We start from the raw sequence: 461,373 nt of genomic DNA, 5'->3' as shown, positions 1-461,373 counted from the left end.
GGAAGCCACCAAATAGTGTGTAAGACACAACACAAACCGTGCCGATAATAACCGCGATTGTGTAGTCTAAGCCGAATACCGTTTCAAACAGTTTACCGCCTGCCACTAGACCAGAACTGGTGTAGAAAAGGAAGAAAAGCAAAATGAAGAACGCAGATACAACCTGAATCACCTTAGAGTTATCGTTAAAACGACGAGATAGATATTCAGGAAGAGTCAGAGCGTCAGTCGTAATACTGTAAGTACGTAGTCGTTTCGCGCAGATCAGCCAGTTCAGCCAAGTACCCACTAATAGGCCACCTGCCAACCAAAATGCCTCAATACCGGCTGCGTAGGCGTAGCCTGGCAAGCCAAGTAGTAGCCATCCACTCATGTCTGATGCACCAGCAGATAGCGCTGCAGGCCAAGGGCCTAAAGAGCGTCCACCAAGAAAGTAGTCGCTTGAGCTCGCTGTGCGCTTATAAGCGATCACACCGATAGCAAGCATCATCGCCAAGTAAGCGATAAAAGTTGTCGTAATAGCGAAGCTATTTTGAATCATTATTATTTCCTCATCCTAGAATTCAGCCCCCAACATGCTTAGTGCTGGAGGCTGGTAGGGCGGCGTGGAGCGGGTCCGAAGACCTTAGCCACTAGCTACCAAGTTCAAGCAAGGTAGCGTTGCCCCCCACTGCTGTGATGTTGATGGTTCTTGTTCTTTCCGTTATGAACCTCAACACTAGATTCGGATCGTGCGACGTTGGAAGTGACGCCAGATCCGTTTCAGACACCAAAAGACCTATCGCTCCATCGCGATTAGCCAGTTGATGGTTAACCTGCCATTGTGTTTCTTCAGAGCCTACAAGACCGACTACACGCACATCGAAATCGATGAAGGTAGTGGCTTCTTCTAAAGCGACAATCTGGACTAGGTTAGAAGGCAGCTGAGAACGCTCGACTGCCGAAATTAAAATTTGATTAAACTTCTCGTTACCAGTGCAAACAATGACGCCATTGCCAGCAATAAGCGCCGCTGCTATTTGAGCTACTGCAGCAATCTTTGCTTGCGCCTCTTCACTCTCAAGCACCACCAAAGCCACGCCACGACCTGCGGCGTAAAGCTCATTGGTTTCGCCCGTTGGCCCCGGCATCACATGCGGGTTAGCGAGCAGGATATTCGCTTGCTGAACATGGAACGCCATCACGCTTGCTAGCGTCGCGTTCAGTTCTGCCATATTGCGCTGAACAGAGAGTAAGCACTCACGCTGCTCAGTAAAATCAGTAACATTCCAGCTCTCCCATGCATTCAAAACATCAGAGAAAATTGTTGCGTTATTAACCATGACTCTTTCTCCTTACTTTGAAATGGAAGCGGTGTCGTTGACGACATCAGTAAAGCGATACAGATAGTGAGGACCACCTGCTTTTGGTCCCGTGCCCGATAGCCCTTGTCCACCAAACGGTTGAACACCGACTACCGCACCCACCTGATCTCGGTTGATGTAGCAGTTACCGACACGAACGTGTTTCTCAATCCATTCGTAAGTAGACTCATTGCGACTATGTACGCCAAGCGTAAGACCAAAGCCTGTCGCATTGATGCTGTCGACTACTTTCGGCAGTTCAGACGCTTTAAAACGAACGATGTGTAGGATTGGACCAAAGTGCTCTTCCGTTAGAACGGAGATATCAGAGATCTCAAACGCACATGGCGGAACAAAATCGCCCTCTGCACATTCATCATCGAGAGATAGTTGAGCGACTTTCTTACCTTGCTTAGTCATAGCTTCGATATGAGCAAGAAGCTTTTGCTTGGCGTTGGCATCAATCACTGGGCCAACATCGGTCGAGTGCAGGTATGGCAAACCAACTTTCAGCTCATCCATGGCACCTTGAATCAAATTGATCACGCGCTCTGCAATATCTTCTTGGATATACAGCACACGTAGAGCACTACACCGCTGACCCGCCGACGCAAACGCAGAGCGAACCACGTCACGCACCACTTGTTCTGGAAGCGCAGTAGAATCCACTATCATCGCGTTTTGACCGCCGGTTTCGGCGATAAATGGCACTGGTGCCACTTGGCGTGCGGCCAAGGTGCTATTGATGCGCTGCGCTGTTGGTGTCGAGCCAGTAAAGGCAACACCAGCAATCGCGTTGTGAGAAGTTAGAGCATGACCCACATCCGCGCCGCGGCCCGTAATGAGCTGGATTGCGCTTGCTGGGAAGCCCGCTTCAAGCATCAGCTCAACCGCACGCACGGCAATGAGCGAAGTTTGTTCAGCAGGTTTAGCGACTACGGTATTACCCGCAACCAAAGCCGCGGTCACTTGACCAAGGAAAATAGCCAGTGGGAAGTTCCATGGGCTGATACAAACAAACACACCGCGACCACCGCGAGCCATCGACTTAGATTGACCATCAAAGCCAAGTACCGATTGTGTCTTGAAGATGTGTGGCTGCTTAGCGTAGTAACGACAGAAGTCGACCGCTTCGCGTACTTCGTCGATGCTGTCATGAATCGTCTTGCCCGCCTCTTGATGACAAATTGCCACCAGTTCGTGCAAATTCTCTTCTAGCTTGTCTGCTAGGTTAAGTAAGCACTGACTACGCTGGGCATACGGAAGCGTTGACCAAGACTCGAATCCTTCCTCAGCCACCTTGATAGCTTCGGAAACATGATCAAGGTTCGCCATAGCGACCTGACCAACAACGATTCGACGATCATACGGTGCGGTAATCGTATCTACTGCACCTCCTTCCTTGATCATGCTTTCGTATTGGGACTGTCCATTAATGATTGGCGCACCTTGCCACTGCTTGCTGCGGAATACGTCCACTTTGTGTTCGTACTCTTTCACTTCGCTCTCAATGTCGACGTTAACGCCAATCGAGTTTTTACGGTCGCTAAAGATAGCCGGTGGAAGCTCAATATTGGCGTTATGCAATGTGTCGTTAGCATTAAGCGCATCGACAGGATGAACCGTTAAACTTTCAACCGGGCAACGTGCATCCACCAAACGGTGTACAAAGCTGCTGTTCGCACCATTCTCTAGCAGTCGACGTACCAGATATGGCAGCAGATCTTTGTGGCTACCCACCGGAGCGTAGATTCGAACCGGTTGCTTATGAGTATCCATCACATGGTCATACAAGGAGTCGCCCATACCATGTAGACGTTGGAATTCGTAATCGGTGTGCTGCGCCATAGTCGCAATCGCAGTCACGGTGTGCGCATTGTGGCTCGCAAACTGCGGGAAAATGTTTCCACGCACGTTGTCACTCAGTAGGAAGCGAGCACAGGCTAGGTATGCCACGTCAGTCGCTTCTTTACGGGTATAAACAGGGTAGTTATCGTAACCCGCTTGCTGAGACCACTTGATTTCGCTGTCCCAATACGCGCCTTTCACAAGACGAAGCGGGATCAAATCGCCCTGCTGTTTTGCAAGTGCATTGACCCAAACCAGCACAGGAAGCGCACGTTTAGAGTACGCCTGAATAACCAGACCAAACTTACCCCAGCCTTTAGCGACATCACTGCGGTACACCTTTTCAAATAGCTTTAGAGAAAGCTCAAGACGGTCGGCCTCTTCCGCATCAATGGTAATCGCAACATCGAGCTCGCGAGCGCGAGTCAATAGTTGAGTCAGCGTATCGCATAGCTCTGTTAGTACGCGCTCTTCGTTCGCGACTTCATAGCGAGGATGCAGTGCAGAAAGCTTAATGGAAACAGACGGCGCAGGACTGGTATCTAAACCATATTTGTCACTGCCAACCGCTTCAATTGCCATTAGGTAGTCTTTGAAGTACTTGTCGCCATCCGCTTTGGTTAGCGCCGCCTCACCCAACATATCAAACGAATAGGTAAAGCCGCGGTCGCGCATCTTCTTACCGTTCTTCTGCGCTTCGCCAATACTGCGGCCTAGTACAAACTGATGCCCCATGACCTTCATCGCCTGATACATGGCTTTACGAATCACAGGTTCAGAGAACTTGTTCACCAAGCGGTTAACCGCTTTCGCTGGGCTTTGAGATTGTGAATCTGACAAACCAACCACTTTACCCGTCAGCATCAAGCCCCAGGTAGATGCATTCACAAACACAGAATCAGAATTCTTAAGGTGTGACTTCCAATCAGCCACGCTGAGCTTGTCGCGAATAAGCGCATCTGCCGTTGCAGAATCAGGAATACGCATCAAGGCTTCCGCGAGACACATCAGCAAAATGCCTTCTTGAGTATCTAAGCTGTACTCAAGCAGTAAGGCGTCGATCATCTGGATCGCATTTTTGTCAGCACGAATGGCTTCAATGAGCTGGGTCGTTTTCTGTGGGATCTGCTGGGCTTCGTCACCTTGCGGTGTGGCCAGAGGTAAAAGCTGTTTCAACCATTGAGACTCATCCACCATATAGAGTGGAGAGATCAGTGACCAGAGCTGTTCAAGCGGCTGCTCGACAAACTCCGTTTTTAGCACATCTGTTGCTGTAAACATGTGTGTTCCTCAATCTCTACTCAGCCGAAAACATCGACTGGACTACTACAATGGCAGGCAGTGTATTTTGAGCGCTTGAGAATTACTTGTCAAAAACTCCGTTGTTTTTGCATTTTTCTACGCTTTGTAACAATTCAAGAACATGTTCACAATTACAATGTGACACATTGAATCATTATTAGAGCATAATTAACAAACTATTACTCTTTTAACCGATAGATATTGATGATTGTATATTTATAGCGAATTACTTGCTTTTTTTTAGAACAGCATATATTTACCAATATCAAACAAATCCCTTTTATATCAATATGATATAACCAAATAACAAGATTGTTATTTTTGATACTTAGGTCACAAAACATTGTAAAAACAAAGATATAACTTTTATTTTTTTGAAATAGAATCACGAAACAATAAATAAACATTGTTCAAAAGAAGAGAAAATAAAGTGAAAAAGTCAGTTTTAAGCAGTGCTATTTTATCCGCTATTGTATTATCAGGTTGTGGTGGTTCTAACAATGAAGACGTTGTTAATCAAGGTCGCACAATCACTGTAATCGATGGTTATCTGGAAAATGCACTAGTTTGTGTAGACAGAAATAATAACGGCGTTTGTGACGAAGGCGAACTAATAGGCTCAACTAACTCGAACGGTCAATTTACCATCCCAACTGCGGATCAAGACTACCCAGTTATTATTCGCTCTATCGCGGGTCAAACTAAAGATTTGGATCGCATCGGCTACTTAACACAAAGCTATGAAATGACAGCAAGTTCTAGCTCTAGCGTAGTCACACCATTCACGACTTTAGCGAATGCTAACGACATGTCTGTCGAAGATTTAGCAGCTGAACTTGAGTTTGATGAAAGTGTCATCTCCGGAGATTACGTCTCACTAAAACAAGATGCGGATCAGTCTAAAGACGCAATTATGGCGCACGCGCTTGCTCGAAGTTTAGTTCAGGAACTACCGACAGAATCAGCGAATATTAATGGCGATGAGTTAAAGAAAACTGCAGAAGATATTAATAGCGCTATCGAAGAGCACTACGGTCATTCTAACGACATCAATGAAATCGATGAAAATGATTTTGTTCGCTCTGATGATGGCGGTTTTGAAGTAGTAGAAGTTATCAACGACCTTCAGAATTACTTGATAAAAGGTAATGAAGATAAAGATGCGCCAATTTCAGAATGGAACATTGCTAACTTCAGCAATTATTGGGCAACAGAAGAAGGTGTATTTTCTGCTTGGTTGACTGAGGACGATCTGTGTGTGCTTGAAAATGGCGATATTGAATGCATGACTTACAGCGTAAACGGTGACGTGCTTTCAATAACCTCAGAAGATGGGGAAGCTGAGAACAATGTGTTCATCTACACATCTACGGATCTGGCTTTTGCCGTACCAGATGAAGGCGATTTGACGCTTTGGACAACTAACGACCTAGTTGAATCAATGAGCTTCACAGTATCGGACTTCGAAAACAAAACTTGGTTCATCGTCATGGATGACTCAAACAATGCGACATCAGAACCTGTTTACGGCGAACTTCGCTTTGGAGAATACAACACAGATGCCCAAACAGGTGTAGTCACTTTGATTGACGCCGAAGGAAACATTGAGACCAACTGGACGCTTCCGAATGGCAACCTACGCATTGGATTTGAAGAGCATCCTGAAGAAAATCCGCTAGTAGTTCGCTATGCCACCACTAACGGTACGATAATGATTGTTAACGATGTAGAGCAAAACGCTGACGTGTTCTCTTTGATGACACAAGACGAGGCCCTGGCTTTGAACATTGTATCCAAGTGGGAAGAAGCGAGTAAGTAACCCACTTTAATTCACTCGCTAGCACTTTTACTAAAAGTCTAGCGAGTGAATTATTCGCTTATAACCTAAGCTAAATCTTCCCCGTTACTCGCGATTACCTTTTTGTACCAATAGAACGACTTCTTGCGAGAGCGCTCTAACGTACCATTCCCCTTATCATCGCGATCCACATAAATAAAGCCATAACGCTTACTCATCTCTCCCGTCGACGCGGCCACTAGGTCGATACAGCCCCAAGGCGTATAGCCCATCAATGGCACACCATCTTCAATGGCATCGCCCATGGCTTCAATGTGTGCGCGCAGGTAGTCAATGCGATAATCGTCATTGATTTCACCGTTTGCTTCAACTGTATCTTTGGCACCCAAACCGTTCTCGACTAGGAACAAGGGTTTTTGATAGCGATCGTAGAGCGTATTCATCGCAATTCGCAGTCCCATCGGGTCGATGACCCAGCCCCAATCACTGGCTTCTAGGTGCGGGTTTCGAATGGACTTCACGACGTTGGCTTCACTGGTGTTGCCCTTGTTCATGTCTGCGGACGCACAACGTGAGGCGTAATAGCTGAATGAAATGAAATCCACGGTGTTTTTGAGTATCTCTAGATCTTCATCATGAATCTCTAGTTCAACACCTTTATCTCGGAACGTACGCTGGGCGTATGATGGGTAATAGCCTCGCGCTTGAACATCAATAAAGAACAGGTTTTCTCGGTCTTTGTCGAGCGCCATTTTGACGTCTTCAGGCTTACATGAGTATGGGTAGAAGTTACCACCCGCTAACATACACCCTACTTGGTTTTCTGGGTTAATCTCGTGGGCGATTTTCGTCACCAAAGCACTCGCGACGAGCTCATGGTGGGCAGCTTGGTATTTCACTTGCTCCTTGTTTTCTCTTTCTTTGAAAAGAAGACCCGCGCCTGAGAATGGGCTGTGGAGCAAGATATTGATTTCATTGAAGGTTAGCCAGTACTTCACTAGACCATCAAATGCTTCGAAACAGGTACGTGCATATCGTTCGAAGAAACCTATCATCTCACGGCTGCGCCATGAGCCATAGGTATCCACTAAGTGCATCGGTACGTCGAAATGGCAAAGTGTTACCAAAGGCTCAATACCGTATTTTTTGCACTCTCTAAAGAGGTCTTGGTAGTAGGCTATCCCCGCTTGGTTTGGTTCCAGTTCGTCACCTTTTGGAAACATGCGTGCCCAAGCAATCGAGGTGCGAAAGACCTTGAACCCCATTTCCGCTAATAGAGCGATGTCATCTTTGTAGCGATGATAGAAATCGATAGCATCGTGGCTTGGGTAATACTCCGCTTCGTCCAGTGAAACTTGTTCGCGAAGCCCAAGTTTTACTGGCATTCGATTATCACCGTAGGGGATCATATCTACGGTTGTTAGACCCTTATCACCTTCACGATAACCACCCTCAGCTTGGTTAGCTGCAATGGCTCCACCCCACAGGAAATTCTTTGGAAATACCGACATCTTTACCCCTTAAATCCGACTTCAAAGTACGATTTGCTAGCGTTTAGAACACTCTATGCCAGCCCATAGCTTGCTGTAATCCAGTTTTTTATGTTGATGTGCTCTCGTTCACAACAATAAAAGTTACCGGTATCATGTTACCAGTAACATCGATAATATGAACCATAATTTAGACGTTTATCGAATTGTGCGGAGTGGATCATATTTCGATCCCAGAGGAGGAAACTTGGGGAAGTGCATTGTTGTAATGGGCGTTTCTGGCTCAGGTAAAAGCACGGTCGGCAAAAAAATAGCCGACACACTAGGCGCGAAGTTTATCGATGGTGATGATCTTCACCCTCGCGCCAATATTGACAAGATGGCTTCTGGCAACGCCTTAACAGACAGTGACCGAGCGCCATGGCTCGAACGCATCAATGACGCGGCCTACAGTCTGGGTCAGAAAAATGAGCATGGCGTCATCGTGTGCTCTGCTCTCAAACGCCGCTATCGAGATACATTGCGGTTCGGCAACAACAATCTCATCTTCGTCTTCCTCGATGGCGAATTTGAGCTAATCAGACAGCGTGTAAACCAACGCGGTGGGCACTTTATGAAGTCTTCTCTACTGCAAAGTCAATTTGAGGCGTTAGAGAGACCAGACTGTGAATTAGACGTCGTCACAGTGCTGATAGACATGCCGCTTGATGCGGTCGTGCAGGCTGCTGTGAAAGAGATCCGTATGAAACTCACTGATGTCTCGCTTGAGGTGGTCTCATGACTCATCAAGCCATCATGGCGGTCACCAAACGAATTGAGAAACGCAGTGAGTCCTTAAGACAAAGCTACCTCGATGCGATGACGCATCAACAGGAAGCCGGTCGAGGGCGCAGTCAGTTGTCTTGTGGAAACCTAGCGCATGCGGTAGCAACAGCAGGTTGTGAAGACAAGCAGCGCTTACTTGATAACACTAGCGCCAATCTTGCGATTATCTCATCGTATAATGATATGCTGAGCGCTCACAAACCTTACGAGGTCTACCCCGAGCAGATCCAAACTGCGCTGGCTAAACTTGGTCATACCGCGCAAGTGGCGGGCTGTGTTCCAGCAATGTGTGATGGAGTGACACAGGGACAGCCTGGGATGGATATGTCTCTGTTTTCTCGAGACTTGATTGCCCAGAGCACCGCATTCTCGCTAAGTCACAACATGTTTGATGGTAACTTGCTGTTGGGAGTCTGCGATAAAATCGCCCCAGGACAGCTCATGGGCGCGCTGGCTTATGGTCATCTTCCCACAGCGTTTATTCCCGCAGGACCAATGACGACGGGTATCTCTAACGATGAAAAGGTGTCTATCCGCCAGCAGTATGCGGCAGGCCATCTCGGTCAAATGGCACTGCTCGATATGGAATGCCGTGCTTACCACAGCACAGGCACATGTACATTCTTTGGCACCGCTAATACCAACCAACTCGTTTTTGAAGCCATGGGGTTAATGCTACCTGGAAGCGCTTTTATCGCACCTCATGACCCGCTTCGTCGAGTGTTAACGGAATATGCAGCGTTAGTCATTGCAAGTAGCATTGCGACATCACCTCGCTATCGTCCGCTTTACGAGGTATTTACCGCAAAAAACTTGGTGAATGGATTGGTCGCTCTACTGGCGTCTGGTGGCAGCACTAACCACAGCATTCACATGATTGCTGTCGCTAGAGCGGCGGGATACATTCTCACATGGCAAGATCTCAGCGATCTGGCTGATGCCGTTCCACTGGTCGTTAACATCTATCCAAATGGATCGGCAGACATCAATGACTTTCAAGCGGCAGGTGGCGTGCCTGCCATGATGGCCCGCTTGGCTCAGCAAGACCTTTTACATCAAGACACATTAACCGCGTTTGGTCACTTCAAAGATCAGCTCAGCTATCCGGCACTTGAAGATGGAGACCTCGTATGGAGGCGCTCTAAAGGCTCTAGCGACTCTGCAGTCATTGCTAATGAAGGACAAACATTTCAAAACAGCGGCGGCCTAAAAGTTCTCAAAGGCAACCTGGGACAAGCGGTCATTAAGGTCTCTGCGGTCAAGAAAGAGCACCGTGTAATTGAAGCCCCGGCAAAGGTATTTAACGACCAGAATGAAGTAGAGCGCGCCTATCAAAGTGGCGAGCTTAACTGTGATTGCGTTGTGGTGGTACGCTTTAATGGACCAGCAGCAAATGGAATGCCTGAGCTTCACAAACTCATGCCGCTGCTTGGTAACCTTCAGAATGATGGATTTAAGGTGGCGTTAGTGACCGACGGTCGATTATCCGGCGCATCGGGAAAAATTCCCGCCGCAATTCATGTCTCTCCAGAAGCGCTTAGAGGTGGCGTCATTGCCAAGATTAAAGAGGGTGACATAGTGCGGCTAGATAGCGTCAAAGGATGCCTAGAGGTACTCACCGACCTTGACTCCAGAGACTGTGTGAAAATAGACAACGAACTTGGTCAAATGACCTGGGGCAGAGGGCTTTTTGCGCAATGCCGCCAAACGGTGTCGGCGGCAGATCAGGGGGCGAGCTTTTTGTACCCAAGCTTAGAAAAACAAACTTTGGAGCCTGAACTCACCTAGAGGCTTTCGCCTTCAGTTAGGGTAAAGCCCATATCAAACACTTTTTGCTCAATAGTTTCTCCAGTTAGCGCCGATAGCAACAGCTCGGCGCTTTTTTTGCCTATCTCAAAACGCGGCGTTTCGATACTGGCCAATGTGGGACTAATGACTTTACCCATATCCAGTGAGTTAAAGCCCACCACACTGATTTCTTCTGGCACTCGGCGCTGCTTGAGTCGGCACGCCATAATAGTACCGATCGCAATATCATCGTTAGTACAGAACACACCATCAAGCTCTGGTTGAATAAGCAGCGCTTTATCGAGCAAGGTGCCACCGAGCGGGAAGCTAGAGTGCTCTTTGGTAAGTATGTGAAGTGGTTCAAGACCCGCTTCAACGACGGCCTTATCGTAGCCCTGCATACGAAGCTGAGTACGTGTATCCATGCGAGCGCCAAAGTAAGCAATGTTACGTTTACCCTTAGCAATCATCTGTTTAACGACTGTGTAAGCAGCATCCATGTGATCAAGTCCTACTGCCATATCGATTGGATTTTGTGGTAAATCCATGGCTTCAACGACCGGAATACCTGCCGTCTTAATCATCTGCAAGGTACGCTCAGTATGGTTGGTATCGGTGAGTATTAGCCCATCAACTTGATAAGAGAGAAACGCCTCAATTTTCTTCTCTTCGATATCCTTGTCATAGCTGTAGTGCGCGATCAAAGTATCGTAGCCAAGTGGATTGGTGACCGACTCAATCCCCTGCGCAAAGCTCGAAAAAACCTGGTTGGAGAGTGAAGGAAGTAACACGCCGATGGCTTTACTAGACGACTTTGACAGCATCGCTGGCGTTCGGTTATGGATATAGCCGAGCTCTTCCACCACCTGAGCAATCTTGTCTCTTGTGGCTTGTGCGACGGACTCCGGATTTCGCATATAGCGGCTTACCGTCATCTTAGTGATTCCAATGCGATCGGCGATATCTTGTAACGTCGGGCGCGAACGTTTAGCTTCCATAGTCATTCAACGAATTCTCAAGTGTTATCAAATGTTACTGTAACATTTTTAATATTGTAGAGGGAACGGAAAACAGTGATTTACTGAGGATCAGTATCATAGGTGGAGAATAAAGAATTTTTATTCATATTCAAATAGATAGGTAACATTTTCTAAAAGATGTGTGTTCGGATTCTTAAAATAAAAGTGTGGCGAGCGATCTCGCTCGCCACACTGAGTGTTAACGATATTCGTCATCAACCTTGATGTCTAGGCAACGAGTTTCTGACAATGCCTTATACCATTGACCGGATTTCTTAACGCGACGATTGCGATTGTCGTCCAAGTCGATTTCCACCAAACCATAACGGTTCTTAAAGGCGTTCATTGGTGAAACGTTGTCGGTAAATGCCCACAACATATAGCCCTTACAGTTTGCACCATCCTCAATAGCTCGCAGCAGGTGGTAAAGGTGACGAGAGATAAAGTCGATGCGATAGTCATCCTGAATCTGACCATTCTTATCCTTAAACTGGACTTCGTTCTCAATACCCATGCCGTTTTCACTAAGAATCCACTCAATATTGCCGTAGTCATTCTTAATGCGCATCGCCATGTCGTAAACGATAGCGGGATCAATCTCCCAGCCGCGAGAGAAGTTCATTTCACGACCCGGTAGCTCAAAGCCACTGAAGTACTTCTTAGGGTGGAATGGCACATGTTTTGGCCACTCAGCCTCAGGTGCTTTCACTCGGTGTGGGTAGTAAAGGTTAGCACCAATGAAGTCCACCGTATTGTTCTTGATAATGGCAAGTTCTTCCGCTGACGGCGCAAAATCAATACCGTTGCCCTTCAACAAAGTCAGTAGCTGTTCTGGATACTCACCTTTGATAGCAGGGTCTAAGAACACTCGATTGTAGAACAAGTCATACACTTCTGCCGCGCGCTTATCGTGTGCTGCGCTTGAGCGAGGATAAGTAACCTCTGGGTTGAGAACCACTCCGATTTTGCCGTCATAACCGCCTTCACGGTAGGCTTTGACGATTTTCGCTGTCGCTAGATTCTTCGCGTGGTTCCACACCATCCACTTGTTGGTGTCCTGCTCATACGGGTAACGGATAGCATCAAGGAAAACTCGAGTTTGAACCACAATCGGCTCATTAAACGTAAACCAATGCTTCACCTTATGACCGTAACGTCTGAAGACCTCTCGCGCATAATGCACAAACATATCAACGACTTTAGGTGAGCTCCATCCGCCATAGTTGTCTAAAAGGTAAGCTGGAAGTTCATAGTGTTCTAGGCAGAACATTGGCTCAATGCCTTTCGCCAACATAGTATCGATCACTTGATCAACATAGGTGGCATACTCTTCATCAACGATTCCCTGCTCATAGTCGAGCATAAAACGAGACCAGTTGATTGAGCTGCGGTAGTGGGTCAAACCCACCACCTGCATTAAATCAATGTCTTCGACATAGCGGTTGTAGAAATCCGTCGCAACAGCAGGACCGTAACCATTGTGCCAAACCTTACGGTCGTTTTTGTACCAGACATCAATATAAGAGTCTTGACCTTCTTTCTTTCCACTCCAACCTTCGGTTTGCCATGCTGATGCAGCCGCACCGAGGATAAAGTCTTTTGGAAACTTCATAGAATATTGGGTCATTATCAATCCTTACGCTAATGCTTCTTTAGCTTCAACTTTCTCTTCTTCAGCTTCGAGGTTATCAAGCTGCTCTTTAAACTGGTTCTCACAAATTTTCACAAATGGTAGGTAGATGATGATTGCGGTAACAATACAAGCAAGCTGCGTTACCACGGCACCTAGTGAGCCACCTGTTGCGAGCCATGCACTTAATATCGGTGGACAGGTCCATGGAATCATTACCACCGCCTTGCCAGCGAAACCGATAGCTGTTGCGTAGTAACCAATAACACCAGTGACAAGCGGTGTGATGATGAATGGAATAGCAAGAACAGGGTTAAGCATGATCGGCATACCAAATACCACAGGCTCATTGATGTTGAACGCACCCGGACCTACAGATAGCTTAGCGATTTCACGCATATCCTTACGCTTCTTACACACTAGGAATACAGCAACTAGAAGACCGATTGTGACACCAGAGCCACCGATGCTCATGTAGATATCCCAGAAAGGCATGGTAATAATGTTCGGGATTTCTTCACCATTTTCATAAGCAGTCATGTTCGCAGCAATCGCACCAAGTAGCAGCGGCTCACGAAGTGGTTTAATCATCTGGTTACCGTGAATACCCACCACCCAGAAGACTTGAGCAAGGAACATCAGAAGAAGTACGCCAGGAAGACTTTGGATGGCACCTTCAAGTGGACGCTGAATCGCAGCGTAAGTCGCATCATAAAGCGTCATACCTGAGATTTCGTAGAATGCGAAACCGAAGGTCGCGATTGCAGTCACAGTAATGATCGAAGGTAATAGCGCCGAGAAAGAACTCGCAACATTTGGCGGTACAGAGTCTGGCATCTTGATCTGTAGAGAGTTCATAGTAAGCAGTTTGCTATATACCTCTACCGATAGAATCGCGATGAACATACCAAGGAATAGACCTTTCGTGTCCGTGTACTGACGCGCAATCACGTTCGTTACTTCGAACGCTTCTCCAGCAACCACAACTTCATACGTCGTTGGGATGACGGCCACGAAACAGATCACGGCAAGCAGACCCGAATAAGCATTATTCTGACCATTAAGCTTACCGAGCTCGAGACCAATCATAAAGATGGCACCGATAGTCAGGAAGTTCAGCGTCGCGTAGTTGATTTGTCCCATTATTGGGCGGTATTCAGCAAGAAACGCAAAGGTTTCAAATGCTGCAAGACCCGATTGTGTCCCCATAACCATGTTAGAAATCAGTACGCCAAACGCACCAACGATAATGACTGGCATCAACATAACAAAGGCTTGTTTGATGGCCATGACGTATTTCAGGCTAGTAAACCAGCCCGCCCAATAATTGAGCTTTTCTGTAAACGCATTATTCAGCACGATCTATCCCCTTAGGTTCGTGTTATCCATTTTTGTTACGGGTAACATTACGGGTAACAATTTCTAAAAACAAAGCAAAAACCGAATAAATGTTATCTTGAGCACGAAAAATTGGATAAATACGCACCAAATTTGAACTACGTAACATTTTTGCCTTATGACGTCTTGATGAAGGTTACGTTACCCGTAACACTAGAAACATAAATCGAGCACACGAGGTGCTCTTTACAGGAGAAGTGTTATGAAAATTCTATTGCTATGTTCTGCGGGTATGTCTACATCAATCTTGGTCAAAAAGATGGAAGAAGCTGCGAAAAATCAATCAATTGACGCTGAAATCCTTGCTGTGCCTATCGCTGAGTTTGAAGCAAAGCTAGACGATTGGGACGTCTTCTTATTAGGCCCACAAGTAAAGTTCCGTCAGCAAGAATTCTCAACGCTAGCGGCTCAGCAAGGTAAAAAAGTTCTAGCTATCAACCCAATGGACTACGGTGCGATGCGCGGCGACAAAGTTCTTGCAACGGCAATCGAAGCGCTGAGTGAAACAGCTTAATTAGGGGTATTAAAGTATGGATTTAGAAGTCACTATCATGGGACTCATCTGCAACGCAGGTGAAGCAAGAAGCCTATCAATGGAAGCGATTAAATGTGCTCGTGAAGGCAATATAGACGGTGCTGAGCAATTCTTGGTGCAGGCTGATGAAGCGATCCGCCAAGCGCATTTAGTTCAAACCGAACTCATCGGAGCCGATGAGGGCGAAGGTAAAATCCCAGTCACTTTAGTGATGGTCCATGCTCAAGATCATCTAATGACGACCATTCAGGCGATAGAAAATGCCCGTGAAACCGTCCACTTGTACCAAAGGTTAGGCAAACTCGAACAAGCGGTCGCTGACAGCGCCGAATTAGCTTAAATCTAACCATGCCCTGTCCGCCCGCTCCTCCCCCGACAGGGCAACTTTTTCGCAAAACAGCTCAAAGCGCACAGCGGATCCTCTGCGAACCTACTTGCTGATTAGCGTGACTTCCATCTTATATCTCACTACAGTTTTGTATTACAATATGATGCCGTATTTGCACTGCGCTCGCTTTGCATGATCCTTTAGCGCCCAACTCAACAAGGTTTTTTGTGTCTTCTCAATCTTACATCCGAAAGAACTTCTCGCTTGCCTGGCCATTAGCACTCAATGCACTGCTGATGCAGTCAATGCTAATGATCGATACGCTATTGGTCTCTCCTCTCGGTGAGATCCCCCTCGCAGCAATGGGCATTGCCACCACTGTTGTCGCTTTTGTGCTCGGTATCCAGATGGCTCTGGCTAACGGTACACAATTGGTCCTAAGCCGCGCAGTAGGCTCTGGAAGAAAAGACGCACTTTCGAACTCTTTTTTGTCTGGCATGACAATCAACTTCTCGGTGGCGCTCTTATTTTGGATTTTGTTAATCGTATTCGAGCAGCCTTTGCTGTCTCTGATAACAGACAAGCCAGAGCTAAATGGCGAAATCAGTGGCTACCTAGATATCTCGAAGTACTTAGTCCTATTTACCGCCGTTACTCAGGTCATTACCGCACTATTCAATAGTATGGGGCGCAGTAAGATCCCGTTTAAAGGTTACCTGCTAGAGCTCCCTATTAACACGGCGCTTTCTTATGTTCTGATTCACGGTGTTCAATTAGGCGGTACTATTGAGTTTACAGGAACTGGGGTTCAAGGCGCGGCAATGGGCAGCGTTATCGCTATCATCATTCGCATGGTGTTCTTATGGTGGTGCCTACGTTTAGAGCCTTTGGTCGAACTGAAAAAACCTAAATCGATAGCAGCGATGCTTACCAATATGAAAAAGCATTTCGCCGAGATTTTCCCTGTTGCCGCTAATGTGACCATTCTGTCTATTGGTGCAACAACATACCAATTGCTCTATGCTCAGCTAAACATCAACGCCTACGTGGCAATTACCCTAGTATTCCCTTGGATTCGCGCTGGTACGCAATTTATCACTGCATGGGCGCACTCTTCAGCGATTACCATCAGCCAAGCTATTGGCTCTCGTAAAATGGACGACCTGACGAAAAACGTCGACACCAGCATCGATGTGGCGGTCGGTATTTCCGTCGTTTGTGCGGTATTTTTTGCCGGGATGCATTTTGTGCTCGCGGATATTTACCCTGATCTTGACCCTGCCACCTATCAGGCCCTCGCAGTTATTGCCCCGCTTTACGTCTTTCTGCCGATTATTCGTGGCTACAACACAGTCCATGGGCATGTATTACGAGCACTAGGTAAAACTACTGCAGTATTTAAGATCAACTTTACGGGTCAGTGGGTAATATCTATCCCATTGTGTGCACTTATTATTCTTGGATTTGATGGCTCTATATTCTGGGCGTTTGCGGTGCAGCCATTTGAAGAGATTGTGAAAGCACTGCCGTTTCGCTCGCTAGCACGTAAGTCTTTGAAAGAGTTCGATATGAGCAAAGCAGACAAGCTTATGTATGATTAATAATTGCTAGTTTCGATGACAAAACTCTAGCCACTTTCAAGTCAGTCCAACATATCAATGTTGGGCTGACTTTATTTTATGCCCTGTAAACACCTCATAAAAATCACTCTTCTCGTAGTCTTTTTCCTAATTGATTCAAACAATACATCCGATAGAACTATCAATTATCGCAAGCTAGGTCACAAAAATCATACAATATATCGCCCCTTCCGTGACTGCAATCAAGCTACATATTCTTACAACTAGCAACACTTCGTTTAATCATACAATATTATTGCATACTAACATCAAGGAACGTGAAAGAGAGCGATATTATGCGAGTATCTAAAGTAGCAGCAGCGGTAGCCATCTCAACCGGACTTCTCATGGGTTGTAATGGTCCAGAAGTTATTGATGAAAATCCAGGCGGTGGTACCGGTGGTGGTACTACTCCTACGTCGGAGCTAGCCGGTAGTTATTGGCAGATTTCTGAACAAGGTTCAGCAGCAGCTCAATCAAGCGCTGACTTGCCGAATGTGTATGTTTTCGATGGAACAACTCAACGTTACTACGATGACGACGCAACACCTGGCACTTACACCATTTACACAACCAGTTTTACTGAAGATATCGATGCTAAAACAATCACTTTCACATACTACGGTGAATCTGGTGAAGTCGAGACTACGGGTGATTATTCGGTTAGCGGTGGTGCATTGACCATCGATACGGACAACTCAGGTATGCTCTCTGGTGCGGATCAATCAGAAAATAGCGCCGTAACCGACGCGGTAACTGAAGCTAACGATAACGCTGGCTTCAATAACTCTGTTCAAATCCTAGATACATTGACGACAGATGTAGGCGAGCTTCGCCTCAAGCTTTCAGACTCATCAACGGGCGCTACCGTTGACAGCATTGCATCTGGTCGTTTGACCGTTGACGTTATTTATCAAGAAGATGAAGACACAGTTCAAGATGCAGACGGCACTGGAGATAACGCATACATCTCTCTTTACACCAACGGTACTTCCAATAAGAACCTATACGGCGAAGTGATTCTTAGCGAAGGCAAAGTTCAATACCGCGGTGCTGGTGTTGGCGGTGTAAGCGGTGGTTCAATCACTGATGCAGGCGGCACTTTCACTAATGGTGAAAAACTTGCCATTGAGGTTACATGGGGCAACAGCGAATTTAAGTTTAAAGTAAACGACGAAGAGTTTACTGGCGAAATCACTGAAGATGCGGCTGTTACTGTGATCTCTTTGAAGATTGGTGACACTAGTAATACAACTAACTTTGAGTTTATCGGAGATAACCTAGCAGTTTATTCAAGTGACAGCGGCACCGAAACCCTAGTATTTGAAGATGACTTCGACAACTATGCGGTAGGACAAAACCTATCTGGTAACCCATACAACAGCAGCACATCCGAAGCGACGGTTATTGGTGATGGTGACACCACAGATCCAACGGAACCGACTGATGTTACTGACGACTTTGAATCTTATACAGTAGGCGACCTAATTAGCGATGCAAGCGGCGCTTGGACTACAGCCAACATCAAAGATGACGCTGATGGTACAACAACCGCAGAAGTTGCTGTTGATCCGGCAAATAGCGAAGAGAAGTCTCTGTATCTAGAAGACAAAAACTCAGCGACGAAACCATTTGCGATGCGTGCATTTACTGCTCCGGCAACTGCAGGTTCGGTATCTCTAGATGCATACTTCCCATCGACCAACACTAAGTCTACGTACATCAACATCGGCGACGGCAAAAACAACTCAGATCGTTACTTCGAGCTGAATCAGTCAGGCACTAAGTTGAAATATGAAGCGGGTAGCGATGATGTTGAGATTGCGAGTGGTATTGCGCTTGATACGTGGCACTCATTCACTATTTCGTGGACAGACGCAGGACTAGTGACAGTCACTATGAACGGTCAAACAATCGCAACCGACATTGATCAAGCGACGACAGGGCTCGATTCTAGCATCGTACCTTCACAGCTAACGCTTTACACAGGTGACAACAGCAGCACAGTCAACACAGCCTACTTTGATAACGTAGACTCTGAACTGTTCTAATTACACCACATCACCTCCAACCGGCTCGGCATTGCTGCCGAGCCTTTTTAAGATTTCTAACTCCACACCAACATTGTAAGTAATAAGCAAAGCTGCTTTTGGGGACACGTGTAGGGTGTCCCATTTTTTTGTTTTAGGACGTTACCTATGATGCATCAAGCTCGAAAGCTCGCACTTTCCACCCTTATCCCACTTATTCTGACCGCTTGCGGCGGCACTAACTCAGGCAATTCCAGCATTCCCAATACACCCGATATCGATGATTCTGGAAATTACTATGTATTGTGTAGCGCTTCGCTCGTATCGGATGGTCCAGCCAATATGGATACCTACGAATTGATCGAAAATGTCCTAGGAGACGGTTCTATCGAAGCGCCAGACCTCTACGGCGAACATAACCACAGCGGGGTAAAACACATCACAGAGGACAGTGATAACCAAGTTGGCGACTATTTTCGTTTTACCATTCATCGAGACCTAGATGGTGATCGAGACACGGGTAAGACCGATCGCCAACGCAACGAGATCAAGGTCTACGACAAGTCTGAAGACTCGCTCAAAGGCTTTATGGACACTACGTTTGAGTACCGTTGGAAGTTTCGAATCGATGAAGATTTCGCTGTCACCAGCCACTTTACCCACCTATTTCAGCTCAAGGCGGTCTCTGACTTTGGCGACCCTGTCAGCCAACCCTTAGTCACCATTACCGGCAACACCAAGAGTGGTGTCAGTGGATTGGAAGTACGTCATGTCGATAGCCAAGACGCTAAGACCATGCTGCTTCATACCTCACAGCTAGGCATTGATTGGGCGACTCAAATACAAGGACAATGGCTAGAGGTATTTGTACGCGCAAAGTTCAGCGAACAAGGCTCACTGGAAATGTCAGTAACACCACTTGGGTCTGAAACACCGTTGTTTACTGTCAATGAACAAAATATCGAGCTTTGGCGCTCTGGCAGCAATGGTAGTACCGACAACTTTGTACGACCGAAATGGGGTATCTATCGCTCTCTCAATGACAAAGCGGGACTGAATGCTGGGGAAGACGAAGTCTGGTTTGCAGACTTTGAAATAAAAGAAGTTCAAAAGATAGAGCAATAATCCCCAAAAATACCGTCATCCCCTTGAAAAAGGGGATCTCTCTCAGCGTGTTGAAAACGTAAATTAGTCATTACTTTTCAGTTAGCTACGCGCTGTGGGAGATCTTCACTTTCGTGAAGATGACGAGTGTTTTTTAAGGTGATAGATTGTGTCGTTTCGGTTATTTTTCGTGATGTCTATACCATTTACCCACTCCAAACGCCCTGAGCAATAAAGACACACTTATTAACAGTTTTGTGGGCAAACTTTACCCATTTTGTGAACGTCATCCGCTATACTGCACGCGAATTTATGGATACAACCACTTATTGCTAAAGGTTCATCATTGCTTAAACGTTGCTATCACCTGTTTGTTACACTGCTTATTACTGTATGCGCTCATACTGTAATCGCAGGCGAGCACGTGACGTTTGACTCTGCAACACTTGATAACCACACCATTACCGCACTAACGTTTTCTGAAGAAAACACCAACGTTATCGATTCCAATACCGACGATGAAGGCTCGGTACTCAATGACAATCTCGGTCCCTATTTTCTATCGACTTCAAGACGTATCATCGAAGATGGTCATGGTTCAGCCGTCAATACAGCGCCTGACTACTTTCTACTGATTGCCTTTTTGACTCCAAAGCTACTCGATATCGCGATGGAGCCATCTCCACTTATTAGCCCACAAAGCGATTGGACGAGCAGCGCTCGCTATGCCTCTTCGCGGCTGTCTGGTTGGAAAGAAGCCAACACCCTCTACGTTCAAAAGCACGCTCGTCACAGTTAACTCTCTCGGCTCAGTTTGTCCGAGCCATTGCCACGCGCAGCCCAATAGCCATTTAGGTCATTTTGCTAGCTGATCACGCTAACCCGTTGATCAAAGCTACCAGTCTGTTTTTCTGATATTTAGAAAAACATCGGTGCCTTATTTCGTCACGACCCTACGGCTGCGCTCGACACAACTTTATTGTGAGAGTTTTCTTGTGAAAAAACGCAACTCGCAACCTATCAATAGGTTTGCTAAGTGGAAATACATCGTTCTTATCACGACCTTAGTCGTGATGCTTTTCAGCGCACTGCCGTCCATCTATGGCGAAAATGCAGCGCTACACATCAATCATCGAGGGCAGCAGTCCGATGCAACCAGCATCGCTCAACACCTGACCCAATCCGGCATCACGCCGTCTTCCATTAAGCAAGACGGAGACACCACCGTTGTCATTTTAGACAGTGCCGAGCAACAGGCCGAAGCACAGGCGATACTCAAAAATCACCTAGATGAGTCCATCACGGTGGCACTCGCCATGGAAGCCGCTGCGCCCCAGTGGCTCTTGAACGCGGGCTTTAGCCCAATCGCTCTGGGCTTAGATCTGCGAGGTGGTGTCCAGTTCTTGCTTGAAGTAGATATGGCGCCTGTCTATCGAGCTCACCAACAGTCAGTGATTGATGAGTTCACCTCCGAGTTTCGCGCCAGCCGGGGCCGAATCACCAACGAGGGAGTACAGCTCACCTTATTTGGAGATAGCGATAATAGCCGAGCGCGCAGCTTTGTTCGTCAGCAGTTTCCAAACTGGGATCGCTCGATACAAGATAACGTCATTCGCTTGACCCAATCCGATGATGAGAAAAGCACGCTGCGAAACTTAACAGTGCAGCAGAACCTACAGATCATGCGTGAGCGTATCGCAGAGCTCGGCATCACCGAAGCCTCAGTACAACGACAAGGTGAGAACCGTATCCGTATTGAGCTACCTGGCGTGCAAGACCCGGCAGCGGCCAAAGACGTGATTGGTGCCACGGCTTCGTTGGCGTTTCATGCAGTCGCCGACACTCGCTCTAGCCGAGCGCTGACACTGAAAGACAATGACAATCACCCTATCACGCTTGAACGCCGTGCCATCTTAGGTGGCGAGCACATTATCGATGCACGCGCTGGCGTGGGTGATATGGGGGCAGCAGAGGTGAACATTTCGCTGGATGCTTCTGGCGGTAGAAAGATGTCTCAGTTCACTCGCAGCAACATTGGTAATCCGATGGCGACGGTCTACAGCGAATACAGTCGTAATGCCAAAGGTGAAAGCGAACAAGTAAGTAAAGTAATTAGTGTTGCGACCATACAATCACAGCTTGGCAGCCGCTTTCGTATTACTGGTGTTGGCAGCATGCATGATGCGCAAGAACTGGCACTTCTGCTACGTGCAGGATCACTCACTGCGCCTGTCACCATTATTGAAGAGCGCACGATAGGCCCATCTCTGGGCGCTGAGAACGTTAAAAATGGCTTTGCTGCTCTCACACTTGGGCTTGGATTAACACTCACATTTATCGCACTTTGGTATCGCCGACTGGGTTGGGTCGCTAACACGGCGCTTATTGCTAACATGGTGTGCTTATTTGGTCTGATTGCCTTGCTACCCGGCGCTGTGCTTACCCTGCCAGGTATTGCCGGAATGGTGCTGACCGTCGGTATGGCGGTAGATGCCAACGTGCTTATCTTTGAACGCATTAAAGACAAAATGCGCGAAGGGCGCACCTTTGCTCAGAGTATTGACCGAGGCTTCCAGAGTGCCTTCCACTCTATCTTCGATGCCAACCTTACCACCATGATTGTAGCGATCGCACTCTATGCCATTGGTAATGGCCCAATTCAGGGCTTTGCGATCACTCTCGGGCTCGGTCTTCTAACCAGCATGTTCACCGGCGTATTCTTGTCTCGCGCCATCATCAACCTCGTTTGGGGGCGTGATCAGCGCCGTGAAGTAAGGGTATAACCATGTCGATTACACATCGTTCACTCAGTCAAATTCGTCTCAGCATGTCGGCCTTATCGGCCGTGCTATTTCTCTCTGCCATTTTGGTGATGGCTACTAATGGCTTCAATTGGGGACTGGACTTCACCGGGGGCATCGTCGCTGAGGTTCGTCTGGATCCGTCCATCGCGGCGGCCGAGCTAAAACACTGGCTAGACAGCACCTTAATGCAAGATGTGCATGTGGTGAGTTCATCAGAGCCGGGGCGCTGGATACTGCGCTACAACCAGATTGGTGGAGAAACCGTAGCGTTAGCTCCAATGCTGGAACTAATCAGTGGCTCTGTTGAGGTTCTCAACAGCAGCATTGTAGGGCCACAAGTCGGGCAAGACATGGTAGAGCAAGGCAGCATTGCCATTTTGGCCTGTTTCGCACTGACGATGCTCTATCTCAGCTACCGATTCGAATGGCGTCTTGCCCTTGGTGCTCTGGTGGCACTGATTCACGATATCGTGATTGTGCTCGGGCTGTTCTCGTTACTCCAAATGGAGTTCAACCTGACGATATTGGCAGCGGTATTGGCGGTATTAGGCTACTCGCTCAATGACTCCATCATCATTGCTGATCGCGCACGCGAGCTATTTAGAGCAAAGCCGAATGAGTCTGCTGACACGCTAATCAACGATTCAGTGCGAGCAACCTTCTCTCGCACCATTGTGACATCAGGTACCACGCTAGTGACGGTCTCGAGTCTTTGGATTTTGGGCGGCGCAGCACTCGAAGGGTTCGCGATTGCACTGTGTGTCGGAATTGCGTGCGGCACTTGGTCCTCGATCTCAGTTGGCGTCACTTTACCCCAGTTAATTGGCGTTGATCCGAAACACTATGTCGCTAAATCCGCAACCTTGGGAGACGAGATGCCATGATGCGATTTTTGAAGCAAGAGTTTGTCCTACCGCTGGCGATCATCACTGTCTTTCTGTTCAAGCTTGGTGGTGATGGCTTGTTGCAAACACAGATGTTTTCGGCACTCGGTATTGCGCTGACCCTAGGTCTATTTGCGGTTGTCATGTCCGCCATCTTTGCCGTAGTGAGACACTCAGATGCACTGGCGATAAAGCTTGGTGACCCCTATGGCACATTGATTCTCACCCTCTCGGTGATACTACTCGAAGTCGTGATGATCTCATCGGTGATGCTCACCGGTGAGGCCAACCCGATATTGGCCCGAGACACTATGTTTGCTGTAGTGATGACAGTGCTTAATGGTTTAGTGGGTATCACGCTTCTGCTTGGCGGCATTAAGTATCACACTCAGAAATACAACCTAGACGGCATTAAATCTTACATGGTCGCGATTGTGCCGCTCGCACTATTGTGTTTGGTTCTGCCCAACTTTACCAGCGTGACCGAGACAGGCTCGATGTCCACCACCTTGATGGCGACACTGGTGCTCACCTCGATTGCGCTGTATGGCTTCTTCCTGTTCATTCAAACGCGCAGCCATACACATTTCTTTATGGACGAAGACCATCAAGACGAGCATGAGTTTCATGGACCGTTGGGCAGTAACCTTTACCATTCCATCATGCTGGTAGGCTACCTGACCGTCGTCATTCTGCTTGCGAAGAGTCTAGCAATCCCAATTGATGGCACAGTTACGTCCCTTGGCGCTCCAGCAGCAATTGGCGGCCTGATTGTGGCGATATTGATCCTAGCGCCGGAGGCTGTTGGCGCAGCCAAAGCTGCGCTGAACAATCAACTGCAACGGGCAATGAACCTGTTCTTCGGCTCGGTATTGGCGACGATTGCGCTTACGGTGCCAGCGGTATTGCTGATCTCCAATGTGATTGAGCAGCCCATTCGACTCGGACTAGAGCCTGCCGAAATGGTGCTGCTGGTCACCACCATTATTATGACCAGTGTCAGCTTTAGTAGTGGCAGAACCCACTCTCTCAATGGAGCGGCTCACTTAATCCTGTTTATTGCCTACATCATTTTGATGTTTGAGTAGCTTGGTCACCCAGCGCCCTGAGGTGCTGGGTTTCACGACAACACGTATTAGGACACCCTATGCAAGAGATTTTAGTTGCCGTTTGGCACCACGATTTTGAAACGCTGCAAAGCGTGAGCTCACTAAAGGGATTCATTTTGCTACTTGCGGTGATACTGCTGCTTGAATCCAGTTTCGTCTTTTTACCTCTGCCGGGCGACAGCTTGGTTTTATTTGTGGGCGGTTTGGTGGGTTTAGGAATTATCGATTTTTACCCTGCTGCGGCAGCGTTATGTGGCGCCGCTTCACTCGGTAGTATCAATGCCTATCTACAGGGTCGGGTATTGCACCAAACTCGATTTATGCCCTTTATCACCCGAGTGTTACCCGAAGACTCACTCCCCAAGGCAAAACGTCTTTTGGGAAAATATGGCTTCTTATCGCTATTTATCTCACGCTTCATCCCGTTCGTTCGCGTGCTAACTCCCATGCTAATGGGGCTATCGAAACTGAGTTTTTGGCGCACGCTGAGTATTAGTATCACCAGCTCTGTCATTTGGTGTTTGGTGCTGCTGCTCGCAGGCAAGTGGATAATGATTCATCCGAGGCTTTATGACTATCAAGAGATGATCTCTAAAGCGCTGGTTATCACCAGTTTACTACTGATGGTGAGCGCCATTATTGGTTTGTTGTATCGATACATTACGTCGCGTAAACGTAATGTGAGTATTTAAAAAAGCAGAGGGCTCAACCTATCTCAAAAGGTTGAGCCCACTATCATTAATCAGGTATGAATTGATTACAAAGACCAATCAAGCTGCTGCCAGTCCCTCTTGTCACCGAGCGCTTTAAGCAGAGGACACGGGTTCACTAGATAAGCGTAGTCAGCAAACTCACACAGCGGTCGATCATTGATAGAGTCGGTATAGAAATGGATTTCCGAGTACTGCGTCGTACTCTCTATCAGCCATTGCTCTAGCCTCGCCACTTTGCCTTCTCGATAAGTCGGAATGCCGTCGATTCGAGCGGTGTAACAGCCGCCCTCTTCCGCCAAATCAATCCCCATCGCCTCATCAATTCCAATACGTTTACCGATAGCCGACACCAAAAAACTCACAGATGCAGAGATAATTACCGTCTGAATATTGTCGCGCTTAAGTTGCTCAATCAAAGTGGCAGCTTGTGGGAACAACCGAGGCATAATTTTCTTATCAATACACTGCTCCACCAGCAAAGAGACGGTCTCTTTGGACACGCCAGATAAAGGTGACATGGAAAACTTTAAGTAGTCTTCCATATCCATATTACCTTGTGCATAGAGATCCATTAGGCGTTTGTCTTCTTCCAAAAAATCTGGAGCGGTCGCTATCCCTTTTTCCACCAAGAACCGGTTCCACAGCATGGCGCAATCTGCATCAAACAGCGTCTCGTCCATATCGAATACATAAAGGGGTTTAGACATTCTAAGCTCTCACAGGTTGAATTTCGTTTAGGTTAAACAGCAGCTCTAACTGACTGCCAACAGACAGCAAGCGCTCTGATGAGCGGTTCAGCAAGTCGACAGTAAGCTCGCAATCATCTATGTCTACTTGGTAGCGAATCACGTTACCCAGCAACTGGTGATTTTTAATGATCCCAGTTCGCGGCGCAGAAATGTGTTCACCATACTGACGCCCTTGCTCGCGCACATAGATGGACTCTGGACGAATGGCGACTTTGCTGTTCACTTCCAGATCAAATAGCGATTTTGCTTGCGCAGCTTCCACCAGATTGTAGTGACCCATAAAGCCAGCAACGAACTCGTTTACTGGATGGGTATAAATGGCTTCAGGCTCACCTTGCTGGACAATCTCGCCTTTGTTCATCAAGAAGATACGATCAGACATGATCATCGCCTCTTCTTGGTCATGGGTGACAAAGATAGTGGTCAGATTGAGCTCTTTTTGAATGGTGCGGATCTGCTGACGCAGGTTCTTACGGATCTTGGCGTCCAATGCAGACAAAGGCTCATCCAATAGCAAGATCCTCGGCTTCACCACCAAAGCTCTAGCAAGGGCAACACGCTGTCTTTGGCCGCCGGATAGTTGGTGCGGGTACTGCTTCTCTTTGCCCGTCAATTCCACCAGCTCAATCACCTTGGCAACCTCGCGCTCTATCTCTGCCTTTGCCAGCTTTTGCATCTTGAGACCGAACGCTATGTTTTCTGACACCGTCATATTCGGGAATAGAGCGTAGGATTGAAACACCATGCCGATGCCTCGCTGCTGAGGCGCTGTGTGAGTGATATCGACACCATCCACCAAGACCTGACCACCCTCTACTGGGTTCAATCCTGCCAAACTGCGTAGTAGCGTTGATTTTCCGCAGCCACTAGGCCCGAGCAAAGTGATGAACTCACCCTTTTCAATCGTGAAGTCGATGTCTTCGAAAACCGTGTTATTGCCGAATCGTTTGGTAAGTTGACTAACAGATACGTAGCTCATGATTTGCCCTTTTGTTGTTGACTGCTAAAACGGCTGGCAAGCCATGTCAGTAGGAAGATAAAGAAAAAGTAAGTCATCACTAACGCAGAGGTGAAATGACCACTGGTTTGACGCATGTTATAGAGATAGATTTGCAGCGTTTCGTAACGAGTTCCCACCAAGATATTGGCGAACACAAACTCCCCCAATAGGAAAGAGAAAGATAAGAACAGCGACGCCAACAAACCCTTCTTCAAATTCGGAACGATGATCAAGAGAAACGCCTTAGTCGTGCTCGCGCCTAGTAAGTGCGCTGCGTCCATCAAGTCGTTCAAGTTAATCGCTTCGAAACTATTGGATATCGCGCGATACATAAACGGCAGCGCGATGGTGAAGTAGGTGCCAATTAAGATCCACGGCGTACCAACCAAAGGCACCGCACTGTCGGCATAAATCTGGAGTAGTCCCACTGAAGAGACCACGGGCGGTACTGCAAATGGCAGCAAAATAAGCACGTTCATCACTTTGTCGAGTTTTGGGAAGTAGTAAAACACCACAAATATCGCCGGTAAGATCAACACCACACTCAATGCTAAGGCAGCGAAGCAAACCAACAGCGAACGCCCAAATGCCGCAAGAAAGCGTGAATCAGTGAGCAGCTGAATATACCAATTGAAGGTAAAGCCATCAGGTAAGATGGTGGCTCCCCAACTTGATGACAGGGAATACACTAATGTCGCGATAATCGGAACTAGCATCAACCCAACGATTCCGTAAACAACGGCTTTATGATAGTAAGTACTAACAATGCTTGTTAGCTTTTTACTAGCGAGAGATTTGCTATTTTGAAGCATGATAACTCCTCGACAATAGCCACTGATTGATAACCGTAATGAAGGCGAGAATCGCCATTAGAATCACAGAAATAGCGGCGGCAAGATTCGGCTCTAGGAACAAATCGCCCGATACCAAACTCGCGATACGCACGGTAATGACGTTGTAGTTGCCCGTAGTCAGCGCATAGACACTGGCGTATGCGCCCATCGCGTTAGCAATCAAGATAATGAAGGTACCGAGCAGCGCGGGAGACAGCACCGGTAGTGCAACCTGAGTCCAATACTGATGTGTTTTCGCACCAAGCAGCGCCGACGCGGACTGCCAATCATCTTGCAGCGCATCAAACGCGGGATACAACAGCAGCACACCTAACGGGATCTGGAAGTAAATGTAGATGACCAGAAGTCCCCATTTACCATAGAGGTTAAACCCCTCGATTAAACCATACTGCTTTAGGAGCAGCGTAACTGCACCGTTCACACCCAAAATGATGATAAAGGCGAACGCTAGAGGCACGCCAGCGAAGTTACTGCTCATGTTAGTAAAGGCAATCACACCATCGCGCAGCCTGCTGTCGACTCTGCGCAGCGATGACACCAGCAGCGCAGCAATGGCGAGACCAATCACACTCGACCACACTGACAACCAAATACTGTTACTAAAGGCTTGAATCATGAAACTGGAATCAAATACCTCTAGGTAATTATCCAGCGAAAACTCGCCATCGTATTGAAAGCTATTAAAAAACACCCAAACCATTGGAGCGAGCTGGAACAGATAGAAAAACAGCACAAAGGGCGCGAGCCACAGAACGGGTTTAAAACGATTCCATAGAGACGCGCCTTGGCGAGACTGCGTGCTGCCGTTGCTAGGCGTTTCGATTACTGAGCTACTCATAGCGCGATCATTTCCGGTGAATAAGGCTTACGATGCTCAAGCCCAAGAAGCTGGCAACACAGCCCACAAAGCTCTGTTTGCTTCACGGTGGTTTCAGCATGGGTAAAGGTGTCACCAATGACAAACAATGGGACTTCACGCTCTTCGGGCAAGATGCCGCCATGCGAGAGATCGTCGTTCATGCCGTGATCACTGGTCACCATCACCTGATAACCTGCATCAACCCAAGTGCTGATGTAGTTCGACAGGTAGATATCCGCGGCGCGAGCGCTGTTTCGATATTGTCTCGAATCCAAGCCATGCTTGTGTCCCGCATCATCGATATTCATTGGATGGATCAGGAGAAAGTCTGGATTGAACTGCTGTCTGAGTGATTCTGCATCGAGGAACAACGCCTCGTCAGGATAGTGATCCCAATGATAGAAACGCCCATGTTGAATGTTGAGTGATTCATCATCAGTGAAACTGTCACGCACCGCATCATACGGCGCTCGGTTGTAGAGTTCGCTCACCCAGTGATAAGCGGCAGCCGCCGTTACCTTGCCCTGTGATTTGGCCAGGCTAAAGATGGATTCTTGATTCGATAGGCGGACAATTTGATTGTTAACTATGCCGCTTAAGACAGGTGGCACCCCAGTCAAAATGCACTCATAGAGTGGTCTCGACATCGATGGTAGCTCACACTGAATAGGGTATAGGGTTGCTTTTTGCTGCTCGATTAAGCCATTCAAGTAGCCCATGCAATCACGGGCTACTTGATAATTGAGACCATCGAGGACAACAAGAATGACCTTATTGCTCATACTTACCTCTTACTTAGGTTCTCAAATTACTGCTGATGAATAAGCACGTTTTCTTGCCACTGACGAGGCAGACGGCGCGCTGATTTTTCCCATGCTTTAAAGTCCGTCACAGGGTGCACGTTGCCGTACTGGTCGTTTGAAATCAACTTTTCTTGAATCGATGCAGGCAGCTCAACATTGGAGCGGATTGGGCGTGCGTAACCCTCTGCAAGGTTGATTTGGCCGCGGTCGCTAAAGATGTGCTCACGAGCCAATTTCGCTGCGTTCGGGTTCTTCGCGTACTTGTTGATGATGGTTGTGTAACCAGAGATAACCGAACCATCTTGTGGAATGTTAACGCTAAAGCGCGAACGATCGATTTGGTCACGGTAGTTCAGCGCGTTGAAGTCCCAAAGGATAGCAACTTCGACTTCGCCTTTTTCTAGATTCGCAATGCTTGGGTCTGTGAATGACAAGCGCCCCTGTTTAGCAAGCTTAGAAAAGAACTCGATAGCAGGCTTAAGGTTAGATTCATCACCGCCATTGGCAAACGCTGCAGCTAGTACGGCATTGTTCGCCTGTGCTGCGACACCAACATCACCGACAGTGACCTTGTAGTCACCTTCCAGTACGTCTTGCCAAGAAGTCGGCGCGTCTTTCACTAAGTTATTGTTCGAGATAAACGCGATAGTACCGGTATACGCCAGAGCCCAGTGACCATCTTTGTCTTTTGCCCAATCGGGAATGTCATTCCAAGTTGTTGGTTTATAAGGTTGTGTCACGCCCTTTTGTACCGCTACGCGAGCAAAGGCGAAACCCACATCACCGATATCCGCTGTGGCATTTTTCTTTTCCGCTTCAAACTTAGCAATCTCTTGCGCCGAGCTCATATCAGTGTCTTGGTGCTTCAAGCCGTAAGTCGACGTAAGGTCATTCCAAGTATCTTTCCAGTTTGCCCAGCTACCAGGCATACCCACACTGTAAACCGCCCCTTCTTTTTTAGCAGCCTCAGCAAGAGCTTGCACGCTGTCGTCAGCCATAGCAGTCGAAGAGATCGCCGCAGCAATCAAAGTGGCAGTGCCAAGTTTTGCGATACTTGCACGGTTAAACAAAGTTTTCATTGTCTCTATCCTTCTGGACTAGGTCAGTAAGTTCACTTTTTATGCTATTTCGCAAATGTGACAATTTAGGGCAGAGTTTTTGACGGTTTTGTGGAGGTTAAATGGCAGAAATGCGTCAGTTTGATGAAGGGATGTGCGAGCTAAGCGGGATAACGTTTTTTAGTTAGAACTGTTACCTATGTGCCCGGTCAATACCCAACGCGCGTCATTCCTGCGCAGGCAGGAATCTACTCGAGGCTTGGTGCACGCTTGAAGAAGATCCCTGCCTGCGCAGGGATGACGATGAAGTTAGGTTCGATGAAATAGCTTTGCGTGTCATTCCTCTGATCGTGCGCCTACCCATGGAGATGAACTTGCTCCCCACGCGTGTCATTCCTGCGTAGGCAGGAATCTACTGGAGGCTTGGTGCGCGCTTGAAGAAGATTAGTGCTTATACCTAAACGTATTACTATCATCAATCACATCAATCTTCACCGGTAAAGTACCAGCATTGATGTTCCCAATCTGCTCAAACGACTTACGTGAAAGATCAATCACTCGCCCTTTCACAAATGGACCACGGTCATTGATTTTCACATCGACGCTTTTGCCATTATTGGTATTCGTCACCCTAACGATGGTGCCGAAAGGAAGCGTTTTATGAGCCGCAGTATAAGCTCTCATATTATAGCGCTCACCACTTGCGGTGCGTTTGCCATGGTATTTACTTCCATACCAAGATGCTTGGCCAACAAGCTCATGAGAACGGGCATAACTGCTGGTTTTTGCATTATCGACGGACGCGGTTGAAGAACAACCAGCTAGAACTGTGATAACTAAAGCGATAAAAGCGAGATTGAGTTTTTTCATGTTGTTTGATTATGAGGTTATTAATTTAGTCGGACTGAGTTTTAATTATTGCTGATTTTGAGCGAAGCTGGGTTTTGATAACGTCATAGTTAAGAAAGATCTTAGAAGTGAGCAGGTTACGATTAAAGCGAGATGAGGTCTAGGCCTTCATAAAACTGTTACCAAGCTGTCGTATCTTGTTCATCTATACGCTAATGGACTAGATCACTACAATGAAACCCCTCACCCAGCTTGCGAAAATCAAAACCACCATACGAGAACAAATCTCAGGAAACATCATGCAGGCTGGGCAGAAGCTGCCTTCTGAACGTGAGTTGAGTGAACTCTTCTCCACCACTCGAATTACCATTAAAGATGCCCTTACGTCACTTGAAACCGAAGGCTTGATCTATCGAGAAGAACGGCGTGGTTGGTACGTTTCACCGCAGCGTATTCGCTATAACCCATTGTCCCGTAGTCACTTTCATCAAATGATTCGCGAGCAAAACCGAATCGCAGAAACCAAGCTAGTGAACGTTAGAAGTGAGATGGCAAGTAGCGAATACGCCAAAGCGCTGTCGGTTGACACCATTACACCGATTCATGTGATTGAACGACTGCGCTACATCGATGGACGCGTGGTGCTGTTTGTGGAGAATTGCCTGATTGCTTCGCTGTTTCCTAAGATATTGGATGAAAATTTAACCATGTCTCTTACTCAGTGCTATCAAGAAAAGTACGGTTACGAGACAAGGCGCTCTCACTTTGACGTGATTCCTACATCAGCACCTAGCCATGTTGCCAAAGCGCTCAATTTGGCAGAGGGGCAACCTGTGCTCAAGATCTGCCGTGTAAACTACAAGCAAGATGGGGTGTTGATGGATTGCGAGTTTGAGTATTGGCGTCCCGATGCCATGATGATTTGTATCGACAGCGAATCCCAATAATCAACGCGGTAGAAGGCTAAGTGAAGCGTTTGCGATATTGAGATGGAGAGATACCTTGCAGCCTAGAAAAGGCATGTGTGAAGGTGCTTTGCCCGGAGAAGCCCGTTAGCTCGGCTATTTGTCCTAGGTTTAGATGACCTTGCTCGATGTAGCGTTTCGCCGCATCGACACGCTTATTCAGCACGTACTGATGAGGGGTAATGCCCAATTGCTCTTTGAACAGCATATGGAACTGACTCTCGCCAAGAAAGACACTGCCTGCTAACTGAGCGACAGAAATCTTATGAGCAAGATGCTGCTCGATGTAACGATCGATCTGTTCAAGGTCGAAGCGAGTGTCCCGCAGCGAGGTTTTTAGCTCCGAGATATGACGCTGCAGCAGAGCAACCACTGTATCGTTACATGCACGGCTAAGCAGCAGATCATCCGGACTGCTTTTCATCTCTGCCACCAGCATTTGAATCAGCTTTTGGATCTGAATATCAAGCTGGAAGTAGGTTTTACTTTGCGATAACTCATTGATTCGTTGAAGAAGAACCGGATCGTCATCACTCGGCAATGGCATATTCAACACTAAGATATCAGGCTGATCAATCACACCACCGAAAGCATGATCAAGGTTTGATGTCACTACACAGCCTTGACCGGGTCCTACAAGATTGCCAACTCCGCCCACTTCGAACTCAGATTTTCCCTTAAGACCAATGACGACTTGGGTATAGTGATGCTCGTGAGAGTCCATATGCGAAGGCAAGCGCACGATTTCGGCAGGTTTAATGATGCTAGGTGCTAAGGAAGCATGATCAAGGATGTCATTGTTTCGTTTAACCATGTTTCCGACCGCCATGTAAGTTGAATTTCGATCCGCGGAGTATACCCATTTACATCCAATTTGGAAAAACTAATCGCTCTAGCCCTTGTGCGTGCTCACTTTAACGGCGCGCGTTTGCAAGAATCAAAAGCATGCAAAAAGGATCCTTACTTGATCAAGCTTCCGGAACGATGATCATGTTGAGACAAGTTACGGTGCTTGTAATTTGTACTAAATTCGCCTGAAGTTATAAAAAAAGCTGCGAAAACCGCAGCTTAGATAAATCTCGTTACTCAAAGGCAAAAGCAATTCAAATGCAATGCATATAGAAAAATGAGTTACGGCGCTAAACGTTCCGCTTCCCAATGACCCGTTCCATCCTTACTGAACAGAAAACGATCATGCAGGCGGTGCTCGCCACCTTGCCAAAATTCTATCGACTCTGGACGAATACGGTAGCCACCCCAAAACGTAGGTACAGGGATCTCACCTTTTGCAAACTTCTGCTTAAGTTCTAAGAATTTACCTTCCAGCACGCCACGAGCCGAGATACGGCTACTTTGTTTACTGGCAATCGCTGCCAATTGGCTTTCTTTAGGGCGGGAAGTAAAGTACTTCATGTTTTCCATCGCCGTCAGCTTCTCAGCCACGCCAGTGATATGCACCTGACGCTCTAGGTTGTGCCAAGGGAAGTGCAGGCTCACTTTGTTGTTGTGCTCTATCTGCTGAGCTTTGCGACTGCCAAGGTTGGTGTAAAACACAAAACCATTTTCATCAACGTTCTTAAGCAGCACGATACGTTGAAAAGGCATGCCGTTTTCGTCAACGGTTGCCACTGTCATAGCGGTAGGATCAGTCAGCTTGGCTTCCACTGCCTGCTCTAGCCATTTATTGAATTGGACAATAGGGTCATCCGCTAAGTCTTTGCGACGCAAACCACCTTTTGAGTATTCGCGGCGAATATCTTCAATTCCCATAACAACTCCTCACTTTTTTGTGAATTCTGCGCTGATATGTGGCAGAAAACAACCCGAATTCCCCTTCTGGTCATCGATTTTTGAAATCCATCTCCTAGTTTGTAATGAATTGGTGATGGGTTTTCGCTGACCAGACATTATTTCGATAATTCATTACTTTATATTCACCCCGTCACTGCTAAACTTTTGGGTAATAGATGAAAAGGATGTCACCCTCAGCGACAGGTTACCTACTGAACTACGCCCAATAATGCAGTATGGATCGACTCTTTCGTTAAGAAGAGGTTACAGATAGACAGTGTTAGTAATAGAATCAAAATATTAGTCGCATCCTAAACAGACCATTTCGGATGAAATATGGACAAGAAAGAATACAAAAAGGTGTCGGACGCCGAACTGGATTATATCGACGACAAAACCGCTGCTTTGCTGCTCAATACGCCCACCAGCGCCAGAATCATGCTCTGGGTCATGTTGCTATTTTTTATTTGTGCCGTGGCCTGGGCTGCATGGGCAGAGATCGACAAGGTGACCGTCGGCCAAGGCAAAGTCATCCCTTCCTCTCAAGTTCAGGTCATTCAAAACCTCGAAGGTGGCTTGGTGAAAGAGATTCTTATTCGTGAGGGCGACATCGTTACCCAAGGACAGCAATTGCTACTTATCGACGATACGCGATTCCGCTCAGATTTTCGTGAGCGCGAACAACAAGTACTCAATCTGACGGCAAGCGTTTTGCAACTCTCCGCTTCGCTAACCAGCGTGATTATAGATGAATCAAAATCAGGAAGTGACTGGCGACAATCTGTCACTCTCGATACCACTAAGCTTGCCTACCCTCCTACGTTCGAAGAAAACAATAAGAGCTTGGTTTCTCGCCAAAGAGCGGAATACCGACAAGATCTCAATGAGCTTCGAAACGAACTATCAGTCATTGATCAACAGGTCAGACAAAAACAGCAAGATCTCGTTGAGATGCAAGCCCGAGTTCGCAACCTAAGAAACGGCTACAACCTAGCTCGCGACGAGCTAAACATCACTAAGCCTCTAGCCGATGAAGGTGTCGTTCCAAAAGTTGAACTGCTTAAGCTACAACGACAGGTCAACGACACAAGACGAGAACTTACTTCAACGGAGCTTAAATTGCCGGCTCTACGCTCTGCCATCGAGGAAGCGAAACTGAGCCGTATCGACATCGCACAGAAATTCCGCTCAGAGCAACAAGAAAAACTCAATGAAGCGCAAGACCGCCTTTCCTCTATGACAGAGTCAGCCGTTGGCCTTGAAGACAGAGTGAACCGAACGGTCGTGGTCTCTCCAGTAAATGGAACGGTGAAAACACTCAACGTAAATACGGTAGGCGGTGTAATCCAGCCGGGGATGGATATCGTTGAGATCGTCCCAACTGAGGACACCCTGCTGGTTGAAGCCAAAATTGCCCCACAAGACATTGCGTTTTTACGTCCAGATTTACACGCTATCGTGAAGTTCAGTGCCTACGATTTTACAAAGTACGGCGGCTTGGACGGAACGCTTGAACACATTAGCGCGGATACCACTCAAGACGAAGAGGGTAATAGCTTCTATATCGTCCGAGTAAGAACAGACAAGACCAATTTTGGTCACGATGAAACCTTGCCGATTATTCCTGGCATGACCGCATCGGTGGACATTATTACCGGTAAACGCACGGTGCTGGATTACCTGCTTAAACCGATACTAAGCGCACAAAATAACGCTCTTAGAGAGTAAAAGGGACTGAGTGATAAAGAGTGAGCGCACGGAGCGTCTGCGCGCCAGAATAAAGTTTGCATTAATAGGCTGTGCCGCTGCGGTAGCAATATCACTAGCGGGAACAAGTGACGCCTATACCAAACAAGAGCAGCGTTGGATTAGCACGGTAACCAAGACATACGGAGACAGAGCTGGAAAACGAGTCCAGACCTGGCGCTCCGTGCTTGCTGGTTTACAGGGTAAATCTGAGAAGCAACAACTGGTTGGCGTGAACGAGTTCTTCAATCAGCTCAACTTTGTCGACGATATTCGCTTGTGGGGGAAAAAGGACTACTGGGCAACCCCGTTAGAGTTTCTAGGAAGCAATGCAGGCGACTGTGAAGATTTCACAATCGCTAAATACTTCTCGCTGCTAGAGCTTGGGATCTCAGATCAAAAACTCCGTCTAGTGTACGTCAAGGCGATAGAACTGAACCAGTTCCACATGGTTCTCGCTTACTACGAAACCCCTCGTTCTCAACCGCTGATCTTGGACAACCTAATCGGCGAAATAAAGCCCGCGTCTAAACGCGGCGATCTATTACCGATATACAGCTTTAATGGTCGCAACCTATGGACCATGAAAACTACCCAGGGCAAGTTAGCCGGAAAGTCGTCAAGACTTAAATTATGGAATGATTTGCGCAGTCGCGAGCGCTCATTAACGTTACGGAAACCAAAGGTAAATTACGACGAGTAAATAATTATGACACTATACAGACAGCTAGTGGTCGGCATGATAGCAGTATTTGTGCTGCTGTTAACGTCGGTGTTTATCATCGAATTCAACACAACAAGAAACTTCCTAGAGCAGCAGCAACGCTCGGAGGTAAACAACACCATCAACACGGTGGGGCTTGCCTTAGCGCCGTATTTGAAATCTCAGGATAGTGTCGCTGTTGAATCGGTAATTAACGCGCTTTTTGACGGCAGTACCTACTCAACGGTACGCTTGGTTTTTCTCGAAACCAATGAGGAAATCGTCCGTAGTTACCCAATTAAGCCAAGCGATGTCCCAGAGTGGTTTACCAACCTTTCATTGTTCTCACCAATCAACGACTCTCGAGTCGTGACCAGTGGCTGGCTGCAACTGGCCGAAGTTGAAATCATCAGTCATCCTGGCGAAGCATACTCACAGCTCTGGTCTGCTTTCGAGAGATTGTCTGCTGCCTTCTTAGGTATCTTTGCTCTTGGCCTGCTCTCCATTTCGTTTATTCTGCGCCGCGCTCTTAACCCTCTTCGCGCCATCGTGCAAAAGATGGAACAGGTTGCCAATCGCCAGTTTGGTGAGCCGCTATTAAGACCGAAAACCAAAGATCTGATTGCTGTTGTTGATGGCATCAACAGCATGTCTGCACACGTTGAAGAGTCCTTTAAACAACAAGCAAAAGAGGCGCAGAAGCTTCGCGAGCGCGCCTACATGGATCCTGTTTCTCATTTAGGTAACCGTGCATTCTTCATGGGGCAACTCAACCAGTGGCTGTCTGAATCTTCACTGGGCGGTGTCGCGATTCTCCATGCAGAGTTTATTAAACACACCTACAAATCCGATGGATACGAGGCGGGTGATGGTCTAGTCCGTGAACTGGCGGACTTGCTGTCGATGACCATTAACCTGCCGAATACCGTCATTGCGCGAATCTCGACAGATGAGTTTGGTTTCGTGTTCCCTAACATCGATGAAAATGAATTAAAATTTGCTGCCAATAGCATTATTACCTGTATTCAAGACCTCAACGCCGATCCAACAGGTCTTAGTAAAGCCAAAGCATCGCTGGGTGTGGTGTTTAATGAAGAGCGTAAGAATTCCACACAAATGCTGTCGGTGTTGGATAATGCGCTAACCAAAGCGAAATCTAACCCAGAGATCGACTACGGCTACATCTCAAGCGAGCACACGGGCGTCATCATGGGTAAACAGCAGTGGCGCGCCCTGGTGGAAGAAGCAATTAACAATGACGAAGTCACCTACCGATTCCAGTCAGCCAACAGCAGTTTTGGAGAGACCTATCACCGAGAAGTCTTCTCTGCGATTGAGAAAGATGGCGAGCGCTATACCGCTAACCAATACCTGCTAGCACTAGAGCAGCTTGATGCTAGCCATATCTTTGATGAGCACGTGATTATCTCGGTTATCCGCAAACTAGAACGCCAAGAAATGGCAGATGCTATCGCTATTAACATCACACCGACCAGTATTGCTCAACCAAGCTTTATTCGTTGGATCTCACAAGAGCTGGCTAAACACCCTAGCATCTGTGAGAAACTGCACTTTGAGATCCCAGAGACCTGCTTTATCAGTAATCCGCACCACACCGCGCTTTTCTGTAATGCTGTCCGCGGCGCTGGCGCCATGTTTGGTGTTGATAACTATGGTCGAAACTTCCAATCATTGGAGTATTTGAATGAATTTAGGCCTGACTATGTGAAACTCGATTATCTGTACACTCACCAACTTGATGATGAGAAACAGAAATTTACGCTCACCTCTATCTCTAGAACTGCCCATAACTTAGGCATTAAAACGATCGCCTCGCGAGTGGAAACACAAACGCAGCTGGACTTCTTGTCTGAGCACTTTGTGGATGTATTCCAAGGCTTCATTGTGGACAAATAACAGAGGCAGATTCCATGAAGGATCCGTTACTTAACTCGCTTATCTACATCAGCCGATACTACGGCTTAGCCAACTCTCCCGAAGCGTTGGTGAACGGATTGCCCCTCTCATCTGGCAAGCTTACTCCGTTCTTACTACCACGCTCAGCTGAGCGCGCAGGCTTAGTGGCGAAAGAAAATCGCGCAGACATTGGCGATATCCCCAGTATCGTATTCCCCGTCATCTTACTGCTTAAAGGCGGTGATGCGTGTGTGCTAAATAGTATTGACCAAGAGAGTAACGAAGCGGAAGTCATCACGCTCGAGTCAGGCATGGTACCCATCTCAATTGGTCTTGATGATCTGATAGAACAGTACACAGGTCGCTACTTCTTGGTGAAGAAGCAGTTTCGCTATGACGAACGCTCTCCAGAGGTGCTTAAAACCCGTGACGGACACTGGTTCTGGGGAACTTTGTGGGAATCAAAACGTATTTATCGAGATGTGTTAATCGCTTCATTGCTCATCAACATCTTCGCCATTGCTGCACCGCTGTTCACTCGATTAGTGTATGACAAGGTGGTACCCAACCTTGCCTTCGAGACGCTCTGGGTGCTCGCCGCCGGTATCTTCGTCGTGTTTGGCTTCGACCTCGTTCTCAAGTTGATGCGCAGTTACTTTATCGATGTGGCGGGTAAGAAATCCGATATCCTGATATCTTCAAAGTTGTTCAGTAAGGTCATGGGGATTCGAATGGAGTCCAGACCGCCATCGGTAGGTGCATTTGCGCGCCATTTGCAAGAGTTCGAATCAATACGAGAGTTCTTCACATCAGCGACCATTGCATCACTGATCGACCTTCCTTTTGCACTCTTGTTCTTGGTCATCATTTGGCTCATGGCCGGTAACCTCGTCATCATCCCTATTGTTGGCGTAGTGATACTCATCACCTACTCACTGCTCATTCAAGGTCCTTTGAGAAAGACCATTGAGGAGGGCTCCCGATTGGCGTCGCAAAAATACGCGAACTTAATTGAGAGTTTGGCAGGTCTTGAAACGGTAAAAATCTTCGGTGCACAAAGCCAATATCAGTATCGCTGGGAAGAAGCTGTAGCCCACATGGCTAACTGGAATATCAAGAGCAAGCGCATTACCGACGGTATTCAAAACACCGCGGGGTTTGTTCAGCAATCTTCCAACATCGGTATGATTATCCTTGGTGTCTACTTAATTGCAGAAGGCGAACTCACCATGGGTGGGCTAATCGCCGCAACCATGTTGAGTAGTCGTGCGATTGGGCCTCTAGTGCAGCTTTCACTGCTTTCGACCCGCTATAACCAAGCGAAATCGTCGATGACTATTATCGAGCAAGTGATGGCGATGCCCGACGAGCAAGAGGAAGGTAAGCGCTACATTCACCGCCCTATCATCCAAGGTAAGATTGAGCTTGATCGTGTGACCTTCCACTATCCAGACTCACCAATGGCCTCGATTCGAGATTTGAGCCTAACCATAGAGCCCGGTGAGAAGGTTGCTATTATCGGTCGTATCGGATCAGGTAAGACAACTCTAGAACGCCTCATCATGGGCTTATATCAGCCTACAGAGGGTCATGTGCGTATTGATGAAACCGACATCGCGCAGCTTCACCACGTGGACGTGAGACGCAACATAGGCTGTGTTCCACAAGACTGCGCCCTGTTCTATGGTTCAATTCGCGACAACATTACGCTCGGCCGACCACTCGTCGATGACCGAGACGTGATGGATGCAGCAAACCGAGCCGGTGTAACGGTATTTACCCAGCAAGATCCGGCGGGGTTAGAGAGACAAGTTGGTGAGGGTGGCTTGCTTCTCTCTGGCGGTCAACGCCAAGCTGTGGCCATTGCTCGTGCTTTCTTGGCTCGCCCTCCTATTCTGATAATGGACGAGCCCACCAGCTCGATGGATAACCGCTCAGAGCTGCACATTAAAACGCAGCTCAAGCAGCTCAAAGAATCAGAGACACTGGTCTTAATCACTCACAAAACCTCCATGCTTGAGGTGGTAGACAGAGTCATCGTAATGGAGAAAGGGACAATCATCGCTGATGGTCCAAAAGCTCGGGTACTTAATGACTTGAGAGAGGGCAAAGTAAGAGCAGCAAGCTAAGCCTCTCAAAAAAGCCCGCTCATGGCTTACCATCGAGCGGGCTTTTCGTTTTTAACAACTTTTTTATTAACAAATATCTAGAGACTAGAAAAAGACTCGAGCACGAACGCCAAATACCCACGCACTGCTCTCACTAGAGAATGCAGGATCCTTGATATATTGAATATCCGGCGTGATTTGCACATGATCGCCAAATTGCATGTTGTAATACAGTTCTGCTGCCACCTGCTCTTCTCCCGCGTTTAAGAAGGTTTGTAGGGTGTCTTCGTTCGTTTTCGACCAGTTAATGGCAAAGCCTAGATTATTGGTCGGTTTGCCCAATCCAAAGTACCCCATACCAACCGACAGAGAGCGGTCATAGAGTGCGACATCCCCCTCAGAGATACCACCACGAACAAATGGCATAATTTGTGGTGTCACAAATTGGCTCCATGAAAAGTTTACCCCTTTCCCAGACTCGCCGCCTATCACGGTCCCATCCTCTAATACCGTTGATGACAAGCTATGTCTAGACCCCGCATCCATATGCCAGAATGTCAGGTGTAGATTATCTGTGTATATTTGCTCTTGGGAAGCAGTCCAGCCTATCTCGAGAGTCTTGAAGTACGCCGCATCGGTACCGAAAGCGGTATTGAAACCATCAAAGATGTCATCAGACTTACCTTTCGCGTCCGCAATACCGCCAATCACATAAAAATTCTCTCCCAGCATGTGACCAACTGAGAGCGCTAACACACCATCATCAGGTAACCCCATCGCTCCTGTACCAGTAGAAAAAGCAAGATTAGTAAAACCAGACCAAGGGCTTGCTAACGCATAGACATCAACATAGTTAGTCACGTCTTGCCACCCAACAATAATCGTCCCTCGCCCATCACTGATTTTCTGTTTCCAGTTAAGATCTGTTACTCGGAACCCTTGGTCACTAAACGCTGGGGCAATCATACCGGCATAGCCGATTTGGTCTTGTCCAAGCCACGCAAAGCTTTTGGGATCAGTGTTGGTATAGCTGTGTCTATGTTCGACCTTCCAGACTAGGCTACCTGTGTTATCCGTACCGTGACCTAACAGGTTCCAAGTACCATAAAACCTTGCTACACCCGATGCAGCGTTGACTGAAGATCCATCCCCTCCACTGGGTGACGTTAAGCCCAATGAAAAATAGTCCGCTCCAAAACTAAAGCCATCCTCGGCAAGTTGATTCCGCCAATCCTTTTTTACTTCTGTTTGCTGTGCGATGGTATTTTCTACCGAATCGGGTCCTTCAAAATTTGCGGCAATTGCAGAGCCTCCCAATAATAGGCTTAAGACAGCAAGACATGAAGTAGAGGGCTTAGCGTTCATAATTAACGATCTCATTCAGTGGTTTCTTTCCACAAAGTCTAATGATTCAACAAGTCGTTATTTACCATTTTACGACACTTAGATTTATTCTTTTTATCAATCAGTTATGCTTAATTGAGATTTCTAACTTTCCACTGATAAGGCGTTTCTTTAGTTAACCTCTTAAATGCGCGAACAAATTGTGATGGAGCTGAATAACCTAACTGTATCGATAAGTCATGAATGGATATTTCATATTGAAGTAAAACACGCTTCGCAAAGCGAACGTTGAGTTGATCTCTTATGCTGCGGAAATTGGTTCCGTATCGCTGGAGGTTTTCTTGGAGTGTTCGAGGCGGGATCCCGAGAACATCGGCAAACTCACTCAATGAATAGTTCTGCCTGCCGATGTAGCCTTCAAGGGCGTATTGGAACGACTGCGCAAAGGTGAGTTTAGCTGGGTAGTTGAGTGCCTTTATTTTCCGTTCAAATTCAGAGTCCCATCGAGATAGTTGAATACCCACATTAGCTTGCCCAAAATAGATAGTTGCCGCTGACGCGCCATTCCATGTATCGAGGAGCTTATCATCATAGTTAGTAAAGAAAAAACCAGTGATGTGGGGTTCGTAGATTGCGTCTTGGATTAGAGACTCAAGAACCAAGAGCGCGAACATCTCCTCTTCAATTCTAGTGTAAGTCGATTCTTTAGCGGAATAGACTGATTGTAAGTATAGAAATGTCCCAAGCGGTTTTTTAGATACGTGCAGCCGATTAAAGCATGACTCACTAAACATCGCATCGAAGCTGAGCTGGTCGCTAGATTCCTGGAGCTTGGAAATGTGCTTTTTTAACGTGACGAGAAATAGTTGATCGCCAAGCAGAGTGCGTAGTGATTTAAGAAGCTCAGCAAAAACCACTTGAGGCAGGAAGTCAGCGTCAGAAGATTCGATAGCGTAGGGGAGCAAAGGCAAATCTCGCGACCCTTTTAGCTCGTAAAACAGGTTGAGAAAGTGCGTAAACGTCGCCTTCTTAACTAGAGGAATCCGTTCCATACTTGCCCCTTAACTCACTCAAAACTCATCTTGTCATCCCTGAGTACAAAATACGAAGTGTGAGGCAACGCCCCACACTCCATTCATTATCTATTGATTACTTCCAAGTTTGAGCATACACACGCATCAGGTTCTTACCATAGATTTTAGCAAGATCATCATCGCTATAACCCATTTTGCGAAGCTCATCCGTAAGTGCAGCGATGTGTTTAGACAACTCAGCACAGCCAGTCGCCCCTTTATCAAAAGCGTTCAGCATGTAGCCGTTATCTGCGTACGAATCTTTGTATTTACTCGCAAAAGCCACCACCTGCTCGACCGTTTGCATGTCGTCAGTGGCAATGCCGACATGATCCACACCCAATACTTTAACTGCGCCATCGACCATCATTGCCGCATCTTTAGGGGTTATGTCTGATTTCCATTGACCATCCATCATCCACTCGGTAAAGGTCACCGACACCACGCCGCCTCGCTCAGCAATTCGCTTGGCATCCTCATCAGACACTAAACGGTAACATGCCGCAAGACGATAGTCTTCGTCGCCCTTTTCGAGACCCAGCTTTTCCATACGCTCCGCGGTCTGTTTAAGCGTTTCATCGTTTTCACAGCCGTACGTAGAAGCCAATGGAGAATGCGATACGATCACCGGCACATCTGGGTATTTACTGTCCATGTAATCAAGTGTTGAGTTGATCAGCATGCTAGAGTTATGAGAAAAATCGACGGTAATACCGTGTTTAACCATCTCATCAATCACCTCTTTACCAAACTCGGTGATGCCTGAGTCTTGCTCATTCAACATAGCAATCACACCCGAACCCGTCGCCTCTTTCCCGTTATAAACCAGTTGCATTGAGCGGATCCCCTGCTCGTGCAATGTTTTCACTCGGCTGGCATCGCCTTCTAGCATCATGGTGCTCTGGTTATTCCACATTACTGCGTATGCCCCTTCGTCATGGGCACGCTGAAAGTCCTCAACGTTACGAACTCGAACAATGGGTGTTGTCGCAACATCAATGCCTTTCTCATACTCTTGCAGCGCCTCAAGATAGAGTGCCCATGTCGACTCTGAAGGTGTGCCGATGGTAATACTTGCACCAGTGACGCCTCGGCTGTGTGCCAAGTCGATGTAGTTGCCAAGCATGCGCTCTGATGTCCAACCAAATTCCGCTGGTGATGCAAAGAAATCTAGGACAATGGCTTGCTCAGCAAAGGCTTTGCCTTGTTCTGATGCCGTATCATGCCAATCTTTTGTCTCGATAGACGCCATCGCGCCGCTTGAAGCTAGGGTAATCATTGTCGCAAGTAGAAGCTTTTTCATGGTTCAGTTCTCTCAGTTAATCAGTAAAAAACATGACCGAACTCCGTTTCAGCATCTTGTCTGAATAGGTATGTTATAGAGAATGAAACGATAAAATGTGCATTTTACGCGGATGACTAAAATTGCAGAGATAGTGTTAGTGGCTTCTCGATAGTTTGCGATAAGCAGAAGGCGTCACGCCAGCAACACGCTTAAATGAACGGGTAAAGTGCGCTGAATCGGAGTAACCATAGCGATTAGCAAGTTGGATGATGGACTCGTCTGTCTCACATAGCCTTCTTTTAACCTCATCGAACACAAGCTGCTCAATAAAAGGTTTATAAATGATGTTCTCTGCGCTCAAGCGGCGTTGCAGCGTGCGGACGTTAAGACGTAAGATCTCTGCGGCGAGCTTGATGGGTAGCTTACCCATCGAGAGGTAAGGCGTGATGGCTAAGGTGAACTGTTCTTTAAAGCTCAGAGATTCGGTGACTGTTAAGGTGGCGCTTCGCCTTGGTGAAGAAACATGCACTGGAAAGTCGAGTAATGAAACGGGTATTTCTAACGCCGTCACAGGGCGCTCAACATAAAACTGCGCATGCTCTAGAGAGGGTAAACGAGAAAAGTCGTCCCTGTTTTGGCTTTGAATACCAATACGCGCAGGAGTCCACTGATCGTTCGTTAGGGCTCGCAGCACCTCTGCCATGCAGATAACCGAGAACATCTCGGCGTACTTAAACCAAGGCTCATTGACGCCGGCCTTGTCACGCACCAGCCACCAGCTATTTGCTGAATGCTGCAAATAGACCTTAGCTCCCGTCGAACGAGTTTGAAGCTGATTAGCGAAGGCTTCGAGTGTGCCCTTTAAGGTGGGCTGTTTCGACATGGCAGCAATCAACTCCGGAGCATAGTGCTCTCGGCAGGTTCTTAAAAATAGCCACCCCGCTCTCTCTTCATTCATATGCTGAGCCAAGACTTCAAAGAAGTTCTTCAGGGTTGATTCTGGCAAGTATTCATAATCCGTATCGGTATGGATATCGCTGGGAATGGTTGCCGCACGAAGCAAAGCGTAGGTGTCACCATCAATCTCCCCCAGCATATTGGCAAAGAATTCGACGCTTTGTTTTGAAACGAGTGAGAACTCCATCTCTTGAGTTTGTTTCATAAAATGAAGAGGTTAGGAATGGATACCTAAAGTGTCGTCAATCAGTCGAGTTTGGTCAAACCGTTTGAAAGGTAAAAGCGTGATTGCCGCAATAAAACAAAGCGCCTGACTGATAGTCAGGCGCTTTGCTCATTTTAGAGGGTGTTTTTGAAGATCTTACCGTCTTTCATGATGAGATCCATTTCAGTTAGGTGAGAGCCATCTGGTTTAGCATCATTGGTTAGCCAAGTTTCTCGACCACCAATCAACGTGATATCTTCAAGCGGGTTACCATCAATCAATAGAATGTCGGCATACGCACCTACCTCAATCACACCAATTTTGCCGTCTGAGTATGGGTTGATCCAATCTTCCATCAGCTCTGCCGAAATTCGGCCACCGGTTGATGTCATTGCTCTGAGCGCCGAGAAGTTACCGAAGAACTTCGCATTTAGGTAAATCTCATGAGAGATCTGCTTGGCACACATATCCGCATAGCCCACACAGTCGGTATTAAACGCTCGGTAGTCTGGGTCTAGTTTCTGTACGTTTTCAATGTAGCTGTCGAAGGCTGCTTGCGCCGACGCTAGCTTCTTCTGAATGCTTGGGTCTTGTACTACGGGCACCTTCGCTAACTCCGGTGAAAACGCCGTGAGGTTAGTCACCAAGAAAGCACCCTTCTCTTTAAACTTCTTGTGGTGGCTTTCATTGAACATAAAGCCGTGTTCAATGGACTTCACACCCGTATCCAACGCTTGGTGCAACGCCTTGTCTGAGTATGCGTGAGTCGCCACATAGGAGCCGTACGATTCAGCAATATCTACCGCAGCCTTGAGCTCTTCATCCAGTAGTGACTGGTATTGCCATGGGTCAAATTTTGACGACACGCCACCCGACTGGAACACCTTAGTAAACTGACCGCCTTGGCGATAGTTATGGCGCGCTTGCTCATGGATTTCTGCCACGCCAGCTGGCGTTGACATGATGGCTAGGATTTCTAGGTTCTGTGGTGAATCTGTCAGTCGGCGTGACTGTAAGCCGACATCTGAGTGTCCACCGATTGGCGCAATAGGCGCGCCTGAAACATAAGTACGTGGGAAATCTATTTCACCTTTCTTCTCAAGCTCAGTCCAAACGCCATCTGTACCACCAACATCGCGGATGGTACCGAAACCAAGGTCAAGATACATCTCGCCAAACCCCTTAGCATGTACGGCGATCTCTGACCAACGCATGTCGTTGGTACCAAGTAGACCTTTTGGCAACGCTAGGTGCATGTGCGCTTCAACCAATGCCGGCATCAAGGTTCGACCCTCACCGTCAATCACTTTGGCATCAGCGGGGACATCGGCATTACCTTGGGTAATCGCGGTAATTTTGTTGCCAGTAACAACGACAGAGTGGTTGTTGTACAACTTATTTTCGGTTCCGTTGAAAATATTGACGTTCTTAAATACAACCACTTGCGGCGCTTCGATGGTCGTTGGCTCAGAAGCTTGTGTCGGTGCCATAGCAGCAAATGCAGAAGCGGTCGTCAACGCGAGTGAAGCAGCAATCAGTGTTTTCTTAAACATGTAATACTCTCTTTCAATGATGTTGGTGTCTCAATGTGTGAGCACATAGTAACCAATCACTCTCACTAAAAACTGCCATTTGACGACACATGGGATCTTACTCAGTTCAAGCTCATCACTTCGCGTTATATACCCACACAGGTGCTCGGTTTATCTACGTATTAAGGGTGTGATACTTTGCTAACAGACACGCTCAACTACACTATCGTTAGCCCAAGAGTGAGGAATAATAATGACCAGTATTGTATTTTTTAGCGCCAAATCTTACGACGAAGTGGCTTTTGAAAGCGCGAAAGGGTCAAGACCATTGCACTATCAGTTCTATAGCTTTGGACTCAATGAAAAGACGGCCAAAATGGCAAAAGGACACGACGTCGTCTGTGCTTTTGTGAATGATGATTTATCGAGGCCAGTTTTAGAGCAGCTCGCTCATCGTGGTATTAAGATGATTGCTATGCGCTGCGCTGGGTTCAACAACGTCGACCTAGAAGCTGCGAAAGAACTCAACATTCAAGTGGCTCGCGTTCCTGCCTACTCTCCAGAAGCCATTGCCGAGCACGCTGTCGGCATGATGATGACGCTAAACCGCCGCTTCCATAAGGCGTTTCAGCGCACCAGAGATGCAAACTTTTCATTAGAAGGCCTGGTTGGATTCAACTTCCACGGACGAACGGCGGGTATCATAGGCACCGGAAAGATAGGCATAGCGACCATTCGTATCCTTCGTGGACTAGGAATGAACGTGCTTTGTTATGACCCTTACCCAAATGATGCGGTTACAGAACTCGGAGCAACCTACTGCGAACTCGATGGACTGATCAGCAAATCAGATGTAATTTCACTGCACTGCCCAATGCAGCCAGAAAACTACCACCTTCTCGACGCTACTGCTTTCAGTAAGATGAAAGATGGCGTGATGATTATCAATACCAGTCGAGGAGAACTTTTGGACGCATCTGCTGCAATAGAAGCGCTCAAACAGGGTCGAATAGGTGCTCTGGGCTTGGACGTGTATGAGAGTGAAAAGGAGCTATTCTTCCAAGATAAATCCAATGATGTGATTGTCGATGACGTCTTTCGTCGCCTATCGGCATGTCACAATGTGCTATTCACAGGGCACCAAGCGTTTCTGACCACAGACGCTCTCGAAAATATCGCAGAAACAACACTAGGCAATGTTGAAGACTTCGCTGCACAAAAGCGCTCTGCGAACTTCATAGACTAACCTTTGGAGGCTTAAGGTCAGTTAGGATTACAGAGCCAACAAAAAGGGAAGTCGATTAGACTTCCCTTCTACATTGCGGCCCTCGCTCTATGGCTCATTTATGATGAGAATAGTGTTAAGGTCGACGCCTACGACGCCTTCCAGTTCAATGCTGACTGTTTTGTCATTACCTTTATCAATGCTGATTACCGTATTGCCATTCAACTCTTCTGACTGAATAACATCCGAAGCCAGTAGATCTGCTAAGGTATCGTCATCATCAAATAGGTCTGAAAGGTCAATAACATCATCATTGCCGTTTTCTTGCGAGAAATCTTTGATGACATCGTAGCCACCGTCGAGATCAGATTCTGCCCATTTAAAGATATCGTTACCTTCACCACCAGTCATCACATCATCACCGGCACCGCCGATAAGCAGATCGTTACCGTCTGTGCCATGTATCACGGTCACACCGCTGCCGCCTTGTACTGCGTAATCGAGTTCATCGGTGAGGTCTAGATTACCTTTAGAAAGGATATTCACATCAACCGTAGCGGTATCCGTGCTAGCAAGACCATCAGCATCAACCGCGCTATACACGAACTGATCTTCAATCTGTGCCTCAATAATTTCTATGCTTTGGAGCACAAACCCCGCATTCTGGCCACTATCATCTACAGGAATGATCCTGAACTCATCGAAAGCGACATCGGAGTCAACGTTTATCAACGCTTGCTTCGATGAACTGCTATCGGGGCCGTTCACAACAATTGGATCAGGGTCAAGCAACACTCCATCGGCATAGAGATAAACAAAGACTTTGGAATCGCCATTGTTAAACGAGCCTGTCATTGCACCAATACCGATCGCGAGGGTATTCACCAGCCCACTTTGGAACTTGACTGACATGTACTCTTTAGTTGCAGATTCAGTCTCTTTACCCGAGCCACTCTCGGCTGCTCGTTGAGTAAAATAACCTCTCTGTTTTAGAACACCTGCACCATCAAAGCCTATCGATTCCTGCGTCAAGTTGTCATGAGGAGCGTCACCCGCATAGGTACCACCGGTTAAAATGATCCCTTGCTCTTCTAGCTCAGCCAGGTCACCCGTAAAGCCATCAATCGTGGCATCAAACGCAACGTCGACATCGTAATAGATATCATGAGTTTCCGCGATCATATCCCCGGCTTCTAGGTCGAATCGTACAGGATCACCGTTGACATCAGTGATGAAGTAGAGCTGACCGAATGCTGGTTCCTCCTCGATTTTTATCATTGTGACTTTGTCAGGGTCTTGGTCATCCTCCAAGTCAGTAATGAAGTCAGAGAAGTCGAGCGGGATATTGTCGTCGCTTGCATAGAGCTCGAAATCCGTGACTTCTGGTGGGGTGTTGATGTCAGTAATCGTACCTACACCAGTCGCTGAGCCATTGGTGGTAACGTTGGCGTTATCAGTGACGACGACACCAAAGGTCTCTGGGTTTTCAAACACGCCGTCTGTAATCGTAGGTACTGTGATCTTAAATTCGGTCACGCCTGCAGGCAGAGTGATGTTGCCGTCGGTTATAGTCAATTGTATGTCCGATTGACCATCATTGTAGCTCGCTGTTAGAGATCCAATATCTCCAGCCCCGGTACTGTATTCGCCGCCAGTGACCGCTGCAAGATTCAAAACAACATCAGCTTCAGTCTGCGCAGACAGACCTACGATGAACATTGCTGCAGTTCCCTCATTGACAGACACAGCAGGAGTGATAGACAACATTGGGCGGTCATCATCCGGGTCTGGGTCAGGACCTGAGCCATCATCAAGAATGGTGCCCACGCCTGTCGCTGAACCGTTAGTGGTCAGGTTATTGTTGTCAGTGACCGTCACACCGAAGGTTTCTGGACCTTCAAAGATGTCGTCCTGTGTGGTCGCGACGGTGACTTTAAACTCAGTCACACCGGCTGGTAGGGTCACATTGCCATCGGTGATGGTCAACGCAATATCTGACTCGCCGTCATTGTAGCTCGCGGTGATCGTGCCAATGTCGCCATCTTCCGCACTGTAATCACCATCCGTTGCAGTCGCCAGATTCAAGACCACATCCGCTTCGGTCGCATTAGACAGGCTCACCGTGAACATGGCACCCGTACCTTCGTTTACAGACACCGCTGGCGTGATGGAAAGCTCTGGACGGTCGTCGTCTGGATCAGGGTCTGGACCCGTGCCATCATCAAGAATGGTACCCACGCCCGTTGCTGATCCATTAGTGGTCACATTGTTGTTGTCGGTAACCGTTACACCGAAGGTTTCTGGCCCTTCGAAGATTTCGTCCTGTGTGGTCGCGACGGTGACTTTAAACTCAGTCACACCGGCTGGCAGAGTGATATTGCCATCGGTGATGGTCAACGCGATATCAGACTCGCCGTCATTGTAGCTCGCGGTAATTCCCCCGATGTCTCCAGACTCAGCGGTATAGCTACCATCTGTCGCGGTGGCGAGATTCAAGACCACATCCGCTTCGGTCTCTTTCGACAAGTTCACCGTGAACATGGCACCCGTGCCTTCGTTCACTGACACCGCTGGTGTAATAGAAAGCTCTGGACGGTCATCATCCGGATCAGGGTCTGGGCCGCTGCCATCATCAAGAATGGTGCCCACGCCTGTCGCTGAACCGTTAGTGGTCACGTTATTGTTGTCGGTAACCGTCACTCCGAAGGTTTCTGGCCCTTCGAAGATGTCATCCTGTGTGGTCGCGACGGTGACTTTAAACTCCGTAACACCAGCAGGCAGGGTGATGTTGCCATCGGTGATGGTTAACGCGATATCTGACTCTCCGTCGTTGTAGCTCGCGGTAATTCCCCCGATGTCTCCAGACTCAGCGGTATAGCTACCATCGGTCGCGGTCGCCAGATTCAAGACCACGTCCGCTTCGGTTTCTTTCGATAGATTCACCGTGAACATAGCACCTGTGCCTTCGTTCACTGACACCGCTGGTGTAATAGAAAGCTCTGGACGGTCATCATCCGGATCAGGGTCTGGACCGCTGCCATCATCAAGAATGGTGCCCACGCCTGTCGCTGAACCGTTAGTGGTCACGTTATTGTTGTCGGTAACCGTCACTCCGAAGGTTTCTGGCCCTTCGAAGATGTCATCCTGTGTGGTTGCGACGGTGACTTTAAACTCCGTAACACCAGCAGGCAGGGTGATGTTGCCATCGGTGATGGTTAACGCGATATCTGACTCTCCGTCGTTGTAGCTCGCGGTAATTCCCCCGATGTCTCCAGACTCAGCGGTATAGCTACCATCGGTCGCGGTCGCCAGATTCAAGACCACGTCCGCTTCGGTTTCTTTCGATAGATTCACCGTGAACATAGCACCTGTGCCTTCGTTCACTGACACCGCTGGCGTGATGGAAAGCTCTGGACGGTCATCGTCCGGATCGGGGTCTGGACCTGAGCCATCGTCGAGGATGGTGCCCACACCTGTGGCTGAACCGTTGGTGGTCACGTTATTGTTGTCAGTGACCGTCACACCAAAGGTTTCTGGACCTTCAAAGATGTCGTCTTGGGTTGTCGCCACGGTGACTTTAAACTCGATCACACCAGCTGGTAGGGTCACATTGCCGTCAGTGATGGTGAGCGGAATATCAGACTCGCCATCGTTATAGGTGGCGGTTAAAGCGCCAATGTCTCCAGACTCTGCCGTGTAGCTACCATCGGTCGCCGTGGCGAGATTCAAGACCACATCGGCTTCCGTCGCATTCGATAGATTCACCGTGAACATAGCACCCGTGCCTTCGTTCACTGACACCGCTGGCGTGATAGACAGCTCTGGGCGGTCATCGTCTGGATCAGGGTCAGGACCCGTGCCATCATCGAGAATAGTACCCACACCCGTTGCTGAACCGTTGGTGGTTACACTGTTGTTATCAGTAACGGTCACTCCGAAGGTTTCTGGACCCTCGAAGATGTCGTCTTGGGTTGTCGCCACGGTGACTTTAAACTCAGTCACACCGGCTGGTAGGGTGATGTTGCCATCAGTGATGGTCAACGCGATATCAGACTCGCCGTCGTTATAGGTGGCGGTTAGAGCGCCAATGTCTCCAGACTCTGCCGTGTAGCTACCATCGGTCGCGGTCGCGAGATTCAAGACCACATCGGCTTCGGTCTCTTTCGACAAGTTCACAGTGAACATGGCTTCAGTGCCTTCGTTTACTGACACCGCTGGCGTGATAGATAACTCCGGTTTATCTCCATCCAAGATTGTACCCACACCAGTCGCTGAACCGTTGGTCGTCACGTTGTTCTCATCGGTGACGGTCACGCCAAAGGTTTCTGGGCCTTCAAAGACGTCGTCCTGGGTTGTCGCGACGGTGACTTTAAACTCAGTCACACCAGCTGGTAGAGTCACGTTGCCATCGGTAATGGTTAATGGGATATCAGACTCGCCGTCGTTATAGGTGGCGGTTAAAGCGCCAATGTCTCCAGACTCTGCCGTGTAGCTACCATCGGTCGCCGTGGCGAGATTCAAGATCACGTCGGCTTCTGTCGCATTAGACAGGCTAACTGTGAACATGGCACCCATACCTTCGTTTACAGACACTGCTGGGGTGATTGAAAGCTCTGGGCTGTCATCATCTGGATCGGGGTCGGGGCCTGTACCGTCATCGAGAATGGTGCCTACACCCGTTGCTGAACCGTTGGTGGTCACACTGTTGCTATCAGTAACGGTCACACCGAAGGTTTCTGGACCTTCGAAGATGTCGTCCTGTGTGGTGGCGACGGTGACTTTAAACTCGGTCACACCTGCGGGCAGAGTCACATTACCATCGGTAATGGTGAGCGGAATATCAGACTCGCCATCGTTATACGTGGCAGTCAGAGCGCCAATATCGCCATCTTCAGCACTGTAATCACCATCCGCTGCGGTAATAAGGTTCAAGACCACGTCAGCTTCCGTTGCTTTCGACAAGTTCACCGTGAACATAGCACCTGTGCCTTCGTTCACTGATACCGCTGGTGTAATAGAAAGCTCTGGACGGTCATCGTCCGGATCAGGATCGGGGCCCGTACCGTCATCGAGAATGGTGCCCACGCCAGTCGCCGAGCCGTTGGTGGTCACGTTGTTGTTGTCGGTGACCGTCACACCGAAGGTTTCTGGACCTTCAAAGATATCGTCCTGTGTGGTCGCCACGGTGACTTTAAACTCGGTCACACCGGCAGGCAGAGTGATGTTGCCATCGGTGATGGTTAACGCGATATCAGATTCGCCGTCGTTGTAGCTCGCGGTGACCGCGCCAATGTCGCCATCTTCAGCACTGTAATCCCCATCCGTTGCGGTCGCGAGATTCAAGACCACATCCGCTTCGGTCTCTTTCGACAAGTTCACCGTGAACATGGCACCCGAGCCTTCGTTTACTGACACCGCTGGCGTGATGGAAAGCTCTGGACGGTCATCGTCTGGATCAGGGTCTGGCCCCGTGCCGTCATCAAGAATGGTGCCCACGCCTGTCGCTGAACCGTTAGCGGTCACGTTATTGTTGTCAGTGACCGTCACACCGAAGGTTTCTGGACCTTCAAAGATATCGTCCTGTGTGGTCGCCACGGTGACTTTAAACTCGGTCACACCGGCAGGCAGAGTGATGTTGCCATCGGTGATGGTTAACGCGATATCAGATTCGCCGTCGTTGTAGCTCGCGGTGATCGCGCCAATGTCGCCATCTTCAGCACTGTAATCCTCATCCGTTGCGGTCGCTAGATTCAAGACCACATCCGCTTCGGTCTCTTTCGACAGGTTTACCGTGAACATGGCACCCGTGCCTTCGTTCACTGACACCGCTGGCGTGATGGAAAGCTCTGGGCGGTCATCATCCGGATCTGGGTCTGGACCACTACCATCATCAAGAATGGTGCCCACGCCTGTCGCTGAACCGTTAGTGGTCACGTTATTATTGTCGGTGACCGTCACACCGAAGGTTTCTGGACCTTCAAAGATGTCGTCCTGTGTGGTCGCGACAGTGACTTTAAACTCGGTCACACCGGCAGGCAGAGTGATGTTGCCATCGGTGATGGTTAACGCGATATCAGACTCGCCGTCGTTGTAGCTCGCGGTGATCGCACCAATATCGCCAGACTCGGCCGTGTAGCTACCATCGGTTGCGGTCGCGAGATTCAAGACTACATCGGCTTCGGTCTCTTTCGACAGGTTCACCGTGAACATAGCACCTGTGCCTTCGTTCACTGATACCACTGGCGTAATAGAAAGCTCTGGGCGGTCATCGTCCGGATCAGGATCGGGGCCCGTACCGTCATCGAGAATGGTACCCACACCCGTTGCTGAACCGTTGGTGGTCACGTTATTGTTGTCAGTGACAGTCACACCGAAGGTTTCCGGACCTTCGAAGATCTCGTCTTGGGTTGTCGCCACGGTGACTTTAAACTCTGTCACACCCGCAGGCAAAGTAACATTACCATCGGTGATGGTGAGCGGAATATCAGACTCGCCATCGTTGTAAGAAGCAGATAGAGCACCTATATCACCCTCTTCAGCACTGTAATCCCCATCGGTCGCGGTAGCGAGGTTCAAGACCACGTCAGCTTCGGTCGATTTAGAGAGGTTTACCGTGAACATGGCGCTAGTGCCTTCGTCCACTGATACGGCAGGGGTAATGGAAAGCTCTGGGCGGTCATCGTCTGGATCGGGATCTGGACCTGTGCCGTCATCGAGAATGGTGCCCAGACCTGTTGCAGACCCATTGGTGGTGACATTGTTGCTGTCAGTGACCGTCACACCGAAGGTTTCTGGACCTTCAAAGATGTCGTCCTGTGTGGTGACGACGGTGACTTTAAATTCAGTCACACCGGCAGGTAGGGTCACGTTGCCGTCTGTGATGGTGAGCGGAATATCAGACTCGCCATCACTATACGTGGCAGATAGAGCACCTATATCACCATCTTCAGCACTGTAATCCCCATCGGTCGCGGTCGCGAGGTTCAAAACCACATCCGCTTCGGTCGCTTTAGAGAGGTTTACCGTGAACATGGCACCTGTGCCTTCGTCCACTGATACGGCTGGCGTAATGGAAAGCTCTGGGCGGTCATCGTCTGGATCGGGGTCGGGGCCTGTACCGTCATCGAGAATGGTACCTACACCCGTTGCTGAACCGTTGGTGGTCACGTTATTGTTGTCAGTGACAGTCACGCCGAAGGTTTCTGGGCCTTCGAAGATGTCGTCCTGTCTTGTCGCGACGGTGACTTTAAACTCAGTCACACCTGCAGGCAAGGTCACGTTGCCATCGGTGATGGTGAGCGGAATATCAGAGTCGCCGTCATTGTAAGTAGCAGTTAGAGCACCTATATCACCCTCTTCCGCAGTGTAATTCCCGTCAGTCACGGTCGCTAGGTTTAAGACCACGTCGGCCTCAGTCTCCGTAGAAAGGCTTACGGTAAACATCGCAGATGAGCCCTCGCTGACCGGCTCACCTTCGGAAATAGATAATACTGGGCGGTCATCATCTGGATCGGGGCCAGGGCCAGTGCCGTCATCAATGATGTCTGCATCCCCGGTCACAAAGAGGGTACCATTTTCATCAAATGTGCTGCTATCGTCTTGCTGCGTTACGCCATCAACGTCTGAGACTCGAAGACCAAAGCTCTCTTGCCCTTCAAAGATTGAATCTTGTCGAGTTTGAACACTGACGATGAGCTCAGTCACACCCGCTGGAACACTCACTTGCCCATCGATAATGCTTATAGATTGCGTTTCCCCGTTACTATCAACATAGAACGCACTTATGGATTCCAAATCTTCAGGCTCTGCGGTATAACCGTTTTCATCGGTTACCAAACTCAACCCAAGAGCTATTTCATTCTCTGATTCGGTGGATAACCTTACAACAAACTCAGCACTTTCACCCTCGTTCACCTGCTCTCCACCCGTCACGCTTAGCGTGGCAGGAATGGGTTCTTCTGCTATTTGAACAGGTTGACGAGCAAACTGGAGCAAAGTTAAAGACTGTGTTGCCGATAAACCTTGCGCTTCCAAACCTGTCGTGTCGAACTGGGTAGACGCAATGACTTGAGTGCCGTCACGCTCAATAACTCCAGTAGTGGTCGGGCTCGAGCCATTTTCTTCACCTGCTGCAGTCTCTTGGCCCTCTACATCCGTCGGGTCTTGTCCAGATTCGATCTGTGCGATGATCGCGTCTGCATCCAATGCTGTTATCTCAAGCGTTCTCGCCGAGCCATCATCTTCAATAACGACGACGTTCACATCCTCACCGACTTCTGCATCCTCTAAAATGTCGATTACGACATCTCCCGGACGAGGATCTAGTCCCTCAGGAAGGACTGTCAGCCTCCCCTGGGCATCCACCACTAACGTACCTGAAACCTGCACTGCACCAAATAAAGAAAAACCACTCATGTTCGACTCCTTGAGTCACCCAGTGACGACCGGGTTGCTCTGTAATATTACCTAGCTCATTCGTTAACACTGCGTTGCAATAAAGTTGAATTTTTATTTGTTGTATAAAGGTAATATCAGACATCTCGAATATTGAGTATGTTTTGACAAGCTAATTAATCATGTGTCTCAAAAAAGAAATTAAGTCTCTCATATTCGAGAATCGTAGATTTCCGCTCATCTTTGTTTATTCTATTGTTACTCTATGAAGTTAAAGGAAAAACTCTGATTTCATTTATTCTACTCATTTCAAATTTAACTACATGAGCATTAGAGCGCATATTGGTTCGTCACTGATGGGATAAGCTCTTCCTTAGACGCATCTAACCGCAGTAGCGAGGCACAGATACTACCGCCAAGCTCGGCCTTATGAGAGACAATCCAACTATGGTTAATGGTTCAGGAATCGTATTTAGAAAAGGAATTGAACGGAATAGACAACAAACACTAGATAAGCCATTGTGTTTAATCTAGAAGGCTACTTAGAGAAAATAAAAAAGCGACCCAGAAGGTCGCTTTTTTAAATATTATCAACTAGCTATCTTGAATAATCAAAATGTTATTAAGCATATTATTATCAACACCAACAACGCCTTCAAGTTCAATAGTTACCGACTTGCCATTGCCTTTATCGACATTAATCAAAGTGCTACCGTTGTCTTCTGAAACAACAATTGTATTGTCAGCTAGCAGATCATCCAGTGAGTCTGTTTCTTCAAACAAGTCTTTAAGATCAATGACATCATTGTTACCGTTTTCCCTAGAGAAGTCAGTAATCACATCGCGATGACCGTCTAAATCACTTTCGGTCCACTTAAAGGTATCGTTACCCTCACCACCTGTAAGAGTATCACTACCTTTACCACCAATTAGCAGGTCATCGCCATCACCACCTATGAGCAAGTCATCCCCTTCTGTACCGTATAGATAAGAAGTTTCTGTGCCCTTCGCAGCGAAGTCGTAATCTTCATCGTTATTAGAGTCGGTGAAGTTACCCTCAGGTGAAATGTTGATGGTTACCGTAGCGTCACTACTGCTTCGCGCGCCGTCATCGTCAACCGCTTCATATTTGAAGCTATCGGTAACATCTGTATCTACTGCCTCAAAGCCTTGTAGAACAAACCCTTTGCCGTTTTCATTCGTCAACACAACCCTAACCTCATCAAAAGGCTGTTCAGATTGAATATCCATTGTCGCGACTTTAGAGCTGTTGCCTGAGGCTGGATGCAAGTCGGTATCAGGGTCAAGCTGCTGGGCACCGACATAAGCTCCATTAAGATATAGGAACGCTGTTATTACCGCTGCCTGCGCATTTCCATTACCTTGAACGATATTGCCAGTCAGACTCGCCAGGGTAACCTTGGCATGAGTCATACTCCCAGCAGTATAGCGCACCGCAATATACTCGCCTTCATCCGTGTTACGACCATTGCCGTTTTCGTTATCCTGCCCGTTTTGACCAGTTTGTTGAGTAAAGAAACCGCTATGTTTGTCGTTGCCATTATCATCGTAAGCGATGTTTGCCAACTGTTCTGCTGAGATTGAGTCAGGGTCGGGGCGCGCTCCGGTATAGATACCACCAGTAATCTCGATACTTTGTTCAAGTAAGGCAGAAAGACTTGGATCGAAACCATCTTCATTTGCAGAGAAACCATTATTAAGCTCATATTGGATTACTGTTTTATCCAAAACGGTATCCCCAACCTCAAGGTACAATCGACCATCGCCATTATTAACCTCAACGTAGAGTTCCCCGTACTGTGGCAGCTCTGTGATTTCAACTAAGGTGTCTTTGTCGCTGTTTGCATCATCCTCGATGTCAGTTGCAAAATCCGCGAAATGCAGCGGTATCGTGTCATCTCCCGCAAATACATCAAAATCTACAACTTCCGGAGGGGTGTTGTTCGCTTCATTCACATCTAGAACAATGAGGTTAATGGTTTTAACGACCGACTTGTCGGCTACTGGGTGCTCCGTATCTCCCTCAGATGAGGTGGCTGTGACGGTCAGCGTGTACGTATTTGGATCGGCCACTACTACCTGAAGGTTCTCCAAACTAACGTCCGTAGGCAGCTCTACAACGCCACCAGTGACCGTTAGTTCACTGCCATCCAACCAAAGGGTAGCCCCATCGGGAAGACCAGAAAGTTGCAGAGTCAATGATTCTGAACCGTCTACATCCGTTAAAGCCGCACTGATATCACTCAAATCAATTAGGGAGTCTTCGTAACCTACATTTTCTGTGGCAGACAACGTGATATTGTCTAGAAGAGCACCGTAGCTATTTTGCTCGGGTGATTCAAAAACGACTCTGTAGCTACCATCATCAGGAATTTGGAAGAACACTTGTTCATCGCGAGACCATTGCCTTACATCAAGCTCATGCTCGCCACCGTTAGAATAAGACCTCAGCACCTCAACGTCTTCCCAGACACCAGGTGAGGTCTCTTTCGTCAATATGATGTCCATTGGCGAGTCATTTCGTCTAGCTGCAGCATCAAAGTTTAACTCGTAAAACTGACCCGCCTCTCCATCAAACTCGGTAAACAGAGAGTCAGTTTGACCACGGCGACCCTCGATTTCAAAAATCTGGTTGTCACCGCCGCTGCCCATATAAACGCGCTCTTTACCAACCTCTCCTCGATCGGTAATAACACCCCAATCACCCAGATTGAGCTCATCTGAGGTATCGACACTAAGCTGAGTCCCATCGATATTACCTTTCCAGCTTCTATTACCTAAATCGACGTTCTCGAAATTGATTGCCGACAGGATTTGTTCGCCCGATACCGTTAGCGTCGGCATGTCGGTAACAGGTTTTACAGTGACCGAAAGGTCGTGCATTTCGACGGAAGCACCGCCACTACCTACACCATCTACAGCTAAAACAAAGTCTTCGTCACTGTTCTCTGGTGGCAAAATGGACAGTTTGGCAAGTTGTGAAGGCAATACTTCAATAGAATCACCCGTAAACGTCAACTCTGTGCCGTCATCAAAGAGCTTAGCTCCACTCGGAATGCCAGAAATCACTACCTTAGATACATCACTACCTGCTGGTAATACAATGGCCAGGTCGATATTAGTATCTTCATCACCTTCTGCTGGAGAAACAACAACGTCCGCAACGGAGCTGACATCAATCGTCGACACTGCGGTATTTGAAGGAAGTGATTTATCGTCAAATGTAGTGATCTCGATAACTCGACTTGTTTGGTCTGGGTTTTGACTCGAGTTTTCAAACTTAATCAGCTGAATGGCTGCTTCATAGTCCGCAGGAGTCGCCTCTCCTGTTAGCGTGATCTTAATCGACTCGGTTGGTAATCCCTCATCAATAACCTCGTAACCATATTGAAGACCGCTAAGTAAGAAATCGCCATCTTGCAAACTCGCAACCTCGAAAGTATCTCCGTCTTTCGGGTTCGTGAACAAGATTTCAGCAGAGCCAATGACATTATTCTCATCAAAAATGGTGATGTCATCATCGACCACGTTGATTGGCGCATCGCCCTCAGTAAACAAGGTATCAAAACCAGTACCATCGGCACTTAGGTCTAAATCAAGCGTAGGTGCGGCGTTGTTATCCCTTTCGTCAATGATAGTAACCACAGACTCTTCGCTCAGTGCTTCATCACTATCTACCGCTTTGTACTTGAAGCTATCATTGAGTGCTGTATCAAGATATCTTAGCTCCCAGTTGCCAGGTCCAGAAGTACCGACACTGATTCCAGTGATCAGCACACCCTCATCAACACCGGATAAGTCCTCTACAGAAAAGCTGAGTGCATGGAAGAGTTCATTGTTTCCTGAACTATCCTTTTGAAAATCGGGTACGTACTCCACCGTTGAGCCATCACTTAGCATGACTTCGATTGTCACAGCAGACTCATTATCATTATCAAGTCCGCTGTAGAAATACCCGCCCATGCCATCGAGACCTAACTCTACATGCGTGGCGGGACGAGAAGAAAAATCAATAGTGAGCTGTTCACCTTCGTTTATCCCTTGACCGCCACCAATACCCAACCCATGACCAACATGGTTGTCTTGCACATCTCCGCGATACTGAGTGAGCTTGCCTTTATTGGAGCTAATGGTGATTTCATCGCCATTGGCGAGCTCTAAGACGCGGTTCTTACCGTCGACCTCATTCCCCCAGTTGTAGAATTCCTCTCGAGAGCTTTCTAAATCACTTTCAGTCGGAATCACCTTGGAACCAAGGATGAAGCCTTGAGCTTCTTCACTCGGTTCGTAGGTAATCTTCGTAGGATCGAAAGTATCGCCGTTTTCGACGTGCGCTTGAGTTATCTCATCGCCGTCATAGAATAGCTTTCCTCCTGTCGGAAGTTCAGTGATAGTTACCAGCACTTGCTGGTTATTAATATCATCTTCTACGTCAGAAATATGATCATCACCTACACCACTGTCCACTCCATCAATAGGCGCCGCTCCTGAATCAAACACAACCGGAGTCGGATCGTTGTCATTAATAACGAAGCTAAAGTCCTCAGATTCGGGAAGATCATTGACTGGAACAACAGTTATCGTTGATGTTGCGACATTGGACTCGACGTTTTGATCATCAAACACCGATATTTCGATGACACGGTCAATGTCATTTGGATCTTCACTGGTATTGTTGAATTGGATCTGTTTGAGCGCTAGCTCATAATCCTCTGCAGAGCCTTGGCCTGAAATGGTGAGAACTATCGCTCCACCCACAGTTGCCGTAGAGACACTAAGACCATTAGGCAGTGTACCTACATGGGTCAACGCATCATTCAATTGAGGGTTGGTAAGTTTTATTTCTGCTTTTGAAATAAGATCGACATCGTCAGTCACCACCAGATCATTGTCGACAACCATGATAGGCTCATCACCCTCGGTGAACAGTGCTGAATAACCCGTTCCGTCTGCGCTACCATCTAAGTCAATGATTGGATCATCATTAGTACCTTTGACATCGATAGTAATGACTTGCTCATCTGTCGCGCCGTTATCGTCTGTCACAATAACCGTGTATTGGATAGTCTCAACATCACCTTCCCCCAGGTAATTGGCCGCCTCATTGTCCAGCGTGAATGTCCACTTACCCGCATCATTAATGGTAAGCTCCCCAAGTGGGCTACTTCCTTGAATGCTGTATTCTAACTGCTCTTTAGTATCATCGATGTCTTTAGCGACGATGCGACCAGAAACAGTATCGCGGCCAGCGCTGTTAGTACCTGCTTCGGTCACTTCACCAGTGAATTTGCCACGCACAATATCTGGAGCATCGTTGGTGCCTTTGATGTCGATGGAGATAACTTGCTCGTCTTTCACGCCATTGTCGTCTTTCACCACGACAGTGAAGACAGCCGTTTCCAAGTCGCCGTTGTCGAGTTTCTGCGTCGCCTTCGCATCGTTATCAAGTTCAAAGGTCCAGTTACCATCCTCATCGATGGTTAAATCACCGTAAGGGCTGTTACCTTTGACGCTGTAAGTCAGCTCATCTTGGGTGTCATCCACATCTTTAGCGACCACACGGCCTGTCACCGTGTCTTTGCCCTCGGTGTTCGCACCGGCTTCTTTCACGGTGCCCGAGAACTTACCGCGCACGATGTCTGGGGCATCGTTGGTACCTTTGATGTCAATGGAGATAACTTGCTCGTCTTTCGCGCCATTGTCGTCTTTCACCACAACGGTAAAGAGTGCCGTGACCTCGTCGCCGCTATCCAGCGCTTGTGTTGCCTTCGCGTCGTTATCGAGCTCAAAGGTCCAGTTACCATCCTCATCGATGCTCAGCTCACCGTATGGGCTATTGCCCTTGACGCTGTAGATCAGATCATCTTGCGTGTCATCCACATCTTTCGCGACCACACGACCCGTCACCGTGTCTTTGCCTTCGGTGTTCGCACCGGCTTCTTTCACGGTGCCCGTGAACTTACCACGCACGATGTCTGGGGCATCATTGGTGCCTTTGATGTCAATGGAGATAACTTGCTCGTCTTTCGCGCCATTGTCGTCTTTCACCACAACGGTAAAGAGTGCCGTGACCTCATCGCCGTTATCCAGCGCTTGTGTCGCCTTCGCGTCGTTATCAAGCTCAAAGGTCCAGTTACCATCCTCATCGATGGTCAAATCGCCGTAAGGGCTGTTACCTTTGACGCTGTAAGTCAGCTCATCATGCGTGTCATCCACATCTTTGGCGACCACACGGCCCGTCACCGTATCTTTGCCCTCGGTGTTCGCACCGGCTTCTTTCACGGTGCCCGAGAACTTACCGCGCACGATATCTGGCGCATCGTTGGTGCCCTTAATGTCGATGGAGATAACTTGCTCATCTTTCGCGCCATTGTCGTCTTTCACCACAACGGTGAAGAGTGCCGTGACCTCGTCGCCGCTATCCAGCGCTTGTGTGGCCTTCGCGTCGTTATCAAGCTCAAAGGTCCAGTTACCATCCTCATCGATGGTCAACTCACCGTAAGGGCTATTGCCTTTGACGCTGTAAGTCAGCTCATCTTGGGTGTCATCCACATCTTTAGCGACCACACGGCCCGTCACCGTATCTTTGCCTTCGGTGTTCTCACCCGCTTCTTTTACAGTGCCCGAGAACTTACCACGCACGATGTCTGGGGCATCGTTGGTGCCTTTGATGTCGATGGAGATAACTTGCTCATCTTTCGCGCCATTGTCGTCTTTCACCACAACGGTAAAGAGTGCCGTGACCTCGTCGCCGCTATCCAGCGCTTGTGTCGCCTTCGCATCGTTATCGAGCTCAAAGGTCCAGTTACCATCCTCATCGATGGTCAAATCGCCGTAAGGGCTGTTACCTTTGACGCTGTAGGTTAGCTCATCTTGCGTGTCATCCACATCTTTCGCGACCACACGACCCGTCACCGTGTCTTTGCCTTCGGTGTTCGCACCAGCTTCTTTTACAGTGCCCGTGAACTTACCACGCACGATATCTGGCGCATCGTTGGTGCCCTTGATGTCAATGGAGATAACTTGCTCGTCTTTCGCGCCATTGTCGTCTTTCACCACAACGGTAAAGAGTGCCGTGACCTCGTCGCCGCTATCCAGCGCTTGTGTCGCCTTCGCGTCGTTATCGAGTTCAAAGGTCCAGTTACCATCCTCATCGATGGTCAACTCGCCGTAAGGGCTGTTACCTTTGACGCTGTAAGTCAGCTCATCTTGGGTGTCATCCACATCTTTAGCGACCACACGGCCCGTCACCGTATCTTTGCCTTCGGTGTTCGCACCGGCTTCTTTCACGGTGCCCGAGAACTTACCGCGCACGATGTCTGGGGCATCGTTGGTACCTTTGATGTCGATGGAGATAACTTGCTCGTCTTTCGCGCCATTGTCGTCTTTCACCACAACGGTAAAGAGTGCCGTGACCTCGTCGCCGCTATCCAGCGCTTGTGTCGCCTTCGCATCGTTATCAAGCTCAAAGGTCCAGTTACCATCCTCATCGATGGTCAACTCGCCGTAAGGGCTATTACCTTTGACGCTGTAAGTCAGCTCATCTTGGGTGTCATCCACATCTTTGGCGACCACACGGCCCGTCACCGTATCTTTGCCTTCGGTGTTCGCACCGGCTTCTTTCACGGTGCCGGTGAACTTACCGCGCACGATGTCTGGGGCATCGTTGGTGCCTTTGATATCGATGGAGATAACTTGCTCGTCTTTTGCACCATTGTCGTCTTTCACCACAACGGTAAAGAGTGCCGTGACCTCGTCGCCGCTATCCAGCGCTTGTGTCGCCTTCGCGTCGTTATCGAGCTCAAAGGTCCAGTTACCATCCTCATCGATGGTCAACTCACCATACGGGCTGTTGCCTTTGACGCTATAGGTTAGCTCATCTTGGGTATCATCCACATCTTTGGCGACCACACGGCCCGTAACCGTATCTTTGCCTTCGGTGTTTGCTCCCGCTTCTTTTACGGTGCCCGCGAACTTACCACCCGTAATGTCAGGTGCATCATTGGTACCCTTTATCGTAATGCTGATCGTCTGTTCATCAACAGCACCAAAATCGTCAGTGACAACAACCGTGTACTCCACAACCTCTACGTCACCTTTGTCGAGAGACTGTGTTACATCTGCACTATTATCGAGAGTGAACGTCCACTGACCATCTTCATCAATTTCAATGTCACCAAACGGGCTGCTACCGTTAATCGCGTATTGAAGCGCGCCTTGAGCACTGTCCACATCGGTAGCGATTATCTGCCCAGTGGCAGTATTTGTACCCTCTGTTTTAGCACCCGCCTCTTTAACCTCACCAGAGAAGTCCTCGCCCGTAATGACAGGTGCGTCGTTAGTTCCATTGATGACAATGCTAATCTGTTGAGAAACGGTCGCTCCCTGCTCGTCTTCTACTTGAACAGTAAAGGTCAAAGGGATTTCATCGCCTTCGTTTAACCCGTCTACAGCGGCTGCTTCATTGTCTAGCGTAAAGGTCCACAGACCACTGTCTGTAATGCTGAATGTCCCATATGAATTGGATACATCACCAACTGCACTCCAAGTGAGAGTACTGGAATCTACATCCGTTGCAGAGAGTTGACCACTCGCGCTAGGAGCACTAACATCCTCTGAGCCATCGTCAAAACTACCCGATTCACGAACATCACCGCTAATAGGAAGATCAGAATCTAGAACGGGAGCGTCGTTGGTACCTTGTATCGTGATACTGATCGTCTGTTCATCAATTGCTCCGAAGTCATCAGTGACGATAACCGTATACTCAACAACTTCAGAGTCGCCATTGTTAAGAGACTGAGTAACATCGGCACTATTATCAAGAGTGAATGTCCACTGACCGTTTTCATCGATTTCGATGTCACCAAACGGGCTGCTACCACTAATAGCATAATTAAGCGCACCCTGAGCACTATCCACATCGCTAGCAATTATCTGCCCCGTTGCAGTACCTGTACCCTCAGTGTCAGCACCAGCCTCTTCGACCTCACCAGAATAGTCCCCACCTGTGATAACAGGCGCGTCGTTAGTCCCATTGATTACAATGCTGACTTGTTGAGAAACCGTGCCACCTTGTTCGTCTTCTACTTGAACAGTAAAGGTCAATGGGATTTCGTCACCTTCGTTTAACCCTTCTACAGCCGCAGCTGCATTGTCTAACGTAAAGGTCCACAAACCGTTCTCGGTGATGCTGAATGTACCGTACGAATTGGATACATCACCAACTGTGCTCCAAGTGAGAGTGCTAGAATCAACGTCTGTCGCGGAGAGTTGACCACTTGCAGTGGGTACACCTACATCCTCAGTTCCATCATCAAAGCTACCTGACTCACGCACATCGCCGCTGACCGGGAGATTAGCATCTAATACCGGTACATCGTTGGTGCCGTTAATCGTGACGGTAACCGTTTCTTCAACACTGACACCTTGGTCATCGGTAACTTTGACTTTGAAGGTAAGTGGGATCACTTCTCCTTCTTTGAGTGCATCCACTGCTGCGCGTTGTGCATCACTGAACTCTTCACCTGAATTGGCTAGCTTATAGGTCCAGACACCTTGTTCGGTAATCGAAAACTCACCATAGGTCGTGTCTGCATCACCAGATAGACTCCATGTCAGTGACTCTGGTTCAGAATCCACATCGGTTGCCGCTACCTGACCGCTTACCTGTGAGATACCCTCTGTTGGAGTTCCATCATCAAGATGACCAGCCTCTTCTACCAGGCCAGAAAGCGCACTCTCTTCACTGATGATAGGTTTATCGTTGGTACCCGATATAGTGATAACTATTTGTTGTTGCGTGCTACCTGACAGTGGATCTGTCACCTGTACGTTGAACACAAGTGGCACGACATCATCTACATTCAGCGCATCAACAGCCTCAGAGTCATTGCTCAGCTCGAAGCTCCATTGTCCGTCAGAATCGAGTGTAAACGTCCCGTAATCAGAAAGGTTCTCGGGTGATGAGAGCACCTCCCAAGTAAGAGTGTCTGCTGCAAACTCAACATCCGAAGCAGATAGTTGGCCAGATAGAGAGGGGGTACCGTCAAAAGTGCTGCCGTCTTGATTGTTTCCTGATTCTACGGAGAATCCAATCAACTCATCAGACGTAATAGTGGGGTTAGTGTTGGTGAGAAACTGAAGTAGCGTGAGCGATTGTGTGGTAGTTAGCCCCTGCGCTTCGAGAGCAGAAGTATCGAACTGAGTTGCAGCAATAACCTCCTCGCCATCGCGAGCAACCGCACCAGTGAGAGTTAAACTTGAGCCAGAAATCTGTCCTGCCGCAGTCGCTTGTTCTTCATTTTGAGTCGGGTCTTCGCCACCTTCAATCTGAGCGATAATAGCCTCAGCATCGGCATCGAGTTCGATGTCCTCAACCGAACCATCTTCTTGGACTAGCTCAATGTTTATATCATCTCCCACCTCTTCATTATCGAGGACGCGGATAACCACATCACCAGGTCGAGGATCTGCTCCTAGAGGGAGGACCACCAACTGCCCGTTGGCATCAACAACTAATGTACCTGAAACTTGCGCTAAGCCATGTAATGTAAACACACTCATGTTCTACTCCTTGAACCGCCCGACAGCACGACAGACGCATGTGAATTCCTTTAATTGCTCACCCATTGTTTTGCTTGTTTTAAAAGTGAGCTCTACTTCCTGCCTACATCCTGTTTAACAGATTAGATCACCAATTAAAACTATATTAGTAACTGTTTTGCGTTTGTCTCAAAAACGAAAAAAAAGTCTCGTTAAAACGAGACTTTATACAACTTTGGTTGAGGTTAGCCGATGACGGTTATAAACCCTTGTAGGATGATGAGGTTTACGATATCGATAAAGAACGCACCAACGATTGGGACTACCATGAAAGCCTGCGGTGAAGGACCAAATCGATTCACAATTGAACCCATGTTCATTACGGCTGTTGGCGTTGCGCCAAGCCCGAAACCACAATGACCGCCAGCAATGACCGCTCCGTCGTAGTTCTTGCCCATTACCCTAAATGTCACGTAGTAAGCGAAGAAAGCAAGAACGATAGACTGCACGCCAAGGATGACGAGGAAAGGAATTGCAAGGTCAAAAATATTCCACAGTTGCAGACTCATAAGTGCCATTGCTAAGAAGAGCGACAAAGAAACGGTACCTAGAATATCTACTGTTTCAGCATCCACTTTATAACTCTTAGTCACCTCACAGATGTTTGTGATGAAGACACCAATAAACAGTGCGTAAACGAAATCTGGAATCATCAACCAAGAGATCTCAAAGGTACTGACCCATTCATGCAGGTACTTCGCACCTGTTACGCAAATGAGCAGGATAAATAGAACTTCTACCACCTTCTTGGCGGTAACACGGTCGCGTTCATACTCGTTATAAGTTACCAGCTCAGGGAAACGCTCGTGTGTATCGTTACCACGGCCATATTCTGATTCAAAATCATTCTTATCAATCAGCCTCTGGGCTACAGGGCTACCAATAATACCGCCGATAATTAAACCAAACGTCGCCGATGCCATTGCAATTTCAAGAGTGTTGGCAATACCGTACGTTTCTGTAATGGTTTGTGACCAAGCCGCGCCCGTACCGTGACCACCAGAAAGGGTAATAGAGCCCGCTATCAGTCCCATCAAAGGCTCTAAGCCAAGCAAACTGGCTAGACCGACGCCAACACTGTTTTGTATCACGATATAGACAGACGCAACACCCAAGAATATAAACACCTTCGCACCACCTTTCATCAGCTGCGTATAATTGGCAGCCAAACCAACAGTGGCAAAAAACATCAACATAAAGGTTTTCTGCAGTGGGAGAGAGAACTCTAAATTGATGCCGTTAAAGTGCAGTACTGTGATGATGATGGCGACAATCAAGCCACCTACAATGGGTTCTGGGATATTGTACTTGCGAAGAACCGGCAACTTACTATTGATTAAGTGCCCAAGAAAAAGAACGCTGATTGCGATCAAAAAAGATTCTAACGTGCCAACAGAGATGGTGTTGTTCATATAACCTCTTTTTTTGCTGTATCGCTCATCTTCCTTAATGAGGTATCGATTCGATATTTTAGTGTAGTAAAAATAGGATAGATGGCGATCAAAGCAAAATCACCAAACGGCCTTGTTTTCTTTATCCACTGCTTTTTGATTGCCGAGGAAGCTTCGGCACTTTGACACTCCAGCCTATGTATTTGATAACTGGGTGTTTTGAGGTCTTAAATACACATAATGTGTCTAAGATAAAAAGAGTAACTACACTGATTAAGGCGGCATAGTAGCACAATGCGCTACGTTCGACTAATTTAACTAATAAATACAGATAATAAGGTGAACAACAGTGATACGGACAGCCTCTATTGCACTAATAATGTCTCTGCTGGCAGCAACCTCTGCAAATGCAAAAATCAACGTTAATTACGAGGAACCCGAGTCTGGCGCTGAGCAATCGGCTCGCCAAGCTATTGAGCAAAGTGGGGCAAACGAACTCGTCGCAGACTTATCGAACCATTACTTCCCGTTCAATAGCGAGCTCACAATTAGCTATGGTGGCGACGATGGCCCTCTTTACGACCCTTCTACTCATACCGTTCACATGCCGTATGCGTTTTACAATGACTCCCTCGAGTATTTCACTAAAAACGACTACGAGAAGCGGTTTGGAAAGCCAGCCAAAGATGGCGCGGTAGATACCTTGCTTCACACTCTTTTGCACGAGGCTGGACATGCTTATGTCGCCGACCAAGGCATTCCGATTCTTGGTAAAGAGGAAGATGCAGTAGACAACTTTGCCGCGGTCATCATGCTTAACTACGTAGACCAAGGTGCCGATGCGACCATAAGCGCCGCCGATATGTTCGCGTTTGAATCAGACGACAGACCAGACTATTACGATTTCTATGAGTACATCGGTGAACACAGCTTTGATTTACAACGCTATTTTGCCACTTTGTGTTTGGTGTATGGCAGCGATCCTGATGCGCACAAGGATTTACTCGATGAAATCGAAGATGAGTATCGTGATGAACAAAAAGACAAGTGCATCGCAACCTTTGAAGAGATCGATTACAACTGGAAGCAAGTACTAAACATTAAATCAGAGGAAAACAGCTAATTACTGAGGTGAAAATGTCGACCAAATTGACCCTGTTCTATGATGGGCAATGCCCATTGTGTGTTAAAGAGATGACAGCGCTCAAAAAACACGACAGTGAAGACGTTATCAAGCTGGTGGACATTTTCTCTGATGCGTTTTTCGACTACCCCAACATAGACCAAGCTGCAGCCTCCGAAAGGCTGCATGCCTACGATAAAAATGGAGCGCTTCTGCTTGGGTTAGACGTCACGTACCAAGCATGGAGCTTGGTCGGTCACGGCCATTGGTACGCATTTACGCGCTGGCCATTGTTTCGTCCGATTTGTGATTGGGTGTACATCAAATTTGCCAGAAACCGCTACACAATTTCTGGCATTCTTACCGGTAAGAAACGCTGCGACCGCTGTCGAATAGAATAAGTCGAATAGAACAAAAAGTGGCGAGCGACTTCAGCGCTCGCCATTTACACTGTAAAGATTATTTTTCAGCGTCTTGTCGTACCGCTTTGAAGAGCACAGACGTATCGGAGCGCCCTTCCCCATCTAATGACAACTGCTTGTAGCGCTCAATGGACTGCTCTGTTAGCGGCAGCGTTATGCCTTGCTTTTCCGCTTCATCTAAACAGAAACCTAGGTCTTTGATCATCCAATCGATCGCAAAGCCAAAGTCGTATTTGTCTTGGTCCATGGTCTTGGCACGATTTTCCATCTGCCAAGAACCTGCAGCGCCATTCTTCAAGCAATCGACAAGGGCAGGGATATCCAGTCCGCTTTTTTGAGCGAGCAATAGACCTTCGGACAGACCCGTCAACACGCCAGCAATACACACTTGGTTTACCATCTTAGCGCGTTGTCCTTGGCCAACAGTACCCATCAACACTGACGATTTCCCGTACGCACCAAACACAGATTGTAAGTCATTGAATACGGCTTCATCACCACCACACATAATAGTCAGCACACCATTCTCAGCACCGGCTTGTCCACCGGATACTGGCGCATCCATAAAGCGAATCCCAGCCTCCTCACACGCCTTACCAAGCTCTTCGGCTAGGCTTGCAGAGGTCGTGGTATGGTCAACGAGAATCGCGCCCTGCTTCATCGCCGCGATAGCACCTTGCTCAGCGTTCGTCATCTGACGCACATCATCATCGTTACCGACACAAACAGCGACCACATCTGCGTCTTTCACACACTCAGCAACGGTTTCTGCGTATTGACCTGCGTATTCATTGGCCCAGCGCTGCGCTTTCTCTGTCGTACGGTTAAAAACGCTGACGTCAAAACCCGCTTTGACTAGATGCCCTGCCATCGGGTATCCCATAACGCCCAGTCCAATAAAACTTACTTTCATGTCGGCTCCTTGTTGCTTGTGTTTGGATTTACCGCCGCATCCATATTTTGAGCGGTCGCTAATATCGCTTCCACCAAGGCTTTTACGGCTTTAGGTTGGTATTTTCTATCTTTGTACACCAAAAAGGCTTGGCGGTCACTACGATAGTACTCAGGTAGAATATGAATCAAATTTGAGTTGCTTGCCGCGTGACGTAGCGGCAGTGAAGCCACACCTAGACCTCGACCAACCGAATCAACTAGCGCCTGAATATCGTTAACGATCAATCGTGGTTTAAGGTTGATGGTATCTACCTCTTTTCCTTGTTGGTAGACCACAATCTCGCGACTATCATCGATCGTCAGCCAGTCGGCACGTTTGAGCCTTTCGAGATCATCAATAATTGGGTTAGAACTGAGGTATTCTTTACTCGCAAAGAAACCGTGCTTCGCTGTAAACAGTGGTCTAGCTATCAATTCATCCATTTCTGAAGTGTCGAAGGTTATAAGGAGCTCTCGATCCGTTTTAGGCTTGGCTTGATCGTGGTTTAACGCGAGATCCACATGCACCTTGGGATAGGACTTCAAGTATTCCTCGACGACAGGTGCGATAAATGCGTGGTAAAAGCTATGTGGTACCGCTAACCGGACGTGACCCGCCACTAAATCCGTTTTCTCGGTAATATTGTTGAGCCCTATCTCAACTTGCTCAATTCCACTGCTCAACTGTTCGAATGCCATTTGACCTAGTTCTGTCGGAGCTAATTCACGCCCACGCTTTTCTAGAAGACGCAGACCGAGCTTTGACTCAAGAGAAGTGATGCGTCTTGATACCGTTGATTGAGGCAAACCCAAGCTTGCGGCAGCTCTTAATACAGAGCCTTCCTCTACAACCTTGCAGAATAAGTAAACATCATCAATGTATCCAAATATGGAATCCACAATCCTAAATAACCGTATTTTTTCTATATATGACTAGGTTTATACTTTTCTCATCAAAAAGACAACCGAAGGAGACAGAGAATGAGTAGAAAACAGTTTTGGTTAACCGCCCTACTATCCTCATTGACCATGGCAATGATGATGTCGGGAATCATCTCGGGATACAAAATGGGATTCAGCGCCGACTGGCCTGAAACGTGGGTGAAGAGTTTTCTAATAGCCTGGCCTTGCGCGCTGCTGTTGAATCTGACGGTACTGCCAAAGATAAGAGCATTCGCAGCTTGGTGCTGCCAACCTAAAACCATCAAGGGCTAGAAAGCATGATCAAGGCAATACCTTGATCATGCTTTCGTATTTTTGTCTATACGGCGTGGCTCAAGCGCTTTGTTTTCACTACGGATAAAGGCTTTGGCTTAGCAAACCAATACCCTTGATACATATCGCAGTTCATCTCTTTCAATCGCGCGTATTGCTTCTCGCATTCCACACCTTCAGCAACCACATCGTATCCAAATGCGTGAGCCATGGTGATGACTGACTCCACTAAGGCATTGTGGGCTAAATCACTGCCCAAGTCGCGAATAAAACTGCGGTCAATCTTCACTTCGTCAAGTGGTAATTGTTTGAGCATGGATAAAGACGAATAGCCTGTCCCAAAATCATCCAACGAGATGCGCACACCTGCAGCCTTAAGCGCATTTAATGCCCGCAAACACTGTTCAAAATCATTAAGGGCGATGCTTTCGGTGATCTCGACAGTAAACTGTGTCGGAGAGAGATCATAAGAAAAGATCTTTTGTACGAACTCGATAGCAAAATGAGGGCGAGACAACAGGCTTGAACTGATATTAATCGAGACAGAGAGCGCACTGTCTATACGCTTATCGGCGAGATCTTCACACACCTTGGTCAACACGATCTCACTGAGCTTCACGATCAACCCGGACTCTTCTGCGACACCTATAAAGAGCTGTGGTGAAACGTATTCGCCATCCTCGTCCTGCCAACGCGCCAGCGCTTCTAAGCCAGTCACAGCTCCACTCTCTTGATCATGTATAGACTGATACCAAACCTCGAGTTTATCATTCGCCAGAACGCGTCGCAGTTTCTGCTCGACACTCAGCAGTTGCTGGCTCTCTCGCTCTAGTTGGGTATCGTAAAGGGCCGCCTTGCGACTCTTAGAGCGCTTAGCGCGATACATAGCGATATCGGCCTTTTTGACTAACTCTTCTGCAGAGACCGCATCAAACGGATAGAACGCAATACCAAGGCTTCCCTGAGTGTTGAACTCATTATCTCCAACACAAAACGGCTTCTCTACCGCGCGAAGTATGCGACTAGCAAGCTCTAGGGCTTGACCCGATGTCTCGACATCACACATCAAGAGAAACTCATCACCACCAAAACGGGCAATGAGGTCGTTCTTTCGTACCACCTGATTGAGCTGTTTTGATACGTGCAGCAACAACGCATCTCCGACATCGTGACCATAGGTATCATTTACAAACTTGAAGCGATTGAGGTCCATCAACATCAAAGCGAGCGGCTGTTCATTCTTATCGCGAATATGCGCCTTCAAACGCTCAGTCATCATACGTCGATTCGCAAGTCCTGTGAGCGGATCATGGTAGGCAAGCTGGCGAATCTTATCGGCGGAACGTTTTTGCTCTGTAATATCGGTCATTGCCCCCAAAAAGCGCACCGGACGACCAAATTTATCTTTGATGACGCGCCCGGTGGAAGAGAGCCAAACGTAGACTCCGTCGGTTCTGCGCAGTCGAAATTGTGATTTGAATGGCGTCTCTTTATCAAGATGGGCAAGGAGTTGGTTTTCAAGCTTGCCAAGATCATCCGGGTGAACCAAGTCAAAAAAGCACTGACTGGTCAACGTGGTTGAATCTCCGTCATTGAGCTTAAGAATATCATTCCAACGACTACTCCAAACTAGCTCATCAGAGATCAGATCCCAATCCCAAATCACATCATTAGAAGAGTGGCTAACCACTTGCAATTGATTCGCCAGATCCGTGGATACTTGCGCTCGACTCTGTGAACTGTGCAGGAGAAGATCACGCTCTAAAAACAGCGCTAGCATATCCAAATAATTGTTGTAGCTAGAGATCTTCGCTAGATCTGGCGTCTCTTCGATGGATTCAACAACCGCCATCACTTCGGTATGCCGATCATGCCTGTCGGTCACACACAATAGTGTCATAACGAAGGCTTCTGGAAAGGTATACAAAGAGCTCTGTGGAAACGCTTCGGTAGGGAAGTGGATTCCCTGCTCACAATGGTAAAGCTGACGTCCATTGGTGTGTGAGTAGGCAGTAATACAACTCTCTGAATTGGCTTTCGCACCACAAACCGCCCAAGCCACTGAGGTATCAAATAAACAACTGGCATTCACAATCGATGAAAAGCCCGATTGACCCTGAGAATATAAGGTCTCGTGCAGCTCCGCTGGCGATCGCTCAGTATGGCTAAGTAGCTGCTTTCGTATACCAAACTCAGGATTAATCGACGACGAATCTGAACCACAAGAGTCTCGAACTACCATCAACTGCTCAATCGAGCAAACGTCACTAGAGTAGCGAGCGCCCGCAATTCTTGCCGTTAGTCGCTCTGCTGCCGCTATCGATAAACGCTCTAATTGCTGATCCACAGTGGTGAGCTTTGGCTCAGTTCTCTCTCCCATGAAGATATTGTCAATGCCAACCACGGCAACTTGCTCAGGCACCGAGATACCATTTTCGCCAAGCCGCTCCATCAAACCCACCGCGATATGGTCAGTGGCACAGATAATTGCCGTACAAGGTGAACCCTGATTCCAATAACGTTCATAGGCTTCACGCCCACCTTGCAGCGCGTTACTGCTCACGTTGAGTATTTGCGTACGTCCGATGGCCCTACCATGCGATTCTGCTCGCGCCTGAAACGCCTTAAAACGCATTCTAACGTCATTAACCGACAAATCGCCGCAGAACCCTATATTAGAATGCCCCAGAGATGCGAGGTGATCATACAGCGCACATACGCCACTTTTTTGGTCACTCGAGAATGATTCTACAGCCAAAGGAGCGTAGCTAGCCGCTACAGAGACAACTGGAATACCCTTTGCAACCGCTTGTTCTACCAAAGAATTGGCGGCAGCATGCAGTACTATGATTAAGCCATCGACATGGTCTAACGCGAACGGTAAATCAAAATCACGTTTGTGTCCTACACGGTAAAAGATAAGGTTTACGCCCTTATCGGCACCATACGCTCTTAGGGTACTGGTGATCTCTCCCATGTAAAAACCGCTCAACATCGGCAAAATGACACCTATTGCTGGCTTGCGATCGTGACGAGCCAACACGTTGTGACCACCGTTGATCATAGTGTTTATCCTGTCCATTTTATTAAGGTAGCTTTCCGCTTTATTAGCCTATTGTCTGACTATTAATACAGTAAGAAATTTCTTGCGCATGGTGCAGAAGAAGTTGATAAAAGTGTTAGCAACAACACATTCGGTAGAGGGGAGATGCTGGGAAATTTGACCAAGATAGCGATACCAAAAAGAGCCAACATACGTTGGCTCTTTATTAATCATTCATTAGGGGTGAAACCTAATTATTGCTCTGCGTTATGATAGACCTGTTGTACATCATCACAGTCATCAAGCATGTCTAGGAACTTCTGAAACTTCTCAGAATCTTCACCAGCAATCGCCGTATGTGTCTGTGGTACGAAGGTGATCTCTTCAACGTCTAGCGTTAAATCTGGATACTCTGCGTTCAACGCTGTTTTCGCTTTGAAGAACTCAGTGTTAGGTGCGAATACCGTGATTACGCCGTCTTCAAGCTCAATGTCAGTAACATCAACGTCTGCCATCATTAGCGCTTCAAGTACTGACTCTTCATCATCACCCTTGAATTGGAATACCGCTTGGTGATCAAACATGTGAGCAACGGTGCCTGGGCTACCGATTTTCGCGCCAGTTTTAACAAAGCATTGACGAACATCTTGGAACGTACGGTTGCCGTTGTCTGTTAGACAGTCAACGATCACGCTAACACCACCAGGACCAAAGCCTTCGTAACGTGCTGGCTGGTAATCTTCACCGCCGCCGCCATTCGCTTTGTCTAGCGCTTTATCAATAACGTGTGCTGGAACTTGATCTTTCTTTGCTTTAGCAATCAGGTGCTTAAGCGATAAGTTCATTTCAGGATCGGCACCACCGTTTTTAGCAGCAACGTAAATCTCTTTACCGTACTTGGAATAAACTTTAATTTTTGCGCCTTGTGTCTTCGCCATCGAGGCTTTGCGCACTTCAAAACTTCTTCCCATTGGGATGTTCTCTCTAATTCAATTTAACGCGGAGGATTTTAGCAAATCGTCGCCACAATTCAATTCTAAGCCACGATGGGACTGTTACATCACACCCATCATCTTCTTGTATTTGTCGACACACGCTTCAAACCATGCCTTCTCAGTCTCATCTTGGATTCGTTCTAGCTGCTCGCGAATCGCTTCTGGACCGGCTTTCGCTTCCCTCATTTGCCAAACGACAAAGGAAGCCTGTTTATCTAGCTCAACCTTGTTTTTTTCTGAAGGGGGAAGCAGTGAAAGATTGTATGACATGGTTCTTCATCGGTTAGTGTTGGCAAGGCTACCGAATATATCACCGTTAGAGTCTCAAACTCAAATGAAAGCCGCTGTCGGCTTAGGAAGGATATACAAGGCGCAAAAAATACTAAGGGTGGCATACGCCACCCTACTGTTTACTCCATCTCAGCGTATCGCTGATTAGTGAATTAACCCCAACTCTTTTGCTTCTTCGAGGGTTAGACCACTTTCTCTGATTTCACGTAATGCTTCAATGCGACGTCTTGCTTCCGCTGATTTAGCTTGTTTAGCAGGACGGGTTTCCTCTTGTATCTCTTCAGAGTGATCCCACTTGTTTGTAATAGATGTCATTTGGTCATGGTCGATTGAATTAATGGACATTGTTACCTCCTGAAAGAACCATGTCTGGACACCTAATCTGTAGCAAACGACAAAATTGTTGTTAAGAAAAACTGAGTCAGAATGTGATTGGGATGGAAATTCTAAACAGAAGTCTCGGGAAGGAGTTTATAAACTTTGAAATTCGATTTTTGTGGCATTACATTTAGGGGATTCCGCCTCGAAAAAGTAACTTGATCGAGATCTACTTTTCTCTCTCTTTCCCTTATCAGTATTGGCTTACAGCCAAATGCGTATGCATTCATATCGACGAATTTTTGACAAAAAAAAGCGAGTCCAAAAGAACTCGCCAAAAAATATATCAGAATGAATGTAACAATATGAGCCAATCTACTTATTTCATTAGAAAGGACAAAAGGTTGTCTATTCGGGATAAATAATAGCCAGCGAACCTGGCCATTATGTCAGTAGACTGTCAGCGTTATGTGTTAATACCAACAAATCCCAGCATGCTATGTAAAAAAATATTACAGAGCGTGTCCGTCATTAAACAGACACCTCATCAAGTACTCGGAACACCGACTCATCGATATGGCCCTCGTAGACTTGCTTACACACCTTCTTGCGCACTGCTAGCGCGGAAATGAGACGCTCAATAGACAGGTGTTTGTTTTCTTGTCGAGAGTTATACAGCTCAACGACCTGGCTTAGAACTTCATAAGGTATGACATCACCATCAACACGAAGCCAATCGAGCTTCTCCATGAGCTCAGAACACTCTTGTTTGATAGATGCAACAGAATGCCCGGTCATAGCAGACAACGCCGTTATACCGCGTTCTAGGGCCTCTGGTGAGGTATATTTGGATAACGTAATGGTAATTTCGTCAGCATTGATCTCAACCAAGTGCTTTCTTTGCTTCACTCGACGTCCCAAATTCCCACGTGGGGAAGGCGCTTTGCGCTGGATCGGCTCAAACTCGCCATCAATGATCGTCGACAGTTCATCCAGTTGTTTGCGTGTGACCAGCTCGTTGCGCAGTGGGTTCGGTAGAGTAGGCGCCATATTGCGTTTACCCGCATTGGTCGTCCTGGCGCGGGAGTAGCGAAGTACCTCTTCAACGTCACAGCGGATATCAACTTGATAGTCAGGTAACTTGGCATCAGGATCCATACAGCTCAATGTCAGATGATAGCCCCAAAGATTGACATCGAATTGAGTCGGAGACGTCACGCTCTCAGCCAGGTTTTTTAGTTCACGTAATAGATCCATCGAAAAACGGCGCCACTCGATATTCCTCGCTAGCTTCTGATTAAGATCAGACAGAAGCAAAGAATCTGTGTGACGACGAGCCATACGGCTACGGAAGTAAGAGTACAACTGGAAGACCAAGGTATGCTGTTTTAGGATCTCTGGTGGGAACAGGAAGAAATAGTCTCTCGTTAAAAGCTCTTCGTAGAACGATGGCTCCCATACCAAAATGTAGAGATTGGGTTTGATCTTGATCTCACCATCAGCACCTTCACGAGGCGCTTCTTCTGAGGCGGTGATCGTTCTTGCTAAAAATCGAAAACGATCACTTTTGAAGCCTTCAGGCATATTTTCACTAAGCCAACGGCCTGTTAGCTCATGTAATTGAAAGTCTGTAAATTCAATTCGATCAATGCTGTCACGAATAGAGTCTCGAGCCGGGCCACTGTCCTTCTTGCCACGCAGAGACAGTATGTCTGTGATATACAAAGGTGTCTTATTGGGCACCTGTTTGGCGTCCAAATGATACTCTTCATGATGATGATCGTGGTATTGGACTGTTAGGGTAAATAACGCGAACAGCGTCATCAGATCATCGACCGTCATGATATTTTTTGACGAGCGAGTTTCAATAACGGCTTTCGTCCCTGAGATCGATACCATGGATTTTTGATAACTCTTGCGAGTGCGAGGTGGTGCGAGCGCTTGGTCGATAATACCAGCCCAGTTTGTTGGCGATACCACGAACTGGTCTGCTTCGTCACGCATGGCTGGTGGCGTATACAAACCATGTTCGTTTAACAAACGTTTGTTCACTTGAGTTTGAGCTAACGCTTTAGATTTCTTCTGTTTTTCAGATTGTTTCACCGATTCGGTGACCAAACTCGTAGCGCCCAAAACGGACACAAGTTGATTCGGGTTAACAAAGCGATGCAGCATCGTCTTTCCCGCTAATCCCTCTTCAAATTTGACACCGTGCTGGCTAAATAGTCCGATATTGACTGCGGCTCTTAAGCGTTGCTGAATGGCGGCTCGAGTCAATTTTCCATCGGTAGCATCAATTAACTCAGTTGTTGATACATAGCCGTCTTTAGAACTGAAACCACGCAGTGAAATAAGATTCAAAAGCTCAAGAATGCTTTTGGTTACCCCTTTAAAGTGCTGATATTGTTCTATCCAATCAACGGATGTTTCCGTCACTTCAAAAAGGTGTCCGCCTTTGTGATCCCTAGGGGATCGGATCTGGATTTTTTCTTCACTGCTCATGGTTGGATCTAGATCACACTATCCGTAAAATCGACATTGTTCCATAGAATAATGAAATTTAGATCATAAATAAAGCGCTATTTATATTGTTAGATAAAAAACTGATCTTAATGATTAAACTGATCTTAAATGATTAAGTGATCATATGATCTGGAAGATTTTCTTCTTGTAAGTATTTGATATATAAAAAATAGATAAGAGCTTACTTCGGAAAGATGATCATAGCATTAACGAAACGATGATCATCATTTTTTGAAAGCATGATCAAAGGCTATCGAATGAATGATCATGACGGTATAGAAAGTGTGATCATCATTGCTGCGGATCAATGATCAAGAATTAGATACAAGTTATCCACAGAAAAAGTAGAAAAGCTGTGTGTATCATGCCTTACCTCTCAGCAAGATAGGCGTTATTTTCCACGAAAGCATGATCAAGGTAACTCATTTTGCTTATGATTTCGTCATTTAGAACAAGAAAGAGTCATGTTTTTGCTATTGGTTTTTGTCACAAGGAAAATACGTTCACTGGCGCTCTTTTACAAACAGGCGGAACGATGATCAAGAAACCCACCCTTTATCGCCAATGTGAATCGCTCTGCAGCGGTTTGATACTTAAATCCGCATTGATCCCAGTGTTCGTGGGACTTGAGCCGTAATTTAGCTAGATATTTACATGCTTCCGGAAGGTTTTGTCTCTTGATCATTGTTCCGAGAGTTTTGATCTGAAGTGCACTCAAGTTTAGCTTGCCGGTTCATAGCTATGAACCTTGATCATGCTTTCACAATCGCCGTTGGTCCCGAAACGATGATCATGGTGTTTCCTTGATCATCGTTCCTGAGTAGGCGAATTGCTTGCAAAGTGGAAAGTTGAATCCAAGGTGGCCGCGTTTAAATAGAGAATTATCGGTCATTAGGATGAATCAAAGTCACACTATCCGTAATTTATCCGTCTTTCAGTATCGTTCCGGGAATAGTTTACTTTACATTGTAAATGAGTGACGCGGTAACACTTTTAAAGTAGTAGAGTTTGAGGCGAGTTATAAGCATAGAAATTGGTGCTTTTTGAAAACACTTTGCGCAAATATTCATCATAGAGCTAGATATTGGTCAAATTAATGCAAATAATCTCAGTAGATGTATGGACAGCTTTTTTGTGAGAATGTACGATATTGCTGTACATAAATAAATAGGTTACTTGGTTGGAACTAGGTATGAAAAGAGAACAAACAATAGATAATCTCTACCAGCTTGCTGAGCAAACTCAGCAAGTTCAAGCTGATCGTATTGAAATCGTATTAGAAGAACGTAGTGATGACCACTTCCCTGCGATGTCAAAAGCCATGATGGAAACACGATCAGGACTTACTCGCCGAAAATTGGATGATGCAATCAGTAAAATGGAAGAGGGGGGGCACCAGTTCACTAAAAACAATGCCAACCATTATTCTATTTCTCTTCAAGAAGCGCACATGCTTATGGACGCTGCAGGCGTGCCTAAGTTTCATGAGCGCAAGCAGAGCGTTAACAATAAGCCGTGGATTATCAACGTACAAAACCAGAAAGGTGGTACAGGTAAGTCAATGAGTGCGGTACATCTCGCTGCTTGTTTGGCACTTAATCTAGATAAACGCTACCGCATTTGTCTTATTGACCTAGACCCTCAAGGGTCACTTCGTTTGTTCTTAAACCCACAAATCAGTGTCGCGGATCACGAGAACATTTATTCTGCAGTTGATGTTATGTTAGAAAATGTTCCCGAAGGGACCGATATCGACATCGATTTCTTACGTCGTAACGTCCTACTACCAACCCAGTACCCGAATTTGAAGACGGTCTCTGCATTCCCTGAAGATGCGATGTTCAACGCTGAAGCGTGGCAAAACCTGTCTCAAAACCAATCTCTAGATATTGTTAAGCTATTAAAAGAAAAGCTAATCGACAAAATTGCCGATGACTTTGACGTCATCATGATAGATACAGGTCCTCACGTTGACCCATTGGTTTGGAATGCAATGTACGCTTCAAATGCACTACTTATTCCGTGTGCAGCAAAGCGTCTTGACTGGGCATCAACGGTTAACTTCTTCCAACATTTGCCGACTGTTTATGAGATGTTCCCTGAAGATTGGAAAGGTCTTGAGTTCGTTCGACTGATGCCAACGATGTTTGAAGACGACAACAAAAAGCAAGTCTCTGTATTGACGGAAATGAACTACCTCCTTGGTGATCAGGTGATGATGGCGACGATTCCACGAAGCCGTGCTTTCGAAACCTGTGCTGATACTTACAGTACTGTTTTCGATTTAACCGCATCTGATTTCGAAGGTGGTAAGAAAACTTTGGCCGTTGCTCAAGACGCTGTTCAAAAAAGTGCACTAGAGTTAGAACGAGTACTGCACAGCAACTGGTCTTCACTGAATCAAGGGTAACGTGACACATGGCAATTAAAACTTCAGAACTAAATGCAAAACTGTTTGGCAAAGCCAACAAACGACGCGCGACCACACCTCAAGAAGCGCAGACTGCAGCGAAAGAACAGGCGCAAGTTATTGAGCTTTCTGTAGCGGGCGAAGAGCTTGTGTCGTTTGAACTGGTCCGTATTCCTGCTGACCAGGTTGAATCTAAGACGTTTGTTTTTCAAGAGAACGCGCGTGAGCAATCTTTTTTGAACGAGCACGCTCTGTCGGATGTTTTGGCGACGCTTCGTGAAAAGGGTCAACAATACCCTGCAGTTGGTCGTCGTCAGGCTGATGGTACTATCGAGGTTCTTGATGGTAGCCGTCGTCGTATGTCGTGTATCCTGGCGCAAAAAGAGTTTTTGATTTACGTTGCGGAAAACATCAACTCAGAGCATGCCAAGTTCTTGTCTGACGTAGCAAATGCCCACAAGCCACTGTCTCTTTACGAGAAAGGCAAAGAGATGCTGGCTAAATTAGAGAGTGGTGAAGCCGAAGACCAAAAGGCGTTGGCTAAGATGTTCCAGTGCAGTGAAGCGTTAGTCAGTGGCGCTTTGAAAGCGGCAGATCTGCCGTTACCACTATTACAAGCTTACCCAAACGTGAGTGACTTAGGGCGTCCTACCATTGTTCGTCTTCACAAGCAGTTCAGCGAGCTAGACAAGGACAACCAAGTCAAACTCATTGAACGTTGCCAGGATTCAGAAGGCTACGTTTGGCAGAATAGCCGAGCGCAAGGTGTCGCTCGCATTACTAAGGAAGTCTCTGAAACTCTTGAGGCTTGGATGCATGAACTCGCACCACCTAAGCGCGCAAAAGTTAGCAAGATTGACTTGGTGAAAGGGCGCGCTAGCTACACGAGAAAAGGTCCAAATCTGGCGATCAATCTTAAAAAGGTTGATGACAAGACGATGGAAGAAATTCTCGAGTTCTTGAAAGACAAAATGCAATAAACATTGCGCGTTTCGCATAGCAAATACCTCGCATCAGCGGGGTATTTTTTTATGTTAATATTGGTATAAGTCTTCCACTATGATGCGTTTATGCCAAACCAATCGAATACATCTTTGCTAGAGTCGCAGTTGAGCGCGATCGTTAGCCAACTTCATATTGCCGACTCCCTTAACCACCGCGCGACTGTCGTCTTGAGAGGAGAGGGGAGTTGGCAAAATAGCTTAGTGTCCACATTAGTCAGTAATACTAATCTTGAATCAGAGTCCTGCTTCTACATAGGAAAGCACACAATTGATGGTTTCACGTGTCTTCCGTCGAATCAAGGCAAGCGTATTCTTGGCCGAGATTCTAAGTTAATCATTGTCGAGTGTGGTAGTGACTTCGATGCCAACAGTTTTAATGCCGCGGTGGGGACGCTGGTCGGTGGTGGTTTGCTAATCATCTTAATAAGCGGCGATTTATCAGCGAACACTTGGTTGCAATCAGCATTACAACAACTGCCTGTTATCGAGCAAGACAGTGCTGATATGAAGAATAGCTCAGAGTATTGGAGTACCGAAGAAGCTGAGTCCGGCACTAAAACCAATCTTTATATTGAGCAAGAACTCGCAATTGACCATATTCAACAAGTCCTGACAGGACATCGTAAACGTCCATTTGTCATGACTGCCGATAGAGGCCGAGGTAAAAGCAGCGCGTTGGGTATCGCTGCAGCGAGACTTGCATCGATAAGACCACTGGACGTAATTATTACCGCACCAAACAAAGCCGCTGTAGCTTCCGCCATTTTTCATTTTGAATCTGAGTTAGAAAAGTCCGATGTCGATAGCTCGACAGTAACACTTAACTCTATTGCACCTGATGAGCTGCTAAACACGCTACCAAGTTGTGATTTGTTGTTTGTCGATGAAGCGGCGGCCATTCCAATTCCTATGCTTAAACAGATTGTCGACTGCTACCATCGTCTAGTGATAAGTACCACCATTTATGGTTATGAAGGTTGTGGTCGTGGGTTCAGTCTGAAGTTTCTACCTTGGCTATTGGAGAACAGAAAAGGTTCTCGTACTCTCCATTTGAGTCAACCTATTCGCTGGAATGTCGATGACCCATTAGAACATTGGTCAAAAGAGACGTTTTTGTTGAATGCCGAGTTGAGCGAATTGCCAGATGCATTGTCTGGCGAACGTATTCATGAGACAGAACTTCACTGGGAGCTACTGAATAAAGACAAGGTAATGCAAGAGGTAGCCACATTGTCGAGTGCATTTGCTTTGTTGGTGAATGCTCATTACCAAACCTCTCCAAATGACTTAATGCTGTTACTCAATAACCCCAACATGAGTTTGTACACTATTAAACATCGAGATTTGGTGGTTGGTAGCGTGCTTGTGAATAGAGAAGGGCAGTTGGAAGGTGAGCTCATTGAACGTATCTATCTAGGAAAGTCTCGTCCCGCAGGTCATCTCGTACCGGTTGAATTGTGCAACCATTTGGCGTTGGAAGCTCCTGCACTACAAAGCTGTGCTCGAGTGATGCGAATAGCGGTGCACCCACTTTTGCAGGGGCAAGGTATTGGTAGTTCAATGTTGACCCGATTACGCGAAAGCCTATGCAGAGAGGTTGATTACTTAGCAACAACATTTGGTGCGACGAGTGAGCTTGTTCAGTTCTGGAGTCAAAACCATTTTTCTGCTGTTCGCCTAGGTAGCTCACGAGACAAGGCAAGCGGTACCTATAGCGCGACATTTGTTTCTCCAATTTCTGACCAAAGCCATGAATGGTATGAGCAGGCTTTTGACCTATATCGTCAGTCGTTGCCTTTCTGGCTTCGTTCATCGGCAAAAGCGCTTTCTCCAGAGTTGGCAGGTTTGTTGCTATCTCAGTCTATCAACCATGAAGAAGCTGCGTGCATCCATCCTCTCGTCATTAACTATGCAGAGGGTGGTAATGCCTTCAACACAGTTCGCCCGTTTCTGTTGCCACTGCTTCAATGTAATGAGCAGCTTCCTTTGCTAGTAGTGGCCGTCATAGCTCAAGAATGGGATTGGGAGCAGGCTGCAAAGCACTTTGGCTTTACTGGAAGAAAGCAAACAGAACAGGCTTTTCGTCAACAACTAAAGCAGCTCATTGAACGTTTACAGTGTAAATAGTCTCTTTCCCTGATTTACACTGTAAAGCTACCTATGCTTTTACAGTGTAAATTGACGCTCTATTTTTACAGTGTAAATCGACGAGACCTTGTTGATGACTGCTGGACATACCGAACAATGTTTCTCCTACGACGTTCAAACTATTGAACTAATTACCGTGAGCGCCCCCGTAGTTTTAGAAAACTCATGTAGTCTCAGTAGTGAGACTTCACTAATATAATTGATAGTTATTGAAGCATGATCACATTCGCATTCTGTATGCGAGCGTGAAATCGCATAAGGAAATGATCGTCAATCATGTGGAAAAGTGTACTCAGCCTTTCATCAGATCAAAAACAAGTCTTTGCTCAGCTACCTAAAGAGTATGAGCAGGGGTTGGCTTTGGAAGTCGCATTGCTAGGAAATGCATTAAAAGAGTTAAATGCAGACGCATTCTTTGTCGATGAGACTTCGGTCATTCAATTTATCAAATCTGCCCAAGCCGCTAAAGGCGACGCTTTTTCAGGGCTAACACTTGCTCAAGTGAAAAATGCAACGGCTGAGGTCATACTCAGTGAGCAAGATATGTTGGCAAGTATCAAGGTTGAAGGTGCTTATGGTGGTGATGCTTTGACGCCAACGGATATCATTTCTGCGCTAACTCAGGCTCGTGTCGTAAAAGGCATTAATAAGAAAGCACTGAAGAAGGTGCTGCTGTTGAGTCAGCAACTTAAAAGTGGCGAAAGCTACACCCAGCCTGTAGCAATAGGCAAGCGACCAAAAGAGGGCAAAGATGCTCAGTTTATTCCGTTGGTTGCCGACCCTAAAGATAGGGTATTGAAGCCTCAAGCTTCGGGACCAAATGGCAAGGTAGATATGCGAGATCTCGGGGCTGTAGTCACTGTTGGTGAGAACGAACAAGTGATGCGCCGCATTCCAGCTAAACCAGGTGAGAATGGATACACCGTCACAGGGGCTATCATTCCACCTCGTCCAGTGAAAGATCTGCCATTAAAGCCGGGGGCCGGAACTCGCTTTTCGCCTGACAATCCTAATACGTTACTCTCTACCATGTCTGGAATGCCTGTTATTAAAGCATCAGGCGTTGAAATTGATGAAGCGCTTTGTCTGAGTAAAGTTGATATTTCCACTGGACACATCAAGTTCAAAGGTAGTGTTGTTATATCTGGAAACGTTGAACCTAATATGGAAGTGACCGCGACGGGGGCAATCACTGTCGGCGGTTTCGTTGAATCTGCTTCTCTTAAAGCGAAGGGCGATATAACCATTGCAAAAGGCATCATCGGACACAATGTAGATGACGGTGAACCCAAGTCTTGCCATATAGAGTCTGGTGGTGATGTTGTCGCAAACTACGCGCAGTTTGCCACCATCAAGGCGCGTGGGGACGTTCAGTTTACTGTACATAGTTTGAATAACGACATCGCTTGTAGCGGCGATCTACTGGTTACTGGTGGAAACAAGAAACAAGGTACGCTTAGTGGTGGTGAGGCTAAGGTCGGTGGCAAAGTTATCTGTAACCAACTTGGTGTTGAGGGTGATACGGCCACTTATATTGAGGCGTTCGCAAACTACAAACACTATGCTGAAAAGTTTGAGGAGCTACAATCTCGATATACGGCACTTCAAGAACAAAAAATGGTGTCGATTCGTCGTGAGATTGAGTTGAAGAAGATTCCGAAGTCATCACGCACAGAAGAGCAGAACGCTGAACTTGCAGCATTAAACAGCGCTGACACTGAAGCGATAGATAAACTTAATGAAGAGAAAGAGCGTATCGAACTCGAACTGTACGCCAAACTAGAACTTAATACGGTAGAGTCTTTAGTTCAAACGCACACTAGGGTCACAGTTCAGTTTGATGACGAAAAAGTCACGACTAAGTCTACACACGGGCCTGCGACCTTCAGTTACAACAAACAAATTATTACGTTCGCGCCTAAACTCAAAGAAGAGGACATTTTAGTTTAAGTCGTTTTAAATGGGACTCGTACAGCGTCTATTCAGATTTCCATAAGGTCGCGCCATTTCCGAGTGTGTCTGCAAGCGTGTCTTGTGGATTACGTAAACGACAGCGCGACATCGACAAACAGCCGCAGCCAATGCATTCTCCTAGCTCATCTCTGAGTTTGGTCATTAGCCAAATTTTGTGATCCAGAATCTCTTTCCAGTTTTTACCCATTTGTTCCCACTCTTCTTGCGAAGGCGCTCGATTGAGAGGCAAACTAGATAGGGCGTGTTTGATCTCTTCTAAACTCAGTCCTAGTTGTTGTCCAGTTTTGATAACAGCGACTCGTCGTAACACAGAACTGTCATAGCGACGCTGATTGCCTTGATTACGCCAACTGGTAATCATCCCTTTTTGCTCATAGAAATGCAGTGCGGAGACCGCAACCTCTGCACGTTTGGCGACCTGGCCAACTGAAAGTTCCATAACTTCTCCTTATTTTTCTTCTAATTATAGCTTGACCTCAAGTTAAGTTGAGCTTTTATCCTTGATTTCAGTCACAGGAACAGGGAGAAGCGACAATGAACAATAGAAGGTTACACTTATCAGGATTGATGTTTGATGGAATTGCATCGGGAATGATGCTCATGGCATTGCCTTGGTCCATATTAAGTGAAGGGAATAACGGCACATTTCTCGCCGCCGTGACTTTAGTCTGTACGCTGCTCTCTTTTATGTTTACTCCGTTCTTCGCAACCGCAATTGATCGTTACTCTCGTAAACATATTTTGGCTGTTTCTCAGCTAATCCAAATGCTATCAGCCATCAGCGTTGTCGTAGTTAGTTGGTTTGTTGGAGTAAATATTTGGATCCTCGCTTCGTGTTTGTTGGTATTTTGGCTAGCTAGTGATTTAGCGTGGTCAACTAACGGGGCATTTACTCAGGAGCTATACAAGCCGAGTGAATATGGTCGAGTATCGAGCCAGCAAGAAATTGTCATGCAGATAACCACACTGAGTGCCGGAGGTATGGGCGTGTGGTTATTGGAAGTCTGGACAATTGATCGCTTCGCAATACTCACAAGTGCACTCACAGCTTTAGCCCTACTGTGTTTTATGGCGATTCGGCATCAGACTTCGAGAAAAACGGCGAACGTTGTCCGTTTCCACCAGCAATTGGGAGAGTCGAAGCGAATATTCAGTCAATCACCACTGTTCTTTTTGTTTATTGCCTTATCGTGCTTGAGTTACCCAATGATGACGTACTTGTCGAAGTTAGTGCCCATTTATCTATCAGAGAACTTGGTATCGGGCGAGTGGTTTGCCTGGTGGCAGATAAACTATGGTGTAGGTGCGATGCTATGTGGATTAGCGATTGTTAAAGTGATGAAGCGTGTGAGACACGAAAAATTGATGCTGGCGAGTATGGTGATGATGTGTTTGCTGCTCGCCATAATGGCAATGACGCTCTCTCCCTTATCCATCGTTGTTATTGCACTGTTTATGGGATTGTTTAACGCGACGAACCGAATTGCGAGGGTAAACAAGCTACATCATGACGTCGATAACTCAGTCAGGGGACGAGTGGACGGCGGTATGAAACTATTTACAACAGCGGCACAGAGCGGTAGCTACATATTGATTGCCTACCTAGCACACTACCAGCTCATAGAAGTAGGCTTTGCCGTTGCTGCCTTGGTCATGATAGCAGCGACGCTTGCTATGTGGATCCTGAAGCGAGCGAACGTGCTAGATCATAGCCCTATTGAGGCTGAACTACAGGGTGAGGGAGCGGTTTAGCGGGAAGTGGAGTCGGCACCGGCTCCTCTGTTTTTTCTGGACGCGTAATGGTAATGCTTTTGATGAAACGGCTGAAGTAGAGCTCTTTGACTAGGTCGTCACAACGGTCATGAGTAAGATTGCGTTTTGATTGCTCACTGCTAACAGCAACGATGGTTTGATTAGTCGGACGATACCCATTTGCAACCTCACAAAGTTCGATAGTGTTCATGTAGTTTGGGTATACATTAACAGGAGACGAACGAAATCCTAACTGGTTCATTTGATAAGAAGAACAACCAGAAAGAGCTAGGGACAAGATAGTGAGTAGTGCTTTGTTTCGCATGTTTGGTAGCGTGAATCATTTGTTTTTTGCAAGAGCGCTAATACTAACCGCTATTTATGACAGATAAAGGGAAGTTTGAAACCTAGGTCACTTACCGACAAAAATTAACACTGCTCAGACATTTAACCAGTCTATACTGGGGTTCGCTTTGAAAAATACTCGCAAACCCAGCCAGATATAGAAGGAGAGATAGCATGACGGATTCTATCAACGTAGATGTTGCCGTACTCGGTGGTGGACCCGGCGGTTATACCGCAGCTTTTCGAGCAGCCGACTTAGGGCTCTCGGTATGCATTGTTGAGAGCAGAGAGACCTTAGGTGGTGTCTGCGTCAACGTTGGCTGTATCCCATCCAAAGCCTTGCTTCATGCTACGTCGTTGATTGAGCAAGCAAGACACGGTCAATCTATGGGAATTACGTTCAGTGAGCCGACGGTGGATATAAACGCGCTGCGTGAGTACAAGCAGTCGACGATAGCTGACCTGACCAAAGGTATCGCGAATCTTGCCAAGGCGAGAAAAGTGATTCGTGTTCAGGGAGTAGGACAGTTTATCTCTCCCACCAGTCTGGTTGTGAATGGGGAAAGTGAACAAAAAATTGAGTTTAAACACGCGATCGTCGCTACTGGCTCGCAATCGATCCCTCTGCCTATTGCACCCAATGACCCACGTATTTGGGATTCGACGGACGCACTTGAGGTGTCAACGATCCCCGAAAACCTTCTTATCGTGGGTGGTGGCATTATCGGGCTTGAAATGGCTCAGGTTTATGCAGCGCTTGGATCCAAGATCACCATAGTGGAGGCGCAAGATCACATCATTCCGAGTGCAGATAAGGACATTATCCAGCCGCTACAAAAAGCGACCAAGAAAACCTACCAAATCTTAACCAAAATGCTAGTCACAGAGATGAGCGCTGAAGCTGAGGGTATTTTAGTTAGTTTTGAAGGGAAGAAGGCACCACAGCCAACGTTATTTGATGCTGTGCTTGTCGCGGTTGGTCGCGCGCCAAACACATCGAATCTCGGCCTTGAAGCCATAGGCGTTACTACGGATTCGAAGGGACTAATCGAGGTGAACGAAAAGATGCAGTCTAATGTGCCAAGCATCTACGCGATTGGTGACATAGTCAAAGGCCCTATGCTTGCGCACAAAGCCACGCACGAAGGTAAAGTGGCAGCTGAGGTGATAGCGGGTTTAGATTCCACCTTCACTCCAGCTGCGATTCCTTCAGTGGCTTATACCCACCCTGAAGTTGCATGGGTAGGGATAACAGAGAAAGAAGCGAAAGAGCAAGGGCTGGAATACAGTGTTGGTAAAGTGCCTTGGTTAGTCAGTGGACGTGCGCAAAGTGTTAATGCCACTAACGGGGTAACGAAAGCGCTGTTCGACAAACACACAGGCACACTTATTGGTGCTGGTATCTGCGGAGAAAATGCCGGAGAGTTGATTCATGAAGCTGCAGCCGTGCTTGAACTAGGTGGCCGAGCGAAGGATATTGCTCATACGGTTCACGCACACCCAACGCTAGCAGAGACGTTCGCGTTTGCCGCTGAAGTCGTAGAAGGCTCTATGACGGATATGCTGCCAGCGAGAAGAAAATAATCAAAGAAAAGAGGGCGCCTAAGCGCCCTCGAGTGTTTCAGTGTGAATGCTTCACCTCTATCGTGTTATTTCGCGCTCACATTCAGAACAATCTTGCCAATGTGGTTTTTCTCAACAAACTCGATTTGAGCCTGTTTAATCTCGGCAAGTTCAAATGTCTTACCCACCAGCGGTTTGATCTCTTCGGCTTCGATTCGACTGATTAGGTTCGGGAACACTTCGTCTTCTAGTCCGGTACAACCGAAGAAAGAAAGATCCTTGAGATACAAGGTACGAACATCCAGCTCAACCATAGGTCCACCGATCGCACCTGAAACGGCGTAGCGCCCTTTTGGCGCCATCACGTCTAGCAGTTCCGGCCATTGAGGCCCCGCAACGAGGTCAATGACGACGTTCACGCTGTTTTTTCCCAGTGCTTCCACTAAGTTATGACCACGCGAGACGGTTTTATCTGCACCGATCTCTAGCAGTGTAGCGGCCTTAGATTCGCTAGTAACGGCAATCACTTTCGCTCCGCGAGCTTTGGCGAGCTGAATCGCTGCCGAGCCGACGCCACCAGAAGCACCGGTTACCAACACGACATCGCCTGCGGCAACGTTAGCGCGCGTTAACATGTTCTCTGCGGTCGAATAAGAACATGGAAATGACGCAAGCTCAGTGTCGGTGTAGCTTGAATTTACACTGTAAGCCTGACGAGCGTCTACAGTCGTATACTCCGCGAATCCGCCATCACACTCAGAGCCAAAGTACCAAAAATGCTCAAGTTTTTGACCATCGACATAACGTAGACATGGATCAATTAGTACGCGTTCGCCAATGCGACTTGCGTCTACATTTGAACCTACCGCGACAATATGACCACATACATCTGCACCTTGAATTCGTGGTAGTTCCAGAGCTTTGCCATCCCAGCTGGCGTCTTCACTGTCGTTATCACCTTTTGAGTACCAACCAATACGTGTATTGATGTCTGTGTTATTGACGCCAGCCGCACTGACTTTTATCAGAACTTCATCGGCTTTAGGCGCTGGTACGGGAATATCGTTTCGAATGTCTAGCTGGTCTAGCTCGCCATGACCAATCAGCTGTACGCCAGTCATTACCGTGCTCATAGGTGGATTCCTTCTTAGTAGCTTGTTGAATTAGTGGTAAATAAAGTAGTGATGGCTACTTTGGCAGCGGTAATCGCCGATTCACCTAAAATGGGATAAGCGGTTGTCGTTCCCTCATGCAATACAAAAAGAGCATGAGAGAGATCATCTCGTCCACTTAATTTGGCAAGTAAATCGATAACCTGTTGTTTGTGCCTTTCAACTGTCGAATTTATGTCCGCGTTGTCAGGAAAAGCGGCAAGAGCATTGACTGAAAGGCAGCCTTTCGGGGCGTGTTCTTTCATCCAGCTGCCAAGAACGTCAAACGCAGCAAGTGTAGCGTCTAGGCCACTGTGCTGTGCACACTGCTCTAGTAACGCCAGATAGCGTTGATGGCGATAGTCCAATGCGCCAACGACCATACTCTCTTTGGAGGGGAAGTATTTGTACAGAGTGCGCATGCTTACGCCAGACAGCGCTTTTAGCTCAGCGACACTCGGCTCAGCGAACCCTTTTTGTGAAAAAGCACGTTCTAGATTCTCTGCAATTTGTTGTTGCGACATAGAAAACACCACAAGGTAGAATGATTATACTATCCCTAGTGTAGAATAATCATTCTACACTCGTCAATGGTGATCGAAACGCTACAGCCAACGCTTGGCCAATGCCCATCCCACAGAGCCTGCCCCAAACAAGACGCACAGAGCGGTAACCATCCAAAATGCAAAAGGATTCTCTGTCCCTGGCATACCACCTACATTGATGCCTAGCAAGCCCGTGAAAAACCCGAGGGGCAGAAACAATCCAGCGATGATTGTGAATACGTAGGTGCGTCGGTTAAGCGTCTCCGCGTCGATAGCATTTAGCTCGTCCATCATCAAAATCGAATGCTCTCGTAGCATTTCGATGTTCTCAAGGCAGCGCAACTGTCTATCGAGCAGCGCTTTAATCTTGAGACTGTCGAGCTCGTTGAGCCACTCTAAGTTAGAGGTTGCGAGCTGATTCAAGGTTTCTTTTTGGGGAGATAGATGTCTGCGAAGTTTGATACAGACCTTACGCAATTGGCTGACTTGCTCTCGATAATCGTTGTTGCTCGAGGTAAAGTCCGCTTCTTCGAGCTCAAGCGCATGATCTTCTAGCCGGCTAAGACTACTTTCTTGTTTCGCGGTAATGGCGTCAAGCCAGTTGATGAGCAGCTCTGGAACTGTTTGAGGGCCCTCACCGCGTTCCAGCGACTCGAGTACTTCTTTGGTGGATATTAGCGGACGACGTCGCGTGCTAAGTATCCGAGTTCCATCAGTCCAAATCCTTAGTGAGACCATGTCTTCAGGATCGGATTCTGGATTGAGATTGATAGCCCTAAAGTTAGCAACCACATTGTTTTTTCTTTTCAAAATATGCGGGCGACTGTTTTCGCTGGTCAAGCCGTCAATCGCTATCTCGTTGAGACCACTATGCTCTGTGATCCAGTCAACCGTCCTGGCGACACTGTAGTCGAAATGCAGCCAAACAGTCTTCTCTCGCTCTTGCCAGATCTTATTGATCCCTTCATCACATGGGATTAGGCCGCCCTGCCCATCAAGTTGGATTGCGTGAATTAAACCCGTTGGGTAGGTGTTATCAGCTTTTACGTCCATAGAGACTCTTTGGTTAATGGTTTGTACGTATTAATAATAAAATGTTAATCCAATATGTGTGTGAAGTGTAACAAAATTAGGCTACGCCTCTTGCAGCAACCCATCCGACCAGTTATTGTTAAGTAACAAGGCGTTAACATAAGGTGGTGGGGATGCACTTCGACGAATTAATAGCAAAAGCCAAGCTCTGCGCGCAAACTGGTGAGCATATGTCGATCCCTGCGTCGTGGGGGCAAGGACGTACGGTTTTTGGTGGATTATCCGCATCATTGCTGTATACCGTGATGCAGTCTCATCTTAGTGGGGAGCGCGTTTTACGGTCTCTCAACACAAATTTTGTCGGACCCTTACTCGTAGATGTGCCGTTTACCTTCGAAGTAGAAGTACTTCGTGAAGGAAAAAGTGTCTCTCAACTGAGTGCGCGACTGATTCAAAACGGTAAGGTTGCCGTGTTCCAACAAGGTTGTTTTGGTGCAGATCGTGACTCTAGCATTGTCGTTAAAAATAACGATAACCACATTATGCCAGTGCCTGATGATCTTCCTAGATTTCCAACCATCGAGCAGGGCGCGCCAAACTACACCTCTCATATTGATTTAGCGTTAGCTCGCGGACATCTACCTTTCACCGGGAGTAAAGACTCCCACACATGGGGCTGGATGCGCTTTAAAGTGGCACCAAAACTCATCTCTGATGCGCATCTCATTTGCTTAGTCGACGCATGGCCTCCCGGCGTACTGCAAATGATGGATACACCAGCGCCAGCGAGCTCTATGATGTGGAACTTAGAGTTTATTCATCCTCATCGTCCCGTTCAGCCTGAAGATTGGTTTGCTTATCAATCACACACGCGTCAGGCAGCTGAAGGCTACGCCCACGCGCAGGCGAATATTTGGAATAATCGGGGAGAATTAGTGGCGGTGAGCAGGCAGAGCATCGCTATATTTGATTGAGTTTTCACAAGGGAGAGCGAATGCTCTCCCTTATTGTTTGTTGATGAAATCGAGTGCTTCTAGCATACCGTTATCATCGTTGCTGCTAGTCGTTATATAGCGAGCCTGTTGCTTGAGCTTATCGGTTGCATTGTTCATGGCGATAGGCAGACCAACAGCGTCAAACATCGAAACATCATTGTCATTGTCACCTACCGCTGCGGTTTCGAAGGGTGAAATACCCATAGCAGTCATCAATTTTGAGAGCAGAACACCTTTGCTGTTCCCTTTGCGATTAAATCCAATTCGGTTATACCAAGACTGTTCAAAGCTGAACTGGTTTACGATACGACTATCATTCTGAATACTCGATATCTCTTGCTCAGTTCCCTCGGTCACGAAAGTCCAAACCTGCTTAGCCTCAACGACCTCTTCTTTTACGCTGTCGACCCGAATAATTTTGGGTTGTAAGCCTTCAGGAAGGTGCTCTCCCCACTTTTCAAGTTTGTTGATGTAGTTAGCAGGGTGACGGTATTCCAATATGATTTTGTCATCGGCGTAGGCAATGAGATCCAAGTTCTCAGATCTAGAAAGGAAGTGGTCTACGTCGGTTTTATCGATTGCGCTTTCGTAGCTATATCTGTCACTGGTAACGTCGTAGAGATAAGAGCCATTGCAGCAAATAATGGGTGTTTGGAGACCTAATTGTTGGTGATAAAACACGACGGTCGAGTGATGGCGTCCTGTCGTAAGGATAAAATGTATATCATTAGACAGGGTTTTAATCTGTTTAACGACTTCGGGCCAAATATCACCTTGAGAGTTCAGAAGGGTGCCATCGAGATCGATCGCTACAAGCTTATATTTCATCTCGCACCTCTATCTGATGTGCACCAAGACCTATCGCGTTTGCGGTATTGAGTAAGGCTCTACGGGTTTTAAATAGGCGTGGTGTTAGGTCGCGACCTGTTTCAAGGAAGCTATTCACTCCCCATTTAGAGCTCATGACGAGCAGGTAGTATCCCCTTGAGTGGCTAGTTCTAAGAGCGATAGCGCCTTCGATATCACCGAGCGCAAAGTGATGTTTAAACTCCCTGAGTAACATAGACTCTCCTTTCTGAACAAAAAAAGGGGGGACGAAAAAGTCCCCCTTGGTGTGTTATAGGAAAGCGCGATATGGCAGCTCTGGGTCGTTTTTAAAGATATCTTTAAATCCACGGAAGTGTTGGTAGTGCATACGACCTTTATCTGTTGGATAGGTATATTTACCACCTACCTGCCAGAAGAAGGGAGCAAAACCGTATTGAAGGCGATCTTTCTTCATGTTCCACAGCACCTCAATTTCGCGCGGATCGTTCTGGAAGTTCGCCCAAATATCGTGGTGGAATGGCATAACTACTTCACAATCAAGTGACTCAGCGGCGCGTAGAATGTCTGATGACGTCATTTTGTCGGTCACACCGCGAGGGTTTTCACCGTAAGAGAGTAGGGCGACATCGATTTGGTACTCATTTCCGTGAGCGGCATAGTAGTTTGAATAGTGAGAGTCACCTGAATGGTAAACGCTGCCGCCAGACGTTTCGATCAGATAGTTGACTGCACGTTTGTCCATGCCGTCCAAAATCTCTTTGTCATACGAAGAGGTACCTTCTGGCAGAGTGACCAAAGCGGTGCGGTCAAATGAGTCCAACACACGGATCTTCATATCACCGACTTCCAACACATCACCAACTTTAGCAACGATGCAACGATCCTCTGGCACACCCCAGCCCATCCATAGGTCAACACAGGCTTGTGGACCGATGAACTTCACGTGACTGCCACAGTTCTGAAGAACCGCTGCCGCTACGTTAACATCGATATGATCAGCGTGATCGTGTGAAGCCATTACCGCATCAATCTCTTTGATAGCAAAAGGATCAAGAGGGAAGATCGCTGTGCGAAGGTTAGGCTGAAGGGCTTCTACACCACCCATACGCATCATTTGATGCTGGTTTTTCATAAACTGGTTTTTCTGAGTTTTCTTACCCGTGCCACACCAAAAGTCGATCGAAACATTGGTATTGCCTTCGCTTTTTAGCCAGATACCCGTACAGCCTAGCCACCACATAGAGAAAGTGTTCGGCTCTACCTTGGTGTTTTCAATCTCTTCGTTTAGCCAAGTTCCCCACTCAGGAAATGTGTTTAGGATCCATGATTCGCGAGTGATTTCGTTTACGTTGCTCATAACAATACCTTTTATTTCAATAAATTGGATTAATTTTGGATGTAGGGTGCCGAGCGTTCCTTAAATGAAAGGAACACTTGGGCTAGATTGTTGTTTCTTTGTTTTTATTTAAACCAGTAGAACTTCCGTACCGCCATCTTGAATGGCTTCAATCACGGCAGGATCAGCATCTTTGCCGGTTATTAGAATGTCTATTTTGTTGGATGGGCAAAACAGCATGCCGGTACGATTGCCGATTTTTGAGCTATCTACCACAACGACCAATTTGTCGATTTGCTCGAGCATTTGTTGCTCTGATACCGCTGTCAGCATGTCCGCTTTATAGAGCCCAGCTTCTGTTAAGCCTTTGCCACTGGTAAACATCCAATGGCCGGCATAGCCGCCAAGTGAATTGGGAGAAGGGTTTAAGAATATATTCTGTGCCTTGTTGTACTGACCACCAATAATTATCACGTCTTCATGATCTTCATTTATCAAGTAGCTTGCGAGTGGGAAGTAGTTGGTTACGATCTGCACGTCTTGCTGACAGAGTTCTTGCCCCAACAAAAAGGCGGTAGAACCACAGTTGATCACGACACTATCCCCAGGCTGGCAAAGAGACGCTGCTTTTACGGCGATACGTGACTTCTCGTGATAGTGGTCAGTAGTGTCGATATTAAGAGGGCTCCAGTTTTTACGTTTTGCCTCAATGCGTTCAGCGCCATTTCTGACTTTCTTTAGCTTTCCTAGCTCATCGAGTTTAGCGATATCACGTCGTGCCGTAGCTGGTGAGACATCAAAACTCTCAATAATGTGCGCAACGTTGATGACTCTTTTCTCATCAAGAAGCGACAGAATTCCATCATGTCGTTGTAATTCATTCATGTTATCACCCCAATTGGTCATCAAGTGATTACTTGGTGATTATTTATGACTTTTAATGATTGTATTTTGCTCATGAGTGAGTGTCAAATTCTGTACAACTAAAAGTGGGATGTGAGTCACCAAAATATTATAAGTTGTTGTTTTGTAAGGTTTGTTTGATTTTATGGTGATCCGTGTGGCAAAAAATACGTTTCCCACAAACGAAAATTGACAAAAATCAAAGCAATCACAAATGAGCATTGAATGATTACTTATGATTGGTAATGTTTATTGTGTGAGCAAAAGCTGAACAGATATCAGTGAAAACAACACAGAAAATTTCTGACCTACACATAAATATAAAACATCACCAAGGGGCAAGAATATGGAGTTTCTATACGACATCTTCTACATATTTTACAGTCAAGTAATGACAAAAGCGCCGCTACTACTGGGTTTGGTAACTTGTATTGGTTACTGGCTACTTAGACGTGACGGCACCACAATAATTAAAGGCACCATCAAAACTATTGTCGGCTTCATGCTGGTACAAGTGGGAGCGGGCACACTTGTTGCTGGTTTTAAACCAGTGATTGAGAAACTTTCAGAGTTCCATGGGCTGACCGGCTCCGTCATTGACCCTTACACGTCAATGATGGCAACGATGGAAACCATGGGCGACAACTACTCCTGGGTTGGCTATGCGGTATTACTCGCACTGGCGATCAACATCCTACTCGTTCTTTTCCGCCGAGTGACTGGTATTCGAACCATCATGCTGACCGGACACATCATGTTCCAGCAAGCGGGTTTGATTGCAGTATTCTATTTCGTGCTTGGCGCAACCATGTGGGAAACCATCATTTATTCCGCTGTATTGATGGCGCTTTATTGGGGTATTTCCGCCAACATCATGTTCAAGCCTACTGAAGAGGTCACCGGTGGTGCGGGCTTCTCAATCGGTCACCAACAGCAAGTTGCGTCGTGGATTGCAACTAAAGTGGCACCGAAGCTAGGTGACAAAAATGACAGCGTTGACAAACTTGAACTCCCTAAGTGGTTGCACATTTTCCACGATAGCATTGCGGCTACGGCTATCGTAATGACGGTATTCTTCGGCATTATCCTGTTGTCATTCGGTTTGGATAATCTACAAACCATGGCAGGCAGCACACACTGGACTATCTACATCCTAGAAACTGGTCTTAAGTTTGCGGTTGCTATTCAGGTTATTGTTGCTGGTGTACGTATGTTCGTTGCCGAGCTTTCAGAAGCATTTAAAGGTATTTCAGAGCGCGTTATTCCTAATGCTGTATTGGCCATCGATTGTGCGGCTATCTATGCATTCTCTCCAAACGCGATGGTGTTTGGTTTCATGTGGGGTGCTATCGGTCAATTCGTTGCGGTACTTGCAATGCTGGCGTTTGATGCTCCAATCATGATCATTCCTGGCTTTATCCCAATGTTCTTCTCAAACGCGACGATCGGTGTGTTCGCAAACCACTTCGGTGGCTGGAAAGCGGTGATGAAGATCTGTTTCGTGATGGGCATCATCGAAGTAGTGGGTTCGGCTTGGGCAATTCACTTGTTCACGCAGCAAGGCACCGAATTCAGTGGCTGGATGGGTATGGCTGACTGGGCATTGATTTTCCCACCAATCATGCAAGGTCTATCAACGTCTAGCATGTTCTTCTTCGTTCTCGTTGCTCTAGCTGGTGTCTACATGTTCTTCGCATCACGCACACTTCGTGCAGAAGAAGATGCCTTAGGCACGGTAACTGTGACTGAAGAGCCAGAAGTGATTGAAGCGGTAAACAAAGCGATTGAAGCAAGCGATGGCGTGCGCCCAGTAAGCATTCTAGCGGTATGTGGTAACGGTCAAGGCTCATCAATGATGATGAAGATGAAGATCGGTAAATACCTAGAGAAGAAAGGTGTACCACACGTTATGGATTCATGCGCGGTTTCTGACTACAAGTCGAAGCTAGCGTCGACCGACATCATAGTATCCTCAAAACACCTCTCAGCAGAGATGGAACCAGGTGAAGGCAAGTTTGTACTTGGCGTGCAAAACATGCTGAACCCTAACTCGTTTGGTGATGAGCTCCTCGACATTATCAACACCAACTTTGCCACTCAAAAATAATAACAACCTATTGAAATGGGTCAGGTAAATCCTGACCCAATAAAGGAGATATAACATGGCCCTGAAGCAATCCCTGATCGAAAACAACTCTATTCTACTTCACGCCTCTGCGACTGACTGGCGAGAAGCGATAACGCTAGGAACGGATATGCTGATTGCCTCTGGTGCAATTAAGCCTTCGTACCATACCGCTATCATCAGTAGCGTAGAGAAGCTTGGTCCTTACATCTGTATTGCTCCAAATCTCGCCCTTCCTCATGCAAGACCAGAAGACGGTGTTGTTCGAACGGCATTTGCGCTAGTGACGCTAGATACCCCTGTTTACTTTGAAGGTGAAGATGAGCCAGTCGATGTTCTCATTACTCTAGCTGGCAGCTCTTCAGATGAGCACATGGAAGGGCTAATGGAGGTAACGCAAGTACTCGATGATGAAGACAGTGAAACTGGCGTTGATCTCGACAAACTGCGTCGCTGCAAAACGAAAGAAGACATCTATCACGTTATCGATGAAGCGTTAGCCGCTGAAATGGCGTAACGGAGGCGTTATGTATCAAGCGTTAAAACAACGAGTCCTAGCGGCAAACTTAGCCTTACCTAAATACGGTTTGGTGACGTTTACTTGGGGCAATGTCTCTGAAATTGACAGAGAGTTGGGCGTTATTGCCATCAAGCCTTCTGGTGTGGAATACGATGACATGAAAGTCGACGACATAGTGGTCATCGATCTTGAGGGACGCCGTATTGAAGGGGATCTAAACCCATCCAGCGACACCGATACTCATGTAGAGCTTTACCGTGCGTTCCCTGAGATTGGTGGCATTGTTCATACACACTCGCGCAGCGCGACTATTTGGGCCCAGGCTGGGATAGACATACCGTCACTTGGCACTACTCACGCCGACTATTTCTATGGGGATATTCCTTGTACTCGCAAGCTAACTAAAGCCGAGATTGCAGGGGAGTATGAGCGCAATACGGGTTTGGTCATTGTTGAAGAGTTCGCTCAGCGTGAAATAGACCCTATGTCTATTCCTAGCGTCATAGTCGCCGGTCATGCGCCCTTCTCGTGGGGCAAAAATGGTCACGACGCTGTGCACAATGCTGTCGTTCTGGAAGAGATTTCCGCTATGGCTCTCGCCACTCGCTCACTCAACAGCGGCATTAAGATTCAACCTGAGCTTTCTGACAAACACTATTTGCGCAAGCACGGCGACAACGCCTACTACGGACAGAGGTAACGAGATGTATAAGGTACTTGCACTGGATTTAGATGGAACGGTTCTAACGGACGAGCATACGATTCACCCCGATGTGAAAGTAGAAATTCAACGTGCTCAGCAACATTGTCACGTTGTTATTGTCACCGGGCGTCATCATACGGCAGCGAAGCCGTTCTACCAGGAATTGGGGTTAACGACACCAATCATTTGTTGCAACGGTACCTATGTTTATGACTATCAAAAGGATGAGGTTCTAGAGCATAACGCGATAGCCAAATCTGATGCGCAGCGTTTTATCGAGCTAGCGACCGAGTTTCAGATGAAACTGGTGATGTATGTAACCCATGAGATGACATACAGCCGAGCTAACCCTATCGCTTACATGCAAGCGCTGGAATCTTGGGCGGGACGATTTCCTCAAGAACAACAACCTCGAATTCGAAGAATTGACTCTTTTAGCGAGTTAGCCGAGCAAAGCGAGTATGTCTGGAAGTTTGTTGTAGAAGGCGCACCAAGCTCAGTGCAAAGGTTGTCCGAGCAGCCTTGGGTTAAGCGCAATTTTAATGGTGAGCGCTCTTGGTCAAATCGAATCGATTTTGCTGCCAAGGGCAACAGTAAAGGTAAACGTCTCGGACAATATGTAAAAGCACTTGGCTACGAGGCACACCACGTTATTGCCGCAGGAGACAACCACAATGACATCTCAATGCTTGAGTACGCAGGGTTGGGTGTGGCGATGAAAAATGCTGACGAGACGGTAAAAAAGAGCGCAAAAATTACCTGTAAAACCAATAACAATGAAGACGGTCTTGCCCGTCTACTACGTGAAATTATTAAAGGATAAGTAAGATGACTAAACCAATTATTCAAATCGCACTCGACCAAACACAATTACCTGCTGCGATTGAAGTAGCAAAAAACGTTGAGAGCTTTGTCGATGTTATCGAGGTTGGCACCATTCTAGCCTTTGCTGAGGGTATGAATGCGGTAAAAACGCTGAGAAAGAATCACCCGGATCATATTTTGGTCTGTGACATGAAAACCACAGACGGTGGCGCTATTTTATCTAAGCTTGCATTTGAAGCAGGCGCTGATTGGATCACGGTTTCTGCTGCTGCACATATCGCGACTATTGGTGCTTGTAAAAAAGTCGCCGATGAGTTCAATGGCGAAATCCAAATTGAGATTTACGGCAACTGGACGATGGAAGATGCTAAGGCGTGGGTTGATCTCGGCATCAAACAAGCGATTTACCACCGCTCAAGAGATGCTGAGCTTGCTGGTGTGGGCTGGACTGAGGTTGATCTGGTTAAAATGCGTCAGTTGTCCGATTTGGGCATTGAACTCTCAATTACAGGCGGCATCGTGCCTGAAGATATCTACTTGTTTGAAGGCATCAAAGCGAAGACCTTCATTGCTGGTCGTGCACTAGCGGGTGAGAACGGGAAGGCAACGGCCGAAGCGCTGCGAGATCAAATTGATCGCTTCTGGAACTAGGAGGACCCATGTTTGAAATGCTAGAACGCCCTAGAATGGGTCTCTATGAGAAAGCATTACCGAATGAGTTCTCGTGGGAAGATAAGCTTAAGCAAACCAAGCTGCTTGGATTCGACTTCCTAGAAATCTCAGTTGATGAATCCGACGAGAGGCGCAGCCGACTCGATTGGGATGACCAAGAAATTTACGAGCTAAAAAGGCTATGTGAGCGCTATGAAATACCGCTTCAATCCATGTGTTTGAGTGCGCATCGTAAGTTTCCATTTGGCTCTCTCGATCCAGACATACGAGCTCAAGCCGCGACTCATATGGAAAAAGCCATAACCTTGGCATATAAGCTCGGTATCCGAACCATTCAATTAGCAGGCTACGATGTTTATTATGAGCCCGCTAATGAAGAGACACATCAACTCTTTATCCAAGGGATGAAACAGGCTGCGAAAATGGCTGAGCGCGCGGGTGTGATGCTTGCCGTAGAGATAATGGACACCAGCTATCTCAATTCTCTGAGCAAGTTTGAGGTGTTAAATCGTGAAGTGAACTCACCATTTTTTGCGGCCTACCCAGATGTTGGCAACATCTCGGGCTGGAACTACGATGTGTCCACTGAGTTGGCGTTGAGTATGCCACATATCGTGCAGATACATTTGAAAGACACCTATAAGGTTACCGCCGATTATCCGGGTCAGTTCCGGGACCTCGTCATTGGCGATGGCGATGTTGATTTTGATGCTATCTTTAGCACCCTCAAACGTACTGAGTGTGTTGTGCCTATGGTCATAGAGATGTGGGCACAAGATGAACACTGGCGCGAGAATATCATCACGGCGAAGCAGAGGCTCAATCAAGTTTGTGCACGGGCAACAATGCCAGCCTTGTTTGCGGCGGAAAATGCGGCGTAAATCCTCATAAATTCGATTTAACTTCCTGATAAAAGACGCATAGGTTCCCCCGAGCAATGCGTCTTGTTCGTTCTATTGACATCCCTTTGTGATTACCTCACAGTTGACGCTTAATTCGACCTATTAAGCTTTCCTATGAAACTCCTGCACCTACAACTGTTTTGGCAACAGACCCAAAACACGCTACTCGAACTCGAAGATTTACCAACGCTAACTGAGCAGCAGCAGGTGGAATTTAACCAATGGATCAAACAGTGTAGAAAGCTACTGAGCTTTGAACTGCACCAACAGCCTTGGGTCAAAGTGAACCAAGATGGCTTTACGTCGTTGCTAGAATTAAGCCCTAACGGCACTCTAATAGAGCGCGACATGTTCGGTGGTAAGTCGCTTTCTGGGCTTTGGAAAGTGATGGATGGCTTGCTATTTATTAAAGTGATCAGCGGTGAATTTATTGTTGAATACCAAGTCGTTGGTCATTCAAAACAGAACATCCATGATGGTGTAGAGTACATCAATGGTCGCGCAAGTACGGTCAGCAAGTTCATTCAAGTCAAAGCTTAGGTTTGCTTCGCAGTTTTACACTGTAAACATTACTCTCATCATTCTCACCTCGTTTCAATGCGATGGTTTCATTTGACCCGTCTACCAGTGACGGGTTTACGTTACGCCACTTGAACTTCATTTTCAGGCTGCTATCCTTTGCCGCCCTTTTTCATGTGTTGAGGTAATTTCTATGGCTATCGGTTTTGATTACGGAACCGCAAACTGCTCCGTTGCACACCTAAATAATGGCAACGTAGAGCAAATCCCACTGGTAGGGGATAACTGCTACATTGCATCAACACTGTGCGCACCGACTGCCGAAACAGTTTCAGAATATCTGTTTCGTTGCCTGGACATATGTCCGTCCAACGACATTGGTGAGGCGGTATTGAGGCGCGCCGTTAAGATGAACCGTGAAGAAGGTATAGAGGTGATTCCGAGTGATGTCTTGTTTGGTGAGCAAGCACTTAACCTTTACTTAGAAGATCCGAAAGACGTGTATTACATCAAGTCACCAAAGTCCTTCCTAGGTGCCATGGGACTGCGTGATATGCAGCTTTCCTTCTTCGAAGATCTGGTTTGTGCCATGATGAGTAACGTAAAGCGCAGCGCTGAAGCAAATCTCGACCGCGCGATAGAGCAGACGGTCATTGGTAGACCTGTTAACTTTCTTGGACGTGGTGGCGATGCATCTAACCAGCAAGCTGAAGGGATATTGCTGCGTGCGGCAAATCGTGCTGGTTTTAAAGACGTCGAGTTTCAGTACGAGCCTGTGGCAGCCGGGCTAGAGTTTGAGTCTACCTTAACCGAAAACAAGAACGTGCTTGTTGTCGATATCGGCGGTGGTACCACAGACTGCTCCTATATTCAGATGGGGCCGTCTTGGGTTGGAAAAAACGACCGACAACAATCCCTTATCGCGCATACCGGACAGCTGGTGGGTGGTAATGATCTGGATATCTATATTGCGTTTCGCCGCTTCATGCATGCATTTGGTATGGGCACCAAGCGTCATTCTGGCTTAGATATTCCCGTGACACAGTTCTGGAATCCTATTGCCATTAACGATGTGCAAGCTCAGCGAAAATTTTACGCTCACGATAACCTAAAAGAGCTGAGACTATTGGCAAAAGAAGCCCTTGAGCCAGAAAAAGTCAATCGTCTCGTCGCTTTGCATCAAGAAACGCTTGGCTACGCCGTGATTCGTGAAGCAGAAAAAGCCAAAATTGCGCTAGAGGAAAGTGCTGATTACCAAGCCATGCTCGATCTGTATTCTGAGCATGTGGGTATCGAGATAACTCAATCAGACATGGCGGCGGCGATCGATAATCCAACGAAGAAAATTCAAGCGTTGGTGAAAGAAGCGGCGCAGCAAGCGGGCACCTTACCTGATGTGATTTACATGACAGGCGGTTCTGCGCGCTCTTCTGTTTTGCGTACTGCGGTTCAGGATGTGTTGCCGAATATCCCTGTCGTGTCAGGGAATTACTTTGGTTCAGTGACGGCCGGTTTGGCGAGATGGGCTGACGTCTGTTTTAAGTAAAATGATTGACTTATATTAAAATGACTAAGCCCAGAGTGTGTGCTCTGGGCTTTTTTATGGTGTGATTGTTGTTTGAGCCGATGCTCAGTGGAAAGCCTATTTAGTCGGCATTGGCAGAATTTCAAACATGCCGTCAAACTCATCAAGCGACGCGGCTAGCTGTCCGATAAGCTCAGCATTGCCCTTGATTCCCGCTTGACCCGATTTCAAGAGCTCATCAAGCGTGATTTGCCCAAGCGCTACTCGAGTAAGGTCGGCTTTATTGATTACCAGTTCGACGTTGGTCAGCGGCAATGTCTCCACTTCGATGTTACTCATGTTTGCGTTTGATACTTCGCCATAGTAACGCTCTTCCACATCTGGGTGATACAGCCCAAAGGTAAAGTCTAGACCCGCTTGCTCTGCTTTTTCTGCATTCAGACGCACGGCGATGAAGTCTAAGAACATGCCTGTTGGCGTGTTGGCAATCACGTCAGCAGATGCCAGTTTGATCGATGGTTTGATTTCACCGGTTCTAAGCTCAACCGCACCTTGAAGGTAGGAGTTACGCCATGCCATGGTTTCTGACTGATACCCTTGCTGCTCAAAACTGTCTGCGAGCGCATAACGATATTTCACGTTATTCGGGTCGCATTGCACTAGGTCGTTAAACAACTGCGATGCTTCTTGATACGCTCCTTGATTGAAGTGTTTCATGCCGGCGTCATACAACACTTCCGCACCCGCCGCTTTCACGTAAACACACGATTTCTCTTTGGTTTGTAGAGGATTGGTGTTAACCGGGTTCATATCGTGATAGCCCAAGTACAGGTTGACCACTGCGCGAGCATTGTGGCTGTATGAGCCATGATAGCCATTGGTATGCCATGTCTGCTTTTGAGACTCAGGCACTAGCTTTTCAATCTCACGACCAACATCGTGAATCGTCACACCGTGGTTAGCAAGCCGCATTGCTTGGTTGTGAATGAAACCGTAGTTGTCGCGTTGTAGCGTCATGTACTCAGAGATTTCGTTTATTTTTGTCTCTGGATTGTCCCAAACCGGCGCCGAGTGAGCTGCATGAATGTTGTCCACTAACCCCGAATCTACATAACGCATCTTCAGCTCTGTGAGGTACTTGGTCCACACAAGCGCGTCACGAACTTTTGCGCCACGGAACGTGTAGATGTTGTGCATACCGTCATAAGTCAGCTCTGCGGTGTTCAGTGAGCGATACTGAGGCACATACAGCACGATTTCAGCTGGAGCTTCAGCGCCTGGCATATTGATCGCGTGGAAATCGAGGCCATCGATGGTAATGACCTTTTCACGCTCTTGGATTTCTGTGGTTGGCGCAACTAAGGTGACTTCACCACGAGAGGTGCCCAGTCCGAGAGCGTTATCGACTATGCCTTTCTCATCATTATCCAGCGTTGTGCCGTATTGATAGTTCGCGCGGCGACCCATGGCGGTACCCGCGATGACGTTTTCATCCGCCAACTCTTTGATGAAATCTTTTGGTGCGTAGATAGGTGCGCCTTCACTAAAGTCGCCAGATTCATAGATGCCACGAGATCCACCAAAGTGGTCTGCGTGCATGTGTGAGTAAATCATCCCCGTGATTTTATGCTCGCCATTGATCTTTGGTAGATGCTGCTTAGCAAAATCCCATGACGCAGCAGCCGCTTCGCGTGACAGCAGTGGATCGTGAATCACGTAGCCATTATCGGTGCGATAGATGGTCATATTAGAAAGGTCGGCGCCTCGGATTTGATAAACGCCATCCGTTACTTCATACAGACCACCAGCCGCGTAGTTGAGCATGCCTTGGCGCCAGATAGAAGGGTTGACCGTAGGCGGGATCGCATCCACAGACAGCTCAGCCATAAACTCAAAGCGATTCTTTAGCTCGCCCGCTGCATGAGTGCCAAACTCGGCGATAAGACCGCGCTTGGTGCGATCAAAGGCAGAGGTATCTTCCCACGGAAGTGTGGCAGCAAGCGCTTGGTTAGCCTCAAGAGTATGGGCACTGGCTGGTTTGCCTTGGTAGTCCTCAAGACCAGCGTAGTCAGCGTGAGCTGCAAAAGATGCCATAACAGCGATAGCAAGAGTCGAAGGAGTTAGAGCTCGAAGCATAAATAACCTCATCACAGAATTAACAGGAAACGAGATCACTATACCCACTTGACTCATAAGCAAACATGCAATGTAATTTAGTTAATACATAATAGGTGGCTATGAATTATGACGCTTTCCGATTTTGACCTTAATTTAATGCGCGTGTTTTTAACCGTTTACCGCTGTCAATCCATTACGGTGGCGGCAGAGGTGTTAAACCTGACTCAACCCGGTGTCAGTGGTGCGCTCAAACGATTGCAAAACCAGCTCGGGCAGAAGCTATTTGTAAGAGACGGTCGAGGCATTGCCCCAACACATTTAGCGCATGAAATGGCACGTCAAATAGAGCCTGCATTAGAAGCGATAGAAAACACGCTGACCGATGCGCAGGAGTTCACCGTGGAGGGCAAGCGTCGATTTGTTGTCTACACCACAGAGCCGGTCATGCTGAAGCTGGTACCGAAAATTGAAGCCGATAAGAGTTTGGGTAACTGTGAGATCGTCTTGTGTCCGACAACAGTCAGTGAGGCAGAGCTGCTTGAAAAGCTCAATCTAAGACAAGCCGATTTGGCGATAGAGTTCTCTGAATCCTCGACGTCGAGCCACTTTACTCAGTCGTTTTTCTCCGATCAAATATGCGTCATAGCCAGCAAAAACCATCCACGAATCCAAGGCAAGATTAGTACTCAGGATTACTATCAAGAAAAGCACATTACCTTAAAGCTGCGCCGTGAAGAGATATTTCTAGTCGATTACTTCACCAAGGAACATATTCAGCCACGCAAGGTTGCTGCAGAGTGTGAGTCCTTACTAGCGTTGATGGCTTTAGTGGCAAGTAGTGAAAGTATTGGCATGACCAGTGTCAGTATGGCAACGCAGTTTGCGGAGCAGTTTGGCTTGCAGATCCTTGAGGCTCCGTTTAACTCTCTGCCGGTTGACTATGTACTGATGGGACACAAAAGAGAGCAGAACAGCAAAGCCAATATTTGGCTGCGCGAGAAACTGCTCTCTTATGTTTTAGATTAAGTATCTTTACCCAACCCTTAAGCCTCGGCTAGGGTCAGTTTCTGTCTTCTCATAAAGGCAAATAGGAGTACTAGGCTTATTAACGCGGTGGCGCCTTCGGCAAACAAGATGCTTGCCCAGATGCCATTGGTTGGGAATACGCCTGGTAACAAGATGACACCCAGCGCGACGAACACAAAACCACGAGCCAGTGAAATAACGGTTGCTTGGTTCGGTTTAGCTATCGCTTGAAACAGATTCGCTACCACCAGATTCAATCCCATCAATGGTGTGGCGTAGAAGAAAAACAGCAGTGCAGTAGCCGAAAGCTCTAACAGCTCACTGTCGGCGCCCAAGTAAAAACGCGCTACGTCTTCTGCAGTAAACCAGATGACCGATAAGAACAGAAAGCCACTGCCAATGGAGGTCACGAGTCCAAGTTTGAGCGTACTGTTTACGCGATCAGTTTTACTGGCACCATAGTTAAAGCTAATAATTGGCTGACACGCTTGGTTAATGCCGACAATCACAAATAGAGCAAATACACCCACGTTGGCCGTTAAGCCGTAAGCGATGATATGTCCTTCTCCAAACTGGCTAAGCAGCACATAGTTAAACAGCAAAATGGTGAGGGCTGAGGTGATCTCGATAAAGAATGTTGGTACGCCTATTTTCAAGATTTGACCGACTCTATCGAGCCCTAGCCCTTCCAGACTAAAACGTAATTGTCCTTTTTGCTGCCAAAAATGAGTCAGTAGAATCGTCGCAATGACGCCCTGTGAAATAGCGGTTGCGTAGGCGGCACCTTTCATACCCCAACCAAACTCAAGTACAAATAGGTAATCAAGGGCAAGGTTTGTCACTGCGCCAAATGACATGGCATACATGGCAAGTTTCGGGTTGGTATCGTTGCGCACAAAGCAAGACATGACCCATGCCAACGCATAGAGCACGAAGAACTTAAGCATAATGTCTAAGTAGTCATGCGCGAGCTCTGCCATGTAGCCGCTGGCACCCATTAGAGCAATGATCTCATCGAGCCAAATTAAAGCAGACACGACAGTAATCGTGGTGATAATCGCGGTTGCTAGCATCGATTGGCTAAACAAGGTTTGACCGATCTTGAGGTTGCCCTTCCCAAACTCAATCGACATCAGTGCAGCACCACCAATACCTATCATCATGGCGATAGCAGAAAAAAGCGAGTACGCAGGAATCGTGAGGGCAATAGCACCTAGACCTTCGGCACCGACACCTTTGCCTACAAACCACGCATCTCCCATGATGAAGATGGACTTGATGACCATGCCCGATAAAGCGGGCAATAAATACTGAATAAACGATTTCTGAATCGGATCAGATTTTAGATTTATGCTCATTGATAACCAAAATACGTTGAAAGTAATACGAACTCTATTACTGGTATTATCGTTACCAAAACTAGGCTAAGAAAGGGAGATTATGACCATTATCTGGCACTATTCGGACGTTCGTTTTCGAAATTCAGCGGGGGACTCACCCATTTGACCTCGATAAAAGCGTCCAAAATAAGAAGGATCATCAAAGCCCAAGTCTAACGCGATGGTTTTTACGGTTTTGGTGGAAAACAGTAAGTCTCGGTTGGCTTCCAAGAGGATTCGGTCATGCAAAAGGCGAGTAATGGTTTTGCCTACATGCTTCTTGGTGAGTTCATTGAGGCGTTTACTGGTAATGGATAATTTGTCGGCATAAAACTGAACGTGGCGCTGTGTACGATAATGGCGTTCAATCAACTCTAGGACCTTGGTCATGCGGGCGTCTTTGATCACCTGTTTGTCTTCTGTGTCGATGGAAAATCTTAGCAAGTAGCGCAAAAAACTGGTTAGCAGTGACTCAATCAGATCCCAATCGGTTTGTGGCTGGTGGAATTCATCCAACAACAGAGCAAATAGGGGCTCGAAATAGGCTAGCCCATCATCAGAGGTATCAAAGTAGGGCTGTTGGTCATCGTGGGCGCGAAACACGGTATTGAACATACGTTGGTGGCGCGGACGATTCTCTAGAAAATCGGTTGAGAAAATCATCATACGATAATTGTCAGTGAGCTCGGCGGTCTCGTGTACTTGTCCCGGAGCTATGGTGAAAAAGCGTCCTTTTTTACTCGGATACTCAACGAAATCGATGCTCTGTTTGCCGACATCATCCAGACACCAAATGATCTCAAAGTAATCATGTCGATGAGCACCAATAATCCCACCCTCATCATCGATGGCACTGTCGATGATCTGACAAGGGTTTCCTTTTGGGAGGGTGATGACGTTTATCTTATTGCTCATGTTGATCATACCAAATACACCGTCTCTCAATTATGACACTCAAAATTGTCGATTGCGACCAAACACCTTGTGTCGGAGCGCGTAAAAATTAACTAAAATACAAGCAGTAACATGGGGAGGATGGATGCAGATACCAACTATTGGTTTTGACCATAAGAAAACCAATCAAGCGGAGTTAGAGATATTCGATCTGGAATCTCTCTACCAACGAGAATACAAAGATCACTCGCCGCAGCGCCCACATCGCATCACTTTCTTCATGATGGTGTACATCGAACGCGGATCGGGTACTCATATGGTCGATTTCAAGAGCTACCCATTTGAGTCTGGGAGCATAGTCTTTGTACGCCGTGAGCAGGTTCACTGCTTCGATTTTGCCTCTCAACCAGTCGGCAAGGTGGTGATATTTACCCAGGAATTTCTCGACCAAGTCCACGCTAATATGCGTCTTCCTAACTACACGCCAACGCACCTCAATCAATCTCGCTCTCCTGTATTGGCTTTAGATAGTGATACTTGTCTTAGTGCCAAACGAATCATTGATGAGGTGTTAAAAGAGATATCCCATGGCAATACAGATCCTTTAGTGGTGATGTATCTGTTTTCTGCCTTCGCGTTGATGCTGCACAGGCTAAGGCCGGAAGAGCGTCACGATAAGCTGTCGCAGGAGCAGAGCGTTAAGTTAGCGCGTTTTTTTGATCTTCTACAAAGTCACTATGAGCGCACACGCGACGCCAATTGGTATGCCTCGCAGATCGGTACCACGTATAAAACACTCAATCAGATCTGCAAGCTGGCAACGGATCTTACCGCAAAGCAGATGATCGATGCGTTTGTAACGATTGAAATGAAACGTCGTTTGGTGGTGAGTAGTGTGACAACTCAGCAGCTCGCCTATGATTTTGGCTTTGAAGATGCCAGTAACTTTGTAAAGTACTTTAAAAACCAAACAGATATGACGCCAAGTCAGTTCCAAAAGCAGTACGCCGACCCTCATATTTAGCCGAAAACCTGTGTCTTGGGTTCGATATTGACCATTTTCTGACTCACTTCTACACGGAATTCCATCGAGCTTGTTCCTATTATTGTTCCCGAGCCAACAAGAGGAAAACAATATGAACAAGCTTACTCGTCTATTCGCTACGACAGCTGTAGCCGCTTCAGCCCTATCTGTTACCGCGATTGCAAACGCAGAAGAGATGACCAATCGCGAAAAGGCCGTTGCCGTCATTTCTAGCATTGAGACTGGCGATCAAAGTGCCATCGGCTATATCAATCCTGAAAATTACACGCAACATAACTTGGGTGTGGCTGATGGACTGGCAGGCTTTGGTGAGGTGTTACAGCAGCTTCCCGAAGGCAGCGCGAAGGCGAATGTGATTCGCACTATTCAAGACGGTGATTATGTCGCGCTACACACGGAATACAATTTCTTTGGCCCTAAAGCTGGCTTTGACATCTTCCGCTTTGAAGATGGTCTAATCGTTGAGCACTGGGATAACCTACAAGAGGTGGCCAAGCCCAACCCAAGTGGCCGTACCCAGTTTGATGGCGCAACAGAAATCACAGACCTAGATAAAACCGACGCCAACAAAGCCTTAGTCACGGACTTTGTGAAAACCATTCTTATGGGGGGCGATATGTCGAAGATTGGCATGTTCATCGGTGACAAAGATTCTGATTACATTCAACACAACACGGGTGTTGCCGACGGTTTAAGTGGATTAGGCGTTGCGATGAAGGCGTTGGCTGAAGCGGGTATGCCGATGGTTTACGACGCGAACCACTTGATTATTGGTGAGGGCAACTTTGTTCTTTCCGTCAGTGAGGGCAAGTTCATGAATCAACACGTGGCATTTTACGACTTGTTCCGCGTCGACAATGGAAAAATCGTAGAGCATTGGGACACCATCGAAGTGATTCCGCCAAAATCTGAATGGAAAAACGACAACGGTAAGTTTGGTTTCCAGTAAATACACCGAATCGTTCCAGGGAGGGTCACTTTCACAGTGACCCTTTTTATTTGTTAATACTCAGTTGGAGCCGTGATGAAAACGATAAATGTAGAAGATTACGCATCGGCTATAGAGCTTAATACGCTTTATCAAGTAATGCCTGTGGCGCTAGAGGTGAACGAGGCAATAGAAATGCTTTGGCGCGAGCTTGAGCCTGCGTTAGCAGCCTTAAGGGCACCGGAACTTGCAGATTGTGATGCTAATCGGCAGCGACATTGGATTGATGCTGCAATCACTATATTAGCACCGAACGCACTGAGCCCTAAAGGCGAAGCGGCACTTGATACGTTGCTCATGGCAGAAAAACATCAGCGAGAGATGACGTCAATAGCGTCACTGTTGGCCATGCCGTTCTTGACGATTGGCAACACCAAGATTGCCCTATGGAAGGGCGATATTACGACGTTGGAAGTGGATGCCATCGTGAATGCTGCCAATCATCAGATGCTCGGGTGTTTTCAACCGGGACATAAGTGCATTGATAACGCGATCCATAATCGAGCCGGTGTTCAGTTGCGAAGAGATTGCAACACCATTATGGAGATTCAAGGGCACGATGAAGTCGCAGGACAGGCGAAGATCACCCGTGGTTATCATCTGCCAGCGCGCTACGTGATACATACAGTAGGCCCAGTGGTTTCTGGGATAGTGCAAGAAGCCGACCGAGCGACGCTTGCCTCTTCGTATCGCTCTGTATTGGATATCTCGCAAAAGGTTTCAGGTATTGACTCTCTTGCGCTGTGCTCAATTTCAACCGGTGTGTATGGCTACCCTATTGAGCAAGCCACACCAATTGCGATTCAAGAGACAGTGGAATGGATAAAAGCCAATCCCAACAAGCTTAATAGCGTGGTGTTCAATGTGTTCAGTGACCGAGATTACGCGGTTTACCAAAGTCTTTTGGAGGAATTTGTATGTCAGCAATAGAGAAAACCTCTGTTGCTGTTTACGTCTTGTTATCGGTTTACACCTACAAGCCTCTGATTAAATTTGATTTGTTTATCATTACTGCATAAATCATTTGCTTAAACTACGTAAATGCTCCATTATTGCGTAAGTGTTTACGTAGTTTGAGGGTGTGACCGTGCAGGTTCAACAAGATGAAGAGAAACTCAAGAAGGCAACGATCCATGAAGCAGCAAGAATTGCCGGTGTGTCGATAGCCTCCGTGAGTCGTGCGCTCAATAACAAGCCTGGAATTTCTGAAAAGACTCGAGAGAAAATCTTAGAAGCGTGTAAGCAGTTGGGTTATGTACCCAGCAGCTCAGCCCGCGAATTAACAGGCAGTCGAAAGAACACCATTGCCATCTCTTTGGGTCCGCATGATGCCTACGCATCGCGCTATATTGGTATGCTTTGGCCCTCGCTCTCTGGTGCGTTGCGTAAATCAGGCTTAAACCTTTTACCTTCGAGCTTTGCTGAGCTGGAGATCTCACAAGTTGGTGGCGCCGTCTTGCTAGGCATCACGGCGAATGACCCTAGGATAGAGTACTGCCAGCAGCACAATATCCCATACGTATGTATTGGTATGGCGGAGGGCTCTTTTTGGGTCGCACCTGATGACTTTAATGGTGGCCGAATGGCTGCTCAGCATCTGGTAGATAACGGTCTGACGGGTATAGGCTTTGTAACGCCTACTACCTATGGCGATGGCTATCAATTTAGACACCAAGGTTACTTATCTGTGATGGCAAGTAACGCCTTACCAGTGCGAGAGCTAAGAACGGGGGCTGATCCGCTAGGTGAAATAGCGGCTTACCGACATTTTATGAACATGGATAAGAAGCAGCTTGAATCATATCAAGGCTTCGTGTGTGAATGTGATGAAACTGCGCTGGGCGTCATCGCCGCCTTAAAAGATAGAGGCTATCAACTACCACAAGACTTTTCTGTTGTGGGTTACGATGGGCTACCTGGTATCGCTGCAGGACTGACCACCATTGTCCAAGATACCGATGCAATCTCCGACAAAGTCGCGCAAATGCTGGAAAGTGCCATGCTAGGTGAAGAGCCGGTGGGCTCTGTTGTCTCAGTTACGCTCAGGAAAGGGGAAAGTAGCTAGACTGCTTTCTACTTATTTAAAAACCGCACCTCGTCGTGCGGTTTTTTTTACTTAAAATTTACGTATCTGACATTTAGCTTTCAAAGAAACACCTATTTTCACGCTCATCTAGCACGCCAATAACATACATTTCATCAATATGTATGCAATGAAATAGCTAAAATTATAGAAAACATGATCTTCATTGCATAAATAAGAACCTCACCATCCATCACAAAGTAAAATGTGATCGATGCAACGTAAGCGCTTACGTAACTCATGCATAATCCACGTATACAATTTAACGTGAACAGGAAGCATGATGAAAAAGACACTGACAGCGACTGCGATTATCGCGGCTAGTTTTGGTTTACATGCAGCAGAAAAGACAGAAGTCACTATTGCTGGATGGGGAGGGAACGATGTCGTGGTTCTCAATAAACTGGTAAACGATGTGCTTGCTGATGACTTTGACAAGGCAGGCATCGAAGTTAAGTACCAAGCGGTAGAGGGGGATTTCTCACAATTTATCACTAACTCCCTTTCTGCAGGTACTGCGCCAGACGCATTCTACATTGATGTCGTTTTCGCAAACACCATGGTGCAATCGGGAAAAGTTGCCGCCAACAGTGCTGAGCTAAATTCTGTTGCTAAGCACATGATTCCAAGCCTAAACGCGTCTTTTACTCTTCAAGGTGACCAATACGGCGTTGCCAAAGACTTCAATACCATTGCCCTACAATATAACAAAGACATTTTCGATGATGCCGGTGTTGATTATCCGACGAGCGAAGACTCTTGGGATCAGCTTCGCGACAAGCTAGTGGCGGTAAAGCAAGAACTGGGCGACGAAGTCTCGGGTGTGTGTGTGATGCCTGACTACGCTCGATTTGCACCATTTGCGTTAGCGACAGGCTGGAAGCCGTTTAATGAGCAAGGCCAAACGGTTCTTGATGAGAACTTTGAACGTGCATTTAACTTTTATACCGGTCTGGTGACTGAAGATGAGGTCGGCATTCTTGCCACTGACCTAGGTCAAGGCTGGGGTGGTGGCTGTTTTGGTACGGAAGAAACTGCCATTGCTTTAGAGGGTAACTGGATCAGTGGCTACCTGCGTGATAAAGCACCAAACCTACCGTACGGCACGACGATGATGCCAAAAGACCCAGTGTCTGGTGAGCGAGGTAACTTACTGTTTACCGTAGCCTGGGGCATCAACGCCGACGGTAAGAATATCGAAGCGGCGCAAAAAGCGGTTGAAATTCTAACCAGCCAAGAAGCGCAAGAATGGGTATTGGACTCTGGACTTGCCCTTCCAAGTCGAGAATCTTTGGGTAAATCCGAGTTCTTTTCGCAAAACACGGCCGAGAGCAATCTAGCTCAGCAGGTGTTTAAAGGTGCACTAGAAGGCAATGTCGAGCCGTTTTCATTTGGACAGCATGGCACCGCGTGGATGACACCTATCAACGAGGCGCTTAACTCTGTACTGCTCGGCCAAATGTCGCAAAAGCAAGCGATCAAGATGGCTCAAGACAAATATAACGCAATGACGGCGAAGTAGGTGAGTTGAGCGATGAATTCTCTACGTTTACGTCAACAAGTCTATGGATGGCTCCTCGCTGGGCCATTTGTACTGACTCTTGTGGTGTTCTTCCTTTACGCGCTCGTTCGCACGGTTTACTTCAGTTTTACTGATTATGACCTGTTTAGCGATGCGGTATGGGTTGGACTGAAAAACTTTACCGCCTTACTGAGCGATGACCTGTTTCTATTGTCATTGGCAAATACCGTTTGGTTCTCATTGATTGTCACGTGTGTGCAGACGGTGCTTGCGCTTGGGTTAGCTATCTTGGTGAATTCTAAAATTCGCGCCAAGAGTTTCTTTAGAACGGCTTTCTATCTGCCAAGTATCCTGTCGAGTGCGGCGGTGACGCTTATCTTCATTTGGTTCTACCAAAAAAATGGTTACCTCAATGGGTTTGTGACTGACCTTGTTAACCACTTCCCGCATATCAGCTGCTTTGCTTTGGTGGCGATAGCGACTCAGTTTTTGTTGGTGACCAAAGACCGCCTGAAAGGGCTACCTGTGGGATGGTTTGATCCTGCGTGGGCCATCATGTCATTCATGGTGGCAGGTGTTGCCACTCTCGTTGCTAGTTTAATGGGCTGGGTTGAAGTGAATCAACAAGTGGTCGAGGTGAACTGGCTTAACACTCGTGACCATGTTGGTCCTATGCCACTCACGCTTTGGGCTATCGTGATTCAGAACATCTACACCACGATCCCAACCTTTATGTTGTTGTTCCTCGCTGGTCTTCAAGGCATACCGGGTGAGCTGTATGAAGCGGCACACATCGACGGGGCGAACAAATGGCAGCAGCATTGGAATATCACGATTCCGCAGTTGGCACCGGTGACGTTTGTTGTAGTGACTTTCTCTATCATCGGGACGCTGCAAATGTTTGACCAGGTAGCATTGCTTGGATCGGCAGCACCACTGGAGTCTCGAATCACGCTTGCTTACTACGTATACCACAACGCATTCCCACCGGGTGGCACACCACAAATCGGCATGGCAAGTGCAGCGGCACTAGTACTGGCATTTATTACATTGGCAGTGGTTTATCTGCAGAAAATCTTTGGTGTTAAGGAGAAAGCAGATGGCTAATTCACTCACCGCGAACAATACAGATAGCTCGCCTATCCAGCCAACGATGGAGCAGATTGCCAAGTTTCAGGCGCGTCGCCGCTGGGCAAAGGTAGCCTGGGTTTACAGCTCACTGCTGCTGGTCGCAACCGTGATGCTAGGCACCTTTGTGGTGGCATTTTTAGCAAGTCTGAAAGATGACCCACTCGAGCAGCCTTTTAAGTTTAGCTTTGCTCAGGTTCAGCCAAGCAACTGGAGCGCAGCCTATGATCTCGGCAAGCAAGGTAACAATGCCCCAATGTTCGGTGGTTTTGCGCCGGGCGCAGACATTAACTTCACCGTGACTTATGCCGTGGAAGCGGGCGAAGAGCTGGTAACACCGAAAGTCGAAGTACCTCGCCGCCGTCCGGGTACGGGCATGGCAGCAGCGATTGTGACTGACTTTGCTGCTGACTACGCGCTGGTAAGTGAGCCAGTACTGGTGAGCACCAATCAAGACGTGACCTATATCGAAAAGCGCGGCCGCCGCGAAGTTGAGAAGCAGGGGCACAGCCAGACATGGTCATTCTCGATTCGTTATGACGGTGCAGGTCCTGAAATCGCTACGCTACCACTTACTGTCGAAGCGCCACGTGGGCAGGTACTGATCGATAGCACGCTGGCGCCAAGCAAGATGGAGCGTCGTGGCCGCGTAGCGGCATGGGATAACGCGGCACCTGGCTTTATTGGTTACGTGTTTAAGTCCTACGTTCGCGTATACACCGAGTCTGTGAGCTTGGACACCGGCAAGAGCCTGTTCATGAGCTGGACCATCAACTCGTTCTTTATCGCGATTGGTAAGGTGCTGCTGACGCTGTTCTTTGCTTGTACTGCGGGTTATGCCCTTGCTCGACTGAAGTTTACTGGAGCGCGCGCTGTTTTCGCTTTCATGTTGTTCAGCATGATGATTCCGGGGCAGGTGACGTTTATTTCGAACTACCTGATCTACAAAGACATTGGTCTCCTGAACACGCCTTGGGCGGTGATCACGGCCGTCGTGGCATCCGGTCAGGTTCTTATCATGAAGCAGTTCTTCGAGAACATTCCGAAAGAGCTGGAAGAGGCGGCCATTGTCGATGGTGCGAGCCCAGCTGTGATTCTTTGGAAGGTGTTTATGCCTCTCGCCAAGCCGGCCATCTTATCGGTAACCATCTTGGGTTTCCAAGGTGCATGGAACGATTTCTTCTGGCCACTTGTGGTGATCAACAGCCCAGCTGATGCTTTCACCTTACCTGTTGGTCTATTGAGTTTACGTAACGCCTATGGCGTAGCAGGTGACTGGAACCTGATCTTGGCAGGCGCTTTCCTGTCGACAATCCCAGTACTTATTGTGTTTATGGTTTTCCAACGCTACTTCGTCGGAAACGATATTTCTTCCGCTGTTAAAGGTTAATTTTCGGGGATATTTTAAGATGTTTATGAACTACAACGCTGGTCAAGGCGAACTAAAAAACTGGATCGTTGAAGAGACGGCGTTCGACTCAGCTTTCCAAGGTAAATGTGAAGTCGTAATGAGCCAAGGTAACGGCTACATGGGTGCTCGCAGTGCAACAGAAGAGAAATACGTTGGTCAGGTTCGCAACTTGTTTGTCGCGGGTACATACAACAAGTTCGATGCTGATGAAGTGACAGAGCTACCGAATGCAGCCGACATGAGTGCTATCGAGATCTTTATCGATGGTCGCCGCTTCCACCTTGAGTCGGGTGAAGTGAGTAACTACTCTCGCCGCCTTAATGTTAAAAATGGTGAGTTGACGCGTGAATTTACTTGGACGAACAACGAAGGCAACAGCTTCGAAATGCGCTTCCGTCGTTTCTTCTCGCAAGCAAACCTGCACTTGATGGCGTTTGATGTTGAAGTGAAAGCGCTAAACAGCGATGCAAAGATTGAGATCCGCTCAGGTGTCGATGCTCAGCTGTCTAACTCTGGCGCTCAACACTTCCACGAAGGTGAGAAGCGTATCTACGACAAGCGCTTTATTGAGCTTCTACAACACACAACAGAAAGTAAGGTCGATTTTGTTTTCCTAACGTCTCACCGTTACTTTGTAAACGGCCAAGAGGCGGAAATCGATCCAGGCCTACAGATGGACCGCCGCAAAGTATGGCTGAACATCAACCAAGAGCTTAAGGCAGGTGACACCTTCCGTACTGAAAAAGTGGGTGTCGTACACACATCTCGCGACAAGCAGTTTGATGTTGAAGGCTACGAGCTTCAAGCACTGCGTGACCACGCTCTGACAAACCTTAAGACTAATGCAGATCGCAGCTTTGATGAGCTACTTGAAGAGAGTGCTGCTGAGTGGGATAAGCGCTGGGCAGGCATGAGCATTCAAATTGATGGTAGCGATTTTGACCAGCTGGCGATTCGCTTTGCGCAGTATCAGCTTAATATCTTTACGCCAATGCACGATTCTCGCTTTGGTATTGGTGCGAAGGGTCTATCGGGCGAAGGCTATAAGGGGCACTCTTTCTGGGATACCGAAGTCTTCATGCTGCCGTTCTTCATCTACACGATGCCTGAGGTGGCTCGCAGCCTGCTTGAGTACCGTTTCAAGACACTGGGCGGTGCGCGCAAGAAAGCAAAAGACAATGGCTACATTGGCGCACAGTTCCCTTGGGAATCAGCACTTACAGGCGAAGAAGTGACGCCAGTATGGGGCGCAGTAGACATCATTACAGGTAAGTCGACTAAGATCTGGTCTGGCTTTATCGAGCAGCACATCACGTGTGATATCACATACGCGCTATGGCAGTACTACCAAATCACCGGTGACCAGAAGTTCATGGACGACATGGGCTACGAGATCATGTTCGATACGGCAACTTTCTGGACTAGCCGCTTAGATTGGCTAGAAGATCGCAACATGTGGGGTATCTGCAACGTTATCGGTCCTGATGAGTACAAAGAGCACATCGATAACAACGCCTTCACTAACTACATGGCCGTAGAAAACATCAAACTCGCGATTCGTTACTACGAAGACCTAGAGGCCTCCAACCCAGAGCTGCTTGCTAAGCTATCTGACAAGCTAAACCTGGTTGAAGCTCGTCAAATGTGGCTTGACCGCGTAGACAACATCTACCTGCCACAACCTCGCGCAGAAGATAAGGTGATTCCACAAGATGATACTTACCTGCAAAAAGAGATCATCGATCTGACTAAGTACAAAGAGCAGCCATTTGTTGGTGGCCTGTTCCAAGACTACAACCTAGAACAAGTTAACGAGATGCAGGTTTCTAAGCAGGCAGACATCATGGTGTTGTTCCTGCAGCAAGAAGACAAGTTCGACCTGGAAACTAAGCTAGCAAACTGGAACTACTACGAGCCTAAGACACTGCACGACTCATCTCTGAGCCTGTCTACACACTCAGTACTTGCGTCAGATGTAGGTAACCCAGAGCTGTCTTACGACCTATTCCAACAAGCGGCATCTATCGATATCGGTCAAAACATGAAGAGTTCTGACCACGGTATCCACGCAGCCTCCATCGGTGGTATGTGGCAGTGCGTCGTGTACGGCTTTGGTGGTGTTCGCATGCTAGGTGGCAAGCTTCGCATCAACCCTAATCTGCCAGAGCAATGGGATTGCCTGAACTTCCCTATCTACTGGAAAGGTGAGCGTTTGGAAATCACCGTAGACCAAGAGCAAGTGCGTGTTTCTCGCCCTGAGTTCAATGGTCAAGCACTAGCTATCGAGGTGGCAAATGAGCCACGTGTTATCGAATCAACAGAGGCTGTTTTCAATGTGTAAGGCGTTTATTTTTGACCTAGATGGTGTGATTACGGACACCGCAGAGCTTCACTACCAAGCGTGGCAGCGCATGGCGAATGAAGAAGGCTTCTACTTCGACCGTGAAATTAATGAGCAACTGCGTGGCGTGTCACGTCGTGCATCTCTTGAGATTATTCTTGATGGACGTGAGCTTAGTGAAGAGAAAATAGCAGAGCTTATGCAGCGTAAGAACGACTACTACGTGGATTTACTCAACACTATCTCGGCAAAAGACGTGCTGCCAGGTGTTGAGCAGTTCCTACTAGAGCTTAATGCTCGCGGTATCAAAGTTGCGTTGGCATCGGCGAGCAAAAACGCGCGCCCAATTCTGCATAGGCTAGGTCTGACACCACTGTTCGATGCAATCGGTGATGGTTGGTCAGTGTCTCGCTCAAAACCTGCTCCTGATGTGTTTATTCACGCTGCGGGTCAGGTTGGCGTCAATGCTGATGAGTGCATTGTGGTTGAAGATGCAGAAGCTGGAGTGGATGCTGCGAAAGAAGCCGGAATGAAAGTGGTTGGTATTGGGCCGGGTGAGCGTGTTGGTCACGCGACTTGGCGATTCGATGATACCAACGGGCTGAAGCTAGCCAATATCGTTAGCTAACCTTAGCTGCATTATCGAGGTGGGGCATCACGCCCCACCTATCAAAGACATTACTAGGAATTACTCATGGCGCGTTTAGAACTGAAAAATCTCAATAAAATCTATCCTGACGGAGCACACATCATCAAGGATGCCAACCTTACGATCGAAGATGGTGAGTTCACCGTTTTCGTTGGGCCGTCAGGTTGCGGCAAATCAACCATGCTAAGAATGGTCGCAGGTCTTGAAGAGATTTCCTCAGGCGAAATGTGTCTAGACAACGAAGTTGTCAATAACCTATCACCAACCGATCGCGGTATTGGCATGGTGTTCCAGTCTTACGCTCTATATCCACACATGACGGTGTACGAGAACATCGCATTCGGTTTGAAGCTTGCTAAGAAATCCAAACAGCAAATTGATGATGCGGTTCGACAAGTCGCTGAAATGCTCGAGCTGACTAAGCTTCTTGAACAGCGCCCAAGCCAGCTATCTGGTGGTCAGCGTCAGCGCGTTGCGATCGGCCGCGCTATCGTACGTAATCCAAAACTGTTTCTACTAGATGAACCGCTATCCAACCTAGATGCGTCGCTGCGTGTTCGCATGCGTCTGCAGCTTGCGGATTACCACAAAAAACTCAAGTCGACCGTGATTTACGTAACGCACGATCAAGTAGAAGCGATGACACTTGCCGACAAAATTGTCGTCCTTCGTGCTGGCGTGATTGAGCAAGTTGGCTCGCCGTTAGAGCTGTATTACTTCCCTAAAACTCTGTTTGTCGCCGGCTTTATTGGTTCGCCTAAAATGAACTTGCTTCCGGCCACGTTGCTTGAGGCGAATGATGAGCACGCCAAGGTTGAGGTAGGGGATCATACCTTCCAAGCCGATGTGGATGCTAAAGGAGCAACACAAGGCGCCTTGATGACGCTTGGTATCCGTCCAGAGGACATTCATTTGGATGCGCATGGTGTCGGAGTGATAGTCGAAGGATTGGAGCGTTTGGGCACTGAGTCTTTGCTTTACACCACGCTCGTCAAGGGCGGTCAAGAGGTATTAGTGCGCGTTCCTGGAACCGTGCACGTTGAGGTTGGACAAAGACTGAATATTCGTATTCCTGCTGAAAAGTGCCATTTATTCGACAATCAAGGTCATGCGTTGCCAAGACAAATGACTATGGAGCAGTTGGTGTCATTTCCACCTGAAGTGCCAGTCAATGAGCTAAAAGCGATCAGCTAGCTTTAGCGAAAACAACGAGCAAAACACTATAAGAATAATTTAAAAATCCCCCCATGAGCTTTGCAGAGCTAGGGGGGATAGGGTTCGCTTTGCCTAAAAACGGCGAAGCTTTTGTCAAACTGTCGTTTCGATTGCAGTCGACGACAGTCTCAAGCCTTTGTGACAAGGCGTGATAAACATAAGGTAAATCACATGAAAAATAAAGCAGTGGTCAGCACTCTAATATGTTGCACTCTATTTCCGACCGTCGTACTAGCAGAAGAGTCTGCCACCGATGAGACACTACAAGCCGGAAGCATTTCGGGTGAAGAGTCTCCTAACGACGAAGCGCTAAAAGATGGCAGCATTCAGGGTATTGAGCAGGGACTCTCAAAAGCAGAGCTGCTTACTGCGGTTAATGTGCCGAAAGAAGAAGGACGTTTCCATGGCACGCTCGGTACAAACCTAGAAGTAGAGCAAGTGCGTCGAGATGATGGCATTAATGAAGGCAAAGTAAAGTACACCTTCGCTCAAGGTAGTTTTCGACATGACGACTTACCTGGCTGGGACTTTGGTTTCTACTCCGGTCGTGAATACTTATACAGCGGCGATCTTTTTAGTGCGAGCTATGATCGCGGCACCAATGCAATCCAAGAGGTGTTCGTTAACAGAAACTACGGTTTCGAGAAGGGTAACATCGGCTGGGGCGTTGCGTTAAAGAGTGAAAGTATTGACGAGCGAACCACTCCAGAAGGCAAGGTTTTCGGCTCTTACCAAATTACTGACCGCTTAGATATTCATGGCTACGCTATGTATCACGTCGAAATTAAACAGAACCGCGGAAACTTCAATTACTGGGAACTGGAGCCTGGTTTTGGCTACAAGATTGCGGATAACTCTGGTGCCTGGCTGAACTTCCGCTTGCAGCAAGGTGAGTGGGTACCCAAGCAGGGCGCTAAAGAGCTTGAAACCGAATGGATCATCAAACCTGGCGTTTGGTACAGCTGGGGCAAGCTATCGGCTTCACTGTGGGGAGAGTTCGGTAAATTTGAGAAAGAAGCCTCTGCAACCGGCGCTCATCTTTGGACTGAGACCTACTCTAAAGTCGGTATTTCTGCCAACTACCCAATTGCTAAAAACTGGCGTGTGTTCGGCGAAACGAGCTACAAATGGCAAGACTTCAAAGATGGTAACGATGAAGAGTTTGGCGGCTACATTCCCGTCTTTATCGCAGGCATTAACTACAGCTTCTAACCTTCACATTTAATGGATTATTACCCCAATTATCCATGCTTGGCCCTAGGTACTGTCGCCTAGGGTCTTTTTTCTATGAGAACTCGACCATGACTGAAAAATATCGCCCAACGCTTCACATGACGCCAAATCAAGGCTGGATGAATGATCCCAATGGTTTGGTCTACTTCAATGAACAATACCACCAGTTTTATCAGTATTATCCAGACGATACCGTTTGGGGACCGATGCACTGGGGGCATAAAGTCAGTCGCGATCTGATTCACTGGCAAGAGCTGGCACCTGCATTGTACCCAGATGAATCGGGTATGTGCTTTTCAGGTAGCGCAATCGTCGATTGGAACAATGTGTCTGGTTTGTTCGAGGATGGGCGTCCGGGTCTACTCGCGTTTTACACCTCTTTCTTACAACCATCGGTTACCTTAGATAATGGCGACTCGATTGAAAATCCGATCCAACAGCAATCACTCGCGTACAGCCAAGATGGCAACATCTGGACCAAGTATAAGTCGGGTGCGCCAATCATCCCTGCGCGTGGTAATCCAGATTTTCGTGACCCTAAAGTCTTCTGGCATCAAGAAAGCGAGGCTTGGGTTATGGTGGTCTCGTGTGGTCAGCATATTGAGTTTTACTGTTCGCACAACTTGCTTGAGTGGCGGCTAGTCAGCGAGTTTGGTTATCGCCAAGGTGCACACAGCAAGGGCCCTTGGGAGTGCCCTGATCTCTTCGAGTTGTCATTGGAAGGGACGGATAAGCGTTATTGGGTGCTGGTGGTCGGTATTGGAGAAGGTGCTCATTGCGATGGTGCCGGCACGCAGTATTTTGTGGGCGATTTTGATGGTGAAACCTTTACCAACCTCAATCATCCAGACAAGGTTTTGTGGCTAGATTTCGGCCGTGACTACTATGCGACACAATCATTTTCTGATGTTCCCGAACAAGATGGTCGCCGCATTGTCAGCACATGGATGAACAATCACCAATACTCTTTGGAGCTTCCTTCTGACTCTTTTAGAGGAACCATGGCGATGCCTCGTGAGCTTTATCTTTTTGAGAGTGGTGACGGTATCCGAGTGGGACAGCGCTTTACTAAAGAACTAGTTGCAGCGTTTCAAGTCGACTCACAGCAGCTAGAGCCAGAAAGCGAGCAAGCTCTGACCCTCTACCACCAAGACGCTGTGATGCATTTCCAATGCGATGCTACCTTAGATGATGAGCAGACGCTGCACTTAGGCTTGTACCAAGATAATGCTGCCTTTTACGAGTTTAGAAAAATCACTACAGGCTCGGGAGAAATGAATCTGGAAGTGCGCTCTGTCAGAAGAGGTCAGTTTGGCTCAAAGCGCATTGATGAGCATTTTCCTCATGATTATCGAACTCTATTGCCCACAAATGGCGCGTTTAGATTAGAGGTACTTTTTGACAAGGGCTCGGTCGAGCTTCTCATTAACGGAGGAGAGTACAGTTTTACTAACCTTATCTATCCAAATAACACTCAAGCCAGTGCGTCGCTGAGCGTTGATAGCGGCACCTTGCATCTGAGTAACCTAACCACGAAAAGCCTAATGGGAGAGGGCACATGCTAACGGAATCAAAAGCGCGTAAGGCACTGCGTCAGATACTAGATTCGGTCGAGTTACCAAGACTCACTAAAAAAGATGAGAAAGTGTTCTTAGCGCGACTAGAACGTCACTTTCCTAATCTATTGAGCAAACTTCATGATCTTTATGGCGGTCATTACGACTTCTTTTTTCATGCGCAGAAGTTGGTGGTGTTATTAGCAACCAATTTCGCAAGCCGTAAGCGTAAATGGAAAAACCTAGACGAAAAGCGTCTCGCAAACCCACAGTGGTATCGAAGTGAGAAGATGCTTGGAATGGCGGTGTATGTTGATCTCTTCGCAGGTGATCTCAATGCGCTGAATGCCAAGATCCCATACCTTAAATCCTTAGGTATTAACTATTTGCATCTAATGCCTCTCTACAAGTCACCTGAGGGTGACAGTGATGGCGGTTACGCAGTATCAGACTATCGCAAAGTGGATCAAAGACTGGGCAATGAGAAAGACCTGGTACGCCTTGCCGATGCGCTGAGCTCCGAAGGGATAAGCCTAGTGCTCGATTTTGTGTTTAACCATACCTCAGACGAGCATCACTGGGCTATCGAGGCGCGCAAAGGTAACCCAGAGTTTGAGGACTTCTATTACTTCTTCACCGATGAGAAAGAGGTACAGGATTATAATCAGACCTGCAGAGAGATCTTTCCAACAGTTAGACGAGGTAGCTTTAGCTACCTTGAGGATATCGAAAAATGGGTATGGACAACGTTTAACAGTTTTCAGTGGGATCTTAACTATTCTAACCCAGCTGTGTTCAATGCGATAACCGACGAGATGCTGTTCTTGGCAAACATCGGCTGTGAAGGGCTGCGCCTTGACGCGTTGGCGTTCATTTGGAAAGAGAAGTGGACACAGTGCGAGAGCTTGCCTAAAGCGCATACTCTGATTCAATGCTTCAATGCCTGCTTGCAGATTGTCGCTCCGGCCGTGCTGTTTAAGTCAGAAGCGATAGTGCACCCAGATGAAGTTGCTGAGTATATCAGTGACGAGGAATGCCAGCTTTCCTATAACCCGCTCATGATGGCGTTAATGTGGGAGAGTCTAGCGACGCGAGACACCAAGCTACTCACTGCGTCACTGAAGAAGAGTTTTACTATCGCGCCAGAGGCGAGCTGGGTGAACTATATCCGCTGTCATGACGATATCGGCTGGACATTTGATGATGCCGTAGCGAGTGAACTTGGTATAGATGGCTTCGAGCATCGCCGTTTTCTAAATCAGTTTTACACCGGCAAGTTTGACGGCTCGTTTTCTCAGGGTGTGCCATTTCAGGAAAACCCAAGCACAGGTGACTGCCGAGTCTGTGGCTCACTGGCATCCCTCGCAGGTCTTGAAAAAGCCATCGAGCTTGATGATGCGGAGCAAATTGAACATGCATTAAAGCGCGTTCGTTTGCTGAATAGTGTTGTGCTGAGCATTGGAGGCGTACCGCTAATCTATCAAGGCGACGAGCTGGGAATACTGAATGACCATAGCTATTTGAGTGATGAGTTTAAGCGCGAGGATTCACGCTGGGTAAATCGTCCGGCGATTACAGACGATGCGATGGCACGTGCACTAGAAGGAAATGGTTACCAAAACCGTATACACAGTGATCTTAAACAGATGATTGCCTTAAGACAGGCTGATACCGCTTTTGGCGCCGCGCACACGGAAATCCTAGAAACCTATCGCCCGCACCTGTTCGCTTACGTGCGCAAACATGACAATGGTGACAGGTTATTGGCTATTTGTAACTTTAGTGAGCACACTCAATCCCTACCGGCATCGATTTGTGACTGCCTCGGTGATGGTCAAGTGGTGGATATATTGTCGGAAACGAATGTTGATGCTGCAGAGCTTGAGCTCAATGCTTATGATGTGATGTGGTTAAAAGTAAAACAAGCGAACTGATAGAGATTGACCTCATAAAGGGTGGGCTTAATCCCCCATCCTTTAGCCACCTGCACTATATCAGAGAGGGAAAATAAAAAGAGTACACTGAGTTAGATGATTGCGTAAAAATTATTTATTTACGTAGTGTGAGAATAGTGTTTATTTTTCGCAACAATTAATAGATGGATTATTATTGATTTTCTTGAGAATATAATAAAGCAGTCTATTATTAATATTGTCTAACTGAGGAGGTAGTATGAATAAATTTTTAGCCCTTGTCATGATGGTAATATTGTCGCCGCTTTCAATGGCGAGTGAAAGCCGGATGTCAAGCTCTGAGCCTTATCAAATGTGTACTCTTAATGGTAAAGTTATCATGGTGCAAGCCAATATGTGTTATGCAATGGGCGGACGCCTAGGTGGCCAGGTCGAAAAGTAGCGACCTTGATTTCACATCCCATTGTCACTAAGTAACGTGAAAAAAGTAAGAGCTTCGGCTCTTATTTTTTACGTATAATCTTTTAGAAAGAAAAAGTCTTGCTATTTTTACGTTGATATTTAAATGGTAAATAGCACGTGATTATGTTTTCGTTTTTATTATATTTTACCGTAAATAAAAACCCGAACTAATATTAGTTCGGGTTTTCGTTATTTACGGGATGAAAAGTGACTACATCACCAACGAAGAAATAACCCCAATCACACCACCAAACACGCCGCCCCAGACGACGAGCCAACCCAAGTGCTCTTTAATCATCTTTTGAACGATCTCTTTCACCAGCTTTGGCGTTAGCTCACTCAAGCGTTGGTCGATAATCGCTTCTACGTTGCTTTTCACCTCATCAAGCATGGCTGGGGATTCAAGCTGCTCAATCAGCGCTTGTTTGACCGAGTCGCTCTGGCTAATGTCGATAACAGCTTGCTGCATTTTCTCGACGAATGGCTGCTTCATCGGCTGAAGTGCCTCTGAGCCGCCGAGCATAGCGAGCATACCACCAAACTGAGAGTTCTCGATGACCTCAACCAGAGAGTCAAAAGCTGGGTTAAAGTCCACTTTCTCTAGCACTGGCTCTAGATCGATGTTGATGCCTGAGCTCATTTCCTTGTTAAGAAAACGGTCGATGTTCTCGCTGGTAAAAAACTGCTCCATCATGAGGTTCTTGATAGCCAGTTTGAAATCTTCAAAGCGAGCTGGGATGACGCCAGAACCATATAGTCCAGGCACCTTCTCAAACAGCATGTGGATGGCAAGCCAGTTTGTAACGGCGCCGGAGAACGCGAAAAGACCCGCGTATAGCAGTAGGCTATTGTCCAGTTGATAACCCGCGCCAAGTAGCGCAAGTGCGATGAAATTGGTAATGAAGCTTTTGTTCATGGTTCAATCTTGATAGAAAACGTTGCGCTGATTTTAGAGAAAAAATCAGCGCATAAAAAGCCTCATGTTCAATCGAACCGCCATACAAGGCTTGGACGCTACTCTGGCAGCTCTCTAATGGTTTTGATTTTCTCTAGCAGCACGGACTTATTGAAGGGCTTAGAGACGTAATCGTCCATTCCACTGTCGGTACAGCGCTGGATGTCGTCATCGAGCACGCTAGCCGTGAGGGCAATAATGGGTGTTCGTGCCTTGTTGTACTGCTCTTCATACAGTCGAAACTCTTCTGACGCGGTAAAACCGTCCTTCACTGGCATCATGCAATCCATCAGCACCACGTGATAGTAGTTGTTGTCATCGCACAGGTAGTTCAACGCTTCTTGACCGTTGTTGGCTATATCTACGTGATAACCGGACTTCTTGAGCAGTAACGAGGCCACCTTCTGGTTAACCAGATTATCTTCTACCAGCAAGATGGATTGGTTATCGGGACTTTTTGCCATCTCTTGTAATGTCGGTTGTGTCGGCTTGACCCTGATATGTTCCGCTGGATCGCCACTACCGACCACCTCGAGTTTTGGCTCCCTCGTTTTACCCATCGCTTGGTGCTGTTTTGGCGCATTAGAGAGTGCATCAATTAATCGAGCACCGAGTAGCGGATAGGTGACCAATCCGGCAATCAGCCCCTGATAGTCACCAGCTTCTGCATTTTGCGCCTGAACCAAAACAATAGGGGTTGCAGGCCAAGTGACACCAAGTTTCATCAGCTCGGTACGAGCACTTTGGCTATCACTCATACAATAGATGATGATGCTGTTGCTAGTAACATCCGTTATTTCACTGATCTGTGTGTGTATCATTTGGTGCTGTAAACCAAAGTGGGTGAGCTCATCGGTTACCGATTGCGCGAACCCTTGTTGATTGGTGATGACTACAAATTGCGTTTGACTCAACTTTGGTGATGTCGGAGCTTTCTCCTGAGCAATGCCTGACTCTATAGTGAAGAAGAAGCGGCTGCCTTTGCCTTTTTCTGAGTCGATCTCTATGTGACCTCCCATAAGCTCTACCAGTTGAGAGGAAATCGCCAATCCTAAACCGGTTCCGCCGAACTGACGGGTGACCGAGCTGTCCTCTTGAGTAAAAGGCTTGAAGATTGAATCTTGTTTCTCTTTATCAATACCAATCCCCGTGTCCTCGATAGCTATCGTTAGCGCACATCGCTCCCCGCCAATATGCTCAACACCGATGCTGATGCCCACATGACCTTTGCTAGTAAACTTGACGGCATTAGACATTAGGTTCATTAAGATCTGGCGTAGACGGTGATCATCGATGATAAGCATATGCGGCATGCCACGCGTGAAGCGCACTTGAAGATCGAGATCTTTTTCTTTGGCTTTCGACATTACGATGGCGAGCGTGTCATAGGCGATCTCACGTAAGTTTGAGCTATGCAGTGAGATGAGCAGGTTACCCGACTCGATCTTGGAGATGTCTAAGATATCGTTGATCAAGATCAGCAGGGTCTGTGATGAGGTTTCTATGGTGTTGAGGTAATCGCGCTGTACCGGATCAAGCTGGGAATCTGACAAGATCCCAGACATGCCGATAATGCCATTTAACGGGGTGCGTATTTCGTGGGACATGTTCGCTAAGAATGAGCTTTTCGCGACATTGGCGCGCTCCGCTTCTTCTTTTGCCGCCACCATGCGTCTTTCATTCTCACGGCGCTCTTCGATCAAGCGATTCATTTGCCCGCCGAATCGACTAAACTCGTCGTGCCCTTCGGTAGAAGCCAGTACATTATCACCGTCATGTTTTTCAATCTTCTCAAATGTCTCTAGAGTATTGTTGAGGAAAAATATGATGCGACGAGCGATGTTAAAGCTGAGAATAAGCAGTGCTAGCATCACAGATAAGGTGATGCCTATGGTGAGCCACAATCGAGTTTCAAGAGCACGGATGCCCATGCTCATTTCATTGGAAAGCTGATTATTGATTTGTTCTGTTGCTTGCTGAATTAGCTCCAAGCGACGGTCAAGAGCCTCAACACCAGCAACAATTTCTGGAAGTTTGGGCTTTGCGTGTTCGTCATTTAATACGCGATCACGAAATTGAATGCTCTTGATAAATGAATCATCAGAGAAGGTTTTCAGGAGCAAGCTCACCTGAGAGGCATCGGCGTTGATGTTCAAGAATCGGTCAATGAGGTACTGCTGCCTTTCAAATAGAGTACCTAGTGCTTCGTGGCTTTCTTCATGATGTTCGTGATTCATGCCATGGCCTTCATAGATATCCAAATGAATGAGCCAGTTTTCTTCGGTTGCCCAGAAGCGTATCCACTCTAGGGTAAACAACGCGCTCAAATGAGATTCAATCGAGCGTGAGCCGGTGTCAACTTTGACGCTTTCAAGCTTGGCAATAAGCGCTGTAATTAATTCTTCGACCCAAGAGCTCCACTCTTCAAGCTCTTCGATATCTTCAACAAATTCTATTTCTGCTTGTGCTTCTCGAAGTTCATTAAGCGTATTTTGGACGGTATCTATATCTGTTAAATAATAAGCTTCGTTGAGTACAAGCTGTAATTTATCGAGACATTCATCTAATTTAGGAAATATGACAGTTTTGTTACTGTCGAACGTTCGCTGTAGCTTCTCTAAACGTGCGTTATGGAGGATCGCGCTATACTTTCCTAAAAAGCCAAGTGCTTGTGATTGATGAGAAAGTACAGACATCTGCTGCAGGTTTCTCTGCGTTCGAAAAGCTTCCCAAGCAGAAAAGACTAAAATCACGATCAAAGGCAAAACCGCCATTAAAATGATTCGAGTTTTGATCGACATCTTGTTTAACACATCCATATAGCCCATTCCTGACAAATATTCTTGAACATCACTGCTTGTAAACTAATCTATCGGTAGTTTAGGAAAGGAATCCTCTAGAGTGTAATAATAATGACTAAAACGCGCAGTCGGCAGGAATACAGAAAATTGGTGAATTTCATCAGCTTGATTACGATCAGCTTGATGTGTGTATGTAGCTTGCTTTTTGCGCAGGCCGCGAAAGCTGCAGATGACTACGCCATCTTTTCGATGAACGAGAGTTTTGACGAACTGAGCCGCAGTAAAGCAAGAATGCTCTATCGAGGTAAAACAAAATCTCTCCAAGGTGAGCGAATTGAACTCTCGGACTGGCCGGAAAATTCCGCAGAGAGAGCGACCTTTTATAAGTCTTTGCTCGGTAAAGACGTTGCTCAAATGAATGCCTACTGGGCAAGTCTTTCTTTCTCCGGTAAAGCACGTCCTCCAAAAGAAATTAACTCCGCAAATATTGATGAGCTTATTCAATGGTTAAGTCAAAAACCAGAGCGAATAGGGTATGCCCCTTTGAGCGCCCTGCCGGATAACGCCAATGTTTTGTACGTGGTTGAGGGAGGCAAATAATGATGAACAAGCTTCCAATTATCTTAGCTGCCACCATACTAAGTTCTCCTGTTCATGCTGTTATCGAATTGACCGACACGCTGTCTTTTAGTGGCTTTGGTTCTACTTCTTGGGCCCGTTCAGACAATGACACACCACTATTTATCAATCGGTTTATCAAAGATGAAAATTGCTTTGACTGTGATACCACGTTCGGTTTGCAACTTGATTACTACAACAATGGATTCAAAGCCTCTGTTCAAGGGGTGAAGCGCCCTCAAGACCATTGGAGTAACCCTTCGTTGGAGTGGGCTTATGTTGGATATGAGTTCGATAATTTCGATATCAGAGCGGGGCGTCAGAGGCTACCGCTTTACCTTGCGTCAGAATACTTTTATGTCGGGCAGGCTTATACACTGGCACGACTTCCAACCGAAGTGTATGGCGCTTTTCTGGGTATCACTGGGTACAACGGAATTGCGGCAACGTGGAACACGTATATTGGCGATGACATCCAGCTTACGGTAACGCCTTATGTTGGCTTTGATGATAAAAACAGCGTGACGTTTAGTCCGACTTTTGAGCTGGAGTTTGAGACGCAAAGACTCTACGGAATCAACGCTCAGTTACTTGGTGATTTTTACCGCTGGAACTTTTCTGTAATGGATGGAAAGTTTGATGTGACATCAAGGGGTACAGGCTTTGCGGATATTCCTTTCCCTCCATATGAGATATCTTTCCCAATAAACGAAACCGATGAGAATAGGGTAAAACTATATTCGATCGGTACGGAATATGAATTTGGCATGCTAAAAGCTACGTTTGAGTTTCAAAAAACCGAATCTCGACGCATGGATTGGTACAGCATGCTGAGTTATCGATTAGCGCCATTCACACCTTATGTCGCTTATGGTCAGCTCTATCAGCAAGATAAGCGCTCTAACATGACGACTACGTTGGGCGTTCGATATGACGTTTTGAACAACGTTTCCATTAACGCAGAGTATCAATATGTCAAAGTGCTTAACGATGGCTCGGGAGCATTTGCGCCAGAGAGAACAATCTCTCCGGATGTCTTAGAGGATAACACTGCCAACGTGTTTACATTAATGGTTAATTTCGTCTTCTAACGTGGAATAAAGTAGAAACTCACATCCCCAGTACTAAATTATCTCTTATTAAAAAGGATTTTGAATGAAGAGGTTACGATGTTGAAATTCAAAGCCGGATGGCTTGCTCGACCTTGCCGCACCTTGTCTATTCTGACCGTGCTATTGATAGGTCTTGTTGTGATTCCTCCAGACAGTAGAGCCTTTGCGGCAACGGAATATGCGGTATTTACCCTCAACCAAGAGTTTGATGAGTTGACACGAAGTAAAGCGCGCATGCTTTACCGTGGTAAAGCCAAGTCGCTCCAAGGTAAACGAATCGAGCTCTCCGATTGGCCCGAAACGTCGACAGAACGTTCAGAATTTTATCAATCTCTTCTCGGCAAAGACGTCGCCCAAATGAATGCGTATTGGGCGAGCTTGTCCTTCTCAGGGAAAGCACGACCACCAAAAGAAATAGGGAATGCCAACGTGAATACGCTCATTGCTTGGTTAATCGAGAAACCCAACAGGATAGGTTATGCACCTCTTGATGAAGTGCCGAGTGAAGCCAAGGTCCTGTACGTAGTGAGTAAGGAGAAATAACAATGAAAAAACAACTTCTTGCAATGAGCTTAGCAGTGGCATCAACATCAGTAACGGCAGCAATTGATATTACCGACAATTTCTCTATCAGTGGTTTTGGTTCGACGTCTTGGGCTCGCAGCGACAATGAAACCCCGCTGCTTGTCAATCGCAATATTCGAGATGAAGACTGTTTTGATTGTGACACCACGTTTGGGGTACAGCTAGACTATTTTTATGAGGCATTCAAAGCCTCAGTGCAGATCGTTAAACGACCTCAAGACCATTGGAGTGAGCCGCAACTGGAGTGGGCTTATTTGGGGTACTCCATCGGTGATTTTGAGGTGCGTGCAGGACGACTTCGCCTTCCTGTCTTCCTCGCATCTGAGTATTACTATGTTGGACATGCTTATACCGCAGCAAGACCTAATGAAGAGGTATACAACAGTATTTTGGGTGTGACCGCTTACAACGGCGCTAGCGTTATCTGGAACTATAGCCTGACGGACGAGCTGCAATTGTCGCTCACCCCATTTGTAGGTTTCAAAGACAACAATGAAGTGGATTTTAATCCTAACCTAACATTGGAGTTTGAAACTAAAAATATGTGGGGTCTGAATGCGCAATTGGTGGGCGATAACTTCCGTGTCAATTTTGCATTCCTCGACTCGAATTTTGATCAAACCAATAAGATTCGTAATCTTGATGTTGAAGTCGCTCCCGGGTTTTTCACGACGATCCCTTATCTAGAGCAGCCTCTAAAAGACCAGAATATCAAGCTTTACTCTTTGGGAGCTGAATACGATTTTGGATCGTTGAAATTATCTGCTGAGGGGCAAAAGAACGACCTTACTTCGTCATGGTACGGGAGTGCTGCATATCGCATCAGCAAATTCACGCCTTATGTGGTTTACGGAGAAACCTACAGCGAGGGTAGTGCGAACAACAGTTATAAGGGTAAAACCGGTGATAGCTGGACGTTAGGTTTGCGTTATGACTTGCTCTACAACGTATCGCTGAATGCAGAGTGGCAGCGTTTCAACGCAGTTAATGGTCAATCTGGACCATTTATCAGCTCACCTGGAACAGACACCGACGCTAATATGTACACCATCATGGTTAACTTCGTATTCTAAGCGCCGCTTAAAACTAAAAAAGGCTCACTTAGTGAGCCTTTTCTTTCGAGTCAGTAAGATTATTTCTCACCTTTCTCCGCAACTTTTTCCAGCGCTAGTACTAGACCAATTGCCGCCAGCATCAAAACAACGGCAATAGCGAGTTGTGAAGGCTGACCTGTCACAGACTCAAAGTTGAATGGTGATAGGTTTTCTTGGATAAGAGGAACCTGTTCACCTTTTGAGTTAGTGCGCCATGAGATGGTCTCTTTCCAGGGCCATAGCTTTGGAAGCGTACCTAGCATCAGACCTGTCAAGAACACCAATGCAAAATCGCGGAAGCGCTTTAGCAGCCATGAAAGCACGTGTGAGAACGACAGCAAGCCAACCAAGCAGCCTGTCGCAAACAGAGCCATGACATCAATTTGTAGACCTTTTACAGCGCCTAACACAGGTGTGTACATACCTAGAAGAAGCAGAATGAAGCTACCTGAAATACCAGGAAGAATCATTGCACAGATAGCGATACAGCCAGCAAAGAAGATGTTTAGGCTGGTTGGGTCCATCTGAAGTGGCTTGAGTACCGTGATGCTGTAAGCAAATACCGCACCGATCAGCAGCACGATAAAGCGAGACAGTGTCTTTTGCTCAACCTGTTTAATCATGTGATAAACAGACACCATGATCAGACCAAAGAAGAACGACCATACCGGTACTGGATGGGTTTCTAGCGCCCAAGAGATGAACTTCGCAAGCGAGAGAATCGACGTCAGGATGCCGCCAAACAGTGCGATAAGGAAAAAGCCATTGATATGGTCAAACGCAGCTTTGAAGCCTTCACGTTTCCAAATACCGAACAGGCTAGGATTAACGCGTCGGATACTTTCTAGCAAGGTATCGTAAATACCAGTAATAAAGGCGATCGTACCTCCCGATACGCCAGGTACAACGTCGGCTGCACCCATCGCCATTCCTTTTAAGAATGTAGTCAGATAGTTCTTCATGGTTTCTTCTTGGTTTAAAAAGTTGGAGCAGAGTATATATGCATGCGTAATTTAGTGCACTAGAGAAATTGCCATGGTAAGTGCCGATAAGTGCGTCAAATTAATATGAATTCCCAATCTATATAAGTCCATGCTCGCCTTCCTATAACATCCCGAAAGCCCAATAAAATCAACGCCTGCATCTTGTCTAGATAAGTGGTGGTCGAAACTACTATGTTGCAAATCTGCAAAGGAACGGACACGAAACCTTCATACAAGCTCGTCAAAGTGTCTCTACATCAACAAGGCACCAAGACGACGAGTGTAGCGAGCTAGATTCATTTTCTATTTACTCAAACTTGTCTAGACAACTCACAAATGGAAGGAGTGGATATGCCAGTTTACCTAGATATCGCATCGGTCTTAGACCAAGAAGTTCGAGAGCAATATACGCCGGGAGAGTATCTACCGTCGGAAGGTCAACTCGCGCAGCGTTTTGAGGTCAACCGTCATACGCTGCGCCGTGCTATCGATGAGCTAGTGAATACCGGGATGGTTCAAAGGCATCAAGGCAAGGGCAACATGGTGGTGAGACAGCCAAGTGATTATCGCATTCACTCTGGCGCTCACTTTACCAAGAACCTGATAGAGCAAGGTGCCAGACCGCGCTGTGAAGTGATTCAGAGTCGTGTCGTTGCCGCACCGATGAAGATTGCCGAGTACTTAGGTATTGAGGAAGGCGTCAAAATCATCCACATCCGTACCCTTCGACGCACCGAAGAGTGCCCGCGCACCATCATCGACCACTACCTTCCGGACCTCAGCTGGTGGCGGGTATTGAAGAATTTTCACAATGGGTCTCTGCACGGATTTATCAAACGTGGCCTCGATATTGAGCTTGAACGCAAGGAGACTCGCGTCGGTGCCAAAGTCCCTACTAACGAAGAATGTCGTCTGCTGCAAATTACGCAGAGTACGCCAATTCTTAAAGTCAAAACCAAAAACGTTATCAAAGGAACCAACATTGTGGCTGAGTTTTCTAGCTCCAATAGCCGTTCCGACGCAACCGAAATAGTAATGGAGCATTAAATGACGGCTGTGACTGAAAGACAAAGCTGGATGTCAGTGTTGGCACAAAGCCAGCACAACGAGCTAGAGCGCCTATGGAGCGCGACCAACCTAGAAGCGGACTACCAAATGGTTCGTCAACCAGAAATCGGGCTTGCTCAAGTACGTGCTCGCATGGGTGGCACAGGGCGAGAGTTCAACATGGGTGACGCCACGATTACCCGTGCTGTCGTTAAGCTCGCAAGCGGAGAAATGGGTTACAGCTATCTGCGCGGACGAAACAAAGCGCAAGCAGAGCTCGCGGCGGTGATCGACGGTCTTTTGCAAACCTCAACTCATAATGAGTTGCTGATGAATGCCGTGATAGAGCCGCTAGCAGCAATCAAACAAAAGCAGCAACAACAGCGCGCCAAAGAAGTCGCAACCAGTAAGGTGGATTTTTTCACCATGGTCCGCGGAGAAGATTAGGTTCGTGGAGAAGACTAGGTCCTCTTTGAGATCAACTTCAGGCTAACAACTTAGCCCAACAATCCGTCATTCCTGCGCAGGCAGGAATCTACCCAAAGCGCACTCCCAAGGTAGATTCCCCAATTCGCAGCTGACAAACAAGAATGAAGAGTTGGCGTGCAGCCAACACAAATAGGCAGAACAACATGACAACCATCACCACTGCATTCCAAGACGCAGTTCATGACAGCCAGCACTGCTTCCGATTGCTGCTAAAAGCAATGTCGGAGCCGAGCGAGATTGTTACGCTCACTAAAAGCGAAGGCTTTGGCGCTATGCACAAAGCATCAACACAAACACTACTGACCCTTGCTGATAACGCGACGCCAATCTGGCTATCACCATCGCATCATGATGATGCCGCGATTCGTGAGAACATCCGCTTTCACTGCGGCAGTCCCATGACAGAAGAGCAACACGACGCCTCATTTGCCGTGATTGCTGAGCGCGATCTTGCCACTTTTGATTGGACCAACACTGCTTTCAATATTGGCTGTGAAGAGTATCCAGATCAATCGACCACTGTGATTGTCGAGCTAGGCACGCTTAGCAGCAGCGCAAACCAAAACCTAGCGCAAGACGGCGTATCACTGACGCTTGCTGGTCCAGGTATTGAATCAACCACGACACTTAACATCGGCGATGTACCTGTGGGTTTTCAAAGTTTCTTGCTTGAGCGCCAACAACGTTTCGCCTTCCCGCTTGGCATTGACTTGGTATTGGTTAGTGATGATGCCATCGCTTGTCTCCCACGCACCACTCATATCGAGGTGAACTAATGTACGTTGCAGTAAAAGGTGGCGAGAAAGCCATTAACAACGCTCATCAACTCCAAGCTCAGAAACGACGCGGTAATCCAGAACTTGCTGAGCTTACCGTTGCACAAATTAGCGAACAGCTATCTGGCAGTGTTGACCGCGTAATGACCGAAGGTGGCATCTATGACCGTGAGTTAGCCGCACTTGCAGTGAAGCAAGCGAACGGAGATCTAGTAGAAGCGATTTTCTTACTAAGAGCCTATCGTACGACCCTGCCTCGCTTGTCGGTATCTGAGGCAGTGAATACCAGCGAAATGCGTATTGAGCGCCGTATTTCAGCAACCTACAAAGATCTTCCGGGCGGTCAGGTTCTTGGTCCTACTTACGATTATACCCACCGTTTACTCGACTTTAGCTTGCTTGCGGCGGGGGAAACTCCACAGGTTGATACGTCGGAATCGACGGCAATGGAAGCGTGCCCTCAGGTGATGGGAATTCTGGAAAAACTGGATCTGATGACGGCTGAGCAAGACAACCAACAGGTTCCTGAAGACATCACGATGAATCCGGTGAACTACCCATGTGATCGCAGTGCGCGCCTACAGAATCTTGTGCGTGGTGATGAAGGCTTCTTACTAGCGTTAGGTTATTCAACCCAGCGTGGCTACGGACGCAATCACCCGTTTGCGGGGGAGATTCGCATCGGTTTTTGCGACCTATCCCTGGTGCCAGAGGAGTTAGGGTTTGCTATCGATATTGGCGAGATTGAGCTAACGGAATGTCAGATGGTGAATGGATTTGTGGGCAGCAAGACTGAGAAAGCCAAGCTGACACGTGGCTATGGTCTTACATTTGGCTCTACTGAGCGCAAGGCAATGTCGATGGCATTGGTCGACCGCTCGCTGCAAGCCGCTGAATACGATGAAGCAGTGGATGGTCCGGCTCAAGATGAAGAGTTTGTACTGTCTCACTCTGACAACGTAGAAGCAGCCGGCTTTGTTTCCCACTTGAAACTGCCTCACTACGTCGATTTCCAAGCAGAGCTTGAGCTGCTTCGCAAGATGCACAAAGAGCATGAAGAACTTACTCAAACTCAAGGCGCGCAGCAGGAGAGCCAGTCATGAGCCAAACACAAATCAACACCCATGCACAAGGCGTGACCGGCTACAACTATGGTTACCTTGATGAGCAAACCAAACGCATGATTCGCCGTGCGCTACTCAAAGCAGTTTCGATTCCAGGCTATCAAGTCCCGTTTGGTGGTCGTGAGATGCCAATGCCTTATGGTTGGGGTACAGGTGGAGTGCAAATTACTGCAGCGATCATTGGTGAAGCCGACACACTAAAGGTGATTGACCAAGGTGCGGATGACACGACCAATGCTGTCTCTATTCGAGAGTTCTTCAAGTCGGTGGCTAGTGCGAAAACTACCGAGAAAACTGTCGATGCATCGATTATTCAGACCCGTCACCGCATTCCAGAAATTGGTCTTTCGAAAGATCAAATTCTGGTTTACCAAGTGCCAATCCCAGAGCCGCTGCGTTTTATTGAGCCTCGTGAGACAGAGACTCGAAAAATGCATGCCCTTGAAGAGTACGGAATTATGCACGTTAAGCTGTATGAAGACATTGCTCGTTTTGGTCACATTGCAACCGCGTACGCGTATCCCGTTCGCGTTAACGACCGTTACATCATGGACCCATCGCCAATTCCAAAGTTCGATAACCCGAAAATGGACAACATGGCGGCACTACAGCTATTTGGTGCTGGTCGCGAAAAGCGTATTTACGCCGTTCCTCCATACACTAAGGTGCAAAGCCTAGATTTTGAAGATCATCCGTTTGAGATTCAAAAGTGGGATGAACCGTGTGCTATCTGTGGCGCGACGGACACCTTCCTTGATGAAGTCGTGATGGACGACGAAGGCAATCACATGTTTGTCTGCTCCGATACGGACTATTGCAGCGAACAAGTGGAAAAACAGCAAGCTGAGAAGATGGAGAATTACGCATGAGCACGTCAGCGCTAGTTAATCAAAACAAACATAGCAATGAGTATGCTGATAGTGAGCAACCACTTCTATCAGTTCGTAATCTCACTAAGCTTTATGCGCCGGGTAAGGGTTTTACTAACGTGTCGTTTGATCTGTTTCCAGGCGAAGTACTCGGTATTGTCGGCGAATCTGGTTCAGGTAAAAGCACCCTGTTGAAATCGCTATCTGGTCGTCAAACTCCAGACAGTGGCGACGTGCTCTATATTCGCGGTCGTGGTGAAGACCAAATTACTCAGCTTGAAGACTTGTATGAAATGGCAGAAAGCCAGCGTCGTCAGCTATTGCGCACGGAATGGGGCGTGGTTCATCAGCACCCTATGGATGGTCTACGTGGTCGTGTTTCCGCTGGCGGTAACATCGGCGAGCGTTTGATGGCGGTTGGCAAGCGCCATTACGGTGATATCCGTAAGGAGTCAACGAAATGGCTAACGGATGTCGAGATCCCACAGGATCGCATCGATGACATGCCAACGACCTTCTCTGGCGGTATGCAGCAGCGTCTGCAAATTGCCCGTAACTTGGTGACACATCCAAAGCTTATCTTTATGGATGAGCCAACTGGCGGATTGGACGTGTCGGTCCAGGCGAAACTACTCGACCTACTGCGTCGCCTTGTCACAGAACTGGAACTTGCCGTTGTTATCGTAACCCACGATTTAGCCGTGGCTCGCCTTCTTGCGCATCGCTTGATGGTGATGCGTCGCAGTGAAGTCGTTGAGACCGGACTCACGGATCAGGTTCTCGACGATCCTCAACACCCATACACCCAGCTACTGGTTTCTTCTGTTTTGCAGAACTGATCGCCGAACTAAGGATTTTCAATCATGACAACTCAGACCAAAATCAAAGTTTCAAACGTGAGCAAAACCTTTGTTCTGCATAATCAAAATGGCATCGAGCTCGACGTACTAAAAGGCGCGGACTTCAATGTAGCAAGTGGCGAGTGTGTAGTACTGAACGGTCGCTCTGGCTCAGGCAAATCAACGTTACTTCGTGCCTTGTACGCCAATTATCTGGTCGATACCGGTGATATTGAGGTTGAGCACCAAGGTCGCTGGGTCAACATCGCAACAGCTCAGCCACGTGAAATCATTAATGTTCGCAAACACACCATTGGTTGGGTAAGCCAGTTTCTGCGTGTAATTCCACGCATTAGTGCGCTTGAAGTCGTTATGCAGCCGATGCTGGAAATGGGCGGATGCCGAACTCTCGCTGAGCAAAAAGCGAAAACCCTGCTTACTCGTCTAAATGTACCAGAGCACCTATGGAATCTAGCACCTGCGACGTTCTCTGGTGGTGAGCAGCAGCGCGTTAACATCGCGCGTGGCTTTATCGTTGATTATCCGATTCTTCTGCTCGATGAGCCTACCGCGTCTCTAGATGCTACCAACAGCGCTGTTGTCGTTAGCTTGATTCATGAAGCGAAACAGCGTGGCGCAGCCATTGTCGGCATCTTCCACGATGCAGCGACACGCGATCAAGTCGCAGACAGACTCTATGACGTGAAAAAGCAGATTGAGCAGGAGAGCGCTCAGTCGAATCCAATCTCAGCATGCGCATAACGGGAGAACGCAGCATGATTATCACCAATGTAAATTTGGTTCTTGAGAACGAAGTAGTAAAAGGCTCAATCGAAATGCGTGACGGCAAGATCGTCAGCATGTCGGATTCACAAAGTCAGGTTGCTGGCGCGTACGATGGCGAAGGTGGCTATTTGATGCCGGGTTTTATCGAGCTGCACACGGACAATCTGGAGCAATATTTTACGCCTCGCCCTAAAGTCGATTGGCCACCATTCTCCGCGATGAGTGCGCATGACACCCAGTTGATTGGATCGGGTATCACTACTGTGCTTGATGCTGTTGCGCTCGGTGACTTTCGAGATGAAAAGCGCCAAACTAACCTAGATCTATTTATCAGCACGGTCGTCGACAGTCAAAAACGCAACCTGACACGCGCCGAACACAGGCTACATCTGCGCTGTGAAGTGCCGCATGAGACGACGGTTGGTATGTTTGAAAAGTATGCCAATTTGCCAGAGGTGCAGTTGGTATCGCTAATGGACCATGCGCCGGGTCAGCGTCAGTTTGTCGATGTTGAGAAGTATCGAACCTACTACCAAGGTAAGCATAACCTGTCAGACAGCGAGATGGCGGAGTTTGAGAGAAAGCAGGTCGAGCTCTCTAACCGCTGGTCAACGCAAAACCGCAATGAGATTTGTCGTCAGTGTCGTGAGCTTGGTATCCCGATGGCAAGTCACGATGATGCGACTATCGCTCACGTTCAAGAATCAAAAGATCTTGATATGGTGATTGCTGAGTTCCCAACGACGGTAGAAGCCGCTAAAAAGTCTCATGAGCTAGGTTTGAAGGTACTGATGGGCGCGCCTAACGTTGTTCGTGGTGGCTCTCATTCTGGTAACGTGGCAGCGCATGAACTGGCGTCTCATGGCGTTCTGGATATCTTGTCTTCAGACTACTATCCAATGAGTTTGCTTGAAGGTATCTACAAGCTCTCTTGGGATGAGCGTAACAACCTAACCTTGCCAAAAGCAGTGCAGCTCGTGACCAAGAACCCTGCTGAGGCCTTGAGTCTTAATGACCGAGGTGTTATTGCGGAAGGCAAGCGCGCAGACTTGGTGTTAGCCAAGCAAGTTGATGGTCATCCATTGGTGGCGCGCGTGTGGCGTGAAGGCAAGAAGGTATTCTAGCCGATGATAGACGTACTTAATTTAGAAGCATCCTCGGATGCTTCTTTTTCATCAACGCCATCCTCGATGTCTGGGGCGACTAATACCAAGGGGAAGATCTACTATATCATTGGTCCCTCTGGCGCTGGCAAAGATACCCTAATTGATGCGATTCGCGCAGAATTTCCCGAAGACATTATTGTTGCCCATCGTTATATCACTCGCCCGTTTGGCGCTGGTGGAGAAAACCATATCGCTATCAGCGAAACCGAGTACTTCTCTAGACAGACCAAAGGGTTGTTTGCGATGAGTTGGCAAGCTCACGGTCTTTGCTATGGCGTTGGTGTGGAAGTGAAGTCTTGGTTAAACAGTGGATTTTCGGTTGTTCTCAATGGCTCGCGAGCGGAGCTTGACCAAGCAAAGCAGACTTTTAGTGATGGTCTAGTGCCCGTTGTTGTGAATGTAAACCTAGAAGTGCTTCGTGAACGTCTAGAGTCTCGTGGTCGTGAATCAGCGCAAGAGATTGACCGCAGGCTCAAGCGAGCAACGGACTTTGCCATTGCTAGTCAGCAAGGCTGTCATCATATCGATAACAGCGGTGACATCGCCCACAGTGTCGACCAATTTCGTCAGGTACGAGCCAGACTTGAGGAAGTGCAGTAATGAAATTGGTGATGCTCGGCACTGGCGACAGTGCCATGGTGCCTGTATGGGGTTGTGACTGTGAGATATGCTCCGCAGCGAGGCTTGATAAGACACTGCGCCGAGAAAAAAGCTCCGCGTATCTCGAGCACCAAGGTCGCAAACTGCTTTTGGATGCCAATGCCTCCGATCTTCTCGATCGTTTCCCCTCAGGTACGATCGATAAAATATTGTTAACACACTATCACATGGACCATGTCCATAGCTTGTTCGATTTGCGCTGGGGGAAAGGGGCGTCGATTCCTGTTCACTCACCAGACGATACCAAGGGCTGTGATGATCTCTACAAACACCCAGGCGTACTCGACTTTTCTTTCAGAGCTTATCCTTTCGAATCCTTTGAGTGGCAGGGTATCACGGTCACGCCGCTTCCTCTGATTCACTCCAAGCTGGCTCTAGGTTACGCCTTTGAATTTGAGGGTCAGAGTGTTGCCTATCTAACGGACACCAATGGTTTGCCCAGTGAAACGACTCAGTGGCTTAAAGAGCGAAGCCTTGATTGGATCATCATTGATTGTAATTACCCCCCCATCGAGTGCGAGCAAACCCGAATTAGCAACAACCACAATGATCTCTACCAAGTGGAGAAAATAGCAAAAGACACCCAAGCGAAACATATTGGCATCATGCATGTGGGGCATGAGCTGCTGCTTTGGGCAAAACACAACCCACAACGCTTTTCAGACCAGTTTCAAATTCTCAATGACGGACAGGAGATCCTATTATGAGTCAGCCGCTATCACCAACGCTATCCGCTGCACCAAGCGTCACACCATGCAGCAGATTACATCGCACAGAATTGGGTCGCTGGACCGAAATTGCAGAGCGCTGCGTACTCAACAATGTGACTGTGGATGACTACAGCTATATCCAAAACGATAGCAACCTAATGTTCACCACTGTTGGCAAATTCACCTCTATCGCTGCCGCAGTGCGAATCAACCCAAGCAACCACCCATGGTGGCGTCCAACATTACATCACTTTACTTATCGTCCGGGAAAATATGGACTAGGCGAAAACCCATCCACGCTGGATGACGAAGTATTTAGCTGGCGCGAGGAAGACAAGGTTGTGATCGGTCACGATGTTTGGATTGGACACGGCGCGATTATTCTCCCAGGTGTTACGGTCGGCAATGGCTCTATCGTGGGGGCTGGCAGCGTCGTCACCAAAGACGTTCCTCCATATTCTATTGTGGTCGGCAATCCAGCTCGCGTACTGCGTCCACGTTTTGAAGACGAGACCTTTGGCCGTAGGTTAGAGGCGCTGGCATGGTGGAACTGGAGCGATGAACAAATCGCAATGGCACTGCCGCTGTTTCAGAAAGATACAGCGGAGTTTTTGGCGCATTTTGAGAATGTGCAGTAGGCAGTTGTAGGGGGTATTTCTCAGCGAACTATTGAGCCAGATGATTTATAGGGCTCTGGCTATAGCGCAGTACGAGTTGAGTGATCTTAAATGGCGAGATACTTTGTAACCTTCGTTATCATAAAAAACGATTTCGATACCTCGAATACACTTTAATTGGCAGCGCAGCCTGCCCACTATCGGGATCGTTACAGTCTTCTGCATGGAAAATTTATCAGTCTCCGCAGGCATCTCTGCCGTACCAATGATAGAACCACCTGCTTTAATATCGACCAACTCAAACTTATTGTAGAGACTTGGTTCAACTAAAAAAGAGAAGTACGTAATTCGGGCACCATTGCTCTCTCGCACTGACCAGATTTTAATACCCCTAAGATCTTGAACGTAATCTATGTGCTCGGCTTGAAGGCCCACAAAAGCATGATTGTTTACCCAAGAGCACTGGACCTTTTTCATATTATCTAAGCTCGATTGATTAACCGAATTGGGTTGAGAGATAGCCCACGAACGCAGGCTATCCAATTGCGTTACTTGCCTTGTGCTTTGTCTTGTTTCCAACGCTCTAAGAAGGTTTGACCATGATAGAAACGGCTGGTGGACAGGTTGAGATCCCACTTCGTTGGGTTACGAACTTCACCGTTAAGGCGGTACTTCGTATCTGCCAGCATGCACATGGTTTCAAATATCAGCGCAGCGACATTAAAACCGGTAGAGCGTCCGTGTGTATCGTGCGACGGTGCGTATTCACTGATGTCTGCTGCGATGAGGTTCATTCCTTTCAACGAGCGGTTTATCATCTGCATTTCGCGGAAGGTCATGCCAAACCCGTCACGTTGGGTTGTGCCACCACCCTGTGATGGGTCTAAGGCGTCGAGATCGCAGGTCATCACCATTGGGGCTTGACCACAGCGTTCGCGAATCATGTCGGTGTAGTAGTCACAACCTTTACGCTCTAAATCTAGCGGAGATACTAGCGTGATCCCTAGCTCCTGAGCAGCGTAGCGACCCGCAGCACCATCAATACCAAAACCGCGCATGCCAAACTGGAATACTTTCTCAGGATCAACCCAACCATTGTATATCGCTCGTGGGATACCACCGCCGTTAACCCAATCGGTATCTATGTAGCCGCCCACATCGTTAGGCAGGAAACAATCAGAGTGGCCGTCAAACATGACAATGCCCATCGCTTCATCTGGGAAATATTTTCGTGCCAACATTTCAGCCGTCACCATGGTGCCACCGAAGATTTCATGGTCACCACCAATTCGAAGCGGTAAAGCGCCATTTTTTGACCACTCCAACGCGTGCTGGAAATCCCACTCTAGTGTTTCGTTGAACTCCATCGAGAACTTGTCGATGTCACCGCGATCGATGATGTTACACATTTCGAAGGGTGCTATTTTCCACTCATCGTGCACCGGTGGCAGGTATTTAGAGCATTGGCGCAGATACATCGGAGCATGGCGAGTATCGCCCATCTCTTGGCTAGAGTTCATGTCATAACCAATCCCGTAGATCACGACGTCGGCACTCTCGGTTTCGTCTGAGAATGGTGCATGATGAAAACCCAACCATGATAGGTTTTGAGAGAACAGGTGAGACATTTTCTCATCGGCACAACGCATCCAAAAATCTCTGATGATTTCTGGTGCATCGTAGACATTTGAGCAATTCTCGAATGTTTTGCGGTATTGACTCAATTTGTCTTCTGGCATTCGGCTGTATGTCATAACTTACCTCGTGACTTATTCTCAATTTTGTTTTTTCGGCTGAAGAAGCGACTCCATTTGGTTTTGAGTCTTTCTGGTATCTTGAGCCAAAAGAAATATTTGTTTTTGATTGCGATGAAACCTTGTTTGCCGAGTATGGGGATGGCACACAGCAGCAACACCTCGGACGTAGCAATGGTTGTTGCGATAGCTGCCGCGGTCAGTGCCGCATCCAGTCCCAAAAAAGGAATCACAACCGGCGCAATCAGCGGCATTGGCACGGTGACCAAAACAATGGTGGTTCCGAGCTTGATTCGGATACTCATGGCTAAGCCTTAGTTAATTCGACATCGCCAGTACCCTCAAACGCATATACACACCAATAGTGATTTTGAGGATTATTACCTTCCGTTTTGCGGACTTCGACGAAGGTTAACTTCGCATCAAACTTGCCTTTGATGCCCTCCCATTTGCCAGTGCCTCCAGCGACACGCATGATGAAATCTTGGTTGTCGATAGTTCCTGAGTTGATGATGATGAGGTCGCCATCGGCATCACGAAGGTTCACATGGGCATAGCAGTCGTAATAATTACCTTTGAGGTAGTCGAGGTAGTTTTCACCTGCGTCGAACTTCTCTCCACCCGTGCAAACTAAGTGGAAGCGATGAGCATTGCCGTCGATATCAACCTTTGCTTGTCCTTCTCCTGAGTAAACAAACACAACATCCTTGGTGTCTGCGGTGGTTTTAACTGGAATGGAGTTCCAAGTGAGAAAAGAACTTTCAAGTACAAATTTCATTGTTCTACCTTTTAGCAAATGAATACAAAGCGATGAGAAGAAAACGGATCTGACGCAGTGATGTCAGAGGTCTGCTTCTTGGTGTCTGTTTCTTGTATGGCTTCATTCTGCCGTCAGTGAAGGAGGATAAATTGACAAAAAACTTGAAAATTGACATTTTTGACAGTGTAAGATGAACTAGTATTGGATCTGCAGCAGGGTGGGAAAATGAGAGATGTGACCAATCGCTATGCCTGTATGTTGCTCGAACATATGGGTGAAGTATTGAATGAGGAAAAGCCGGCGCTGAAGGCTAACTTCCTGCGGCAGGTTAACGAGGTCACTGTGTTGGATGCGACTCCCTACTTAGAGCAGGTGGAGAGTTTGGTGCGCTACTACCAGAAACAGATTCCCGGCTTGTACTTGAAAATATATGACAAGGTAGTGTTGCAGGACTTCGGGCTATACGGTTATGCCATTGCGTCCAGTGCCACGGTTCGCTCAGGACTTGCACTTTCTCAGCAGTTCTTATCAATGACGACAACACGTTACAGTGAATTGATCCAAGAAGAGCATGGCTTTGTCACCATTATTCCTGATATTGATTCCTCATCATCAGGTGCACAACTTTTGAGCGAGGACTTTGCGGCTGGGTACTTAGCTTTGTTAAAGAGAGTGGTAGTCGGCGCGCGTGATGACCTAGAAGATCTTGTGTTCGAGTTTAGTTATCCAGCGCCGTTCTATTCTGAATTGTACCGACAGTTTTTCTCTGGATGCACACTGAAATTCAATCAGTCTCAAACCAGAATTTTGCTGCCAACCCATTGGCTGTCTGAGCCAATCTCACTGGAACATTCTGAAGTCGACAGTTTGCTTGCTGTGCCGCATTCTAGCGAAGGTGCGACGAAAGAACTTAGTGCCATCGAAGCGAAAATTTCGGACATCATCGTAGGCTCGCACTTCAATACAATCACTTGTGATTCGATTGCCAATGAGTTGTCTATTTCAGCGCGTCAGCTACGCTACTACCTGACTCTATATAGTGTTAACTTGCGAGACATTGTGTTGCAGACACGTATGTCGATGGCCTCAAAGTTACTTATCGACACCGAGTTAGACGTAGGTACTATTGCCGAAACCCTAAACTACAGCGAAGCGAGTGCTTTTGTTCGTAGCTTCAAATCTTTCTACGCTATATCACCATTACAATATCGATTGCGGCAGAGCGACCCGTTTTTGGAATGACTACTGCTCTGGTGTGAAGAGCAAATTGAGGCGGTACGCTCACTTAACCAAATAAAGATGCGGTCGTTTACGTGGTTGTGGAGCTTGCTGTTCTACGACAGGTACGCTTTCAACTGTCTGATTGACAGCCTTAGTTTCTTCTTCATCGGCTTTAGGCTTTACAAATAAGTGGCGCAAGTTCGCGACACACGCAATGGAAGCAACGACAGCAAATAATATCGATGGGGTACCTCCCAAAATATTCATATAGAAGATTGCTACTGCGACAACGACGAGAGAGCCGAAAGCGGCGTTGATGTTTGCTTGGCGAGGTGTACAGCTTGTACTTGTTGATTCCATTTTCTACCACCATGTGTGTCAGTGTAAAAACTACTGCGGACCACACAATGGTAAAACAATTGATTCACAAAAAAGCCTTGTTTAGTCAACAATTTAAGATTTCAATTGGTTAGAACGCACATTTTGAGCACTTGGTATTTTTCGATGTTGCTGTCGTTGAACATTAAGTTTCCAAACCTAAGATGCTTTTGTTGTGGTTTGATTTTTACGCTGAGAAGCTTTTGCCCCTAAATGAGGTATAGCTGATGCGAAATTGATTGGTAAAGTCTGGACTTAGGAGACTTCAGCTAATGGGGTGAAAGACAAGACCTGACCCAGTTGTTTGTGTGCAACTATTAGACATAAGCGATAAATCGACCTGCAACTAACGCGCAAAGCCACAGTATTAACGACACAAAACCGACGAGGCGCTGCTGGTTGAACGGGGCGTTATAACCCATACGCCAATGAAAGTTGACCGCATTTGCCACCGCGAAAGCGATGCACAGCAATTTGAACAGAAAAATACGTAGCGCGAAGTAATCGCTTGGAGCAGCCATAAAAAGCAATACTCCTGAGATGACTGCAATAACGAAACCGCTAACAGCAACAGGAACGAGCACATGAGCAAGCTGTTCGAGTGTGATACGCCGCCATAGGCCGATGCGTTTTAAATCTAGCGGGATGATCGCGCCTACTAACAGCGCGATACCAAGAACATGCAGGGTATTGATTACCGCATAACTCCAACGAGAAAACTGAACCCACTGGGCGAGAGGCGTTAGTGCTAAGGCTTCGAGCCAGGATTCCAACATCGCACTGCTCTAATCGCGGTTTGGATAAAGATCGTAGAGCACACCGTCAATCCAAATACGCTCCGCCTTCATTATTTTTTGTTCTATATCGGCTGAAGGTTCCCCCTCAATTTTTACCTCAACATCTTTGGCCAAATCGCCCGGCTTTAAACCAGCACGATCATTGCGGTAGGGTTGGCCAACTTCTACCGTCCAGATATCGTCTTCTGACTTTACCGTTAACTCCCCATGCGGGTTGCCCAGTTTAAGCTCGACGATAATACCGGTTAGTTCAATGTTATTACCCGTCGTCCAGCGCCAACCATGATGCGCCGACGCGAAAGACACCAACACAAAAGATATAAGAGTAAAAAAGAAAGTACGCTTTAACATATTCCCTCCTAGGAGTAGGTTGACCGAAGCAATCCTTCTATAGCACTAGAGTCAGTGAGTCACCTTTTTATTCCAGTGAACAATCAATAGTTTTCTATTTATTAGCTGTAGTAGCTCAAATCTAAGCTGACAAAGCACCCTAAAAACGGGTAATTGTCAGATCAAGCCTGAGCCACTACAAATTATAGTTAACAATTTTTGCCTCTTAACATAGTGTTACCTGCTACTCACCCAGGTTTAAGCTAATGCAGCAGACCTATGCACAGGCGCAGTTTCAACAGTACTTCGGTACAGCTCCTTCATAGCGGGCACTTCTGGCTTAGAAATGCTCCATTATGTACTCCAAATCTTCCAAAAAATCATCGTCATTCCCTTGAAAAAGGGAATCTCATATAGCGCGTTGCAAAGCTGAATTACGTGACTTAGTCGAATATTTTCAGTTACCTACACGCGGTAGGAGAACCTCACTTTCCTGAGGATGACGAATATCTGACGAGCGGAGGGGTGGAATCAACAAGAAAAAAGCCCAATAGATGGCTATCTATTGGGCTTCTTGAGGCCTAACTGACAGTTAGTGCTTACCTTATTCGTAATCTTTGCGATAACCAGATTCTTCTAAGAACTCTGTCGCCATGATTGGCTCGTCGGTTTGGAACATGGTTGCGCCTGTGCGATGCCACCAACCCCAAACTTCGTCGGGTAAATCGTCATAGAAAGCCATTTCGTCGCCACGTCCGCCAGAACGCAAACCAGCGGTGCTGTCGTATAGCGTGTTGATCCAAAAGTGCGTGTTGTATTTGTCACGCAGCGCCAACGCCTCATCAGTGAAGAAGAAACCACCATCTTGTGTGACAGACTGCGGATAGTCATGCCAAGCGTTGCGTACTTGAACTACGGCTGGATTAACCGTCTCCAAAATTTCTTCTAGGTAAGAATAGTTTGCAGGATCGCTGTAGTCCGCATCTGAGTCATAGATGTTTGGCATGAATATCACGTCGGAGTCTTTCCACTCTTCGATAAGTGCATAACCAGATTGACGACCGCTCTCATTGGCCATGCGAACCGAGGCTAAGATTTGACGCTCAACGCCATACTCACGAGCCATGTTAAGCATGTCTGGGTAGCGCCCATTACCAACTTTGTTATCAAGGTTGATGAGGATTTTGTCTTTCGCCAGTGCATAGACTTGCTCCAAGGTAGGGATCTTCTCTTCCGTTGGCTCGTAGTTGCCTGAATCATCGATTCGAATCGTGAGTCTACAGTCTTTGACTTCGTCCCATGTTTTACTGCTGATACTGCCAGTACAATCCGTCGTTCGATCGAGTGAACCATCATGCAAAATGACATACTGCTCATCTGCGGTAACACGAATATCTAGCTCCACCGCGTCGACGCCCATATCGATCGCATATTGGATAGACTTAAGCGATTGTTCAGGGAATAAGCTTTCGCCTTGATCTGTCCACAGTGCACGGTGACCGACAACGAACACATGATCTCTATGTTCATTAGCGTTGTGCAAACGCTCAAGCATGACATCGACACGTTGACTATCAGTAACTTGTTCATCAGTGCTGCTATTACAGCCAGCCAATACGGAGACGCAAGCGCCTACCATTAACAATTTAGATTTCATTTTTATCTCTCTTAACGACTCTTACTTACCAAAAAACAATTAAAGAATTAGCTTGCCGAGCGGAACGTGCGTTCAAATCGTCGCAAAAGTTGGTCACCGCGACGTTTGGCATTATCGAGTGCTGTTTGCATGCTGATATCACCAGCAAATGCTTTTTGAGTCTCTTCTTGGAATACGCTTCGGAACTGCGTGTAGAAACCAAGGCGTATACCGCGAGAGTTCGCACTGCTTGGCTGATTGAGAGACGCATAGCCAGCATGAACAGAGGCAAAAGTCGGGTCATCCGCTTCTGTGGTTTCGATAATGTGCTGGTAGGCTTCTTGAGTGACTGGCAAATAGCCTGTCATGGCTGTCAGATTTTTTTGTGTCTCTGGTTTTCGAAGGTAATCGAGAAACTCTTTTGCCACGGATTCCTGCTTCGCTGTATGGCCGTCAAGCATCCACAGTGAACCACCACCTACAAACGTGTTGAGACGATCATAGTCTTGATATACCGGTGCCATGGCGATGGTAAGGTCTTCGCCAAGTGCCGTCGAAGAAGCGTTGTAGGCAGAAAGAGAGGCTTCCATCATGGCACATTCACCCGCGGCGAATGCACTTGTGTACTTGCCCGCGCGGGTTTGTGGGTCAAGCTTGACGAGACCTTGTTGATTCCAGTCGTACAGGTTGTTCATGTGATCAACGATAAGACCTTGGTTGACTCTGTATTCGGCATCTAAGCCGTCAAAGCCATTGTGCTGCGTTGCGATATCGACACCATGACGAGCTGCCACTTGTTCCATGACACGCCAAGGGTGGCCATCTGTGGTGTATGGGCACTGATGGCCGCTTTCTTGCAGCTGCTTCATTGCTGCGTGAAGCTCTTCGTAGGTTTCTGGTGTGCCAGAGATCCCCGCTTTTTCCAGTTGAGCTTGATTGACGTACAGCACGATGGTTGATGAGTTCCATGGCTGCGACATGAGCTTATTGCTAGAGGATTGGTAATAGCCTTTGGCGCCAGCGATGTAATCGCTCCAATTAACGTCGTCGTAGGTCTCTTCTAGAGGCTTCGCGATACCCGACATCATTAGATCCGTTGTTCCCACCTCGAAGAATTGCATTAATGCTGGGTGATTGCCTGCACGAATAGAAGCCACGGCTTTTTGCATTGCCGTGTCGTAGTCACCTTGATAGATGCACTCAACATTATTGGCGGACTGTGCATTAAAAGATTCGCACATGGTATCGACGACGTTGCCCCCAATCGAATGCCAAAACTCGATGGTCGTCGACTCAGAAGCACTCGCGACAGATGCCAGAGAGGCAACACTCAACGCTAGGGCTGTTTTAACCAGTTTCATTGCTAAACTCCAATTTACTCTCAATGTGTATAATTAGCATATCATCGCGAATGTTACAGAAAGATGTTGGTTTCTTTGAAGTTTTAAAAATAGTCAAAATGTATTGGTTGATTAGCTAAGTAGTAAGTTGGTGATAATAAGGTACTGTAAATTCATGTCATTTTGAGGGGGCTTGATGTATTTGATAAGAAAGGGAGATTAAATGGACTCTTAGATTTAATAAAACACTTAATGTGTAATATTAGATTCATAAATTACACGTAACGTGTAAAAAATCGGTTCTATTACATATTTAAGTTGTTCAAGGATAGTCATGCAGGCAGTTTATAAGAAACGGTGGTTGACGTTGTGGTTTGCTGGTCCACAGCTGTTATTGCTGTTTTTGTTCTTTTATCTTCCGATACTGAAATCGGTGGAATGGTCTCTAACTCTTCAGCCTCCCTTTGGCGGAGAGAGTATTTTCGTTGGATTGGATAACTACCGTTATACCTTTGCTGATCCAGAGTTTTATCGCAGTTTTTGGCTGACAGTGAAGTTTATGGTGGTCGGGTCGAGTTTATCGGTGCTAGTGCCCCTGATTCTTGCCATTGCCGTTGATAGAAAGCTCAAGCTGTCTAAACCGGCTAGAAACTTTTTAGTTTGGCCAAAGGCGGTCGCGGGCGCGTCGATCGGTGTCGCCTTTGCGTTTATTTTCAATCCCTTCGTAGGCATATTTTCATTTTTAAATGAGATTCAGCCAGGGCTTTGGGAACCAGGCATGAACGGTAGCCATGCCTTTACCATGCTGATCATCGCGCACGTGTGGGGAGGCATTCCCTTCAATTTTGTCATTTTCCTAGGTGGCTTACAGGCGATTCCAGTCTCTCTCACTCAATCTGCAGCGATGGATGGAGCGGGGCCTTGGCGCCGCATCATAGATATCTATATCCCTTTGTTAACACCGCAATTGTTCTTAAGTCTGGTTCTTGAAGTGACGGACTCTGTGGTCTCTGCATTTGCATTGATTGCAAGTATGACCCAAGGGGGACCGGGGGGCTCAACCAAGCTGTTGGTATACAAAATCTATGAGGATGGCTTTTTGGGTCGAGACCTGTCGGGAGCCTCAACTCAAACCGTGATACTAACTGCAATGGTACTGAGCTTAGCTCTGGTGCAGTTCCTCTACCTAGAAAAGAAAGTTAAGTACGAGCGTTAATCCCATGATTGAAAATTCAAAATCCATAGATCGCGTGGCAAATGCCATCTTAGTAGTGGGTATGCTGTTTGTACTGTTGCCCATCTACATTGTGATTATCACCGCGACACATTCATACGAGACATTTTTGCGCGAAGGCCTGCAATACCTGCCGGGAAGTGAACTAGTCAGTAACATGAGACTCGTCATGTCGGAGACCAATCTGGTTCCACAGATTGGCAACAGTATTATTATTGCCTTGATGTCAGCCGCGGGGAAAACCGCGTTCTCATTTCTTGCTGCATTTGGCATCGTCTACTTTCGAGTTCGCTACGGCACGATAATTTTCTTCATGATCTTGATGTCGACCATGGTGCCTCTCGATTTACGCATTGTTGCCAGCTACGAAGTCGCCTCCAACATCTTGTCTCCAGTTAATGTGCTAATGGATTGGGTAGGCGTTAATTATTTGATTAGTCACTATTACGGCTCGCCACTGCACCTGGAACTGAGTTTGCTCGACACGTATTTTGGTATGGCAGCGCCAATCTTGGCATCGGGAACGGGCACCTTTTTGTTCCGACAGTCATTCAAAACCATTCCACCGTCATTGATTCACGCGGCCACGATGGACGGCGCGGGTCCAATTCGTTTTATGGTCGACATCTTACTGCCCTTATCGAAAACCAGCATCATCTCGCTGTTTATACTCATGTTTATGGGAGGTTGGAACCAATACATGTGGCCGCTGGTTGTGGCATCAAGACCTGACATGGAAACCGCGCTGGTTGGGCTCGTTAAGTTGAGTACCGTCGTCGATGGCGCAACCCCGAATTACCCGATGATCATGGCTGGAGCCATTCTCGTTAACATAATTCCCATTTTGATGATTGCCGTAATGCAGAAATACATTGTTAAAGGCCTAACACTCTCGGAGAAGTAAAATGAGCAACCTATTAGATAATATTCGTGAGCACGCTGAGGGTATCACGCTAACTAACATCAGAAAGTCTTACGGTAAGAATACAGTCATCGATAATCTCAATATCGATATTCGTGCTGGTGAGTTTATTGTCATTCTTGGTCCGTCTGGATGTGGAAAGTCGACAACAATGAACATTATTGCTGGCTTAGAGGAAGCAGACCAGGGCGTCATTCGCATAGGCGAACGTGAAGTACAAGATCTTGAACCCAAACAACGTGGGTGTGCCATGGTGTTTCAGAACTATGCGCTTTATCCGCATATGACGGTCGCTGACAATATTGGTTACTCTCTTAAAATCCAGGGTATGAAGAAACAAACTCGTCGCGAGAAAGTAGAAGAGGTGGCGAAAATCGTTTCACTTGAGCCTTACCTGGATAGGTTGCCAAGCGAGTTGTCAGGCGGACAGCGGCAGCGTGTGGCGATTGGTCGTGCGATTGTTCGCGAGCCAAGCGTGCTACTTTTTGATGAGCCACTTTCGAACCTCGACGCTAAGTTGCGACATGAAATGCGAATGGAATTGTCTCAACTGCATCAACGTATTGGTTCAACGTCGGTTTTTGTTACTCACGACCAAGTTGAGGCCATGACATTGGCTGATCGCATCATCGTACTCAACGGGGGCAACCTTGAGCAATTCGATACCCCTGCCAATATTTACGATAAGCCTGCGTCCATGTTTGTCGCTAACTTTATCGGTTCACCAGCCATGAACCTTCTCAAAATCAATCCAGTGGTTGAATCTTATATTGATGCGAGTGCATTAAGTTTGGTTCCTGACGATATGATGGTAGGTATCCGCCCTGAACATATCGAGTTTAACCAGGACAAAGGTGATTATGTTTGCGTGAAATACGTCGAAGATCTTGGCTCACATAAGGTGGTGACAGTTGAGATGGGAGACAAGCAGGAGTTGATGATCGCCACGCAGTTGGGACAAGACATCGTAATAGCAGAACAAGTCCGTATCTACTTCCCAGAAGACAAACTGCACTTCTTCGATCCTAACACGACGAAGAGAGTGGAGTTGAATGTCGATAAATTGGATAAAGTAGGGTAGAGGTAGCTTGTTGAGCATGTTAGATAAGAAAACGATCACCCAGATTTTCACAATTGTTCGTCAACAGTCGCGGGAAACCATTAGGACCAACTTCAGACAACTGCAGAGCCAGCAAATAGAGACGAAATCTTCAGTCACGGATCTGGTGACCGATTGCGACAAAAAAGTCGAGCAGGATCTGGTCGAACACCTCAAGCCTCTTTTCCCTGATTTTGTTTTTATGGGGGAGGAAATGATGTCGAATGAGTCCACATTTCATCCTGAGCATCACGACAAACTCGTGGTAATTGACCCGATTGATGGTACTTACAACTTCGCTCATGGCATTGGTGTGTTTGGTGTCATGTTGGCGATTCGTATCAATAAACAGACTGTGTTTTCAATGCTCTATGACCCGCTAAACGACGATTGGGTGTGGGCGCAAAAAGGGCACGGCTGCTATTGGCAAAACAGCGATGGTGAGAGGCGTGATTTGGTCATCGAAGAAAAGGAAGGCGACTTTGGCTTTATTTCTCCTTTTCTGTTTGATGAAGACCAGACCAAGCCGTTGATGACGTTGATGCAAGACTACAAGCGCACCATCTCTTTCGGTTGCTCCTGCCATGAGTATAGAGGGCTGCTGTTTGGTGCCGGAAATTTCTATTTAACGCAGAGGAAAATCAAACCGTGGGATCACTATGCTGGCCTACTCGCTATTACGGAAGCGGGCGGATATGCCGCCTATCTAGACGGGGAATCGGCAGATACCTTCGTCACAGGTAAAAACCTCTTGGTGACAACCTCATACGATAAATGGCAATATTTGTCGCGACACATGCAAACCATACTCTAAAGCGGAATAACATGACTGAACCTTTATCTCACCCATATGCACAGATCGAGCTTTCGGATAACGAGAAACTGGTCGTGGGCGTGGTTTGGAATGAAAAGATCATTTCACGAGGCGACATCACTGCCAAAGTGCCATTCACGCAGCAATCCACTCACCGAATTGTCGAGGCGTTACTCGAGAAGCAGGTGTTTGTATTGGGAGACCCGATTGCGAAGGGGCGCGGAAAACCTAGCCCTTCGGTGCGAATTAATGCTAGGCAGTATTACTCATTGGGGTTGAGCTTTGTTAAGGGGCAGGGGATCTACATGAGCATTGTTGACCTTACAGGGGAAACCGTATCGGAGTCGCGACTAGACGTAGAAAATTACTATAGTGACGTAGCTTTTGAGAACTTGTACCGTGCCGTTTATGACCAGTTAGCGCAAAACAACATCTATCCTTATCAGCTATTGGGTATGGGTGTTGCCCTTCCGAGCTTTCGAGCCAAACTAGAGGCAGGCTCTGAAGTCTTTGAGGCGTTTGGTGACTGGCCTAAGATGGACTACGCGACTCAATTGAGTCAGCAATTGTCGATACCGGTTTGGATCGATAACAGTGCCAATTGTGCGGCTGTCGCGGAGTTGATGTTAGGACAAGGAAAGCAGTTCAATAGCTTCCTATATCTGTCGTTTGGTTATGGTTATGGCAGCGGCCTGGTTTGGCGTAATGAACTGATGTCAGGTGGGCTCAATAATGCTGGGCAAATCGGACGTACTTTCACTGAAGAAGAACGCTTGGTGCGCCCTGCAATGTCAAATCTGTTGCGCTATCTCTCTGAGCATGGTGTCGAAACCAGTGATGACCTAGACCAAACAGTAAAGGCGAACATGCCTTTGGTGATGAACTGGTATCAATCGGTTGAGCCTATGCTGATTCGCTCTATTCGAGCCTTTTTGGGTGTGTTTGATCCTAGCGCTATTGTAATCGGTGGTCATGCACCTAAAGACGTGAAGCGGTTATTTGAAATCTCGATCAATAAAGTGCTAGGTGAGCAGATGCTACTTGGCTACCCATCACCAACGCTGTATTTCTCGAATATCGCCATTGGTGCTGAGGTTAAAGGGGCATCACTGCTACCCATTAAAAAACGTCTGATGGGTTCAGTTTAGAAGCCTTAATCTGGTTTGAATTCTTGCCGCCAAAAACCTTGAGCAAAGGAGATTAGGCGGCTGAGTCGATACAAATTCCCAAGGGCTATCGCGGCAAGAACTATCGTTTTGCGAAAAGCCCTAACCTCTTCTTTAGCACTTTCCCACGTGCTATCAAAAGTAGCCCAGCACCGACTAGATATATCGCTGGCTCAGTCACTTCAGACTTCACTGACCAATAGAAGTGAATAGGCGCTAGTATTACTGCCAAGTAGACCCAATTGTGCAGCTTTTGCCACTTTGGTCCCAACTTACGCATCATGGCTTGTGTTGATGTGACCGATAGCAGCAGCAAAATAATCCAGACTGCAGCACCCACAGTTAAGTACGGTCGCTTCACTATCTCAGAAGCGAGTAGGCTCCAGTCTAATCCGAGATCCAATGTTGCAAAGGCAATGAGGTGCAGCACCGCCCAAAAGAAGCTATAGAGTCCGAGTAATCTTCGTACTCGGACCAACAACCCTTGTTTACTCCATCGTGCCAGCGGTGAAACCAGTAAAGTGATAAATAAGGTATTGAGCGCACTGATACCAGTGAAATGAATGATGTACTGCACTGGGTCACCACCTAAGCTGTCATTGATGATGGCTATCACTAATAAGGCAAAAAAGCCCAGAGATACAGTATGAATGAGTACCTTCAGTGCGATAATCGACTTTGGGGTAAGTTTCATCAATAGAACTTCCTCAAGTCCATATCTTTGTATAGATGCGCCACCTCTTCTTCATAGCCATTGAACATCAAGGTCGGTTGTCTGCGACTGCTCAGCACGCTTCCTTCACCAATAAAGCGCTCGCTCGCTTGGCTCCATCTTGGGTGATCGACCTGCGGATTAACGTTGGCATAAAAGCCATATTCGCTTGGCGCAGAGCGGTTCCATGTCGTTGGCGGCTCTTTATCTGTGAGTCGAATACGAACGATAGACTTAATGCTTTTAAAGCCGTACTTCCACGGAACAACAAGTCGCAATGGTGCACCGTTTTGCGGAGCGAGCGTTTTGCCGTAGAGCCCAACGGAGATAAGCGCGAGCGGGTTCATTGCCTCATCGAGTCTTAATCCTTCGACATAAGGGTAATCAATGCTGCTCCATGAGCGTTGGGCAGGAAACTGTTTAGGATCGTAGAGTGTTTCAAACGCTACGTATTTAGCGCTACTTTGAGGATCTGCCATCTTAATAAGGTCAGCAAGAGGAAACCCTATCCACGGAATGTTCATCGACCATGCCTCGACGCAGCGCAATCTGTAGATGCGCTCTTCAAGCGTAAATGTGTTAAAGATGTCGTCGTAGTCGAGCTTGATTGGGTTGTTGACCAACCCGTCGATCTCAACTGTCCACGGATCAGTGATAAATTTAGACGAATTGTTGGCAGGGTCGCCTTTATCAGTGCCAAACTCATAAAAGTTATTGTATTTTAGGACCTTGCTTTCAGGAGTGAGGGATAGATTAGCTTGATATTGCTCGGGTTTGGTGACGTCAAGATCTACCCTAGGGTCAGTTGTTGCTTTCGTTTCTTTAGAGGAGAAAATATCAAAGATCCCAGCTTGGGCATTAGCCGCAAGCGGCATTCCTACCACAGCAATCCCAAGTTTTTTCAGTATCGCGCGACGTTCTTTGTAAACCGACTCTGGCGTAGCGTCGTTTTCAGATAATGCCCAGCGATGATTCTTCTTGATTAACATACTCTTCCCCTGATTATGCTCACGTGCTCGCAAGCGACGATTTTGTCGTTTATTGACTTAACCAGACCGAGTTAGAGCAAAAAGTCTTTCATTCGCGGTGTATTTTTGCTCTGCAGTCCACGAAACCCAGCACCTACGGCAAACTCAAAGATTACTGGGTGTTTCATGGAGCGAGATGGGAAATAGATAGGGAATCTTGGTAATCATAAAGCTAGCTCGTGAGCTAGCTTTGTAGAAGAAATGGCTAATCATACATCTTTCGATAGATTAACTCGCCAAAAACAGATTTGACCGCATCGATCGCTTCTTCTTCTCCAATTTCTGCGCTTAGGTGGTGTTGCAGTCTCAGTACTCCATTGCGAGAGTGCGGGCTAGTTCCGTCTTTGAGGATATTTTGCAAGAGCATTTCGACAGCTTCCCTAAACACATGATTGTCCTTGTCTTGATAAGCCTTGAGCCATGAGTCAATAAACTTATCTTTAGACTCGAAGTTCAAGAGACCCATAACAATAGGAAAAACCACACCTTGTAGCGCGGTTGCAAACATAACGTTGCTCGGGTAGTAAGCTTGGATACTACTTTTTCTTACGTTAAATTCCTTTGCTAATCGGTCGTAAGTGACTGAAGACCAACCTTCATTAAGAAAAATGTTGACGATGCATTCGTCCATTTTCTCTTTCTTCTCGCGCCTTTCCTGGGCTGTAATTCTAGCCATGTTACCTGCTGTGTGTTCTAAGTGCTTAAAATAATGAGTTAAATTTTAGCATGCAAAATTTATTTGTACTAGTACTAAAAAAATCGTTGCAATTGGTACTGGTACCAATTAATATGCCCACCAAGCCACAGGGGCGACACAAAATACATTCTAATGCTGCTCCTGCTTTTTTGTTTTTAATTAGTATTAGTACGTAAAGGTATATCAAATGAAAAACTCTATTATTGCACTATCTCTATTCGCTCTTTCTGGCTCGACTTTAGCAGCAGGCTACGCGGATGAGAGTTTAGCTACTTTAACTACGAACATCCCTGCTGTGTGTGGTGTTGCTGTTGAACTTAAAGACTCTAACCTGTCGGATGACCAAAAATCTGAGTTTGTATTCTGGACTAAGAATAACACGGGCTCTCGAACAGAAGTTGAGTTCGCAGCTAGTACTGACCTACGTTATGTGCACGATCTACACAATAAAGACGACGTTAAGAAAGATATCAAGGTACGTGTTAACTACCAAAAACATAATCAAGACGACACTCTAGATAGTATTCGTAAGCTAACGATTGAGAATCAGAATGGTCAGCTTGAGCCAATTAACATGACTATCGACATGTCTGACATAAACGTGAACAACTTGCTTGCTGGTACAGACCAGAAAACTCGTATCGTTGCAGACATCATTTGTAAGTAATTGATGGAGGAGTCATGAAAAAGCTATTACTACTAACTGCACTCATGGCTCCTGCAGCCATGGCTTATGAGCACAACCACTCAAGTATCGCTGACTTATGGGCTGAAGACAGTTTAGAGCGTTGGCAACCGGCTGATGCTTTCATCCCAATTACGGTGAGTCATGGAGGTCCTGATACTGATTATTATATTGAAGTGAACAATGAACCAGTTACAAATGTGTTCACTATGACAGATAACGATACGTTGTCTGTAGACGTTCCAGTGAAGTTAGAAGCCAGAAAAGGCGCTCAACTGTTTAAAGTATGTTCGGTGAGCCTAGCGGGGTCTACTGGAATGCGTATCTGCTCCGAAGCGGAGCTATTTAACCTGTATCCATCGGAGTAACAAATGAAACGTTTTATCTTTGTCGCTGCACTTTTGATGTCAGCTCAATCTTTTGCATCAAGTGAAATCCGAAGTTCTTCGGGTGCAACCTGTGAACAGTCGGATTTTCAACCATGGGAGCTAAGCTTTGGTGGTGGTCGAGATAATCGTGATTATTCCGACTACGATTCATATGATAGAACTCAAACCGAAGATACGGGAAAGTATATTGGTGCTCAAATAACTTACTCATTTGGCGGCGCAAAACAGATTGACTGTTCTCGTTTCCAATCCATTGTAGAAAGAGAGCAAGAAGCACACACGAAGCAGCTAGAGATGAAAATTAAAGAGCTTGAGCAAAGACTTGAAAAGCAAACACAGGTTTCTCATTTAGCTTCAAAGATAAAGTTTAAATAAAAAGGCATCGAAAAATGACTATTTGGGTTTTGATACTTACTTCCTATACGACAAATTTTGAAATCAGCCAGATAGAACACATTAGTGATTTCACTAGTAAACAGACATGTGAGACCGCTGGTAAAGCTTGGCAACAATCCGTATCTGAGAAGAATGGCTTAGAGTTTCGAACCAATTACATTTGTGTGAAGAAGTAAGATGCAAAAACGCCTTCCTTTCTATGGAGTAGAAAGGAAGGCGTTTTACTTTGATTAAGCCAAATCGTCTTTCGCTTCAATCAACGAGTGATGACTAATAGAACCCGCGGTGCGAGCCTTCAGATGCGGAACATAGCCAGGATCATTCATAAACCCAATCGCCGCCTCTTTTGATGGCCACTCAATGATAATTCTTAATGCTGGGTCTTCACCATTGCCCTCAAGGCGTTCGTGGCTATTGGTGCGGGCGAGATACTTACCACCATATTGCGCGACAAGTTTGTTTGCGGGACCGATGTAATCGGCAACCCAATCTTGGTTGGTTGGGGTAACTTCGAGTACTGAATAGTAAGTAGACATAATCTGCTCCGTTATTGTGTTTGCATTCTGATGGTGGTCAGTTCATTGCTCGGCAACTGGAATAGAGCATAGATTTATTTGATAGTTTTGATAATGGTGCTAGAAATAGAATCAGTTTTTAGATTTTATTGATAGATGCTTTCTAACGTGCAGATACGGAAACACCCAAAGTTATTAGCTTTGGGTGTTTCTTCTGGCATCTTGTCAGTCGCGGACGGTGTGGATAGAGCCGAGGCAAATTACAGTGTCATGTGCAGAATTGGAAAGGGTTTACCCATATCATCGACCGGTGAGCGAGAAGCAACTTTGAACCCCATATGCTGATAAAAACCAGCGGCTTGAGGGTTTTGCTCGTTCACATCTACCTTGGTCACATTAAGCTGCTCGATGGCGTACTGCAAAAGTACTTTACCAATGCCTTGACCACGTTGTGCATCGAGGATGAACAACATCTCGATCTTATGGTCATGGACACCAACAAAGCCAACAATCGCGCCGCTGGCATCTTTCACGCATTTTAATGTCACAGCGGGAAAGGCTTGCTCAATGATAATAGGTTTAAAAAACTCAATATCTTCTTCTGTAATAAAGTCGTGAGTCGCTCGGACTGAATTTTCCCAAACATCAAGCAGTTCTGCGTAATCTTTAGGAAGCACATTTTCGACAATCATGGTGATCTCTCTCGTTTGATTGATGATTTGACTGGTGAAGTGTGCAGCCGCGCTGCGAGTTTAGCAGGGTTCAAGCTCTGTTAACACTAATCTAGCCATCATGTTTCACCACAATGACGGTTTGATAGGATTTACCAATTGAATAGATAGGGAAGGACGAATTTTAAAAAACGCGCTCTCGTTGCAATATAACTCCATCGGCGCAGGACAGTGCCAAACCAGATAATAAGACCATATTGAGAGAGTAAAATTATGATCAACACGACTATCAAGCCATTTTCAGCAACAGCATTCAAACAAGGCGAATTCGTAGAAATCACAGAGCAAGACGTGAAAGGCAAATGGGCAGTATTCTTCTTCTACCCAGCTGACTTCACTTTCGTTTGCCCAACAGAGCTTGGCGACCTTGCAGACCACTATGCAGAGCTTCAAGAGCGCGGTGTAGAAGTTTACTCAGTATCAACAGACACGCACTTTACGCACAAAGCGTGGCACGACAGCTCAGACACTATCGGCAAGATCAACTACTACATGGTTGGCGACCAAACCGGCACTATCACTAACAACTTCGGTGTGATGCGTGAAGGTCAAGGCCTAGCAGACCGCGCTACTTTCCTAGTTGACCCAGAAGGCGTAATCCAAGCAATGGAAATCACTGCAGAAGGTATCGGCCGTGACGCAGAAGACCTAATGCGTAAAGTGAAAGCAGCACAATACGTAGCGGCTAACCCAGGTGAAGTTTGCCCAGCGAAATGGAAAGAAGGTGAAGAAACTCTAGCACCATCTCTAGACCTAGTTGGTAAAATCTAAGCTCAAAGCTTGATTTAAACGGATTAACGAGTCCGTGTTGCACGCCCCAAAAGATTTTCACTACCTGACATGTGAAGTCTGGGGTGTGCAGCCCTTTTTTATTTTGGCTAAATCTCAAATGAGATTTACGCATCCTTGAAAGAACGCTCCTATAGTTAGGGTTGTAAGTTGCATATAAGCCAAGCAACAACCTGTATTCATTGAAACTTATGGAGTGAGTTCATGCCGAAACAGTCTCGTCCTCTCGTCGTTTGTGCCCTGAGCACAGCCGCTTTATTGCCACTATCATCCTTTGCCCAAACAACGTTGCAGCCAATCAAAACCTCATTAGAAGAAGAGTCTTTTCAAACTGAACTTGTAATGCATGCCCTTAAAGAGCTCGGCTATGAGTTGAACGCACCCAAAACCATGACATATGCGGAAGCTTATCAATACGTCGCTGCGAACTCTGGCGCTTTTTTTGCTGCTGCATGGCTACCAACGCATCAAGAATTGCTAAGTAGTGGTGATCAAGATGGGCAAGTCTATGTCGGTGGCAGTTATGTCCCTCAATCAGCTCAAGGCTATCAAATTGATAAGGCGACGGCAGACAAACATAAGTTGTCTTCGATAGATCAATTGAAAGACCCAGCTATCGCGAAATTGTTCGATCACGACGGTAATGGCAAAGCTGAGCTTATCGGGTGTCAGCCTGATTGGGTATGTTCCAAAGTTATCGACCATCAAATCAAAAGGTATGGACTTTCTGATACGGTGGAGCAGATCCAAGGTGACTACAATGCTTTGATGGATTCGGTGATTGATAAACAAAGAGCTGGTAAACCGGTTCTCTACTACACTTGGACACCGCATTGGATTAGCTATGAACTTCAGCCAGAAAAAGAGAGCGTCTGGCTAGAGGTGCCTTTCTCGGCTCTACCGGAAAACAAAGATACAACTCTGCCCCATGGCAAAAACTATGGCTTTGAGATGAATAGCCAGCGCATTATCGCCAATAAAGAGTTGGCTTTGGCTCATCCGGACGTTCATCGCCTGTTTGAAATTATTCAACTGAAGCCCAATGAAGTCAGCGCTGAAAACCACTTGCTGCACAAAGCTGAAAAGGGTCAGCACAATACCGTTGCCTACATGCAAGCGTGGATAACAAAAAACAGGGCATTGTTTGATTCGTGGTTAGAGGAAGCGAGGCGTGCCAAACAAGTAGAAACTGGCTCAGATAACTAATTACTTAGGCAAAAAGAGAAGGGAGAGCAAAAGTGCTCTCCCTTCTTGTTTCTAGCCGATTCTGAGGGTCAATTAGAAGCACCTAGATTAATACTGGCTGGCATTCCAGAGTAGAGCTCTTGGCGGTACTCATAAGCCTTCTTGTCGACATTGTCTGGCATGTTAAAGCTTACTTGGCTGCCACTTTCAACAGCAGTGACGGTTGCCGTTTGGCCGTCTACAAATTCGTTAGTCAGCCCTTGTGTTTTGTACTGATAAGAACCGGTAGGAAGGCTAAGTGATGTCGTAAAATCAAGCGTATGTGCGCCGTCCTTAAGCACAACTTCAAACTTATGATTCTTATCGTCTTCGTGCTCAATGTGCTTGTTGAATGCCTCTGGGTTTTGCGCAGTGACTACCCAGCCGCCATTGTTAGCAAGTTGCAATAGCATAGGCTGTGATGCGGTAAACGTAGCACCGCTGAGCGTCACACTCCCTGCCTTGTGGAACACCAACTGATACACTTCCTTAGCGCTGTCTTTGTAGTGTACGCCTTGGACTGAATTGGTGTTTACGACCGTTACGTTTTCTCCGTAGCTTTTGACTTTGCCGGGCATATCTTCCGCCTCGACATTAGGCACGAGAACATAGTGGTAGCTGTCTTCTTTGATTGTTGGGTTAGGCGTATGGTTGAGGGCAATAACAAACACGCTCTCAGTGCCTATGCTATCGATGGTATCGACAACGGATGTCCCCGTGACCAAGGTATGACGCTGTTTCTCACCCGTTTTCGGAATCGTGATATAGCCGACGTCTCCCTGATGGAACCACGTTGGATGCTCCGAGCTGAATTTACTGTCTTTAACGATACAGCAGGCCACGGTTTTCTCGCCCTTTTCTTGGGTGTAATAGGTGAGTGTGTCGTGCCATCTTGGCTGGTCGATTGTAGTGACAATGGGCAGATAGGTGCTTTCGTCATTGCCACGTTCAACGCGTGCCACATCCGTACCGAGAGCAATTACCATGTCATCTAAGAAGAACGCGCTCTTCTTCGCGGTGGCGCTAGTGTATGAGTTTTCGCTGCCATAATGGAAACTCGCAATACCGTAGTTGCCATCACTCAAGGTGCCTGCAAACGCACTAGGGTTGAATTTGCTTTCTGCTGATTGCATCGGAATGGCGTCGGTTTTCCACTCTTCGGTAAGTCCAGGTAGAACATGCCAGTCCCAGTTGTAGCGGGCATCGGCATACTCTTCGCCGTTCACTTTAATTTGTAGAATACCGGAGCCGTTGTGCATTCCGGGGTCTTTGTTAAAGCTCTCTGCACCTCGTGTTCGTGAAGATTGCATTTTGAATGAAGAGTACCATTCGTCACTACCATTAACGCGTCGGTGTACCAACATATCCGCATTCCAAAATGCGTACGTGCCGGGCGCTTTGTGTGATTCATCATTAAGGCTCGTGTGCAGAGCGTCGAGTTCTTTATCGCCTTTAAAGGCTCGGTCGCCACTTGCTTTTTCCATGTGTTCAATAGAACGGGATAGGTTTTTAGTACCGAACTTGTTGGCATTGCTAGAAAGGAAGGTTCGACCTAATGATTGGAAATCCAGTACATCTTTAAACAGCAGTGCACTATAGGTATAGAGCATTACTTCAGTAGATTCTTCCAGAGGAAGCGTGCTCATTTCCCAGTCCGTCCCATTTAATAGCTCTGCCACTTCAAAGACACTCTCTGCGTACCATTCAAATCCGTACGCGAGCATGGCTAGGTCTTGTCGATGTCCAACATGATGAGATAGAGTACCATCAGGTAGTAAACCCGATTGACCGTATCGATGAGGGCGTCGGCTATTGGTATCGAGCCATGTTTTGAGATCACTAAAGCTGCCACTGGGCTCCCAACCCGGAAGGAGGGTGCTGCCCTTTTCTTTTAGCGGGGCATAATCGGTGTACCACCACGCCACATCGGTAATAGGTTTGTTGTAGTCTGCGAGCAAACCAACGTAGACTGCCCAGCTGCGGAGTCTGTGTCCTCGGTTAGCATCAGACCATGTCCCCATCGACGCTGGAAAATCATCTTCGATGAAGTAGCGCAAACGCTCAGGGTCTCGGTCTGTCTCTGGCAGGTCGAAGGCAATTTGATAGAGTGTGTTGACGTTTTTTCTGAACTTTTTAGCGTCCTCATCGCCTGCTAACTCTTTCTTTAACGTATCTTCAAGGATGTAAACCAAGGGCAAGGATAGTGCGTCAGTGAATCGCCATTGGTGTGTTCTATCGGCGTGAGTCATATTGCGATTGTCGGCAAAACCTTGGCTAGGAAAGTGATCTACAAAAGCATTGAATGCTTTCACAATAGCAGCGCGCAGGACTTCTTTTTGCTCTTCACTTTTCTCACTGTAGTAGGCGTAACCAAGCCCACCAATGCGGTTTACGGCCTCTTCAAAGTCTTTGCCATTTTGAGTTGATTTATTGTCACTAAGGCTGTTGGTATACGCTTTTAAATCATTAAACTTCCCTTCACTATCGTTAATGCTTTTGACCAGCGTCGTGACTTCATCCGAAGAGTAATAACGCTCACCCCACATTCTTTTGCTTGTCAGAACGAACTCTTTTAGATGGGAGAGATACTTGCTCCACTGTGTTTCGCTGACCTGACGAACAGTGATGTTTTTTGTCGCCACAAGCCCGTTGCTGTCATTGAGAAAAACCGTCAACGAAACGTTGTTTACGTTGCTGATCTGGTTGTTCTCTTTGACGTAGAGTACACCTCGTGGGCGATTTGCGTAATCAAGCTCGGTGTCGATTCGGTAGGCGGTGCTGTCCTCACTATCGACCAGTGAGAAACTGTAATCGGAACCTGTGACGTTGCGGCTCACGCCAAGGGTACCAACCACGCGATCTCCACTTTTACTGCCTACTTGGATTTCGAATGTCTCCCCCGTGACAGTAATGTCACTATCCTGCGCGATGACGGCGGCGCAGAATAAGCTAAGAATCAATAAGATGGTGGTTTTCATTTGTGGCACTCCGTTGCTTTCACAGAACTAAGTCTAGTAGTAATGTGACGCACTTCTAAAAAAGCGCTGTCTCTAATTTGCGAATTTATTATTAGCGAGTTCGGGATAAGTTATTGGCGGCGGTTATGAATGTGTCATTGGTCTCGGACTGTGAAACTGAGAGGTGCATTCAGAAGAGTTGAGTCGCTAGATGTCTGAGAGCAGATTCGGTAGAGGACGTATTCTGGGCATGAATCCCCAAGCCTTTGTTCGTAACATTGTATTTTCAAACCTGTCTTTAACTTGATCTGAGTATATATAGCCTAGGTAAATGACTGATTTAATAACAAAACCCTGACTTAAATTTATAACGTCGAGCCATTAGATTCTCCGCTCCTGTTCCAACATAAATAGAGAATCTCAATGCTCAACAAAACCCGATTAGCATGCCTGATGCTGCTTTCCTTAAACCCACCGCTTTATGCCTCTGAACTGCCATTTATGGCAATGCTGGAAGAGCGCATCTCTACGTCCAATCAAGTACAAGCGCTTTCTTCTGCCGACTATGCTCACGAGTACTTCGATATTGATGTTAACGCTAAGGCCGGTGATGTGGTTTATGGTCGCTTGAATCATCCATTGAATTACAAACCAAGCCATATCAGCGGCACGCTTCACTATGAAATACTGGGGAGTGAGAACGCTCCTTTTGAGATTAGAAATCAGCGCGATGACAAAGGCCGTCTATTTGCTGAGTTAGTGCTGAGTGAACGAGCCGACCTGTCGATGGGTCAATACCCTATACCCATTGCACTCAAAGATGGTGAAACCACGGTCGAGTCGCGCACGATAACTGTTCATGTCGTTAGTGAAACACAGTGGAGCCAGTTGCATCAGCGTGCCATGTCTTTCTTGGAGGGTGAAAAGCGACTGCAAGGTCTGTTTGTCTATGCCGACGACGAGATCGAAGACTATATCCAAGAGCTGAACGACAATGATGGTGCGTTTGAGGGTATGGACTTCTATCATGCCCATAGCGAAGATGAGCTGCTTGATATTCGTCCACGAGTGCTGGGTAAAGAGCTGATGTTGGCGGCGAATCAAATCAACTCTCTCGCTTATGCTTTAACTTACAGTGATCAGTTTGGCTATCAGGGTGAGGCGCCAGAGCGTAAGCGATTAATGAGAGCGCTGTACAAGGCGATCAATCGCTATACCGCGCATTTCCCACTTAAAGATTTTGCGAATACGCCAACGTTGATGCGCAACATGAGTACCCACCAGTGGCGCTTCACCGATCCAATCAGTGCGGCTGGCTTTGTTATGTCGCCGGCGATGAATCGAGATATTGCCAATGGTGAATCACTCGCGAAAAGAGCAAAAGCGAGCTTTCAAGAGCTGCTACAAATCGCATTTGATATCCCGTACCGCCAGCGTCAGCCAGAATACAATCGCTATTACTTGTCTGAAGATCTCAAACGCAGCCCAGGTGCTTGGGCGGACGCCAACCGTCATCACCGTATGAGAAGTTGGCTAATGATGAGCGTGCTTTGGAGCGACTATAACCAGCCGTTGACGTATCAACCTTGGTGGTATGGCGACTATGCGCCATTTGCTGCGCATAACACTTCACTGCTTCCGGGGTGGACGCCAAAAGGCGCGCTGGTGGATTTAAAAACTTGGCTTGAGACCAATGCCAGATACGCGTTTAAGTATGGTCAATCAGGGATTCTTCCTGATGGCACCATTTCTCATCACGTCGGTGTTCGTCAAGACATGGCATTCTTCGCTTATGGTTTCGAATGGATGGCAAATACACCGTTTGAAGTGGCAGGCGTTCTCGCGGATACGCCTTGGAAGCTGACTAATAAATCTTATGATCAATCGGCAGACTTCTTACTCGATAGCTATCCAAATTTTGTTTATCGAGGTGGCCTCGATTTTCAGACTGCAGGGCGCAAGCACGCTTCTGAGGCAACACCTGTATTTGGTTCAACGAGACTGACACACGGCATTAATACCGTATTACGAGCCAAAAGCTCAGATACAGAAATTAAACGTGAGAACGAGCTAAACAGTTTTCGCAACAATCTAGAGAACAATACGCATGAGGCATCGGTCAACCGCGCGTATTGGAACAGTGACTTCATGGTTCACAGGCATTCAGGGCAAAGCACTCCTGCGTACTATATGTCGTTTAAAATGAACTCTTCTCGCTCTATGGGCGCAGAGAGCTTTGAGCCGGATGTGGGTTATCATAATGGCGGTGGCGTTCTTCAAGTTCTAGTCGATGGCGACGAGTACTCAAAAGTTATGGATAGCTGGGACTGGCACGCGCTGCCGGGGCTCACCGAAGAGCTCAGAGTCGATGAACTGCCAATGAAGAGTGACTTCAAACTCTTCAACCCGAAACATTTCGCAGGCGTAGTGTCGAATAACCACAATGGTTTTGCTTCGTTCAAATATGACAGTGAAGCGCCGTACAACTCAGCAACCGCGAACAAATCCGTCGCGTTTATCGATGATATGGCCGTGGCACTTGGCTCCCAAGTCATGCGCGCTAAAAATGGAGACGGATGGGAGGTGGCTTCAATTGTCACCACTCTTGACCAAGCGTCATGGGATGGAGTGTTGACCTACCAAGTCGATGGTGCATCACAAGAAACAGTAGAGCAGGGCAGTTATCTAGATGACACCCTGTCGGTGCAAGAGAGTGCGTGGTTCCACCAAGACAAGGTGGGTTATGTGGTACTGGCTAACGCCGAAATGTCGGTAATGCTGCGTGGTGGTGATGCAATCAACAGCACCCATGGTGACTCGGAGTCTGTGTTCCATATCGCTATTGACCATGGTCAGCACCCAAGCGGTGAAGGTCACGGCTCGACGTATCAGTATGTTGCGATTCCGAACGTGACAGCTGAACAGATGCCAGCGTTGGTAGACAGACTTAAGCGTCAATTGGTCGCAAAGACAACAGCAACAACGCATGCGATTTACTATTCAAGCGCATCGAACAAAGAGTATGTTGCGATGGCATTTCGCGAGGCAGGCAGTGAGAGTGTAGCAGTGCAAAATGGTGAGCCTCTAACAGTGTCTGTTAGCAAGCCAGCTTTGATTCTTCTAGAACGCGAAGGCGATAGCTGGAGAGTGTCAGCACAAGACCCGCTTCATCATGTTGATCGAAACGCAATGGAAGAAAACGACAGCCGACGCATGCGCTTCTTTACTCGCGGCGACCGCAATACCTTGAAGGTTACCATCAATCGTCCGCTTCGTTCGGGCAGTTATAGCTATCAAACCCACGGACGTAAGGTTGAAGATAAAGCCGGACAGAGCGTGAGTGTGAACAGTTACGGCAATCAATCGGAATTGAATATCGAACTGCCAGACAAGCAAGACAAGGTATATCAAGGTAGACATGACCTCTATACCGGTATGCCTGCCTCAGTGACCATCCCTGCTCAGTAATATCAAGGTGTTAAGTTAGCCGCTTCTTTTTAAGAAGCGGCTTTTTTCTTGCTCTCGAATAGCCCTACAAACTTAATAGGAATCTCCTATCAAATGAATAGGAAAGGACGAATTTTCAAAAACAAGTGGCTGTTGCAATATATCTACATCGGCGCAGGACAGCGCAACACAGACACTTTGAGAGAGTAAAAATTATGATTAACACCACTATCAAGCCATTTTCAGCAACAGCATTCAAACAGGGCGACTTTGTAGAAATCACAGAGCAAGACGTGAAAGGCAAATGGGCAGTATTCTTCTTCTACCCAGCTGATTTCACATTCGTTTGCCCAACAGAGCTTGGCGACCTTGCAGACCACTATGCAGAGCTTCAAGAGCGCGGTGTTGAGGTTTACTCAGTATCAACAGACACGCACTTCACGCACAAAGCGTGGCACGACAGCTCAGACACTATCGGCAAAATCAACTACTACATGGTTGGCGACCAAACAGGCACTATCACTAACAACTTCGGTGTGATGCGTGAAGGTCAAGGTCTAGCAGACCGCGCGACGTTCCTTGTTGACCCAGAAGGCGTTATCCAAGCAATGGAAATCACAGCAGAAGGTATCGGCCGTGACGCAGAAGACCTAATGCGTAAAGTGAAAGCAGCACAATACGTAGCGGCTAACCCAGGTGAAGTTTGCCCAGCGAAATGGAAAGAAGGTGAAGAGACACTAGCACCATCTCTAGACCTAGTAGGCAAAATCTAAACGCTCGTAGAGTTTAACCAAACGCAGCAATAAACGACATTCGTGTCCGTGTTGCACGCCCCGTAGTCACTTTTCTGGCTTTTACCATTGGCTTGTAAAAGTGGGGGCGTGCACCCTTTAAATACATTATTAATTCAACATCAAAAGGGCCCCCTTTTCGTTATCCCTTTTTAAATTCCTTCTGATGTTAAGCAGTCTTATAGAATAGGTATCAGTATGTTAGATCAAGCAATGAAGCAGCAATTAAAAGCGTATCTAGAAAACGTTAAAACCCAAGTACAATTGGTTCTCAGCCTTGATGACAGTGATACGGCAAGCAAGATCGAATCTCTTGCTAATGACATCGCATCACTTAGCAGCAAAATTGACGTCGTTCGCGATGACGCTGCAAGCCCGCGCAAACCAGTCATGCGCGTTGTAAACCCAGAGAAGGGCACCGCTATTGGTTTTGCTGGTCTGCCAATGGGTCACGAATTTACATCACTTGTGCTTGCACTACTGCACACAGGTGGTCACCCAATTAAGCTAGAAGCTGAAACTATCGAGCAAATCGCAGAGCTGAACTCACCATTGGATGTCGAGATCTTTATCTCTCTATCATGCCAAAACTGTCCAGAAGTGGTTCAAGCCTTCAACATGATGGCAGCCATTAACCCGCTGGTTAACGTCACGATGATCGACGGTGCTGCATTCCAAGATGAAGTGAAACAGCGCGATATCATGGCGGTGCCAAGCGTGTTCATTAACGGTGAACTGTTCGGTCAAGGCCGTATGTCATTGAATGAAATCCTAAACAAAGTCGACACAGGCGCAGCGGAGAAAAAAGCCAATCAGCTAAATGAAACCGCGCCGTTTGATGTATTGGTTGTCGGTGGTGGTCCTGCGGGCTCTTCAGCGGCTATCTATGCAGCGCGTAAAGGTATTCGCACCGGTGTGGTTGCTGACCGCTTTGGTGGCCAGGTGATGGACACTATGGCAATCGAGAACTTTATTTCAGTGAAAGCGACCACAGGTCCTAAGCTGGTGGCAAGTTTAGAGGAGCACGTTAAAGAGTACGGCGTTGAAGTCATCACTGAGCAGCGCGCGGCGAATATCATTGACGCGGAAGATACCGATGACGGTTACACCCACGTAGTTCTAGAAAGTGGTGCGGTGCTAAAAGCTCGCTCAGTTATCACAAGTACGGGTGCACGCTGGCGTGAAATGAACGTCCCAGGTGAGCAAGAGTACCGCAACAAAGGCGTGGCTTACTGCCCACACTGTGATGGTCCACTATTTAAAGGCAAGCGCACAGCCGTTATCGGCGGCGGTAACTCAGGTATTGAAGCGGCGATTGACCTAGCAGGTATTGTTGAGCACGTTACCGTTCTCGAATTTGCTGATGTACTTCGTGCAGACCAAGTACTAATCGACAAAGCGAACAGCATGCCAAACATCGATATCATCACTATGGCTCAAACCACAGAAGTTCTTGGTGATGGTACTCGCGTGACAGGTCTTGAATATAAAGATCGCAACACAGATGAAATTAAGCAAATCGAGCTTGCAGGTATCTTTGTGCAAATCGGCCTTGTGCCAAACAGTGAATGGTTAAAAGGTACCAAGGTGGAGCTATCACCACGCGGTGAAATCGAAGTTGATGCCCACGGCGCAACCAGCATGAAAGGTGTGTTTGCAGCGGGCGATGTGACGACCGTTCCTTACAAGCAAATCATCATCGCAATGGGCGAGGGTGCGAAAGCGAGCTTGGGAGCCTTTGATTTCTTGATTCGTAATCCGGCTCCAGCAAAAGTCGCCGAAGAAGCTTAATCTGAACTGAGTAAAAAGCGCTACCTTTTAGGTGGCGCTTTTTTGTGTTTCGAAAAGCACTTTGATTAAATGTTATTTACAGTAACTCACTGCTTTTCCATTGCTATCTCTGCTACCGTATGGAAAACGCAGACGTATATCGAGACAGACAATGAAAAACATCCTCCTTACAGGTGCCACGAGCGGCATCGGCTATGAGCTCGCTAAACAACTATGCGAGAAAGGCTTCACCGTCGTGGCCAGTGGTCGCAATGAAGAGAAGCTTTCCGCGCTAAAACAAGAAACAGCCTGCGAGGTAGTGGCGGCAGACTTGAGCGATGCAGAACAAACCGTGAGCCTGTTCAACAAAGCTACTGAGTTAGTGGGCACCATTGATGTGCTGATCAACAACGCCGGCATGATTTCTCGCAAATGCCCGATTGAAGAATTCACGCTAGAAGAATTCGAAGAGCAATATGCGATTAATCTTCGCGCACCGGCACTGTTAAGTCGTGAAGCGCTTAAGGTTATGAAGCCGAACAAGTCCGGACAAATCATCAATGTAGTGAGTACTGCGGCTAAGCGTGCCAACGAAACCATGAGTATCTACTCGGCGATGAAACAAGGCTTGGCAGGATTTAGTGCTATTTTGATGAAAGAAGCGCAGCCACATGGTATCAAAGTGACCTCGCTATTCCCTGGTGGCACGGACACCAACTTCCGTGAAGCAGAGCGACCAGAATATATGCACCCAGCCAGTGTTGCTAAAGCGGTGATTCAGGTCTTAGAGTTACCAGCAGATGTGGTAATGCATGAGATGACGTTTAGACCCATGGTTGAGATTGAGTAACGACACCAAAAGATAAACAAAGGCACTGCTATTTGAGCAGTGCCTTTTTCTTTTGAAGTTGGGAAAAGCGTTAATCGCTAGTTCGCCGTGTGTTCTATATCGATTTGAGAAAAACTCGCTTCAAATCGTTGTCCGGCATTGTCGCTATCTGGCTTGAATTGAGGGTAGAGACCCGCTTTGAAGTAGTAGGCGATCTCTGGCTCTGCCCAGTCCGTGCTCATGGTAATCGTGTCACCATCTTTGGTATCGGAGTACGCAGCACCCCAGCCAAGAAAACGTTCAACTTTGCCTTCGCCGTTTTCTTTTTGCGTCATCAAAGTGATGCCGTTGTCATCGACGGTAATCTGATACTGCCACTCTTCATTGGCAGCGTAGGTACCCATTTCGACACTGAAAGGCCAATCGTCACAACCATCTTCGTTGTCCGAGCACTTTTTATTGTCCGTGAAGAAGTCTTGGTTAAGTATCACACGTGTGGGTTTCGATTCCCCTTCCCACAATAGCTTCACTAGAGCTTGGCTGATTTCCCAACCGTGCACCTGACCGACGACGACTTTAGGATCTTGTCCTGAGATCTGAGGGTAGTCATCGATTCTCAGAGTCGAAGTGAGCGTGTGGACATCCGTCCCCGTCGTTGAGTCATTGATTTTCCAGCTGGTGGCATCAGAGCTCGTGCTACATGTGTCTAGCGCTTGCGCATTAAAGAGCTCTCTAAACTCTGAGCGAATATAGCTGCTGTTAGACGTCGATGTGCCGTAGCCCATGTCTGTGGCGAAGTGAACACGGTTATCAACGACTTTGAAAAACGAAATGTCGCCAGAGTCATAGTGATAAAGGATGTCGGAGTCATTGTTGAAAACAAACTCTTCTGATTCTGGAGAGCTGTAGCAGTGATACGGCTTAAACTCAGCGGCAGAGCTACTACTTTCACTAGAGTCCCACTCAGATTTGCTGACAGGAATGGTGATTTTCCATTGGTCGATGTCCCAGTTGATGCCTTGTTCAAAGCTTTCTTGCTGAACCTCGAGCTTAGAAAACCTCACCTCAGACCAAGTATTGATGCCATCGCCATCATCGTATTGGTTGTAGACGCCCGCTTTAAAGTAGCTGAGTAGATCTGCCCAATAGCTAATATCGTGATCTAGCTTTTGTACACCGTCTACTTCGATGACCAGGCGCTCTTCTTGGATGGTGATATCCATATCGGTCATCGCATCAAGATTTGCTTCACCAAGGTCGATACGCTGATAGGCGTTGTTGCAATCACTTGAACCAGCATGCTCACTACCGCTACTGCAATCGAGAGCATTAACTTTTAGCACGGCCCAATAGTGTCCCATCTCGCCGTTTCGCTCTAATTCGTAGGTAACGCGCAATAATGGGTGTGGAATGTAGCCAGTGCCATCTGAGCTCGTTCCTTTGTTATGAACTTGCAGAAAAGTCACTTCATCGCCATCAACACTCTGTTCTAGAACGCTCTTGATATCAACGGGTTGAAAACTGCTGCTCAATGTTCGTGATACACCAGTTTCACTAATATCAAAGTTTTCATTAACTCGAAGCTCAGAGCGATTGCTATCACCGCTCATTTTGAAAATCAGGTCTTTAGTATTTTCATCGGCATAGAAATACTCATCATAGTAACCGCGCATGAGATCATCGCTATCGGCTACATCTGACTTATTACCGTCGTCTTCTGATGGGTCTGAACGTTGAAGTTTCGATGCGGTTAGCACGGCGTCGTACTTAGAGTACAAAGATGGCGCTACCGGTTTTACCACCGGGTCAACAGGATCTACTGGGTCAGTAGGATCGACCGGTTCACTCGGGTCGGTTGGTTCTTCAGGTTCCGTTGGGTCGGTGATTCCTGGGCTTGAAGGTGTGGCAGAGGTATCCGAATCTCCGCCACAGCCAGCGAGAAACGCTGGCGTTAGAAGTAAACAACTAATGAGTGCAGTCTTTTTCATAATATAATCATACTTATTATCATTTGCTGATTATATTATTTGTATTACAAATATTTAGAATGGACTGATGATAGATTTGTGATTTAGTCGACAGTTTTATCGCATGCAAATGCAACAGTGTGCTGACATGTAACCCCTATTTATATGTCTGAAAACAAAAGAATTAAATCCCCTTTTTTGCAAGGATTTGAACATCGCTTGGAGAAATATAAGCGATGTCCATCCCATCTAGGATAAAGCGAAGCTTCGCGGTTTCTTCGAGCTCTTCGGCATTATCGATCGCATCAAGTAAGCTTGAACCAGTGACCACTGGACCATGATTCGCTAACAAAAAAGCGCGATGATGTGGGGCAAGCTCGGCAAGGTGTTCTGCAATCTGACTATCGCCTGGGTTAAAGTAATCGACCACTGGGAGATTACCGACACGCATGACGTAGTATGGCGTAAATGGCTTGATTGCATTGCTTTTATCTAGACCCTGCAAACACGACAATGCCGTTAAGTACGTCGAGTGCAGATGCACGATTGCCTTCGCTTGTGGGCGACGCTGGTAAATCGCCAGATGAAACGACGCTTCTTTAGAGGGTTTGTCACCACTGAGGTGGTTTCCTTCCATATCCACAACCGATAGTGTGTCTATATCTAGGCGTCCAAAAGAGGAGCCTGTTGGCGTCGTAAGAACACGTTGCTCATCAAGCTTAACTGAGATGTTTCCTGCACCTCCTGTCGCATAGCCTCGTTCAAACATCGATTTTGCCAACTCTACGAGTTGGACTCGTTGCTGTAGTTCTGTCATGTCTATTGATCCTGAGCTTGCTGGAAAAAGTGTCTGTCACCAAAGTTGCCAGACTTGAGGGCAAGTGAAAATTGTCCATCGAGACTTTGAACCCAAGGCACACCGGGTGCTATTTCTGCGCCGATTTCAAAACGATCAACGGACAATGCCTGTGTAACCGTACTGGATGTTTCTCCGCCAGCGCTGATGAAAACTTGGTATTCCAGTTGACTAAGTTGCGAGACCAGTTGATGGAATAAGCCCTCCACTGCAGCAGACGCTGCAGAACCGAAGTCGGCCTGAATTTGCTTTAGCTCATTCGCCGGAACAGTGGCATAGACAAGTGGAAAATAGGGGCGATATGAGTGCTCCTTTATCCAATCTATTACTTCCGTTATGTAGTTTGGTTCATTGATGACGCGCTCGATATCGAGTTTCAAACTTGCCGCTAGCTCCTTGTAAGCGTCGACTTGTTGATTGGTCATGGTGGAACAAGAGCCCGATAGTACAACGCCTTTTCGATCCAGCTTCGGTCTAGAGAAGCGCTCGACACTCTTGCTCGTTGACGTCATTCGTTGAGCTAGGGCGCCAACCAGCCCCGATCCCCCAGTTAGCAAACGGTGTGACTCACAAGCCGCGGCAATCGTGTCCAGATCCTTGTGAGTTAACGCGTCACAAACAATGAATGTTGCCCCTTGCACCGATGCATCTTCTACCGCAAGCTGCGTTGCGTTACACCCTTGTTGAACAGTATGCCAGTCAAGTAATGCCGCGCTGCCATTTGCTTGCGACTCTATGAGACGTAGCAAATTTGAGTCTGTCATAGGAGTAATCGGATGATGCCGCATCCCTGACTCAGAAAGCAGTTCATCAAACACAAAGAGATTGCCTTTGTATACAGTGCGACCATTAACAGGAAGTGCAGGGCAAATCAGAGCTGTGTTGACGGCTAAATGTGCCATCAGCGCTTCGGTTACAGGACCGATGTTGCCATCGGTCGTGCTATCAAAAGTGGAGCAGTACTTAAAGTATACTTGTGTGCACCCTTGGGAGAGTAGCCAGTTGCTCGCATCCAAAGACTGTTGTATGGCGATGTCTGCAGGACACGAGCGGCTTTTGAGGCTAACGACCAGAACGTCTGCGTTGATACTCTCATCTTGAGAGGGAACCCCTGACAGTTGCACCACTCGGAGTCCGGATTTCGCAGCAAAGCTTGCTGCATCCGTTGCGCCGGTAAAATCGTCGGCGATAACGCCTAGTTTATTGATCATAATTTTACTCTTTTCTATGCCTTCCGTGACCTAGTGGGAAGCGCGTTCCACACCATTGCTAGAGAGCTTTTTTGACTTCATGCCCTTATAAACCTTTATCGCGACCGATAGACCAACGGTTGTCATCATTATCAGCGTTAAGGCGAGCGATAGTGGGCGCTCAACAAAGATAGAGAGGCTTCCTTGGCTGATGATAAGAGATTGCAGGAAGGTACTTTCCGCCATTCCACCTAGCACAAGCGCAAGAACAGTAGCCGCAGGAGAGTAACCATAGAGCTTCATACCAAATCCAATCACACCCATAAACAGCAGCATAGAGGTCTCGATAATGCTGTTATTGAGCGCGTACGAACCGATAACGCAAAGAATCACGATTACGGGTACGACGAGGCGGTACGGAATGTCGAGGAACTTAACGAACAGTGGAATGGCAAGAATACTCAGCGCGACCAACACCATATTGCCCAAGTACATACTAGCAACCAATCCCCACACCAAGTCCGGGTTTGAATCGATCAGCATCGGGCCTGGTTGTAGTCCCCACATCATCAGTGCGCCAAGTAAGACGGCTGTCGCTCCAGAGCCTGGGATACCTAGAGAAATGAGTGGCACCATAGCGCCTGCTGACGCTGCATTGTTGGCGGTTTCTGGCGCCACAAGCCCACGCATTTCACCTTTACCAAAGCTCTCAGGATCTTTCGCGACTTTCTTCTCTACTGAGTACGCCAGAATTGAGCCGATAGTGGCACCAGAGCCAGGTAGTACACCTGCCACAAAACCAATAATCGAGCCGCGTAAGAAAGTAAGACGTGAAGTGATGAAATCTTTAGTCGTTGGCCAGAAATCTCGTGAACGGAAGCTAAATTGAACGCGTTCATTTTGGCGTTTATGTTGACCGGTATAGATGCAATACAGTAGCTCTCCAATACCGAACAGACCGATGGCGACAGGAACAAAGTAAATACCGCCAATAAGTTCAGGAGATCCAAATGTGTAGCGCTGAGCACCACTCACTGAATCGACGCCTACCATGGCGATAGCAAAGCCAAATAGAGCGGAGATAATGCCGTTTAGTCGATTGTCACCCATCATAGTGGTCAGCAGTAATAGCCCAAGCATAATGATGAGGAAGTACTCTGATGGTCCGAATGAAGAGGCAAAGCTTGCCAGTATAGGTGCAAAACCACAGATTAGGATTACACCCAATGTGCCGCCAACGAAAGAGGCCACTGCCTGCATAACGAGCGCAGGACCTGCTCTACCGTTTTGCGCCATAGGGTAACCATCAAGCGTGGAGGCGACTGTGGCTGATTCTCCTGGGGTATTAATCAATATCGAGGTGATGGTACCGCCGTACATTGAACCATAGTAGATACCCGAAAGCATGATGATGGCGGTTGTTGGCGCCAGACCAAACGTCATTGGTATTAAGATAGCGATGCCTGCAGCAGGACCAAAGCCAGGAAACAGACCAACGATCATGCCAACCAGCGCACCGATAAGAAGGAACAGCACATTGGTTGGCGTCATCGCAACGGATAGGCCAAATAACAGGTGCTCAAAAATTTCCATAAAAAACATAACGTAACATTCCTATCTGTTAGTAAAGCACGCTTAAAATTCCGTCTGGAAGTCCGGCTTGAAGCCAAACCTCAAACAGCACGAAGACCGCCATGGGAAACGCAATGGAATAGACGACGTTTTGAACCCATTTTCCACGATTGAAGTAGGCTAGAAACGCTAGGCAAAACAGCATCATAGAAACGACAGCACCTAAGGTACTTAGGCTAAAGATCAGTAATGTGATGCACCCGGTTACCGCGATAGTGTCTTGTTTGTAATGTGCTTCGCTCCCTTCTTGAGTCAGGGTTGAATCCTTGTTCAGACGAAGTTGTTGGAAGTCTTTGTAGACATTTAGCGCGGTTGTAACGACAAGACCGAGCCCGATGATCAAGGGAAAGTACCCAGGACCAGGGCGGTCATTGATGTCATAAAGGTCGAGGGTCATTAGGCCATAAACCATGAACGCCAATGAAGATACAAAGGTGCTGACCGAAAACCAAAATCGCATGAGAACTCCTTAAAAGAGCGGCCGCAGGGCAGCCGCTCTTTATCACTTGCTTTACTTAATCGCACCAATCTGTGTTAGTACACGTTCGAAATCGGCATTAGTGGCGGCAAGATTTTTAGCAAAATCATCTCCCCATACCGTATTGCCAGATAGGCTGTTTGTTTCTAGATACTCTTTCCATTCAGGGGTATCGACAACGCGTTGTAGGGTTTCAACCCACCATTGCTGAACATCTTTGTCGACGTCTTTTGGCATCACAACGCCGCGCGGTAGCGAGAATGCGAAATCGTAGCCTTGCTCTTTAAAGGTCGGAACTTGTTTGTAGATAGTGCTACGTTGAGCTTCCGAATACGCCAGTGGGCGGAAGTTTCCCGCTTTGATCTGACCTGATACTTCAGATGGGTTGGCAACAATGGCATCAACGCTCTTCGAGGTAAGTGAAGTCACCATACCGCCACCATCTTGCGAAGGGACATAGTCATAGGTGAATCCCGCAGACTCAGCAAATAGGCTCGCCACTACGCGCTCTGGACCAGCCGCGCCTGTGCCACCAATAGTGACGCGGTTTTGTTTAGCGTGTTCTACAAAGTCTTTTGCAGATTGATAGGGTGAATCTGCGCGTACAACAATGAACATCGCATCTTGTGCTAAAAGACCAATCGGCGTGAAATCTTTATATGTCCAGCCAGTGTTGGATACCAATGGTGTACCCAAGAAGTTGCCACTTGTTGAGGTCAGGTGGTATGGATTCCCCGCTTGTTGTGCGACGTGGTTGAAACCAACTGCACCACTGCCGCCAGCGAGGTTATCGACACGAATGTTTCGGTCGTAAAGTTTGTATTTTTTCAGGATGTCGACAACAGTTCGCGACATCAAATCGTTACCGCCACCGGGACCAAACGCTATGGTGTAGTTGAGGCGTTTAGTTGGGTAGTCAATATCTTTTGCTAGTGTGAGCGGTGATGTCAATACTGCTGCCATCACTGGCAACACTACGAATTTTTTAAGTAATGACATGTTCTATTCCTTTATCGTGGTTGTAGGTTTGACCTGTTTCATTGTTATGTTTTTGCTGTACCACTTAATCAGCGTAGGGGGTTAGCTCGAGGCTAGTGTGGTGACTACCGCTTTGCTAAACGCTTGACAGCCAAGGCTGCCACCAAGATCAGCGGTGCGGTAATCAGGGTTTTCTAATGTGGCGTCCACGGCCGATGTCATCGCATGAGCGGCTGAAACGAAATCTTCACGCTGATGCTTTTGACCCATCCACTCAATCAACATGGCGACCGAGAGAATCATCGATACTGGGTTAGCGATATCCTTGCCCGCGATATCTGGCGCTGAGCCGTGCTGAGCTTGAGCGCAGCAGTGTTCATCACTCGCCATCATTGAACCGGCTAAGCCGAGGCTGCCAGACAGTTCGCTTGCTAAGTCGCTGATGATGTCGCCGTAGAAGTTGGTCGCCACCAGCACGTCAAAACGTTCAGGGCTTCTCACTAAGTGAGCCGTGGATGCATCGACGAGTAAGTCATCGACTTCGACCTCAGGGAATTCAGCCGCGACTTGATTGACGGCTTCTAGGAACAATCCATCTGTCATGTGAAAGCTGTTTGCTTTATGAATGGCAGTCACTTTCTTGCGGCGTGTCATTGCGAGTTCAAAGGCTTTTCTTGCGATGCGCTCTGAGCAATGGCGGGTAATTTTACGCATGGACAGTGCCATATCTGGTGAGGGTTTCACTTCTCCCCAACCTTCGGTCATATTGCGATCAGGGTAAAAACCTTCAGTTGCTTCACGCATGATGACTAGGTCGATGTTTTTTCCTTCGCTCATATTGGTTGGAAGAAATGAGCGAGAACGTGCTGGTCTCACGTTCGCGTATAAATCGAGCCCGATTCGAAAGCCTGCTGATACGTTGCGACCTCCTTGCTCAGGTTTCGGATAATCCGCATGAGATTGAGTACCAAGGATGATGCCATCGTATGTCTTTGCTTTATCGAGTGTTTCTTGACGTAATGTAGTTCCGTATTTTTCTAAGCTGTCGAAGCCTACATCGTCAAAGTCATAACTAAGGTCGAGGCCAAACTTTTGATCTGCTGCTTTTAACACTTCAACGGCTGCTGTGGTGATCTCCGGTCCAATGCCATCCCCTGGTAGAATGAGTACTTTCATGACTTCCCTCTTTTCCTTTACTGGTTCTAGATTCAATTGATTACGCGATTGCTTCATCGCATTTAGGATTTTGATAGTTGCGTTTTTAGATATTGCACGGCACTCATCGGGCTCGAGAGAACCGTTTTTCCTGACTCTGCTGCAACAAGCGCTGCTGCTGGTGCAGAGGAGAAATGAGCGAGAAGCAGCACATCTGTGTGAGCCAATTGTGATGCGTCTCTCACCATTGCTTGGTTGTGAAGCTCTACGTTGCCCAGTTTCAGAGCATCTCTAGCTTCACTGATACAAACACTTGTGATTTTGGCGTTAGGATTGGCCTCTGCTGCAAGTTGGTAGAATTCTTCTTCCATGCCCTCGATAGCGGGAGCAAAGGATCCCAACATGCCGATATTTCCAGATAGGGCGATGGCTTTCTCAAACATGGCTTGATTTGGCTTCAAGACAGGGATTTCGGCATTGTTTGCTGCTCGCTCAATCGCACTTCCGAATGCAGAACAGGTAAACATGATGGCGTCAGCTCCCCCTTCAATCGCTAGCTTAACGAGCTCCTCAATACGGCGATTAAGGAAGGGGGTGAGGTGTTTTGTCTTTGCTCGCTCAATACTTAAGGTCTCGTCCCAAAGGTGAACAAGTTCAGCTTCAGGCCAATGAGATTCAAATGCCTCTTTAATTGGCTTGATGGCGATCTCTACAGCATGGATTAGGTAAATTTTACTCATAATTAAATTGTTTTTTGTTTTGCTTAAATACATTTTTAACATCCAAGACTTTTTTGTCAAACAAATGTTAAAGAGGCTGAGTGAGCACAAAACATAGAATGAGTTAAGATTAAAATATTTTAATATCAGATATTTACGAAGATTTTGGTGCGTCGTGCCAGTGAGAAATCTATCGGAAGTTGGTAAAGTTGTATTTTGTAAATGTGAAATACATCATGATTTTGATGCGATTTTGTATCTTTTAAACATTGTGTTCACAAAGTACAATTTATGGGTGATACTAGAGAAATAATAAAAAGGAAGGCCTAGTGGATGGAAAATAGTCAAATAAAACGTCAGAGTTCAGCGGAAATTCTTGCTCATAGGATATTGGCTTTAGTGCACGAAAATGAGCTGGAGGTGGGCTCACACATTAAAGAGATGGAATACGCCAAACTATTGAAGGTATCTCGGACACCTATTCGTGGCGCCTTTTCGTATTTGCAGCAAGAAGGGTTCTTAACCAAGAAGCCAAATCAGGGCTATTTCTTGGCTAAGAATCTTGATGGACAAGTCGCTAAGTCGATGGAAAATCAGCAAATAGAGTCGACAGATCTGAGTCCCATCAGCTACCAGATAGGACAAGACTATCTGAGTGGTCGCCTTGCTCGAAGTTTTACTGAAAATGAGCTAATTAACCGATATGACCAAAGCCGAAAGTCTATTCAAGAAGCGCTCCTCGCCATGGAGAAGGACGGTTGGCTAACCAGAAACCTAGGCTATGGCTGGGAATTCAATGAGTTTATCTCGTCCCCTACCGCCTATGCACAAAGTTATCGTTTTCGACTTTTAATTGAACCTGAAGCCCTGCGTGAGCCGGGCTTTCAAGTCAATCAAACCAAATTACAAATGCTGAGAATGTCGCAAATAGATATTTTAAACAATGATGAAAAGTTGGTATCAGCTGCGGATATGTTTAATGCAGGCGTATTGTTTCATGAAACTATTGTTGCTATGTCTGGCAATGTGTTTCTACTTGACGCGTTAAAGCGCGTGAACCGACTGCGTCGTTTGATTGAATACAATGTAAACGGTAAACGCCCAATTCCGAGAAAGGAATGCGAAGAGCACTTGTTACTTCTAGAGCTAATTGAAAACAATCAGCTGGAGCAAGCCGCAGAATTCTTGTCTAAGCACTTAGGTCGAACGGCGGGAGAAAAAGAGCAGATTGCTCAAGAGTTGTTTGGAAAGTAGCGAAAACAGCACAGCAAAACGGTGCTTGGAAAAACAGGGCTCAAAAAATGGGGCATAGATATGCCCCGTTTTATTGTTTAACTAGGCGTATGCCCAATCACCACTGCCATCTCATCCGCTTCTACAAGCGGTTTACCACGTAGGTCGCTGTAGCTTGCCTTGATTGTTAACCCATGAGGCTCAAGTTCCGCTTTGATCTGCTCAAGTGAGAAGTGCTGCAGCCAGTTATATACGGTTTTTTCACTTTCTTCTTCATAGATCACGTATTTGTCCAGCGTCACTTTTTCATCTTGATAGGTGAAATTGGATTGGATACACCAATAGTCTTGAGCACTCCAAAAACCGTTCATTGCGTTCTTGTCGAGTGTCAGTGACTCGGATTGTTTAGCAAACCTTGTTGCAGTGTAAACATCGAGGGCAATAGACCCATTTGGTGCAAGCATCGACTTGAACTTAGCCAGTAACGACGAGCGCTGTGTTGGATTTAAAGCGCAGAAGTCGCACATCACCATAGTGATCAAATCAAACGTTCTTGTTTCTTGATGGTCAAGGTAGTTGCCAAGACGATACTCAATCTCCAGCCCAGCTTGTTCTCCCTGTTGCTTGGCGTAACGTAGAGAGTTTTCTGAGAAATCTAATCCGACGACTGTGCCAATACCACGTGATTTTAGCCGATGCGTATAAAGCCCTGGGCCGCAACCAAAGTCGATGGTTTTGGAGGACGCATTTAGACCAAATTCGTTAACTAACCAGTCAACAGACTCATCAATGAATGAGAATGAGCGTGATGCCGCTTCGATGTCAGGGTTTAGATGAAACGCGAGCATCTGTTTTGCAATGTGTGTATCTGTCCACAGTAGATCGGCGGTGTAGGCTGACCAAACCTGTGGTTTTTCAGTGGCGTCGTTCAGTTTATTGAACATGTTTTGTAATTCCGACAATAAGTTAATGTGTCGTCCTTACAGGATTGTTAGGCGAGTTGATTAACCTAACAATGCGCAAGGACGCATAAATAAAGTAGTAGATAGAAAACGAATCATTGGAAGGTCCTCCTTGCTATTTGATGAAATTTCAGCGGGAATTTATCAGTAAATTTGGCCGACAGCAAATGATTGATAGAGGTTGAGCAAAATGACTTAACTCCCATGGTTGGCAAAGAACCTTTGTCGAAACTCGCTGATTTTCTGTTGATAGAGCGTCTGCCATTGAGCGTCGGTGAGCCCTGCATAATCAGTTTTTCTTTGCCGCGAGAGCTGACTTTCAAGCTGATTGAGTTCTATGTGGTAGTCTCGGACTCTATTTTGCTGTGTCGTGACTTGCCGCTCTCTGTTTCGAATCTCCTCTATCTGCACTGGCGACAAATAGGTACGTTCAAGCTCAGCAATAAAAGCGCTTTTTTCGTCTTCACTCATACTGTCTGATAATGAACTCGCCGCTTTTTCGAACTTCGCTACATCGGTGTTTAAGCCTAAATCATGTTCTTGGGATGCTTCTAAAAGTGCCTCAAACGCCTCACGATATTGCGTTGGACTTTCTAGTGTCAGGTCTTGCTGATTTAGCTGGAAATCATAAGCCGCAAATTCATCGCTCAACAAAACCTCTGCCCACTCGCCCCAAACAAGTTTAGCTTGGTGTTTAAATTGAGCGATACGTGATGTTAGTGACTGATTGCTTTCAAAGACCAGAGTGCCAAGCCTTTGCTGCCAAAGGCGACTGAGCTCTGGGTAACTCTTAACAAATTCGAAGTATTTAGGGGGCACGATTTGTCTTAGGGCGAGAAGGCTGTCCTCGCAGTTACTCTGAGACAAGCAGGTGCGCCAGAAGGACTCGAGTGACTCAATGAGCTTTTTACCTTTTGTGGATTCAAGCCGATGAACGTAGTGTTCAAGGCTGGTAGTTAGCCCATCTTGATTTCTAGTCTTTGGTATTGCAGATCCGCCCGCAGAGACTTTTATCGTTGAATCAGTAATCAGAAGCGCGTTGTTTGTGTTTTCTTTTGCCCTTTCTGGGGTCGTGTCTTGCACGTGGGGTGGGTTAATACTGCGAATACACAGCATCACTGTGCCCGCCAAAATGACGGACACAGTTAATAAGACTAGGCGCTTCATGGCTTAATCGCCGCCGCAACTGGGAAATGATCCGACAGGTTGTAGTGCTTCCACAAGCTATCGTCGGTTGAGCGGGGTATATCGACTCGATTGTCATTGGAGGTTCGCTGGCCAAATTCGCTGCTCACCATGACGTAATCGAGGTATTCGATGTTTTCCCCACCTGATAACGCCTCACCGGCAAAGTCATTAATACGAGGATCAAATGTCGATTCAGTGTAGCCAGAATACATTGGTTCGATGGCGCTCAAGTTGGCAATCATCAGCTGGTAATCATCTGGGAATTTGCGTTTGTTAACATTGAAGTCTCCGCTGTAGACCACAGTCTCGTTAGCGGGAATGTTTAATGAATGCGCGAGTGCCTTCATTTGTTGAAACTGCTTTTGCCTAAATGCACGCGCTGTGTCCGTGTCAAACGAAGCGGTGTGCGTAGCGAAGACATGGTATGCCTCACCACCTTTAATGATCTCGGCATAATTGACCCCTTTGTCGGCGAAGCAGTCAGTGCCAGAGCAGTCAGGAAACACATATTGTGCCTCGTTAACGATAGGGTAGCGGCTGACAATAATGACGCCCCCGTCGTAGATGTTGATGCCTTCCTTATCTAGCATCTTCGTTTGGTAGGGGTACTCTTTTGCCAACTCTCGCAGAAAGGCATCTCGGCCACTAGCAAATACCTCTTGGAGTGCAAGCACATCATGGCCCTTGACGTAGTTGGGCAGCAGTTCGTAGCGATCGCCTATGTGTGAAGCGATAGCTGGAAGCGCCCAAATGTTGTACGTCATCAGCTTTAGGTTTTTATCGTTGCTGTCGATGGTTTCATCAACTTTTTTTGGGGTGATGGTGTAGTACAAATCGTCGTAACGAGCCGTCTTGACTGACTTAAACGCGAGTTCTGTACCGCTATAAAAGGCGTCGGTAGCTTTTCTGTATATATCGCGATCATCTTTGAGTTCTAGATCCACATCCGCTGAAGAGACACCATATTCAATGGTGGAATTGTACCAATGTCCCTTCATCACTTGGCTGAGAGTAACGCTCTCACCCGTTGGATTAGAAACCACAGTCTCAAACTGATAGGTGTGATTGGATTTTACTCCTTCCCAGCGATTGAAACTAAGCACTGCCTTGGTCTCCCAAGGACCCAGTGTTTGCACATGTTGTTGCCACTCTTCACCGTAATTAAGCTCGGAGGTTCCCTGGTGTTGTACTTGAATGGTCAGTGGCTGAGCGGAGTTATTCGTAAGGTAGACATCGGTATCTGCAACGCTTGGTAGCGCGAGTAAGCTACCAAATAAGAAGATTAACTTGTTGTAATTCATTTTGATATCCGTGGTTTAGGGTGGAGTAATTATTCTTATTTATCTGTATGACTTGCACGTTAAATCCGTATGACAATAGTTGCTTATTGATTGAATGTGATCATTTCAAATGAGGTTGATATGCAAATGTGGGCACAGTTTCACATTTTTTAAAATGCACTTTGGCGACCTAAAAATTGCTCTACTACGCTGATCGACTCATCGGAGGTCTGACAAGGAATGCGATAATGAAACACATATCACTGCTTATTTTGTGTGCGGCAATAGCCCTCAACGCACAAGCAAAACTGTTTGGTCATCAGTCCGGGTATACACAAACCAAATACCCCATAGTCTTGGTTCATGGGCTATTTGGTTTTGATTCCTTAGCAGGATTTGACTACTTCTATGGCATCCCGCAAACGTTGAGTAAGGATGGAGCTAAAGTGTTCGTCGCGCAGATTTCAGCGACCAATAGTTCGGAAGTTCGCGGTGAGCAACTACTTACTCAGGTGGAAAATGTATTGGCGGTTACTGGCGCTCAAAAGGTCAATCTTATTGGACATAGTCATGGTGCCCCTACCGCCAGATACGTGGCTTCAGTCGCGCCGGAGATGGTCGCGTCTGTTACCAGTGTTGGTGGTGTTAATAAAGGCTCTAAAGTGGCAGACCTTTTACGTAGTCACGTCCCTGAGGGCTCTGCAGCTGAAGCTATCGCGGTAAAATTGGCAGGCGGATTGACTACTTTGATTGGTCTGCTGTCTGGTGGCTCCGATCTTCCTCAAGATGGGCTTAGTTCTTTAGCAGCACTCACGACAGAGGGATCATTGGCTTTTAATGCCCTTTATCCAGAGGGCGTACCAACATCGACCTGCGGTAATGGTGACTGGCAAGCGGACAATGGCGTTTATTACTACTCTTGGACAGGCACCTCGACTTACACCAATGTGCTCGACCCTGCTGACCCCGCCATGCTTATCTTAGGGCTTGCCTTTGATGAGCCAAACGATGGTCTTGTCGGTCAATGCAGCACTCATTTGGGCAAGGTGATTGGCGATGACTACAAGATGAATCACCTTGATGAAATTAATGGTCTGCTCGGGATCCACCACTTATTTGAAACCGACCCGAAAACCTTATACCGACAGCATGCAAATCGACTCCAGCTTCAGGGGCTCTAGCCATGCGAATGACAACCAAAGTGCTGATGTTCTTGTCCGTTGTTAGCCTTGCTATTGCGGGCGCTTGGATTTTGACTGAAACCCGCGATAGCTCGGATCTGCCAATACAGGCCTCCTCTCAACAGGATACTCAAGTCGATGAGGGGTCACTTCGTGACACCTTCGATTACTTTTTGACTGATGCTAGTCAAACTGACGTGAAGACAATTGAGCAAAGGTTTGAACATTACAGCGACAACTCTACTGGAATGGCTCCTGTGCTCTTTAAGAAATTCATCCAATATAAAGCTGCATTGGCAGATCTGGGTGCAACGGAAGACTTTAATGCTCTGCATCAGCAAATCTTGGCACTTCAAGCACGCTTTTTTACCGTCGAGGAGCGGCAACGCTTATTTGCAGAAGAAAACCAAATGCGAGAGCTCGCGCTTAGGCAAAAAGAGCTAAAACTGATAGCGCAGAGCCCAGAGGAGTACCAGCAGATGTGGCAACAAGAATTAGCGCAACTCTCCCCAGAGCTTCAGCAAAGCTATTACAACGCGAGCTTACTGACCGCCCTGAATGAGACAAACTCGATGGATGCGCAAAGTCAGTTCTTAGTTCGCGAGTCATTAGTTGGTACTGAAGCGAGCCAAAGGTTGGCGGCATTGGATGAGAAACGGGCACAGTTTGAGCAAAGCGTTCAAAGCTATATGCTGGCGCGAGCTGAGATCATTGAGAATGAGTCATTGTCGGAGTATGACCGAGAGCAAGCCATTGCAGAACTTAGAGAGCCTTTGTTTGATAGTCGTCAGATCCGTCGAATCGAAGCGCTGGAGCGAATTTACGATCAAAACCGTGCATTGACACCCTGACGAGGAGAGCTATTGCGGTATAAAGCGCGCAATACCGAGGGGTAAGCGCGCTTTTAAATGAGTTAAGGCTTAGCCTTTCGCCTTGAAGGTGACTTGGTATTCACCAAAACCTTCATACTGAATGGTGGTTGACTTATCGAATGCGACTTCAACAATGCCACAGTAAGAGCCCGTGATGATTGCTTCGCCAGCTTGGAAGTCAACGCCACGACGTGTCATCGTATTGATCAGCCAGTAGATTGGCGTTTGTGCAAGTTTATTTGGATGCTCACCCGCGAAGGTTTGTACATCGTCGCCTTGAGAAACCGCAATGTTGATACTTGCTGCATCAAACGCTTTTTCGCGAGGGAGCTCAGGACCGATGAACAGACCTTGGTTGACTAGACAGTCAGCCAGTTTCTCATAGAATTCAGCGCCGCTGTCGTCAGCAAAACGTGACTGCATCAACTCTAGCGCCATGTGGCAAGAGCCAATCGCGTCGTTGATCTGCTCTTCACTGTAGCCTTCAGGGTTAGCAGGTAGGGCTTTGTTCAGTACGAATGCGATCTCTGGCTCAATACGCGCCACGTTGTTGTCAGCAAACAGCTCACAGACTTCGCCAGTCTGCACACTACCAGCAAAGATCGGCGCAACAACAAACTTATCATCTGCCAAAGGAAGCAGACACTTCCAACCACCCACTTTGTCACTGTGGATATCAATCATTGATGATTGGATTTGCAGTGCATCGTCGAGAGTTTTCGGGCGTTGTGTCTCGTCAAGACGCGGCGCTTTAGTACCCGCCACACGGCGACCTAGCAGCTCAGAGGCAGCTTGCTTAAAAGTATTTGTCATATTATATCACCTATATAAGTTTGAAACGATGATAGCTGATTTTCACAAAAATAAATAGCTAGAGAGAACGCTGAATGAGACGCCCATCACTCGTTGGTAGCAGTTTGGGAAACACCTGATAGCTTTTCTCTGAAGTCCGCGCGCTTTGTTCTTATAAACTCAATAAACAACTGCGATTTAAGCGGCAGGTGACGTTTGTCCGGGTAGACTAGCAGCATGGTTCTATCTTGCGGAACCCAGTGTTCAAGCAGAATCTCTACGTCCTTGCTTAGTAGCTCATCACGTAGCAGAGAGTACGGTAGATAGCAGATGCCAGCATTGTTGAGCATGAGTGCTTTCGCTACGTTGAAATCATCTGAAACTATATCGGACTGATTGTTGATTTCTACTTCCTCTCCGTTAAATGTAAACCGCCAAGGTAGAAAGTAACCTTCGACATGATTTCGAATACAAGACAACTGATAAAGATCGATAGGGTGGGAGGGCTTTCCGTATTTAGCGCAGAATGATTTTGACGCCGCGAGCACATATTTCACTGGAGAGAGCGTAAGCGCGACAAGGTTTGAGTCATGAAGCGGACCAAGTCGAAACGCAAAATCGATGCTCTGTTTAGTGAGATCCTGAAAGCGGTTCGATGACGCAAGATTAATTCGAATGGTCGGGTACAGAGCGCGAAATTCCGCTAGCATTGGTGCGAGCAAATCCTGGCTTAGCGCCTTTGGTGCTGAAATCGTTAAGGTGCCAATGGGCTGATTTGCCATCTCTTCGGCATCGCTATAGAGCTCAGTGACGGTATCGGCAATAAGCTGAGCCTTGGGCAGCACCTGTGTACCGAGCTCTGTTAGTGACAGTGAGCGGGTTGAGCGGTTCAGTAACTTCCCCCCAAGGTCGTGTTCGAGCTGCTGAATCTTTCGACTGACCGTCGTCGTGGGGACATTCAATTGTCTTGCTGCCTCGGCAAAGCTTTTCAGTTCCACAACTTTAGCGAACAAAGGCAGCGCAGAAAGTTCTTTCATTTCAGTACGACTCTAATTATCCCAAATAAGGGATAGTAAAGTTCATTTTAACCCTCTAATCAATGTTTATGGGCTTAGCTATAGTAAATCCATATCAAGGCAGCGCGCTGCTCAACGGGTAAAACTGACACAAGAACCAAGGGGTTGATGATGGAAATTTTAGTACTAGGCGCAACAGGTAACACGGGCTCAGAAGTGGTTAAACAGCTAAAAGAGGCGGGCGCCGATTTCGGTATCATGGCACGCAGCGCTGACGCCGCGAACAAGTTAGACCTTAACCCTAACCAAGTTCGCGTCAGCAACTACGATGATGTTGAGACAATGACTCAGGCTCTAGAGGGTGTGAAGAAGATTTATGTGGCGATGCCGGCTCACCCTAGCAACCAGCAGTGGATTGAGAATACAGTAGCTGCCGCAAAAGCAGCAGGTGTTGAGCTTATTGTTAAGCTTTCTGGTATGGGGGCAAAAGCGGACGCTGGCTCTGAGATTATCCGTACTCACGTTTTAACTGATGATATCGTTAAGGCGTCAGGTATTGCTTATGCCATTGTTCAGCCGAACTCGTTTTTCCAAAACCTGTATGGCAGCCTGCCAACGATTAATGCGATGGGGCAGTTCTTTTTACCTCTGGCGCAAGCGAAGCAGAGCGTTATTGATATTCGCGATGTAGCTGCTGTTGTCGTGACCGCATTAACTCAATCTGGACATGAAAACCAAACCTACCTTATTTCAGGTCCAGAGGCGCTGACTTTTGCTGAACAGGCGGCGATTCTGACGGAAGTTTCTGGCAAGCAGATTGACTATATCGCAGTGCCTCAAGAGGCTGCTGAGTCAGCAATGAAAGAGGCGGGCATGGATAACTGGACAGCTGAGAAACTCGCAGAAATTATGGCTTGGTTTGGAGAAGGACACTACGCATCGGTTACCGATACGGTGGAGCGAGTGACTGGCAACAAGCCGAGAACGTTTAGAGCGTTTGCAGAAGAGTTTGCTGCGGTGATCGAAAAATAAGCAAGAAGGAGAGCCTAGGCTCTCCTTCCCTGTTTAATAGTAATACCTTGTCGATATTAATTGTTTGTTGCTGTTTTCACGACTTTTTCTTCCACTGAATCATCGACAGCTTTGACGAGCAGTAAGCCCACACCCAGCACGATGGCACCACATAACACAAAGGTCATTCGTCCCCAAAGTGGATTTGGCAAGGCAAACATTGCGATAACGCCTATACCTGATACCGCAATCAATGAGCCCAGCATTTTACGCTGTTTGTTATCTAGCTTTTTCTGCTCAGTGGAGTCGCTGACTAGTGGAGTCGCCAAGTTATTGAAGAACTTATCGACATCTTTTTGACGCTGCTCTTCAAGCGGTTTGTAGAACAATGTCGTTAGACAGAAGAACCCTGCTGTAATTACCATGTGTGCGACCAAGCCTATAGCGACTTTTGCGTCTGCCCACTCACGTTTTGTTAGCTCATTGAGACCAAACCAGGTTTCAATGTGATCAGCGGTAATCATAAAGCCAACCATGTAAGAGACAATGGCACCAACCAATAGCGTGCCCCAGCCAGCCCAGTCTGGCGTTTTCTTGACGAAGAAACCGCAGAATGCAGGGATGGTCATCGGGAAGCTGATTAATGCGCCCACGTACATCATGGTATCGAACAGGCTTAATCCTTTTAGAGAGTTGATGAACAGCGCAATCAAAATGATGACTAAGCCAAACACGGTTGATGTTGCTTTAGAGACAAACATCAGCTCTCTTTCTGTCGCATTAGGGCGCAAGATAGGCTGGTAGAAGTTCATCACAAAGATGCCCGAGTTGCGGTTTAGGCCCGAGTCCATCGAAGACATGGTCGCAGCGAACATGGCCGCGATAAGTAGACCCACCATTCCAACTGGCATGTATTTTTCCACAAAGTAGAGGTAGGCAAAGTCACCTGCTTTTTTACCTGCATCAGGGTATTGGGCAGCAAGATCAACACCTTGTCCGGCAATAAACCAAGAAGGCATAAACCAAATAACAGGGCCCATGGTCATCAACACACACGCTAGTAGCGCCGCTTTTTTGGCGTTTTTCGAGTCTTTTGCTGCTAGGTAACGGTACGAGTTGAGCATGTTGTTAGTGATACTGAACTGTTTCAGGAAGATACAGAATGCCCAGATACTAAAGATGCCTAGATAGTTTAGGTTGTTACCAGAAACAAATGATGCCCCTTCTTGTACTGGGAAGTTATCGATAATTTCACCAACACCACCGCCATGAATCACCGCGACGACAGCACAGGTAATGGTAACTGCCATGATGATAACCATCTGCATGAAGTCAGAAGCGATAACCGCCCAAGAGCCGCCACTTACCGACATGACAAGTACAACGAGACCGGTCAACACAATCGTTGTCGTCATATCAAACCCGAAGATACCCGAAGCAATGATCGCTAGACCATTTAACCAGATACCAGCTGAGATAACGCTGTTCGGCATTGAAGACCAAGTGAAAACTTGCTCGTTTTTGGAGCCAAAACGCATGCGAATCGCATCGATTGGCGTAACAACGCGCAGCTGGCGAAACTTCGGAGCGAAGTATAAGTAGTTCATCAGATAGCCAAAAGCGTTTGCGACGAAGATGATCGCAACAGCAAAGCCATCTGAATATGCTTTGCCCGCTGCCCCGGTAAATGTCCAAGCACTGAACTGGGTCATGAATGCGGTAGCACCTACCATCCACCAAAGCATGTTACCGCCCCCGCGGAAGTAGTCACTGGTTGTACTGGTAAATGTGCGGAACATCCAACCGATAGCGATTAGAAAAAGAAAGTAGATGCCGACAATAAAAGTATTGAGTTCCATCTTGGGTAATCTCACGTTCGTTGATATATGTCGACATCATATCTAGAGTTACTTTTAATTGTAGTATTATATTTTAATTGTGTGATGGTATAAAAAAATATAGAAAATTTAATATTAACGATAAGTAAGTGGCGAAAATTAAAGTATATGAATGGCTGGGTTTTAGTCTTTTAAAAACAAATGCTTAAGGTTGGTTTGTTCGGTGGTTTGATACTGTTTATAAGGGAAATTTGTCGTTATGGAAAGAAAATTTAGTTGCATCGAAATAAAAGGAGCGTGTAGAGGTAAAACTGTTGTTTATATTCGAGCTTTTAAAAGTAAATATATTCTCATCAAATGAGAATATATTTACTGAAGGATTATGAAATGAATAACTTAGTCTAGAATTACGTTATTTTACGAGCTTGGAGACATACGGCACATTGCGAAGCTTATCTTGCCAAGGTAAACCGTAACCAACGAGTAGGTCATCGTTTTCCATTTCATAAGCGTAAAGCTGAGGGAAAGGGATATCGACTCTGCCTGGCTTCACAAACAAAGTGGCAATGGACAACGTTTTTGGTTGATAGTGAGTCGACAAATACTCGACTAGTCGTTTCATGGTACCGCCAGACTCAATGGCATCGTCAATGACGATAACATCTTTGCCTTCAATCTCGATATTTTGGTGATAAACAATCTCGGACTGATTGTTTCGATCGCCTGGTGTATGTGGGCATGAGATGGTATCCATTCTAACTTCAATTTCCAGCTGTCTGACTAGGTCGGCAGTAAATAAGATGCCGCCCGGTACGACAGAGATGACGACGACCTCTTCAAACTGTTGATTGATAAACTCAGCGACTTTCTTTGTGCCAGCTTGTATCTGCGCTTCACTCAAAACGAGCTCGCCTAAATGCCGATTACGCATAGTTTTTCTCCGTTAAGCCGCGATTCCAATAATGCGGCGTGTCTGTGACTATCCACATCCTAGCACTCGGTAAAGAAGCCGACGAGTGAGTTGTTATTTGCTTAGCAGAGAAATGATGAGCACTTCTCAACTCTCTAGTCTTTGACCTCGACCTACGCGCTAGCGCTCCCAAGAAGGCGGGCTTCCAACCTTGTCGATGAGGTAATCTATAAATAGACGCACTTTTGGGCTCAGTGCGTTCGCTTTAGGGTAAACGAGCCAAATGGAGGTATAGTCTTCTACCTCGTAGTCAGGCAAAACTCTCACCAGTTTTCCAGTCTTTAGCTCATGGAATACACTCCAATACGCATTCATAGAAATACCAATCCCAGCAACGGTAGCAATTCGCATACTGGTGCCATCGTCGCAAATAAGCCGTATCTTGCTGCTATCGGGAGGGAAAGTGGCGCCATTGTTTGATTCGCTATGCAGCTTTCTTGGTTTGGCCTCTTTGAAAGCGATAATGTCATGATTGATAAGTGAGAGTGGCTCTGCTGGCATCCCTTTTCGAGATACATAGTCGGGGGATGCGCAAAGTATGCGGCGATCATTCGCAAGCTTACGTGCGCGCAATCCGCTGTCTTTGACAGCGCTGTTTCTTAGCGCGAGATCGATGCCGTGGTCGATGATGTTTAACTCTTGATCACCCAGTTTGAGATCGATAGTGATATTCGGATATCGGTCTAGAAATTCGGGCAAAACAGGAACGATATAGAGCTGAGCAAACGTGCTTGAGACGGCAAAGCGAATGGTCCCTGACGTTTCATCCAGTTCCTTACCGACCACACTCAAAGCAGCGTCGTGTTGCTTCAATATCTCTTTCGCATACGGCAGAAACTGCTCGCCTTGAGTAGAAAGTGTAATTTTTCGCGTAGAGCGGTGGAACAAGTCGGCGCCTATCTGGTTTTCTAGTTTAGATAAGCGAGAGCTTGCTATCGCAGGAGCGAGCCCTAGCGATTTTCCCGCTGCGCTGATGTTGAGCACTTCCGCGACCTTGATAAACAGTCGCAGACTCTCTGTTTCCATAGACCTTGTTTCCTAAGTATTTGAACGCAATGACCTAACGGTTTAGAAGCAAAGTATAGTCCAACAATTACCCGAAAATGCCGAATTCTTAATCGTGAAATGCGGCCTAATCCTTTGAGAGTTTCCTTCCTAAAGTTGTTGCTGACTCCAACACAAACTCGTTCACAGGTTGCCACTTGACCAGTTGGAGCAGGATAAGAGGGATAGACCATGGAATACAAAAATTTCACGACATTTTCTGTTGAGATCGACAATGGCATTGCTTGGGTAACGATTGATTACCCGCCGGTGAATGTGCAAGGGCAAGAGATGCTAGCAGATCTGAGTAGCCTAGCCTTGCGTCTAGAACGCGATAGAGAGGTAAAAGTCGTGGTGTTTCAGTCAGCGAATCCAGATATTTGGGTTTGTCATTACGACACCAATTTGCTGCGCGATATGTCAATGGATACGGTACCACGAGATGAAGCTAAGCTATTGGACCTTCAAGCGGTGTTGGAGCGAATCAGTAAGTTGCCACAGGCGACCATTGCTAAGATTGAAGGCTTTGCTCGCGGCGGCGGTCATGAGTTCGCACTGGCGTGTGACATGAGATTCGCGGCGCGAGGTAAATACAAGTTTATGCAGATGGAAGTCGCAATGGGGATCTTGCCTTGTGGTGGTGGCGCTTCACGTATGGCTCGCCAAGTGGGCTTGGGGCGCGCGCTTGAGATTATCTTGAGTGCCCGAGATTTTGATGCCGATGAGGCAGAAGCGTACGGCACCATCAACAAAGCGTTAGAGCCGGACGAGATTGGGGAGTATGTGGACAATCTCGCGCGCCGTATTGCTCAGTTCCCAGCCGAATCCATTAATGCTTGTAAACAGACCGTTTATGAATCTATTGATAAGCCCATCGATGATGCACTTAAGGCTGAGGCTTACTGGCTATACCAAGCGACGAGTAAAACGGCGGCGATCAAGCGTTTTACTTGGGCAGATGAGCAAGGGGCACAGTTCGACCTTGAAAATCAGAAGAATTGGGAGAAATTGGTCATCGACATCCAAGACATTAAAAATGAAGACTAAAGTTGGAAAGGTAGAAAAAGAGCAGGCAGGCCGAGTGGTCTGCCTTCTCTGTTTGCTTTCCCATCCCCTCTAAAATTGTGATACTTTCCTGTCTCCAACGCGGACTCATTGAATTGTTTTAGGTGTCATACATATGGAAAAGATCTATTTTGCTGGTGGATGCTTGTGGGGAGTGCAGGAGTTTATGCGTCACTTGCCAGGTGTGATTAACACGCAAGCTGGCCGAGCCAATGGCACAACCGACAATACAAAAACCGACTACGACGGATATGCGGAGTGTGTGTTGACCGAGTTCGACCCTGAGCAAGTCTCTGTTGAGCAGCTTATGGATTTCTTTTTTGAGATCATCGACCCATACAGCCTCAATAAACAAGGTGAAGATGTCGGGACGAAATACCGCACTGGAGTTTACAGTGTGAATCCTAAGCATTTAAAGCTTGTTGAGCAATATATTGCAGCTCGCTCAGACGCAGAAAAAATCGTGGTTGAGGTGCTACCGCTAAGCAATTACGTCAAGAGTGATGAAGAGCATCAAGACCGGTTGACCCTGCGTCCTGACGACTATTGCCACATCCCTCAAAATCTACTTCACAAATACAAGCGATAGACACGCGTTATTTTTGCTATCCGATTACTTTGGCGCGTTTCTTTGTGATGGGTCGCGCTGAAATGCCTGAATAAGTGAGTTTGGGTCTAGACTTTCACGTTGCTGTTTAGCCCCTTCCGCCCACCAGACAAGCTGAGCCATGGTTCGATTCATATAGCTGTCCCACTCATTCTGCGCTTCATTGCTATTTGAAGCGCCTTCCTCGTTAAACACCGTGGCGGCGTTTGGAATATGGACCATGGCAGAAACTGGCAGACAGCCAAGCTCCGAAAGAAATGTTCGCATAGAAACAGCAGCTCTGGCTCCGCCCCATTGACCAGCAGAATAAGTGACGATAGCACTCGGCTTGTAAGAGAACAGTGAACTGCCGAAATGATTGAGAAGGTGCGCTAACGCAGGACTCATAGAATGATTGTATTCGGGTGAGACCATCACGTAGCCATCGGCTTCAGCGATTTTGTCGGCTAGCTGTTTCAGGTCAGCAGGAACCTGTTTGCGACTATAGGCAAACTCGGGTTTGAAAATCTCCCCAAGGTCGAGATCTAGCGGATCGATGATCTCTACTTCGTGTTCTGGATAGACTTTTGTCAGAAGAGATTCGCAGGCAAGACTCACTCTGGCACCAAGCCGAGCAGGGCGCGGGGGTGTACTCTCGCGAACAGAACCGAGAAAGACCAAGAATTTCATATAGTCGACTCCATGCAGTTAAAAATTTCAGTGACCTCAAAGCATAAACAGATATCGAGGGCATTCAAAGCGCGTTTTAGAACATGCTTAGGATCCACATCCGAAAAACTGTGACCGCTCTCTTGAACTGAGTTAGCACTATCAATAAATGTGCAGGACATGATCACAAATTCTATCGCTTCTCATTGTTCTTGAGGCTAATCTGGCGATAATCATCATCAAAAGTTAACGTTAACATTTTGGCGTTCATGAGAAGAGATTGCCTGGTCTCTTTTATTTTTGGATACAAAAGTTAACGTTAACATTGTTGTCTGCATTAGACGTTGAAGCTAATCTTATTAGATGCCCTACGAGAGGTTGCCATGAATTTTGGTAAGAACAGAAACTTTATACTCCTCAGCGCCACGCTGTTTTTCTTCTTTGTCACTTGGTCATTTTGGTTTTCATTATTTCCAATTTGGCTGAGTCAGCATCTGGGACTGGATGGTGCTAATACCGGCATCATTTACTCGCTAAACGCAATTGGCGCACTGTGTTTGCAGCCGCTTTATGGCTACATTCAGGACCGTCTTGGTCTGAAAAAACATTTGATGTGGTTCATTGCTGCACTCCTTGTGTTTGTTGGTCCGTTTATCATCTTTATCTACGGTCCATTACTGCAAGCCAATATCTTCATGGGTGCGGCAGCCGGTGCTGTTTATCTTGGTGCTGCCTTCTTTGCTGGTGTCGGAGCTATTGAGACCTATGTAGAGCGCGTTGGACGTGTGTCTAACTACGAGTTTGGTAAAGCACGTATGTGGGGTTCATTAGGTTGGGCATTCGCGACCTTTTTTGCTGGCACTTTTATCAACATCAACCCCAATATCAACTTCTGGTTAGCCTCTCTATCTGCGGTTATTGCTGCGATCATGATTATGCTGGTTAAGTTTGATGACACCTCTTCACAGCAAGATGTCGAAACTAACCCAGTAAAAGTCGCTGACCTGTTTGCGCTGGTGAAAATGCCTCGCTTCCACGCTTTTGCACTGTACATCTTCGGCTGTGCCTGTATCTACGGTGTGTATGATCAACAGTTTGCTATCTACTTCTCTTCTCAGTTCCCGACTGTAGAAGAAGGTAACCGTATGTTTGGGTACTTAAACTCTCTGCAGGTGTTCCTTGAGGCTGGCGGTATGTTCTTAGCGCCATTTTTTGTAAACCGTGTCGGTGCCAAGAACTCGTTGGTTATCGCAGGCTTTATCATGGCAACCCGCATTATTGGTTCAGGTCTTGTCGATGGTCCAATCGGTATCTCAGCGATGAAGCTTCTCCATGCGGTTGAGCTACCAATCCTTCTCATTGCAGTATTCAAGTACTTCAGTAAGAACTTTGATACTCGCCTAGCATCGACGTTGTACTTGTTTGGCTTCCAGTTTGTGATTCAAGTGTTCACTAGCATCTTGTCTCCGCTGGTTGGTTTGTCTTACGACGTCATGGGCTTCCAACAAACGTATCTCATCTTGGGTTGTGTTGTCGCTGTATTCGCCACTGTGTCTATCTTCACTCTGGTCAGCGACAAAGTACCTTCAGTTAATGATGACGAGAACACCCAATCAAAGTCCGGTGACCAGTCTCTAGCCACCGCATAATTCATTCTTTTCTTATTTTCCCCTCTCTCATTGAGAGAGGGTCTATGCAAATTTCGGAGTTTTTCATGATCAATGATACGACTAAAGCGAATCAGACCTTAGCGACAGAATCGGCAAAGTTGAAGTGCCACCATCGTCCTGGCTTTCACATTGCTGCGCCTGCTGGGTGGATGAATGATCCGAATGGACTCTGCTTTCACAATGGACTGTACCACGCCTTCTACCAACATCACCCATACTCATCAGACTGGGGACCAATGCACTGGGGCCATGTGACCTCAACAGACATGGTGCATTGGGAGCACCAGCCTGTTGCATTGGCTCCAGGAGACGAGGGCACCTGTTTCTCTGGCTCTGCCGTGACTGATGGCGATACGCTCGCGCTGCTTTATACCGGTCACTCTTGGCTTGGTGAAGAGGGCGATGACACGAAAATGAAGCAGATTCAGTGTCTAGCGACAAGTGAAGATGGCATTCACTTTGAGAAGCAAGGCATTGTGATTCCTGATGCACCAAAAGCTGATATGGTGCACTTTCGTGACCCTAAGGTGTGGAAGGAAGACGGTCTCTGGCATATGGTCGTGGGCATGAAAGATGGAGACCAAGGCCAAATTGGTTACTATCAGTCTGACGATCTGCGCCATTGGAACTACAAAGGTGTTATGGCAGAAGCGAAAGAGGGCATTGGTTACATGTGGGAGTGTCCAGATTTCTTTGCTCTGGATGACAAACGCGTTCTAATCTGTTCGCCAATGGGCATGGAAGCTGATGGCTACAATAACCTGAACTTCCATCAAAACGGCTACATGGTTGGTGAGCTAGATAAAGAGCGAGGTCGCTTTACCTTTGATAAATTTGTAGAGCTAGACTTTGGCCACGATTTCTATGCATGTCAGACATTTGATGCCGAAGATGGTCGCAAGGTAGCGATGGCGTGGATGGATATGTGGCACAGTGAGATGCCAACCAAAGCGCGAGGCTGGTGTGGTGCATTGACACTGCCACGCGAGCTTAAGCTGGATGAAGAAGGTAAGATCTGGCAAACACCTGTCAAAGAGCTTGAAGACCTGAGAGTAGAGCAGTTTGACACGTCCGCGCTTCGCAAAGTAGATAGCCAAGTACTAGAAACTGGCATTCGCGGCGACTTGCTTGAAGTCAAAGCGCGCTTTTCTCTTGCTGGTGCGACGGCAGAACGCTTTGGCTTTATGCTGCGTGTCGGAGATGTGCCATTTGAGCGTACATTAGTGGGATATGACCGAATGGCGAAGCGTGCATTTCTTGATAGAACGTTATCGGGAGAAGCGGTGACAGGTGTGCGCAGTATTGATATTGATACCACTAATAACTCGGTAGATATTCACCTGTTCCTAGACCGCTCCTCGGTAGAAGTGTTTTTGAACGAGGGCGAGCAGGCGATCACAAGTCGTATTTATCCATCTGAATCGAGTCTAGATTTCCAACTGTTTGCAGAGAACGGTACGGTAGAGCTAGAAGCTCTCGATGTTTGGCAGTTAAAGGATATTTGGAAGTAAGCGATAAAAACAGGGAGCAAAGCTCCCTGTTTTTATGTGGATTCTCGTTCAATTAACGGACAGGGTAGCTTAATCAAACCTGTCTCATTTCGTTTCTCAATGATGTGCAGCGCAGCTTGGCGACCTAACTCGTGGTGGGGCAATTCTATGGTGGTTAAGCCTGGCACGAAAAGATCAGCGATTTCGTCCATGTTGTCATAGCCAAGTATTGCGACATCTTCTGGTATCGCCTTTCCTATACGGTGTAGGTGCATATATGCCACCAAAGCCACGCGGTCATTTCCACAGACAATGCAATCAAAGTCGTAATTTTCAGCTAATGCATTGTCAATAATGGTGATGGTGTCGTGGTAGTCGCACGGGTCATTCATATAGCGCCAGCGATAGATCTCTAAATCGGGTACTGCTTGCTTAATTCCTTGTTGACGTAATGTCACTGCGGGTAGGGATTGGTTGAGCATGATAAACAGCGGCTTTTTATATCCCTTGGCAAGTAGATGTTGGATACCATGGAATTGGCCTAACTGATCGTCGGGGACATAACTTGGTATGCTTGAGTCTTTTGTAAAACAGTTGGCAAGTACCAGTGGCAGTTCTTTGAGGCGTTCCGGTACCACGACTTCGCGTAAACCCATGGTAGCAAACACAATTCCGGTTGGTTTGTGAGATAGAATTCGGTCCACGGTTTCATCGCTAGGGGCTGCGTCAAAGGTGTTGAAAATCAGCGAGTTCCAGCCTTGTGCCAGTGCAGTTTGCTCAATAGAGTGGTTGATGCCGACGGAGAATGGTGTCGTGGCGACTTCGAGTGCTAGTACACCTATGGTTGTGTCTTGATAACCTTGAACTCCCTTCGCGCGCATTTTTTTGGCTGAGTGATCAGGCGTGTAGTTGAGAGTCTTTATTGCCTCATTGACACGTCTTAGGGTATCGGGCTTGACCTTCTCGGGAGAGTTGATAGCACGAGATACCGTCATCCACGATACACCTGCTAGCTTTGAAACGTCTTTGATTGATGCCATTGGGTTCTTTATTCAATACGCGAGCCCTAGAGTATAACGAGATCTAGGGCTGCGGTTAAATGCTTTGGCATGGCAAATTACCAATAACTGTGACCTCAGCGCTAAGCTTTCACTAGATTATCAGTCACAAACGTGCGGTTTCGTACTACGAGCCACAACACGCCTCCCACAATACCGATACACAGCTGAATCATTCCTAAGTTGGCAATTAACGACTCTGGTCGGATTGAGACAAGAACCATTCCGATAGACCCGCAGATCATGGCGAAGAACTGAATCAGGGCGACCGCAGAGCCAGTGTCTTTGTCTTGTTGATCGAGCATTAAGTTGGTTGCTGGTACGCGCATCATGATCACCATGAGTGTTGCAGGCGCAGCAAGCAAGGCGAATGCCCATGGCGACGTGTCACCAAAGGTGAGTGTCATTACACCTACCGCGACCAACACTGCAAAGCACCCAGAGATAACGTTCTGCACAGCAATGTGACGAGACAGCTTCATATAAATAGTCGGTCCAAAAGACGCCACAATGGCATTAAATGAGAAGAAGTAGCTAAACTGCTGCTCTGTCAAACCGAAGCCATTAATGTAGATATAAGAGCCTGCCGCGAGAAAGCCCATGAGCGCCATTGGTGCGATAGAGAAAATGCACAATAGAATTACAAAACGCGGGTTCCTAATCACCACACCAAGGCGGGTCCAGGAGCGGACTAATGAGCCCGTGTAACGAGTCTCGAGTGTTTCTTTATAGCAAAATGCAAGGATCGAGGCGCAGGCACCAAAGACAGCAAGGGTGACGAACATCATGCGCCACGAGGCAATTTGCAGCAAGAATGCACCGAGTACGGGAGCGACCATAGGTGCAATGATAACCAGTGACATGATGGTGGCCATAATCCGCTCACGCTCGCGTCCGTCAAATAGGTCTTTGACTACGGATGTCGAGACAACGGTAATGGCACTACCCGCAAATGCTTGTAGGACGCGAGCTGCAATAAGATGCTCGATATCATTGGACATTGCACAGGCAATGCTCGCTAGCATATAGCCGCCAATACCGGTCAGTAATATGGGTTTTCGCCCAAACTTTTCACTCAGCGGTCCCCAGAAAAGTAGACCAAGCGCATAGGTAACGAAATAGCTGCTTAGCGTCAGGTTAACCATGGATTCTGTGGTATCAAAGATGTCCACCATGGTCGGCAAGGCTGGCAAATAGAGGTCAATCGTCAATGGTGGGAATGCACTAATAATGACGAGAAAAAATAGCGTGCCTTTTTGCCCGAGGATGGGTTGGGTTTGTTTCAAGTTGTTCTCCTATAAACCGGGTTAGTAGCTCAGGTTGTTGTTGACGCGTTCTAATAACACTTTGAGAGTGTCCGCTTCGTCGTCAGAAAATCCCGTGAGCATTTCTGTCATCATTTCCATTTCAACTTGGTCGAGTCGTTTGAGCAGTTTTTCCCCTTTCTCACTCAGAGTAAGCTGAACCGAACGTCGATCGCTTGGGCTACTTTCTTTAATGATCAGGTCTTGTCTATGCAGCCTTGCAATGATTCTGGCGATCTGCGCTTTGTCACGATTCATAGATTCCACTAAAGCTTGTTGAGAGGCCCCGCCAAGAGCGCGAATGTCGGACATTGCTTTGTGTTCTAGTGGAGAAAACTCGACTTTTTGTCTTGTGACTTCCGCAATCATTTTTCCACGGGTTTTCATTCGTATCTCGCGTAGCGCGTGATTGATGGCTCGATAGTCTGTCATGGCATGTATTCAGTGAATGAATTAGTTGATCTAGTCAACAAATAGTATCGATATTGTTGATTAAGTCAACTAATACTTCTCAGTTCTCGCAAAAGTTTGCCGTAACTAGTGTTTGGCTGAGCGAAGGGGATTGAGGGGCTAATATATTGATTTCGTGAAATTGTTTTCGGCGGGTTAAACAATTGTCGAGACCCGTGATTCATCAATTGGTCATAAAAACATCGAAAATCCGTCAAATTACTGCGATGTAATGCTGTTCAATTTGTAAATAGCTACTCGGAGAAAGGGTATGGCATTAAGCGCACCCGAGTTGTCCCTCGTGTCGGACAACAGTGAACAGTTACAGCAAGACTTTGGTCGCAAAGTTTTAGAAGTCAACGGGCTAACGAAAGCCTATCAACAAGGCAAGATGGTTTTAGATGGCATCAGCTTTGAGTTACGAGCTGGCGAGTTTGTTGCTGTAGTCGGTCGTTCTGGCGCTGGTAAGTCGACCTTGCTTCACACACTTAACGGTACGATTCCCGCAACAGGCGGAAACATCTTAAATGTGCATCGCGACCAAAGTACCGATGATGTACTGATGATGAGCCGTAAAGAGCTTCGTGAGTGGCGCACCCACTGCGGAATGATTTTCCAAGATTTCTGTTTAGTGCCTCGTCTTGATGTTATCTCGAATGTTTTGCTCGGACGTCTAAGCCATACCTCGACACTGAAGTCATTGTTAAAAGTCTTCAGTGACAAAGACAAGGCGCAAGCGATTCAGCTGCTTAAGTGGCTGAATATGCTGCCGTACGCGTTGCAACGTGCCGAAAACTTGTCTGGTGGTCAGCAGCAACGTGTCGCGATATGCCGAGCCATGATGCAAAACCCGAAAATCCTTCTGGCTGACGAACCTGTTGCTTCTTTAGACCCGAAAAACACCGTGCGAATTATGGAAGCACTGCAAAAAGTAAGCAGTGATGGCGTTGCGGTAATGGTCAACCTTCACTCTATCGAATTAGTTCAGGAGTACTGTACTCGTGTTATTGGTCTCGCCAAAGGGCAGGTCATCTACGACGGTCATCCTTCTGGGCTCAATGATCAGGTTTTGCATCGTCTTTATGGCGACGAAATCGACCAGATCAGTTAATCAAAAAACTAAGTGGACTATACGTTTAAGGACAAGTCATGAAAAAGCTTCTATCCCTCGGTGTTGCAGTGGCATCTGCTTTGGCATTTAACGCTCAAGCAGCGGCACCAAAAGAGATCAATCTAGGTATTCTTGGTGGTCAAAACGCAGCACAGCAGATTGGTGACAACCAGTGTGTGGCGGATTTTCTAAATGCTGAGCTTGGTGTTAAAACCAATATTCGTAACTCAAGTGACTACAACGCGGTTATTCAAGGTCTTTTGGGTGAAAAAATCGACTTGGTTATTAACATGTCGCCAAAGTCATACGCTGAGATCTATCTTAATGACCCAGAAGCGGTAGAGCTAGTTGGTATCACGGTTGATAACACAGATAACTCGCGCGGTTACCACTCGGTTATCTTGGTTCAAGAAGATAGCCCATATCAGTCGATTGAAGATCTTAAGGGTAAGGTGTTCTCGTTTGCCGATCCAAACTCTACTTCAGGCTTTTTGATTCCAAATAACCAGCTAGAGCAAACGCTAGGCGGCAATATGGACAACCAGTTCAACGGCTTCTTCAGCTCAGTTAACTTCTCTGGTGGTCACGAACAAGACATCGTTGGCGTACTGAACGGCCAGTTTGATGCCGCAGTAACTTGGTCTTCTATGGTTGGTGATGCGAGCAAAGGCTACAGTGCTGGCGCACTGCTTCGCTACATGGATCATGATGCAGAGCTAATGAACAAGATTCGTATCATTTGGGAATCACCACTTATCGCAAACGGTCCTACGATTGTGAGCAACCGTCTAGACCCGAAATTCAAAGACGACCTAGTGGCGGCGGTGAAGAAGCTAGATCGTGAAAACAACGACTGCTTTAGCAAAGCTGCGGGTGGCTCTCTTCACCTAGAAGAGACCAGCGTTGCTGAATACCAATCGATCATCGATCTGGTAAAAGCGACTAAGTTTGCTCAGCGCTAATCTCCTCTGTTAATCAAGCTGGTTGTTCGCAGCCAGCTTTGCTACTTCTACGGTTTACTCCATGCAGTTCGAACAATACTATCAACAGGTTCGCCGTAAGCAGAAAATGGACGCTCTTATGTGGTCTTCTCTGTTTATGTTGCTCTATTTGCTTTCTGGTCACTACGCTGAGTTCAGCCTGTCGACCATCATCCGTAATGCTCCAGCGTTATTTGATTACATCTACGACACTATTCCAAATTTGTCATGGGACGTTCTTTTCGCCAGTCGAGATGAAAACGGACGCGCCGTGCCAGGCTCGCTCATCTACTGGGGTTATCGACTACACATCCAGATCCCGCTGTTATGGGAAACCATTAATGTTGCGATTGCCGCCACCTTAGTGTCTTCTGTGATTGCGATTGTGTTGGCATTCTTAGCTGCCAGTAACAGCTATGCGCCTGCGCCTGTTCGCTTTGGTATCCGTTCTTTTGTGGCGTTTCTGCGCACAATGCCAGAGTTAGCTTGGGCGGTGATGTTCGTGATGGCTTATGGTGTAGGTACATTTCCCGGCTTCGTAGCCCTGACGCTTCATACTATTGGCAGCTTGACTAAGCTGTTCTATGAGTCGATCGAGACGGTTTCCGACAAACCGATTCGAGGGCTGACTGCATCTGGTGCAAGACCTATCCAACGCATTCGATTTGCATTCTGGCCACAGGTTAAACCGACGGTACTTTCCTATGTGTTCCTGAGATTTGAGATTAACTTCCGCTCGTCGACCATTCTTGGTTTAGTTGGCGCGGGAGGTATCGGACAGGAGCTAATGACAAACATTAGTCTGGGACGCAACGACCAAGTCAGTATTACGCTGCTTTTAATCATCCTGGTGGTGGCCATTATAGATACCACGTCTGGCGTACTGAGGAAGAAAGTGATCAATGGAGACAGCCAATGACTGAAATGACCCTTGAGCAAATCAAACAAGAAAACAAAGCCATTTTTGATAAACAGCGTCGTTACTTAATGGTCGTTGCCGCGAGTGTCGCTGCGGTTGTTCTCTATTATTTGGTGTTTTTCCACTTCTTTGGTGTGTCGTCTCAGCAATTTGAGATGGGTAACAGCAAGATCATGAGCTACTTCTTACACATGTTTGTGTGGCGCGACTTCTGGGATTGGCCATTTGGTTACTACTTCAAACAAATTGGTATCACGCTGGCGATCGTGTTTGGTGGTACGCTAACGGCCTCGTTGGTTGCTCTGCCACTGTCATTCCTAGCAGCTCGAAATGTGATGACAGGACCGTTTCGACTGATTGCGATCATGATGCGCCGTATCTTTGATGTTTTGCGTGGTATCGATATGGCGATATGGGGGATGATCTTTGTTCGTGCAGTGGGTCTTGGCCCACTTGCTGGTGTGATGGCGGTGTTTATCCAGGATCTAGGTCTGTTTGGTAAACTCTACGCAGAAAGCCACGAAGCGGCTGATAAAAAGCCATCACGCGGCTTAACAGCAATGGGTGCCAATAACCTGCAGAAACATCGATTTGGTATCTTTACTCAATCGTTTCCGACTTTCTTGGCGTTGAGCCTGTATCAGCTAGAGTCAAATACTCGCTCGGCTGCGGTTCTTGGCTTTGTAGGTGCTGGTGGTATTGGTCTGGTCTATGCTGAGAACATGCGACTATGGAACTGGGATGTGGTGACCTTTATCACCCTAGTGCTTGTCGCCATTATCATGGGACTAGATAAGGTCTCTAGCGTCCTAAGACAAAAATACATAGTGGGTGAAAACATCGCCCTGTACACCCCGACTAAATAAGCTTTTGGGCGCTGACGTCAAGGTGTTAGTTTCAAGGTGTTAGTTTCAAGGTACTAATTTCAAAGCCAGCAACGTGACATGCTGGCTTTGTGATTATTGGAGAGGTGACCTCCTGTAAGCCTCTTTAGCGCTTAAAACTTTTTTCATCATCTGAGCGCCCGCTCAATCAAAAATACCCCCTAAAAGTGGCCGAATGACCCCTTAAGATGGCGATTTTTGGGTGTCTTAAGCTGCTGTTTTTAAAGGTTTTGTTTTTGTCGATTCCAATGTCGTCAGATGCTAGTCTTCAACCATACGAACTAGAAGACAAAAGCTATGAAAGACAAAATTTTTGAACACCATGATTTCAGCCATCACGATCTCTCTGGGGAAATTTTCGAGAACTGCCAATTCTACCAGTGTGACTTTTCTCGCGCCGACCTCTCAGAAGCTCGCTTTGAGCGCTGCAAGTTTATTGAACCCTTGGATTTAGAGGGGTGTCATTTTCAATACACCAATTTGAAAGATGCCAGCTTTAAGTACCGTCAGATGGCGATGTGCAATTTTGAAGGGGCGGACTGCTTTGGCATCGAGTTTAGAGAGTGTGACCTGAAGGGTGCAAACTTTGCGAGAGCACGCTTTGCCAACCAAGTGAGTCATACCATGTACTTCTGCTCGGCTTACATCACCGGATGCAACCTGTCCTACACCAATTTCGAGCGCATCATCATTGAGAAATGTGACTTGTTTGAGAATCGTTGGATAGGTGCAAACTTGCAAGGCGCGTCTTTTCGCGAATCGGATTTGAGTCGCGGCGTTTTTTCTTCTGATGCTTGGTCACAGTACCGTTTTCAAGGCGCTGATTTATGCCATGTAGAACTTGAAGGATTGGACCCAAGACGGGTTGATCTGACCGGTGTTAAGATTTGTGATTGGCAGCAGGCACAGCTATTAGAACCACTAGGCTTAATTGTGATGCCTGCCTAAATTGGACGATGTTTTCGCAGGAGAAAACAAGAGATTCACTACAATTTATAAAATATAGTCAACACAAGGATGTGTCATGAATAAAACCATGGTCTTGGGGCTAACTGCAGCGCTGCTGGTCGGTTGTGGAGAACCGAAGAGCCAGCAAGAGAACCGTTTGGCGATTACACAGCAAAATGTGTCGGGCGCTTGGCAGTGTGATTACAAGCTGACTGACATTAAAACTAAAGTGCATGTAGCTTACGGTAATAATGGTGAGTTTAGCGGACGGGTATTCTTGAATTTTCCTATAGCGACGGGTAAAGGTGCTGCTCGAGTAGAGCTGATCACCAGTGGTCACTGGTCATTGCAAGGGTCGACGATAACGGAAGAGTTTGAAGTGCTGGCATTGGACAGCACCAGTTCATCTGGGCATGAACTCTCAGAAACAATAGAGAAGGAATTAAACGATATTCACCTGCTTAGCACAGAGGTTTCAGTATTAACGGAGAGTTCTATGGTCCTTGTTGATGCGAAGGGAGAGGAGACACGCTGTCATCGTAGGCAAGTCTAGAAAAATAAAAAACGCCCAGTAAAAAATACTGGGCGTTTGCTTTTGTGGTTTGTGTTTGATTAGGATTAGTACCCCATCAACTGCAGCAAGTTCTCAGCAGTGCTGATTGCCTCTTTACGATTGGCAATGTTGAGCTTTTGATACAGGTTACGAATGTGAGTCTTAATCGTTGTGCCTGCTACATCCAGTTCTTGAGCAATCTGTTCATTGCTAAAACCAGAGTATATCAAACCAAGAACCTGCCACTCACGCTGGGTTAGCGGGCTAGTACGTACTAACTCAGGGATGTTCGGGTGGTTGACCAGCTTTTCAACAAACTCTTCGTTAAAGTGCACTGAGCGACTACGCTGAGTGGTGTTGATGTCTTTCATCAGCAATTGAGCGCGGTGACGCTCGAGATCACCCAAGTCAGACTTTGAAACCAAGTTAGCAAGCAAGTGGCCAATGGTAGCGCCATCAATGAGGAAGTTACCGATCATGCCTGTCTGGTTAGTAAGTACTAACGCTTCTTTCAGGAGTTCTTTCGCTTTCTCTTCGTTACGGTTGTGGACGTTGAGAATCGCTTCGACGATAAGGTTGCGATTACGATCAGTGACGAGCTGATGCTGTTTCGCTTCTTTATCGAGGAAGTCGAGCGTAACCTGAGCTTGCTCATACTGACCAAGGTTTATTTGCGCTCTGGCAATGTTACGCCACTGCAACTGTGAGAAGTGGTTACACGCTTCTTCTGGTCTAGTCGCGGTTTCTAGCCACTGCTCAATCGATTCAATGTCGTTTCTCGCTTGCCAGTATAGAAGCAGTGATAGAGATGCGTTCGCGGTCCAATCAACGTGGTAAGTCGATTGCTTCATTAGGTGCTGTATCTGCTCAATGACTTTTGAAGCTTTGTCTAGCTCACCTCGACCAATCGCGATGCGTGCAATCATAGAGTAGCTGTGTAGGTGTTTACTTGGGTCGATGTTACCTAGCACATCGATGCCCTTATACGCACACTCTTCCGCTTCATCTAGGCGGTTCCAACACCAGAGTACTTGCGCACGCACTCGAAGCAAGAACTCGTGCATAGGTACTTGATGCAGTTGTTGTTCTTCAATCAGTTTGAAGGCACTTTCTTGGATCTCAAAAGCCGCTTGAACATAGCCTTGTGCGATCAGGATTTCACTTTGCTGCAACTGAGCCCATAGCGCCTGATGGTAGACATGGTATTGCCTCGCTAGTTTCTCAGTTTGCTGCATCATTGACAGCGCACGGCTGAGGTTGCCGATCACGTGGTTAACCTCACCGACGACAGAGGTCGCCACAATTCGGCTGCGATACTCAGAATGATCTAGCTCACTTAGCGCGAGTTCTGCAAGCTCAATCGCCTTATCAGGAGAGTTCTGGTTAATAGCAACTTGTGCGCGTAACGCGTGGAACTCGCCTTCCTCTTTTGCCGTTAGTTTGACTTGGCGATCCGCCATTTCAGCGTCGGCCTTGGCAATCAGTTCACCAACGTCGTTGTATCTGTGCTGACTTTGAGCAAGCCAAGCTTGCAGCATACACAGCTTAGGTTGGCTGTAGAGCTGGTCAGCAGAGAGTACATCAATCGCGTCTTCAAGCGTTGCCAGTTCACCGTGGTTGAACATCTTCCAACCAAACTCAAGCAGTATTTCAGCCACTAAGTCGTTGTTATTCGCCAAGCGAGCGTGTCGAAGCGCTTGATGTGGCACTTTTTGCTGCAGCCATGCGTTTGCGGCTGCTAGATGCAACTCATTTTCTTGCTGAGGAATACGCGCTTTACGCTCATGAGATAAGAACTCTGCAAATAGGTTGTGGAACCTAAACCAGTTGTTCTCACCTTCAAGCGGGTAAATAAATAAACCAAAGCGGTTGAGCGATTCGATCATACTAAGCGCGTCGTCACGTTTGGTCAGTGCGGTGACCAAGCTGTCGTTAAAGTGATCGAGTACTGAACACTGCATCAGGAAGTGGCGAGTCTCTTTATCAAGAAGGTCGAAGACCTCTTCAACGAGGTAGTCCCAAAGGTGTGCATGGTTGAACTGAGACATAGTTTCTACTGACTGCGCCAGGGTGCGTTTTTGATGCTGGGCCTGCAATGCAAAAAGCTGCAGAGCAGAAGGCCAACCCTCAACATAGGTGCGCAGTGAGTTAGCGGTCTCATTATCAATTTCACTGGCCAGTCGCTGACTAAAGAAACGCGTTGTTTCTTCGGTATCGAACGCTAAAAGCTCATTGCCAATTTCAATCATCAGATCGCGTACGCGCAAATTCGCCGTCCCCAGCGGCGGATTTCCACGACTTGTCACCACGAGCGTGATGTTATCTGGCATGTGCTTAAGGAAGAAGCGCATTGCTTCATGAATTTCTTCGTCAGTAATCAGATGGTAGTCATCTAAGACGATGTAACACTCGTGGTGATAGCTAGTCAGCTCGGCAAACACTTCGCTAAAGAGAGAATGCAGCGATGAGAACTGTCGACGTTCTGCCAGCTTTTGTGCGTTAGGACAGGTGTTGTTGGTGGCCTTGTTGATGGCCTGCAGCAAGTAGTTAACGAAACGGAACGGATCATTGTCGCTTTCGTCGATGCTGTACCAACCTACATGTGGTTTATCCGATAGCCATTGCGCGGCCATAGTCGTTTTACCGTAACCTGCAGGCGAGCGAAAAAGAACGAGTTTATAAAAGGGAGCCTGTGCAAGCAGATCTAATACTCGAGGGCGAACGATGGCGTTGTGCAAGCGGCCTGGTCGAGTCAGTTTTGAAGGAATCCACATAAGATATTTCCTACTAATTATTGTTTCTACTCCTCAAGGAGGAGGGAGCGTTTACCACAGCTTTATAGAGCAGCCTCGATGTTATGAAACAGTAGGTTATACAGTGTTTGATCGAGCGCTAGATTTTAATTATTGCGTGTCCCACACCCCAACTACGCCTCATATATGTGAAGTTCGTCACTTATTGGTACGCATTCGAAAGGGTATTGGTCAGCCATGTATACAAAATTTCAGATTTTTTGGGGGCTTTTTTACGGCTAACTGTGATCTCAACAGCAATTTTTGTATTTAGTCACCGATGCGATAGTAAATGTTTCTTCGATAGCGCTTAGATTAAAAACTGAGCTTGGCGTGATCGCTATCACCAGAAAAAACCGAATCCAATATCGGAATGGGACATCGATCACTTAGTGAAGGGGAGTACGCCCCCTACGCCCTCCTCACTCATCCTTCAGGGAGTCGGACTTAGGAGGATGTTTATGGATACGTCACCATGCACGATATGTGACAGATGGATAAAACTTGAAAGTGAGATTTCGTAATGAAACCTGCGCAACAGAAAAAATTTGATAAAGCTTCTTTCCAAGAAAGTGTTAAGAAACACCTATCAGCAACTTACGCAACGACAGTAGAAACTGCGACTGAACGTCAGTGGTATCTAGCAATGGGTCGTGCGCTTGCTGAGCTAACGACTTTTGACCTGCTTGAAACTGAAGCAGATGAGCGCATCAAGAGCGCAAAAAGCGTTAACTACCTATCTCTAGAATTCCTAATCGGTCGTCTAACCGGTAACAACCTAATCAGCATGGGTCTTTACGATCAAGTAACTGACGCAATGGCTGAGCTAGGTCACAACCTAACTGACCTTCTAGAAGAAGAGCGTGACCCATCACTAGGTAACGGTGGTCTAGGTCGTCTAGCAGCATGTTTCATGGATTCATGTGCCGCTCAAGAATTCCCAACTGTAGGCTACGGTCTTCACTACGAATACGGTCTATTCAAGCAATCTTTCGAAGATGGTCGTCAAAAAGAAGCACCAGATGCATGGCGCGGTGTTGAAGGCTACCCATGGGAAGTAGCTCGTCCAGAACTCGCACAAGAGATTGGTTTCTTTGGTCACGTTGAAGTTGTAAACGTAGGTGGCAAAGAAGTTCGTAAGTGGGTTCCAGGCATGACGGTTAAAGCAATGCCTTGGGATCTACCCATTGTTGGTTACGAATCTGACACTGTATACCCGTTACGTCTTTGGGAATGTCAAGCAATCGCACCATTCTCTTTAGAAAGCTTCAACAACGGTGACTACTTCGAAGCACAGCACGCGCTAATCGATGCGGGTAACATTACTAAGGTTCTATACCCGAACGACAACCACGAGAAAGGTAAGACACTGCGTCTAATGCAGCAGTACTTCCACTCAGCTGCGTCTGTACGCGATATTCTGCGTCGTCACGAGGCTGCAGGTTACACACTGGCGGATCTTCCTAAGCAAGAAACTATTCAGCTTAACGACACGCACCCAACGATCGCTATTCCTGAACTAATGCGCATCCTTCTTGATGAGAAAGGTTTGAGCTGGGATGACGCGTGGGCGATTTCTTCTAAGACTTTCGCATATACAAACCACACACTACTTCCAGAAGCACTAGAGACTTGGTCTGAGTCGCTAATCCAGCGTCTACTTCCACGTCACATGGAAATCATCTTTGAAATCAACCACCGCTTCCTACAAGAAGTACGTGCAATGTGGCCTGGCGACGGTGAGAAGCAAGCGAAGCTTTCTATCATCCAAGAAGGTTTCCACCGCATGGTTCGTATGGCTAACCTATGTGTTATCGGTTCATACGCAGTAAACGGTGTAGCAGCACTTCACTCTGAGCTAGTGAAAGCAGACCTATTCCCTGAGTTCCATGAGATGTACCCAACTCGTCTACACAACGTAACGAACGGTATCACGCCACGTCGTTGGTTGAAGTTCTGTAACCCAGGTCTTTCTAAGCTAATTACTGAAAAAGTGGGCCCAGAATGGCCAGCGAAACTAGAGCAGCTAGAAGGCATTGCTGAATACGCAACAGACGCGAAATTCCAAAAAGAATTCATGGCTGTAAAGAAAGAAAACAAACAGCGTCTAGCTGATTGGGTTCTGGAAAACATGGGCATCGAGTTAGACACAAATGCTATCTTTGATGTGATGATCAAGCGTCTGCACGAGTACAAGCGTCAGCAGCTAGATTTGCTACACGTGTTGTCTCTATACCACCGCCTATTGAATGACCCAACATTTGATATGGCTCCACGTGTTGTCTTCTTCGGTTCTAAAGCGGCACCTGGCTACCACCTAGCGAAAGAGATCATCTTTGCGATTAACAAGGTTGCTGAGAAAGTAAACAACGACCCACGCCTAGGCGGTAAGCTGAAAGTGGTATTCATCCCTGACTACCGTGTAAGCATGGCTGAAATGTTGATTCCAGCTGCTGACGTTTCTCAGCAAATCTCTATGGCAGGTAAAGAAGCATCAGGTACGGGTAACATGAAGATGGCTCTTAACGGCGCACTTACTATCGGTACGATGGATGGTGCTAACGTTGAGATCCGTGAAGAAGTCGGTGACGAGAACATCTACATCTTCGGTCTTGATGTTGATGGTGTGAAACGCACGCAAGCTGCAGGTTACAACCCATACGACTACTACAACGCTGACCCACTATTGAAAGCATCTCTAGACCTACTACTAGGTGATGAGTTCACTCCAGGTCAACCAGGTCTACTACGTGCAACGTACGACAGCCTACTTGACGGTGGTGACCCATACCTATGTCTAGCAGACTTCGCATCTTACGTGAAAGCGCACGAAGACATGAGCAAACAGTACCAAGACCAAGCTGGTTGGGCTAAGAAAGCGATTCTTAACACCGCATTGGTTGGTAAGTTCACATCAGACCGCTCAATTCGCGATTACGTGAACAACATTTGGAAACTAGAATCAGTTTCTCGTTAATAAATAAAATTAAGGTACCTCAGTTCCTTTAGGGACAGAGGTACCTTGGCTTTTTACTTTAAAATTAATAATAACCCTACCGATTTGAAGGTTAAGAGAAGTCCTTCGGAGAGAGCGATGACAGAACAAACAGCATTAAAACAAGTTGCTGAGATGGCAAGAATAGCCGACAGCTACGTAAGTGCGTGGGGCGACGAAGCCAGAGTTGAGGACGAAACCATTCTTCGTCTGCTTGCGTCTTTAGGCTACGACACGACTAATGATGAATCACTACTAAAATCTGCAGAGAAAAAGCATAAGAAGGAAGTGCTAGACCCTGTACTGGTTGTTAAAGACGGTGATGCCGTTGAAGTAGAACTTCATTTAGGTGTGAGCGCGAGAGAAAGCGATTTCAGCTGGCGTCTAGAGACTGAGCAAGGAGAAGTACTTGAAGGCTATCTTCAATCTCAGATCGTTCGTGATGAACGTGCTGAGGGTGGCCCTTTAGTATTTGCGTTACCAAACAACCTTTCATGGGGTTACCACAAGCTTTACTTAGAGCGTAAGCGCCGTAAAGCTCCTTACGAGATGACACTTATCCGTACTCCGCGTGCTTGTTACAAACAAAGTGCGATCGATGAAGGTAAAAAGCTTTGGGGTCCAAGTATCCAGCTTTACACGCTTCGTACTCAGCATAACTGGGGTATCGGTGATTTTGGTGACCTTAAACAGCTTGTAGCGGATATCGCTGCACGTGGTGGTGACTTTGTGGGTCTTAACCCGATTCACTCATTGTTCCCTGCTAACCCAGAAGGTGCGAGCCCATACAGCCCGTCTTCTCGCCGCTGGTTGAACATTCTTTACATCGACGTTAGCTCTGTCGCAGAATTTGCGCTAAGTGCAGATGCACAGCAAATCGTTGGTGGCTCTGAGTTCCAAGCACGCCTTCAAAAAGCGCGTGAGTCACACTGGGTGAACTACACCGAAGTGGCTGAGCTTAAGATGAGCGTATTGCCACTGCTATTCGATGAGTTCAAATCTCGTCACCTAGACAAGCAGTCTGAGCGCGCAAAACTATTCCTAGACTTCGTTGAGGCAGGCGGTGAAAGCCTACTTCATCAAGCCGCATTCGATGCGATCCACGCTGAGCTTCACGCAGAAGACAGCAACATGTGGGGTTGGCCGGTATTCCCAGAGAAGTACCGTCGTTTTGAAAATGCAGCGACGCAAAAATATATTGCTGATAACCAAGATAAAGTTCAGCTTTACATGTACTTGCAGTGGATTGCTGATGTTCAAATCAATGAAGCTCAAGCACTAGCAGAAGAGAAGGGTATGGCCGTTGGTCTTTACCGTGACCTAGCTGTTGGTGTTGCGGATTCTGGCTCTGAAACATGGGCAGACAATGGCAACCTAGTGATGGATGCGAGCATCGGTGCTCCACCAGATATCTTGGGTCCATTGGGTCAAAATTGGGGTCTACCTCCACTTAACCCACAAGTACTGCAAGCGACATCGTATGATGCATACATCAAGCTACTACGTGCGAACATGAAGCACTGTGGTTCACTGCGTATCGACCACGTTCTAGGTCTGCTGCGTCTTTGGTGGATTCCAAAAGGTGAAAACGCGACGAAAGGCGCGTACATCTACTACCCAGTTGAAGACATGCTAGCAATCCTGGCGCTCGAGTCACACCGTCATCAATGTAGTGTTATCGGTGAAGACTTAGGTACTGTACCAGATGAAATCGTAGAGATCCTTCGTGACGCAGGCGTTCACTCATACAAGGTATTCTTCTTCGAAACAGCAGAAGATGGCGGCTTTATCTCTCCTGAGCACTATGCGGATCAATCAATGTCTGCACTATGTACTCACGATATGCCAACGCTACGCGGCTTCTGGCACTGCGATGACCTTAAAATGGGTCGTGAGATTGGTCTATATCCAAACGAAGAGCAGCTAGCAGGTCTATTTGATGACCGTCTAGAGTGCAAGCAAGGCATCATTGATAGCGTCGCATGGCACGGTTACCTGCCTGAAGGTGTTGGTCGTGACGCAAGCCTAGTACCAATGGATGCTTACCTAAGCGAAGCACTGCAGCTTCATGTGGCTGCGGGCTCATCTGCACTACTCAGTGTTCAGCTTGAAGACTGGCTAGAAATGGATAAACCAGTAAACATTCCAGGTACGGTTAATGAGTACCCGAACTGGCGTCGTAAGCTGTCGATGAATCTTGAAGAAATCTTCGCTCAAGAAGGGGTAAATCGCATCGCTAAACGCCTAACGGAAGTTCGCGCGAAAGCCAGCTAATCACCGATTTTTAAATCGCTAACAAAGCACGATTCTTTTGGATATTTGTTCTGTCATCTCCAAAGAATCGTGCTTTTCTTTTTTCTGACAGTTTGGATATATCATTTGTAAATTTATATTGTAAATTGTCGGTGAAATTGACCGATTGCACTGCAAAATTGGGCGCTTGTCACTTCCCGTACATCGTGTTTCCAGTACAATGAAACCTTGCAGATAGCCCGCGTATCGCGGGCTTTTTATTTCTTGCCCCCGACGTTTTAGCCACTGGCTAAGACTCAACAATAAAAAGGGGGGGCAGAGTGTTAGGTCGAGGGAGATGAACGTTGAACAAAAAAGGGCTTAAAAGACAACAAAAGGCGTACGATCTACTCTCGAGTGCATCGTTTGCTGACCCATTCTCATTCTTAGGTCCATACCTACAGGATGAGACACATGCGCTTAGAGTTTGGATGCCAGGCGCAGACGCTGTCGCGGTTGTTTTGGAAGATGGCACAAGAATGCCAATGGTGCGAGATCAGGCGTCGGGGTTTGTCCTTGAATCGGACCTTGATTTACGATTTACCCATTATCAGTTGGCTGTCGATTGGAATGGCACCGAGCAGTTGCTCGACGATCCATACCAATACCACGGATTATATGCCGAATACGAAGAGCTACACACGCCGAAAGAAATGTACCACCAGATGGGGGCACAGTTCATTTCGCAAGAGAGAGACGGTAAGCAAGTCGAAGGTACCCGTTTCTTGGTGTATGCACCACATGCCTCTGCCGTCAGTATCGTTGGTAATTTCAACGCTTGGGACGGACGTCGCAACCCAATGCAGAGACTCGACTACGGGATCTGGGGTATTTTCATTCCGAATTTGCCAGAGGGCACTCAATACAAGTTTGAGCTAAAAGGTCCTGATGGTGAAGGCCTGCCACATAAGGCGGATCCATGGGGTTTCTACTCTGAGCAGTACCCATCGTTTTCTTCTGTTACTTATAATCATGACCGTTATGACTGGCAAGATGCCAATTGGCAGCAGCGCCCGGTAACAGAAAAACGCAAAGAAGCACTATCATTCTATGAGCTGCACGCTGGCTCTTGGAAACGTAATGACAACGGTGACTTCCTAAATTATCGTGAACTTGCCGACGAACTGATTCCTTATTTAACCGATATGGGCTACACCCACGTTGAACTGATGCCAGTTTCTGAGCACCCGTTCTACGGTTCATGGGGCTATCAGCCAGTAGGTTTGTTTGCACCAACCAGTCGTTTTGGTTCACCAGATGACTTCAAGTACTTTGTTGATCAGTGTCACCAAGCGGGCCTTGGTGTGGTACTCGATTGGGTTCCAGCACACTTCCCATCGGACGATCACGGCTTAGCGAACTTTGATGGCACGCCACTGTTCCATGATCCGGATCCACGCCGCGGTTGGCATCAAGATTGGAACTCGTACATTTATGACCTAGGTCGTGAACATGTTCGCCGCTTCCTGGTATCTAACGCGTTGTACTGGTTTGAGCAATTCCATATCGATGGTATTCGCGTGGATGCCGTTGCATCGATGCTTTATCTCGATTACTCGCGTAGCCACGATCAGTGGATTCCGAACATAGACGGTGGTCGAGAGAACTATGATGCGATTGCAACACTGAAGTGGATGAACGAAGAAGTGTACAAGCACTTCCCGAATGCCATGACGATCGCTGAAGAATCTACCGCTTTCCCAGGCGTATCGGCGCCAACCTTTGCGGGCGGCCTAGGCTTTGGGTTTAAGTGGAATATGGGTTGGATGCACGACAGTCTATCGTATATTCAAGAGGATCCAATTCACCGCAAATACCACCACGATACCATCACGTTCCCGCTTGTTTATGCTCATAGCGAAAACTATGTACTGTCTTTATCGCACGATGAAGTGGTGTACGGTAAGCGCTCAATCCATAACAAGATGCCAGGTGATGAGTGGCAGCAAACAGCGAACCTACGCGCTTATCTTGGTTATATGTACGCTCAGCCAGGCAAGAAGCTAAACTTCATGGGTGCCGAGTTCGGTCAAACGGGTGAGTGGAACCACGATGACCAGCTTCAATGGTTCTTGCTTGATTTTGAGCGCCACCAAGGTGTGAAAGCACTGACGAAAGATTTGAACTTGCTGTATCGCGCTGAAAAAGCTCTGTTCGATCAAGACTCAGATCCGAAAGGTTTTGAGTGGCGACTACAAGATGCTGCAGAGGCGAGCATCTTGGCGCACGAGCGTATCAGTGAAGATGGTGAACGTGTATTGGTGATCAGTAACTTTACACCAGTTCCTCACGAAGCATTCCGTTTGGGTGTGCCATTAGCAGGTCGCTATGAGTTACTGCTAAGTACCGATGATGCCTTGTATGCAGGTAGTGATTTTGGCGTTGTTCAAGTGGCAGAGACTGAGGCTGTAGAGAGTGAATCTCAACCTCAATCGCTATCACTTAAACTGCCACCACTATCAACGGTATTCTATAAATACCGAGGCTAAACGTCGTTAAGCCCTTTAGCGGAATTATCCGCTAAAGGGCTTATTAGAATCCTGTCGAGTACTTCGCTTCTATTTCTGCTATTTTCTTTTCGATATCTTTAAGTTGTTGTCTCAACCTAATGAGCTCGGCTTTGTCTTTCGGCGTGACTGCCAATTTTACCGTCCCAACTCCGCATGCCTCGCGAGTGTCATGGCTAAACTTTGTAAACCCGTCAAGCGATACAGAGTATTCAACAAATTGGCTCTGCTCTTTATTTGATGCTCTTACATCTACGTTCTTGCCTTGTTTACTTTGCAGTATTAAGCGATTAATAAGCGCCAAATTCTCTTTCGTTGCTCTCACAAACCCAGACTCTTTGCTATTCGAGAACAACTGTCCCTCAAAAAAAAGTGGCTCGTTTTGGTCGACTCGAAACGCTAGGTCAACTTTAGCGTTTTCATTGTCGAGCTCCTGAGCAAGGCCAAACGTAACAAGAAGCTTGGAGCGGTCATCGCAGCGTATACCAAATGTAGTGAACTTATTGTCGACTAAATCTCCAAAACCCCACACTCGATGAGTTTCAATTCGATCAAACTTATCGATATTGTGTTCGTTAAACCAACTTGCATAGGTAGCAGCAGGTGCCGAGACAAGAAGGGCTAACAGCATTAGATACATTTTCACTCGTACCATCCCAGCTTGGTCATTAATTCTCGTTTTTGCATCTATAAGGTTAGGTACCTAGTTGATTTTATGCCAGTTCTGTCAGTGGAGAACCTAGAATTCTCGGCTACACTGACTAGTATTATCTGTTTATATCAGCAAGTTAGACACTTGTCTGAGCAATACTGACGAAAAATTAGGGGATATTAATGATTACAGCACTTTATGCGTCACTGCTTGCCGCTTTGATGATTTGGTTATCTTTTCAAGTCATCAAGCAACGCAGGTCTAACCAAGTCGCGTATGCTGATGGAGGTGTTGAATCGCTGCAGATTGCGCGCAGTGCACAAGGCAATGCCGTAGACTATATTCCGATTACGTTAATTCTAATGGCTTTGGTTGAATATAATGGTGCGCCAGCAGTTTGGATTCACGTTATTGGGGTAAGCTTTCTGGTGGGGCGTTGGATGCACGCGGATGGTATTCTCAATAAGCGCTTTAAAGGTCGCGTTAGAGGAATGAAGGTGACAATTTTTGCCATGGCGGGTTTGATTGTCTCTAATCTTTTTTATCTTCCGTTCGATAGGCTACTTTGATGATGCGCTCGCTCCTGCCACCCGCATGGGTGATGGTCTCAATAGGCCTTATTCTGAACGTCATGGCTATTGTGTTGTCTAGCCAGGTGCTAGATAAAATGTCGAGTGACATTGCGATGATTCAGGAGCGCAAAGAAGCCAACTTATACTCGATGCAACTGGCATGGAATCAGGTGGAAACTTTAGAGAGAAAGCGTGAAGCTCTGCTAATACATCTAGACGGTAATAACATCGATCCCGATATAGCCGATATGTTAAGGGTTCAGCTATCTCAGTGGGTTACGGCACAAGTCCCACCGATCCACAGTAAACACCTCAACGATTTAATGGCCATGATCAATAGTGCTCAAGACACGCAACGTGAACTCATCGATGAGCTTTATCTTGATAATCTAGGGCTATCTGAAACGCTTGCGAGTATTGAAGAGGAAATGGCGTATTACAAGAACATCGCTGTTTTCCTGCAGATTTTGGGGCTTGCTCTGATACTCGCTCGCGATCTGTCTCGCCGATCATTGCCAAATTGATATACACTTAGAGCTTACTTTTGTCATTAATGAAATAAATATGCTCACCCGTTCTGATGATTTAGAAATACTGCTGTCTGTTATTGATAGCGGTGGCTTTTCCGCAGCCGCAGAGGCTCTAGATATTCAAGTAGCGAAGGTCTCTCGCAGTGTCAGTAAGCTTGAAACTCAGCTAGGTGTAACGCTTCTTAATCGAACCACGAGACGTATTGAGCTCACCGATGAAGGTAGACAGTTTGTCGATGGGGTTAGAGAGGGTCTGCGTATTCTTCAGCAAACTGAAGAGGATATTGTCGCAAGAGGAGAGCTTCCGAAAGGTCGCCTCAGGGTCGATGCCGCCAGTCCTTTTGTACTTCATCAATTAGTACCGTTGGTTGCCGAGTTTAATAAGGAATATCCTGATATAGAGTTAGAGCTAACCTCCAACGAAGGCTTCGTGGATTTGCTGGAGAAGCGGACGGACGTCGCGATTCGAATCGGTAAACTCACGGACTCAACTTTGCACGCCAAGCCGCTCGGAAAAAGTCTGCTCTTTCTCGTGGCCTCTCCCGATTACCTAGCTCAGCGAGGATATCCGAAATCGGTAAGCGATCTTGGTACTCACAGCTTAATAGGGTTTGTGGGCGCTAAGGTGTTAAACCAGTGGCCGCTGCCTGGTACTCCGACGATTCAACCCAGCATGGTTTCTAGCAATGGTGAAACCGTCAGACAGCTTGCGTTGGCAGGCAATGGTATCGCTTGTATGTCTGGCTTTATGGTCAAAAAGGATATTGAGGAGGGCAGGTTAGTGCCATTGCTTGAGTCTGATAAATTGACGACCACTGGCCGCGAACAAGTCAACGCCGTGTACTATCGCTCGTCTTCGGTCGCAAGGCGTATCACGGCTTTTATTGAGTTTATTCAACCTAGGTTATCGCTCTAGCTTTATTCCTCCTTATAGAAACATGGCTTTTGCGATTTTGACAAAAGCCATTTGCGATTATTGCTCTAAATCTAAACGTCACTCATCGCTAAACTATCCCCATTACGATATTGAGGACATACGACATGATCTTTTCTAACTTCAACTACGGTCAACTTGAGTTAAGCAACCGCATTGCAATGGCGCCTATGACACGCTCGCGCACGACTCAGCCTGGCGATGTACCGAATGACATGATGGCAACCTACTACGCACAGCGCGCTAATGCAGGTCTGATCATCACAGAAGGTGCGCCGATCTCGGCCATTGGTCGTGGTTACTCGATGACCCCGGGTATCTATACTCAAGCGCACATCGATGGTTGGAAAAAAGTCACGAAAGCGATCCATGACCAAGGCAGCAAAGTATTCATTCAGCTTTGGCATGTGGGCCGTCGTAGCCATGAATCCATCACGGGTGAGCAGGTTTTGTCTGCGTCGGCGATTAAAGAAGCTGACCAAGTATTCGGTCCGCTACCAGAAGGTGGCTTCGGTATGATTGAGACTGGCGAACCTCGCGCAATGACTGAGCAAGATATTCAGCAAACTATTGCCGATTATGTACAAGCCGCGAAAAACGCGATTGAAGCGGGCTTCGACGGTATTGAAATCCATGCTGCGCACGGTTACTTGCTTGACCAGTTTATGCGTCTTTCTAGCAACAAGCGCACAGACCAATACGGTGGCTCACAAGAGAATCGCGTTCGATTCTTGGTTGAGGTAATGCAAGCTGTTGTGAATGAGATTGGCGGCGACAAAGTGGCAATTCGTGTCTCTCCACACGTGATGGAGGGGTTCGCTGATGAAGATCCTGAGATTGTTGATGTCGTGAAAAAGGCATTGGTTGCATTAGCACCGATGAATCTCGCCTACGTACACTTCTCAGAGAATATCTCGCGCTACGTGGAAGCACCAGAGGCATTCCGTAAAGAGGTTCGTGATATCTACCCGAATCCAATTATGATTGCGGGCAAACTCACCAAAGAGAGCGCAACAGCACTACTAGAGAACAACTATGCGGATCTTGTTGCGTTTGGTACGCCTTATGTAACCAACCCAGATCTTGTTGCTCGCTTCAAAAACGACTGGCCGCTGGCCGAGTTTGATGCGGATGCTCGTTTAAGCTTATATGGCGGCGATGAAAAAGGGTATATCGATTACCCTGAGTACCAATAAGGCTAAAAGCTAAACTAAACAGAAAGGCGAGTGTTCTAATTGAACCCTCGCCTTTCATTTATTTTCACAAGTTTAGCTATTAGAACGTTTTCAAGACTGACATCATCCAGCGAGTTTGTTCTGTGTTGGTATCTATTGATGATGGTCACTGATTTGGGTTGCTAGCTAGGAGTGAACCGTGTTCTATGCCGTGTTCCTATAGGACCCATTTTGTTCGCAGTACAAAATTCATTCAGACTTGGTTTTTTACGCGCCCTATCGATTGATAGTGCCGAAAGCTCTAGCGAGCTACCTGTGAGAAACCATTTTATGAGAACGTTAATTTTGTTTTGTATCTCTCTAGTCGTTGGGGGATGTGCTGTTGTGGAGCCCACGCCAGAGAATGGATGCGACCCTTCAGGAGTTCAAGCCAGTCACAATGAAGCTAATGCTCTTGCTGCACTATCCTTGGCAAGTTTCGCTGCTGGTGGAAGTAACCATTCAGGGCTCTCGGCGCATGCGGTGACGGCTGATCAGCAAGCGGAAATCATTAAGCTCAAAGTCGAGCTATGTGAACAGCAATTAGAACAGTCGAACCAGCCTTAATAGACTAGTTCGACAGGCAATGGGGGATTTGGAACAAAGTGTCCGTGATTAACTTAATGTTTGTGTGAGGGTACCAAGCGTATCAGTTAGATCTATACGAGCCTTGCAACCGTTGATGAGAGTCAGGTTGGGAGGTCGATGACCAATGTCGAGATCAATCATTACAGGTATGTCGAGCTCTTTTAAGTGAGTTTCTAAAGCCTCATAGTAGCCTAGGTCGTTCGGGTTGCCCGAGTCAGGGGCCGCATTGCGTCCAATAAGCAGTGCGCTGATGTTAGAAAATACGCCGCGAAATTTCATGCTGAGCAGCGTTCTAACCACTTCTGTTGGCGGCATTTCTGCATTCTCCAAATACAAGACAACACCTTCGGGAAATCTATTCGCGAACGCGTCTAGATCGAGATACTCAGTACCAAACAGGTGCGATAGGGTATCCCAACATCCACCAATCAATCTTCCTTCCACTGTATTTCCTGATTTTGGCTGATTGAGCCAGCGCCATTGTGTTGGTGTGTCGAGATTGAGTCCTGATTCTGGTGCGTTGACAAAGTCGGGCCATCGACTTGCATAGTGAGTTTGCTCTGTTTGTATGAAGCTTTCGCCTAATGGGGTGCCTAAATTGGCTATGGTGCTTGAAGTCAGTGGGTCAATCGCATTTGGCGAGAGGTCCATTAAGTTCGAGCAATGGGCGGTTGCCCAGTCAAGTTTACTCGCGAAGACCGCAGAGATGGTACTGACATCCGAAAAACCGAGAATCCACTTAGGGCGAACGGTAGTGAGTTTTTCAAAGTCGATAAGTGGCAGAAGCTCCATTGCGACTTCTCCACCCCACGGTGGGTAAATAGCGTCAATGTGGTCGTCCAGTAACATAGACATTAACTCATCCGCTAGTTCAGTCGCGGTGCCACTAACATGCTTCCCTTTGTCGAATAGACAATTGCCAATCACAAGGTTGAAGCCGAGAGATTCAAGGTGTTTAGTTACGCATTCGAAGCGTGAAAGATGCTGAGGCGCGATGCCAGAGGAAAATGCGGTGATACCTATGGTACTGCCAGCTAATAGTGGTTTCGGGTACTGCATGAACGGCTCCGATGTTAGCTATGGTAGAGCCAGACTATCTGCTTAGTTCCATAAATACAATGAGTTAACAACGATTGAGTCGCTTAATTTAAAATGCTGCTCTGACGGTTCACAAAGCAGCATAATTGTGCTGGCTAGCGTTTATCTAGCACTGCTGTTTGTCTAGCGTGGTAAGCCCAATGAGCAGCGGGTTAGGGATAGGTTTGCCAAGCTCAGGCAAAGGGCGTTCACTGCTATCACCGTAGCCAATTTTGAAGCGAACTCGATTGAGACAGATCTTGTCGATGCTTTCGCTGAGTAAGTTGAACTGTTTGAAGCGCTCTTTGAGTTCAGGGTGCGATGTCTGATACGTTTTTACTTCATCTGCCAAGTAGCCATAAAACAGTGCCTCTGAAATCCCTTCACTCTCTAGCCAAGGAGAGACAAAGCGTAGCACAGTAACAAAATGGCCAGTGAGCAAGTCATGAACCAAATAGTGCGGTGGCAAACGGGTGAGGTTGTCTTGAATGCTTTGCTCTAGGGACGCTAGTTCGGGGTACGGTTGATCGACCAATCGAAGATCCCCATGGAAATCCTTGATAATACAGCCAGTTGGAATGTTATCTTCCAATACAAGTGTCACGTTTTGGCCGTGGGCAACAAGACCGACACCATAGCGACACATTAGATGGTAAATTGGTATGACAACATGCCAAAACATAGCTCGCAACCACTGTTCATGAGATAGGCCTGATGAAGCGATAAGTTCATTAATACACGCATTACCTTGCCCATCGTCTTGCATGAGTGTCGCCATAGAGAGTGGTCTTTGGTTATCACTCAGCACTGCCTCAGCTCGCTCTCGCCAAATACAGCCCAGCATTTCGCTGTAGCGGTATGCACCTTCGATTTTGGATTGGTAGGGGTGAGGGCAGTAAACGCCCCCTAGCTCTTGTTGAACATGAAGGCCGGTTTTCTTCAGGAGAGGATCACGGCTTGCGATGTTTGCTAGCCATTTGGAAATCTCGGGTCCTTGCTGAATGTACTTTCCGGGTATGCCGCGATAGCAGGAGGTGTTGAGTATGGTGAGCGCGGTTTTCACATCATATGGCACAGACTGGTCTAACGTGCTCAGCGTACGAATGGATTGTTGAGGGATCCAGCTTCCGCCAACCAAGCCGAGATCAATGATGTCTTCATTTTGGAGGTACTCTTGGAACTGAATAGTGATAAAGCGCTGGTATTGCCATGGATGAACGGCAAGCACGAGATATTCATTCAGGTCGCGCTGTGGGATCTTGGTGACAAGGCCTGAGTAGTCTTGCTCAGACATTGTTTTGCTTAGTACATCAAGCGGAGTAAGGTCAGAGCGAAAGCCGAAGTGACACAAATGCTTCTTGATAGCGATGTATCTGAGTTGGAAGCCTTCGCTTGTTTCTGGTGAGTACCGCGCAAGTTCTGCTTCTCCCCAACCTAATCGGCCTTTATTAGCAATGACTTTAGGGTGTGCATCGAGATACTTTTGTCTTTGAATTTCAGAGCAATAGACAATATCCTGATTTGTCACCTTATCTAATATCTCCAGCCGATTAATTTCACTGAACAGTGTTTGCTGTATTTCTTCTAAAAGACCTGATAGATCAATATCATTAATCGAAACCGTTTTTTGTAGATCAATCAAAAGCTGAGTAATTGTAGGGTTATTTTTGTCGTTACATTTAATTGAGCCAGAAATTGGGTTTCTCATCCCCCAAATACTTTGCTTTGCTTGATAAGACCAGCGTTGTCCATTTAAAACAATCTCTATATTTTCAATGCCTTCTTTAGTCTGCATTAGAGTATCGAATTCAAATAAATCCTCAAAATCTAGCTCACTAAATGCTTTAGCCATTAGCTTCTGGTTAGCCACTTCCCAACGTTGGTTTCTCACTACTATGAACCTCTTCTATGCTATCTATCTGATAATGCTATCAATATAAATGTTAAACAATTTATAGATAATGTATTGACAAACGATAGTGAGATCAACAATCATAGTGATAATTATTATCATTAACGTAACTTTTGTTGCACTCTTGTAGCCATGTGGATGTTAGGTGCCCTGCTCTCAATGGGGCTAAATCAGACTTTATTATTTAGTTTTCTGCCGTATGTAGCAGATGTGTTAGGCATATCTGGTAGTTCGTTAGAATGGTCTGGCGTCATAATTTTATTGAACGCTAATTTGCTGAGTTATTTTATTGGTTCAATCTATTGGCCTAATAAAATAACAAGTGATGGTTTTGCGGTTAGCGCTCGTCTTGCCTTTGCGGGTTATGCTTTAGTTAGCGTGATTTTTATTGTTGTATTAATGCTATTGTCGTTTGATTTATCTTGGCATTGGTTATCTTTGATTATTCTTGGCGCGACAAGATTTGCAATGGGGTATTTTTCCAGTGCATTTCTCCCTATTGCTCATGGATATATATTGGCTCAGAACCATGACCATGCTTCGCAGTATAAACAGCTCTCTAGAGCAAGCAGTGCACTAACACTCGGTCGTTTAATCGGACCGGGCTTAGCGCTTATCCCCATAAACTGGCTGCTGATACTGGTGGTACCGCTTCTCCCCATGTTGTGGAGTTACTTCCAATGTCCGTCTACTGACAACAATAGACAAGACCACAAGTCCCAGGTCTTGCCTGTTATGCAAAGGCTTAAACTTGCCCCAATTTGGACGCTCATTTGTGCTCTGCTAACCACCGCTTGGGTTGCCAGTTTTCAGTTAGCGCTAGCTCCTGAGGTTCACCGTCTGATCCCTACGCCTGCAGAGGCGAGTCACCAACTGGCAATGTTTCTACTTGGTGTCTCGATCGTTGCCTTATTTGGTCAAGCTGTGCTGATGCCCTTACTCGCCAAATTTATTAGGGTGCGTATCAGCTTGATGGTTCTTGGGCTGCTTGTATTCACCGTTTTAATCATCTCCAAACCAGCGACTTACCCAGTTTTTGTGATGGCAGGAGTGGGATTGGCATTGGCGGTGTCGGCTCTTCCTACTTGGTATAGCCAAGTAACGTATCACAATGCGGATGAGCGCATAAGCAAGGTGTCTGTCAGTGGTTTGATTGCTCAAAGCCACTCCATAGGGCATCTGCTCGGAACGGGAGCCACGGCACTGTTTTTGTCCCTGGGCGTAAATGCGCTCCATGCATCAGCCCTATTTGCCTTACTTCTTTTGATCTCGATGTGCGCTATCGGTAGCACGTCATTGTCACCTTCAACTATGTCTATATCAGAAAAATAAAGGAACATTATGAACACTCTAGTGAGAAAGGGACTTCCCCTAAGCTCCTTAGCTCTTTTAGTCCACAGCACGGTTTACGCCGAGCCAAAGAACGATCTGGATACTGTGATTGTCACGGGTACTAAGATTCAAACCACGATTGCAGATTCTGCAACCACTATGTGGGTTATTGATCAAAAAGAGCTAGAAAAGCACATCAATGCCGGGACGGATTTGAAAGGTGCATTAGGTCGCTTAATCCCAGGGTTTGATTTTGGCAGTGGTAGTCGAACCAACTATTCACAGAATCTTCGTGGTCGTTCTGCACTAGTCATGATTGACGGAGTATCGCTTAACTCGACACGTGAAATCAGTCGTCAGTTTGACAGTATTGACCCCTTCAATATTGCTCGAGTTGAGGTTTTATCTGGTGCCACGGCATTGTTTGGCGCGGGTGCATCGGGCGGTATCATCAACATCATCACCAAGAAAGGAGAGGCTGGCGACACCAAAGTGGAAGCGCGAGTCGGAGGTGTATCTGGCTTTAACAGCAGTGAAGATCTGACTAAACAAGCGGCGCTCGCTATCTCTGGTGGTAATGAGACTGTTGCGGGTCGACTCTCTGTCGCTTATGAGGGCAAGGGGGCCGCTTATGATGGTGACGGTAACATGATCATGCCAGATATCACTCAGACCGATATGCAGTTCAACCAAGCTATCGATGTCATGGGCAATCTGGAGGTCAATATTGATGAGCTGCAATCGCTCTCTCTAACAGCACAGTACTACGATAGTCAGCAAGATACCGAGTATGGTGCCTACTTAGGTCCTAACTTAGCCGGTCTATTTGGTTTTCCTGAGCTGATTGAGATCCGCAAAGGACTTAAGCTCGACGAGCAACCACATACAGAACGCGTCTTTGTGAATGCGCAATACAAACATGACAGCGTGTTAGACCACGCCTTGCTTGCTCAGCTTTACTATCGCAGCGAGTCATTGGGCTTCTTCCCATTCCCTGACACAACGACACCGATGTACGGCTCTTCGGTTCAGGACACTAGCATCTTTGGCGGTAAGCTGATGCTGCAAAAAGAGTGGCAGGATGTGGCACTCAATTACGGTGGTGAATATGCCTCGGAAACCTTCAGTGCAAAGCAGCGCGTATTTGATCTGCAAAAAGCGATGGCGTCTGGTGCGATGGAGTTTGAAAAGCTTCGTGAATTGCAGCGCTATCCGGATATCGACACGCAAAACGCAGCGCTGTTTGCTCAGGCTAACTGGCGCGTGGCAGAAGATTGGTTACTAACCGGTGGCGTGCGTTATCAGAAGACTCGTTTTGATGTCAGCGACTTCGTTGGCTTATCGCAGCAAGAGTATGTAGCAGCGGGTTTACTCTCTGGTGCCGACGCCATTCCTGGTGGCAGCTCATCAACAGACGTTTGGTTGTTTAATGCTGGTGGTGTTTACGACTTAGCGGATAACCAACAGTTATGGGCAAACTTTAGCCAAGGATTTAACGTACCGGACCCTGCAAAATTTTACGGAAAAGGCACCTATGATCTGACATCCAACCCAGGACACGCAACACTAACTAACAGCGTTAACATCAATAATACACCGCTACCAGGGGTGAAAACGAACTCGATCGAGCTGGGTTGGCGTGCCAGCGGTAATAACTATCAAACTCAGATTGCAGGCTACTACTCGCTATCGGATAAAACGCAGAAGATTAATACCAGTGATCTGACGTTGGACGTGGGCAGTGAAGAGAGCCGAATCTACGGTATTGAAGGCCAGTTTGATTACTACTTCACTCAGAATATTTACGCTGGTGTACAAGGTCAGTGGATCCGCAGCGAAGAGAAGAACCAAGGTGCTTGGCAGGATATGACCGTTCAGTTTGCTAGCCCATCAAGCGCGGTGACTCGCGTAGGTTATGACAACCTTGATTATGGTGTGGAAGTGTTCTTGCAGTCACTGGCTGACTATGAAGATGCCGATAACAACAAGCTAAATGGTTACAACATCGTGGGCCTGTCTAGCTACTACATGCTGCCTGTTGGTCAGATTAACTTCGGTATTGAGAACCTATTCAATACAACATACGAAACGATCTGGAGTCAACGAGCTCAAGTGCTCTACAGCGCGGTATCGGCACCAGAGTTGTTCAAATACAACGGTCAAGGTCGAACCTTCGCACTTAGCTACAGTGCTGAGTTCTAGTCAAATTATGGCTCACCTCTACTGATGGAGGTGAGTATCTAGATTGACTTTAAGTACGATAACCTTCTATTAAACGTCAGTTGGCTCAAGAAATATAACAATGAAACAAGCACTCAGTTATCTATACCAGCGCGTGTCTTATCACGTGCACGAGATGTGCGCGCCTGCGCCCGACAATAAGCAAATGCGAGCCATTCTTCAGGCGGCAATGAGCACTCCAGACCATGGCAGACTCAAACCTTGGCATTTCTTGGTGATCGAGCCATCACAAATTCCTCATATGATCGCGAACTTACGTGATGCGTGGCTCGCACACGACAAACAGGTATCAACCGCGCAAGCGAATCGACTAGCGGACTATCTCGCTAAGGCGCCAAGCCTAGTTCTAATCTCTGCGAAGGTGCAAGAGCATCGCGAAGTGAGCAAACAAGATCAACTGCTCTCAGCGGCGGCAGCGTGTCAGATGACCTTACTCGCCGCCGATCAACTTGGTTTTGGCGGCGTTTGGTACTCCACCGATGCGATTGAGTTGCCGGGTATTCGACAGTTACTCGGACTCACTCAAGTACACGTCCCCGTGGGCTTTATGGTGTTCGGAACACCAATAGAAAAGCGAACTAAAAACAGAGGCAGTGTGAGCGCACATACTCAAGTTTGGCACGGACCTAACCAAGTCACTTATTGGTTAGACGAGCACTAAGGATTAGCAAAACATGACACATTCACTGACTTTTCAGTCTTTTTTTAACAGTTTATTCGTCGATATGCAGGGAAGTACGAATCTCTGCCAAATCAACAACAAATCGGCACAGTGCGCGACCTTTGAGCTCAATAATGCCCAGCTTTGGTTGCCACTTAGCTATTGCTCACCAACGGGCCGTCATCGGTATGAAGGGACGCTTTACCTCAATCAAGATGATCACTGCCAGTCTCTCTCTTTCCCAGAAGCGCTAGATTGGGTGTTAGCAAACTACGATGATGGCGATGCGGCGAAGCGAGATCGACTCATCCAGCGCGTTGGTGCATCGGATGAGTATATTCAGCGAGCGAGTCTATCAAAACAAAAACGTGGTACTGGTGAGCCAGTGACCTTTATTGATTCGGAACAGTCGCTGATTGGTGGCCATAGCATGCACCCAACACCAAAAAGCTGTGCGCCACTGACTCAAGAGGAGCAGGCAGTATACCTGCCAGAGTTTGAAAATAGCTTTGCGATAGAGTGGTTTTCCGTCGCGAAAGAGCGCTTGATGTCAGAGTCGGTTGGGGAATCCGCTCATTCCAAACTGGAGACGCTATTTAAGCTAAGCATTGCGGATAGCAAGCGACCGAATATCGCAGAAAGTCATGTGGCTTTCCCAATGCACCCTTTGCAAGCAAAGGCATGGCGAGAGAGCGATGACTTCGCCGCGATGGGCAGCGACATGGTAGATTTGAACATAAGTAGTGCAGGATGGCGGGCGACCTCTTCGACCCGTGCTATTTATCATCCGGATATGCCCTGGATGCTCAAGGTTTCACTCCCTATCAAGCTGACCAATTCGCTGCGCTTGCTGTCAGTTAAAGAGGCAAAACGCGGTATTCTGTTTAGTCGTTTATTAGCAAACGAAGCCGGACATGAACTGGCTCAGCGCTTACCAACGACGACCTTTATCGAAGAGCCTGCGTGGGCAACGGTCACAAACCCACAAGGAGAGGGGTTAGACTTGCCTTTGATTAGTTTGCGCGATAATCCATTCTTTGCCGAAAAACGTACCCAACTGGCGAGCGCTGCAGTCAATGAAGACCAAACTCATCTGCTTGCTACGGTTAATCAAGTCTGCGTGGGGCAGCAGCAAGCTCAGGTCGTTAGTTGGATTGAGCAAGTCGCGCAGCGTGAAGGCATTTCTCAACATCAAGCGGCATGCGATTGGATTGGTGCATTTATGCAAAACGTCATTGCGCCACTTTGTGTCGCGCGCAGCGATTACGGTGTGGTTATGCTGGCCCATCAACAGAACATACTTTTGCGAGTTGATAACGGAATGCCAGCGGGCATGATGTATCGTGACTGCCAAGGCAGTGGCGTGACAGAACTTGCTTTAGAGCGCTTTGCTTCAGTGTTTGAGGGTGAAAAGCCAGAATATTTCATGGAAGGTGAGTTTGTGAATCCTTACCTTGCCTATTATCTGATTGGCAACTCTTTGATCAACACAGTGGCTGCCATTGCGGCAAGCGGTATGGTGACAGAACAAGTGCTGTATCAGGTATGCCGAGAAAGGCTAGCGGCGTTGGCAGCAGCATCTCCGGTTGACTCTAGTTTTTATAGCTACTTGCTGAACTCAGATACCCTGCACTGGAAGCGAAACTTTTTATGTTTTGTCGAAGAGCACAATGAAGCGACACTAAGCGACCCGACTAAGATCTATCGTGAGATCCCTAACCCGCTCAGTGAGGGCGCGCTCCCTGATTGCGTAAAGCCCCTGCCAGATGGCTCTGATGTTGCGATTTATCCGTTAGCGATTAATCAATGGTCTCTTAAAACCAATGGGATTGAACGCGGTCTTTTAAACGTACATGAGACTAACGGTGTTATCTCTGTCAACGTCGATACTGATGACCCGCTTATTTATTGGTCTGGTGTAGAGCACGCTTTCTTTGCGCTGGATTGTCAACAAATCACCTGTGAACACGCACCGGAGTTTGTCCGAGGTTGTCTTGATACTGAGCAACGAATGACGAGAGCGAGTTTTTTGGAACATGCCCCAATTTGGCATCACCCAGATGATAATCCGACCGAAGAAAATAGGTTAGAAGCAAGTAATGGTTTAACTCATCCGCCGAGACCCATTAAGCCAGTAGACGTTTTTTATCGCCGCTATATCTACGGTATGAACAAGGTGCTGACGTTTCGAAAGGCGTCGCTTTCCAGAGATCTTGAGTGCTTCAATCGTTGGCACAATGATCCTGCGATTTCGCCTGTATGGGAATTGGAAGGGTCTCACCAAGACCATATCGACTACTTAACTAAAATGGAATCGGATCCTCATCAGTTTCCAGTTATTGGTGAGTTTGATGGGGTGCCATTTGGGTACTTTGAAATCTACTGGACGCCAGAAGATCGCTTAGGGCCATACTATCAAGCGCAAGACTTTGACCGGGGCGTACATATGCTCTCGGCTAATCCTCGTTTTCGCGGTTGGCGATATTTCTCAGTTTGGTCTAGAGGCATAGTGCACTACTGCTTCCTGGTTAACTCCCATACCAACAATGTAATGGGAGAGCCAAGAGCGGATAACAAAAAAGTCCTCGCACTCACCGAACGGATTGGGTTTGAGCATCTGTTTGATTTCGATTTCCCACATAAGAGAGCGGCGATGCTGCAATGCAAGCGCGAACGCTTCTTTGAGTTTTATACGTCCCAGGCTAGGTAGGCAATAGAATGAAAACAATAGATTATGATTTAGTAGGTGTCGGCATTGGTCCGTTTAACCTAAGTATTGCTGCGCTAGCAGCACCGAAGTCGGAACTCAACACGCAGTTTTTGGAGCGAAAGCCAGAGTTTGCGTGGCATCCCGGATTGCTCCTCAACCATGCCAAGATGCAGACCTCTTTCTTAAAAGACTTAGTCACCGCGGTTGACCCAACAAGCCCATACTCGTTTTTGAACTATTTGGTACAAAAACAGAAGTTTTATCCGTTTACGGCGCGCGGAGACTTTATGATTTCTCGTCTAGAGTTCTCAGATTATATGGCGTGGGTTGCCAAACAGCTGCCAAACACCCAGTTCGATGCTGGGGTGAGTGATGTGCGTTTCGAAGGCGATCATTTTGTTATTCAGTCCAACGGGCAGACTCTCACTAGCAAACATCTTGTAGTAGGGACCGGAACCCAACCTGTCGTTCCGGATTGTGCAAAGGATAAGCTAAGCGACAACTGTTTCCACGCTCACGAAATGATGCAACGTAAACCAGATCTTCGTGGCAAGCGAGTGGTGATTATAGGTGGTGGACAAACTGGCGCTGACATTTTTCAGCATATCTTTGCGGGTGACTTTGGTAAGCCACGTCAGCTTGATTGGGTATCTCGCCGAGCAAATCTAGAAGGGTTGGATGAGAGCTGTTTCAGCGATCAATTCTTTATGCCAGATTACGTGAATCAGTTCTATCATCTGGACAAAGCGCAGCAAGCACGCGAAGTCTCTCGGCAAAAACTCACCAGCGACGGTATTACAGACGATTGCCTGAGTACACTTTATCAGAGCCTGTATCATGACAAATATGTGCTGCAAAACCCTAAGTGGTGGAGCATTCAGCCTCATCAGGAACTGGTGGGTTTAGAAACAGCAGGGGAGCTAAATCAGCTCACACTCAAGCATGGAATTACTAGTAATATTAAGGCATTACAGGCTGATGTCGTGATTCTTTGTACCGGATTCAAGCGAGTGCTAGCTCCTTGTTTAGAGAACATTGCTGAACAGCTACAACTTGATGAGCTGGGCCGTCCTTTATTGAATGAGGATTATGCGGCGTTTTGGAAGCTGCCGACTGACAGCAAACTATTTGTCGTGAACTCGGGTACTCACAACCACGGTATTATTGAGCCCCAATTGAGCTTAGCCGCTTGGCGAGCGGCGACAATCCTAAATAGTGTCAGTGATAAACTGCTCTATAACAATACCAGCTCAAGCAATATTATGGATTGGGATTTACACTCTACTTCGAGTTCGCAGATAGTCCAAAATAGCAACCCGCTCGATATTGCTTCTTAGTAAATCGGTCTAACTAGAGAGGAATCTAATAGAAAGCCCCGCATGATGCGGGGCTACTGCAATTTAAACTGGGTAGTTGTGATAACCCAAGTGTTCAGAGACATTTCTACCCGCTGCATGCAACAAGGCAATGTACTCCTGCTTCTTTTCTTCATCGAAGCGAATTGTTGGGAAAGAAACCGAAATTGCAGCAATGGCATCACCAAATCGGTCATAAACAGGCACTGCGATACAGCGAAGACCTGGTTCTTGCTCTTCATTATCTTCACCGAAATATTGCTCACGGACGAGGTTTAGCTCTTCGATCAGTGGTTCTATATTCTCATGCGTATGCTCGGTATGCTTTTTGAACTCTACACCAGCGAGTAGAGAACGCACTTCTTCTTCCGACATGTGCGACATTAATACTTTGCCAATTGCAGTACTATAGAGCGGGTTACGACGACCAACACGAGAATGCATTCGAAGATTGTAGCTAGAATCTATCTTATGTAGGTAGATAATAGAGTCTTCATCAATTGCGCCAAGGTGAACTGTCTCATTGATGCTCTTGATAATATTGAGCATTTCTTTGTTTGCTAGATCAACAAGGTCAACGTGCTCAAGTGCTTTTGAGCCGACTTCGAACAGTTTTAGGGTCAATGCATACTTATCTGCCTCGCCCTCTTGCTCAACAAAACCTAACGTTTTCATAGTCTGTAGAAAACGATAAGTAGTGGCTTTTGACATCATTAATCGGTGAGATAATTCGGAAACACCGATCTCTTTCTGCTCCGCTAATGCTGAGAGAATATTAAATACTTTTAGTACGGAAGATACCGCTTCTGGTTGAGTCGATTTTTCCATTTCACGCTCTGAATAGTCTTTCTAATTGTTGTTGATTATACCTGACACCTTGATGTGAGTCAGTCATTTAGAGCACTGGCTTGGTGTTAGTCACACATTAGTACTTCTATGATTTGGGAATAAAAAAAGCCCCGCATCTAAGATGCAGGGCTCACAATTAGTCTAGGTAACGTTAGTTTGCAGCTTGTGCTTTCTTCGCGCCACCTGACTTAGAAGCATTAACCAGTAGAATACCTACAGTCAGTACCATCGAACCACATAGTAGGAACAGTAGACGTCCTGTTGGCTCGTTTGGAATCAGTGCCATTGCTAGGATACCAAAACCAGCTGTACTGATTAGTTTACCAAGCATACCACGCTGTTTCGTATCTAGGTTTTGCTGCTCTTCACTGTCTGCCACAAGTGGTGTGTTCCAGTTTGTGAATAGCTGCTCAACTTCTTTCTCACGCTCTGGTGATAGGCCACGGTAGAACTTCGTCGTTAGGATGAAGAAGCCACCAGTGAACACTACGTGTGCTGCTAGGCTCAAGCCAACTTTCAGGTCAGCCCACTCACGGCCAGTTAGTGCTTGTTCCATACCGAATAGGTTTTCGATGTCTTCAGCTTGTAGTGAGATACCGAAGATGTAAGAAACGAAACCACCAACGATAAGTGTTGCCCAACCTGCCCAGTCTGGAGTCTTGCGAATCCACATACCAAGTAGTACAGGGATTAGCATTGGGAAGCCGATTAGAGCACCAACGTTAAGTACGATGTCGAATAGACTTAGGTGACGTAGCGAGTTAATGAACAGACCGATACCGATGATGATGAAGCCCATCATGATAGTCGTCAGCTTACTGACTACAACCAGCTCTTTTTGCGATGCGTGTGGACGCACGATTGGGCTGTAGAAGTTCATCACGAAGATACCAGCGTTACGGTTTAGACCAGAGTCCATAGAAGACATAGTCGCGGCGAACATTGCTGACATTAGTAGACCCACCATACCTGCTGGCATTACGTTTTGTACGAATGCTAGGTAAGCTGCGTCACCGCCTACTGAACCATACTGGTCAGCGAAGTCAGGCATAAATGCTGCTACGTACCATGGTGGAAGGAACCAGATTAGTGGGCCAACAACCATTAGGATACATGCAAGCCCCGCTGCTTTACGCGCATTTTCACTATCTTTTGCACATAGGTAACGGTAAGCGTTGATGCTGTTGTTCATAACACCGAACTGCTTAACGAAGATGAACACTACCCAAAGGATAAAGATGCTCACGTAGTTCAGGTTGTTACCCAACATGAAGTCGCCGTGGAAGTTGTCTACGATGTTTCCTAGACCACCGCCGTGGAAGTATGCTGCAACCGCACAAGTGATTGTCACAGCCATGATAACCAACATTTGCATGAAGTCAGACGCTACAACCGCCCATGAACCACCTGTTACTGCCATTAGCATCAGTACTAGACCAGTAACAACAATTGTTGCTTCCATTGGGATGTTGAATACCGCTGCCACGAAGATCGCTAGACCGTTCAGCCAAATACCTGCTGAGATCAAGCTGTCTGGCATACCAGCCCAAGTGAAGAACTGCTCTGAAGTCTTACCGAAGCGTTGACGAATCGCTTCAATCGCCGTCACTACACGTAGTTGACGGAACTTCGGTGCGAAGTAGAGGTAGTTCATGAAATAACCAAACGCGTTGGCTAAGAATAGGATTACAACAACGAAACCGTCGTTGAATGCGCGTCCTGCGGCACCTGTAAACGTCCATGCTGAAAACTGTGTCATGAAGGCGGTAGCACCCACCATCCACCACAACATTTTACCGCCCCCTCGGAAGTAATCACTTGTCGATGTCGTGAACTTACGGAACATCCAACCGATAGCGATTAGGAAAAAGAAGTAGGCGAGTACTACAAGAGTATCAATAGTCATGTTTCAGCCTTATATCATTCATACTGTCGATTATAGTAAAGAATTTCCTTGTACTTTTGTAATACAATACGCCTAAAGTGTGATGGGGCACGCATCTTTGTTTGGGGTTATTTGTAGAACATATTTTGTCACAAATTAAATGCTCTAATAAACAGTTAGTTAAGTGTAAGTCAAGCTGTGACAAGGATTGAAGGTTGATAGGCGTGGTCAATTGAGAATGTAATGGTTTGCATCGCATGTGAGCAGATTACTGCCTTATTTGTGGGACAAAAAAAGCGAGCCCGGAGGCTCGCTTTGTTCCCGATAAATGAGAGGATAGCTCGATTAGTTAACGTGCGCTACTGCATCTTTAACTAGCTGGCCTAGCTCTTCCCAACGACCTTCGTCGATTAGGTTAGTTGGTACCATCCAAGTACCACCACACGCTAGAACAGATTTGATTGATAGGTAATCATCAACGTTCTTAAGGCTTACACCGCCAGTAGGCATGAATTTAACAGGGTATACCGCTGTTAGTGCTTTTAGCATGTTAACGCCGCCTGATGGCTCAGCTGGGAAGAACTTAAGTGTACGTAGACCCATTTCCATTGCTTGTTCAACAAGGCTTGGGTTGTTAACGCCAGGTACGATAGCAACACCTTTGTCTAGGCAGTATTGTACTGTGCGTGGGTTGAAACCTGGGCTTACGATGAAGTCAACACCAGCATCGATCGCTTGGTCTACTTGCTCGTTAGTTAGTACGGTGCCAGCACCGATTAGCATTTCTGGAAATTCTTTACGCATGACAGCGATAGCTTCTGCTGCACACTCTGTACGGAAAGTGATTTCAGCACAAGGCATGCCGTTGTCTACCAACGCTTTACCTAGTGGAATTGCATCTTCAACTTTGTTGATCGCAATTACTGGGATTACTTTTAAGCTTGCTAGCTGTTCGTTTAATGTCGTCATGTTATTTGTCCTACTAATCAAGAGTTGGAGTTGCGTTTTTAGGAATAATAGCACCGCGGTGTTGAATAACTGTACCCGCGACTTTGTGTCCCATTGCTGCAGATGCAAGCGCATCACCGCCAGTTAGGCGTTTAGCAAGGTAACCTGCGCTGAATGAATCACCAGCAGCCGTTGTATCAATAACGTTGTCTACTGGCTTCGGCGCAACATAATTTGCACTGTCGTTTGCAATCACTAGGCACTCTTTTGCACCACGCTTGATTGCAATTTCAGCTACGCCAGCTTGGCTTGTACGCTCGATACACTGTTCAACGTACATATCACCGAATAGCTCTTGCTCGTCTTCAAATGTTAGAAGAGCAGTGTCGGTGAAGCCTAGCATAGCTTTGTAAGTTTTTACTGCCGTTAAACGGTCAGACCACAGTTTTGGACGATAGTTGTTGTCGAAGAAAACTTTACCGCCTTTCGCCTTGAATTGTTCAAGGAAGCTAAATAGCTTTTCGCGACCGTTTTCAGTCAAGATAGCTAAGGTGATACCGCTTAGGTAAACCGCATCGTACTCTAGCAGTGATTCAATAAGCGTCGCGCTATCTTGCTGATCAAAAACAAACTTTGCCGCAGCATCACTACGCCAGTAGAAGAAAGTACGCTCACCAGTTTCATCAGTTTCGATGTGGTATAAGCCTGGCATCTTGTCATTCAGACGTGGAATAAGAGAGGTATCGATGCCTTCTTCTGACCATGCGTTGATCATTTCAGCAGAGAATGGGTCGTTGCCCAGAGCAGTAACATAGCTCACCTGAATGTCACGACCTTGAGTCAGACGAGACAGGTATAGAGCTGTGTTTAATGTGTCACCACCAAAGCTTTGCTTTAGTAGTTCATCTTTGCGCTGCAGCTCTACCATGCATTCGCCGATGATTGCGATTTTGAATTGGTTCATAGATTGCTATCCAACTTTGGTGTGATTAACTGAGTAAGTCTTCACGTGAAGGAGAAAATATATCGAGTAGAACGCTGTCTTGTTCTAGTGCCTTGGTGCCATGGTCGAGTAGTTTCTTAACCATAAAAGCATCACCTGCTTTGAGCTCACGTCGTTCACCATCCACAATGGCTTCAAAACGACCACTGACAACATAGACAATCTGATCGTGGATCTCATGCCTGTGAATCACGCCGCTTGCGCCTTTGTCATAACAAAGATGTGCGGCCATTAGGTCGTCTGTAAAACCCACTACCTTGCGTTTGATGCCTTGACTTACCTGTTCCCACGGGTGTTCATCAGCAGAGAAAAACTTGTGCACTAACTGACTCCTAGACGATGTGACTGTCTACTTTTACATACTTTGATGACGACATCATAACCAAATCAAGAGATTTGTAATACAATAAGCTTAAGCTATTGTGATCTTGATCGAGTTTGTTTTTTTGAAACATCGTTTTAATTGGTGCTAATCTAGCAGTAAATGGGCTTGATTAGTAGCTTTTCTACAAAGACATAACGATTAAATGTGACTAAAGTCCGTTTTCTTTCACTTTTCAATGTAATCAAAAGGCATATTGTATTACTTTATAGTGCAGGTGATACGGAATTTTTAGATTGAGGGTGAAAATGTCTACGTTAGTGCAACCCATTTTGCTAAGTGATAGCGAAATTGAACAACTGAAGAAAGAAGTTGGCCGCGATACTCTAATGGGTAAAGCGATTGCAAAAAGCATCAAAGATGTTGAAGCATTCATGAAGCTTCCTCTTGAAGTACCAGGTCATGGTGAAGCGGGTGGTTACGAGCACAACCGCCACAAGCAAAACTATACCTACATGAACCTAGCGGGTCGTATGTTCCTTATCACGGGTGATGATCGCTACGCTAAGTTTGTGCGTGATTTACTGGCAATGTACGCAGACCTATATCTCACCTTCGATTTTCATGTTCAAAAGAACACCAACCCAACAGGGCGTCTGTTCCACCAAATTCTAAACGAACACGTATGGCTAATGTTTACTAGCCTTGCTTACTCATGCGTTGCTGCAACCATGAGTGAAGAAGAGCGCCAAAACGTGGTTGACCGTCTGTTTAACCCAATGCTGGATATGTTCACGGTGAAATACGGCCATGATTTCGATCGTATTCATAACCACGGTGTTTGGGCAGTAGCCGCCGTTGGTATTTGTGGCCTAGCGGTTAACCGTCGTGAGTTCCTAGAGAAATCAGTTTTTGGTCTTGAGAACAACGGCACGGGTGGTTTCCTAGCGCAGATCACTCAACTGTTCGCTCCGTCGGGTTACTACATTGAAGGTCCTTACTACCACCGCTATGCGATTCGTCCACTGTGTGTGTTTGCTGAGGTACTTCATCGTCATATGCCAGAGCTCGACATCTTCAATTACAAAGATGGTGTGATTGGTAATACGGTTGAAGCCATGCTTGCAACGGCATACCCGAATGGTCAGTTCCCAGCACTTAACGATGCATCTCGCACTATGAGCATCAATGATGCGGGTGTACAGGTCGCAGTAAGTCAGTACGCGAAGCACTATGGTATCAACGATAACCTACTTGGTATGGCGAAGATCCAAGACTCTGTGTGGGTTCACGGCTGTGGTCTGGAGCTATCACAAGCGTTTGAAAAAGCGACGGATGTGGGTCTTCCATTCTGGCCAAGCGTTGAGCTCAACGAAGGACCAAATGGTGACCGCGGCGCGCAAGGCTTTATGCGCGTGCAAGACAAAAACAAAGACGTATTCCAGCTAGTGATGAACTATGGTCAGCACGGTATGGGACATGGCAACTTTGATACGTTGGGTATTTCTTACTTTAACCGAGGTAAAGAAGTGCTTCGTGAATACGGCTTTGGCCGCTGGGTTAACGTTGAACCTAAGTTTGGTGGACGCTACCTAGACGAGAACAAAACTTATGCTCGTCAGACGATTGCTCACAACGCAGTGACGGTTGACGAAACGTGCCAGAACTACTTTGACGTAGAGCGTGCTGACAGCGTACACGGTCTGCCACACTTCTTTGCAGCAGACAACGAGCAGATCGTTGGTATGAGTGCATTTGCTAATGAGCACTACGATGGTGTGCAGCAGCAGCGCAGCGTGTTCATGTTTAAACATGATGATCTTGAAGCGCCATTACTCATCGATCTATTCCGCCTAACAGGCGAAGGCGAACACCAGTACGACTATTCGCATCAGTTTGATGGTCAGGTGATCCGCACCAATTTTGAATACCAGGCACATAAAGAGCTTAATGTATTGAGCGAAGAGCTTGGCTATCGTCACCTTTGGAATGTGGCACAAGGCGAAGCAAACGAGACGGCGCTAGTCAGCTGGCTACAAGAAGACAGCTACTATACTTGGCTAGGCACCAGCTCGAATAACAATGGCGAGGTTATCTTCACTCGCACGGGCGCTAATGATCCAAGCTTTAACCTACGTAGTGAGCAAAGCTTTATCCTTCGCACTAAGGGTGAAGACACGCTATTCGCATCGGTACTCGAGACACACGGTTACTTCAACGAAGAGTTTGAGCAATCAGTCAGTGCCCGTGGCAGCGTTAAAAATATTCAAGTTGTTGGTCACAACGCGCAAGCGTCAGTAGTAGAGATTGAGACGGAAACCTCTCGCTTTACGCTAATGGTGAGCAACAACCCACAAGTTACTAAAGATACAACCAACAATGCTGAGATCGCAGGCAAAACCTACTCTTGGGTTGGCTGTTTCGCGATTGAGCAGGAGACACTATAAATGAGCTATCAACCACTACTATTGAACTTTGAGGAAGCAGCGGAGCTGCGCAAAGATCTAGGTAAGGAAACCTTGCTAGGTAAGAAACTAGCGCGTGATATTGCTCAAGTGAATGACTACATGGCTGAAGTGGGCATTGAAGTCCCTGGCCACGGTGAAGGCGGCGGTTACGAGCATAACCGTCACAAGCAAAACTACATCCACATCGATTTAGCAGGTCGTTTGTTCCTTATCACTGAGGAAACGAAGTACCGCGACTACATCGTTGAGATGCTAACAGCGTACGCGAACGTTTATCCAACACTGGAAAGCAACGTTAGCCGTGATACTAACCCACCGGGTAAGATCTTCCACCAAACGCTGAACGAAAACATGTGGATGCTTTACGCATCTTGCGCATACAGCTGTGTGTTCCACACGCTTTCAGATGAGCAAAAGCAACACATCGAAACAGACCTATTCAAACAGATGATCGATCTATTCGTTGTGACTTACGGTCATGACTTCGACATCGTACACAACCACGGTCTGTGGGCAGTAGCTGCAGTGGGTATTTGTGGCTACGCGATCAACGATCAAGAGTCTGTTGATAAAGCGCTTTACGGTCTGAAACTAGACAAAGTAAGCGGCGGTTTCCTAGCACAGCTAGACCAACTGTTCTCACCAGATGGCTACTACATGGAAGGTCCTTACTACCACCGCTTCTCATTGCGTCCAATCTACCTGTTCGCAGAAGCGATTGAACGTCGTCAGCCAGAGATCGGTATCTATGAGTTCAACGACTCAGTGATCAAGACAACGTCTTACGCGGTATTCTCTACAGCGTTCCCAGACGGTACGCTTCCAGCACTCAACGATTCGTCGAAAACCATCAGCATTAATGATGAAGGCGTTATCATGGCGACAAGCGTGTGTTACCACCGCTATGAGCAAAGCGAAACGCTACTTAGCATGGCAAACCACCAACAAGATGTTTGGGTTCAATCAGCAGGTAAAACTCTGTCTGATGCAGTGGATGCTGCGGATGAAATCAAACCGTTTAACTGGGGTAGCTTGTACGTAACTGACGGTCCTAAAGGTGAGAAAGGTGGACTTACTATTCTCCGCCATCGTGATGCTCAAGACGATGATACGATGGCTCTTCTATGGTTTGGTCAACACGGCTCTGATCACCAGTATCACTCTGCTCTTGACCACGGTCATTATGATGGCCTTCACCTCAGCGTCTTTAACCGCGGCCAAGAAGTCTTGCACGACTATGGTTTCGGTCGTTGGGTAAACGTAGAGCCTAAATTTGGTGGTCGCTACATTCCTGAGAACAAGTCTTACTGTAAGCAGACGGTTGCACACAACACAGTCACAGTTGACCAAAGAACGCAAAACAACTTTGACACGGCAACGGCTGAGTCTCGCTTTGGCTCGAAGCAGTTCTTTAAAGCGGATGACGTAAAACTGCAAGGTATGAGTGGTAAAATCAGCGAGTACTACGACGGCGTTGACATGCAGCGTTCCGTACTACTGGCTGATATTGAAGAATTCGAGAAGCCATTGGTTATCGATGTTTACCGTATCAAGGCAGACAAAGAGCACTCTTATGACCTACCAGTACACTTCTCTGGTCAGATCATTCGCACCGACTTTGAATACAACGCAGAGTCTACGCTACGTCCAATGGGTGAAAACTTCGGTTATCAGCACCTTTGGAACCTAGGTAGCGGCGATGTTGAAGGTAGTTCACTAGTGTCTTGGCTACATGGCAACAGCTACTACAGCTTAGTGACCAGTGCAGTTGAAGGTTCAAAAGTGTTCTTCGCACGTCTTGGCGCGAACGATCCAGATTTCAACCTTCGTAGCGAGCCGGCTCTTATCTTGCGTCAGTCTGGTCAAAACCACGTATTCGCATCTGTGCTAGAAACTCACGGTTACTTCAACGAAGAGTTCGAAGCATCTGTTGGTGCACGCGGTTTGGTTGAGTCGGTAGCAACGCTTGCTGACAACGACGATGCCACCATTATTGAAGTGAAGACGACTTCCGGCAATGCGTATCGCTTCGCTATCAGCAACCGAGTAGAAGCAGAGCAAGACTCACTTCACGAGGTTAACCTAGGAGAAGAGACAGTCAGCTTTACTGGCTCATTCGCTAAGCTATAAAACAGTTTTTAATTCAAGCCGGGCATTGCCCGGCTTTTTGCGTTTGTAAGTAAGGAGAATCATGGAGACACTTGATGGTGTAATTATTGTTGGCTACTTCGCGTTTGTGCTCTTTGCTGCACTGGCGTTCAAACGGTTTACCACTGACTCTTCAGGCTTTATTCGAGGCGGCGGTGCCATGATGTGGTGGATGGCGGGTGCAACGGCTTTTATGACTCAATTTTCTGCCTGGACATTCACAGGGGCAGCCGCCAAAGCCTACGAAGATGGTCTTACTGTACTGTTTATTTTCTGGGGCAACGCACTTGGGTTCTTTGTCGCCGCTTGGTACTTTGCTGAGCGATACCGAAAACTGCGCGTTGAAACAGCGATGGAGGTGATTAAGATTCGCTTCGGTCGAAGTTCAGAACAAGTATATACCTGGATTTCATTCCCTTTGACCATATTGTCTGGAGCGATTTGGCTCAATGGCTTGGGGATCTTCGCGTCAGCCGTGTTCAATATCGATTTGATGGTCACCATCATAGGTGTTGGCGTACTTGTGACCTTTATTGCGGTTAGCGGCGGCTCTTGGACGGTGTCGGCAACGAATGTTATTCAGCTTATCTTGCTAGTGGCGATTACCATGACTGTTGGTGCGTTTGCACTGATTGAAATAGGCGGTCCTATCGAACTGGCTAACGCCTATCCGACAGATAGTTTTATGGGTCATGACATCAGCTACTGGCAGATTTTCTGGTTGTGGTGCGTGATCATGATGATGAAGCAGACGATGAACACCAACAACGCGCTGTCATGTTATCGCTTTCTGGTGACGACGAATGAGCGCGAAGCTAAAAAAGCAGCGTTTGTGACAGGTGTGCTGTTTATCATTGGGCCTGTGATGTGGTTTATTCCGCCTTGGGTTACTGCGGCGATGAACGTGGATTTGATGGCCTATTATCCCAAACTCGCGGAAAGTGCTAATAACGCGGCATACGTTTATTACATCGACCACTACCTCCCGACTGGGATGCTGGGGCTAGTGCTTGCTGCAATGATTGCAGCGACGATAGCGCCAATGACAACGGCACTTAACCGGAACGCGGGTATTTTTGTGCGTAATGTTTATCAGTCGGTCATTAATCCTCAAGCATCCGAGAGCCAGCAACTGACGGTTGGCAAAGTCGCGACGTTAGTAAACGGTGTGCTGTGTGTGTTTGCTGCTTTGCTATTCGCATCGGTTAAAGAGTACAGTTTCTTCGACATTATGATGTTGTTTGGCGCTTTGCTTCAAACGCCAATCTCAATTCCGTCGTTGCTCGCATTTGTCACTTTAAAGACGCCAGATTGGTCTGGATGGGCGACAATTGCGGTTGGCTTATGTGTCTCGGCATTCATGCAGTTCGTGTTCCAAGTGGATTGGTTGTTGCCGTTGTTTGACGCGGTAAGCTTTACCCACCGTGAAACGGTAGATCTGCAAGTGGCCTCGACCATGTTAGCGCATATCTTTATTACCGGCGGATTCTTTATGTTCACCACTCTGTTCTATCGCAACCCAGTCGGTTCGAGAAAGAGTGAACTGAATCAACTCAAAACCAATCTGGGAACACCGATAAGCAAAGAGGAAGAGGCGCCGGTGGATTATAGGCAAGGCGCGTACCTTGGCCGCATGTGTCAGGTGCTTGGTTTCTTGGTCATGTTAGTCAGTATTACTGCGGACTCTTTGCATGGGGCAAGTATCTTCGTTGTGATTGGTGCGCTAATACTGCTCGCTGGTACACACTTATACCGTACCCGAAAAGGAGGGGATGAGCCGTGTGAGCTATCGGCTAGTTAACTCCAGACTCAAATAACCTTATAAAAGCCAGCACAGTTGCTGGCTTTTATTTTGTCTATCTTCTTGCTAGCCCACTTTGGTGAACTATAGTTGAAGTTAGTCAAACTTGCGCTATATAGCCTAATGGGATCAATACGTTAGCCAAAGTGTTGAGTCATAAAGCAAGGTATTGAAGAGAACTTGGCTTGCCATTAATGCTTTCACTAGAAATGGAGTATCCAGTGAGTAACGAAAAGGACAACCTCAAAAAAGCCCTATCGGAAGCGTTTACCGCGTCGTTGATTCGGTTTTCGACCATAGTGTTTATTGTGATCATGTGTTGGTGGGCATTTGCCCCATTTCTACCGATTCTGTTATGGGCGTTGGTATTAGCCATTGCTCTGTTCCCAGTAAGAAAGTTCTTTGAAAGGAAGTTCAACTGGACATCGAAACGCAGTTCAACCGTGATAGCCTTGGTTGGTGTACTGGTGCTTGGTACACCAGTTGCACTGGTGGGTAACTCGCTGGCAGTCAAAACCCTGCAAACTTACCAGCATTATCAAGATGGTGAGCTACATGTCCCGCCTCCGCCTCAAAAGGTCAAAGAGTGGCCTTTGATTGGTGAGGATACTTACCTAGCGTGGAGCGAAGCTGCGCGAGATCTTCCGACCTTTGTTGATAAGCGCCAACCTCAGCTTAAGAATGCTTCGGCGTGGTTTGTTGATAAAGCGAGTGGTGCCGCCAGCAGTGTCTTCTTACTGATTGGCGCGGTGATAATCGCAGGTATTATGCTCGCTTGGGCAGAAGATGGGACCAAGGCAATGCGCCGCATCTTCACTAGCTTTGCCGACGAAGAGAAAGGCCCAGAGTTACACAACTTAACAACAGCAACCATCAGGCAGGTGGCCGTTGGTGTTATTGGGATTGCTTTTCTCACCGCAACCATATTTGGCGCCGTCATTGCCTTAGCGGGTGTACCAGCTGCTGCCTTACTTACTGTCGTCGCTTTAGTGTTTGCCATTACCCAGCTTCCCGTCACTATCATCGCGATTGTCGCCGTTGCAATGCTTTGGTCGAACACTGATGGCTCGACGGTTCACAATGCGATTTTTTCCGTATTGATCATTGCTGCGAGCTTGGTCGATAACATCCTTAAGCCTATGGTGCTGGGGAGGGGATTAAGTGTCCCAATGCCAGTGGTGCTCATCGGCGCGATAGGGGGCATGATGTCAGGTGGTATATTAGGTATGTTTATTGGCGCCGCTTTCCTCACTGCGGGTTATCAGGTGTTTATGAAGTGGGTAGAAGCCGAGAACGAGAAAGGTCAACCTAAAGATAAAGCGCAACCCGAAGAGAAAGAGACTTCTGCTACTAGCTGATAACCTCTAGGATATTTCAACCCGCCTCTAGTTCGCTAAAGGCGGGTTTTCTATTTTTAGCGTCTCAAGAATAAGTCACAAGGCCATGTGACGGGACTTACATTGACAACAGAACGCTCTTCGACAATACCTAAGTAGTTCGCTCAACTATTTTGAGCTTTGGTATAAAGGATGTCTTATGAAAGAGATAACAATGCTTGGACTACTCACCGCGTCGTTGTTTTCAGTCTCAGCCAATGCGGAAGTGATTGAAATCGCCACATTTAAACTTAACGAAGGTGTTTCAGTAGAAGAGTTTGCCCCACTCGACAAAGCGGTGGAAGTGCAGCATGTCTCTCAGCAGCCTGGTTTCATTTCACGTGAAGCGGCACATGGTGAAAATGGTGAATGGCTAGTGGTCGTTCATTGGGAAACCATTGAAGATGCCGATGCCTCGATGAACAGTTTCATGACAGCGGAAGCGGCGAAAGAGTTCATGTCTCATCTTGACGCCAATACGATGAGCATGAAGCGCTACACCAAGTAATCTAGGGGCTCTCTCTGTCACTACAGGGAGAGCCATTTCTTATCCTGCCTAAAATCTAACCGCCATCACAAAAGACCACAATTATCCGACGATTCTCTCATTTGAGGTTTTTTCTGCTTATTTTGTAATACAAGATTATGAGATTATAAATGTGTCAAAAGGTAAGCCTATGTAAGCAAGAGCTTAGGTAGTACATCTTGCTTTATGGGTGGTTGAACAACTCATAAGTGATGGAACCATGAAGAAAAACTATCTCAAATCCCTACTAGCTTCATCTATCGTCCTTGCAATGACCGGGAGTGCATTCGCAGCAAATTCAACGACAATCAATACGCCAGCCCCTGTTTCAGTGGTGGCATCAAGCCATGACGGAAATGCTCCGGAAATGGTGCTTGATGGAAACACTAAAACACGTTGGTCCGCCAATGGTGTCGGTGAGTCGATGACATTCGACTATGGTCAGAATTTGGCATTTGATGCGGTAAAACTGTCATTCCACAAAGGCGATAAGCGCACGACCAAGTTTGATATCGAAACCAGCCTAGATGGGTCAACTTGGACCAAGGCAGTGACGGATGGCGAAAGCACAGGTAAATCGCTCAACCTAGAGCGCTTTGATTTTACAGAAACGACGGCACGATATATTCGCTACGTCGGCAAAGGTAACAGTAGCAGTGCTTGGAACAGTGTGACTGAGTTTGTCGGTGTGAACTGTAAAACGGACTTTTGTTCAGACCAAGAACTGCCACGAGCCGATATTTTAAAACCTGTGCTTATTGAGGCGACTAGCCACGATGGTAACGGCCCTGAGCGCATGTTTGATAATGATTTGAAGACCCGTTGGTCCGCTAATGGTGCCGGTGAAAACGTCACCTACGATTACGGCAGCGTTAATACGTTTGATGCGGTTCGTCTGGCGTTCCACAAAGGTAATGCTCGTTCAACGCTGTTTGATATTGAAGTGAGTGTTGATGGCAGGACGTGGACCAAAGCCTTAGAAGGAGGCGTAAGCTCTGGTGCGGTCAACGGTTATGAGCGTTTTTCTTTCGACCCGGTCGAAGCGCGTTATGTTCGATACGTGGGTAAAGGCAATTCAAAGAGTAGCTGGAACAGTGTGACTGAGTTTGCCGCGTTGAACTGTGCCATTAACTCCTGTCCTACCAATCACATCATCACCGAAGAGGTGATTGCAGCAGAAAAAGCCGCAGAAGCGAAGAAAAAAGCGACTGCGAAAGTGGATGATAAGCGAAAAGATCTTCGCAAGGGTAACTTTGGTGCCGTTGTCGCGTTGCCGTGTGCAACAAGCTGTAAGTGGGACGTACCGTTACAACAACCTGTGTTGCCAGACACGCCAAAAGCGGGCAATAAGCCTGGTGAGAACTTTGACCTGACATCTTGGTATATCTCCATGCCGTTTGACCACGATAAAAATGGTAAACCAGATAATGTTTATGAGTGGGATCTTGCTAACGGCTACGAGCACCCAGAACTCTTTTACACGGCCGATGATGGTGGCCTTGTATTCAAGACCTACATTAAAGGTGCACGTACATCGAAGAACACTAAGTTCGCTCGTACAGAGATGCGCGAGATGCTCCGTCAAGGTGATAAGAGTGTTGATACCAAAGGTGTGAATAAGAACAACTGGGTATTTAGCTCTGCACCAATTGAGGACCAAAAAGCCGCAGGCGGCGTTGATGGTGTTCTTGAAGCGACACTGAAGATAGACCACACCACGACAACCGGTGAACTCAACGAAGTGGGTCGCTTTATTATTGGTCAGATCCACGACAAGGATGATGAGCCTATTCGTCTCTACTACCGCAAACTTCCAAACCAAGACAAAGGTACGGTCTACTTTGCGCACGAAAACACCATTAAAGGCACTGACAAGTACTACAACCTTGTCGGCGATATGACGGGTGTAGCGAAAGATGGTGACGGTATCGCTCTTGGTGAAGTGTTCAGCTACCGAATTGCGGTTGTCGGCAACGAAATGACGGTCACGCTGATGCGAGAAGGCAAACCAGACGTGGTTCAGGTGGTTGACATGAGCGAGAGTGGCTACGACGTTGGCGGCAAATACATGTACTTCAAAGCAGGTGTTTACAACCAAAATATCACGGGTGACCCGGATGATTATGTTCAAGCGACTTTCTATCAGTTGAAGAAGTCACATAATAAGTTTGCAGCGAACTAATAGCTAAGTGAGCTGAAAAGTCATGAAAGCCGGCGCACGTGTCGCTGGCTTTTTATTGACGAGACAAGAGAACGGATTTTAGCGAAAAGCGAGGCGGTTATTTGAGATATATTTGTTCTCTATGACTGCGTCTAGAGAGCATTTACCAGCACCAGCCAATGTGAAATACAAGAATACAGAGAAAAGCGTCCACTGATATTCTAGTCCACCATGAAGTGAGTTAAGACCCGCAGAGATACCTCCTAATGTATATATGGCGACACTCATACAAACCAGCAGACCTAATGAAGCGAGTCGAGTTGCCAAACCAAACATTAGGGCCAGTCCTCCTAGGAACTCGGTATAAGCGGCTAAATAGGCACCTAATAGTGGGAAAGGGACGGCGTTAGCCTCCAGAAATGGCACGAGACCTGCTGGGTTTAGCACTTTACCGAATCCATGATAGGTCATGATGAATCCCACCATAACTCTTAGTATCAACTCTAGCTTTCCATTTTCAGACGTAGCAATGAGTCTTGGGACGATCTGATTAAGCATTCTAGTTTCCTTTTTCGCAGATGAGTTAGTAAAAATATTCGAGGCCAATGACGTGAGTATCGCCAATCGTGCCGCTGTCTCCGCCGTTAGAGAAACGTCCTTCTGAGAGGGCAAGTAATTTCGGCGTTACATAGTAATGAATGCCGTAGCCAACGAAGCGTTCGTTCTCTGCGCCCCAGTTTCCGTAGACTTGAGCGTGATGAAGGATGAATTTAAGCTTGCTGTTAAAGGTGTATTCACCCACTACGTCATAGGTGTAATCATTTAGATTGGATGCTTTACCGTGTTCATTTAGATTAGAGCGCGTTAATGTGGCGCCGACATACCACTGACCTTGGCGGTAGCTCATGCCAACGTTATGCGTTGCATCGCCTTTGTCCTTGTATAGCTGTCCGCCTGAGCCGTATAAGCCAGCGTTGTGATAGGAGTAACCGATTCCAAATCCGTCACCAAAGAAGGGTGAAGCACCATAGGTGATGGTGAATGCTGAGCCATCCGTTGTGAAAGCATCATCACTGTAATCAAAGCTTCGCTCTGATTCTGAGAGCTGCGTCGAAGCAACAAAGGTCCATTTGTCGTAGCTGTTTTTATAGAGAAGTGTATCGCTGTTTCGCCAGGTTGCTTGAGCCGCTGCAACGTCCTGAAAGCCTAAGTAGGCCATCTTCAAGATTGGAAGGTGAGAGTAGTTTGCTCCCCAATCTTTACCAAACCAAAGCGTACCGAGATAACTGTGTTCGACACCCACGTACTCATAGCGTTTACGAAGCTTGCCGTTCTTTATCTCTGTTCCTTCTTTCAAGTCTAAGAAGTTAAGATCGTACTCCATTCTGCCAAAGACGCTCCAATTCTCCGTAATAGGAACGTTTGCCGTCAGATTTGCGCGCACCTTAGCTTCTATGGGGTTTCCCTCCTTCGAGCCTTCGACGAGTGGCCCTCCATTGGTTTGGTAGGCACCAACCAAGCCGTTAAGCGAGACATAATCCTGAATTTCGAGCGCACAAAGTTGGCTCGCAGGTAGCAACATAGCCACTGCAAGAGTCTTTTTCATCATTTTACCTTTTGAAGATTTGACCAAAAAAAAGGGGCTGGTCAAGCCCCGAAATGCCGTATTAGTTTTTCTCTATAAGAGAAATAAGGGCGCTTTTGAGCTGCGCCTCTTGGTTATCGTCGAGTGTGTTGAGCCACTGACTTTGAATAGTAGTAACAATGGTATTGCCACTTTGATGTACTTCGCGTCCTTTTGACGTGAGTTGGATGAGTTTTACTTTTTGATTGGTTGGATGCGGGATGATGGATACAAGCTCGCGTTTGAGCATGTTATCGACCATGCGCTTTATGGTACTGCGCTCTCGCATGAGCTTATCTGCTAACACCTGTTGTGGCAGGTGCGTATGGTAGCTGAGTATCTCTAGCGCTTTCTGCATCTCAGTAGTGATATCGTGCGCACTCAAAAGTTGCTCCTGTACCTCATTTCGAAAACGGCGATAGGCAACCCCCATAAGGAAGAATGTCGATTCGTCGAGAAGTGGCGTCGCGAGCGTGTCATCTTTGTATGCCATTAAAATACCTTCAAGCATGAGTTCTTTTCTATCACTAAAGTAGTACCACTAATGCTAAGGTCTTTTTGTTGTAGCTGCAACAAAAACGGAGTGGGTTTCATAGCCTGTTGCAAACTGTACGAATTGGAAATGGATTAAGCGGTGACAGGTATCTGGATGTAAAAAGGCAAGACAATTGATGAACCAATACCATCTTACAACGATGGTATTGGTGAAAGTATGTCGTTATAGATATAGCTTTGTTTAGTGCGCTTTATACAGGAGTACTAGATAGCGTTGTTTTTTCGCTGCCCAGAGTAAAGCGGTCGTAGTCCTTAAGGATATAGTAGGTAACAGGCCGCCAGCATAGGCCAAGCCGCAAAGAAAAGGAGATTACTCATTGGTTCTAGATACTTAGGGAAAGAGATCAGTGTTGAAATGCCATGAAGAACTAGAACAGATAGGTAAGTGATATTTTTCTTATATCCGACGACGAACGCTAGTACAAAAACGATTTGCAAAGCACCGAGTAAGATAGAAATTCCACTAGAGATATTGAGCCCATAAAACCCAGCGAACACTTTTATGGCATGCTCCGGCACCAGTACCTTGTCTAATGCCCACATAAGAAAGACCAAGCCGATGCTCAGTCTTGTTAGCAAAAGTCCGATCGCGAGTTGTGTATTTAACTTCGGTTCAAACGTGGTTGTCATTACTTTTTCCTTTAGGGTTGTGTTACTTCCAACAACACGACCTTAGTAAAGGAAATTTGATTGCAGCAACGAGTGTAAAAATGTGTTTCGGTGAATACTTTTACGCGGTTACTAACGTCAGAAAGTTCTTAATAAATCTGCGACTTCGGTGTGTAGGCTTTATTAACCTAGCTGGCCTCTAGAAATTTGTGGTTAACTTTTGTTCAAACGGATATCTTCGCATTTGTAGCACGATGAAATAAAGTTTTAGTCGTTGATCTTGCACATTAATACTCGCGAAATATTTTTACTCAATAACAAGCTGTGAATCTAGTCATAAAGGCTATTTAAACTTCATTCGGCGTTTCACCGAATCGTTGACTGTAAAATACTAAGCGGTTACATTCCCGCCAAAATAACGACAAATTGCGTATTGTGGCGAAGACTGCAAATAGCGATTACACCTCCCCTTACAAACCTGACTCTTTCAGGCATACCCCGTTGTACTGAGACGTCGTTTGATGTCGCAGTGGTTATTAGTATCAGAATATTAGGTGCACCATGAAGAAGTTGCTTTTGGCTACTTTGTGTGGGGTGTTGTCTTTCTCATCTTTAGCTCAACCGCTCAAAGTGGCCGGTAAACCAGATGATGACAAACTCCATCTAACCTTGATTAAAGAGATCATTTCTCGCTCCGAGCAGTACTCTTCCATCGATTATATCTACGCAAAAACTGGCGAACCCGCTGGCACACGTCTACTGGCCGATCTTGAAAATGGCACACTTGACGTAGTTTGGACGGCGACCAGTCAAGAGCTTGAGCAGCGCTTCGATGCCATTCCGTTTCCTATCTATCGTGGCATGTTGGGGATGCGTATTGGACTAGTAAGTAAGGAACGAGCGAACCAGCTTGAGTCGGTAAAGTCTGTGGGACAATTGCAACGCTTATCAATTTGTTCAGGCAAAACCTGGCCAGATACTGCCATTATGGAAGCGAACGGTCTATCGATTGCTAAATCGCTCAAATACCCAAACATCTTTGACATGCTGGTGGCAGGTAACCGCTGTGATGCGTTTATGCGTGGTGTTATGGAGCCTTGGGCGGAGGTGAAATCTCACCCTCATCTGCCACTGCAGGTGGATAGCAACGTGATGCTTCGCTACAAGATGCCGTACTTCCTGTTTGTGCGTAAGGGCAATGATGCCCTCAAAGAGCATCTGTTTAATATCATGCTCGATATCCACAATGAGGGGCTTTACGAAACCATGTTCTTTGCGGATAACGAAATCAAAGCCGCATTGAAACAGGCAAATTTGGGTGAGCGTGTCATTCTCGATCTCGACAACCCAAATATCACCAGCGCGACCAAAGCGATCCCAGAGCACTTCTTTTTTGACCCGTTAGCACAGTAATCACGGTAGCATTATGAACAGATTGACGAAAAAAATAATCCTTGTTGTGACGCTAGTTATGACACTTGTGACTGCGATTGCTCTATCAACGCAGTACGTTTTAACCAAGAAGAATGTTGAGGCAGACCTTGCACAGGTCACAGCAGAAATTGAGCAAGAGTTGCAAGTTATCTTGCAAGAGCCGGTTTACGTATACGATAAAGCGCTCATCGGCAGTATCCTTGATGCCTATATCAAAAATGGCACCATCTCGAGTATTGTGGTCCGCGATCAAAATGGTAAAGAGATGAACCAAGTTCGCCAGCAAGCGGCTGAGTTTGAATCGCGTATTGCTATTAAATGGGATGGTTTGCCAATTGGTTCAGTATCTCTGGGCTTTAACAGTCAGCAAGCGAGAAGCGAGCTGCAAAGCTTAATGCTTCGTTCACTTATGATGTTTGGCACCTTGTACCTTGTGGTGATTGTGTCTCTTGGTTACATCATGGACCGCTTGGTCGTTACGCCAATTAAAGGCATGGCGAAAAGTATGAATGACATTGCCGCTGTTGGAGGTGATCTGACGTCTCGCGTTACCGCAACGTCTAATGATGAAGTAAGCGACTTGGCGAAGGCGTTCAATCGCTTTGTGGAGACAGTTCAAGAGATTGTTATCGATACCGCTCGCACAACAGAGAGCCTAAAACAAAACGGTTCTGCTATTACTTCAGTGCGCACTTCAGTGAGTGAGCAAACAGAGAATCAGCTTAAGCTCACTCACGAAAGTTTGAGTAAGATTGAGCAGTTTAACCTGGCGACCAGCGAGATTGCAGCGAATACCGAGAATACACTGTTTAAGTCTAATGATGCACTATCACTAGGCGCATCGAGTGAGCAGGCGATCGCTCAAAACGTATCAAACGTTGAGGATTTATCCGTTAACCTAGAGACGGCAGCAGAACGTGCGAACGCGCTTAAGAATCGAAGTGATGACATCGGTCGAGTGGTAGAGGTTATTAAGGCCATTGCTGAGCAGACAAACCTTCTGGCACTTAATGCGGCAATTGAAGCTGCGCGTGCAGGTGAGAGTGGACGTGGCTTTGCGGTAGTAGCGGACGAAGTACGCGCGCTCGCTAGCAAGACTCACGATTCAACGAGCGAAATTGAGTCTATTATCGAGAGTCTTCAGCAAGAGGCAACCGAGTCTTTCAATGCGACTCAAGAGTCCAAGCAGTTGGTTGAGTTAACCAAGGTGAGCTCTGATGAAGCTCAAGAAGCACTGACTAAGATGATTGAAGCGGTAACCAGCATCAACGCAATGGTGGACTCGGTCGCAAGTGCTTGTGAAGAGCAATCCAATGTAAGTAATACTGTCGCGCAAGACATGCGAGAGCTCGATACTAGCGCCGCTGACATGCGCACTGTTAACGATGAGCTTCAAGTACTTGCCGAAGCGATTACCTTGAATACCACAGAGCTAGATAGCCAGATTCGTCGCTTTAAGTATTAATCTTCTATTGATACTAAAACGCCTCGTCGAACGATTATTCGATGAGGCGTTTTTATTTGTCTGAAGCAGTAACTTAAGCGATCCTGCCTGCGGCTTTTATTTTGACGTGCACCATGTTGCCTTGCAGGTAACTTAGCGGTATCTCACTGCGCTCGATCACCGACACGCTGTTTGCGCACGCCCCTGCTTCCATGGCGAGTTGGCAGGCTTCTTTCTCCAAGTTGGCCAATATCTCAGCTCGCTGGTTGGGTTCGATGGGGACAATCTTATCTAGCTGACCCGATATCTCGCCGAGCGCGACACCAATCGCATTGGCGACTTCAAAGTGCTCAGGACGCACTACAGAGCTGACACCTTCAAACTCATTAGGCATTAGCGCGCTGCCACCGCCAACGAGAATAACGGGCACTTTAGTAGCAGAAGTCTTCATTCTATCGATGGCATCTTCGACCTTTTCTACCATATGTGTGTATATTTGATTGGCCGTTTCTAGCTCCAAATAAATAGGCTTTTGCTGTGCTTTACCTGTCCATGTCATCACTTGCTTGGTAAGTGCTACGTCGGTAAGGGTTAGCGTACCTCCGCCAAAACTGAGCGCCTTCTGAGTCAGTTCATGACCGACACTTTTAGGACCTAACTGAATGTCACCATCGGTGAGCGTTACTTTGGTACCACCGCCAATGGCGATGGCTAAAATGTCCGGCATGCGAAAGTTAGTGCGCACTTCACCAAGCTCGACGGCTACGCTAGATTCGCGAGGGTAGCCATGTGTCAGTGCACCCACATCTGATGTGGTACCGCCGACATCGACCACAATGGCATCATCAAGCTTAGTGAGATGACTGGCACCGCGAATGGAGTTGGTAGGACCGCAGGCTACGGTAAGAATAGGGTACTTAAGCGCAAAGTCTTGCGACATCAGTGTTCCGTCGTTTTGCCCGAAATAGGGCGTAACGGCGATGCGGTGTTTCTCTAGCGCGTGGCAAAATCCTTCGACAAAGCGTTTCGCTGTGCCTTGTAGAGCCGCATTTAAAATAGTGGCGTTCTCACGCTCTAAGATACCCAGACTGCCAACCTTATGCGAAAGGGAAATGTTAACCTCTGGCAGCTCCTCTCTCACCCACTGTTCAACCAATAGCTCTTGGTCACCGTTCACGGGAGAAAACACACCACAAATCGCTATAGAATCAACCTTGCCCTTCATCTTCTGACATAGCTGACGGATCTCTTGCTCATCCACGTCTGCGATTTTTTGACCGTCGTACTCATAGCCGCCGTGGGCTTGATAGAAATGCTCGCCAAGGAGCGTTTGCCAAGATGCGCTCCAACCACAAAGAGGTGGAACTGCGCTGCCGCTCGGCAGTGCTAGGCGAAGCATGCCTACCTTGTCGAGACCTCGCTTCTCAACAATGGCATTGGTACATTGAGTCGTGCCAAGCATGGCATGTTTGACACTCTCACCTGTCAGGTTTGCTTGGTGCAATAGTTCATCAATGGCATTGTCGATGCCTGTCGAAATATCGTGTGTTGTGGCTACTTTAACCTTAGAGATAACCTTGAGCGACTCATCCAATAGGACACCGTCTGTGTTGGTTCCACCGACATCGATACCGAGGCGATAAATAGCGGTTGTCATAGCTCTGCCTCCGTATTTGTACGTTTCGAAAGGTTTTCGATGGCGACATACTCAACGCCATAGCCAAAGTAATCGGGACCGGCGACTTCGATACCCTTGACAGTGCGCCATTTGGGATCGCAAGGGTAAGAGATAAGCTCAATTCGCTGTCCGTATCTAAGCTGCTCGGTCGTGATTGGCTGCCCAGTTTCATGGTCTAGGATGCTGATTAAATCGGGTGTACAAGCCAATAGCGATTCTTGGCTCATATCACTCGCCTTAGTTCCCTTGTGAGCGAGCAACAGTTCATTTTGGAAATGAACGTAGACGGGATCCGCATTGCTTTCAGAGTTTTTAAGCGGTTCAATGACGACACCTCCAGTCACGAAACCTCCGCCAGTATTTCGATCGATATCGACAATCTTACCGCTAATAATTCGGTGTCCTTCAACGATCTCCAACACGGCATCGACCGCACTGTCACCGCGAGCATTGGCTTCACGAATGGCTTTACCGATTTGCATGGCTTTGGTCAGGGTCGCACCAAGTGCGCTGCGTTTGAGCTCCTTGCCATACATAGGGTAATCACACATCGCAGCAGAGCCACCCATTTGCTCAGTGATTGGGCGAGCAAATCGCTCAGACCAAACACCGTCGATAGGGTGTAAAGTCACGACGTTACCCTTTTCATCGGCAAGTGTGTTGGGTGCGGACGGCAGACCGTCTAAATAAAAGGTCACCATTTGCGACTCTGGGAATGCGCGCCCCATAGCATCACAGTCGATCACTGGGATCCCTTTTTGTGCCGCAACCAAAATAGGGATCAATGAGTTGAAGCCGCCAACCTCAATAGGGAAGGTTGCTTCGATACGCTCACCAATCGCTTGTTCCATCGCTTCAAACGCCACCAACATTTGATCTTGAGAGTTGAGTTTCTCAATGGCGACGGTGGGTGCGCCGATCATAGACGAAGGCACTGTCATCCAGTCATCGTTCACCTCATCCAGCGAAATAAGCTCGACAGGCTTTTCCGCATTGGCGATGGCAACTTTTGCCATCAGCGCACCACTGTAGGGATCACCACCCCCTCCGGTGCCAAGTACAGTGGCACCTAGGGCAATGTCATCAATCATTTGATCATTGAAAATCACGAACCGTTTCCTTATTTGATACTGACAGCTTTACAAGCACAATGTAGGCAACGAAGGACGCAAGAATACCGTCAATCGCTGAAATACTGGTTAATGAGAATAGGTTGAAGAACTCGCCTGCGGTGCATGCACTCACCGCGCTACCAAATGCCCAAGCAACCAAGCCTTTTAGCATCCAGTTTGGCGCACTTTGAATACGTTCAAACTCAAGCGCAGACTTATCTAAGAAGTAGTATTGAGCTAGGTAAACACCTGCTGAAGGTGCAATCGTCACGCCTAGAAGTGTGAGAAATGCAGTAAACATATCGATCATGCCAAGCTGAGCGATAGCGAGGCCAAGAATGGTCATCATGATGACCAAAATAGGACGCGGTACATTCGGCAACACAACCGACATGCCCAGAGCACCTGAGACAAGGTTACTGCTGTTGGTCGTCCACTGAGCAAACACCAGCACGATGATCGCTGCCATACCTAAACCAATACCGAAGAACACATTGACGAGGTCGTCAGAGCCGGTCATTTGCGTGAGTAGCAAAGCAACCACAATCGTCGCGCTGTTACCAAATAGGAAGCCAAAACCGGCACCGAGAATCGCGTCTTTACGCGTTTTTGCGTAGCGGGCAATATCAGGAGCCGCGACAGCAGCGAGGATCCAAATCGACATGACATAGGAAATAGCTTCACCCATAGATAATGGTGACTCAATAACCTTGTCACCCGCGCTCTGCGCACCTGCCGCCATAAATAGGCCAACGGTAATCAGTGTCACCATGAGTGGTACTGAATAGGCGCTAAGCTTACCGAGCGCTCGGACACCATAGATAGCGGTGATCATCATGAGTACGCCACCACCAACCAGCGCAGCAAAGTGGGAAACGACGATGTCATACTGCGCTAGCGCATCGACAAGTATGTAGGCGAAAAAGTCCGCCTGAAACGCGAACCAGCCAACAAGAGAAATACCGTTGATGGCGCCTAGGACCTTACCACCGTGGCGACCAAATACAGAGCTACTCATTAACGGTGTTGAGACGCCAGATTGGAAACCAATATTAGCGCAAAGCATGGCTAGTACGGCGAGAATGGCAGAGCCTGCGAACGTCGCAAATAGGGCGTCGTGAATGGTGAGGCCGGTACTCAGAAACGCACCCAAGAACAGACCAGAGATATCAATACCAATTGCAAGCCAGATCAGACTGATGACGTACCACGAGCGTTTTGCCTTCTCGGGTACGGGCTCTAACTCAAAGTCATCAATCTTCCGTGTTGTTTGTGTGTTCGCCATCCTAAGCTCCTAAATAATTATCCATAAAGTTCACATAAAAAAAGTTAGCAGCTTGTTACATACAAATAAATACATATTATTAGATACAAACATTCGTTTTTGGTTATGTATTAAATTATGGCTATTCATATTGAGAAACTGGACAAGCGCGACCTGAGACGATTAGAGATTTTCTGCGAGATCGTTGAGCAGGGCGGCATCAGCAATGCTACCGTAAGTACTGGGCTGAGTCAGCCAGTGCTAAGTAATCAGTTAATAGAGCTCGAAAAGAGCTTGGGCGTGACGCTTTGTAAGCGCGGCCGAAGTGGGTTTGATTTAACAAGTGAAGGGCACACTGTGTATGGTTATGCAAATGAGCTAAGTAATGTTCTTAGTGATTTTGCCTTTAAATTGAAGGGAGTACAGTCAAAACTGACAGGGCAAGTGCGTGTCGGTATTCTCGATAATACGATTACGCTTCCTAGTAATCCGGTTCCGGCCGCTATCGAAAATTTTTATAAGCTGAGCGACAGCGTGGAGCTCACGCTCGAAGTCGGCGATTACACCTTACTTAATGAAAAGCTGGCAAAGGGGCAGTTGGACATGATGATCGTCGTTCTCGCCGAACATCAACTTGATGCCTTCAGTCATGCTGAGTTTCTGTTCACTGAAAAGAGTTATCTTTTTGCCCGCGAAGACGTTGCAAAGGAAATTGAAACTAACAATCACTCGCTTGAGGGGCGACGCATTAACATTGGTGGCTACGCTTCTGAGGTAATGCGTAAGCTTTTGAATGTTGAGCAGTACCAACAACTAAAACTTATCGATGGTTGGAATGTTGAATCTGGCGCTTTGCTCGCGATGGCGGGTACGCATTTGAGCTTTCTCCCTAGTCATCTTATTGAAAGCAACCGATCTCAACAGGCGCTGGTGGCAGTGAACCCGAAGCATTGGTGGTTTACGAGTGACTTTTCGGTTGTATTAAAGGGAGCAAAGACCGCGTTATCGCCTGCTGCGTTGGCGTTTTATGATTGCTTAGTGGCCAGTAATAACAGTCAAAGGCTCTGACTGCTACTACTGGACTTTATCACCACTCTTCACGACGCGATGACTTTAACCATAAGGCACAATACTTATGAGGCTTTGAGTAGCGCTTCTCTTCTTGCCTGACGAGCTTTCTCCACAACATAAGTCACCATGTCATCTTCATTGACGATATCCGCAATGTTGATTGGTGTGGTGTCTGTGATAGGTGTGCTGTTCAGGATTTTATCTGCGCGTCGATAGATGTGAACAACACGCTCTGCAACGGCTTCCATTGGATCGATGAAGTAGATCTCTGGGAAGTTTTTCTCAAGCGCAGGGCGTACTAATGGCAGTTCAGTGCAGCCAAGGATCACGGTATTCACACCTTGAGTTTTTAGAGACTCAATGGCTTTGCTGAGTAGCTCTGCGTTTTTGTCCAATTCGCCCGCTTTGATGCCGCATTTTTCGCGAATGTCTTGGCCACTTGGGGTTTTCTCCCCAGTTTTGTGTCCGTAGATTGCGCTATGAACGTAGTTCTCTTGCTCTTCAGTGTTGGGCTTGAAGTAGGTGATCTCATCTTCAGTCAAATAGCGATCGTAGATCCCAGAGTTGTAGGTGCCGGTAGTGCAAAGCACACCAACCACGGCTTGCGGGTTTTGCGCTTGGATCTTTTCAGTAGTTGCTTTAAGCATGTCCACTAAATAGACGCTGGTCTGTTTTTGAACTTCAGGACGGAAGTGGTGCGCAGTGTTGCAAGGCATTACTGCAAACTCAACGTGGTTCAACTCCATGATCTGTGCTGAGCGAACCATCTCAGGGACAGGATCTGGCCCACCTTCGTTGATGGCTTCAGAGCGATCTGGAATATCAGAGTTGTTGATCACAACCAAGCTCATGTGCTCTTGGTCACTTTGCGCACCTTGTTTGTTTTCTTCACGTGCGATGATGTCTTGAAATAGCGCATCGGCTTGCGGTCCCATGTTTCCCATGATGCCAAAAATTACGTCTTTCATAGTTAGTCCTCGAAAGTAGATTCAATAAGTGGTGAGGAAAAACTACGGGAGAATGGTTTCGGAGACGAATCGCTTTTGATGGGTGGAATCCTCCTCTGTAGATTAGCTTATTCAATGGTGTGTATATTTTTTGTTCGACTTGAAGAGGCGACAGCGGTAAGGTTGGGGGATAGGTGTGCGTCAGAGCATACGGGTGAACAATAGGTTATACGCAAGGAGGACAAAAATGGAATGGAGCTTATGGTTGGCGTATGTGGGTGTGATTACGGTGTTAATCTCATCACCCGGTCCTTCGGCGATGCTGTGCATTGCACACGGTGTCAAATATGGTAAATCCAGTGCCCTTGCGACTGTGTTTGGCGGGACGTTTGCGTCGCTAACCTTGATGTTCCTCTCTGCTGTCGGTTTGGGCACGATTTTGGCGGCATCGTCAGAAGTCTTCTTGCTATTGAAAATCTTTGGCGCGCTCTATCTCGTTTATCTTGGATACCAGACTTGGAGAGACACAGGAACTGAGTCGGTGTTGAGTGCAGATACCGGACAAGAGAAAGTCGCATTTACCCAACGTGGGATTCTCAAAAAAGCCTATATGGTCGGTATCAGCAATCCTAAAGACCTGCTGTTTTTTACCGCGCTGTTTCCCAACTTTATTAACGTGAATGCGCCTCAGCTTAGCCAGTTTGTTGTGCTCGCTCTGACATGGGTTGTGATCGATACCTTGATCATGTTGGTGTATGCAAGGCTTGGCGCTAAGGTCAACCCTTGGCTATCGAGTAAGAAAAACATCAAGCGCTTTAACAAGGTAATGGGGGGCTTCTTTATGTCGGCTGGTGGTGCGCTGTTTGCTTCGAGCACTAAATAACCTACTCAATCCCAAAACACGGAGTAAGCCTCTGCTGCTTGCTCCGCACTGTCAATGTTCCCCTTACCTTTTCTTACTTATCACACCAAGTGATCCTACTTTCGAGTTACCACCTATACTGTTCAGAGCTTTACCAAACCCAACAGGAAGGAAGGTCACAATGAAAGCGATGGTAGTTAATAGTTATGGTGGTCCCGATGCGTTTGAAGTGGCGGATGTCGCCAAGCCTGACATTCAATCAGGACAAGTCCTCGTCAAGGTTGCTGCCTCTAGCGTCAACACGGTCGATACAATGATACGCGAACTCGGTGAGGCGCTCCCATTCTCTCCAGCTACCCCTGCGATCTTGGGTATGGACTTTGCCGGAACGGTAGAAGCTGTTGCTGATGATGTGACTGACTTTCAGGTTGGTGATGAAGTGTATGGCTGCGCGGGTGGCTTAGGCGCTCTTCAAGGTTCATTAGCGGAGTACATGCCTGCTGACCAGAGGCTGATCGCTCACAAGCCGAGTAACTTATCGATGAAAGAGGCCGCCGCACTGCCTCTGGTTGCCATCACTGCTTATGAGGGCTTAACGCGTGCCAATACCAAAGCTGGGGATAAGGTGCTGGTGCATGGTGGCGCTGGTGGGGTAGGACATATCGCGATTCAAATTGCTAAAGCGATGGGCGCAGACGTCAGTGCCACGATTGGGCGTGATGAACATGTCCCACTGATGAACTTGCTCGGCGCATCAGTAATCAACTATAAGACTGATAAAGTTGAAGACTATGTCGCCAAATATACGGGTGGCGCTGGGTTTGATGTGGTCTTTGATTCTGTCGGTGGTGAGAACATGCTGAAGTCATTTGAAGCGGCGAAGTTGAACGGTCATGTAGCCTCTACCGTATCCTTGCTGTCGCTCGATCTTTCTTTGGTACATATGAAGGGATTATCGCTGCATGTGGTGTTTATGCTGATTCAAATGATTCACGGCGTACGCCAACAGGAGCATCAAGATATTCTTAAAGAAGTCGCTAAGTTAGCAGAATCTGGACAGTTATCTCCGGTGTTGGATGATGTTGAGTTTACACTGGAAGATATCGGCAAGGCACACGAGAGATTGTCTGCAGGCAAGGCTACTGGCAAGGTAGTTGTAGAAATTTAGCTCAGTATCCGCTCCGCTATGTCTGTGCATACCGGAGCGGACTTTTATCTATTAGTCCAAAATTGAACGAATATAAGCTTCGATCTCTGGAGACTGATTGTTCTCGAAGAAACACTGCTGGAAGCGCTCGCCGCTGACTGCTGTCTTAACCAGTTCTGGCTCGATAGCTTTTAGTGTATCAAGGTAGTTTTCTTTCACTACTGCTGCTTTAACATCGTTAAGCAATCCCGCATTGCGCTGCTGTGGCTCAGCACGCTCTAGTGGGTAGCCTTGACCGCGTTCACCAGTCGTAAATGCTTTTTCAAAAATATAGCGAACATTGAGCTCAGCACCCCAACCATAGCCTTTTGCGAAAGCAAGAGACAGGGCGTTACCGTTGTTTATTTGGTTAAACAGAAATGCATCAGACGGCTCTAGACAGTATCCGCAAACAACACCAGGGTGGATGTTCAGAGACATCATTGCACCTTGTCCGGTGCCACAACCCGTCACAACAAAATCGACCGACTTAGAGTTGATAAGAACGCTGGCCATGATACCTAGGTGAATATAAGTAAGGTGGTGGTCATTCTCATCGCTCATGCCCACATTGAATACAGTATCGTCTTGCGTGCGCGCAACTTGCTCAAGTTCGTTAAGTACAACCGCGTTTTTCCCCGCTTGGCTGTTCTCCATCATTAGTGCAATTTTCATTTGGATCTCCAGGTTAAATTTGTTGTCGGTGCTATTAGCGAGCGAGCCAGCCGCCATCCACAGCGAGGGTGTAGCCGTTCACATAATCAGAAGCGGGTGAGGCTAAGAATACGCATGGCGCAGCTAGGTCTTCTGGTGTTCCCCAACGCCCAGCTGGAATGCGCGCTAGGATCTCTTGATTACGAGTTTCGTCGGCACGCAGAGCCTCGGTGTTGTTGGTTTCCATGTAGCCAGGCGCAATCGCATTAACGTTAATACCGTGCTTAGCCCACTCGTTTGCCATTAGGCGTGTTACACCCATGATGCCGCTTTTTGAAGCGGTATAAGAAGGCACGCGGATCCCGCCTTGGAATGACAGCATGGACGCGATGTTGATGATCTTGCCGCCTTCGCCTTGTGCGATAAATTGTTTAGCAACGGCTTGAGATAAAAAGAAGACGGTTTTGGCGTTCACATCCATCACGTCGTCCCAATCTTTTTCAGTAAATTCAATGGCATCGGCGCGGCGAATAATGCCGGCGTTGTTGACAAGAATGTCGATGCGACCGAAAGTTTCGATCGATTTCTCAACTATCGATGGAATATCCTGAGTGGACGTAAGGTCTGCTCGAATATCGAGAAACTGGCGACCTAACGCTGTGACCTTCGATTCTGTCTCGGTTGGCGCAGAGCGGTTTACTGCCACAATATTACAGCCAGCTTCTGCTAGACCGACCGCAATCCCTTGACCGAGCCCCGTGTTGCAGCCAGTGACGATGGCCACTTTCCCTTCTAGATTGAATGCATTGAGAATCATAGTCTGTGTCCCGTTACGCGAATCGATGAATGACTTTATCTAGTCATAATGTATGACATATAGTGCTCACTCTATATGACAAATACGTCCTAATCAACAAATTTGAAATGCAGTTTTAAATTTGTTTGATCTCATTCACGTAATCCCCTAACGCGCTCACGATAACGAATCTTTGCATAACAACGATAGGTGCTGTGCCGTACCATTCGATAATTGTGGGTATGGATGCCGGTGAATTTTTCTCCATCGAAAAGAAGCATTTATACTGGCGCTTTGATTAAGTGTATCCATTGCAAGCGATGAAAAGTGATGTGGTGGAAATCGTTTAGTGGAAGGTGGAAATATGGATCACGCGACAATACAGGCACTCACACTACCGTGTCCGACCTGTCATATTGATGTGCAAAATGAGGGCGGTCGAACCTGCAGTCAGTGCAAAGTTAGCTATGACAAAACGCCATTTTGCCCAGATTGTAGCCATAAACTAGACGCAATGAAGGCATGCGGTAACGTAGGTTACTACTGTAATCAGTGTCGAATGCCAAAATCTAGAGTGGCAATCGTTTGGAAGCTGACTCCCGTTAACTAAAAAAGGGAAAGCGGCCGCTTTCCCTTAAACTTCTCTCTTCCCAGAAACAACTAGTTGGTTTTATACGCTCGGTCGTATGCGGCTTGCATTGCGCTAACCACTTTGCTGTAACCCATGCGCTCAATGCTTTCTTGATACTTAGGCCAATCCTTCTCGATATCTCGCGAGCCCAGAATCCAAGCTTGCTGCATCTCCACCATATAGTCGCGGATCGTCACCCAATGCTTGTCATAGATGTCTTTCTCTTTTGTATTCAGCGATACGCCCATAAATGGTTCTAGTAAGTAGTCACCTTGGTCGTATAGCTCAATGCCTTCAAGCGCGTATTTGTTGGACCATTGCACTTCGTTTTGGTAATCCATCGGGAATCCACGTTGAACCTGAGCACCAATCGCCCACATCTGCGCATTCACTGGGGTATCAGCCTCGAGAACTTCCTTCTTGAACATAGGCTTGCCATCAACTAAATCATAGTGCTCGCCCTCGATACCAAAGTTAGCTAGACGCTTACCTTCTTGAGTGAACCAGAAATCGAAGTATTTAATGGTTTCGATTGGATGCTCATTGGTATAGGAGATAGCCCAGCCGTCAGGTTTCACTTTTGCGCGGCGGTGTTCTTCAACACGCTGGCCACTAATAGAGGCTGGTGGCGCGAACGCCTTAAACTGGAAGCCTTCAACTTTATCTGCCAACGAGTCGTTATAGCCAGAGGTCGATGCGAACCAGTCGTGTGTCATACCGCCAAGGTCAGCAGATAGTAAGTATTCACGTGAACGGCTACCGCGTGTGAATACTTCGGCGTCAATCAGTCCTTCTTTGTACCATTTTGCTAAGTTTTGGATACCCACTTTGTAGTTTTCACCGGCGTAACCATGCTTGATTTGACCGTCGACCACATGGAAGTCGTGGAAGACATCAGAGCCAGATGTGCGGCCATCCCATAGTGTGACGAGACGAACCATCTCTTGCCAGTGACGAGCAAAGAAAGGTACTTCATCTTTTTTGCCGTTGCCGTTTGGATCTTTATCGCGGAAGGCTTTAAGCACTTCATACATCTCATCGACGTTCTTAGGTGGCTCTAGACCAAGTTTTTCTAACCAGTCATAACGAACAAAGTAGCCACGACCGTACTTACCGTCTGGAAGGTAAGGGATGTAATACACGTTGCCGTCGGACGCTTTGATTGATGCCCAGATATCTGGATTGGCGTCAAAGAAAGCTTTAATGTTTGGCGCGTGCTCTTCAATCAGCTTGTTTAGGGGAACAAACGCGCCTTCTGGACCATAGGTGTTTACGTTGTTTTTCATGCTTGAACCACCAACGATATCAGGCAAATCACCCGATGCGATCAGTAGGTTAAAAGCTTCCTCACTCTTGGTTGTCGCCATGGATGCAACGTTGTTTAGGTGAACGTTAGTTAGACGCGCCGCTTCTTTCTCTACCGGCCAGTCGTTGCTGTAGACAAATTTCTTCTGATGCAGGTGGATGTCGAGTTTGATTGGCTTATCTGCCACTTTGTATGCACCATCTTCCGCTGCCAATGCTGGGGTAGCAAGCGTGGCAGCGATCAGGGTAGACAACGCAGTGATTTTTACATTCATCTTTTGTTTCCTTTCTCGTTATATTGTTTTTGTATTAGGAAGAGGGGGTTACTCTTTAACCCCACCCAACATAATTCCCTTGTTGAAGTACTTTTGAATAAATGGATAAATCAGAAGTACTGGAATGATTGAGCAGATCATGATTGCTGCACTTACCGTTTCAAATGAGTAGGCTGAGCTAATCAAAGTACTGGCGAACGTATCGTCGTCGGTAAGTTGAGTGATGATCTGACGCAGATAAACCTGAAGTGGAACCTTGCTCTCGTCGCGAAGTAGCACCATGGCCCAGAAGAAGCCGTTCCAGCGTGCGACGATACAGAACAAAGTAACCGTTGCGAGGGCTGGTTTTGCGAGTGGGATGAATACCTTCCAGAGCACTTGGAAGTCATTCGCGCCATCCATTCGCGCCGCTTCTTCAAACGATTTTGGAATCGCTTCGAAAAAGTTACGCAATAGGATGATGTTGAATGCGTTACAGGCGAAACCAATGATGATACCGAAGTAGCTATCAAGTAGTCCCAAGTCACGCATGTTCAAGAAGAACGGAATCATTCCAGCGTTAAACCACATGGTAAACGCCACTAAGATGTTCCAGTACTTACGGCCTAGTAGTTGTGGTCTAGAAAGCGCATAAGCGCCCGGAACAATAATCAATAGGCTGACCAAGGTTCCGCCGAAGGTGTAGATAAAGGTGTTTTTATAAGAGATCCAAAAAGCAGGATCGGTAACGACCTTTTCGTATGCCGCGAAGGTGATGTCGACGGGCGTTAGCACAACCTGACCTGCCGTCACCGCATCACCGGCACTTATCGACATAGAAGCGACATAGATGAACGGGTAAAGCGTACTAATCGTAAAGATACCCACGAGGAACATATTCAGATAGACGAACGCCTTATCTCCGCGGGAGTAGAGGTTCATATTCATTGCTTGGCTCATAACTTACTCCATTACCACAGCGATGTTGAAGAGACGCGACGGCTGATCTTGTTGGCGGTCATAACCAAAATAAAGGCGATGACGGCGTTGAATAGACCGGCGGCAGCGGCGAGATCGTACTGAGCAGCTTGAATACCTTGACGGTAAATAAAGGTGCTGATGACGTCTGCGGTTTCGTAAGTCGCTGGCTGATAGAGCATGATGATCATCTCAAAACCAACCTCTAGGATGTTACCGATACGGATGATCAACATGATGATGATCGTCGGTAAGATGCAAGGTAGCGTGATCTTCCACATCATTTGCCAGCGCGAAGCGCCGTCTACGACTGCTGATTCATAAAGCGATGGGTTAACGCCAGCAATGGCAGCGAGGAACACGATGGAGCTAAAGCCCGCTTCTTGCCAAATACCTGTGCCGACAAAGATTGAACGGAACCATTCTGGTTTGGTAAGGAAGTAAACCGAGTCGTAACCAAGCGCATTGAGAAACAAGTTCACTACACCAGTAGAGGGTGAAAATGCGGTGATCACGATACCGGCGATGATAACCGCCGAGATAAAGTGCGGCAGATACACAATCGTTTGTGCCGTGCGCTTAAACTTGGCATTGAGAATTTCGTTGAACATTAACGCAAGAATAATCGGCACGGGGAAGCCAAAGATAAGGCTAGCACCACTGATCATGACGGTGTTGCGAATGGCTCGAAGGAACTGATCGTTTTCGAACAGGGTTACGAAGTGCTCAAATCCAACCCAAGGACTTTCAGTGATACCACGGAACACACTGTAGTCTTTAAAGGCGATTTGCAGGCCGTACATAGGTTTATAGAGGAAGACTAAAAACCAAATTACGGTCGGAGCAAGCAACACATAAAGCTGCCATTCATTTTTGAAGTGATTGATGAGCCACTTTGTTTTCTTCTGCAGTTTGCTCTGCGAAGCGGACGATTTAAGTGTCTCACCAGAGTTCTGATGAAGGTTTTCCATAACACACGCTCCGTTTAGTTCACTGCAATACGCTCAAGGGCGTTGCCCGTTGATTGGTCAAATACAGTGATGGCATCTTCACGGAAATAGAGTGTGTTCACGTGATCGAGATGATCGATTCGACCATGGGTTTCTGCCTTAACCACAAATGGCTTACCGACAAACTTGGTGTGCAGGAGTGCCTCTGAGCCCAACGTCTCCACAAGGTCAATGTGAACTGGAATAGCACTCGCATGATCGATAGGTTCGATATCAATGTATTCAGGTCGGATGCCAAGAAGAATGCTCTTGTTGTGCTCAAGACCTGCGACATTTGGCAGCTTGCATTCGATCTCTTCAAACTCAGCGTACCAACCATCTTCATGTAAAGAGGCGCGTGCCTCGATAAGGTTCATCGGTGGTGAGCCAATAAACGTTGCAACGAAGGTGTTTACCGGACTATTAAACAGCTCCATCGGGGTACCGATTTGCTCAATCTTGCCGTTACTCATTACCACGATACGGTCTGCGAGCGTCATCGCTTCGACCTGGTCGTGGGTAACATAGACGCTGGTAACACCTAAGCGATGGTGTAGGCGTTTGATCTCAGCGCGCATCTGAGTACGAAGTTTGGCATCCAAGTTCGAAAGGGGTTCATCAAATAGGAACACTTTAGGATGGCGAACAATCGCTCGACCCATGGCAACGCGTTGGCGCTGACCACCAGACAGGTCGGCAGGGCGGCGCTCTAGGAGCTCGGTAAGACCTAAGATTTCCGCAACATCATTAACCGATTTAGTGACTTCATCTTTTGGTACTTTGCGTATTCTCAGGCCAAACGCGATATTTTCGAAAACACTGAGGTGGGGGTAAAGTGCGTAGTTTTGAAACACCATGGCGACGTCACGGTCTTTTGGTGCGACTTCGTTAACTCGGCGGTCTTCAATATGAATATCACCATCGGTGATCTCTTCTAGGCCAGCTAACATTCTTAGTGTCGTTGACTTCCCGCAGCCGGAAGGACCCACTAAAACAATAAACTCCTTCGACTTTACTTCTAAATTAATTCCATGCACGACACTGGTATCGCCATACGCTTTCACGATGTTATTTAACTGAACACCAGACATAACTACTCCTTGTTGCCGACAGGGCAACCAAATAAACGTGGTTCTTTTGTGACTTTCTAAGAAAAAGAAATTATTGCGTGTAGTACTTGAGGCTCTTGAATTGAACCGTTCCAGTACCATCATCCTGATTGTAAACGCCCGCTTTAAAGTAACTTTCTAGATTGCTCCAGTAGGAGATGTCGTATTTAGAAAGGCCATTTATTGCGGCACCATCTTTTTTGATGGTCATTTCATTATTTTGAATTCTTACTTCGAATTTAATCGGTTGCGATTCGAGATGTTGGGTAATATAGATTTTGTCGTAGCTACTACTCGATGCATCGGCATCTTTTTTAATAACAGCCCAAATGCCATTCTCTATATTGTTTCTCTCTCGCAGCCAAACGAGTCTAAGGAGGGGTTTGTTAATGGCATTGCCATTGTTCGTTACGTCGTGGACTTGCATGAAGGTGATTTCGTCCACTGAGCCAGATAGCGGGGAGTCAATAAAGACTTCGCCAATCATTTTGTTAAGGTCGCCATCGTCACTGTACCATTCATAGACTTGGCGTAGCTCAGAGCGTTTGTGGTCGCCAGTAACGGTGAACGTCATCCACTGATTACCAAAATCAGGGACATGGAAATATTGATTGTATTGACCTGCAAAGTCCCCTTGTTTGATCAGCTTAGTGCTGGTTGGGGCTTGAAGGTAAGAGTCGTCAAGAACTGACTGGTATTGGGTATAAGAGTATGGAGCAGTATCCGCAAAACTAACAAAAGAGACAACAAGTGCTGCAGAGCCTAGGTACTTCGCTAAAGTATTCGGGTTCATAGTTTTCTTCTCTATTAAATAGATGAAGGAAAATGCCCAGAGAACTGGGCATTACTTGTTTTGTTACTGCGATAATTAGAAGCTGTATTTAAGACCTAAACGAGTACGTAGCTGGCGCTCGTCTGTTGCTGAAGAAAGGCCATCGATAGTCCAAAGTTCTAGGTATGGTTGGAAGTCACCGATTTGGTAGCCCGCTTTAATACCAAGATCCCATTCCCAGTTTTTGTCATTTGCTAGACGAACGTTGTCGTAGTTGTGGTTATAGTTTGCTTCATAGCTCAGTTTTAAATCTTTAAATGCTGAGTCTTTAGCAAATTTGTATGAACCAGTAAGCGTCAACTTACCTTGTTGAATTGTTGCATCAGTGCGGTCTAGTTTACCGCCACCCGCTAGGTTAGTCGTACCGCCGTTCGCGTTGAATACTTGGAACTCATGACGGTAACGTAGTGCTGTAGTCAAACCGAAGTCTGCTTTATAACCAACACGGAATTGTGGTTTCCAAGTTGTTTTGTTGCTGCCGAATGTCACTGGCATACCTGGCTGGATGTACCACTTGCCGCTTTCACCTACTGCTTTAGTCCAATCTACACTAAACTCAGAGTCTCCACGTGATACGCCTTTCCAAAAATCTTGGCTACCTACTTCATCATCATTAGTTTCACTTTGGAACTTCTGCTCTACGCCAAATGCTAATTTACCGCCGAATGCTTTTGTTGAGTCACTAATTTTAATACGGTGAGCCCAATCTTCGGACTTGTGCTTATATTCCGTACGATAATCCAAACTTGTCGCAGCTGCTGAACCAGCCAGTAATACAAGCGCAACACCAAGAGCAGATTGCTTAAGTTTCATACTGATATTTCCCTTATTTGTGTATTTATATTTTCATTTCTTTGTGGAGACAAACGGATACTGTGCCGGCTAGATGTCAGCGCAATAATCGTTTATCACCGTAAATAGAGAGGGACTGTGTTTCTTGTTCACTTAATAGCCAATGCTGGGTGTTTTCCCTTTGATTCTCGAAACATCCGACAAAAGCCTATCTCGTGGTAGTCCATTTCATTAATTATTTTGTTATTGAATTAATGTATGACAAATATTAATAGGGTCATTGGGAACTTTCTGTGAAATGGCTCAATATTTCATTTTAGTTCCCTTGGTTTTTGTTGATATACAGATTTGGCTCACACTTTTTTACATCTGTTCACACTTGGTGCCCCATTTTAGTGTGACCTCGTGGGGGAGTGTAATGAGCGAATTCTCTTTATAATGCTATGAATTGCATGGGTTTTATTATGATTGACTGTAAAAATTACTAAAAGATAGCTGAAACGTCGTTTTGAAAAAAGATTCAAACAGCGTCATTTGCTTACTGTTGGTGCAGAGAAAGTGTAAGGCTTGGATGACAAGCGTAACAAAGTTTGATCGGGGTAACTAAGTTGGACTTTTTCTTGGCGAAAAACGATAACCATGTCACGTATGGGTATATTGTATTACAATTATTCCTCGTAACTGAGTATATTGAATTGTAACAACAAGTAAGACAACAAGGATTCACAGATCATGGATTTAAACACAGTTATTGTGGGCGTCTATTTCCTCTTCCTAATGGCAATAGGTTGGATGTTCCGTACATTTACTAATACCACCAGTGACTACTTCCGCGGGGGCGGTAACATGCTTTGGTGGATGGTGGGTGCTACCGCCTTTATGACTCAGTTCAGTGCTTGGACATTTACCGGTGCAGCCGGTAAAGCTTACAACGATGGTTTTGCAGTCGCCTTTATCTTCCTAGCAAACGCATTTGGCTACTTTATGAACTACGCGTATTTTGCGCCGAAGTTCCGTCAGCTACGTGTAGTCACTGTTATTGAAGCGATTCGCATGCGTTTTGGTGCAACGAACGAGCAAGTATTTACTTGGTCTTCAATGCCTAACAGTGTCGTATCTGCAGGTGTGTGGCTAAACGCACTAGCAATTATTGCATCAGGCATCTTCGGTTTCGACATGAACCTTACCATTTGGGTGACAGGTCTTGTTGTATTGGCGATGTCAGTAACAGGTGGCTCTTGGGCGGTTATCGCATCTGACTTCATGCAGATGGTTATCATCATGGCGGTAACCGTGACGTGTGCTGTCGTTGCTGTCGTTCAAGGCGGCGGTGTTGGCGAAATCGTTAACAACTTCCCAGTACAAGAAGGTGGTTCATTCCTAGCGGGTAACAACCTAAACTACCTAAGCATCTTCAGCCTGTGGGCATTCTTCATCTTTGTTAAGCAGTTCTCTATCACAAACAACATGCTTAACTCATACCGTTACCTAGCGGCGAAAGACTCAAAGAACGCGAAGAAAGCTGCACTACTGGCGTGTGTACTAATGCTTTGTGGTGTATTCATCTGGTTCATGCCGTCTTGGTACATTGCAGGTCAAGGTGTTGACCTAGCAGCTGCTTACCCAGAACAAGGCAAAAAAGCGGGTGACTTTGCTTACCTATACTTTGTTCAAGAGTACATGCCAGCAGGTATGGTGGGTCTACTAGTAGCAGCAATGTTTGCAGCAACCATGTCTTCAATGGACTCTGGTCTTAACCGTAACTCAGGTATCTTTGTTAAGAACTTCTATGAGCCGATCGTTCGTAAGGGTCAAGCGTCTGAGAAGGAACTGGTAACGGTTTCTAAGATCACTTCAACAGTATTTGGTTTCGCTATCATCCTAATCGCACAGTTCATCAACTCACTGAAGGGGCTGAGCTTGTTCGATACCATGATGTATGTGGGTGCTTTGATCGGCTTCCCAATGACGATTCCAGCATTCCTTGGCTTCTTTATCAAGAAAACGCCTGACTGGGCTGGCTGGGGTACACTAATTGTTGGTGGTATCGTTTCTTATGTCGTAGGTTTTGTTATCAACGCAGAGATGGTTTCAGCGGTATTCGGCCTAGAAGAGCTAACGAAGCGTGAATGGTCTGATGTGAAAGTAGCGATTGGTCTAATGGCTCACATCTCACTAACAGGTGGCTTCTTCGTACTATCAACGCTGTTCTACAAGCCACTAACTGAGAAGCGTCAAGCTGACGTAGACAAGTTCTTCGGTAACCTAGCAACGCCACTTGTCTCTGAGTCAGCGGCTCAGAAGAAACTGGACAACAAGCAGCGTCAAATGCTTGGTAAGCTAATCGCAGTAGCAGGTGTTGGTGTGTGTCTAATGGCGCTACTACCTAACCCACTGTGGGGACGCGGAGTGTTCATCTTGTGTGGTGCTATCGTATTCGCAGTCGGTATGCTCTTGGTGAAAGCCGTCGACGAAAACGTTGAATCGAACTTACAAGAAGCAGAAGCGAAATAACGCAATCTAATAAGAAATAGGAAGGGATCGGGCCTTCCTATTTTTTTATCCAAAATTCAGACAATAAGAAAGACAACAACTTTTCTACCCTCAGTAAGTTGTCGAGGGCTCCCTCAATCCAATACAAGGAAATAACATGCAACGCAAGTTAATGTATAAGGTTTTGTTGTGTAGTGCCATGACTGCTGCTCCCGGTACCCTATGGGCAGAGTCAATTAATATAACTAACCATGGTTTTGAAAATGGTAATTGGGATGGATGGCAAGATGCCGATCCCTCATCAATCTCTGGTGATGCTAATACAGGGCTTCACTCTGCAAAAATTTCTGGCTCGGGCGGCAGTTTTAGCCAGTCCGTCTCGGTCAACTCTAATACTGATTACACCTTATCTGCTTATGTAAAAGGTGGCGGTGAGATCAGTGCCAATGTCGCAGGTTCTGTTTACAGCAAAACGTCTAATTCGAGTAGTTGGTTGAAAGTAGAACTGACATTTAATTCTGGCAGTGCAACATCCATTGAAATTGGTGGTGCTTATTATCAATCTGAAGGAAGGTTTGACGACTTTGTTCTGACAGGTAGCTCATCGTCTGGTGGTAGCTGTGAAAGTGGTCATATTACTGTCGTTTCAGCAACGGATGATGGAACCAACGATGGCCATTTACCTGGTTGGACGATTGATGGAAGTTTAGCCGATGAATCTCGATGGTCATCAGAAGGTATCGGCAAAACCATTACTTATGATCTCGGGTCATCGACAACAATAGGACAAGTTAATATCGCCTGGTTTAAAGGCAATAGCCGCAGCTCTTACTTTAGTGTTGATGTGTCAGGTGACAACAGCAGTTGGACCAGAGTACTATCAAACCAGACGTCAAGTGGCAACACGGCTGGCTTTGAAAATTACCCTGTTACAGAAACAAGTGCTCGTTACGTTCGAATCACTGGGGAAGGCAATTCCGCAAATAACTGGAACAGTATCCTTGAAACAGAAATCCTTGGCTGCTCAGATGGTACGCCTCCTCCAGTAACGCCTCCACCAAGTGGTGATTTGGATCCGAATGTCGCACCATCAGGCAATTTTGATTTGTTGGACTGGACGCTCAGCATCCCAGTAGACACCGACGGTGATGGTAAAGCAGATACTATTAAAGAGAACGAGTTGTCGGCAAGCTACGAGAACAATGAGTTTTTCTTTACTGCAGCCGATGGTGGCATGACCTTTAAAGCACCCGTCGATGGAGCGAAAACGTCGACCAATACGAGTTACACTCGTTCGGAGCTGCGCGAGATGCTGCGTCGCGGCGATACCTCACATAGTACCAAGGGTGTCGGTAAAAATAACTGGGTATTCTCAAGTGCGCCATCGAGTGACCAAACTGCAGCTGGTGGTGTTGATGGTACTTTAGATGCAACGCTTAAAGTAGATCATGTTACGACAACGGGTAGCAGTAGCCAGATTGGACGTGTCATTGTTGGGCAAATACATGCTAATGACGATGAGCCTGTTCGAATCTACTATCGTAAACTTCCTGGTAACAGCAAAGGCGCGATATATATTGCACATGAACCAAATGGCGGTTCAGACAGTTGGTATGACATGATTGGTAGTCGCTCGAGTAGTGCGAGCAACCCATCAGACGGTATTGAACTCGGTGAGGTCTTTAGCTATCAAATCAAAGTGGTAGGTAATACCTTAACCGTGACGATTATGCGTGAAGGTAAAGCTGATGTTGTTCAAGAAGTCGATATGTCGAGCAGTGGTTATGATGCTGGTGGGCAGTATATGTATTTCAAAGCTGGTGTATATAATCAGAATAACACCGGTGATGCGAATGACTATGTTCAGGCTACGTTCTATAAAGTCGAAAATAAACACCAAGGCTATGCTTATTAACGTTATGAATAAATGATGTAAAACAAAAGCCCGCTTGAAGCGGGCTTATTAATTTTTGAGATTTAGTACTTAGTTGAATAATTTTCGCGCAGCTTTTCGCGCTGACATTTCGTCAGCAATCATAATGGAATCGTAAATTTTTTGATATATTTCTAATGTGTTTATCGTCGGTTGAGAAAGTTGATAGTCTTTCGAGTGGAATAAAATATCTAGTATTTTTGCGTATGGAGAAAAAAGCTCGTTATTAGACGCGATGAAGAGAGTTCTGTAGAAGCTACTGAGTAACGGTTTTGAACTGAGCAAGTCGTTTTCTGATTCTCGAATATGGGTTGAAAAGGCTTGGAAAACTCGTGATAGTTGTACACGTTGTTCACCGGTCGCATTCAGTGCCGCATCTGCGCAAGCCTCTGGTATCAATAGCTTTTGCATGCGAATGAACTTTGCGATCACACCTTCCATCTCTGGTAGTTCAGAAAACCATTCATACAACTGTGGGTCTAAGAAATTCCACTCACTCCGCGGGGTAACTTTTGTCCCTGCTTTCTGCTTGGAACACAATAATCCCTTTGATGCGAGAATTTTGAGTGCTTCGCGAACACTATTTCGACTCACAGAGTAATGGCTAGAAAGCTCCATTTCGGTAGGTAGTGAACAATTACTATACTGACCTGTAATGATATTCTTAGCAATTTCACTGGAAATCTTTACGTGAATACTCTCTTTTGTGCTTTCCATGGCTACGTTTATAATTTGTAATTATTTATTTCATATTATCACTTGGTCTAAATAGGTAAATGCGATTATGTCGAATATGTGATGTCTACTTAATTTAATATCGTTCTGTAAATAAAAAAAAGGAACGGTTATATGAAACCATTCCTTTATAATATTTGTATTAATAGCTCAACTATTATACGAAATCTTTACGCATAGGAGTAAAGTTATCGATTAGGATGCCTTCTTTAAGACACTTACAACCGTGCATGATGTTTGGCACTTTATAGACAGTGTCACCAGCTTTAACGATCTTAGTCTCGTCACCTACAGTGAACTCGAACTCACCAGAAACCACGTAAGTGATCTGCTCGTGTGGGTGGTTGTGCATTGGTGCAACTGTACCTGTTTCGAAGTGAACTTCTACAGTCATCATGTTTTCGCAGTATGCTAGAACCTTACGACGTAGACCGCCACCCTGATCTTCAAGTACTGAGTCTTTGTTGTATACAAACATTGTCTTTCCTCTAGGTATTCGTTAGACCGCTTCCAGTAGGGCAAGCCTCTGGTTGTGATCATTAAGTAATAGTTGAGATGCTGCTTTTGCTCGCTCAGCATCACCCATCATAATCGCGTCGTAGATAGCCCCGTGTTCATCAAGACAGAATCGTCCGCCGACCGCGGCTTCATCAATAAAGGTCTTGAACAGCGACTCCAAAATATTGGAGAACGGGATATAAAACGGATTTGCGGTCGCTAAAAAGATGGTTTTGTGAAACTCGTGGTCGTTCAACGTCCACGAAGAATAGTTGTGAGTAAACGCCGCATGCTTCATGTTCTGGAAACATACAGACAGTGCTTTACGATGTTCGATTGAAGCATTTCTTGCGGCTAGTGAGCACGCTTCTGGCTCGATCGCTTTTCTTAAACCAAGGAACTGGGTTAAGAATCGTTGAACGTTGTCTGTATCTTTTACCCAGTCTAAAAACTGAGGGTCCAAGAAGTGCCAATGCTGACGAGACATTACATTGGTACCAACTTTAGGCTTTGATGTAATAAGTCCCTTTGCCGACAAAAGCTTGGTTGACTCGCGAAGCGCTGTACGGCTGATGCCGAACTTCTCGCAGAGTTCTAACTCGCTCGGGAGTTTTTCACCCGGTTTCAGCTCACCAGTGAGGATCTTAATGGCGATCTCTTTAGCAACCTGAACATGAATCCGACGACTTGAATCTGCTACTGTATGGAACGTGGCCATGTATACACCTTGGGTTGATTAGGGCGCGATTTGTCCGCCGTTTACATCAAGAATCTGACCTGTGATGTAACCAGAGCAGGCATGAGAGGCAAAAAAGGCAAATGTTGGTGCCACTTCTTCAATAGTGCCAAAGCGGCCCATTGGAATACTGTTAGCAATATTGCCTTTTAGGTCGTCGCTTTTATCATCGTGGAAGGCGGTATCAATGGTACCAGGAGAAACGATGTTGAAGCGGATGCCATCTTTAGTGAACTCTTTTACCCAGTTGCGGTGAATATCGTGCAACCAAGCCTTTGATGCAGCGTACATACCTGCGCCAATGCCGCCACCTTCTCTACCCGCGATTGAGCCAGTACTGATCACACTTGCAGTTTGACCAGATTCCTTTGCTGATTGGCGTAGGTGAGGGATGGCATATTTAGTGACCATAAGCGCGCTGCGCGCATTTAGGTTCATTACGTGGTCGAACAGAGCGTCGTCGATGCTTTCTAGCCCCTTACGACCGCCAAGACCACCTGCGTTGTTAATGAGAACGTCCAACCCGCCAAAGTGAGAGGTATAGGCGTCGATTAAACGTTCGCATTCATCGCTCTTGGTTAAGTCAGCTTGAAAAAAAGCGGCTTCACCACCAAGCTTGTTAAGCTCATCAACTGCTGCTTGTGATTCTGGGGTTACTCGTCGTCCATTGAGACCAACCTTTGCACCATGTTGTGCAAAAAGCCGAGCTGCCGCTAATCCCATCCCTGCGGTGGAACCGGTGATTAGAACGCGTTTTCCTCTGAGATCTTCAAACATCAGTTTAAGCCTTATCATTGGTTTGATTTATTAATCATACAATAGCACTTTAATGCGTCAATAGCGAATTGGTAGAAATGACAATTCCCATCAATAATTCTAGAAAGATATTGAGAAAAATGTGACATGGAACTCACTAATTAGGCGGTTTTACTCGTAGAAGTGATAGGAAATCACGAAGCAAAAGGCGACTTATATCGAATAAATGCGCTTTGTCACATCTATTCAAACGCGAATGGTGGTAGAATCACTGCTAAAATAATACATAAACACTTTTTTGTAAGCGATAATACTATGTCAGGTAAGTTCAGTTCTATTACGGGCTCAAAACGAAGCATCCATGTTCAGGTTGCTCGTGAGATTGCACGTGGCATCCTCTCTGGTGAGTTACCAGAAGGATCTATCATCCCAGGCGAGATGGCGCTATGTGAACAGTTTGGCATTAGCCGAACTGCACTTCGCGAAGCCGTTAAGCTACTAACATCGAAAGGTCTACTAGAGTCTCGACCGAAGATCGGTACGCGCGTCGTTGACCGTGCATACTGGAACTTCCTCGACCCTCAGCTTATTGAGTGGATGGACGGCCTTAACGATGTTGAGCAGTTCTGCGGTCAATTCCTTGGTCTTCGCCGTGCGATTGAGCCAGAAGCGTGTGCACTAGCCGCTAAGTTTGCAACAGCAGAGCAACGTATTGAACTGTCGTCAACCTTCCAAGAAATGGTAGAAGTATCGAAAGAAGAAAACTTCGACCAAGCGAAATGGTTGGACGTTGATACTCGCTTCCATAGCCTTGTTTTCAACGCGACGGGTAACGACTTTTACCTGCCGTTCGGTAACATCTTGACTACGATGTTCTTTAACTTTATTCAGTACTCTTCAGACGGAGGTTCTACCTGTATCAATGAACACCGTGCGATTTATGAAGCGATTATGGCTGGTGACGCAGACAAAGCTCGTGAGGCATCAGCAAGCCACCTACGTGAAGAAAATCACCGTCTTCCGGTAGCTAGTTAACCGGTAACTTTATGTTCCAGATAACATTTTGAGTAAAAAGGCAGCGGCGACGCTGCCTTTTTTTGTTTTCACTAGGTCAAACACCAAAATGTGTTGATATAATAATACAAAATAAATCCATTGGAGCCCGTTATGCCGAACGCCTTGCTACCCAATATTACCCAGTTTCTCTGTAATATTGATCCCTTTGATAAGCTTCCGAAAGAGTTAGTTCGGGAAGTCGCCTCAGAGATCAAAATTACCTATTTGGGTAAGGGGGATACGATCGATCCCTGCGGTGAACAGGTAGGCCCGGTGGATGACTCACAGCCTAACATTGAGGGTGAAGGCAAAAAGCACAAATACCTCTATGTAATTCGTACCGGCTCCATGGAGCAACGCCAAGCTGATGGAGTTCTGCGTGCTCGATTAGGCTCTGAAGACCTATTTGGTTTTACCTTTCTAGACGATAACGTAACGTCTGAGAGCGGTTATCATGCGGTGGCGATGGAAAATACCCTTCTGTACCTAATTCCGCACGCGACGCTTGAGAGAATTTTCAAAACCAATCCTGAGTATGCAGAACACTTCGCCTCACAGGCTCAAATCCGCTTAAAGTCAGCCCTGGACGTCGTATGGTCGAACAAAGAGAAAGGGCTGTTCATCAAAAAGGTATCGGATGTTGCCAGTGGTGTGATTGCCATTGTTGATGCCTCGACATCCATTAAAGATGTGGCTCATGAGATGCGGATTGTAAAGCGTTCATCGACCGCGGTGATCTGTGATGACGGCAAACTGGTGGGGATCATTACCGATCGAGATATGACTAAACGAGTGATCGCCGAAGGGTATGATCCAAGCGCGCCGATCAAAGAGGTCATGACGACGGCGCCTCTGACCGTCAGCCCAGATGATCTGGTTTTACACGCGGCTTCGCTTATGATGCAGCACAATGTCCGTGGTCTGCCTGTTGTATCAGAGGGCAAGGTAGTAGGATTGCTGACCACTTCTCATCTGGTTCAAAATCACCGAATGCAGGCTATCTTCCTGATTGAAAAGATTAAATACGCAAATAGTGTCCGCTCTTTAGCGAGCTTTACTACAGAGCGCCAAGCCATTTTTGAAGCCTTGGTTGATGGCAACGTAGCACCAGATATCATCGGACGTGTGATGTCGATGATCATGGATGCATACAATCGTAGGCTTATTCAGATTGCTATCGATAAGCTTGGTGAGCCGCCGTGTAGGTTCTCTTGGATAGTGGCGGGCTCTCATGCTCGAAATGAAGTGCACATGTTATCAGACCAAGATAATGCACTGGTGCTCAGTGATGATGCAACAGAGAGCGACAAAGTTTATTTCCGCCATTTGTCGCAGTATGTCGCTAATGGTCTTGCTGCATGCGGTTATCCGTTGTGTCCAGGTAAGTTTATGGCTGCTACGCCAAAGTGGTGTCAACCGTTGTCGACTTGGAAACACTACTACAAGAAATGGGTCGCTAACCCAGAATACGAACGCCTTCTCAACATCAGTGTGTTCTTGGAGATTCGCTGTGTTTACGGTGAGGCGAGTTACGCAGAGATTCTGCGCGATGAACTCCACGCCAACATCCGTGCCAACCGCGAATTCCTCGGTATTTTGACTCGTGATGCAATTAATACTCAGCCTCCGCTTGGTGTATTCAACAAACTGGTATTAGAGAAGACCGGTGAGAACAAGAAGACGCTTGATATTAAGAAGTACGCCATCAACCTAATTATTGATTTGGCACGTATCTATGGGCTTGCAGTTGAGTGTGACTCTTCTAATACTGAAGAGCGTTTTACCCGAGCCAATGAGCGTGGCATGTTGAGCGAAGATGCTTACAAGAATATTCTTAACACCTATCAATATATTCTGATGTTTAGACAACATCATCAGCTCGAAGCGCTTAAAAAAGGAGAAGAGCCGGATAACCATATCAATCCGGACTCATTTGGTAGTTTCGAACGTGGTAATCTAAAAGATGCATTTAGAATTATCTCGTCACTGCAAGAGGCAGCAAAAGTCCGCTTTGCTGGGAGAATGTAATCGATGGTAGGCATACTCAAACAGGTGATGAACCAGTTTCACGTGTACAACCATTACCTAAAAGAGCGTGAGAAATATCTTGGCGATAACTCAGTGCCTAAAGAAGTGTTGTCGATTCTGAGTGAGTCTGCGCCGGATATGGATACGGACTCTAGCGCGTTGCAGTATCTAGTGGTCGATTTTGAAACCACGGGCATCGACGCCAAAGGTAACAGCATTCTAAGTATGGGGTGGGTTGAAGTGAGTAACTTGACCATCAATGTTCACACTGCCAGACAGCTGTTTATCGAAACACCAGATAAAGTCAAAGCAGAGACCGCTATCATCAACCATATTGTGCCAGAGATGCTGCAAAATGGCGTTTCACTGGACAGCGCAATGTGGCAGCTGTTTGAAGCGGCGAAAAACAAGGTATTGATTGCGCATGGTGCCATGATTGAATCTGAGTTCGTGAATGAATATCTGCACGAAAAGTATGGCATCAATGGTTTACCTGTGATGTGGCTAGACACTTTAGCCATGGAGAAAGCAATGGCGGTCGCGGTGAATAAAGAAGCGGATATTGATGTTCGATTGTCGGAAACTCGAGAGCGATATGGACTGCCTGAGTACAACGGTCATGAGGCATTAATAGATGCTATCGCAACTGCGGAGCTTTTCTTAGCGCAATCCAACCGACTGTATAACAAAGGGCACCCTAGCATAGGCAAACTCTATCGCTTGAGCCAGTAATGAAACAAAAAAAGAGGCGCTGATTTCAGCGCCTCTTTCGATCTGTTCCCAAAGTGCTTCTTAGAAGCTGTACGTTACACCGACACGGCTACGTAGCTGACGACCTGAGTCACATACATCGCTACTAGTACATTGAACGTTACCAAACTCAACATATGGTCTCCACGCCCAATCAGACTCTTTGTAGCCAATCTTGAAGTTGTAATCCCACTCGTAGCGCTCGTTGGTACCCATGCGCCAGTCTTTGTTGAACACATCTTCTGCATAGTTTGCTTCAGCGCCAAACTGCCAGTTGTTCCAGTTGTAATCTAGGTTAGCCGTTAGTTTGCTGCGGTTTAGTGAACCGTGCTCATCGCCATCACGGCCTGTCGCTGTTCTATCGCCAGCGTAGTTGCGGAACTCGTGGCGGTAGCGCATTTTAGCCGTTAGACCGCTATCGAATTTGTATTGAACACGAACTTGAGGCTTATAAGTGGTTTGACCGCCACCGAAAGTGATAGGCATAGAAGTTTGGATGCGCCAATGTTCGTCTAGGTTAAAGTTATAGCCGTACTCGAATTCGTTGTCTCCAGCCTCTAGGTCAGAGAAAGGCTTGCCTTTTTGCTTAGCTTCAACGCCGAAGTAGTGGTTACCAACGCTTGAACCGATTTTAACGCGGCTAGCGTAGCTACCATCGTCATGCTTATATTCTTGACGTAAGTCGAGAGAAGCAGCGGTTACTGCTGCCGTTGCGAACACAGAAACTAATGCCACTGTTACTTTGTTTAGAGTGCTCATCTATAGCCCTTAAGGTTTATTTGTTTGTGATAATGTATGACAAATATATTACTGTTATAAATGCCATTTTTATGTGACTTAGATCGCCAAGTACGGTGGGTTTTAGGTCTCTTTAGAATGGGAGAAAACGTGGTTTTTCGTTAAGCTACTTATTTTAATGGCTATTTTTTCTGATTGGTTGTGAGATGCTCGATTGCCTTTATGGATAGAAATGTGATGTACATAATGAAGGTTTTAGGACTATTTATACTACAAAACCAAATTCGCGTGCCAGTGACGGTCTCCTAGCTTCAGAGGCAATAGCTTAGAGATTGAGCTTTTAGGTGATAATAGTTTTCAATCAAGCTCGATTAGGCCAATTATCATTAACGTCGCCCGTACAGTAAATGCTAATGCTTGATAGCATCGATTTAACAATTTCATAAATATGTAGGACAAAAAATTCTAAGTAGCACGAACTTATCATTCTACTTCCATTGCACTTCATGTGATCTAATTCAACGTTCCCAAAAAATTATAAAATGTGATCTATTTTCCATTTTCCCTTGTCTGATGTAATTAAATCAATAACTTAAAAATGCTAACGCATCACTCTAAATGATATCCATGGATGTAAATATATATTTCATAAATGGAATTATGTCTGATGTCACAGTCGTAGCTAAAAAAATAATAAAAAATATCATCATACAAATGAGGAGTTTTAGATGAAAAAGAATCTTGTGGCATTGATGATAGCAGCGGCAACTATGGCTGGATGTAGCTCGACTGGGTCAAGTGAAGTGACTTCTGCTGCAGAGCGTGGTTTAGATACCGAAACGCTACTTGCAACCAATACCAAACCTTTTATTGCAGCCAGCGAGATCCCACAAGGTGATGCAGAAGGCTTAAAGAGTCAGCTACTCAATCTGAAAGATGGCGATGAACTGATCATCCCTGTTGGACAATATGAGAACCTTGGCCAGTTCGATATCACTGCCAGTAACGTGACGATTAAAGCCGAAGAAGCGGGTAAAGCCTGGCTAACAGGTTTGGTTCAAATCAATCTACGTGGCAACAATATCAAGTTGGAAGGTGTAGTCTTTACCGATGGTGGCCCGGCAGAGCGTATGGGTGGCATTATCTTCCGTGGTAATGACAACCAATTGGTGAACTCAACGTTCTACTACTTCAATGACCGCTATGCGTATGAGCCAGACGATCGACGTTCTGAGTATCCAAAAACACTTTGGATTGCTATGTATGGTAAGAACAACCAGCTTGTGAACAACACGTTTGAAGGCAAACACAAGCGTGGCACCTTGATTGGTGTACAGAAAGCTAAAGGCGATGAAACCGCCGATCACCACTTGATCAAGGGCAATCTGTTCTATAACCAGAAACATAACCAATATAACGAGTTCGATATAGCAGAAGCGAAACGCTATAACTCAAATAGTTGGGAAGCAATTCGTCTGGGTGATTCAAAGAGTTCAATTTACCCATCAGAGACGACCATTGAAGGTAATCTATTCTTGCAGAGTGATGGTGAGACAGAGCTAATTTCACTTAAGTCAGCGGGCAACGTGGTACGTAACAATACACTTATTGATAACGCATCCATGATCTCTTTGCGTCACGGTGTAAATAACACGGTTGAGAACAACGTTATCCTTGGTAACGGCAAGCGCTTCAGCGGTGGTATTCGTCTCTACGATGCTGGTCACGTGATTCGTAACAACTACATCGAGCGCGTAATGGGTACCGGTGATGTGCGTGGTGGCATTGCGATCAACACAGGTATTACAGATGTTGCTAACGGCGAGACATTGTCGCAAGACGTCAAGGGCAAAGAGCTCAATAAACAAGCGACGCCATACAATGTGACGATTGAAAATAACTCAATCATCGATTCGCGTCAGAACTTCCTTTACTCAGATAAGCGTCACCGCGTGAGCCTTTACGATAACTCAAAAGTGACTACGGTTTTTGCCGGCACAGACGTGACCTTTAGAAACAACATCTCTTACGCAGGCGTATCAAATAGCCTTGCGCTGAAAGGTAACGACTCTATTGCCGCGCTTGTGAATCCAACTTACGACAATGACATCTACTTTGGTCCAGTGACAGGTACTGAACTTCCATGGGAAGGTGTGTTGTATCGCGACCCTAAGTTTGCCCCAGCAGAGAATGGCTTGCTAGAAGCAACCAACTTTGAAGGCGGTGCTCGTAACCTGACTGTACTCACCATGAATGACACTGGTGCTAGCTACCGTATCACCAAATAACTCTCAGTAATCCCTACTATTTTAGAGGCTCGCCTTGGGCCTCTTAACCCAAGAGAATTTACAATATGAAGCTTAAGACTTTATCTACGCTAATTGCAGTGGCGTTAACTGCAGGGACCCTTTCTGGCTGTAACTTTTATGATGAGCCTCCTGGTGGTGAAACTCCAGAAGAGCCAGGTGGTGGCAATCCACCGATTGAAGGTGTTGATGTTATTGTTGAAAACGCTGCTGAGCTTGTTACTGCAATTGCTGCGGCGAAAGAGGGCGAAATCATCGGCCTCAAAGAAGGCGGTGACTATGCCTCAATGGGGACAGTGATTCTTGAAAAGCCTCTCACGCTAACATCGGTCACTGTTGATGGTGACCTCAGCGAAGATGGTGAAAATCAAGCAGTGATTAGTGGTGCAACTTGTATCGATGTTCCAACAAGCGCTGACCAAATTCTAAAAGGTACCACAGGTATTACGCTGCATAACATTAAGTTCCAGGGCGTAGAGCTTTCGACTTGTGGTACGGAAGATACATCTCGCTCTATCATTAATATTGGTAAAGTCGGCGATGGTAACACTCCGGTTTACTTGAAAAACCTAACGTTCGATGGTGCAAGCTTTGCAGAGTCGACAAGCGCACCGACAGCGTGGATCTACTCTCGCGGTTTGGTCAATGTATCGGAGAGCGAGTTTAGTAATAAAACGGTAGCCAATACCGCAACAGGTATCCTTTATCTGAACTGTGGTAGTAACAAAATCAATGGTGGCAGCGCGAGACTTGGAAACCCGACCTTTGACAACAATACGGTCGCTTTGGTTGCTGATTCGGCAAATATCCCTGGGGTAGTCGCAGGGCAATTTGACGGCAAGCAGTGTGCAGCGAAGATCACCAACAACAGCTTTGCTGGCTTTGCTATCGAAGAAACGGCGCAGGAAGATACTATCGCTGCGGTTATCGACGGTGATACAACAGGTACCAACATCATTTCAGGTAACACCTATACCGATGTAGGTTCGCCACCTCCGACGGAGCCTGATAATGACGTTCAGGCTCTCAATGAGGCAATCGCGGCTGCGAGTGCGGGTGATGTGATTACTCTTAAAGCGGATGGCGATTACTCAAGTGGCATTATTGCATTGAACAAAGCAGTGACGCTGGATGGTGGAGATGCTGCGACTATAAGCGGTAGTGCTTGTATTACAGTCACGGCGCCAGGTGCTTCTGTCATTGGCGTTAACTTTAATAACAGCGCGATTGGTGCGGAGTGTAGTACTGAAGACAGCGATGGTCGCCGTGGCGCTATCACCATTGAAGAGGCAGCATCTGACGAAAATGCACCAGTTATACTAGATAACCTTTACTTCGATTCAAGTGCGATTACCGAAGATGGTCTTTACAAAAAATCTAGCTGGGTATATTCAGCTGGTCATGTCCATCTTTCGAATAGTGATTTTGTAAACCTTAAATCTAATATTCAGAATAACGCCTTTTATACACCGTGTAATAAAGCAGCAAATAGACGTGGAATCCGTTTAGAGAATAATAACTTCACTATTGATGATAGTGGCGATAAAGAAACTGCCGCAATTAAAATAGGTAATTCTTCAGGTGGGAATCAAACAGCTGATAACTGCAATGTATATATTCAAGGCAACCATTTTGAAGGCTACTATCAGGACCTATCTGCAGCAGCAGGGTCAGGTAAAGACCGCGTCGTTTCTATTTTTGCTACCGATGATGCGGTAACCAGTGAGAATGGCGATGTAAGAACGGATAATACGTTCAACTTAAGATAATTCGAAAATAACAAGAATTTATATAGAGAATATTATGATGAAGAAATTAGCCCTAGCAGCTGGTGTATTTGCGATGTCTTCTGGCGCTGCATTCGCAGCCGACAGCACGATTACCGTTAAATGGGAACATAAATTACTCGATGGCCGTACCGACCGTCCTAAGTTCGAGTTCGGCCATCGTATGGATAACGGCTTTAAATTTGGCTTTGAGCAAGTTTGGCAGTATGACCGCAGCAAAGATAAGTACGAGACAGGCTACGCGCCAGAGCAGTATGAGCTGACGTTCAAAACCGACTACCGTCATCGTTGGGGTGATCGTAATGAGCACCAAGCAGGTCCGGTACTGGATTATCAGTTGAAAGAGACAGCAAGAAACGTGCGTGTCGGTGCTTTCTATGGTTACCGCTTTACACGTAACTTCGATGCGAAAGTACGTGCACGTTACTCACAAAACATCGATCGCTTGCGTCTAGATAGCTATGACAGCAGTGGCAACCTTAAGCCGGGTAGCGACCGTGAAGACCTCAATAAAGAGATGCGTTACGACTTGTGGTTAACCTATCGTTGGAACAGCTGGACCTTCGTTTGGGATGCGATTTTCCTACAAAAAGTCTCTTCGTTCGAGAATAGCAGTGGTGTCGAGCAACACGTTTACGACAACAACGAACGCTTTGCGATGGAGAACGAGTTTAGCGCCGAGTACCGTCTACCAGAAGCGCGCGCCCATGCATTTTATGGCAAGTTTAAGCTAAAGCAAAAACTGCTTAAAGATAGCCATGCAAACAGTGCGTACGATTGGTATGGCAAGCGCGATAACGCCATCGAGTTTGGCTACAAATATCGTTTCTAAAAATTAGGTAAATAAGATAGGAGCGCAGCGAGGAACTAGACCTACTCGTTGCGCTCTTTTTTGTGAATAGAAGTATGGAAAATAGAACAAAATTATTAAGCTTAATGCTGGGCTCTCTGCTGATGACTGGCTGTAATAGTGATTCCTCATCAGGCGGTACTATTCCACCAGAAGAGGGCTCTCCACCAAATGAAGGTGAATACGCCTGGGATATCGACCAATGGAAAATAACTATTCCTGCTAGTAAAGATGATTGGTACGGCAGTGGTGGTACGAGTGCGGCTGAACTAGAGCCTCAACACTGTGTATCGAGCAAAGACGTGCTGAGTAACGATTCGGTGATCTATCACAAACCGCATGACGTCACTTTCTTTGAAGTTGAAGACGAGAGAATGGTGTTTCGGGCCAACATGGGATTTGGAACCACAACGGCTAATTCCAATTACATACGCTCTGAGTTAAGAGAGCTATTTAACGCTCAACGTATTGGAACGTGCAGTACCAGCTCAAGCAACACAAGCTGGTTTATCGATGATAAGGCGACTAATACTCAAAGCCACACCTTAAAGTCTACGGTAAGCGTTGATGAGTACCCAAATATCTCCGGACAAGAGCCTAAAGTCATCGTTGGACAGGTTCACGGCTGGAAGATTAAGCAGGCATTAGTAAAGATTCAATGGGATGGTCCATCAAAACCGGTTCGAGCGATACTCAACAAAGACTTCTATAAGAATAATCAAAGCTGCGAAGAGGGCACGTCGAAGTATCCGGAATGTAAGGATTGGTCGTTTAGCGTTAACCTTGGCACCTATCCTGCCAACATGGATTGGAACTACGAGATAACAGTGGATGGTAACGGCATTGTGATGAGAACTTCAGATACAGACGGTAGCAATGTTAAGCAACACGCACTTGCTTGGGGAGAGGAGTACCATGACACCAATAATGGCACTGTTACACTAGCTGAGGGCTGGGCAGACGCAGACGTGGCGTATTACTTTAAGGCGGGGATCTACCCTCAATTTAGACCTGATGAGAAGTACGCGGGCGAGCTGTTCGAGGTAAGCTTCTCTGAGGTGGAAATCAGCCACACATCAAACTAATACCTCAAATAAGAAGGCCGATATATGTAAATGTATCGACCTTCTTTTTAATTAGCGCCTCACTTTTGCGAGCAGTTCTTTCTTACGCTTATCTGGAATAACCATCCAATGCATGCCTGTCAGTGCTCCTTCAATCTGCCAAAGTAATTGCTCACTAACATTGTTATGGCACTTGGCTAGCGCTCGGTATGCGCCCACTGCGCCTCGAACACGCAGCAGACCGATGGTCTTGATACCTGCTTTGGCGAGCATCCGTTCTGTGGTGTACTTCATGTTCGGCAGGTCTTTTATACGAACTACATCATTGTTTTGCTGCTGCTCTTTTTCTTGCACTGCCTGATCTAAAGCTGTTCGGCAATCTTTTACAAGCTGCTCGTCACTATCAGGTTCAAAGCTCTGATAGCGTGTAGTGACGATTTGCCCTTGTTTCTCGTAGCTGAATCTTTGCTCTATTGGAATCTCAGCAACGTTAGTTTCTGGAATACGTAGAAATACTTTGCCTTTACTAATTAAAGCAAAGATATTCCCATCAGAGAAAATACCAAAACCACCAAACATAGATTTTGATGTAAGTTCTCCAAATAGATTTGAATGTTTTAATTTTGGTAGGATAGAAGAGATTGTATATTGTGACATCTATCATTCATCCATGAGTTGTTATTTTCAGTGATGATTATATCAATAATAACCCGTAGATAGATGATAAATATTAAGAGTGGCGAAGTTATATCACCACTCTGTGATCTGAATTAATTCGAAATGTTAATGGCTTCTTTCGAGGGGCTGTAGCGTTTTTTCCAGTTGATTGGCATCATAGGCAATACGATTAATAGAATCCCAATAAATGTTAGAACGTCAGGTATTTCATCAAACCAGATCACGCCAAATAGAGTAACAAACACAAGACCTGAATATTCAGCAAGTGCGATCTGATTGGCTGGTGCCTTTTTATAGGCGATAACGATCAACGCATGATAGCCCAATACAAACAGGTTGATCGCCATTATCCATCCGAGCTGGACGAGGTTGAGGGGTTGCCACTGCTGCACTGCTAAAATGAGGGCAACCGGAAGGGTCATCACCCCGGTCCAAAACAGCGTCGAGACGATATGCTGCTCAGCGGGGAGTCTTTTCACCAGTATGTTGCTTACCCCCATCGCTAATGCGCTTCCCAGTCCGGCAATGGCTGCCCAATGGAAATGCTCAGGTCTAAGTACCACCACGACGCCGCTGAAGCCGATCAACGTCGCGATGACCTTATCCTTGGTTGGTCTCTCTTTTAGCAGCGTCATGGCGAGTGGAATCATAAGAATAGGGCCCACGTAAAACATCGCATTTGCTGTCGCGAGTGTTAGGTGAGTGATGGCTACCATCGCACAAGCACTGCCACCAAGGATAAACTGAGCACGTAAAAAAGCGATAGAACCGCAACCATCCATACGAGTTTGACGTGGCAAACGTATCCAAACGGGAAATAGCAAAAGTACGCTAAGTACTTGCCTGATAAACACATACTGAAAGGTAGGCACCTCACCGTTGAGCACTTTTAGCGATACGTCTGAAAAGGAGGCGAGTAGGTTGGCAAGTACCAACAATAGAATAGCTTGATTCGCGTGTTTGGACATTGAGAATATTTGTAATACAAAACTAGGGCGCGGATAATAACCTAGGTTTTGTTGAAAAGCTTGCTTTTTTTATAGGCAAAAAAGTGCCCTCTATTGTTGTCAAAAAACAGAGGGCAGGTAGGTTGTTCTAGGGGCAGTGTAGATAGCGCGATTAAACTTTAAAGCGTCCTACTAACTCTACGACATTGCTGTTAAGTGCAATCACCTCTTGAGACTCTCCAACTTGCTTGTCGCTGAGCTGATTGAGCTCGTTGACGATGTCGTTGATTCGGTGAATGTTACGATTCACGCTTTGAATCACTGTGTTTTGCTCACTGGAAGAGGTTGAGATTTCGTCGTTAAAGCGGCTGATGGTCTCGATTTGTTGATCGAGAGTTTCGAGCATTTCCATCGACTGATCGACTTGCTGACGTGTTCCCTCACAGTTGTGTTTGGTTTGCTCAATTGACTGAACTAAGCTGTCAGATTGCTCTTGAAGTTTAGTCAGCGCTGCTTCTATCTCTGAAGTACTGACTTGAGTTCGGTTAGCGAGTGCGCGAACTTCATCTGCAACGACAGCGAATCCTCGACCATGTTCACCGGCACGTGCCGCCTCGATAGAGGCATTGAGTGCCAACAGGTTGGTTTGTTCAGCGATCCCACCAATCACATTGACGATAGATTGGATACTCTGTGTCTCAAGGGCCATCTGTGAGATGTCGCTTGAGGTTGCCGTTATTTGTTGCTCCAAATCGGCAATGTGCTGCTGAGTGGAGGTATTGATGACTTTGGTTTCGTTGCTCAGACCAGACGCTGTTTGTGCGGCATCTGCCGCACTTCGCGAGTGTTTTTCTACTTCAACCGACGAGTGAGATAGTTCATCAATGGCAGTGACTATCTGAGTTGTCTCGTTAGTATGGGTATCGAGTGTTGTGTGGGTGTCTTGGCAGCTAGACTCGATGAGTTGCGTTTTTGTGCCCAAATCTCGGGTCGAGGTTTGTACTTCTTTAAGCATGGTCTGCAATCCGTCGATAAATCGGTTGATGCCCTCAGCAATCTTACCAAGGTCATCGCTTGAACGGACGTCAAGCCTTTGTGTTAGATCGCCATTCCCTTTGGCGAGATCTTCAATGATCGCTTTGAGTGATACGATAGGTTGATAGAGTTTATTCAGCACCAGTACGACGATTGCCAGGGCTGCCAGTAGCGCCATAACAATAATCATCATCGATTTTTGGCTGGCGCTATCTAGCTCTGACAGAGCTAAGGACTTGTCTAGAGCGACCACCATCTGCCATGTGGTCTGATTGCCAAGCTCAATTGGCTTCGAAATAGCCAGTAAATCTTGACCTGCCAGTTTAAGTTCAGAAAACTGCTCTGGCTGGCGGATGATACTCGTTACGTCGGCAGCAATAACTGAGTCTTGAACGCGGCGCTGAGGTTCTACACCTTCTAATGTTGAGGCAATAACCATACCTTTATCATCGATAACAAAGGCGGTCGCATTGCTGATGGTTTCAAGCTCTATAAGTTTTTGCTGAACATCGTTGAATCGGATATCTGCCATGATGACACCGTTACCCAATGAGTACATGACACCGATCATTGGGGTCTGGTCGCTCTTGGTAAAGAACACGTCACTTAAAGACAAACCACTCTGTCTCTTCGCATCTTGATACCAGGGGCGCTCAGTTGGATTGTACTTACTCTTGATACCGACACCATCAGGAAATGACTCAGACGGACGTGAGGTAAAAGAGGAGCCGTCGTCAAACCCAATCACCATTTTGTCGATACCGCCAAAACGATAGGCCATATGCATCAACTTTTCACTAGGAATGCCTTGGTTATTGTTGGTTTGATACTCTTGAGCGACGGCGTTGACAGTATCAATGGTTCTTTGCACCGTGTTTTCAAGTTCGTTCACTTCTATGGTGAGCGAGTGGTCGATGTCCGACAATATCCGCTGATTGACCTGCTCGCTGAGCATAGAGTGGGAGAAGTAGCTGGTGGCTAAAAGCGAGATAGCTGTTGTGGTGGTCAGGGCTAATATGAGTTTGGACTTAAAGCCCATGTTGAATCTGTCCATCGCAGAATAATACTCCGTGTTCCATTTATTCTGATCGCAGCAGACCGGGCTCGATCAAAGCTTCTGTTTGCTCAAAGCTTTTGTTTGTTCAGAGCTTAGGTTTGCTGAAAGGATTGCCACTATCAGGCGTCCCGCCTGACATTTCATCGAGAAGGGTCATGCAGAACGAACATTTAGCGACTGTTATGTAATACAATAAAGGTACGATAAATGTACTGTTTGGTTCTGTGACCCAACTCATAACTAAAATAATTCTCAGAGTTATAACGATGTTTTGAACAGTAATGTGAGCTTAATTGCTCTACAAAACAGTAATTTATGAAGATTGTTTGGTATGTCATGTCATTTGTCAGCTATCTGAATAATATGAATATCCCCAAAACTTGATCTATGTCTCATTAATCTTATTTGTAATACATTAAGATTAATGGCGTTCGAGAGCACAGTGTGTCTCAAGAATCTGTTGAGTCGCAAAATGCGGCTTAACGCCCCCATTATCTCGTTCGACCCCAAGCGATAGAGGTAATTACCAAACCTACTTGATAAGAACTAGAACATTGTCGATTGAGCAATGTTCACTTACCCCCGGAGTTGAAGTGGGCGTCACCCCCTTTAACTATGGATCTCCTAATGTCGTTTTAACCCTCGCATTATTACAGGTGGTGCGAGGGTCTTTTTTTATGTCTGACAATAACCACTTTTGTCATTCAGTCTTTCCTACCAAGTCTTTTACTGTTCTCTTAGTTAGTAACCCACTGAAAATCTTATATATTGAGAAAAATTAGCGAGTTAGCATGGGTTTTTGTGACGTTGATCTCATTAGGATTAAAAATATGAGGCGGATCATAAGTAATACAATATCGGTGTAACAATTAACGATCTAGGTCACGCAATAATTATATTGTACTACAAAAAGAAAGGGGCGAGGGTATAGTGAAGATAACCCAATAACTCATCAAAAGGTTTCAAGATGGATCTCAATACTACCATTGTTGGCATCTACTTCCTGTTTCTAATCGCAATAGGATGGATGTTTAGAACATTTACAAGCACGACCAGTGACTACTTCCGCGGGGGCGGCAGTATGCTTTGGTGGATGGTTGGTGCTACGGCGTTTATGACGCAGTTTAGTGCGTGGACGTTTACCGGTGCTGCAGGTAAAGCTTATGCTGACGGCTTCGCCGTTGCAGTCATCTTCCTAGCGAACGCATTCGGCTACCTTATGAACTACCTTTACTTCGCGCCGAAGTTCCGTCAGCTACGTGTTGTAACTGTTATCGAAGCAATTCGTATGCGCTTTGGTAAGTTCAACGAGCAAGTGTTTACTTGGTCTGGCATGCCAAACAGCGTGATTTCTGCAGGTATCTGGCTAAATGGCCTAGCGATCATTGCATCCGGTATTTTTGGCTTCGACATGACAACGACGATTGTTTTGACAGGTCTTGTTGTACTAGTGATGTCAGTTACAGGCGGCTCATGGGCGGTAATCGCATCTGACTTCATGCAGATGGTTATCATCATGGCGGTAACCGTAACTTGTGCTGTCGTTGCTATTGTTCAAGGTGGTGGTGTTGGTGAAATCATCAATAACTTCCCAACTCAAGAAGGCGCGTCTTTTGTATCTGGTAACAACCTGAACTACCTAAGCATCTTCGGTATCTGGGCATTCTTTATCTTCTTCAAGCAGTTCTCTATTACTAACAACATGCTGAACTCTTACCGTTACCTTGCGGCGAAAGACTCAAAGAACGCGAAGAAAGCAGCACTTCTAGCTTGTATCCTGATGACTATGGGCCCACTAATTTGGTTCATGCCTTCTTGGTTCATCGCTGGTCAAGGTGTTGATCTTGCTGCTCACTACCCAGACGCAGGTTCTAAGGCGGGCGATTTTGCTTACCTGTACTTCGTACAAGAATTCATGCCAGCAGGTATGGTTGGTCTACTAATCGCAGCGATGTTCGCAGCAACGATGTCTTCTATGGACTCTGGTCTAAACCGTAACTCGGGCATCTTCGTTAAGAACTTCTACGAGCCAATCGTACGTCCTAATGCAACAGAGAAAGAGCTCGTTATTGTTTCTAAGCTAACGTCTACCTTCTTTGGTATTGCGATTATCCTAGTTGCACTATTTATCAACTCGCTTAAAGGTCTAAGCCTATTCGACACCATGATGTATGTAGGCGCGCTAATTGGCTTCCCAATGACCATTCCAGCATTCTGTGGCTTCTTCATCAAGAAGACTCCAGACTGGGCAGGTTGGGGCACACTAGTGGTTGGTGCGGTTGTTTCTTACTACGTAGGTTTTGTTATCAACGCAGAAATGGTTGCTAACTGGTTCAACCTAGAGCCGCTAACAGGTCGTGAATGGTCTGACTTGAAAGTTGCTATCGGTCTGATTGGCCACCTAGTGTTCACAGCAGGTTTCTTCTGCCTAACAACACTGTTCTACAAGCCACTATCTGAAGAGCGTCAGCAAGATGTAGACAAGTTCTTCAACAATCTAGCAACACCTCTAGTAGCTGAGTCTACAGAGCAGAAGAAGCTAGATAACAAACAGCGTCGCATGCTTGGTTCTCTAATTGCTTGTGCGGGTGTTGGTGTGATGGCGATGTTCCTTCTACCTAACCCACTATGGGGACGCATGATCTTCGTACTGTGTGGTGTGATTGTACTTGCTGTTGGTCTTCTACTTGTGAAAGCAGTCGATGAGTCTGTTGAGCAAGAAGATGCGGAAGCAGTAACGAACAACGCGTAATCATATTTACTTTAAATTAAGCGGCCACTTTGGCCGCTTTTTCTCCCTCTATTCCTGTTCCATTGAGATAGATATATTCGTTATGAAAAAGAAAGCTATTGCGCTGTCCCTGACAGCAATTTTCTCGTCTGCAGTCCTGGTTGGCTGTGGTGCAAACTCAAATACCGACGCTCAATCGCAAGAAGCCTCTGTTGCAGCTGAAACCGTTGCATTTAATGAAGTGACGCGCGATTACCTACTTTCAAGTGACCGTTTGGTCAAAGTAGATGGTGCAGAGCTTACCGAAGTGTCTGCTGAGCAAGTTGAAGCACTTAAAGCTCAGATCGAAAATGCCAAAGACGGTGAAACCATCACCATCGCAGACGGTAAGTACCGCAACCTTGGTCACATGCTAGTAAAAGCAAACGGTGTGACAATCAAGCCAGAGACAGAAGGCAAGGTGTGGCTGACCGGTTTAGTTCAGTTTGAACTGACGGGTAATGATATTACGCTTGATAGCCTAGTATTTACTGAAGGTGGTCCTGCAGAGCGTTTTGGTGGCGTTCGCATGATGGGTAATGGCAATACACTGCAAAACTCGACCTTCTACTACTTTAACCACGATTATACATACGAGCCTGATGAGCGTCGCTCTGAGTATCCGAAGTACCTGTGGGTTTCTCTATGGGGTAAAGATGGCAAGGTGATCAACAACCGTTTCGAAGGTAAGCAAAAGCGCGGCACACTCATCGGTGTTCAAAAAGATGAGACTCCTGACAACCACCTGATTGCGAACAACATCTTTGTTGATCAGAAGCAAAACCAGTTTAATGAGTTAGCGATCAAAGAAGCGGTTCGTTACAACGGTAACAGCTGGGAAGCGATTCGAATTGGTGATTCAAAAGCGTCTCAATGGGATTCAAGCTCTAAGTTTATCAACAACCTGCTTGTAGATATGGATGGTGAGCGTGAGCTTATCTCGATCAAGTCGGGTGATAACGAGATTTCAGGCAATACTATCTTTGAAAGCGCTGCACTAATCTCTTTGCGTCACGGCAAAGGCAACAAGGTTGAGAGCAATATTATCCTAGGTAACGAGAAGCTACTAACGGGTGGTATTCGTATCTATGATGAAGACCATGTGATCCGCAACAACTACATCGCTAACACTCGTGGTCGTGATGGCTTGATCGAGGGTAATGCTGACCTACGCGGTGCTGTTGTGATTAACACGGGAATCATCGACGTTAAAAATGGTGAACAGCTAGACCAGTCTGTGAAGGGCAAAGAGCTCAACAAGCAATGGACACCTAAAAACATCGATATTGAAAACAATACGTTTGTCGATACAGAGTGGGGCATGGTTTACGGTAACCAAACGCACCGCGTAAGTCTGTTTAACAACGATGAAGTTGAAAATATCTTTGCTGGCGTTGATATCAACTTCAAAAACAATGTTGTTGATAACTCAAAGAATCCTGAGTTCGTAAGCGTACGTGCGACAGAAGACTTCCCGCTTGTGAATGCGACCTACGAGAATGAGTTCTACACTCAAACGTTAGTGGGTAAAGACCAGCTAAGCAGCTATTCACTTGAACTACCAGAAATGACGGTAACTAACGGCTTTAACCAGTATCAAGGCGCGGGTGCAGATACAGAGAAGCTGGAGCTTGTGACGGCAGATACCGCTGGACCTAGCTATGAGTTAGTAAACAGCAAAAAGCTAATCGACTAGCGAACAAAAAAGCCGCCACTTCAAAAGTGGCGGCTTTTTTACTAGTTTCTGATCACTTGATACAGTGCAGGATCATTTTTTACACCTTCTGGTGCTTTGATGCCATTCTCTTTGAAATAGGCTTGCATATTACCGGTCGCTTTTTTGAAACTGTCTTCACTTTCCCAAATGGCAACATTGATAAACTCAAACGTCGCACCTTCGCTAAGTGCCTTGTGAAGATTCGTGGACACATATCCATCTTCCTCTTGCAAAAAATCACGTGCCGTTTCCCAAAACACCAGAGTTTCTTCCACATGACCTTCAGGAACCGTAAATGGGTTGATTAGAACGACTTGAGCATTTGCAGCGAATGAAAGTGAAGCTGCGGCGAGTAGGCTAATAGGCTTTTTAATATTCATATCATTTTCCTTTTGTTATTTTCGAAAGGAATGATATGGAAAATTAGTTGCATATCAATTGTATATGCAACTGACTTTGTAATATATTATTGCAGTTCAACGTTAGTTTCACTTTTGGATGGCGATGACCTATCTTGAATCGGTGGATGAGTTGGGGCGTTATCAAGAGCACGCCTTTACCTCGGTCTCCAACTTTCTATTCAACAGTGCTCCATGTAGACGACTTGATTTCGACCTTGCAGTTTTGCTTGATAGAGAGCGGTGTCTACTCGAGAGAAGACACTCGTATCTTGGTCACTATCGACAGTCCTAGTGACCCCAAAACTCGCTGTGACATGAATCTGTTGACCCTCAAATAGAAATGGGTCACTGTCAATAGCCTCTCGTAGTCGCTCTGCAACCAATGATACAGCCTCACGATCTAATCTAGGGAGTAATACGGCAAATTCCTCTCCACCGACCCGCGCAAACGTATCTTCTGGGCGGATGATAGCATTCACTCGTTTAGCTACTTGTTTTAATACTAAGTCACCAGCTAGGTGACCGTGGGTATCATTGACGTTTTTGAAGTAATCAATGTCGAAAAGAATCAACGAGCTTGGCGATTTGCTGGTTAAGGTTGACTTCAAGGTGTCAAAAAAGAAACGCCGGTTGGCGATATGAGTCAGTGAGTCTGTCTCGCTTTGCCGTCGCAGCCTTTTTTCGAGGTGGTATCGAGTAGAGATATTTCGGGTTAACCAGCATACAACTCTTCGTCCATTTCTTGTAAAGGAGAGGGGAGAGATCTTACCTTCGAATCTAAGCGTTCCTGATGGACCTGACGCCTCATCCAGCCCGTCAACATCGGAGGCACCTAAATCGTATTCGACAGTGATAACTTCATTATGATCGAGCGCGAAAACGATCTGACTGATAAACCAGTCAGCTTTGTCCTTAGGAAGTACCTCATGCAATGACTGTCCTACTAACACAGAGCCATCGTGATATGACTGAGAGTCGGTGCCCCCTAAAATATCGACGTAGTCGCCATCTTCACTGAGAATGAAAACAGGGTCGGGAAGGCAAGAGAGAACTTGGTATACCTCTTCCAGTGTTGTGGGCATGGCTTTCCTTGTATTGTTAATCCTATTAGTTAAAAGATTAGACTGATACAACGGCGAGTGATACGGCAACTATGAAAAGGAGAGGCTTGAACTGGCAAAAATGAGCTCTTACTCTAATTTTTGCTGTAACTTTATAAGTTTAGAAAGGCAGTACGTATCCGCACTGCCCTGATATTAATCATCTGACGTTGAGTCGTCATCAACAATATCGTCTCCAATATCGTCGTTGTCGTCATAGTCAATGTTAGCATCAGCGGGTTCTGCCGCTGCTTTTTTACCATTCAACGTATGAAACTTTTTCCTGTCCCTTGCGAGGTGGATATACTTGACCCACGTCTTTTCTAGCTTATTTTCCGCTTGTTTTTCATCGGATAGAACCTGTAAAAAGTGACGTTCTTCGTCAGTTTCTGGAGAGAGTTCTCCCAGTTCTAACAAGTTCATTGTGTCCCCGAAGCGAATCAGGATCTCCTCTTCAGCAATGGTAAAGTCTCCGGATTTTGCAAATCCACGTCGAAATCGTTTGTTGTCGTAGAACGGTTTCTTCCCAAGACGAAAATCTACATTTTGCATAGTCACCCTCATAAAATGACGTTTATCATCGAACTCTGCCACAGTATAGACAGAGCTTTGTCTGTTGGTTAAATTTTAATCGATGAAAAATTTAAGTGTCTGTTAGGACGTTACTTTTACGTGTTAATTTGAAGGTTAGATGACCAATCCGTGAAGGTTTTCTTGCACCATTTAGTTCCGAAAATGGCTAGTTTATAGAGTTACTTGGTTTACACTGTTGGCATCAATAGAAAATAAGGATGTGTATTTTGGTGTTGAATCGAGCCTCGATGACCAATGAGCAGTATCAAAGTGCAAGACTCTCTAGAGATTCACGATTTGATGGTGTCTTCTTTGTTGCGGTCAAAACAACAGGCATTTTCTGTCGCCCAATCTGCCCGGCAAATCCACCCAAAGAGCAAAATGTGGAGTACTTCACTAACGCTCATATGGCACTCGAAGCCGGTTACAGGCCTTGTTTGAGGTGTCGTCCAGAAAGTGCGCCAAACTCTTGGGCCTGGCTAGGCGCTGAGACAAGTTTTCGACGCGCATTAACCTTGATAGAGCAAGGTGCATTGAGCCAATCAAGCTGCGAGGAACTCAGCGATAGGCTTGGTATTAGTAGCCGCTATCTCCGCCAGCTCTTTAAAACACATCTGGGTGTTTCGCCGAAAAAATATGCTCAATATCATCAGCTTATGTTCGCCAAGCAATTATTGCATCATAGTATGTTATCGATCTCTGACATCGGTTTTGCTTGTGGCTTCAATAGTACTAGGCGGTTTAATGATGCCTTTAAGAAGACGCTGAATCTCACACCCTCTCAGCTTCGTCGTCATGGCTCAGGTAAAGAAGCGCGAAACGTTGTTTATTTGGCGTATAGAGGCGCTTATGACTGGCAATCACTACTCAGCTTTTATCAGAAAAGAGCCATCAATGGCATAGAGAAAGTGACTGATACAAGTTATGAGCGATATGTGGAGATCAGCGGCAGTTTGGCGTGGTTCAAGATTTTCGCGGATCATGAGGGCAAGCAAACCGTCAAGATTGAATTTGAAATGGAGGATGTCACTAAACTGTCAACTCTCCTTACGACAATCAGACGGGTGTTTGACCTCGATACTGACATCACCGCGGTTGAGTCACATCTGAATGGCATCAATCACGAGTTAATCGTTCACTCTGGATTGAGACTACCTGGAGTATGGTCAACATGGGAAGCGGGTGTTCGTGCGGTACTCGGGCAGCAAGTTTCGGTAAAAGCGGCAATTGGTCAGTTAAACCTGCTTAGTGAGTCGCTTGATTGTCGTGTGTCTGGTCAATTGGTTTTTCCAACACCCGGCGTAGTGTCGAATGCAGATTTGAGCTTTTTACGTATGCCGCAAAGCCGTAAAGATACACTGGCACGCTTAGCAAGCCACCTTCGAGAACACTGTGATGATTCACCGAATAACTGGTTAGCGCTCAAGGGAATTGGTCCATGGACCGTTAACTACGCACTGATGCGAGGGCAATCAGAGCCAGACTTATTCTTGAGCTCTGATCTGATTGTTAAAAAATACCTAAAAACTAATGAATTGATGAGTGAGGAAGGCGTTTCCCCTTGGGGAAGTTATGCCACCCTACATTGTTGGAGCCACTATTAATGAACTACTACACCATACTAGAAAGCGACTTGGGCCCTATTACTATTCAGGCAAGCGACGAAGGGCTATTAGGTATCTGGTTTGAACAACATACGACTTTGCCAAATGAACTGGGTCACTATCAGCCTGAGCATCCAGTTTTATCTGATGCGGCAACGCAATTGACGGAGTATCTTTCTGGGACACGTCAGCAGTTTTCATTGCCACTAGCCGCGAAAGGGACAGAATTTCAAATCAAGGTGTGGGAAGTGCTGTCTAGTATCCCATACGGGGAGTCGATCAGCTATCAAGAGCTTGCCAATCGAGTAGGGAACCCAAAGGCGGTAAGAGCTGTCGGAACGGCAAATGGGAGAAATCCAATTTCTATTGTCGTACCTTGCCATCGAGTGATTGGCAAGGATGGCAAATTAACGGGCTATGCTGGTGGCGTAGAACGAAAACTAAAGTTACTAAAATTGGAGTCATCTAGCTCTTGACAGCAATGTGCCTATCATTTGTCCGCCTTGTGCAGAGGTATGGCTGGATAGTTATATAGTTAATATATGAAACAAGTATAACTTTCGAAGTGCGTAATTTATCATTATTTTCAGTATGGGAATGGCTGTAATTGCAATTTGCATCTGGTTTCGCAAATTGCAAAATTAATATGAACGCTATTTCCCTGAAAGCGGTCTATATTTGACCGAATTCAATAAAATTGTACGTTTTAAAAGTTGGCACGCATACTGCATTAATTAAAGCGACCCTTTTTAAGCCGAGGGTCACCTAGCCAACTGACGTTGTTAGTGAACCTCTATTGTTCACACTTGTATATAGCCAGTCACACAATTTGTGGCTGGCTTTTTTTCTTTTTGAACATAAAAAAGCCAGGTCGTCTATCTATCAACCTAGCTTTTTGTGAAAAGTAATGACACCGTTAGAAAATATCCCCTAGTGGGCTTTCCGATTCCTCTTGGCAGCCTTCATAACAACTAGGTTTACGTGGGCATACCGCTCCGCGAGAACAAATCAAACGAGCATCCCCTTCGATTCCCCTCTCAACCCAATTGATGTTGAGTATCTTGGCGACGGTTTGTAGATCTTTTTTGATACCACGAGGAATAGCCACACTTCCCCCTCCTTCCACGCATGATCGCTTAAGCTCGCTAGCAATTTCTAATGCATTGCCGCCTTGGGCGTCGATTGCTGGGTTAAGGTCAATCCCGGCGCACAAGACTCGATTGTTCCCAGCAGGATCCGTCATATTAATCGACTCGCAGCAGTAGATCCTTGGTTCATCGCCGACATTCAAGATGGAGATCTGTGCCGATGATCCATTTTGCGGCTCGGATAGGCGGCGGAATACTGCCCAGTGTTGACATGGGTCGTTAACCATCCGCATATTTCCCCACGGAAGCGGAATACCATTTCCGCGATAGACGGCTTTGAGTTTACCTGGCCCGTAGGCATCGAAGTAGTGCCAATGCGGATAAGGTGATACAACGGTCATTCGACGCATTGCGACCGATGGTGACACACCAACACGTTTGTGCACATCGATTTCATAGCCGCTGCGGTCTAGTAACTGTCTGAAAGGTACTTTTGGGCACAGCAGTGCGCCCGCAAAGAAACTCGATTCGAAATCGCGCCATGCTTGAAGAATGTCCTGTGAGTTGAGAGCCGAAGATGACTGGTTCTGGGTACTGTCATCCCAACTGTTTTGATGCCCCACGCTAAGAACGCTTTTGAGTCCCTCTTCACTGTGTAAGATACGATGGCCGATATATACCGCCAAGTCATATTTAAGACGCGTTGGGTACGCTTTGAGTATCTCGTTTAGGTAGATAGTGCCCGGAGGCTCGAAGAAAGAAGTCACAAGCTGTTTGGCATTAACACCAAGCTCATCTACTACGTCTTTGGGTGTGCGATTGACCCAGCGAACGCTCAGACCCAGATCATTGGCAATATCTATCAGGTCTTCGACAGATAAGTTAAGCCTTTTCAATCCGACTTCTTCAGCCGCACGCTCTAAATCCGGAAAGTGGTTTTGCAAACTCTCTTGATGGGCACGAATCAGTAGATGTGCAAATTGGCGTCCGGTGATACCGGTTTGTGACAACATCTCAGGAATGGCTATTTGCAGGATGTCATTCGAGAATAAAAAGCTTGGCTCCAGTGCCATGCCACTAATCCCACCCCGATTTCCTTTTACGGGAGTGATCTCATCGGGCTCAGGTTCATTGTCTAAGAACCAAGCTGGATCTTTCTGGAATACCTCAGCAATGACCTCGAGCATATCGATACTTGGGACACGCTTTCCTCGCTCGATCATGGAGAGGTATGAGACAGAAGGGGCGTACTCTGGGTTGACTCGAATACAGCGCGCGGAGAGATCTTCCATCGTTAAATGGTTACGTTTCCGTAAGTTACGGACCTTGGTTCCCAAAAAGTGGGATTGGCGGATTAGACTTTTTGACAGGGGCATTTTGTAAAATTCACATTGTAAAATTTTTGTTGTGAAATTGTAGTCAAAAACACGCTAGTCTACAAAGTATACAAATCACAAAACGCATATAAATTTAAACAACCGTTTGGGTTTTTTACTCTAATTTGGACTTAGCAGCTGTAAGAGGGAAACACTATGAACATGCTGACATTCGATAAAACAGAACTACATAAGAACCACTCAACCTTTATCGCTGAAGCCGTGTTTGCCGTCGAAATGGTGAAAGCTGATGAACAAATGGAAAAACAAAAAATGGCCAAGCAGCTTCTTGATACGCTGTTTCCACTAGAAAACGGTTCGCACGAGGATGTGGTGAGCTATGAGATTGATTACCGCCACGTTCAGGCTTATTTCAAAAATGGAGAGCACACAGGCCTCAAGCGTGCTAAGCATTTTGTGGCGTTTGTTGGTGACAAATGCTCACCAGAAGCGATTTTGCTTCGAGATGAAAGTGGTACGCACCTAGAGGTAACCATTGGTCGCCGAAAAGGTACCGGCAATCTTGAACTGGTTGAGATTGAAGATATCCAACTTGAGACCTGCACGACCTTTGGTCAGTCGGAAAATTGCCATGCGTCAGGTATTCGTCACTGGGTAAGTTTAGTAAAAGGTGATGGTCAAGGTCGCCCACGTGCTTGCAGTGAAGACAAAGAATACACCGCAAAAAATGGTGATGACTATAACCTCGGTTTCAGCTTCGCATTTTAATTCACGCTAGCACATTTGTTATTACCGAATTTTCCTTTGGTAGTTGCCCCGCTTAATAGTGGGGCTTTTTTTATGGAGTTTGAGAATGTTTTGGTTCTCGTAATCCTTTTCCTCAGCTAGTCTTACATGGTGTTGTTTCAATGTGTTAGCTGCTATGCCGCCGAAAAGAATAAAGACGCTCCCCTTACATGTTCACATGTTCATTATGTTCGTCACCCTGGTATTACTCGTATGTGGGGTACAGATTTGGATTACTCAAACTAGCCTAAACAAAGTTATTCTTGAGGCAAATGAGAACTTGTTTGAGAGGATAGCGAGCGAAACTCGCAGTAATATGTCCTTTCACTTTGGGCCGACTTTTAGCATTGTTGACGCCTTTTCTGCTGGTGAACTAACTAGAGAAACGGATCCTGATAAGCGATTTGCTTTCGCTCCTGAGTTAATGTCACTTCTTAGTGCACATAGACATGTTCTATCATTTAAGGCTGCATTCCCTGACGGAGAGTGGCTTGCTGTAGCGAGGGTTTACAATGGTGAACTCAGAAAGCTCATGAAGGTGGACAAGGTCGCTGAATTTGTCGCCTTTAGCTATAACACACACACCAAAGAATTGATTCAACAAAGCTACGATGCGCAACTGGTGCTGCTCGATACGCAGGTACTAGCGGGCATTGCCATAGATCCACGCACCACTAACTGGTTTAAAACCTCGTCATTCATAAAAGCCAAAGTGTCTACGCCTTATTTTATGCCTATTATCGGTCGTTCAGGCGTCACTATTCATCGTAAGTCATTAAACGGAGCTGCGTTTGGGGCGGATATTTTGTTGGAAGAAGTTTCGGAAGTACTTCAGGATAGTGATGAGAATCGAGATGCTCTGCGAGTAATGTACGATGATGACTTTAACGTTTATGCCTTCAGCCAACCGGAACTATTCAGAGTTAGGGATGCTATACGGTCAAGTACCGTGCTCAAGCTTAGCGATATAAACCATCCGCTAATCGCGAGCACGGCGAATGTGGTGGAATTCGGTCCTGTGGCAAAGGAGATTAATTACCAAGGGGAAAAGTGGGTTGTTAAGATCGATAGAGTGCGAAGCTCTAGAGATCAGATGTTCAACCTTGTAATGGCGGTGAAATCAGAGCAGCTTCTTAAAGAATCCAATATTGTAGCCAGGCGTTCAATCATAGGTTCGCTGATTGCTTTGCTTGCCGTGTTGCCTTGTATTTACCTTGCTTCGCAGTGGTTAGCGAGGCCTATTCGTCAAGCAACAAAAAAAGCTAAGTCCATTGAGCACTTTAAGTTTAGCGCGGTATCACAGCATCGCTCTCGAGTTACCGAGATCAAAGAGATGTCAGATTCTTTGCGTTCTATGCAATCTACGATAAAACGGTTTTTGTCGCTCACTAATTCGATGGCAAAAGAGGATGATTTAGAGAGTTTGCTCGCGCTTGTCTGCCAAGAAACGGCAGATGCGACTGACTCGAACAGTAGCTACCTATATCTACTAAGTAATGACGAGACCTGCCTAGAGCCAAGATTTTTGAGTATTCGTAATCAAGGCGTGTTAGACCCCTCATTGCAACCAGCCATTCCTTTGACAGACCCACTTATAAAGGAAGAGGTTCATCAGTTCTTTCAATTGAAACAGCCGGTGTTCACTCGCTACAACGAAGTTCGTACATACGTGCCGAGAGAGAGTGAATCCGACAATACGTTGTTTATCCCTCTGATAAACCGTAAACAACAGGTCATTGGCGCTCTTGGTCTTGGGTTTGATGACGCTCACGAAAGCGCCGTTCTACTTGAAAACCGAGAATACCTAGAAACGCTGGCAGCGTATGCATCTGTGACCATCGAGACCCAAACGATGATCAGGGATCAACGCGCATTACTAGACTCCTTTATTCAGGTAATGGCGGGCGCGATCGATACTAAGTCACCCTATACGGGTAACCACTGCCAAAAAGTCCCCGTATTGACGGAGATGCTGACTCTTGCCGCGCAACAACAAACACAAGGTAAGTATGCCGATTTTTCGTTGAGCGATGAGGAGTGGCAAGAGCTCCACATGGCCGCCTGGATGCACGATTGTGGCAAGGTGACAATACCCGAGCACATAATCGATAAATCGACAAAATTAGAGACTATTTACAACCGAATCCACGAAATTCGAACACGCTTTGAAGTGCTCAAGCGGGACGAAGAACTGTTCATGTATCGTCAGCGTTTTGCTGATGCTATCTCAGAGCAGGAGCGTCAACAGCTGCAAGCCAAGCTTGAAAAACTGGATGAAGAGTTTGATCTGATCGCTGAAATCAATTTAGGTTCAGAGTTTTTAGATGAGACCAAACTTAACCAACTTGAGCAAATAGCAGCGAGAACGTGGCAGACCACGATAGATAGGCGCAAAGGTTTGTCTTGGGAAGAATTAGCCCGCTTTGATAACCAAGATATCCAGGTACCAAGGACGGAACCCGTGCTTGCTGATCACCATGACCACCTCGTTCCATGGGAAAAAGAACCAAAACGAGAGTCGCGTTTTGTTCTACAAGCTGGTGAATACCAAAATAACCAAGGTGAGATGTATAACCTTTCAGTAAGAAAGGGCACCCTCAACAGTGAAGAGCGTTATATCATCAATAGCCACATGATTGAGACGATACGCATGCTGGAGAATCTTCCATTCCCGAAACATATGCAGAATGTCCCGTTGTTGGCTGGTAGTCATCATGAAAAGATGGATGGAACAGGCTACCCATTAGGTACAAAAGCCTCTGAGCTACCTATACCGGCGCGAGCAATGGCTATAGCGGATGTGTTTGAGGCACTGACAAGTTGCGATCGCCCTTATAAGAAAGCTAAGAAGCTGTCCGAAGCTCTGCGGATCATGAGCTTTATGGTAAGAGATAATCATCTAGATGGGGATTTGTTTGAGCTATTTTTAACATCAGGCGTCTATCTAGAATTCGCTCAACAGAACATAGACAGCTCGCAGATTGATGACATTCACATCGAAGATTATCTGACCCAGTAATGATGTAAAAAAAGACCGCTGCTAGCGGTCTTTTTTAGAAAGGCATGACGCGGTTGCGACCGGAGCGCTTAGCGTCGTATAGCTGTTTATCCGCACGCTCTACTAGAGAGGCATAGCTGTCACCAGCGACAAACTCAGCAACGCCAAATGAGGCGGTGATGTTGCCTACCTTGTTGCCGTTTTTACGATCCTTAATGGTCATTTTTTCGACCGCTAGACGCAGGGCATCGGCCATCTGTCTTGCGACTCGAAGAGACTTATTTGGGACAATTAGCGCAAACTCTTCACCACCAAAACGGTACGCAGCGATGCCACCTCGGCAGGCTTGCTTCAGTCGTTGGGAAATGCCTTTGAGAATGGTATCGCCAAACAAATGCCCCATTTCGTCGTTGAATTTTTTGAAGTGGTCAATATCGAGAAGAATCAGGCTCATTGGTTGCTTTGCTTGACAGAACATTGTTAAGTCAGCATCAAATGCACCACGATTGTAAAGGGTGGTGAGACTATCAAACATGGCATTACATTGGACTTTGGCCAATTGAGATTTTAAGCGGCTTATCTCGTCACTGGCATTCTTCAACTGCCCTTGAATAAAATCAGTGGAGTGGCGTATTTCGCTTGCTTCATCAACTAGCTGCTTGATTAGTGGCATCACGTCATCAAGGGTTGGTGCACGTTCAGCATCAAGGCTTGACGATAAACCGTCGAAGCTATTCTCGAGAGCTTTCGAAAAATCGGTGGTATCAGTGAGTGCATCGGACATGGAACTCGACATTTCCGTCACTATTGCCTCTAGATTTACCTTGAGATCTTGCAAATCGACTTCGGCTTTGTCAGCGATGTGGTTTCTGTATAGAGAAGCGGAATTGACGGGTGGCAGGACATCGTAGTCTTTTAAGATGGCGTCCATGTCTGCATTTAACTCAGGGATCGTTTGATCAACATAGGTGTACCAGAGTGCGTAATTAGCTGGCGTAGCGGGCACGTGATGTTTCACCATCAATGGTACTGCCTTTTTGAGGTTGGCAGCCGATTTTTGAAAATCGTTTTTCTTCATAGTCCGTATTTGTCCTTAACTCATTCCGATATGTGCCGCGATCTTTTTTTTGTTATTTTTTATTTGTTTGTATAAGCAATTATCTAACGAGATAGGCAAATTGTCACTTTTGGAACCTCAGTTTTTGTAAATGTCCCCAGTTTTGGGTGTGATATTGCTTCAGTAACGATACATTTTAAATATATCGTTACTGAGTTCTTTGACAATGATCACCGATTGGCTTGCTTTAAACGGCGCTCTCGTCGTTTTACCATCGCCTCTTTTGCCAGGTGGTCGAACAACGGAGCAAAGAGGTTGGCAAACAGGATTGCGAGCATGATGCCTTCGGGGTAGGCGGGATTGAGCACGCGTATAAAGATGGTCATCACACCGATCAGTATTCCGTAAGCAATCTTACCTGTATCGGTAAACGCCGCAGAAACAGGGTCTGTCGCCATAAAAAAGGTGCCAAATGCCACGCCGCCAATCACAAAATGCCACCATATTGGCATTGAGAACATAGGGTTAGTGTCTGAGCCTATGGTATTCAGTAGTGTCGCGGTGACAGTGAGTCCTATCAGTACACCTAGAACAATCCGCCATGAGGCAATGCCAATGGCAATCAGGAAGATACCCGCTATCAAAATGAACAAGGTGGAGACCTCGCCCATAGAGCCCGGTAAGTTTCCGATAAAGGCGTCAGTCCAGCTTAATACCTCTCCCGTCATGTTGTTGACCAACGCACTTTGCCCGCCTTCATACCATTGACTCAGTGGTGTGGCGCCTGAATAGCCATCGGCAGCAACCCAAACGGCTCCACCTGACATCTGAGCAGGATAAGCAAAATAGAGGAATGCGCGCCCCGCGAGTGCTGGATTGAGAAAATTGCGTCCTGTTCCACCAAATACTTCCTTCGCCACAACGATACCGAAGGTGATGCCAAGTGCCGCTTGCCAGAGAGGAATAGTGGGAGGCAGGATAAGTGCGAACAGAATGGAGCTGACGAAGAAGCCTTCATTAACTTCATGTTTGCGGACAATGGAGAACAAGACTTCCCAGAAGCCCCCAACGATAAATACCGTCGCGTAGACAGGTAGGAAGTAACTGGCTCCGTAGAGCATCTCACGTCCCCAGCCTACGGTCGCTAGTGCCTCAGGGCTTCCAAAGGCGAAAGACAACCGCCAGCTCTCTTCGAATAGAGTGGAGATTTCAGCAAGAGTGTAGGTCGCTGTCAACGCAGCATTGGCTTGGTGACCAATGTTGTACATACCCCAAAACATAGCGGGGAACACAGCAAGCCACACCATGATCATAATGCGTTTAAGGTCGATGCTGTCTCGTAAATGGGTACGCCCCTTGGTCACATGACCTGGCGTATAAAAAAGGGTGGCGACAGCCTCATAGAGTGGGTAGTAGGTTTGGTATTTCCCTCCGGGTTCAAAATGTGGAGCTAAGTTATCTAAAGTTTTTTTGAGTGCCATAACTCATGCCTCCTCTGCAATAACACAGTTATTACGTGTTGGTTTCGCGATATGTCCACTCTTTGACTAAGCTAACTAGCGCAATCACTCGTATGTGAATGAAGGCAAACGCTTTATGAGTGCGGGATAGTGAGGACAATATGACGACTCGACGAGGTATTTATTGGTTTTATAACGATTGTCGACTCCACGACAATCCGTTGCTTGCGAAAGCAGCGCGGGAAGTCGACTCCCTGCATTGCGTCTATTTTCCAGAGCTAAAAAGTCAGTTTGAGCGACGCTTCTTACCCATCGAAATAAACGACGATGCCAGGCAGCATTTCGCTATGCAGTCTATTGGCGAACTCAATCAATCTTTGAGGCAAGTCGGGCAAGTATTGCACAAGCTAGAGGCTGATGGTCTCAGTCAAGCTCTAGAAGTGCTCAATGAACTTATCAGAACCTATAACATTACCGATCTGTTTGTTTCGCACTCCGCAAGTTGGTATCTGGATACCATAGTTGAGAAATTGGAGGGGCAACATCCCAAGCTAGCCATTCATCGAGACGACACACACAGCCTCTTTAAAGAGACCGAGCTTCCCTTTGATCTTGGAGATCTTCCTCAGAGTTTCTCAAAGTTCAGAAAGTTGATAGAAAAACAGCCCATTCCCTTACCTAGTGGAACGGTCACCACACTTCCACCTCCGGTAAACAATCGACAAGGGCTTCCAGAGGCTTATGGAAGCTTCGAGGAGGCGCTCGATCTAGGTCAAAATGTACGAGGAGGTGAATTGGCAGGACTGTCCCATGTGCGAAGCTACTTCGAAACCGATGCTGCGCTTAGCTACAAAAAGACGCGAAATGCGCTCGATGATTGGCAAAGCTCGACTAAGTTTTCGCTTTGGCTAGCCAATGGCAATATCTCTGCGAAAGCAATAGTAAGCCAACTTCATCGTTTTGAGCGACACAACGGCGCCAACGATTCAACCTACTGGATCGTGTTTGAACTGTTGTGGCGAGAGTACTTCCATTGGTATGGCAGACGACATGGTGCTCGGTTGTTTGCTTTTTCGGGCATTCAAAATAAGGCACCCTTGACCTCATTTTACGCTCAACGTTTTCGTCAATGGGTTAATGGCACTACCCCTTTCCCGATAGTTAACGCTTGTATGCGCCAACTTAAACAGACGGGTTACATGTCGAATCGAGGTCGTCAGCTCGTTGCCAGTTGCTTGGTACACGAGCTGTCGATTGACTGGCGCTACGGCGCAAACTATTTCCAACACACGCTTATTGACTATGACGTGGGGTCTAATTGGGGCAACTGGCAATATCTAGCTGGGGTGGGAGCCGATCCTAGAGGGCATAGGAAATTTGACCTACAAAAACAGACTCAAATGTATGATCCTGATGGGGTTTTCATCCGTAAGTGGCAAGGAGAGGGAATGACTATTAGTGTCGATGCCGTCGATATGGTGGACTGGCCCCTAGACACGAATGAGTAGCAGCCAATATATAGCAGCTAATAAGTAGTAACAAGGGAGAGAGCGATGACGTATCACACCATTAGGCTTGTGTTGGGTGACCAGTTGAATGAGCGACATTCTTGGTTTTCTTCCGTGGATGATGGCGTTCTGTATCTCATCGCCGAGCTCAAGCAAGAATCTGAATACGTGACTCATCACATACAGAAGCAGGTCGCGTTCTTTCTCGCAATGGAGTCGTTTGCTCGTGCTCTTACGGAATTAGGGCACAGCGTTGAGTATCTCAACCTTGACCAAAGCAGTCAGTATAAAAGCCTGTCTGACCTTATCGTGACGAAATGCCAACAGACACAAGCATCCCGATTCGAATACCAACGCCCTGATGAATATCGATTGCTACAACAACTCAGAGAGTTGAAACTGGAGCACGCGCAAGTAGAAGAAGTCGATACGGAGCATTTTCTCCTACCGTTTTCTGAGATTGAGGAGATGTTTCCAACCGGCAAGGCGGTAGTCATGGACCATTTCTACCGGAAGATGCGTCGCCGACACGGTATGCTGATGGCTAACGAGGATAAGCCACTTGGCGGAAAGTGGAGCTATGATGCCGACAATCGTAATAAATTGAAGGTCAACGATATCAAAGAACTGCCCAGCCCGTTGATGTTCTCAAACCCAACCCAATCTACTGTCGAGCGAATCCATCGTCATGGATTGAAGTCCATTGGTGAGATTGGAGAGCATTTACTGTGGCCGATTAATCGTGAGCAGTCACTCAACCTTCTTGCGCACTTTTGCAATATCTGTCTTCCTAACTTTGGACGCTTTCAAGATTCGATGACAGGAGAGCATGACTCTATGTGGAGTCTTTATCACTGTCGACTGTCATTTTCGCTCAACAGCAAGATGCTGTCACCGACAGAAGTGTTGTATGCGGCTATCGATAGCTACTCACAGTCTGACGGTGATATTACGCTTGCACAAGTCGAAGGGTTCGTTCGACAAATTCTTGGTTGGCGAGAGTACATTCGCGGTATGTACTGGAGCAATATGCCGGATTATAAGCGCAAGAATGCGCTTGATGCTCACCGACCGCTACCAGATTTTTACTGGACCGGACAAACCAAAATGCGTTGTATGCAACACGCCATCAACCAGTCATTAGAGTACGCCTATGCGCATCACATCCAACGTCTAATGGTTACGGGCAACTTTGCATTGCTGACCGAGGTTGACCCTGACCTAGTCGAAGAGTGGTATTTAGGTATTTACATCGACGCGATTGAGTGGGTAGAGATGCCGAATACTCGAGGCATGGCGCTTTACGCCGATGGCGGTTTGATCGCGACGAAACCATACTGCTCGAGCGGTGGATACATAAACAAGATGAGTGATTACTGTGGTGGCTGCTACTACAACGTCAAAGAGCGCAAGGGAGAACAGGCTTGTCCATTCAACGGCTTCTATTGGCGCTTTATGCACAAGCATCGAGAACGTCTGGGAAACAACCCAAGAATTGCGATGATTTACCGCACATGGGATCGAATGGCTCCAGAAGTACAGGACGAACATCTAACCACAGCCGAAGCCAATCTGGCACGCATCAACGAGTTGTAGGGAGCAGATGTGACAACAAACGTACTAATTGTGGGCGGTTCCGGTGGTATCGGCTGGGCAATGTGTCGGCAACTTGCGCAATTACCGGAGATTCAAGTCTTTGCCACTTATCGCAGCACACTGCCCCAAGGCTCTGAGGACTACGAACGCATTTCTTGGTTCCAACTCGATGTCATGGAACAGGCGCATTATCCAATGCTGGTGGAGAGGCTTAGCGAGGTAGTGCACCTAGATTGGCTGATAAACTGTGTCGGCGCGCTCTCTATTAATGAACGTATGCCGGAAAAGAGCTTAAAATCGGTGGACGCAGAGCAGTTTACTGATTCAATAAGAATCAATACCTTACCTACCTTACTGCTAGCTCAGCACTTTCAACCTCTTTTGAGAAAAGCACACTCGCCAATCTTTGCAACCATTTCGGCTCGGGTTGGCAGCATCACTGACAACGCCCTAGGAGGCTGGTACAGCTACCGATGCTCAAAAGCAGCGCTTAATATGGCGCTCAAGAACATCAGTATTGAATGGGGGCGTTTGATGCCGCGTTCGTGTACGGTTGCGCTCCATCCGGGAACAACCGACACGTCGTTGTCCAAGCCTTTTCAAGCACGAGTCCCAGAGCACAAACTCTTTTCAGCAGATAAGACGGCTAGCTTACTTATCAAGGTTCTCCAGTCCCTCGACCGCAGTAATAACGGCCAGTTTCTCGCGTACGACGGGTCACTCATCGAGTGGTAGGCGACGCTTGTTGGATGAGCATCGCTTCGAACAGTATTTCACTTCGTCCCAGCACTTATCCCACTTCTTTCTCCAATTAAAGCTGCGTTGGCAAACTGGACATAGTTTTTGGGGAAGATGAGCCTTCTTGTGCATTTGTATTTTCGACAGTAGTTCGACACATTTTGATATACGCAACCAGACTATTGAAGGTGCAGTTTGCACTGAGTTTTCTCAGATGATATACGGGGATGTAGTTAATATTGTCGTTATTATCTATTCTATAGTTGAGCAGTGGTGAGAAAGGTAAAGATTCATGGAACTAGAAATCTATCAGGTGAACGCGTTTACTGCGGAGCCGTTTAAGGGTAACCCCGCTGGGGTTTGTATTACTCAAGAGCCATTGCCAGCATCACTTATGTTGAGTATTGCCAAAGAAATGGCGATATCCGAGACCGCATTTTTGTCGCTCAGCGATAAACGATTACGTTGGTTCACACCTCAAGTTGAGGTTGCGTTATGTGGGCATGGAACACTTGCAACAGTGAAGGTTCTTGATGACTTGAAGCTGTTAAATGATGACGGCTCTTATGAGTTTCACACCTTGTCTGGTGAGCTATCAGCGAAGAAATCTGGAGAGCGAATCTCGATGGATTTTCCGCTCTATCACCCAGTGGAAAGCACATTAATCTCTCCTGATAAGTGTGCAGCGCTCGGTATCAAGGATGATGATATTGAGTTTTGTGCAGAGTTTGAGGGTGGAAAAGACTTCATCGTGCTTAAAAGTGAAGACAAGCTTCACCAATTGGCGCCAAACTTCCACGCTTTACTGCAAACCGAAGGACGCTCTATCGTTGTGACTGCAAAATCATCGAGAAGCGATGTGGACTTTATCGCTAGATACTTTGCGCCATGGGTAGGTGTGAATGAAGACCCTGTGACCGGCTCTGCGTATTGTGCATTGGCACCGTATTGGGCTGAGAGGTTGGGTAAGTGTTCTTTAATTGGCTATCAAGATTCTGAGCGTGGTGGCTACGTCGGTATGATGATTAAGGGCGAACGTATAGAGCTCAGTGGCCAAGCCGTGACCCTTATTAGGGGCACGATCAACATTTAGCTGTATTTAGCTGTTACCCTTTTTCTGTTTTAGGTTATCTTTGTCGAGTGACATTAAGATATCCAATAAAATCAGGAGTTTTTATGATCGAACACCAACCAGAACGCCATCGATTCGTCTTTGCAAAAGATGGTCACGAGAGTGTACTTGAATATAAGTTGGACGAAAGTAACGTGAACTTTACTCGCACGTTTGTACCGGATGTGTTTCGTGGTCAAGGGATTGCCAAGCAGTTAGTCGATAAAGGGTTAGCATGGGCGAAAGGCGAGCAATATCAGATTGAAGCTGACTGTTGGTATGTCGCTAAGTTTTTAGATTGAGATTCATAAATAATAGGCGATGCGACGACAGGAGCTAGCCTAAGGTTCTCCCCCTTAATAAGGGGGAGCTAGAGGGGGGTAAAAACGGACTTACAACGTGTGTCCTGCTTTCGATTCTGCCTCCGCATTGACCCCTCCCAGCCTCCCCTTAGCAAGGGGAGGAGCAAAACAGTTCTTCGCTACACATAGCTTTTTAGTAATCGGCGATGCGACGATAGGAGCTAGCCTATGGTTCTCCCCCTTAGTAACGGGGCGCGTAGCTGGGGGAGCTAGAGGGGGTAAATCGGACTAACAACGTGCGTCCTGCTTTCGATTCACGCGCGGAGCTTTACCCCTCCCAGCCTCACGGATACGCGCCCCGCTTCCAAGGGGAGGAGCAAATATTCCGCTACATTTAGCTTTATAATACTAGGCGATGCAACCCACTAAAACCCACTCACCAACTCATCAATCACCTGCATCACTTCCGCCACTTTCCCACTATTAGCTGCCTGCGGGTGCGGTGCTGCAAAACGACCGATATCGTTGTCAAAGTACTTACCAGAAGCATCGGCAAACTCTTCATCCAATGCCGCTCGGCGAAGAATATCAGCACCGATGTTGATATCGCCGCCAGCAACGCCATACGCGTCTTTTACCATCTTACTGCCCAGCATAGACGCCGGATTTACCGCAACAATCACTGGACCTTGGCTGCCAAGCTCTTTAGCCATCTCTTGTGACCAAATAGTAATGGCTAACTTACTTTGCGCGTATGCCATGCCATCACCTAGAGCTGAATTACCACGCAGCGCTTCGGTCTCCACCGGTGCTTGAGCTGCAGAGGATAAGTTAACAACACGTCCAGACTTAAGCAGAGGCAACAGTGCTTTGGTTAACAGGTAAGGGGCCAGTGTGTTCACCGCAAAACGCACATCGAAACCATCTTTAGTACGCGCATTGTTTGTGGTGTAGACACCTGCGTTGTTGATCAGCGCATCTAGGCTGTCGTGTTCACTTTTCACCTTATCAGCAAACGGTTTAATTTCCGACAATACAGACAGGTCAGCAATGTAGGTTTCAACTTCAGCATCACTATTTACATCAAGAAGTGTTTGTTTGGCTGCTTCGAGCTTTTGAGGATTTCGGCCATGGATCAATACACGGTGACCTTCTGCGACGAGCATTTTTGCTGCAGCTAAGCCAATTCCGTCAGTAGCGCCTGTAATTAGTACGGTTTTTTTCATTTTTAAACACTCCAAAGGCATGATGTGGGGGACTTCTCGAGTCTGGCTCTATCATAGATTATCAATGTTACACATTCTATCGGTGCCAGCATGGAAACAGTTTATAGATATTTTTGATAATCATGGATGTGTAAATCCCTCTGCTACCCGTGGGTAACAGAGGGGGTGAACCATAAAATCGTTCATTCTTTATCGATTAGGGTCGAGTGGATAGGGATCTAAACCATTACTCACACCGTCATCGTCACTATCATTATAGATACCATCGACAGGAGCGCGCCCCCATTCGTCGAGTGAGCGATTGATCGCACTAGATATCGACACGTTGTCGAAGTAAATGGTTCTCGCATCTCTTATCTCAGTGTACATACCGATTTTGGTATAGCCATCGTTACCAATGAGTAAAGTTTTCCCCGAGCGATCAAGCTTGAGCTCACCATTTACCCAGATCATAACGCGCCCATCGGAGCCCAGTGATTTCTTGAAATAGACACGTATGTCGGTCCATTGATCTTGTGGTGCAAAGCCAAGATCAACGATTGGATTGTTTGGCGATTGAAAGGTGAGTTTAAAGTCACCGTTGTTACTCAGCCTGATTGCACCGTGTGGACCAGATTGAAACGATTTCCATTGAGTGACAATGATGGAATACTTAGTGACATTCTGCCAAGACACATCGGGGCGGATACTTGCACTGAAGTAATAATCATCCCCCGCTGAATAATTGTAATCACTGTTCATGAACGCGATTTCGCTTCGAAAGGCTGGTGGCTCCCCAAAAAACTTGAGTACATGCTCTCCTGTACGCGCCCAGGGCACATTCTCGACGCTGTAATAGTGATAGCTAGCTGGTACTTGAGTGAGAGAGTCGTAACTGCTAGAAAAAGAGGGCGTTAAGAGTTGCTCTAGCCCAGACTGAGGGGTACCGTTTTCATAGTTCGCGGTGTAGATTGTCGCTGCGTTCTCAATCGTCGTTGTGCGTTCGACCAAAACGTCAACTCGTGTTGGCTCTGAGAGGTTAAATCCATCATCGACTTGATAGCTGAACTCATCAAGCCCGACGAAGTTCTCTTCTGGTGTGTAAAGCACTTTACCCTCAGAAACAGTGAGCGAGCCATAACTCGCTGAGTCAGCGAGAACGATAGCAAGTTCATCCGCTTCAGGATCAATGTCGTTGGCTAATACATCGCACAATAGTTGTTGATTCTCTACCCCTTCACAATTGTCTGGCGCTGTATTGGTGACCAGATTTTGAGAGCGGCTAGGATCGAGAGGGTAATCATCGTCAAGATCGGGCACACCATCATTGTCGTCATCTAAATCCTTATTATCTCCGACTCCATCGCTGTCGGAGTCTTTGGTTTCGGATGCATCATTAGGAAAGGCATCTTCGGCGTCGACAACGCCATCACCATCGGTGTCTTTAGATAATGGCGAGAGATCAAACTGAAGTTTGTCGACACGCACTGACCCGTCACGGGCATAGAGAGTAAACGTGTGTTCCCCTTGTTCGAGATAAAGTGTTGTCGGTGGTGATTGTTCGAACGTTCGAGAGTTTCCTGAGCTGGATAAAAATGCGAGCTTCGCAAGAACAGATTGCCCCTCACGCAACTCGACGACTTTTGACGCTGTCGCTTTTGAACCTAGCCACGCCGAAAATTCGTAGTAGCCAGTGCTCGGCACGCTGACGGTATAGTTCATCCATTCATCACGACTAAACCAACCAACATGAGTCGCGTCTCCGTGGGTAGAAAAGTCGACCCATTCATTGCGATAGTCGTGAGAGCCTCGATTATCTGCCTCTTTATCTGAGTACGCTACACCCTGCCCACCTAAGTCAAAATCTTCTGCTTCAACGGTAGTCGGCAACTCATGAAAAGGTAACACCCATTTTTCTGGATCCAATGGAAACACATCAACAGTGTCGATAACTCCATCACCATCGGTGTCAGCTGCGAAAGCGGAAAACGAAAGACAAGAACAGGTAATGGCCGTCGCCAATGAATTAAACCGCAATACTCTACTCATACGTCACTCCTTGATTGTTTGATACGCACAGACGCTCCGCCTCCATGCTAGAAGGTGATAAACATCGGGTAAGAAAGAGTGCACTCAGCTTGAAGATAGCTAATCCAATATCTATATCAAACTGGTTTTATATAGATGGCGTGAATGTGTTTGAGCTGTCATTGTGAAATTTGGATGATTCTATGGCAACTTGCTGTGTGTGCTGAGAAATTCAGTATTTCTGAGTTAAAGACTAATAATATCAGTTATTTGTAGGACGATCGCATTACGTGTCTCACTTTCATTTGGGGGCTAGAGTAAGCGGAAGAGCCACTTTACTCGAATTGGCAACGTTTGAAGTTGAACTCTCTATTACGATTTTAATGACTTAATCTATTAAGTAATGTGTCATCAATTTTTATCTAATAATTTCAATTGGTTGAAGTTTAGGTGCAGGCAATATCTCTTCTTGGTGATATTTGTTGTAAATTGGAACAAAAATCTCGTACATGTGTGCTAGTGCAGGTAGTACCAGTTTGATATGCTATTGGTGAATCGGTGGTTTGGAGATGTACGATGAAGCGGATGAAGTGGGCAGTTTTGGTTCCCGCATTAATACTCGTTGGATGCAGCAAACCCGAAATGGATGTCACGGACACAGAGCTCAATGCTCACCACGCTGAGCAGGTAGTGATTGTGCACGGACTCGCCCGCAGTGCTTGGTCGATGCAAAATATGTCAAAGGGCATCGCGGATCAGGGGTACCAAGTTTGTGTGGTTGACTATCCGACGATTCGCCAGCCGATAGAAAATACTTTAGAGAAAAGCGCGGAAGAGCTTTCTCGCTGTATAGCAGAATTTGATACCGCGACACACCATGCCACCAACCAACCTAAAGTCCACTTCGTCGGTCACTCACTAGGCGGTTTAGTGATTCGCTCCTATCTCGCGAAGCATCCTGAGTTTGTTCAATCAGAACAAATGGGTAATGTTGTTTTCGTAGGTACACCAAATCATGGTAGTGATGTTGCCGATTTTTTCTCCGATACCTGGATGCTATCCCTTGTTGGTGGTACGGCGGAGTCGTTGACGACCAGTCCTAACAGCTTTCCAAATCAATTACCGCTCCCAAACTACGACTTTGGCGTGATAGCCGGAACGCAAAGTTATCCGGTGTTCAATGGCATGTTTGCAAAGACCAACGATGGCTTGGTGTCGGTAGAATCGACCAAGCTCAAAGGGATGAAGGATTTCGTCGAAGTCGATATCAAACACGACCGTCTGCGTCGAGATCCTTATGTGACGGAATTAATTCTCAACTTCTTGCAAACTGAGCGATTCGAAAAGTAATCGCTTAGATTCTTACACCGTAGGGTAACTGTTTAAACAGCTTAGGGTCGGTTTTAACATTTGGCCCTTCGTAAGGTGGTTGCCAATCCAAAAGCATAATGGCGAGTACGTTTCTATGTTCACCATAGGCAAAATCAAAGTCGCCGGATACCGATGGGATCATACCGTGTCGTTTATCAATAGACTTTGTGATGGCCGCACGAGCTTTTGCTACGACTGGATCGTCTTCCAAACCAGCTAACAAAAAGCTAATGCCGACTTCTGCGATAATGTCTTCTTTAGTGTGCTGAATAATATCGTCAATGTTGCGGCGGAAATAGTCGTAGATCCATTGATGCTCTTGCTCGCTAACTTGACGTTGATAGTAACCAGAGTCTGCCAAAATAATATGGGTCATACCGTAAAGCTTGTTGCCAAATTGCTGCTTGCTTAGTCGGTAGTCTTCGCTGTTTGGATACGTTTTCTTAAATGCAGTGATAAACTCATCGACTAGATCCTGTTCGCCAATCTGTTTTAACCAGTAGGCTTGGTTGGCAAGTTGCGCCGCCCATGCCGTGATCATCTCTTTGTTGGTGAGTACAGATTCGAAGTCATAGCTACGCAGAAGTTTACGAAGCTTCTTATCATCTTTGTGGGTGACACCATACTCTTGCAGTCTAGCGAGATACCTTAGAACATCGAGCCCCATGAAGAAGTATTCTGGCTGGTCTTTGGTCGCCTTGTATCGACGGACACTTCTCTCGTCTTTGCCTTTTTTGTATTCATTGAGGCGCTCTAAAGAATGCTGGTGGATAGCATCCGGTGTGGTGACGTTTGCAGCAATGTGATTAAGTCGGTCGGTGACGTTGGCAAGATCCACGAGTATCGTTGTTTTGTATTTGGTGTCTTGCGTCTGCCTATACATGCGTAAGCCAAAATGACCTTGCTTATAGGGAGACAAGGAAAACAGTCGAGACTCGTAAGTGTTTTTAACCACGTTTGCGTGTGCCTGAAGTTGATGCGGTTTTGGCGTGCTACTGAAGTCAATAATACTAGCACCAGTAATTAGAAAGGCACTAACCGTTAATGCGAGTATCCGTTTTTTCAATATCATAGCTTCTTCCTTCCACCAAAAGATCGCTATAGTGTAAGAATTAACCGACGAGCAATTGTAATGGTTACGTCAGTTTTATTGTTTTGTTGAATGTGTTGCGGTGGAGTAAGCAAAGGCACGAAGGATTTCGTGCCTTAGATTAAGGAAGGTTTAAGATACTGTAAATCGGGAGACTAGCTGCTCTAATTGAGAAGCTCTGCCGTTTAAGTGAGTACTGCCGTCACGATTTTTTGCGGCTAGACTCGCAGACTCAGCACTTTGGTCTGAGATGACCACAATGCGCTGTGCAATGTCTTTACCAACAATAGCTTGTTCTTCTGTTGCCGTTGCTATAAGTGCATTCATATCGTGGATATTGGCGATAGCTCGCTGGATCTCCTCGATTGCTGCAGCTGCATCATTAGCTTGTTGAACCGTTGCTTCACCGCGTGTTCTGCTTGAGTCCATCGCTTTTACCGCTTCATCAGAAGCGCCCTTTAACTGTTCGATCATTTGGTTGATTTCACCAGTGCTCTGTTGCGTGCGACTCGCAAGTTGACGCACTTCATCAGCGACAACTGCAAATCCCCGGCCCTGTTCACCTGCTCGAGCGGCTTCGATAGCAGCGTTAAGCGCAAGTAAGTTGGTTTGCTCCGCGATATCTTGTATGACAGCGAGTGATGTCGAGATGTTCTTCACGTCGCCCTCTAGCCTGCTAATCACATTACTGGCTTGTAGTACTTCTTCTGCGAGTTCACGTACCGAGGAAGCGGCAGTGTTTACCGTCAATTGTGCGTCGCGAGCGTTCGTGTCGGCTTCTTGAGCTGACGCGGCAGCGCTGGTTGCGTTACTGGAAATTTCTGATGATGTTGTGGTCATCTCGGTCATTGCCGTTGCCACTTGTTCGGTCTCTTCACGCTGACTGGAAGCTAGGCTGTCAACTTGAGCGGCACGAGACTTCATTTCTTTGGTTTCTTCAACCACGGCATGGCTAGTGCTCGATACATTAGCAATGATTTCCTGTAAGCTTGAAACAAAGGCATTGAAGTTACGTCCCAAGCGCTTAAATTCAGGGGCGTCAAACTCTTCCATACGTGCAGTCAGGTCGGCATCGCCCTTTGCAAAGCTTTGAAGTGAAGTGTCGAATTTCTCTAGTGGCTTCATGATGCTGCGATTGATGAAGGTCGCAAGCACAAACACAAAGGCGAGTGTGACGCCAGATAGAATAAAGATGGTGAAAATTTTGCTCTGCAGGGCAGAGGTGGCTTCTTGCTCCATTTTAGAAATGGTTTGGTCGATGTCATCGATATAGAAGCCAGTGCCAATCATGAGATCCCATTCGGGGATATACATAGAGAAGCTTAACTTAGGTTCTGCTAGAGTTTGTCCCGGTTTTGGAAAGTAGTAGGTCGTATACTGTCCGGACTTGGCGTTTTGAATCAAGTCTTGGATAAAGTAGTTCCCTTTACTGTCTTGAGCCGAATAGTAGTTGTTGCCAATATCTTTAGTGCTCGTCCCCATCAAAAGTCGATCACCTTTGGAGTTATAGCCGAAGATATAGCCATTGCCGTCAAACTTCAGATGGCGCAGCACCTCTAAACCTTCTTCTAGGTTGGCACCCTCTTTTGCTAACCTCAAGACTGAGGTTTGAGCAAGTTCAACGTAGTTTTTGAGTTCAAGTTGCTTATTGCTGAGTAGGTTCTGGCGAGTGTCATCAAACTGTTGTTGATTTAGTGCAGAAACCTTGGAGTAGGTGATCCCCAGTATCCCAATTGTAACGAGCAGCAAAGGTACTATGGTGAGTACATAAAGTCGCTTTCGAATCGACAAATTCATAAACATTCATCCTAATAGTTGTAGTTGTGTATCGTGCCCTTTTATTGAGCATCTGAACAATAAGTAAGCAAACGCTGTGCCATTTACAGGATGAAGATCGGTAATAAAGCGTCACGGATTATACTTTCATCTTAACTATCTGTTTGTTAAGGACATAATCATAGCGGTCTGGTGGTCTGACCCGTCGTGCTGCAGCTAAGGGTTCGATCAGAAGCGAGGGGTGTGGTGTCACGAGGGGCGGTTTTGGTATTGGGTGGATAAATATTGCCACCCCCTGTTATTGATGGTGTTTATCTATTTGAAATTATTGAATAAATTCTTTGTCGCTATTGCTTTTTCTTGACTATGCTCAAAGAGCGAGGCAGGGAGTTTGCCACGCAGAACAACACGTTAGTAAGGAGATATCGCAATGAAATCATTAGTGGTTTTCGTGCTTAGCACGGTATGTTCTTTTTTTGCATTAGCCGATGATGCAGGTGAGCCTGGCAATATTTGTCTAACCGATGCCGGTCTGGTGGTCACAACTCACCTCGATACCTGTCCGAAAGATATGAAGAAACTCTAACGCAATTGAACCAGCTTAGCTGGTTCTTTTTTTTCACTAGGCTTAGAACTCACTCCGCAACCATTTACTCTCACTTAAACCAAATAGCTCGTTAACTAAACTTTTCCCATTATTATTCAAAGTCGAAAATACACTGAATCATCGTTTTGGAAATATCACAGTAATATACTTGGGTATTTTACTTTTGGTATTTTATAATATATATCTAAGTACTTTATTCATTCCATATTTAAGCTATTCGCTTTTGCGTTAGTTCATGTTGTGTCCTATTTTTCTTTTAAATAGATTCAAAAGGTAATTAAAAATCGTCATTTTTAACCAAAATGAAACCTTTTTGGATCGCTTTTCTATCATGATTAACTGATGGTTATCAATGTGGGCTTGTGTATCAGTGAAACTTTATAATTTTGAGACATAGAGCATTACTATTTTTTCAAAATATTGATTTGAACTATTTCAATATTTATTTTTGGTAGTAAGTTAATAATCAACAAACAAAGTAGTACTTTCTAGTAGTGGCATTAATAATGGTTACAACACATGTAACATTAGTGTTCTTCGCTAGAGAATTATTATACCTGTTTGATACTAGTCAGAGTGAATGGCCATGATGGCCAACTTTTTTACCAGAAGGATGCTTGTTGAAATTTTGCCGATTGAACCGGAGGCTTTGTCTCATCTTGGCAAAAGGGATACGCAGAATAGTTATGCTAAAAAACCTATTTAACAAACTTGGGATCGAACTTTGGTTTTCAGCCCACCTCGCATACGGCTTTGTACAGCTTGTATTCATTCCTATTGTTATGCCAGCTTTCGTTGCCGAGCGAACGGGTAGTTTTGCCAATGCAGGTATTGCAATGGGTTTCTTCGGTGTGGCAGGTCTCGCAGCACCGATTATCGGTTTACTTGCCGATAAGTTTAAAGCGCACCGCTTAGCGCAGTTCTTAGGCATGATCGCGTATATCGTCGCTGGTTTCTGCTACATCGCATCGGGTACTGATTTTACAATGATGGCGATTGGCTCAGTGTTCTTTGGTCTGGGTTCCGCAACGCTGTTAATGCTAAACCCAGTGTTTATTGCCTTTGCTGGATACGACAACAAAACTGAGGCACTAAAGCTTGGTCGTATGGCGCAAGCGGCGATCATCGGTACTTTGCTAGGTGGTGGTGCATTAGCGGCATTGACTGATGGTGGATTTGGCTATGAGACAAGCTTTTACACAATGATGGCGACTGTGGCTGTTTTATCTGTTGTGACATTTCTTAGCAATAAAGAAGCTGGACAGCGCGTATTGGACACGGCTGAAGCGCGTGAAAAAGAGGCGGCAGAAGAATCCCAAGAGAAAGTGAACATCGTTAAAGTACTATTCTCGAAGTTTGGGCTGTTCTTATTTGCCGTAGCTGCCTTATGTGCTGGCCAAGGTGCATTCCAGGCTCAATTTCCTAACCTGATGAAAAATGCATTCACGGTGTCTGAAGCCTTGTCAGCGACGAGTCTTTCTATCTCAGCAGTACTAGGTTTGATTGTTGTTATTGCAGCTGAGAGATTTTCAGCGAAGTTTGGACCAACAGCACTATTCAAACTGTGTACTGTTGCGTCTATTGCAGTAATCGCAGCACTGTATTTTATCGCAGAACTTCAGTTCATTCCGACTGTGATTCTACCAGTGGCTTTGGTGATCGTTTACCTACAAGGCATTACCGTGACAGACATGTGTTCGCCGGCGGTCGCGTCTCGCTTGACACGTGTTGGTGCGGGCTACACGCAAGGTTTGATGATGTTCTTTATCTCAATCGGTTTTGCGACAGGTAGTGCGATCAGTGGTTTCACGGTTGAGTCATTCAGTTGGAGTGCTCTGCCTGTAGCCATTGGTGTGTTAACTGCTATCGCATTTGTGGCAATTTGGATTGTCACCAAAGAAAAGCAAACGCACGAGCACAAAGCAAAGACAAATCACGCTTGAGCTGAAAAGGGTGATTGATAACAAAAGGGAGCAAATTTGCTCCCTTTTCTGGTTATAAGTGTACGATAAAAGTGACTTGAGGAAACTGTGTTCTCAAATACCACGCCCTTAAAAGCTTTGCCAAATCGCCGTCAGACCACTAATTGAGCACAACAATAAAGCCGCCAGTCGGACCTTCTCTTTCGGTAGTGACTGGGTAGTAAGTCTTGCTAAGTGATAGCCCAACCACGCCGCGGGAATGAGTGGCACAGTGATATAGAGGTGATGGAGCGTAAGAAAGCCAATAGGGGCTTGCACAATAAGCGACATGATTGAGCTGAACACAAAGAACGCTGATAGGTTGCCGCGTAGCTGATTCGCTTCTTGATGCTGAAGTAGAAGTGCCATTGGCGGACCACCAATACCACTGCTAGTGCCAAAGAAGCCTGAAAAGAAGCCTGCAATACCCATTCTTGTTGGTGTTGGTTCAATACGCACGGGTAAAAGGCTCACAACAACCGCAAAAACAACCAACAACCCTAGCCAGAGTGACAGCACTTGAGTCGATACGTATAGCAACAAAGCTGCACCCGCAACAGAGCCAGGAACGCGACCTATCATTGCCATTTTAAGCCCGCCGATAGCGATGTTGCTCTTGTGCTTCATGGCGTTAAGGATTGAGATAAACAAAGCGACGAGGCAAATCGGAGCCGGCACATAGTCTGGAGAGACTTGAAACAAGAGAGGTGCCGCCACAATGGCGAGTCCAAAGCCGATTGCTGTTTGCACGTAAGCGCCAACGAAGATCAATAGCATCGCAATGAGTGAGGTTTGGCTGAGCCAATCAGCAAGCATGAATCATCCTTTTCAATATCAAAGGTCATAGAGGGCGACATTGTACCGCTAAGTTACGGTAAGGGGCAGAGGACTTTAACGATAAACTGGATATTATTGATATATAGGAAGGCATGAAATAATTGATTTAAATCAAGCTTAATGCCTTAGAATAAAAAAAGGGAGCAAATAGCTCCCTAAAAATATAAAGCAACGTAAAAAGGTTTATTAGAAGAATGTCGCTGTATATTCCCTTACAAAAACTCAATCAGAGTTTTCCATCCCTGTGCACAGTAATAATTCAGCGGCGAATGCACCACTGCTGAACGTGATACCAGCCATCAATAGCACGATAGCGTACTTGCTTGCTATGATACATAACCCTAAGGTGTTGATTATTCTCTCCATATTACTTCTCCTTAAATCAGGAACCGTTATTGACTAGGTGTATTTTACAATAACCCACCAGGCCAAATTGAGAGCCGACGCTATTATTAAATCGATTTATGAATTATGTTCCGTAAAACGCGAACGCGTCATAGAATTACAACTGGTTACAATCAATTTTGATTATTGATGCTGACGAATATCACTTTTGTTATTTCACTTTAGCGATAGGGCTTGATAAAGGTATATTATTTTCCCTGAGTACGACTTTGCCTTGAAGTAGACACAAAAAAACAGCGCCAAATGGCGCTGTTTTTAGATGTTTCTGTGATTTTATGGCTGCTGGCGGGTCGGAGCCAATACAATTTCACGAATACACACGTTTTGAGGTTGTGCATAAGCAAACTCTACCGCTCTCGCAACATCATCGGCTGCAAGTACACCACCCATGACTTCTTTCCATTGATCGTAGCCATCTTTGATCTCTTGTGAAGTTGTGTGCGACAACAGTTCTGTTTCTACCGCGCCAGGAGCGATGGTGACAACACGAACATCAGACTCTGCAACTTCTTCACGAACGTTCTCTGAAATAGCGTGAACGGCAAACTTGGTACCGCAATACGCAGCGTGGTTGCCAAAGGTTTTGCGACCGGCAATCGAGCTGATATTGATGATGGTGCCGGCGTTGCGTGCCTTCATTGGTGCAAGTACCGCCTGCATACCATTGAGAAGACCAACGACGTTCACGTCAAACATGGTTTTCCATTCTGATGCGTCTTGAGTATCGATCTGACCTAGTAGCATAACGCCAGCATTGTTAATCAGAGCGTCAGCAGGACCAAATTGCTCTTCCGCTTTAGCAATGGCTGCTTCAAACGTCGCTTTGTCGGTGATGTCGACTTTTTCACACAGTGTATTAGGTAGTTGCAGTGCTTCTAGCTTCTCTACGCGACGAGCAAGAAGAAGCAGTGGGTGACCAGCATAACTTAAACGACGTGCGATCGCTTCGCCAATACCAGAACTTGCACCTGTAATAACAACTAGCTTTTTCATATGTTCACCCTTTTTTGAATTAGTGGACTTCTGTAGTGAAGTTGCTAACAAGTCTAGTCAAAAAACTATTGTTGATATATGGGGATTTAATTAAAACAGTGTTGTTATATTGCAACAATGAACTTGCTAGTTTTCTTTCTATACTCTACTCATTGCATTAGTTCGTATCAGAATAACAAGAGCGATGAAATGGCACATTTCGTTGGAACTATTGTCATAAAGGGATAAGATTTGCGTTCGAATTTTGAGGGAAGACTGATGTATAAGTGGTTATTGGTTTTAGTTTTGTCTATTGCTCTTCCATTTCAAGCGCTTAGTTTGGAATTAGCAAAAGATGCTGTCGTTGATCGAGTGGAAGTAAAAAAGTCTTCGAGACGAATGTACTTGATGGACGGTGATGTTGTGGTCCGAGAGTATCGAATTGCACTCGGAAAAAATCCACGTGGACACAAGATTCAGGAAGGTGACAATCGCACCCCTGAGGGCAAATATTACCTCGACTTCGTAATGGATGATTCTGCGTTTTATCGTTCTATGCACATTAGCTATCCAAATTTGAGAGATAAGAAACGCGCACAAAGTTTAGGGGTGAGTCCCGGAGGAAACATCAAGATTCACGGACTCAAAAATGACAACAATAAGCCACCACAGTTTGTGCAAAGCTTCGACTGGACCAATGGCTGCATTGCCATTACCAACGATGAGATGGACGAGCTGGTCTCTCTAGTTAAGATTGGTACGCCCATCTATATTCGTTGGTAGTTGTTTTACTGGGGTTAGTAGCGATAGGTTAGACCGAAACTCACACCGTAACCTTTATTTTGCACATCCACCTGATAGCTTTCATTCAGCTTCACGTTCTTTCTCGCATAGTTCTCGCTAAAGCCAGAAAGATCAAAGGTCAGGTGTTCGTTTACCGCGTAGGCTGCGCCGAGTCGATAACGAACATCTTCTCCACCAAAGGAATCAATCGCTTCATCCATACTAACGCCACCACGTAGCGCTAACTGCCCAATGCGATATTCCATGGAAGTTGCGTAGCGTTTGCTGTGACGGGATCCTTTCAACAGTTGGATAGGATCGTCATAGTCAGCGTAGGTAACACCTTGACCATCCCAACGCGATAGACTGAAGGTGTTGTGCCATGACCAATTGTCGGTCAAAGCAATAGTCCCGTAGACGCTTGTTATCGATGGTAGAGCAAATTGGATATTACTGTCACCAAACTGGCTATCGAGCCTGTGTGTTGCTGCAAGAGTCAGCCACGAGTTAGCTTGCCAAGTTGCGCTGATAGCACCTGTCCAGCCATCGGTATTGCCTGTTGTTGTCTCAGTATTACACCCGCCTAAGAACTTACATTTATCAACTTCAAGCAAGTAGTCCGCATATTGATATTCAAGCGTTAAACCAATACTCACATCTCCCATCTTATAGGCAACGCTAGGCGCAAAGGACACGACGATAGGGCGCACTCGCGCTTGCTCTAAGATGCGTATATTGAGTGGCGGCGGAAGCCTAAACTCTGAAATCGAAATATCTGCTGCGGTGCGACTATAGGCAGCGAGACCAACGAACCAGTTTGAGTCTATCGGCATCACCATAAAGCCAGCTGGAATAGGATTCGCTTTTGAGTAAGACGATTGCGTGCCCAAAATATCGTAATCAGTATCGACCTGATAGCGAGTGACACTCGCGGTTACCGTAGTGGTCTCTAACTGCGTCATACTGGACGGAGCGGTTGCCAAAATACTTGCATCGACTGCTGATGCGCCATTCGCGCTCGCGAGCGCACTATTTGAAGTTGAGGATTCCCAAAAGTTAAGACCAGTGGCGTTAGCGATCGGTGAACTACAAACCATTGCCGTAATGGCAATACGTTGTGTAAGAGACATGTTTGTTATCAAGCTATGAAAAAACGGCATTCTAGCATGGTGGATTTTTATACCATGCAATTTTTGTGTGAATAAAAGTGACATTGCTGATTGCAAGCCGTGAGTGCGGTGTTAGTAGACGTTATAAGAGGATGGGTCTCGTTACTAACTCTATGATGTTTTGTGGTATGTGCAGTGTAAGTAGCCGTTGCGTTTCTTACGAGTTAAGAAAGTATGCTTTGATGTTTTGACTTAAAAGACTGTCAGAATTTTCCTTTGAGCGCTTCGGGGTAAAAATTAATGTGACGTATGAGGTGACGATCGTGAGCATGAATAGTGCTTGTGGGGGTAGGAGCATAAACATGTAGCTCACGACCGTCTGAGCTCTTCTAGTCAAAAAACTGGCAGGTTTTTGCGAGTTGCAAAAGGGCATTTGCTTGTAATTGAGATTTGGCGTTGCTTAGCTGATTTAAATAGTAAGCTTTTAAAGGGCGTGCAGAGCTGCTGGTTCGTCGCGTTGTATCTTTTCTCATTAGGCTCTCCGGTATCTTTTGTGTTGGGGGGAATCTGTACATATTGTGTTGTTTTATGCGGTATAATAAAACAGATAGTATTTTGGGTATCTTGTTCCTTATATTGGCTTAAAACCAAGGATTTCGCCTTTTTAAGTCATAGTTGTCATATATGAGGAATGGTTTGCTTAGGATGGAGTGCCTAATTTGGAAAGTATAAACCTATATCGCTACTATGAGCGTCTCATCAAGTTTGAAGTCTCAGTTGAGTACGCGGTGACCCTCGCCGATGTTGCCGATACGATGGCAACCAGTCCGCGCCATGCTCGCTCTGTGCTAAAGCAGATGACCGAACTAAGCTGGATTGCTTGGTTGCCCAAAGTGGGAAGGAACCAGCGATCGACATTGATCAAAAAGCTGGACCGAAGTGACGTTAAGAAGTTAATTGCGACCGAATGGTTAAAACAGAGCAAGTATGATCGTGCGCTGGAATTTTTAGATAATGACCAGTCCACATTTGGCCAGCTTTTGCAGCAAACCGCGGGGGCTCAGATTAATGAGGGCAGTGTACATGTTCAGCTTACTTACAACCGGTCATTTGCTCGATTAGCACCGAACGTACCGCATCGCAATAGTGAACGTTTTTTGGTGCGACAAGTTCACGCTTGTTTAGTGTCGATGAGCCGTGATGGCGAGCTAAAACCAGATATCGCCCATCATTGGGAAGCCGATGAGCGCTTCAGAAAATGGTCATTCTATATAAGACCATCCGTTTACTTTCATGACGGCGCTAGGGTAAACGCAGAGTCCATCGCCACATTATTGATGCAACTGAAAGAGCGTGATTATTATCGTTCAGAGCTCGATCACCTAGAGAGCGTCGAAGTCAATCATGCGCTTGGATTTACGGTATCGCTTAGCCGATCTGATACAGGCTTTGCGGCACTGCTTAGTGATTTGAAATATTCCATCCAACCCCCACAACAGCTTGAAGAGTCAGATCTTAATGTGGTTGGGTGTGGCGTGTTTTCACTCGCCGAACAATCGAGTTCTCTCCTCAACCTTTCTGCCAATGAGCGCTATCATGGTTTACGTTCTTTAACCGATCATGTTTCGATATGGTCTGTTAGTGCTAATAGCCAGCATTCTAATGGCCATAGTCCTAAAAACCCGGCATCTTGCGAACAAGCTTTGGTGTCGGGATCACGAGTCAACGAACCTTACTCTCAAAAGGTGATCTCGCATCCAGAGATCGATTTGGAGAAAGAGGCGCTGAGTAGTACAACCTCTCGTGCTCGAATCGAAGACGGCTGTATGTTCATGATTTTCAATCAAGCGAACCCTTCACTGTCTTTTGCGCAGCGCAGCTGGCTCAGCCAGATGCTAAGTGGCGAAAAAGTTTGGCAGCAACTTGTTAAAAACCAAGACACCTTTGGCGCCGAGTTCGCGAGCAGCTTTTTCCCGTTCTGGCACAACGTAAAACGCATCCACAATCGAGCTGTAGAACTGCCTCGAGAGCTAAAAATTGCCTATTACAATCATCCAGGGATACTAAGAAGCGCTGAAGCCGTAAAGCAAATTTTAGAAGCGAAAGGCATTGGGGTAACGCTTAACCTTTATGATTTCGATGAATTTGTTGGCAAGGCGATACGGGGGCCTTTCAATGAAGATATTGTGATGAGCAGTCTAAACCTTGATGACAATAGGCAGGTATCAGCACTATTGTTCTTCTTAAGTGACCCTGTACTGCATGCAGGTATCGGTGATGATGTGAGCCAATGGTTGAAGGCGGAGCTTAATAAGATTCGTGCCGATTGTAGACCCGAAAACTATTTAACTGAGCTCGAACAAATCGGCTCTCTTTTGATACATGAAGGTATCGTAAGCCCAATGTTCCATCATAGGCAGACATTGAGCTTTCAAGGAATTTTAAAAGGCGTTGAGATAACGACTTGGGGCTGGCCTCAAATTCGAGATGTGTGGTCTGCAGATTGAGCCTTTTCTGACTCGTAGGCTTTCAGTCTCTCGGTCAACACTTTTTGATTTGCTGTTGTTGTCTCTAGTGATTCCGCGGTTTTATGAATTGCTGATGCCATCTTAGATACGTTGCGTGTTGCATGCAGTATCGTGCCCTGCATTGGACGTAGTAGCAACCAATAAGCAGCGATCAGCGCCAAGACAATCGAGAGCACCAGTAACGCTAATAACAGCAGCACATTGAAGCGAACATCATAAGCGAACTTTTTGGTGCTGTTAGCAATCGAGTTTTGAGACTGCTCTAGAGCGCCTGGCAGTGCCGCCAACGAGGATTTAGACATCTCAGTCAGTTCGTTGATGTTGTCCATGGTATCAACCAGCACTTGTCGTTGCTCTTCATTCAAACTTTGGTTATTTGAAAGTAGAGTAAGAGAGGTGGCTAAATTATCTATGGCAACGCTTGAGCTGTTGATCGACTGCTCTATCCCCTTTAGGTCGAGCATCATATTGATGTTTACTAAAGGCTGCTCTGTTTCTTGTTCAACGTCGTCCGCGGGAAGATCACTCGCTGCAATACTGATTTGTAGTGGTAAAAGGGCGGCAAGCAATAGAGTAAATAGTCTCTTCATGGTCATCTCAGGTAGTCATAGGCTGAATTACTGTTGCTATAAGTTAGTGCAGTTCGAGTCGAGATACCAATTAAGGTTTTGTATTTTATTCACTTTCTTATTCATCTTCTTATGGGTAAGAAGGCTGCAGCTAGGTTCATTTGCGCGCTTTTGCCCAAGAGGTTAGTGCGATTCCCGATAAAATAAACAAAGTCGCTATCAACGCGAGTAATGAAGGAGACTCAGCTAAGAATAGCCAGCCAAGCAATAATGCAATAACGGGGACCGTGAGCTGCATTAATGATGCTTCCAGTACATCTATCTTCGGCAAGAGACGGTACCAAAGGTAGTACCCCAGAGCGGAAGCGACAATACCAGAAAGAAGCGCATAAAAACTGCCGCTCAGTGTTAGATAGCTGGTTGTTGAAGCTGTTAAACCATGAACAAGCACCGCAACGATAACCAGAATGCTTGCCACCACAAACCCTTGCCGAGTCGCGGTTATCGGTGAAGCCACCTTTTTGCCCAATAAGGTAAAACCGCTCCAGCACAACCCTGAGACCATCATAAGCAATGCTCCTAGAATAGAAGGCTGGGAGGCACTGGGTAACATCAGTAATACAAAGCCGCCCAGTGCAACTGCGATTCCAATCATTTCAACGAAAGAGAGTTTGTGTCCACTGAACCTATGATGGAGGATGAGTGCAAACTGCACCGTACCGAAAAGAATCAGCGCCCCCGTACCCGTATCGAGCGTGATATAGGCCAGTGAAAATGACAGCGCATAACCGAAAAGTGTCACTCCTAAGGCGAGAGACATTCTTAGTGATGGACTTGAATCGCCCTGCTGCTTTTTGAGTATCAAGCCTAAACAGACCAGTGTTGCGGCGCCACTCACGAGTCGAATAGAGGTAAAACTAAGTGGATCAATAGCCGATGTTCCCAGTGCCAAGCGGCACAGCAAAGAGTTAAAAGCAAAGGCTGTCATTGCAGCGAAGGAGAGGGTAAGCGTGTTATTCATTATTGGGCGCCTATCTTGAGCATGTCTAAATCCTAACTTGATGTCAGCAATCGCTAAACAGATAATTGTTCATAAGATATATACCCGAGTAACCTCAGCGGTTTAAATAGGAAGTAAAGGATGAGCGTAGAAGTAGTAAAGGTGTCACCAGACTTTGATGAAGCGTTGTGTGAGGTTATTAAGTCTGTCGGCGCAGAGTTCGGTGCGGTGGGCGAAGGATTTGGTCCCTCGGATGAAGAAGTGTCGGCGATGAGTCAGTATTACAACGAAGAAGACCGCAGCCTGTATTTAGTGGCGTTGGTAAATGGAAAAGTGGTGGGCGGCGGCGGTATCGCACCATTCGGTCAAGGCGATGACGTATGCGAACTCAAAAAGTTGTTTTTACTCCCTGAAAGTAGAGGCTTAGGCCTTGGCAAGACGTTGACCGAACAATGCTTGTCATTTGCAAAAGCGCAAGGCTACAAACAGTGTTACCTAGATACTTTGAGTTCAATGGGATCAGCCATTGCTTTATATGAGCGGGCTGGATTTGAGCATCTCAGCGAGCCATATGAAGGCACTTTGCACAACGGCTGTGATGTATGGATGCTTAAAGCTCTATAGTGAGGATTCAATTAACTAGCAAAAACCGAGGTAATTAGCACGAGTCAATAAAGATCCAGCCTCACTCTTTGGCTTTGTGCACTAATGTTTCGAGCCAATGCTGGTGGTAGGCGTCTACTTGACGTTTAACAAAAATCCCAGTGAGCCAACGCAGACCACCACGCTGCGTTGATTCTGTCACAATACGGCACCCTTCAGTACAGGGCGAGATGAGCCATGCGTGGTACATGTCCACGTCTCCCGTTTTACCTCGCCATGCTATCCTCTCAAAAGGTTCATATTCGACCACCGTGCACTCAAAGCGCATGGTTTTCGTTATCCAATTAAATACACTGCCTTTGTGAAGTTCGTTACTGTCGCCTTTCACGATTTGTACTGCGGTCTTTCGGTGCTGCCAGTTGGGCCAGCACGGAGCACGTACAATGTGGCTCCAGATGGTCTCACAATCTGAGGGGATGACAATTTCGTTTTTCACGTGAACAGGAGCATTCTTAGGGTGGAAATACTCCGGCCACTGTATTTGATGTGGATCGTTCATAGTCACCATGCCAAGGTTTCGCGTTTGGACACTTTAACTATATACCCAGAATGCTGATTGCGTCGGATGGTATGCAGTCTGTCGTGGGCGGTTTTTCAATTCTCTCAATCTTGATATGTGCGCTAGCAAGACATTTGGTGAATTGTATGAAGACCCTTGTCGATAAATTGGGTATAATGTATTACAAGTAGTGCGTAAAAATTGAACGATTTAGGCGCAATTCAGGCAATTTCTTCCTTTTTGTATGAATTTTTCTGTTCTATCTCTCATAATTTAGATCTGATCACATTTTCTCGAGGAATGAAGATTGCGAAATTCCTATCGAGCAGATATAGTAACTGCAAATAGTCATACAATAGTATTTTATTAGGAGTCACACATGACAAAGCCAGTAATTGGTTTCATCGGTCTTGGCCTTATGGGCGGCAACATGGTTGAGAATCTTCAAAACCGTGGTTACGAAGTAAACGTAATGGATCTTAACAAAGATGCAGTTGCAGCTGTTCTAGCTCGTGGCAACGCATCTGAAGCAGTTTCTGGTAAAGAACTAGCTGAGAAAAGTGACATCGTTATGCTATGTCTAACAACTTCTGAAGTTGTTGAGAAAGTAGTATACGGCGACACTGGTATCCTAGCGGGTATGTCAGAGGGCAAAACGCTTATCGACTTCGGTACTTCTATCCCAGCTTCTACTAAGAAGATTGGTGCTGACCTTGCTGCTATCGGCGCTGGCATGATTGACGCTCCTCTAGGTCGTACTCCAGCTCACGCTAAAGATGGTCTTCTAAACATCATGGCTGCTGGCGACATCGAAACATTCAACAAAGTTAAGCCAGTTCTTGACGAGCAAGGCGAAAACGTATTCCACCTAGGCGCTCTAGGTTCAGGTCACGTTACTAAGCTAGTTAACAACTTCATGGGTATGACTACTGTTGCTACTATGTCTCAAGCTTTCGCAGTAGCTAAGCTAGCGGGCGTTGACGGTCAGCAACTATTTGACATCATGTCAGCGGGTCCATCTAACTCTCCGTTCATGCAGTTCTGTAAGTTCTACGCGGTTGACGGCGAAGAAAAACTAGGTTTCTCTGTTGCTAACGCAAACAAAGACCTTGGCTACTTCCTTGCTCTATGTGAAGAGCTAGGTACTGAGTCTCTAATCGCTCAAGGTACTTCTACAAGCCTACAAGCAGCAGTTGATGCTGGCCTAGGTCAAAACGACGTACCAGTAATCTTCGATTACTTCACTAACCTAAAAGCAGAAGCTGAAGCTTAATTTAGCGCTTTTAAGTTAACAAAACCCTACCTTAACCGGTGGGGTTTTTTGTTTGTGTTGAATATGTCAAAACGGTCACTTTATCGACACATTTATTTCGTCTTACTGGCATCTAAGTGTCATTGAGCGGAGCAACACTGGATAGGCTTAACTACTCAATCGGAAGCCAAGTATGCCAGCGTTATCATCAAGAAGTGTAAAGACCCTTCTATTGCCAGAAGCATCCAAGCCCCAGCGGTTCACAAACTCAGAGACTCTCTACAACCCCACCTTTAAAGATACGATCACTACCCTCCGCTCTTACCTTAACATCGATAAGATACTGAACTTCAAAGCGCCTAATATTCCCGTAGAGCCAATGCAAGCTGATGTGATAGAGACAGAGAAGCAAGACTGCATTTATCGTTTGGGACACTCAACGGTATTGCTTAAAGTCGATGGGATAATAATCTTGACTGATCCGGTGCTAGGAAATCGAGCTTCGCCTCTCGATTGGGCAGGCCCCAAGCGCTATCACGCACTGCCGATTTCGGTTGAAGAACTGCCTTATATTGATGTGTGCTTAATAAGCCATGATCACTACGACCATTTAGACAAACAAACTGTAAAACAACTGCATCATAAAGTTGGTAAGTTCCTGGTGCCAATGTGTGTAGGCGACCACCTCATTGAGTGGGGAGTCGAGGTAAGAAAAATCGTTGAGTTCGAATGGTGGGAATCAATAACAGTGGAAAAGACCCGCTTTGTTTTTGCTCCGACGCAGCACTTTTCAGGGCGTTCGTACAAGCAAAGGGATACGTCGCTTTGGGGAAGCTGGGCTATCTTAGGGACTCAGTCTAGAGTCTATTTTAGCGGTGATTCTGGCTATTTTGGTGGATTTAAAGAAGTCGGTAAACGATACGGTCCCTTTGATCTGACATTAATAGAAACGGGTGCCTATGATGAGAACTGGGCGGATATTCATATGTTTCCTGAACAAAGTGTGCAGGCACACATTGATGTACAAGGCGCGGTGATGCTACCGATACACAACGCGACTTTTGATCTTTCCTATCATGAATGGAATGAACCTCTGCTAAGAGCAGAAAGCGAAGCTAAGCGTCGCAATGTTGATTTTGTTTGCCCGAAGATTGGAGAAAAAGTGATCGTGAGTGAGCTTAATGTTCGAAAAAACGATGAGCGCTGGTGGAGTGAGGAAGGAAACGAAGCAAAACAAAGGCGCTGATAATTAGCGCCTTTGTTTATTATGGGGGGTAGAAGCATTCAGTTAGTTAAGCGGCTGCTGTTAGTCGCTTTGAAGCTTTTTGCTTTTCACGCATACCAAGAACAATGGTTAAACCAAACGCAACCGCGAATGAGATTGCCATGCCGGCGATATAGTAGCCGATGTTTTCTGGGCGAATTGAGATAATACCAGGTAGACCTGCCGCACCAAGCGCTTGAGCCTTTACATTAAACATAGTGATAAACGCACTTGAAACCGCCGCACCGATAATCGCTGCAATAAATGGATAACGCAGTTTAAGGTTAACACCAAACATCGCAGGTTCGGTGATACCAAGCAGAGCTGTTACGCCCGATGGCATTGCAATACCTTTTTGTTTTACATCTTTAGTGGTGAAGCCAACAGCTAGAGCGGCTGCACCCTGAGCAATATTAGACATTGCCGCGATTGGGAAGATGAAAGTACCACCTGTGATTGCGATATCAGTAAGAAGCTGAGTTTCAATGGCGATAAAACTATGGTGCATGCCGGTGATAACAAACGGCGCATAAATAAAGCCAAACAGTGCACCGCCGATGAAGCCAGCTGAATCGTAGAGCCAGTTTAGACCGTCACCCAGTAAAAAGCCGATGTCACGTGTGAATGGACCCACTATAGTGAATGTTAGGAAACCTGTGATAAAGATGGCAAGCATCGGAGTGAGCAGGTTGTCCAACACGGACGGGATAAACTTGCGAAGACCATTCTCAACTTTAGCGAGAATAAACGCCGATACCAATACAGGTAGCACCGAACCTTGGTAGCCCACTTTTTGGATCTCGAAGCCCAGAATGTTCCAAGTTGGGATCGTGCCAGACACTGCTGCGCCACCAAAGCCCCAGCCGTTGAGTAGATCAGGGTGTACCATCAACATACCTAAAGCCGCGCCAAGGAATGGGTTACCACCAAACTTTTTAGAAGCAGAGAATGCCAATAGAACAGGTAAGTAGACAAAAGGTGCATTGGCAAAGGTATTGATCATGCTTGCGAGATCAGCAAGACCTGGGTTTGCATCGATCAGAGATTGACCTTCAATGAAAAGACCCGGTGCGGTGAGAAGGTTGAAAATACCCATCAACAGACCGCCGGCCACGATTGCTGGAATAATAGGTACGAAGATATCGGACAAACCTTTTACTGCGCGTTGCAACCAGTTTTGTTTCTCGGCACCCGCAGACGCGACATCCTTGGTCGACATTTCGGACATGCCCGTTAGTTTTGCGAGTTCTGCATAAACTTGGTTTACGATGCCCGAGCCAAAAATGATTTGGTACTGACCTGCTACCTTAAATTGTCCTTTTACACCCTCAAGATCATCAATGGCTTTTTCTTGGATCAAAGATTCATTTTTAACGGCGAGGCGCAAGCGAGTCGCGCAATGAGCTAAGGCAGAGAGGTTTTCCTTTCCCCCTAACAGAGTAAGTAGTTCTTTGGCTATGACTGGGTAGTTCATAACGAGCTCCGGTTACATTTTGTGCGTTATTATCGTATTCGCTCCCTGTTGTGTGTTGAATACTTTTGGGAACGTTTGCAATTTCGAATCATAAGCATGGATGAGGTCGTGTCAAAAGATAAAGGCGACAGTGTGACCGTGATCATTTCTTAGTATACAAGGAGCCAAAAGAATGTGCGCTAGATTAGATTTTTCCTTGAAGCTATAAAATTAGAACCATATTTGGGGCCCTAACTGGTTATAAGAATGGTGAAAATCGTGGTATTCTTTGCAAACATTCCCATAAATATCGGACACTTATCCTATGGCAAGCCTTCATGATGTCGCCAAACTTGCTGGCGTTTCTAAATCGACAGTCTCTCGCGTGGTAAATAATGAGTATGGAGTCAAGCAGGCGACCAAAGATAAGGTACAAAAGGCTATTGATGAGTTGGGGTATCAAACGAACCTTGTTGCTAAAGACCTCAAATCGCAAAAGACCAACTTGATCGGAGTAATCGTACCAAGGGTTGCGTCTAACGCCACCTCACAAGGGGTTGATGGATTAAGTGCGGTGTTTGAAAGTGCTGGAAAACACGTCTTACTAGCCAGTACTCAACAGTCTTTTCAAAAAGAGATTGAGTTTATTCGTCTATTTAACCAAAAGCGGGTTGAAGGCATTATTCTTTATGCAACCCATTTGGACGAAGAATTGGTAGAAGCGATTCAGCACTCGATAGCTCCTGTTGTACTCGTCGGTCAGGATGGTTCGTTATTCAATATCCCAAGCATTGTGCATGATGATTTTCGCGTCGGATTTGAGGCGGGAAATCGTTTACTATCAGCAGGTTGTAGTAATATTGGTTTTATTGGTGTGGCGAGTTCCGACATTGCTGTTGATAAACTGCGTTACCAAGGCTTAGAACAAGCTTTACAGTTCAAGCGTAAAGGCGAGCCTTTGTTTCATAGTCGTGGTGAGTTTACCATAGAGTCGGGCTACCAACAGGCGAAACAGCTACTAACAGAATATGAAAACCTAGATGGCTTGTTTTGCGCGACTGACAGAATCGCAATAGGTGCGGTTAAGGCGATTGAAGAGAGTAGTCGACAAGCCGGAGAGGATATTAAGGTACTAGGAGTCGGTAATGATGAACTGGGCTCGGTATCTTCGCCGAGTATTTCAACCTTTAACTATCCCTTTGATAAAGCGGGAGAAAGTGCCGCTAAGGTATTGATTGAATTACTTGATGGGCATCCACCTGTTATGAGTAAGGTCGTTCTTACTTTCCAAAATATCGAACGACAAACCTGCTAATTCCTCCCCAAATTTTCACGACAACACCCTCACTATGGCTCCTAATCCAACGGAGTCATGGTGTGTGTTAAGTCACAGTTTCTATTAAACTCAGCCGTTGGTCTTGTATCATTCCTGTTTCATCGCTAGTATTGCAAACGTTCCCAAAAATATTAATCATTGGTATAGGTGTATAGCTATTATGGTTTCAGTCACTAGCAAGGTTTCAGCAACCAAAGATCCAGAAGCGAAGTCTTCAACAACCGCGATGTCAGTGAGCGACTTGGTGAACCTGCTTGGTGGCCCGGCTAACGTGAATCGTGTCTTATTTCCGAATAACCAGCTGGTAATTGAAGTCCATGATACGTCTCTAGTTAACGATGGTACGCCACGCTATTCGCTTGAAGAGGTGTTAGGTAAGCCTCAACTGACGTTTGATATGCCTGATCATTTCGATGATTCATCGTTACTTGAGCTGGGTAGCGTAATTAGTCAGCAGCAAGTATTGAAAGTTGAGGCTGTCAGCAAACCAGTTGATTGCGAGCATCGACCGTCTTGGCATGTTTCTCCACCTCAAGGACTTTTGAACGACCCTAACGGTTTCATCTACCACAACGGAGAGTACCACCTCTTCTATCAGTGGTATCCATATGCCTGTGTCCACAAAGACAAGTACTGGGCTCACTTAACGAGCAAAGATCTGATCAATTGGGAGTGGCAGCCTCTCGCATTAACGCCATCAGATTGGTTTGATAGCCACGGCGTTTTTTCTGGTCATGCGTTGAGCCAAGGCGAGCAACTCATGCTGTTTTATACCGGTAATACAAGAATTGGTAATCAGAGAGATCGTCATACGACTCAATGTTTAGCGGTATCGAATGACGGAATTACCTTTGAAAAACTGGGTCCTGTGATCCCGAACCTGCCAGAGGGTGTCACGCCTCATATTCGAGACCCTAAAATCGTTCGTCACGGTGAGCATTGGTTAATGCTACTAGGCGCCCAAACCACCGATCTCAAGGGGCGATTGGCAATCTACCGTTCAAGCGATCTGCATCAATGGGAATTCGTATCGCTTTGTGGTGATGAAATGGGGGATTTTGGTTATATGTGGGAATGCCCGGATCTTTTCGAACTGGATGGCGAGCATTTTGCGATTGTTGGACCTCAGGGGATTGAGTCGGACAGCGCGTACCACACCATCCCTCATCACAATGGGTATGTGAAGGCTGAACTGGATTTAGAGGGAAAAATCTCGCTAACAGATTTTGACAATCTTGATAAAGGTTTCGACTTCTATGCACCGCAAACCATGTTAGCCGCCGATGGTCGTCGAGTTCTCTCTGGATGGATGGGACTGCCAGATGAAATCAACCATCCGTCGAGTGATAACGGTTGGGTGCATCAGCTGACAGCGCTTCGTGAACTAACCAATAGAAACGGACGACTTGTCCAAACCCCTGTTGCTGAAATCGCGACATTACGTAAAAAGAAGCAGTGCTTCACATTAGATAACAGCGGATACCCATCTCTTTGTGACAAGGCGTTTGATATGAGTGTGGTTCTAGAGTGGGGTAGCGAGCTTAGGTTGCATGCAAAAGCGGATCAATACGTATCGATACGACTAGATGAAACCACTCGCTCATTAGTGTTTGATAGAACCGACACCTTAATTCGTGAGGGGGATACCAAGCGCGTACTGACGCTGAATAGTGAAAACGTTGAGCTACGAATTCTCTCGGATGAGTCATCTTTGGAGATCTTCGTGAATGGTGGTGAGTTTGTAATGACTGGTCGAGTCTTCACTGACAAAGATGCTACTGGTATCGAGTTACGTGGAGGGACATCAGACTTTGAAGTCTACCCATTGAACGCGGCAAGCGCTCCATTTATAAGTTCGTTGAGTTAACAACAGCCATTCACTTTGAAAAATACACCATAAAAAAGCCCTGTAACCAAACGGTACAGGGCTTTCTATTCTCTACACGCTATGTATTAGCGTTGTGACTTCAGCAACTCAGTGACCTGGTTAAGTGAGTCGAAAATATAGTCCGCTGTTTCTATGACGTCTTGATGCGGCGGCATGATATCCGGAATCATTGCGGCATAGCATCCAGCAGCTTTCCCCGAGCGCATCCCGTTATTAGAATCCTCAAGCACCAAACAGTCTTGTGCCTCAAGTCCGAGTTTGTCATACGCCATGATGTAGCAATCTGGCTGAGGTTTGCCATTATCGACATCTTCTGCGGTGATAATGAGGTCGAACTGATTGAGGTAGTCAGTAGCACTAAAGTTCAGCTTGGTTTCGGGTAAATGGGAAGAAGTCACGAGAGCAATAGTGAGCTTTTGGGCTTTGGCTTCTGCAAATAGTTCATGAAACCCCTCTTTAAAGGCAATGCCCGCTTGACGCGCTTCATGGTAATGCGCATCGCGGATGGTTTTATAGTGGTTGAGGTCAAAGCCTGAACCAAAATGCTCAACCAGCATTCTCTCGCAGTCTGGATCTTGCACACCAATAAAACCTTGATAGAACTCATCCGTTAAGTCGTACCCCATCGTCGTTGCTGCGTATTGCCAGCTCGCTTTATATACCGTCTCGGTATCAAAGATAAGTCCGTCCATATCGAACAGTAGTGCTTTGAACATTATGATGTCCTCTTTATTTTCACGTTTTTTATTCGCTCTACTTTGTCAGAAGTCTTGTGAAATTAAAACTTCAAACCTGTAATTAAATTACATTTTAATGCTATTGCGGTTAATGCGTGTTCAGTTTTAAGTATGAAATAGCTGCCTTGAATAGGTGGTTGTGAAGTAATTTGCTCATTATGTGATTTTGGTCACTAACTATTTGGGGGTGTCTTGAGGGTGATTAGTGATTTAGATCACTTTTGAATGAGAGTTGTTATCAATTAAAATGCTATGTAATTTATCAACGCGCAAATAACGTGACTCTGATCACTATAAAAAATAATCTATGAGCTTTTTGGTGTGATATTTGTCACAAAAAGTGCCGTCATGCTGACTTTTGGAAATCCTGTGTTACTTTTTAATGGACTTTTGAATAAACATTTTTAGTCCATTGGACACATTTTCTAATAACGAGGATGACCTTATGCTATCTCCTGAAGCAAAAATCAAAGTACAGAACTTTGGTCGTTTCCTCTCCAACATGGTAATGCCAAACATTGGTGCATTTATCGCTTGGGGTTTGATTACGGCGCTATTTATTCCTACTGGTTGGATTCCAAACGAAACACTAGCCGCAATGGTTGGTCCTATGATCACCTACCTTCTACCGCTACTTATCGGTTATACCGGTGGTAAAATGGTAGCAGGTGATCGCGGTGCTGTCGTTGGTGCGATTACCACTATGGGTGTTATCGTCGGTACAGACATTCCGATGTTCATGGGCGCTATGATTGTTGGCCCTCTTGGTGGTCTAGCGATTAAGAAGTTTGACCAAGCAGTTGAAGGCAAAGTGAAGAGCGGCTTTGAGATGTTGGTGAACAACTTCTCAGCGGGTATCGTTGGTATGCTCTGTGCGATCCTTGCTTTCCTAGTGATTGGTCCTGCAGTAAAAGTGCTTTCAACAGCACTGGCTGCTGGCGTTGGCATGATGGTTAGCGCGGGTCTACTACCTCTTACTTCTATCTTTGTTGAACCTGCGAAAATCCTATTCCTAAATAACGCAATCAACCACGGTATCTTCTCGCCACTCGGTATCCAACAAGCTGAGGAAGTGGGTAAATCTATCTTCTTCTTGATTGAAGCAAACCCAGGTCCTGGTCTAGGTCTACTGCTTGCTTACATGTTCTTCGGTCGTGGCAACGCTAAGCAATCAGCACCGGGTGCGGCAATTATCCACTTCTTCGGTGGTATCCACGAAATCTACTTCCCATACGTTCTAATGAACCCACGTCTAATCATTGCGGTTATCGCTGGTGGTATGACTGGTGTGTTCACACTAACCATGTTTGATGCAGGTCTAGTATCTCCAGCATCACCAGGTTCAATCTTTGCTGTACTACTGATGACACCTAAGTCTTCATTCCTTGGTGTGATTCTATCAGTGATTGCTTCAGCAACGGTTACTTTCTTCGTAGCTTCGCTACTAATGAAAACATCTAAGCAAGATGATGAAGAAGAGTCACTAGAGAAAGCAGCAAGCCAAATGGCGGATATGAAGGCAGCTTCTAAAGGCCAAGGTGGTGAACTAGACCTAGCAAAAGTACGCAAAATCATCGTTGCTTGTGATGCAGGTATGGGCTCAAGTGCAATGGGTGCAAGCATGCTTCGTAAGAAAGTCGAAGCGGCTGGCCTTGGCATTGAGGTGACTAACCTAGCGATCAACAACCTACCAGATGGTGCAGATATTGTTATCACTCACAAAGACCTGACTGACCGTGCTCGCACTCACGCTGCAGATGCACACCACATCTCTCTGGGTAACTTCCTAGATGGTGCACTGTACGACGGTTTAGTTGCTGACTTAGTTAACGCACAGCAAGCAGGCGCTGAGCCAAAAAAGCCTGAAGCGCCAGCAGACACTAGCTCAAGCAATGAAGAAGGAACGCTTAAGCTATCAAATGAAAATATCTTCTTGGGAATGGAAGCAAAAACCAAAGAAGAGGTTATCAAGTTTGCTGGTGAGCAACTCGTAAAACTTGGTTACGTAGAACCGCAATATGTTGAAGGCATGTTGGCTCGTGAAGAGTTGGTTTCTACCTACCTAGGTGAGTCGATTGCAGTACCTCACGGCACTATTGAAGCAAAACAATTCGTTAAAAAGACGGGCATCGTGTTCTGTCAGTTCCCTGAAGGTGTTCAGTGGGGCGAGGACGAAGATGACGTAGCTAAGATGGTTATTGGTATCGCAGCGCAAGGTGATGAGCATATTCAGGTTATCACTGCGATTACGAATTCACTTGATGACGACGAAGCTGTCGAATGTTTGAAGTCTACCACCAATGCTGAAGATGTACTTCGCATCCTGAGTGGTAAGTAGCAGAAGTGGTGATTATCACTTTGGCTTTGAGTCATAGCTCCTAAGTGAAAGAGACCAACAGCCCCCCTTGTTGGTCTCATTTTTGATTTTTTCTTTTTCTTTTTTTAATGAGTTATTTAGGAAGACGTCTTATGAAAGCATTACATTTTGGCGCAGGTAATATCGGTCGTGGCTTTATCGGAAAACTACTTGCAGATGCAGGCATTCACGTAACATTTGCAGATGTAAACGAAACCGTGGTTAACGCTCTGATTGAACGTCAATCCTACCCTGTAAAAATCGTTGGCGAAGATGTAGTAGTAGAAGAAGTAACGAATGTTACAGCAGTAAACTCGACCAGCGGCGACATTATTGATCTTATTGCTAACGTAGAAATGGTTACGACAGCAGTTGGTCCGACAGTACTAAAGATCATCTCTAAATCGGTAGCACAAGGCATCGAAAAGCGTGCAGCAAATGGCAACACAGCGCCACTTAATATTATTGCTTGTGAAAACATGGTGCGTGGTACGAGCCAGCTAAAGGCAATGATCTTTGAGCACCTTTCTGAAGATGTTAAAGCGTTTGCCGAGGCAAACATTGGCTTTGTGGATTCTGCGGTAGACCGTATCGTACCACCGGCAGAAGAGGGCGAAACTGATCCCCTAGCAGTAACAGTTGAAACCTTTAGTGAATGGATCGTCGATCAAACTCAGTTTGTGGGTGATATTCCGGCAATTGCGGGTATGGAATGTACCGACAACCTAATGGCGTTCGTTGAGCGTAAACTGTTTACACTTAACACAGGTCACCTAATCACGGCATACCTTGGTGTACTAGCGGGTCACGAAACGATCAAAGATTCTATTGAAGACGAAGCGATTCGAGCTGATGTAACCGCTGCAATGCAAGAGAGCGGTGAAGTACTGATCCGTCGCTACGGCTTTGATGCAGATGCGCATGGCGCTTACATCCAGAAGATCCTGGGTCGTTTCGCTAACCCATATCTACGTGATGAAGTGGACCGCGTTGGTCGTCAACCAATCCGTAAATTGAGCCCACAAGATCGCCTGATTAAGCCTCTTAACGGTACGCTTGAGTATGGATTGCCGAATGGTCACCTATTAAAAGGTATCGCCGCAGCATTCCTTTACAAAAACGACGATGACCCACAAGCGGTTGAGCTTCAAGCTATGTTTGCAGAACAAGGATTTGAAAAAACACTGGCTCATTATTCAGAGCTGAATGTTGATTCAGAAATTGTTACACTAGCGCACGAAGCGTATTTAGCGCTCAAATGATTCAAGCTGTTGGTGCCACGCAAGTGGCACCCTTTGTTTTAAGAGATGTTATGCCACTGCACCCGCCCAATGAAACCGAACTATTAGAAGCTCTGTCCGAAGCAAAGGACGCGAGTGAATGTCTTATGGCCGCTTATGATGCCATCGACGACACTCTGGATACCCTTATCAATAGTATCTTTCATAAAGACGACTACGCAGTGAAGTACGTTGTTGATCCCCTTCTTACCAGTGATGGTCCTCTTGGCGACATTCTTGTTCGCGCTAAATTGCTCCTCGGCCTCGGTGTTATATCTAAAGAAGTGTTTGATGATATAGACATTTTTGTAACCCTAAGAGAGTGGACAAAGCATCAAGAGAACAACGTTAGTTTTACCGAAGTTGATGTGTTATTCGAACTGAATAAAATCAGTGCTATTCAAAAAATGATGCCGATCGAATACGATGCCAGCATGACCGCAGGTCTTGATGAAGTGATGTTGGAGATGTTTCTAGAGCGTCATTATCAGCGAGTGAAATCTACTATCATCCTTGCCATCACCGAAATGGTGAATACACTTTGCCGAGATAACCCTCTCGTCTAGTCTATTTCAGCCCTAATGCTTAACAAGTGTTGGGGCTTTTTATTGCCTTCTCGTCTTTTACCAATTTCCCTAGATCCACTTTTGTTTATCCACTTTAGCGTGCTTAGTTTCGAATTTGTTCTGTAAATTTACATAATTAACTTTCGAAACGAAACTTATCTGTTCGATTTTTCATCAGTTAAATCGTGTCTTACAAATAATACAGCCATTTTCTTGCGCTATAAGTTACGTTGTGAAATAATTTTTGCATCAGTTAAGTTTTGAAGCGAAAGTTAAAGTGAGAAAACGTAATACTCAGGTTCGACGCCATTCCATTGCCCAGCTTGTCCAAGAGCGTGGCGAAGTCAGTGTTGAAGAGTTGTCTGCTTTATTTGATACCTCAGAGGTTACGATTCGAAAAGATCTCACATCGCTTGAAAAAAATGGTCAGTTGCTTCGTCGCTATGGCGGAGCCGTCTCTCTTCCTCAAGAAGCGGTTGATGAAGTGCTAAATGATTCCGTGGCGACGTCTGAAACCAAAGAGAAGATCGCAGAAGCTGCGGTAGGGTTGATTAACGACCATTATCGCATCGTTATTGATTGCGGTAGCACAACCGGTGCATTGGTGTCCCGTCTGGGCAACAAGAAAGGCTTGGTAGTGATGACAAATTCACTCTCTCTTGCCAACGCGATAAACGACCTAGAAAACGAACCGACCTTGTTGATGACAGGCGGTACGTGGGATGCACATTCTGAGTCTTTTCAGGGTCAAGTGGCAGAATCGGTATTACGCTCTTATGACTTTGACCAGTTGTTTATTGGCGCTGATGGCGTGGATTTAGCACGCGGTACGACAACCTTTAACGAGCTTATCGGGCTAAGTAATGTCATGGCTGAAGTCGCCCGTGAAGTGGTTGTCATGATCGAATCCGAGAAAATTGGCCGAAGAATTCCTAATCTAGAATTAGCGTGGGATGCAATTGATGTGCTAGTGACTGATCAAGGCTTAACTCAAGAGCAAAAAGCTCTAATCGAATCTAATAGCGTAAAGGTTATTTGCGCTTAAACAATTTATCCCTCTTCTATTGACTTGCTTGCGTTCATAGAGGGAAACAGAAACTAAAAAGTGGAGAATTACTATGTGTGGAATCGTAGGTGCGGTAGCACAACGTGACGTAGCGGAAATTTTGGTAGAGGGTCTACGCCGTCTGGAGTACCGTGGATATGATTCAGCGGGTGTTGCCGTTGTTGATGCTGATTTAGAGCTTAAGCGCGTTCGTCGTCTAGGTAAGGTGCAAGAGCTAGCTGACGCAGTAGATGCACAAGATGTGACAGGCGGTACAGGTATCGCACACACACGCTGGGCAACTCACGGTGAACCATCTGAAGCGAACGCTCACCCACACGTATCTGGTGATATCGCGGTTGTACACAACGGCATCATCGAAAACCATGAAGAGCTACGTGCAACGCTTCAAGAGCGTGGTTATGTGTTCCAATCTCAAACAGATACAGAAGTTATCGCTCACCTAGTTGAGTGGGAGCGTCGCACATCAGAAACACTGGTTGAAGCGCTACAAAAAACAGCAGCTCAACTAGACGGTGCTTACGGTACAGTAGTAGTTGACCGCAAAGACCCAAGCCGCATCGTTGCTGCTCGCTCTGGTAGCCCAATCGTTATCGGTTTCGGTGTTGGTGAAAACTTCCTTGCTTCTGACCAACTTGCGCTTCTAAGCGTGACTCGCCGCTTTATGTACCTAGAAGAGGGTGACGTAGCAGAAATTACTCGTCGTGACGTTAAAGTTCTTGATGTTGATGGTAACCCTGTAGAGCGCGAAATCACAGAATCGAACGCAGAACATGATGCAGGTGACAAAGGCCAATACCGTCACTTTATGCAAAAAGAGATCTTCGAACAGCCTCGCGCGCTGATCAACACAATGGAAGGTCGTGTAACTGACAAAGCAGTAGTAACTGAAGCTATTGGTGTTAACGCGGTTGATATCCTTAAGAAGGTTGAGCACGTTCAAATCATCGCATGTGGTACCTCATACAACTCTGGTATGGCCGCTCGCTACTGGTTTGAATCTATCGCTGGCGTAAGCTGTGACGTGGAAATCGCGTCTGAGTTCCGCTACCGCGACTTCGTTGTTCGTCCAAACAGCCTACTAGTAACTCTTTCACAGTCTGGCGAAACAGCCGATACGCTAGCAGCACTTCGCCTTGCGAAAGAGAAAGGTTACATGTCTGCAATGACTATCTGTAACGTAGCGGGCTCTTCTTTGGTTCGTGAATCAGACTTCGCATTCATGACTCGCGCAGGGACAGAGATCGGTGTTGCTTCAACGAAAGCATTTACAACTCAGCTAGCAGCGATGCTGATGATGGTTGTGTCTATTGCTCGCCTTCAAGATCGCATGACAGAAGAGCGTGAAGCAGAAATCGTGAAATCACTGCACGAACTGCCTGCAAACATCGAGAAAGCACTAGCGTTCGACAAAGAAATTGAAGCACTAGCAACAGACTTCGCTGATAAGCACCACACACTATTCTTAGGTCGTGGCGAATACTACCCAATCGCGATGGAAGCCTCTCTAAAACTTAAAGAGATCTCTTACATCCACGCGGAAGCATACGCAGCAGGTGAGCTTAAGCACGGTCCTCTAGCACTCATCGATGCAGACATGCCAGTCGTTGTTGTAGCACCAACCAACGATCTGCTAGAGAAGCTTAAGTCTAACATCGAAGAAGTACGTGCACGTGGTGGTCTACTCTATGTATTCGCAGACGAGAAAGCGGGCTTTGAAGGCGACGAAAACATGAAGATCATCCAAATGCCTCATGTAGACGACATCATCGCTCCAATCTACTACACAGTGCCAATGCAGCTTCTGTCTTACCACGTAGCATTGATCAAAGGTACAGACGTTGACCAACCACGTAACTTAGCGAAAGCGGTAACGGTTGAGTAAATCTCGTCAATCGCACTAATGAAGGGCAGCATAGGGCAACCTATGCTGCCTTTTAGTTTGTAAGAAATATCCCTCCGATAAATATCTCCTAAAAAAACACGCCACTCACTTCTATAAAAAGCGATCTTCTCTCGTTCGTTTCTAGTTATTAAATGTGATTTGAATCACATTTTAATTCAGTCTATTCCTTATCCAAAAAAGAGCAATTTGCTTATGAAATGAAAATGTTTCATATGCAAACGTCTTTGATTGAGTTGTTAAAGTTTTAAAAATTGCATCTAAATGTAGTTATATCGCAAATAATCCTTAATAAATCTGTAATAGGGCCTGTTTACTCTCATCAAAGTCGAAACAAGGAAGGCGTAGAGATGAACATCAAAGATGTAGCGGAGCTGGCAGGTGTGTCACCAGCGACGGTTTCGAGGTTCTTAAATCAGCCTGACTCAGTTGCTAAGTACACCGCTCAAAAAATCGAGCGAGTAATAACAGTGACCGGATACAGCGCGGTTAAGCGTGAGACAAAAGTTGAGATGAGCAAGAACCCAACCATAGGTGTAGTGATCTCGAGTCTTCTCAATCCGGTGTTCTCTGAAGTAGTCGCGGGTATTCAAAGACGAGCGCAACATTTTGGCTATTCGACAATTGTCATTGATACCCAATACGACTCAGAGCAGGAGCTTAGAGCAGTAGCGGACTTAATTCGCTTGCGGGTTGAAGGCGTGATTATGACGGTCGCAGATGCTGCCAATAATCAAGCGCTCGGCGTGCTCAGGGATTTCAGTTTTCCTTACTGCTTGCTCCATAACGAATCTCAAGATGCCCCTTGTGTGTACGTCGACAACTATCAAGCAGGTATCGATGTGGCGAATCGATTGGTTAGCCTAGGACATAAAGATGTGGGCATGATAACGGGGCTGTTTACTTCTTCTGATAGGGCAGAAAAGCGTTATAAAGGCTTCAAACATGGTTTGGCACAGCACGGCGTTCAGATCAAAACGTTACTTGAGGTGCCATTGAGCAAGCTGGACTCGCTCGGTGAATCCGAAATCGAGGCAATGAAAGCAAAAGGTGCTCCGACGGTTTGGTTTTGTAGCAATGATCTACTCGCTCTAAAAGCAATCAACGCGTTTCAATCAATGGGGCTTCGCGTTCCTCAAGATGTTTCGATTATAGGATTTGATGGCATGAGCCTAGGCAAACTCGTAACGCCTAGCCTTGCCACGGTAGCGGTTCCCCATCTCAAGATGGGACAAGTCGCTGTCGACATTTTATTCAATGCCAAGGCTGGCTCAAAGCTGAAAACTTGCCTTGCCATGGATTACGAACTTCAAATGAATGGCTCACTTGGTGAAGCCCCGATAGTAAGCATTAACGAACAGGCACTTATTGGAGAATAAAAATGGCTGTTAAAAAACGTTCAACACTTATCAAGGCCGCAGGAATGTTGGTCGGCCTTGCTGGCGCTTCTTTCCAAGCGCAAGCTTCAGACGCTATCTGTTATAACTGTCCACCGGAGTGGGCAAACTGGGGTGGTCAGCTTCAGCTTATCAACAAGGAGTTGGGTATTCGTGTTCCGATGGACAACAAAAACTCTGGTCAGTCTTTATCTCAACTTGTTGCTGAGAAGAACAACCCAGTAGCAGATGTGGTTTACTACGGTGTTTCGTTTGGCATCAACGCAACGGATCAAGATGTGGTTGAGCCATACAAACCAGCGAACTGGGACCAAATCCCAGAAGGTATGAAAGATCCAGATGGCAATTGGTTCGCTATCCACTCTGGAACGATTGGCTTTTTTGTGAATGTTGATGCACTTGACGGTGCTGAGGTACCACAAAGCTGGGACGATCTGCTAAAACCTGAGTATCGCGGCATGGTAGGTTACCTAGACCCGACAAGCGCATTTGTTGGCTACGCGAGTGCTGTGGCTGTCAATCAAGCAATGGGCGGTGATGTTGAAGACTTCACTCCAGCAATTGAGTACTTCAAGAAGCTGCAAAACAATCGACCAATTGTTCCGAGACAAACATCATACGCACGCGTTATCTCTGGCGAGATCCCAATCTTGCTTGACTATGATTTTAACGCTTACCGCGCCAAATACGATGATTACTCTAACGTTGAATTTGTTATTCCTCAAGAGGGTACCATTGCCGTTCCTTATGTAATGAGTAAAGTGAAGAACTCTCCAAACTCTGCAAATGGCGAGAAGATCTTAGACTTTGTGTTGTCTGAAAAAGGTCAGCAGGTTTGGGCCAATGCTTACCTTCGTCCGGTAATCGATGGGGTGATGGATGAAGAGGCACAAAGCAAATTCCTTCCGGAGTCAGAGTATCAACGAGCTGGCTCGGTCGATTTTGCTGCCATGTCTGCAAGCCAAGCAGCATTCGCTGACCGCTACCTGCGTGAAGTTAACTAACTCAAATCAGTTTTATTAGGGGGTGGGAATCCCCCCACCCTTACTCTTATGAAAATAAACAATCTTTCGTTTTTACTGGCGCTTCCTGCTTTGATAATTAGTAGCGCTTTCTTTTTGCTGCCTGTGGTTCAGCTCATTCAGGTATCACTGCTGGATGGCGGGGCAGTAAGCTACCTACACATTTTAACTCGACCTTTATATTTAAAGAGCTTGGTTTCAACCGTTACGCTTTCGGCTTTAGTGACGCTGGTGAGTCTTGCCATTGCGACGATAAGCGGCCTGTTCCTAACTCGCTATGAGTTTCGAGGCAAGGAGCTGTTAGTGGCGATGTTGAGTTTTCCTTTGGCGTTTCCGGGTGTCGTTATTGGTTTCTTTGTCATCATGCTGGCAGGTCGCCAAGGTCTTTTTGCGCAGGTAGGCTTATGGCTGACTGGAGAGCGCTGGATGTTTGCATACTCCATTGCTGGTCTCTTCTTGGGTTACCTTTATTTCTCAATCCCACGCGTTGTGCTGACCGTGATGGGGGCAGCAGAGAAGCTCGATCATAACTTGCTAGAGGCCGGTCGCTCATTGGGCGCTAATCGCTGGCAAATCTTTAAAGATGTCACGCTTCCTGCGTTGAAACCGGGTCTTATCTCATCAGGTTCCATCTGTTTTGCGACATCGATGGGCGCATTCGGTACCGCATTTACGCTAGCCACTAATATCAACGTGCTACCAATGACGATTTATACCGAGTTCACCCTAAACGCAAACTTTGCCATGGCTGCAGCCTTGAGCTTAATACTCGGCTTTGTGACTTGGGTATGTTTGGCGCTCGCTAAGCGTCAAGGCGATTCAACGGTTGCAATGGGAGGCTAACCATGAAAAAAGACAAATACTTCTATCTGCAACTCACGTTCACCTTGTTAGTGTGTGCGTTTTTGATTGTGCCAGTGATCATGTCGGTCATGGCCGGTCTAACTAACAACTACTTTGTTGGTATGAAAAGCGGCTTTACCTTGAGGTGGGTGGAGCAAGTTTGGTCTCTCTATTCCGATACCATTTGGCTAACACTGCAAATTGCCGTAGCGACGACCGTAATCAACGTCTTGGTCGGGGTTCCTTGTGCGTATGTCCTGGCAAAAAGTAAAAGCCGCTGGGCTTCGCTTTTTGATGAAATCCTGACGCTACCTATTGCGATTCCGGGTATGGCGATTTCTCTTGGTTTAATCCTCGCCTATGGCGGATTTAGTGATTTCCGAGCGAGTTGGATGTTTATCTTAGTTGGTCACGTCATCTTCACTTTGCCATTTATGGTTAAATCGGTGTTGGCAGTGCTGCAAAGTATCAACTTCAGTGTGCTTGAAGAAGGAGCTGCAAGCCTAGGCGCTAGCTTCTGGCAGCGATTCTTTGATGTGATTGTCCCAAACTGCAAAGCAGGCATTGTTGCTGGCATGCTGATGACACTTACCCTGTCTATCGGTGAGTTCAACCTTACCTGGATGTTGCATACGCCCCTGACGAAAACATTACCCGTTGGTCTGGCTGACTCTTACGCGTCAATGCGCCTAGAAATCAGTTCGGCTTACACCCTTATTTTCCTATGTCTTATTATGCCTCTGTTGGTGCTGGCGCAACTGATCAACAGAAAACCAGTTACTAATAGTTAAGAATTTTCATGATGTTAGAACAAAAAAACGGCGTCGAAATCACGCTAAACAATATTACTAAAACGTTTGAAGACGGAACCTTGGCACTTAAACCAACGGATCTAACCATTAAAGCAGGCGAAATCTTAGTACTCTTGGGCCCTTCTGGCTGCGGTAAGACCACCACACTTCGCTTGATTGCCGGTCTAGAGTTCGCTGATGAAAATGGCGGTAAGATTGCTTTTGGTAACCACGATGTGACCTCACTACCAATCGAGCAGCGAAAGGTCGGCATGGTGTTTCAGTCCTACGCTTTGTTCCCGAATATGAATGTCAGTGAGAACATCACTTATGGCCTAAAAGTGCGCGGTGTAGATTCAGTCGTTCGCGAGAGAAAGCTTAAAGAAATGCTAGCGATGTTCGATTTAGAGAAGTACGCAACTCGCGGTGTCCATCAGCTATCTGGTGGTCAACGACAGCGTGTTGCGCTTGCTCGCGCGATCATTACTGAGCCTGATGTACTGTTGTTAGATGAACCACTATCGGCATTGGATGCGCTGCTTAAACAGCGTCTTCGTGGTGATATCCGAACCTTGCTGAAAAATCTCGGCATTACAGCGGTATATGTTACTCATGATCAAGAAGAGGCAATGGCGATGGGCGACCGTATTGCCGTACTTGACCACGGTGAGATTGCTCAGATTGGGTCAGCAAAAGAGATCTATCTGCAACCCAACAGCAGCTTTGTGGCCGACTTTATTGGACAGATGAACCGCTTTGAAGGCCATGTTGAAAACAGCCGACTTCGTCTGGATACGGGTAAAGCACTGTTATTGCCAACCGACATTATTAATGGCAGTTCAACATTAAATGTGATGCTAAGACCTGAAGATATTCAGTTAACGGAGATTACGGATGATGAAGATTCACTGCAAGGAACGGTTGCTAGCACAGTGTTCCTAGGCGACCGTACTCGTGTCATGTTGTCTGGTGTGACTAATAATGGGCAGGTGATGGTAGATTGCTTTGAACGTGTTGAGTATCAAGCAGGACAGGTCGTCACCCTGTCATTTGACCCTTCTCGTTTGATTCCACTAAAGAAGTAACGCCATGCTCATTGCACAGTTAACAGACCTACATATTAAAAAGGGTGGCCAACGCGCTTATCGTCGTGTGGATACCTTAGACTGCCTTCGCAAAGCAGTGTCTCATATTAATAACTTAGTACCACAGCCAGACTATCTGGTTATTACCGGAGATCTTGGAGATTTCGGTACGCCTGATGAGTATGCGGTTATCAAACAAGAGCTAATGGACGTCGAAGTTCCGATGTTAATTGTTCCAGGAAATCATGATCATCGCGCTAACTTAAGAGAAGGGTTGAGCGAGTTGGTTCAATTCGACCACCCACAGTTTTGCAATTTTGCTACTGAGTATAATGAACAGTTATTAGTTGGATTGGATAGTTCAGTGATCGGCAAGCCTTATGGTCAACTATCATTGGAAACTTTATCCTGGCTGGAGGACACTCTAGGTCAACATCCCGACAAGACGGCTCTGCTTTTTCTTCATCATCCGCCGATGCATGTTGGACTGACTCATATGGATGTTCAAAACCTCCGGAATTCAGAAGCGCTCTATGAGGTACTGAGTAAATTCAACAATGTGGTTGGAATCGTTGCCGGGCATTTACACCGACCGATCACTGCAGTTTGGAAAGGAATACCTGTATGGGTCGGACCTTCGCATAGTCATTCAGTGACTCTAGACTTAGAGCCCGATGCACCTTCATCGTTTTCTCTCGAGCCGAATGCGATTCAGCTTTTTAAGTTTGATGGTGATTCGGTGGTTTCTCACATTAGTTATATCACTGACAGTGAAGGACCTTATCCCTTTTTTGACGAACAAGGTAAGCTAATAGATTGATGTGTAAAGGTTAAAAGTAACTAAACCGTAAAATGCCACCTAGTAAAAGTGGCATTTTACGTCGCGTTTCTGCACTTCTGAGTGGCTAATTTAGCCTACTGCCACATCACTAGAATTGCCGCAATAGACAGTAAAATCAGTGCGGTAATGTCCTTGCGAGCGATGCTTTGTCCCAGCCAAAAATAAGAAATCAAGATCATAAAAATGACTTCAACTTGTCCTAGGGTCTTTACGTAAGGAACAGCCTGTAATGACATTGCACTGAACCAACCGAGAGACCCAATAACGCTAGCGAGGCTTGTCATTATTACTAGCTTGGGCTTCTTGAACATCTGCGCCAAGGTGTGACGCTCTCGCAGTAATAAGAAGCTGGTAATGATGATTGTCTGGAGCGAAATGACCAAAAACAGAACCCATGCAGCACTGTGGGGAAATGGAAGCCCGATGCTTAAGCTTGCCTCTCGAACCCAAAGCGACGTCAGTGCAAATGCGGTACTGCAAGACATACCCAAAAAGAAAATTTTTGGTGACAGGCTTCGCCAGCCCGATGAGCTACTCATAAGCAGAACACCCAGAGTGCCAATCAAAACGCCAATCCAACCGGTTACCGATAATACCGTTCCAAAAAAGAGGACGCCAAGCACCGCCGACACAGGTGCTTCGCACTTAGCCAATCCTGCCCCGATAGCATAGTTCTCTAACTTAAAAAGCAGCACCATCAATCCGGTGGCGAGTATTTGCATTAGTGCGGCGGCAATAATGTAAAACACGAACTCTCCCGAGAAAGTGGGAATAGCGACGGGCTGCCATTGATAAAGCGCAAAAAGATAAAGCAACGCGATAGGTCCTGCCCACAGAAAACGAGCAAGAGTGACGCCGGCGACACTCATAGTGCCGCTGAGTTTGCTTTGAAAGGCGTTACGCCAAGACTGGCTAAATGCAGCAAGGAGAGTAAAGGCTATCCAACTGAAAGACATTGTGGTTCCGGTGAATGTATAAGCAGATGATTATGTTAGCAAATGCCAACGAGTTAAAGAACCAGTGAAAGACGGAGTATCAAAAAGGATATGATCCAGAGCTAGCGGAACATCAGTAATAGTGCTCTACACGTTTATGTGAAAAGCACTATTGTCTTTAAGTCTCGGAACATTCAAATTAGCACATGATATCCGTCATTTTTTGTAGATCTTGCCGTCATTGATTTCAGCGCGCTTTGCGTTGGCTCTCGTTCTCACCTCGTAAAGCATGAAGGTGTTTCTATCGCGAGTCCATGGTTGCCCTGAATTCGCATCGTAATCGGAAGGCATTTCATAGCCAGCGGGAGCAAACGCTTCAAGCCCAGCCTCTCTTGCTGTATTGACCGCTCTTAAGTTGTGTTCGTAAAAGGCTAGGACAATGGTTTTACCCATTTTCTCAAAGCCGCCAGCCTGTTTGACCGCGTCCAATGCAACCCCTGTGGTATTTAAGTAAATGAGCTCACCACCTTCGTTCACGGTGGGGTAGATCGGAAACAGCTTATCCTCTGCAATTCTATCGCCAATCTGCTGGGCGATTTCCCACTGTGCATAAACTGGCTTTCCTGTTTTCTTGTGAAGCTCTACAGCAAGATCGGCCAATTGACCGTTCATAGGTCCTGGAATCTGGTTGCCATTCTTGGCGTGTCGATTACCAAAGGCAAAGGCTAGAATACTATCCGCTTCTTTTATATCAAGGGTTTCTGCTCGCCAAGTGAGCACATCCTCAATCAAAAACTCAGATAGCAGTTTCGCAGCTTGTGGATCTTTGAGCTGCTCAACCAATCTAGCTTCCATCGCCATTTGCAATTGTTCATCGGTAAGTTGTGGTTCTGCTGCATTCGCGATAACAGATGCTGCCATTAGGCCTGCGAACAAGGTCGTTTTTATCATCTTCATAGAACTGCCTCCGATTTTTTGTGTTAGATAATCATGGTTCGGCTTAAGTGTAGATTCGCGAATACAAGGGAACAAAAAACATCAGTTAAAAATCAAGATTAGTTAGCAAAACACCCTTCTATATCCTTAACTTTAAAAGAGGTTTGTGACTTAAGGTTGAGAGAATGACTGAAAAAAAGCGAAGCAGTGGAAGCGAGAATAAAACCGAGTTGTCGAGAAATGTTTCAAAGCGTCCCAATGAAGCTAAGCTCAAGAAGAAGCAGCGGGAAAAGCGGAGACTTTTTAATACGTTAAGATATCAGGTGGGTATTCCGCCGACACTTGCCCTTATATTACCTTCTCTTGCCAAAGCCAGCGATGATACGAGTAATGACTTAGGTATTGCTGAAAGTGATGCTCATTCGCAAAAAACAGTTAACTCTCAAGAGAATACACAAGAGGTCGAATCAGCTCCTAGTTCCAACGTTTCTAACGAACATCATGAGTTAGTTGCGGAAAGCGAAAAAAAAGAAATCGAGCAAAAGCATGTATTGCCGAGTGCGCGTCTTGCCCTTCATCATTATCCGATGCATGCCTACACATCACACCATATCGTCGATCGCCCTGATGTAATTACACCGTTCGTTGTTTCCACCGACACAATAGAGCAGCCTGAGAAAGAACATAAACCTAATTCATCCAACGAGAAACTGGAACAAACTGATACCGAACATCCCCCTGTTTTGTCCACTGAAAAAAACGAACATCGAGATAAAGGCTCTAAATCGCGTCATCACAATTCAGAACCGCAATTGTCGGAACAGTCTCATGACGTCAAAGAAGATGATGTAGTCTTCCATGGACAGATGGTTGCAACCGATGCCGATGGAGACACGCTGACCTACGCAATATCAACCCCAATCGATGGCTTGTCGTTCAATTCTGATGGCAGCTATAGCTTTGACCCGAGTCATGCCTCTTATCAGCATTTAGCGCAAGGGCAGATGGACGTGATCCAAACCACAGTGACGGTCACTGACAGTGCTGGCGGTACGCACAGTGAAGTACTGCAGTTTCAAATCACGGGTACCAATGACGTCGCCAAAATAACAGGGCAATTCAGTGGCACCCTAACAGAAGACCATAATGTTGATAGTTCTGGTTTAATGCATGTCCATGGAAAGGTGGATGTGGTCGATGTCGATCAGGGAGAGTCTCATACACTGTCTGAGGTCCTTCAGGGTAAATTCGGTGTTCTAGATATAGATTCAGACGGGCATTGGCACTATCAAGTAGACAATTCTCTGCCTGCAATTCAACAGCTTTCTTCCGGCAATAGCATCACAGAGCAAATCGCAATCCACACGGTAGATGGAACCAGTCAACTTATAGAAATTGTTATTGGAGGCACGTCAGATTCCGCGATCATTTCCGGTATAGATTCAGGTTCGGTAAAAGAAGACCTGAATGTCGTAAACGGGAGTGTTAAAACGTCTGGAGATTTATCTATATCAGATAGTGATCAAGGTCAGAATCACTTCCTATCTCAAGCTTTGATAGGAAAATTTGGCACCTTGACTATCGATGCGAATGGTCATTGGCAATATGAAGCCAATAATCAACAAACGGCACTGCAAGAATTGGCTAAAGGGTCTCATCTAAATGAATCCTTTACTGTCTCTTCGGTAGACGGTACTCATCACAATGTAGACATTCAGATAGATGGCACAAACGATTTGCCAATGATGGCAGGGCAATCGCAGTCGGTGAAAGAAGACGGAGCCGTGTTCCATGGTCAAATGGTAGCAACCGATGTTGACCATGATTTACTGACTTATTCAATCTCCAATCCAGTCGATGGCCTGACATTCAACCCAGACGGTAGCTATACGTTTGACCCAAGCCACGCTTCCTATCAGCATTTGGCAAAAGGTGACACCCAAGTTGTGACCACCAAGGTCACTGTGACGGATTCGGCTGGGGGCTCGCATCGAGAGGAGCTTAAGTTCACCATCACAGGCACCAACGATTTACCAGTAATGGCTGGCCAATCACAATCCGTGAAAGAAGATGGCGCAGTGTTCCACGGTCAAATGGTAGCAACCGACGTTGACCACGACTTGCTCACTTACACCACCTCACATCCGATTGATGGTCTGACATTCAACCCAGACGGTAGCTATACGTTCGATCCAAGTCATGCGTCATATCAGCATTTGGCAAAAGGTGACACTCAAGTTGTTACTACTACAGTTACTGTAACCGATACCGCTGGCGGTTCGCATCGAGAAGAGCTCAAATTCACCATCACAGGCACCAATGATTTACCGGTGATGGCAGGGCAATCGCAGTCGGTGAAAGAAGATGGTGCAGTGTTCCATGGCCAGATGGTAGCAACCGATGTTGACCAAGATTTACTGACGTACTCAGTCTCACATCCAATTGACGGCCTGACGTTCAACCCTGATGGCAGCTATTCGTTCGATCCAAGCCACGCGTCGTATCAGCATTTGGCAAAAGGTGACACTCAAGTCGTGACCTCCATGGTGACTGTGACGGACACCGCTGGCGGTGCGCACCGAGAAGAACTCAAATTCACCATCACAGGCACCAATGATTTGCCGGTGATGGCAGGCCAATCGCAGTCGGTGAAAGAAGATGGCGCAGTCTTCCAAGGCCAGATGGTAGCAACCGATGTTGACCATGACTTACTGACGTACTCAACCTCACATCCAATAGATGGCCTGACGTTCAACCCAGATGGCAGCTATACGTTCGATCCAAGTCATGCGTCGTACCAGTATTTGGCAAAAGGTGACACCCAAGTTGTGAACACCATGGTGACGGTGACCGACAGCGCTGGTGGTTCGCATCGAGAAGAGCTCAAGTTTACCATTTCAGGCACTAATGATTTGCCAGTGATGGCAGGCCAATCGCAGTCGGTGAAAGAAGATGGCGCAGTCTTCCAAGGCCAGATGGTAGCAACCGATGTTGACCATGACTTACTGACGTACTCAACCTCACATCCAATAGATGGCCTGACGTTCAACCCAGATGGCAGCTATACGTTCGATCCAAGTCATGCGTCTTACCAGCATTTGGCAAAAGGTGACACCCAAGTTGTGACCACCATGGTGACGGTGACCGACACCGCTGGTGGTTCGCACCGAGAAGAACTCAAGTTCACCATCACAGGCACCAATGATTTGCCGGTGATGGCAGGCCAATCGCAATCAGTGAAAGAAGATGGCGCAGTCTTCCATGGCCAGATGGTAGCAACCGATGTTGATCATGACTTACTGACGTACTCGATCTCAAATCCGATTGATGGCCTGACGTTCAATCCAGATGGAAGCTATACGTTCTATCCAAGACATGCCTCTTATCAACATATCGGCTCTGGCGATAGTGAGGTGGTTAAGACTGTTGTTACAGTAACGGATTCTGCTGGAGGGCAAAGCCAGCAAGAGTTGTCATTTACAGTGCATGGAACCAATGATGCTCCGAATGTTTCCTCTAGTGTGACCCTACCAACAGGCGATGAGGATAAGCCGTATCTTATCCAAGCATCGAGTCTTCTTTCAAACGTTACGGATGTAGATACCAATGACTTAGGCAAATTGATGGTCGCTAATCTCGAAGCGCTTAAGCCTGACAGCACCCCAGCGGGAACTATTACAGATAATCACGACGGTACGTTTACCTATACCCCAGAGGCTAACTACAACGGTTCCGTTCACTTTTATTATCAAGTTAAAGACGCTCATGGTGGCGTGATGCTCGATCATGCGAGCACGTCTTTAAATGCGGTAGCGGATAATGCACAGATTAGCTACGCCGCGACCGATCAGCATCACTCTGGTGTAACTGAAGATAGAGGTTACATAGACACGCACGACAAGCTGCATTTTGAGGGCAAGCTGGATATTGTCGACCCAGATAAAGGTGAAGCAGAATTCGATATTAACTACGGACCGCAGACGTATACCGGTATTGGCTATGACACCAAGTTAGGTGGACATATCTTACTGATGCGTGATGGGCGTTATGTTTACACTATTCGAGATCACCAGCCTCAGGTACAGTCTCTAAATGAAGGCGAGGTGCTCACTGATCAGTGCGTAGTTCGAGCAAAAGACGGTACCACGTTCACCATTGAAGTGAACATACATGGTACCAATGATGCACCAACGCTAAGTGCTCAAACCCAGTCTGTAGTTGAAGACGGTAGCCGTCTAACTGGACAGATGCAGGGGCAGGATATCGACCATGGTGCGACGCTCAAATATTCCATCGCTCATGCTGTGGATGGACTGACATTCAATACCGATGGCAGTTATTCCTTTGATCCTTCTCATGCGAGCTATCAACAGCTCAAAGACGGTGAGCATAAAGTCATTACCATTCCTGTCACTGTAACCGATGAACATGGCGCAAGTTCGACGCAAAACTTGACCATAAATCTTCAAGGCAAAGGAGACGCAGCGGTTATTGGCGGTGTGGATACGGGGGATGTTTATGAGAATCAAGCGGGACAAGACAAATCTCCTGATTATGCTCAGCCTGGGATCGGAGTCATTGGCCAAGATGCATTAACGGTAAAAGGCAAGCTCACTATTTCTGATCCCGATACGGGTGAAAGTGTCTTTGATCCAAATGGAGGCACTTTTTCCTATAGCGGCAAATATGGGCATCTGATGCTACTCTCGGATGGGCGTTGGAGCTATGGTGTTGCTGCGGGCACTCACGATTGGTACCGAGGAAACGTGAAAACGAACGTGGGTTCAGCGATAGACCAACTCGGCCAAGGAGAAACGCTCACCGATACCATCACTGTACATTCAAAAGACGGCACCACGCACGATATAGTGATCACTATACACGGGGATAACGATGCTCCTTATGTTTCTTCTGAAGTGGCTCTTCATTCAGGTAAAGAAGACGTTAGCCAAACCTTCACTAAAGCTGAACTACTTACCAATGCTGTCGATGTAGACAACAACGACTCAGGGTTAATGACTGTCGCCAACCTGCTTGCCGATCATGGTTCTATCCGCGATAACCATGACGGTACATATACCTACACACCTGAACTGAACTATCACGGCAAAGTGCACTTTAGTTATGACATCAATGATGCGCACGGCGGGTCAACGCCAACAGGCGCGTCATTCGATCTTGCATCAGCCAATGATGCTAGTGTGCTGGCAGCGGGGCAGGAGTCAGGAACGGTTACGGAAGATCACCTTCGATCTGGCACCACAGGGCAGCTCTGGTCGGGCTGGACAAACTTGGATGTAACCGATGTTGACGGTGCTTCAGAGGCTGAGATCGCGTTTATCGAAGTCAATGGCGTCCAACATGCGGTACCGGCAGATTTTGCAATGAGTCTGACGGGAAATCATGGCTACTTTTCCACAACTCATAGTACCGACGGGCACAATAAATGGAGCTACACTGCCGATAACACGAGTTCAGAAATACAAGGACTGAAGACTGGACAGCAGCTTCAGGACACCATGGTTCTCATCACAAAAGATGGTACTCGAATTCCGGTAACAGCAACCATTCAAGGTCAAGACGATCATGTCATTATTGATACTCCAGATGCGTTAACAGCGGCTATAGGAACAGCGGTCGAAGATATCAAAACGACGGTTGTTGGTATGCTGCAAGCACACGATCTCGATAAGGGCGATGACGTCTCCTTTGAACTAGCAGGTTCTGCGTCATCTCAAGCAGGCAGTTACGGAACCTTTTATGTCGATCGTTCTGGACATTGGCACTATGATTTGGATGCTTCAAAAGTCGACTCACTAAGAAGTGGAGATGGCAAGGCAGAGGCGTTCAACATCGTTGCTATTTCTAGTGATGGTTCCCGCGCAACTCAGAAAGTGGAAATACTTGTTCAGGGCACGGATGATGCCGCAATCATTACTGGTCAAAGCACTGGCTCGGTGACAGAAGATGTTCATGTACAAGGTGATGCAAGACACACAGTCTTTACGGGGGGTGTTCTAAATGTAAAAGATCCGGACATCGGTCAACGTGGCTTCCATCATACCTTGAATGCTCATGCGATTAGCGATCCTTATGGTGGCAGCCTCTCAATAGACAAAGCAGGGGGGTGGATTTACAGCGTTCCGAATGGAAACTTACAGCATTTAGCGCAAGGTGAAACGGAGCACGTTCAATATCAGGTACAAACACTTGGCGGAGACACTCATGTAATTACCGTAGATATCGTGGGTACCAACGATAAACCGACTCTAACAGCACAAACACAAACGGTGAATGAAGATGGTTCGCTGCTTAATGGTCAGATGCAGGGAAGCGATACCGACCACGGCGCAACATTAACTTACTCAATAGCTCAATCAGTGGATGGGTTAATTTTCAATGCTGACGGCAGCTATACGTTTGACCCGACCAATGCGAGCTACGACCACCTAGCGAAAGGTCAAACACAGACTCTCACCATTCCAGTTACCGTCACGGATGAGCATGGGGCGGGCACGACGCAAAACCTTGAGATTGTGATAACAGGTTCGAATGATGCGGCTAAAGTATCAGGTGTGGACACGGGTGACGTGCGTGAAAACCAAGCTGGGCAGGATATGTCTCCTGATTATGCACAGCCCGGCATGTCGAAAATTAGTCATGATGCGCTGTATGCTAGCGGTCAACTGTCCATTGTCGACCCAGATACAGATGAAGCGAAATTTGATACCAAAGGTGGCATCTATTCCTATCACGGTCAATATGGTCACCTCTTACTTCGAGAAGATGGCCATTGGGACTACAAGGTAGCTGCTGGCCAGACTGATTGGCTAAGACAGGGTGCGAGCACCACTGTGGGGACAACCATAGATAAGTTAGGTGCAGGCGAAACTCTGACTGATACCATTACCATTCAAACCAAAGATGGTACCTCCCATGATATCGTCATAACTATTCATGGTGACAACGATGCACCATATGTCTCTGGCGAGGTGTTGCTCCATACGGGTAAAGAAGATCTCCCACAGATCATCACGTCAGCAGAACTACTTGCCAACAGTATCGATGTAGATCATAACGACCAAGGTCAACTTACCATTGCTAATCTAGTTGCCGATCATGGCTCTATTCTAGATAACCAAGATGGTACCTATACCTTCACACCAGACAGAGACTACAACGGACAGGTTCATTTTAACTACGATGTGGTGGATGCGCACGGAGGAACCACACACACTGGAGCGACTACTACTCTTGCCGCAGTGGACGACAAAACCACGATATCCAGTGTTGACCATGGCGTAGCGACGGAAGATGTCGCTACTCATATGTCGACCAATGTAAACATCATGGATGCCGTAGACTGGCAAGCGCTGCAAATCACTGACGTGGACAGCCCGAATACACAAGTGAAGGTTGAGTTTGCCGGACAACAATACACGTGGGACTTGGGCAGCGACCTAGACGTAACCACTCCGTATGGTAAGTTTCAATTTCATACTTTGGTGAGTGGGCCACATGCGGGTGAACATTCATGGAGTTATATCGGAGACAACTCTAATGTTCACGTTCAAGAGTTAAAACACGGTGAATCTCTTACGGAATCTATCAAGCTAATCGCTACTGACGGCACTGAATTTCCTATTACAGTTCAAGTCAGTGGAACCGAGGACGGGGTCGTTATTGATTCTAAATCCGAGCTTGGTCATGTTGTAGAGAATGCTCAAACAGGCGCCTCTGTTGCAGGAACTGTGACGGCTCATGATACTGACCTTCATGACTCTGTAAGCTGGACAGCAACACCTGCAGGTGGTGTTAGTGGTCAGTATGGTTCGTTCCATCTAAGTGCCGATGGCCAATGGCACTATGATGTCGACCAGAGCAAAGCGACAAAACTAGGCGATGGAGATGAATACTGGGAGCACTTTACTATCGAGGCAGTGTCTACAGATGGCAGTAAGGTTTCGCAAAGTGTATCGGTCGTTGTTCGTGGCAATAACGATGCACCAGTGGTGAGTGGTGAGGTGACTTTACCGTCTAGTAAGGAAGACTCGTCAATACACATTACGCAGGCACAACTTATCGCCAACGCCACAGATGTCGATTCAAACGACAGAGGTTGGTTGCACGTTCAAAACATAACAGCTGACCACGGTAGCATTACCTCTAATTCGGATGGTAGCTTTACTTTCGCACCAGACCCTAATTATAACGGGCTAGTCCATTTTACTTACGATATCGCTGATAAGCATGGCGGAATTACACACACAGGGGCAAATGCGACTTTGGTGGCCGTTAATGACAACGCAACATTTACCGGCGATTCAGCAAATCTTGTCGAAGACACCAACCTTCAACATAACTCCAGAATTGCCGGTTCAACTACTATTCAAGATGCACTATTGTGTCGTGGAAGCCTTGTGATCTCTGATGTCGACGGGCAAGGCGAAGCGGCACTAGACCTTAAAGGTCAGCAACAAATATCGCAAGACGGTACCTATGGTCACTTCTTGATTAAACCGGATGGAACATGGGTCTATACTGCCGACAACAGCGATTCAAACATTCAAGATTTAGATAACGGCCAGACTTTAACCGACAGTATCGAGATTACCTCGATAGACGGCACTAAACATTCGATTTCGGTGACGATCAGTGGCTCAACGGATAAACCAACGATACACAGTTTTACGGACTCAGGCGTTCAAAACACGGGGCCCATTGAGGGCAACCTCATTTCTGGTGTAGGCACCTCACAGGGTACGGCGGCAGCAGCGACAGACTCAGACTCTAATGCTCACCTTGTTCTTCAGGACATTCAGATAAAAGATCCTGTGTCAGGAAATTACGTGGCTGTCACTCCAGGTCACCCTCATGCTATAGCGGGAATTGGCACACTGGCTATTGAAGCCAACGGTCACTACATCTTTACTCCTGAAGCGGGCTTCACGGGGAAAGTACCCAGCATGGTGTATCGAGTTGGAGACGATGGCGGTACCCCAGTTAATGATTCCTCGCAAAATACGCTATCCATAGAGGTTAAGCCGCCAGTTCAACATGCACCAACGGTGACACCACAAACGGTCACAAGCGATGAAGACCAAAGTCATATTTTTACCGTTGCAGAATTTGGTTACCAAGATGCTGATCATGATGCGCTAAACCACATCACGATTACTCAGTTACCTTCCCACGGTCTGTTAACGCTGAATGGTGTGGTTGTCACTGCCAATCAACAAGTTTCTAAAGCGGACCTAGACGCGGGTCATTTAGCCTTTACGCCAATACACAATCAGAGCGGCGCTAATTATGCGCATTTTGAGTTCCGGGCCAATGACGGGCATCAGGATTCGACAAGCGTATCCATGAGCATCGATGTGAATGCGATCAATGATGCGCCTGTTCTTCACATAACACCGGTGACACCGATAACCGGGCAGTTGACCAATACAGATCCAGACATTGGGGATGTCCATCACTATTCTGTCGCTTCTTCGATTGGTCGTTTTGGTCAATTAACGTTAGATCCGGATACAGGTGACTATAAATACGTTCCAAGCGGCCAACTATTAGGGATGCAGTATCACTCAAGCGGTAACCAGTACACGGCTAAGGATACATTTGAAGTTACTGTTACTGATGGGGCTGGCGCAACTTCAACGCGTTATATGACCTTTGATTTAAATGGCAACATGACTGCGCCTACAATCCAAGGTCAGCGCCCAGGAATCAGTGTACATGTCACTGGTCTACCAACGGTCACCACGACTATGCCTAGTCATGGAAGCAGCGTCTCTCAACCTGCGAATCGTGTTTCTATAGATCTGGTTGCCGCAAGCGACTCTGGACAGTCACATACCGATAATGTGACTAACCAAACGACACCAACTATTGCCGGACATACGGATATCCCGTTTTCTGAAGTGAAGCTATATGATGGCGCTCATGCAGTGGGTAGTGGATATTCGGATGCACAGGGTAACTACCAAATATCCACAACTGCTCTGACAAACGGTGTTCACAATCTTTCAGCAAGAGCGCTGGCGCCCAATGATTTAGTGCCAGCCGTATCGACTCTGCTTCCTGTAAGGATAGATACTCAACCTCCGAGACCCGCGTTGACTGTCGAAACTATCGCAACGGATGATGTTATAAATGCGCACGAGTCTCAAGGAACTGTTACGATTACAGGGTCGGTCTCAGGTGATGCTCAGCAAGGCGATGTCGTCACCTTGAGAGTAGCTGGTCATTCCTATTCTGGTACCGTTGATGGTTCTCACCATTATCATGTTGACGTTCCTGGCTCCGAGTTAGCTCAGACAACAACTGTTCACGCGAGTATTACGAGCTCTGATCTTGCTGGCAACGTGGGAACGGCATCGGTCGATCATCATATTGATGTTGATACAACGGTAGCAAGCCCTTCTATCAGTTTCGAGAGTCCCGGCCCGGACAAGTTATACAGCAAAGCTGAAATAGCAAGAGGGGCGGCAGGGACCGTGACGGCAACCGTCCACGCGGCGGCCGATGCTAAGGTTGGCGAGCATTTGAACATCAATGGTGTGGACCATGTTTTGGATGCGAATGCCATTCAACATGGAATTCAATTAGAGGTTGCACCAAATACCGTTGTTAAAGCGGTGATGACCGATGAGCATGGAAATGTGAACTCTGCTCTTAATGTATCGGCGGGAGCAAAACCTGAACCTATCGTCGTGACGGCCCCAAGTGGCAGCCACCATATCAGTGCGAACCTCGGTGTTCCAACCCTGATGCCGTCACAAACGCCAGTACCAACCTCACAGCAAGGATGGAAAATATTGGTTGGCGGGCATTATCAAACGTCTTATACAAGCCAGTGGGGGACACTCAGTATTGATCCCCAAACAGGGCATTTGAGTTATCAAGAGCATGCTAATGTTCACACTGGCCCTCATGGTTCTGCACAGAATGTTGGGGTTCATGAAGACCATTTTCAGATTGCTCTACAAGGCTCCCATCATGATGATGTTGTATTGCACGTGCAAGTCAGCATTTTAAGTCACGGGCCAGGGCATAGTGGGAAGTTGACGTTGGGCAGTGAAGTTTTAGATATGACGGTCACACCTGTGCTTCCTCATACATCACCACCGCCTCCACCGCCACCACCGAAAGATGCTTATGATGAACCAGAGCCAGATCTCCTTAACGAGAACCCTCATGAGCTAACAATCATGGCGGAGCTTGGAATTGGTCATCACAAAGATGGCGATGATACTCCAATTGAGAAACATACAGCCGCAAGCACCTATATGGAGCAACTGGGGATCGGAAAACAGGATGCTCACACAGATAGTTCCAGCACAGACTTGCCTGATGATATCGATATTGTGTTCAACGATGCGGACCAACACGATACGAAGTTTGATCATCACGAAGATGCGAGTCATCATGGCGAGCATAGTGGTCTTGAGCATTTGCAGGATACAGGCAGCGAACACCATGATGTGGATGATCCAACGTTACCTGATGATCCGACCCGCTAATCTTTAGTAGCCAATAAAAAAGCCCTTGTCATGCAAGGGCGTTTTCCTATTCGAAGAGTAGGTTATCGCTCGCCAAAAGCTCGGCTTACATTGGTATAGATTGGTTTCCAAAGGTATTGAAAAACGGTCTTTTCACCTGTTGTGATGTCCACCTCACCCGTCATGCCCGGTAAAATCGCGAAACGCTCTGGGTCATCTCTGAAATACGGCTTATCAACCGATATGGTCACTTCATAAAAGATGTTGCCTTTCTCATCCTTTGTGGTGGTCGGAGATATCGATTCAACCACTCCGCGCAGAGCACCAAAGCGGCTGTAGTCAAACGCATCGACCTTGACCCTTGCGGGTTGCCCCTCATTAACAAAGCCGATATCGCGAGGGGACAGCTTAGCTTTAAAGTCTGCCTTACCACCAATGGGGACGATCTCCACCACGGTTCCACCTGGCTGGATAACGGCGCCGGCTTTGGTACTTGGAATGCTTTGAACCAACCCTTGTACTGGCGATATTAAAACCGTATTAGAAAGTTTTGCTTCACCCGAACGGACCCTCGCTTCTAGGGCAGAGAGCTCTGAAGCCGCTTTTGAACGCTGGTCGGCAACCTCTACTTTTGCTTCTGCTAAAAGCTGGGAGATCTTCTCATCATTAGAGTCGGCTTGTTTCAACAGTAGTGCTTTCTTGCCACGAGTTTCTTCAATTTGCTGTTCAATTGACGCGACTTTTTGCTGCATCTCGAGTACGCGTAATCGAGAAATGTTGCCACTTTGCTGCCCACGTTGGAGGATAGCCAACTCTTGTTTTGATGCCTGTAGTTCGCGTTCATAGGCTGGGATCGCGTTATCGGTGCTTCTGAGTTGCTCCGCTATCTGTTCAGCCTCTTTCTCTAGCACGATTCGCTTTTGATAGTAGAGGGCAACCTGAGCGCTGCGCTGTGCTTTTTGCTGAGCAACCAACTCGGGAAATTGCGCTTCATACTCTGAGAAGTCTGGTTCTCGCTCGTCTATCAGTGAGTTTAAGCGCTCGATGGTTAAGTTGAGAGAGGCTTGCTGAGCCTTGAGCTCCTCTAAGGCAGTAGTTTGAAAGGTAGCGTCAAACTCGACCAGGACTTGTCCTTCTTCAACTAAGTCCCCCTCAGATACCGAAATCGTTTTGAGTTTGCCACCGATATCGCTTTGAATAATCTGCCTTTCTCCTTCTGGGATCACGGTACCTTGAGCTTTGGCAATTTCATCGACTTTGGTAAAGGCAGACCACGAGATAAATGCTACCACCGATAAGGCTATCGCTGACGTTGTCACAGAAAGAAGTCGTCGAGTCTGTTTGGATTCAATAGCTTCGGCGTAATAATCCTTACTCATTGGCAACGATCTCCATAGGTTGTGATTGATTGTCCGAGTCTTGGCTGTCTAACGCCCCAAAGTAGGCCACTCCGCCTTGATTGAGAACCAGAACTTTGTCGGCAAGCTTAATCAGCTCGGTATCTTGTGTGCTGAAAATGACGGTAGACTTACCGCGCTTCTCATTCAGAAACTCACTAAATAGCGCGACTGAGCTAGGCGCTGAGTCTTGCAACGGGCTATCGAGCAAGTACAAGGGGTAGTGGGTAGCGAGTGCCTTCGCGGTTATAAGCATCCGCGCCTCAAATCGAGAGAGCAAGTCGTACATACTGTTTGGCCATAAGTCAGCTAAATTGCTATCAAGCCCTTTATCTAATGAAGCGAGCCACTCCTTGCCACCGGCTCTCTCGATGGCGGATGTGATGTGTTGATCGTCGATATCTTGCTTGTCGGAGAACCAGTCTCTAATGCTGGTGAGTAACACTTGTGGGTGAGCGGCTTGATAGAACAGCCAGTGACGATACAGGTGCGGTGCATATTGATTTAAGTTGATACCGTTAATATTGACGACACCATTTTGCACGGGTTGGAAGCTAGCGATGGTGTCGATTAAGCTTGTTTTCCCGCTATTTGAAGGACCCGTTATCGCAATGATTTCTCCGGGCTCAATAATGGCTGAGACGCCACTCAGCGCTGGCTTCGCTTGTTTTGCGTATCGAAGCGTGACTTGATCGAGCTCGATACGTGGTGGCGACTGCTCGAGAGTATGATGATGATAGCGGTAACTTTCCTCTGAGTTCATGCTTAAGGTGCGATTAATCTGCACCTCAGTTTGTTTCAGTTGTTGCAGACGGGATGCATTATTTGCAAGCGTCTGCGCTGGTCCCGTGATCCTTGAAATCAGCATCATGGTTGCAATCAACCCACCTGCTGACATGACGTTTGTAAAGATAAGCTCGATCCCGAGCCCAATCACGGCGATGGTTGATAGAATGCCGATAGCGTAGTAGATCGAGGTATATTTTGCCTGATGGAGGGATTGCTTGAAGCTGTTGGTGGATGCTAAATGGTTTGCTTTATCAAACTTCGACAGCCATCCATCGATCATCTGGCTACTGCGCATGAAGCCGAGTTGTCCTGATAGCTCGGCGATAAGCGTTTGGCGGTTAGCCCCGGCAACAGTGGATTGGTTAGCTCTAACCGCAGAGTGCTTGATAGAACGCTTCGCAACAAGATAGTAGAGGCAGAGTGAGATTATCGGCACCAGAACTAACCAGCCGCCTAGAGCACCGATTGCAATTAGAAAAACCAGTACAAATGGGATATCGAATAGGGTATTCCCCAGAGGACCTGAAAGAACCCCTGCGATGCGTTGGGAGAAGTTGAGTTGATTAACCTGCGTTTGTTGCGTGGTGTTTTTACTCACTTGGTAGCTTTCTGTTAACAGCTTTTTGACTAAGGCGTCGGATATTTCACGGCTTATTCGATTGGCAACGGTTGCTAAGGTTTGACTTCGGATCACACGCAGTAGCCAAAGCAGAGCAAACAGCAGCGTAGCACCAATGGCAATCCCGGTTAGCTCATGCGGCGCATCTCCTCCAATCACGTGGTCGTAAATAGACATAGTGATAAACGGGATAGCAAGGGCGAACAAGTTTGCTACCAAGCTGGCGAGCGCAACTTTAGGAATAATACTTCGAAATGCATCGAGGCGACTGCCAAGCCAATTGGGATCCGGTTTATCTGGTGGAGAGTCTTCAAGAAGGACAATATATTCACACTCTGCAGAGGCTGCTTCCATTGCTTCTTTGTGTGGATAGGCTGCAAGGCCTGTTTCCGACACATGGACGGAAACTTTAAACTCGTATTGAGCCAATGCCGCATCACTGCCTACGATTCTATAAGGGACGTTTAGGCGGTCGAGCATGCTCAAGTAGTCTTGTAGATCTGCCAGACCATTCTCTTCCACCCATTGATTGGCGAATACGTCAATGTTGCTGTTTACGTCGAGTAGTCTCAGAGACTTTAGTGAGGCGGTTTCAAAACTATTCATTTGATGCACCTCGTTGATTTTCTTTGGTTTCATCTACGTTAATAGTCTGACTTGCCAATTGCTTGAAGACCGTATTGTGAGTGACCAAAGCGAGTGTCCTACCGTTACTAGACTCGTTCTCTAGGACCGCAGCGAGCTTTGGCCAAGTATCTATGTCGAGATCAATTTCTGGTTTATCTATCAATAGAAGTGGTGTGGGTTTAGCAAGTTGGAAGCACAGGTTTATTAAACGAATACTGCTGTGGCTGAGCGGTATCGTGGGCATGTCTGCCAGTTTAGTCTCAAGGCCATCGGGGAGCTGAGTCAACACATCATAAAGACCAAGTTGTTTACTGTATGACAAAGCACGCTCAGAAAGCTCTGAATTAAATCCGCACAAGTTATCCAAGATTGATCCTTGTAAGATCGAACCACGAGAACCCAAATAAGAGGTGATAGTAGCCATCGAGTTGGGATCCGTAACCACTTGGTCAACGCTCACTTCACCGTCAATGACCGTATTGACTCCAGCCATCACTGCGAGTGTCTGTCCGGCAATTTCACCATTGGAATGTTCTACTAGGTATATCTCTCCACGGCTGAGTTCGGTGTTAAGAGTGATATTTTTCCCGTACCGCTTGAATATGACATTCTGATAAGCTACTCGATTAAAAGACGTTAAATCTCTATTCAACCCTTCTTTGTGTGGCGTTAGCTTTAGTAACTCTTGCACGCTTTGAATCGAGGTTTGCATATTGGCGTAGCGGATATTGAGATTTGTGAGCGCTGTTAATGGGGCGACAGCTCTGCCAGCGAGAATAGAGCAAGCAGCTAAACCACCGGTGGTTAACTCTCCTGAAAGCACATGTGAAGCACCTGCGATAACGAGGACTACCGATGTCCCTAGAGATGCTAGATAAATACACTCTTGAGCAAACGCGTTCTTTCTCTCATCGTCAGCGGTGATGAGTCGATATTTTTGGTTTAGTTTCTTAAACGTAGAGTAGGTACGATACTCTGTTGCCTGACGTTTGATTCCAAGTAGATTTCGAGAAAGTCCAATGAGAAATCCAGCTCTGAGATCATCGAGTTGAGCGTGTTTCTCACTTCGACGCTTGGCTCTTCTTCCCGAAAACCAAACGATTGAGAAGGTAATCGCCCAGACAGTCAAAGGAACGAGGACTAAAGCCCCGCCGACGTAGTAGATTAAGAAAAGAAACAGTAGTGCGAATGGAACATCAATCAAGCCCGATAGTAACCCGCCCGAATATATATCCTTGATCTTAGATATTGACTCCAATCCATTCTGAACGCCTCCAACCTTCAGCTTTTTAATCTCTGCGGTTGGTGAGCTTGCGAGCACGCGAACAGCTGAGGCATAGCGAGCCTTTTCCATATTCGAGGATTCTGCCGCCAGTATCCAACTTCGCGCAAAACGCAAAAATGCGTCGAGAAGCACGGCAACAGTAGCGCCAAACAGCAAAAGCGTCGCGGTACCATAACTTTGGTTTGGAATAATGCGGTCATAGATCTGCAAAACAGTTAGTGGAACCGCTAGGGAAAGAATGTTGATCAGTATCGAGGGTATAAGGACTTTCCTTATACTTGATAGGCCTGCTGAAAGTGTCGTCTCCATACGTAATCCACTTATGAACCATATGAATTAAGATTCGGACAGAAATAGCGAACTTTCAAATAGTAACGAAGGAAAATGTTATCTAACGGAATTGTATTTTTGAAGTTGAAGATTTGAGTCTTATATCGAGGATTAATTTGAACGTGAGGATGAGAAAAGTTCTATTTTTAAACAAGAGCGCTCAGTTTACAGGGAATGTAATGAAAATCTCGAAAAGGTCGTTTCCAATCCATGTTCATATCGTCACCATCATTATATTCGTTGTTGCTATTGCATCTGGAACGCAGATGGCACTCAGTAACAAAGCGATGTCAGAGGTGATTTTTAAGGCCAATAGTAAGATATTTGAACGAATCGCTGAGCAAACTAAGTACCAATTAAATAGTCACTATGGCACAGCGTTCTCTGCACTGGGTAGTTTCTCTAACAGCCATAGCCTCAATGCCTCTGTTGGGTTTGAGCGGTTACGGGTTGTACCAGAAGTGATTCATTTGCTCTCACGGTTTGATCATGTGCAGACCTACACCTTTTCTTTCAAAGATGGTGATAGCGTGATCGTAAAGCGAGTATCAGAAGACTTGACACCTGATATCGTGATTAACAATCAGCAATCGCGATATATCGTGGCGCATGAGATTGGTGGCGTAGTTGAGGTTTATACCTACGATAGCAGCCTCAACTTTGTTGAGAGGCTAGAGGTCAATGAGGAAGAGTTTCACCTAGCTTATCAAGATAACTCGTCAGTAATCCCAGGGCGTAATACGATTTCCAAACCGACTAAGCTCGCTAACTCCACTGCAATGGGGGTTGTAATATCACAGGTAAATCAGCAAGGGCTGAGAGTTTCTGTTCATGTCATGCTCAAAGATCTACACCAAAGTTTGCAAGATACACTGACCAACGAATCTTCTATCAGAGTGCTGTATAACGACGATGGCGCTGTGTACGCGTTTTCTAGCGGTCTTAGTAGTGAAAACAATGGTGACATTTTGCAGATCGCTGATATTAATCGAGACATTGTCCCACATGCGATAGACCGAAAAAAAGGAGGTGTTGAGCTCGGGCGCTTTGAATTTCAGAAAGAAAATTGGTTTGGGCGCATCGTTACCATCAAACCGATGAATAGTGAGCACATCCATTTGTTAATGGCGACAAAGGCGTCATCAATATTTGATGAAGGACTATTGATAAAGCAGCAAACCTTGTATGCGTCTTTGATAGTGTTGCTGCTGATGTTGCCCTGTATTTACTTGGTCTCAAGGCTTATCTCAAAGCCTATTGTGAAAGCGACCGAAAAAGCGAAAGCAATTGAGAACTTCTCGTTCGATACTTCACCACTCCCGCATAGTTATATCAAAGAGATACAAGAATTGAATCATGCCCAAATGTCGACTCAAGCGACGATATCTCGATTTATTACGCTGACGGATGGTATCGCACGTCAACAAGACCTAGACAGCATGCTTGAACTGGTGTGCGGCAACACAGCTGCCTCAGTCTCTGCTGATGGAGTATTGCTGTACTTACTTGATGTGAAAAGTGATGAGTTGGTTCCTCATGTTGTCCAGTTTAATAGGGCTCAAAATGTTCACGCTAAAAGTATTTCCACGCAAGATGCTGCTCGGTTTATTGAACATGTTTTTGTAAATAAACAGGGTCAGGTTTTCCCACTACACGAGCTCAACCATCTGCAATTTGAAGCAAGTCTTCCCGAAAAAAGTGAAGTGATATACATACCGCTGAAAAATAGAGAAGAGGTCGTTATTGGTGCACTTGGTCTGATGTTTGAGAAGGGAGGTGCAGAATCGATTTATCGAGAGTATTCCGACTATTTGCAGACGCTACTTGGTTACGTATCTATTGCAATTGAAACTCAGCAAATGCTGGAGTCTCAGCGAGCTCTTTTGGACTCCTTCATTCAAGTATTTGCTGGCTCACTTGATAAAAAATCGCCGTATACAGGTAATCACTGTCAGCGAGTACCTGTCTTAACTGAATGGCTAACACAAGCGGCGCACGAATCCACATTAGAGCCGTTTAATGACTTTCACCTTAATGAGAAAGAGTGGCAAGAGCTGAAAATGGCAGCTTGGCTACATGACTGCGGCAAGATCACTACGCCTGAACATGTGGTTGATAAATCCACGAAGCTCGAAACCATCTATGACCGAATACATGAAATCAGAACTCGTTTTGAAGTGATTAAGCGAGATAAAGAAATTATGTTGTTGAAGGAAAGTTTTGGCGAATTGAGTCAAGAAGCAAAGCGTGTTCTGGAGGAACTGCATACACAAATTGATGATGATTTTGACTTCATCGCGTCGCTTAATATCGGGGGTGAATTTGTCAGTGATGAAGACCTTAAGCGGTTGGAGCGAATAGCGAAAACTCGTTGGATACGTACCTTAAGTAAACGCAAGGGCATTTCTTGGGTTGAGAGGCAGCGCCATCAAACAGAAGAGCAACTCCCCCAACAAGAAACGCTATTGGCTAACATGCCTGAGCACCTCATATCTTGGGATACCCCTCACCAAAGCGATCCACGTTTCACGATGAAGCCAACCCAATACAAAGCGAATCAGGGTGAGGTGTACAATCTATCGACACGTAGGGGAACGCTCACAGAAGAGGAACGCTTCATCATTAATGATCACATCATTCAAACGATTCAAATTCTAGAATCTTTGCCGTTCCCTGCACATATGCAAAATGTCGCCTCTATTGCTGGTGGACACCATGAAAAAATGGATGGCACAGGCTATCCGATGGGACTCAAAGGAGAGGAGATGCCGCTAGCAGCAAGGGTTATGGCGATTGCAGATGTATTTGAAGCTTTAACTAGCGCTGACCGTCCTTATAAAAAAGCGAAAACACTGTCAGAGTCACTTAAGATCATGAGTTATATGGTTAAAGATAACCACCTAGATGAATCCTTGTTCAGACTATTTTTGACGTCTGGTGTGTATTTGAGGTTTGCACGAGAATACATGCTCGAGGAGCAGATTGATGAAGTAAATATAGCGGCGTTTTTGTAAGTTATGCTGCAAAAACAAGAATGTATATCAACAACTTTCTATGCGCTATTGCACATATTTTGATTGTTATCACATTACTATCAAAAGTGTCAGCAAAGTACTACTAAAGTACTAACATTAGCAACGACTTTATCAATGCCAAACTGTTCGCGAGGGCAGGACGGAAAGCCACGGGACTCTTATGAGGTTAGAGTAAGCCGGGTTGCACATGACAAGGAAAGCACTATGAACCTCAAACAGACCTTTGCTACGACAAGTATTCTCTTGGCGTTCTCTGCACCATCTTTTGCTGCTATTGATTTTTATATTTCTGATATCAAAGGGGAGTATCGCTCCTTTGCTATAAATGATTCCTCTGCACTTGCTGTCATTAGAGCGAATATTTCGGACACTGATTGTGAGTTAGATTCTAATGGAAAGACATTAAATAGAGGCTGGAAGAACATCGTCGTGAGCGGTGATTTATCGGGTGATTCAACAGTACTAGAATCACTAAGCCCTACGTGTGATGACAAATTATCTGTGGAGTTAGATGAGGTAAGTACATCGGCACTATGGAAGCAGCCATATGATGAGGTTTTTTCGGTTGAAGACATCACAAGTCCAAACTATGACGTTTCGAGCCTTCAATTAATTCGTAAGAATGTCAAAGTAGCGATTGGTACTTCAAGCGAAAAACAGAATAAGTCTATCTACCGCACTTCTTCACAAACTCAAGTAAGAGCCGTTCTAGCTGATAAAAACACTGGCCAACTAAGTTTTGCGATGGCAAAGAAAATGAATCTGTCACCGACGAGTACCTCTAAAGGTAACAACTGGGCTTGGGATACAAGAGGAACGCATGTGTCAGATGATGGTCTGTTTATTGTCGGTTATCAAAGAGCGAAGCATGACATTTACTTCAAATCATACAACGCTAACGACCCTTCATTCGTTGAAGATGAGAACTATATAGCGAAGGGAACCCGTATTCCTACTTATTGGAAGTTAAAACCAGGTTCAAAACCTTCGTGTAACAGTGCTTGTAAAAACGGTGAGGAAGTTCACCTAGAAGTGCTAGGTTCTGGCAAACGCATTGCGAACGGTAAAACTAATCCTTCGATAAAGGCGCCAATCTCCTTAAATGTGGAAGGTGCCTATAAGAACGTTGATATAGAAGCACTCAGTAAGACGGAGTTTGCAGATTCTTATAATGCTGAAATGAATGACGCGCAAACCAAAACAGAGTATATGAGTAAGGTCAACGGTATTTACTCGTATGGAGACCAATACTACGTGTTTGGTATGAACAGTGACGGCTATGCTGCGTTTGCGGTCATTGAATAAGTCTTGATATATGACCATAAAAACCCCGCTCTGCGGGGTTTTTCGCTTTTAATGCCTGTCAGTTTTAAATAATCAACGATCACTCGCACTTTTCAATTAATCTCATACTGCCTACCGACAGTGATATTACCGATTGATACTCTTAGTTGAAGTTATCGAACCCAGGTTGGATAGTTGCCAGATCTAAATGTAACTTCCCCGCCAGTAGCCGAGTAATAAGGAAATATCGTGAGTAATCTAACACTGCACTTCGAAGTGGTAAACAACGAAACTCAATCGCTAAAGCTCCACATTGTTCTAGAGAACAGAACGGACTCGCAGCTCCATGATTTTGTATTGTGTTTTGATATGCCGCGATTTTTAGATAAAAGTAAAGTGGTCAATGGTGTAGTGAAAAGCCAAGTTGGCTCTCATATTGAACTTACCCCACTTGAAGGAATGAGAATTGCTGCTGGTGAAAGTTGGACAGTAACGATTGAGAGTAATACCAGCGGGCTGTTTAATCTGTCAGAAAGACCTAACGGACCTTACTTGAAAGTAGGTAAGGAATTCATCGAGGTTGCTATTGGCAGCCATAGCATGCCCCAGCCTGAATCGCTTAAACTGAATGTACAACCAATGCCAGCACCAAAAGCCGGTGTGATTCCTCAGCCCAATCTAGTAGTGGCAAAGCAAGGCACATTCATTTGGCAAAACTCTGTGTCGATGAGTTTGGCGAATAAAGTCTCTCACAATGCGATCTCTTGGCTGACACAACAGTTTAGTGATACCCAGTTTGAACAGACTAACGCTAATCCTCTGGTTTCTTTTGTTGAGTCAAAGCAATTAGCAGAAGAGGCTTATCAACTTACCATCAGCGAGGAGTCTGTAAAGATAGAGGCGTCAAGCTCTAGCGGCTTTCTTTATGGTGCTGTGACGCTAGCTCAATTAGTGGTAACAGGACGAGATACAGTTGATTGTGTGGTGATTACAGATGCGCCTCAATACTCTTACCGAGGTCAGTTTCTTGATTGTGCTCGCTCATTTCACGACATCGATACGGTCAAGTCTGTCATTGACCAGATGGTTTGGCTAAAGCTCAACACCTTCCATTGGCATCTAACCGATGATGAAGCATGGAGAATGGAAATTGACGCCTATCCGATGCTTACCAAGTTAGGTGCATGGCGCGGAGAGGGCGAGATTCAGCCTCCGCAGTTTGGGTCTGGTTCGAATCGATATGGCGGCTTCTTTACTAAAGCGCAAATAGCAGAAGTGGTTGCGTATGCGAAGGCGCGAGAGATCACTGTCATTCCTGAGGTCGATATACCAGGACATGCGCGTGCTCTCATTATGGCGCTTCCTCATTTGCTGATTGAGAAAGAAGACACTTCTGACTATGTTTCGATTCAGCAATATCAAGATAACGTTCTCAACCCGGGCCTGCCAGCGACTTATGAAGTACTCGAAACTATCCTTGATGAGGTGTGTGAGATGTTCCCGTCTGAGGTGATTCATTTAGGTGGGGATGAGGTACCTGCTCATGTGTGGGAGAAATCTCCAGCCTGTAGTCAGAAAGCCACGGAGCTAGAGTTTGAAGATGTTAGACAACTTGAAGGACACTTGATTTCGCATCTAGAGCGATACATAGCAGATAAAGGCAGACGAATTGCAGTTTGGGAGGAAGCGAGTCACGGCAACAAAATTACCAACAATGCGACGGTTTGTGCATGGTCAAATAGTGCAGAGGGACAAAAAGCAGCAAAAGCGGGGTACCCGGTTATTATGTGCCCTGCTCAAGCGACTTACCTAGATATGGCTTGGAATAAAGACATCAATGAAACGGGTGTATTGTGGGCGGGCACGATTGATCTTAAAACCGCCTATCAGTTTGAGCCATCTAACATTGAGAACAGCCAGCAAGTGATTGGGACGCAAGCGCTAGTTTGGACTGAGTTTGTTAAAGATAAACAAACACTAGAGTTTTTGTTATATCCAAGATTGTTTGCTGTCGCTGAAATTGCCTGGACATCGACACAAAATAAAGATTGGTCGCATTTCCTGCCTAGGGTTTCCGCCCAGCTCTCTTATCTAGAGAGTAAAGGAATCAACTATCGTAGGGGTTAATTTGTTGATTTAAAGCCAGCTTGATATCAGTTGGCTTTCATTCTCCGCTATATGTCGATCTACAAAAGATCGGCATTGCAAGAAACTCATTCTTAAAATACTCTATAATGCTGCGTTAATTTTACCGCACTAGCTACGTCCGTAGTTTCCACAATTTAAAAGGTAAAATATGAACTATCCAACGACACTTCCAGGAACACACAAAGCGGTACTCAATAGAATTATCGAAGCTCTATCCGCTGACTCTCGCCTTTCCGGTATTGCAGCAAGCGGCTCGTATGGCTCGAACAATATGGATGAGTACAGTGACCTCGATTTGGTTATCGCTATTCACCCAAATGATTATCAAGAAGTCTTCGATCAGCGATTTGAAATTGTGAGTCAGATAGAAGGCTATGCCGCAGGCTTCTCTGGTGAACATGTGGGCGAACCAAGATTGATCGTTTCTATCTTCGCACCGGATGCAATCCACGTTGATTTCAAATTCGTCTCACTGGCAGATGCCGCGAATCGAGTAGACGACTGTGCGGTGCTTTGGGAGAAAGGGACACTGCTAACCGATGTATTTGCGACAGCTTTACCCGCCTATCCGCAACCAGACCCGCAATGGATTGAAGACCGTTTTTGGATTTGGACTCACTATGCCGCAACAAAAATTGCTCGTGGTGAGTATTTTGAAACTCTTGAGTTTCTCTCATTCTTGCGTCAAAACGTTTTATCGCCACTAGCGCTGAAGCAGGCGGGGCTTACCCCATCTGGTGTGCGTACGATTGAAAAGCGTCTTCCAGAGTTTGCCGAAAAACTGGCTAAAACGATCGCAACAGTAGAGAAGCAGTCTTTGATCTCAGCGGTTAAGCAATGTGTCTCTCTTTACTTAGAATTAAGAGACAACGAAGTCGTCGAGCGTAACGACAGAGCTCAAGAACTTTGCTATCAGTATCTTCAAAAACAAGTTTGATAACTAACAATAGAAAAATAGCCATCGACTTGATGGCTATTTTCGTTTGCTTGACGTTGTCACTACTAGATATCAAGTGACTGGCATTTTTCGCAAAAATGCTCGACCTCTGTTTGACTGTTTTGTTCATCATTGTCTGTGTTGACTTCAAACACATCATGAGTGGTTACTGAATTGCAGCGCGGGCAGTATTCGTTAACCAGATAGAATTGCAAATCGTCCATAATTTACTTCTCCTTGTTCCAACCTACCTAGTCAGTGTAGTGCGAGCTAAAATTTAAATGCAACAAGTTGCCTTTGTTCATGATGTGTCCGTCACACCTTAGCGTTTTTGTTTAATTTTTCCCTGTACTGCTTTAAATCTAGGGTTGGTTTTGTTGATCACATAGATTCGGCCGCGTCGTTTTACGATCTGGCAATCCGGATGGCGCTTTTTGGCACTTTTCAGTGAGCTAAGAACTTTCATTACGCGTCCTTTATGATTTGGTTTTAATGCCGCCAAAGCGACGGTTGAAGTTAGCAACTCGGCCTTCTTTACTAATGATACGCTGTTTGCCTGTGTAGAATGGGTGAGATTCTGATGAAACTTCAATTGTCATGTATGGGTAGGTCTTTCCGTCTTTCCATTCAATCGTGCGATCGGTTTGAAGCGTAGAACCGACAATAAAATACTCATCGACAGTGGTGTCGTGGAAGACCACTTTTCTGTATTCAGGGTGGATATTTGGTTTCATAATAAGACCTCATTGTTATGTTGTAACGTTTGCAAATGATAATTGTTATCAATGGTGGGGTCTACTGTTTTTTTAATGATATTGATTGAGAACGAAACCACATCATTTATGTGGTTGAAAATTAAATGATAATCAATATCATTTAATTTTCAAAAGGTAGAGACGGAGTAGGTGGAATGGACACGGCTAAATGGGAGAGACACACTTTACTAGCTGATGAGGCAGCCAAACGTGGAGAATTAATGTCTGCAGTTGCGCATTATCAAGTTGCGCTGGCAGAATCTCAGCGTTTGGAAGTCAACACTGAGGGAGACTTGGAAGAACTTGAAGATCTATTAGCCATCAAGGTAATGTCTTGCCATAACTTGGCAGATTTTTGGCGTGCTCAAGGAGATAGTGATTACGAATTGAAGTATTTACAGCTTGCTTCAGAGGAAGTGATGATGCTGTTGCCGCAGTGCCCTCGAACGAGCTGCAGCCGCTTTGTTTCCTCCTTAGGTTGTTGTAAATCTGCAATGGTTGAGTTTCTGAAGCGTCATCCAAATCCGAAAGTGGCGAAACATGTAGAGCAGATTCAGTCTGTTAACGATTGCGAGTTGATCGTTAAGTTTCAAATTCATTAAAAAGGTCAGCTTCATAGAAGCCGACCTTTTTGCATTTACTTGCCGATGATCAGTAAAACCCACCATTTTTCATATGCGCGAATAGCAGCAGAGCAGCAATGGCGAGTTCCAATACAAGAGGTGCAACGACGGATTTGTCAAAACCATCAAAAAGCAGACCAACAACTCGACCAAAAGCAACGGCAAGCATTACGATTGCAACAAAGAAATAGCCCTCGGTATCTCCTGAGGTTAAACCTAGCAGCAATACCACAACACTCGCCAAGAACAGCCCTCCCATAACAGAACGTATGGTGTTCAAACCAAGCTTGCCATTGGGCGTGATTGAAAAGTTACCCACCATTTTTTGCGGTGCGAACATCGACATAATACCGAGTCCAGTTAGCATTGCAGTGGAGAGTGAAACGAGAATTTGAAGTGTCATATCCATTGTGAATTCCTTTCGAGTCATATTTAAGGTGTATGGCCTTGAGCGCTTAAGAAAGCGTTTGAATTGCCAAACGGGCGTTGTCTTGCGCTGTTTCCATTCCAAATAGGGGGTCAATAGTGGCCTGATCGACAACTGGTCCTGTTGGCGAGCCCATTTTGCTGGCGTAAAACCTGCCTGATTGAAACTGATCATCAAACAAGGCATCTACGTAGCGCTTTGCTCCTTTATCGACGCTATGCATCATGCCGAGCATTGGCATCATGAGGTTGCCTAGATATTTAAAGAAGACCTTTTTTACAAACGGTAGGTCATCCATGCCATTGGTCCCAGCGGTGCCACCCGGACTCATGGTGATGAATCGTAGATGTGGATATTTGCGAGACATGGAGGACATCCAAAGTGCACCCGTCAGCTTAATGGTGCCGTAGACGTCTAGCGGATCCGCTGCCCCGCCAAACTTGCTGCCGTTTGCGATGGCGGTAAACTCGGCAACAGATGTGTTTAATAGCTCAGGTTTTGCTACGCCCATCTTGGGTATGCCCCGAGCGGTCTCTGAACCAGCGTAAACGATGGTCGATGTGACCAGTTGTCTTTTAATGAGTTCGTCGACGAGTACCGTATGACCAAATACATTAGAAGCGAAAATCGTCGTGACCCCATCCGCAGTGAGCGCATTAGGTGTTTTCCCGCCTGTTCCCCCCGCGTTTAATATCACAGCATCAAATGCGGAGTGCAGGTTGGAGACAGCCGATTTGACCGATCTAGAGTCGGAGACATCAATGGTCACGATTTCAAAGATATCTCGGTTTGTCAGCTCTACGAGTTGCTGTTTTGCTTGATTAGCTTTGTCTTCATTTCGGCAGGCAAGATAGATCTTGGTAATCGTGTTTTTGTGAGCTAGTTGGCGCGCTGCCTCAAATCCTAGGCCAGCATTTGCGCCGGTAATTAACACTGATTGAATCACTTTCATTTGTCGCTCCATTCGTGTGACGTTCAACATATGATTAAATTACCATGCTTGAAAACTGAGCTGTATATAGGTAAATGTGAACATGGTGTGTCAAAAATGAACCATGGGTAACACAATGAATAGCGAGCCTTATGCCTTTAATTGGGATGACCTTAAGTACTACTTGGCTGTCGTGAGAGCGGGTACGTTGCGGGGAGGAGCTGAGAGTATCGGTGTTAACCACACGACGTTAACTCGACGACTTTCGTTGATGGAAGAGCGAATAGGTAGCCGTTTATTTGACCGATCAAAGCAGGGGCTTGTGCTTACGCAAATTGGAGAAGAGTTACTGCCTTATGCGCAAAGAGCAGAAGAGGAAATGACGGCAGCTGCCAGAATGATCATTGGCAAGGATTCAGACCCAACAGGAACCGTTTATGTATCTATGCCTCATGGTATGGCAATGACATCATTGATGGATGATTTGGCGCTGTTCTCTCAACGTTATCCCGATATTCATTTAAACCTGCAGTTTGGAAACAGCATAGCCAATTTGCATCGAAGAGAAGTTGATGTCTCTATCCGAGTTGCCGATGATGTTTATGATGATGCAGTGGGAAGACGCTTGGTTCAGATGTCACAAGCAGCATATTGTTCAAGGGACTACGCAGAAAAAGTAAGAAACAATCAGGGGGAGGGGCTGCATTTCATTGGCTGGCATGAACCCGAGGGAGACACCTCAAGTCAGTGGCTTAAAGAAAGCTTCTACCCGAAAGCGACACTGAAGCATCGTGTTTCTGAACTCGTTCCGCTCATCTCGCTGGCAGCATCAGGACTTGGAATGGCGTACCTCGCATGTAACCTAGGCGATAGGCACCCCGAACTTGTTCGCGCTCCCTTTCAAAAACCGCTACCGTATCGGAGCATTTGGTTATTGCTGCATCGGGATCTCAGACGAACAGCTCGAATTCGTTGTTTAGTCGATTTCCTAGCAGAGTGCGTTCAGTTGCGGGAAAAAGAGTTTTGGGTTTCCGGTACCGTTGATAAAGCAGAGCTCGATGCCGTTTGAATCGGCGGCAAAACAAACAGAGGTAATCCTTTGAAATCGGGCGCCAATGATGACGCCCGATACTGCGTTTAGTGGTTTACCGAAGATGAGAAGACATTGATGATCATCGTCCCAACGAGGATAAAACCAATCCCTACAATCGCGTAGATATCGAGCTTTTGGCCATACACCAGCCAAGAAATACCCGCCACCAATACAACGCCAGCACCGCACCAGATCGCGTAGGCGATTCCCAGTGAAAGGGTTTGCACTGCGACGGCGAGTAAATAGAAAGCGAGCCCATAACCCACTAAGACCGCAAGTGTTGGTACGACAGCGGTAAATTGTTGAGTCTTAGGAAGCCAAGATGTGGCAAATACCTCAAGTCCGATAGCGATGGCAAGGGCGAGATAGGGAGGAATCGATAGCATGTGTGGTGCCTGGAGTATGAATATTGGCTGGCAAGATAGCACACCTTTGTTTCAACTTGGTGGCTTTGATGCAGCTAATTAGTAAAGACATTTCAAAACGATCTCATTAATAACAAAAAATTATTAAATAAATAATTATTGATAATTTAACCTAATTTATATTTGTCCATATACTCTCCTCATCGACACAAGGTCTGACACAAACAACACGAATTGGGGTAACAAATTATGAAAATGAATCACGTAGGCATCATGGTTGGTGACATGGACAAAGCGGTAGAGTTTTACACTAAAGCGCTTGGTCTAAAAATCGTTATGAACAACACAAAAGTCATCGAGGAGCGTGAAACAGCGATTGGCAGAATGTGTATCGCAGTATTCGGTGAAGGCTTTAAAGGCTTCAACATCGCTCACCTAGTCACGACAGATGGCATCGGTGTCGAACTGTTCGAAATGAAAGAGCGTCAAGAGCGCCATGAAGTGGATTTCTCTCGCCTAGGTATCTTCCACTTCTGTCTACAAACAGACGATTTTGCAGGTGCGATTGCACGTACTGAAGAGTTCGGCGGTAAAGTACGTATGGATATCATGCGCTACCACCCTGAAGATGACAGCAAGCCAGCGAAAATGGTGTACCTAGAAGACCCGTTTGGTAACTTGTTTGAACTCTACTCGCACACATACGAAGAAACTTACGCGTCTGATTACGAGTAATCAAAAGCGGAAGAGTTAGAAAAGGTTGGCATTGAGCCAACCTTTTTTCGTTTCACGCGATCCAAGATCGTTCGCTTTTTGGCATTACTTGTTTTCTGAAATTAAGAGCTTTCTGAGATTAAGAGCGCGAGCTGTTGCCAAGTATCAGAGATACAGCGACAGAGATGCCGAGCGCAGATAAAATAATAACGGTGTTAACCCCCCAGATTGCAACGCACACACTGACCGTCACCGCAGCCCAAACAAGTGTTTCTAAAATCCAAACTCGCATAGTCACCTCATTACCTGTTCAATATACCGCTAGTGTAGGTGGAGAGAGGTTATCATTTGGTTAACGGCACTTTCCAAACATCAATTCTGTCACATACATAGAGCTAGAATGCTCAAGGCGCAAAGACCAATTTTGCTGATGACAGATCTTTTCAACCAGCGTTAATCCAATACCAAATCCTGAGGGTGATGACTCGTCACTTTGCTCGGTAGCTGGGTTAGAAATCAGAACACCATCTTTGAAAACACGAATGGTAATTTGACCATCGGTGCAGTGCTGAAAAGCATTTCGGACAAGGTTCGTTAGTGTAATTTGAGTGAGTTCAAGCGGCAGTTCAATCTCATCAGCTGAGTCACCGAGGATCTCAACCTCCACTGCCTTACGTTCAATAAGGTAGCGGTTATTTTCTACAAGTTTGTTTACGAGGTTTATTAAGTCGACCTTTGATACTTGAATAGGAAGCTGCTCTTTTCGACTTAACCACAACAGAGCTGTAATTAAGTTATTCATATTCGCAGTGGCACGGTTGATGCGATTGGTCGCCCGTTTTTGACTTGGTGAAAGGTGCTCTTTACCGCGTTCTATTAACTCGTTGCTGGCTGAAATAGTGGCTATTGGAGTGCGTAATTCATGGCTGGCGGTTTTGAGAAACGTCTCTTCTCTCGCGATTGACTCTCTTTCTCGCTCAATACTTTGTGTCAAGGTGTCAGCAAGCCCAATTAATTCTTGGTAGCGCAGCTTCTGTTGGGGTGGAGGCTCTTGGATGTTTAAGGTTGAACTCCATTTAGCTAACCGAAACACGGGCTGTGTTAAGCGGAAAATTAGCCATCTAACCATGACAAAAACCGCGAGTAGCAGTGCTCCGCTAATCAAAAGTGCCTGATTGAATTGTGTATAGGACTCAGGGACATCGGACTCTAAGAGTTGGTAGTAAAGGGATTCATCGTATGTGGTGACAAAGTAAAGAATATTGCCATTGGCTTTTGCCTCTTGCGTTGAAGCATAGAGGTAATGAGCATTGCTATTGTCTTTGGCAACGAGGTAGTGCTCGTAAATCTCACCGGGCTCAAACGCTTGCCAATCGAAGCTTTTGCGAAAATATGTCGGCATGGAATCAAGACTAGAGAACACCTGAAATGTTCGACCTTCGGTGTCTGGGAGTGTGCCTCTCTCTTGATAGTATTTTTCTACTGCACGCATTTCATAGAGCATTTCATACTTGGCAGATTCCTCTAACCCAAGATAATAACTCTGGCTTACCATGATACTGTATGCCGTGACGAGGAGGAAAAGTAACCCGAATAGAAATAGATAAACGTCTCTTTTAATGCTGATCATGATTCTCTCTAAGGGCGATACCAACACCATGAATGGTATGAATGAGTTTGGTGTCGAAAGGGGTGTCGACAACCTGCCGTAATTTAAAAAGATGAACCTTTAAGCTGTCAGCCGCTGGGACATCGTCTTGCCAAATAGCCTGTTCCAATTGGGACTTTGAGACCACGTTTGGACTGTGCTTTGCAAGGCAAGCGAGCATTTTCCAGCAAACGGGTGGAAGGCGAAGCTCCTGCCCTCCACGAATTGCGAGATGCGATTGTAAATCGACAGATAAATCACCAATAGTGAGCTTACTGACCGATGTGAGCCCTCGCCGAGCCAAGGCTTGCAGCCTGACCTTGAGCTCTTCCATTGCAAATGGTTTAACGAGGTAGTCATCTGAGCCCGCTTGAAAGCCAGTTAGCTTGTCTTCCAAGGTATCGCGAGCGGTCAGCATAAGAATAGGCGTAGCGACTCCTTGATTCCTCAAGGTTTGAGTCATGGTTAGGCCGTTCATCTTAGGCATGTTGATGTCAGTTAGTATCACATCGTAGTGGTTGGTTGAGGCAAGCTCTAAGCCACTGACTCCGTTGTAAGCGAAGTCAAACTCAATGTTGTCTACTTCCATGTAGTCGCTGATTGCTTCAGCAAGATCGATATCGTCTTCAATGAGTAATGCGTTTATCTTGCTCATAATTACCTGTTTACCGATGAGTCTCTGTCTATTGTATCAACTAGGATGGATTCGCATCGCTGCGTCGCCGTTTTTGTGACTGCTCCCACGCCCAATGCGGAGAACGAACCAGCAACTGACATCGATATGCCCACGACGGCGCGTTCCAAATCTGTTGAGCTAACTTCCAGTAGCCATGAAACAGCACTTTTATTGGGTTCACAGAATTAACCGCAGGGTAGATGCCGTACTTTACCTTGTCATCTTCCCTCGCAAAGGTGCCAAATATTCGGTCCCAGATAATCAAGATCCCGGCGTAGTTTTTGTCTAAGTAACGCTTGTTTGCCGCATGATGAACACGATGGTGAGACGGTGTATTGAACACGGCTTCAATAGGACGCGGAAAACGTTTGACCGTTTCGGTATGAAGCAGCGTTTGGAACACCTGAACAATGGTTTCGCACATTAACACTAAGAACGGATGGAAACCCAACAACACCAAAGGGAGATGGAAAAAGAATGGGAAGAACCAATCAAGTGGACCAAACCGATATGCTACCGAGATATTGAAAAATGGAGAGCTATGGTGAACGGAGTGTGTGCCCCATGCAAAGCCATTGCTGTGCAGAAACCTGTGTTCCCAGTAATAAGCAAGATCTGCAAGGATTAAACAGCTAATCACGGTCCAGCCAGTGAGTGGTAAGTGCGTGAGGCTCCAGTTCTCGTAAGCGAACAGAAAGGCGCCAACGTAAGCAAGCCCAACAATAAAGACCATCAAAAATAGAAAGCCGAGTGTGACGAAGTTAGTCGTACTGTCACCAATAAGCCGCCAGCTTATTCGACGCTTAAAGGCATAGCGAACAAGCTCGATGGCAAAGACGAACATGGCGAGCAGGAAGAAGTTATCGTCTATCCATGTTTCCCAATAATACAAGGAATCGGGCGTTGTAAACTCGGACAGCATAGTCAGTATTTCCATAGTGTTAGCTCCTAATCCTTATAGTAGACGGTCAGTGAATTGCTGTCGGGTAGTCCGTGTTGATTGAGGTCATGTGTTTCGATAATCACCTCGATATCACGGCGGTAGTCGATGTCGTTCCAAGCGCTTTCTATCGCACGTTTGTCATGGCTTCCATTGCTAAGCAGAACCTGTTTGTTCTGATTGAGTTCGATAGTTGATTTCTCGCCTTTGACGGCAGTAGTCGATTGATATCCGATAGTGATGTCGGCGGTGGCGAAATCTTGGCTAAGGTCTTTGTAGGCGACGATAATGGTGCTCAAGTTATCCCTTGAGACAGATTCAAGTTTCTTATAGGCGTCGTTCCATAGTAGTTCAATATGGTCTAAATCAGCTCTTGTTTGCAGTATGTAAAAGTAGTGGAGTTCTGTCTTCGTGGTTCCAGCAGTATTGGCTTTAACTTTAGGTTGTTCTTGAGCGGAAACGCCGCTCCAGGTTACTAAAGCGATGAGCATTGATGTAAAAATGGATTTAGTTAGGTTCATAGGCTGCTCCATAGTGTTTTTCTTGTTGAAAACAAGCGTATCGCTATGGGGGTTAACAAAAGGTTATCACCTAAGTAATGGAGCTCAAGTGTCCACTATCTATTTAAATATCGAATGCATGAGCGGTTTTGCTTTGAATTGCTAATCGAAAATCAACAAGTTATCTATATGTATCAGTTTGTCTGATGGTATCTGTTTTCATCACTCCGATGTTGTTCGATATATTTATTAACAACAGGCGGGGTGATGGAGTATTCGGCTATTCACTACAGATTTTAAGGTGGGGTGGTTACGATGAAAAAATTAACTCAATGTGTACTGGCTGCGTGCTTGATTTCGATGTCTTCATTCTCGTTTGCGAACAACGATGATGTGACTTATGGGGCTTATGTCGGTGAAAAAGAGGTAGTTATACGTGATTATGTGAGTACAAAGGTGAAAACCTGCCTCTATAAAGGAAGTACTGAAATGCCGCTTGAACTAAAGTGGGGGAAAGCGTTGGAGTGTCCAGAGCACATCAAAATCGACGGCAAAATTATTCATGAAGGCGATGGCCTAAATACGTCGGGTTATATCCGTATCTAGTATCAACCTCACTGAGAGTAAAACACCGAGCCTAGCGCTCGGTGTTTGAGAATTTGTCGTGTAGAGTAGATTGAGTTACGCAGTTGCAGGCTCTTGGAGCACTTCGATACTCCCACGGCTAACATCTTGGTCGATGTATGCCATGCCAAGCGTGTCTAAAAAGGCCATTCGATCTGCATTTCTTAAGTCGATCTCTGGAATTGCCAAATTGTTGTCTTGGTATAACTTAGCGATGTACGCCATATAAGCCTCGCCGTCACGCATCATCAATAAACTCATAGCACCCACGTCAGGTTTTACGCTTGTCTGCTGTTTTTCGTTGAGGTTGACTTGCAATACAATCGGCTCTTCGACCCCTTCAAATCTCATGCTACGTTCACGAACAGTCTGCTGTGCCCAATAATAAGCCAGCTCTTTACTTTGGGTTAGGAATACAGGCTCAACGATTTCTGTGTATTGGTTGCCTATAGTAGCCATAGTGGATTTAGCAACTTCATTTAGCGCCTTATCACCTGAGCGTTTGAGCCCTTGTGCTTGAATTGACGCGACGAGAGCAGAAGAGGTGCCGTGATACCACGTGTTGCTGGTGGCAAATCCCTTATCTGATAGAAGGGCTTTTGCGTCTTGTAGATGTGGGGGAGTTTGAGTGGTCATAGGGCTGCCTCTGTGGTTATTTTTGTGGAGGTTGGGGGTTGGGAGCGCGCTGTGGTTACCCCCTCTAGCTCCCCCTATATAGGGGGAGAACTTCGGGCTCGTTCCTAACGTCACGTCGCTCTTTAAGAAATGGCAATGCGATAGCGAGCCAACTGTTCCTCCCCTTGCCAAGGGGAGGCTAGGAGGGGTCAAGCTCTTTAGTCAAACTGGTGCGACGTATTCAACTCACCAGCTGCTTTTAGCGCATTTTCACCTGCGAAGTACTCTTTGTGGTCATCACCGATATCTGAACCAGACATGTTTTGGTGTTTAACACACGCGATACCTTGACGGATTTCTTGACGCTGAACGTTCTTAACGTAGCCAAGCATCCCTTCATCACCGAAGTACTCTTTCGCTAGGTTATCTGTTGATAGCGCAGCGGTGTGGTATGTTGGTAGCGTGATTAGGTGGTGGAAGATACCTGCTTCACGTGACGCGTCTGCTTGGAACGTGCGGATCTTGTCGTCAGCGCGTTTCGATAGCTCGGTTTCGTCATATTCAGCGCTCATTAGGTTTGCGCGGTCGTATGCTGATACATCTTCACCCGCTTCAACCATTGCGTCGTATGCTTGTTGGCGGAAGTTTAGTGTCCAGTTGAATGAAGGAGAGTTGTTGTAAACCAGCTTCGCGTTCGGGTGTACTGCACGTACGCCGTCCATCATCTCTTTGATTTGGCCAATGTGTGGCTTCTCAGTTTCAATCCACAGTAAGTCTGCACCTGCGTTGATAGCTTCGATACAGTCAAATACACAGCGGTCTTCACCTGTACCTGAGCGGAACTGATATAGACCTGAAGGTAGACGCTTAGGACGTACTAGCTTGCCATCGCGGTTAAAGCAAACGTCGCCTTGCTTCATGTCAGCTACATCGATTTCTTCAACGTCTAGGTAAGAGTTGTAGATGTCGCCTTGGTCGCCCGGCTCTTTCACTACCGCAATTTCTTTGGTTAGGCCTGCGCCTTGTGAGTCAGTACGCGCAACGATGATGCCGTTGTCGATGCCAAGCTCAAGGAATGCATAACGCAGCGCGCGCAGTTTGGCGTGGAAGTCAGCGTGAGGTACGGTTACTTTACCGTCTTGGTGACCACACTGTTTCTCATCGGCTACTTGGTTTTCAATCTGTAGACAACACGCACCCGCTTCAATCATTTTCTTAGCCAGTAGGTAAGTCGCTTCAGCGTTACCAAAACCTGCATCGATATCGGCAACGATTGGCACAACGTGGGTTTGATGATTGTCGATTTTGTCTTGGATTTGGTCTTGAAGTGCTACATCGCCTGCTTCACGTGCTGCGTCTAGCTCACGGAATAGACCACCTAGTTCACGCGCATCTGCTTGGCGAAGGAAAGTATATAGCTCTTCGATAAGCGCAGGAACAGAAGTCTTCTCGTGCATTGACTGGTCTGGGAGTGGACCGAAATCAGAGCGAAGTGCCGCCACCATCCAACCTGATAGATATAGGTAGCGTTTGTCAGTCTTGCCACCAAAGTGCTTCTTAATAGAAATCATTTTTTGTTGGCCAATGAAACCGTGCCAGCAACCCAAAGACTGAGTGTACTGAGACTTGTCTGCGTCGTACGCTTCCATGTCTGCACGCATAATATCCGCCGTGTATTGCGCGATATCTAGGCCAGTTTTGAATTTGTTTTGAGCACGCATGCGAGCAGCAGACTCAGCATCGATTGAATCCCATGGCGTGCCTGCAGCGCGTTTTGCAACTTCGATCATTTCGATATCTTGATTAATTTGCGACATAACTATTCCTTAGTTTCACGTTGGATATAGGGTGGCCAGTGGCCTGTAGTATTAACTTGTTGTTATGGACAAATCCTAGCCGCTTGTGTGATAATTTTGTTAATTTATAGTTATTATACTCGGTATTTTTGTTATGAATATTGCTCGTATTGACCTTAATTTGCTTGTGTATTTAGACATGCTACTGCGAGAGCGCAATGTGACCCGTGCAGCGAATCAGTTGGGCATCACTCAGCCAGCGATGAGTAATGGATTGCGTCGACTGCGCGATTTATTTGAAGATCCACTTTTGGTGCGAACCAGTGAAGGGATGATCCCGACAGAGCGTGCCCAGAAGCTTCAGCCGCAGATCCGAAATATTCTTGCTAATGTAGAAAAGACGGTGCAAACCACGACCGAGTTTAATGCTGAGGACAGCGAGCGCGTGTTTCGCATCATGGCGAGTGACTATGCCGAGTCCACTATCATTCAACCGCTATTGGAAAAGCTAAGCGAAATTGCACCAAAGATACGTTTAGACATCATGACGCCAAGTGATGTGAGCTATCAGGATGTGGAGCAAGGTACTGTTGATATCGTCATCAACCGCTTTGATGATATTCCACAATCCTTCCACCAAATGAGCCTGTGGCATGATGGCTTTTCTTGTCTATTCAGCCGCGACAACCCTATCGCAGACAACTTTGATTTGTTCTCTTATTTAAAGGCACAGCATATCTGGGTAAGTAAAACTGGCATGGGAACTGGGCACGGCGTCAACCCAAGTCAAGCGCAGAAACTGGGCTGGATAGATGAAGCCTTAATGAAGATAGGTAAAACCCGCAACATCACGGTGTTTACCCGTCACTACCTATCCGCGATTCTTTTTGCTCAGCAGAAGAATCTGATTTTGACCATTCCGAGCAAGGCAGCCCAATCACAACGCAATAATCCCAAGCTGCTTATCAAGCCAGCGCCATTTGCAATAGAGCCATTTGAGGTCAAGATGGCATGGAGTCCACTGTTGCAAAGTAATCCCGATCATCAATGGATGCGCCGCCTAATAAAAAGCGTTGCTAATGAGCTAGAAAGCGGCGTAACGGAGTAACTGAGAACGTCAATAATAGGGGTATTTTTTCTATGAATGTTAACTATAAGTGGCATAAATTAGTCAAATTCTCCTCAGTTACGTAGATTTTTAAGCAGTGGTCATCGACTAATTCGAGAGAAATTTTATGAGCAATCGTATTCAACAGGGAAGCTTGAACATTGATAGCACCCTCTACAATTTGGTTAATGAGCAAATCATTCCCGGCACCGGCATTGAAGCCGACGCATTTTGGCAATCGTTCGAGTCGATCTTATCTGACCTAGCACCAAAAAATCGCGCGCTGCTCGTCAAGCGTGACGACCTACAACATCAAATCGATGTTTGGCATCAAGAGCGCGCAGGTCATACGATTGATCCAGTCGAATACAAAACCTTTCTACAGCAAATTGGCTACTTGGTTCCCGAAGTCGATGATTTCGAGATCACCACAGAAAACGTAGAGCCAGAAATTGCAACACAAGCAGGACCACAGCTAGTGGTGCCTATTATGAATGCCCGCTTTGCACTTAACGCAGCGAACGCGCGTTGGGGCAGTTTGTATGACGCGCTTTACGGCACGGATGTGATCGGCGAAGAAAACGGTGCGGAGCGTGGTGGTAGCTTTAACCCAGTGCGTGGTGAAAAAGTGGTAGCCTATGCTCGTGAGTTTCTTGACTCAGCAGCACCACTCAATGGCGTATCACACCGAGAAGTCGCTCAGTACAGCATCAGTAATGTCAGTGTAGGTAACACCCTTACCGCCACCCTTACCAACGGTGAGGAAGTGACCTTGATGGATAGCACACAGTTTATCGGCTATCAGGGAGAGGCGAGTTCACCGTCATGTATTCTACTTAAACACAATAACCTTCATATCGAAATTCAAATCGATCCGAACACACCTATCGGTCGTGTAGATGCCGCGGGCATCAAAGATGTGGTTGTTGAAGCGGCGCTTACCACCATTATGGATTGTGAAGATTCGGTAGCGGCGGTAGACGGCGAAGATAAAGCCTTGGCCTATCGAAACTGGTTAGGTCTGATGAAAGGTGATCTGCAGGAGAGCCTAGAAAAGAATGGTAAAACCATTGTTCGAAGTCTAAATCCAGATCGTCACTATACCAGCGTGACAGGCGGAGAGATCCACCTCAAAGGCCGTAGTATGTTGTTTATTCGCAACGTCGGCCACTTAATGACGAACCCTGCGATCCTTGATAGTGCAGGCCGTGAAGTGCCTGAAGGTATTATGGATGCCATGATTACTTCGCTAATAGCTATCCATGATCTCAAAGGCAATAGCCAGTATCAAAACTCGACATCAGGCAGCATCAATATCGTTAAACCTAAGATGCACGGCCCTGAGGAAGTGGCGTTTACCAACGAACTATTTACTCGTGTGGAAGATGCGCTGGGTTTGGAGCGAAACACCATCAAAGTTGGCATTATGGATGAGGAGCGCCGCACCTCGGTTAACCTCAAAGCGTGTATTCACGCTGCGAAAGAGCGTGTCGTGTTCATCAATACGGGCTTCTTAGATAGAACGGGTGATGAGATCCACACCAGCATGGAAGCGGGCGCATTTGCCCCGAAAGCGCAGTTGAAAACCATGACTTGGATTGGTGCTTACGAAGATCAAAACGTGGATCTTGGTTTAGCGTGCGGGCTACAAGGCAAAGCGCAAATAGGTAAAGGTATGTGGCCGGAGCCAGATAACATGGCAAAAATGATGGATGCTAAGATTGGTCACCCACAATCAGGTGCCAATACTGCATGGGTACCGTCACCGACTGCAGCGACATTGCATGCGCTTCACTACCATCAAGTAAGTGTACCAAGCCGTCAAAAAGAGCTTCGTGAGCGCGTGATGGCGAGTGTGGATGATATCTTGACGATTCCACTATTAGGCTCGCAAAAGCTGACTGCAGAACAAGTTCAGAGCGAGTTAGACAACAACGCGCAAGGCATTCTCGGCTATGTAGTACGCTGGATTGACCAAGGTGTTGGCTGTTCCAAAGTGCCAGATATCAATGATGTTGGCTTAATGGAAGATCGCGCTACGCTGCGTATTTCAAGCCAGCACATTGCCAACTGGCTACGTCATGGTATTTGCACTGAATCTCAAGTGATGAAAACCATGCAGCGTATGGCACAAGTTGTTGACCAACAAAATGCCGATGACCCAAATTACAACAATATGGCCCCCAACTTTGACAGCAGCATTGCGTTCTCTGCCGCTTGTCAGTTGGTGTTCGAAGGCTGCGCACAGCCCAATGGCTATACCGAGCCCGTATTGCACGCAATGCGACTCAAATTAAAATCACAACAAAGATAAAATACTGTAATTACCAAGCCCAAGGTAACACCGCGCTTTCGAGCGCGGTTTTTTTTGCTCTGATGTAAGAGGTAAGCAAAGATCTACAGATAAAAAAACGCCAAGACAATAGGTCTTGGCGTCAAAAAAGATAGTAATAGTAAACTCGGGAGGGCTGAGTCTCCCAACACAAAAATCTTAAGGATCGTTGGCTACACATGTAGGGCAACGAAAGTGATCTTATATTCACACCGCTGATAACAACATTAGACTAAAGGGGTAAAGCGAACGTCATAGATGAAATCTGATTTTGCACTTTTATTAAGCAACTGCATTTGAATTTGCGAGCATCTTTGCTACCACGCATTTCAATGTTCCGTAGTCGTAGCGTTGTTCGAAGTGTTCATAGAGAGGCTTGAGGGCTCCGTCCTCAATAGTGTTCAAATCGATGATTTTTTGGTTAATGCCGTCTATTTCTTCGCTGGATAAAGCGACGACATTTGAAAGTTCACAAACATTGAGTTCAATGGCACTCGCTAAGTGGGTTTGGACCGTGTTTGTTTTTAGCCCGCGAGCATTAGCGATATCTTGAACGGTAAGGCCTTGGTTCAATAGTGATAGCGATTCTAACTCAGTCTCTGAGAGCGTTTTCTCTGCCAATGATTTCGGTTCAATGACTGCAATGAATGCTTCACCATATTTTTCAATCTTTGCTTCACCCAATCCCGGTATGGTTGCCAGTTGGTCCAAGTGGGTAGGACGCTCGGTGGCGAGTGCTTCTAGCGTGACGTCCTGACAGATTACGTAAGCTGGAACCGATTGTTGTTTCGCAAGCTCAGAGCGAACTTCACGAAGTCGCTCGAATTGAGGCATATCCGAGGTTGCTAGCGAGTTTTTGCTTCTCTTTTTAGCGCCTTTAGTTGTTGACTGCTTCGAAACACGAATCTTCCTTAGTTCAATTGGGTGCTGCCCTTTAAGATAAGGCCGGCAAATCTCGGTAAGTTGCAGGCTGCCATGCTCGCCGTGCGCTTCAAGCAAGTTCATCGCCAGCAATTGCCTGAATACACCTTGCCACTCTTTGGCGGATAACTCAGTGCCAATACCAAAGGTCGATAGGGTATGGTGTTGGTTTTGCGTGATGCGAGCGTCAGTTTTACCTAGTAGTATGTTCACCAAATAACTCACGCCAAATCGTTGTCCCGTTCGATAGACAGTGGATAGGGCTTTTTGCGTTGCTTGTAAGCCATCCCAAGTTTCTGGAGGATTAAGACAGTTGTCGCAATTGCCGCAAGGCTCTGCAAGCGTCTCTCCAAAATAAGCGAGTAGAGATTGGCGTCGGCAGGTGGCGAGGTCGCAGTAGCCTAAGAGGCGGTTGAGCTTCTGAAGTGATACACGCTTATATTGTTCGGCGGCATCTGAGTTTTGAACCATTTGTCTTTGCAGTACCATGTCTTGCATACCAAAGGTCATCCATGCGTTGGCTGGCATTCCATCACGCCCTGCACGGCCCGTTTCTTGATAATACGCCTCAATGCTTTTAGGTAAACTGAGATGGGCGACAAATCGAACGTCAGGTTTATCTATACCCATACCAAACGCGATAGTGGCAACTACAATGATGCCATCCTCGCTCAAAAAGCGGCGCTGGTGACTAGCTCTTTGCTCGCTTGATAGGCCAGCATGGTAGGGTAGCGCGACTTTACCCATATCAGTAAGCCACTGAGCAGTTTCTTCGACCTTTTTGCGAGATAGACAATAGACAATCCCTGCATCATCGGGATGGTGAGTGCTAATAAAGCTCCAAAGCTCTTTTTTTGCGTTACCTGAATCGGACACATGATACTGAATATTTGGTCTGTCGAAGCTATGAACATAAACGTCAGCTTGTTCAAGTGCTAGCTGCGCGATGATCTCTTCTCGAGTTTTAAGATCAGCTGTTGCCGTCAGCGCAATTCTTGGTACGGATGGAAATCGTTGCTTAAGAACGCTGAGCTTTTGATACTCCGGGCGAAAATCATGACCCCATTGGCTCACACAGTGCGCTTCATCAATCGCAAAAAGAGATAAATTGGACTGCTCGAGTAAGCGCAGCGTTCGCTCCAATAGAAGACGCTCTGGAGCCACATACAAGATTTGTACTTCACCGGTGAGCACCTGTTGCTCGACCACTTGCTGATCATAAGAGCTGAGTGTTGAATTTAAGTACGCGGCGTTTACGCCAACTTGATGCAGGGCTTCAACTTGATCTTGCATCAAAGCAATAAGCGGAGACACCACCACACCAACACCCTGACGAAGGATTGCTGGGATCTGGTAACAAATTGACTTACCACCACCTGTTGGCATCAAGGTTAATACATCTTTGCCAGCCATAAGAGAATCGATGATGTCGGATTGCTGGTGTCGAAAATCATCATAGCCAAATATGGACTTGAGCAGCTCGTTAGGGGTCATAAATAATTTGGAGTCGGTGTCAGATCGAGAATGAACCATGAGTCTGTCAGGAGGTGCTTTGCTTTTCAAGAGGGTGGATGGGGTTTGTGCTTGTTCTCTCACTGGAAATGCTATTTTGTGCAAACGGAGTTGTACGACTTGCAAGAGCGGAGTTAAACAAAAGGGGAAGTCGGGCTTAGCTTGGCATATAAGCCCGACTTATACGGAGCTTTGGATAATTTTGCATTTTCCATCGCCTTTGTTACCACAGTAAAACCAGGTAACAATTTTTTAGACACAAGGCAGTGAAAAAGTTCCACTGCCTTACTCTAAACCTGCACACATCATCCAAAAAAGAGTTGATGTGCAGAGAACTGGGCTTATAGGCCTTTGATGTTCTCAACTTCAAGTTCGTTGAAGTAACGAACCGTTTTAACTTTAAGTTCTTGTTGAGCGGCATCGTCAGCAACAATGATTGCTTTAGGGTGCATTTGTAGCGCTGTTACTGTCCACATATGGTTTACGCAGCCTTCTACGGCCATTTGCAGAGCTTGAGCTTTGTTGTGACCCATAGTAAGGATCATCACTTCTTCAGCGTCTAGAAGAGTTGCAACACCAATAGTCAGGGCATACTTAGGCACTTGGTTGATGTCGTTGTCGAAGAAGCGAGAGTTTGCAATGCGAGTCTCAGTCGTCAGCGTTTTGATACGGGTACGAGAGTTTAGAGATGAACCAGGCTCGTTGAATGCGATGTGACCGTCGATACCGATACCGCCCATGAACAGGTTGATTTTGCCGTATGAACGGATTTTTTCTTCGTAAGCTGCACAGTGAGCATCGATATCGTCGGCTAGACCATCAAGAAGGTTGATGTTCTCTTCTTGTACATCAACGTGGTTGAAGAAGTTATCGTACATGAAAGAGCGGTATGATTCTGGGTGCTCAGGGTCAATACCAACGTACTCGTCCATGTTGAACGTAACAACGTGCTTGAAGCTAACTTCGCCTGCTTTGTACATTTCAATCAGCGCTTTGTACGTTGATAGAGGTGTTCCACCAGTAGGCAGACCCAACACAAATGGTTTTTCCGCTGTTGGTTGGAAAGCATTGATACGCTCAACGATATGGCGTGCAGCCCACTTACCTACTTGTTCTGCGTTCTGTAATGGAATAAGTCTCATGTTGATCCCCTAATAAAAGAATTTAGTTTGTTCTGAAACATTAATTCGCATTATAAAAAAAGTTTTTCGACACGGCTATTACTTTTCTGTGAATTTTGCGATTTTTCTTGATCACGATCGCCTTTTAGTGGATTTGCTGCGGAAATGTAAACGAAATGGACTTCTTTAATCGTCAAAATTTTGAAGGTGAATAAAGTGACTTTGTTGATAGAAGCTAGAGAGGACAAGGGCAGGAGAGGTGCTGCCCTTGGAGTAAGACTTAGATTGCTTGCCCATTCGCTGTGACTGCGACATCAACATTGCCGCGAAGCGCATTTGAGTATGGGCATACTTGGTGAGCAACACGGACGAGTTCAACTGCTGCGCTGTCTTCTAGATCAAGAGTCACATCCAGTGCTACGTCCAATACGAACCCACCTTCTTGATTGGGCTTCAGAGCTACCGTCGCTTTTGTAGGAGCTTGTTTCACAGCAATCTTTTGTTGCTGGGCAACGTGCAAGATCGCATTAGAAAAACACGCCGAATATCCAGCTGCGAATAATTGCTCTGGGTTAGTTGCAGCGCCAGTCCCGCCCAGCTCTTTTGGATAAGAGAGAGCAAGATCAAGTAGACCATCGTCGGTAGAAACCTGACCGTTACGACCCGCAAGAGCGGTGGCAGAAGTAGTATAGAGTGCTGACATGATGTATTCCTTTCTCAAGTTTTAATTGTGTGAAATTAGGTTGTGCACAAACTATATTGTCAAAGCGAACGGATTGCAAGTATATTGTGCACAACTTAATTGAAAAGATGACTGGTTATGGATCTAGAAAGCCCTGAAGCACTCGATTTGGATAAGCAAGTCTGTTTTGCTCTTTACAGTGCGAGTAATGCGCTGACACGTGCCTACCGCCCAATTCTGGAACGAGTTGATCTTACTTATCTACAATATATGACGATGCTCGTGCTTTGGAAAAAAGCACCGATGAACGTTAAAGACATTGGCGCAGAGTTGAAGTTAGACTCTGGTACGCTAACCCCTTTGCTAAAACGTTTGGAGCAAAAAGGGTTGGTGGAAAGAAAACGTAGCGAAACCGACGAACGCGCTCGAATGATCTTTGTTACCGAAGAGGGCAACGCGCTTCGTGAAAAAGCGATGTCGATTCCTGGAGCTATAGCATGTAAGGCGAAACTATCAGAGGAAGAAGCCACAATGCTAAAGCGCATTTGTGAGCGCTTGACCAATAATTTAATGGATTAAAAAATGGATATCGAAGGACTTACACGGGTTGGGTTTAAGCATCTGCTAGCACTCCACGTGATGTTGGATACATGCAATGTAACTAAAGCTGCCGAACAGTTATCTGTGACTCCCTCAAGCGTGAGTAAAACTATTACTCAGCTTCGTGAAATTCTAGATGATGAGCTATTTTTCCGCGATGGTACGTCATTAACCCCGACACCTTATGCCGTAGAGATAGCGCCGCTTATCCATTCGATGCTGGCCAGCATGAATGGATTACTTAACCAAGCTCGCTTTGAGCCTAGCGCGTTTGAGGGGCGTTTTAGTTTATCAATGCGCGAAAGTACGTTCGAACTATTTGCACACTCGCTCGCGAAACTCTCTACTGATTACATCCCGAAAGCCAAGCTCAACATTATGACCAAGGCAAAGTTTGGCTTTGGTGCCCTGCATAGTGGTCAGGTCGATTTCATTATATTGCCACATGATGTTAGCCAGCCACCAACCAATACCAAGGAGTTGGTTTGGGAAGTTGTACTGCAGGATGAGCTCGTGTGTCTAATGTCTCCGGAACACCCTTTGGCTGATGTAGAACTGACCGTCGAGCATTACCTTAATAGTCAACATATCGGTATTGCGGAATCTGAGCTGAGTCGCCCTTATTTTGAGCAGACACTAAGACAACAACATGGCACACGTGAAGTGAAAATAGTCGTGCCTGATTTTGGTGCCGCGGCGGTAATGTGCCATCAGTCAGAATTGCTTTTTACTTGCTCTAAGCATTGGGCAGATGTTGCTCGTCAAGCGAAAGGACTGACCGTTAAAACCTTACCTTTTGAGTATGGTAAAGTCGCGTATAGCGTTGTTTGGAACCGAGCAAGTATTAATGACCCTGCGGTTCAATGGCTGTGTACATACCTTCGTGAGCTTGAGGTTTCTCCATAGCGGTTGCATATGGGACTAAGTTCTTGTAGCCTGAAATTTCATCACAAAGGATTTTCAATGCACTTTTCACACTCCTACCTCTGGCTCTCTCTTATTATGCCTCTAGCTCGGTAGGATTATCTGCGCCTGGCTACGAGTTGATTGTAGCCACCTCATACATTCATTCTCGTCGCCACCATCAAAAGGGAACAAGAATGAATCAAGCGACATCAGTAGAACCAAAATCCAACAGACAGAAGCAAGTGCAAGGGCTTATCTATGCTCTGATCGGAACTGCGCTTTTTTCGATTAAACCTATTTTCGTCAAGGTTGCTTATCAATATGGTGGTGATGCAACGGCGATCATGTCGCTTCGTGCATTAAGCTCCCTCCCATTTTATGCCCTGATTCTTCTTATGTTGTGCAAAAAGCCGGAACGTCGAACTCAGGTTACGCAGTTTGGCTGGCAAGCGGCTTTGGTAGGAGTGATGGGATACTATGTGGCGAGCTATCTTGATATTGCGGCGCTTGAGTACATAAGCGCTCAGCTAGAGCGTCTATTGATTTTTCTTTTCCCAAGCATTGTTGTGATATTAAGCTGGATGTTTCTAGGGCAGAAGCCAACTGGGAATGTGCTGCGCGCCGCCGTTCTTGGCTATTTGGGTATCGCGGCAATACTGTTTCATGATGTTCAATCTCTAGGTGAGGAAATTTGGAAAGGAAGTGCCTTGGCGGTGGGCTCAGCGTTTGTCTTTGCGGTCTACTTGATGTTGAGCAAAAGTATCATCAGCAAGATGGGTAGTGACCTGTTTACGAGTATTGGAATGGGGAGCGCTGGCATTGCGATTATTACCCACTTGTCCCTGTCTTCGGCTGAGATGAGTCAATGGTCTTTTGAGCTTATTGTACTGGGCGTATTGCTAGGCGTTTTTTGTACTGTTCTTCCTTCTTATTTTGTCGCAGCTGCAATGGCGAGGTTGTCGCCAACAGAATTGAGTATTACGTCAAATATCGGACCTGGTGTGACCGCAGTCATGGCAGTAGCGATACTCTCAGAAGCCTTTACTTTGTACCATTTCATTGGGCTGTGTCTGGTGACTTTTTCTGTGTACAGTATGAAAAAATCGTCATGATACCCGCCGAAGGTGCCGCTTTGCTGCGGCATCATTCAACGTATTGCCTAGCGCCAGGCACTACCAAATTGGATATAGGTCGTCCATTCTTCCGGACCTTTCGCAACATCAACACCGACGCGAAGCCCTAGCTGCCTTGCGATAAGATAACGGAACCCGCCGCCCCGGGTATAATGTACCTGACTTTTGGCAATGCTCTCGTCATGATTATAGGCGGTGCCCGCACCAACAAAGCCAAGTACTGTCCATCGGTCATCAATGTCGTAGCTCAGTTCGACTTCGCCAAGGGCGGTATTTTCGGCACGATAACGCATCGCCGCGATGCCTCTCATTTCAATAAAAGGTGTCGCGTAGACCGATGCTCTTGGATCGACATTCTCAGAGATAGACTTGAAATCAGCTCGCAAACCTAGCCCCCACTTATCTGATAGGCGAGAGTAGTTCTGCATGTAGGCGTTATATTTCTGGTAGTTAAACTGACCACCAAATGCTTTGTTGTGATAGTCCACTTTTACACCTGCTTTCGTGCCTTCGCGCGGTGAGAACTGGTTGTTGCGACTGTCGTACATAAAACGCCAACCCAGTTTTCCATCTTTCGGCGCCCAATCTGCGTGACTAAAGCCATCAAGTGTTGGTTTTGATGACATATAGCTGTATGAACCACCAACAAAAAAGTTGGAATCACCGAGTCTTACGTCTAATTCTTGAAAGAAGTACAAGCCCTCTAAACTCAGGTCCATTGGCGCTGATTCTGCCACAGGATAGAAATTGAGATTGAATTTGGCACCGAACAGGCCGCCGAGATAGCGAATGCGGTCATTCATCCAGTTTCCTGAATGGAAGCCACCGTATAAATGACTGCCGTTATTCGTGCCTAACGCCATTAAACCAGATGTACTTGCAGGAATATCTTTAACTTCCTCCCCAGCTAATCGCTTCTGCTTGCGCTCTTCAGATTCGTGAAAAAACAACAATGCCGCGCCGCCACCAACACCAACCGCTGGGTCAGTAACCGTCAATGGAACAGGGAGAAAACCAACGGCGTTGTCGAGAATGAACTGACTACCGTCGAGCCGCCCATCTTGTGGATCGATGAAATTATCCATCATGCCTGCATGAGAAAAGGAGCCGCCGACTAAAGCACTGGTTATTAGAGATAGCCGTATCGATCTATTATTTAAGTTCATAGTTTAATGTGTCGCTTAAGGTGTGTTTATAGGTGCTCCATGCAATTTGTCCAATTATATCGGCATTTTAACGACGTTAATGTCATTTTTCGAGCGGGTGACTGTACTTGTTTTGAAAGTAGCGGCTTCACCCAGTTGTTTATCGAATAGGTTCTATTTGATTATTAGGTTTTTTGCTCTAGTGGGGCGAGAGTTTTTTGACAGCCGGGCTCAATTAAAACGCAATTTCTATGATGAATAGTGGTTAGTTTTATACACTAGAGAAGGGCTAACGTTTTGTTCGATAAATTTGCGAACAAAACAGTATTTTATTGGGATTAAATGCGGTAATGTCCGCACACTCTATTATGGTTGTGTGTTAGCTATGGTTCGCAGATTTCAAGATTTGTCAGAAACGTCGAAAGGTGTCGTTGCTTCTATAATTGCCTCCTGTTTATTTGGTCTATTGCCGTTGTATGTTCAATTTCAACCCGATGTCGGAACCTTCCGTTCAGGCGGCGGTGCGGGCAATTGGATAGCGGCACAGCGAATCATCTGGAGCGTTTTGATTGTGATCGTGTTCTTAACGGTGAGTGGGCGCATTCAGCGCTTGTGGTCAGAGTTGAGAAAAACGCGCCGCTGGCATCGATATCTGTTTTCTGCTTTGCTTGTCGGTCCCCAATATTGGATTTTCGTATGGGCGCCGTTGTATGGCGAGACGCTGTCTGTTGCTCTGGGTTATTTTACGCTTCCCTTAGTACTGGTGGTGGTGGGCAAATTTGTTTACGGTGACAAGCTGTCTCCACTTCAACTCATCGCGTGTTTAGTTGCTGCCATTGGGGTTATCTACGCTTATGTGATGGCAGAGGGGCTGTCTTGGATTGTTTTGCTGATTGCTCTTGGCTATCCAATCTATTTCATTCACCGCAAGACTCTTAATGTGCCGAGTGATGTGGGTTTCGCTTTGGACAACACGTTTTTATTGCCAATCGCGTTTGGTGCTTTATTCTATCTGCTTCCAGTTGAACAGATTCAACAAATAGAGCTAACCAGTTGGGTATATTATCTCGGATTAGCTATCGCAGGCTCTGTACCTATGCTGCTGTTCCTCTATGCATCTCAAGCGCTACCTATGTCAATCTTTGGGTTGCTTGGTTATATTGAACCAGTATTGGTGTTTGGAGTTGGGTTACTGCTTGGTGAGCGAGTTGACGCCGCGGACATGCCTACCTATATATTGGTCATGATCGCTCTGCTAATCTTGGCTTTAGATGGCGTAAAAAGAGCAAAATCACACGGTGCCGTATGAAGCTAATCGTCAATCATCATTCTAATAATAGGAGTCATGCAATGTTAGAAGCGGTATGGTCGGAATATCAAAACGGGCTGCGTCGCTTCTTGCGTAGCAAGATCGCAAACGAAGCCGATGTTGATGATGTGCTTCAAGAGGTGTTGATTAAAACCTATAAGAACATAGACAAGCTCGAGAGTCCCGAGAGCGTCAAGTCTTGGCTGTTCCAAATCGCAAACCGAAGTGTGATAGACCATTACCGCAAAGGTAACGCGACGGAGGATGTCGATTTAGACACATTTTGGACGGAGGAAGAGGAGGAACAGGTGAGTCGTGAGCTCGCTGAATGTCTGCTGCCAATGATGGAATCGCTTCCAGAGAGCGCCACTGCCCTAATTAAGTCGATTGATATAGACGGTCGCTCTCAGAAAGAGGTCGCTGAAGAGCTTGGTATAAGTTATTCAACACTTAAATCAAGAGTCCAAAAAAGTCGTCACGAGCTACGCGGCGTCTACGAGAAGTGTTGTCAGTTCTCTTTCGATACACAGGGGAACGTGATGGACTATGACCCCAAGTCGAAGAAGTGCAATAACTGCTAATCAGCTACCTGGGTGATATCACCAACAGCCAGTTCGACTTCATTTTAGCTGGCCAATTAGATGACAGAATCAAACCTTCCAAGCGGTACCTCGAGCGTATTTTCTCCTGCTCGAATAGGGCTACCAACCATTTCGTCGTAAGCACTATCCTGTCTCAATACAGTTTCCGTCGCGGTTAGATTTTGACACAACCTTCTTATATCGACGACGTTGTGCGTACGTAGCAGTGACCCGTTATCATGAGTAACGTAGTGTTCTTCTCCGTCCAGTATTACCGACGCTTGGTATAGCGACATTTCTAACGAATGAATGACTAGTTTGTCGAATCTCGCGAACTGTTCAAGCGTGCTAAGTTTTGTATTCATGTCGCATTTCCTCCAATGTGTAACCGAGTTGTACGGCGACAAAAGGAAAACAACTTAAATTGTGAGGGAATGGTTCTCGGTTAGGATGAAGCTGAAGGTGTTATTTACAATGTAAAATATAGGCAGCACAGTATCTCAGCTGCCCAAGTGTTATTACAAAGCGTGCATTTCACCCATTGTGAGTTTTGAAAGCTCAGAGTTTACCCGCAAGGATTCGTTGATGATGAGTCTTGGGTCATCAATATCGATGCCTTGATCGAGGGAGTGTTTTGTTTTCGACGATAGAGTACTCAACATCTCAATCGAGGCTGAAATATCTTCAATGGAGCCTTTCAATGAGCTTAGCGATTGCAAACTAAACAGTTGTTCGGTGAGCTTGCTCACCGCGAGCTCTAGGTCATAAGCTTCTTCGCTTAACCGAATGTTGGGCTTGTAGGTCTCTAATTGCCTTATCGTAGAAATTAACGTTTCTTGAAGGGTAAGTTGGTCCATGCTGCCTCCTTGCGCATTAGTACTGAGCGTATGATGGGACAGCATATTGTTAAGTCGAGCTAAAAAGAAAAAAATGAGATCGAGATCGCTCGTTACTTGATAAGCCCTTTAAGTTTTGCAAGGCCCCATGCAGCCGTTGTCACCACGTCCGGTATATCTCCTGCAATCAGCATCTGTTCGAATTCAGTAATTGGAAACGATTGAGTAATAAGATCCTCTTCCTCAGTATCAAGGTTGCGATCTTGCAAGGTAAGTTGAGTTGCGAGGTAGATATGACAGGTTTGGTTTAAAAAGCCATAGGCGATGAACTGTTTGCCAACGTACGTCATCTTATCTGCGATAAGACCGGTTTCTTCCTGCAACTCGCCTCGAGCCAGCTCTAGATGGTCCGCATCAGGGTTCGATTCCCAAGCTCCTTGTGGCAATTCCCAGAAGCTATCGGAAACGGTATAACGATACTGGTTTACCAAATGAACTTGGTCATCTTCGATCGCGATGATGACCGCACAATCTGGCTTGTCGACCACGCCATAAATGCCTTTGGCACCGCTTTCCCGCTGAATATCATCCTCTCGAACGGTCATCCATGGGTTCTGATAAACGACTTTTGAGCTTAGGGTTTTGATCGTCATGACTTCTTTACCTTAATAAAATCAGAAATCTAGCTTATCGAACTTTTTGTGTTGGCGCTATTTAGAGATAGATTTTGATAACAAATAACCCTAGCACCGACGCCTCTATTTTGTTAAAACAGGGCACAAACCTGTCTGCTGGAATCATTGGCTGAGGGTAGCGGGTAAACAAACAATAGTAATGGATAAAAAAGGACATCAACGTGGCACAGTCTCTACAGTTTGAAAAGTTCGTCGACCTTGATTTTGATTTAGCGGAATGCCCACGTTGGGATTGGCGCACTGACTCATGGATGTGGGTCAACATCAATGACGGTGAGCTTTGGCGTCATAAAGATGGCGTAAACGAGAAGCGTAAGTTTGATGATATGCTTGGCTGTTTCGCGATGCATGGCGATCAAGGCTTTATGCTCGGTATGAAAACGGGTATGTATTATCTCAGCGACTGGAATGCGGAATTAACGTCGCTAGTCCCTCTTGTTTCTGAGTTCCCGCGTATGCGTTACAACGATGGACGCTGTGCTCCAGGTGGGCGTTTCGTTTCCGGCACGCGTAACGGCGCGAAAGAAGGTGACCAGGGACAATTCTGGCAACTGCACCTAGATGGTACGATTGAAGCGCTACCTATGTTCGCATGGACATGCAATGGTCTAGCATTCTCACCTGACGGTCAGTGGTTATACTGGTCAGACACAGGCTCAAGCAAAGTGTACAAGCACACATACAATGCTGAAACTGGCGAATACGGCGAGCAGGAGCTTCACTGCGACCTGACTGATTATAACGGTCGTCCTGATGGCGCAAGTGTTGATATTGATGGTAACTATTGGGTTGCTATGTACGCAGGTCAATCTGTGGTTAAGATCGCGCCGAATGGTGAAGTCCTTGCCGTGATTGACGTACCTTCGGAAAACCCAACAATGGTCGGTTTTGGCGGTAAAGATATGCGTGACGTGATTGTCACATCAGCTGCTGGCAGCAATGAAAAAGGTAAGCTTGTTATTGCTAGAGACGTTGTTGAAGGGTTAAAAGAGCCGTTATCCAGCGTGAAGATCGCCTAATGAATGCCTAGCGGAGCCAAAGAGCTCCGCTTTTAACAGGTCATTGAAAAAGGTAGGCTGGTCGCGCGATTCATATCACTAAGGTCATCTTCAGTGATGTATTTTTTGGCGACGACATTACCGGCAACTACTAGGTGTGAGATGTAGTCACGGCACGACGTAGTAGGCATATTGCTCCACATGAAGTCGGCTTTGGTTGCGTCTGAAAACTCGATATTCAGAACAATTGCTTGCTCTTCATAGCGCATATCATAAACATTTATTTCATACTGCTGCATACCACTGTCCCCCAAAACTTTCATTAACTGTTATTCAAGGCTAACCACACGTTTGAGTGCAGGGAACGCAGATGAATAGCATGTTATTCAAAATCTCATCATTGCAACATAATCTTGTTTTTGTGTAACAGTTAAATTACACGTTGTTCGTACGGTAAACTTTGAAGCAGTTCAAATAGTCTAATTTGTATGACGTTCAAACCAAATTTATGGAATGTTGATCGCAGAAAGCGGAACACAAATGGCGGGTTTTGCTAAGTTTTTTGAAATTATGGATAGATGTGAGCCCATATTCGAGACTGGTAGCATGGGCTCAGTATGATTAGTTCAAGATAAGTCGTGCGTTGAGTTCTTGAGTTGGTCTTGCATTATCACCCATGGTGTTTGATAGGCGCTTTAGCTGATTCTTTGGAATAAATTGAGGCTCTTGGAGTACGATCCATCTTACCCCTTCACTGCAAGGTGGCGTTGTAAGCGAGCCATTGTAGCGATAATAGTCTTTTACTCTAGGGAGTAGTTGCTCAAGCCCGATATCGGATTCCGCATTTATCTTCTCTCCAGCGGCAGGCAAGGTTTTCAGGATACCGGCCAGCTCATCACTTTCACGTTCTCCATCTTTATACATCACTGCAACAACGGCTAACTGTCCCTTCTGGTTAGCATGAACAAAATGTGCCTCTAGAGGGGCTGATTTGCCATTGATAGTGTTTTCTGATGGTGTGTGGAAGTGGAACTGTTTGAGTTCAAAGTCTTGACCGTCGAGATGTAGAGAATTACTCCCCGTGACATTTACTTGGACTGTGTGACCATTATTAATAATCTGATCTACTCGTCCATTGTAGTCAAAGCTTAATGGTGTTTTTTTCGCCTGAGTGAGTTGGTTGGTTTGAATATCAATTGGACTCTGGTTTTGTCCTTTCTCGCAAGTGGCGCTTATCTTCCCCCATGTCGCAGGGCCATCGCCCTCACCATATCCCCATTCCGCTGAATAAGCCGGTGCAGTGATCGAGACTACTGTGCCGAGTACCAATGCAAGCTTCATTGCTGTTTTCATAATTATCCTTAGTTTACTGACGTTTGCGAAAGCGGACGCTTTCGGCGAAAAGATTAGGGCAAAACCATTTGATCCAATCAGTTGCATACTTAGTTTGCGATTTTACTCGAGAAGAAAGTTTCGAATTTTCATCGAATTGACTTCGCTGCGGTAGGAGTATCACGCCCTATGAGAGCGTTAGTTCACGTTTTTGAAGCTCGTAATGACATGAGTTAATAAAATCAATACAATGCGTATACAAATATTTCTCATTTGCAGTTAGATTTAGCTGCGTCAACTATAAGATGATGAGTAGTTATGTTTTCACTTAAGCAGGCGAGCTTCCATATTGGCTCGCTTGAGATTCTATCGCCATTTGACTTGGAGTTTGTTCCGGGACAAGTCACCGCTTTGCTTGGGCATAATGGCAGTGGTAAATCGAGCCTAATCAAACTTCTTAGCCGTCAGAATCAAGTCTCTTCTGGGAGTGTTTTGTTGGATGAAAGGCCACTTGATAGTTACGTAGCAAAAGATTACGCAAAAAAAGTTGCCTACCTGCCTCAGCATCCGCCTATCACAGATGGGGTTACTGTTCGCGAACTCGTTATGTTCGGTCGTTACCCTTGGAAAGGCGTGTTGGGGCGATATACCCGAGAAGATTACAAACTGGTGGATGAAGCGATCGAAAGGGTTGGGTTAACCGCATTTATAGAGCGTTTTGTTAGCACCTTGTCAGGAGGGGAGCGTCAAAGAGCATGGGTAGCAATGCTCATAGCGCAGCAAAGTGAATGTATCTTGCTTGATGAACCGACGTCAGCTCTGGATGTCGCTCACCAATATGAGCTGCTCAAGTTGATACGAGAGCTTAATCAAAGCCTCAACCTAACGGTAATCATGGTCATCCATGACGTCAATATGGCTGCCAGATTCAGCGACAGGTTAGTTGCTCTTAAAGGCGGGGAAATTATCGTTGACGGCACGCCAGAACGTGTGATGAACGAAGCTTCGCTGACCGAAATCTATGGTATGCCGCTGTCCACTTTCACAGACCCTAGCACTCAACATGTCATCAGCTACGTTAGATAATCGATAAAAGGATAATTATTGTGTTTAACAGATTTAAAACCACGCACTTCACTGTCGTATTAGTCAGTCTATTGGCGTGTTTATCATCATTCGCTGCATCAGCAAAAACGTACCAACACGAGTTAGGAACTGTTGAGATAAACGAAGCGCCAAAGCGTGTGGTTGTAATGGATTGGGCTCTTGCAGAGTCAGTGCTTGCACTCGGTGTGACTCCTATCGCTTCCTCTGATGTAAAAGGCTATCAGGATTGGGTTGGGTCACCAGAAATGCCAACTGAGGTGACCGATGTTGGATCTCGTCGCGAGCCAAACCTAGAGTTGATAGCAAGCTTGAAGCCCGATTTGATTTTGATGAGCGGACACTTGGCTCCGGCCTATGAAAAGCTGAATGCAATCGCACCGACACTGGTAATGAGCATTTACAATGACAAGAAACAGCCTTATCAAAATGCGAAAACAATCGTGATAACCCTTGGAGAGGTGTTCGAGCGACCTGAGCAAGCACAACAGCTTGTCGATGAGACCAATCAGAAGCTGGCTCAAAATGGAGAGCAGGTAGCAAAAATAACCAATGGTAAGCCATTTATTATGGTGCGTTTTATTGGAGATAAGCACATTCGTGTTCACAGTACGGGCTCTCTAATGAATGACACTATTTCTGCCATGTCTCTGGAAAACAGCTGGCAAGGACCAACCAACAGCTGGGGATTCTCTTCCGCAAGCGTTGAGCAGCTTGCCCAGTACCAAGACAGTAATGTGCTTATTTTTGGTCCGCTATCGGATGCCGAGCAAGCACAGCTTAATGGCTCGCCTTTATGGGCCGCGATGGCGTTTTCGCGAGAAAACAGAGTCAAGATCGTACCTAAAGTGTGGACGTTTGGTAGCTTGGTTGCGATGCAGCGTTTGAGCGATGAAGTCGTCACACAGGTTTCAACACTGGGTCAGCAGTAGGTTCTTCATGCAGTTAACAGCCCACCGCGGTGCAGCGCCATTTGGTAAAATGGCGCTGTTTGTTTTTATTAGTGCGCTCGTACTCGTCTGGCTTTTCCAAAATGCGGTGCCCTATCACCTGTCATTCTCTGAATGGCAAACGTACTTTTTAAGTCGAGATGACAGTGATTATCGTCAGCTCATTTTACACTTTACCTTTTTTCCACGCCTCAGTATGGCGCTGCTTTGTGGCGCTGCGCTGGCGATTGCTGGTTGTCTGATGCAGCATTTGCTGCAAAACCCACTTGCCTCACCAACGACGCTCGGCGTTGCAGCCGGTGCCGAACTCGGCATGACAACCAGTCTTCTTGCAGGTGTCGTTGGTGGAAGTTTGATTCAATATGCTTACGCGTTTGGCGGAGGCATGCTTGCAGCAAGTCTGGTCTTTTTGCTTACTGCTAAACGGGGATTCGCACCGCTACATATGGTTTTAGCGGGTATGGTTGTCACTCTGTTTTTAGGGGCGACCAACATGATGTTAGTCATGCTAAATGAGCAGCAGCTCACGAGTTTGTTTGTATGGGGAGCTGGCGCTCTCGCTCAGCAAGGTTGGGAAAACGCTCATTTGCTTTTTTGGGTGCTGGCGGTTGTGCTCGGCTTGGTCATGGTGATGCTACGACCATTGTCAGCACTGGAGTTAGGTAGCGAGGTCGCAGAGTCGGCTGGTGTCAATGTTGCTAGAGTTCGTGCTTTTGGACTAGGGCTTTCGGTTGTTATTACTTCTGTCGTCGTCGCGACAGTTGGCGTTATAGGTTTTGTCGGTCTAGTCGCACCAACCATTGCTAAAATGTTGGGCGCGAGAAAATTTGCTCAGCGTGTATTGTTAAGTGGCGTGGTAGGCGCGCTGCTTCTATTGACCGCGGATTTGATAATTCAGCCATTTTCCGGTGTATCTAGCGAACTATTACCTACGGGCGCAATGACGGCCTTGTTTGGCGCGCCTTGCTTGCTCTGGCTGTTAACCAAACAAAAGTTTGCCTCTAGCTTCAAAGCGGAAGAAGTCGCTAACAAAGTCTATCACCCTAAACCTTTTGCCTTAGTGTCGCTCATCTTAGCTCTGTTACTCGTCGTCGTAACAGCGCTGGCAGCTCTTTTAGGACGCACACAAGTTGGTTGGGGCTTTAGTGGCGACCTGAGTATTCTAGATCTGCGTATGCCTCGTGTACTCGGCGCGATCTTCGCAGGCTGCGGATTGGCACTTGCTGGTACCATGGTGCAGCGCATTACTGTTAACCCAATGGCAAGCCCAGAGGTGATGGGTATCAGCTCTGGTGCAGCTCTCGCACTTGTATTGTGTGCTTGGTTTGGCTTCACACCCACTCGAATCGAACAGATTGTTTACGGTGGGGTCGGTGCCGCTCTGGTTATGATAGTCATCCTGCAGTTTAGCAAGCGCTCAAACTATGCGCCGTCGCAATTACTGCTTACTGGAATTGCGGTAAGTGCCGCGCTTGATGCCATACTTCGAGTTGCGTTATCGTCAGGGCAAGATAACGTGCAAGCATTGCTAACTTGGCTGTCTGGTTCAACCTACTTGGCAAGCTACAATGATGTATTCGCTCTAGGGCTAGGTATTGTCGTGTTTGGTGGGGCGACATACGCTGCTAGCCGATGGTTAGATATCTTGAATCTGGGGCAGGTATCCGCTGTTTCAGTTGGCGTGAATACCAAGCAAACGCGTCTTTTCTTACTTGTAATGGCATCTTTGCTGACAGCTCTCTCTACGCTTGTGATTGGGCCGCTTAGCTTCGTGGGTCTTTTGGCCCCGCATATTGCAAGAGCGCTCGGGCAATACAAAGCAAAAAACCAACTGGTCGTTGCCTGCTTGGTTGGCTCCATCTTGATGGTGAGTGCAGACTGGTTAGGAAGGACGATTTGGTTTCCGTGGCAGTTTCCAGCGGGACTAATGGCTTCCGTTATTGGTGGCGCTTATTTCCTTATCCTGCTTAGGAAGGGGAGCTAAAATTAAAACAAGAATGGCGCTGATTAGCGCCATTCTTGTTTTAATTGAGATCTAGTTGCGTTTAGGACCATTACGTACCAAGTCTTTGCCATTCTCATAGACGTCTTGAGATACCCAGCGTCCCAGAATAAGTTCATGGTTGTCACTCAGAACGGCAACAAACGGACGACCGTCAGAGTTAGACGTTGCCAATGCAACACCGGCGACCCCTTGTAAACCCAAAGCACCACTTTCCAAAAGAATAAGAAATTGCTCGAGTTCCTCAAGGGTTTCAATTACTTCGTTATCAATGTTCATCGTTATCTATCACTTGAGTGGTATATTTGGTGGCGTACTCTACCTAAGTTAAACAGAGAAACCAACATTAGGTCTAGAAACTCATGAAAAAAGTGCTAATCACCGATTGTGCAGCATGATGACATGATGACTGGTATTAGAATTACCGCACAGGTGAGTTTGGATAATGCCAACGATATTAAGTATGGGTCAGGTCAGATTTGCCAGGGTTAAGGTCCGGTTGTGTGAACAATAAATTGGTGAGCCATTTGAGAGGCCTGAACTCGGATCCAATGACAATTTGGTGTCCGCAGTTGGCACACACATAGTACTCTTTGACCAACAGCAATCTCATCATTACTGTGCGTCGTTGGCGTTGAAGTCTTGCTCCGTGTTCACACATTCCTTTTCTCTCCTTTTCCATTTCTCAATCAAAGTGTGATCTTGCTCCAAAGACTAGCACGGTATATTGCCGTACCCTATATCGAATTAATGCAACTGCATGCACTTTAATATCACGTTAATGATGTTTTACATTTTTTATGAGTCAAGTTGCTATTCGCATGTGAAACCGACAAGAAGTTCACTAGATAGTGCACCGTGATGCACTATTTGAGGAGAAATGTTTTGGTGGCGAGAGTAGGAGTTATTGCTGATCCTTCAATCGCGCCATATAGTAAGTAGAGATGTACTCACCGTCTCTAAAAGCAGAGCACAAAGCTTCACCTTCGATTTCAAATCCATACTTTGAATACAGTGCAATCGCCGCTTTATTGTCGGTGTTCACTTCAATCTGAATCCGCATTAGGTTAAGCCAGTTGTCGGCTAAATCGATAGCCGTCTCGATCAGTTGGCTGCCAATACCCATATCATGATAGTTATCGTGAACCGCAATCCCAAAGGTTGCTGTATGCATAGTGCGAGGGCGCTGAGAGTGAGTCAGTGCGATATTGCCAACAATTTTTCCGTCGAGCTCAGCAACAAAGTTATAGACACCAGTGGGAATATTGCTAAGTCGCTCTTGCCACATCTTTAGCGATGAGTGAGGCAGATGCAGAGTTTCCCTCTGAGCCTTAGGTTGTGAAAATAGTTCGCATAAACCTGCGGCATCTTTTTCTTCCGTTGGTCGAATATTGACGTTCATCGAAGTCTCCGTTATGACAAGTTATTGCGTCAAAAAAGTAAATTATCTTGCTATATAACTAATTGAATTAGCGAGTGTTAGCAAGGCAATTTAGTTTGTTCCATGCTAGTGTCTTGATTCAAATGTAATAGAAACGAACGCATGGTCTGAGGCGACGTCATCAATACCAAATCTCGGGTCGACAATATGCTTGTCGGTGATGGTATATTCGGTTAGCTCATAGAGCGAATGATCATATTCTGGTGTAAACTCACTGGATACTAGAATGTGGTCAATTCGATTCCCTTTCTCTCCATAATAATGGGTAACGGGCGCTTTGATTTGGTCTTGAGGGCGGATGGGCTCACCATGTCGCACAAGCGTCCAGGTATCATAAAAATGATATGGAGAAATAAAGTACCGAGACTCTTTACGTCGTTGTCGATGCCTAGAATGAAAAGGGGCAAACTCACTGGCACTCAATACGTTGTTAAAGTCACCCAATAGAATGACAGGATGTTGACTGCGACGTTTTATCCCTACGATTGCTCTATGAAGAGAGAGCGCTTCCTGTTGTCTCAATTGTTGGGATAGGGCAACGCCGTGTAATTCATCTAACCAAAGTATCACCTCGTCATCGTTTTCATCCTGTTCTCCAAGAATGGCTCTTTTAGATTTAAGGTGAACATTGACAAGGTCGATCTCCCCAAGACCTTCCGCCATTAATGTCACGTGAAGTGGCGGACGGCTATAGTCGCCTGAGAATAACTCAGACATAATTAAGTTGGGATGTCTTTTTAACGGATGTTTAGACGCGAACGCTAACGCCGGATTGGAATAGATGTAATCTGCTTCGATAGTGGGTTGTTGGTTATACTCAAAATATGGGTAACCAAGAGCTAAGGTGAGCGAACGCAGCGCTTCAATAGAAAATACTTCTTGGAACGCGATAACGTCACTGTCGAGCGATGTTAAGGTTTTTGAGAGCCAGCTTGTTTTTTGAGCCCATTGCTTCGCATCATAGATGTTATCCATCTCATAAAACGCAAATGGTGGCTCTGCAAAATTGCACAGGTTGCACGTAGTGACTTTCAATTTATTTATTTGTGTCAAAGTATTAGACTCCATGACAGCTTATGTCTAACCCAAGTCGCTGTGGTTAAGGATGAGCATATAAAAATAACGCATTCAAAGGAATAACAATGTCTCAACAGCAAACCGAACCTGCTTGGCGAACGCCCAAAAATTTCCTCATCATCATATCGATTATAGTGCCCATCGCTTTTTCAAGTTGGATGGCACTACTCAATAACTTTGTAATTGAGAAAGCCAATTTCGACGGTTCGGATATTGGTTTATTACAAAGTGTGCGTGAGATACCTGGCTTCTTGGCGTTTACTACGGTGTTTGTGCTTTTGTTCATTCGAGAACAAAAATTTATGATCGTATCTTTGCTTTTGCTTACCGCGGGCACGGCGATTACCGGTTTGTTTCCTTCGGTTGCGGGACTACTGATTACGACGCTTATTATGTCGACCGGTTTTCACTATTTTGAAACCTTGAAACAGTCGTTGTCACTGCAATGGTTGACTAAAGAAGAAGCGCCAGAGGTACTTGGTAAGCTCATCTCCGTTGGAGCGTTGGCATCACTGCTGACTTACGCTGGGCTTTGGGTCATGGTTGAAATATTTAAGCTAGATTACGCATGGGTTTACGGTATTTCTGGTGGTATTGGCTTTATTCTGGTTCTGTTTATAGCCTTCGCTTTTCCTCAGTTTAAGACAGACACTCCGCAAACTAAAAAGTTGGTGCTTAAGAAGCGTTATTGGCTGTATTACGCGCTGACCTTTATGAGTGGTGCCAGACGTCAGATTTTTACCGTATTTGCTGGTTTTTTGATGGTAGAAAAGTTTGGATACAGCGTATCCGATATCACGCTATTATTTTTGATTAACTACCTATTTAACTTCTTGTTTGCGAAGAAGATTGGTCGATTCATTGGCGTTGTGGGTGAGCGTAAGGCGCTGATTGTAGAGTACGTTGGACTGATTTTCGTGTTTGTCGGATACGGTTTGGTGCAAACAGCGGAATGGGCTGCCGCGCTGTATGTTATCGATCATTTGTTCTTCGCATTAGCGCTAGCCATCAAAACCTACTTCCAGAAGATTGCTGACCCTGCGGATATGGCTTCAACGGCAGGCGTGTCATTTACGATTAACCATATTGCGGCAGTAGTGATACCAGTGACGTTTGGCTTTATTTGGCTGATTTCGCCTTCTAGCGTGTTTTATATCGGTGCGGCGATGGCGGCAGTGTCATTGTTATTGTCGTTGAATATTCCGAAGAAGCCGGAAGAGGGGAATGAGGTTAGGGTGTTGAAGTGGAGTTAAGGTTTTTTTGCCAATCACTGGTTGATAGTTCAGCGCACTTTACCCCCTTTAGTTCTCCCCCCTATTTAGGGGGAGAACTGAAGGCTAGCGGCTAGCGCAGCATCGCCTGTTGTTTGTTAGCGACGCGTGTCGTGAGCTCTATGCTCCTCCCCAAGTTAGGGGAGGCTGGGAGGGGTAAATGCGCGAGACTAACAACAAACGCCCATCTCCCCCAATTACCCTTTAAACATCAAACCTATCCGCATTCATCACCTTGACCCACGCAGAGACAAAGTCACAAACAAACTTCTCATTGGCATCATCACACGCATAGACTTCAGCCAGTGCGCGAAGCTGTGAGTTAGAGCCAAACATAAGATCAGCACGCTTCGCCTTCCATTTCTGGCAGCCAGACGCACGGTCAAAGCCTCCAAACTCAGTCGCGTCATCGTTGGTCGGACGCCATTCAGTGCCCATATCCGTCAAATTAACGAAGAAGTCGTTCGTGAGCTGGCCCTTACGGTCAGTTAGAACACCAAAGTCGCTATCACCGTAGTTTGCGCCTAGTACGCGCAGGCCACCGATCAACACAGTCATTTCTGGTGCAGTAAGCGTTAGTAGTTGAGCTTTATCTAGCAGTAGCTCTTCTTCAGACACACTAAATGCTTTCTGGCTGTAGTTTCTAAAGCCATCAACAAGTGGCTCAAGTACAGCAAATGATTCAGCGTCAGTCTGAGATTCAAGCGCATCGGTACGGCCTGCTGCAAATGGGACGTCTACGGATACACCTGCGTCTTTCGCAGCCTTTTCGATAGCCGCGTTACCGCCAAGAACGATCAGGTCAGCAATTGACACTGGCTTATCAAACTCAGCTTGAATACGCTCATAGACATCCAATACACGACCGAGTTGCTCTGGCTGGTTTACATCCCAGTTGCGTTGCGGAGCAAGGCGGATACGTGCACCATTTGCACCACCACGATAGTCAGAGCCACGGAAGGTAGAAGCAGAAGACCACGCGGTATAAACCAGCTCAGAAACACTCAATCCAGAAGCCAAGATATGCGCCTTTAGCGTCACTGCGTCTTCAGCGCTGATAGGTTCAGATGTGGCTGCTGGAACTGGATCTTGCCAGATCAGATCTTCAGTAGGAACTTCCTCACCTAGGTAGCGCGCTTTTGGACCCATGTCGCGGTGAGTCAGCTTAAACCAAGCGCGTGCAAAGGCATCAGCAAACTCATCTGGGTTTTGGTGGAAGTGTTTAGAGATCTCTCCGTAGATCGGATCCATGCGCATCGCCATATCAGCGGTTGTCATGATGGTCGTGACACGTTGAGAAGGATCGTGTGCTTTTGGAGCCATATGCTCCTCAGGAACACCGACAGGTACCCATTGCCATGCACCTGCTGGACTCTTCACCAAGTCCCAATCGTAGCCAAATAGCATGTCGAAGTAGCCGTTATCCCATTGGATAGGGTTTGGTGTCCATGCACCTTCGATGCCGCTGGTGGTCGTATCGTCGCCTTTACCGCTACCAAAACCATTGCGCCAACCAAAGCCCATCTCTTCGATAGGAGCCGCTTCCGGCTCTGGACCCATTAGCTCAGGGTCACCCGCACCGTGTGTTTTACCAAAAGTATGACCGCCAGCGACCAGAGCTACGGTTTCTTCGTCATTCATCCCCATACGGGCGAAGGTTTCACGAATGTCGCGACCTGATGCAAGTACGCTTGGATCGCCGTTAGGACCCTCTGGGTTTACATAGATAAGACCCATTTGTACTGCAGCAAGTGGGCTTTCTAGCTCCCGGTCAAAAGAGTAACGCTTGTCACCTAGCCATTCGCTTTCCATTCCCCAATAGACGTCTTCTTCTGGTTCCCAAATATCTTCACGACCGCCACCAAAACCAAAGGTTTTTAGGCCCATGGATTCGATAGAAACGTTACCAGTAAGAATAAACAAATCGGCCCAAGAGAGGCTTTGCCCGTATTTTTTCTTCACTGGCCAAAGTAGGCGTCGGGCTTTGTCGAGGTTGCCATTGTCTGGCCAGCTGTTTAACGGTGCAAAGCGCTGGTTACCAGAGTTACCGCCCCCGCGACCATCGGCAGTACGATAGGTGCCAGCTGCGTGCCAAGCCATACGAATCATAAATGGACCATAGTGACCGTAGTCGGCTGGCCACCAATCCTTAGAATCAGTCAGCACATGCTCAATGTCTTGTTTAACTTGTTTGAGGTCTAGCTGTTTGAAGGCTTCCTTGTAGTTGAAGCTCTCATGGTAAGGGTTACCCTTGCGATCGTTTTGATGAAGGATCTTGATGTTTAGTTGGTTTGGCCACCAATCTAAATTTTGAGTACCACGACCACCAACACGAGTATTACCACCATGCATAACAGGACATTTGCCTTGCGGTGCATTTTTATCACTTTGCATATACGCCTCCGATTTGCGACCAACGCTAAGAATTTCCGTTAAATATAGTCCCAAAGCTGGATTTGGGATGGTTAAATTCACTTCATATTGTATGAATTAACTACTAATTAATATGGTTTTACAGATGTGGGTATTGATGTGGATCAAAAGTTAAATGAGTACACCTCTCATTTACATTAATTTACAAAGGGTGGCGATTTAGGTGAGAAAAAGACTACAAAACAGTGGGTTAGATTCTGAGTGATAGTGATGAAAAACAGATATAAAAAGGGATGCCTGCTGAGTGGCATCCCTTTTGGATTCTCATTGAACTTGTTAACGAGTGTTAAGCAACCACAATGAAGAATAGGGTTGTAGCAACAATACCGATAAGCGCATATGGGAACTGCGTCGTTGCGTGTTGCATTGACGTACAACCAGAGCCCTGAGCTGAAAGTACTGTTGAATCACTAAAGAAGCATGAGTGGCTACCTGCTGCTGATGCTGAAAGCATTGCTGCAATCGTAAGATGTAGCGGCACACCAATTTGCTCTGCCAGTGGTAGGATGATTGGCATTGCAACCGCAAACGTACCCCATGAAGATGCTGATGCGAATACTAGACCACCTGTAACCAAGAAGATCAGAGCAGGGAAGTACTGAGCAGATAGATAAGGGCTGACCGTCTCGATAACGTATTGCGTTAGACCTAGTGAGTCGTTGACGCTTTTTAGCATAAAGCCGCCAATAACCGTCGCCAAAGGAAGCAACATTACCTTGATGCCGTCATAAACCGCATCAAATAGCTCATTCATCGTTACTAGCTTTTGGAAGCCGTAGAAACAGATGGTGAAGATGATAGCCACAAATACACCTGCAAGTAGGTCGATACCAAAGTACCAAGATGCACCGACTAGCACGACCATAGGCAATAGGAAGTTGATAAGCCCCATTGTTGGATTCGAGTGCGCTTTGATGTCTGAACCAAAATCGATGTCTACAGCACCATCTGGCTTCACTTGACCATTACGTGCACGCTCTTCAGCTTTTTTCATCGCACCGAGGTCCGGCATTTTGCCAATTGCGACTAGGAATACAATACCAAGCGTGACCCAGCCGTAAGCCATGTAAGGGATAGCTTGGATGTACGCCGCAATACCTTGACCTGGTTCTGCTACTTCATTGGCTTCTAGAAGGGAGCTGAAAAAGATAGCCCAAGTAGAGATAGGAACTAGGATACAAATCGGAGCCGCTGTTGAGTCTACGAGATACGCGAGCTTTTCACGTGACACCTTATAGCCATCAGTGATCTTCTTCATTGACGATGAGATCGCAATCGCATTAAGGTAATCATCGATAAAGATCAGGATACCCAAGAAGAAGGTCATAAGCAGCGACTGATTACGGCTCTTAACCTTGTTTACCAGCATGTCACTGAAACTTAAGATACTACCGCCTTTTTCAAGGATTGCGATTAGACCGCCCATTAGGCCACACACCAAGATGATCCAAGCGATGGTCTCGTTCATCATAACATCCATCGAGATGCCAACGATTTGCTCAACCGCGCTTGTTGGGTCAAGCAGCAGCACCCCAGCAATGGTACCGCTGAATAGCGCTTCAACAGTTCGGTGAGTGGTGAGTGCGAACACAAGAACGAGTGATGTTGGCAGCAGTGCGAGCCAACCATAGCTTTCACCTTCGACATGGTTCAATCCAATTGAAGTAAAGGTAATAAACAGGAAGACAATAGTCAGGCTGACCGCCAAATGTTTACTGCTTATTTTGAGCGGCGCCTCCAGCGCCTTTGTCTGCGTAGTCATAAACTAATTCCTTTCGTTATGCAGAGTGAAGCATCCAGTCGATTTCAAGCGGCGTAATAATGCGCTCAAATTCTGCCAGTTCACTTCGTTTGCAAGCGAGATACATATCAATAAAGTCCTGGGAGAAATACGTGCCTAACTCACTGTTATCGAGTTGAGTCAGGGCATCGGACATGCGTGTTGGCAGGTCGATGGCATTTTCACTTAGGGTTGGTGGACACTGTTCTTGGGTATAGTTATCACTCGCTAATACTGCGGATAGTACTACTGCAGCGAGAATGTAAGGGTTAACATCCGCACCAGCGATGCGGTGTTCAATACGACGGTTTTTACCATCGCTAATCGGTACGCGCAGCGCTACTCCTCGGTGGTTCTCACCCCAATCGGCACGTGTTGGTACATAAGCACCTGGTACAAATCGACGGTAAGAGTTCACGTTCGGGCAGAGAAGTGCCATCGCGTCCGGAATTTGGGATAACATCGCTGCCATTGTTTGGAAGAACAATGGACTTGCTGAGTCATCCTCATTATTAGTAAATAGGTTTTCGCCTTGCTCGTTGATGAGGCTGATGTGCATGTGCTGACCGTTTCCTGCTTCTTCGAGGAAAGGTTTCGCCATAAAGGTGGCGTCAAAACCATGCTTGTGCGCGATCTGTTTGATTAGGCGTTTTGAGAAGACGATTTCATCGCAAACACGCAGTACGTCTTTGGAGTGATTGAAGTTGATTTCGAACTGACCTGGCGCGGATTCAGCAAGTGCACCTGCTGTGTTTAAACCTTGGTCGGCGGCTGCGGCGTTCAGTTCTGATAAGAAGTCGGCATAGTCATCGAGGCCATCGACATCATAAACCTCGGTGTCACGTTCTCTTTTATTCTTAGTTGGGTTAATGGCGGTTTGCAGTTCACCATTCTCACCGCGCTCTTTGTCGATAAGATAGAATTCAAGCTCGAGCGCAACGACAGGGAACTGATTTCTAGCGTGTAGGGTTTCCACCATACGTTCAACAATATTGCGGATAAATAGACGATGTGGCGTTTTGCCGTCATCTTCCATCATGGAAAGCAATACCTGCCCCGTCCCTTCTTTGGCCGTCGGTAGCAGTGTTCCAGAAACAGGGAAACAAAGGTTATCTGGTTCACCGAGGTCTTCACCCAATCCAGCCGATTCAACAACAGCGCCTTTGGTATCTAGAGTAATAGTAGAGAGAGGGAGGGCGACACCTTTAGCGAGCTTCTCAAGAGCGTCTACTGGGATGCGTTTGCCGCGAGGCGTGGCGTTAAGATCGGTAAATATGACGTCTACATACTTAATCTCTGGCCAGTTTTGTCGAAAATTTTTAACTTCCTGTAAATAGGTATCCATCTTAACTACTCCTAGTTACCCTGTCTGACTGACGCTAACGTTGTTAGTGTTTAACAAATTGAACACAATAACCATTAGCAAATGAGGGTTTTTGGCTGAATTATAAGTTTAAATTATTGTTTTAATTGTATTTTGTTTAATTTGGCGATTATTTAAACCGTGTTAAACGTTAACTAATTTGTAACAGTTGATCGGCTTTTGCTCAATATATCGAGCGAAATAAGTGCTTTTTTTGACCAAAATAGAGATCGAAATCACGATTTGGCATCTATTTTGAACACCAGTGTTGATAATTATGTACGTGGGTTGTACGGTTTTTGTTAAATAAATCGAACGTGAGTGTGACAATGTCTGAGATAAGAAAACCAATAATAGGACTCGTAAGCTGTAAGAAAGAGCTCGCTGGCTATCAAATACAGGCATTGAATGAGTTCTACTTACAAGCGGTAAAAGATTTCGGTGGTACACCAATCATCTTGCCATCGGCTATAGAAGCGGATGAGTTAGACAGAGTACTGGCTGTTTGTGACGGGCTTCTGTTTCCGGGAAGTCACTCTAATGTAGCACCACACCGTTATAACGGCAGTCATGAAGAGAAGAAGAAAGATGAAGCGCGTGATGAGCTATCCATTCAGCTGATTCGCCGTGCGATTGATATGAACATTCCATGTCTGGGTATTTGTCGCGGCTTCCAAGAAATGAACGTGGCATTGGGTGGTAGCTTAGATCCGGCGGTACATGAATCAGGATATCAAGATCACCGTGAAAATGAGTCGAAAGACTTTACTGAGAAATACGCACCAGCTCACCCAGTATTCGTTGAAGGTGACGGTGTATTTAAAGAGTGGCTGGTGAATGCCAAATGGGAAGATACCAGCAAGTTTGAAGTCAATACCCTTCATAACCAAGGGGTTAAACAGCTCGGTTCAGTACTAAAAGTGGAAGCAAAAGCACCGGATGGTCTTATTGAAGCATTTAGCTTACCGGGGCAAAAATACTTTGTTGGCGTGCAGTGGCACCCAGAATGGGAAGCAAAAAACAATCATTTCTCACAAATTTTGTTTAAAGAATTTATTATGTCAGCTTCCCAGTAATTTAGAGGCTGAATGCATGGACAACCACCAGATTGGTAAAAATATTGCTCAACTAAGAAAAGAGCGCGGACTTTCACAACGAGAACTGGCAGAGCGAGCTGGCATTACACATAGTGCTATCTCATCCATTGAAAATGCCAAAGTGAGTCCTTCGGTGAGTTCTCTGCAAAAAATAGTGAACGTTTTTTCCTTGTCACTTTCAGAGTTTTTTACTCTGGAGCAGCAAGAAAACAAAGAAGTGAAGGTTGTGATTAAGCCGGAAGACTTGATTGAAATCGGTAGTGAAACGGTATCGATGAAACTTGTTAACAACGGTAGCAACAAGCAAGAAATTGGATTTTTGATAGAGGAATACGCTCCAAAAAGCACAACAGGAGCGTCCAATATTAAGCATGACGGAGAGGAAGTCGGCACCGTATTGAGCGGTGAAGTCGAACTAGAGTACAACGGTGAAACCTATCTAATCAAAGAAGGCGAATCCTATGTAATCGACACGACCATCCCACACAAATTTACTAATTACTCCGATAAGGCTTGTAGAATGATAAGTGCTCATACACCAAAAGCATTCTAGCGCCTTGAGGTAACCAAGGAGAGCGTATGAAAACGCAACAACAATGGATTGAACAACGAGAGGCGCAGGTAATTGAACAGCGCGCTTTTCTTAACGGCGAATACACTAACGCTGTCGATGAAACGACACTTGAAGTGGTCAACCCTGCCACGGATGAGATCATCGCGAACATCGCTCGCTGTAAATCTGCCGACGTCGATCTTGCCGTTGAATACGCGAAAAGAGCCTTTAAAAAGGGCGAATGGAGCCAAAGCTCTCCAGCACACAGAAAATCTATCCTGACCAAGTTTGCTGACCTCATCGACGAGAACGTCGAAGCGTTAGCACTACTTGAAACCCTTGATACGGGTAAACCTATTTCTCATAGTGTCTCAACAGACATTCCAGGCGCTGCTAAGTCCATCCGTTGGTATGCAGAGGCTATCGATAAAGTGTACGGCGAAGTCGCTCCAACCGAGAAAGACGTGCACGCGTTCGTGTCTCACCAAGCCATTGGTGTGGTTGCAGCTGTGGTTCCTTGGAACTTCCCATTGTGGATTGGTTGCTGGAAGCTAGGTCCGGCATTGGCTGCAGGGAACAGCGTTATCCTTAAACCGTCTGAAAAGTCTTCGTTGACGGCCATTTTCCTCGGCAAACTCGCCAATGAAGCAGGGATCCCTGCTGGCGTATTCCAAGTGATTACGGGCTTTGGCCATGAAGCGGGTGAAGCGCTCGCTCGTCATGAAGGGGTAGACTGCATTGCGTTTACCGGTTCGACACGTGTTGCGGGCCATCTGATGATCGCATCGGGTGAAACTAACCTGAAACGAGTGTGGGCGGAAGCCGGCGGGAAAAATGCCAATATCGTATTTGAAGATTACGCTGACCTAGATAGAGCCGCAGCAGAAACGGCAGCAGGATGCTTCTACAACCAAGGTGAAGTCTGCGTTGCCGCTACCCGATTGCTAGTACACGAAAGCATTAAAGAAGTGTTCATCGATAAAGTTATCAGCGCCGCTCAAGGCTTTATGCCAAAAGACCCGATGGACCCAACGTCTTCCATGGGCGCGTTAATCGACCGCGAGCATAAAGCGAAAGTACTCGACTATGTAAAACTGGGCCAAGAAGCAGGTGCTGTGGTTCGTTGCGGCGGTGATGTCGAAGGTCAGGGCGCATTTGTTGAGCCTGTGATCCTAGACAACGTCGATAACAGCATGCGTGTTGCCCAAGAAGAGATATTCGGACCTGTTCTTTGTGTCATTCCATTTAAAACAGAAGAAGAAGCCATTGCCATTGCCAACGACTCTCAGTACGGGCTAGGTGCGGCTTTATGGAGTGATAACATCAATCGCGTACACCGCGTCGCTAAGCAATTAGAGGCGGGATCAGTGTGGGTGAACAACTACAACGAGGGCGATATGACCGTCCCATTTGGTGGATTCAAAATGAGTGGTAACGGACGTGACAAGTCTATCCATGCCATTGAAAAATTTACCGAAACCAAAACGACGTGGATTCGTCTCCAACCTTAAGCCCGAAGCTGTAACAACAAGGAATAGAACTATGAATAAACATACAGATTCATACTACGCTCACTCAATTCAGAATGTAAGTGAGTACCCACAACTGCAAGATAATATCGAATGTGATGTTTGCGTGGTTGGTGCAGGTTTCTCGGGACTATCGTCAGCACTGCATCTTTCTGAAAAAGGCTTCAAAGTCGTCGTATTGGAAAATGCCAAGGTTGGTTTTGGGGCTACAGGTCGCAACGGCGGTCAGATTGTAAATAGTTACAGCCGCGATGTGGATGTGATTGAAAGCCGCTACGGTGAGAAGCAAGCAAAAGCTCTGTGTGACATGATTTTCGAAGGTGGCGACATCATTCGCGGTCTTATTGACAAACACAACATCGATTGTGACTTCAAACAAGGCGGTATGTTCACTGCACTAAACAACAAGCAGATGAAAGGCTTGGAAGAGCATAAGAAACACTGGGAACGTTACGGTAACGATAAGCTAAGCCTACTGGATGCAAGTGAAGTTGAAGCTACGGTCGGTACGACAGCTTATAAAGGCGCGCTACTCGACATGAATGGTGGTCACATTCACCCACTAAAACTAGCGCTTGGAGAAGCCGCAGCTATCACAGCTCTTGGTGGTCAAATCTTTGAGCAATCCGGCGTAACGCGTGTGGAAAAAGGCGTGAACCCTGTCGCTCACACAGAAAAAGGCAGTGTAAAAGCGAAGTACATTGTCCTAGCAGGAAATGCGTACTTGGGCGGTTTGGCACCAAACATCAGTAACAAAGCGATCCCTTGTGGTACTCAAGTTGTGGCTACCGAGCCGCTATCAGAAGCGATGTTGAAAGACATCTTGCCATCAGATTACTGTGTCGAAGACTGTAACTATCTGTTGGATTACTTCCGCCTCAGTGCAGATAAGCGTCTGCTGTTTGGAGGTGGTGTAGTATACGGTGCACGTGACCCAGAGAACATTGAAGCCTTGATTCGTCCGAAGATGGAAAAGATCTTCCCGCAACTAAAAGGTATCGGCATTGATTACAAGTGGACGGGTAACTTCCTGCTGACTTACTCCCGTATGCCGCAGTTTGGCTCTTTTGCTGACAACATCTACTACCTGCAAGGCTACAGCGGCCATGGTGTGACTTGTACGCACCTTGCAGGAAAACTGCTCGCTGAAGCACTATCTGGTCACGCTGAACGCTTTGATGCCTTCGCCGACCTTACGCACGTAACGTTCCCTGGCGGTCGCCATTTCGCGATTCCTTTCACGGCGATGGGTGCGGCCTACTATAACTTGCGCGACAAACTCGCAATCTAATCCCAAGAAAATATAAAGACACTACTAGACAAAAAGAAGTGCCTGCAATGACAGGCACTCAGTCAGCCCTAATTGAGAAGAGATAAAGGAAGATCCTATGAGTAAAGTAATCAAATTTGCTGCCCTTCAGTTGACGAAAACTTGGGACCTAGAAGCAAACCTAGAGAAAATTAAAGGTGCGATCCGTGAAGCAGCATCAAATGGTGCTAATGTCATCGTGCCACAGGAGCTCATGGCTGCCCCTTATTTCTGTAAAAAACAAGAATCTAAGTACTTTGAACTAGCAGAAGAGACAGACAACTGTCGCCTAATCAAAGAACTCAGCGCACTCGCAAAAGAGCTCGATGTAGTGATTCCAGTGAGCTACTTTGAGAAAGCAGGCAACACTTTCTTCAACTCCCTTGTGATGATTGATGCTGATGGTTCGGTACTAGAGAACTATCGCAAGTCTCACATTCCAGATGGCCCTGGTTACAGCGAGAAGTACTACTTTAGCCCTGGCGACACCGGCTTTAAGGTTTGGAAGACTAAGTACGGTACGTTTGGTGCAGGTATTTGTTGGGATCAATGGTTCCCAGAGTTAGCTCGCAGCCTAGTATTGAATGGGGCAGAAGCGATCTTCTATCCAACGGCAATTGGCTCTGAGCCACAAGACCTGACACTTGATTCTCGCGATCACTGGCAGCGCACAATGCAAGGTCATTCAGCAGCAAACCTAGTCCCTGTGATTGCGTCGAACCGTGTTGGTGTAGAAGTTGATGACGGCATTGAGACGACTTTTTATGGCTCTTCATTTATCACCGATCACACAGGTGGCAAGCTAGCAGAAGCTCCGCGTGAAGGCGAAGCGATCATCTACGCAGAGATTGATCTTAAAGAGACGACAAAAGCACGTCACGCATGGGGATTGTTCCGTGACCGTCGCCCAGATCTTTATCAAGATGTTCTGAGCCTAGCGAAGTAACGAGGTGACCGATGAAACTCACCACAACACCAAGACAAGATGGGTTCGTATTTCCCGCAGAGTTCGAGCCAATTAGAGAAGTATGGCTAGCTTGGCCTGAGCGCCGCGATAACTGGCGTAACAAAGCCAAGCCCGCTCAGCAAACTTTTGCTGCTGTTGCCAATGCGATTTCTGAGGTCGTGACGGTCTCTATAGCAGTGAGCTCCGCGCAATATGAAACCGCTCGAGCTATGTTGAATAGCTCAGTCAAATTGGTTGAGATGTCGTTTAACGACTCATGGATGCGAGATATTGGTCCAACGGTGGTTGTTAACTCGGCTGGAGAAAGACGCGGCGTGAGCTGGCAGTTCAATGCTTGGGGTGGTGAGTACAACGGGCTTTACGAGGATTGGAGTGATGACGACAAGGTCGCCGCAGCTGTGTGCGATGTCATGGGCATTGACCATTACCGTGCGCCGTTTGTACTAGAGGGCGGAGCGATCCATACCGATGGCGAAGGTACTTTGTATACGACGGAAGAGTGCTTATTGAGCCCTGGTCGAAACCCGAGTCTGTCTAAATCACAAATTGAAGCGCAACTGCGCGAGTATTTGGGAATCGATAAGGTGGTTTGGCTACCAAAAGGCTTATTTAACGATGAGACTGATGGTCATGTAGACAACCTTATCCATGTGGTCGCGCCGGCGAAAGTGGTGCTGAGTTGGACTGATGATCCATTCGATCCTCAATATTCTCTTTCAAGAGAAGCGTTCGCGGCACTAGCCTCACAAACAGACGCAAAAGGTCGCTCGATTGAAGTCATCAAAGTGCCACTACCTGGACCTTTGTTCTACTCTCAAGAAGAAGCGAATGGGATTGAATCGAGCGATGGCATGAATCGCCAAGAAGGGGAACGTTTAAGCGCATCCTACGCCAACTTCCTCATGGTGAATGGGCATATTTTCCTGCCATTACTAGATAGCGACTTTGACGACATCGCCAAAGAAATACTCGCAAAAGCATTACCAGATTACCAAATTGTCGGTATTCCGACGCGTGAAGTCCTCCTTGGTGGGGGTAATATTCACTGTATCACGCAGCAGATACCGGCATAGCTTGTCTGCTTATTCAATGAAAACCAGCTAAAAGATTAGCGCCCAGCCCCTCGCTGGGTTGATGAAACATAAGGAATCACCATGCAGCAAATTGATAACAAGAGCCTATTGTCCTTTATGGTGACGGCAGCGGATGACGCTGTTGAAGTAACAAATCCTGCAACGGCAGAGATCGTTGGCTACGCGCCTCGCTCAAGCGAAGCAGAACTGATGGATGCCATTGAGCGCTCACACATGGCTCAAAAAGAGTGGGCAAAAGTGCCAGCTAAAACACGAGCTGGTCTGCTGAACCGTTGGTTCCAACTTATTCTAGAGAACAAAGATGACCTTGCTCGAATCATGACGATGGAGCAGGGCAAGCCGTTGGCTGAAGCAGCGGGCGAAGTGCTTTATGGGGCGAGCTTTATTGAATGGTTCGCAGAAGAAGCTAAGCGCACTTATGGCGATACGATTCCGGGTCCAACAGCGGATAAGCGTGTAGTCACCATCAAGCAGCCTATTGGTGTGGCTGTTGCTATTACCCCTTGGAACTTCCCAATTGCGATGATCACACGTAAAGCGGGTCCAGCATTGGCAGCAGGTTGTAGCTTTGTGGTGAAACCATCGGATTCTACACCGCTATCAGCATTTGCCGTGGCTGAGCTTGCGTATCAAGCGGGTATTCCAAGAGACGCATTGCAAGTCGTGTTGGGTGAAAGCTCTCGTAAGATTGGCGCAATCTTTACCTCGCATCCATTGATCAGAAAGCTCTCGTTCACTGGTTCTACTCAGGTAGGCAGCGTATTGATGGCGCAATCGGCGAAAGATGTAAAGCGTACTTCTATGGAGCTTGGCGGTAATGCACCGTTCATCGTGTTCGATGATGCTGACATTGATGCCGCGGTACAAGGCGCCATGGCGTCTAAGTTCCGTAACGCTGGACAAACCTGTGTGTGTGCAAACCGCTTTTACGTCCATAGCAATGTCTATGATGAGTTCGTTGCTAAGTTTGATGCTGCGGTACAACAGCTCAAGATTGGTAACGGTCTAGATGAAGGTGTGAACATCGGTCCGGTTATTAACGAAAGTGCAAAAGAAGGTATCCAAGCACTGATCGACCGTGCGGTTGAGCAAGGTGCGACACCAGTAACACCGTTGAAAACTCTAGATGGTTTGTTTATGCAGCCAGTCGTGCTCGAAGATGTTGAGCACAACATGGATATCGTTCAAGAAGAGATCTTTGGTCCGGTTGCGCCTGTGATTCGCTTCGAGACAGACGAAGAGCTTATCGAGATGGCCAACGACACTATCTATGGTCTAGCGAGCTATTTTTACAGCCAAAACATCCACCGCGTATGGAAAGTCGCAGAAGCACTGGAATACGGCATGGTTGGAATTAACGAAGGCATTATTTCTACTGAGGTTGCACCATTTGGTGGTGTTAAGCAGTCAGGCATTGGACGTGAAGGCGCGAAGCAAGGTATCGACGAGTATATGGACGTGAAATACCTATGTTTTGGTGGCAACTAAGCGATAACTTATCAAGGATTAAACAATGAAAAATCAACAACTACACGAAAGAAGAAGCAAGGTTATCGCTCAGGGCATGGGCGCACTGTATCCACTGTACGTTGAAAAAGCAGAAAACGCTCATGTCTGGGATGTCGATGGCAACAAATACATCGATTTCGCGGCGGGCATCGCTGTAACCAACACAGGTCACTCTCATCCGCGTATTACAGAAGCGGTGAAAGCGCAGATTGAGAATTTCTCACACACTTGTGCAATGGTTACGCCTTACGAGTCATTCGTTGAGCTAGCAGAAAAGCTCACTGAGCTTGCTCCTGGTGATACTGAGAAGAAGGCGATCTTCTTAACCACGGGTGCAGAAGCAGTAGAGAATGCGGTAAAAGTAGCGCGAGCGCACACAGGACGTAGCGGTGTTATCGCCTTTAAAGGTGGCTTCCACGGTCGTACTAACATGACTATGGGCCTGACGGGCAAAATCGCCCCTTACAAGGCGGGCTTTGGCCCTTTCCCAAATGAGATCTTCCACGCGCCTTACCCAAATGCGTTCCACGGTATTAGCACTCAAGATAGCTTACAAGCGCTAGAGGATCTGTTTGCTTGTGATATCGAACCAAGTCGCGTCGCGGCGATCATCTTTGAACCTGTTCAAGGTGAGGGTGGTTTCTATCAAGCGCCTCAAGATTTTGCCGAAGCGGTACGTGCACTGTGTGACAAGCACGGAATCTTGTTGATTGCTGATGAGATCCAAACGGGTTTTGCTCGCACAGGTAAAATGTTTGCCACTGAGCACGTTGGTATCGAACCAGATTTGATGACCATGGCAAAAGGGATTGCGGGTGGTTTCCCAATCTCAGCGGTTGTGGGTAAAGCACACGTAATGGACTCAGCACTTCCGGGTGGTCTTGGCGGAACGTATGCGGGCTCTCCACTTGGCTGTATTGCTGGCTTAGAAGTTCTGAAGATCATCGAAGAAGAGCAGCTGTGCGCGAAAGCTCAAGGTATTGGTGAAGTCGTCAACGCTCGCATGACAGCGCTGCAAAAAACGGTTCCTGCCATTGGTGAGATTCGAACAATTGGTGCAATGATGGCGATTGAGTTCACCGACCCAGAGACACAAAAGCCTTTACAAGACGTCACTAAGGCGGTGATCGCCAAAGCCCAAGAAAATGGTCTTATCTTGCTATCGTGTGGTGTGAAAGCAAACGTCATTCGCTTGCTTCCACCATTGACGATTGAATCAGATGTGCTGGCAGAGGGCTTAGACAAGCTAGAAGCCATCATTCTGGATGTAGCGAAGTAACCCCCAAACCTCCACTTTCGCTCCGATAACACAAGCCCCCTCGATTCGAGCCCGAGGGGGCTTTTTTGATCTTCCAACCTTTTTTCTCCTGTGATTTTTTTCAAAGTTTGATCTAGTGCTTATTTATATATTCTTCTACGTTTAAAACTATATAGTTATAAACGTAGTTCTGTTAAATTATCTAGACTCCTCACAGGATCCCAGTGACTTATTCGGATCTTGATAGCGATTTGGCGCAGATGGCTATCAAGATCCCTTTGAAATTTGGTTGGAATACAATGACACAGCAGCACTTTTTACCGATGAGTAACGTGATTCAAACGTATGCGTGGGGCAGCGATACGTCGTTCTCGGCGCTTCTCGGTATCGACAACCCAGAAAACACACCACAAGCCGAACTCTGGATGGGGGCCCATCCCAATGGTTGCTCTCATGTCACGCTAAACAACGAGCAAGTTCGTCTTGATCAGTTGATAGCGGCGAATCCAGAGGCAGTGTTAAGTGCGTCGATCGAACAAGAATACGGTGAGCTACCCTACTTGTTTAAAGTTCTTGCGGCGAAAAGTGCGCTGTCGATTCAAGTTCACCCGAGTAAAAGCCAGGCTGAACAAGGCTTTGCAAAAGAAGACCGTGAAGGGATTCCGAGAAGCAGTGACATTCGTAACTACCGTGACCCAAACCACAAGCCTGAGTTGGTCTATGCTTTAACGCGCTATCAAGCGATGAACGGTTTTCGACCTCATCAAGAGATACTGAGCTACTTTGAAGCGTTAGGTATCGCAGAGCTGTCGGAAATGGTAGAAGGCTATCAAGCCAATCAAAACGCTGAGGGGCTTGAACGCTTCTTCGTAGGAATGCTTAATTTGGAGGAGCATAAGAAGGAAGCCGCGTTAGATAAGCTTCTGACTTATGCCCAAAGCCAATCGGGGAATGAAACCTTTGAGCTCATTGTTTGGCTTGAACAGCGATACCCGGGCGATATTGGACTGTTTGCTCCGTTGATGCTTCACGTATTGACACTTGAGCCGGGAGAAGCCATGTTCCTCCATGCTTGCACTCCGCACGCTTATTGTCAGGGCACAGGGCTTGAGATCATGGCGAACTCAGACAATGTGCTAAGAGCGGGGTTAACACCAAAGCATATTGACGTCGCAGAGCTTGCGTCGTGCACTATCTTTGAGCCAAAAGCTCGCGATGAACTGCTAACCGCACCAAGCTTTGATAATGGCGCAGAGCACTATCCAGTGCCAGTTGGTGACTTCAAGTTTAGTGTGTACGTCAATCAAGCCAACCGAGAGGTAACGGTGACCACGCCTGAAATCCTTCTTGCTTTAGATGCGCCAGTAGAACTGACGCATACTGATGGTGAGACACTAACTATTGAGCGTGGGCAATCGGTATTTATCCCTGCATCTGCGAAAGGTTATAAGGTGAGCTGCTCAGGTAAGTTTGCTCGAGCGTATTGCTGATGTAGTCAGCTGTTAAAAACAAGCCGTTATCCAGTCAATTTTAGGGAGATCGCGATAGATCTCCCTTTTTTACGTTCAAATGAGCAGAAGATAATCAGCATGGATTGCAATTTAGTTACAGATAACTAGTATGTAATTTAAGGATATGTAAAAACTAAAGCACTAGGTACTGTAAAATGGAATTTAGAGTAGCAGAATATGCTGACTTTCAGAGTGTTGCGCAACTTCATGCAGAAAGTTGGCAAACCGCCTATAAGGGCATCATGCGTCAGTCTTATCTTGATGAAACCGTACTTGAAGATAAGCAACTGATTTGGCAAACAAGATTGCTCAATCCACCTTTTAGCCAACACGTATTGGTTGCGGAAGAAGAGGGGAAGCTATTGGGCTTTATCTGTCTTTTTGGTAATCACAATGTGGATTACGGCACTATCATCGATAATCTACACGTTACTCCCGAAGCGCAGCGTCGTGGTATCGCCAAGCAACTGATCATCCAAGCGGTCGAGTGGGCAGAGAAGTTCTATCCTGACAACGGCGTATTTCTTGAAGTATTAGCAGATAACGCTAACGCAATTAAGTTCTATGAATCTTTGGGTGGAAATCGAGAGCTCAAGCAGCGCATGGAATCGCCGTGTGGCAAGTATCTAGATGAGTACCTTTATACTTGGAAGCGACCTGCAGAACTGAGTGAAGGCTGCGGTGTATTAGCATAATCGCTAAATCGGATAGCAAAAAAACGGCGCCTCAAGTGAAGCGCCGTTTTTTATGTTTAGAAATCGATACGGAATACCGATGTCGTGCCACTCACTTCGTTGCCCACGGCAATAAAGTGCTGGCCTTGCCTGGTGAAGTACTTGATAGACTCTGGACCGAGATCGCCCGCTTTTGGATTGTAGGTGTCGTTGTCACAATCACCATCATCCACCTTGGTACAAACAGGTTGGCTGAAGTCACGGTTATTTACGTAGCTTACGAACAGTGCTTGAGATGGTGTGGTAATGTCGTAAACCATGATGCCACCATGACGTTCTAAACCAATAAAGGCGTAGTGACGATCATTGATAGATACGACCTCAATCGCTTCTGGCTCAACGCCTTTATCATCGCTGCGGTCATCCGCAGAGTCGTTGTTGTCATTGGTGCTGTTGAAGTTGACTTTGTCGTTCATCAGGACAATGTTGGCAAACTCGTCACCGCTGTCATACACCCTTTCGCCCTTGTCATTCCAAATAGAGAACGAACGGGCACCAAATGCTTGTACTTTCTGATCGGCAGCAAGTTCACCCTCAGGTTTAATCACCTTTAAGCGCGCAAGTTGTTTGTTGTCTTTGAGTGCTGAAGCAAGCGGGTGGTCGTTAGCAACCTTGAGCTTCTTACCACGAACCTCGTCGATATAAGCAATACAAAAATCTTGTTTCGACTGATAATCAGTTTTCGATTGGTCTTCGTCGCCATCCCACTTGTAACCTAGCTCATCGCATTTTTGTTGTGTGGTATCAAAGCCATACTCTCGACCGTCGCCTTCATTTGCGGTGAGGATATAAGTCTGTCCGTCAACCGTGTAGCTGGCGATGCTGTCAGGCATGTATAGCCCTTCTAGCATTGGGTAACTTTGAAGATTGCCAACTATCTTGTCTTTGTTTGACGCATCGAGTTTAGCGTCTTGCCAAGATTTACCACCCAGTCCATAGATGCCTGTGACTCGCTTTGCACTGACATCAATCGAAGCCAGAGCATTGTTTTCTTGCAGTGCAACAAACAACTGACCATTGTCACCAAAGGCTAGATATTCAGGCTCCAGGTCTTGCGCGACGGTTGCGTTCGGATGGGAGATACGAACGTCTGAAGACAGTTCACCATGACGGACGTTGCCCTCATTGAACTCACGGAAATCAATCTGAGTGACAACCGCATCGAGTGGTCCACTTTTCAGGTCGATTAAGGTTACAGACCCTTCAGGATCGATGGAGTAATCGGCGTTAGGTTCACCCTCATTAGCTGCTGCGATGTATTGACCATCTTTTGAAAAACTGACCATATCTGGCAGTGCACCTGCTGGATAGGTAGTGATCAGCTCAAGAGAGTCTGAGCGGTACAGCGCGATGATGCCTGGCTCTTGCTTGTTTTCGTTTTCAATGGCGACTGCAACCAGACCTTGGTGTGCGGACACGCTGTTTGCTGCGCCGATCGCAATGCCAGACTGAGTCGCTGCTGAGGTTAGATCGATTTGACCTTGCGCACTAGGCTCGCCACTTTCTGAAAGCGATAGAACGTCAACCTTCTTTCCCTGCGCGTTGACGACGTATAGCTTGTCGGTACAGGTGTCATAGCTAACGATCTCGGCTGCTGATGTGCCAAATGGCGCGTCTGCTATTGAAGTGCCGACCAAAGTTAGGCCGCTTACCGACATTTCGCTCGGCTGAGGTTCAATGCGAGTTGTACACTGGATGTTGTATGACTCAACCGCTGAAAAGCTGGTGGCAGTGGATGTTGACGAGTTAGAAGAACATCCTATTAAGGCTGATGTTGCTAGAGCTAATGCAGATAGTGCGAGTGTGTGTTTCATATTTCCTCCTTGAAAGTAGACTCGCCGACTGTAGAGAAGTGGTATGACAGTTTTATGTCGATATTATAACCATCTGATTAAATGACATATTTGACAGCAAACAAGGGAATAAAACAAAGCGAGAGCCTGGGCTCTCGCTTCTCTCGTCTCGGATAGTCGGAGCTATCGCCTTAATGTATTGAATCTCGGTTGATTGCGAACGATTTTGTCATGAACCTGCGTGTAGGTTTGCAGGTAGATGTCGTCAATCTGCTCGGCACACGGAAAACTTTGTGAAAACTCGGGATGCTTATTATCAATAGACAGAGTTGCCGCTTCTATGATGTGGGCAATAAACATACGCGGATCTTCAAGACCAATAGAAAGCCTCATCGTGGTGGGCTTTATACCTGCTTCGGACAGCGCTGAATCACTAAGCTCTGAGTGAGTCGTCAGAGCAGGGCACAGCGCGACTGTGTTGGTTTGCCCAAGGCTGACTTGCATGCCAATCGCAGGTTCAAGCATGTCAAAGAACTGCTTGAACACTTCTCGATTGATAGGTGCTCGATTGCCATTTCCCTCCATGTCGATGGTAAACAGCGCCGCTGGCAAACCGAGATACATGTTCTTCTGACAGTGATGGTAGTTGTCGCTATCAGGCAGAGCAGGGCAAGAGACATTAACATCGGGATGTGCATCGAAGATCTTGGCTAGCGTTAGCGTATTAATCGTTTTTTGCACCACACGCATCTCATAGGTTTTCATGCCGTTGAGTACTTCAAACGCCTTGTCCGCATCGAGGAAAGCCCCCTTGATGTAGTAAACGTTCCAAAACAGCGAGTTATTCCACTCAATAGTAACCTCATCACCGTTGGGTTTAGTGAATGGAACACTCTCGCCTTTGGGGATAAACATGGTTTCGTTTCGACCTATGACCACGCCGGCGGTCGTTGTTCCCGAGCCTGCGAGCTCTTTAGTATACGAGTGAATGACATAGTCAGGGCGCTCCATAACGTCATCGCGTTTAAGCACAGGATGTAGCATTGGCGTACCAACCGTTGAGTCGACAATCACATCCCAACCGAGAGTGTGTGCGGCGCGGCTAATAGCAGCGACATCCAGCACGTATCCGTGAGGGTTGCACGGTGATTCAAGGTAGATATAGATGCGTTTGCCATTTTCTATTCGGTCAGCGTATTTCTCAACTACTTCATCCAAGCGTTTGGCGAAGTCATCACCGGAATAACCATCTACCCATTCAACCGCGACATTGAGATTTGAAGGTTTAGCGAACCAGTCTTCTAGCAATTGATAGGACCCGCCATAGATGTTACGTGACGCCAAAACGATATCTTCATAGCCGAGCAGATGACTCAGTAGACCATCAATCGCCGCCATCCCAGAGTTGAAGTTCCACGCAAGATATTGGTTCGCTCTTTCGCCTGCTTCCAAGTCGACCATGTGGTTGGCGAGAGCAATAGACGTTGGGTTCAGAAGCCTAGAGTAAATGTCATGCAGCGGCTCTTTGCCGTTAAATGCATCTTCAATCCACTCAGTACAAGCGAAAAGATAGGTTGCTGTGCGAGTGATAACCGGGCTCGCTGAGAAAATAGCCGCCACATTGTCAAAAATAGGGTAGGCCCCTTTGGACGCGAAGTTACCATTGTTGGTTGCAATCGACTGATAGGTAGCGCGCATCGGATTTTGCAGATTGTCGAGGATCTTGGCGATCTGGAACGACAAAAATCGCTTGGCATTGAACCAGGCGATACGATCGCTTTTATCAAGATCCGAGAGACCTTCGACCGTAATCGCCCAAAGATCATGAGTTTTGTTGTTCGCCTTGTATAGCGTGGTCGCGAGTTCTACAAGCGACATGCCGTATTCGCTGTTTGGATCGATACCAAAGTGTTTGGCTTGCTCGATAGCCAATGCCTCTGCTTGTTCGTGTTTGGTTGTTTTTCGTAGAGGGCTGAGTTGAGTCGAGGTATTCATATTTCCATCCTTTGTTTTACCTCTTAAAAGTTTAGTGTTATAAAAATGTTAATTATTGCGATGTGCGAACTATTTTAGGGCCTTTGAGCAATTAAATTGCGCGGAAATACAAATTATCGAAGGAACCTGCCAATGGATGAGATTGATAAGAAGATATTGAAAGAGCTTCAAAGCAATGCCCGGCTGAGTAATCAGGAGCTTGCTGATCGTATTGCTCTCTCACCCTCCCCATGCCTACGTAGAGTCCGAGCATTGGAGAAAAAAGGTGTTATCCGCGGTTACCACGCGAGCGTCGATCAAGAAGCGTGTGGTCTACCGATCAACGTGTTTGTGCTGGTTAAATTGGACAAACCAACCGAGGATAATATGCGTGACTTTGAGCATCATATCGACAGCATGGACGAGGTATTGGAGTGTTTTTTGATGACAGGCAATCACGACTACTTGCTGCATGTGGTGAGCGAATCACTAAAAACCTACGAGCAGTTCATTCGTCGTCAGCTCACGCCGCTTAGCAATATCGCTTCGATTGAATCCAGTTTTGCATTCGGGCAAGTTAAGCGAAAAACCAAACTTCCGATTAGCTAGTAGTGGCTTAATCGATCCGTCGATCCGTCGAACCGTCGAACCGTCGAACCGTCGAACCGTCGAACCGTCGAACCGTCGAAATACGAATGTTTACACAGCTTTACATTCCTGACTATCGCCTAACAATTGTAAATTCTTAATAATGTCCTTAGCTTTTTTAAGGAAACATAATCATGTCAAAAAAATTATCAAAACCGACAATTGCTCTTCACTGGTTAACAGGATTAACCTTTATCGGGATCTTCGTACTCGGTAAAGTCTTTGAATCGATGGAGCGTAGTCCAGAAAAATTCGAACTCCTCGGAATTCATAAATCACTGGGTGTGATTTTACTTGTGATCGCCACCACTCGCCTGCTCTGGCGATTTAAAGAGGGGGCGATCGAAAGCGTTGCACCTATGCCAAGACTGCAAGAAATCGCTGCGAAATCTATTCATCACTTACTTCTGTTGGGCACATTACTCATGCCAACGTCTGGCATCATGATGAGCATCGGCGGAGGAAGAGGCATCGATGTGTTTGGTTGGGTTCTGTATGACAAGGGTGACAAGATTGAATGGCTTGGCTCGCTCGGCAGTAACTTACATGGTATTGGCGCGACGGTGTTGATGGTTGCTGTTGCTTTGCATGTACTAGGCGCTATCAAACACCAAGTCGTAGACAAAGATGGCACGCTAAGCCGAATGCTGGGTCGTTAATGATTCTATTGGTTGTCCAACTTTAGAGCTCAGAGAAACACAAGAAAAGACCCCGCCTAGCAGCGGGGTTGGTCAAAGCGGTTGTTACGATTTACGTAAAAAGACCATAAGTTACCAATAGTGAGCCTGTGAAGTCTCAATTAAACAGGCTCTAGGTGTTTTGAATGCGTTCACGGTAACCGGGGGTTAGTTAAACGCACGAGCAAGAACACCATTCCCTTGATATTGGTAATGAGCAGAATCATTGCTGATGAATACCGATTCGCCGTGTTTTAAGACAACTTGGTTGTCTGATGACGATACGGTCACTTCACCTTCTACACAAAACAGTATCTCTGCACTGCGCAAGTATTGACGCTGGACTTCTTGGTTAGACTGAATGATGTCAAACCCAAAGTCATCCACCGGAATAGGGTAACTAAGCCTGCCTGACTTGTTTATAGGATTAAGCCTGATATCTTCTGGTTTGATAGACTGGAATTTAACGTTGTCGATAAGCTCGGATACGTCGATGTACTTCGGTGTTAAGCCTGCGCGCAGAACATTGTCTGAACTCGCCATAATTTCTAAACCAGTTCCTTCGACATATGCATGAGGAGTCTCCGCATGCAAAAACATCGCTTCACCCGGCGCGAGCTCAACCGTGTTGAGCATCAGTGGTGCAAACAAGCCAATGTCATCGGCGTAGTGTTTGTAGAAACTTTGACTATAAGATAAGGCTTCCCTAACCATGACGCTTTTCGCGGGTTTTTGGTAGGCATCGTAAAGCTCTTGTAGTGCTTGTTGCTTATTGTCTCCGCTAAGAGACATGATCTCGGTAAAAAAGCGTTTGAGACCATCACTGGTTTGGTTGCTTGTCAAAGCAGTCACCTGAGGCTCAAGTGCGTCAATACCAATGGATTCAAACAAGCGAACGATGTCTTCGATTGGTCGAAAGCCGTTCATCGCCTTATAGAAAGTAAGCGCATAAACAAGTTCAGGCTTGTGGTTCGGATCCTTGTAATTGCGGTTGGCCGCATCAAGTGGGATACCTTGGGCATTCTCACGCTCAAAGCCGAGCTCAGACTTATGCTTGTTAGGGTGCACCTGAATCGATAATGGTGTTTCTGCAGCAAGCACCTTAAACAAGTACGGAAGCTCTCCAAATCGATTGGTTGTGTAGTCACCGAGGGCTTTTTGCTTGTCACTGGCAATATAGTCTGCGAGTGAAGAGCCAGAGTCTTCAAGCACTGAGCTACCATTTGCATGTGCGCCCATCCAGATTTCAGCCTGTGGTTCATTCTTTGGGTTTTCAATGCCAAATAGCTCAGTGATGGAGGTTTTACTTCCCCACGCATAGTGCTTGATATCATTGCTAAGTTTTACTATAGACATGTGTTTTTCTACCAATCAGCGATGGGTAGCTCCCCCTAGTGAGGGAGCTGGTGGATGTTAGAACTTGATTTGGAAGCTTCGAGCTTGGCAAGGCTTCAGCTCACCGAACGATTGCATCGCTACATTCGTTTCGCGCACTCGTTCATCTAGACTAACTTCTCGCCATGAAGTCACTGGCTGGTTGAAGTCAATTTGGTCTTCGATACTGCCCGTCTCTGCTGGGTTGTAGACACGCAGAATCAGTGCATTGTCATCTTCCGCTTTCTTGAGGACACTCAGAACCGCACCTTTTTTGTCCTTGTTGAGTAGCGAGTAGGTCAACGGCTTATCTTGCTCGCCTACGTTAAGCTTCATCGCGTTGTATGGGATCTTGTTGTAACACTGGATTGGCGTCACATTGTCACGAGCCTCGGCCATTAGGTTGGCGTCGATGTGATTACCCGCAAAACCAAATAGTGCGAACTCACATACAATCTTGCCTCGAGTTTGTGAGTCTGGTGTTGGGATCTTAATACCAGACGGTCGACCTGGGCGAAGCAGCAGGTTTTCTTTACCAAGCACGCCTACACCGCGGAATAGAGTGAGTGCGAAGGTGTCGCGTTTTTCATTACCTTGGCTGGAAATCACTTCGAACTCACGCAGACCATTGGTCATCAGTGCCATGCCGCCAGTTTGGTTTTCTACCGCTGCAAAATTCATAAGCTGGTACACCGGCACTGGTGCTTCCTTCCAGCCCTCTTGCTCCCACACGTCCATTGCAGGGTCGTTAGTTGGACGAGTAATCAAACCAAATTGGTTGTCCGCAACCACAGTCTCAGAAGCAAACGGTGTCGGTACCAGCACGCGAACACGGTGATCGTCGGCTTGGTTGTCCATTTCCATACGAACTTCGATACGACGTGAACCTTGTTTGAGCACTACTTGGCAGTTCATATCAACGAAGCCATTTTGACCTGAGCGCGCTTCGCGTTCTGCAAGGTTTGCTGGCACGTTCATGCGTGTTTTGATGGTCGCAACAGACTGGAAGCCCTCGTGTTTGATGCTGGTATCAACATCAAACTCATCCGAATACAGCAGCCACTCTTGGCGAGATGGTGAGTAGTCGTACTCATCACCATCGTCTGAGCCGTCTTCCACGCGCAGTACTTGGTCGAAAGTCATTTGCGTTTCTTTGTCCAGTACGGTTAGGGTACCGTTGCTGTTCACAGAGATTTGGTAGAACTCATTCTCAAGGTACTCTGACGTCGACTTCACGGCTTTTTGTGCACCGTCTTGGCTACCTTGAATATGCAGCGTGGTAAAGCCCATCGCAGGCACTGTGTATTTGATCTGGATATCGTACTCAATGAATGGGTCGTAGTTACCGTAGTGAACGATTTGACGGTCAATCTTACCAGGGTCAATCACACGCTGGTCTTGAATGAAGTATTCAACTGGGTTGCCTTCATTATCAAATAGGTTGAATTTATCAGCGCGGATAGTGATGGTGGTATTGATCACCTCTTCACGCTCGTATGGTGATAGGTTAAAGAACGCCAGCTTGTCACAGCCCTCGCGCGCTGGCATATGGTCAACGATCTTACGCTTGTAGAAAGTGATCAGGTTGGTGGCCATATCGTCGGCAAGAATGTAGCGGTTCAGGATTTCAGCATGAACTTTGTCTGAGCAGCAGCAACCAATAGAATCGTGGGCATGGTTCTTCATGCTCTCTTTCCACATCTTCTCGATAAGACCGTGGTGGTACTCAAAACCGAGTGTCCAAGCGATGGCAGCGAGTGGCTCTAGGATATTAACGATCTTGTTTTCTACCTCTGCGTGGATCAGCTTGATGTCCATGCGAGTCGAAGAAATGGTGCGGTGAACACGCATGTACTTACCGTCGTTAAACTCACCTTTGATGGTATCTAGGTTGTCACGCTCTTCGCGGATACGGTCGAAGACTTCTTCAAAGCGGCTCATGACGAACTCACGATCTGGGTAGATTTCGCGTAGCTTGTCCATCACCTCAAAGATGTCTTTTTGAATTGGCATCTGGTCGTGACCGTTTGGCAATAGGATGTCTTTGGTCACAGAAGGCTTTTCAAGCACAGGGAAGTATTTATCTAGACGTGCACGCAGACCTTCTTCGTCTTGTGGTAGGTATTTACCAATCGCGTAGCCAAGAGGCAGTACCTGAGCCATGACCTCAGAGCCGTCGTTTGATTGCCACAAGAATTCCGTTTTGTCGGTACCGTGACGCTCAGAGCAGCCGCGCCAGAACATAGCAGTGTCGATATCAAAACCGTTGTAGATCATTGGTAGCTGCGAGCTCATTGAAAATGAGTCTGGCAGGTAGCCGATCTTCATTGGTTCACCCAGCGCAAGACAGTCACGCATTCCGTAAAGCATGTTGCGAACAATGGACTCGCCAGAGACTTGCATGGTGTCAGTTTGTGAGTACCAAGGACCAACAATCAGTTTGCCAGCCTCAACCAGTGCTTTCACTCGCTGTTTATTCTCAGGTTTGATGGCAAAGTAATCTTCAAGAACCGCAGTCTGACCGTCGAGTACGTAGTATTTGTACTCAGGGTCATTTTCCAGACGCTGCATGATTTCTTCCATATTGTTCACAAGCAGAATGCGAGATTCCTCTGTTGTGAAATACCATTCACGGTCCCAGTGCATGTGAGGAGTGATGTGAACGCGAGATGTAGTCATTGTGAGACCCTTTTTAATGCTGTTGAGTTAGGTGCTTTGGTATAGGTAACTCTTAAGAGCGTCCAAACAGTTTCGATACAAATCCAGAAAATCCCGTTGGTTCCTCTTTCTTTTGTGGCTGCGTAGCCGGCTTTGCAGCAGGCGTCGGGTCGACAACTGGTGCAGGTTCTTCGTCACGAAGAAGAGTCATGATCTCATCAACGGTTGTTGCCTTAAGGACGGCTTCGCGCACTTCATCATCGACCAACGTACCGGTAAGCTCGGTTAGTAATTGCATATGAGTCGAACCTGCTTCGGCATTTGGGATAGCGATTAAGAAGATGAGGTTTACGTCTTCCTCTTCATCAATGCCTTGCCACTTGAGATCCTGCTTTAGCGTGGCGACGGCGAATGCGGCTTCTTTTACTGCGTCCGTCTTACCGTGTGGAACCGCAAGCCCCTCTCCGAGAGCAGTGGCTCCATGAGCTTCGCGTTCATAAACTGCTTTCAGATACTCATCTTTGTCGTGGAGCTTGCCTTGTTGATCAAGTTGAGCTGCTAATGATTGGATCGCTTCATCGCGACTCGCAAATGTGGTCTGTAGGTTAATAAGAGATGGGTTTGTTAATGTCGTTAAGTTCATAATCTTGCTTCCGTAATCCAATGCCTGGGTTATGTCTGATTGGCTAATACAACAATAATACCACTACAATACAAATAAAGGGTGATCAATGTCTCATTAAATGCAAAAACCGCATTTGGCTAGAGAGGAAGTATAGATTCTGTAACGTAACTAATTGTTTTGTTACTTTAAGTAGTTGATTTTTATTGGCTCAAGTTGTTGTTTTCATAATGCCTTTCTTGGCTGTATTCAGACAAATATACCTCTAAACAATACAACAAGGATACCTATTTAATACATATGTGAAGAGGGTCACAGATGAGAATCCAAAGCTAGGCAATAATTGACGCATTGAGCAAATCCAATATTGCTTCAATAATTGTAGAAGCGTGAAGAAAGGGACTAAAGATGAAAATCTTAGCGATTACAGCATGTACTGCCGGTGTAGCTCACACCTACATGGCAGCAAAGAATCTAGAGAATAAAGCCGCTGCCCGAGGGTGGCAGATTAAGGTCGAGAAGCAAGGTGCTAACGGCCTTGATGGTCGCATTACCGAGCAAGATGTGGCTGAAGCGGACGGCATCATTTTCGCCACAGATGTGGGCGTTGCCGAAGTAGAGCGCTTCGAAGGGCTTCCGTCTGTTCAAGGCAAAGTGAAAGATGGCATAAAAAAAGCGGATGAGATGCTTGATGCTCTAGAGCAAAAAGTGAAAGCGGGCGGCGCCGCTCCCAAAGCCAATGTTGCCTCTTTCTCAGAGCCAGAAGAGCAAAGTAATGACAACATCGTCGTTAAGTTCCTAAAAGATTGGTATAAAGGTGCACTTTCAGGTGTTTCTCACATTATTCCTCTTGTCATAATTGGCGGTCTTTGTGTAGGTTTGTTGAACCTATTCTTTGGCTACGATTATACCCACCTTTATGATGAAGCTATCCTGATTGAATATACCGGTAAAACCTATGCTGATCTTGGGATCGTAAGCGCGGCCGAAGGGCTTGCTAGCAGTGATATCAGTGCGATTAAGAACGAGGTATATGCAGCAATAGCCCAGCCTGAAGCGAAAGCTCAGTTTGAGTCTTCATTGCAAGGCATTGTCCACTTCCTATATTACAGCACACTGAAAGCATTCAACCCGCTATTGGTTTGTGTTCTCGCTGCCTTTACCGCCTATGGCATGGTTGGTAAACCAGGTTTAGCTCCGGGATTTGTTGGCGGCTATGTCGCCATGGGTGGTGGATTCGGTAAGATCTCCATCATGACGGGCGGCTTCCTAGGTGGCTTAGTCGCAGGTGCGGCGGCGGCGCTGTTTGTGATGTTGATTCGTCAGATAAAAGTACCGGCGGTGCTTGAGTCCGTTAAGATGATCATTATTACTCCGCTACTGGCCGGTATTTGTACGCTGCTGTTTATGTACGTTGGCCCAGGTAAGTTCTTTGCTCAGTTAAACTCTGGCCTTGTTGAATGGCTGACGTCGATGGGTACAAACAACCTATTGATCCTCGGTTTCATCCTTGGTGCGATGGCGTGCTTTGATATGGGTGGTCCGGTAAACAAAGCGGCTTATATGTTCTGTATCGGTGTCGGTACCAGTGGTGACTTCGCTGGCGATGCTTCGATTTTCTATGCGGCGTTTACGGCTGCAAAATGTATCCCTGGTATGTCTCTTGGCATCATGTCAGTATTATTTAAGCGCTACTTCGACAAAGAGGACAGACTGGCAGGGCCGTCTACAGCTATCTTGGGCTTCTGTGGAATCACTGAAGGTGCAATCCCTTACGCTGTAAAAGATCCAATGCGTATCATTCCAGCACATATGATTGGCGGTGGTGTTGCTGCGGGACTTATTCTCTCGTCGAAGATTACTATCGGTACTATCGCAGGTGGTGCGGTATTCATGCTACCGGTTATCGGCGACCCAACGGCTTGGCTACTTTATTTCTTAATTGGTATCGCGGTTTCTATCGCATTGACGATTGCCCTGAAAGCTTTTGGCCCAAGTAAAAAAGCGGTAGTCGAAACAGCATAGTGGGCAAGCATTTTGCTCCCTTTTTCAGGCTCTAGGTTTCCCTAGGGCCTGATTTGTATTGTTTGGTGGAAAGTCACCATCGAGGTGCTCGTCAATACTTGAGTCAGTCTCTTTTAGCTGACAAATTTGAATGCGGGCAGAAGATTATCAGATTGCATTTGTATTATAATTTTATAATTTGTATTATGTAGCCTATCTAATTGGTCTATAAGGCAAGTTCACTAACATCGCTCACTTATTTGTTAGTCAATAGGTCTAAGTGTTGAGGTATCTATGGCTAGATTGCCAATGTATCGTAAAATCGCTGATGAAATTCGTAGTAAAATCAGCACTGGAGAGTATCGCGTTGGTCATGCTCTTCCGACAGAAGCTCAACTACGCGAAGAGTTCTCTGTGAGTCGTGTGACGGTCAGGCAAGCACTTAAATTACTCATAGAAAACGAGGAGCTTGAGAGCGTGCAAGGCAGTGGTACTTATGTAAAAGAGAATAAAGTTAACTACGATATCTACCGCCAAACCAGCTTTGCTGAGAAATGGGCTCACCTTGAAGGCGTCACTCACAGCGATGTACTTGCTTTTGAAATTCAGTCCGCTTCTCTAACGATGGCAGAGCATCTAGAGATCAACCAAGGCGAGCGAATTTTCTACGTGAAACGTGTCCGTTACCTTGATGAAACTCCAATCACAGTAGAGGAAACTTGGATGCCAACCGCAATGTTTCCTGATCTCACTTACCAAGTGATGCAGGGATCGAAATATGAATACATCGAGAAGCAGAAGGGGATGGTCATTGATCGTAGCGAGCAGGAAATTATCCCAATCCTACCACCTGATGAAATAGCACAGCTACTCGATATGGACCCCGCTCAACCTATCATAGAGAAACGCACTCGCAGTCACTTACAAGATGACACGGTATTTGAGTATAGCCGCAACTACTTTAAGTCGAGCGAGTACAAGTTCACCTTGGTAGCCAAACGTCACTAACTCTACTTGATGCTGTCGCTTTTTTGAGCCTTCTGGTCCAAGTTCAAGCTTTGAACTTGGTATCTTCAAGGCATCCCATTTATAGTTAACCTATCAAGCATACCGAAAAGGAATAAAAACAATGCGTTGGATGTTAATTGGAGCCTTGGCAGTAGGTGGTTTAGTAGGCTGCCAATCAACTTATTACTCTGCAATGGAGCAAGTTGGTTACCACAAACGCGACATTATGGTGACGCGAGTTGAAGACGCCAAAGAATCTCAGCAGGAAGCGCAAGAAGAGTTTACGAGTGCTCTGGAAGCGGTATCAGCACTGAGTGGTTTTGATGGTGGTGATTTAGAAAAAGTCTACAACGACATCAACGATAAGTATGAAGACAGCGAAAAGGCAGCGGAAGAGGTGCGCGAACGCATTTCGGCAGTAGAGGATGTCTCAGAAGCGTTGTTTGAAGAGTGGCAAACTGAACTTGAGCAATATACCAGCGCCAAGCTGCGTCGTTCGAGTGAGCAGAAGCTAAAGGATACTCGAGCATCCTATCAAACCATGCTTAAGGCGATGAAGCGAGCAGAGCAGAAGATGACACCTGTATTGAATACACTGCGTGACAACACCCTCTATCTGAAACACAACCTCAACGCGAGCGCAATTGGCTCATTGCAAGGCGAGTTAATCAGTTTGGAGAACGACATTCAAGTCGCGATCAACCAGATGAACGCCGCGATAGAGGAGTCGGATAAATTTATTGGTAAGCTTAATAACCAATAGAGAGTTAAACAACAGAGAGTTCAACAACGAATCTTCACCGATCGCCCCTTGTGTTCAAGGGGCTTTTTTCATTCTGTGCCTAATTTGTATTTTCAAGATTCCCGTCACATCAATTTCTTGCGTTTAAGTTTGTAAAACCCCTTAAAGCAAACAACTATTAACGAATAACTCACCACATCCGAGGGGAACCATGAGTAGTGTATTTCATCGTAGTTGCCGAGGGCAGTTGCCGACCGTGAGTCATGGTAACGGAGTCTATCTTTTTGATACCAAGGGCAAGGCATATTTAGACGGTTGTGGTGGAGCTGCGGTGTCTAATTTGGGGCACAGTCACCCCAGAGTTAAGCAGGCGATTCGAGATCAGCTCGAGAGCATCCCCTATGCCCACACCGGATTTTTTACCACCGAGAGTAGTGAACGCTTAGCGGACCGCTTAGTAGAGCTCGCGCCTAACTCGCTTAAGCATGTGTATTTTGTGAGTGGTGGCTCGGAGGCTGTAGAGGCCGCTCTGAAAATGGCACGTCAGTATTTTGTCGAACAAGGCAAAACACAAAAGACTCAGTTTATTGCTCGTCGGCAAAGTTATCACGGGAATACTCTGGGAGCGCTCGCTGTTGGAGGTAATGAGTGGCGTCGGGAGCCCTTTAGGCCTTTGCTCTCGACTAGTCATCATATCGCCCCCTGCTATGCCTATCGTGACAAACTGGATTCGGAAACCGAGGTGGAATATAGCCTGAGGGTGGCGAATGAGCTTGAGAGTAAAATCCTGACCCTAGGCGCTGAGAATGTAATGGCATTCGTCGCTGAGCCTGTCGTTGGGGCAACCGCAGGTGCGGTGCCAGCAACAGCGGGTTATTTACAGCGCATTCGAGAGATATGTGACCGATATGATGTACTGCTTATTCTTGATGAGGTGATGTGCGGTATCGGACGAACAGGGTCATTTTTTGCTTTCGAGCAAGACGCTGTGGTGCCTGATCTTGTTACCGTCGCGAAGGGATTAGGCGCGGGGTATCAATCCATTGGAGCAGTGTTGGCTCATGAGAAAATCTACAATCAAATCGCCAATGGCTCAGGCTTTTTTCAACATGGTCATACATTTATGGGCCACCCAATGGCATGCGCATCAGCGTTAGCAACCATAGACACTATTGTTGATGATAGTTTGATTACACAGGTCTTACATAAGGGGCAAGGGCTACAGTCGAGGCTCCAAGATACCATTGGCGAACTGCCATTCGTCGGTGATATTCGAGGGAGGGGGCTATTTGTCGGTATAGAGCTAGTAGCAGATAGAGAAACCAAAGCGCCGTTAGCCATAGAAACACACGCACATAAATGGGTGAAGTCGATAGCGATGGACAATGGTCTCATGTGCTATCCCATGTCTGGAACGATAGATGGTAGGCTCGGGCACCATGTCTTGATCGCACCGCCTTTCATCATTTCAGCGTCAGAGCTGGATGAGTTAGTTTCAAAGCTCAGTGTGTCGCTCAGTCTTGCTGCTAATAAATGGGAGCGCTAAATATGTCACTGTATCAGCCGTCCCAAACGGCCATCATTGTCGCTCCCAATGGCGCTCGTAAGACTCAAGAGGACCACCCTAATATACCGATAGCGCAGCAATCAATAATAGATGAGGTAATCGCCTGTCGAGATGCGGGTGCGGCCATGGTGCATCTTCATGCTCGTAAGCGAACTGGCCAGCATTCGCTTGAGATAGAAGACAACCTCCCACTTTATGAAGCGCTAAAAGACAAGGTTGGCGACAGTATTCTGGTGCAACTTACCACGGAGGCTGTCGGTCAATACAGTCCTGCGCAGCAGCAAGCGCTGATAAGAGCGGTAAAGCCAGAAGCGGCCTCTTTTGCATTGAGAGAACTCATTCCTGACGAGAGTGACACTGCTTCAGCGAGTCTTTTTTTTCACTGGGTGGCTGAGCAGGGGATCTTATCTCAATACATACTCTACGATAATCATGATTTACGGCGTTACTTACAGTGGTTATCTCAAGGTGTGTTGCCTAACTATCATCACCACTTGCTGTTGGTACTAGGGCGATATAGTGATGGGCAGGTAGCTTATCCGAGCGATCTTATCACCATACTTGGATCGCAATTATTTGAGCTCGATCACCGTTGGGCAGTGTGTGCATTTGGTCAATTTGAACACAAGTGTTTAACCGCTGCTATGCTTATGGGGGCTGATGTTCGTGTTGGGTTTGAAAATAATCATTATGACAATCAAGGTGCTATCGCCCCGAACAACGCTACTTTGGTCTCTCAGTTGGTAGAGACAGCAAGTGCGCTCAACATTGAACGAATGACCGCCGAAAGGTTGAAATACCATCTCACTTCGACCGGTAGTTAAGGAGTCACCGGTTAGGACCCCTACGACAGGAAAAGGAATACTTATGACCAAATTGAAGACCATGTTAACCGTGTCCGCTGTATGTATGGCAATGGGCGGAGCGACCCTCGCACAAGCTCAAGACCGATTTGTGACAATAGGTACTGGTGGCGTAACGGGCGTGTATTATCCTACTGGAGGTGCGATTTGTCGCCTAGTAAATAAGAACCGCGCTGACCATTCGATTCGCTGTTCGGTAGAAAGTACGGGTGGCTCAATTTACAACATCAACACGATTCGAGCAGGCGAGTTGGATCTGGGTATCGCTCAATCCGATTGGCAATACCACGCCTACAATGGCACAAGTAAGTTTGAAGATGCTGGTGCATACAAGGACTTGCGCGCTGTATTTTCTATTCACCCAGAACCGTTCACGGTTGTGGCCCGCGCCGATTCAGGTATTGAGACATTTGAGGATCTAAAAGGTAAGCGAGTAAACATTGGTAACCCGGGCTCAGGTCAGCGCGGTACCATGGAAGTTCTGATGGATGGCTATGGCTGGGGTATGGATGTCTTTAAATTGACATCAGAGCTCAAGGCTTCAGAACAGTCGAAAGCACTTTGTGATAACAAGATCGACGCCATGATCTACACCGTAGGACACCCAAGCGGCGCAATCAAAGAAGCGACCACATCGTGCGATAGCAAGATTGTGACGGTCGCTGGTCCAGTGGTTGATAAGCTGGTGGCAGATAATAGCTTCTATCGCGTAGCAACGGTGCCAGGTGGCATGTATAAAGGTAACGAAGCAGACGCTATGACCTTTGGTGTTGGTGCGACGTTTGTTTCATCTACTGCCGTGCCAGAGGATGTGGTTTACAACATAGTTAAATCAGTATTTGAAAACTTCGATGACTTTAAACGACTTCACCCAGCTTTCGCGAACCTGAAGAAAGAAGAGATGATCAAAGATGGCCTTTCTGCGCCTCTTCATCCAGGGGCTGAGAAGTACTACAAAGAGGTGGGTTTGTTGAAGTAACTAACTCGTATTTCGAACCTTATCCTTGAAAACAACAAACCCAACGCTTCTGCGTTGGGTTTTCTTTATCTGCTAGCTCTGAATTTCTGTCGTTGTCTCTCGTGTGGCGAGATAGCGAATATGAATCAGATCTGCGGGTGTGATATCAGCGAGATGGCAAATCATTGACGGCGCCATGCCATAAGCGACAAGGTTTTCCCAGCTTTGATAAGCACGTTGTATATGTTCTAACTCCAGTTCATTGGCGGCGGCGACTCCCTGTCTTACATTGCGCATCTGTGTTCCGATCCAGATTGGAGATGCGTGAGCATTATCTTGATTTGATTGCTCATAAGGGTTAAGTGTCGTCATCGTTTTCTCTTCTTTGTGGCTTGCTAACTAGATTAACCACCAAGTCATTTTAGATATAGGTAGTTGTATAGGTTTGTACCATTAATCATATTTATGTTTCCTAGTAGACGTCGAATGCTTTTCATCATCGTGGCACGAAATGGTAAGTACAAAAATCATTCAGCTCTAAAATACGCAGCATCACTTGGTCGAACACACAAATGAGAAGCTGCTAATGACGGGTAATCAACAAAATGCCCAGCAGGAATCGCATTGTGTCCGACTCCCATTATTGAGGATTGAACCGCTTGGGATGGCTTGATTGAGGCAACGACTTTGAAAAAAACATTCATCACAAAACTAGCACTAGCAACTACTGGTATTTTGGCATTGACAACGACAGCACAAGCATTTGAGTTAGGTGCGGATACCAAACGCGGTGTGACCTTCCAGTTCGATAAGGTGATTGTTGGTGTTAAAGACAACTATGTGAATGGTGGTTTTGCTTTCTTAGAAAAACCGATTTCGGCTGAACACAATATCAGCTGGTTTGTCGAGGGTGGTGTCGGTTATAACTGGAACAGCGAACGTGTTGATATTCACGCGCCTGTCGGTCTTCGTTGGGAGCCAGTGAAAAACTTAGATGTGGATCTGTTTGCAACACCTGAGGTGAAGTTTAACGATGGTGCCGATGTCGGAGTTGGTGTGGACTTAGGTGTATCTTGGAAGTTCTAACAGAGATAAAAAAAGAGGCAATACAAAAGGGGGTATTGCCTCGAGTTACACGCATAACACATGCACTAGGTGCTTAAGGCATCGCCATAGTGCATCGACTTGCATTATTCTTTGTCAGGGTGAGGTGAGCGCAATGTTAGTGCTATGGTGAGTTGGAACTGTGTTCACAGTTCCAACTAAGTATTTGTTATTAGGGCATTCCTGCTAGTTTGGCTGAAGTAATAAACTCCCCAAAACTCTCACACCAAATAATCGCGGCCTGATACTGACTCAAATCCGTTTGCTCTGGAAGTGGAATCAAGAAGCGATCAAATGTTTTCACATCTCCCACTTGCAACATGGATGCTTTGGCCGCCATAAAGTCAGCTTCAGTCTCGACGTAGGTCGGCGATAGGTACAGCTTGTAGTCTGGTCCCGGTGCCAGTTCCCCAACAAAAATAGCACTGTCCGCTGAGAAGCTGATGGTTCCTTCCCCCCAATGAAGAAAATCGCTGTCTTGGCGGTTTTTATCAAACTCTCCCTGATAGAGGATGGCGTTAGATTGCGAACGAACCATCTCTTCTGATGGCGATTCTGGCTGAGTTAAGATCGGCAATACATAGATGCCGAGCATGAACCCAAAGAAGAGGGCTCCGAGGTGGGTAAATAGTAGAATTACTCGTTTCACAGTCACTCCTTTGACGTTACGACGTTGTCACTTCTAGTGTTAACCATAGTGCAAGCTTGATGCGCTCATCAACTTCGTTAACGTAATAAGTGCTCTTATTTATTGATACTGATTGTTTTGGATGACCGCTTTGAGTGTTTCACGTGTTGCCTTGTGATCGGCATCGTTTATGAATCGGCGATGATAAATCATTCGATGTTGGACGTTGCGTATCTCTAATGGAATCGGGAACACCTTTAGGTTAAGCATTGGCGCTAAATGTTTTGCAAGCGAAAGCGTTGACGCACCAAGAAGGTTGGTTGTTGCTGCCAATGCCAACATGCTAGAAACTGAGCCAGTTTCGGCTTTAACCACTCTGTGCGGGCTAGGTTTTTCCGATAGGAAGTCCATCATGTTGACGTTGTTACGGCGAATTTTTAGTGCGATATGCTGTGCGTTGAAATATTCCTCATAAGAGAGGGTGTCGCCGATGTCTGGATGGTCTTTTCTACAAACACACACGGCAGGCTCGTCAAAGATATCCTCTACAATATGGGCTTGGCTCATACTCGTCGCAATATCAATCGCAAGGTGAACTTTTTGTGAGTCTATATCCGCCAAAAGCTGCTCTTCACTTAATGGCGCTTCGATGAATGACAGTCCTGGAAGGTCACAAACCAAGTGCATCAATGCCTCGCTGCAGTAGACCTTTGTTATCTCTTGTCGTTTTTCTATCGTTTCTAGAACGGCAAGCGGCATTTCAATTTTATCCGCTAAAGCTACCGCGGCACCAGTCGGTGCAATGCCTCTACCTGAGCGCACGAACAAAGTTTTGCCTACGACGCCTTCCAAACGTTTCAATGCGGCACTAACGGCCGGTTGTGTAAGCTCTAACTCTTCCGCCGCAACGGTGATAGAGCGATGTCGATAAACGGCGCTAAACGTTGAGAGTAGGTTTAAGTCCATAACAAACTGATTTGATGGATGATATCTCTATCCTAGCAGAGGGTTGAGTGCTGTCAATTGGGGGAAATAGCGTGAACATCTAGGACATCGCAGTATTTAAATATAAATCATATTTATATTTAAATGGTTTTAAGCTTTATTTATATCATTTTTATGGATATTTAAACTTGCTCTCAACGACACAAGGAGGTGATTGGTTATTCAGAGATTAAGAGAACTCAAACAATGAAAAACACTCGTATCATTTCTATTATGGCGTTGTCAGCGTTGATATTCACTGGCGCGGCGAAAGCTCACTCCCCTGAGTCAGATCTTAAGTTTAGAGGTGGTCTAGGCTATTCATCCCTTGAAGGCAACCATTCAGCAGTCAATGCCACGGTCGGTCTGGAGCTAAATCAATACTTGGGGATCAATTTCGATCTTTATAAAGGTACGGACAGCAGTATTGATTATACCGGTGGCGGTTTTGCTCTTGAGCTTGGCTACAATTTCGCATTACCAAACAATTTCGAACTTCGTCCATTTGTAGAGGGCGGCATGACGACGGGTGTCATGAATAATGAAGTTGAAGGCATGAGCCGAGACGGTCACCTAGGTTTCAGTTCTAACATCGGTCTTCGAGTGCAACACCAAGAAGTCCCCGTTTATGCTGAGTTTAAAACCGACATTCACACTTCCCATACCGACGCACGTTTCCTACCTGAGAATACATTGCTGGTCGGTTTTCGACTGCCCTTATAGCGTCACCCTAAACCAAATAGCGGGGTAGCCCGCTGCTTAAACCTCAACTTTTAGTCACCAGCCTCACATTGTGGGCGTGGAGAGATCACTATGCGAAAAATTCACCAATTAAGTGTTATGACGGGCGCGATTCTCATGTCGAGCGCGGTATTTGCACAGAACCCTTTCGAGCACTATCAATCTGAAAATTCAGCCAGTTTTTCAGGTTACAAGCACTACAACTACGAACAAAATGTCAGTACGGATGAGCTGATGAAGCAGGGCGGGAAAATATACTCATCGCCTGAGGAGATTCACGCCATCTTACAAGGTGGTCTCAAGACGGATATTCAAACAGGTGAAGAGCTCTGGAAAGAGGGGCTGATGTTTGATGGTATCGAGCCGATGGATCATATGGTTACCGCGGCAAACTGGTTTCCTCGAACAGAACAGGTTCAGCACAACGAAATGCGTGTGACGTTCATGGGTACGTCGCCAATGATTCGACCTGGTCAGGCGAATACATCTATCTATGTAGAACTGGGTAATGGCGATAATTTTGTGTTCGATTTGGGAGAAGCGTCGATCGCCAACTACATCGGTGCTGGCGTCGCTTTGAATGAGCTTGATAAGGTCTTTATCACACACCTACACGTCGACCACTTCGGTTCATTACCGTACCTGTACCAGTTTGGTGGATGGAACGGTCGCTGGGAAAAACCACTAACCATCTATGGTCCGTCAGGACGAAATCCAGAAGACGGAACACGTCACATGGTCGAGGGTATGCTTCAGATGCTTTCGTGGCACCAAGATGCCTTTGATGTGTTCCCTTCAGGCAACGATATTGAAGTAGTGGAGTACGACTTTAAAGACGATGGCGGCGTTATCTACGACGTTGATGGTGTCAAAGTCTCTCACTGGCGTCGCTCACACGCGAAAGATGGCGCATCTGCTTACAGGCTCGATTGGACGATCAATGAAGAAGAGTCG

The 461,373-nt window shown here is 46.5% G+C and carries 377 protein-coding genes, 2 pseudogenes and 1 riboswitch (2 of these 380 running past the window's edge); of the genes and pseudogenes, 204 read left to right on the top strand and 175 right to left on the bottom strand.

Features of this window, described 5'->3' with window-relative positions; translation table 11 throughout:
• From putP to putA, 3 genes are all read right to left on the bottom strand, one after another.
• A protein-coding gene (gene putP / locus LY387_RS20345; RefSeq protein ID WP_234497668.1) for a sodium/proline symporter PutP crosses the window boundary here: on the bottom strand, positions 1-541 show its 5' portion. 953 nt of this gene lie to the left of the window's left edge; 541 of the gene's 1,494 nt are visible here — the first part of the coding sequence; its start codon is at positions 539-541; its stop codon lies beyond the left edge, outside the window.
• A 91-nt stretch (positions 542-632) separates the two neighbouring features.
• Positions 633-1,322, bottom strand: coding sequence for a 1-pyrroline-5-carboxylate dehydrogenase (locus LY387_RS20340; RefSeq protein WP_234497667.1), 690 nt, complete (start codon positions 1,320-1,322; stop codon positions 633-635).
• A gap of 12 nt (positions 1,323-1,334) precedes the next feature.
• Complete coding sequence (gene putA, locus LY387_RS20335) at positions 1,335-4,472, bottom strand: bifunctional proline dehydrogenase/L-glutamate gamma-semialdehyde dehydrogenase PutA (protein WP_234497666.1); 3,138 nt, start codon at positions 4,470-4,472, stop codon at positions 1,335-1,337.
• A gap of 451 nt (positions 4,473-4,923) precedes the next feature.
• Between putA and LY387_RS20330 the strand changes: the two genes are divergently transcribed.
• Complete coding sequence (locus tag LY387_RS20330; RefSeq protein ID WP_234497665.1) at positions 4,924-6,312, top strand: hypothetical protein; 1,389 nt, start codon at positions 4,924-4,926, stop codon at positions 6,310-6,312.
• Positions 6,313-6,377: 65 nt separating this feature from the next.
• Here LY387_RS20330 and LY387_RS20325 read toward each other — a convergent pair whose 3' ends face one another.
• Entirely contained in the window at positions 6,378-7,802 is a 1,425-nt protein-coding gene (locus tag LY387_RS20325; RefSeq protein WP_234497664.1) for a 6-phospho-beta-glucosidase, read from the bottom strand.
• Between the two features lie 247 nt (positions 7,803-8,049).
• On the opposite strand from LY387_RS20325, the gene LY387_RS20320 reads away from it, so the two are divergent.
• Both LY387_RS20320 and edd read left to right on the top strand, forming a co-directional pair.
• The gene (locus LY387_RS20320) at positions 8,050-8,562 is read left to right on the top strand and encodes a gluconokinase (RefSeq protein ID WP_234497800.1); all 513 of its coding nucleotides are present in this window, start codon (positions 8,050-8,052) and stop codon (positions 8,560-8,562) included.
• The gene (gene edd / locus LY387_RS20315) at positions 8,559-10,394 is read left to right on the top strand and encodes a phosphogluconate dehydratase (protein ID WP_234497663.1); all 1,836 of its coding nucleotides are present in this window, start codon (positions 8,559-8,561) and stop codon (positions 10,392-10,394) included. The genes LY387_RS20320 and edd overlap by 4 nt, the downstream gene beginning before the upstream one ends.
• Here edd and LY387_RS20310 read toward each other — a convergent pair.
• The 3 genes from LY387_RS20310 to LY387_RS20300 form a co-directional block, all read right to left on the bottom strand.
• A complete protein-coding gene (locus LY387_RS20310) occupies positions 10,391-11,398 on the bottom strand; it encodes a substrate-binding domain-containing protein (protein ID WP_234497662.1) in 1,008 nt (335 codons plus the stop codon). The genes edd and LY387_RS20310 overlap by 4 nt on opposite strands.
• 214 nt (positions 11,399-11,612) lie before the next feature.
• The gene (locus LY387_RS20305) at positions 11,613-13,040 is read right to left on the bottom strand and encodes a glycoside hydrolase family 1 protein (protein WP_234497661.1); all 1,428 of its coding nucleotides are present in this window, start codon (positions 13,038-13,040) and stop codon (positions 11,613-11,615) included.
• Between the two features lie 9 nt (positions 13,041-13,049).
• Positions 13,050-14,402, bottom strand: a complete 1,353-nt coding sequence (locus LY387_RS20300; protein ID WP_128649525.1) for a PTS sugar transporter subunit IIC — start codon at positions 14,400-14,402, stop codon at positions 13,050-13,052.
• Between the two features lie 241 nt (positions 14,403-14,643).
• On the opposite strand from LY387_RS20300, the gene LY387_RS20295 reads away from it, so the two are divergent.
• The 10 genes from LY387_RS20295 (at position 14,644) to LY387_RS20250 (ending at position 25,546) form a co-directional block, all read left to right on the top strand.
• Complete coding sequence (locus tag LY387_RS20295) at positions 14,644-14,955, top strand: PTS sugar transporter subunit IIB (protein WP_234497660.1); 312 nt, start codon at positions 14,644-14,646, stop codon at positions 14,953-14,955.
• A gap of 16 nt (positions 14,956-14,971) precedes the next feature.
• Positions 14,972-15,316, top strand: a complete 345-nt coding sequence (locus LY387_RS20290) for a PTS lactose/cellobiose transporter subunit IIA (protein WP_234497659.1) — start codon at positions 14,972-14,974, stop codon at positions 15,314-15,316.
• Positions 15,317-15,600: 284 nt separating this feature from the next.
• Complete coding sequence (locus LY387_RS20285; protein WP_234497799.1) at positions 15,601-16,905, top strand: MATE family efflux transporter; 1,305 nt, start codon at positions 15,601-15,603, stop codon at positions 16,903-16,905.
• A 314-nt stretch (positions 16,906-17,219) separates the two neighbouring features.
• On the top strand, positions 17,220-18,974 hold the full coding sequence (locus LY387_RS20280) for a hypothetical protein (protein ID WP_234497658.1): 1,755 nt from the start codon (positions 17,220-17,222) through the stop codon (positions 18,972-18,974).
• 147 nt (positions 18,975-19,121) lie between these two features.
• Positions 19,122-20,078, top strand: a complete 957-nt coding sequence (locus LY387_RS20275) for a heparin lyase I family protein (protein WP_234497656.1) — start codon at positions 19,122-19,124, stop codon at positions 20,076-20,078.
• Between the two features lie 325 nt (positions 20,079-20,403).
• On the top strand, positions 20,404-20,856 hold the full coding sequence (locus LY387_RS20270; protein WP_234497655.1) for a hypothetical protein: 453 nt from the start codon (positions 20,404-20,406) through the stop codon (positions 20,854-20,856).
• A gap of 196 nt (positions 20,857-21,052) precedes the next feature.
• Positions 21,053-22,840 (top strand): protein translocase subunit SecD, encoded by a 1,788-nt coding sequence (secD, locus tag LY387_RS20265; RefSeq protein ID WP_234497654.1) that lies wholly within the window; start codon positions 21,053-21,055, stop codon positions 22,838-22,840.
• Positions 22,841-22,842: 2 nt separating this feature from the next.
• Positions 22,843-23,745, top strand: a complete 903-nt coding sequence (gene secF / locus LY387_RS20260; protein ID WP_234497653.1) for a protein translocase subunit SecF — start codon at positions 22,843-22,845, stop codon at positions 23,743-23,745.
• Positions 23,742-24,833, top strand: coding sequence for a calcium:proton antiporter (locus LY387_RS20255; RefSeq protein WP_234497652.1), 1,092 nt, complete (start codon positions 23,742-23,744; stop codon positions 24,831-24,833). The genes secF and LY387_RS20255 overlap by 4 nt, the downstream gene beginning before the upstream one ends.
• A 59-nt stretch (positions 24,834-24,892) precedes the next feature.
• Positions 24,893-25,546 (top strand): DedA family protein, encoded by a 654-nt coding sequence (locus LY387_RS20250; protein ID WP_234497651.1) that lies wholly within the window; start codon positions 24,893-24,895, stop codon positions 25,544-25,546.
• 65 nt (positions 25,547-25,611) lie between these two features.
• Here LY387_RS20250 and LY387_RS20245 read toward each other — a convergent pair whose 3' ends face one another.
• The 7 genes from LY387_RS20245 to LY387_RS20215 all read right to left on the bottom strand — a co-directional run bounded on the left by LY387_RS20245 (position 25,612) and on the right by LY387_RS20215 (position 31,760).
• Positions 25,612-26,274 (bottom strand): HAD family hydrolase, encoded by a 663-nt coding sequence (locus tag LY387_RS20245; protein WP_234497650.1) that lies wholly within the window; start codon positions 26,272-26,274, stop codon positions 25,612-25,614.
• 1 nt (position 26,275) lies between these two features.
• The gene (locus LY387_RS20240) at positions 26,276-27,295 is read right to left on the bottom strand and encodes an ABC transporter ATP-binding protein (protein ID WP_234497649.1); all 1,020 of its coding nucleotides are present in this window, start codon (positions 27,293-27,295) and stop codon (positions 26,276-26,278) included.
• Positions 27,292-28,032, bottom strand: coding sequence for an ABC transporter permease (locus tag LY387_RS20235; protein WP_394150466.1), 741 nt, complete (start codon positions 28,030-28,032; stop codon positions 27,292-27,294). The genes LY387_RS20240 and LY387_RS20235 overlap by 4 nt, the downstream gene beginning before the upstream one ends.
• Positions 28,033-28,114: 82 nt before the next feature.
• The gene (locus tag LY387_RS20230; protein WP_234497647.1) at positions 28,115-29,008 is read right to left on the bottom strand and encodes an ABC transporter permease; all 894 of its coding nucleotides are present in this window, start codon (positions 29,006-29,008) and stop codon (positions 28,115-28,117) included.
• Entirely contained in the window at positions 29,005-29,811 is an 807-nt protein-coding gene (locus LY387_RS20225; RefSeq protein ID WP_234497646.1) for an alkaline phosphatase family protein, read from the bottom strand. Before LY387_RS20225 ends, LY387_RS20230 begins: the two co-directional genes overlap by 4 nt.
• 26 nt (positions 29,812-29,837) lie before the next feature.
• Positions 29,838-30,911, bottom strand: a complete 1,074-nt coding sequence (locus LY387_RS20220) for an ABC transporter substrate-binding protein (RefSeq protein ID WP_234497645.1) — start codon at positions 30,909-30,911, stop codon at positions 29,838-29,840.
• Positions 30,912-31,334: 423 nt separating this feature from the next.
• On the bottom strand, positions 31,335-31,760 hold the full coding sequence (locus LY387_RS20215; RefSeq protein ID WP_234497644.1) for a septal ring lytic transglycosylase RlpA family protein: 426 nt from the start codon (positions 31,758-31,760) through the stop codon (positions 31,335-31,337).
• A 212-nt stretch (positions 31,761-31,972) separates the two neighbouring features.
• On the opposite strand from LY387_RS20215, the gene LY387_RS20210 reads away from it, so the two are divergent.
• On the top strand, positions 31,973-32,686 hold the full coding sequence (locus LY387_RS20210) for a UTRA domain-containing protein (protein WP_234497643.1): 714 nt from the start codon (positions 31,973-31,975) through the stop codon (positions 32,684-32,686).
• A gap of 16 nt (positions 32,687-32,702) precedes the next feature.
• On the opposite strand, the gene LY387_RS20205 is transcribed toward LY387_RS20210, so the two are convergent.
• Positions 32,703-33,518 carry an AraC family transcriptional regulator gene (locus LY387_RS20205; protein WP_234497642.1) on the bottom strand — a complete coding sequence of 272 codons (816 nt, stop codon included), beginning with the start codon at positions 33,516-33,518 and terminating at the stop codon, positions 32,703-32,705.
• A 317-nt stretch (positions 33,519-33,835) separates the two neighbouring features.
• Positions 33,836-34,474: a pyridoxamine 5'-phosphate oxidase gene (gene pdxH, locus LY387_RS20200; protein WP_042475029.1), complete on the bottom strand. Its 639-nt coding sequence runs from the start codon at positions 34,472-34,474 to the stop codon at positions 33,836-33,838.
• A 357-nt stretch (positions 34,475-34,831) separates the two neighbouring features.
• Between pdxH and LY387_RS20195 the strand changes: the two genes are divergently transcribed.
• From LY387_RS20195 to LY387_RS20180, 4 genes are all read left to right on the top strand, one after another.
• On the top strand, positions 34,832-36,223 hold the full coding sequence (locus LY387_RS20195) for an HlyD family type I secretion periplasmic adaptor subunit (protein WP_234497641.1): 1,392 nt from the start codon (positions 34,832-34,834) through the stop codon (positions 36,221-36,223).
• Between the two features lie 64 nt (positions 36,224-36,287).
• A complete protein-coding gene (locus LY387_RS20190; protein ID WP_234497797.1) occupies positions 36,288-36,944 on the top strand; it encodes a transglutaminase-like cysteine peptidase in 657 nt (218 codons plus the stop codon).
• 6 nt (positions 36,945-36,950) lie between these two features.
• A complete protein-coding gene (locus LY387_RS20185) occupies positions 36,951-38,861 on the top strand; it encodes an EAL domain-containing protein (RefSeq protein WP_234497640.1) in 1,911 nt (636 codons plus the stop codon).
• A gap of 14 nt (positions 38,862-38,875) precedes the next feature.
• Positions 38,876-40,990, top strand: coding sequence for a type I secretion system permease/ATPase (locus LY387_RS20180; protein WP_234497639.1), 2,115 nt, complete (start codon positions 38,876-38,878; stop codon positions 40,988-40,990).
• 84 nt (positions 40,991-41,074) lie between these two features.
• Here the strand turns inward: LY387_RS20180 and LY387_RS20175 are convergent, their stop codons facing one another.
• The 5 genes from LY387_RS20175 to LY387_RS20155 form a co-directional block, all read right to left on the bottom strand.
• Positions 41,075-42,334, bottom strand: coding sequence for a carbohydrate porin (locus tag LY387_RS20175; RefSeq protein ID WP_234497795.1), 1,260 nt, complete (start codon positions 42,332-42,334; stop codon positions 41,075-41,077).
• A 110-nt stretch (positions 42,335-42,444) separates the two neighbouring features.
• Positions 42,445-43,365 carry a helix-turn-helix transcriptional regulator gene (locus tag LY387_RS20170; RefSeq protein WP_234497638.1) on the bottom strand — a complete coding sequence of 307 codons (921 nt, stop codon included), beginning with the start codon at positions 43,363-43,365 and terminating at the stop codon, positions 42,445-42,447.
• A 97-nt stretch (positions 43,366-43,462) separates the two neighbouring features.
• Complete coding sequence (locus tag LY387_RS20165) at positions 43,463-44,689, bottom strand: dipeptidase (protein WP_234497637.1); 1,227 nt, start codon at positions 44,687-44,689, stop codon at positions 43,463-43,465.
• Between the two features lie 136 nt (positions 44,690-44,825).
• Complete coding sequence (locus tag LY387_RS20160) at positions 44,826-45,833, bottom strand: helix-turn-helix domain-containing protein (RefSeq protein ID WP_234497635.1); 1,008 nt, start codon at positions 45,831-45,833, stop codon at positions 44,826-44,828.
• A gap of 134 nt (positions 45,834-45,967) precedes the next feature.
• On the bottom strand, positions 45,968-47,386 hold the full coding sequence (locus LY387_RS20155) for an amidohydrolase family protein (RefSeq protein ID WP_234497633.1): 1,419 nt from the start codon (positions 47,384-47,386) through the stop codon (positions 45,968-45,970).
• A 232-nt stretch (positions 47,387-47,618) separates the two neighbouring features.
• On the opposite strand from LY387_RS20155, the gene LY387_RS20150 reads away from it, so the two are divergent.
• A complete protein-coding gene (locus tag LY387_RS20150) occupies positions 47,619-48,611 on the top strand; it encodes a 2-hydroxyacid dehydrogenase (protein WP_234497632.1) in 993 nt (330 codons plus the stop codon).
• 87 nt (positions 48,612-48,698) lie between these two features.
• Here LY387_RS20150 and LY387_RS20145 read toward each other — a convergent pair whose 3' ends face one another.
• The 3 genes from LY387_RS20145 to gltS form a co-directional block, all read right to left on the bottom strand.
• Positions 48,699-57,005, bottom strand: coding sequence for a Calx-beta domain-containing protein (locus LY387_RS20145; RefSeq protein WP_234497631.1), 8,307 nt, complete (start codon positions 57,003-57,005; stop codon positions 48,699-48,701).
• A gap of 573 nt (positions 57,006-57,578) precedes the next feature.
• Positions 57,579-67,571, bottom strand: coding sequence for a VCBS domain-containing protein (locus LY387_RS27220; protein ID WP_326492009.1), 9,993 nt, complete (start codon positions 67,569-67,571; stop codon positions 57,579-57,581).
• 224 nt (positions 67,572-67,795) lie between these two features.
• Positions 67,796-69,022 carry a sodium/glutamate symporter gene (gltS, locus tag LY387_RS20130; protein WP_234497630.1) on the bottom strand — a complete coding sequence of 409 codons (1,227 nt, stop codon included), beginning with the start codon at positions 69,020-69,022 and terminating at the stop codon, positions 67,796-67,798.
• Between the two features lie 358 nt (positions 69,023-69,380).
• Here gltS and LY387_RS20125 point away from each other — a divergent pair, with 358 nt between their 5' ends.
• Positions 69,381-70,124: a DUF4344 domain-containing metallopeptidase gene (locus tag LY387_RS20125; protein ID WP_234497794.1), complete on the top strand. Its 744-nt coding sequence runs from the start codon at positions 69,381-69,383 to the stop codon at positions 70,122-70,124.
• Between the two features lie 14 nt (positions 70,125-70,138).
• Entirely contained in the window at positions 70,139-70,525 is a 387-nt protein-coding gene (locus LY387_RS20120) for a thiol-disulfide oxidoreductase DCC family protein (protein WP_234497629.1), read from the top strand.
• 58 nt (positions 70,526-70,583) lie between these two features.
• Here the strand turns inward: LY387_RS20120 and LY387_RS20115 are convergent, their stop codons facing one another.
• Positions 70,584-71,459, bottom strand: coding sequence for an NAD(P)-dependent oxidoreductase (locus LY387_RS20115; RefSeq protein WP_234497628.1), 876 nt, complete (start codon positions 71,457-71,459; stop codon positions 70,584-70,586).
• Positions 71,456-72,379 carry a LysR family transcriptional regulator gene (locus LY387_RS20110; RefSeq protein ID WP_234497627.1) on the bottom strand — a complete coding sequence of 308 codons (924 nt, stop codon included), beginning with the start codon at positions 72,377-72,379 and terminating at the stop codon, positions 71,456-71,458. Before LY387_RS20110 ends, LY387_RS20115 begins: the two co-directional genes overlap by 4 nt.
• A gap of 81 nt (positions 72,380-72,460) precedes the next feature.
• Here LY387_RS20110 and LY387_RS20105 point away from each other — a divergent pair, with 81 nt between their 5' ends.
• On the top strand, positions 72,461-72,694 hold the full coding sequence (locus LY387_RS20105) for a DUF2798 domain-containing protein (protein WP_128648135.1): 234 nt from the start codon (positions 72,461-72,463) through the stop codon (positions 72,692-72,694).
• Between the two features lie 46 nt (positions 72,695-72,740).
• Here the strand turns inward: LY387_RS20105 and LY387_RS20100 are convergent, their stop codons facing one another.
• The 5 genes from LY387_RS20100 to LY387_RS20080 form a co-directional block, all read right to left on the bottom strand.
• Positions 72,741-75,758, bottom strand: a complete 3,018-nt coding sequence (locus LY387_RS20100; RefSeq protein WP_234497626.1) for an EAL domain-containing protein — start codon at positions 75,756-75,758, stop codon at positions 72,741-72,743.
• A 233-nt stretch (positions 75,759-75,991) separates the two neighbouring features.
• Positions 75,992-76,708, bottom strand: a complete 717-nt coding sequence (locus LY387_RS20095; protein ID WP_234497625.1) for a YebC/PmpR family DNA-binding transcriptional regulator — start codon at positions 76,706-76,708, stop codon at positions 75,992-75,994.
• 84 nt (positions 76,709-76,792) lie between these two features.
• Positions 76,793-77,002: a DUF3283 family protein gene (locus LY387_RS20090; RefSeq protein ID WP_042474997.1), complete on the bottom strand. Its 210-nt coding sequence runs from the start codon at positions 77,000-77,002 to the stop codon at positions 76,793-76,795.
• Between the two features lie 165 nt (positions 77,003-77,167).
• Positions 77,168-77,368, bottom strand: coding sequence for a PA3496 family putative envelope integrity protein (locus tag LY387_RS20085; RefSeq protein ID WP_042474993.1), 201 nt, complete (start codon positions 77,366-77,368; stop codon positions 77,168-77,170).
• Positions 77,369-77,872: 504 nt separating this feature from the next.
• Positions 77,873-79,843 (bottom strand): replication initiator protein RctB domain-containing protein, encoded by a 1,971-nt coding sequence (locus LY387_RS20080; protein ID WP_234497624.1) that lies wholly within the window; start codon positions 79,841-79,843, stop codon positions 77,873-77,875.
• 1,213 nt (positions 79,844-81,056) lie between these two features.
• On the opposite strand from LY387_RS20080, the gene LY387_RS20075 reads away from it, so the two are divergent.
• From LY387_RS20075 to LY387_RS20060, 4 genes are all read left to right on the top strand, one after another.
• The gene (locus tag LY387_RS20075) at positions 81,057-82,274 is read left to right on the top strand and encodes an AAA family ATPase (protein WP_234497623.1); all 1,218 of its coding nucleotides are present in this window, start codon (positions 81,057-81,059) and stop codon (positions 82,272-82,274) included.
• Between the two features lie 8 nt (positions 82,275-82,282).
• Positions 82,283-83,254, top strand: coding sequence for a ParB/RepB/Spo0J family partition protein (locus tag LY387_RS20070; RefSeq protein WP_234497622.1), 972 nt, complete (start codon positions 82,283-82,285; stop codon positions 83,252-83,254).
• A gap of 90 nt (positions 83,255-83,344) precedes the next feature.
• Positions 83,345-85,405: a GNAT family N-acetyltransferase gene (locus tag LY387_RS20065; protein ID WP_234497620.1), complete on the top strand. Its 2,061-nt coding sequence runs from the start codon at positions 83,345-83,347 to the stop codon at positions 85,403-85,405.
• 297 nt (positions 85,406-85,702) lie between these two features.
• Positions 85,703-87,376, top strand: coding sequence for a DUF342 domain-containing protein (locus LY387_RS20060; protein ID WP_234497619.1), 1,674 nt, complete (start codon positions 85,703-85,705; stop codon positions 87,374-87,376).
• A 28-nt stretch (positions 87,377-87,404) separates the two neighbouring features.
• Here LY387_RS20060 and soxR read toward each other — a convergent pair whose 3' ends face one another.
• Positions 87,405-87,839: a redox-sensitive transcriptional activator SoxR gene (soxR, locus tag LY387_RS20055; protein WP_128648144.1), complete on the bottom strand. Its 435-nt coding sequence runs from the start codon at positions 87,837-87,839 to the stop codon at positions 87,405-87,407.
• A 95-nt stretch (positions 87,840-87,934) separates the two neighbouring features.
• Between soxR and LY387_RS20050 the strand changes: the two genes are divergently transcribed.
• On the top strand, positions 87,935-89,152 hold the full coding sequence (locus LY387_RS20050; protein WP_234497618.1) for an MFS transporter: 1,218 nt from the start codon (positions 87,935-87,937) through the stop codon (positions 89,150-89,152).
• Here the strand turns inward: LY387_RS20050 and LY387_RS20045 are convergent.
• Entirely contained in the window at positions 89,115-89,477 is a 363-nt protein-coding gene (locus LY387_RS20045; RefSeq protein ID WP_234497617.1) for a hypothetical protein, read from the bottom strand. The two genes, LY387_RS20050 and LY387_RS20045, sit on opposite strands and share 38 nt — an antisense overlap.
• Before the next feature lie 194 nt (positions 89,478-89,671).
• Here LY387_RS20045 and lpdA point away from each other — a divergent pair.
• A pseudogene (gene lpdA / locus LY387_RS20040) lies at positions 89,672-91,092 on the top strand (dihydrolipoyl dehydrogenase); the annotation flags it as partial.
• Between the two features lie 54 nt (positions 91,093-91,146).
• Here lpdA and LY387_RS20035 read toward each other — a convergent pair.
• The 3 genes from LY387_RS20035 to LY387_RS20025 all read right to left on the bottom strand — a co-directional run bounded on the left by LY387_RS20035 (position 91,147) and on the right by LY387_RS20025 (position 93,809).
• A complete protein-coding gene (locus LY387_RS20035; protein ID WP_234497615.1) occupies positions 91,147-92,193 on the bottom strand; it encodes an alcohol dehydrogenase family protein in 1,047 nt (348 codons plus the stop codon).
• 14 nt (positions 92,194-92,207) lie between these two features.
• A complete protein-coding gene (locus LY387_RS20030) occupies positions 92,208-92,735 on the bottom strand; it encodes a TetR/AcrR family transcriptional regulator (RefSeq protein ID WP_042474982.1) in 528 nt (175 codons plus the stop codon).
• Between the two features lie 81 nt (positions 92,736-92,816).
• The gene (locus LY387_RS20025; RefSeq protein WP_234497614.1) at positions 92,817-93,809 is read right to left on the bottom strand and encodes a zinc transporter ZntB; all 993 of its coding nucleotides are present in this window, start codon (positions 93,807-93,809) and stop codon (positions 92,817-92,819) included.
• 152 nt (positions 93,810-93,961) lie between these two features.
• Between LY387_RS20025 and LY387_RS20020 the strand changes: the two genes are divergently transcribed.
• Positions 93,962-94,762, top strand: coding sequence for an acyl-CoA thioesterase (locus LY387_RS20020; protein WP_234497613.1), 801 nt, complete (start codon positions 93,962-93,964; stop codon positions 94,760-94,762).
• Positions 94,763-94,792: 30 nt separating this feature from the next.
• On the opposite strand, the gene LY387_RS20015 is transcribed toward LY387_RS20020, so the two are convergent.
• The 4 genes from LY387_RS20015 to ulaR all read right to left on the bottom strand — a co-directional run bounded on the left by LY387_RS20015 (position 94,793) and on the right by ulaR (position 97,832).
• Entirely contained in the window at positions 94,793-95,611 is an 819-nt protein-coding gene (locus LY387_RS20015; protein ID WP_234497612.1) for a Cof-type HAD-IIB family hydrolase, read from the bottom strand.
• Positions 95,601-95,846, bottom strand: a complete 246-nt coding sequence (locus tag LY387_RS20010; RefSeq protein WP_234497611.1) for a hypothetical protein — start codon at positions 95,844-95,846, stop codon at positions 95,601-95,603. Before LY387_RS20010 ends, LY387_RS20015 begins: the two co-directional genes overlap by 11 nt.
• 54 nt (positions 95,847-95,900) lie before the next feature.
• Positions 95,901-96,968 carry an L-ascorbate 6-phosphate lactonase gene (gene ulaG, locus LY387_RS20005; RefSeq protein WP_234497609.1) on the bottom strand — a complete coding sequence of 356 codons (1,068 nt, stop codon included), beginning with the start codon at positions 96,966-96,968 and terminating at the stop codon, positions 95,901-95,903.
• Positions 96,969-97,076: 108 nt separating this feature from the next.
• Positions 97,077-97,832, bottom strand: coding sequence for an HTH-type transcriptional regulator UlaR (gene ulaR / locus LY387_RS20000; RefSeq protein ID WP_234497607.1), 756 nt, complete (start codon positions 97,830-97,832; stop codon positions 97,077-97,079).
• A gap of 364 nt (positions 97,833-98,196) precedes the next feature.
• On the opposite strand from ulaR, the gene LY387_RS19995 reads away from it, so the two are divergent.
• The 8 genes from LY387_RS19995 (at position 98,197) to yegD (ending at position 105,662) form a co-directional block, all read left to right on the top strand.
• Positions 98,197-99,957: a PTS ascorbate-specific subunit IIBC gene (locus LY387_RS19995; protein ID WP_042474967.1), complete on the top strand. Its 1,761-nt coding sequence runs from the start codon at positions 98,197-98,199 to the stop codon at positions 99,955-99,957.
• 55 nt (positions 99,958-100,012) lie between these two features.
• Positions 100,013-100,492 (top strand): PTS sugar transporter subunit IIA, encoded by a 480-nt coding sequence (locus LY387_RS19990; RefSeq protein WP_234497606.1) that lies wholly within the window; start codon positions 100,013-100,015, stop codon positions 100,490-100,492.
• Positions 100,493-100,502: 10 nt separating this feature from the next.
• Positions 100,503-101,195 carry an L-ribulose-5-phosphate 4-epimerase gene (locus LY387_RS19985; protein WP_234497605.1) on the top strand — a complete coding sequence of 231 codons (693 nt, stop codon included), beginning with the start codon at positions 100,503-100,505 and terminating at the stop codon, positions 101,193-101,195.
• A 4-nt stretch (positions 101,196-101,199) separates the two neighbouring features.
• Positions 101,200-102,021 carry a Cof-type HAD-IIB family hydrolase gene (locus tag LY387_RS19980; protein ID WP_234497604.1) on the top strand — a complete coding sequence of 274 codons (822 nt, stop codon included), beginning with the start codon at positions 101,200-101,202 and terminating at the stop codon, positions 102,019-102,021.
• Between the two features lie 5 nt (positions 102,022-102,026).
• Positions 102,027-102,674, top strand: a complete 648-nt coding sequence (locus LY387_RS19975) for a 3-keto-L-gulonate-6-phosphate decarboxylase UlaD (protein ID WP_234497603.1) — start codon at positions 102,027-102,029, stop codon at positions 102,672-102,674.
• An 8-nt stretch (positions 102,675-102,682) separates the two neighbouring features.
• Positions 102,683-103,576: an L-ribulose-5-phosphate 3-epimerase gene (locus LY387_RS19970; protein ID WP_234497602.1), complete on the top strand. Its 894-nt coding sequence runs from the start codon at positions 102,683-102,685 to the stop codon at positions 103,574-103,576.
• 135 nt (positions 103,577-103,711) lie between these two features.
• Positions 103,712-104,137, top strand: a complete 426-nt coding sequence (locus LY387_RS19965) for a hypothetical protein (RefSeq protein WP_234497601.1) — start codon at positions 103,712-103,714, stop codon at positions 104,135-104,137.
• Positions 104,138-104,309: 172 nt separating this feature from the next.
• Positions 104,310-105,662, top strand: a complete 1,353-nt coding sequence (gene yegD / locus LY387_RS19960) for a molecular chaperone (RefSeq protein WP_234497600.1) — start codon at positions 104,310-104,312, stop codon at positions 105,660-105,662.
• A gap of 96 nt (positions 105,663-105,758) precedes the next feature.
• Here the strand turns inward: yegD and LY387_RS19955 are convergent, their stop codons facing one another.
• On the bottom strand, positions 105,759-107,777 hold the full coding sequence (locus LY387_RS19955; protein ID WP_234497598.1) for an alkyl/aryl-sulfatase: 2,019 nt from the start codon (positions 107,775-107,777) through the stop codon (positions 105,759-105,761).
• Positions 107,778-107,885: 108 nt separating this feature from the next.
• Here LY387_RS19955 and LY387_RS19950 point away from each other — a divergent pair, with 108 nt between their 5' ends.
• Positions 107,886-108,785, top strand: coding sequence for a LysR family transcriptional regulator (locus tag LY387_RS19950; protein ID WP_234497596.1), 900 nt, complete (start codon positions 107,886-107,888; stop codon positions 108,783-108,785).
• 17 nt (positions 108,786-108,802) lie between these two features.
• On the opposite strand, the gene LY387_RS19945 is transcribed toward LY387_RS19950, so the two are convergent.
• Positions 108,803-110,143, bottom strand: coding sequence for an MATE family efflux transporter (locus LY387_RS19945; RefSeq protein WP_234497595.1), 1,341 nt, complete (start codon positions 110,141-110,143; stop codon positions 108,803-108,805).
• A gap of 99 nt (positions 110,144-110,242) precedes the next feature.
• A complete protein-coding gene (locus LY387_RS19940; RefSeq protein WP_234497594.1) occupies positions 110,243-111,079 on the bottom strand; it encodes a helix-turn-helix domain-containing protein in 837 nt (278 codons plus the stop codon).
• Between the two features lie 124 nt (positions 111,080-111,203).
• Between LY387_RS19940 and LY387_RS19935 the strand changes: the two genes are divergently transcribed.
• The 14 genes from LY387_RS19935 (at position 111,204) to LY387_RS19870 (ending at position 128,584) form a co-directional block, all read left to right on the top strand.
• Positions 111,204-112,082 (top strand): helix-turn-helix domain-containing protein, encoded by an 879-nt coding sequence (locus LY387_RS19935; protein ID WP_234497593.1) that lies wholly within the window; start codon positions 111,204-111,206, stop codon positions 112,080-112,082.
• Positions 112,083-112,194: 112 nt separating this feature from the next.
• Positions 112,195-113,052, top strand: coding sequence for a nuclear transport factor 2 family protein (locus LY387_RS19930; RefSeq protein WP_234497592.1), 858 nt, complete (start codon positions 112,195-112,197; stop codon positions 113,050-113,052).
• A 75-nt stretch (positions 113,053-113,127) separates the two neighbouring features.
• The gene (locus LY387_RS19925) at positions 113,128-114,021 is read left to right on the top strand and encodes a protein-ADP-ribose hydrolase (protein ID WP_234497591.1); all 894 of its coding nucleotides are present in this window, start codon (positions 113,128-113,130) and stop codon (positions 114,019-114,021) included.
• A gap of 157 nt (positions 114,022-114,178) precedes the next feature.
• A complete protein-coding gene (locus LY387_RS19920; protein WP_234497590.1) occupies positions 114,179-115,156 on the top strand; it encodes a LacI family DNA-binding transcriptional regulator in 978 nt (325 codons plus the stop codon).
• A 298-nt stretch (positions 115,157-115,454) separates the two neighbouring features.
• Positions 115,455-116,696: an extracellular solute-binding protein gene (locus LY387_RS19915; RefSeq protein ID WP_234497589.1), complete on the top strand. Its 1,242-nt coding sequence runs from the start codon at positions 115,455-115,457 to the stop codon at positions 116,694-116,696.
• 12 nt (positions 116,697-116,708) lie between these two features.
• Positions 116,709-117,803: a carbohydrate ABC transporter permease gene (locus tag LY387_RS19910; RefSeq protein WP_234497588.1), complete on the top strand. Its 1,095-nt coding sequence runs from the start codon at positions 116,709-116,711 to the stop codon at positions 117,801-117,803.
• Positions 117,796-119,214 carry a carbohydrate ABC transporter permease gene (locus LY387_RS19905; RefSeq protein WP_234497586.1) on the top strand — a complete coding sequence of 473 codons (1,419 nt, stop codon included), beginning with the start codon at positions 117,796-117,798 and terminating at the stop codon, positions 119,212-119,214. Before LY387_RS19910 ends, LY387_RS19905 begins: the two co-directional genes overlap by 8 nt.
• Positions 119,215-119,233: 19 nt before the next feature.
• On the top strand, positions 119,234-121,576 hold the full coding sequence (locus tag LY387_RS19900; protein WP_234497585.1) for a glycoside hydrolase family 65 protein: 2,343 nt from the start codon (positions 119,234-119,236) through the stop codon (positions 121,574-121,576).
• Complete coding sequence (pgmB, locus tag LY387_RS19895; protein ID WP_234497583.1) at positions 121,530-122,204, top strand: beta-phosphoglucomutase; 675 nt, start codon at positions 121,530-121,532, stop codon at positions 122,202-122,204. Before LY387_RS19900 ends, pgmB begins: the two co-directional genes overlap by 47 nt.
• A 66-nt stretch (positions 122,205-122,270) precedes the next feature.
• On the top strand, positions 122,271-123,419 hold the full coding sequence (locus tag LY387_RS19890) for an ABC transporter ATP-binding protein (protein WP_234497581.1): 1,149 nt from the start codon (positions 122,271-122,273) through the stop codon (positions 123,417-123,419).
• A 192-nt stretch (positions 123,420-123,611) separates the two neighbouring features.
• Positions 123,612-124,652, top strand: coding sequence for an OmpG porin family protein (locus tag LY387_RS19885; RefSeq protein WP_234497580.1), 1,041 nt, complete (start codon positions 123,612-123,614; stop codon positions 124,650-124,652).
• Positions 124,653-124,741: 89 nt separating this feature from the next.
• Positions 124,742-126,238, top strand: coding sequence for a glycoside hydrolase family 32 protein (locus LY387_RS19880; RefSeq protein WP_234497579.1), 1,497 nt, complete (start codon positions 124,742-124,744; stop codon positions 126,236-126,238).
• Entirely contained in the window at positions 126,232-128,163 is a 1,932-nt protein-coding gene (locus LY387_RS19875; protein ID WP_234497578.1) for an amylosucrase, read from the top strand. Before LY387_RS19880 ends, LY387_RS19875 begins: the two co-directional genes overlap by 7 nt.
• 238 nt (positions 128,164-128,401) lie before the next feature.
• On the top strand, positions 128,402-128,584 hold the full coding sequence (locus tag LY387_RS19870) for a hypothetical protein (RefSeq protein WP_128648155.1): 183 nt from the start codon (positions 128,402-128,404) through the stop codon (positions 128,582-128,584).
• Between the two features lie 231 nt (positions 128,585-128,815).
• On the opposite strand, the gene LY387_RS19865 is transcribed toward LY387_RS19870, so the two are convergent.
• The gene (locus LY387_RS19865) at positions 128,816-129,520 is read right to left on the bottom strand and encodes a DUF445 domain-containing protein (RefSeq protein WP_234497577.1); all 705 of its coding nucleotides are present in this window, start codon (positions 129,518-129,520) and stop codon (positions 128,816-128,818) included.
• Positions 129,521-129,618: 98 nt separating this feature from the next.
• Positions 129,619-132,378 carry a hybrid sensor histidine kinase/response regulator gene (locus LY387_RS19860; protein WP_234497576.1) on the bottom strand — a complete coding sequence of 920 codons (2,760 nt, stop codon included), beginning with the start codon at positions 132,376-132,378 and terminating at the stop codon, positions 129,619-129,621.
• A gap of 93 nt (positions 132,379-132,471) precedes the next feature.
• Between LY387_RS19860 and LY387_RS19855 the strand changes: the two genes are divergently transcribed.
• The 4 genes from LY387_RS19855 (at position 132,472) to LY387_RS19840 (ending at position 135,748) form a co-directional block, all read left to right on the top strand.
• Positions 132,472-132,960 carry a hypothetical protein gene (locus LY387_RS19855; protein ID WP_419153464.1) on the top strand — a complete coding sequence of 163 codons (489 nt, stop codon included), beginning with the start codon at positions 132,472-132,474 and terminating at the stop codon, positions 132,958-132,960.
• Positions 132,960-134,069, top strand: a complete 1,110-nt coding sequence (locus tag LY387_RS19850; RefSeq protein ID WP_419153463.1) for a porin — start codon at positions 132,960-132,962, stop codon at positions 134,067-134,069. Before LY387_RS19855 ends, LY387_RS19850 begins: the two co-directional genes overlap by 1 nt.
• A gap of 78 nt (positions 134,070-134,147) precedes the next feature.
• Positions 134,148-134,633, top strand: a complete 486-nt coding sequence (locus LY387_RS19845) for a hypothetical protein (RefSeq protein ID WP_128648158.1) — start codon at positions 134,148-134,150, stop codon at positions 134,631-134,633.
• A 2-nt stretch (positions 134,634-134,635) separates the two neighbouring features.
• Positions 134,636-135,748, top strand: coding sequence for a porin (locus LY387_RS19840; protein WP_234497575.1), 1,113 nt, complete (start codon positions 134,636-134,638; stop codon positions 135,746-135,748).
• A 59-nt stretch (positions 135,749-135,807) separates the two neighbouring features.
• Here the strand turns inward: LY387_RS19840 and LY387_RS19835 are convergent, their stop codons facing one another.
• Positions 135,808-136,731: a DUF368 domain-containing protein gene (locus tag LY387_RS19835; protein WP_128648159.1), complete on the bottom strand. Its 924-nt coding sequence runs from the start codon at positions 136,729-136,731 to the stop codon at positions 135,808-135,810.
• A 372-nt stretch (positions 136,732-137,103) separates the two neighbouring features.
• On the opposite strand from LY387_RS19835, the gene phnF reads away from it, so the two are divergent.
• The 11 genes from phnF to LY387_RS19780 all read left to right on the top strand — a co-directional run bounded on the left by phnF (position 137,104) and on the right by LY387_RS19780 (position 145,856).
• On the top strand, positions 137,104-137,799 hold the full coding sequence (gene phnF, locus LY387_RS19830) for a phosphonate metabolism transcriptional regulator PhnF (RefSeq protein ID WP_234497574.1): 696 nt from the start codon (positions 137,104-137,106) through the stop codon (positions 137,797-137,799).
• Positions 137,800-138,246 (top strand): phosphonate C-P lyase system protein PhnG, encoded by a 447-nt coding sequence (gene phnG / locus LY387_RS19825; RefSeq protein WP_234497573.1) that lies wholly within the window; start codon positions 137,800-137,802, stop codon positions 138,244-138,246.
• A 185-nt stretch (positions 138,247-138,431) separates the two neighbouring features.
• Entirely contained in the window at positions 138,432-139,064 is a 633-nt protein-coding gene (phnH, locus tag LY387_RS19820) for a phosphonate C-P lyase system protein PhnH (RefSeq protein WP_234497572.1), read from the top strand.
• Positions 139,064-140,167 carry a carbon-phosphorus lyase complex subunit PhnI gene (locus LY387_RS19815; protein ID WP_234497571.1) on the top strand — a complete coding sequence of 368 codons (1,104 nt, stop codon included), beginning with the start codon at positions 139,064-139,066 and terminating at the stop codon, positions 140,165-140,167. Before phnH ends, LY387_RS19815 begins: the two co-directional genes overlap by 1 nt.
• Positions 140,164-141,057, top strand: coding sequence for an alpha-D-ribose 1-methylphosphonate 5-phosphate C-P-lyase PhnJ (locus LY387_RS19810; RefSeq protein WP_234497569.1), 894 nt, complete (start codon positions 140,164-140,166; stop codon positions 141,055-141,057). The genes LY387_RS19815 and LY387_RS19810 overlap by 4 nt, the downstream gene beginning before the upstream one ends.
• The gene (phnK, locus tag LY387_RS19805) at positions 141,054-141,896 is read left to right on the top strand and encodes a phosphonate C-P lyase system protein PhnK (RefSeq protein ID WP_234497568.1); all 843 of its coding nucleotides are present in this window, start codon (positions 141,054-141,056) and stop codon (positions 141,894-141,896) included. Before LY387_RS19810 ends, phnK begins: the two co-directional genes overlap by 4 nt.
• 24 nt (positions 141,897-141,920) lie before the next feature.
• On the top strand, positions 141,921-142,658 hold the full coding sequence (gene phnL / locus LY387_RS19800; protein WP_042474903.1) for a phosphonate C-P lyase system protein PhnL: 738 nt from the start codon (positions 141,921-141,923) through the stop codon (positions 142,656-142,658).
• A 14-nt stretch (positions 142,659-142,672) separates the two neighbouring features.
• Positions 142,673-143,806, top strand: a complete 1,134-nt coding sequence (gene phnM, locus LY387_RS19795) for an alpha-D-ribose 1-methylphosphonate 5-triphosphate diphosphatase (protein WP_234497567.1) — start codon at positions 142,673-142,675, stop codon at positions 143,804-143,806.
• A 3-nt stretch (positions 143,807-143,809) separates the two neighbouring features.
• Positions 143,810-144,448: a ribose 1,5-bisphosphokinase gene (phnN, locus tag LY387_RS19790; RefSeq protein WP_234497566.1), complete on the top strand. Its 639-nt coding sequence runs from the start codon at positions 143,810-143,812 to the stop codon at positions 144,446-144,448.
• On the top strand, positions 144,448-145,215 hold the full coding sequence (gene phnP / locus LY387_RS19785; RefSeq protein WP_234497565.1) for a phosphonate metabolism protein PhnP: 768 nt from the start codon (positions 144,448-144,450) through the stop codon (positions 145,213-145,215). The genes phnN and phnP overlap by 1 nt, the downstream gene beginning before the upstream one ends.
• A complete protein-coding gene (locus tag LY387_RS19780) occupies positions 145,212-145,856 on the top strand; it encodes a DapH/DapD/GlmU-related protein (protein ID WP_234497564.1) in 645 nt (214 codons plus the stop codon). Before phnP ends, LY387_RS19780 begins: the two co-directional genes overlap by 4 nt.
• Positions 145,857-145,901: 45 nt before the next feature.
• Here the strand turns inward: LY387_RS19780 and LY387_RS19775 are convergent, their stop codons facing one another.
• From LY387_RS19775 to LY387_RS19760, 4 genes are all read right to left on the bottom strand, one after another.
• A complete protein-coding gene (locus tag LY387_RS19775; RefSeq protein WP_234497563.1) occupies positions 145,902-146,312 on the bottom strand; it encodes a hypothetical protein in 411 nt (136 codons plus the stop codon).
• Between the two features lie 71 nt (positions 146,313-146,383).
• Positions 146,384-147,589 (bottom strand): arginase family protein, encoded by a 1,206-nt coding sequence (locus tag LY387_RS19770; protein ID WP_234497562.1) that lies wholly within the window; start codon positions 147,587-147,589, stop codon positions 146,384-146,386.
• Positions 147,586-147,894, bottom strand: a complete 309-nt coding sequence (locus LY387_RS19765; RefSeq protein WP_234497561.1) for a hypothetical protein — start codon at positions 147,892-147,894, stop codon at positions 147,586-147,588. The genes LY387_RS19770 and LY387_RS19765 overlap by 4 nt, the downstream gene beginning before the upstream one ends.
• Positions 147,895-147,896: 2 nt before the next feature.
• Entirely contained in the window at positions 147,897-148,367 is a 471-nt protein-coding gene (locus LY387_RS19760) for a hypothetical protein (protein ID WP_234497560.1), read from the bottom strand.
• A gap of 207 nt (positions 148,368-148,574) precedes the next feature.
• On the opposite strand from LY387_RS19760, the gene LY387_RS19755 reads away from it, so the two are divergent.
• Complete coding sequence (locus LY387_RS19755; RefSeq protein WP_234497559.1) at positions 148,575-149,591, top strand: AraC family transcriptional regulator; 1,017 nt, start codon at positions 148,575-148,577, stop codon at positions 149,589-149,591.
• 39 nt (positions 149,592-149,630) lie between these two features.
• Here the strand turns inward: LY387_RS19755 and LY387_RS19750 are convergent, their stop codons facing one another.
• The 5 genes from LY387_RS19750 to LY387_RS19730 form a co-directional block, all read right to left on the bottom strand.
• The gene (locus LY387_RS19750) at positions 149,631-149,930 is read right to left on the bottom strand and encodes a hypothetical protein (RefSeq protein WP_234497558.1); all 300 of its coding nucleotides are present in this window, start codon (positions 149,928-149,930) and stop codon (positions 149,631-149,633) included.
• 335 nt (positions 149,931-150,265) lie between these two features.
• Entirely contained in the window at positions 150,266-150,724 is a 459-nt protein-coding gene (locus LY387_RS19745; protein WP_234497557.1) for a hypothetical protein, read from the bottom strand.
• Between the two features lie 9 nt (positions 150,725-150,733).
• Complete coding sequence (locus tag LY387_RS19740; protein WP_234497556.1) at positions 150,734-151,096, bottom strand: DUF6152 family protein; 363 nt, start codon at positions 151,094-151,096, stop codon at positions 150,734-150,736.
• A 583-nt stretch (positions 151,097-151,679) separates the two neighbouring features.
• Positions 151,680-152,732, bottom strand: a complete 1,053-nt coding sequence (locus LY387_RS19735) for a glycerophosphodiester phosphodiesterase family protein (RefSeq protein WP_234497555.1) — start codon at positions 152,730-152,732, stop codon at positions 151,680-151,682.
• Between the two features lie 47 nt (positions 152,733-152,779).
• A complete protein-coding gene (locus LY387_RS19730; RefSeq protein WP_234497554.1) occupies positions 152,780-154,072 on the bottom strand; it encodes an extracellular solute-binding protein in 1,293 nt (430 codons plus the stop codon).
• 313 nt (positions 154,073-154,385) lie between these two features.
• Here LY387_RS19730 and LY387_RS19725 point away from each other — a divergent pair, with 313 nt between their 5' ends.
• Genes LY387_RS19725 through LY387_RS19705 form a run of 5 tightly spaced genes read left to right on the top strand, consistent with a single transcriptional unit; the run spans position 154,386 to position 159,268 of the window.
• Positions 154,386-155,267: a carbohydrate ABC transporter permease gene (locus LY387_RS19725; protein WP_234497553.1), complete on the top strand. Its 882-nt coding sequence runs from the start codon at positions 154,386-154,388 to the stop codon at positions 155,265-155,267.
• A gap of 4 nt (positions 155,268-155,271) precedes the next feature.
• Positions 155,272-156,189, top strand: a complete 918-nt coding sequence (locus tag LY387_RS19720) for a carbohydrate ABC transporter permease (RefSeq protein ID WP_234497552.1) — start codon at positions 155,272-155,274, stop codon at positions 156,187-156,189.
• A 1-nt stretch (position 156,190) separates the two neighbouring features.
• Positions 156,191-157,288, top strand: coding sequence for an ABC transporter ATP-binding protein (locus LY387_RS19715; protein WP_234497550.1), 1,098 nt, complete (start codon positions 156,191-156,193; stop codon positions 157,286-157,288).
• 16 nt (positions 157,289-157,304) lie between these two features.
• A complete protein-coding gene (locus LY387_RS19710) occupies positions 157,305-158,120 on the top strand; it encodes an inositol monophosphatase family protein (protein ID WP_234497549.1) in 816 nt (271 codons plus the stop codon).
• Positions 158,121-158,131: 11 nt separating this feature from the next.
• Complete coding sequence (locus LY387_RS19705; RefSeq protein ID WP_234497547.1) at positions 158,132-159,268, top strand: ROK family protein; 1,137 nt, start codon at positions 158,132-158,134, stop codon at positions 159,266-159,268.
• Between the two features lie 100 nt (positions 159,269-159,368).
• On the opposite strand, the gene msrQ is transcribed toward LY387_RS19705, so the two are convergent.
• The 3 genes from msrQ to LY387_RS19690 all read right to left on the bottom strand — a co-directional run bounded on the left by msrQ (position 159,369) and on the right by LY387_RS19690 (position 161,702).
• Positions 159,369-159,983: a protein-methionine-sulfoxide reductase heme-binding subunit MsrQ gene (gene msrQ / locus LY387_RS19700; protein WP_234497546.1), complete on the bottom strand. Its 615-nt coding sequence runs from the start codon at positions 159,981-159,983 to the stop codon at positions 159,369-159,371.
• Positions 159,980-160,987, bottom strand: coding sequence for a protein-methionine-sulfoxide reductase catalytic subunit MsrP (gene msrP / locus LY387_RS19695; RefSeq protein WP_234497545.1), 1,008 nt, complete (start codon positions 160,985-160,987; stop codon positions 159,980-159,982). Before msrP ends, msrQ begins: the two co-directional genes overlap by 4 nt.
• A 244-nt stretch (positions 160,988-161,231) precedes the next feature.
• Complete coding sequence (locus LY387_RS19690; protein WP_234497544.1) at positions 161,232-161,702, bottom strand: TetR/AcrR family transcriptional regulator; 471 nt, start codon at positions 161,700-161,702, stop codon at positions 161,232-161,234.
• A 208-nt stretch (positions 161,703-161,910) separates the two neighbouring features.
• Between LY387_RS19690 and LY387_RS19685 the strand changes: the two genes are divergently transcribed.
• Genes LY387_RS19685 through LY387_RS19675 form a run of 3 tightly spaced genes read left to right on the top strand, consistent with a single transcriptional unit; the run spans position 161,911 to position 163,172 of the window.
• Positions 161,911-162,390 (top strand): hypothetical protein, encoded by a 480-nt coding sequence (locus LY387_RS19685; RefSeq protein WP_234497543.1) that lies wholly within the window; start codon positions 161,911-161,913, stop codon positions 162,388-162,390.
• A 14-nt stretch (positions 162,391-162,404) separates the two neighbouring features.
• Entirely contained in the window at positions 162,405-162,776 is a 372-nt protein-coding gene (locus tag LY387_RS19680) for a hypothetical protein (RefSeq protein ID WP_234497542.1), read from the top strand.
• A 3-nt stretch (positions 162,777-162,779) separates the two neighbouring features.
• Entirely contained in the window at positions 162,780-163,172 is a 393-nt protein-coding gene (locus LY387_RS19675) for a hypothetical protein (protein WP_234497541.1), read from the top strand.
• A gap of 251 nt (positions 163,173-163,423) precedes the next feature.
• Here the strand turns inward: LY387_RS19675 and LY387_RS19670 are convergent, their stop codons facing one another.
• A complete protein-coding gene (locus LY387_RS19670; RefSeq protein WP_234497540.1) occupies positions 163,424-163,729 on the bottom strand; it encodes a DUF1330 domain-containing protein in 306 nt (101 codons plus the stop codon).
• A 239-nt stretch (positions 163,730-163,968) separates the two neighbouring features.
• A complete protein-coding gene (locus LY387_RS19665; protein ID WP_234497539.1) occupies positions 163,969-164,400 on the bottom strand; it encodes a GNAT family N-acetyltransferase in 432 nt (143 codons plus the stop codon).
• Positions 164,401-164,652: 252 nt separating this feature from the next.
• Here LY387_RS19665 and ahpC (LY387_RS19660) point away from each other — a divergent pair, with 252 nt between their 5' ends.
• On the top strand, positions 164,653-165,210 hold the full coding sequence (gene ahpC, locus LY387_RS19660; RefSeq protein ID WP_006069782.1) for an alkyl hydroperoxide reductase subunit C: 558 nt from the start codon (positions 164,653-164,655) through the stop codon (positions 165,208-165,210).
• A 222-nt stretch (positions 165,211-165,432) separates the two neighbouring features.
• The gene (proX, locus tag LY387_RS19655) at positions 165,433-166,434 is read left to right on the top strand and encodes a glycine betaine/L-proline ABC transporter substrate-binding protein ProX (protein WP_234497538.1); all 1,002 of its coding nucleotides are present in this window, start codon (positions 165,433-165,435) and stop codon (positions 166,432-166,434) included.
• A 68-nt stretch (positions 166,435-166,502) separates the two neighbouring features.
• Here the strand turns inward: proX and LY387_RS19650 are convergent, their stop codons facing one another.
• On the bottom strand, positions 166,503-169,430 hold the full coding sequence (locus tag LY387_RS19650) for a polysaccharide lyase family 8 super-sandwich domain-containing protein (protein ID WP_234497537.1): 2,928 nt from the start codon (positions 169,428-169,430) through the stop codon (positions 166,503-166,505).
• A 402-nt stretch (positions 169,431-169,832) separates the two neighbouring features.
• On the opposite strand from LY387_RS19650, the gene LY387_RS19645 reads away from it, so the two are divergent.
• The 4 genes from LY387_RS19645 (at position 169,833) to LY387_RS19630 (ending at position 176,267) form a co-directional block, all read left to right on the top strand.
• Positions 169,833-172,877, top strand: coding sequence for a polysaccharide lyase family 8 super-sandwich domain-containing protein (locus LY387_RS19645; RefSeq protein ID WP_234497536.1), 3,045 nt, complete (start codon positions 169,833-169,835; stop codon positions 172,875-172,877).
• A 194-nt stretch (positions 172,878-173,071) separates the two neighbouring features.
• Positions 173,072-173,629, top strand: a complete 558-nt coding sequence (gene ahpC / locus LY387_RS19640; RefSeq protein ID WP_042500071.1) for an alkyl hydroperoxide reductase subunit C — start codon at positions 173,072-173,074, stop codon at positions 173,627-173,629.
• 216 nt (positions 173,630-173,845) lie between these two features.
• Positions 173,846-175,438, top strand: coding sequence for an alkyl hydroperoxide reductase subunit F (gene ahpF, locus LY387_RS19635; RefSeq protein ID WP_234497535.1), 1,593 nt, complete (start codon positions 173,846-173,848; stop codon positions 175,436-175,438).
• Between the two features lie 151 nt (positions 175,439-175,589).
• Positions 175,590-176,267: an SDR family oxidoreductase gene (locus LY387_RS19630; protein WP_234497534.1), complete on the top strand. Its 678-nt coding sequence runs from the start codon at positions 175,590-175,592 to the stop codon at positions 176,265-176,267.
• 77 nt (positions 176,268-176,344) lie between these two features.
• Here the strand turns inward: LY387_RS19630 and LY387_RS19625 are convergent, their stop codons facing one another.
• The 8 genes from LY387_RS19625 to LY387_RS19585 all read right to left on the bottom strand — a co-directional run bounded on the left by LY387_RS19625 (position 176,345) and on the right by LY387_RS19585 (position 185,242).
• A complete protein-coding gene (locus LY387_RS19625) occupies positions 176,345-178,234 on the bottom strand; it encodes a polysaccharide lyase family 7 protein (RefSeq protein WP_267967712.1) in 1,890 nt (629 codons plus the stop codon).
• Between the two features lie 163 nt (positions 178,235-178,397).
• Positions 178,398-179,030, bottom strand: a complete 633-nt coding sequence (locus tag LY387_RS19615) for an aldolase (RefSeq protein WP_234497533.1) — start codon at positions 179,028-179,030, stop codon at positions 178,398-178,400.
• A 2-nt stretch (positions 179,031-179,032) separates the two neighbouring features.
• Positions 179,033-180,280, bottom strand: coding sequence for a 3-oxo-tetronate kinase (gene otnK, locus LY387_RS19610; RefSeq protein WP_234497532.1), 1,248 nt, complete (start codon positions 180,278-180,280; stop codon positions 179,033-179,035).
• Positions 180,281-180,310: 30 nt separating this feature from the next.
• Entirely contained in the window at positions 180,311-181,861 is a 1,551-nt protein-coding gene (locus tag LY387_RS19605; RefSeq protein WP_234497531.1) for a tripartite tricarboxylate transporter permease, read from the bottom strand.
• A 19-nt stretch (positions 181,862-181,880) separates the two neighbouring features.
• A complete protein-coding gene (locus LY387_RS19600) occupies positions 181,881-182,351 on the bottom strand; it encodes a tripartite tricarboxylate transporter TctB family protein (protein ID WP_234497529.1) in 471 nt (156 codons plus the stop codon).
• A 51-nt stretch (positions 182,352-182,402) separates the two neighbouring features.
• Positions 182,403-183,368, bottom strand: coding sequence for a Bug family tripartite tricarboxylate transporter substrate binding protein (locus tag LY387_RS19595; protein WP_234497527.1), 966 nt, complete (start codon positions 183,366-183,368; stop codon positions 182,403-182,405).
• An 81-nt stretch (positions 183,369-183,449) separates the two neighbouring features.
• Positions 183,450-184,523, bottom strand: coding sequence for an isocitrate/isopropylmalate dehydrogenase family protein (locus tag LY387_RS19590; RefSeq protein ID WP_234497525.1), 1,074 nt, complete (start codon positions 184,521-184,523; stop codon positions 183,450-183,452).
• A 62-nt stretch (positions 184,524-184,585) separates the two neighbouring features.
• The gene (locus tag LY387_RS19585; protein ID WP_234497523.1) at positions 184,586-185,242 is read right to left on the bottom strand and encodes a hypothetical protein; all 657 of its coding nucleotides are present in this window, start codon (positions 185,240-185,242) and stop codon (positions 184,586-184,588) included.
• A gap of 312 nt (positions 185,243-185,554) precedes the next feature.
• Here LY387_RS19585 and LY387_RS19580 point away from each other — a divergent pair, with 312 nt between their 5' ends.
• Entirely contained in the window at positions 185,555-186,475 is a 921-nt protein-coding gene (locus LY387_RS19580; protein ID WP_234497522.1) for a GntR family transcriptional regulator, read from the top strand.
• A 77-nt stretch (positions 186,476-186,552) separates the two neighbouring features.
• On the opposite strand, the gene LY387_RS19575 is transcribed toward LY387_RS19580, so the two are convergent.
• The 3 genes from LY387_RS19575 to LY387_RS19565 all read right to left on the bottom strand — a co-directional run bounded on the left by LY387_RS19575 (position 186,553) and on the right by LY387_RS19565 (position 189,905).
• Positions 186,553-187,398: a class I SAM-dependent methyltransferase gene (locus LY387_RS19575; RefSeq protein WP_234497521.1), complete on the bottom strand. Its 846-nt coding sequence runs from the start codon at positions 187,396-187,398 to the stop codon at positions 186,553-186,555.
• Positions 187,399-187,611: 213 nt separating this feature from the next.
• On the bottom strand, positions 187,612-188,583 hold the full coding sequence (locus tag LY387_RS19570; protein WP_234497519.1) for a hypothetical protein: 972 nt from the start codon (positions 188,581-188,583) through the stop codon (positions 187,612-187,614).
• Positions 188,580-189,905, bottom strand: a complete 1,326-nt coding sequence (locus LY387_RS19565) for a sphingomyelin phosphodiesterase (protein ID WP_234497518.1) — start codon at positions 189,903-189,905, stop codon at positions 188,580-188,582. Before LY387_RS19565 ends, LY387_RS19570 begins: the two co-directional genes overlap by 4 nt.
• 227 nt (positions 189,906-190,132) lie before the next feature.
• Between LY387_RS19565 and LY387_RS19560 the strand changes: the two genes are divergently transcribed.
• Both LY387_RS19560 and LY387_RS19555 read left to right on the top strand, forming a co-directional pair.
• A complete protein-coding gene (locus LY387_RS19560; RefSeq protein WP_234497517.1) occupies positions 190,133-191,065 on the top strand; it encodes a lipase family alpha/beta hydrolase in 933 nt (310 codons plus the stop codon).
• Between the two features lie 2 nt (positions 191,066-191,067).
• Positions 191,068-191,916 carry a lipase secretion chaperone gene (locus LY387_RS19555; RefSeq protein ID WP_234497516.1) on the top strand — a complete coding sequence of 283 codons (849 nt, stop codon included), beginning with the start codon at positions 191,068-191,070 and terminating at the stop codon, positions 191,914-191,916.
• 69 nt (positions 191,917-191,985) lie between these two features.
• On the opposite strand, the gene LY387_RS19550 is transcribed toward LY387_RS19555, so the two are convergent.
• Both LY387_RS19550 and LY387_RS19545 read right to left on the bottom strand, forming a co-directional pair.
• Entirely contained in the window at positions 191,986-192,750 is a 765-nt protein-coding gene (locus tag LY387_RS19550) for a hydratase (protein ID WP_234497515.1), read from the bottom strand.
• Positions 192,751-192,836: 86 nt separating this feature from the next.
• On the bottom strand, positions 192,837-193,766 hold the full coding sequence (locus tag LY387_RS19545; RefSeq protein ID WP_234497514.1) for a LysR family transcriptional regulator: 930 nt from the start codon (positions 193,764-193,766) through the stop codon (positions 192,837-192,839).
• A 147-nt stretch (positions 193,767-193,913) separates the two neighbouring features.
• On the opposite strand from LY387_RS19545, the gene LY387_RS19540 reads away from it, so the two are divergent.
• Positions 193,914-194,777 carry an SDR family oxidoreductase gene (locus tag LY387_RS19540; protein ID WP_234497513.1) on the top strand — a complete coding sequence of 288 codons (864 nt, stop codon included), beginning with the start codon at positions 193,914-193,916 and terminating at the stop codon, positions 194,775-194,777.
• Between the two features lie 56 nt (positions 194,778-194,833).
• Here LY387_RS19540 and LY387_RS19535 read toward each other — a convergent pair whose 3' ends face one another.
• From LY387_RS19535 to LY387_RS19525, 3 genes are all read right to left on the bottom strand, one after another.
• On the bottom strand, positions 194,834-196,615 hold the full coding sequence (locus LY387_RS19535) for a sodium:solute symporter family transporter (protein WP_234497512.1): 1,782 nt from the start codon (positions 196,613-196,615) through the stop codon (positions 194,834-194,836).
• Between the two features lie 391 nt (positions 196,616-197,006).
• A complete protein-coding gene (locus tag LY387_RS19530) occupies positions 197,007-197,525 on the bottom strand; it encodes a phosphoribosyltransferase (protein ID WP_234497511.1) in 519 nt (172 codons plus the stop codon).
• Between the two features lie 159 nt (positions 197,526-197,684).
• A complete protein-coding gene (locus LY387_RS19525) occupies positions 197,685-198,590 on the bottom strand; it encodes a LysR family transcriptional regulator (protein WP_234497510.1) in 906 nt (301 codons plus the stop codon).
• A 210-nt stretch (positions 198,591-198,800) separates the two neighbouring features.
• Between LY387_RS19525 and LY387_RS19520 the strand changes: the two genes are divergently transcribed.
• Positions 198,801-199,655, top strand: a complete 855-nt coding sequence (locus LY387_RS19520) for an enoyl-CoA hydratase/isomerase family protein (RefSeq protein ID WP_234497509.1) — start codon at positions 198,801-198,803, stop codon at positions 199,653-199,655.
• A 133-nt stretch (positions 199,656-199,788) separates the two neighbouring features.
• Positions 199,789-200,262: a peptide-methionine (S)-S-oxide reductase gene (locus LY387_RS19515; protein WP_042474785.1), complete on the top strand. Its 474-nt coding sequence runs from the start codon at positions 199,789-199,791 to the stop codon at positions 200,260-200,262.
• A gap of 24 nt (positions 200,263-200,286) precedes the next feature.
• On the opposite strand, the gene LY387_RS19510 is transcribed toward LY387_RS19515, so the two are convergent.
• Positions 200,287-200,949, bottom strand: coding sequence for an NADPH-dependent FMN reductase (locus LY387_RS19510; RefSeq protein WP_234497507.1), 663 nt, complete (start codon positions 200,947-200,949; stop codon positions 200,287-200,289).
• 362 nt (positions 200,950-201,311) lie between these two features.
• Here LY387_RS19510 and LY387_RS19505 point away from each other — a divergent pair, with 362 nt between their 5' ends.
• Together LY387_RS19505 and LY387_RS19500 are read left to right on the top strand one after the other, a co-directional pair.
• Positions 201,312-202,577 carry an MFS transporter gene (locus tag LY387_RS19505; protein ID WP_234497506.1) on the top strand — a complete coding sequence of 422 codons (1,266 nt, stop codon included), beginning with the start codon at positions 201,312-201,314 and terminating at the stop codon, positions 202,575-202,577.
• Positions 202,578-202,642: 65 nt separating this feature from the next.
• Positions 202,643-204,109: a glycoside hydrolase family 32 protein gene (locus LY387_RS19500; RefSeq protein ID WP_234497505.1), complete on the top strand. Its 1,467-nt coding sequence runs from the start codon at positions 202,643-202,645 to the stop codon at positions 204,107-204,109.
• A 32-nt stretch (positions 204,110-204,141) separates the two neighbouring features.
• Here LY387_RS19500 and LY387_RS19495 read toward each other — a convergent pair whose 3' ends face one another.
• The 3 genes from LY387_RS19495 to LY387_RS19485 all read right to left on the bottom strand — a co-directional run bounded on the left by LY387_RS19495 (position 204,142) and on the right by LY387_RS19485 (position 206,882).
• The gene (locus tag LY387_RS19495) at positions 204,142-205,128 is read right to left on the bottom strand and encodes a LacI family DNA-binding transcriptional regulator (protein WP_234497504.1); all 987 of its coding nucleotides are present in this window, start codon (positions 205,126-205,128) and stop codon (positions 204,142-204,144) included.
• Positions 205,129-205,229: 101 nt separating this feature from the next.
• Positions 205,230-206,432: a multidrug effflux MFS transporter gene (locus LY387_RS19490; RefSeq protein ID WP_234497503.1), complete on the bottom strand. Its 1,203-nt coding sequence runs from the start codon at positions 206,430-206,432 to the stop codon at positions 205,230-205,232.
• A 21-nt stretch (positions 206,433-206,453) separates the two neighbouring features.
• A complete protein-coding gene (locus tag LY387_RS19485; protein ID WP_234497502.1) occupies positions 206,454-206,882 on the bottom strand; it encodes a MarR family winged helix-turn-helix transcriptional regulator in 429 nt (142 codons plus the stop codon).
• Positions 206,883-207,171: 289 nt separating this feature from the next.
• Between LY387_RS19485 and phnC the strand changes: the two genes are divergently transcribed.
• The 6 genes from phnC to LY387_RS19455 all read left to right on the top strand — a co-directional run bounded on the left by phnC (position 207,172) and on the right by LY387_RS19455 (position 212,295).
• Positions 207,172-208,011 (top strand): phosphonate ABC transporter ATP-binding protein, encoded by an 840-nt coding sequence (phnC, locus tag LY387_RS19480; RefSeq protein ID WP_081936018.1) that lies wholly within the window; start codon positions 207,172-207,174, stop codon positions 208,009-208,011.
• A gap of 38 nt (positions 208,012-208,049) precedes the next feature.
• On the top strand, positions 208,050-208,973 hold the full coding sequence (phnD, locus tag LY387_RS19475) for a phosphonate ABC transporter substrate-binding protein (RefSeq protein ID WP_234497501.1): 924 nt from the start codon (positions 208,050-208,052) through the stop codon (positions 208,971-208,973).
• Between the two features lie 61 nt (positions 208,974-209,034).
• Positions 209,035-209,910 carry a phosphonate ABC transporter, permease protein PhnE gene (gene phnE / locus LY387_RS19470; RefSeq protein ID WP_234497500.1) on the top strand — a complete coding sequence of 292 codons (876 nt, stop codon included), beginning with the start codon at positions 209,035-209,037 and terminating at the stop codon, positions 209,908-209,910.
• Positions 209,907-210,776 (top strand): phosphonate ABC transporter, permease protein PhnE, encoded by an 870-nt coding sequence (gene phnE / locus LY387_RS19465; protein WP_042474772.1) that lies wholly within the window; start codon positions 209,907-209,909, stop codon positions 210,774-210,776. Before phnE (LY387_RS19470) ends, phnE (LY387_RS19465) begins: the two co-directional genes overlap by 4 nt.
• Positions 210,777-211,091: 315 nt before the next feature.
• Entirely contained in the window at positions 211,092-211,742 is a 651-nt protein-coding gene (locus LY387_RS19460) for a Qnr family pentapeptide repeat protein (RefSeq protein WP_234497499.1), read from the top strand.
• A 76-nt stretch (positions 211,743-211,818) separates the two neighbouring features.
• Entirely contained in the window at positions 211,819-212,295 is a 477-nt protein-coding gene (locus LY387_RS19455) for a hypothetical protein (RefSeq protein ID WP_234497498.1), read from the top strand.
• A 65-nt stretch (positions 212,296-212,360) separates the two neighbouring features.
• Here LY387_RS19455 and malT read toward each other — a convergent pair whose 3' ends face one another.
• On the bottom strand, positions 212,361-215,069 hold the full coding sequence (gene malT, locus LY387_RS19450) for an HTH-type transcriptional regulator MalT (RefSeq protein WP_234497497.1): 2,709 nt from the start codon (positions 215,067-215,069) through the stop codon (positions 212,361-212,363).
• Between the two features lie 541 nt (positions 215,070-215,610).
• Between malT and LY387_RS19445 the strand changes: the two genes are divergently transcribed.
• The 3 genes from LY387_RS19445 (at position 215,611) to glgB (ending at position 222,863) form a co-directional block, all read left to right on the top strand.
• The gene (locus tag LY387_RS19445; protein WP_234497496.1) at positions 215,611-218,064 is read left to right on the top strand and encodes a glycogen/starch/alpha-glucan phosphorylase; all 2,454 of its coding nucleotides are present in this window, start codon (positions 215,611-215,613) and stop codon (positions 218,062-218,064) included.
• Between the two features lie 117 nt (positions 218,065-218,181).
• Complete coding sequence (malQ, locus tag LY387_RS19440; protein ID WP_234497495.1) at positions 218,182-220,356, top strand: 4-alpha-glucanotransferase; 2,175 nt, start codon at positions 218,182-218,184, stop codon at positions 220,354-220,356.
• Between the two features lie 323 nt (positions 220,357-220,679).
• Positions 220,680-222,863: a 1,4-alpha-glucan branching protein GlgB gene (gene glgB, locus LY387_RS19435; protein WP_234497494.1), complete on the top strand. Its 2,184-nt coding sequence runs from the start codon at positions 220,680-220,682 to the stop codon at positions 222,861-222,863.
• Positions 222,864-222,906: 43 nt separating this feature from the next.
• Here the strand turns inward: glgB and LY387_RS19430 are convergent, their stop codons facing one another.
• A complete protein-coding gene (locus LY387_RS19430; protein ID WP_234497493.1) occupies positions 222,907-223,527 on the bottom strand; it encodes a hypothetical protein in 621 nt (206 codons plus the stop codon).
• A 188-nt stretch (positions 223,528-223,715) separates the two neighbouring features.
• Between LY387_RS19430 and LY387_RS19425 the strand changes: the two genes are divergently transcribed.
• From LY387_RS19425 to LY387_RS19405, 5 genes are all read left to right on the top strand, one after another.
• Positions 223,716-224,102, top strand: a complete 387-nt coding sequence (locus LY387_RS19425; protein WP_234497492.1) for an MAPEG family protein — start codon at positions 223,716-223,718, stop codon at positions 224,100-224,102.
• 2 nt (positions 224,103-224,104) lie between these two features.
• A complete protein-coding gene (locus tag LY387_RS19420; protein ID WP_234497790.1) occupies positions 224,105-224,629 on the top strand; it encodes a DNA mismatch repair protein in 525 nt (174 codons plus the stop codon).
• 40 nt (positions 224,630-224,669) lie between these two features.
• On the top strand, positions 224,670-225,551 hold the full coding sequence (locus tag LY387_RS19415; protein ID WP_234497491.1) for a LysR family transcriptional regulator: 882 nt from the start codon (positions 224,670-224,672) through the stop codon (positions 225,549-225,551).
• Positions 225,552-225,676: 125 nt separating this feature from the next.
• A complete protein-coding gene (locus LY387_RS19410; RefSeq protein ID WP_234497490.1) occupies positions 225,677-226,765 on the top strand; it encodes an alkene reductase in 1,089 nt (362 codons plus the stop codon).
• A 309-nt stretch (positions 226,766-227,074) separates the two neighbouring features.
• On the top strand, positions 227,075-227,350 hold the full coding sequence (locus tag LY387_RS19405) for a hypothetical protein (RefSeq protein WP_234497489.1): 276 nt from the start codon (positions 227,075-227,077) through the stop codon (positions 227,348-227,350).
• A gap of 48 nt (positions 227,351-227,398) precedes the next feature.
• Here LY387_RS19405 and LY387_RS19400 read toward each other — a convergent pair whose 3' ends face one another.
• Positions 227,399-228,430 carry a S66 family peptidase gene (locus LY387_RS19400; protein WP_234497488.1) on the bottom strand — a complete coding sequence of 344 codons (1,032 nt, stop codon included), beginning with the start codon at positions 228,428-228,430 and terminating at the stop codon, positions 227,399-227,401.
• Positions 228,431-228,575: 145 nt separating this feature from the next.
• Positions 228,576-230,339: an IucA/IucC family protein gene (locus LY387_RS19395; protein ID WP_234497486.1), complete on the bottom strand. Its 1,764-nt coding sequence runs from the start codon at positions 230,337-230,339 to the stop codon at positions 228,576-228,578.
• 159 nt (positions 230,340-230,498) lie between these two features.
• Between LY387_RS19395 and LY387_RS19390 the strand changes: the two genes are divergently transcribed.
• The 5 genes from LY387_RS19390 (at position 230,499) to LY387_RS19370 (ending at position 238,641) form a co-directional block, all read left to right on the top strand.
• On the top strand, positions 230,499-231,692 hold the full coding sequence (locus LY387_RS19390; protein ID WP_234497484.1) for an MFS transporter: 1,194 nt from the start codon (positions 230,499-230,501) through the stop codon (positions 231,690-231,692).
• A 9-nt stretch (positions 231,693-231,701) separates the two neighbouring features.
• The gene (locus tag LY387_RS19385; protein WP_234497482.1) at positions 231,702-233,894 is read left to right on the top strand and encodes a TonB-dependent receptor; all 2,193 of its coding nucleotides are present in this window, start codon (positions 231,702-231,704) and stop codon (positions 233,892-233,894) included.
• A gap of 100 nt (positions 233,895-233,994) precedes the next feature.
• Positions 233,995-234,594, top strand: a complete 600-nt coding sequence (locus LY387_RS19380) for a nitroreductase family protein (protein ID WP_234497481.1) — start codon at positions 233,995-233,997, stop codon at positions 234,592-234,594.
• A 13-nt stretch (positions 234,595-234,607) separates the two neighbouring features.
• Positions 234,608-237,304, top strand: a complete 2,697-nt coding sequence (locus tag LY387_RS19375; protein ID WP_234497480.1) for a GNAT family N-acetyltransferase — start codon at positions 234,608-234,610, stop codon at positions 237,302-237,304.
• Between the two features lie 8 nt (positions 237,305-237,312).
• On the top strand, positions 237,313-238,641 hold the full coding sequence (locus LY387_RS19370; protein WP_234497479.1) for a lysine N(6)-hydroxylase/L-ornithine N(5)-oxygenase family protein: 1,329 nt from the start codon (positions 237,313-237,315) through the stop codon (positions 238,639-238,641).
• 63 nt (positions 238,642-238,704) lie between these two features.
• Here LY387_RS19370 and kdgR read toward each other — a convergent pair whose 3' ends face one another.
• From kdgR to LY387_RS19345, 5 genes are all read right to left on the bottom strand, one after another.
• A complete protein-coding gene (gene kdgR / locus LY387_RS19365) occupies positions 238,705-239,487 on the bottom strand; it encodes a DNA-binding transcriptional regulator KdgR (protein ID WP_234497478.1) in 783 nt (260 codons plus the stop codon).
• A 172-nt stretch (positions 239,488-239,659) separates the two neighbouring features.
• Positions 239,660-241,414: a sodium:solute symporter family protein gene (locus LY387_RS19360; RefSeq protein WP_234497477.1), complete on the bottom strand. Its 1,755-nt coding sequence runs from the start codon at positions 241,412-241,414 to the stop codon at positions 239,660-239,662.
• A gap of 324 nt (positions 241,415-241,738) precedes the next feature.
• Positions 241,739-242,362: a bifunctional 4-hydroxy-2-oxoglutarate aldolase/2-dehydro-3-deoxy-phosphogluconate aldolase gene (locus LY387_RS19355; RefSeq protein ID WP_042474720.1), complete on the bottom strand. Its 624-nt coding sequence runs from the start codon at positions 242,360-242,362 to the stop codon at positions 241,739-241,741.
• Between the two features lie 13 nt (positions 242,363-242,375).
• Entirely contained in the window at positions 242,376-243,305 is a 930-nt protein-coding gene (locus tag LY387_RS19350) for a sugar kinase (RefSeq protein WP_128648386.1), read from the bottom strand.
• Positions 243,306-243,330: 25 nt separating this feature from the next.
• Positions 243,331-243,666: a cupin domain-containing protein gene (locus LY387_RS19345; RefSeq protein WP_042474713.1), complete on the bottom strand. Its 336-nt coding sequence runs from the start codon at positions 243,664-243,666 to the stop codon at positions 243,331-243,333.
• 308 nt (positions 243,667-243,974) lie between these two features.
• On the opposite strand from LY387_RS19345, the gene LY387_RS19340 reads away from it, so the two are divergent.
• The 6 genes from LY387_RS19340 (at position 243,975) to LY387_RS19315 (ending at position 254,167) form a co-directional block, all read left to right on the top strand.
• On the top strand, positions 243,975-246,113 hold the full coding sequence (locus LY387_RS19340) for a heparinase II/III domain-containing protein (protein ID WP_234497476.1): 2,139 nt from the start codon (positions 243,975-243,977) through the stop codon (positions 246,111-246,113).
• A complete protein-coding gene (locus LY387_RS19335) occupies positions 246,114-248,264 on the top strand; it encodes a heparinase II/III domain-containing protein (protein ID WP_234497475.1) in 2,151 nt (716 codons plus the stop codon).
• Between the two features lie 61 nt (positions 248,265-248,325).
• The gene (locus LY387_RS19330; RefSeq protein WP_234497474.1) at positions 248,326-250,083 is read left to right on the top strand and encodes a sodium:solute symporter family transporter; all 1,758 of its coding nucleotides are present in this window, start codon (positions 248,326-248,328) and stop codon (positions 250,081-250,083) included.
• A gap of 221 nt (positions 250,084-250,304) precedes the next feature.
• Positions 250,305-251,441, top strand: a complete 1,137-nt coding sequence (locus LY387_RS19325) for an AI-2E family transporter (RefSeq protein ID WP_234497473.1) — start codon at positions 250,305-250,307, stop codon at positions 251,439-251,441.
• Positions 251,442-251,619: 178 nt separating this feature from the next.
• Positions 251,620-251,967: an antibiotic biosynthesis monooxygenase family protein gene (locus LY387_RS19320; protein WP_234497471.1), complete on the top strand. Its 348-nt coding sequence runs from the start codon at positions 251,620-251,622 to the stop codon at positions 251,965-251,967.
• Between the two features lie 238 nt (positions 251,968-252,205).
• Positions 252,206-254,167 carry a polysaccharide lyase family 7 protein gene (locus LY387_RS19315; RefSeq protein WP_234497470.1) on the top strand — a complete coding sequence of 654 codons (1,962 nt, stop codon included), beginning with the start codon at positions 252,206-252,208 and terminating at the stop codon, positions 254,165-254,167.
• 78 nt (positions 254,168-254,245) lie between these two features.
• On the opposite strand, the gene LY387_RS19310 is transcribed toward LY387_RS19315, so the two are convergent.
• From LY387_RS19310 to LY387_RS19295, 4 genes are all read right to left on the bottom strand, one after another.
• A complete protein-coding gene (locus LY387_RS19310) occupies positions 254,246-254,704 on the bottom strand; it encodes a DoxX family protein (protein ID WP_234497468.1) in 459 nt (152 codons plus the stop codon).
• Positions 254,705-254,729: 25 nt separating this feature from the next.
• Positions 254,730-255,755 (bottom strand): porin, encoded by a 1,026-nt coding sequence (locus LY387_RS19305; protein ID WP_234497467.1) that lies wholly within the window; start codon positions 255,753-255,755, stop codon positions 254,730-254,732.
• Between the two features lie 58 nt (positions 255,756-255,813).
• Positions 255,814-256,263 carry a MarR family winged helix-turn-helix transcriptional regulator gene (locus tag LY387_RS19300; RefSeq protein WP_234497466.1) on the bottom strand — a complete coding sequence of 150 codons (450 nt, stop codon included), beginning with the start codon at positions 256,261-256,263 and terminating at the stop codon, positions 255,814-255,816.
• A 314-nt stretch (positions 256,264-256,577) separates the two neighbouring features.
• Positions 256,578-256,955: a hypothetical protein gene (locus tag LY387_RS19295; protein WP_326492008.1), complete on the bottom strand. Its 378-nt coding sequence runs from the start codon at positions 256,953-256,955 to the stop codon at positions 256,578-256,580.
• Between the two features lie 540 nt (positions 256,956-257,495).
• Between LY387_RS19295 and LY387_RS19290 the strand changes: the two genes are divergently transcribed.
• Both LY387_RS19290 and LY387_RS19285 read left to right on the top strand, forming a co-directional pair.
• A complete protein-coding gene (locus LY387_RS19290; RefSeq protein ID WP_234497465.1) occupies positions 257,496-258,347 on the top strand; it encodes an ABC transporter substrate-binding protein in 852 nt (283 codons plus the stop codon).
• 13 nt (positions 258,348-258,360) lie between these two features.
• A complete protein-coding gene (locus LY387_RS19285) occupies positions 258,361-259,833 on the top strand; it encodes a methyl-accepting chemotaxis protein (protein ID WP_234497464.1) in 1,473 nt (490 codons plus the stop codon).
• Positions 259,834-259,906: 73 nt separating this feature from the next.
• On the opposite strand, the gene LY387_RS19280 is transcribed toward LY387_RS19285, so the two are convergent.
• The 3 genes from LY387_RS19280 to LY387_RS19270 are packed head-to-tail and all read right to left on the bottom strand — an operon-like array spanning position 259,907 to position 263,887.
• On the bottom strand, positions 259,907-261,469 hold the full coding sequence (locus LY387_RS19280; protein WP_234497463.1) for a hydantoinase/oxoprolinase family protein: 1,563 nt from the start codon (positions 261,467-261,469) through the stop codon (positions 259,907-259,909).
• Complete coding sequence (locus LY387_RS19275) at positions 261,466-262,599, bottom strand: DUF917 domain-containing protein (protein ID WP_234497462.1); 1,134 nt, start codon at positions 262,597-262,599, stop codon at positions 261,466-261,468. The genes LY387_RS19280 and LY387_RS19275 overlap by 4 nt, the downstream gene beginning before the upstream one ends.
• Positions 262,586-263,887, bottom strand: coding sequence for a cytosine permease (locus LY387_RS19270; protein WP_234497461.1), 1,302 nt, complete (start codon positions 263,885-263,887; stop codon positions 262,586-262,588). The genes LY387_RS19275 and LY387_RS19270 overlap by 14 nt, the downstream gene beginning before the upstream one ends.
• 117 nt (positions 263,888-264,004) lie before the next feature.
• On the opposite strand from LY387_RS19270, the gene LY387_RS19265 reads away from it, so the two are divergent.
• Complete coding sequence (locus tag LY387_RS19265) at positions 264,005-264,934, top strand: LysR family transcriptional regulator (RefSeq protein ID WP_234497460.1); 930 nt, start codon at positions 264,005-264,007, stop codon at positions 264,932-264,934.
• Between the two features lie 65 nt (positions 264,935-264,999).
• Here LY387_RS19265 and LY387_RS19260 read toward each other — a convergent pair whose 3' ends face one another.
• The gene (locus LY387_RS19260; RefSeq protein ID WP_234497459.1) at positions 265,000-265,905 is read right to left on the bottom strand and encodes an aspartate/glutamate racemase family protein; all 906 of its coding nucleotides are present in this window, start codon (positions 265,903-265,905) and stop codon (positions 265,000-265,002) included.
• Between the two features lie 226 nt (positions 265,906-266,131).
• Here LY387_RS19260 and LY387_RS19255 point away from each other — a divergent pair, with 226 nt between their 5' ends.
• Positions 266,132-266,767 carry a LysE family translocator gene (locus LY387_RS19255; protein ID WP_234497458.1) on the top strand — a complete coding sequence of 212 codons (636 nt, stop codon included), beginning with the start codon at positions 266,132-266,134 and terminating at the stop codon, positions 266,765-266,767.
• Positions 266,768-266,927: 160 nt separating this feature from the next.
• Positions 266,928-267,914, top strand: coding sequence for a zinc-dependent alcohol dehydrogenase family protein (locus LY387_RS19250; protein WP_234497457.1), 987 nt, complete (start codon positions 266,928-266,930; stop codon positions 267,912-267,914).
• A gap of 51 nt (positions 267,915-267,965) precedes the next feature.
• Here LY387_RS19250 and LY387_RS19245 read toward each other — a convergent pair whose 3' ends face one another.
• The gene (locus tag LY387_RS19245; protein WP_234497456.1) at positions 267,966-268,607 is read right to left on the bottom strand and encodes an RpiB/LacA/LacB family sugar-phosphate isomerase; all 642 of its coding nucleotides are present in this window, start codon (positions 268,605-268,607) and stop codon (positions 267,966-267,968) included.
• Between the two features lie 34 nt (positions 268,608-268,641).
• Positions 268,642-269,403, bottom strand: a complete 762-nt coding sequence (gene kduD / locus LY387_RS19240; RefSeq protein ID WP_234497454.1) for a 2-dehydro-3-deoxy-D-gluconate 5-dehydrogenase KduD — start codon at positions 269,401-269,403, stop codon at positions 268,642-268,644.
• A gap of 343 nt (positions 269,404-269,746) precedes the next feature.
• On the opposite strand from kduD, the gene LY387_RS19235 reads away from it, so the two are divergent.
• On the top strand, positions 269,747-269,992 hold the full coding sequence (locus LY387_RS19235; RefSeq protein ID WP_234497452.1) for a zinc-ribbon domain-containing protein: 246 nt from the start codon (positions 269,747-269,749) through the stop codon (positions 269,990-269,992).
• Positions 269,993-270,042: 50 nt separating this feature from the next.
• Here the strand turns inward: LY387_RS19235 and LY387_RS19230 are convergent, their stop codons facing one another.
• The 6 genes from LY387_RS19230 to LY387_RS19205 all read right to left on the bottom strand — a co-directional run bounded on the left by LY387_RS19230 (position 270,043) and on the right by LY387_RS19205 (position 276,293).
• A complete protein-coding gene (locus LY387_RS19230; RefSeq protein WP_234497450.1) occupies positions 270,043-271,593 on the bottom strand; it encodes an extracellular solute-binding protein in 1,551 nt (516 codons plus the stop codon).
• Positions 271,594-271,641: 48 nt separating this feature from the next.
• On the bottom strand, positions 271,642-272,532 hold the full coding sequence (locus tag LY387_RS19225) for a carbohydrate ABC transporter permease (protein WP_234497449.1): 891 nt from the start codon (positions 272,530-272,532) through the stop codon (positions 271,642-271,644).
• Between the two features lie 11 nt (positions 272,533-272,543).
• A complete protein-coding gene (locus tag LY387_RS19220; protein ID WP_081936006.1) occupies positions 272,544-273,521 on the bottom strand; it encodes an ABC transporter permease in 978 nt (325 codons plus the stop codon).
• A 14-nt stretch (positions 273,522-273,535) separates the two neighbouring features.
• Positions 273,536-274,630, bottom strand: a complete 1,095-nt coding sequence (locus LY387_RS19215) for an ABC transporter ATP-binding protein (protein ID WP_234497448.1) — start codon at positions 274,628-274,630, stop codon at positions 273,536-273,538.
• A 70-nt stretch (positions 274,631-274,700) separates the two neighbouring features.
• Positions 274,701-275,441 carry a polysaccharide lyase family 7 protein gene (locus LY387_RS19210; RefSeq protein WP_234497447.1) on the bottom strand — a complete coding sequence of 247 codons (741 nt, stop codon included), beginning with the start codon at positions 275,439-275,441 and terminating at the stop codon, positions 274,701-274,703.
• A gap of 75 nt (positions 275,442-275,516) precedes the next feature.
• Complete coding sequence (locus tag LY387_RS19205; RefSeq protein WP_234497446.1) at positions 275,517-276,293, bottom strand: oligogalacturonate-specific porin KdgM family protein; 777 nt, start codon at positions 276,291-276,293, stop codon at positions 275,517-275,519.
• A 711-nt stretch (positions 276,294-277,004) separates the two neighbouring features.
• On the opposite strand from LY387_RS19205, the gene LY387_RS19200 reads away from it, so the two are divergent.
• Positions 277,005-278,786, top strand: coding sequence for a sodium:solute symporter family transporter (locus LY387_RS19200; RefSeq protein ID WP_234497445.1), 1,782 nt, complete (start codon positions 277,005-277,007; stop codon positions 278,784-278,786).
• 136 nt (positions 278,787-278,922) lie between these two features.
• Positions 278,923-280,680, top strand: coding sequence for a polysaccharide lyase family 7 protein (locus LY387_RS19195; protein WP_234497444.1), 1,758 nt, complete (start codon positions 278,923-278,925; stop codon positions 280,678-280,680).
• Between the two features lie 69 nt (positions 280,681-280,749).
• On the opposite strand, the gene LY387_RS19190 is transcribed toward LY387_RS19195, so the two are convergent.
• The 4 genes from LY387_RS19190 to LY387_RS19175 form a co-directional block, all read right to left on the bottom strand.
• Positions 280,750-281,415, bottom strand: coding sequence for a FadR/GntR family transcriptional regulator (locus LY387_RS19190; protein ID WP_042474682.1), 666 nt, complete (start codon positions 281,413-281,415; stop codon positions 280,750-280,752).
• A gap of 175 nt (positions 281,416-281,590) precedes the next feature.
• Positions 281,591-281,911 carry a cupin domain-containing protein gene (locus tag LY387_RS19185; protein ID WP_042474678.1) on the bottom strand — a complete coding sequence of 107 codons (321 nt, stop codon included), beginning with the start codon at positions 281,909-281,911 and terminating at the stop codon, positions 281,591-281,593.
• A 21-nt stretch (positions 281,912-281,932) separates the two neighbouring features.
• A complete protein-coding gene (locus LY387_RS19180) occupies positions 281,933-282,649 on the bottom strand; it encodes a FadR/GntR family transcriptional regulator (RefSeq protein WP_042474675.1) in 717 nt (238 codons plus the stop codon).
• 18 nt (positions 282,650-282,667) lie between these two features.
• Positions 282,668-283,444: an SDR family NAD(P)-dependent oxidoreductase gene (locus LY387_RS19175; RefSeq protein WP_234497443.1), complete on the bottom strand. Its 777-nt coding sequence runs from the start codon at positions 283,442-283,444 to the stop codon at positions 282,668-282,670.
• Between the two features lie 294 nt (positions 283,445-283,738).
• Here LY387_RS19175 and LY387_RS19170 point away from each other — a divergent pair, with 294 nt between their 5' ends.
• The 3 genes from LY387_RS19170 (at position 283,739) to LY387_RS19160 (ending at position 287,239) form a co-directional block, all read left to right on the top strand.
• The gene (locus tag LY387_RS19170; RefSeq protein WP_042474672.1) at positions 283,739-284,458 is read left to right on the top strand and encodes a FadR/GntR family transcriptional regulator; all 720 of its coding nucleotides are present in this window, start codon (positions 283,739-283,741) and stop codon (positions 284,456-284,458) included.
• 132 nt (positions 284,459-284,590) lie between these two features.
• The gene (locus LY387_RS19165; RefSeq protein WP_234497442.1) at positions 284,591-286,507 is read left to right on the top strand and encodes a DUF294 nucleotidyltransferase-like domain-containing protein; all 1,917 of its coding nucleotides are present in this window, start codon (positions 284,591-284,593) and stop codon (positions 286,505-286,507) included.
• 3 nt (positions 286,508-286,510) lie between these two features.
• Positions 286,511-287,239, top strand: coding sequence for a 3'-5' exonuclease (locus tag LY387_RS19160; protein WP_234497440.1), 729 nt, complete (start codon positions 286,511-286,513; stop codon positions 287,237-287,239).
• Between the two features lie 60 nt (positions 287,240-287,299).
• Here the strand turns inward: LY387_RS19160 and LY387_RS19155 are convergent, their stop codons facing one another.
• Positions 287,300-288,016 (bottom strand): oligogalacturonate-specific porin KdgM family protein, encoded by a 717-nt coding sequence (locus LY387_RS19155; RefSeq protein WP_128648410.1) that lies wholly within the window; start codon positions 288,014-288,016, stop codon positions 287,300-287,302.
• A gap of 707 nt (positions 288,017-288,723) precedes the next feature.
• Between LY387_RS19155 and LY387_RS19150 the strand changes: the two genes are divergently transcribed.
• The 4 genes from LY387_RS19150 to LY387_RS19135 all read left to right on the top strand — a co-directional run bounded on the left by LY387_RS19150 (position 288,724) and on the right by LY387_RS19135 (position 294,023).
• A complete protein-coding gene (locus tag LY387_RS19150; RefSeq protein WP_234497438.1) occupies positions 288,724-290,283 on the top strand; it encodes a polysaccharide lyase 6 family protein in 1,560 nt (519 codons plus the stop codon).
• A gap of 65 nt (positions 290,284-290,348) precedes the next feature.
• Positions 290,349-292,070, top strand: a complete 1,722-nt coding sequence (locus LY387_RS19145) for a hypothetical protein (protein WP_234497437.1) — start codon at positions 290,349-290,351, stop codon at positions 292,068-292,070.
• A gap of 34 nt (positions 292,071-292,104) precedes the next feature.
• Positions 292,105-292,920 (top strand): hypothetical protein, encoded by an 816-nt coding sequence (locus tag LY387_RS19140; RefSeq protein WP_234497434.1) that lies wholly within the window; start codon positions 292,105-292,107, stop codon positions 292,918-292,920.
• A gap of 74 nt (positions 292,921-292,994) precedes the next feature.
• On the top strand, positions 292,995-294,023 hold the full coding sequence (locus LY387_RS19135; protein WP_234497432.1) for a polysaccharide lyase family 7 protein: 1,029 nt from the start codon (positions 292,995-292,997) through the stop codon (positions 294,021-294,023).
• A gap of 51 nt (positions 294,024-294,074) precedes the next feature.
• On the opposite strand, the gene LY387_RS19130 is transcribed toward LY387_RS19135, so the two are convergent.
• The 3 genes from LY387_RS19130 to LY387_RS19120 all read right to left on the bottom strand — a co-directional run bounded on the left by LY387_RS19130 (position 294,075) and on the right by LY387_RS19120 (position 297,716).
• Entirely contained in the window at positions 294,075-294,659 is a 585-nt protein-coding gene (locus tag LY387_RS19130; protein ID WP_234497430.1) for a TfoX/Sxy family DNA transformation protein, read from the bottom strand.
• A gap of 113 nt (positions 294,660-294,772) precedes the next feature.
• Positions 294,773-295,648: a DMT family transporter gene (locus LY387_RS19125; protein ID WP_234497429.1), complete on the bottom strand. Its 876-nt coding sequence runs from the start codon at positions 295,646-295,648 to the stop codon at positions 294,773-294,775.
• Between the two features lie 151 nt (positions 295,649-295,799).
• Positions 295,800-297,716, bottom strand: a complete 1,917-nt coding sequence (locus tag LY387_RS19120) for a methyl-accepting chemotaxis protein (protein ID WP_234497427.1) — start codon at positions 297,714-297,716, stop codon at positions 295,800-295,802.
• Positions 297,717-298,686: 970 nt separating this feature from the next.
• On the opposite strand from LY387_RS19120, the gene LY387_RS19115 reads away from it, so the two are divergent.
• Together LY387_RS19115 and LY387_RS19110 are read left to right on the top strand one after the other, a co-directional pair.
• The gene (locus tag LY387_RS19115) at positions 298,687-300,471 is read left to right on the top strand and encodes a sodium:solute symporter family protein (RefSeq protein ID WP_234497425.1); all 1,785 of its coding nucleotides are present in this window, start codon (positions 298,687-298,689) and stop codon (positions 300,469-300,471) included.
• Between the two features lie 82 nt (positions 300,472-300,553).
• Positions 300,554-302,185, top strand: coding sequence for a polysaccharide lyase 6 family protein (locus LY387_RS19110; RefSeq protein ID WP_234497424.1), 1,632 nt, complete (start codon positions 300,554-300,556; stop codon positions 302,183-302,185).
• Between the two features lie 41 nt (positions 302,186-302,226).
• Here the strand turns inward: LY387_RS19110 and LY387_RS19105 are convergent, their stop codons facing one another.
• From LY387_RS19105 to LY387_RS19095, 3 genes are all read right to left on the bottom strand, one after another.
• Complete coding sequence (locus LY387_RS19105; protein WP_234497422.1) at positions 302,227-302,586, bottom strand: antibiotic biosynthesis monooxygenase family protein; 360 nt, start codon at positions 302,584-302,586, stop codon at positions 302,227-302,229.
• A gap of 200 nt (positions 302,587-302,786) precedes the next feature.
• On the bottom strand, positions 302,787-303,689 hold the full coding sequence (locus LY387_RS19100) for a sensor domain-containing diguanylate cyclase (RefSeq protein ID WP_234497421.1): 903 nt from the start codon (positions 303,687-303,689) through the stop codon (positions 302,787-302,789).
• A gap of 174 nt (positions 303,690-303,863) precedes the next feature.
• Positions 303,864-304,259, bottom strand: a complete 396-nt coding sequence (locus LY387_RS19095; RefSeq protein WP_128648420.1) for a DUF413 domain-containing protein — start codon at positions 304,257-304,259, stop codon at positions 303,864-303,866.
• Positions 304,260-304,504: 245 nt separating this feature from the next.
• Here LY387_RS19095 and LY387_RS19090 point away from each other — a divergent pair, with 245 nt between their 5' ends.
• Together LY387_RS19090 and LY387_RS19085 are read left to right on the top strand one after the other, a co-directional pair.
• On the top strand, positions 304,505-305,884 hold the full coding sequence (locus LY387_RS19090; RefSeq protein WP_419153469.1) for a DNA-3-methyladenine glycosylase 2 family protein: 1,380 nt from the start codon (positions 304,505-304,507) through the stop codon (positions 305,882-305,884).
• A complete protein-coding gene (locus tag LY387_RS19085; RefSeq protein ID WP_234497417.1) occupies positions 305,884-306,360 on the top strand; it encodes a methylated-DNA--[protein]-cysteine S-methyltransferase in 477 nt (158 codons plus the stop codon). Before LY387_RS19090 ends, LY387_RS19085 begins: the two co-directional genes overlap by 1 nt.
• 440 nt (positions 306,361-306,800) lie before the next feature.
• On the opposite strand, the gene LY387_RS19080 is transcribed toward LY387_RS19085, so the two are convergent.
• Positions 306,801-308,348 (bottom strand): DUF3612 domain-containing protein, encoded by a 1,548-nt coding sequence (locus LY387_RS19080; RefSeq protein WP_234497415.1) that lies wholly within the window; start codon positions 308,346-308,348, stop codon positions 306,801-306,803.
• A gap of 156 nt (positions 308,349-308,504) precedes the next feature.
• Between LY387_RS19080 and LY387_RS19075 the strand changes: the two genes are divergently transcribed.
• Together LY387_RS19075 and LY387_RS19070 are read left to right on the top strand one after the other, a co-directional pair.
• Positions 308,505-309,077, top strand: coding sequence for a malate synthase (locus LY387_RS19075; RefSeq protein ID WP_042474638.1), 573 nt, complete (start codon positions 308,505-308,507; stop codon positions 309,075-309,077).
• Positions 309,078-309,411: 334 nt separating this feature from the next.
• Positions 309,412-312,114, top strand: coding sequence for an HD domain-containing phosphohydrolase (locus LY387_RS19070; RefSeq protein ID WP_234497413.1), 2,703 nt, complete (start codon positions 309,412-309,414; stop codon positions 312,112-312,114).
• 34 nt (positions 312,115-312,148) lie between these two features.
• On the opposite strand, the gene LY387_RS19065 is transcribed toward LY387_RS19070, so the two are convergent.
• Entirely contained in the window at positions 312,149-313,171 is a 1,023-nt protein-coding gene (locus LY387_RS19065) for a GGDEF domain-containing protein (RefSeq protein WP_234497412.1), read from the bottom strand.
• 209 nt (positions 313,172-313,380) lie between these two features.
• Positions 313,381-314,631 carry an NADH:ubiquinone reductase (Na(+)-transporting) subunit B gene (locus LY387_RS19060; protein ID WP_234497411.1) on the bottom strand — a complete coding sequence of 417 codons (1,251 nt, stop codon included), beginning with the start codon at positions 314,629-314,631 and terminating at the stop codon, positions 313,381-313,383.
• A gap of 140 nt (positions 314,632-314,771) precedes the next feature.
• Between LY387_RS19060 and LY387_RS19055 the strand changes: the two genes are divergently transcribed.
• From LY387_RS19055 to LY387_RS19045, 3 genes are read left to right on the top strand one after another with little or no spacing between them, the layout of a single operon-like run.
• Complete coding sequence (locus tag LY387_RS19055) at positions 314,772-316,118, top strand: DASH family cryptochrome (RefSeq protein ID WP_234497410.1); 1,347 nt, start codon at positions 314,772-314,774, stop codon at positions 316,116-316,118.
• A gap of 45 nt (positions 316,119-316,163) precedes the next feature.
• Positions 316,164-317,714, top strand: coding sequence for a cryptochrome/photolyase family protein (locus tag LY387_RS19050; protein WP_234497409.1), 1,551 nt, complete (start codon positions 316,164-316,166; stop codon positions 317,712-317,714).
• A gap of 9 nt (positions 317,715-317,723) precedes the next feature.
• Positions 317,724-318,449, top strand: a complete 726-nt coding sequence (locus LY387_RS19045) for an SDR family NAD(P)-dependent oxidoreductase (protein ID WP_267967710.1) — start codon at positions 317,724-317,726, stop codon at positions 318,447-318,449.
• Here the strand turns inward: LY387_RS19045 and LY387_RS19040 are convergent.
• Positions 318,432-318,584: a DUF2256 domain-containing protein gene (locus LY387_RS19040; RefSeq protein WP_419153462.1), complete on the bottom strand. Its 153-nt coding sequence runs from the start codon at positions 318,582-318,584 to the stop codon at positions 318,432-318,434. The genes LY387_RS19045 and LY387_RS19040 overlap by 18 nt on opposite strands.
• 160 nt (positions 318,585-318,744) lie before the next feature.
• Here LY387_RS19040 and LY387_RS19035 point away from each other — a divergent pair, with 160 nt between their 5' ends.
• Both LY387_RS19035 and LY387_RS19030 read left to right on the top strand, forming a co-directional pair.
• Positions 318,745-319,545, top strand: coding sequence for a PhzF family phenazine biosynthesis protein (locus tag LY387_RS19035; protein WP_234497408.1), 801 nt, complete (start codon positions 318,745-318,747; stop codon positions 319,543-319,545).
• Between the two features lie 83 nt (positions 319,546-319,628).
• Positions 319,629-319,865: a GNAT family N-acetyltransferase gene (locus LY387_RS19030; RefSeq protein ID WP_234497407.1), complete on the top strand. Its 237-nt coding sequence runs from the start codon at positions 319,629-319,631 to the stop codon at positions 319,863-319,865.
• Positions 319,866-320,290: 425 nt separating this feature from the next.
• Here LY387_RS19030 and LY387_RS19025 read toward each other — a convergent pair whose 3' ends face one another.
• Positions 320,291-321,091 carry an SDR family NAD(P)-dependent oxidoreductase gene (locus tag LY387_RS19025; RefSeq protein ID WP_234497406.1) on the bottom strand — a complete coding sequence of 267 codons (801 nt, stop codon included), beginning with the start codon at positions 321,089-321,091 and terminating at the stop codon, positions 320,291-320,293.
• Positions 321,092-321,280: 189 nt separating this feature from the next.
• Positions 321,281-323,119 (bottom strand): heparin lyase I family protein, encoded by a 1,839-nt coding sequence (locus LY387_RS19020; protein WP_234497405.1) that lies wholly within the window; start codon positions 323,117-323,119, stop codon positions 321,281-321,283.
• Between the two features lie 555 nt (positions 323,120-323,674).
• On the opposite strand from LY387_RS19020, the gene LY387_RS19015 reads away from it, so the two are divergent.
• Positions 323,675-324,448: an alpha/beta fold hydrolase gene (locus LY387_RS19015; protein ID WP_234497403.1), complete on the top strand. Its 774-nt coding sequence runs from the start codon at positions 323,675-323,677 to the stop codon at positions 324,446-324,448.
• Positions 324,449-324,452: 4 nt separating this feature from the next.
• Here the strand turns inward: LY387_RS19015 and LY387_RS19010 are convergent, their stop codons facing one another.
• Together LY387_RS19010 and LY387_RS19005 are read right to left on the bottom strand one after the other, a co-directional pair.
• Positions 324,453-325,541 (bottom strand): DUF3541 domain-containing protein, encoded by a 1,089-nt coding sequence (locus LY387_RS19010; protein ID WP_234497402.1) that lies wholly within the window; start codon positions 325,539-325,541, stop codon positions 324,453-324,455.
• Positions 325,542-325,691: 150 nt separating this feature from the next.
• Entirely contained in the window at positions 325,692-327,356 is a 1,665-nt protein-coding gene (locus LY387_RS19005; protein WP_234497401.1) for a methyl-accepting chemotaxis protein, read from the bottom strand.
• A gap of 409 nt (positions 327,357-327,765) precedes the next feature.
• Between LY387_RS19005 and LY387_RS19000 the strand changes: the two genes are divergently transcribed.
• Together LY387_RS19000 and LY387_RS18995 are read left to right on the top strand one after the other, a co-directional pair.
• Positions 327,766-327,921, top strand: a complete 156-nt coding sequence (locus LY387_RS19000; protein WP_197058753.1) for a hypothetical protein — start codon at positions 327,766-327,768, stop codon at positions 327,919-327,921.
• Between the two features lie 707 nt (positions 327,922-328,628).
• Positions 328,629-329,885 (top strand): MFS transporter, encoded by a 1,257-nt coding sequence (locus LY387_RS18995; RefSeq protein WP_234497400.1) that lies wholly within the window; start codon positions 328,629-328,631, stop codon positions 329,883-329,885.
• A 108-nt stretch (positions 329,886-329,993) separates the two neighbouring features.
• Here LY387_RS18995 and LY387_RS18990 read toward each other — a convergent pair whose 3' ends face one another.
• From LY387_RS18990 to LY387_RS18980, 3 genes are all read right to left on the bottom strand, one after another.
• The gene (locus LY387_RS18990; RefSeq protein ID WP_234497399.1) at positions 329,994-330,719 is read right to left on the bottom strand and encodes a sulfite exporter TauE/SafE family protein; all 726 of its coding nucleotides are present in this window, start codon (positions 330,717-330,719) and stop codon (positions 329,994-329,996) included.
• 243 nt (positions 330,720-330,962) lie between these two features.
• Complete coding sequence (locus LY387_RS18985) at positions 330,963-331,106, bottom strand: hypothetical protein (protein WP_197058751.1); 144 nt, start codon at positions 331,104-331,106, stop codon at positions 330,963-330,965.
• A gap of 312 nt (positions 331,107-331,418) precedes the next feature.
• On the bottom strand, positions 331,419-332,138 hold the full coding sequence (locus LY387_RS18980) for an SDR family oxidoreductase (protein WP_234497398.1): 720 nt from the start codon (positions 332,136-332,138) through the stop codon (positions 331,419-331,421).
• Positions 332,139-332,396: 258 nt separating this feature from the next.
• Between LY387_RS18980 and LY387_RS18975 the strand changes: the two genes are divergently transcribed.
• The gene (locus LY387_RS18975; protein WP_234497397.1) at positions 332,397-332,900 is read left to right on the top strand and encodes a L,D-transpeptidase family protein; all 504 of its coding nucleotides are present in this window, start codon (positions 332,397-332,399) and stop codon (positions 332,898-332,900) included.
• 14 nt (positions 332,901-332,914) lie between these two features.
• Here LY387_RS18975 and LY387_RS18970 read toward each other — a convergent pair whose 3' ends face one another.
• Positions 332,915-334,030, bottom strand: a complete 1,116-nt coding sequence (locus LY387_RS18970; RefSeq protein WP_234497396.1) for an OmpP1/FadL family transporter — start codon at positions 334,028-334,030, stop codon at positions 332,915-332,917.
• Positions 334,031-334,719: 689 nt separating this feature from the next.
• On the opposite strand from LY387_RS18970, the gene LY387_RS18965 reads away from it, so the two are divergent.
• Entirely contained in the window at positions 334,720-336,516 is a 1,797-nt protein-coding gene (locus LY387_RS18965) for an SgrR family transcriptional regulator (RefSeq protein ID WP_234497395.1), read from the top strand.
• On the opposite strand, the gene LY387_RS18960 is transcribed toward LY387_RS18965, so the two are convergent.
• Together LY387_RS18960 and LY387_RS18955 are read right to left on the bottom strand one after the other, a co-directional pair.
• The gene (locus LY387_RS18960) at positions 336,486-337,127 is read right to left on the bottom strand and encodes a hypothetical protein (protein ID WP_234497394.1); all 642 of its coding nucleotides are present in this window, start codon (positions 337,125-337,127) and stop codon (positions 336,486-336,488) included. The genes LY387_RS18965 and LY387_RS18960 overlap by 31 nt on opposite strands.
• A gap of 136 nt (positions 337,128-337,263) precedes the next feature.
• A complete protein-coding gene (locus tag LY387_RS18955; RefSeq protein WP_234497393.1) occupies positions 337,264-338,127 on the bottom strand; it encodes a DMT family transporter in 864 nt (287 codons plus the stop codon).
• A 120-nt stretch (positions 338,128-338,247) separates the two neighbouring features.
• Here LY387_RS18955 and LY387_RS18950 point away from each other — a divergent pair, with 120 nt between their 5' ends.
• Positions 338,248-338,730, top strand: coding sequence for a GNAT family N-acetyltransferase (locus LY387_RS18950; protein WP_234497392.1), 483 nt, complete (start codon positions 338,248-338,250; stop codon positions 338,728-338,730).
• A 61-nt stretch (positions 338,731-338,791) separates the two neighbouring features.
• Here the strand turns inward: LY387_RS18950 and LY387_RS18945 are convergent, their stop codons facing one another.
• Positions 338,792-339,268 (bottom strand): SRPBCC domain-containing protein, encoded by a 477-nt coding sequence (locus LY387_RS18945; protein ID WP_234497391.1) that lies wholly within the window; start codon positions 339,266-339,268, stop codon positions 338,792-338,794.
• A 379-nt stretch (positions 339,269-339,647) separates the two neighbouring features.
• On the opposite strand from LY387_RS18945, the gene LY387_RS18940 reads away from it, so the two are divergent.
• Both LY387_RS18940 and LY387_RS18935 read left to right on the top strand, forming a co-directional pair.
• Positions 339,648-340,541 carry an NAD(P)-dependent oxidoreductase gene (locus LY387_RS18940; RefSeq protein WP_042478005.1) on the top strand — a complete coding sequence of 298 codons (894 nt, stop codon included), beginning with the start codon at positions 339,648-339,650 and terminating at the stop codon, positions 340,539-340,541.
• A 172-nt stretch (positions 340,542-340,713) separates the two neighbouring features.
• Positions 340,714-341,766, top strand: a complete 1,053-nt coding sequence (locus tag LY387_RS18935) for an MBL fold metallo-hydrolase (protein ID WP_234497390.1) — start codon at positions 340,714-340,716, stop codon at positions 341,764-341,766.
• Positions 341,767-341,812: 46 nt separating this feature from the next.
• On the opposite strand, the gene LY387_RS18930 is transcribed toward LY387_RS18935, so the two are convergent.
• Entirely contained in the window at positions 341,813-343,258 is a 1,446-nt protein-coding gene (locus LY387_RS18930) for a sucrose-specific PTS transporter subunit IIBC (protein ID WP_234497389.1), read from the bottom strand.
• 304 nt (positions 343,259-343,562) lie between these two features.
• On the opposite strand from LY387_RS18930, the gene LY387_RS18925 reads away from it, so the two are divergent.
• Together LY387_RS18925 and LY387_RS18920 are read left to right on the top strand one after the other, a co-directional pair.
• A complete protein-coding gene (locus LY387_RS18925) occupies positions 343,563-344,552 on the top strand; it encodes a LacI family DNA-binding transcriptional regulator (protein ID WP_234497388.1) in 990 nt (329 codons plus the stop codon).
• A gap of 247 nt (positions 344,553-344,799) precedes the next feature.
• On the top strand, positions 344,800-346,440 hold the full coding sequence (locus LY387_RS18920; RefSeq protein ID WP_234497787.1) for a glycoside hydrolase family 32 protein: 1,641 nt from the start codon (positions 344,800-344,802) through the stop codon (positions 346,438-346,440).
• A gap of 86 nt (positions 346,441-346,526) precedes the next feature.
• Here the strand turns inward: LY387_RS18920 and LY387_RS18915 are convergent, their stop codons facing one another.
• Positions 346,527-347,177 carry an HAD family hydrolase gene (locus LY387_RS18915; RefSeq protein WP_234497387.1) on the bottom strand — a complete coding sequence of 217 codons (651 nt, stop codon included), beginning with the start codon at positions 347,175-347,177 and terminating at the stop codon, positions 346,527-346,529.
• Positions 347,178-347,643: 466 nt separating this feature from the next.
• On the opposite strand from LY387_RS18915, the gene LY387_RS18910 reads away from it, so the two are divergent.
• The 11 genes from LY387_RS18910 to LY387_RS18860 all read left to right on the top strand — a co-directional run bounded on the left by LY387_RS18910 (position 347,644) and on the right by LY387_RS18860 (position 360,327).
• A complete protein-coding gene (locus LY387_RS18910; RefSeq protein ID WP_234497386.1) occupies positions 347,644-349,536 on the top strand; it encodes a PTS mannitol transporter subunit IICBA in 1,893 nt (630 codons plus the stop codon).
• Between the two features lie 131 nt (positions 349,537-349,667).
• Positions 349,668-350,816 (top strand): mannitol-1-phosphate 5-dehydrogenase, encoded by a 1,149-nt coding sequence (locus LY387_RS18905; protein WP_234497385.1) that lies wholly within the window; start codon positions 349,668-349,670, stop codon positions 350,814-350,816.
• Positions 350,817-350,866: 50 nt separating this feature from the next.
• A complete protein-coding gene (locus LY387_RS18900) occupies positions 350,867-351,400 on the top strand; it encodes an MltR family transcriptional regulator (protein WP_156111110.1) in 534 nt (177 codons plus the stop codon).
• Positions 351,401-351,677: 277 nt separating this feature from the next.
• Positions 351,678-352,445, top strand: a complete 768-nt coding sequence (locus tag LY387_RS18895; RefSeq protein ID WP_234497384.1) for a DeoR/GlpR family DNA-binding transcription regulator — start codon at positions 351,678-351,680, stop codon at positions 352,443-352,445.
• 73 nt (positions 352,446-352,518) lie between these two features.
• Positions 352,519-354,351, top strand: a complete 1,833-nt coding sequence (glmS, locus tag LY387_RS18890) for a glutamine--fructose-6-phosphate transaminase (isomerizing) (protein ID WP_042477995.1) — start codon at positions 352,519-352,521, stop codon at positions 354,349-354,351.
• Between the two features lie 368 nt (positions 354,352-354,719).
• Entirely contained in the window at positions 354,720-355,748 is a 1,029-nt protein-coding gene (locus LY387_RS18885; protein ID WP_234497383.1) for a substrate-binding domain-containing protein, read from the top strand.
• 2 nt (positions 355,749-355,750) lie between these two features.
• Positions 355,751-356,770 carry an ABC transporter substrate-binding protein gene (locus LY387_RS18880; RefSeq protein WP_234497381.1) on the top strand — a complete coding sequence of 340 codons (1,020 nt, stop codon included), beginning with the start codon at positions 355,751-355,753 and terminating at the stop codon, positions 356,768-356,770.
• A 48-nt stretch (positions 356,771-356,818) separates the two neighbouring features.
• The gene (locus tag LY387_RS18875; RefSeq protein ID WP_234497379.1) at positions 356,819-357,631 is read left to right on the top strand and encodes an ABC transporter permease; all 813 of its coding nucleotides are present in this window, start codon (positions 356,819-356,821) and stop codon (positions 357,629-357,631) included.
• Between the two features lie 2 nt (positions 357,632-357,633).
• Positions 357,634-358,422 carry an ABC transporter permease gene (locus LY387_RS18870; RefSeq protein WP_234497378.1) on the top strand — a complete coding sequence of 263 codons (789 nt, stop codon included), beginning with the start codon at positions 357,634-357,636 and terminating at the stop codon, positions 358,420-358,422.
• 11 nt (positions 358,423-358,433) lie between these two features.
• Positions 358,434-359,507 (top strand): ABC transporter ATP-binding protein, encoded by a 1,074-nt coding sequence (locus LY387_RS18865; RefSeq protein WP_326492010.1) that lies wholly within the window; start codon positions 358,434-358,436, stop codon positions 359,505-359,507.
• Between the two features lie 4 nt (positions 359,508-359,511).
• On the top strand, positions 359,512-360,327 hold the full coding sequence (locus LY387_RS18860; RefSeq protein ID WP_234497375.1) for a phosphodiesterase: 816 nt from the start codon (positions 359,512-359,514) through the stop codon (positions 360,325-360,327).
• A gap of 95 nt (positions 360,328-360,422) precedes the next feature.
• Here LY387_RS18860 and LY387_RS18855 read toward each other — a convergent pair whose 3' ends face one another.
• Positions 360,423-361,304 carry a DMT family transporter gene (locus tag LY387_RS18855; protein WP_234497374.1) on the bottom strand — a complete coding sequence of 294 codons (882 nt, stop codon included), beginning with the start codon at positions 361,302-361,304 and terminating at the stop codon, positions 360,423-360,425.
• A gap of 195 nt (positions 361,305-361,499) precedes the next feature.
• Positions 361,500-362,240, bottom strand: coding sequence for a hypothetical protein (locus LY387_RS18850; protein WP_234497373.1), 741 nt, complete (start codon positions 362,238-362,240; stop codon positions 361,500-361,502).
• Between the two features lie 164 nt (positions 362,241-362,404).
• Here LY387_RS18850 and LY387_RS18845 point away from each other — a divergent pair, with 164 nt between their 5' ends.
• Positions 362,405-373,744: a VCBS domain-containing protein gene (locus tag LY387_RS18845; protein WP_234497372.1), complete on the top strand. Its 11,340-nt coding sequence runs from the start codon at positions 362,405-362,407 to the stop codon at positions 373,742-373,744.
• Positions 373,745-373,806: 62 nt separating this feature from the next.
• On the opposite strand, the gene LY387_RS18840 is transcribed toward LY387_RS18845, so the two are convergent.
• The 3 genes from LY387_RS18840 to LY387_RS18830 are packed head-to-tail and all read right to left on the bottom strand — an operon-like array spanning position 373,807 to position 378,749.
• Entirely contained in the window at positions 373,807-375,102 is a 1,296-nt protein-coding gene (locus LY387_RS18840; RefSeq protein ID WP_234497371.1) for an HlyD family type I secretion periplasmic adaptor subunit, read from the bottom strand.
• Positions 375,095-377,134, bottom strand: a complete 2,040-nt coding sequence (locus tag LY387_RS18835) for an ABC transporter transmembrane domain-containing protein (RefSeq protein ID WP_234497370.1) — start codon at positions 377,132-377,134, stop codon at positions 375,095-375,097. The genes LY387_RS18840 and LY387_RS18835 overlap by 8 nt, the downstream gene beginning before the upstream one ends.
• Positions 377,127-378,749, bottom strand: a complete 1,623-nt coding sequence (locus LY387_RS18830) for an ABC transporter transmembrane domain-containing protein (protein WP_234497369.1) — start codon at positions 378,747-378,749, stop codon at positions 377,127-377,129. The genes LY387_RS18835 and LY387_RS18830 overlap by 8 nt, the downstream gene beginning before the upstream one ends.
• Before the next feature lie 200 nt (positions 378,750-378,949).
• On the opposite strand from LY387_RS18830, the gene LY387_RS18825 reads away from it, so the two are divergent.
• From LY387_RS18825 to LY387_RS18810, 4 genes are all read left to right on the top strand, one after another.
• Complete coding sequence (locus LY387_RS18825) at positions 378,950-381,784, top strand: HD domain-containing phosphohydrolase (protein ID WP_234497368.1); 2,835 nt, start codon at positions 378,950-378,952, stop codon at positions 381,782-381,784.
• A 127-nt stretch (positions 381,785-381,911) separates the two neighbouring features.
• Positions 381,912-381,994: riboswitch (cyclic di-GMP riboswitch) on the top strand.
• 15 nt (positions 381,995-382,009) lie between these two features.
• Positions 382,010-383,110 (top strand): hypothetical protein, encoded by a 1,101-nt coding sequence (locus LY387_RS18820; protein WP_234497367.1) that lies wholly within the window; start codon positions 382,010-382,012, stop codon positions 383,108-383,110.
• A 228-nt stretch (positions 383,111-383,338) separates the two neighbouring features.
• On the top strand, positions 383,339-385,216 hold the full coding sequence (locus tag LY387_RS18815; RefSeq protein ID WP_234497366.1) for a beta-N-acetylhexosaminidase: 1,878 nt from the start codon (positions 383,339-383,341) through the stop codon (positions 385,214-385,216).
• Between the two features lie 169 nt (positions 385,217-385,385).
• Complete coding sequence (locus LY387_RS18810; RefSeq protein ID WP_234497365.1) at positions 385,386-386,174, top strand: nucleotidyltransferase domain-containing protein; 789 nt, start codon at positions 385,386-385,388, stop codon at positions 386,172-386,174.
• 65 nt (positions 386,175-386,239) lie between these two features.
• On the opposite strand, the gene LY387_RS18805 is transcribed toward LY387_RS18810, so the two are convergent.
• From LY387_RS18805 to LY387_RS18795, 3 genes are all read right to left on the bottom strand, one after another.
• A complete protein-coding gene (locus LY387_RS18805) occupies positions 386,240-386,398 on the bottom strand; it encodes a hypothetical protein (RefSeq protein WP_234497363.1) in 159 nt (52 codons plus the stop codon).
• A gap of 98 nt (positions 386,399-386,496) precedes the next feature.
• The gene (gene ykgO, locus LY387_RS18800) at positions 386,497-386,640 is read right to left on the bottom strand and encodes a type B 50S ribosomal protein L36 (protein ID WP_234497361.1); all 144 of its coding nucleotides are present in this window, start codon (positions 386,638-386,640) and stop codon (positions 386,497-386,499) included.
• Between the two features lie 10 nt (positions 386,641-386,650).
• Entirely contained in the window at positions 386,651-386,908 is a 258-nt protein-coding gene (locus LY387_RS18795) for a type B 50S ribosomal protein L31 (protein WP_234497360.1), read from the bottom strand.
• A gap of 176 nt (positions 386,909-387,084) precedes the next feature.
• Here LY387_RS18795 and LY387_RS18790 point away from each other — a divergent pair, with 176 nt between their 5' ends.
• Positions 387,085-387,531: a DUF2753 family protein gene (locus LY387_RS18790; protein ID WP_234497359.1), complete on the top strand. Its 447-nt coding sequence runs from the start codon at positions 387,085-387,087 to the stop codon at positions 387,529-387,531.
• A 49-nt stretch (positions 387,532-387,580) separates the two neighbouring features.
• Here the strand turns inward: LY387_RS18790 and LY387_RS18785 are convergent, their stop codons facing one another.
• Positions 387,581-387,961, bottom strand: coding sequence for a DUF4345 family protein (locus tag LY387_RS18785; protein WP_234497358.1), 381 nt, complete (start codon positions 387,959-387,961; stop codon positions 387,581-387,583).
• A 46-nt stretch (positions 387,962-388,007) separates the two neighbouring features.
• On the bottom strand, positions 388,008-388,931 hold the full coding sequence (locus LY387_RS18780; RefSeq protein WP_234497357.1) for an SDR family NAD(P)-dependent oxidoreductase: 924 nt from the start codon (positions 388,929-388,931) through the stop codon (positions 388,008-388,010).
• A gap of 115 nt (positions 388,932-389,046) precedes the next feature.
• On the opposite strand from LY387_RS18780, the gene LY387_RS18775 reads away from it, so the two are divergent.
• Positions 389,047-389,979: a LysR family transcriptional regulator gene (locus LY387_RS18775; protein WP_234497356.1), complete on the top strand. Its 933-nt coding sequence runs from the start codon at positions 389,047-389,049 to the stop codon at positions 389,977-389,979.
• A gap of 68 nt (positions 389,980-390,047) precedes the next feature.
• Here the strand turns inward: LY387_RS18775 and LY387_RS18770 are convergent, their stop codons facing one another.
• Positions 390,048-390,389, bottom strand: a complete 342-nt coding sequence (locus LY387_RS18770; protein WP_234497355.1) for a DMT family transporter — start codon at positions 390,387-390,389, stop codon at positions 390,048-390,050.
• Between the two features lie 228 nt (positions 390,390-390,617).
• Between LY387_RS18770 and LY387_RS18765 the strand changes: the two genes are divergently transcribed.
• Positions 390,618-391,103, top strand: coding sequence for a VOC family protein (locus LY387_RS18765; protein WP_042477932.1), 486 nt, complete (start codon positions 390,618-390,620; stop codon positions 391,101-391,103).
• 118 nt (positions 391,104-391,221) lie between these two features.
• On the opposite strand, the gene LY387_RS18760 is transcribed toward LY387_RS18765, so the two are convergent.
• From LY387_RS18760 to LY387_RS18740, 5 genes are read right to left on the bottom strand one after another with little or no spacing between them, the layout of a single operon-like run.
• Positions 391,222-391,374, bottom strand: a complete 153-nt coding sequence (locus tag LY387_RS18760) for a hypothetical protein (RefSeq protein WP_234497354.1) — start codon at positions 391,372-391,374, stop codon at positions 391,222-391,224.
• 60 nt (positions 391,375-391,434) lie between these two features.
• On the bottom strand, positions 391,435-392,712 hold the full coding sequence (locus LY387_RS18755) for a sensor histidine kinase (RefSeq protein WP_234497353.1): 1,278 nt from the start codon (positions 392,710-392,712) through the stop codon (positions 391,435-391,437).
• On the bottom strand, positions 392,699-393,385 hold the full coding sequence (locus tag LY387_RS18750; RefSeq protein WP_234497352.1) for a response regulator transcription factor: 687 nt from the start codon (positions 393,383-393,385) through the stop codon (positions 392,699-392,701). Before LY387_RS18750 ends, LY387_RS18755 begins: the two co-directional genes overlap by 14 nt.
• 40 nt (positions 393,386-393,425) lie before the next feature.
• On the bottom strand, positions 393,426-394,343 hold the full coding sequence (locus LY387_RS18745) for a sterol desaturase family protein (RefSeq protein ID WP_234497351.1): 918 nt from the start codon (positions 394,341-394,343) through the stop codon (positions 393,426-393,428).
• Positions 394,344-394,354: 11 nt separating this feature from the next.
• Positions 394,355-394,867 (bottom strand): hypothetical protein, encoded by a 513-nt coding sequence (locus LY387_RS18740; protein ID WP_234497350.1) that lies wholly within the window; start codon positions 394,865-394,867, stop codon positions 394,355-394,357.
• Between the two features lie 294 nt (positions 394,868-395,161).
• Between LY387_RS18740 and LY387_RS18735 the strand changes: the two genes are divergently transcribed.
• Positions 395,162-395,452, top strand: coding sequence for a hypothetical protein (locus LY387_RS18735; RefSeq protein WP_156111105.1), 291 nt, complete (start codon positions 395,162-395,164; stop codon positions 395,450-395,452).
• Positions 395,453-395,527: 75 nt separating this feature from the next.
• Here LY387_RS18735 and LY387_RS18730 read toward each other — a convergent pair whose 3' ends face one another.
• Entirely contained in the window at positions 395,528-396,106 is a 579-nt protein-coding gene (locus LY387_RS18730; RefSeq protein WP_234497349.1) for a hypothetical protein, read from the bottom strand.
• A 197-nt stretch (positions 396,107-396,303) separates the two neighbouring features.
• The gene (locus tag LY387_RS18725; RefSeq protein ID WP_234497348.1) at positions 396,304-397,902 is read right to left on the bottom strand and encodes an isocitrate lyase; all 1,599 of its coding nucleotides are present in this window, start codon (positions 397,900-397,902) and stop codon (positions 396,304-396,306) included.
• A 133-nt stretch (positions 397,903-398,035) separates the two neighbouring features.
• Between LY387_RS18725 and LY387_RS18720 the strand changes: the two genes are divergently transcribed.
• Together LY387_RS18720 and LY387_RS18715 are read left to right on the top strand one after the other, a co-directional pair.
• On the top strand, positions 398,036-398,989 hold the full coding sequence (locus LY387_RS18720; RefSeq protein ID WP_042494951.1) for a LysR family transcriptional regulator: 954 nt from the start codon (positions 398,036-398,038) through the stop codon (positions 398,987-398,989).
• A gap of 127 nt (positions 398,990-399,116) precedes the next feature.
• Complete coding sequence (locus LY387_RS18715; protein ID WP_234497347.1) at positions 399,117-401,303, top strand: malate synthase G; 2,187 nt, start codon at positions 399,117-399,119, stop codon at positions 401,301-401,303.
• 300 nt (positions 401,304-401,603) lie between these two features.
• Here LY387_RS18715 and recQ read toward each other — a convergent pair whose 3' ends face one another.
• From recQ to LY387_RS18700, 3 genes are all read right to left on the bottom strand, one after another.
• Positions 401,604-403,736: a DNA helicase RecQ gene (recQ, locus tag LY387_RS18710; protein WP_234497346.1), complete on the bottom strand. Its 2,133-nt coding sequence runs from the start codon at positions 403,734-403,736 to the stop codon at positions 401,604-401,606.
• A gap of 359 nt (positions 403,737-404,095) precedes the next feature.
• Entirely contained in the window at positions 404,096-404,896 is an 801-nt protein-coding gene (nagB, locus tag LY387_RS18705) for a glucosamine-6-phosphate deaminase (RefSeq protein WP_234497345.1), read from the bottom strand.
• 259 nt (positions 404,897-405,155) lie between these two features.
• Entirely contained in the window at positions 405,156-405,578 is a 423-nt protein-coding gene (locus tag LY387_RS18700; protein ID WP_234497344.1) for an organic hydroperoxide resistance protein, read from the bottom strand.
• A 117-nt stretch (positions 405,579-405,695) separates the two neighbouring features.
• Between LY387_RS18700 and LY387_RS18695 the strand changes: the two genes are divergently transcribed.
• The 3 genes from LY387_RS18695 (at position 405,696) to LY387_RS18685 (ending at position 408,175) form a co-directional block, all read left to right on the top strand.
• On the top strand, positions 405,696-406,136 hold the full coding sequence (locus LY387_RS18695) for a MarR family winged helix-turn-helix transcriptional regulator (RefSeq protein WP_234497342.1): 441 nt from the start codon (positions 405,696-405,698) through the stop codon (positions 406,134-406,136).
• 3 nt (positions 406,137-406,139) lie between these two features.
• Positions 406,140-407,063 (top strand): LysR family transcriptional regulator, encoded by a 924-nt coding sequence (locus LY387_RS18690; protein ID WP_234497340.1) that lies wholly within the window; start codon positions 406,140-406,142, stop codon positions 407,061-407,063.
• 194 nt (positions 407,064-407,257) lie between these two features.
• Complete coding sequence (locus LY387_RS18685; RefSeq protein ID WP_234497339.1) at positions 407,258-408,175, top strand: DMT family transporter; 918 nt, start codon at positions 407,258-407,260, stop codon at positions 408,173-408,175.
• A gap of 47 nt (positions 408,176-408,222) precedes the next feature.
• Here the strand turns inward: LY387_RS18685 and LY387_RS18680 are convergent, their stop codons facing one another.
• Positions 408,223-409,284, bottom strand: a complete 1,062-nt coding sequence (locus LY387_RS18680; protein WP_234497338.1) for a BamA/TamA family outer membrane protein — start codon at positions 409,282-409,284, stop codon at positions 408,223-408,225.
• Positions 409,285-409,726: 442 nt separating this feature from the next.
• Between LY387_RS18680 and rarD the strand changes: the two genes are divergently transcribed.
• Both rarD and sigZ read left to right on the top strand, forming a co-directional pair.
• The gene (gene rarD, locus LY387_RS18675; protein ID WP_234497337.1) at positions 409,727-410,650 is read left to right on the top strand and encodes an EamA family transporter RarD; all 924 of its coding nucleotides are present in this window, start codon (positions 409,727-409,729) and stop codon (positions 410,648-410,650) included.
• Positions 410,651-410,691: 41 nt separating this feature from the next.
• Positions 410,692-411,231, top strand: coding sequence for an RNA polymerase sigma factor SigZ (sigZ, locus tag LY387_RS18670; protein ID WP_234497336.1), 540 nt, complete (start codon positions 410,692-410,694; stop codon positions 411,229-411,231).
• A gap of 56 nt (positions 411,232-411,287) precedes the next feature.
• On the opposite strand, the gene LY387_RS18665 is transcribed toward sigZ, so the two are convergent.
• From LY387_RS18665 to LY387_RS18655, 3 genes are all read right to left on the bottom strand, one after another.
• Positions 411,288-411,596 carry a DUF6482 family protein gene (locus tag LY387_RS18665; protein ID WP_234497335.1) on the bottom strand — a complete coding sequence of 103 codons (309 nt, stop codon included), beginning with the start codon at positions 411,594-411,596 and terminating at the stop codon, positions 411,288-411,290.
• Positions 411,597-411,749: 153 nt separating this feature from the next.
• Positions 411,750-412,088, bottom strand: a complete 339-nt coding sequence (locus tag LY387_RS18660) for a hypothetical protein (protein WP_234497334.1) — start codon at positions 412,086-412,088, stop codon at positions 411,750-411,752.
• A 92-nt stretch (positions 412,089-412,180) separates the two neighbouring features.
• Positions 412,181-412,720 carry an NUDIX domain-containing protein gene (locus LY387_RS18655; RefSeq protein WP_234497333.1) on the bottom strand — a complete coding sequence of 180 codons (540 nt, stop codon included), beginning with the start codon at positions 412,718-412,720 and terminating at the stop codon, positions 412,181-412,183.
• A gap of 203 nt (positions 412,721-412,923) precedes the next feature.
• On the opposite strand from LY387_RS18655, the gene LY387_RS18650 reads away from it, so the two are divergent.
• The gene (locus LY387_RS18650) at positions 412,924-413,781 is read left to right on the top strand and encodes an SMP-30/gluconolactonase/LRE family protein (RefSeq protein ID WP_234497332.1); all 858 of its coding nucleotides are present in this window, start codon (positions 412,924-412,926) and stop codon (positions 413,779-413,781) included.
• A gap of 32 nt (positions 413,782-413,813) precedes the next feature.
• Here LY387_RS18650 and LY387_RS18645 read toward each other — a convergent pair whose 3' ends face one another.
• Both LY387_RS18645 and LY387_RS18640 read right to left on the bottom strand, forming a co-directional pair.
• Positions 413,814-414,059, bottom strand: coding sequence for a hypothetical protein (locus LY387_RS18645; RefSeq protein ID WP_042470728.1), 246 nt, complete (start codon positions 414,057-414,059; stop codon positions 413,814-413,816).
• Between the two features lie 322 nt (positions 414,060-414,381).
• Positions 414,382-415,113 (bottom strand): carbonic anhydrase, encoded by a 732-nt coding sequence (locus LY387_RS18640; RefSeq protein WP_234497331.1) that lies wholly within the window; start codon positions 415,111-415,113, stop codon positions 414,382-414,384.
• Between the two features lie 297 nt (positions 415,114-415,410).
• Here LY387_RS18640 and LY387_RS18635 point away from each other — a divergent pair, with 297 nt between their 5' ends.
• Genes LY387_RS18635 through fhuB form a run of 3 tightly spaced genes read left to right on the top strand, consistent with a single transcriptional unit; the run spans position 415,411 to position 419,130 of the window.
• Positions 415,411-416,178 carry an ABC transporter ATP-binding protein gene (locus tag LY387_RS18635; RefSeq protein WP_234497330.1) on the top strand — a complete coding sequence of 256 codons (768 nt, stop codon included), beginning with the start codon at positions 415,411-415,413 and terminating at the stop codon, positions 416,176-416,178.
• 20 nt (positions 416,179-416,198) lie between these two features.
• Positions 416,199-417,128 carry an ABC transporter substrate-binding protein gene (locus tag LY387_RS18630; protein WP_234497329.1) on the top strand — a complete coding sequence of 310 codons (930 nt, stop codon included), beginning with the start codon at positions 416,199-416,201 and terminating at the stop codon, positions 417,126-417,128.
• 7 nt (positions 417,129-417,135) lie between these two features.
• Positions 417,136-419,130, top strand: coding sequence for a Fe(3+)-hydroxamate ABC transporter permease FhuB (gene fhuB / locus LY387_RS18625; protein ID WP_234497328.1), 1,995 nt, complete (start codon positions 417,136-417,138; stop codon positions 419,128-419,130).
• 51 nt (positions 419,131-419,181) lie between these two features.
• On the opposite strand, the gene LY387_RS18620 is transcribed toward fhuB, so the two are convergent.
• The 3 genes from LY387_RS18620 to LY387_RS18610 all read right to left on the bottom strand — a co-directional run bounded on the left by LY387_RS18620 (position 419,182) and on the right by LY387_RS18610 (position 421,642).
• Complete coding sequence (locus tag LY387_RS18620) at positions 419,182-419,427, bottom strand: hypothetical protein (RefSeq protein WP_234497327.1); 246 nt, start codon at positions 419,425-419,427, stop codon at positions 419,182-419,184.
• Positions 419,428-420,052: 625 nt separating this feature from the next.
• A complete protein-coding gene (locus LY387_RS18615; RefSeq protein WP_234497326.1) occupies positions 420,053-420,550 on the bottom strand; it encodes a GNAT family N-acetyltransferase in 498 nt (165 codons plus the stop codon).
• 105 nt (positions 420,551-420,655) lie between these two features.
• Entirely contained in the window at positions 420,656-421,642 is a 987-nt protein-coding gene (locus tag LY387_RS18610) for an endonuclease/exonuclease/phosphatase family protein (protein ID WP_234497325.1), read from the bottom strand.
• Positions 421,643-421,731: 89 nt separating this feature from the next.
• Here LY387_RS18610 and LY387_RS18605 point away from each other — a divergent pair, with 89 nt between their 5' ends.
• Entirely contained in the window at positions 421,732-422,919 is a 1,188-nt protein-coding gene (locus LY387_RS18605) for an MFS transporter (protein ID WP_234497324.1), read from the top strand.
• Positions 422,920-423,141: 222 nt separating this feature from the next.
• Here the strand turns inward: LY387_RS18605 and katG are convergent, their stop codons facing one another.
• From katG to LY387_RS18590, 3 genes are all read right to left on the bottom strand, one after another.
• Entirely contained in the window at positions 423,142-425,331 is a 2,190-nt protein-coding gene (gene katG, locus LY387_RS18600) for a catalase/peroxidase HPI (RefSeq protein ID WP_234497323.1), read from the bottom strand.
• 325 nt (positions 425,332-425,656) lie between these two features.
• Positions 425,657-427,132 carry a Na+/H+ antiporter NhaC family protein gene (locus LY387_RS18595; protein ID WP_234497322.1) on the bottom strand — a complete coding sequence of 492 codons (1,476 nt, stop codon included), beginning with the start codon at positions 427,130-427,132 and terminating at the stop codon, positions 425,657-425,659.
• 16 nt (positions 427,133-427,148) lie between these two features.
• Entirely contained in the window at positions 427,149-428,495 is a 1,347-nt protein-coding gene (locus tag LY387_RS18590) for a glutamine synthetase family protein (protein ID WP_234497321.1), read from the bottom strand.
• A 347-nt stretch (positions 428,496-428,842) separates the two neighbouring features.
• On the opposite strand from LY387_RS18590, the gene LY387_RS18585 reads away from it, so the two are divergent.
• From LY387_RS18585 to LY387_RS18540, 10 genes are all read left to right on the top strand, one after another.
• The gene (locus tag LY387_RS18585; RefSeq protein ID WP_042470739.1) at positions 428,843-429,589 is read left to right on the top strand and encodes a gamma-glutamyl-gamma-aminobutyrate hydrolase family protein; all 747 of its coding nucleotides are present in this window, start codon (positions 428,843-428,845) and stop codon (positions 429,587-429,589) included.
• Between the two features lie 16 nt (positions 429,590-429,605).
• Positions 429,606-430,163: an HTH-type transcriptional regulator PuuR gene (puuR, locus tag LY387_RS18580; RefSeq protein WP_042470741.1), complete on the top strand. Its 558-nt coding sequence runs from the start codon at positions 429,606-429,608 to the stop codon at positions 430,161-430,163.
• 26 nt (positions 430,164-430,189) lie between these two features.
• Positions 430,190-431,674 (top strand): aldehyde dehydrogenase, encoded by a 1,485-nt coding sequence (locus tag LY387_RS18575; protein WP_234497320.1) that lies wholly within the window; start codon positions 430,190-430,192, stop codon positions 431,672-431,674.
• A gap of 31 nt (positions 431,675-431,705) precedes the next feature.
• On the top strand, positions 431,706-432,983 hold the full coding sequence (locus LY387_RS18570) for an NAD(P)/FAD-dependent oxidoreductase (protein ID WP_234497319.1): 1,278 nt from the start codon (positions 431,706-431,708) through the stop codon (positions 432,981-432,983).
• Between the two features lie 97 nt (positions 432,984-433,080).
• On the top strand, positions 433,081-433,947 hold the full coding sequence (gene aguB, locus LY387_RS18565) for an N-carbamoylputrescine amidase (protein ID WP_234497318.1): 867 nt from the start codon (positions 433,081-433,083) through the stop codon (positions 433,945-433,947).
• An 11-nt stretch (positions 433,948-433,958) separates the two neighbouring features.
• Complete coding sequence (gene aguA, locus LY387_RS18560; protein ID WP_234497317.1) at positions 433,959-435,041, top strand: agmatine deiminase; 1,083 nt, start codon at positions 433,959-433,961, stop codon at positions 435,039-435,041.
• Positions 435,042-435,122: 81 nt separating this feature from the next.
• Complete coding sequence (locus LY387_RS18555) at positions 435,123-436,550, top strand: NAD-dependent succinate-semialdehyde dehydrogenase (RefSeq protein WP_234497316.1); 1,428 nt, start codon at positions 435,123-435,125, stop codon at positions 436,548-436,550.
• A gap of 25 nt (positions 436,551-436,575) precedes the next feature.
• Positions 436,576-437,850, top strand: a complete 1,275-nt coding sequence (gene gabT, locus LY387_RS18550; protein ID WP_234497315.1) for a 4-aminobutyrate--2-oxoglutarate transaminase — start codon at positions 436,576-436,578, stop codon at positions 437,848-437,850.
• Between the two features lie 278 nt (positions 437,851-438,128).
• Positions 438,129-439,319, top strand: a complete 1,191-nt coding sequence (gene manA, locus LY387_RS18545) for a mannose-6-phosphate isomerase, class I (RefSeq protein WP_234497786.1) — start codon at positions 438,129-438,131, stop codon at positions 439,317-439,319.
• 176 nt (positions 439,320-439,495) lie between these two features.
• Complete coding sequence (locus LY387_RS18540) at positions 439,496-440,035, top strand: GNAT family N-acetyltransferase (RefSeq protein ID WP_234497314.1); 540 nt, start codon at positions 439,496-439,498, stop codon at positions 440,033-440,035.
• Between the two features lie 56 nt (positions 440,036-440,091).
• Here the strand turns inward: LY387_RS18540 and LY387_RS18535 are convergent, their stop codons facing one another.
• Both LY387_RS18535 and LY387_RS18530 read right to left on the bottom strand, forming a co-directional pair.
• A complete protein-coding gene (locus tag LY387_RS18535) occupies positions 440,092-441,888 on the bottom strand; it encodes a choice-of-anchor I family protein (RefSeq protein WP_234497313.1) in 1,797 nt (598 codons plus the stop codon).
• A 162-nt stretch (positions 441,889-442,050) separates the two neighbouring features.
• The gene (locus tag LY387_RS18530; RefSeq protein WP_234497311.1) at positions 442,051-443,862 is read right to left on the bottom strand and encodes a trans-sulfuration enzyme family protein; all 1,812 of its coding nucleotides are present in this window, start codon (positions 443,860-443,862) and stop codon (positions 442,051-442,053) included.
• Between the two features lie 132 nt (positions 443,863-443,994).
• Here LY387_RS18530 and LY387_RS18525 point away from each other — a divergent pair, with 132 nt between their 5' ends.
• Positions 443,995-444,450 (top strand): Lrp/AsnC family transcriptional regulator, encoded by a 456-nt coding sequence (locus LY387_RS18525; protein ID WP_234497310.1) that lies wholly within the window; start codon positions 443,995-443,997, stop codon positions 444,448-444,450.
• A gap of 173 nt (positions 444,451-444,623) precedes the next feature.
• Positions 444,624-445,148 (top strand): cytochrome b, encoded by a 525-nt coding sequence (locus LY387_RS18520; protein ID WP_234497309.1) that lies wholly within the window; start codon positions 444,624-444,626, stop codon positions 445,146-445,148.
• Positions 445,149-445,334: 186 nt separating this feature from the next.
• Here LY387_RS18520 and manA (LY387_RS18515) read toward each other — a convergent pair whose 3' ends face one another.
• The 3 genes and pseudogenes from manA (LY387_RS18515) to LY387_RS18505 form a co-directional block, all read right to left on the bottom strand.
• The gene (gene manA / locus LY387_RS18515) at positions 445,335-446,522 is read right to left on the bottom strand and encodes a mannose-6-phosphate isomerase, class I (RefSeq protein ID WP_234497307.1); all 1,188 of its coding nucleotides are present in this window, start codon (positions 446,520-446,522) and stop codon (positions 445,335-445,337) included.
• 57 nt (positions 446,523-446,579) lie between these two features.
• Entirely contained in the window at positions 446,580-449,219 is a 2,640-nt protein-coding gene (mngB, locus tag LY387_RS18510) for a mannosylglycerate hydrolase (protein ID WP_234497305.1), read from the bottom strand.
• 178 nt (positions 449,220-449,397) lie between these two features.
• A pseudogene (locus LY387_RS18505) lies at positions 449,398-449,841 on the bottom strand (fructose PTS transporter subunit IIA); the annotation flags it as partial.
• A gap of 387 nt (positions 449,842-450,228) precedes the next feature.
• On the opposite strand from LY387_RS18505, the gene LY387_RS18500 reads away from it, so the two are divergent.
• The 6 genes from LY387_RS18500 to LY387_RS18475 all read left to right on the top strand — a co-directional run bounded on the left by LY387_RS18500 (position 450,229) and on the right by LY387_RS18475 (position 456,983).
• A complete protein-coding gene (locus LY387_RS18500) occupies positions 450,229-451,845 on the top strand; it encodes a PTS fructose transporter subunit IIC (protein ID WP_234497304.1) in 1,617 nt (538 codons plus the stop codon).
• 273 nt (positions 451,846-452,118) lie between these two features.
• Entirely contained in the window at positions 452,119-452,832 is a 714-nt protein-coding gene (locus tag LY387_RS18495; RefSeq protein ID WP_234497302.1) for a GntR family transcriptional regulator, read from the top strand.
• A 193-nt stretch (positions 452,833-453,025) separates the two neighbouring features.
• A complete protein-coding gene (locus LY387_RS18490) occupies positions 453,026-453,595 on the top strand; it encodes a DUF2959 domain-containing protein (RefSeq protein ID WP_419153468.1) in 570 nt (189 codons plus the stop codon).
• 190 nt (positions 453,596-453,785) lie between these two features.
• Positions 453,786-455,120 carry an aspartate aminotransferase family protein gene (locus LY387_RS18485; protein ID WP_234497298.1) on the top strand — a complete coding sequence of 445 codons (1,335 nt, stop codon included), beginning with the start codon at positions 453,786-453,788 and terminating at the stop codon, positions 455,118-455,120.
• A gap of 2 nt (positions 455,121-455,122) precedes the next feature.
• Entirely contained in the window at positions 455,123-455,965 is an 843-nt protein-coding gene (locus LY387_RS18480; protein WP_234497297.1) for a 3-keto-5-aminohexanoate cleavage protein, read from the top strand.
• A gap of 43 nt (positions 455,966-456,008) precedes the next feature.
• Complete coding sequence (locus LY387_RS18475; protein ID WP_234497296.1) at positions 456,009-456,983, top strand: TAXI family TRAP transporter solute-binding subunit; 975 nt, start codon at positions 456,009-456,011, stop codon at positions 456,981-456,983.
• Positions 456,984-457,055: 72 nt separating this feature from the next.
• Here LY387_RS18475 and LY387_RS18470 read toward each other — a convergent pair whose 3' ends face one another.
• On the bottom strand, positions 457,056-457,334 hold the full coding sequence (locus tag LY387_RS18470; protein ID WP_042470774.1) for a hypothetical protein: 279 nt from the start codon (positions 457,332-457,334) through the stop codon (positions 457,056-457,058).
• A gap of 315 nt (positions 457,335-457,649) precedes the next feature.
• Between LY387_RS18470 and LY387_RS18465 the strand changes: the two genes are divergently transcribed.
• On the top strand, positions 457,650-458,048 hold the full coding sequence (locus LY387_RS18465) for a hypothetical protein (RefSeq protein ID WP_234497295.1): 399 nt from the start codon (positions 457,650-457,652) through the stop codon (positions 458,046-458,048).
• Positions 458,049-458,238: 190 nt separating this feature from the next.
• On the opposite strand, the gene LY387_RS18460 is transcribed toward LY387_RS18465, so the two are convergent.
• Both LY387_RS18460 and LY387_RS18455 read right to left on the bottom strand, forming a co-directional pair.
• A complete protein-coding gene (locus LY387_RS18460) occupies positions 458,239-458,715 on the bottom strand; it encodes a DM13 domain-containing protein (RefSeq protein WP_234497294.1) in 477 nt (158 codons plus the stop codon).
• A 99-nt stretch (positions 458,716-458,814) separates the two neighbouring features.
• Positions 458,815-459,660 (bottom strand): LysR family transcriptional regulator, encoded by an 846-nt coding sequence (locus LY387_RS18455; RefSeq protein WP_234497293.1) that lies wholly within the window; start codon positions 459,658-459,660, stop codon positions 458,815-458,817.
• 225 nt (positions 459,661-459,885) lie between these two features.
• Between LY387_RS18455 and LY387_RS18450 the strand changes: the two genes are divergently transcribed.
• Positions 459,886-460,401, top strand: a complete 516-nt coding sequence (locus tag LY387_RS18450; RefSeq protein ID WP_234497292.1) for an outer membrane beta-barrel protein — start codon at positions 459,886-459,888, stop codon at positions 460,399-460,401.
• A 90-nt stretch (positions 460,402-460,491) separates the two neighbouring features.
• A protein-coding gene (gene gntH, locus LY387_RS18445) for a guanitoxin biosynthesis MBL fold metallo-hydrolase GntH (protein ID WP_234497291.1) crosses the window boundary here: on the top strand, positions 460,492-461,373 show its 5' portion. The gene runs 741 nt beyond the window's last position; the window shows 882 of its 1,623 coding nt (coding positions 1-882); the start codon lies at positions 460,492-460,494; the stop codon falls past the right edge of the window.

The sequence above is a fragment of the Vibrio maritimus genome (genome assembly GCF_021441885.1).
GTDB classification, from domain to species: domain Bacteria; phylum Pseudomonadota; class Gammaproteobacteria; order Enterobacterales; family Vibrionaceae; genus Vibrio; species Vibrio maritimus_B.
The sequence above is the reverse complement of the archived record's forward strand: the minus strand, read 5'-3'. Positions and strand labels throughout refer to the sequence as shown.

Bases quoted from the DNA above. Each gene is read 5' to 3' on its own strand.
- LY387_RS18855 (WP_234497374.1), bottom strand. From the start codon at position 361,304: ATGTCTTTCAGTTGGATAGCCTTTACTCTCCTTGCTGCATTTAGCCAG.
- proX (WP_234497538.1), top strand. From the start codon at position 165,433: ATGCCGAAACAGTCTCGTCCTCTCGTCGTTTGTGCCCTGAGCACAGCC.
- LY387_RS18450 (WP_234497292.1), top strand. From the start codon at position 459,886: ATGAAAAACACTCGTATCATTTCTATTATGGCGTTGTCAGCGTTGATA.
- LY387_RS20230 (WP_234497647.1), bottom strand. From the start codon at position 29,008: ATGAGTAGCTCAGTAATCGAAACGCCTAGCAACGGCAGCACGCAGTCT.
- LY387_RS18865 (WP_326492010.1), top strand. From the start codon at position 358,434: ATGTTAGAACAAAAAAACGGCGTCGAAATCACGCTAAACAATATTACT.
- LY387_RS19150 (WP_234497438.1), top strand. From the start codon at position 288,724: ATGAAAAAGAATCTTGTGGCATTGATGATAGCAGCGGCAACTATGGCT.
- LY387_RS18750 (WP_234497352.1), bottom strand. From the start codon at position 393,385: ATGAGCAAGATAAACGCATTACTCATTGAAGACGATATCGATCTTGCT.
- recQ (WP_234497346.1), bottom strand. From the start codon at position 403,736: ATGACCCCTAACGAGCTGCTCAAGTCCATATTTGGCTATGATGATTTT.
- LY387_RS19755 (WP_234497559.1), top strand. From the start codon at position 148,575: ATGAGAGATGTGACCAATCGCTATGCCTGTATGTTGCTCGAACATATG.
- LY387_RS19515 (WP_042474785.1), top strand. From the start codon at position 199,789: ATGGAAAAGATCTATTTTGCTGGTGGATGCTTGTGGGGAGTGCAGGAG.
- LY387_RS19770 (WP_234497562.1), bottom strand. From the start codon at position 147,589: ATGACATACAGCCGAATGCCAGAAGACAAATTGAGTCAATACCGCAAA.
- LY387_RS18780 (WP_234497357.1), bottom strand. From the start codon at position 388,931: ATGAAAGTGATTCAATCAGTGTTAATTACCGGCGCAAATGCTGGCCTA.
- LY387_RS18680 (WP_234497338.1), bottom strand. From the start codon at position 409,284: ATGATGGATAATTTCATCGATCCACAAGATGGGCGGCTCGACGGTAGT.
- mngB (WP_234497305.1), bottom strand. From the start codon at position 449,219: ATGACTACATCTCGCGTTCACATCACTCCTCACATGCACTGGGACCGT.
- LY387_RS19905 (WP_234497586.1), top strand. From the start codon at position 117,796: ATGGCTAATTCACTCACCGCGAACAATACAGATAGCTCGCCTATCCAG.
- LY387_RS19730 (WP_234497554.1), bottom strand. From the start codon at position 154,072: ATGAAACTGGTTAAAACAGCCCTAGCGTTGAGTGTTGCCTCTCTGGCA.
- LY387_RS19115 (WP_234497425.1), top strand. From the start codon at position 298,687: ATGGATCTCAATACTACCATTGTTGGCATCTACTTCCTGTTTCTAATC.
- LY387_RS18880 (WP_234497381.1), top strand. From the start codon at position 355,751: ATGGCTGTTAAAAAACGTTCAACACTTATCAAGGCCGCAGGAATGTTG.
- LY387_RS19925 (WP_234497591.1), top strand. From the start codon at position 113,128: ATGAAAACGATAAATGTAGAAGATTACGCATCGGCTATAGAGCTTAAT.
- phnP (WP_234497565.1), top strand. From the start codon at position 144,448: ATGAAATTGGTGATGCTCGGCACTGGCGACAGTGCCATGGTGCCTGTA.
- ahpF (WP_234497535.1), top strand. From the start codon at position 173,846: ATGTTAGATCAAGCAATGAAGCAGCAATTAAAAGCGTATCTAGAAAAC.
- LY387_RS18575 (WP_234497320.1), top strand. From the start codon at position 430,190: ATGAAAACGCAACAACAATGGATTGAACAACGAGAGGCGCAGGTAATT.
- gabT (WP_234497315.1), top strand. From the start codon at position 436,576: ATGAAAAATCAACAACTACACGAAAGAAGAAGCAAGGTTATCGCTCAG.
- LY387_RS18975 (WP_234497397.1), top strand. From the start codon at position 332,397: ATGTATAAGTGGTTATTGGTTTTAGTTTTGTCTATTGCTCTTCCATTT.
- LY387_RS18525 (WP_234497310.1), top strand. From the start codon at position 443,995: ATGGATGAGATTGATAAGAAGATATTGAAAGAGCTTCAAAGCAATGCC.
- LY387_RS19220 (WP_081936006.1), bottom strand. From the start codon at position 273,521: ATGGAAAACCTTCATCAGAACTCTGGTGAGACACTTAAATCGTCCGCT.
- LY387_RS19460 (WP_234497499.1), top strand. From the start codon at position 211,092: ATGAAAGACAAAATTTTTGAACACCATGATTTCAGCCATCACGATCTC.
- LY387_RS20015 (WP_234497612.1), bottom strand. From the start codon at position 95,611: ATGAAATATAAGCTTGTAGCGATCGATCTCGATGGCACCCTTCTGAAC.
- LY387_RS18555 (WP_234497316.1), top strand. From the start codon at position 435,123: ATGCAGCAAATTGATAACAAGAGCCTATTGTCCTTTATGGTGACGGCA.
- LY387_RS18730 (WP_234497349.1), bottom strand. From the start codon at position 396,106: ATGACCACTCAAACTCCCCCACATCTACAAGACGCAAAAGCCCTTCTA.
- LY387_RS19505 (WP_234497506.1), top strand. From the start codon at position 201,312: ATGAATTTTGGTAAGAACAGAAACTTTATACTCCTCAGCGCCACGCTG.
- LY387_RS19875 (WP_234497578.1), top strand. From the start codon at position 126,232: ATGCTAACGGAATCAAAAGCGCGTAAGGCACTGCGTCAGATACTAGAT.
- LY387_RS18740 (WP_234497350.1), bottom strand. From the start codon at position 394,867: ATGAACCTAACTAAATCCATTTTTACATCAATGCTCATCGCTTTAGTA.
- LY387_RS19850 (WP_419153463.1), top strand. From the start codon at position 132,960: ATGATGAACAAGCTTCCAATTATCTTAGCTGCCACCATACTAAGTTCT.
- LY387_RS19410 (WP_234497490.1), top strand. From the start codon at position 225,677: ATGATCTTTTCTAACTTCAACTACGGTCAACTTGAGTTAAGCAACCGC.
- LY387_RS19145 (WP_234497437.1), top strand. From the start codon at position 290,349: ATGAAGCTTAAGACTTTATCTACGCTAATTGCAGTGGCGTTAACTGCA.
- LY387_RS19360 (WP_234497477.1), bottom strand. From the start codon at position 241,414: ATGACTATTGATACTCTTGTAGTACTCGCCTACTTCTTTTTCCTAATC.
- LY387_RS20255 (WP_234497652.1), top strand. From the start codon at position 23,742: ATGATGCGATTTTTGAAGCAAGAGTTTGTCCTACCGCTGGCGATCATC.
- LY387_RS19455 (WP_234497498.1), top strand. From the start codon at position 211,819: ATGAATAAAACCATGGTCTTGGGGCTAACTGCAGCGCTGCTGGTCGGT.
- LY387_RS19605 (WP_234497531.1), bottom strand. From the start codon at position 181,861: ATGTTTTTTATGGAAATTTTTGAGCACCTGTTATTTGGCCTATCCGTT.
- LY387_RS20010 (WP_234497611.1), bottom strand. From the start codon at position 95,846: ATGTTACTCAGGGAGTTTAAACATCACTTTGCGCTCGGTGATATCGAA.
- LY387_RS18960 (WP_234497394.1), bottom strand. From the start codon at position 337,127: ATGAAGAGACTATTTACTCTATTGCTTGCCGCCCTTTTACCACTACAA.
- LY387_RS19180 (WP_042474675.1), bottom strand. From the start codon at position 282,649: ATGGCCACGTTCCATACAGTAGCAGATTCAAGTCGTCGGATTCATGTT.
- LY387_RS19195 (WP_234497444.1), top strand. From the start codon at position 278,923: ATGCAACGCAAGTTAATGTATAAGGTTTTGTTGTGTAGTGCCATGACT.
- LY387_RS19415 (WP_234497491.1), top strand. From the start codon at position 224,670: ATGCTCACCCGTTCTGATGATTTAGAAATACTGCTGTCTGTTATTGAT.
- LY387_RS19765 (WP_234497561.1), bottom strand. From the start codon at position 147,894: ATGAGTATCCGAATCAAGCTCGGAACCACCATTGTTTTGGTCACCGTG.
- LY387_RS20220 (WP_234497645.1), bottom strand. From the start codon at position 30,911: ATGAAAACTTTGTTTAACCGTGCAAGTATCGCAAAACTTGGCACTGCC.
- LY387_RS18725 (WP_234497348.1), bottom strand. From the start codon at position 397,902: ATGTCGCAAATTAATCAAGATATCGAAATGATCGAAGTTGCAAAACGC.
- LY387_RS19570 (WP_234497519.1), bottom strand. From the start codon at position 188,583: ATGAAGCGCCTAGTCTTATTAACTGTGTCCGTCATTTTGGCGGGCACA.
- LY387_RS20185 (WP_234497640.1), top strand. From the start codon at position 36,951: ATGACACTATACAGACAGCTAGTGGTCGGCATGATAGCAGTATTTGTG.
- LY387_RS19995 (WP_042474967.1), top strand. From the start codon at position 98,197: ATGGAGTTTCTATACGACATCTTCTACATATTTTACAGTCAAGTAATG.
- LY387_RS19160 (WP_234497440.1), top strand. From the start codon at position 286,511: ATGGTAGGCATACTCAAACAGGTGATGAACCAGTTTCACGTGTACAAC.
- edd (WP_234497663.1), top strand. From the start codon at position 8,559: ATGACTCATCAAGCCATCATGGCGGTCACCAAACGAATTGAGAAACGC.
- LY387_RS20045 (WP_234497617.1), bottom strand. From the start codon at position 89,477: ATGCGAAACAAAGCACTACTCACTATCTTGTCCCTAGCTCTTTCTGGT.
- LY387_RS19105 (WP_234497422.1), bottom strand. From the start codon at position 302,586: ATGAATATTAAAAAGCCTATTAGCCTACTCGCCGCAGCTTCACTTTCA.
- LY387_RS18475 (WP_234497296.1), top strand. From the start codon at position 456,009: ATGACCAAATTGAAGACCATGTTAACCGTGTCCGCTGTATGTATGGCA.
- LY387_RS19055 (WP_234497410.1), top strand. From the start codon at position 314,772: ATGACGACTCGACGAGGTATTTATTGGTTTTATAACGATTGTCGACTC.
- LY387_RS19205 (WP_234497446.1), bottom strand. From the start codon at position 276,293: ATGAAACTTAAGCAATCTGCTCTTGGTGTTGCGCTTGTATTACTGGCT.
- LY387_RS19245 (WP_234497456.1), bottom strand. From the start codon at position 268,607: ATGAAAATTGCACTAATGATGGAGAACAGCCAAGCGGGGAAAAACGCG.
- LY387_RS20050 (WP_234497618.1), top strand. From the start codon at position 87,935: ATGAACAATAGAAGGTTACACTTATCAGGATTGATGTTTGATGGAATT.
- LY387_RS20195 (WP_234497641.1), top strand. From the start codon at position 34,832: ATGGACAAGAAAGAATACAAAAAGGTGTCGGACGCCGAACTGGATTAT.
- LY387_RS19880 (WP_234497579.1), top strand. From the start codon at position 124,742: ATGACTGAAAAATATCGCCCAACGCTTCACATGACGCCAAATCAAGGC.
- LY387_RS19740 (WP_234497556.1), bottom strand. From the start codon at position 151,096: ATGTTAAAGCGTACTTTCTTTTTTACTCTTATATCTTTTGTGTTGGTG.
- LY387_RS18970 (WP_234497396.1), bottom strand. From the start codon at position 334,030: ATGTCTCTTACACAACGTATTGCCATTACGGCAATGGTTTGTAGTTCA.
- LY387_RS19865 (WP_234497577.1), bottom strand. From the start codon at position 129,520: ATGAACAAAAGCTTCATTACCAATTTCATCGCACTTGCGCTACTTGGC.
- LY387_RS18875 (WP_234497379.1), top strand. From the start codon at position 356,819: ATGAAAATAAACAATCTTTCGTTTTTACTGGCGCTTCCTGCTTTGATA.
- LY387_RS19815 (WP_234497571.1), top strand. From the start codon at position 139,064: ATGTACGTTGCAGTAAAAGGTGGCGAGAAAGCCATTAACAACGCTCAT.
- LY387_RS20105 (WP_128648135.1), top strand. From the start codon at position 72,461: ATGAGTAGAAAACAGTTTTGGTTAACCGCCCTACTATCCTCATTGACC.
- LY387_RS19685 (WP_234497543.1), top strand. From the start codon at position 161,911: ATGAAAAACTCTATTATTGCACTATCTCTATTCGCTCTTTCTGGCTCG.
- LY387_RS19170 (WP_042474672.1), top strand. From the start codon at position 283,739: ATGTCAGGTAAGTTCAGTTCTATTACGGGCTCAAAACGAAGCATCCAT.
- manA (WP_234497786.1), top strand. From the start codon at position 438,129: ATGACACAGCAGCACTTTTTACCGATGAGTAACGTGATTCAAACGTAT.
- LY387_RS19710 (WP_234497549.1), top strand. From the start codon at position 157,305: ATGTTAGATAAGAAAACGATCACCCAGATTTTCACAATTGTTCGTCAA.
- LY387_RS18810 (WP_234497365.1), top strand. From the start codon at position 385,386: ATGAACTATCCAACGACACTTCCAGGAACACACAAAGCGGTACTCAAT.
- ulaG (WP_234497609.1), bottom strand. From the start codon at position 96,968: ATGAGCAACGTAAACGAAATCACTCGCGAATCATGGATCCTAAACACA.
- LY387_RS20215 (WP_234497644.1), bottom strand. From the start codon at position 31,760: ATGAAAAAACTCAATCTCGCTTTTATCGCTTTAGTTATCACAGTTCTA.
- LY387_RS19000 (WP_197058753.1), top strand. From the start codon at position 327,766: ATGAAATCATTAGTGGTTTTCGTGCTTAGCACGGTATGTTCTTTTTTT.
- LY387_RS19715 (WP_234497550.1), top strand. From the start codon at position 156,191: ATGAGCAACCTATTAGATAATATTCGTGAGCACGCTGAGGGTATCACG.
- LY387_RS18700 (WP_234497344.1), bottom strand. From the start codon at position 405,578: ATGTCAGCACTCTATACTACTTCTGCCACCGCTCTTGCGGGTCGTAAC.
- LY387_RS20165 (WP_234497637.1), bottom strand. From the start codon at position 44,689: ATGAAAAAGCTTCTACTTGCGACAATGATTACCCTAGCTTCAAGCGGC.
- LY387_RS20295 (WP_234497660.1), top strand. From the start codon at position 14,644: ATGAAAATTCTATTGCTATGTTCTGCGGGTATGTCTACATCAATCTTG.
- malQ (WP_234497495.1), top strand. From the start codon at position 218,182: ATGACAGAACAAACAGCATTAAAACAAGTTGCTGAGATGGCAAGAATA.
- ulaR (WP_234497607.1), bottom strand. From the start codon at position 97,832: ATGAATGAATTACAACGACATGATGGAATTCTGTCGCTTCTTGATGAG.
- LY387_RS20210 (WP_234497643.1), top strand. From the start codon at position 31,973: ATGAAACCCCTCACCCAGCTTGCGAAAATCAAAACCACCATACGAGAA.
- LY387_RS19810 (WP_234497569.1), top strand. From the start codon at position 140,164: ATGAGCCAAACACAAATCAACACCCATGCACAAGGCGTGACCGGCTAC.
- LY387_RS18790 (WP_234497359.1), top strand. From the start codon at position 387,085: ATGGACACGGCTAAATGGGAGAGACACACTTTACTAGCTGATGAGGCA.
- LY387_RS18995 (WP_234497400.1), top strand. From the start codon at position 328,629: ATGCTAAAAAACCTATTTAACAAACTTGGGATCGAACTTTGGTTTTCA.
- LY387_RS20020 (WP_234497613.1), top strand. From the start codon at position 93,962: ATGCACTTCGACGAATTAATAGCAAAAGCCAAGCTCTGCGCGCAAACT.
- LY387_RS19615 (WP_234497533.1), bottom strand. From the start codon at position 179,030: ATGACAGAACTACAGCAACGAGTCCAACTCGTAGAGTTGGCAAAATCG.
- LY387_RS20280 (WP_234497658.1), top strand. From the start codon at position 17,220: ATGCGAGTATCTAAAGTAGCAGCAGCGGTAGCCATCTCAACCGGACTT.
- LY387_RS18785 (WP_234497358.1), bottom strand. From the start codon at position 387,961: ATGGATATGACACTTCAAATTCTCGTTTCACTCTCCACTGCAATGCTA.
- LY387_RS19855 (WP_419153464.1), top strand. From the start codon at position 132,472: ATGACTAAAACGCGCAGTCGGCAGGAATACAGAAAATTGGTGAATTTC.
- LY387_RS19780 (WP_234497564.1), top strand. From the start codon at position 145,212: ATGAGTCAGCCGCTATCACCAACGCTATCCGCTGCACCAAGCGTCACA.
- LY387_RS19750 (WP_234497558.1), bottom strand. From the start codon at position 149,930: ATGGAATCAACAAGTACAAGCTGTACACCTCGCCAAGCAAACATCAAC.
- LY387_RS19690 (WP_234497544.1), bottom strand. From the start codon at position 161,702: ATGGCTAGAATTACAGCCCAGGAAAGGCGCGAGAAGAAAGAGAAAATG.
- LY387_RS19190 (WP_042474682.1), bottom strand. From the start codon at position 281,415: ATGGAAAGCACAAAAGAGAGTATTCACGTAAAGATTTCCAGTGAAATT.
- LY387_RS18925 (WP_234497388.1), top strand. From the start codon at position 343,563: ATGGCAAGCCTTCATGATGTCGCCAAACTTGCTGGCGTTTCTAAATCG.
- LY387_RS19390 (WP_234497484.1), top strand. From the start codon at position 230,499: ATGTTAGGTGCCCTGCTCTCAATGGGGCTAAATCAGACTTTATTATTT.
- LY387_RS19425 (WP_234497492.1), top strand. From the start codon at position 223,716: ATGATTACAGCACTTTATGCGTCACTGCTTGCCGCTTTGATGATTTGG.
- LY387_RS19595 (WP_234497527.1), bottom strand. From the start codon at position 183,368: ATGTCATTACTTAAAAAATTCGTAGTGTTGCCAGTGATGGCAGCAGTA.
- LY387_RS18605 (WP_234497324.1), top strand. From the start codon at position 421,732: ATGTCTCAACAGCAAACCGAACCTGCTTGGCGAACGCCCAAAAATTTC.
- aguB (WP_234497318.1), top strand. From the start codon at position 433,081: ATGAGTAAAGTAATCAAATTTGCTGCCCTTCAGTTGACGAAAACTTGG.
- phnH (WP_234497572.1), top strand. From the start codon at position 138,432: ATGACAACCATCACCACTGCATTCCAAGACGCAGTTCATGACAGCCAG.
- LY387_RS18760 (WP_234497354.1), bottom strand. From the start codon at position 391,374: ATGCGAGTTTGGATTTTAGAAACACTTGTTTGGGCTGCGGTGACGGTC.
- LY387_RS19250 (WP_234497457.1), top strand. From the start codon at position 266,928: ATGAAAGCGATGGTAGTTAATAGTTATGGTGGTCCCGATGCGTTTGAA.
- LY387_RS18930 (WP_234497389.1), bottom strand. From the start codon at position 343,258: ATGAACTACCCAGTCATAGCCAAAGAACTACTTACTCTGTTAGGGGGA.
- LY387_RS18910 (WP_234497386.1), top strand. From the start codon at position 347,644: ATGCTATCTCCTGAAGCAAAAATCAAAGTACAGAACTTTGGTCGTTTC.
- LY387_RS19110 (WP_234497424.1), top strand. From the start codon at position 300,554: ATGAAAAAGAAAGCTATTGCGCTGTCCCTGACAGCAATTTTCTCGTCT.
- LY387_RS19235 (WP_234497452.1), top strand. From the start codon at position 269,747: ATGGATCACGCGACAATACAGGCACTCACACTACCGTGTCCGACCTGT.
- LY387_RS19900 (WP_234497585.1), top strand. From the start codon at position 119,234: ATGTTTATGAACTACAACGCTGGTCAAGGCGAACTAAAAAACTGGATC.
- LY387_RS19990 (WP_234497606.1), top strand. From the start codon at position 100,013: ATGGCCCTGAAGCAATCCCTGATCGAAAACAACTCTATTCTACTTCAC.
- phnK (WP_234497568.1), top strand. From the start codon at position 141,054: ATGAGCACGTCAGCGCTAGTTAATCAAAACAAACATAGCAATGAGTAT.
- LY387_RS18520 (WP_234497309.1), top strand. From the start codon at position 444,624: ATGTCAAAAAAATTATCAAAACCGACAATTGCTCTTCACTGGTTAACA.
- fhuB (WP_234497328.1), top strand. From the start codon at position 417,136: ATGCAGTTAACAGCCCACCGCGGTGCAGCGCCATTTGGTAAAATGGCG.
- LY387_RS19040 (WP_419153462.1), bottom strand. From the start codon at position 318,584: ATGCACAAGAAGGCTCATCTTCCCCAAAAACTATGTCCAGTTTGCCAA.
- LY387_RS19955 (WP_234497598.1), bottom strand. From the start codon at position 107,777: ATGCTTCGAGCTCTAACTCCTTCGACTCTTGCTATCGCTGTTATGGCA.
- LY387_RS18660 (WP_234497334.1), bottom strand. From the start codon at position 412,088: ATGGACCAACTTACCCTTCAAGAAACGTTAATTTCTACGATAAGGCAA.
- LY387_RS18470 (WP_042470774.1), bottom strand. From the start codon at position 457,334: ATGACGACACTTAACCCTTATGAGCAATCAAATCAAGATAATGCTCAC.
- LY387_RS20080 (WP_234497624.1), bottom strand. From the start codon at position 79,843: ATGAGCAGTGAAGAAAAAATCCAGATCCGATCCCCTAGGGATCACAAA.
- ahpC (WP_042500071.1), top strand. From the start codon at position 173,072: ATGATTAACACCACTATCAAGCCATTTTCAGCAACAGCATTCAAACAG.
- LY387_RS20305 (WP_234497661.1), bottom strand. From the start codon at position 13,040: ATGACCCAATATTCTATGAAGTTTCCAAAAGACTTTATCCTCGGTGCG.
- LY387_RS19585 (WP_234497523.1), bottom strand. From the start codon at position 185,242: ATGAGTAAAATTTACCTAATCCATGCTGTAGAGATCGCCATCAAGCCA.
- LY387_RS19015 (WP_234497403.1), top strand. From the start codon at position 323,675: ATGAAGCGGATGAAGTGGGCAGTTTTGGTTCCCGCATTAATACTCGTT.
- LY387_RS19975 (WP_234497603.1), top strand. From the start codon at position 102,027: ATGACTAAACCAATTATTCAAATCGCACTCGACCAAACACAATTACCT.
- yegD (WP_234497600.1), top strand. From the start codon at position 104,310: ATGGCTATCGGTTTTGATTACGGAACCGCAAACTGCTCCGTTGCACAC.
- LY387_RS19495 (WP_234497504.1), bottom strand. From the start codon at position 205,128: ATGGCATCAATCAAAGACGTTTCAAAGCTAGCAGGTGTATCGTGGATG.
- LY387_RS19085 (WP_234497417.1), top strand. From the start codon at position 305,884: ATGAACTACTACACCATACTAGAAAGCGACTTGGGCCCTATTACTATT.
- LY387_RS18915 (WP_234497387.1), bottom strand. From the start codon at position 347,177: ATGTTCAAAGCACTACTGTTCGATATGGACGGACTTATCTTTGATACC.
- LY387_RS19965 (WP_234497601.1), top strand. From the start codon at position 103,712: ATGAAACTCCTGCACCTACAACTGTTTTGGCAACAGACCCAAAACACG.
- LY387_RS18885 (WP_234497383.1), top strand. From the start codon at position 354,720: ATGAACATCAAAGATGTAGCGGAGCTGGCAGGTGTGTCACCAGCGACG.
- LY387_RS18595 (WP_234497322.1), bottom strand. From the start codon at position 427,132: ATGACTACGCAGACAAAGGCGCTGGAGGCGCCGCTCAAAATAAGCAGT.
- LY387_RS19175 (WP_234497443.1), bottom strand. From the start codon at position 283,444: ATGTTTGAAGATCTCAGAGGAAAACGCGTTCTAATCACCGGTTCCACC.
- LY387_RS19540 (WP_234497513.1), top strand. From the start codon at position 193,914: ATGATGGAAATTTTAGTACTAGGCGCAACAGGTAACACGGGCTCAGAA.
- LY387_RS18945 (WP_234497391.1), bottom strand. From the start codon at position 339,268: ATGAACGATCCACATCAAATACAGTGGCCGGAGTATTTCCACCCTAAG.
- LY387_RS19120 (WP_234497427.1), bottom strand. From the start codon at position 297,716: ATGGACAGATTCAACATGGGCTTTAAGTCCAAACTCATATTAGCCCTG.
- LY387_RS19280 (WP_234497463.1), bottom strand. From the start codon at position 261,469: ATGACAACCGCTATTTATCGCCTCGGTATCGATGTCGGTGGAACCAAC.
- LY387_RS19930 (WP_234497592.1), top strand. From the start codon at position 112,195: ATGAACAAGCTTACTCGTCTATTCGCTACGACAGCTGTAGCCGCTTCA.
- LY387_RS20075 (WP_234497623.1), top strand. From the start codon at position 81,057: ATGAAAAGAGAACAAACAATAGATAATCTCTACCAGCTTGCTGAGCAA.
- LY387_RS18935 (WP_234497390.1), top strand. From the start codon at position 340,714: ATGCCAGCGTTATCATCAAGAAGTGTAAAGACCCTTCTATTGCCAGAA.
- pdxH (WP_042475029.1), bottom strand. From the start codon at position 34,474: ATGGGAATTGAAGATATTCGCCGCGAATACTCAAAAGGTGGTTTGCGT.
- LY387_RS20070 (WP_234497622.1), top strand. From the start codon at position 82,283: ATGGCAATTAAAACTTCAGAACTAAATGCAAAACTGTTTGGCAAAGCC.
- LY387_RS19510 (WP_234497507.1), bottom strand. From the start codon at position 200,949: ATGAAATTCTTGGTCTTTCTCGGTTCTGTTCGCGAGAGTACACCCCCG.
- otnK (WP_234497532.1), bottom strand. From the start codon at position 180,280: ATGATCAATAAACTAGGCGTTATCGCCGACGATTTTACCGGCGCAACG.
- LY387_RS19565 (WP_234497518.1), bottom strand. From the start codon at position 189,905: ATGAATTACAACAAGTTAATCTTCTTATTTGGTAGCTTACTCGCGCTA.
- LY387_RS18490 (WP_419153468.1), top strand. From the start codon at position 453,026: ATGGAGCAAGTTGGTTACCACAAACGCGACATTATGGTGACGCGAGTT.
- LY387_RS19025 (WP_234497406.1), bottom strand. From the start codon at position 321,091: ATGAAAAAAACCGTACTAATTACAGGCGCTACTGACGGAATTGGCTTA.
- LY387_RS19125 (WP_234497429.1), bottom strand. From the start codon at position 295,648: ATGTCCAAACACGCGAATCAAGCTATTCTATTGTTGGTACTTGCCAAC.
- LY387_RS19300 (WP_234497466.1), bottom strand. From the start codon at position 256,263: ATGGCATACAAAGATGACACGCTCGCGACGCCACTTCTCGACGAATCG.
- LY387_RS20285 (WP_234497799.1), top strand. From the start codon at position 15,601: ATGCAGTCAATGCTAATGATCGATACGCTATTGGTCTCTCCTCTCGGT.
- LY387_RS19775 (WP_234497563.1), bottom strand. From the start codon at position 146,312: ATGAAAAAGGTCCAGTGCTCTTGGGTAAACAATCATGCTTTTGTGGGC.
- LY387_RS19165 (WP_234497442.1), top strand. From the start codon at position 284,591: ATGCCGAACGCCTTGCTACCCAATATTACCCAGTTTCTCTGTAATATT.
- LY387_RS18835 (WP_234497370.1), bottom strand. From the start codon at position 377,134: ATGAATAGTTTTGAAACCGCCTCACTAAAGTCTCTGAGACTACTCGAC.
- LY387_RS18535 (WP_234497313.1), bottom strand. From the start codon at position 441,888: ATGAAACACACACTCGCACTATCTGCATTAGCTCTAGCAACATCAGCC.
- LY387_RS19060 (WP_234497411.1), bottom strand. From the start codon at position 314,631: ATGGCACTCAAAAAAACTTTAGATAACTTAGCTCCACATTTTGAACCC.
- LY387_RS19155 (WP_128648410.1), bottom strand. From the start codon at position 288,016: ATGAGCACTCTAAACAAAGTAACAGTGGCATTAGTTTCTGTGTTCGCA.
- ahpC (WP_006069782.1), top strand. From the start codon at position 164,653: ATGATCAACACGACTATCAAGCCATTTTCAGCAACAGCATTCAAACAA.
- LY387_RS19445 (WP_234497496.1), top strand. From the start codon at position 215,611: ATGAAACCTGCGCAACAGAAAAAATTTGATAAAGCTTCTTTCCAAGAA.
- phnC (WP_081936018.1), top strand. From the start codon at position 207,172: ATGGCATTAAGCGCACCCGAGTTGTCCCTCGTGTCGGACAACAGTGAA.
- LY387_RS19705 (WP_234497547.1), top strand. From the start codon at position 158,132: ATGACTGAACCTTTATCTCACCCATATGCACAGATCGAGCTTTCGGAT.
- LY387_RS18755 (WP_234497353.1), bottom strand. From the start codon at position 392,712: ATGATCAGCATTAAAAGAGACGTTTATCTATTTCTATTCGGGTTACTT.
- malT (WP_234497497.1), bottom strand. From the start codon at position 215,069: ATGTGGATTCCTTCAAAACTGACTCGACCAGGCCGCTTGCACAACGCC.
- LY387_RS19285 (WP_234497464.1), top strand. From the start codon at position 258,361: ATGAACAGATTGACGAAAAAAATAATCCTTGTTGTGACGCTAGTTATG.
- LY387_RS18590 (WP_234497321.1), bottom strand. From the start codon at position 428,495: ATGGATACCTATTTACAGGAAGTTAAAAATTTTCGACAAAACTGGCCA.
- LY387_RS18745 (WP_234497351.1), bottom strand. From the start codon at position 394,343: ATGGAAATACTGACTATGCTGTCCGAGTTTACAACGCCCGATTCCTTG.
- LY387_RS19380 (WP_234497481.1), top strand. From the start codon at position 233,995: ATGAAACAAGCACTCAGTTATCTATACCAGCGCGTGTCTTATCACGTG.
- LY387_RS18530 (WP_234497311.1), bottom strand. From the start codon at position 443,862: ATGAATACCTCGACTCAACTCAGCCCTCTACGAAAAACAACCAAACAC.
- LY387_RS18690 (WP_234497340.1), top strand. From the start codon at position 406,140: ATGGATATCGAAGGACTTACACGGGTTGGGTTTAAGCATCTGCTAGCA.
- LY387_RS19500 (WP_234497505.1), top strand. From the start codon at position 202,643: ATGATCAATGATACGACTAAAGCGAATCAGACCTTAGCGACAGAATCG.
- phnE (WP_042474772.1), top strand. From the start codon at position 209,907: ATGACTGAAATGACCCTTGAGCAAATCAAACAAGAAAACAAAGCCATT.
- LY387_RS20085 (WP_042474993.1), bottom strand. From the start codon at position 77,368: ATGTCCATTAATTCAATCGACCATGACCAAATGACATCTATTACAAAC.
- LY387_RS20155 (WP_234497633.1), bottom strand. From the start codon at position 47,386: ATGTTTAAGAAAACACTGATTGCTGCTTCACTCGCGTTGACGACCGCT.
- LY387_RS19140 (WP_234497434.1), top strand. From the start codon at position 292,105: ATGATGAAGAAATTAGCCCTAGCAGCTGGTGTATTTGCGATGTCTTCT.
- LY387_RS19725 (WP_234497553.1), top strand. From the start codon at position 154,386: ATGCAGGCAGTTTATAAGAAACGGTGGTTGACGTTGTGGTTTGCTGGT.
- LY387_RS19670 (WP_234497540.1), bottom strand. From the start codon at position 163,729: ATGTCTACTTACTATTCAGTACTCGAAGTTACCCCAACCAACCAAGAT.
- phnM (WP_234497567.1), top strand. From the start codon at position 142,673: ATGATTATCACCAATGTAAATTTGGTTCTTGAGAACGAAGTAGTAAAA.
- LY387_RS18655 (WP_234497333.1), bottom strand. From the start codon at position 412,720: ATGACGATCAAAACCCTAAGCTCAAAAGTCGTTTATCAGAACCCATGG.
- LY387_RS20060 (WP_234497619.1), top strand. From the start codon at position 85,703: ATGTGGAAAAGTGTACTCAGCCTTTCATCAGATCAAAAACAAGTCTTT.
- LY387_RS19100 (WP_234497421.1), bottom strand. From the start codon at position 303,689: ATGCCCACAACACTGGAAGAGGTATACCAAGTTCTCTCTTGCCTTCCC.
- puuR (WP_042470741.1), top strand. From the start codon at position 429,606: ATGGACAACCACCAGATTGGTAAAAATATTGCTCAACTAAGAAAAGAG.
- LY387_RS19885 (WP_234497580.1), top strand. From the start codon at position 123,612: ATGAAAAATAAAGCAGTGGTCAGCACTCTAATATGTTGCACTCTATTT.
- soxR (WP_128648144.1), bottom strand. From the start codon at position 87,839: ATGGAACTTTCAGTTGGCCAGGTCGCCAAACGTGCAGAGGTTGCGGTC.
- LY387_RS20120 (WP_234497629.1), top strand. From the start codon at position 70,139: ATGTCGACCAAATTGACCCTGTTCTATGATGGGCAATGCCCATTGTGT.
- LY387_RS19230 (WP_234497450.1), bottom strand. From the start codon at position 271,593: ATGAATGTAAAAATCACTGCGTTGTCTACCCTGATCGCTGCCACGCTT.
- gltS (WP_234497630.1), bottom strand. From the start codon at position 69,022: ATGAACAACACCATCTCTGTTGGCACGTTAGAATCTTTTTTGATCGCA.
- LY387_RS18830 (WP_234497369.1), bottom strand. From the start codon at position 378,749: ATGGAGACGACACTTTCAGCAGGCCTATCAAGTATAAGGAAAGTCCTT.
- LY387_RS18950 (WP_234497392.1), top strand. From the start codon at position 338,248: ATGAGCGTAGAAGTAGTAAAGGTGTCACCAGACTTTGATGAAGCGTTG.
- LY387_RS20175 (WP_234497795.1), bottom strand. From the start codon at position 42,334: ATGAACGCTAAGCCCTCTACTTCATGTCTTGCTGTCTTAAGCCTATTA.
- LY387_RS20250 (WP_234497651.1), top strand. From the start codon at position 24,893: ATGCAAGAGATTTTAGTTGCCGTTTGGCACCACGATTTTGAAACGCTG.
- LY387_RS19645 (WP_234497536.1), top strand. From the start codon at position 169,833: ATGCTCAACAAAACCCGATTAGCATGCCTGATGCTGCTTTCCTTAAAC.
- LY387_RS18685 (WP_234497339.1), top strand. From the start codon at position 407,258: ATGAATCAAGCGACATCAGTAGAACCAAAATCCAACAGACAGAAGCAA.
- LY387_RS19940 (WP_234497594.1), bottom strand. From the start codon at position 111,079: ATGAGCAATAAGATAAACGTCATCACCCTCCCAAAAGGAAACCCTTGT.
- LY387_RS20180 (WP_234497639.1), top strand. From the start codon at position 38,876: ATGAAGGATCCGTTACTTAACTCGCTTATCTACATCAGCCGATACTAC.
- LY387_RS18770 (WP_234497355.1), bottom strand. From the start codon at position 390,389: ATGCTATCGATTCCTCCCTATCTCGCCCTTGCCATCGCTATCGGACTT.
- LY387_RS20035 (WP_234497615.1), bottom strand. From the start codon at position 92,193: ATGAGCACGGTAATGACTGGCGTACAGCTGATTGGTCATGGCGAGCTA.
- LY387_RS19355 (WP_042474720.1), bottom strand. From the start codon at position 242,362: ATGACGACATTAAACGAACAGCTAGCAAGCTTAAAAGTAATCCCAGTA.
- LY387_RS19970 (WP_234497602.1), top strand. From the start codon at position 102,683: ATGTTTGAAATGCTAGAACGCCCTAGAATGGGTCTCTATGAGAAAGCA.
- LY387_RS18905 (WP_234497385.1), top strand. From the start codon at position 349,668: ATGAAAGCATTACATTTTGGCGCAGGTAATATCGGTCGTGGCTTTATC.
- LY387_RS19370 (WP_234497479.1), top strand. From the start codon at position 237,313: ATGAAAACAATAGATTATGATTTAGTAGGTGTCGGCATTGGTCCGTTT.
- LY387_RS20225 (WP_234497646.1), bottom strand. From the start codon at position 29,811: ATGAGCAATAAGGTCATTCTTGTTGTCCTCGATGGTCTCAATTATCAA.
- LY387_RS19625 (WP_267967712.1), bottom strand. From the start codon at position 178,234: ATGAAAAAGACTGCACTCATTAGTTGTTTACTTCTAACGCCAGCGTTT.
- LY387_RS19010 (WP_234497402.1), bottom strand. From the start codon at position 325,541: ATGATATTGAAAAAACGGATACTCGCATTAACGGTTAGTGCCTTTCTA.
- LY387_RS18715 (WP_234497347.1), top strand. From the start codon at position 399,117: ATGAGCAATCGTATTCAACAGGGAAGCTTGAACATTGATAGCACCCTC.
- LY387_RS19650 (WP_234497537.1), bottom strand. From the start codon at position 169,430: ATGAAAACCACCATCTTATTGATTCTTAGCTTATTCTGCGCCGCCGTC.
- LY387_RS19870 (WP_128648155.1), top strand. From the start codon at position 128,402: ATGAATAAATTTTTAGCCCTTGTCATGATGGTAATATTGTCGCCGCTT.
- phnE (WP_234497500.1), top strand. From the start codon at position 209,035: ATGCAGTTCGAACAATACTATCAACAGGTTCGCCGTAAGCAGAAAATG.
- LY387_RS19985 (WP_234497605.1), top strand. From the start codon at position 100,503: ATGTATCAAGCGTTAAAACAACGAGTCCTAGCGGCAAACTTAGCCTTA.
- LY387_RS19575 (WP_234497521.1), bottom strand. From the start codon at position 187,398: ATGTTCAATAAACTGAACGACGCCACTGAAAAACCACAGGTTTGGTCA.
- LY387_RS19290 (WP_234497465.1), top strand. From the start codon at position 257,496: ATGAAGAAGTTGCTTTTGGCTACTTTGTGTGGGGTGTTGTCTTTCTCA.
- phnL (WP_042474903.1), top strand. From the start codon at position 141,921: ATGACAACTCAGACCAAAATCAAAGTTTCAAACGTGAGCAAAACCTTT.
- LY387_RS18795 (WP_234497360.1), bottom strand. From the start codon at position 386,908: ATGAAACCAAATATCCACCCTGAATACAGAAAAGTGGTCTTCCACGAC.
- LY387_RS19210 (WP_234497447.1), bottom strand. From the start codon at position 275,441: ATGAACCCGAATACTTTAGCGAAGTACCTAGGCTCTGCAGCACTTGTT.
- LY387_RS19035 (WP_234497408.1), top strand. From the start codon at position 318,745: ATGGAACTAGAAATCTATCAGGTGAACGCGTTTACTGCGGAGCCGTTT.
- LY387_RS19950 (WP_234497596.1), top strand. From the start codon at position 107,886: ATGACGCTTTCCGATTTTGACCTTAATTTAATGCGCGTGTTTTTAACC.
- LY387_RS18805 (WP_234497363.1), bottom strand. From the start codon at position 386,398: ATGGACGATTTGCAATTCTATCTGGTTAACGAATACTGCCCGCGCTGC.
- LY387_RS20275 (WP_234497656.1), top strand. From the start codon at position 19,122: ATGATGCATCAAGCTCGAAAGCTCGCACTTTCCACCCTTATCCCACTT.
- LY387_RS20245 (WP_234497650.1), bottom strand. From the start codon at position 26,274: ATGTCTAAACCCCTTTATGTATTCGATATGGACGAGACGCTGTTTGAT.
- LY387_RS19405 (WP_234497489.1), top strand. From the start codon at position 227,075: ATGAGAACGTTAATTTTGTTTTGTATCTCTCTAGTCGTTGGGGGATGT.
- LY387_RS19835 (WP_128648159.1), bottom strand. From the start codon at position 136,731: ATGAAGAACTATCTGACTACATTCTTAAAAGGAATGGCGATGGGTGCA.
- LY387_RS19095 (WP_128648420.1), bottom strand. From the start codon at position 304,259: ATGCAAAATGTAGATTTTCGTCTTGGGAAGAAACCGTTCTACGACAAC.
- LY387_RS19020 (WP_234497405.1), bottom strand. From the start codon at position 323,119: ATGAGTAGAGTATTGCGGTTTAATTCATTGGCGACGGCCATTACCTGT.
- LY387_RS19735 (WP_234497555.1), bottom strand. From the start codon at position 152,732: ATGAAATCTAAATTGTTAATGGTAGGCGCTTGCGTCTCCGTATTGGCT.
- LY387_RS19945 (WP_234497595.1), bottom strand. From the start codon at position 110,143: ATGAGCATAAATCTAAAATCTGATCCGATTCAGAAATCGTTTATTCAG.
- LY387_RS19520 (WP_234497509.1), top strand. From the start codon at position 198,801: ATGGAATACAAAAATTTCACGACATTTTCTGTTGAGATCGACAATGGC.
- ykgO (WP_234497361.1), bottom strand. From the start codon at position 386,640: ATGAAAGTTCTTAGCTCACTGAAAAGTGCCAAAAAGCGCCATCCGGAT.
- LY387_RS19200 (WP_234497445.1), top strand. From the start codon at position 277,005: ATGGATTTAAACACAGTTATTGTGGGCGTCTATTTCCTCTTCCTAATG.
- LY387_RS19580 (WP_234497522.1), top strand. From the start codon at position 185,555: ATGGAAAATAGTCAAATAAAACGTCAGAGTTCAGCGGAAATTCTTGCT.
- msrP (WP_234497545.1), bottom strand. From the start codon at position 160,987: ATGTTAATCAAGAAGAATCATCGCTGGGCATTATCTGAAAACGACGCT.
- LY387_RS20340 (WP_234497667.1), bottom strand. From the start codon at position 1,322: ATGGTTAATAACGCAACAATTTTCTCTGATGTTTTGAATGCATGGGAG.
- LY387_RS19030 (WP_234497407.1), top strand. From the start codon at position 319,629: ATGATCGAACACCAACCAGAACGCCATCGATTCGTCTTTGCAAAAGAT.
- LY387_RS19760 (WP_234497560.1), bottom strand. From the start codon at position 148,367: ATGAAATTTGTACTTGAAAGTTCTTTTCTCACTTGGAACTCCATTCCA.
- LY387_RS20160 (WP_234497635.1), bottom strand. From the start codon at position 45,833: ATGAAACAAACTCAAGAGATGGAGTTCTCACTCGTTTCAAAACAAAGC.
- LY387_RS20145 (WP_234497631.1), bottom strand. From the start codon at position 57,005: ATGAGTGGTTTTTCTTTATTTGGTGCAGTGCAGGTTTCAGGTACGTTA.
- LY387_RS20115 (WP_234497628.1), bottom strand. From the start codon at position 71,459: ATGAAAGTAAGTTTTATTGGACTGGGCGTTATGGGATACCCGATGGCA.
- LY387_RS19935 (WP_234497593.1), top strand. From the start codon at position 111,204: ATGCAGATACCAACTATTGGTTTTGACCATAAGAAAACCAATCAAGCG.
- phnD (WP_234497501.1), top strand. From the start codon at position 208,050: ATGAAAAAGCTTCTATCCCTCGGTGTTGCAGTGGCATCTGCTTTGGCA.
- LY387_RS19420 (WP_234497790.1), top strand. From the start codon at position 224,105: ATGCGCTCGCTCCTGCCACCCGCATGGGTGATGGTCTCAATAGGCCTT.
- LY387_RS18920 (WP_234497787.1), top strand. From the start codon at position 344,800: ATGTCAGTGAGCGACTTGGTGAACCTGCTTGGTGGCCCGGCTAACGTG.
- LY387_RS18735 (WP_156111105.1), top strand. From the start codon at position 395,162: ATGAAAAAATTAACTCAATGTGTACTGGCTGCGTGCTTGATTTCGATG.
- LY387_RS18990 (WP_234497399.1), bottom strand. From the start codon at position 330,719: ATGCTTGCTGATTGGCTCAGCCAAACCTCACTCATTGCGATGCTATTG.
- LY387_RS19550 (WP_234497515.1), bottom strand. From the start codon at position 192,750: ATGACAAATACTTTTAAGCAAGCTGCCTCTGAGCTGCTAGGTCGCCGT.
- LY387_RS19600 (WP_234497529.1), bottom strand. From the start codon at position 182,351: ATGCGATTTTGGTTTTCGGTCAGCACCTTTGTATCTTCATTGGCGTTC.
- LY387_RS18695 (WP_234497342.1), top strand. From the start codon at position 405,696: ATGGATCTAGAAAGCCCTGAAGCACTCGATTTGGATAAGCAAGTCTGT.
- pgmB (WP_234497583.1), top strand. From the start codon at position 121,530: ATGAGCCACGTGTTATCGAATCAACAGAGGCTGTTTTCAATGTGTAAG.
- LY387_RS19525 (WP_234497510.1), bottom strand. From the start codon at position 198,590: ATGGAAACAGAGAGTCTGCGACTGTTTATCAAGGTCGCGGAAGTGCTC.
- glmS (WP_042477995.1), top strand. From the start codon at position 352,519: ATGTGTGGAATCGTAGGTGCGGTAGCACAACGTGACGTAGCGGAAATT.
- LY387_RS19845 (WP_128648158.1), top strand. From the start codon at position 134,148: ATGTTGAAATTCAAAGCCGGATGGCTTGCTCGACCTTGCCGCACCTTG.
- LY387_RS18480 (WP_234497297.1), top strand. From the start codon at position 455,123: ATGTCACTGTATCAGCCGTCCCAAACGGCCATCATTGTCGCTCCCAAT.
- putA (WP_234497666.1), bottom strand. From the start codon at position 4,472: ATGTTTACAGCAACAGATGTGCTAAAAACGGAGTTTGTCGAGCAGCCG.
- LY387_RS18640 (WP_234497331.1), bottom strand. From the start codon at position 415,113: ATGAAAACAGCAATGAAGCTTGCATTGGTACTCGGCACAGTAGTCTCG.
- LY387_RS20235 (WP_394150466.1), bottom strand. From the start codon at position 28,032: ATGCTAGTTCCGATTATCGCGACATTAGTGTATTCCCTGTCATCAAGT.
- LY387_RS18585 (WP_042470739.1), top strand. From the start codon at position 428,843: ATGTCTGAGATAAGAAAACCAATAATAGGACTCGTAAGCTGTAAGAAA.
- phnF (WP_234497574.1), top strand. From the start codon at position 137,104: ATGCCAGTTTACCTAGATATCGCATCGGTCTTAGACCAAGAAGTTCGA.
- LY387_RS20310 (WP_234497662.1), bottom strand. From the start codon at position 11,398: ATGACTATGGAAGCTAAACGTTCGCGCCCGACGTTACAAGATATCGCC.
- phnG (WP_234497573.1), top strand. From the start codon at position 137,800: ATGACGGCTGTGACTGAAAGACAAAGCTGGATGTCAGTGTTGGCACAA.
- LY387_RS19185 (WP_042474678.1), bottom strand. From the start codon at position 281,911: ATGTTTGTATACAACAAAGACTCAGTACTTGAAGATCAGGGTGGCGGT.
- LY387_RS19225 (WP_234497449.1), bottom strand. From the start codon at position 272,532: ATGAGCCAAGCAATGAATATGAACCTCTACTCCCGCGGAGATAAGGCG.
- LY387_RS18765 (WP_042477932.1), top strand. From the start codon at position 390,618: ATGAAAATGAATCACGTAGGCATCATGGTTGGTGACATGGACAAAGCG.
- LY387_RS19675 (WP_234497541.1), top strand. From the start codon at position 162,780: ATGAAACGTTTTATCTTTGTCGCTGCACTTTTGATGTCAGCTCAATCT.
- LY387_RS19680 (WP_234497542.1), top strand. From the start codon at position 162,405: ATGAAAAAGCTATTACTACTAACTGCACTCATGGCTCCTGCAGCCATG.
- LY387_RS18485 (WP_234497298.1), top strand. From the start codon at position 453,786: ATGAGTAGTGTATTTCATCGTAGTTGCCGAGGGCAGTTGCCGACCGTG.
- LY387_RS19265 (WP_234497460.1), top strand. From the start codon at position 264,005: ATGGCTATTCATATTGAGAAACTGGACAAGCGCGACCTGAGACGATTA.
- LY387_RS18980 (WP_234497398.1), bottom strand. From the start codon at position 332,138: ATGAAAAAGCTAGTTGTTATTACAGGTGCAAGTTCTGGTATTGGCGAA.
- LY387_RS19910 (WP_234497588.1), top strand. From the start codon at position 116,709: ATGAATTCTCTACGTTTACGTCAACAAGTCTATGGATGGCTCCTCGCT.
- LY387_RS18720 (WP_042494951.1), top strand. From the start codon at position 398,036: ATGAATATTGCTCGTATTGACCTTAATTTGCTTGTGTATTTAGACATG.
- LY387_RS20150 (WP_234497632.1), top strand. From the start codon at position 47,619: ATGACCAGTATTGTATTTTTTAGCGCCAAATCTTACGACGAAGTGGCT.
- LY387_RS19310 (WP_234497468.1), bottom strand. From the start codon at position 254,704: ATGCTTAATCAGATCGTCCCAAGACTCATTGCTACGTCTGAAAATGGA.
- LY387_RS19305 (WP_234497467.1), bottom strand. From the start codon at position 255,755: ATGATGAAAAAGACTCTTGCAGTGGCTATGTTGCTACCTGCGAGCCAA.
- LY387_RS19560 (WP_234497517.1), top strand. From the start codon at position 190,133: ATGAAACACATATCACTGCTTATTTTGTGTGCGGCAATAGCCCTCAAC.
- LY387_RS19050 (WP_234497409.1), top strand. From the start codon at position 316,164: ATGACGTATCACACCATTAGGCTTGTGTTGGGTGACCAGTTGAATGAG.
- LY387_RS18570 (WP_234497319.1), top strand. From the start codon at position 431,706: ATGAATAAACATACAGATTCATACTACGCTCACTCAATTCAGAATGTA.
- rarD (WP_234497337.1), top strand. From the start codon at position 409,727: ATGGTTCGCAGATTTCAAGATTTGTCAGAAACGTCGAAAGGTGTCGTT.
- LY387_RS18620 (WP_234497327.1), bottom strand. From the start codon at position 419,427: ATGAACATTGATAACGAAGTAATTGAAACCCTTGAGGAACTCGAGCAA.
- LY387_RS20030 (WP_042474982.1), bottom strand. From the start codon at position 92,735: ATGTCGCAACAACAAATTGCAGAGAATCTAGAACGTGCTTTTTCACAA.
- LY387_RS18825 (WP_234497368.1), top strand. From the start codon at position 378,950: ATGAAAATCTCGAAAAGGTCGTTTCCAATCCATGTTCATATCGTCACC.
- LY387_RS18540 (WP_234497314.1), top strand. From the start codon at position 439,496: ATGGAATTTAGAGTAGCAGAATATGCTGACTTTCAGAGTGTTGCGCAA.
- LY387_RS18665 (WP_234497335.1), bottom strand. From the start codon at position 411,596: ATGAATACAAAACTTAGCACGCTTGAACAGTTCGCGAGATTCGACAAA.
- LY387_RS20095 (WP_234497625.1), bottom strand. From the start codon at position 76,708: ATGGGAAGAAGTTTTGAAGTGCGCAAAGCCTCGATGGCGAAGACACAA.
- LY387_RS18635 (WP_234497330.1), top strand. From the start codon at position 415,411: ATGTTTTCACTTAAGCAGGCGAGCTTCCATATTGGCTCGCTTGAGATT.
- LY387_RS19295 (WP_326492008.1), bottom strand. From the start codon at position 256,955: ATGACAACCACGTTTGAACCGAAGTTAAATACACAACTCGCGATCGGA.
- LY387_RS19980 (WP_234497604.1), top strand. From the start codon at position 101,200: ATGTATAAGGTACTTGCACTGGATTTAGATGGAACGGTTCTAACGGAC.
- LY387_RS20320 (WP_234497800.1), top strand. From the start codon at position 8,050: ATGGGCGTTTCTGGCTCAGGTAAAAGCACGGTCGGCAAAAAAATAGCC.
- kdgR (WP_234497478.1), bottom strand. From the start codon at position 239,487: ATGGAAAAATCGACTCAACCAGAAGCGGTATCTTCCGTACTAAAAGTA.
- LY387_RS19255 (WP_234497458.1), top strand. From the start codon at position 266,132: ATGGAATGGAGCTTATGGTTGGCGTATGTGGGTGTGATTACGGTGTTA.
- LY387_RS19665 (WP_234497539.1), bottom strand. From the start codon at position 164,400: ATGATTGTCGAAAATGTGCTTCCTAAAGATTACGCAGAACTGCTTGAT.
- secF (WP_234497653.1), top strand. From the start codon at position 22,843: ATGTCGATTACACATCGTTCACTCAGTCAAATTCGTCTCAGCATGTCG.
- LY387_RS20170 (WP_234497638.1), bottom strand. From the start codon at position 43,365: ATGGAACGGATTCCTCTAGTTAAGAAGGCGACGTTTACGCACTTTCTC.
- LY387_RS19840 (WP_234497575.1), top strand. From the start codon at position 134,636: ATGAAAAAACAACTTCTTGCAATGAGCTTAGCAGTGGCATCAACATCA.
- kduD (WP_234497454.1), bottom strand. From the start codon at position 269,403: ATGATTCTCAATGCATTCAATCTAGAAGGGAAAGTGGCCATCGTCACT.
- aguA (WP_234497317.1), top strand. From the start codon at position 433,959: ATGAAACTCACCACAACACCAAGACAAGATGGGTTCGTATTTCCCGCA.
- LY387_RS19335 (WP_234497475.1), top strand. From the start codon at position 246,114: ATGAGCTATCAACCACTACTATTGAACTTTGAGGAAGCAGCGGAGCTG.
- LY387_RS19485 (WP_234497502.1), bottom strand. From the start codon at position 206,882: ATGACAGACTATCGAGCCATCAATCACGCGCTACGCGAGATACGAATG.
- LY387_RS18500 (WP_234497304.1), top strand. From the start codon at position 450,229: ATGAAAATCTTAGCGATTACAGCATGTACTGCCGGTGTAGCTCACACC.
- LY387_RS18455 (WP_234497293.1), bottom strand. From the start codon at position 459,660: ATGGACTTAAACCTACTCTCAACGTTTAGCGCCGTTTATCGACATCGC.
- LY387_RS18615 (WP_234497326.1), bottom strand. From the start codon at position 420,550: ATGAACGTCAATATTCGACCAACGGAAGAAAAAGATGCCGCAGGTTTA.
- LY387_RS19075 (WP_042474638.1), top strand. From the start codon at position 308,505: ATGAACATGCTGACATTCGATAAAACAGAACTACATAAGAACCACTCA.
- LY387_RS18860 (WP_234497375.1), top strand. From the start codon at position 359,512: ATGCTCATTGCACAGTTAACAGACCTACATATTAAAAAGGGTGGCCAA.
- LY387_RS20025 (WP_234497614.1), bottom strand. From the start codon at position 93,809: ATGGACGTAAAAGCTGATAACACCTACCCAACGGGTTTAATTCACGCA.
- LY387_RS20205 (WP_234497642.1), bottom strand. From the start codon at position 33,518: ATGGTTAAACGAAACAATGACATCCTTGATCATGCTTCCTTAGCACCT.
- LY387_RS19080 (WP_234497415.1), bottom strand. From the start codon at position 308,348: ATGCCCCTGTCAAAAAGTCTAATCCGCCAATCCCACTTTTTGGGAACC.
- LY387_RS19720 (WP_234497552.1), top strand. From the start codon at position 155,272: ATGATTGAAAATTCAAAATCCATAGATCGCGTGGCAAATGCCATCTTA.
- LY387_RS19340 (WP_234497476.1), top strand. From the start codon at position 243,975: ATGTCTACGTTAGTGCAACCCATTTTGCTAAGTGATAGCGAAATTGAA.
- LY387_RS20065 (WP_234497620.1), top strand. From the start codon at position 83,345: ATGCCAAACCAATCGAATACATCTTTGCTAGAGTCGCAGTTGAGCGCG.
- LY387_RS19315 (WP_234497470.1), top strand. From the start codon at position 252,206: ATGAAGAAAAACTATCTCAAATCCCTACTAGCTTCATCTATCGTCCTT.
- LY387_RS19555 (WP_234497516.1), top strand. From the start codon at position 191,068: ATGCGAATGACAACCAAAGTGCTGATGTTCTTGTCCGTTGTTAGCCTT.
- LY387_RS18840 (WP_234497371.1), bottom strand. From the start codon at position 375,102: ATGAGTAAGGATTATTACGCCGAAGCTATTGAATCCAAACAGACTCGA.
- LY387_RS19860 (WP_234497576.1), bottom strand. From the start codon at position 132,378: ATGGATGTGTTAAACAAGATGTCGATCAAAACTCGAATCATTTTAATG.
- LY387_RS19130 (WP_234497430.1), bottom strand. From the start codon at position 294,659: ATGTCACAATATACAATCTCTTCTATCCTACCAAAATTAAAACATTCA.
- LY387_RS18955 (WP_234497393.1), bottom strand. From the start codon at position 338,127: ATGAATAACACGCTTACCCTCTCCTTCGCTGCAATGACAGCCTTTGCT.
- LY387_RS18645 (WP_042470728.1), bottom strand. From the start codon at position 414,059: ATGCAGCAGTATGAAATAAATGTTTATGATATGCGCTATGAAGAGCAA.
- LY387_RS19915 (WP_234497589.1), top strand. From the start codon at position 115,455: ATGATGAAAAAGACACTGACAGCGACTGCGATTATCGCGGCTAGTTTT.
- LY387_RS27220 (WP_326492009.1), bottom strand. From the start codon at position 67,571: ATGAGTGTGTTTACATTACATGGCTTAGCGCAAGTTTCAGGTACATTA.
- LY387_RS18845 (WP_234497372.1), top strand. From the start codon at position 362,405: ATGACTGAAAAAAAGCGAAGCAGTGGAAGCGAGAATAAAACCGAGTTG.
- LY387_RS18940 (WP_042478005.1), top strand. From the start codon at position 339,648: ATGACAAAGCCAGTAATTGGTTTCATCGGTCTTGGCCTTATGGGCGGC.
- LY387_RS18850 (WP_234497373.1), bottom strand. From the start codon at position 362,240: ATGAAGATGATAAAAACGACCTTGTTCGCAGGCCTAATGGCAGCATCT.
- LY387_RS19270 (WP_234497461.1), bottom strand. From the start codon at position 263,887: ATGGCGAACACACAAACAACACGGAAGATTGATGACTTTGAGTTAGAG.
- manA (WP_234497307.1), bottom strand. From the start codon at position 446,522: ATGTCTATAGTAAAACTTAGCAATGATATCAAGCACTATGCGTGGGGA.
- LY387_RS20125 (WP_234497794.1), top strand. From the start codon at position 69,381: ATGTCTCTGCTGGCAGCAACCTCTGCAAATGCAAAAATCAACGTTAAT.
- LY387_RS18820 (WP_234497367.1), top strand. From the start codon at position 382,010: ATGAACCTCAAACAGACCTTTGCTACGACAAGTATTCTCTTGGCGTTC.
- LY387_RS20100 (WP_234497626.1), bottom strand. From the start codon at position 75,758: ATGATCAACGGTGGTCACAACGTGTTGGCTCGTCACGATCGCAAGCCA.
- LY387_RS18900 (WP_156111110.1), top strand. From the start codon at position 350,867: ATGCCACTGCACCCGCCCAATGAAACCGAACTATTAGAAGCTCTGTCC.
- LY387_RS19350 (WP_128648386.1), bottom strand. From the start codon at position 243,305: ATGAACCAATTCAAAATCGCAATCATCGGCGAATGCATGGTAGAGCTG.
- LY387_RS19530 (WP_234497511.1), bottom strand. From the start codon at position 197,525: ATGCGTAATCGGCATTTAGGCGAGCTCGTTTTGAGTGAAGCGCAGATA.
- LY387_RS19215 (WP_234497448.1), bottom strand. From the start codon at position 274,630: ATGTCTGGTGTTCAGTTAAATAACATCGTGAAAGCGTATGGCGATACC.
- LY387_RS19005 (WP_234497401.1), bottom strand. From the start codon at position 327,356: ATGAATTTGTCGATTCGAAAGCGACTTTATGTACTCACCATAGTACCT.
- LY387_RS19320 (WP_234497471.1), top strand. From the start codon at position 251,620: ATGAAAGAGATAACAATGCTTGGACTACTCACCGCGTCGTTGTTTTCA.
- LY387_RS19135 (WP_234497432.1), top strand. From the start codon at position 292,995: ATGGAAAATAGAACAAAATTATTAAGCTTAATGCTGGGCTCTCTGCTG.
- nagB (WP_234497345.1), bottom strand. From the start codon at position 404,896: ATGAGACTTATTCCATTACAGAACGCAGAACAAGTAGGTAAGTGGGCT.
- LY387_RS18775 (WP_234497356.1), top strand. From the start codon at position 389,047: ATGAATAGCGAGCCTTATGCCTTTAATTGGGATGACCTTAAGTACTAC.
- LY387_RS19535 (WP_234497512.1), bottom strand. From the start codon at position 196,615: ATGGAACTCAATACTTTTATTGTCGGCATCTACTTTCTTTTTCTAATC.
- phnN (WP_234497566.1), top strand. From the start codon at position 143,810: ATGATAGACGTACTTAATTTAGAAGCATCCTCGGATGCTTCTTTTTCA.
- LY387_RS19745 (WP_234497557.1), bottom strand. From the start codon at position 150,724: ATGTTGGAATCCTGGCTCGAAGCCTTAGCACTAACGCCTCTCGCCCAG.
- sigZ (WP_234497336.1), top strand. From the start codon at position 410,692: ATGTTAGAAGCGGTATGGTCGGAATATCAAAACGGGCTGCGTCGCTTC.
- LY387_RS19545 (WP_234497514.1), bottom strand. From the start codon at position 193,766: ATGAAAGAACTTTCTGCGCTGCCTTTGTTCGCTAAAGTTGTGGAACTG.
- LY387_RS19260 (WP_234497459.1), bottom strand. From the start codon at position 265,905: ATGAAAGACGTAATTTTTGGCATCATGGGAAACATGGGACCGCAAGCC.
- LY387_RS19630 (WP_234497534.1), top strand. From the start codon at position 175,590: ATGAAAAACATCCTCCTTACAGGTGCCACGAGCGGCATCGGCTATGAG.
- katG (WP_234497323.1), bottom strand. From the start codon at position 425,331: ATGCAAAGTGATAAAAATGCACCGCAAGGCAAATGTCCTGTTATGCAT.
- LY387_RS20090 (WP_042474997.1), bottom strand. From the start codon at position 77,002: ATGTCATACAATCTTTCACTGCTTCCCCCTTCAGAAAAAAACAAGGTT.
- LY387_RS19590 (WP_234497525.1), bottom strand. From the start codon at position 184,523: ATGAAAGTACTCATTCTACCAGGGGATGGCATTGGACCGGAGATCACC.
- LY387_RS19400 (WP_234497488.1), bottom strand. From the start codon at position 228,430: ATGCAGTACCCGAAACCACTATTAGCTGGCAGTACCATAGGTATCACC.
- LY387_RS19070 (WP_234497413.1), top strand. From the start codon at position 309,412: ATGTCCTTTCACTTTGGGCCGACTTTTAGCATTGTTGACGCCTTTTCT.
- LY387_RS19375 (WP_234497480.1), top strand. From the start codon at position 234,608: ATGACACATTCACTGACTTTTCAGTCTTTTTTTAACAGTTTATTCGTC.
- LY387_RS20325 (WP_234497664.1), bottom strand. From the start codon at position 7,802: ATGTCGGTATTTCCAAAGAATTTCCTGTGGGGTGGAGCCATTGCAGCT.
- LY387_RS20240 (WP_234497649.1), bottom strand. From the start codon at position 27,295: ATGAGCTACGTATCTGTTAGTCAACTTACCAAACGATTCGGCAATAAC.
- LY387_RS20290 (WP_234497659.1), top strand. From the start codon at position 14,972: ATGGATTTAGAAGTCACTATCATGGGACTCATCTGCAACGCAGGTGAA.
- LY387_RS19330 (WP_234497474.1), top strand. From the start codon at position 248,326: ATGGAGACACTTGATGGTGTAATTATTGTTGGCTACTTCGCGTTTGTG.
- LY387_RS18495 (WP_234497302.1), top strand. From the start codon at position 452,119: ATGGCTAGATTGCCAATGTATCGTAAAATCGCTGATGAAATTCGTAGT.
- LY387_RS19890 (WP_234497581.1), top strand. From the start codon at position 122,271: ATGGCGCGTTTAGAACTGAAAAATCTCAATAAAATCTATCCTGACGGA.
- LY387_RS19385 (WP_234497482.1), top strand. From the start codon at position 231,702: ATGAACACTCTAGTGAGAAAGGGACTTCCCCTAAGCTCCTTAGCTCTT.
- LY387_RS19065 (WP_234497412.1), bottom strand. From the start codon at position 313,171: ATGAAGAAAAACGATTTTCAAAAATCGGCTGCCAACCTCAAAAAGGCA.
- LY387_RS18870 (WP_234497378.1), top strand. From the start codon at position 357,634: ATGAAAAAAGACAAATACTTCTATCTGCAACTCACGTTCACCTTGTTA.
- LY387_RS18985 (WP_197058751.1), bottom strand. From the start codon at position 331,106: ATGGAGAGAATAATCAACACCTTAGGGTTATGTATCATAGCAAGCAAG.